Annotated in this window: 344 protein-coding genes, 3 tRNA genes, 4 pseudogenes and 1 riboswitch; of the genes and pseudogenes, 165 read left to right on the top strand and 186 right to left on the bottom strand. The window is 69.8% G+C overall.

The window, feature by feature from the left end; all coding sequences use genetic code 11:
- Positions 1-234 precede the first annotated feature (234 nt).
- A complete protein-coding gene (locus EOD42_RS16635) occupies positions 235-834 on the top strand; it encodes an HD domain-containing protein (RefSeq protein WP_127788673.1) in 600 nt (199 codons plus the stop codon).
- Here EOD42_RS16635 and EOD42_RS16630 read toward each other — a convergent pair.
- Positions 822-2159, bottom strand: a complete 1338-nt coding sequence (locus EOD42_RS16630; RefSeq protein WP_206020381.1) for an RtcB family protein — start codon at positions 2157-2159, stop codon at positions 822-824. The two genes, EOD42_RS16635 and EOD42_RS16630, sit on opposite strands and share 13 nt — an antisense overlap.
- 434 nt (positions 2160-2593) lie before the next feature.
- Here EOD42_RS16630 and EOD42_RS16625 point away from each other — a divergent pair, with 434 nt between their 5' ends.
- The 8 genes and pseudogenes from EOD42_RS16625 (at position 2594) to EOD42_RS16590 (ending at position 12919) form a co-directional block, all read left to right on the top strand.
- Complete coding sequence (locus EOD42_RS16625) at positions 2594-3430, top strand: helix-turn-helix domain-containing protein (protein ID WP_164867979.1); 837 nt, start codon at positions 2594-2596, stop codon at positions 3428-3430.
- A gap of 410 nt (positions 3431-3840) precedes the next feature.
- Positions 3841-4350, top strand: coding sequence for a 2Fe-2S iron-sulfur cluster-binding protein (locus tag EOD42_RS16620; RefSeq protein WP_127788671.1), 510 nt, complete (start codon positions 3841-3843; stop codon positions 4348-4350).
- Positions 4347-5336 carry an FAD binding domain-containing protein gene (locus tag EOD42_RS16615; RefSeq protein ID WP_127788670.1) on the top strand — a complete coding sequence of 330 codons (990 nt, stop codon included), beginning with the start codon at positions 4347-4349 and terminating at the stop codon, positions 5334-5336. The genes EOD42_RS16620 and EOD42_RS16615 overlap by 4 nt, the downstream gene beginning before the upstream one ends.
- A pseudogene (locus EOD42_RS16610) lies at positions 5333-7614 on the top strand (xanthine dehydrogenase family protein molybdopterin-binding subunit). Before EOD42_RS16615 ends, EOD42_RS16610 begins: the two are co-directional and overlap by 4 nt.
- A 32-nt stretch (positions 7615-7646) precedes the next feature.
- The gene (locus EOD42_RS16605) at positions 7647-8819 is read left to right on the top strand and encodes a c-type cytochrome (RefSeq protein ID WP_127788669.1); all 1173 of its coding nucleotides are present in this window, start codon (positions 7647-7649) and stop codon (positions 8817-8819) included.
- Between the two features lie 34 nt (positions 8820-8853).
- Positions 8854-9543 (top strand): cytochrome c oxidase assembly protein, encoded by a 690-nt coding sequence (locus tag EOD42_RS16600; RefSeq protein ID WP_127788668.1) that lies wholly within the window; start codon positions 8854-8856, stop codon positions 9541-9543.
- On the top strand, positions 9540-10439 hold the full coding sequence (locus EOD42_RS16595) for a cytochrome c oxidase subunit II (protein WP_127788667.1): 900 nt from the start codon (positions 9540-9542) through the stop codon (positions 10437-10439). The genes EOD42_RS16600 and EOD42_RS16595 overlap by 4 nt, the downstream gene beginning before the upstream one ends.
- Positions 10418-12919 carry a cbb3-type cytochrome c oxidase subunit I gene (locus EOD42_RS16590; protein WP_127788666.1) on the top strand — a complete coding sequence of 834 codons (2502 nt, stop codon included), beginning with the start codon at positions 10418-10420 and terminating at the stop codon, positions 12917-12919. The genes EOD42_RS16595 and EOD42_RS16590 overlap by 22 nt, the downstream gene beginning before the upstream one ends.
- A 6-nt stretch (positions 12920-12925) precedes the next feature.
- Here the strand turns inward: EOD42_RS16590 and EOD42_RS16585 are convergent, their stop codons facing one another.
- Entirely contained in the window at positions 12926-13495 is a 570-nt protein-coding gene (locus EOD42_RS16585) for a response regulator (RefSeq protein WP_127788665.1), read from the bottom strand.
- 143 nt (positions 13496-13638) lie between these two features.
- Between EOD42_RS16585 and EOD42_RS16580 the strand changes: the two genes are divergently transcribed.
- The 6 genes from EOD42_RS16580 (at position 13639) to EOD42_RS16555 (ending at position 17172) form a co-directional block, all read left to right on the top strand.
- Positions 13639-14076 (top strand): PPC domain-containing DNA-binding protein, encoded by a 438-nt coding sequence (locus EOD42_RS16580; RefSeq protein WP_127788664.1) that lies wholly within the window; start codon positions 13639-13641, stop codon positions 14074-14076.
- 47 nt (positions 14077-14123) lie between these two features.
- A complete protein-coding gene (locus EOD42_RS16575; RefSeq protein ID WP_127788663.1) occupies positions 14124-14384 on the top strand; it encodes a hypothetical protein in 261 nt (86 codons plus the stop codon).
- 23 nt (positions 14385-14407) lie between these two features.
- The gene (locus EOD42_RS16570; RefSeq protein ID WP_206020380.1) at positions 14408-14842 is read left to right on the top strand and encodes a CBS domain-containing protein; all 435 of its coding nucleotides are present in this window, start codon (positions 14408-14410) and stop codon (positions 14840-14842) included.
- Between the two features lie 3 nt (positions 14843-14845).
- Positions 14846-15346: a DUF6496 domain-containing protein gene (locus EOD42_RS16565; RefSeq protein ID WP_127788662.1), complete on the top strand. Its 501-nt coding sequence runs from the start codon at positions 14846-14848 to the stop codon at positions 15344-15346.
- A gap of 163 nt (positions 15347-15509) precedes the next feature.
- On the top strand, positions 15510-16241 hold the full coding sequence (locus tag EOD42_RS16560) for a Crp/Fnr family transcriptional regulator (RefSeq protein WP_164867978.1): 732 nt from the start codon (positions 15510-15512) through the stop codon (positions 16239-16241).
- Positions 16234-17172 carry an HWE histidine kinase domain-containing protein gene (locus tag EOD42_RS16555; RefSeq protein ID WP_127788660.1) on the top strand — a complete coding sequence of 313 codons (939 nt, stop codon included), beginning with the start codon at positions 16234-16236 and terminating at the stop codon, positions 17170-17172. Before EOD42_RS16560 ends, EOD42_RS16555 begins: the two co-directional genes overlap by 8 nt.
- Positions 17173-17176: 4 nt before the next feature.
- Here EOD42_RS16555 and EOD42_RS16550 read toward each other — a convergent pair whose 3' ends face one another.
- On the bottom strand, positions 17177-17950 hold the full coding sequence (locus tag EOD42_RS16550; RefSeq protein ID WP_127788659.1) for an RNA polymerase sigma factor: 774 nt from the start codon (positions 17948-17950) through the stop codon (positions 17177-17179).
- Positions 17951-18005: 55 nt separating this feature from the next.
- A complete protein-coding gene (locus tag EOD42_RS16545) occupies positions 18006-18197 on the bottom strand; it encodes a hypothetical protein (protein WP_127788658.1) in 192 nt (63 codons plus the stop codon).
- 158 nt (positions 18198-18355) lie between these two features.
- Here EOD42_RS16545 and EOD42_RS16540 point away from each other — a divergent pair, with 158 nt between their 5' ends.
- The gene (locus EOD42_RS16540; RefSeq protein WP_127788657.1) at positions 18356-18850 is read left to right on the top strand and encodes a sigma-70 family RNA polymerase sigma factor; all 495 of its coding nucleotides are present in this window, start codon (positions 18356-18358) and stop codon (positions 18848-18850) included.
- Position 18851: 1 nt separating this feature from the next.
- Here EOD42_RS16540 and EOD42_RS16535 read toward each other — a convergent pair whose 3' ends face one another.
- The gene (locus EOD42_RS16535) at positions 18852-19232 is read right to left on the bottom strand and encodes a response regulator (RefSeq protein WP_127788656.1); all 381 of its coding nucleotides are present in this window, start codon (positions 19230-19232) and stop codon (positions 18852-18854) included.
- A 7-nt stretch (positions 19233-19239) separates the two neighbouring features.
- Positions 19240-23106, bottom strand: a complete 3867-nt coding sequence (locus EOD42_RS16530) for a chemotaxis protein CheB (RefSeq protein ID WP_127788655.1) — start codon at positions 23104-23106, stop codon at positions 19240-19242.
- 116 nt (positions 23107-23222) lie between these two features.
- Here EOD42_RS16530 and EOD42_RS16525 point away from each other — a divergent pair, with 116 nt between their 5' ends.
- From EOD42_RS16525 to EOD42_RS16515, 3 genes are all read left to right on the top strand, one after another.
- Positions 23223-24119, top strand: coding sequence for an SDR family oxidoreductase (locus EOD42_RS16525; protein WP_127788654.1), 897 nt, complete (start codon positions 23223-23225; stop codon positions 24117-24119).
- A gap of 81 nt (positions 24120-24200) precedes the next feature.
- On the top strand, positions 24201-24536 hold the full coding sequence (locus tag EOD42_RS16520) for a PepSY domain-containing protein (protein ID WP_127788653.1): 336 nt from the start codon (positions 24201-24203) through the stop codon (positions 24534-24536).
- Positions 24537-24567: 31 nt separating this feature from the next.
- Positions 24568-25113: a hypothetical protein gene (locus tag EOD42_RS16515; protein ID WP_127788652.1), complete on the top strand. Its 546-nt coding sequence runs from the start codon at positions 24568-24570 to the stop codon at positions 25111-25113.
- A 526-nt stretch (positions 25114-25639) separates the two neighbouring features.
- Here the strand turns inward: EOD42_RS16515 and EOD42_RS16510 are convergent.
- The 3 genes from EOD42_RS16510 to EOD42_RS16500 are packed head-to-tail and all read right to left on the bottom strand — an operon-like array spanning position 25640 to position 26231.
- Positions 25640-25843 carry a hypothetical protein gene (locus EOD42_RS16510; RefSeq protein WP_127788651.1) on the bottom strand — a complete coding sequence of 68 codons (204 nt, stop codon included), beginning with the start codon at positions 25841-25843 and terminating at the stop codon, positions 25640-25642.
- 2 nt (positions 25844-25845) lie between these two features.
- On the bottom strand, positions 25846-26034 hold the full coding sequence (locus EOD42_RS16505) for a hypothetical protein (RefSeq protein WP_127788650.1): 189 nt from the start codon (positions 26032-26034) through the stop codon (positions 25846-25848).
- 14 nt (positions 26035-26048) lie between these two features.
- Positions 26049-26231, bottom strand: a complete 183-nt coding sequence (locus EOD42_RS16500; RefSeq protein WP_127788649.1) for a hypothetical protein — start codon at positions 26229-26231, stop codon at positions 26049-26051.
- Positions 26232-26383: 152 nt separating this feature from the next.
- Between EOD42_RS16500 and EOD42_RS16495 the strand changes: the two genes are divergently transcribed.
- Genes EOD42_RS16495 through ligD form a run of 4 tightly spaced genes read left to right on the top strand, consistent with a single transcriptional unit; the run spans position 26384 to position 30864 of the window.
- Positions 26384-27208, top strand: coding sequence for an alpha/beta fold hydrolase (locus EOD42_RS16495; protein ID WP_127788648.1), 825 nt, complete (start codon positions 26384-26386; stop codon positions 27206-27208).
- A gap of 8 nt (positions 27209-27216) precedes the next feature.
- Entirely contained in the window at positions 27217-27519 is a 303-nt protein-coding gene (locus EOD42_RS16490) for a SemiSWEET family sugar transporter (RefSeq protein WP_206020379.1), read from the top strand.
- Between the two features lie 58 nt (positions 27520-27577).
- On the top strand, positions 27578-28426 hold the full coding sequence (gene ku / locus EOD42_RS16485) for a non-homologous end joining protein Ku (protein ID WP_127788647.1): 849 nt from the start codon (positions 27578-27580) through the stop codon (positions 28424-28426).
- Entirely contained in the window at positions 28423-30864 is a 2442-nt protein-coding gene (gene ligD / locus EOD42_RS16480; RefSeq protein ID WP_127788646.1) for a DNA ligase D, read from the top strand. Before ku ends, ligD begins: the two co-directional genes overlap by 4 nt.
- 7 nt (positions 30865-30871) lie before the next feature.
- Here ligD and EOD42_RS16475 read toward each other — a convergent pair whose 3' ends face one another.
- The 3 genes from EOD42_RS16475 to EOD42_RS16465 form a co-directional block, all read right to left on the bottom strand.
- Positions 30872-32950 (bottom strand): ATP-dependent helicase, encoded by a 2079-nt coding sequence (locus EOD42_RS16475; RefSeq protein WP_127788645.1) that lies wholly within the window; start codon positions 32948-32950, stop codon positions 30872-30874.
- A gap of 396 nt (positions 32951-33346) precedes the next feature.
- Positions 33347-34048, bottom strand: coding sequence for a DJ-1/PfpI family protein (locus EOD42_RS16470; protein ID WP_127788644.1), 702 nt, complete (start codon positions 34046-34048; stop codon positions 33347-33349).
- Entirely contained in the window at positions 34045-35058 is a 1014-nt protein-coding gene (locus EOD42_RS16465; RefSeq protein ID WP_127788643.1) for a GlxA family transcriptional regulator, read from the bottom strand. The genes EOD42_RS16470 and EOD42_RS16465 overlap by 4 nt, the downstream gene beginning before the upstream one ends.
- Before the next feature lie 190 nt (positions 35059-35248).
- Here EOD42_RS16465 and EOD42_RS16460 point away from each other — a divergent pair, with 190 nt between their 5' ends.
- Positions 35249-36205 carry a tripartite tricarboxylate transporter substrate binding protein gene (locus tag EOD42_RS16460; protein WP_164867977.1) on the top strand — a complete coding sequence of 319 codons (957 nt, stop codon included), beginning with the start codon at positions 35249-35251 and terminating at the stop codon, positions 36203-36205.
- Positions 36206-36297: 92 nt separating this feature from the next.
- On the opposite strand, the gene EOD42_RS16455 is transcribed toward EOD42_RS16460, so the two are convergent.
- Positions 36298-37176: a hypothetical protein gene (locus EOD42_RS16455; protein ID WP_164867976.1), complete on the bottom strand. Its 879-nt coding sequence runs from the start codon at positions 37174-37176 to the stop codon at positions 36298-36300.
- An 8-nt stretch (positions 37177-37184) separates the two neighbouring features.
- Positions 37185-37400 carry a hypothetical protein gene (locus EOD42_RS16450; RefSeq protein ID WP_127788641.1) on the bottom strand — a complete coding sequence of 72 codons (216 nt, stop codon included), beginning with the start codon at positions 37398-37400 and terminating at the stop codon, positions 37185-37187.
- Between the two features lie 135 nt (positions 37401-37535).
- Here EOD42_RS16450 and EOD42_RS26525 point away from each other — a divergent pair, with 135 nt between their 5' ends.
- Positions 37536-37670: a hypothetical protein gene (locus tag EOD42_RS26525; RefSeq protein ID WP_276318156.1), complete on the top strand. Its 135-nt coding sequence runs from the start codon at positions 37536-37538 to the stop codon at positions 37668-37670.
- Between the two features lie 65 nt (positions 37671-37735).
- Here the strand turns inward: EOD42_RS26525 and EOD42_RS16445 are convergent, their stop codons facing one another.
- Genes EOD42_RS16445 through EOD42_RS16435 form a run of 3 tightly spaced genes read right to left on the bottom strand, consistent with a single transcriptional unit; the run spans position 37736 to position 39905 of the window.
- Positions 37736-38785 (bottom strand): alpha/beta hydrolase, encoded by a 1050-nt coding sequence (locus EOD42_RS16445; RefSeq protein WP_127788640.1) that lies wholly within the window; start codon positions 38783-38785, stop codon positions 37736-37738.
- A 20-nt stretch (positions 38786-38805) separates the two neighbouring features.
- On the bottom strand, positions 38806-39345 hold the full coding sequence (locus EOD42_RS16440; protein WP_127788639.1) for a GNAT family N-acetyltransferase: 540 nt from the start codon (positions 39343-39345) through the stop codon (positions 38806-38808).
- On the bottom strand, positions 39342-39905 hold the full coding sequence (locus EOD42_RS16435) for a helix-turn-helix domain-containing protein (RefSeq protein ID WP_127788638.1): 564 nt from the start codon (positions 39903-39905) through the stop codon (positions 39342-39344). Before EOD42_RS16435 ends, EOD42_RS16440 begins: the two co-directional genes overlap by 4 nt.
- Positions 39906-39974: 69 nt before the next feature.
- On the opposite strand from EOD42_RS16435, the gene EOD42_RS16430 reads away from it, so the two are divergent.
- Entirely contained in the window at positions 39975-40781 is an 807-nt protein-coding gene (locus tag EOD42_RS16430; protein ID WP_127788637.1) for a DUF2272 domain-containing protein, read from the top strand.
- A 67-nt stretch (positions 40782-40848) separates the two neighbouring features.
- Here the strand turns inward: EOD42_RS16430 and EOD42_RS16425 are convergent, their stop codons facing one another.
- The 4 genes from EOD42_RS16425 to nirB all read right to left on the bottom strand — a co-directional run bounded on the left by EOD42_RS16425 (position 40849) and on the right by nirB (position 45289).
- Positions 40849-41430, bottom strand: a complete 582-nt coding sequence (locus EOD42_RS16425) for a malonic semialdehyde reductase (RefSeq protein ID WP_127788636.1) — start codon at positions 41428-41430, stop codon at positions 40849-40851.
- A gap of 75 nt (positions 41431-41505) precedes the next feature.
- A complete protein-coding gene (locus tag EOD42_RS16420; RefSeq protein ID WP_127788635.1) occupies positions 41506-42483 on the bottom strand; it encodes a glycosyl transferase family protein in 978 nt (325 codons plus the stop codon).
- 14 nt (positions 42484-42497) lie between these two features.
- Positions 42498-42818, bottom strand: a complete 321-nt coding sequence (gene nirD, locus EOD42_RS16415; RefSeq protein WP_127788634.1) for a nitrite reductase small subunit NirD — start codon at positions 42816-42818, stop codon at positions 42498-42500.
- A gap of 5 nt (positions 42819-42823) precedes the next feature.
- The gene (gene nirB, locus EOD42_RS16410) at positions 42824-45289 is read right to left on the bottom strand and encodes a nitrite reductase large subunit NirB (protein WP_127788633.1); all 2466 of its coding nucleotides are present in this window, start codon (positions 45287-45289) and stop codon (positions 42824-42826) included.
- Between the two features lie 297 nt (positions 45290-45586).
- Between nirB and EOD42_RS16405 the strand changes: the two genes are divergently transcribed.
- Positions 45587-45988 (top strand): RidA family protein, encoded by a 402-nt coding sequence (locus EOD42_RS16405; protein ID WP_127788632.1) that lies wholly within the window; start codon positions 45587-45589, stop codon positions 45986-45988.
- On the opposite strand, the gene EOD42_RS16400 is transcribed toward EOD42_RS16405, so the two are convergent.
- Complete coding sequence (locus EOD42_RS16400) at positions 45978-46694, bottom strand: enoyl-CoA hydratase/isomerase family protein (RefSeq protein ID WP_164867975.1); 717 nt, start codon at positions 46692-46694, stop codon at positions 45978-45980. The genes EOD42_RS16405 and EOD42_RS16400 overlap by 11 nt on opposite strands.
- A gap of 112 nt (positions 46695-46806) precedes the next feature.
- On the opposite strand from EOD42_RS16400, the gene EOD42_RS16395 reads away from it, so the two are divergent.
- Genes EOD42_RS16395 through EOD42_RS16385 form a run of 3 tightly spaced genes read left to right on the top strand, consistent with a single transcriptional unit; the run spans position 46807 to position 50043 of the window.
- Positions 46807-47649: a MurR/RpiR family transcriptional regulator gene (locus tag EOD42_RS16395; protein WP_127788631.1), complete on the top strand. Its 843-nt coding sequence runs from the start codon at positions 46807-46809 to the stop codon at positions 47647-47649.
- On the top strand, positions 47646-49001 hold the full coding sequence (locus EOD42_RS16390) for an aspartate aminotransferase family protein (RefSeq protein WP_127788630.1): 1356 nt from the start codon (positions 47646-47648) through the stop codon (positions 48999-49001). The genes EOD42_RS16395 and EOD42_RS16390 overlap by 4 nt, the downstream gene beginning before the upstream one ends.
- A gap of 31 nt (positions 49002-49032) precedes the next feature.
- On the top strand, positions 49033-50043 hold the full coding sequence (locus tag EOD42_RS16385) for an amino acid ABC transporter substrate-binding protein (protein WP_127788629.1): 1011 nt from the start codon (positions 49033-49035) through the stop codon (positions 50041-50043).
- A 99-nt stretch (positions 50044-50142) separates the two neighbouring features.
- On the opposite strand, the gene EOD42_RS16380 is transcribed toward EOD42_RS16385, so the two are convergent.
- The 4 genes from EOD42_RS16380 to sppA form a co-directional block, all read right to left on the bottom strand.
- Entirely contained in the window at positions 50143-51102 is a 960-nt protein-coding gene (locus EOD42_RS16380; RefSeq protein WP_127788628.1) for a Bug family tripartite tricarboxylate transporter substrate binding protein, read from the bottom strand.
- A gap of 146 nt (positions 51103-51248) precedes the next feature.
- Positions 51249-51566 carry a LapA family protein gene (locus tag EOD42_RS16375; RefSeq protein ID WP_127788627.1) on the bottom strand — a complete coding sequence of 106 codons (318 nt, stop codon included), beginning with the start codon at positions 51564-51566 and terminating at the stop codon, positions 51249-51251.
- 2 nt (positions 51567-51568) lie between these two features.
- Positions 51569-51907, bottom strand: a complete 339-nt coding sequence (ihfB, locus tag EOD42_RS16370; RefSeq protein WP_127788626.1) for an integration host factor subunit beta — start codon at positions 51905-51907, stop codon at positions 51569-51571.
- 137 nt (positions 51908-52044) lie between these two features.
- Complete coding sequence (sppA, locus tag EOD42_RS16365) at positions 52045-52950, bottom strand: signal peptide peptidase SppA (RefSeq protein ID WP_127788625.1); 906 nt, start codon at positions 52948-52950, stop codon at positions 52045-52047.
- 87 nt (positions 52951-53037) lie between these two features.
- Between sppA and EOD42_RS16360 the strand changes: the two genes are divergently transcribed.
- Positions 53038-54273: an argininosuccinate synthase gene (locus EOD42_RS16360; RefSeq protein ID WP_127788624.1), complete on the top strand. Its 1236-nt coding sequence runs from the start codon at positions 53038-53040 to the stop codon at positions 54271-54273.
- Positions 54274-54338: 65 nt separating this feature from the next.
- On the opposite strand, the gene EOD42_RS16355 is transcribed toward EOD42_RS16360, so the two are convergent.
- Positions 54339-55664, bottom strand: coding sequence for an MmgE/PrpD family protein (locus tag EOD42_RS16355; protein ID WP_127788623.1), 1326 nt, complete (start codon positions 55662-55664; stop codon positions 54339-54341).
- A 9-nt stretch (positions 55665-55673) separates the two neighbouring features.
- A complete protein-coding gene (locus EOD42_RS16350; protein WP_127788622.1) occupies positions 55674-56633 on the bottom strand; it encodes a tripartite tricarboxylate transporter substrate-binding protein in 960 nt (319 codons plus the stop codon).
- Positions 56634-56729: 96 nt separating this feature from the next.
- On the opposite strand from EOD42_RS16350, the gene EOD42_RS16345 reads away from it, so the two are divergent.
- From EOD42_RS16345 to EOD42_RS16290, 12 genes are all read left to right on the top strand, one after another.
- Positions 56730-57539 (top strand): SDR family NAD(P)-dependent oxidoreductase, encoded by an 810-nt coding sequence (locus EOD42_RS16345; RefSeq protein ID WP_127788621.1) that lies wholly within the window; start codon positions 56730-56732, stop codon positions 57537-57539.
- A 30-nt stretch (positions 57540-57569) separates the two neighbouring features.
- Positions 57570-58523, top strand: a complete 954-nt coding sequence (locus tag EOD42_RS16340; RefSeq protein WP_127788620.1) for a tripartite tricarboxylate transporter substrate binding protein — start codon at positions 57570-57572, stop codon at positions 58521-58523.
- The gene (locus EOD42_RS16335) at positions 58520-59281 is read left to right on the top strand and encodes an SDR family oxidoreductase (RefSeq protein ID WP_127788619.1); all 762 of its coding nucleotides are present in this window, start codon (positions 58520-58522) and stop codon (positions 59279-59281) included. The genes EOD42_RS16340 and EOD42_RS16335 overlap by 4 nt, the downstream gene beginning before the upstream one ends.
- A gap of 36 nt (positions 59282-59317) precedes the next feature.
- The gene (locus EOD42_RS16330; RefSeq protein WP_206020378.1) at positions 59318-60301 is read left to right on the top strand and encodes a LacI family DNA-binding transcriptional regulator; all 984 of its coding nucleotides are present in this window, start codon (positions 59318-59320) and stop codon (positions 60299-60301) included.
- A 133-nt stretch (positions 60302-60434) separates the two neighbouring features.
- Positions 60435-61331 (top strand): NAD(P)-dependent oxidoreductase, encoded by an 897-nt coding sequence (locus tag EOD42_RS16325; protein ID WP_127788617.1) that lies wholly within the window; start codon positions 60435-60437, stop codon positions 61329-61331.
- Positions 61328-62293, top strand: a complete 966-nt coding sequence (locus EOD42_RS16320; RefSeq protein ID WP_127788616.1) for a Bug family tripartite tricarboxylate transporter substrate binding protein — start codon at positions 61328-61330, stop codon at positions 62291-62293. Before EOD42_RS16325 ends, EOD42_RS16320 begins: the two co-directional genes overlap by 4 nt.
- A 172-nt stretch (positions 62294-62465) precedes the next feature.
- Entirely contained in the window at positions 62466-63230 is a 765-nt protein-coding gene (locus EOD42_RS16315) for a response regulator (protein ID WP_276318154.1), read from the top strand.
- Positions 63227-64582, top strand: coding sequence for an ATP-binding protein (locus tag EOD42_RS16310; RefSeq protein ID WP_127788614.1), 1356 nt, complete (start codon positions 63227-63229; stop codon positions 64580-64582). The genes EOD42_RS16315 and EOD42_RS16310 overlap by 4 nt, the downstream gene beginning before the upstream one ends.
- Positions 64583-64601: 19 nt before the next feature.
- Positions 64602-64985, top strand: coding sequence for a hypothetical protein (locus EOD42_RS16305; RefSeq protein ID WP_127788613.1), 384 nt, complete (start codon positions 64602-64604; stop codon positions 64983-64985).
- A 10-nt stretch (positions 64986-64995) separates the two neighbouring features.
- Positions 64996-66264: a TolC family protein gene (locus EOD42_RS16300; RefSeq protein ID WP_127788612.1), complete on the top strand. Its 1269-nt coding sequence runs from the start codon at positions 64996-64998 to the stop codon at positions 66262-66264.
- On the top strand, positions 66261-67475 hold the full coding sequence (locus EOD42_RS16295; protein WP_127788611.1) for an efflux RND transporter periplasmic adaptor subunit: 1215 nt from the start codon (positions 66261-66263) through the stop codon (positions 67473-67475). The genes EOD42_RS16300 and EOD42_RS16295 overlap by 4 nt, the downstream gene beginning before the upstream one ends.
- Before the next feature lie 12 nt (positions 67476-67487).
- On the top strand, positions 67488-70697 hold the full coding sequence (locus EOD42_RS16290; protein WP_127788610.1) for an efflux RND transporter permease subunit: 3210 nt from the start codon (positions 67488-67490) through the stop codon (positions 70695-70697).
- Here the strand turns inward: EOD42_RS16290 and EOD42_RS16285 are convergent.
- The 7 genes from EOD42_RS16285 to EOD42_RS16255 form a co-directional block, all read right to left on the bottom strand.
- Positions 70694-71482, bottom strand: coding sequence for an enoyl-CoA hydratase-related protein (locus EOD42_RS16285; RefSeq protein ID WP_164867974.1), 789 nt, complete (start codon positions 71480-71482; stop codon positions 70694-70696). The two genes, EOD42_RS16290 and EOD42_RS16285, sit on opposite strands and share 4 nt — an antisense overlap.
- Positions 71479-72654 (bottom strand): CaiB/BaiF CoA transferase family protein, encoded by a 1176-nt coding sequence (locus EOD42_RS16280; RefSeq protein ID WP_127788608.1) that lies wholly within the window; start codon positions 72652-72654, stop codon positions 71479-71481. The genes EOD42_RS16285 and EOD42_RS16280 overlap by 4 nt, the downstream gene beginning before the upstream one ends.
- A complete protein-coding gene (locus EOD42_RS16275) occupies positions 72654-74729 on the bottom strand; it encodes a hydantoinase/oxoprolinase family protein (RefSeq protein ID WP_127788607.1) in 2076 nt (691 codons plus the stop codon). The genes EOD42_RS16280 and EOD42_RS16275 overlap by 1 nt, the downstream gene beginning before the upstream one ends.
- Positions 74726-76345, bottom strand: a complete 1620-nt coding sequence (locus EOD42_RS16270; RefSeq protein WP_127788606.1) for a hydantoinase B/oxoprolinase family protein — start codon at positions 76343-76345, stop codon at positions 74726-74728. Before EOD42_RS16270 ends, EOD42_RS16275 begins: the two co-directional genes overlap by 4 nt.
- A gap of 7 nt (positions 76346-76352) precedes the next feature.
- Complete coding sequence (locus tag EOD42_RS16265) at positions 76353-77312, bottom strand: Bug family tripartite tricarboxylate transporter substrate binding protein (RefSeq protein ID WP_127788605.1); 960 nt, start codon at positions 77310-77312, stop codon at positions 76353-76355.
- A gap of 48 nt (positions 77313-77360) precedes the next feature.
- Positions 77361-78050: a GntR family transcriptional regulator gene (locus EOD42_RS16260; RefSeq protein WP_127788604.1), complete on the bottom strand. Its 690-nt coding sequence runs from the start codon at positions 78048-78050 to the stop codon at positions 77361-77363.
- Positions 78051-78334: 284 nt separating this feature from the next.
- Positions 78335-79300 (bottom strand): hydroxyacid dehydrogenase, encoded by a 966-nt coding sequence (locus EOD42_RS16255; protein ID WP_164867973.1) that lies wholly within the window; start codon positions 79298-79300, stop codon positions 78335-78337.
- Positions 79301-79467: 167 nt separating this feature from the next.
- Between EOD42_RS16255 and amyA the strand changes: the two genes are divergently transcribed.
- On the top strand, positions 79468-80949 hold the full coding sequence (amyA, locus tag EOD42_RS16250) for an alpha-amylase (protein ID WP_127788602.1): 1482 nt from the start codon (positions 79468-79470) through the stop codon (positions 80947-80949).
- Between the two features lie 6 nt (positions 80950-80955).
- Here the strand turns inward: amyA and EOD42_RS16245 are convergent, their stop codons facing one another.
- Genes EOD42_RS16245 through EOD42_RS16235 form a run of 3 tightly spaced genes read right to left on the bottom strand, consistent with a single transcriptional unit; the run spans position 80956 to position 86418 of the window.
- Positions 80956-82479 (bottom strand): sensor histidine kinase, encoded by a 1524-nt coding sequence (locus EOD42_RS16245; RefSeq protein ID WP_206020377.1) that lies wholly within the window; start codon positions 82477-82479, stop codon positions 80956-80958.
- Positions 82415-83287: a CheR family methyltransferase gene (locus EOD42_RS16240; RefSeq protein ID WP_127788600.1), complete on the bottom strand. Its 873-nt coding sequence runs from the start codon at positions 83285-83287 to the stop codon at positions 82415-82417. Before EOD42_RS16240 ends, EOD42_RS16245 begins: the two co-directional genes overlap by 65 nt.
- Positions 83284-86418, bottom strand: coding sequence for a response regulator (locus tag EOD42_RS16235; RefSeq protein WP_127788599.1), 3135 nt, complete (start codon positions 86416-86418; stop codon positions 83284-83286). The genes EOD42_RS16240 and EOD42_RS16235 overlap by 4 nt, the downstream gene beginning before the upstream one ends.
- Before the next feature lie 298 nt (positions 86419-86716).
- A riboswitch (cobalamin riboswitch) is annotated at positions 86717-86921 on the top strand.
- 98 nt (positions 86922-87019) lie between these two features.
- Here EOD42_RS16235 and metE point away from each other — a divergent pair.
- Together metE and metF are read left to right on the top strand one after the other, a co-directional pair.
- Positions 87020-89335, top strand: a complete 2316-nt coding sequence (gene metE, locus EOD42_RS16230) for a 5-methyltetrahydropteroyltriglutamate--homocysteine S-methyltransferase (protein WP_127788598.1) — start codon at positions 87020-87022, stop codon at positions 89333-89335.
- A 66-nt stretch (positions 89336-89401) separates the two neighbouring features.
- Entirely contained in the window at positions 89402-90334 is a 933-nt protein-coding gene (gene metF, locus EOD42_RS16225) for a methylenetetrahydrofolate reductase [NAD(P)H] (protein ID WP_127788694.1), read from the top strand.
- Positions 90335-90361: 27 nt separating this feature from the next.
- On the opposite strand, the gene EOD42_RS16220 is transcribed toward metF, so the two are convergent.
- Complete coding sequence (locus tag EOD42_RS16220) at positions 90362-90607, bottom strand: DUF2171 domain-containing protein (RefSeq protein WP_127788597.1); 246 nt, start codon at positions 90605-90607, stop codon at positions 90362-90364.
- 198 nt (positions 90608-90805) lie between these two features.
- On the opposite strand from EOD42_RS16220, the gene EOD42_RS16215 reads away from it, so the two are divergent.
- Positions 90806-91225, top strand: coding sequence for an MgtC/SapB family protein (locus EOD42_RS16215; protein ID WP_206020376.1), 420 nt, complete (start codon positions 90806-90808; stop codon positions 91223-91225).
- Here the strand turns inward: EOD42_RS16215 and EOD42_RS16210 are convergent.
- Positions 91167-91655 carry a hypothetical protein gene (locus tag EOD42_RS16210; RefSeq protein ID WP_127788595.1) on the bottom strand — a complete coding sequence of 163 codons (489 nt, stop codon included), beginning with the start codon at positions 91653-91655 and terminating at the stop codon, positions 91167-91169. The genes EOD42_RS16215 and EOD42_RS16210 overlap by 59 nt on opposite strands.
- A gap of 190 nt (positions 91656-91845) precedes the next feature.
- Here EOD42_RS16210 and EOD42_RS16205 point away from each other — a divergent pair, with 190 nt between their 5' ends.
- From EOD42_RS16205 to EOD42_RS16190, 4 genes are all read left to right on the top strand, one after another.
- Positions 91846-92613 carry a LamB/YcsF family protein gene (locus EOD42_RS16205; RefSeq protein ID WP_127788594.1) on the top strand — a complete coding sequence of 256 codons (768 nt, stop codon included), beginning with the start codon at positions 91846-91848 and terminating at the stop codon, positions 92611-92613.
- A gap of 99 nt (positions 92614-92712) precedes the next feature.
- On the top strand, positions 92713-94287 hold the full coding sequence (locus tag EOD42_RS16200; RefSeq protein WP_127788593.1) for an ABC transporter substrate-binding protein: 1575 nt from the start codon (positions 92713-92715) through the stop codon (positions 94285-94287).
- Between the two features lie 78 nt (positions 94288-94365).
- Complete coding sequence (locus EOD42_RS16195; RefSeq protein ID WP_127788592.1) at positions 94366-95589, top strand: hypothetical protein; 1224 nt, start codon at positions 94366-94368, stop codon at positions 95587-95589.
- On the top strand, positions 95586-96233 hold the full coding sequence (locus EOD42_RS16190) for a hypothetical protein (protein WP_127788591.1): 648 nt from the start codon (positions 95586-95588) through the stop codon (positions 96231-96233). Before EOD42_RS16195 ends, EOD42_RS16190 begins: the two co-directional genes overlap by 4 nt.
- Here EOD42_RS16190 and EOD42_RS16185 read toward each other — a convergent pair.
- The gene (locus EOD42_RS16185) at positions 96214-96462 is read right to left on the bottom strand and encodes a DUF2934 domain-containing protein (protein WP_127788590.1); all 249 of its coding nucleotides are present in this window, start codon (positions 96460-96462) and stop codon (positions 96214-96216) included. The two genes, EOD42_RS16190 and EOD42_RS16185, sit on opposite strands and share 20 nt — an antisense overlap.
- Before the next feature lie 154 nt (positions 96463-96616).
- Positions 96617-97534, bottom strand: coding sequence for a LysR substrate-binding domain-containing protein (locus EOD42_RS16180; RefSeq protein WP_127788589.1), 918 nt, complete (start codon positions 97532-97534; stop codon positions 96617-96619).
- A gap of 152 nt (positions 97535-97686) precedes the next feature.
- On the opposite strand from EOD42_RS16180, the gene EOD42_RS16175 reads away from it, so the two are divergent.
- From EOD42_RS16175 to EOD42_RS16155, 5 genes are read left to right on the top strand one after another with little or no spacing between them, the layout of a single operon-like run.
- Positions 97687-98685 carry a Bug family tripartite tricarboxylate transporter substrate binding protein gene (locus EOD42_RS16175; RefSeq protein ID WP_127788588.1) on the top strand — a complete coding sequence of 333 codons (999 nt, stop codon included), beginning with the start codon at positions 97687-97689 and terminating at the stop codon, positions 98683-98685.
- A 12-nt stretch (positions 98686-98697) separates the two neighbouring features.
- Positions 98698-100770: a hydantoinase/oxoprolinase family protein gene (locus EOD42_RS16170; RefSeq protein WP_127788587.1), complete on the top strand. Its 2073-nt coding sequence runs from the start codon at positions 98698-98700 to the stop codon at positions 100768-100770.
- A gap of 3 nt (positions 100771-100773) precedes the next feature.
- Positions 100774-102378: a hydantoinase B/oxoprolinase family protein gene (locus EOD42_RS16165; RefSeq protein WP_127788586.1), complete on the top strand. Its 1605-nt coding sequence runs from the start codon at positions 100774-100776 to the stop codon at positions 102376-102378.
- Positions 102379-102436: 58 nt separating this feature from the next.
- Entirely contained in the window at positions 102437-103882 is a 1446-nt protein-coding gene (locus EOD42_RS16160) for an MFS transporter (RefSeq protein WP_240655185.1), read from the top strand.
- 51 nt (positions 103883-103933) lie between these two features.
- The gene (locus tag EOD42_RS16155; RefSeq protein WP_127788584.1) at positions 103934-104473 is read left to right on the top strand and encodes a DsbA family protein; all 540 of its coding nucleotides are present in this window, start codon (positions 103934-103936) and stop codon (positions 104471-104473) included.
- On the opposite strand, the gene EOD42_RS16150 is transcribed toward EOD42_RS16155, so the two are convergent.
- The 4 genes from EOD42_RS16150 to EOD42_RS16135 all read right to left on the bottom strand — a co-directional run bounded on the left by EOD42_RS16150 (position 104470) and on the right by EOD42_RS16135 (position 108486).
- Complete coding sequence (locus EOD42_RS16150; protein WP_206020375.1) at positions 104470-104955, bottom strand: hypothetical protein; 486 nt, start codon at positions 104953-104955, stop codon at positions 104470-104472. The two genes, EOD42_RS16155 and EOD42_RS16150, sit on opposite strands and share 4 nt — an antisense overlap.
- 59 nt (positions 104956-105014) lie before the next feature.
- Positions 105015-106031 carry an Ldh family oxidoreductase gene (locus EOD42_RS16145; protein WP_127788583.1) on the bottom strand — a complete coding sequence of 339 codons (1017 nt, stop codon included), beginning with the start codon at positions 106029-106031 and terminating at the stop codon, positions 105015-105017.
- 58 nt (positions 106032-106089) lie between these two features.
- Entirely contained in the window at positions 106090-107148 is a 1059-nt protein-coding gene (locus EOD42_RS16140; RefSeq protein ID WP_127788582.1) for an NAD(P)H-dependent flavin oxidoreductase, read from the bottom strand.
- Between the two features lie 120 nt (positions 107149-107268).
- Positions 107269-108486 carry an aminotransferase class III-fold pyridoxal phosphate-dependent enzyme gene (locus EOD42_RS16135; RefSeq protein ID WP_127788581.1) on the bottom strand — a complete coding sequence of 406 codons (1218 nt, stop codon included), beginning with the start codon at positions 108484-108486 and terminating at the stop codon, positions 107269-107271.
- A gap of 65 nt (positions 108487-108551) precedes the next feature.
- On the opposite strand from EOD42_RS16135, the gene EOD42_RS16130 reads away from it, so the two are divergent.
- On the top strand, positions 108552-110051 hold the full coding sequence (locus EOD42_RS16130) for an ABC transporter substrate-binding protein (RefSeq protein WP_127788580.1): 1500 nt from the start codon (positions 108552-108554) through the stop codon (positions 110049-110051).
- A 35-nt stretch (positions 110052-110086) separates the two neighbouring features.
- On the opposite strand, the gene copM is transcribed toward EOD42_RS16130, so the two are convergent.
- The gene (gene copM / locus EOD42_RS26375; RefSeq protein WP_127788579.1) at positions 110087-110434 is read right to left on the bottom strand and encodes a CopM family metallochaperone; all 348 of its coding nucleotides are present in this window, start codon (positions 110432-110434) and stop codon (positions 110087-110089) included.
- A 244-nt stretch (positions 110435-110678) separates the two neighbouring features.
- Between copM and EOD42_RS16120 the strand changes: the two genes are divergently transcribed.
- From EOD42_RS16120 to EOD42_RS16110, 3 genes are all read left to right on the top strand, one after another.
- On the top strand, positions 110679-111299 hold the full coding sequence (locus tag EOD42_RS16120; protein ID WP_127788578.1) for a GNAT family N-acetyltransferase: 621 nt from the start codon (positions 110679-110681) through the stop codon (positions 111297-111299).
- A gap of 43 nt (positions 111300-111342) precedes the next feature.
- Positions 111343-113037, top strand: coding sequence for a methyl-accepting chemotaxis protein (locus tag EOD42_RS16115; protein ID WP_127788577.1), 1695 nt, complete (start codon positions 111343-111345; stop codon positions 113035-113037).
- A gap of 295 nt (positions 113038-113332) precedes the next feature.
- Positions 113333-114892 carry an acyl-CoA carboxylase subunit beta gene (locus tag EOD42_RS16110; protein ID WP_127788576.1) on the top strand — a complete coding sequence of 520 codons (1560 nt, stop codon included), beginning with the start codon at positions 113333-113335 and terminating at the stop codon, positions 114890-114892.
- Positions 114893-115159: 267 nt separating this feature from the next.
- Here the strand turns inward: EOD42_RS16110 and ahpF are convergent, their stop codons facing one another.
- Both ahpF and ahpC read right to left on the bottom strand, forming a co-directional pair.
- The gene (gene ahpF, locus EOD42_RS16105; protein WP_127788575.1) at positions 115160-116743 is read right to left on the bottom strand and encodes an alkyl hydroperoxide reductase subunit F; all 1584 of its coding nucleotides are present in this window, start codon (positions 116741-116743) and stop codon (positions 115160-115162) included.
- 66 nt (positions 116744-116809) lie between these two features.
- The gene (gene ahpC, locus EOD42_RS16100; RefSeq protein ID WP_127788574.1) at positions 116810-117373 is read right to left on the bottom strand and encodes an alkyl hydroperoxide reductase subunit C; all 564 of its coding nucleotides are present in this window, start codon (positions 117371-117373) and stop codon (positions 116810-116812) included.
- Between the two features lie 170 nt (positions 117374-117543).
- Between ahpC and EOD42_RS16095 the strand changes: the two genes are divergently transcribed.
- The gene (locus tag EOD42_RS16095; RefSeq protein WP_127788573.1) at positions 117544-118455 is read left to right on the top strand and encodes a hydrogen peroxide-inducible genes activator; all 912 of its coding nucleotides are present in this window, start codon (positions 117544-117546) and stop codon (positions 118453-118455) included.
- 3 nt (positions 118456-118458) lie between these two features.
- On the opposite strand, the gene EOD42_RS16090 is transcribed toward EOD42_RS16095, so the two are convergent.
- Together EOD42_RS16090 and EOD42_RS16085 are read right to left on the bottom strand one after the other, a co-directional pair.
- Positions 118459-119010: a DNA-3-methyladenine glycosylase I gene (locus tag EOD42_RS16090; protein WP_127788572.1), complete on the bottom strand. Its 552-nt coding sequence runs from the start codon at positions 119008-119010 to the stop codon at positions 118459-118461.
- 28 nt (positions 119011-119038) lie between these two features.
- Positions 119039-119401: a hypothetical protein gene (locus EOD42_RS16085; RefSeq protein WP_206020373.1), complete on the bottom strand. Its 363-nt coding sequence runs from the start codon at positions 119399-119401 to the stop codon at positions 119039-119041.
- Between the two features lie 112 nt (positions 119402-119513).
- On the opposite strand from EOD42_RS16085, the gene EOD42_RS16080 reads away from it, so the two are divergent.
- On the top strand, positions 119514-120284 hold the full coding sequence (locus EOD42_RS16080; protein ID WP_127788570.1) for a helix-turn-helix domain-containing protein: 771 nt from the start codon (positions 119514-119516) through the stop codon (positions 120282-120284).
- Here the strand turns inward: EOD42_RS16080 and EOD42_RS16075 are convergent.
- The 3 genes from EOD42_RS16075 to EOD42_RS16065 all read right to left on the bottom strand — a co-directional run bounded on the left by EOD42_RS16075 (position 120271) and on the right by EOD42_RS16065 (position 124471).
- Positions 120271-121587, bottom strand: a complete 1317-nt coding sequence (locus EOD42_RS16075) for a dihydroorotase (RefSeq protein ID WP_127788569.1) — start codon at positions 121585-121587, stop codon at positions 120271-120273. The two genes, EOD42_RS16080 and EOD42_RS16075, sit on opposite strands and share 14 nt — an antisense overlap.
- 67 nt (positions 121588-121654) lie before the next feature.
- Positions 121655-122146: a CHAP domain-containing protein gene (locus EOD42_RS16070; protein WP_240655184.1), complete on the bottom strand. Its 492-nt coding sequence runs from the start codon at positions 122144-122146 to the stop codon at positions 121655-121657.
- Between the two features lie 165 nt (positions 122147-122311).
- Positions 122312-124471 (bottom strand): ATP-binding protein, encoded by a 2160-nt coding sequence (locus tag EOD42_RS16065; protein ID WP_164867972.1) that lies wholly within the window; start codon positions 124469-124471, stop codon positions 122312-122314.
- 92 nt (positions 124472-124563) lie between these two features.
- Here EOD42_RS16065 and EOD42_RS16060 point away from each other — a divergent pair, with 92 nt between their 5' ends.
- Together EOD42_RS16060 and EOD42_RS16055 are read left to right on the top strand one after the other, a co-directional pair.
- Positions 124564-124803 carry a hypothetical protein gene (locus EOD42_RS16060; RefSeq protein ID WP_127788566.1) on the top strand — a complete coding sequence of 80 codons (240 nt, stop codon included), beginning with the start codon at positions 124564-124566 and terminating at the stop codon, positions 124801-124803.
- Positions 124804-124845: 42 nt separating this feature from the next.
- Positions 124846-125469 carry a fused DSP-PTPase phosphatase/NAD kinase-like protein gene (locus EOD42_RS16055; RefSeq protein ID WP_127788565.1) on the top strand — a complete coding sequence of 208 codons (624 nt, stop codon included), beginning with the start codon at positions 124846-124848 and terminating at the stop codon, positions 125467-125469.
- 141 nt (positions 125470-125610) lie between these two features.
- On the opposite strand, the gene EOD42_RS16050 is transcribed toward EOD42_RS16055, so the two are convergent.
- The 4 genes from EOD42_RS16050 to EOD42_RS16035 form a co-directional block, all read right to left on the bottom strand.
- On the bottom strand, positions 125611-126813 hold the full coding sequence (locus EOD42_RS16050) for a pyridoxal phosphate-dependent aminotransferase (protein ID WP_127788564.1): 1203 nt from the start codon (positions 126811-126813) through the stop codon (positions 125611-125613).
- 120 nt (positions 126814-126933) lie between these two features.
- The gene (locus EOD42_RS16045; protein ID WP_240655183.1) at positions 126934-127485 is read right to left on the bottom strand and encodes a DUF2497 domain-containing protein; all 552 of its coding nucleotides are present in this window, start codon (positions 127483-127485) and stop codon (positions 126934-126936) included.
- 22 nt (positions 127486-127507) lie between these two features.
- Entirely contained in the window at positions 127508-128968 is a 1461-nt protein-coding gene (locus EOD42_RS16040; protein ID WP_127788563.1) for a TolC family outer membrane protein, read from the bottom strand.
- Between the two features lie 143 nt (positions 128969-129111).
- Positions 129112-129768 carry a protein-L-isoaspartate O-methyltransferase family protein gene (locus EOD42_RS16035; protein ID WP_127788562.1) on the bottom strand — a complete coding sequence of 219 codons (657 nt, stop codon included), beginning with the start codon at positions 129766-129768 and terminating at the stop codon, positions 129112-129114.
- Between the two features lie 93 nt (positions 129769-129861).
- Here EOD42_RS16035 and EOD42_RS16030 point away from each other — a divergent pair.
- A tRNA-Cys gene (locus tag EOD42_RS16030) sits at positions 129862-129935 on the top strand.
- A 23-nt stretch (positions 129936-129958) separates the two neighbouring features.
- Here EOD42_RS16030 and EOD42_RS16025 read toward each other — a convergent pair.
- On the bottom strand, positions 129959-130537 hold the full coding sequence (locus EOD42_RS16025) for a hypothetical protein (RefSeq protein ID WP_127788561.1): 579 nt from the start codon (positions 130535-130537) through the stop codon (positions 129959-129961).
- Positions 130538-130666: 129 nt separating this feature from the next.
- Here EOD42_RS16025 and EOD42_RS16020 point away from each other — a divergent pair.
- The 3 genes from EOD42_RS16020 (at position 130667) to EOD42_RS16010 (ending at position 134509) form a co-directional block, all read left to right on the top strand.
- A tRNA-Asn gene (locus EOD42_RS16020) sits at positions 130667-130741 on the top strand.
- Between the two features lie 368 nt (positions 130742-131109).
- Positions 131110-133371: a DUF4214 domain-containing protein gene (locus tag EOD42_RS16015; protein ID WP_127788560.1), complete on the top strand. Its 2262-nt coding sequence runs from the start codon at positions 131110-131112 to the stop codon at positions 133369-133371.
- Positions 133372-133525: 154 nt separating this feature from the next.
- Positions 133526-134509 (top strand): Bug family tripartite tricarboxylate transporter substrate binding protein, encoded by a 984-nt coding sequence (locus tag EOD42_RS16010; protein WP_127788559.1) that lies wholly within the window; start codon positions 133526-133528, stop codon positions 134507-134509.
- Positions 134510-134540: 31 nt separating this feature from the next.
- Here the strand turns inward: EOD42_RS16010 and EOD42_RS26010 are convergent, their stop codons facing one another.
- A complete protein-coding gene (locus EOD42_RS26010; RefSeq protein WP_164867971.1) occupies positions 134541-134711 on the bottom strand; it encodes a hypothetical protein in 171 nt (56 codons plus the stop codon).
- Between the two features lie 113 nt (positions 134712-134824).
- Between EOD42_RS26010 and EOD42_RS16005 the strand changes: the two genes are divergently transcribed.
- Positions 134825-135826 carry a transglutaminase family protein gene (locus tag EOD42_RS16005; RefSeq protein WP_127788558.1) on the top strand — a complete coding sequence of 334 codons (1002 nt, stop codon included), beginning with the start codon at positions 134825-134827 and terminating at the stop codon, positions 135824-135826.
- 536 nt (positions 135827-136362) lie between these two features.
- On the opposite strand, the pseudogene EOD42_RS26370 reads toward EOD42_RS16005, so the two are convergent.
- Positions 136363-137313: pseudogene (locus tag EOD42_RS26370) on the bottom strand (AI-2E family transporter); the annotation flags it as partial.
- A gap of 146 nt (positions 137314-137459) precedes the next feature.
- Between EOD42_RS26370 and EOD42_RS15995 the strand changes: the two are divergent.
- Positions 137460-138323, top strand: a complete 864-nt coding sequence (locus EOD42_RS15995; protein WP_164867969.1) for a YihY/virulence factor BrkB family protein — start codon at positions 137460-137462, stop codon at positions 138321-138323.
- A gap of 19 nt (positions 138324-138342) precedes the next feature.
- On the opposite strand, the gene EOD42_RS15990 is transcribed toward EOD42_RS15995, so the two are convergent.
- The 9 genes from EOD42_RS15990 to EOD42_RS15950 form a co-directional block, all read right to left on the bottom strand.
- Complete coding sequence (locus EOD42_RS15990; protein WP_127788555.1) at positions 138343-138702, bottom strand: H-NS histone family protein; 360 nt, start codon at positions 138700-138702, stop codon at positions 138343-138345.
- Between the two features lie 102 nt (positions 138703-138804).
- Positions 138805-140004: a CaiB/BaiF CoA transferase family protein gene (locus EOD42_RS15985; RefSeq protein WP_127788554.1), complete on the bottom strand. Its 1200-nt coding sequence runs from the start codon at positions 140002-140004 to the stop codon at positions 138805-138807.
- Positions 140001-140954: a Bug family tripartite tricarboxylate transporter substrate binding protein gene (locus tag EOD42_RS15980; RefSeq protein WP_164867968.1), complete on the bottom strand. Its 954-nt coding sequence runs from the start codon at positions 140952-140954 to the stop codon at positions 140001-140003. Before EOD42_RS15980 ends, EOD42_RS15985 begins: the two co-directional genes overlap by 4 nt.
- A 59-nt stretch (positions 140955-141013) precedes the next feature.
- A complete protein-coding gene (locus EOD42_RS15975) occupies positions 141014-141238 on the bottom strand; it encodes a ribbon-helix-helix domain-containing protein (protein ID WP_127788552.1) in 225 nt (74 codons plus the stop codon).
- Entirely contained in the window at positions 141238-142626 is a 1389-nt protein-coding gene (locus tag EOD42_RS15970) for a class II fumarate hydratase (RefSeq protein ID WP_127788551.1), read from the bottom strand. The genes EOD42_RS15975 and EOD42_RS15970 overlap by 1 nt, the downstream gene beginning before the upstream one ends.
- On the bottom strand, positions 142604-143539 hold the full coding sequence (locus EOD42_RS15965; RefSeq protein ID WP_127788550.1) for a polysaccharide deacetylase family protein: 936 nt from the start codon (positions 143537-143539) through the stop codon (positions 142604-142606). The genes EOD42_RS15970 and EOD42_RS15965 overlap by 23 nt, the downstream gene beginning before the upstream one ends.
- Entirely contained in the window at positions 143539-144072 is a 534-nt protein-coding gene (locus tag EOD42_RS15960; protein WP_127788549.1) for a C40 family peptidase, read from the bottom strand. The genes EOD42_RS15965 and EOD42_RS15960 overlap by 1 nt, the downstream gene beginning before the upstream one ends.
- Positions 144050-145096, bottom strand: a complete 1047-nt coding sequence (locus EOD42_RS15955; protein ID WP_127788548.1) for a zinc-binding metallopeptidase family protein — start codon at positions 145094-145096, stop codon at positions 144050-144052. The genes EOD42_RS15960 and EOD42_RS15955 overlap by 23 nt, the downstream gene beginning before the upstream one ends.
- Positions 145097-145151: 55 nt before the next feature.
- A complete protein-coding gene (locus EOD42_RS15950; protein WP_127788547.1) occupies positions 145152-146909 on the bottom strand; it encodes a flavin-containing monooxygenase in 1758 nt (585 codons plus the stop codon).
- A 109-nt stretch (positions 146910-147018) separates the two neighbouring features.
- Here EOD42_RS15950 and EOD42_RS15945 point away from each other — a divergent pair, with 109 nt between their 5' ends.
- The 3 genes from EOD42_RS15945 to EOD42_RS15935 all read left to right on the top strand — a co-directional run bounded on the left by EOD42_RS15945 (position 147019) and on the right by EOD42_RS15935 (position 149658).
- Positions 147019-147651 carry a TetR/AcrR family transcriptional regulator gene (locus EOD42_RS15945; RefSeq protein ID WP_240655182.1) on the top strand — a complete coding sequence of 211 codons (633 nt, stop codon included), beginning with the start codon at positions 147019-147021 and terminating at the stop codon, positions 147649-147651.
- 64 nt (positions 147652-147715) lie between these two features.
- Positions 147716-148753 (top strand): histone deacetylase family protein, encoded by a 1038-nt coding sequence (locus EOD42_RS15940; RefSeq protein WP_127788545.1) that lies wholly within the window; start codon positions 147716-147718, stop codon positions 148751-148753.
- Entirely contained in the window at positions 148750-149658 is a 909-nt protein-coding gene (locus EOD42_RS15935; protein WP_206020372.1) for an aminotransferase class IV, read from the top strand. Before EOD42_RS15940 ends, EOD42_RS15935 begins: the two co-directional genes overlap by 4 nt.
- A 248-nt stretch (positions 149659-149906) precedes the next feature.
- Here EOD42_RS15935 and EOD42_RS15930 read toward each other — a convergent pair whose 3' ends face one another.
- Positions 149907-151997, bottom strand: a complete 2091-nt coding sequence (locus EOD42_RS15930; RefSeq protein WP_127788544.1) for a TonB-dependent receptor — start codon at positions 151995-151997, stop codon at positions 149907-149909.
- A gap of 103 nt (positions 151998-152100) precedes the next feature.
- Positions 152101-153063 (bottom strand): Bug family tripartite tricarboxylate transporter substrate binding protein, encoded by a 963-nt coding sequence (locus EOD42_RS15925; protein WP_127788543.1) that lies wholly within the window; start codon positions 153061-153063, stop codon positions 152101-152103.
- Positions 153064-153188: 125 nt separating this feature from the next.
- On the opposite strand from EOD42_RS15925, the gene EOD42_RS15920 reads away from it, so the two are divergent.
- From EOD42_RS15920 to EOD42_RS15885, 9 genes and pseudogenes are all read left to right on the top strand, one after another.
- Positions 153189-153803: a hypothetical protein gene (locus EOD42_RS15920; protein ID WP_164867967.1), complete on the top strand. Its 615-nt coding sequence runs from the start codon at positions 153189-153191 to the stop codon at positions 153801-153803.
- 138 nt (positions 153804-153941) lie between these two features.
- Positions 153942-154565, top strand: coding sequence for a ribosome maturation factor RimP (gene rimP, locus EOD42_RS15915; RefSeq protein ID WP_338069642.1), 624 nt, complete (start codon positions 153942-153944; stop codon positions 154563-154565).
- Positions 154566-154567: 2 nt separating this feature from the next.
- Positions 154568-156112, top strand: coding sequence for a transcription termination factor NusA (gene nusA, locus EOD42_RS15910; protein WP_206020371.1), 1545 nt, complete (start codon positions 154568-154570; stop codon positions 156110-156112).
- Positions 156087-156725 (top strand): RNA-binding protein, encoded by a 639-nt coding sequence (locus tag EOD42_RS15905; protein ID WP_240655181.1) that lies wholly within the window; start codon positions 156087-156089, stop codon positions 156723-156725. The genes nusA and EOD42_RS15905 overlap by 26 nt, the downstream gene beginning before the upstream one ends.
- 100 nt (positions 156726-156825) lie before the next feature.
- A pseudogene (locus tag EOD42_RS26615) lies at positions 156826-156981 on the top strand (translation initiation factor IF-2 associated domain-containing protein); the annotation flags it as partial.
- 847 nt (positions 156982-157828) lie between these two features.
- Positions 157829-160035: pseudogene (gene infB, locus EOD42_RS26610) on the top strand (translation initiation factor IF-2).
- An 83-nt stretch (positions 160036-160118) separates the two neighbouring features.
- A complete protein-coding gene (gene rbfA, locus EOD42_RS15895; RefSeq protein ID WP_127788539.1) occupies positions 160119-160526 on the top strand; it encodes a 30S ribosome-binding factor RbfA in 408 nt (135 codons plus the stop codon).
- Positions 160527-160580: 54 nt separating this feature from the next.
- Entirely contained in the window at positions 160581-161009 is a 429-nt protein-coding gene (locus EOD42_RS15890; RefSeq protein ID WP_127788538.1) for a CMD domain-containing protein, read from the top strand.
- Positions 161006-161596, top strand: a complete 591-nt coding sequence (locus tag EOD42_RS15885) for a peroxidase-related enzyme (protein ID WP_127788537.1) — start codon at positions 161006-161008, stop codon at positions 161594-161596. Before EOD42_RS15890 ends, EOD42_RS15885 begins: the two co-directional genes overlap by 4 nt.
- Positions 161597-161860: 264 nt before the next feature.
- On the opposite strand, the gene EOD42_RS15880 is transcribed toward EOD42_RS15885, so the two are convergent.
- A complete protein-coding gene (locus EOD42_RS15880; protein WP_164867966.1) occupies positions 161861-163990 on the bottom strand; it encodes an acetate--CoA ligase family protein in 2130 nt (709 codons plus the stop codon).
- A 170-nt stretch (positions 163991-164160) separates the two neighbouring features.
- On the opposite strand from EOD42_RS15880, the gene EOD42_RS15875 reads away from it, so the two are divergent.
- On the top strand, positions 164161-164769 hold the full coding sequence (locus tag EOD42_RS15875) for a hypothetical protein (protein WP_127788535.1): 609 nt from the start codon (positions 164161-164163) through the stop codon (positions 164767-164769).
- Positions 164770-164905: 136 nt separating this feature from the next.
- Positions 164906-165109, top strand: coding sequence for a hypothetical protein (locus tag EOD42_RS15870; RefSeq protein ID WP_127788534.1), 204 nt, complete (start codon positions 164906-164908; stop codon positions 165107-165109).
- 21 nt (positions 165110-165130) lie between these two features.
- Here the strand turns inward: EOD42_RS15870 and EOD42_RS15865 are convergent, their stop codons facing one another.
- From EOD42_RS15865 to EOD42_RS15850, 4 genes are all read right to left on the bottom strand, one after another.
- Positions 165131-165433 (bottom strand): hypothetical protein, encoded by a 303-nt coding sequence (locus EOD42_RS15865; RefSeq protein WP_127788533.1) that lies wholly within the window; start codon positions 165431-165433, stop codon positions 165131-165133.
- A 12-nt stretch (positions 165434-165445) separates the two neighbouring features.
- Positions 165446-166846: an HlyD family type I secretion periplasmic adaptor subunit gene (locus tag EOD42_RS15860; protein WP_127788532.1), complete on the bottom strand. Its 1401-nt coding sequence runs from the start codon at positions 166844-166846 to the stop codon at positions 165446-165448.
- A 1-nt stretch (position 166847) separates the two neighbouring features.
- Positions 166848-168596 carry a type I secretion system permease/ATPase gene (locus tag EOD42_RS15855; protein WP_240655180.1) on the bottom strand — a complete coding sequence of 583 codons (1749 nt, stop codon included), beginning with the start codon at positions 168594-168596 and terminating at the stop codon, positions 166848-166850.
- 182 nt (positions 168597-168778) lie between these two features.
- Entirely contained in the window at positions 168779-169201 is a 423-nt protein-coding gene (locus EOD42_RS15850; protein ID WP_127788531.1) for a GtrA family protein, read from the bottom strand.
- 175 nt (positions 169202-169376) lie between these two features.
- Here EOD42_RS15850 and EOD42_RS15845 point away from each other — a divergent pair, with 175 nt between their 5' ends.
- The gene (locus EOD42_RS15845) at positions 169377-170960 is read left to right on the top strand and encodes an ABC transporter substrate-binding protein (protein ID WP_127788530.1); all 1584 of its coding nucleotides are present in this window, start codon (positions 169377-169379) and stop codon (positions 170958-170960) included.
- Between the two features lie 49 nt (positions 170961-171009).
- Here the strand turns inward: EOD42_RS15845 and EOD42_RS15840 are convergent, their stop codons facing one another.
- The 3 genes from EOD42_RS15840 to EOD42_RS15830 form a co-directional block, all read right to left on the bottom strand.
- Positions 171010-171555 carry a GNAT family N-acetyltransferase gene (locus EOD42_RS15840; RefSeq protein WP_127788529.1) on the bottom strand — a complete coding sequence of 182 codons (546 nt, stop codon included), beginning with the start codon at positions 171553-171555 and terminating at the stop codon, positions 171010-171012.
- Between the two features lies 1 nt (position 171556).
- Positions 171557-172150 (bottom strand): glutathione S-transferase N-terminal domain-containing protein, encoded by a 594-nt coding sequence (locus EOD42_RS15835; protein WP_127788528.1) that lies wholly within the window; start codon positions 172148-172150, stop codon positions 171557-171559.
- Between the two features lie 78 nt (positions 172151-172228).
- Positions 172229-173806, bottom strand: coding sequence for a 2-isopropylmalate synthase (locus EOD42_RS15830; protein ID WP_127788527.1), 1578 nt, complete (start codon positions 173804-173806; stop codon positions 172229-172231).
- A gap of 277 nt (positions 173807-174083) precedes the next feature.
- On the opposite strand from EOD42_RS15830, the gene EOD42_RS15825 reads away from it, so the two are divergent.
- On the top strand, positions 174084-175067 hold the full coding sequence (locus EOD42_RS15825; protein WP_127788526.1) for a Bug family tripartite tricarboxylate transporter substrate binding protein: 984 nt from the start codon (positions 174084-174086) through the stop codon (positions 175065-175067).
- Entirely contained in the window at positions 175067-176038 is a 972-nt protein-coding gene (locus tag EOD42_RS15820; protein ID WP_127788525.1) for an NAD(P)-dependent oxidoreductase, read from the top strand. The genes EOD42_RS15825 and EOD42_RS15820 overlap by 1 nt, the downstream gene beginning before the upstream one ends.
- 75 nt (positions 176039-176113) lie before the next feature.
- Here EOD42_RS15820 and EOD42_RS15815 read toward each other — a convergent pair whose 3' ends face one another.
- From EOD42_RS15815 to flgE, 8 genes are all read right to left on the bottom strand, one after another.
- Positions 176114-176995, bottom strand: coding sequence for an alpha/beta fold hydrolase (locus EOD42_RS15815; RefSeq protein ID WP_164867965.1), 882 nt, complete (start codon positions 176993-176995; stop codon positions 176114-176116).
- Between the two features lie 24 nt (positions 176996-177019).
- A tRNA-Leu gene (locus EOD42_RS15810) sits at positions 177020-177102 on the bottom strand.
- 21 nt (positions 177103-177123) lie between these two features.
- The gene (locus EOD42_RS15805) at positions 177124-178152 is read right to left on the bottom strand and encodes an AbrB family transcriptional regulator (protein WP_164867964.1); all 1029 of its coding nucleotides are present in this window, start codon (positions 178150-178152) and stop codon (positions 177124-177126) included.
- 56 nt (positions 178153-178208) lie between these two features.
- On the bottom strand, positions 178209-178955 hold the full coding sequence (locus tag EOD42_RS15800) for a DUF1217 domain-containing protein (RefSeq protein WP_127788522.1): 747 nt from the start codon (positions 178953-178955) through the stop codon (positions 178209-178211).
- A gap of 17 nt (positions 178956-178972) precedes the next feature.
- Positions 178973-179416, bottom strand: a complete 444-nt coding sequence (locus EOD42_RS15795) for a flagellar biosynthesis repressor FlbT (RefSeq protein ID WP_127788521.1) — start codon at positions 179414-179416, stop codon at positions 178973-178975.
- A gap of 259 nt (positions 179417-179675) precedes the next feature.
- Positions 179676-180731 (bottom strand): flagellin, encoded by a 1056-nt coding sequence (locus tag EOD42_RS15790; protein WP_127788520.1) that lies wholly within the window; start codon positions 180729-180731, stop codon positions 179676-179678.
- Positions 180731-182257, bottom strand: a complete 1527-nt coding sequence (flgK, locus tag EOD42_RS15785; RefSeq protein ID WP_127788519.1) for a flagellar hook-associated protein FlgK — start codon at positions 182255-182257, stop codon at positions 180731-180733. Before flgK ends, EOD42_RS15790 begins: the two co-directional genes overlap by 1 nt.
- A gap of 155 nt (positions 182258-182412) precedes the next feature.
- Complete coding sequence (gene flgE, locus EOD42_RS15780; protein WP_127788518.1) at positions 182413-183714, bottom strand: flagellar hook protein FlgE; 1302 nt, start codon at positions 183712-183714, stop codon at positions 182413-182415.
- A 242-nt stretch (positions 183715-183956) separates the two neighbouring features.
- Between flgE and EOD42_RS15775 the strand changes: the two genes are divergently transcribed.
- Complete coding sequence (locus EOD42_RS15775; protein WP_164867963.1) at positions 183957-185351, top strand: flagellar hook-length control protein FliK; 1395 nt, start codon at positions 183957-183959, stop codon at positions 185349-185351.
- A gap of 12 nt (positions 185352-185363) precedes the next feature.
- Positions 185364-186038, top strand: coding sequence for a flagellar hook assembly protein FlgD (locus tag EOD42_RS15770; RefSeq protein WP_127788516.1), 675 nt, complete (start codon positions 185364-185366; stop codon positions 186036-186038).
- Between the two features lie 34 nt (positions 186039-186072).
- On the opposite strand, the gene hpf is transcribed toward EOD42_RS15770, so the two are convergent.
- The 7 genes from hpf to EOD42_RS15735 form a co-directional block, all read right to left on the bottom strand.
- Positions 186073-186651, bottom strand: coding sequence for a ribosome hibernation-promoting factor, HPF/YfiA family (hpf, locus tag EOD42_RS15765; protein WP_127788515.1), 579 nt, complete (start codon positions 186649-186651; stop codon positions 186073-186075).
- Between the two features lie 56 nt (positions 186652-186707).
- Positions 186708-188168: an RNA polymerase factor sigma-54 gene (rpoN, locus tag EOD42_RS15760; protein WP_127788514.1), complete on the bottom strand. Its 1461-nt coding sequence runs from the start codon at positions 188166-188168 to the stop codon at positions 186708-186710.
- Positions 188169-188213: 45 nt separating this feature from the next.
- Entirely contained in the window at positions 188214-188963 is a 750-nt protein-coding gene (gene lptB, locus EOD42_RS15755) for an LPS export ABC transporter ATP-binding protein (protein WP_127788513.1), read from the bottom strand.
- Positions 188960-189922, bottom strand: a complete 963-nt coding sequence (locus tag EOD42_RS15750; protein ID WP_127788512.1) for an LptA/OstA family protein — start codon at positions 189920-189922, stop codon at positions 188960-188962. Before EOD42_RS15750 ends, lptB begins: the two co-directional genes overlap by 4 nt.
- The gene (gene lptC / locus EOD42_RS15745) at positions 189919-190557 is read right to left on the bottom strand and encodes an LPS export ABC transporter periplasmic protein LptC (protein WP_164867962.1); all 639 of its coding nucleotides are present in this window, start codon (positions 190555-190557) and stop codon (positions 189919-189921) included. The genes EOD42_RS15750 and lptC overlap by 4 nt, the downstream gene beginning before the upstream one ends.
- A 65-nt stretch (positions 190558-190622) precedes the next feature.
- Positions 190623-191600: a KpsF/GutQ family sugar-phosphate isomerase gene (locus tag EOD42_RS15740; RefSeq protein WP_127788510.1), complete on the bottom strand. Its 978-nt coding sequence runs from the start codon at positions 191598-191600 to the stop codon at positions 190623-190625.
- 142 nt (positions 191601-191742) lie between these two features.
- Positions 191743-194247: a glycosyltransferase gene (locus EOD42_RS15735; RefSeq protein ID WP_127788509.1), complete on the bottom strand. Its 2505-nt coding sequence runs from the start codon at positions 194245-194247 to the stop codon at positions 191743-191745.
- Between the two features lie 393 nt (positions 194248-194640).
- Here EOD42_RS15735 and EOD42_RS15730 point away from each other — a divergent pair, with 393 nt between their 5' ends.
- Positions 194641-196047: an MFS transporter gene (locus EOD42_RS15730; protein WP_127788508.1), complete on the top strand. Its 1407-nt coding sequence runs from the start codon at positions 194641-194643 to the stop codon at positions 196045-196047.
- Here the strand turns inward: EOD42_RS15730 and pdxR are convergent.
- The gene (pdxR, locus tag EOD42_RS15725; RefSeq protein WP_127788507.1) at positions 196022-197563 is read right to left on the bottom strand and encodes a MocR-like pyridoxine biosynthesis transcription factor PdxR; all 1542 of its coding nucleotides are present in this window, start codon (positions 197561-197563) and stop codon (positions 196022-196024) included. The genes EOD42_RS15730 and pdxR overlap by 26 nt on opposite strands.
- 80 nt (positions 197564-197643) lie before the next feature.
- Here pdxR and EOD42_RS15720 point away from each other — a divergent pair, with 80 nt between their 5' ends.
- On the top strand, positions 197644-198549 hold the full coding sequence (locus tag EOD42_RS15720) for an NAD-dependent epimerase/dehydratase family protein (protein WP_164867961.1): 906 nt from the start codon (positions 197644-197646) through the stop codon (positions 198547-198549).
- A gap of 35 nt (positions 198550-198584) precedes the next feature.
- Here the strand turns inward: EOD42_RS15720 and EOD42_RS15715 are convergent, their stop codons facing one another.
- From EOD42_RS15715 to EOD42_RS15705, 3 genes are all read right to left on the bottom strand, one after another.
- Entirely contained in the window at positions 198585-199496 is a 912-nt protein-coding gene (locus tag EOD42_RS15715) for an AEC family transporter (RefSeq protein WP_127788505.1), read from the bottom strand.
- 3 nt (positions 199497-199499) lie between these two features.
- Positions 199500-200051: a hypothetical protein gene (locus EOD42_RS15710; RefSeq protein ID WP_127788504.1), complete on the bottom strand. Its 552-nt coding sequence runs from the start codon at positions 200049-200051 to the stop codon at positions 199500-199502.
- A gap of 111 nt (positions 200052-200162) precedes the next feature.
- Entirely contained in the window at positions 200163-200738 is a 576-nt protein-coding gene (locus EOD42_RS15705; protein ID WP_240655178.1) for a bactofilin family protein, read from the bottom strand.
- Between the two features lie 239 nt (positions 200739-200977).
- On the opposite strand from EOD42_RS15705, the gene EOD42_RS15700 reads away from it, so the two are divergent.
- Positions 200978-201955, top strand: coding sequence for an adenosine kinase (locus EOD42_RS15700; RefSeq protein ID WP_127788502.1), 978 nt, complete (start codon positions 200978-200980; stop codon positions 201953-201955).
- A gap of 4 nt (positions 201956-201959) precedes the next feature.
- Positions 201960-202433 (top strand): hypothetical protein, encoded by a 474-nt coding sequence (locus EOD42_RS15695; RefSeq protein WP_127788501.1) that lies wholly within the window; start codon positions 201960-201962, stop codon positions 202431-202433.
- A 30-nt stretch (positions 202434-202463) separates the two neighbouring features.
- Here the strand turns inward: EOD42_RS15695 and EOD42_RS15690 are convergent, their stop codons facing one another.
- Positions 202464-203429, bottom strand: a complete 966-nt coding sequence (locus tag EOD42_RS15690) for a M14 family metallopeptidase (protein WP_127788500.1) — start codon at positions 203427-203429, stop codon at positions 202464-202466.
- Positions 203414-204568 carry an acetylornithine deacetylase gene (gene argE / locus EOD42_RS15685; protein WP_127788499.1) on the bottom strand — a complete coding sequence of 385 codons (1155 nt, stop codon included), beginning with the start codon at positions 204566-204568 and terminating at the stop codon, positions 203414-203416. The genes EOD42_RS15690 and argE overlap by 16 nt, the downstream gene beginning before the upstream one ends.
- Positions 204569-204636: 68 nt before the next feature.
- On the opposite strand from argE, the gene EOD42_RS15680 reads away from it, so the two are divergent.
- On the top strand, positions 204637-206145 hold the full coding sequence (locus tag EOD42_RS15680; protein WP_127788498.1) for a M81 family metallopeptidase: 1509 nt from the start codon (positions 204637-204639) through the stop codon (positions 206143-206145).
- Here EOD42_RS15680 and EOD42_RS15675 read toward each other — a convergent pair.
- Positions 206124-206369, bottom strand: coding sequence for an Lrp/AsnC ligand binding domain-containing protein (locus EOD42_RS15675; protein WP_127788497.1), 246 nt, complete (start codon positions 206367-206369; stop codon positions 206124-206126). The two genes, EOD42_RS15680 and EOD42_RS15675, sit on opposite strands and share 22 nt — an antisense overlap.
- 181 nt (positions 206370-206550) lie before the next feature.
- Between EOD42_RS15675 and EOD42_RS15670 the strand changes: the two genes are divergently transcribed.
- The 5 genes from EOD42_RS15670 to EOD42_RS15650 all read left to right on the top strand — a co-directional run bounded on the left by EOD42_RS15670 (position 206551) and on the right by EOD42_RS15650 (position 213201).
- The gene (locus tag EOD42_RS15670) at positions 206551-207588 is read left to right on the top strand and encodes an ABC transporter ATP-binding protein (protein ID WP_127788496.1); all 1038 of its coding nucleotides are present in this window, start codon (positions 206551-206553) and stop codon (positions 207586-207588) included.
- Positions 207585-208571, top strand: coding sequence for an ABC transporter ATP-binding protein (locus tag EOD42_RS15665; protein WP_127788495.1), 987 nt, complete (start codon positions 207585-207587; stop codon positions 208569-208571). Before EOD42_RS15670 ends, EOD42_RS15665 begins: the two co-directional genes overlap by 4 nt.
- Positions 208572-208610: 39 nt before the next feature.
- Positions 208611-209207 carry a histidine phosphatase family protein gene (locus EOD42_RS26175; protein WP_206020370.1) on the top strand — a complete coding sequence of 199 codons (597 nt, stop codon included), beginning with the start codon at positions 208611-208613 and terminating at the stop codon, positions 209205-209207.
- 99 nt (positions 209208-209306) lie between these two features.
- Complete coding sequence (locus EOD42_RS15655) at positions 209307-210404, top strand: branched-chain amino acid aminotransferase (protein WP_127788494.1); 1098 nt, start codon at positions 209307-209309, stop codon at positions 210402-210404.
- A 268-nt stretch (positions 210405-210672) separates the two neighbouring features.
- Entirely contained in the window at positions 210673-213201 is a 2529-nt protein-coding gene (locus tag EOD42_RS15650; protein WP_240655177.1) for a penicillin-binding protein 1A, read from the top strand.
- A 108-nt stretch (positions 213202-213309) separates the two neighbouring features.
- Here the strand turns inward: EOD42_RS15650 and EOD42_RS15645 are convergent, their stop codons facing one another.
- Positions 213310-214167: a LysR family transcriptional regulator gene (locus EOD42_RS15645; protein ID WP_127788493.1), complete on the bottom strand. Its 858-nt coding sequence runs from the start codon at positions 214165-214167 to the stop codon at positions 213310-213312.
- 95 nt (positions 214168-214262) lie between these two features.
- Between EOD42_RS15645 and EOD42_RS15640 the strand changes: the two genes are divergently transcribed.
- Positions 214263-215426: a mandelate racemase/muconate lactonizing enzyme family protein gene (locus EOD42_RS15640; protein WP_127788492.1), complete on the top strand. Its 1164-nt coding sequence runs from the start codon at positions 214263-214265 to the stop codon at positions 215424-215426.
- A gap of 134 nt (positions 215427-215560) precedes the next feature.
- Positions 215561-216250 carry a YopT-type cysteine protease domain-containing protein gene (locus EOD42_RS15635; RefSeq protein ID WP_127788491.1) on the top strand — a complete coding sequence of 230 codons (690 nt, stop codon included), beginning with the start codon at positions 215561-215563 and terminating at the stop codon, positions 216248-216250.
- Positions 216251-216405: 155 nt separating this feature from the next.
- On the opposite strand, the gene EOD42_RS15630 is transcribed toward EOD42_RS15635, so the two are convergent.
- On the bottom strand, positions 216406-217332 hold the full coding sequence (locus EOD42_RS15630) for a 3-hydroxyacyl-CoA dehydrogenase NAD-binding domain-containing protein (RefSeq protein ID WP_127788490.1): 927 nt from the start codon (positions 217330-217332) through the stop codon (positions 216406-216408).
- 254 nt (positions 217333-217586) lie between these two features.
- Here EOD42_RS15630 and metZ point away from each other — a divergent pair, with 254 nt between their 5' ends.
- Genes metZ through apaG form a run of 3 tightly spaced genes read left to right on the top strand, consistent with a single transcriptional unit; the run spans position 217587 to position 219824 of the window.
- Positions 217587-218798, top strand: coding sequence for an O-succinylhomoserine sulfhydrylase (gene metZ / locus EOD42_RS15625; protein WP_127788489.1), 1212 nt, complete (start codon positions 217587-217589; stop codon positions 218796-218798).
- Between the two features lie 4 nt (positions 218799-218802).
- Positions 218803-219414, top strand: a complete 612-nt coding sequence (locus EOD42_RS15620) for a LysE family translocator (protein WP_127788488.1) — start codon at positions 218803-218805, stop codon at positions 219412-219414.
- A 2-nt stretch (positions 219415-219416) separates the two neighbouring features.
- Positions 219417-219824: a Co2+/Mg2+ efflux protein ApaG gene (gene apaG / locus EOD42_RS15615; RefSeq protein ID WP_127788487.1), complete on the top strand. Its 408-nt coding sequence runs from the start codon at positions 219417-219419 to the stop codon at positions 219822-219824.
- Positions 219825-219919: 95 nt separating this feature from the next.
- Here apaG and EOD42_RS15610 read toward each other — a convergent pair whose 3' ends face one another.
- The 3 genes from EOD42_RS15610 to EOD42_RS15600 are packed head-to-tail and all read right to left on the bottom strand — an operon-like array spanning position 219920 to position 224558.
- Positions 219920-222508, bottom strand: coding sequence for an MMPL family transporter (locus EOD42_RS15610; protein ID WP_127788486.1), 2589 nt, complete (start codon positions 222506-222508; stop codon positions 219920-219922).
- The gene (locus EOD42_RS15605; protein WP_127788485.1) at positions 222498-224171 is read right to left on the bottom strand and encodes a copper resistance D family protein; all 1674 of its coding nucleotides are present in this window, start codon (positions 224169-224171) and stop codon (positions 222498-222500) included. Before EOD42_RS15605 ends, EOD42_RS15610 begins: the two co-directional genes overlap by 11 nt.
- A gap of 6 nt (positions 224172-224177) precedes the next feature.
- Complete coding sequence (locus tag EOD42_RS15600; protein ID WP_127788484.1) at positions 224178-224558, bottom strand: copper resistance CopC family protein; 381 nt, start codon at positions 224556-224558, stop codon at positions 224178-224180.
- A gap of 163 nt (positions 224559-224721) precedes the next feature.
- Here EOD42_RS15600 and hpnH point away from each other — a divergent pair, with 163 nt between their 5' ends.
- A complete protein-coding gene (gene hpnH, locus EOD42_RS15595; RefSeq protein ID WP_127788483.1) occupies positions 224722-225900 on the top strand; it encodes an adenosyl-hopene transferase HpnH in 1179 nt (392 codons plus the stop codon).
- A 47-nt stretch (positions 225901-225947) separates the two neighbouring features.
- Positions 225948-226619: a DUF599 domain-containing protein gene (locus EOD42_RS15590; RefSeq protein WP_127788482.1), complete on the top strand. Its 672-nt coding sequence runs from the start codon at positions 225948-225950 to the stop codon at positions 226617-226619.
- A gap of 105 nt (positions 226620-226724) precedes the next feature.
- On the opposite strand, the gene apbC is transcribed toward EOD42_RS15590, so the two are convergent.
- Entirely contained in the window at positions 226725-227810 is a 1086-nt protein-coding gene (gene apbC / locus EOD42_RS15585; RefSeq protein WP_127788481.1) for an iron-sulfur cluster carrier protein ApbC, read from the bottom strand.
- 421 nt (positions 227811-228231) lie between these two features.
- Here apbC and hflK point away from each other — a divergent pair, with 421 nt between their 5' ends.
- The 3 genes from hflK to EOD42_RS15570 all read left to right on the top strand — a co-directional run bounded on the left by hflK (position 228232) and on the right by EOD42_RS15570 (position 231852).
- Positions 228232-229239: an FtsH protease activity modulator HflK gene (gene hflK, locus EOD42_RS15580; protein ID WP_338069641.1), complete on the top strand. Its 1008-nt coding sequence runs from the start codon at positions 228232-228234 to the stop codon at positions 229237-229239.
- A complete protein-coding gene (gene hflC, locus EOD42_RS15575) occupies positions 229236-230114 on the top strand; it encodes a protease modulator HflC (RefSeq protein ID WP_127788479.1) in 879 nt (292 codons plus the stop codon). Before hflK ends, hflC begins: the two co-directional genes overlap by 4 nt.
- 139 nt (positions 230115-230253) lie before the next feature.
- Complete coding sequence (locus EOD42_RS15570; RefSeq protein ID WP_127788478.1) at positions 230254-231852, top strand: DegQ family serine endoprotease; 1599 nt, start codon at positions 230254-230256, stop codon at positions 231850-231852.
- Positions 231853-232042: 190 nt separating this feature from the next.
- Here the strand turns inward: EOD42_RS15570 and EOD42_RS15565 are convergent, their stop codons facing one another.
- The 3 genes from EOD42_RS15565 to EOD42_RS15555 all read right to left on the bottom strand — a co-directional run bounded on the left by EOD42_RS15565 (position 232043) and on the right by EOD42_RS15555 (position 235625).
- Positions 232043-233398, bottom strand: coding sequence for a cytochrome P450 (locus tag EOD42_RS15565; RefSeq protein ID WP_164867960.1), 1356 nt, complete (start codon positions 233396-233398; stop codon positions 232043-232045).
- A gap of 111 nt (positions 233399-233509) precedes the next feature.
- A complete protein-coding gene (locus EOD42_RS15560) occupies positions 233510-234274 on the bottom strand; it encodes a TorF family putative porin (RefSeq protein ID WP_164867959.1) in 765 nt (254 codons plus the stop codon).
- Between the two features lie 214 nt (positions 234275-234488).
- The gene (locus EOD42_RS15555; RefSeq protein ID WP_127788476.1) at positions 234489-235625 is read right to left on the bottom strand and encodes a PQQ-dependent sugar dehydrogenase; all 1137 of its coding nucleotides are present in this window, start codon (positions 235623-235625) and stop codon (positions 234489-234491) included.
- A gap of 93 nt (positions 235626-235718) precedes the next feature.
- Here EOD42_RS15555 and EOD42_RS15550 point away from each other — a divergent pair, with 93 nt between their 5' ends.
- A complete protein-coding gene (locus EOD42_RS15550; RefSeq protein WP_164867958.1) occupies positions 235719-236573 on the top strand; it encodes a phytanoyl-CoA dioxygenase family protein in 855 nt (284 codons plus the stop codon).
- Positions 236574-236805: 232 nt separating this feature from the next.
- Here the strand turns inward: EOD42_RS15550 and EOD42_RS15545 are convergent, their stop codons facing one another.
- Both EOD42_RS15545 and EOD42_RS15540 read right to left on the bottom strand, forming a co-directional pair.
- A complete protein-coding gene (locus tag EOD42_RS15545) occupies positions 236806-238185 on the bottom strand; it encodes an amidase (RefSeq protein WP_127788474.1) in 1380 nt (459 codons plus the stop codon).
- Position 238186: 1 nt separating this feature from the next.
- Complete coding sequence (locus EOD42_RS15540) at positions 238187-238375, bottom strand: hypothetical protein (RefSeq protein ID WP_127788473.1); 189 nt, start codon at positions 238373-238375, stop codon at positions 238187-238189.
- A gap of 117 nt (positions 238376-238492) precedes the next feature.
- Here EOD42_RS15540 and EOD42_RS15535 point away from each other — a divergent pair, with 117 nt between their 5' ends.
- From EOD42_RS15535 to EOD42_RS15485, 11 genes are all read left to right on the top strand, one after another.
- The gene (locus EOD42_RS15535) at positions 238493-240121 is read left to right on the top strand and encodes a thiamine pyrophosphate-requiring protein (RefSeq protein ID WP_127788472.1); all 1629 of its coding nucleotides are present in this window, start codon (positions 238493-238495) and stop codon (positions 240119-240121) included.
- Between the two features lie 2 nt (positions 240122-240123).
- Positions 240124-241170 (top strand): ABC transporter ATP-binding protein, encoded by a 1047-nt coding sequence (locus tag EOD42_RS15530; RefSeq protein ID WP_127788471.1) that lies wholly within the window; start codon positions 240124-240126, stop codon positions 241168-241170.
- A 117-nt stretch (positions 241171-241287) separates the two neighbouring features.
- The gene (locus tag EOD42_RS15525; protein ID WP_127788470.1) at positions 241288-242628 is read left to right on the top strand and encodes an ABC transporter substrate-binding protein; all 1341 of its coding nucleotides are present in this window, start codon (positions 241288-241290) and stop codon (positions 242626-242628) included.
- A gap of 5 nt (positions 242629-242633) precedes the next feature.
- The gene (locus EOD42_RS15520; protein ID WP_127788469.1) at positions 242634-243590 is read left to right on the top strand and encodes a carbohydrate ABC transporter permease; all 957 of its coding nucleotides are present in this window, start codon (positions 242634-242636) and stop codon (positions 243588-243590) included.
- Positions 243583-244485, top strand: coding sequence for a carbohydrate ABC transporter permease (locus tag EOD42_RS15515; protein WP_127788468.1), 903 nt, complete (start codon positions 243583-243585; stop codon positions 244483-244485). Before EOD42_RS15520 ends, EOD42_RS15515 begins: the two co-directional genes overlap by 8 nt.
- Before the next feature lie 53 nt (positions 244486-244538).
- Complete coding sequence (locus EOD42_RS15510; protein ID WP_127788467.1) at positions 244539-245663, top strand: CaiB/BaiF CoA transferase family protein; 1125 nt, start codon at positions 244539-244541, stop codon at positions 245661-245663.
- Complete coding sequence (gene tilS, locus EOD42_RS15505; protein WP_127788466.1) at positions 245647-246903, top strand: tRNA lysidine(34) synthetase TilS; 1257 nt, start codon at positions 245647-245649, stop codon at positions 246901-246903. The genes EOD42_RS15510 and tilS overlap by 17 nt, the downstream gene beginning before the upstream one ends.
- Positions 246904-246911: 8 nt before the next feature.
- Positions 246912-248843, top strand: coding sequence for an ATP-dependent zinc metalloprotease FtsH (gene ftsH, locus EOD42_RS15500; protein WP_127788465.1), 1932 nt, complete (start codon positions 246912-246914; stop codon positions 248841-248843).
- Between the two features lie 213 nt (positions 248844-249056).
- Positions 249057-250955: a molecular chaperone DnaK gene (dnaK, locus tag EOD42_RS15495; RefSeq protein WP_127788464.1), complete on the top strand. Its 1899-nt coding sequence runs from the start codon at positions 249057-249059 to the stop codon at positions 250953-250955.
- Between the two features lie 68 nt (positions 250956-251023).
- Positions 251024-252157 (top strand): molecular chaperone DnaJ, encoded by a 1134-nt coding sequence (gene dnaJ / locus EOD42_RS15490; protein WP_127788463.1) that lies wholly within the window; start codon positions 251024-251026, stop codon positions 252155-252157.
- Between the two features lie 205 nt (positions 252158-252362).
- Positions 252363-253067, top strand: a complete 705-nt coding sequence (locus tag EOD42_RS15485; RefSeq protein ID WP_127788462.1) for a pirin family protein — start codon at positions 252363-252365, stop codon at positions 253065-253067.
- Positions 253068-253104: 37 nt separating this feature from the next.
- Here the strand turns inward: EOD42_RS15485 and aroC are convergent, their stop codons facing one another.
- Both aroC and EOD42_RS15475 read right to left on the bottom strand, forming a co-directional pair.
- Entirely contained in the window at positions 253105-254208 is a 1104-nt protein-coding gene (gene aroC, locus EOD42_RS15480; RefSeq protein WP_127788461.1) for a chorismate synthase, read from the bottom strand.
- Positions 254209-254240: 32 nt separating this feature from the next.
- Positions 254241-254855, bottom strand: coding sequence for a TetR/AcrR family transcriptional regulator (locus EOD42_RS15475; RefSeq protein WP_127788460.1), 615 nt, complete (start codon positions 254853-254855; stop codon positions 254241-254243).
- Between the two features lie 84 nt (positions 254856-254939).
- On the opposite strand from EOD42_RS15475, the gene EOD42_RS15470 reads away from it, so the two are divergent.
- Both EOD42_RS15470 and EOD42_RS15465 read left to right on the top strand, forming a co-directional pair.
- Complete coding sequence (locus tag EOD42_RS15470; protein ID WP_127788459.1) at positions 254940-255155, top strand: hypothetical protein; 216 nt, start codon at positions 254940-254942, stop codon at positions 255153-255155.
- A gap of 46 nt (positions 255156-255201) precedes the next feature.
- Positions 255202-255753, top strand: coding sequence for a DinB family protein (locus tag EOD42_RS15465; protein ID WP_127788458.1), 552 nt, complete (start codon positions 255202-255204; stop codon positions 255751-255753).
- Here EOD42_RS15465 and EOD42_RS15460 read toward each other — a convergent pair.
- Genes EOD42_RS15460 through EOD42_RS15450 form a run of 3 tightly spaced genes read right to left on the bottom strand, consistent with a single transcriptional unit; the run spans position 255750 to position 259105 of the window.
- The gene (locus EOD42_RS15460) at positions 255750-256094 is read right to left on the bottom strand and encodes a DMT family protein (protein ID WP_127788457.1); all 345 of its coding nucleotides are present in this window, start codon (positions 256092-256094) and stop codon (positions 255750-255752) included. The genes EOD42_RS15465 and EOD42_RS15460 overlap by 4 nt on opposite strands.
- A 9-nt stretch (positions 256095-256103) precedes the next feature.
- Complete coding sequence (locus tag EOD42_RS15455; protein ID WP_127788456.1) at positions 256104-257528, bottom strand: amidase; 1425 nt, start codon at positions 257526-257528, stop codon at positions 256104-256106.
- Complete coding sequence (locus EOD42_RS15450) at positions 257525-259105, bottom strand: ABC transporter substrate-binding protein (protein ID WP_206020369.1); 1581 nt, start codon at positions 259103-259105, stop codon at positions 257525-257527. The genes EOD42_RS15455 and EOD42_RS15450 overlap by 4 nt, the downstream gene beginning before the upstream one ends.
- 84 nt (positions 259106-259189) lie before the next feature.
- On the opposite strand from EOD42_RS15450, the gene EOD42_RS15445 reads away from it, so the two are divergent.
- Positions 259190-260065: a PhzF family phenazine biosynthesis protein gene (locus EOD42_RS15445; RefSeq protein WP_127788455.1), complete on the top strand. Its 876-nt coding sequence runs from the start codon at positions 259190-259192 to the stop codon at positions 260063-260065.
- Here EOD42_RS15445 and EOD42_RS15440 read toward each other — a convergent pair.
- Positions 260052-261095: an LLM class flavin-dependent oxidoreductase gene (locus tag EOD42_RS15440; RefSeq protein WP_127788454.1), complete on the bottom strand. Its 1044-nt coding sequence runs from the start codon at positions 261093-261095 to the stop codon at positions 260052-260054. The two genes, EOD42_RS15445 and EOD42_RS15440, sit on opposite strands and share 14 nt — an antisense overlap.
- Positions 261096-261196: 101 nt before the next feature.
- Between EOD42_RS15440 and EOD42_RS15435 the strand changes: the two genes are divergently transcribed.
- Positions 261197-262141 (top strand): tripartite tricarboxylate transporter substrate binding protein, encoded by a 945-nt coding sequence (locus tag EOD42_RS15435; protein ID WP_127788453.1) that lies wholly within the window; start codon positions 261197-261199, stop codon positions 262139-262141.
- Positions 262142-262368: 227 nt separating this feature from the next.
- Here the strand turns inward: EOD42_RS15435 and EOD42_RS15430 are convergent, their stop codons facing one another.
- From EOD42_RS15430 to EOD42_RS15385, 10 genes are all read right to left on the bottom strand, one after another.
- Positions 262369-263928 carry a GMC family oxidoreductase gene (locus EOD42_RS15430; protein ID WP_127788452.1) on the bottom strand — a complete coding sequence of 520 codons (1560 nt, stop codon included), beginning with the start codon at positions 263926-263928 and terminating at the stop codon, positions 262369-262371.
- Between the two features lie 131 nt (positions 263929-264059).
- Positions 264060-265616: an ABC transporter substrate-binding protein gene (locus EOD42_RS15425; RefSeq protein WP_240655176.1), complete on the bottom strand. Its 1557-nt coding sequence runs from the start codon at positions 265614-265616 to the stop codon at positions 264060-264062.
- A 96-nt stretch (positions 265617-265712) separates the two neighbouring features.
- Positions 265713-266657, bottom strand: a complete 945-nt coding sequence (locus EOD42_RS15420; protein WP_127788450.1) for a 2-hydroxyacid dehydrogenase — start codon at positions 266655-266657, stop codon at positions 265713-265715.
- Positions 266658-266671: 14 nt separating this feature from the next.
- Positions 266672-268027: an MFS transporter gene (locus tag EOD42_RS15415; protein ID WP_240655175.1), complete on the bottom strand. Its 1356-nt coding sequence runs from the start codon at positions 268025-268027 to the stop codon at positions 266672-266674.
- Positions 268024-269385 carry an acetyl-CoA carboxylase biotin carboxylase subunit gene (accC, locus tag EOD42_RS15410; protein WP_127788449.1) on the bottom strand — a complete coding sequence of 454 codons (1362 nt, stop codon included), beginning with the start codon at positions 269383-269385 and terminating at the stop codon, positions 268024-268026. The genes EOD42_RS15415 and accC overlap by 4 nt, the downstream gene beginning before the upstream one ends.
- A gap of 261 nt (positions 269386-269646) precedes the next feature.
- On the bottom strand, positions 269647-270414 hold the full coding sequence (locus EOD42_RS15405; RefSeq protein ID WP_127788448.1) for a LamB/YcsF family protein: 768 nt from the start codon (positions 270412-270414) through the stop codon (positions 269647-269649).
- A gap of 11 nt (positions 270415-270425) precedes the next feature.
- Complete coding sequence (locus EOD42_RS15400) at positions 270426-270779, bottom strand: acetyl-CoA carboxylase biotin carboxyl carrier protein subunit (protein ID WP_127788447.1); 354 nt, start codon at positions 270777-270779, stop codon at positions 270426-270428.
- Positions 270776-271765, bottom strand: coding sequence for a 5-oxoprolinase subunit C family protein (locus EOD42_RS15395; RefSeq protein WP_127788446.1), 990 nt, complete (start codon positions 271763-271765; stop codon positions 270776-270778). Before EOD42_RS15395 ends, EOD42_RS15400 begins: the two co-directional genes overlap by 4 nt.
- A complete protein-coding gene (locus EOD42_RS15390) occupies positions 271762-272457 on the bottom strand; it encodes a 5-oxoprolinase subunit B family protein (protein ID WP_127788445.1) in 696 nt (231 codons plus the stop codon). The genes EOD42_RS15395 and EOD42_RS15390 overlap by 4 nt, the downstream gene beginning before the upstream one ends.
- Entirely contained in the window at positions 272454-272915 is a 462-nt protein-coding gene (locus EOD42_RS15385) for an acetyl-CoA carboxylase biotin carboxyl carrier protein (RefSeq protein ID WP_206020368.1), read from the bottom strand. The genes EOD42_RS15390 and EOD42_RS15385 overlap by 4 nt, the downstream gene beginning before the upstream one ends.
- A gap of 285 nt (positions 272916-273200) precedes the next feature.
- Here EOD42_RS15385 and EOD42_RS15380 point away from each other — a divergent pair, with 285 nt between their 5' ends.
- A complete protein-coding gene (locus EOD42_RS15380; protein ID WP_127788444.1) occupies positions 273201-274406 on the top strand; it encodes a LysR substrate-binding domain-containing protein in 1206 nt (401 codons plus the stop codon).
- 234 nt (positions 274407-274640) lie between these two features.
- Positions 274641-275939 carry a DEAD/DEAH box helicase gene (locus EOD42_RS15375; protein WP_127788443.1) on the top strand — a complete coding sequence of 433 codons (1299 nt, stop codon included), beginning with the start codon at positions 274641-274643 and terminating at the stop codon, positions 275937-275939.
- Positions 275940-276142: 203 nt separating this feature from the next.
- Here EOD42_RS15375 and EOD42_RS15370 read toward each other — a convergent pair whose 3' ends face one another.
- From EOD42_RS15370 to EOD42_RS15360, 3 genes are read right to left on the bottom strand one after another with little or no spacing between them, the layout of a single operon-like run.
- Positions 276143-276874 (bottom strand): proteasome-type protease, encoded by a 732-nt coding sequence (locus tag EOD42_RS15370; RefSeq protein ID WP_127788442.1) that lies wholly within the window; start codon positions 276872-276874, stop codon positions 276143-276145.
- Positions 276871-277812: an alpha-E domain-containing protein gene (locus tag EOD42_RS15365; protein ID WP_127788441.1), complete on the bottom strand. Its 942-nt coding sequence runs from the start codon at positions 277810-277812 to the stop codon at positions 276871-276873. The genes EOD42_RS15370 and EOD42_RS15365 overlap by 4 nt, the downstream gene beginning before the upstream one ends.
- A complete protein-coding gene (locus tag EOD42_RS15360; protein WP_456308111.1) occupies positions 277812-279272 on the bottom strand; it encodes a circularly permuted type 2 ATP-grasp protein in 1461 nt (486 codons plus the stop codon). Before EOD42_RS15360 ends, EOD42_RS15365 begins: the two co-directional genes overlap by 1 nt.
- A 128-nt stretch (positions 279273-279400) precedes the next feature.
- Between EOD42_RS15360 and EOD42_RS15355 the strand changes: the two genes are divergently transcribed.
- Positions 279401-280996 (top strand): thiamine pyrophosphate-binding protein, encoded by a 1596-nt coding sequence (locus EOD42_RS15355; RefSeq protein WP_127788440.1) that lies wholly within the window; start codon positions 279401-279403, stop codon positions 280994-280996.
- A 252-nt stretch (positions 280997-281248) separates the two neighbouring features.
- Here EOD42_RS15355 and EOD42_RS15350 read toward each other — a convergent pair whose 3' ends face one another.
- Genes EOD42_RS15350 through EOD42_RS15325 form a run of 6 tightly spaced genes read right to left on the bottom strand, consistent with a single transcriptional unit; the run spans position 281249 to position 288018 of the window.
- Positions 281249-282469, bottom strand: a complete 1221-nt coding sequence (locus EOD42_RS15350; protein ID WP_127788439.1) for an ABC transporter substrate-binding protein — start codon at positions 282467-282469, stop codon at positions 281249-281251.
- Positions 282466-283497, bottom strand: coding sequence for an amidohydrolase family protein (locus EOD42_RS15345; RefSeq protein WP_127788438.1), 1032 nt, complete (start codon positions 283495-283497; stop codon positions 282466-282468). The genes EOD42_RS15350 and EOD42_RS15345 overlap by 4 nt, the downstream gene beginning before the upstream one ends.
- A gap of 2 nt (positions 283498-283499) precedes the next feature.
- Entirely contained in the window at positions 283500-284459 is a 960-nt protein-coding gene (locus EOD42_RS15340) for a tripartite tricarboxylate transporter substrate binding protein (protein WP_127788437.1), read from the bottom strand.
- Positions 284460-284516: 57 nt separating this feature from the next.
- Positions 284517-285272: an SDR family NAD(P)-dependent oxidoreductase gene (locus EOD42_RS15335; protein WP_127788436.1), complete on the bottom strand. Its 756-nt coding sequence runs from the start codon at positions 285270-285272 to the stop codon at positions 284517-284519.
- The gene (locus EOD42_RS15330; RefSeq protein ID WP_127788435.1) at positions 285269-286285 is read right to left on the bottom strand and encodes a zinc-dependent alcohol dehydrogenase; all 1017 of its coding nucleotides are present in this window, start codon (positions 286283-286285) and stop codon (positions 285269-285271) included. Before EOD42_RS15330 ends, EOD42_RS15335 begins: the two co-directional genes overlap by 4 nt.
- A complete protein-coding gene (locus EOD42_RS15325; RefSeq protein WP_240655174.1) occupies positions 286285-288018 on the bottom strand; it encodes an acetolactate synthase catalytic subunit in 1734 nt (577 codons plus the stop codon). The genes EOD42_RS15330 and EOD42_RS15325 overlap by 1 nt, the downstream gene beginning before the upstream one ends.
- Before the next feature lie 70 nt (positions 288019-288088).
- Between EOD42_RS15325 and EOD42_RS15320 the strand changes: the two genes are divergently transcribed.
- The 5 genes from EOD42_RS15320 (at position 288089) to EOD42_RS15300 (ending at position 300119) form a co-directional block, all read left to right on the top strand.
- Entirely contained in the window at positions 288089-288769 is a 681-nt protein-coding gene (locus EOD42_RS15320; protein WP_164867957.1) for a GntR family transcriptional regulator, read from the top strand.
- A gap of 314 nt (positions 288770-289083) precedes the next feature.
- On the top strand, positions 289084-292170 hold the full coding sequence (locus EOD42_RS15315) for a molybdopterin-dependent oxidoreductase (RefSeq protein WP_127788433.1): 3087 nt from the start codon (positions 289084-289086) through the stop codon (positions 292168-292170).
- 107 nt (positions 292171-292277) lie between these two features.
- Positions 292278-293708 carry a short-chain fatty acid transporter gene (locus tag EOD42_RS15310; RefSeq protein ID WP_127788432.1) on the top strand — a complete coding sequence of 477 codons (1431 nt, stop codon included), beginning with the start codon at positions 292278-292280 and terminating at the stop codon, positions 293706-293708.
- Between the two features lie 133 nt (positions 293709-293841).
- Positions 293842-297381 (top strand): glycosyltransferase family 4 protein, encoded by a 3540-nt coding sequence (locus EOD42_RS15305; RefSeq protein WP_127788431.1) that lies wholly within the window; start codon positions 293842-293844, stop codon positions 297379-297381.
- Positions 297378-300119, top strand: coding sequence for a glycosyltransferase (locus EOD42_RS15300; protein WP_164867956.1), 2742 nt, complete (start codon positions 297378-297380; stop codon positions 300117-300119). The genes EOD42_RS15305 and EOD42_RS15300 overlap by 4 nt, the downstream gene beginning before the upstream one ends.
- 35 nt (positions 300120-300154) lie before the next feature.
- On the opposite strand, the gene EOD42_RS15295 is transcribed toward EOD42_RS15300, so the two are convergent.
- The 11 genes from EOD42_RS15295 to EOD42_RS15245 all read right to left on the bottom strand — a co-directional run bounded on the left by EOD42_RS15295 (position 300155) and on the right by EOD42_RS15245 (position 312313).
- Complete coding sequence (locus tag EOD42_RS15295; protein WP_127788680.1) at positions 300155-300604, bottom strand: helix-turn-helix transcriptional regulator; 450 nt, start codon at positions 300602-300604, stop codon at positions 300155-300157.
- Positions 300605-300799: 195 nt separating this feature from the next.
- Positions 300800-302335, bottom strand: a complete 1536-nt coding sequence (gene lnt, locus EOD42_RS15290; RefSeq protein ID WP_240655173.1) for an apolipoprotein N-acyltransferase — start codon at positions 302333-302335, stop codon at positions 300800-300802.
- Between the two features lie 51 nt (positions 302336-302386).
- Positions 302387-304813 (bottom strand): DNA topoisomerase (ATP-hydrolyzing) subunit B, encoded by a 2427-nt coding sequence (gene gyrB / locus EOD42_RS15285; protein ID WP_127788429.1) that lies wholly within the window; start codon positions 304811-304813, stop codon positions 302387-302389.
- 66 nt (positions 304814-304879) lie between these two features.
- Positions 304880-306028 (bottom strand): DNA replication/repair protein RecF, encoded by a 1149-nt coding sequence (recF, locus tag EOD42_RS15280; RefSeq protein ID WP_240655188.1) that lies wholly within the window; start codon positions 306026-306028, stop codon positions 304880-304882.
- Between the two features lie 152 nt (positions 306029-306180).
- Positions 306181-307308 (bottom strand): DNA polymerase III subunit beta, encoded by a 1128-nt coding sequence (gene dnaN / locus EOD42_RS15275; RefSeq protein WP_127788428.1) that lies wholly within the window; start codon positions 307306-307308, stop codon positions 306181-306183.
- 124 nt (positions 307309-307432) lie between these two features.
- Positions 307433-308599, bottom strand: coding sequence for a glutathionylspermidine synthase family protein (locus EOD42_RS15270; RefSeq protein WP_127788427.1), 1167 nt, complete (start codon positions 308597-308599; stop codon positions 307433-307435).
- Between the two features lies 1 nt (position 308600).
- A complete protein-coding gene (locus EOD42_RS15265; RefSeq protein ID WP_127788426.1) occupies positions 308601-309254 on the bottom strand; it encodes a DUF1190 domain-containing protein in 654 nt (217 codons plus the stop codon).
- Between the two features lie 12 nt (positions 309255-309266).
- Positions 309267-309674 (bottom strand): DUF350 domain-containing protein, encoded by a 408-nt coding sequence (locus tag EOD42_RS15260; protein WP_164867955.1) that lies wholly within the window; start codon positions 309672-309674, stop codon positions 309267-309269.
- 103 nt (positions 309675-309777) lie between these two features.
- Positions 309778-310074, bottom strand: coding sequence for a hypothetical protein (locus EOD42_RS15255; RefSeq protein WP_127788424.1), 297 nt, complete (start codon positions 310072-310074; stop codon positions 309778-309780).
- Positions 310075-310157: 83 nt separating this feature from the next.
- Positions 310158-311342: a nuclear transport factor 2 family protein gene (locus EOD42_RS15250; RefSeq protein WP_164867954.1), complete on the bottom strand. Its 1185-nt coding sequence runs from the start codon at positions 311340-311342 to the stop codon at positions 310158-310160.
- 5 nt (positions 311343-311347) lie between these two features.
- A complete protein-coding gene (locus EOD42_RS15245; RefSeq protein ID WP_127788422.1) occupies positions 311348-312313 on the bottom strand; it encodes a Bug family tripartite tricarboxylate transporter substrate binding protein in 966 nt (321 codons plus the stop codon).
- 104 nt (positions 312314-312417) lie between these two features.
- Here EOD42_RS15245 and EOD42_RS15240 point away from each other — a divergent pair, with 104 nt between their 5' ends.
- The 3 genes from EOD42_RS15240 to EOD42_RS15230 all read left to right on the top strand — a co-directional run bounded on the left by EOD42_RS15240 (position 312418) and on the right by EOD42_RS15230 (position 315901).
- The gene (locus tag EOD42_RS15240) at positions 312418-313368 is read left to right on the top strand and encodes a LysR family transcriptional regulator (protein ID WP_127788421.1); all 951 of its coding nucleotides are present in this window, start codon (positions 312418-312420) and stop codon (positions 313366-313368) included.
- A gap of 138 nt (positions 313369-313506) precedes the next feature.
- A complete protein-coding gene (locus EOD42_RS15235; protein WP_127788420.1) occupies positions 313507-315489 on the top strand; it encodes a DUF2849 domain-containing protein in 1983 nt (660 codons plus the stop codon).
- Positions 315476-315901 carry a DUF934 domain-containing protein gene (locus EOD42_RS15230; RefSeq protein WP_127788419.1) on the top strand — a complete coding sequence of 142 codons (426 nt, stop codon included), beginning with the start codon at positions 315476-315478 and terminating at the stop codon, positions 315899-315901. The genes EOD42_RS15235 and EOD42_RS15230 overlap by 14 nt, the downstream gene beginning before the upstream one ends.
- On the opposite strand, the gene EOD42_RS15225 is transcribed toward EOD42_RS15230, so the two are convergent.
- Both EOD42_RS15225 and EOD42_RS15220 read right to left on the bottom strand, forming a co-directional pair.
- Positions 315866-316567, bottom strand: coding sequence for an alpha/beta hydrolase family protein (locus EOD42_RS15225; protein ID WP_127788418.1), 702 nt, complete (start codon positions 316565-316567; stop codon positions 315866-315868). The two genes, EOD42_RS15230 and EOD42_RS15225, sit on opposite strands and share 36 nt — an antisense overlap.
- An 80-nt stretch (positions 316568-316647) precedes the next feature.
- Positions 316648-317409: an exodeoxyribonuclease III gene (locus EOD42_RS15220; RefSeq protein ID WP_127788417.1), complete on the bottom strand. Its 762-nt coding sequence runs from the start codon at positions 317407-317409 to the stop codon at positions 316648-316650.
- 103 nt (positions 317410-317512) lie between these two features.
- Here EOD42_RS15220 and EOD42_RS15215 point away from each other — a divergent pair, with 103 nt between their 5' ends.
- Positions 317513-318373 (top strand): NAD(P)-dependent oxidoreductase, encoded by an 861-nt coding sequence (locus EOD42_RS15215; protein WP_127788416.1) that lies wholly within the window; start codon positions 317513-317515, stop codon positions 318371-318373.
- 269 nt (positions 318374-318642) lie between these two features.
- Here the strand turns inward: EOD42_RS15215 and EOD42_RS15210 are convergent, their stop codons facing one another.
- From EOD42_RS15210 to groES, 3 genes are all read right to left on the bottom strand, one after another.
- Positions 318643-319182 carry a hypothetical protein gene (locus EOD42_RS15210; RefSeq protein WP_127788415.1) on the bottom strand — a complete coding sequence of 180 codons (540 nt, stop codon included), beginning with the start codon at positions 319180-319182 and terminating at the stop codon, positions 318643-318645.
- 127 nt (positions 319183-319309) lie between these two features.
- Positions 319310-320947 carry a chaperonin GroEL gene (gene groL, locus EOD42_RS15205; RefSeq protein WP_127788414.1) on the bottom strand — a complete coding sequence of 546 codons (1638 nt, stop codon included), beginning with the start codon at positions 320945-320947 and terminating at the stop codon, positions 319310-319312.
- A 56-nt stretch (positions 320948-321003) separates the two neighbouring features.
- On the bottom strand, positions 321004-321300 hold the full coding sequence (gene groES, locus EOD42_RS15200) for a co-chaperone GroES (RefSeq protein ID WP_206020366.1): 297 nt from the start codon (positions 321298-321300) through the stop codon (positions 321004-321006).
- Positions 321301-321625: 325 nt separating this feature from the next.
- Here groES and EOD42_RS15195 point away from each other — a divergent pair, with 325 nt between their 5' ends.
- Together EOD42_RS15195 and EOD42_RS15190 are read left to right on the top strand one after the other, a co-directional pair.
- The gene (locus EOD42_RS15195; RefSeq protein ID WP_127788413.1) at positions 321626-321898 is read left to right on the top strand and encodes an usg protein; all 273 of its coding nucleotides are present in this window, start codon (positions 321626-321628) and stop codon (positions 321896-321898) included.
- Between the two features lie 57 nt (positions 321899-321955).
- Positions 321956-322270 (top strand): ArsR/SmtB family transcription factor, encoded by a 315-nt coding sequence (locus EOD42_RS15190; RefSeq protein WP_206020365.1) that lies wholly within the window; start codon positions 321956-321958, stop codon positions 322268-322270.
- Between the two features lies 1 nt (position 322271).
- Here EOD42_RS15190 and EOD42_RS15185 read toward each other — a convergent pair whose 3' ends face one another.
- Positions 322272-322622 carry a hypothetical protein gene (locus tag EOD42_RS15185; RefSeq protein ID WP_127788412.1) on the bottom strand — a complete coding sequence of 117 codons (351 nt, stop codon included), beginning with the start codon at positions 322620-322622 and terminating at the stop codon, positions 322272-322274.
- 85 nt (positions 322623-322707) lie between these two features.
- Between EOD42_RS15185 and EOD42_RS15180 the strand changes: the two genes are divergently transcribed.
- Together EOD42_RS15180 and EOD42_RS15175 are read left to right on the top strand one after the other, a co-directional pair.
- The gene (locus EOD42_RS15180) at positions 322708-323355 is read left to right on the top strand and encodes a tetratricopeptide repeat protein (protein ID WP_127788411.1); all 648 of its coding nucleotides are present in this window, start codon (positions 322708-322710) and stop codon (positions 323353-323355) included.
- Position 323356: 1 nt separating this feature from the next.
- Complete coding sequence (locus tag EOD42_RS15175) at positions 323357-324712, top strand: outer membrane protein assembly factor BamB family protein (protein WP_164867953.1); 1356 nt, start codon at positions 323357-323359, stop codon at positions 324710-324712.
- A 37-nt stretch (positions 324713-324749) separates the two neighbouring features.
- Here EOD42_RS15175 and EOD42_RS15170 read toward each other — a convergent pair whose 3' ends face one another.
- Positions 324750-325289 (bottom strand): hypothetical protein, encoded by a 540-nt coding sequence (locus EOD42_RS15170; protein ID WP_127788409.1) that lies wholly within the window; start codon positions 325287-325289, stop codon positions 324750-324752.
- 96 nt (positions 325290-325385) lie between these two features.
- Here EOD42_RS15170 and ispH point away from each other — a divergent pair, with 96 nt between their 5' ends.
- Genes ispH through EOD42_RS15150 form a run of 4 tightly spaced genes read left to right on the top strand, consistent with a single transcriptional unit; the run spans position 325386 to position 328573 of the window.
- Positions 325386-326384, top strand: a complete 999-nt coding sequence (gene ispH, locus EOD42_RS15165; protein ID WP_127788408.1) for a 4-hydroxy-3-methylbut-2-enyl diphosphate reductase — start codon at positions 325386-325388, stop codon at positions 326382-326384.
- A 10-nt stretch (positions 326385-326394) separates the two neighbouring features.
- Positions 326395-327375 (top strand): homoserine kinase, encoded by a 981-nt coding sequence (locus EOD42_RS15160; RefSeq protein WP_127788407.1) that lies wholly within the window; start codon positions 326395-326397, stop codon positions 327373-327375.
- Entirely contained in the window at positions 327368-327814 is a 447-nt protein-coding gene (gene rnhA, locus EOD42_RS15155) for a ribonuclease HI (protein WP_127788406.1), read from the top strand. The genes EOD42_RS15160 and rnhA overlap by 8 nt, the downstream gene beginning before the upstream one ends.
- Before the next feature lie 51 nt (positions 327815-327865).
- Positions 327866-328573, top strand: a complete 708-nt coding sequence (locus tag EOD42_RS15150) for a haloacid dehalogenase type II (RefSeq protein ID WP_127788405.1) — start codon at positions 327866-327868, stop codon at positions 328571-328573.
- An 11-nt stretch (positions 328574-328584) separates the two neighbouring features.
- Here the strand turns inward: EOD42_RS15150 and EOD42_RS15145 are convergent, their stop codons facing one another.
- The gene (locus EOD42_RS15145; protein WP_127788404.1) at positions 328585-329430 is read right to left on the bottom strand and encodes a fumarylacetoacetate hydrolase family protein; all 846 of its coding nucleotides are present in this window, start codon (positions 329428-329430) and stop codon (positions 328585-328587) included.
- A gap of 128 nt (positions 329431-329558) precedes the next feature.
- On the opposite strand from EOD42_RS15145, the gene EOD42_RS15140 reads away from it, so the two are divergent.
- Positions 329559-331406, top strand: a complete 1848-nt coding sequence (locus tag EOD42_RS15140; protein ID WP_127788403.1) for a tetratricopeptide repeat protein — start codon at positions 329559-329561, stop codon at positions 331404-331406.
- Between the two features lie 183 nt (positions 331407-331589).
- A complete protein-coding gene (locus EOD42_RS26005) occupies positions 331590-331748 on the top strand; it encodes a hypothetical protein (RefSeq protein WP_164867952.1) in 159 nt (52 codons plus the stop codon).
- 24 nt (positions 331749-331772) lie between these two features.
- Here the strand turns inward: EOD42_RS26005 and pgi are convergent, their stop codons facing one another.
- From pgi to EOD42_RS15125, 3 genes are read right to left on the bottom strand one after another with little or no spacing between them, the layout of a single operon-like run.
- Positions 331773-333431: a glucose-6-phosphate isomerase gene (gene pgi, locus EOD42_RS15135; protein ID WP_127788402.1), complete on the bottom strand. Its 1659-nt coding sequence runs from the start codon at positions 333429-333431 to the stop codon at positions 331773-331775.
- An 11-nt stretch (positions 333432-333442) separates the two neighbouring features.
- A complete protein-coding gene (locus tag EOD42_RS15130; protein ID WP_127788401.1) occupies positions 333443-334723 on the bottom strand; it encodes a M16 family metallopeptidase in 1281 nt (426 codons plus the stop codon).
- Positions 334720-336087, bottom strand: coding sequence for a M16 family metallopeptidase (locus EOD42_RS15125; RefSeq protein WP_127788400.1), 1368 nt, complete (start codon positions 336085-336087; stop codon positions 334720-334722). The genes EOD42_RS15130 and EOD42_RS15125 overlap by 4 nt, the downstream gene beginning before the upstream one ends.
- Positions 336088-336191: 104 nt before the next feature.
- On the opposite strand from EOD42_RS15125, the gene EOD42_RS15120 reads away from it, so the two are divergent.
- Together EOD42_RS15120 and ltnD are read left to right on the top strand one after the other, a co-directional pair.
- Positions 336192-337427 carry a flavin-dependent oxidoreductase gene (locus EOD42_RS15120; protein ID WP_127788399.1) on the top strand — a complete coding sequence of 412 codons (1236 nt, stop codon included), beginning with the start codon at positions 336192-336194 and terminating at the stop codon, positions 337425-337427.
- Entirely contained in the window at positions 337424-338317 is an 894-nt protein-coding gene (gene ltnD, locus EOD42_RS15115; RefSeq protein WP_127788398.1) for an L-threonate dehydrogenase, read from the top strand. The genes EOD42_RS15120 and ltnD overlap by 4 nt, the downstream gene beginning before the upstream one ends.
- A 262-nt stretch (positions 338318-338579) precedes the next feature.
- Here the strand turns inward: ltnD and hemB are convergent, their stop codons facing one another.
- Both hemB and EOD42_RS15105 read right to left on the bottom strand, forming a co-directional pair.
- Entirely contained in the window at positions 338580-339575 is a 996-nt protein-coding gene (gene hemB, locus EOD42_RS15110; RefSeq protein WP_127788675.1) for a porphobilinogen synthase, read from the bottom strand.
- A 72-nt stretch (positions 339576-339647) separates the two neighbouring features.
- Positions 339648-340928 carry an O-acetylhomoserine aminocarboxypropyltransferase/cysteine synthase family protein gene (locus EOD42_RS15105; RefSeq protein WP_127788397.1) on the bottom strand — a complete coding sequence of 427 codons (1281 nt, stop codon included), beginning with the start codon at positions 340926-340928 and terminating at the stop codon, positions 339648-339650.
- Between the two features lie 95 nt (positions 340929-341023).
- Between EOD42_RS15105 and EOD42_RS15100 the strand changes: the two genes are divergently transcribed.
- Entirely contained in the window at positions 341024-341833 is an 810-nt protein-coding gene (locus tag EOD42_RS15100) for a dienelactone hydrolase family protein (protein ID WP_127788396.1), read from the top strand.
- 4 nt (positions 341834-341837) lie between these two features.
- On the opposite strand, the gene EOD42_RS15095 is transcribed toward EOD42_RS15100, so the two are convergent.
- The 11 genes from EOD42_RS15095 to EOD42_RS15045 form a co-directional block, all read right to left on the bottom strand.
- Entirely contained in the window at positions 341838-342308 is a 471-nt protein-coding gene (locus EOD42_RS15095) for an RNA pyrophosphohydrolase (protein ID WP_127788395.1), read from the bottom strand.
- Between the two features lie 23 nt (positions 342309-342331).
- A complete protein-coding gene (locus EOD42_RS15090; protein ID WP_127788394.1) occupies positions 342332-343378 on the bottom strand; it encodes a divergent polysaccharide deacetylase family protein in 1047 nt (348 codons plus the stop codon).
- A gap of 7 nt (positions 343379-343385) precedes the next feature.
- Entirely contained in the window at positions 343386-344756 is a 1371-nt protein-coding gene (locus EOD42_RS15085) for a S41 family peptidase (RefSeq protein WP_127788393.1), read from the bottom strand.
- Positions 344757-344912: 156 nt separating this feature from the next.
- On the bottom strand, positions 344913-346436 hold the full coding sequence (locus tag EOD42_RS15080) for a Ppx/GppA family phosphatase (protein ID WP_240655172.1): 1524 nt from the start codon (positions 346434-346436) through the stop codon (positions 344913-344915).
- 94 nt (positions 346437-346530) lie between these two features.
- Entirely contained in the window at positions 346531-348699 is a 2169-nt protein-coding gene (locus tag EOD42_RS15075) for an RNA degradosome polyphosphate kinase (protein ID WP_127788392.1), read from the bottom strand.
- Positions 348700-348763: 64 nt separating this feature from the next.
- Positions 348764-349426 (bottom strand): P-loop NTPase family protein, encoded by a 663-nt coding sequence (locus EOD42_RS15070; RefSeq protein WP_127788391.1) that lies wholly within the window; start codon positions 349424-349426, stop codon positions 348764-348766.
- A 28-nt stretch (positions 349427-349454) separates the two neighbouring features.
- Entirely contained in the window at positions 349455-350192 is a 738-nt protein-coding gene (gene fabG, locus EOD42_RS15065) for a 3-oxoacyl-[acyl-carrier-protein] reductase (RefSeq protein WP_127788390.1), read from the bottom strand.
- A 16-nt stretch (positions 350193-350208) separates the two neighbouring features.
- Entirely contained in the window at positions 350209-351165 is a 957-nt protein-coding gene (gene fabD, locus EOD42_RS15060) for an ACP S-malonyltransferase (protein WP_206020364.1), read from the bottom strand.
- A 311-nt stretch (positions 351166-351476) separates the two neighbouring features.
- Positions 351477-353039: a Na/Pi symporter gene (locus EOD42_RS15055; protein ID WP_127788388.1), complete on the bottom strand. Its 1563-nt coding sequence runs from the start codon at positions 353037-353039 to the stop codon at positions 351477-351479.
- A gap of 5 nt (positions 353040-353044) precedes the next feature.
- Positions 353045-353671, bottom strand: a complete 627-nt coding sequence (locus EOD42_RS15050; protein WP_127788387.1) for a hypothetical protein — start codon at positions 353669-353671, stop codon at positions 353045-353047.
- 62 nt (positions 353672-353733) lie between these two features.
- Positions 353734-354510: a creatininase family protein gene (locus tag EOD42_RS15045; RefSeq protein WP_127788386.1), complete on the bottom strand. Its 777-nt coding sequence runs from the start codon at positions 354508-354510 to the stop codon at positions 353734-353736.
- A gap of 132 nt (positions 354511-354642) precedes the next feature.
- Here EOD42_RS15045 and EOD42_RS15040 point away from each other — a divergent pair, with 132 nt between their 5' ends.
- Positions 354643-355395: a hypothetical protein gene (locus EOD42_RS15040; RefSeq protein ID WP_127788385.1), complete on the top strand. Its 753-nt coding sequence runs from the start codon at positions 354643-354645 to the stop codon at positions 355393-355395.
- A 2-nt stretch (positions 355396-355397) separates the two neighbouring features.
- On the opposite strand, the gene EOD42_RS15035 is transcribed toward EOD42_RS15040, so the two are convergent.
- The 5 genes from EOD42_RS15035 to EOD42_RS15015 form a co-directional block, all read right to left on the bottom strand.
- Entirely contained in the window at positions 355398-356357 is a 960-nt protein-coding gene (locus tag EOD42_RS15035; RefSeq protein WP_127788384.1) for a Bug family tripartite tricarboxylate transporter substrate binding protein, read from the bottom strand.
- A gap of 63 nt (positions 356358-356420) precedes the next feature.
- Entirely contained in the window at positions 356421-356690 is a 270-nt protein-coding gene (locus EOD42_RS15030; RefSeq protein ID WP_127788383.1) for a type II toxin-antitoxin system Phd/YefM family antitoxin, read from the bottom strand.
- Entirely contained in the window at positions 356690-357079 is a 390-nt protein-coding gene (locus EOD42_RS15025) for a PH domain-containing protein (protein WP_127788382.1), read from the bottom strand. Before EOD42_RS15025 ends, EOD42_RS15030 begins: the two co-directional genes overlap by 1 nt.
- A 422-nt stretch (positions 357080-357501) precedes the next feature.
- Positions 357502-357894: a group II truncated hemoglobin gene (locus EOD42_RS15020; RefSeq protein WP_127788381.1), complete on the bottom strand. Its 393-nt coding sequence runs from the start codon at positions 357892-357894 to the stop codon at positions 357502-357504.
- Complete coding sequence (locus EOD42_RS15015; protein ID WP_408902161.1) at positions 357887-358210, bottom strand: ArsR/SmtB family transcription factor; 324 nt, start codon at positions 358208-358210, stop codon at positions 357887-357889. The genes EOD42_RS15020 and EOD42_RS15015 overlap by 8 nt, the downstream gene beginning before the upstream one ends.
- A gap of 92 nt (positions 358211-358302) precedes the next feature.
- On the opposite strand from EOD42_RS15015, the gene EOD42_RS15010 reads away from it, so the two are divergent.
- From EOD42_RS15010 to EOD42_RS14990, 5 genes are all read left to right on the top strand, one after another.
- On the top strand, positions 358303-359397 hold the full coding sequence (locus EOD42_RS15010) for an NADH:flavin oxidoreductase/NADH oxidase (RefSeq protein WP_127788379.1): 1095 nt from the start codon (positions 358303-358305) through the stop codon (positions 359395-359397).
- A 386-nt stretch (positions 359398-359783) separates the two neighbouring features.
- Positions 359784-361244 (top strand): SulP family inorganic anion transporter, encoded by a 1461-nt coding sequence (locus tag EOD42_RS15005; protein ID WP_127788378.1) that lies wholly within the window; start codon positions 359784-359786, stop codon positions 361242-361244.
- Between the two features lie 74 nt (positions 361245-361318).
- Positions 361319-362401, top strand: coding sequence for an S-methyl-5-thioribose-1-phosphate isomerase (mtnA, locus tag EOD42_RS15000; RefSeq protein WP_127788377.1), 1083 nt, complete (start codon positions 361319-361321; stop codon positions 362399-362401).
- Positions 362398-362994: a DUF938 domain-containing protein gene (locus EOD42_RS14995; RefSeq protein WP_127788376.1), complete on the top strand. Its 597-nt coding sequence runs from the start codon at positions 362398-362400 to the stop codon at positions 362992-362994. The genes mtnA and EOD42_RS14995 overlap by 4 nt, the downstream gene beginning before the upstream one ends.
- Positions 362991-363671: a type 1 glutamine amidotransferase gene (locus EOD42_RS14990; protein ID WP_127788375.1), complete on the top strand. Its 681-nt coding sequence runs from the start codon at positions 362991-362993 to the stop codon at positions 363669-363671. The genes EOD42_RS14995 and EOD42_RS14990 overlap by 4 nt, the downstream gene beginning before the upstream one ends.
- Here the strand turns inward: EOD42_RS14990 and EOD42_RS14985 are convergent.
- The 7 genes from EOD42_RS14985 to EOD42_RS14955 are packed head-to-tail and all read right to left on the bottom strand — an operon-like array spanning position 363658 to position 370048.
- A complete protein-coding gene (locus EOD42_RS14985) occupies positions 363658-364287 on the bottom strand; it encodes a flavin reductase family protein (protein ID WP_127788374.1) in 630 nt (209 codons plus the stop codon). The genes EOD42_RS14990 and EOD42_RS14985 overlap by 14 nt on opposite strands.
- Before the next feature lie 4 nt (positions 364288-364291).
- Positions 364292-364828: a chromate transporter gene (locus EOD42_RS14980; protein WP_127788373.1), complete on the bottom strand. Its 537-nt coding sequence runs from the start codon at positions 364826-364828 to the stop codon at positions 364292-364294.
- The gene (locus tag EOD42_RS14975; RefSeq protein ID WP_127788372.1) at positions 364825-365349 is read right to left on the bottom strand and encodes a chromate transporter; all 525 of its coding nucleotides are present in this window, start codon (positions 365347-365349) and stop codon (positions 364825-364827) included. Before EOD42_RS14975 ends, EOD42_RS14980 begins: the two co-directional genes overlap by 4 nt.
- Positions 365350-366525, bottom strand: coding sequence for a M20 aminoacylase family protein (locus EOD42_RS14970; RefSeq protein ID WP_127788371.1), 1176 nt, complete (start codon positions 366523-366525; stop codon positions 365350-365352). It lies immediately after the preceding gene.
- 5 nt (positions 366526-366530) lie between these two features.
- Positions 366531-367376: an NAD(P)H-binding protein gene (locus tag EOD42_RS14965; protein WP_127788370.1), complete on the bottom strand. Its 846-nt coding sequence runs from the start codon at positions 367374-367376 to the stop codon at positions 366531-366533.
- Positions 367369-369063, bottom strand: a complete 1695-nt coding sequence (locus EOD42_RS14960) for a dihydroxy-acid dehydratase (RefSeq protein WP_127788369.1) — start codon at positions 369061-369063, stop codon at positions 367369-367371. The genes EOD42_RS14965 and EOD42_RS14960 overlap by 8 nt, the downstream gene beginning before the upstream one ends.
- 13 nt (positions 369064-369076) lie before the next feature.
- Positions 369077-370048, bottom strand: a complete 972-nt coding sequence (locus EOD42_RS14955) for a Bug family tripartite tricarboxylate transporter substrate binding protein (RefSeq protein WP_127788368.1) — start codon at positions 370046-370048, stop codon at positions 369077-369079.
- 159 nt (positions 370049-370207) lie between these two features.
- Between EOD42_RS14955 and rplM the strand changes: the two genes are divergently transcribed.
- The 6 genes from rplM (at position 370208) to EOD42_RS14925 (ending at position 374062) form a co-directional block, all read left to right on the top strand.
- A complete protein-coding gene (gene rplM / locus EOD42_RS14950; RefSeq protein ID WP_127788367.1) occupies positions 370208-370684 on the top strand; it encodes a 50S ribosomal protein L13 in 477 nt (158 codons plus the stop codon).
- A gap of 15 nt (positions 370685-370699) precedes the next feature.
- Positions 370700-371191, top strand: a complete 492-nt coding sequence (gene rpsI / locus EOD42_RS14945; RefSeq protein ID WP_127788366.1) for a 30S ribosomal protein S9 — start codon at positions 370700-370702, stop codon at positions 371189-371191.
- Between the two features lie 146 nt (positions 371192-371337).
- Positions 371338-372276 carry an N-acetyl-gamma-glutamyl-phosphate reductase gene (gene argC, locus EOD42_RS14940; protein WP_127788365.1) on the top strand — a complete coding sequence of 313 codons (939 nt, stop codon included), beginning with the start codon at positions 371338-371340 and terminating at the stop codon, positions 372274-372276.
- Positions 372273-372794, top strand: coding sequence for a gamma carbonic anhydrase family protein (locus EOD42_RS14935; protein WP_127788364.1), 522 nt, complete (start codon positions 372273-372275; stop codon positions 372792-372794). Before argC ends, EOD42_RS14935 begins: the two co-directional genes overlap by 4 nt.
- 75 nt (positions 372795-372869) lie before the next feature.
- Entirely contained in the window at positions 372870-373439 is a 570-nt protein-coding gene (locus EOD42_RS14930) for a hypothetical protein (RefSeq protein ID WP_127788363.1), read from the top strand.
- A 29-nt stretch (positions 373440-373468) separates the two neighbouring features.
- On the top strand, positions 373469-374062 hold the full coding sequence (locus EOD42_RS14925; protein WP_127788362.1) for a hypothetical protein: 594 nt from the start codon (positions 373469-373471) through the stop codon (positions 374060-374062).
- A gap of 89 nt (positions 374063-374151) precedes the next feature.
- Here EOD42_RS14925 and EOD42_RS14920 read toward each other — a convergent pair whose 3' ends face one another.
- Positions 374152-374790 carry a superoxide dismutase gene (locus EOD42_RS14920; protein WP_127788361.1) on the bottom strand — a complete coding sequence of 213 codons (639 nt, stop codon included), beginning with the start codon at positions 374788-374790 and terminating at the stop codon, positions 374152-374154.
- A gap of 78 nt (positions 374791-374868) precedes the next feature.
- Between EOD42_RS14920 and EOD42_RS14915 the strand changes: the two genes are divergently transcribed.
- The 3 genes from EOD42_RS14915 (at position 374869) to EOD42_RS14905 (ending at position 377436) form a co-directional block, all read left to right on the top strand.
- On the top strand, positions 374869-375672 hold the full coding sequence (locus EOD42_RS14915) for a phytoene/squalene synthase family protein (protein WP_127788360.1): 804 nt from the start codon (positions 374869-374871) through the stop codon (positions 375670-375672).
- 94 nt (positions 375673-375766) lie between these two features.
- Positions 375767-376771: a UDP-glucose 4-epimerase GalE gene (gene galE / locus EOD42_RS14910; protein ID WP_127788359.1), complete on the top strand. Its 1005-nt coding sequence runs from the start codon at positions 375767-375769 to the stop codon at positions 376769-376771.
- Positions 376768-377436 carry a phosphoribosyltransferase gene (locus EOD42_RS14905; protein ID WP_127788358.1) on the top strand — a complete coding sequence of 223 codons (669 nt, stop codon included), beginning with the start codon at positions 376768-376770 and terminating at the stop codon, positions 377434-377436. Before galE ends, EOD42_RS14905 begins: the two co-directional genes overlap by 4 nt.
- Positions 377437-377556 lie beyond the last annotated feature (120 nt).

Here is a 377556-nt window from a genome sequence, read left to right as displayed (position 1 = left end):
TCTGGCCGCGTCGGCCGTGCTTATCCCGAGCAGCGTAGCAAGTAATGGTATAGTTGTGCCCATGGTCGGCAGATTGACACTGGCGCGGGGCACAAGCCGTGCTAGCCTCATGTCAGGATGGCAATCCCGAGGCTGCTGAGCCCGTCCGGGAGGTCGCCCAACCGTCAGCGGCGACTACCCACAGGCTGACACCTCAGCGCCTCAAGCGGCGCACCCACACCACCAGGAACATCAATGTCGAACGAAGACCCCGAGGCGCCACGCCCTCGATGGGCATCACTGGCTGATGCCACCGCGCTGGCCATGCGCCTGCATGCCGAACAGACCCGCAAGGGCACCAGCATCCCCTATATCGCTCACCTGATGTCTGTCTCAGCCCTCGTGCTCGAGCATGGTGGCGACGAGGAGCAGGCCATCGCCGGCCTGCTGCACGATGCCATCGAGGATTGCGGCATCCACTGCGAGGCGGTGATCGAGGCCCAGTTCGGCTCGCGGGTCGCGTCCATTGTGCGCGCCTGCACCGATGCCGATACCCTGCCCAAGCCACCCTGGCGCGCCCGCAAGGAAGCTTATCTCGCCCATCTCGAGCACGCCGGCGCCGATGCGCTGCTCGTCTCCGCCTGCGACAAGCTGCACAACGCCCGCTCCATCGTGGATGACCTGCATGAGCACGGGCCTTCCATGATGAGCCGGTTCAACGCCGGGCTGGAGGGCACGCTCTGGTATTATCGTGCCCTCGCCACCGCATTCTCACGGCTCATCCCTGGTCGCCTCGCGCAGGAACTCGACCGCGAGGTCGGCAGGATGGAGCAGCTCTGCGCTCAATCCTTGTAGGGATCGACCACCTCGGCACCGGCCATTACCACCCCAAAGGGGCGCAGCCGGTGCAGCACCTCCGCGCTGCCTGCGTGGTGCTCCAGCACCGCATCGAGCCGGCGATAGGCCATCGGGCTTTCGTCCAGATCGCCACCGCGTAGGTGCACGCCACGCTCGCGCAGCCAGCGCTGCATCTCCTCCCTCGAGAAACGGCGCATGGCCTCACGACGGCCCATCACCCGGCCCGCGCCATGCACCGTCGAGTGCAGCAGCGCCTCGGAGGTGGCGCTCTCCACCCCCGACAGGATCACGGCGTCGTCGCCCATCGACCCGCCGACAAAGCCGTGCTGACCGGCAAAGGCAGGCGTGCAGCCCTTGCGCACCACCCAGGCCGGGGAGCCTGCCACCTCCTCGCGCCAGGCGAAATTGTGGTGGTTGTGCACGCGGTCGGTCTCCGAGGCGCCCAGGATGTCGAGCACCTGGGCCGCCACCCAGTCGCGGCCGGAATAGGCATAGCGCCCGGCCAGCTCCATCGCCGCGATGTACGCGCGCCCCAGGTCGCTGTCCTGGTGCAGCAGGGTGGGTCGCACGTCGATGCCGTCCCGCCCGCCGCCCAGGCGCAGGTATTTGGTCGCCAGCCGGTGCCCGAGCCCGCGTGAGCCGAAATGGATGCCGATCCAGACGGGGCTCTGCTCGGGTGCAGTGTCTGGCAGCACCTCCTGGAACAGATCCACGTAATGGTTGCCGGCGCCCACCGTGCCCAACTGCTGGCGCGCCGCGTGCATCAGCGGGCGCGCATCGGCTGCTGCCCAGGCCTCGCTGTCGTCGAATAGGGCATGCTCCACCGGCGCGTCGTTCAGGCGGCCGACCCCGAAGGAGATCCGCGCGTTGATCGCATCCAGCAGCGGACCCACTCGGTCACACACCGCCCCGAAGGGCATGTCCGTGCGCACCGCCAGGTTGCCGCAGCCGATGTCGAAGCCGACACCCGAGACGCTGATGTGCTCGCGATAGGCCACCGCCGCACCTACCGGCTGCGAGTAGCCCAAATGACCGTCGGCGCAGATTGCGCCCGCCACCGCGTCGTCGTGGTCCAGGCAGACCCGAAGCTGGGTCAGGGTCCGGTCGTCGTGGTCGCCCACCACCACAGGGGTGACGGGGGCGCTCCGCCGGCCGGCGACCAGCTCTGCCGCCGTGGCCAGCAACCTGGCCGTCAGCACCGCATCACCCCGCGCGAGTGAAGCCACATCCGCACGCGGCCAGCTCAGAATGCGCACCGCGAGCGTGATCATGTTCTCGCGGCTGCCCGATAAGGCAGCCGCAACCGTGTTCTGCAAATCCATGGGAAATCACCCGCCAAAGGCGGTCCGTCATCACATTTTGGGAGAAGGGCCGAAGCCCGGATCAGCGCGCGTCAATGACGCGGTTGTATCGATCCCAGATACGACGGGACGCTCATCGGGAAGGACATACCAATCATCATCATCGCGCCCTCCTCAGCTACAGCGGCAACGGGCGGGGTCTGTCGCATGATGATGTCACATGGCGCAACTGAAATGTGCGGGCAGAGCGGCGCCATTTCACTCCTGTCCTTGACAGGCCAGCCCGTCGTGACAGCGCCGCTGGAGCGAATCCGGGTGACGGTCACCGCCCGAGTCTCATGGGGCATGGCAGCCGCCAACGCGTCGTGACGGCATTCGATCGGGCCCAAACACCCGAAAGGTTCCGTCGTGACGAACAATCAGAACGCCACCTCCGCCCGCATGGAGTGCCAACGATGAGCGGGCGCGATCGACAGAAGGCGGAGACGCGCCGCCTGCGCAAAGGTGGCGAATACCGCGCCGATGAGGTGTTCGCCTCCATGCCCTGCACATATCTGCACGCCGCCGCCTGCCGACTGAGCTCCGTGGCATTCCGCGTGTTCTGGTTGGCAAACGCCAATTATCGACCGCCACACAGCGACAAGCAGCGCGGGCGCGCCGTGCTTGCCTATTCCCAGATCCGATATCCGCTCGGTGCCGACGCGAAGAACACCCTCGAGCAGCAACCCGGTCAGAGCACCATTGCCCGTGCTCTACGTGAGGTACTGGCGTCAGGGTTTGTGGAATTGGCCGCGGAAGGAACACGCCCCCGGCACAGCGGTGGCGCTCGTGGGCAGGCGGCTGAGTATCATGTCCCTTGCCGCGAAGCCGGCGCGCAACTGCCGAGCCAATGCCAGAATTTGCCTCGCATCGGCGGTAAGGTGCGCCTCCACGTCAATCAGATGCGCGGACTTGCTGCTACCCTCTCCCCTCATGCCCTGCGTGCCCTCGCCGTGCTGATCTCGCGCAGCGAACGCGATGGGCGTGGAACTCTCCTCGACACCGCCCCCACCGCCATCGGCGCCTCCGACATCGCGCGCCTCATCGGCATTCCGCGATCGACTGCACATCTGGTTCTCAGGGAACTCGTCGATCGAGCTCACCTGTGCCTGGCTGCACCTGCGGCAGGACGCAGGTCCGCCAAACTTCGACTGGGGCCAAAATTTCGACAGTTCGACAGGGCCGCCCGCCAAAAATCACCCCTCAGAGGAGCAACGAACACAAAGTTGAAGCCTCACCGAATGCCTCACTGATCATGGTAGGCTTCATGGTGTCCCGTGGCTGGGCAGAAGATGGCCAATTACCTCAACGTATCGCTCCTGTGCCTGGACGCAATTTTACTGGCGTCCAGCCGGAGAAGCAGATCTTCGAATTGTGCCCACCCGAAGGAGTGGGAAATTGCGTTGGGCATGGCGCAGGTATCTCTGGACCTGCCCATTACTCGTCACACCCGTAGAGCTTGGAGCAAATGCCGAAGGCAAACACCAACCCACGGCAGATCATACATACGCCCACTGCGGACAGGCGGCGCCAAAAGCCTTCGCATTTGAAACCTTTTCCCCCGCGCCAGGGTTACGTCTTTGACCATACACGCAGGACCGAGGGCAGCCGCAGCCACCTTCTCCCCCGCGACGCCCGAGGCCCATTCATCCGGAGCCTCGCCATGCATTTCATCGTCAACGGGCTGCAGCATGACCTGCTGCTGGACACACGCATGTCCCTGCTGGACATGCTGCGCGAACGTCTGGCGCTGACCGGCACCAAGAAGGGCTGCAACCAAGGTGCCTGCGGCGCCTGCACCGTGCTGGTGGAGGGCGAGCGCATCAACGCCTGTCTGGCCCTGGCCGTGCAGTATGAGAACCGCCCGATCACCACCATCGAGGGGCTCGGCGATGCCGAGGAGTTGCACGCCCTGCAACGCGCCTTCATCGCGCATGACGGCTTTCAGTGCGGCTACTGCACGCCCGGCCAGATCTGCTCGGCCATCGGCATGGCCAGAGAGGCCGCGCGCGGCGTGCCCAGCGCCGTCACCACCGACCTGGTGATGGAGGAGGTGGAGCTGAGCCATGACGAGCTGCGAGAGCGCATGAGCGGCAATCTGTGCCGCTGCGGCGCGCATAACGGCATCGTGGAGGCGATCCAGGCCACCTTCGTGCGGGAGGACGCGGCATGATCGAATTCGGCTATGCCCGCGCCGGCAGCGCGGATGAGGCAGTTCGCCTGGCGGCCGGCCAGGGTGCCGCCCGTTATCTCGGGGGCGGCACCAATCTGGTGGATCTGATGCGCGAGGAGATAGAGGCCCCCGGCTTCCTGGTCGATGTGACGGCCCTGCCGCGCGAGATCTGCGAGACGCCCGATGGCGGCCTGCTGATCGGAGCCGCCGTGAAAAATACGGCGCTGGCCGAACACCGACTGGTGCGGGAGCGCTATCCGGCGCTGTCGCGGGCGATCCTGTCCGGTGCCTCGGGACAGATCCGCAACATGGCCAGCGTGGGCGGTAACCTGATGCAGCGCACGCGCTGCTTCTATTTCTACGACGACGCGGCCCGCTGCAACAAACGCAGCCCGGGCGCGGGGTGCGATGCCATCGACGGCTTCAACCGCATCCACGCCGTATTTGGCGCCTCGCCGGCCTGCGTGGCGACGCATCCCTCCGACATGTGCGTGGCGCTCGCCGCACTTGATGCAGTGGTCCACATCGAAGGCGCCGGCGGCAAGCGCACCGTTCCCTTCGAGAAGTTCCATCGCCTGCCCGGCGGCAGGCCGCAGGTCGAAACCACGCTTTCCCCTGGTGAGCTGATCACGGCGGTGGAACTGCCGCCCCTGACGCTCGCGGCGCAGTCGACCTATCGCAAGGTGCGCGACCGCGCGAGCTATGCCTTCGCCCTGGTCTCGATCGCCGCCGCGCTGGAGGTGCGGGATGGCAAGGTTCATGACCTGCGCCTGGCACTGGGCGGCGTGGCCCACAAGCCCTGGCGTGCCTGGAAGGCGGAGGAAGCCCTGCGCGGCGCTCCCGCGGCGGAAGCCGGTTTCCTGGCTGCCGCCGAGGCCGAACTCGCCGATGCCGCGCCACTGCGGGACAACGCCTTCAAGGTCGAGTTGGCACGCCGACTGATCGTCACCACCCTGTCGGGCCTCGCTCAGGGAGACGCCGCATGAGCATCGTGCAAAATGTGATGAAGGCGATAGTGCGGCTGATGCCGGATGCAGCACCCGACGCGCTGCTGAGCGCCCATGGCAGTGTCGGCCAGCCGATGGAGCGCCGCGACGGCACGTTGAAGGTAACCGGCCAGGCGCGCTTCGCGGCCGAGGTGCCGGCGGAGAACCTGGCCTATGCCGCGCTGCGCTACAGCAGCATCGCGCGCGGGCGGATCACGGCGATCGACACCGCCGCCGCCGAGGCCGCCCCCGGTGTGGTGCTGGTCATGACCCACCACAACATGCCGCGCCTGACGGCCCCGCCGCTGATGAACGCGGACCCCAAGGGTGCCGCCGCCAGCAGCCTGCCGGTGATGCAGGATGCCTTCATCCACTGGAACGGCCAGCCGGTGGCGCTGGTGCTGGCGGAGACCCAGGAACAGGCGGACCACGCAGCGTCATTGATCCGCTTCGACTTCGCGGCGCAGGCCGCCGCCACCAGCTTCGATCATGCGCGCGGCCGCGCGCATGCGCCGGCTGCCATTCTGGGCGAGCCCCCCACCCTGGCGGTGGGCGAGGCCGAAAAAGCCCTCGCCGGGGCCGCGCACAGCGTCGATATCCGCTTCCGCACCCCACGCCACAACCATGCAGCCATCGAGCCCCATGCGGTGACCGTGGCGTGGGAGGGCGATGCACTGGCCGTGCATGACGCGACCCAGATGCTGACGCTGACGCGCTCCACCATGGCGGTCGCCTTCGGCATCGCGGAGGAGAAGGTGCGCATCCTGTCGCCCTTCGTGGGGGGCGGCTTCGGCAACAAGGCGGTGTGGAACCACCACATCCTGGCCGCCGCCGCCGCGAAGCTGGCCAAGCGCCCGGTGCGCCTGGCGCTGACGCGCGAGGGCGTGTTCCGGGCCACCGGCGGGCGCACACCCACGGTACAGCGCGTGGCGCTGGCGGCTGACGAAAATGGCTATCTGGATGCGCTGATCCACAGCGGCACCGCCGCCATGACGACGCACAATGATTGCCCGGAACAGTTCACCTTCCCGGCGCGCCATCTGTATGCAGCGAAATCCCTGCTGCTGGAGCAGAAGATCGCCGAGATGGACATGGTGGCGAATACCTTCATGCGCGCGCCGGGTGAATCCATCGGCACCTACGCGCTGGAATGCGCCATCGACGAACTGGCCGAGAAGCTGGCGCTGGACCCGATCGAACTGCGCCGGCGCATCGAGCCGGAGAAGGACCCCACCTCAGGCCTCGCTTTCTCAGCCCGGCATCTTGTCGAGGCCTATGCGGCGGGGGCGGAGAAGTTCGGCTGGGCTGAACGCTCGCCCATGCCGCGCGCGCGGCGGGATGGCGAGTGGCTGATCGGCATGGGCGTCGCCACCGGCACCTACCCCTACTACCGCATGCCCGGCGGTGCCGCGCGCATCCGCATCACCACCGATGGTCGTGCGGTGGTGCAGATGGCGGCGCATGAGATGGGCATGGGCACCGCAACCGCCCAGGCGCAGCATGCGGCCGAGCGGCTGGGCCTGCCGTTGGTGACGTGACCTTCGAATACGGTGACAGCGACCTGCCGACCGGCACCATGGCGGGTGGCTCTTCGCAGACGGCCTCGATCATTGCGGCCGTCACCGCCGCGCATGAGGTGCTGTTGAAGGAGATGTTGAAGCTGGCGGGCAATGAGTCGCCCCTGTCGGGCCTGCGCGCCAAGGATGTCGAAAGCCGCGACGGCGGCATCGGCCACCGGCAGGATCCCGGCCGCCACGAGAGCTATGTCGCCATCCTGCGCCGCGCCGGGCGGGACGAGGTTTCGGCAGAAGCCGCCGCCCCCATGCCGGCGGAAATGATCAAATACTCCATGCATTCTTATGCTGCGCAGTTCTGCGAGGCGCGGGTGAGTGACGTGACCGGCGAGGTGCGGATTTCCCGCTGGCTCGGCTCCTTCGACACCGGGCGGATCGTGAACCCCAAGACCGCCGCCAGCCAGTTCCGCGGCGGCATCATCATGGGTCTCGGCCTGGCGCTGACCGAGGAGACGCTGTTCGACGAACGCAGCGGCCGCATCATGAACCCCAGCCTGGCCGAGTACCATGTGCCCGTGCATCTGGACGTGCCGCGCATCGAGGTGATGTGGAACGACATCCCCGACCCGCACAGCCCGATGGGGGTGCACGGCATCGGCGAGATCGGCATCACCGGCGTGGGTGCCGCGGTGGCCAATGCGGTCTACAACGCCACCGGCAAGAGGGTGCGGGAACTGCCGATCACGCTGGACAAGCTGCTGTAGCAACTTAGCCGCGCGCAGTTCGTTGCCCTGGCATGGGGATCAAGGACGCGCTGGCGCGCCTGCGGAGCGAGGCGCGCGACCTGGGCAGCCATATCTGGCTGAACCGGCCGCTCGTCCTCGGCACGGTGGCGGCGGGACTTCTCGGCGCCGGCCTGTTCGCATGGTCCGGCGCCTATGACATTGCCGCCAGCAAGGGGCACTGGGCGATCTTCGAACACGGGCTGCGCTATGGCATGCGGCAGTCGGTCGCCACGCACAGCATGGGGATCGTCGCGCCACCGCTAGACGACGAGGCTTTGGTCCGGCGCGGTGCCGGGCATTACCAGGGCGGTTGCGCCCCGTGCCATGGTGCACCCGGCCGGCCCCCAAACCCGATCACCAGGGCCATGCTGCCGGAACCGCCGGAACTTGGCCCACGCATCGCTGAATGGCGGCCGGAGGAGCTGTTCCGCCTGGTCATGCATGGCATCAAATACACCGGCATGCCGGCCTGGCCCGCGCAGCAACGGCCCGACGAGGTATGGTCCGTCGTAGCCTTTCTGCGCCGGATACCGGGCATGGAGGAGACCACCTATCGCCGGCTGGCTTTCGGCGAACTCGCTGACGAACGCGAGCGGCCAGAGGATGCGGAACTGACCCTACGCACCGGCCCGGCCGGTGAAGGCATTGCCGCCTGCGCCCGCTGCCATGGCCAGGATGGGCAAGGCACGCAGGACGGTGCTTTTCCGCGCATCTCTGGGCAGAGCGAGACCTATCTGCGCCAAGCCCTGCATGACTACGCCAGCGGTGCACGCCCCAGCGGTATCATGGGACCCATCGCCGCTGGCCTGACGCGCGCGGAGATCGAGGGGCTGGCGCGCCACTACGCGCATCAGCCGCGCCCGCCCGCAGCGCCCGGCAGCGTTGAGCGGGGTCGGCTGATCGCCGAGCAGGGTTTGCCGGATCGCCGTGTTGCCGCCTGCCAGGGCTGCCATGACGGCCGCAACCCCGCCTATCCCAACCTGGCCGGTCAACACCCGCGCTTCATTGAGGAACAGCTGGTGCTGTGGATGCAGGGCGGCCGTTCCGCCCCCGGTAGCACCGAGGCCGCGCGCATCATGTTCCAGGCGGTGGGCGCACCGCGCGCCGGCGACGAGCATCTATGGACGCTGACGCGAGGGGACATCCGCGCGGTGGCCGCCTGGTACGCCGGTGCAACTAACTGATGCCGCCGTGGTTGCCTTGCAGGAAGGGGGCGCCATGAGCATCCCGTATTGCGGCACGCCGCCCCTCCCTGGGGCGGTGGCCTGGAACCTCGATCCGGTGTTGCTGGCCGTCCTGGTGGCGGGTGGGGCGCTCCTGGCGTGGCGCGGGCGCGGCACGGCATTGTTGGGCTGGGTGCTGGCGGGGCTGATGCTGATCTCGCCGCTGTGCAACCTGTCGGTGGCGCTGTTCTCGGCGCGGGTGGCCCAGCATCTCGTGCTGATCTTCCTCGCGGCGCCGTTGCTGGCCCAGGGGGTGGCGCTCGGTCGCTTTGGCGTTGGCCTGCCGGCGCTGTGCTTCGGGGCGGCGCTCTGGGCCTGGCACCTGCCCGGGCCCTATCTCTCCAGCTTCGACAGCCATGCGGTGTACTGGGCGATGCAGCTGACCCTGCTGGGCACAGCCACCTGGTTGTGGGGTGCTATTTCCGTTGCGCAACCGGGCTCCGCCCTGCTGGCCGTGCTGGGCACGGCGGCTCAGGGCGGTGCACTCGGCGCGCTGCTGACCTTGGCGCAGCGCCCGCTGTTCATCACGGCCCACACGCCCGGTATCACCGCGCCCTGGGGGCTAACCCCGCTGGAGGACCAGCAAATCGGCGGACTGCTGATGTGGGTGCCGGGTGGGCTGCTGTTCGTAGCAGCCAGCATCGTGGCCCTCACCCTCGCCCTGCGGCCGAGGCCGGCGGTGTGAGGGGCGAGCAGTCGGCACTCTCCCCGCGCGGGCCGGAGGCGGAACTGCTGCATGGTCTGACCTGGCTGCTCAGCCTGGGCGGGGCGGTGATCTTCCTCCTCACGATGCTGCTGCTGGTGCTGGCGCTGACGGGCCGTGCCCGCTGGCTGGCCTCGCCGCGCGTCATGGTCATGCTGGGCGCCGTGCTGCCCACAATCGTGCTGATCGCGCTGTTCGCGCACAGCACGGGCATCGTCTCTGCCCTCGGCCGCGTGGTGGGGGCACCGCTGGTGATCGAGGTGGTGGCGCGGCAATTCTGGTGGGAGGTGCGCTATCCCGAACAGGGCATCGTCACCGCCAATGAGATTCGCCTGCCTGTAGGCCGCCAGGCGGAGCTGCGCGTCACCTCGCCCGACGTGATCCACGCGCTGTGGATCCCGGCGCTGCACGGCAAGATCGACATGATCCCGGGCCGCGAGAACCGGTTGCGCCTGACCGCCGGGGAAGCCGGGACCTGGCGCGGGCAATGCGCGGAGTTCTGCGGTTCCCAGCACACGCTGATGGCACTGTTCGCCGTGGCGCAGCCGCCCGCGGAATTCGAAGCCTGGGCCGCCCGCCAACGTGCCGCCCCCGTGCCCGAAAGCGCTGGCCGCGCCGTGTTCGCCCGTGCCGGCTGCGGCGCCTGCCACACCGTGCGCGGCACCGAATTCTCTGGCCGCATCGGCCCGGACCTGACGCTGATCGGCACCCGGCAGAGCCTGGGCGCCGGCACGCTCGAAAACCACCGGGACACGCTGCTGCAATGGGTGTCCAGCCCGCAACGGGTGAAGCCGGGCAATGCCATGCCCGACTTCCGTGGCGTGCTCTCCGACGATGAATTGCGGGAGGTCGCCGAATGGCTGGAGAATCTGCGGTGACACCCAACAGCCTGCCGCGCCCGGAAGGCGAGCTGGAAGCCCTGAAGGCCGCCTGGGTGCAGCCAACGGGCTGGCGCTTCCCGACCGTGGTGAACAATGCCGTCATCGGCGTGCTGTATGTGGCCACCGCGCTACTGTTCTTCGTGCTGGCAGGCATCCTCGCACTGCTGATGCGGCTGCAACTGGCGGTGCCGGGCAACGACCTCATTGGCCACGCCACCTACAACCAGTTCTTCACCATGCACGGCACGGTGATGATGTTCCTGTTCGCCGTGCCGGCCGTGGAGGCCATGGGCGTCTATCTGCTGCCCGCCATGTTGGGCGCGCGAGACCTGCCTTTTCCGCGCCTCGGCGCCTATGCCTACATCGCCTATCTCATCGGTGGCCTGGCCTTCTTCGCCAGCCTGTTCTGGGGGCTGGCGCCGGACCAAGGGTGGTTCCTGTACCCGCCGCTGGCCGGGCGCGAGCAATCCCCCGGTATTAACGCGGATTTCTGGCTGCTGGGCATCGGCTTCATCGAGATTTCGGCGATCGCTGGCGCCATCGAGATCATCGTGGGCGTGCTGCGCACCCGTGCCCCGGGGATGAGCCTGTGGCGCATGCCGGTCTTCGCCTGGGCCATGCTGGTCTTTGCGGGGATGATCATCATCGCCTTCCCGGCGGTGATCTGGGCCACCATCCTGCTGGAGCTGGAACGCGCGCTGGACTGGCCGTTCTTCATCGCCGCGCGCGGCGGCGACCCGGTGCTGTGGCAGCACCTGTTCTGGTTCTTCGGCCACCCGGAGGTCTACATCATCTTCCTGCCCGCCGCCGGCATGGTGTCGATGATGCTCCCGGCCATGGCCCACACCCGCCTTGTCGGCTACGAGCTGATTGTCGTCGCCATGGTCGGCACTGGCGTCCTCAGCTTCGGGCTGTGGGTGCACCATATGTACACCACGGGCCTGCCGCAACTGTCGCTGGCCGCGGTTACCGGGGCGTCCTTCGCCGTCAGCATCCCGGCCGGCGTGCAGGTCTTCGCCTGGATCGGCACGCTGGCCGCCGCGCGCCGCTTGCAATGGGAGGTGCCCACCCTGTTCATCCTGGGCTTCCTGTTCGTATTCGTCATGGGCGGGTTGACGGGCGTGATGCTGGCCGTGGCGCCATGGGATTTCCAGGCGCACGACACCCACTTCGTCGTGGCGCACCTGCATTACGTGCTGATCGGCGGCATGGTGTTTCCGCTGCTGGCGGCCCTGTATTACTGGACCCCAACAGCCACCGGCCGGAAGCTGTCGGACCGGCTGGGGCGCTGGGCCTTCTGGCTGATCTTCGGCGGCGTGAACCTGACCTTCTTCCCCATGCACCTGACGGGGCTGAGGGGCATGCCCCGCCGGGTCTACACCTTCCCCTCGGGCCAGGGGATCGAGTGGACCAACCTGCTGTCGACCATCGGTGCCTTCGTGGTGGCGGCGGGGGTGCTGCTGGTGCTGATCGACCTGGCGCGGAATTTCCGCTTCTCGCTGAATGCCGATTCTGGCAACCCCTGGGGCGCCGGCACGCTGGAATGGCTGCCGCAGGACAATTTCGCCACGCGTAGCATCCCCCTGGTCACGGATCGTGAGCCGCTCTGGACCAACCCCGGCCTGCCGCGCGAGGTCGAGGCCGGGCAGCACTTCCTGCCCGGCACCGTCACCGGCCTGCGGGAGACCCTGGCCACCAGCCCGATGGAAGCGACACCGCAGCAGATCGCGATCGTGCCGGGGCCGGGCTGGGCGCATGTGATCGCCGCCATCGGCACGGCAGGCTTCTTCCTGGCGCTGACGGTGCAGGCCTATGCGCTGTCGCTCGGCTTCGCGCTCGCAGGTCTGGCGGCGATGCTGCACTGGCTGTGGCACGGCACCGATCTGGGGCCGATCCATCCGCCGGTCGATGTCGGGGCCGGGTACCGGCTGCCGGTCTATGCTCCCGGGCCCGCATCGCTGGGCAACTGGGCGCTGGCGGTGCTGCTGGTCGCAGATACCGCGATCTTCGCCTGCCTGGCCTTTACGCACGCATTCCTGGGGCTGGCCGGCACCGAAGCCTGGCCGCCGGCGGGTACGGTGCTTCCGCCTGTACCGTGGGTGCCGCTGCTGTTGCTGGGTGGGGGGTCGATCCTGATGCTTGTATCTGCGAGCGCCACCTCCATCGCCCTGCTTCTTGCGGGTCTCCTTCTCGCTTTACTGGGCGTGGGTTGGGATGGCTGGGAGTGGTGGCGCTCCGGGCTGCGGCCAGAGGCGCATGCCTTCGCGGCTTCGGTCTGCGCCAGCTTTGTCTGGCACGGTTTCCATGCCCTGGTCGCCCTGGTCATGGGGGGCTACCTGGCGGCGCGAGGCGTGCGCGGCCGGGTCACGCCCGAGCGCCGCATCACCTTCGACATCGTGCGGTTGTTCTGCCTCTATACGGCGGCCCAGGCAGTGGCCGGCCTGGTACTGTGCCACGGGCTGCCGAGAGCCCTTTAGCTTCGCCTAGTTCGCGCCCTCGATGTCGTGCGCCTCATGCATGCCCGCCAACATCGTCGACAGCCTGGAGACAATGTCCCCCGGCTCGACGGGCTTCGTCATGACAGCGGCCAGAGCCAGCGTCCCCGGCAACTGGTGCCGCTCATAGCCCGTGACGAACAGCACCGGCACGCCACACGCAGCCAGTTCGGTCGCCAGCGCGTAGCACGGCCCATCCCCCAGCATGATGTCCATCACCGCGGCGGAGACACGTTGATTCCGCATCGCCCTGCGCGCGGAATCCTCGTTGTGATGCGGTCCCACCACCGCGGCCCCGGCGCGTCGCAGTGCCTCCTTGGTGGAGAGGGCCAGGAAATAGTCGTCCTCGATCACCAGGATGCTGGCGCCGCTCAGCATGCCGCCGGCAGAGGTCTCCTGTTCATCCGCTTCGGGAAAGAGGGGTGGCGTGCGCAGTACACGTGGCAGGAATGGATTGATCGCTTCCCGCCGGAGCACGCCCGATGGCTGAGGCGCCAATTGGGGCGCCAGAAGCGAACGGCTTCCGAACACAGCATCCCGGTTCAACTCCATATCCATCGCCCCCTGGTCCTGGGCGGACCAACGCCAGGGACCAGGGATGGTTGCAGCATGATCAGGAAAAGTCGGGTGCCTCAGCGCATGACGCCTGGAACCAGGCAGCCCCCCGGCGGTTGACGGTATGCCTGAAGAGGAGTGTCAGCATGCACAGCCGTTTGATCCACGAGGCGCAGGGCCAGCGCAGTTTCGCCGTTATCCTGGAAGAGGGCGACGAAGCCATGGCCGCGCTGCGGCAGTTTTCCCGGGCACACGGTATCAGCGCGGCCCAGGTGACCGCCATCGGCGCCTTCAGCTCGGCCAAGCTGGCCTTCTGGAATGTCGAGACCAAGAGCTATCTCGAACGGGCCTTCGATGAGCAGACGGAGGTGATATCGTTGCTCGGCGACATCGCCGTCGACCAGGATGAGCAGCCCGTCCCGCATCTGCATGCCGTGCTGGGCCGGCGTGATTTTTCGACGGTGGGCGGCCACTTCCTGGCCGGCATGGTGCGGCCGACGCTAGAGGTCATCGTGACGGAGTCACCGGCACATCTGCGCAAGGTAATGGACCCTGAAGTGGGCCTCGCGCTGATCAAGCTCTGATCGCTGGCCGCCTATTTGGCAAGGCTCGCCGCGCATAGCGCGCGGCCATGACGATCGATACGGATGAGATGAGGGCGCTCGACAGCAGGATGCCCATCGTCATGAGGCCGACCGGCGTGCAGCGCGCCGCGGTCTCGCTATCATCCCCGGCAATTTCCGGTGCCCTCTGGGTTGCAGTCACTTCCTTGGTCCTCGTTCCGCTCACGAGGCTGAACGCGGACGGCCTGGCAACGCTTCCAACGAACAGCGCCGGGATCATGGAATATAAAAGCCGCGAACCGCCGGACCTGTCTCCTGTTCTCCTCTGATCACCGTATCACGGGAGGACAGGATGCAAGGCACCAAGACCCAGGTCCGCGAAGCGATGACGCGCGATGTCACCGTCGCCGGGCCCGAGCAGACGATCCAGGAAGCCGCGCGCATGATGCAGAAGATCGATTCCGGTGTGCTGCCCGTTGGCAGCGCCGACCGCCTGATCGGCATGATCACGGACCGGGATATCGCGCTGCGCGCCGTCGGCACCGGCAAGGGTCCCGACACCCGGGTGCGTGAGGTGATGACGGAGGAAGTACTCTACTGCTTCGAGGATCAGGAGATCGAGGAGGTGGCGCATAACATGGGCGACAACCAACTGCGTCGCCTGCCGGTACTGAACCGCGACAAGCGCCTGGTGGGCATCCTGTCGCTCGCCGATGTCGCCACTTCCATCGAATTCGAGGCAGCCGGCGACGCGCTGTCCGAGATCTCGCGCCCCAGCGGAACCTGAGCCATGCCGGAGAAGGAAACCCTGGCCAAGGCCCGCAGGGACAAGCGGGAGTGCAAATCTGCCAGCACCCAGGCAGGCGAATTCGTGCATGAGCAGATCGAGAAGGTCCGCGCCGGCAAGCATGGCGCGCGCTCCGCGAAACAGGCCATCGCCATCGGCCTGTCGGAGGCGCGGCGTGCCGGTGTGGACCTGCCGCCACCGAAGAAGGGCAAGGCCAAGGAGAGCACCCGCAAGGGCGCCCAGTATGCCCATGAGGTCGGCCAGGGCGAACGCAAGCCGGTCCGCCGACCCAAGGTCGCCCGCGCGGCGGCAGACAATCTGAAGAAGGAGCCGACGAGCACCGCCTCGCCCGCGGCGCTTTCACGCCAAAGCAAAAACGCCGCGTCGCGCCGCACCGCTGCCGACCGTTCCGCCGCCGCCCGCAAAGGGGCCGAGACCAAGGGTGCCGCAGCCCGCTCGGCGGCCGCGAAGAAGGCGGCGGAGACCCGCGCCCGCCGCCATTGAATGTCGGCGGGCGTTCGCAAACATGGCAAATGCCTTCAACGGGAAAGTGCCGGATGCGTTAGGCGAGGGTCGTCAATTGTTACTGGAGCGTCCTCATGCATCGGCCTGCCGATCGGCAATCCGGCGCCAACGTCACTTCTCCCCCGCCGGAGGGGCCAGGCACATGAACAGCTTCGGGGAGCCGCTTCGCCTCCTCGGCTGGATCACTGGCGCTGACGCCGAGCAGTTGGACCAGCTGGCACGCGAGCGCGTGGCTGATTTCGCGCCTCGGGAGGACATCGTCAGCGAGGGCGATCCGCCGCAGTTCATGCATGCGGTGCTGCGTGGCTGGCTGTGCCATTACAAGGCGTTGCCTAATGGCCGGCGCCAGATCACGGGTTTCAGCCTGCCGGGGGACATCTGCGACGAACGCGTGTTCCTGATCAGGCAGATGGACCACTCCATCGCCGCGGTGACGAATGCCACGGTGGGGCTGATCGATCGGCACCGGCTGCAGGACCTCATGGGCCGCCGCCCGAGACTGCAACAGGCGATGGCACGGCAATCCTATCTGCGCCTGTCCATGCAGCGCGAATGGCTGGTCAGCGTGGGGCAGCGCGGCGCCATCGAGCGCTTGGCGCATCTGCTGTGCGAGCTGCACCTGCGGTTGGAGGCGGTGGGCCAGGCCGAGCCGGACAGTTGCGAGATGCCCCTGACCCAATCGGAGATCGCCGAGGCTACCGGCCTTTCCACCGTGCATGTGAACCGCACGCTGCAGGAACTCCGCGCGGCCAACCTTATCGTGCTGCGTGACCGGACGCTGCAGATTCCCGACCTGCGGGCGCTGCGCGAGGCCGCCATGTTCGACCCTTCCTATCTGCGCTGCGGTGACAAGGACGTGCCAGGCAATGGCTGACGAGAATGCCCCGCCGATCCCCCACCTCCTCTGGCGTGCCGAGCCCGCGGGGGCATGGTCGTGGGTAAGCCAGGGGTTCTGCACCTACACCGGCATGGAGGCGGATGCCTGCCTGGGGTTTGGCTGGATCGCGGCGCTTCATCCGCAGGATCGCCCGGCGCAGCGCGAGTTGTGGCGGCGCTCAGGCCACGTCGAACCCTTTCACGCCACCTGCCGGCTGCTGGATAACGGCACCCGGCGCTACCGGCAGTTTCAATCGCATTCCTCACCCTTGCTGGATGCAACGGGCGAAGTGGTCGAATGGCTCGGCTCCGCCGTGGAAATCGAGGCGGTGCGTCAACGCCAGTCCGATGAGCTCGTCGCTCTCAAGCATCGCATGCGCAACATGCTGAGCGTGATCCGCTCCATAGCGCAGCGCACCGCGCGCACGAGCACATCCCAGGAGTATCTCGCCATGCACCTGGAGGGGCGGCTGGATGCCTTGTCCAGGATCCACGCCGCGCTGATGGTGAGCAACGGGCAGAGTGTCGATTTGGGCCAGCTAATCGCCGACGAATTGCTGGCGCATTCCGCCCAGGAGGGACCGCGCTTGCGTCTCGATGGCCCACCGGTGCGCCTGCCCTACCGCACGGCCGAGATCCTCGGCCTGGCGATGCACGAGCTGGCAAGCAACGCGGTCAAGTTCGGCGCACTACTCGACCCAAGAGGGGATCTGGCGGTTGATTGGCGATGGGATGGCGCCGATGCGCTGGTGCTGAGCTGGAAGGAAAGCGGCGCGAGTACTCGTTCACGGGGGAAACGAGGCTTCGGCCTGGAGTTGCTCGAAAGCCGGCTGCCCTACGAATTGCAGGCGAAGGTGGCTTTCACGATCGAGCAGGACGGCGCCCGCTGCACCATCACCATTCCCGCCATCCATCTTGGGCCTGACTGAAGGATCAATGCAGCCGGGCGCTGGCCTCGGCCGCGCTCATCATGTCCATCACGCATTCCCGCAGGGCCAGGGCGCCGAACGGTTTAGCGAGCAGACGCGCCTTCGGCACATGCCGCCGGAAAGCCTCGAAGCGCCCGGCATCGGTTATGCAGAGGACAGGCTGGCCCGCCGTACCCGCGCTGCAAGCCGTCTCAGGGCCGCGGCTGTCACCATTGATATCGATGGCCTCGGTAATCAGCAGAACCGGGCGGCAGGCGTCCTCGTCGGTGATGTCCAGCGGGCTCGGCACCCTGCGCGTTTCCACCGAGATGAGCTCCAGGCTGCGGCAGACGCGGCGCGCATTCAGCGTGTCATGGTCCACCACCACGGCCAGGAGGCTGCCGGGAAACAGGGTCGCCTTCATCTGCTCCAGCGCCGCCTGCGCCTGGCGGCTGGCCACCGTGCCGGGCATGCCCAGCACCCAGCCGGCTTCGGCGGCATCCAGCCCTTCCAGGTGGGTCAGGATAAAGGCTGCGCGACGGTTGAAGGGCGCTTCCATCAGCGCGCGGCGCAGCGGATCTTTCAAGCCCAGCGGCTGCTCGGCACCGCCGGCATGGGCGTGGGCCAGCCTGAGCGCCTCCAGCGTCGACAGGTTCTGAAAGCGGTGAGGCTCGCTCTTCAGCAGATCGACCAATACCCGGTCCGCGGGGGCGGCTCCGCCTAGCAGCGTCGCCAGGTAGCGACGCATGCGGTGGATGAGGGCGTTCATTGCATTCCCTGGCGTCATTTCCGCGATCATGAACCGCGTGACGCCGGATCGAAGATAACAAAAGGCAAACTTCTGCGGGCAGCGGTCAGCCCTTGGCTTTACCTCCGTCGGCCATCCGCTCCATCAGGGCTTTCAGCTCCTCGCTCATTGGCGCCGCGCCATCGTCCTGGTACATGCGGCGCATGCGCTGATCGAGCCAGCGCTCGCGCTCGCCATCGGCACGATCGGCGTGCAACTGAACGACCTTGCCACCGTTATTGTGTCGCACCGGTTTCATCGGCCCGAGCCCAATCTCTCCATGCCGAGGAAGATAACCGCAAAGCCGCGCCGGGTTCGAGAACAGTTTCGCGATAGCCCGGCATCCGCCTCGGATTTGAGTTCCAGAGCAACTACCCTGATCGCCTGACGTTCTTCCGGTAACGCCGGGAGGCTTCCATGACATTCGAAACGGACATGCTCGCCCTGGTTCCCCAACTGCGCGGCTATGCGCGACGCATGGTGGTGACGGGCGAAGGCGACGACCTGGTCCAGGATGTGCTGACGCGGGCGCTGGCGGCAAAGGACCGGTTCCAGGACGGCACCAACCTGCGTGCCTGGCTGTTCACCATCCTCCGCAACCGCTTCTACAATTTCTACGCCAATCGCGAGAAACGCACCCTGCCGCTCGACGACGCGACCGCCGAGACCCTGCGGATCGAGCCCGTGCAGGAATGGAGCCTGCGCAACGCCGACCTCAAGCGGGCGCTGGCGCAACTGCCGCCCACCCTGCGCGAGGCGCTGCTGCTGAGTGCCGGCGCCGAGATGAGCTATGCCGAGATCGGCGAGGTGATCGGCTGCCCGTCGGGCACGGTCAAGAGCCGGGTGTTCCGCGCGCGGCAGGAATTGGCGCGGCTGCTCGACGGCGGGCTGGCGCGGAAGAAGGCGTCCTAGCTCAGCGGGCCCCGATCTGGTCGGACAGGGTTCCGATCAGCCGCGCATGCTCGAAGGGCTTGGCGATATGCGGCACGGCGTCGAAATCCGCGCGAATGCTCTTCAGATCATAGCCGGTGGCGAAGACGAAGGGGATGCCGCGGGCACGCAGCGCCTCGGCGACCGGATAGGCACTGCCGTCGCTTTCCAGATTCACATCCAGCACCGCGGCGTCCAGCCCGCCCTCCTCGATGAACGCCAATGCTTCGTCGACGCTGGCCACCGGACCGAGTATCTCGGCGCCTTCGCTTTCCAGCGCGATCCGCAGATCCTGGGCGATGTAATACTCGTCCTCGACGATCAGCACGCGCCGGGCACGCAGCCTGTCATCCGGTCTGGTCATCAGTCCCTCATGCCTTGCTGAAGCGTTCACGGGGCAGTTCGATGGAGCAGCGGACCTGCTCCCGGCCGATCACATAGCTGGTGCGGGCGCCGAGCGAGTACGGCAAAGCGCGCTCGATGAGTTCCCGGCCATAACCGCCTGGGGTTTCCGATGCAGAGCGGCCCACGATCCCATCCTCCACCCAATCGAGGCACACGCGATCGCCGCCGCTGCCGTCGTTGTGGGTCTGCCATGTAACGCTCAGCCGGCCGGTTGGTGACGCGAAGGCGCCGTATTTCTGCGCATTCGTCGCCAGTTCGTGAATCGCCAGAGCAAAGGTCTGTACATCGCGGTTGCGCAGCACGATCTCGGGGCCGCGCAGCGTCACCCGCCCCGGGTCCATCGCCGTGCCCAGCACCGCCGCCAGTTCGCTGCGCACCAGGGTGCCGATCGTGATGGGTTCCTCGTCCGAACGTGAGAGCAGCCCCTGCACGCGGGCCAGCGCCGCCAGGCGCAGGTTGAACTTGGCGCGGAACCCGGCGACATCCGGCGTGGAGCCGATAGTCTGGTCGGAAATTGAGCGCACCACCGCGATCAGGTTGCGAGTGCGGTGCTGCAACTCCGACACCATCACGGATTGATTCTCCTGCAACTGCCGCAGGTCATCCACATCAGTGGATGTGCCGAGCCATTCCCGGACGCGCCCCTGAAGGTCATGCGAGGGGGTGGCGCGGGTGCGGAACCAGCGATAGTTTTGCTGCGCATTGCCGATGCGGTACTCGACCTCCAACAGGCCTTTCTCGCCGGCTTCCTTCCAGGCGGCCATCACCAGTTCGCGGTCATCGGGATGCACGGCGCGCATCCAGCCCAGGCCCCGGCTCTCTCGTTCCGTCTGGCCGCTATAGGCGTGCCACTGGGAGCTGGACCAGCTCCAGCGCCCGCCATCCTCCGCGATGAAGACCAGCTGGGCCACGCCCTCGATCAGCACGCGATAGCGGCGTTCGCTGTCGCCCAGCGCCTTTTCCGCCTCGTGCCGGGCGGTGATGTCGGCGGCGGAGCCGAACCATTCCAAAATCTCCCCGGTCTCCGGATCCAACAGCGGCACAGCTCGGGAATGCGTCCAGCCCACGCCACCGTCGCTTCGGTTCACCCGGTGTTCCAGGTCGAAGACGCTTTTGGTGGCGATGGCGCGGTCGATCGCACGCTGCACCTCCGGCTGCTCATCCGGTGGGATATAGTGCGTCAGCCAGTTGTCGCTCGGCGAGCGCGTATCGGCCAGGAAGCCGCCGCCGATCAACTCGCGCATCTGCTTCCAGTCCGGGTCCATGCGGTAGACGACCTGGAACGATGCATCGATCAACGCGTGCAGTTGTCGCTGCGATTCCGCCAGCTTCGTCTCGGCCTTATGGCGCGCCGTCACATCGACGAAGCTCAGCACCACGCCGTTGATGCGGTCCTCCAGCGTGCGATAGGGCCGGATGCGCACCACATACCAGCGCCCGTCGCGGCCGCGCACCTCGCGGTCCAGCGGCGACAGGTTGCGTAGCACCCGCTGAGCGTCGGCCTCGATGGCGCCGTATTCCAGCCGGTGGGTGAAATCGGTGATGAGACGGCCGACATCCTTTTCGGTGATGTTCACCAGCTCGGCCACGGGCGGGGTGAACAGGCGGATGCGCAGCTCGGTGTCCAGGAACAGCGTGCCGATCTCTGTGGTGGCGGTGATATTCCGCAGGTCGCCATGCGCCACCGAGATGCCTTCCAGCTTGTGCTTCAGCTCGGCATTGACGGTGTGCAGTTCCTCATTGATCGACTGCAACTCCTCCTTCGAGGTTTCCAGCTCCTCGGCAGTGGAGCGATACTCCTCGTTGATGGATTGCAGTTCCTCATTGGCCGCGCGCAGATCCTGCACCGAGACCTCATGTTCATGCCGGCTGACGACCAGCGCCTCCTGCGCCGCCTTCAGCTCGCCTTGCAGGCGGCGAATCTCGTCGGGGCGGGTGTCGTCGGCGGCGATTTCCTCCTCCGGCCGCGCCGGGCCGCTGTCGAGGAAGAACACGATGGCGCGCGGCGCCGTGCGGTCGTCGGTGACCACCGGCTGCACGTTCAGCGCGATGCGCCGCAGCTCCGCATCGAAGCGCACCGGCACGGGGTGGGTCAGCGTCGGCAGGCGGCTGAAGGCACGGCCGAGCGCCAGCCCCAGATCCAGCCGCAGCTCCGGCCGCACGATCGCCGCCAGGTTGGAGGAGATCGGCCCCCCGCCATGCAGGATGAACCGCCCCGCCGAGGCCGACATGTTGAGGATGGCGTTGCCCTCATCGACCAGCACGCTCGGCGGCGAGAACTTTTCCAGTGCCGCCTCATGCGCCGCGCTGAACCGGGCGGCGCCGTCGGCGCGGCTGGCCTCTGCGGGGCGCGGGGGCGCCACCAGCCGGTCGACCTGCGACATCATCGGCAGCGGCTGCGAGGCCCGGGGCTTGGCCTGGTACAGCCGCGCCTCCCGGTCCACCGGCAGGAAGCGGTCCGTCATGCTCTCCGCTGTCTCCGCCGACCCCAGGAACAGGTAGCCGTCCGGCCGCAGTGCGTAATGGAAGATGGAGCACAGCTGCTGCTGCAACGACCGCTCCAGATAGATCAGCAGGTTGCGGCAGCTGACGAGGTTCAGACGGGTGAAGGGCGGGTCCTTCAGCACGCTGTGCGACGCGAAGAGGACGAGGTCGCGGATCTCCTTGCGCACGCGGTAATGCGTGCCTTCATCCACGAAGAAACGGCGCAGCCGTTCCTCGGACATGTCGATCTCAATGTCCCGCGGGTAGCGGCCGTCGCGCGCGGTGGCCAGTGCCTCCTCATCCAGGTCGCTGGCGAAGATCTGGATGGGCACGGCGGAACGGCGGCGCCCGGCTTCCTCCAGCAGCAGCATGGCGATGCTGTAGGCTTCCTCGCCCGTAGCGCAGCCCACCACCCAGGCGCGGATGCCCTCATCTTCATTCGCCTGGTCGAAAATGGCGCTGATGGCGCGGGTCTCCAGCAGCTGGAAAGCGCCGGCGTCGCGGAAGAACATGGTCACGGAGATCAACAGGTCGGAGAACAGTTCCTTCGCTTCCTCCGGCACGCGGCGCAGCATGTCGGCATAGGCGGCGAGGTCGTTGCAGCGAGTGACCTGCATGCGCCGCATCACCCGGCGCAGCACGGTGGCGCGCTTGTAGCTGGAGAAATCATGCCCCGTGCGGGTGCGCAGGAAGCCGATGATGCGGCGCAGGTCGTTGGCGGTATCGTCCGTCTCCAGCGAACGCACCGCCTCCTTGCTTTGCGCCACTTCCGCGATGCGCTCGGCGATGCCGTGGATCGAACCGATGAAGTCCACAGCCCCGGTGGCTATGGCGTTCTGCGGCATCATCGGGAAGGCGGCCTCGGCCGGCTCCTGCACCATCACGATGCCGCCGCCTTCCTTGATCGCCTTCACCCCGCTGGCGCCATCGGCGCCGGCGCCGGTCAGGATCACGGCGATGCCGTCGCCGCGCGCGGCGGCGACGGAACGGAAGAACATGTCGATAGGCGCGCGTCGGCCGCGCGGTTCCGCAAACTCCCGGGCGGTGATGCTGTCGCCCTCGATCAGCAACTCCCGGTCTGGCGGGATCACATAGACGCAATTGGGATGCAGGGTGGGCGCATCGGCCACTTGGGAGACCGGCATGCCGGTGCAGGCGCGCAGGATGTCGCTCAGCGCGCTGGGCTGATCCGGCGCCAGGTGCAGGATGACGACATAGGCCAGGCCCAGATCCGGCTGCAGGCCGCGAAACAGCGCTTGCAACGCCGCCACCCCGCCGGCCGAGGCACCGATGCCGCAGACCGGCGTGGGCGGCAACGGCTTGGAGATGTTGATCTGGGGGTCGCTCATCTGGCTTTCCCGCTGCCTGGGACTATTGCCGGTCATGCATGGCCGCATTGGCCGGGCCTGTCCAGGATGTGAACCCGCCCGGCCGGCCCAGGTTGTCCCGAGCAAAGGAGAACCCAATGCCGGAAGATCGCAAGCCGCTCACCGACCCGACAACCAGCTATGCCCGCCCGCCCTTTGCGCACCAGAAGCAGCCCTGGCCGGGGCTCGCCAGCCGCATGCAGCCGCCGCCCGACCATGGCGAGACTAGCTATCGCGGCTCGGGCCGGCTGACCGGCAGGCGGGCGCTGATCACCGGCGGCGATTCCGGCATGGGCCGTGCCGCCGCCATCGCCTATGCCCGCGAGGGTGCCGATGTCGCGATCAACTACTTCCCCAATGAGGAGGAGGACGCCCAGGAAGTGGTCGGTCTGATCCGCGAGGCGGGGCGCACGGCCGTCGCATTGCCGGGCGACCTGCGCGATGAAGCGTTCTGCCAGCGCCTGGCAGCGGACGCCGCCGCCGGCCTCGGCGGGCTGGACATCCTGGTCAGCAACGCCGCGCGGCAGCAGACGCGGGCCTCGATCTTGGATGTCTCCAGCGAGGACTTCGACGCGACGATGAAGACCAACATCTACGCGCCATTCTGGCTGATCAAGGCGGCGCTGCCGCTGCTGCAGCGGGGGTCGGTGATCATCGCCACCACCTCGGTCCAGGCCTATGACCCCTCGCCCGAACTGTACGACTATGCGCAGACCAAGGCCGCCACGATGAATTTCGTGAAGTCGCTGGCCAAGCAACTGGGGCCCAAGGGCATCCGGGTGAACGGCGTAGCACCCGGCCCGATCTGGACGCCGTTGCAGGTCAGCGGAGGGGCCACGCAGGAGAAGCTGGAACAGTTCGGCGCCCACACGCCGCTGGGCCGCCCGGGACAACCGGCAGAGCTGGGCTCCATCTACGTCCAGCTCGCGGCCAGCGATGCCAGCTTCTCCACCGGGCAGATCTACGGCGCGGCGGGCGGCAGCGGCCAGCCCTGAATGCGCGTGAACCGCAGCGCCTGAAGACGGTTGGCTTGGCCATGGCGTCACACGGCGCCGGAACAAGAAGGAGAAATCCCAATGCGCTCCATCATCGCCACGGCAGCCCTGGCGGCCGTGCTCATCGCACCCGCCGCCATGGCGCAGCCCGCGCCCGGCTCCAGCGGCAGCTCCATGCCCCAGCGCAGTGCCGAGCCGCCGCCGACCACCACGGCGCCGGCAGCGGGCGCCAACAGCTTCACCGAAGGCCAGGCGCGCAGCCGTATCGAGGCCGCGGGCTTTACCAATGTCACGGAGCTGATGCGCGACGATGCCGGCGTGTGGCGCGGCCGGGCGATGCGCGCCGGACAGACGCTAGATGTCGGCCTGGACTTCCAGGGCAATGTCGTGGTCGGCGGCGGCCCGGCCCGCCGCTGAAGCCAGCTCTCAAGCAAGAAGGAACAACAAGATGGCTACCATCACCCGGCTTTTCGACAACCACGCCGATGCCCTGGCCGCCGTGCGCGACCTGGAGGCCGCGGGCTTCACCAGCTCCGAGATCGGCATCACCGCCAGCAATACTGATGACCGCTATGCCAAGCAGGTGGTCCGCGAAGGGAACGAGGCGCCCTCCGGCGCCGCGATCGGCGCGGGGGTGGGCGGTGTCGCCGGCGGCGGCGCGGGCATCGCGGCGGCACTCGGCGCGCTGGCCATTCCGGGCTTCGGCCCGGTGGTCGCGGCGGGTGTGCTGGTCGCGGCGTTGACCGGCGCCGGCGCCGGCGCTGCTGCGGGAGGTATCGTCGGTGCGCTGACCGGCCTCGGCGTGGGCGACGGCGAGGCGCACGTCTACGCCGAAGGCGTCTCGCGCGGCGGCACGCTGGTCACGGTGCGCACCGCCGACAGCCGCGAGCTGGCGGCGCGCGATATCCTGGACCGCAACGCCCCCGTGGATATCACCCAGCGGGAGGCGGATTACCGTCGCGGCGGCTGGACGGGTCGGCCTGTCGGCCACTGAACCTTCATCGGGCCAGCGGGATCCGCTGGCCCGTTTTGTGGAGCCAGACCATGCCTGACGCCATCCGCCTTTCCGACCAGCCCGTGCCCGGCCCCGGCCCGCAGGAGGTGCCTCCCGGCGGCCCTCGGCCGGAAATCGTGCCGCCAGTGCGGGAGCCGCCTGGCCCTTCGGTACCGATGGAGATGCCCCCACCTCCCGCGCGCGAGCATCCCGACCCGCCGCCCCAGTCCGGCCGTTAGGCGCGTGCGGGAACCGCGGCCATCCGCCGTGTCGTGCCGCGGAATCGAGCGATGGGCTCAGACGACTTGAAGCCGGCCGAGCCCATCCACAGCCCTTAGGCCTTCGGCACTTCCTCGGTGGAAGCAGGTAGCTCCGGCTGCGGCGGCAGTGTCGTGCTGGTGGGCGGAGCCGGTGGCGGCTCCGGCCTGGCGTGCCGCCTGTTCGCAGAGGCCGCGCAAGCGTCGAACGCGCATCGCGTGAGATAGCCGATGCCGATCACGGCAAGAATCCTGATAAGCATGGCAGGTCAGCCCTTCGTTGCACGGTCATGGGTGTGATGACGGTCTCGCTCTCCACCGCCACCCGAGATCTGGCTGCGCTCACCGCTGGTCGGTTCGCCTGCTTCAGGCTTCCGGTTCTGGCGAGTCTTCTCGCCATGGCTGCCACCCTGGTGGCTGCTTCCCGGCCCACCGCCATGCGGGCCGGTGTTGTCCTTGTTGCGCTGGGTCATTTCTAGCGGTCCTGCTGATAGCCCTGGTGGCGAGTGTTGGGCGCGATCTCGTCGCTGCCCTGGGCGGGTGCGGGGTTGTTCGCCTTGCCCTTGTCGTTGCGCGGATCGGGACCGCCCATGCCGTGTTCCTCGCGCTGGTGTGGCGAGCGGTTGGCGGGCGGGACCGGGGGCGGATGGGCCTTGGATGACATCGTGCTGCTCCTGCTCAGTCCTGGTCGGGCTTCGGTGCCCCGGGTGCCTTACCGGCGCGCTCCTGGTCTTCCTGCTTGCCCTTCTCATCGTGCCGGACATAGTCGCGGCCCGGGCCCCGGGCGCCGGAGTAGCGCATGAACTCGTCCACCGGCCGGTGGTAGCTCTCCTGCTCCCGCCATTTCTTCTCGTCTGACATCGGTTGTCCTCCTGTCGTGGCGCGCCGGTCATGGCTGCCCTTCTGAAGAGAACCGCCGAAAGCAGCCCCGGTTCGAAAATCCGGTCAGCCGTGAACCCGCAGCGGCTGGCAGGGTTATCCCGCCACAGCCGCAAAGCCATTCGGAGAACCCTATGCCCACCATTGTCACCCGCGACGGAATCCGTCTCTTTGCCAAGAGCTGGGGGCATGGCCGACCGGTGGTCCTGACCCATGGCTGGCCGCTCTCGGCTGACAGTTGGGACGATCAGGCGGTGGTGCTGGCGGATGCGGGCTATAAGGTCATCGCGTATGACCGTCGCGGCTTCGGCCGCTCGGACCAGCCATGGTCGGGCTATGACTACGACACGCTGGCCGACGACCTGGCTGATGTACTGGAGGCGACTGAATCGCAGGACGCCACCATCGTCGGATTCTCCATGGGCGGTGGCGAGATCGCACGCTACATGTCGCGCCATAACGGGCGGCGCATGGCACAGGCGGGGCTGATTTCCTCGGTTGTGCCCTATCTGCTGAAGACCGACAGCAACCCCGACGGAGCCCCTCCGACGGTGTTCGAGGACATGCTGAAACAGATCACCGATGACCGCGCGCTGTTCTTTTCCAGCTTCTTCGAGCAGTTCTATGGCATGGGCGTGTTCAGCCAGCCGGTCAGCAGCGAGACGCTGCAATGGTCACGCAACGTGGCGATGATGGCGGGGCTGCGCCCCACGCTGGAATGCGTGAAGGCGTTCTCGAAGACCGATTTCCGCCCGGACATGGCGTCCTTTCGTGTACCGACGCTGATCGTGCACGGCACGGGCGACAAGACGGTGCCGATCGACCCCACAGCGCGGGCGGCCGCAAGGGCGCTCGGCCCTCTGGCAAAGCTGGTGGAGTACGAGGATGCGCCGCACGGCCTGAATGTGACCCACAAGAAGACGCTAGCTCACGAGCTGCTGACCTTCCTGGGCGGCTGACACCTGCCGTGCCGCTGGATCTTGCCACGGTGATCGGCACAGCGGCGACCTTGGCCTCCGTCACCAGCTTCGCGCCGCAGGCCTGGCGGATCATCCATACCCGCGACATCAGGGCGATTTCGGCACCGACCTACGCGCTGACGGTGGCGGGGTTCATGCTGTGGTTCATCTACGGTGCACTACTCGGGCAGTGGCCGCTGATGGTCACCAACGCCATCTGCTGCGCCATGTCCGCCTTCATCTTGGTGATGAAGCTGTTGCCCAGGCACTCCCGGCAAGCGGTGGCGAAGGCCGTGGACCCGGAACCATAGGGCAACTCTGCGCCGTTGCCGGCGTTGCCCGAAAAACCCCTTGCCGGAGAAGCAGGCGATGGCGATCAGGCCGACATGGGAGGGCCATCTGCGCCTGTCCCTCGTGACATGCCCGGTGTCGCTCTACGCCGCGGCCTCGACCAGCCGCGACGTGCACTTTCACTTCATCAACCCCAAGACCGGCAACCGCGTCCGCCAGCAGATGATCGACCCGGAAAGCGGGCCGATCGAGCGGCGCGACCTGGTGCGTGGCTTCGAGGTGGAGGAGGACCAGTATGTCCTGCTGACCGATGAGGAACTGCGCTCCGTCCGGCTGGAAAGTACGAAGCTGCTGGATATCGAGCGCTTCGTGGAAGGGGCGGCCATCGACCGCATCTGGTGGGACCAGCCCTACTATCTGGTGCCGGAGGGCAAGGCCGGGGCCGATGCCTTCGCCGTCATTCACGCGGCCATGGAGGATGCGGGGAAGATCGCGATCGCCCGGCTGGTGATGGGTGCGCGGGAGCGCGTGGTGGCGATCGAGCCGCGCGGGAAAGGCATGCTGCTGACCACGCTGCGCAGCCACGACGAGGTGCGCGACACGGCGGAATTCTTCGACGACATCCCCGCCGGCAAGCCCGACAAGCGCATGACCACCATCGCCCGGCAGATCGTCGAGCAGTTCGAGGGCGAGTTCGACCCGTCCTCCTTCAACGACCGATACGAGGACGCGCTGCGGGAGCTGATCGCCCCCAAGCAGGGTGGCGATGATGGCGGCGGGCGTCGCAAGAAGCCGCCGAAGACCGGCAATGTGATCGACCTGATGGAGGCGTTGCGGCAGAGCCTTGAAGGCAAGGCCGCCCAGCGAAGGCCAGCCGCGAAGAAGGCCGCCAAGAAGAATCCCGCCGCCCGCAAGCGCGCGTCATGAGCCCGCGCCGGCTCGAGCCCTACAACAGCCGGCGCGATTTCTCGCACAGCCCAGAGCCGCGCGGGCGCGCCGGCCGGTCGGGCAAGCAGTTGGGTTTCGTCGTGCAGAAGCACGACGCCACGCGGCTGCACTACGACTTCCGCCTGGAATGGCAGGGCGTGCTGAAATCCTGGGCGGTGACGCGCGGTCCCTCGCTGGACCCGGCCGATAAGCGCCTGGCGGTGGAAGTCGAGGACCACCCGCTGGACTACGGAACCTTCGAGGGCACCATCCCGAAGCCCGCCTATGGCGGCGGCACCGTCATGCTGTGGGACCGGGGCAGCTGGGCGCCACTGTCGCCCAAGACGGTCGACGAGGATCTGGAGAAGGGCGAGCTGAAATTCGTGCTCGCCGGGGAGCGGCTGCGCGGCGGCTTCGTGCTGGTGCGCATGAAACAGCGCAAGGGCGAGAAGCGCCACAACTGGCTGCTGATCAAGGAAAAGGACAGCGTGGCGACCCCCGGCAAGGGCGATGCCGTGCTGAAGGCCGCGACCTCCATTCACAGTGGCCGCACCATGACGCAGATCGCGTCGGGCGCCACGCAGCTCCGCGCCCGGCCCGCCGCCGAGCCCATGCCGGACTTCGTGCCGCCGCAGCTGTGCCGGCTGGTGGACGAGCCGCCCGGCGGCGACCACTGGCTGCACGAGCAGAAATTCGATGGTTACCGCCTGCAGCTGCGCGTGCAGGGTGGCCACGTCACCATCCGCACCCGCACCGGGCTGGACTGGACCGACCGCTTTCCCACCCTGGCCAAGGCGGCGGCCCGCCTGCCGGATGCTTTGCTGGACGGAGAGGCGGTGGCCATCGGCGAGGACGGCGCGCAGAGTTTCGCCGCCCTTCAGGCCACCCTTGCGGGCGAAGCCGATCACCCGCTGGTGTTCCATGCCTTCGACCTGCTGCATGACGGTAAGCAGGACTGGCGCCCCAAGCCGCTGACCGAGCGCAAGGCCGCGCTGCGCAAGCTGCTGCGCAAGGCACCCGACGCGCTACGCTATGTCGAGGATTTCGCGGCCCCTGGCGACATCATGCTCGACGCCGCCTGCCGTACAGGGATGGAGGGCATTGTCTCAAAGCGTGGCGCCGCACCCTATCGCTCCGGCCGCGATGGCGGCTGGACCAAGGCGAAATGCCGCAATGACGATGAGTTCGTGATCGGCGGCTTCACCCGCGATAAGCACGGCAAGCGCCTGGGCGCGCTCCTGCTGGGCGTGCGGGAGAAAGTCGGGCTGCGCTATGCAGGGCGGGTCGGCACTGGGTTCTCGGAGGCCACCGCGCGGCGCCTAGTCAGCCAGCTGGAGAAGCTGGTGCAGCCGCGCCACCCCTTCACCGCCGCCCCCGAGCGACAAGCCGGCGGCGCGCCCATCTGGGTGCAGCCGCAACTGGTGGCGCAGGTCGCCTATGGGGGCTTCGGCGCCGAGGGGTTGCTGCGCCATGCGAGCTTCCAGGGATTGCGGGAGGACAAGCCCGCGCGGGAGGTGAAAATGCCCAGCGTCTCCAGGCTGACCCACCCCGAGCGAGTGCTGTGGCCCGCCACCGACGACCAGCCTGCTCTGACCAAGGCTGACTTGGCCGCCTGGTATGAGCGTTATGCGGACGCCATGCTGCCCTATGTCGCTGGCCGGCCGCTTGCGCTGCTGCGCGCGCCAGACGGTATCGACGGCCAACACTTCTTCCAGCGCCACCCGATGCGCGGTCAGCCTGACAGCATCGGCAGCCTGCGCATGCCGGGCCAGTCCGAACCCTATCTGCGCATCGACAGCGCCCAGGCATTGATGGACCTCGCGCAGATCTCGGCGCTGGAACTGCACCCGGGCGGCGCGCGGGCCGATGCACCGGAATGGCCCGACCGGCTGATCTTCGACCTGGACCCGAGCGAGGGCGCGGATTTCCGCACCGTGCGCGATGCGGCGCTGGAGTTGCGGGACAGGCTAAAAGGGCTGGGGCTGGAGAGCATCCCGCGCCTGACCGGCGGCAAGGGCATCCATGTGCTGGTGCCGCTGAAGCGCTCGGAAAAGGACGGGATCGGCTGGGCCGCGGCCAAGCAGTTCGCCCGGCTGCTCTGCGCGATGATGGAGCACGACGCTCCCGACCGGTACACCACCGCGCTGGCGAAGAAGGCGCGCAAGGGACGGATTTTCCTGGACTATCTGCGCAACGACCTGCTGGCGACGGCAGTGGCCAGCTTCTCGCCGCGTGCGCGGCCCGGCGCGCCGGTGGCGCTGCCGGTGACATGGGCGCAGGTTGAGCGGGGGTGGCGACGGTCTCAGCCCTTCGGCCCCGCCGCCATCCATCTCTCGGATGGCCTGAGGCGCGGTTTAAAGGATGCCTGGCCGGCGCTGGACGACGCGGCTCGGCCACTGCGAGACGCGATGCGAAGACTGCTCCAGCAACAGGAATAGGAAGCGGCTAGGCCCACATCGCCTTCATCCGGCTGCCGAGATCAACCCTGACCTTGGTCTTCGCCGACGACAGGGCTTCGGGGTCCTGCCCGGCCCAATGATCCTGCTCGAAATGCTCCAGCAGCGCGTCGGGGATGAAGCGCGTGCGCGCGGCGTAGACATGGCGGTCTCCATACTGCGTCTGCCGGTGCACGAAGAAGCGCTGCGGCACCATCAGGTTCAGTGCCTCCTTCGCGCGGGTCATCGCGACATACAGCAGGCGGCGCTCCTCCTCGATATCATGCTGCTGACCGGTGCCGATGTCGGACGGCATGCAGCCATCGACCACGTTCAGCAGGAACACCGATTTCCACTCCTGCCCCTTGGCGGAATGGATGGTCGAGAGAGTGCAGTAATCCTCGTCGCGGCTAGGCGCGCCGGCCTCGTCGCTGGTGGCGCCGGGCGGGTCCAGCGTCAGCTCCATCAGAAACCGGTCGCGTGAGGGATAGCCGCCGGCGATCTGTTCCAGCTGCACCAGGTCGGCGCGGCGGGTCTCGACATTCTCATGCAGGCGTTCCAGATGCGGCTCATACCAACGGCGCGCCAGGGCCAGCTCCGAAGGCCAGCCATGGGCGCGCCCGTGCAGGGATTGCAGTGCGGTGACCACCGCAGGCCAAGCGGTGCCGGCCTTCGGGGGCGGTGGAGCATCAGCCAGAGCTTGCAGCGGCGATGGCGCGGACGCGATGGCATCCAGCACGCGCTGCGCCGCGGCCGGCCCCACATGCGGCAGCAATTGCAGCAGCCGGAAGCCCGCCACCCGGTCGCGTGGGTTTTCCGCGAAGCGCAGCAGCGCCAGCACATCCTTCACATGGGCCGCATCCAGGAATTTCAGCCCGCCGAACTTCACGAAGGGAATGTTGCGAAGGCGCAGTTCCACCTCCAGCGCCGCGCTGTGGCTGCCGGTGCGGAACAGCACGGCTTGGTCCTTCAGCGTCATGCCTTCCTCCCGGTGGCGCAGGATACGCTCGGCGATGCAGCGGGCCTGGTCGGCCTCATCGCGCACGATGGTCAGCAAGGGGCGCTGCATCGCCTCCCGGTCGGTCCAGAGGTTCTTGGTGAAGCGCTCCTGGGCCAGGCCGATCACCGCGTTGGCGGCGGCCAGGATGGGCTGGGTGGAGCGGTAGTTGCGCTCCAGCGTCACCACTTTGGCCGGCGGGCTGAACTGCTGCGGGAAATCTAGGATGTTGCGTACCGAGGCAGCGCGGAAGGCATAGATGGACTGCGCATCGTCGCCCACCACCACCAGCCCGTGCCCGTCGGGTTTGAGGCGCCGCAGGATCGAGGCCTGCAACCGGTTGGTGTCCTGGTATTCGTCCACGAGCACATGGTCAAAGCGCGCACTCATCTCGGCGGCGATGTCGGGTTCGGCCAGGGAGTGGCACCAGTAGAGTAGCAGGTCGTCGTAATCGAGCACGCCTTGGACCTGTTTGGCCTCGACATAGCCGGCAAAGAGCTTCTTCAGCTCCTCCTCCCATAAGCCGCACCAAGGGAAATGTGCGGCCAGCACGTCGGCCAGCGGCAGCTCGGCATTCACGGCATGGGAGTAGATGGCCAGGCAAGTGCCCTTGGTCGGGAAGCGTTCCGTGGTCTTGGACAAACCCAGCTGGTGCCGGACTAGGTTCATCAGGTCCGCGCTGTCCTCCCGGTCATGGATGGTGAAGCCGGGGTCGAGGCCGAGCTGTTCAGCATAATCGCGCAACAGCCGGGCGCCGATGCCGTGGAAAGTGCCGGCCCAGTTCAGGCCATCGGTGGTTAGCCGAGCATCGCGGCCGGCAAACTGGCCGGCGACGCGCTCCACGCGGCGGGTCATCTCCACGGCGGCACGGCGGGAGAAGGTAAGCAGCAGCATACGGCGAGGGTCGGCGCCCAGCGCGATCAGATGCGCGACGCGAGTGGCCAGCGTGTCTGTCTTGCCGGAGCCGGCGCCTGCGATAACCAGCAGCGGCGCGCTAGGCCGGGGGCCATGCGTGGCGATGCCGTGCTCCACCGCCTGGCGCTGCGCGTCATTCAAGCGCGCCAGCGGCGCGCGCGTTCCACCCTCCGACACTGCGCCCTCCTAAGAAGTGGCGCCCGCCTTGGGCGCGACCCGCTATTCTAAGATGCTGTGAACAGAGAGGGAACGCGTTTTCGTGAGAATAGGCGGCAGCGACGAGTACCGTTTGGGTGAGTCTGGTGCCGCTTGGCGATGCAGTGCGGAACTCCGCGGATTTTATTCAGCCTATGCGACAGCCATACCAAAGAAGGACCGCCCCCTTGGATCCCCGCCAGGACCGTAGCGGCCCTGGACCCCGGGGAGTTGGCATCAAGCCTTTGAATCATTGATTTTTATGATAAAAATGGCGCCCACCTACGAAGGTAAGGCGCCAAACTAATATCAGGTCCAGGAGATATTATCTCCTGGCGGGGGTGTCGGGGGCGGAGCCCCTGACCGGCGCCCGAGCCCTCAGCCCAGCCCCAGCCGCGCCTGCACCCGCTTCGCCGTCGCTTCGCGTTGCGCCGTCACCGCCGCTACGCTGTCGCGCATCGCCTCATAGATCTCGGGCGGCGCGCTGGCCGGCGTGCCGGCGTCGAAGGGCGGCTCCGGCGCGTAGACCATGTAGAGCTGGATCGCCTGAGCGGCCGCATCGCCGCGCAGCTCGGCCACCAGGCGCAGCGCGCCGTCGATGCCGGCCGTGACACCCGCCGCGAACACCCAGTCCCCGTCGATCACCACGCGCTCATCCACCGGGATGGCGCCGAAATAGGGCAGCAGGTGGAAGGACGCCCAATGGGTGGTGGCCCGCCGCCCCTTCAGCAGCCCCGCCGCACCGCAGACCAGCGCCCCCGTGCAGACGGAAAAGACGCTGTGCGCGCCCGCGGCCTGGGCGCGGATCCAGGAGAGGACGGTCTCGTCCTCCATCAGCGCCTCCTGGCCGAAGCCGCCGGGGATGTGCAGCACATCCAGCTGGGGCGCATCGGCGATCGCGGCGTCGGGGCTGATCCGCAGGCCCTTCAGGTCCCGGATCATGCCGCCATCGCGGCTGTAGAGGCGATAGGTGGAGTTCGGCACCCGGGCCAGCACCTCGAAGGGGCCGGTCAGGTCGATCTGGTCGATGCCGTCGAAGATGAGGGAGCCGATGTTGAGGTGGCGGTCCGGGTCGATCATGCGTGGGTCTCCTTCTGTCGGCGGTGGAAGCGGTCGCGGTAGTCGCCCGGCGAGGCACCGAGCTGGCGCAGGAAGGCGCGGCGCATCGTCTCCTCGGTGCCGAAGCCGCAACTCCGCACCACGGTGGCTAGTGCCCCGCGCCCGGTTTCCAGGCGCTGGCGGGCGGCCTCGACGCGCATGCGCTCCAGGAAGCGGGCGGGGGTCAGGCCGGTTTCCTCGCGGAAGACACGGGCGAACTGGCGGGGGCTGAGGCAGGCGCGCTCTGCCATCGCCTCGACCGAGACAGGTTTTTCCAGGTTGCCCGCCAGCCACGCCATCAGCCCGCCGAGGCGCGAGCCACCCCGGCTCTGCGCCGCCAGCACGCTGCTGAACTGCTTCTGGTCGCCGGGGCGGCGCAGGAACAGCACCAGCTCCCGGGCCACGGACAGCGCCAGGGCGTGGCCGTGGTCCTCCTCGACCAGGGCCAGCATCAGGTCCATGCCGGCCGTCACCCCGGCCGAGGTCCAGACATCGCCGTCCCGGATGAAGATCGGGTCGGGGTCCACGGTCAGGTCCGGATGGCGGCGCGCGAGCTCGGCGCAGAAGCGCCAATGGGTGGTCACGCGCCTGCCCTGCAGCAGCCCGGCGGCGGCCAGGCTGAAGGCGCCGGTGCACACGCCCACCAGCCGCCTCGCGCGCGGTGCCAGGTGGTGCAGCAGCCGGTGCAGGCGGCGGTCGTCGGAATGTTCCCGCGCGCCCTCGCCGCCGATGACGATCAGCGTGTCCAGCGCCTCGATGCCGAGCAGGGAGGCCTCGGTCTCGGTGGGGCGGAAGGCGAGGCCGGCCGAGGTCTGCGCCAGCCCCGGCACCGGGATCACATGGCAGGCCACGTCATACAGCGGCGCGGGCGGGCGGCCCTGCGCCATGCCCTGCAGCCGCCCGGCCTGGGCCAGCACCTCGGCGGGGCCGGCCAGGTCCAGCAGCTGCACCGGGGCCATGCCCAGGATCAGGACGCGACGGGGATCTTCCATGGCACCGATGCTGGGGCCGGCGCGCCATGGCAGCAATGCCAATCTCCCCACCGATCCTGCCATGAGGGCCATGGCAGGATCGGTGGGTGAAACGTCATTGCCGCCATGCCCCTGCTGCCGCAGCCTGGGCCCCGGAAACGCATGACGCGGCCTGACCCATTCGCCTGAGGTGTTTATGGCCCCGCACCCGATGATGAAGCGCCGGCTGCTGCCCGCCATGGGTGCGGCGTTGCTCGCGCGCCCCGCGCTTGCCTTCGACCGCACGCTGCGCATCGTCTCGCCCTTCAATCCCGGCAGCCTGAGCGACATCGTGGCGCGCGGGCTGGCGCAGGCACTGGCGCCCGTGGTGGGGCAGCCGGTGGTGGTGGAGAACCGCTTCGGTGCCGGCGGCGGCATCGGCGCCCTGGCCGCCGCCCGCGCACCCGCCGACGGCTACACGCTGTTCCTGGGCATGGTGGATGTGATGGCGGTGAACCCCTTCACCTACCGCAACCTGGCCTATGACCCAGAGCGCGACTTCGCGCCCGTCAGCTTCGTCAGCCACATCCCGACCGCGCTGATCGCGGGCCCGGCCAAGCCCGGCATCCGCAGCTTCGCCGACCTGGTCGCCGCGGCGAAGGCCGAGCCAGGCGCGCTGTCCTATGCCAGCTGGGGCGTGGGCAGCACCTCGCAGCTCGCCTTCGAGCGGATCTCCCGCGCCGCCGGCACCAGCTTCCTGCATGTGCCCTATACCGGCGCGGCACCTGCCATCCAGGCGGTCCTCGCCTCCCAGGTGGATGTGATGGTGGTGCCGACCGGGGCCGCGGCGGCCATGGCGCGCAACGGCGGCACGCGGGTGCTGGCCGTCGCCTCCCCGGCGCGGCAGCCCATGGTGCCCGAGACGCCGACCCTGGCCGAGCTCGGCCTGCCGCTGTCGCTCAGCCTGTGGCAGGCCGTCTATGTGCCGGCGCGCACCCCGCAGCCGGTGGTGGCGCAGCTGAACGCCGCGCTGCGTGAGGCGATGCGGGCCCCGGCCTTCGTCGAGATGCTGCGCACCCAGGCCGGCACGCCCGAGCCCGGCACCCCCGAGGCGCTCGCCGAATTCGAGCGCGGTGAGCGCCAGGCCTGGGGTGCGGTGGTGCGGGAGCTCGACATCAGGCTGGAATAGGCACCGGGCCGAAGCTGCGCGGCGGCATGAAAAAAGGGGCGCCGGCGGTGGTTCCGCCGGCGCCCCGCTTCACGGCATGGCCGCGTCCGGGTTCAGTCCAGGTCGTCGCGCAGCTGCCCGCCATAGGCGGCGGCGGCAGAGGCCACGAAGGCGCCGATAAGCATGGACAGCGCCGTGAACAGCGCCAGCATGGCAGCGGCCTTGCGGGCGGCGTCAGCGGCCTCGCGGGCCTTCTGGGCAGCCTCACGCGCCTTGGTGAAGGCCTGGTCCACGCGGGTCCGCGCCTCGTCGACCGACAGGCTGGTGCGGGCCGCGATCATCTGCGCCAGATAATCACGGTCCTGCGCCGGCAGCTGGCCGCTGGTCAGCGCGTTGCCGATGATGGTCATCACCTCCTCGGCGGCCTGCTCATTGGTCTCGCCGTTCGGGTTGGCGGCACCGGGCTGGCTGGGGCGCATCAGCGCGTCCATGTCGTACTGGGACAGCGGGCCGGCGGCGGAGGCAGCCGCCTGCACGGCGGTCTGGCCCGCGGCACCCACGACCTGGCCGGCCGCACCGATGGCACCGGTGACGGCGGAGGCGAGCACGCCCAGCGTCAGCACCGTGGCCAGCGCCCAGGCCAGCAGACCGTGCGCGGTGTCGCGGAAGAACACCTCGTCGCGCTGGATGCGCCAGCGCGTCCGCAGCCGGCCGGCCATGTAGCCGCCGAGCGCCGAGGACACCCACTGCACCACGATGAGCCAGATGACCGTCATGACCCCGAGCGTCGTGACGGACACGCCCTCATTGTGCCAGGGCGAGATGGAGGAGAAGCCGAGCCCCGCCCCCAGCGCCACGAGCACCAGCGTGGTGGCGCAGGCGGCCAGGCCGCCCGCGATGATGGCGCCCCAGGCGGTCGCGGACGGCTCTGCCGTCTCGGTCGCGTACACGCCTGTTCCGGTCAGGACCGGATCGTTGATGTGGCTGGGCATGGGCTGCCTCAGTGCCAGATCAGGGCGAGGAGGAGGATGATGGGAATGGGGACCCCGAGGAGCCAAAGAAGAATGCCGCGACCCATTGGTTTTCTCCGTGATTGACGGAGGTTGAACACCGGCGCCGCGCCCACGGTTGCATGGCCGGTTATTCTGTAATGTCGCTGCATCGCAATGAATAAATGAGCGACAGGATCGGGTATTTGCCGGATGTCGTTGCCCATTTGACGCCGCCGGCACGAATTCAACCGGTGGAACGAAAAAGATAGTCGGGCCCCGAACCTCAACCCGGCGCCGGGCAGGCCCGTTCTTCATCCGGCTGCCGCATGATGCGGCGGAAACAAGGAGGAGACATCCCGATGTCCGACAGCCCGAAGAAGAACTTCCCGGAGCAGGAAGAACAGTACCCGGCCCGCGAGGAAGAGCAGCAGGAACAGCCGATGCGCAAGCAGCCCGGCGAAGGTGGTCCCAAGACCCCCAGCCAGAAGTACTGAGGCTTTACTCTCCTCAAGCCCCCCCGAGCGATGAGCCCGGCCCGTCCATGCGGGCCGGGCTTTTCTCATGGGGCGTCGCCCATGCACCAGCCCAGGATGGCGTCCGCCTGTTCCAGCGGCCAGGCATGGGCCAGCCCGGCCAGCACATGGCATTCCACCCTGGCCCCCACATGGCGCAGCAGCTCGCTGGCCTGCACCGCGACGTCGGGCGGGAACATCCAGTCCCGCGCGCCGTGGGTGATGCGCACCGGCAGGCCGCGAACATGCTCCGGGTTCATCGCCATCGTCAGCATGGGGTGGAAGTTGCCGGCCACCGGCGCGAGATGCGTGAACGGCGGCTCCGCCGACAGGCCGAGCGAATAGGTGAAGCTGCCGCCGTCGCTCATGCCGCTCAGCAGGCGCGGGGCGGCCGCGATGTTCCATTGCGCCGACACGACATCGATCCAGTGCGCGATGTTGGGGCCGTCGATCTCGGGCTCCATGATCGACCAGGTATCGCCGAGGGCCGTCGGCGCCAGCACCGCCACGCCCCGCCCGCGCGCGGCGCGCAGCCAGCTCCAGAGAAAGCCCGCGCCGTTGCCGGACCCGCCATGCAGCGCCACCACCAGGGGCATGGGGCGTGCGGGCTCATAGTCCTCCGGCACATAGAGCGAGGCATTCCCGCGTGAGCCGGGCGGGCCGCCCAGATGCATGACGCCCACGCCCTCGCGCCCCGGATCGGCGGCCAGCCGTTCCAGCAGCGCGGCATCGCCCCGCCGGGCTGGTTCCAGGAAATGGCGGCTGATGGAGGGGATGAAGGGGCAGAGCGGGTAGATCGCCTCCGACGCGCGGGGAATGGCGCGGAAGGCCCGCCAGGCCTCGGGCAGGGAGGTGGCGGTGGCCATCACGCGCTCGGCTTCCAGCAGCAGGCGGGCTGCCTGGTCCAGGCAGTCGCGGATGGGGAGCCAGGCTTCCGGCCAGTCGAAGGCGCGGGACGCCGCGAGCGCATCGCCGAGCGCCGCATCGGCCTCGGGCGGCGAGGGGTCGGCCGGATCAAGCGCGCGCGTCGCGGCCTGCATCCGGTCCAGTGCGCGCAGGATGGCCGCAGCCAGCGCGGCGGCAGGTGTTTCTCCCATGCCGCGCAGGGTAGGGTGCCTCAGCCCGCCGGCGCCAGATGCTTGTAGAAGAAGCTGGCCGCCGCCAGCCGCCCGTCGGGGCAATGGCTGTGGCCGGGCATCGCGCCCATGAACACCCAGCCGCAGTCGCGGTACAGCTTCTCTCCGGCGCTGTCGGTTTCGGTATCCAGGTGCAGCAGGGTGCGGCCGGCGGCCCGCGCGGCCTGTTCCGCCGTGTTCAGCAGGCGCTTGCCCAGGCCCTGCCGTCGCGCCGTGGAATGCACCAGCATCTTGCCGATCTCGCCGCGATGCGGGGAGTTGGGCTGGTGCGCGAAGCTCAACACCACCGTGCCGAGCAGGCGCCCGTCCTGCTCCGCCACGAACAGGGTGCGCGCGCCATCGGCCATGCCGGGCAACTGGCCGCGCCAGAAGGCCGCCGCGTCATCCAGCGTCAGCCCGGCCATGAAATTCACCGAGGCGCCGTGATCGACCGCATCCACCAGGATGGCGGCCAGCTCCATGATCCGGGCCTCGGCCTCGGGTGCCGGCAGGGGGCGGATGTCGGCAGGAATACCGGTCATGGGCGGGCTCCGTGATGCAGGATGACGGCGTAGCGGGTGGGCCGCGCCGAGGGGTTGTGAAAGCGGATGGGGCGATCGAGCGGCATGAACAGGCAGTCCCCCTGTTCCAGCCTCGTGGTCTCCTCGCCCAGCGTCAGTTCCAGCGTGCCGTCCAGCACCCAGACATGCTGGCAGGCCCTGTCCATCCGCCGGTTGTCGAAGCCCACGCTGGCCCCGGGCGGGAACTCGACCTCCACGATATCGACCGCGGAGCCGGTGCCGGGGGGCGAGACGACGCGGCGCAGATAGCCGCTGGCGGGGTCGCGCCACAGGGGCTGCGCGGCATGCCGCGCGAGGGGAGAGGCGGGCGCCTCGGCGGCCGCGAACAGGGCGGAGACCCCGATGCCCAGCCCCACGCAGATCTTGTTCAGCATCTGGGCGGTGGGGCTCGATTCCCCGCGCTCGATGCGGGAGAGCATGGCGCGGCTGACCTCGGCCTGCGTCGCCAGCCCGTCCAGGGACAGGCCGCGCGCGGCGCGGAACTCCTTGATGCGGGCGCCCAGCTGCGCGTCGGTGCTCATATCTGCATCGTATAATCCAATATATTGGAGTCAACTGGCCGCCGCGCTCCGCCGGCGCTAAAAGGGCGCATGCTTCGCGCGCTCTTGCTGCTTCTGCCCCTGGCGGCCTGCGCCGTCCCGCCCGCGCCGGTGGCGCTCGGGCCGCCGCTTCCCTATCCGCCCAGCGTGCGCACCCGCCTGCTGGCCATCGCCCAGGCCGAATGGGCCGAATGGGGCAGCATCGTCGCGGACCCGGAGGCACCGCCGCGCCTGGAGGCCCGCCCCGAGAACTTCCCGCGCCTGGTCGCCTATTGGAACGCGGTGCCGGGCGATGAGGGCGCGCTTTCCCGCAACCGCGCGATCTATGCGCAGGACCCCGCGCATCCGCCCGGCAATCTCTGGGCCGAGCCCGCCTGGTCGGCGGCCTTCATCAGCTATGTCATGCAGCGCGCGGGCGTGGACCGGCGCGAGTTCCGCCCCAACGCCAGCCACGCCCTGTATCTGGACCCGCTGTTGAGCGATGCCGCGGCCTTCCCCGCCACGGCGCCCTTCATTCCCTATCGCCCGCAGGAATACGCGCCGCGCCTGGGCGACCTCGTCTGCGGGGACCGCAGCCGCAACCCGCTGACGGACTGGACCCAGCGCCTGGCCGAGGCCGGCCGGTTCCGCCCCATGCATTGCGACATCGTGGTGGGGCTCTCGCCCGGCTTCGTGGAGGCGATCGGCGGAAATGTGGCGGATGCCGTGACGCTCAGCCGCTTTCCGGCCGATGAGGCGGGTTTGCTGCTGCCCAGGCCCGCGGGGCGCACGCAATGGCTGGTGGTGATGCGGAACCGGCTGGGGGAATTGCCACCCTTCGGGGGCATGGCGGTCAGCAAGGATGCCGCAGGCCGGTAGGAACCGAAAAACACTCCGGGAGTTCGGCGCGCGCTGACCACAGGCGCGCGCCGAACCGGTCAATCGCTCAGGCGATCGTGCAGGCTTCCTCGAAGCTCAGGCGCGGCAGCTTGCCGAACAGGCCGGCCGGGTCGCCATGGCCCAGGTTCACCAGGAAGTTCGCGCGGATCTTGGTGCCGGCGAAGAAGGCTTCGTTCACCTTGTCCTTGTTGAAGCCAGACATCGCGCCGGTATCCAGCCCCAGCGCGCGGGCGGCCAGCATCAGATAGGCGCCCTGCAGCGAGGAATTGCGGAAGGCGGTTTCCTCGACCATCGCCTGGTTGCCGGTGAACCAGCTTTTCGCGTCGGCGTGCGGGAACAGGGTCGGCAGCTTCTCGTAGAATTCCATGTCCTCGGCGACGATCACGGTCACCGGGGCGGTCATCGTCTTCTCCAGGTTGCCGGAGGACAGCGACGGCTTCAGCTTCTCCTTGCCCTCGGGCGTGGTGACGAAGACGAAGCGCGCGGGGGAGCAGTTGGCCGAGGTCGGGCCCTGCTTCACCAGGTCATACAGCTTGCGCAGGGTCTCCTCGCTCACCGGCTCGGGCTTCCACTTGTTGTGGGTGCGCGCGGTAAGGAAGAGCGTGTCGAGAGCGTTCTGGTCGAGCATTGGGAAGCCCCTTGTGAAGATAGCGGTATTGGTGCCCGAAGTGGTGCGCCGCACAAGGGCGGCAAGGGTGCCAATTTATCGCCGGGCGGCCCAGATGGCGGGCGCGCGGGCGGCGGCATCGGGCACGCCCATGGCCAGCAGCGCCAGCTCGATGGTGCCGATGACGGTGCCTTCGGCATGCGGGCAGCTGTCGGTGCCGTTCCAGATGCCGGCGAAATCCGCCTCCGTCGCGCGGGTCGCGGTCAGGGCCGGCAGGTCCAGCACCTCGGTGCCGGCGGCGGTCTGCAGATGCGCCTGCATGGGCTTGCCGGGGGCGCGCTCGGCCTCGCCGCCGCCGCCCTTCACCACCAGGAAGCGCGGGCGGGCGAACTGGGCGGCCACCCCCATGTGGACGGCGATATAGGGCGGGTGGAACACGCCATCGACACCGGCCGGCGCGTCGGCCGGGTTCAGCAGCCGCGCCACCGTGTTGATGGGCGAACGCAGGCCCAGCATGGCGCGCAGGTGCAGAATCTCGTTCAGCCGGGGCGACATGACCGACAGCGGCAGGTAGCCGAAGCCGGTGGCGGCCACCTGTTCCAGGGCCTCCGCGCGGTTGCGCGCGGCGGCGAGCCCCAGCAGCGGCAGCGCGTCCTTCACCGCCATGCCGGTGGTGAAGGTGTTGGACCCGTGCATCAGCACGCGATGGCCGGATTTCGCCAGCGCCAGGGCCGAGAGCAGGAACCAGGGCGCGCCGCGCGTGCGGCCCGCGCCATAGGAAGGCCAGTCGAGATCGACGGGGGCGGGCGCGGCGCCCACGGCATCGCGCGCGGCCTCCACCAGGCCGGTCACTTCCTCGATGTCCTCGCCGCGATAGCGCAGCAGCATCAGGAAGGCGCCGATCTGCACCGGCTCGGCCTCTCCGGCCAGCACCATGGACAGCGCCTGCCGGCCTTCCTCCCGCGTCAGGGAGCGGGAGCGGCCGGGGCCGCGCCCCAGGGTGCGCACGAAGGGGGCGAAGGGGTGTTCGGGCTCCGCGTCGTCAGAAGCGCCGTGAGCCAGTGTATCCGCCATCGCCAAACCCTTCTTCAGGCGGCTTCCTGCGCCGCCGACAGCGCCAGCCAAAGCCGGCCGTCACGCAACTCTACCGCGAAGCGCTTCGCGCAGCCATGGTCCGGGCCCTGCGCCTCGCCGCTCGCCAGGTCGATGACCCAGCTGTGCAGCGGGCAGGCCACGCCCTTGCCGTGGATGATGCCCTGGCTCAGCGGGCCGCCCTTGTGCGGGCAGCGGTCCTCCAGGGCGAACACCGTATCGTCCAGCGTGCGGAACACCGCGATGTCGCCCTGCGCGGTCTTCACCACGCGGGCCCCCTGGCGGGGGATGTCGGAAAGGGTGCCGATGTCGATCATCCGGTTCACTCCGCGGGCTGGAGGCTGGTGAAGGGCTGCGCAGCCTCGGCACCCGGGGCGCGCTCGGCCCAGGGGTCGATCTGCATGAACTTCTGCGAATAGAGGAAACGCTCGTGCAGGGTGCGGCGGCCCTCGGCGTCGTCGACGATGCGGGCCTTAACGTAATCCAGGCCCACGCGCTCCACCCAGGGGGCGGTGCGGTCGAGGTAGCGCGCTTCCTCACGGTACAGCTGCAGGAAGGCACCGCAATATTCCAGCACCTCCTCCTCCGTCGTCACCTTGCACAGGAAGTCGGTGCCGCGCAGGTGGATGCCGCCATTGCCCGCGATGTGCAGTTCCCAGCCGCTGTCCACGGCCACCACGCCGAAATCCTTGATGGTGGCCTCGGCGCAGTTGCGCGGGCAGCCGCTGACCGCGAGCTTGACCTTGTGCGGGTGCCAGGAACCCCAGGTCATGCGCTCCAGCTTGATGCCCATGCCGGTGCTGTCCTGGGTGCCGAAGCGGCACCATTCGGACCCCACGCAGGTCTTCACCGTGCGCAGGCCCTTGGCGTAGGCGTGGCCCGAGACCATGCCCGCGGCGTTCAGGTCGGCCCAGACCTCGGGCAGCTTCTCACGCTGGACGCCCAGCAGGTCGATGCGCTGGCCGCCCGTCACCTTCACGGTCGGGATGTCGTACTTGTCGACCACATCGGCGATCGCGCGCAGCTCCGCCGCGTTGGTCACGCCGCCCCACATGCGCGGAATGACGGAATAGGTGCCGTCCTTCTGGATGTTGGCGTGGTTGCGCTCATTCACGAAGCGCGACTGCGCGTCATCCTGGTATTCGCCGGGCCAGGCGCACAGCAGATAGTAGTTCAGCGCCGGGCGGCAGTGATGGCAGCCGTCGGCCGTCTTCCAGCCCAGGCGGTTCATCACGCCGGGCATGGTCTTTATGCCCTGGGAGACGATCTCCTTGCGGACGAAGTCATGGCCGTGGGTCGTGCACTTGCACATCGGCTTCTCGCCGGCGGCCTGGTAGCCGTCGCCGAGCGCAAGCGAGATCAGCCCCTCGACCTGCGGCGTGCAGGAACCGCAGCTGGCCGACGCCTTGGTGTGGGCGCGCACGTCGTCGAGGGTGGTCAGCCCCTTCTCCGCGATGGCGGTCAGGATCTTGCCCTTGCACACGCCGTTGCAGCCGCAGATCTCGGCGCTGTCGGGCAGGGCGGCCAGCGCGGCCTTGGGGTCCTTCGCCGGGGCGCCGGAAGCGGCCAGGGCGACGGATTGGCCGAAGATCGCGGTGTGGCGCAGCGTGCCCAGCTCCTGCGCGTCCTTCAGCAGGGTGAAGTACCAGCCGGCGTCCTCGGCCTCACCGTACAGCACCACGCCGGCCACGCGCTCCTCACGCAGGACCAGGCGGCGGTACAGGCCGCGCGACGGGTCACGGAACTCCACCACCTCCGCGCCCTCGCCGCCGATGAAGTCGCCGGCGGAGAACATCTCGATGCCGGTCACCTTCAGGCGGGTGCCGCTGACGGCGGGGATGTACAGGCTGTCCGCCACGCCGGTCAGGTGGTCGGCCGCGACGCGCGCCATGTCCCACAGCGGGGCGACCAGCCCGTAGCAGACGCCGCGGTGCTCGACGCATTCACCGACCGAGTAGATGAACGGGTCGGAGGTGCGCATCGTGTCGTCCACGAGGATGCCGCGCTTGCAGTCCAGCCCGATCGCGCGCCCCAGGGTGGAGTTGGGGCGGATGCCCACGGCCATCACCACCAAGTCGGCCGCGATTTCCTGGCCGTCCTTCAGGCGCACCCCGGTCACGCGCTCCGTGCCCAGGATCTCGGCCGTGTCGGCGCCGCACATCACGGTCAGGCCGCGGGCCTCAAGGTCGGCCTTCAGCATGCCGCCGGCGACGGTGTCCAGCTGGCGCTCCATCAGGGTGGGCATCAGGTGCAGGACGGTGGTCTTCATGCCGTTCACGGCCAGGCCGTTCGCGGCCTCCAGGCCCAGCAGCCCGCCGCCGATGACCACCGCGCTGCCGCCCACGCCGCAGGCGTCCAGCATGGCGTCCACATCGGCCATGTCGCGGAAGGTGACCACGCCCGGCAGGTCGCGGCCGGGGACGGGGATGATGAACGGGTCGGAGCCGGTGGCGATCAGCAGGCGGTCATAGGGGCGGGTGGTGCCGAATTCGCCCATCACGAGGCGCGACTCGCGGTCCACCGAGACGACCTTCTCGCCGGCGATCAGCTCGATGCCGTTCTCCGCGTACCATTCGCGGCTGTTGATGACGATGTCGTCGAAGGTCTTCTCACCGGCCAGCACCGGAGAGAGCATGATACGGTTGTAGTTCGGGTGCGGTTCCGCGCCGAAGACCGTGATCTGGAACTTGCCGGGCGCGCGGGCGAGGATCTCCTCGACGGTGCGCATGCCGGCCATGCCGTTGCCGATGACGACGAGGCGGGGGTGCTGGGCCGGGATCGCGTTCATGCCGCGACGTCCTGACGGAAGGAGAGCTGGCTGGTGGTCTGCATGGCAAGGCTCCGCCTGGAAATTCCAAGACGTGCCGCCCTTGGCACTGGACGATCTGACGCGCCGGGGAACGGCGGCGGCACCACCTTGTGCCACCTGAACGGGCAAACCCGTCCAGCACCCGAGAGATAGCCAGTGGATCGAGCACTCACAACCGGATTCTGCGGTTTTGGCTTATGATTTTAGCAATGTAGCCTGCGGCCTGCGCGATATTGTGCAGATTGAGCAAAAAATGTGCTGCGTGAAAGGAGTGTCATGCCCCGTATCGAGCCCATCACCTCCCCCGAGGTGGTCGAATACCCCGGTCTCTGGTCCAACTGCCTGCGGGTGGGGGATACCATCTACCTCTCGGGCCTCACGGCCCGGGCCAATGACAAGACGACGATTCTGGGCGTCGGCAGCGCCTATGAGCAGACGCGGGTGATCTTCACCAAGGTGAAGGCGCTGCTGGAGGCGGCCGGCGCCGGCATGTCCCAGGTCGTGACCATGACGATCTATCTGACCGACATGGCCGACAACCGGGAGGTCTGGCGCGCCCGCGCCGAGTTCTTCGAGGGCGCCTTCCCCTGTTCCACCCTGGTGCAGGTGGCGGCCCTGGCCACGCCCGAGATCCTGGTCGAGATCACGGTGCAGGCGCGAGCGGACGCTACCGGCTAGCCATCACCCGCTCGCGGTACTCCTTCACCCGCTGCAGCAGGCCCGGCCGCGCGAGGGAGGCCGCCAGCGCCGCCAGGTCCGCCGCATCATCGGCGGTGCGGGTGCGGCGGTGCAGGGCGGCGACGGTCGCGGCCTCCAGCCGGGTGGCGGCGGCCAGGGCGGGGGCGGTGTCGGGGGTCTCCGTCACCTCGGTGGCCAGGCCCAGTTCCAGCGCGCGGGCGGCGGGCACCGCGGCGCCGGCCAGCAGCAGGTGCCGGGCGGCGGTGCCGCCCACCAGCCCGGCCAGCCGCCCGGTGCCCAGCACCAGCCCGAAGGCGGGGCCGGGGAAGGCGAAGCTGCTGCCGGTAAGCGCCACGCGGTGGTCGCACACCGCGAACAGGTCGGCCCCCGCGCCGAATACCCGCCCGCCCGCGATCGCCATGGTCGTGACCGGGGCGGCATGGATCTTCTGCAGCAGCAGCTCGATCCGCAGGATGCGCAGCGCCAGGTCGCCCTCGGTCACCGTCTCCAGGTCAGACAGGTCGAGCCCGGTGCAGAAATGCTTGCCCGCGCCCCGCAGCACCACCAGCCGCGCCCCCGCGGCCAGGGCCTGGTCGAAGGCGGCGTCGATGTCGGCCACCAAGTCCGCCCCCAGCGCATTGCCGCGATCGGGGCGGTTCAGGGTCAGCGTATACAGCGCATCCTGGTGTTCGACGGTGACGTACATGGGCGATCCTTGTTTTCTCGGCGCGATGTTACCGCCCGGTGGGTAAGGCGGCGAGCCGTCCGGTATTGCAACATCTGTTGCATTGACTGCGCATATGTGAAACGTATGTCGCGTGATCGCGCCGCTCGACACGCTCCGCCGTGCCCTTCCGGGCCTGCCGCCGCGCCTGCGCGCCGCCGGTGACTATGTCGCGCGCCATGATTTCGATGCCACCACGCGCTCGATGCGTGAGCTGGCGCAGGCCGCCGGCACCCATCCGGCCACCTTCACCCGGCTGGCGCAGGCCCTGGGCTACAGCGGGTGGGACGCGCTGCGCGACGCGCTGATCGAGGCGCGCCGGCCCGGCCCCTATACCCGCCGCGCCACCACCCCCGGCATGGCGCCGCTGCCCGCCGCCATCCTGGCCGCCGATGCGCAGAGCATCGCGGCCATGGCGCCCGGCCCCATCGCCCCCGCCGCCCGCGCCCTGCATGAGGCGCCGCGCATCTGGGTCGCGGGGTTCCGGTCCTGCCGGGGTGTCGCGCAGATCCTGCATTACCAGCTGCGGCTGTTCCGCCCCGACGCCGTGCGGCTGGTGGGCGGGGCAGGGCCCGATGACCTGGACCTGGGCGCCTTCCGCGCCGGGGATGCGGTGGTGGCCGTCAGCTTCGCCCCCTATTCCCAGTCCATCCTGCGCACCGCCCGCGCGGCCCGGCAGGCCGGCTGCGTGCTGATCGCGCTGCTGGACAGCGCCGCGAGCCCCGTCGCCGCCGGTGCCGCCCATGTGCTGTGCTTCGAGGCGGCGGCCGGCCCCGGCTTCTTCCCCAGCCTGACCGGGGCGCTGGCCACCGCCCAGGCCCTGGCGGCCGCCAGCTTCGCCGAGGGCGGGGACGCCGCCCTGCTTGCCCTGCGGGAGGCCGAGCAGCGCCTCTCCGCCCTTTCCGAATACGTGCCCGAACAGGAACCGCCGTCATGAACGTCGCCGTCACCCCCCGCCGCAGCCGCGTGCTGCAACGCTCCTCCGTCACGCTGCCGCCCAAGGCGGTGGGCGGCCATGGCGTGTGGCTGGTCGAGGAAGGCGGGCGCGAGGTGCTGGATGCCTCGGGCGGGGCCGCCGTCTCCTGCCTCGGCCACCAGCACCCGGCCATCATCGAGGCCATCAAGGCCCAGGCGGACAAGCTGTGCTACGCCCATACCGGCTTCTTCACCAATGAGCCGGCCGAGGCGCTGGCCGAGAAGCTGGTGGGGCATGAGCCGGGCGGGCTGGCCCAGGCCTATTTCGTGGCCGGCGGGTCGGAGGCGGTGGAGGCCTCCATCAAGCTGGCGCGCCAGTATTTCCTGGAGATTGGCCAGCCGCAGCGCACGCGCTTCATCGCCCGCACCCAGAGCTATCACGGCAACACGCTGGGCGCGCTCTCGGCCGGCGGCAATGCGGCGCGCAAGGCGCCCTACGCGCCCTTGCTGTCACCCGCCTTCAGCCATGTCTCGCCCGCCTTCGCCTATCATGGCGCCGAGCCCGGTGAGAGCGAGGAAGCCCATGTCGCGCGCCTGGCGGCCGAGCTGGAGGCGGAGTTCCAGCGCCTGGGCCCGCAGAACGTCGCGGCCTTCATGGCCGAAACGGTGGTGGGTGCCACGGCCGGCTGCGTGCCGCCGCCCGCCGGCTACTTCAAGGCCATGCGCGCTGTGTGCGACCGCCATGGCGCGCTGCTGATCCTGGACGAGGTGATGTCCGGCATGGGCCGCACCGGCACGCTGCATGCCTGGGAGCAGGAGGGCATCAGCCCCGACATCCAGGCCATCGCGAAGGGCCTCGGCGGCGGCTACCAGCCCATCGGCGCCGTGCTGGTCGCTGGCCGCGTGGTGGATGCCATCGAGCAGGGCTCGGGCGCCTTCCAGCATGGCCATACCTATCTGGCGCACCCCATCCCCTGCGCGGCGGCGCTGGCGGTGCAGCATGTGATCGAGCGCGAGGGGCTGCTGGAGAATGTGAAGGCGATGGGCGAGCTGCTGCAGCAGCGCCTGGCGGCCCGCTTCGGCAACCATGCCCATGTGGGCGACATCCGCGGCCGCGGCCTGTTCCGCGCCATCGAGCTGGTGGAGGACCGGGCATCGCGCACGCCCTTCGACCCTGCCCGCAAGCTGAACGCGCGCATCAAGAAGGAAGCCTTCGCGCGCGGCCTCGCCTGCTATCCGGGCGGCGGCACGCTGGACGGCGTGGCCGGCGACCATGTGCTGCTGGCGCCGCCCTATATCGTCAGCGCCGAGGAGGTCGGATTGATTGTGGATCGTCTGGGCGAGGCGGTGGATGCCGCCCTCGCTTCGATCTAAACATCTCGTCACAAACCAGGGAGATAACCCGATGAGGACCATCCTTGCCGCGGCGGCGCTGTTTACCGCCAGCATGTTCGGCCAGGCGGAGGCCGGCACGCTCGACGTCGTGCGCCAGCGCGGCACGCTCGTCTGCGGCGTGAGCACCGGCTTCGCCGGCTTCTCCGCCCCCGATACCCAGGGCGTGTATCGCGGCCTGGATGCGGATTACTGCCGCGCCGTGGCCGCCGCCGTGCTGGGCGACGCCACCAAGGTGCGCTTCGTCGGCCTGACGGCGCAGAACCGCTTCACCGCCCTGCAGTCGGGTGAGGTGGACGTGCTGTTCCGCAACTCCACCCAGACCTTCCTGCGCGGCAACTCCATCGGCCTGACCCAGGGGCCGGTGAACTTCTATGACGGCCAGGGCTTCGTGGTGCGCCGGGATGCCAATGTCTCCCGCGTGCGGGAGCTGGACGGCGCCTCCATCTGCGTGGCCCAGGGCACGACGCATGAGGTGACGCTGGGCGACTATGCCCGCGCCAACCGCATCCGCGTGAACCCGGTGGTGTTCGAGCGCGTGGACAGCATGTACCAGGCCTTCTTCGCCGGTCGCTGCGATGCCATGACGCAGGATGCCTCGGCGCTGGCCGGCGCCATCGCCCAGGCCCCCAACGCCGCCCAGTATGTCGTGCTGGCCGAGACCATCTCGAAGGAGCCGCTGGGCCCGTTCACCCGCAACGGTGACGAGCAGTGGACGAACATCGTGGCCTGGGTCCATTACGGGCTGGTCGAGGCCGAGGAGAACGGCATCACCCAGGCCAATGCGGAGGAGCAGTCCCGCGGGCAGAACCCGGTGGCGCAGCGCCTGCTGGGTACTTCCGGCGAGTTCGGCCAGCGCTTCGGCCTGGACAACCGCTGGATGCTGAACGTGATCCGCGCCGTCGGTAACTATGGCGAGGTGTTCGAGCGCAACGTCGGCCAGGGCAGCGTGCTGAAGCTGCCGCGCGGCGCCAACGGCCTGTGGAGCAACGGCGGGCTGATGTACGCCATTCCGTTCCGCTGAGAACGCGGCCCCGGGGGCGCGCGCCCCCGGGATTGCATGCCGGCAAGGGCCGTCCGGATGGCGACATCCGGGCGGTTTTTTTGTGCGCGGCTGGGGCGGTCAGCCGGGCGGCGGGGCCAGGCGGCGCCGTTCCTCATACCCGTCGCGGATGCGGCGGGTGGCGGCGTCTCCGGTCAGGAAGATGATCTCCCCGTCATCGGCGGCGCGCTCGAAGACCGGGTTGCGGCGTGCCTCGTCCAGGGCGGCGCGCAGGCGGGCCTGGATGGGCTCAGGCACGCCGGCGGGCACCAGCAGGGCCTGCCAGTTGCTGTAGTCGAAATCCGTGATGCCGATGTCGCCGAAGCTCGGGACCTCGGGCCAGATGGGCTGCCTGCCGCGCCCCACGCCGATGATGGGGCGCAGCGCGCCCGAGGCCACGTATTCGCGCACCAGGCTGGTGTCGAACATGGCGAATTTCACCTCGCCGCTCAGCAGGGCGGTCAGCCGGGGGCCGCCGCCCTGGTAGACGACTTCCAGCAGGTCCAGCCCGTATTTGCGCTGCAGCGCATAGGCCGCGAGGGTGCCGGCCGCGCCGCCGCCCGAGGAGGCGTAGGGCACGGGGGCCGCGCTGGAGCGGATGCGGGCCAGGAACTCGTCGAAATTGCTGACGCCGAGCGAAGGGTGCGCGACAAAGACCCCTGCGCTTTCGTGAAATATGCCGATCGGCGCGAAGTCCCGGATCGGATCGAAGCGCAAGGCGGCCGGGTTGGCGGCGGCGCTGCCGATGAAGCCGATGTTGTTGTTCAGCAGCAGGGTGTAGCCGTCCGGCTGGGCGCGGCTGACATATTCGGTGCCGAGCAGCCCGCCGGCGCCGCCGCGATTCTCCACCACCACCGGCTTGCCGAGCGCCTGGGCGAGGGCCTCTGCCAGCGGGCGGCCATATTTGTCCACCTGCCCGCCGGGCGGCCAGGGAATGACGGCACGCAGCGGACGCTCAGGCCAGGATTGCGCGCGGGCGATGGCGGGCGCCAGCAGCAGCGGGGCCAACTGACGGCGACCAAATGTGATAAGGCGAGACATGGCGTTTTAGCACTCTATAATTTTGTGAATTATAAAGCGCATTCAGCCGGCATGAGTCAATTATGGGCGTGAAACATTGCCGCCCGCGGCGTCATCCTGTCTCGAAGGCAGATGAGGAAGTGGCGGCAGGGGCCGCGCGCTTCAGCTCAACGGGCGAGCTGCAGCGCCTCGCTGTCCTGCTTCGCGGCGGTTTCCTTCTCCCGCCGCATGGCCACCAGCTCGCCATCCATGATGTTGGCCGCGCGCTGCAGTTCACGCACGCGCCGGCGGGCAGGGACGGCGGCGGCCCAGCCGAACACGGCGCCCAGGACCAGGAACAGCGCGCCCGTGCCCAGCACGGCCAGCCACAGCGGCAGCGCCAGGCTGGCATCGAGCGGCCACAGGCGCAGCGCCACATCTTCCCGGTTGCTGGCCGCGAACAGCGCCAGCAGCAGAAGGAACGGCACCAGCAGAATCCAGCGCATGATCAGGCCTTGGTCTTGGCCGCCGGCTTCTTGGCGACCGGGGGGGCACCGGCCTGCGGGGGGCCGCCATTCACGGTCTCACGCAGTTCCTTGCCGGGCTTGAAGAAGGGCACCGCCTTGCCGGAAACGTCCACGGCCTCACCGGTGCGGGGGTTGCGGCCCGTGCGCGGGTCGCGCCGCTTGACGGAAAAGGCCCCGAAACCACGCAGCTCCACACGCCGGCCGTCAGCCAGGGTGGACGTGATCTCCTCGAAGATCGTCGTCACGATGGCTTCGACATCGGAATGCCGCAGATGCGGATTCTCGGCGGCGAGCTGGGTTATCAGTTCACTTCTCGTCATGGCTTCCCCCGAGTTGGATACCGGAGACGGATATCGCGTCGCCATACGCAGGTTCGTGAGCGGCCGCAGAGCCTCCGCCCAGCTGAGAATGCTTCTCGATCATTCATTCAAAACGCTGACGCATGGCTTACGCGCTGTCAATGTTGCAGCGCGGCCTGAAGGCCGCCTTGCCCGAAAACCGACTGAATCAACGCCCTGGCCAGGCTTTCCGCGCCCGCGCCCAGCATGCGCTCCGACCAACCGCGCGGTTGGCTGGTGCGCAGCGGCAGATCGGCCGGGACTTCCCGGTTTTCCGCGAGCCAGGCCCGCGCTTCGACCTCTCCGCCCATCTGGTCCACCAGCCCCGCCGCCATCGCCTGGCGGCCGGAGAAGACGCGGCCATCGGCCAGCGCCCGCACCCGGTCCTCGGGCATGCGTCGGCCTTCCGCGACCATCGTTACGAATTGTGACTGGATGTCCTGCACGACGGATTCCAGCGCCGCCCGGCCCTCGGGCGACAGCGGCCGGAACGGACTCGGCTGGTCCTTCAGGATGCCGGAGGCGATGGTCTCGGGCCGCACCCCGATCCGCGCCAGCAGCTCGCTCACCTCGAAGCTCTGCATAAGCACGCCGATGGAGCCCGTCAGCGTGCCCTCGCGGGCGAAGATGCGGGCGGCGGGCAGGGCGATCATGTAGCCGGCGCTGGCGGCGGTGCCGCCCATCACGGCCACCACGGGCTTGTCGGCCGCCAGCCGCCGCAGGGCCTCGTGCAGGGACTGTCCGCCCGCCACGCTGCCGCCGGGGCTGTTGATATAGAGGATCAGCGCCCGCGCATTCTCGTCGCGCCGGATGCGGTCCAGCGCCTGGACCACGCGCCGGTCCTCTCCGATCGTGCCCGTGACCTCCAGCCGGGAGACATAATCGCCCCCCACCTGCCGCAGGATGCCGAGCGGCAGCAGCGCGGCCAGCGCGGCCGCGCCGAGCACCACCGCCAGCACGCGCCAGCGCAGCAGTTTGGACTTCAGGCGCCGGCGGTCCAGCAGCAGATCGGCTTCGAGCGTCATGTCTGGAACAATGGTCTTTCCCCGCCCCGGTTGCCAGCCTGCCCGCCGGGCGCTATCCGCGCCATTCTGTTGCAGGAGTGATGGTCGATGACCGTGAAGGACGTGAAGAAGGTTGTGCTGGCCTATTCTGGCGGGCTCGACACCAGCGTGATCCTGAAGTGGCTGCAGACCACCTACCGATGCGAGGTGGTGACCTTCACCGCCGATCTGGGCCAGGGCGAGGAGCTGGGCCCGGCACGCGACAAGGCGCTGATGCTGGGCATCAAGCCCGAGAACATCTTCATCGACGACCTGCGCGAAGAATTCGTGAAGGATTTCGTCTTCCCGATGTTCCGCGCCAACGCGCTGTATGAGGGCTGCTATCTGCTGGGCACCTCCATCGCGCGCCCGCTGATCGCCAAGCGCCAGATCGAGATCGCCGAGATGGTGGGCGCGGATGCCGTCAGCCACGGCGCGACCGGCAAGGGCAACGACCAGGTCCGCTTCGAGATCGGCTACTATTCGCTGAAGCCGGACGTGAAGGTGATCGCGCCCTGGCGCGAGTGGGATCTGGCCAGCCGCACCAAGCTGCTGGAGTTCGCGGAAGCCAACCAGATCCCCATCGCGAAGGACAAGCGCGGCGAGGCCCCGTTCTCGGTCGACGCGAACCTTCTGCACTCCTCCTCCGAGGGGAAGATCCTGGAGGAGCCCTGGGACGCGCCGGACGAGATCGTGTGGCAGCGCACCGTCAGCCCCGTGGACGCGCCGGACAAGGTGACCGAGATCACCATCGAGTTCGAGCGCGGCGACGCGGTGGGCATCAATGGTGAGCGCCTGTCGCCCGCCACCCTGCTGACGCGCCTGAACGCGCTCGGCAAGGAAAACGGCATCGGCCGCCTGGATCTGGTCGAGAACCGCTTCGTCGGCATGAAGTCCCGCGGCTGCTACGAGACCCCGGGCGGCACCATCCTCTACACCGCGCACCGCGCGATGGAGAGCATCACGCTGGACCGCGAGGCTGCCCACCTGAAGGACAGCCTGATGCCGAAGTATGCCGAGATCATCTACAACGGCTTCTGGTTCAGCCCGGAGCGCCGGATGATCCAGTCCCTGGTGGATGAGAGCCAGAAGAGCGTGACCGGCACCGTCCGGCTCAAGCTCTACAAGGGCAACACCATCGTGACCGGCCGCCAGTCGCCGCACAGCCTGTATTCCATGAAGCATGTGACCTTCGAGGAAGACCAGGGCGCCTATGACCAGTTCGACGCGCAGGGCTTCATCAAGCTGAACGCGCTGCGCCTGCGCCTGGGCGCCATGGCCGGCCGCAAGGGCGGCGCGCTGTAATCTGTTGGTCCGGGGCTTCCTGAGCGAAGCCCCGGATTTCTTCTTTTCCGCGGAAAGAGAGCGGTCTAGCCGCAGCTTTCCATCAGCCTGCCCACGCTGCCCGCGCCGTCCAGCGCCCAGAAACCGGCGATGGCTTCATCCGCTCGGGCCGAGACGCCGCCGATCGCGGCATTGTCGCGGAACTTGGCCTCCAGCGCCGCATCGGACATCGGGTTGGCCTCGCTGCCGATCGGGTCGGTCACGGTCCGGGTCAGCTCCCGCCCATCCTTCAGGCGCAAGGTCACGGTGGCGGCGCCGCGCGGCAGCGCGGGCTCCAGGCGCGCCGTCACCCTGGCGCGGAAGGCGGACAGCACCGGGTCCAGCACGGCCGGCATCTCGAAATCCGCCACCCCGGCACTGGCACGGACAAAGCCCAGCGCGGCGCTGTGATGGATGCTGACGCGGGCATCGCGCTCATTGTTCACCGCGCGGTCGCCGCGGGCCAGCAGCAGGGCATCACCGGCGACCGTCACGCTGTCGATGGCCTCCGCCGGCGCCTCGGCGCGGAGCGCCAGGCAGGCGTCGATCACGGCATGGAACACGATGCCGGCCGGATAGGGCTTGTAGGTGTTGCGCGCGATTTCCCACCGCTCTCCCAGCCCGCCGGTGATCTCCTCGACCATCGGCACGTCGCCCATGGCGCGGGCGAAGCCCAGGGGGCCCTCGATGGAGCGCGGTGCCGCCTTGTAGCCCTGCTGCGCCAGCAGGGCCGAGAGAATGCCGTGGCGCGGCGCATTGCCCACGCTGACGTTCTTGGCGGCACTCGGCAGGTTCTCGACCGTGCCGCCGGCCTGTGAGGTGGCGATGCCGATGGCGTGCGCGGTCTGCTCGGCCGTCAGGCCCAGCAGCTTCGCGGCGCCGGCCGCGGCCCCCAGCGCCCCGCAGGTGGAGGTGATGTGCCACCCCCGCGCGTAATGCCCTGGTGAGACCGCATTGCCCACGCGGCAAGCGACCTCACCGCCCAGCAGGAAGGCGTGCAGCACGGCCGCCCCCGGCAGGCCCCTTTGCTCGGCCAGCGCCAGCAGGGCAGGGGCGATGGGCGAGGTGGGATGGATCACCGTGTTCAGGTGGGTGTCGTCATAGTCCAGCAGGTTGCAGGCGATGGCGTTGACGAAGCTGGCGGCCATGGGGTCGAGCTTCGCGGACTGTCCCAGCACCGTGCATTCCGGCGCGCCCGAGAAGGGGCGCATCACCGCCAGGGCGGTGGTCACGGCCGGGTCGCGTGCCACGCCCAGCCCGCAGCCCACGGCGTTCAGGATGCTGCGCTTGGCCTCATGCCGCAGGGCGGGGGGCATGTCCTCCCAGCGGGAATCCGCCACGAAGCGGCCGAGGGTTTCGGCGGCGTAAGCCATGGCGTTCTCCTATTGCGCGCGGGTGATCAGGCCGTCGCGGGCGGCCTGTGCCCAGCGCGTGTCCTCCTGATGCAGGAAGGTGCGGAACTCGTCGGGGCCGAGCGGCTGCAGGTCCACCCCGATGCCCAGCAGGCGCTGGCGGATGGCGGGTTCGCGCAGGGCCTGGGCGGTGGCCTCGGCCATGCGGGCGGCGATGGGGGGCGGCAGGTTCGCGGGTGCCAGCATGCCGTACCAGCCGGCGAAATCGTATCCGGCCACCCCGGCCTCGGCCAGGGTGGGCACATCGGGCAGTAGCGGCGTGCGGGCGGTGGTGGTCACCCCCAGCGCGCGGATGCGGCCCGATTGCAGGTGCGGCAGGGCGGCGACGGTGCTGTTCCAGCTGGTGGGCAGATGCCCGGCGATCAGGTCGTTCAGCATGGGGGCCGCGCCGCGATAGGTCACTTCCTCCATCCTGATCCCGGCCAGCCGGGTGAACAGGTTGCCGGCATAGGAGATCGCGGCATCGGAGGTGCCGAAGCCGATGGTGCCCGGCGCCGCGCGCGCGGCCGCCACCAGCCCCGCCACATCGCTGAAGGGCGCCTGGCCGCTGGCCGCCAGCAGGATGGGAAAACGCGACAGCAGCGACACCGCCGTGAAGTCCCGCTGCGTGTTGTAGGGCAGGCTGGGCATCACATAGGGGTTCAGGGCGTGGCTGCCGGTATCGACCAGGAAGACCTGGCCGTCGGCCTCGGCCCGCGCGACCATTTCGGAGCCCACGATGCCGCTGGCGCCCGCCCGGTTCTCGACCAGCACGGGCTGGCCCAGCAGCGGGCGCAGCCCCTCGGCCAGGGCGCGGGCGAACACGTCGGTGCCGCCGCCTGGGGCATAGGGCACGATCAGGCGGATGGGGCGGTGCGGCCAGGCCTGGGCCAGCGCCGGCAACGGCAGCGCGGCGGCACCCAGCAAGATCGTCCGGCGATGGGCCAGCATGGCGTGTTCCTCATGATTTTTGATATCGGTAACTGAGCGGCGTGCCGCCGTAAACCCGGCTTGTGCTGCAACCCGGCTTCGGACTAGCGTGATGTTATGATATCGATCACAGAAGCGGCACGCGGCCGCTCATCAGGCGGCCTGCGTGGCCGGGTGGCCCTCGTCACCGGCTCGGTCGGCGGCATCGGCCATGCGGTGGCCTCCGCTCTCGCGGCCGAGGGCTGCGACATCGTCCTGCACGGCCTGGCCGGCGCCGAGGAGGCCATGCCCGCCGTCGCCGCCATCGCGGGGCAGGGGGTGAAGGCGCGCTTCGACGGCACGGACCTGGCGGACCCCGCCGCCATCGAGGCGATGATGGGCCGGCTCGGCCCCATCGACATCCTGGTGAATAACGCGGCCATCCGCCATTTCGGCCTGGTGGAGAACACCGCACCGCGCGACTGGGACCAGGACATCGCGGTGAACCTCTCGGCCCCCTTCCACCTGGCGCGGCTGGCGCTGCCCGGCATGCGGGCGCGCGACTGGGGGCGGATCATCAACATGTCCTCCATCTACGGCCTTGTCGGCACGACGGAGCGCGTGGGCTACGTCACCACCAAGACCGCGCTGATCGGCCTGACGCGCGCCATCGCGGCCGAGACGGCCGCCACCGGCATCACCTGCAACGCGATCTGCGCGGGCTCCACGCTCACGCCCAACATCGAGGGGCGCATCCAGGCCGCCATGGCGGCGCAGGGCATCGGCCATGCCGAGGCCAGCGCCCGCTTCCTGGCGGGCAAGCAGCCCACCGGCCGCTTCGTCGCGGCCCCCGCCATCGGCGCCATGGCGGCCCTGCTGTGCGGTGAGGCCGGGCGCGACATCACGGGCTCTGTCATCCCCATGGATGGGGGGTGGTCCGCCAGCTAGCGACGAGAACAACACCGGGAGAAACGACCAATGAAAAGAAGAACACTGCTGGCGGCCGGTCTTGCGGCGCCGGCCCTGGCGCATGCGCAAAGCTTCCCCAGCCGCCCCGTGAAGCTGCTGGTCACCTGGCCGCCGGGCGGCACCACGGACATCCTGGCGCGCCAGCTGCAGCCGCAGCTTTCGGCGGCGCTGGGGCAGCCGGTGGTGATCGAGAACCGGGGCGGGGCCTCGGGTGCGATCGGTGCCGCGGAGCTCGCGCGGTCGAACAATGACGGCCACATCTTCGGCATGGTGACCAGCACCGTGATCTCGGCCGCGATCCTGACCCGCCAGCCCTATGACCCGATCCGCGACTTCACGCCGCTGCTGCTGCTGGCCAATGTGGCGAATATCCTGGTGGTGCCCACCTCCTCGCCCATCCGCACCGTGCAGGACCTGATCGACATGGCCAAGCGCCGGCCGGGGGAGCTGACCTTCGCTTCCTCCGGCATCGGGTCTGCGGTGCATATCTCGGGTGAGATGTTCAAGCTGGCCGCCGGCGTGGACATGATCCACGCCCCCTATCGCGGCGGCGCCCCGGCGCTGGCCGATGTGGTCAGCGGGCATGTGAACCTGATGTTCGGCAATGCCAGCTCCACCCTGCCCTTCGTGCGGGAGGGCGCGCTGAGGGCCATCGCCGTCACCTCCGCGCAGCGCACGGCCTATCTGCCCACCGTGCCGACCATCGCGGAATCGGGGCTGCCCGGCTTCGCGATCGATGAATGGTACGCCTGCATCGGGCCCGCCGGCATGCCGCAGCCGGCGGTGCAGCGGCTGAACGCCGCGCTGCGCGGCATCATCGAACAGCCGGCCGAACGCGCCCGCCTGCTGGAAATGGGCGCCGAGGTGGTGGGCGGCAGCGCCGAGGAGTTCGGCCGCTTCATGGCCCAGGATGTCGAGAAGATCGGCCGCGTGGTACGCGATGCCCGGATCAGGGTGGAATGATGGAACCGACATTGCAGGGCAAGCGCGCGCTGGTCAGCGGCGCCAGCAAGGGCATCGGGCTCGCCATCGCGCGGCGGCTGGCGGCGGCGGGCGCGCGGGTGGCGCTGGCGGCCCGCGGCGCCCCGCCGCTGGAGGGCATGCCCGGCGCCATTGCCATCCCGGCCGACCTGCGGGACGCCGATGCCTGCGCCGGCGCCGTGGCCCGGGCGGTGGAGGCCTTCGGCGGGCTCGACATCTTCGTGCACAGCGCGGGCGCCACCCAGCGCGGGGATTTCCTGGCGCTGGACGATGCGGCCTGGGCCGACGGCTATGCGCTGAAGTTCATGGGCGCGGTGCGGCTGCTGCGCGCGGCCTGGCCGCATCTGAAGGCGGCGCGGGGCAATGCCGTGCTGATCGCGGGTGTCGGCGGCCGGGTCGCGAGCGCGGATTTCACCATCGGCGGGTCGGTCAACGCCGCGCTGATGAACTTCACCAAGGCCATGGCCGATCGCGGCGTGCAGGACGGGGTGCGGGTGAACTGCATCAACCCCGGCAGCATCCGCACCGACCGGCTGACCGGGCGCATCGCGACCATGGCGAAGGAACGTGGCGTGGACATGCAGGCCGCCGCCGGTCTGATCGCCGCCGAGACCGGCGTATCGCGCTTCGGGGAGCCCGAGGAGATCGCCGAGATCGTGGCCTTCCTGGCCGGCCCCGGGGCGGGCTACATCCAGGGGGCCATCCTGGACGCGGATGGGGGCTGGGTAAGGGCGGTGTAGATGACGCGCGAGGACGGGAAATCAGGGGCCGCACGCATGCGCGATGTCGCGCGCATGGCCCAGGTCTCGACCATGACCGTCTCTCGCGCGCTGACCGACCCGGCCAAGGTCTCCCCCGATGTGCGGGCGCGCGTGGCGGAGGCCGTGCGCGCCGTGGGCTATGTGCCCAACAAGCTGGCCGGCAGCCTCTCCTCCAGCCGGTCGCGCATCATCGGCCTGGTGGTGCCCAGCATCGAGAACTCGCTGTTCGCCAGCACGGTGCAGGGTATTTCCGACGTGCTGCGCCGGCACGACCACCAGCTGATGATCGCCGACAGCGGCTACAGCATGGAGGCGGAGGAAGCCGCGATCCGCGCCTTCCTGGAGCAGCGGGTGGCGGGCCTCATCCTGCATGACACCACCCATACCCCGGCGGCGGTCGAGATGATCCGTCGCTCCGGCGTGCCGGTGGTGGAGAACGGCACGCTGGTGCCCGACCCGCTGGACATGGTGGTCAGCTACTCCAACCAGGATGCGTCGCGCGCCATGACGCTGCATCTGGCGCGGCTGGGCTACCGGCGCATCGGCTTCGTCAGCCTGCATGCCGCCACCAACGCCCGCAGCCGCGACCGGCAGCTGGGCTATCGCGCGGCGCTGGAGGAGGCGGGGCTGCCCTTCGAGCCCGCGCTGATGCTGGAAATGCCCGGCGGGCTGGCCAGCGGTGCCGAGGCGCTGCTGCGGCTGATGGAAGGGCCGGTGGTTCCCGATGCCATCTTCTTCGCGGGCGATGTGCTGGCCATGGGCGCCAGCCTGGAATGTGCCCGGCGCGGCTGGCCGGTGCCCGGGAAGGTCGCGATCGCGGCCTTCGACAATTTCGACCTGCTGGGCCACCTGGTGCCGCCCGTGACCACGCTGAAGCTGCCGCGGCTGGAGATCGGGCGGCGCAGCGCGGAAGTGCTGCTGGACCGGATCCAGGGCCGCGCGTCCGGCCCGTTGGCGGTGGATCTGCGCTTCGAGATCATTCACCGCGCCAGCACCTGATCCGGGCTGGACATCGCCCTGCCGGTGCCTATGATACCGATATCATTTAAGGGCGGACGACCGTGCTGTGACGCGCCTTCATCGGCGCTGCCGGCTTCGGTATCGATAAACCGCCGATAAGGAGGAACCGCCCATGGCGGATCGAGTTCTCGGCTTCATCGGCCTGGGCCAGATGGGCAGCCGCATGGCCGCGCGGCTGCTGGAGGCCGGACACCCCGTCGTGGTGTTCGACCGCGCCCCCGGCCCGCTTGCGGAGCTGGTGGCCAAGGGCGCCACCGCCGCCGCCAGCCCGCGAGAAGTGGCCGATCGCGCCGACCTCGTCTTCGGCAGCCTGCCCACCCCCGCCATCCTGCGCGACGTGGCGCTCGGGCCCGATGGCGTGCTGGCCGGCCAGCGCGCGCGCTGCTTCGTGGACCTTTCCACCACCGGCCCGCGCGTGGCCGGTGAGGTCGCGGCCGCCTTCACCGAGGCCGGGCGCAGCACCTTCGATTGCCCGGTCAGCGGCGGCAAGGGCGGTGCCGCCGCCGGCACGCTGGCGTTGATGGTCAGCGGCCCGCGCGCGGAATACGACAGCCTGGAGCCGGTGCTGCGCGTCTTCGGCAAGCCCTTTTATTGCGGGGAAAAGCCGGGCCAGGCGCAGGTGATGAAGCTGTGCAACAACCTGCTCGCGGCCACGGCCCTCGCCGCATCGTCCGAGGCCCTGGCGATGGGCGTGAAGGCGGGGCTGGACCCCAACCTGATGTGCGAGGTCATCAACGCGAGCAGCGGCCGCAACTCCGCCACGCAGGACAAGTTTCCGCGCGCCGTCATCCCGCGCACCTTCGATTTCGGCTTCACCACCGGCCTGTCCCTGAAGGACGTGCGCCTGTGCCTGGAGGAAGCGGAGGCCATGGGCGTGCCCATGCCGGTGGGCAATGCCACGCGCCAGATGCTGGCGATCACGGCGGCCCTGCATGGGCTGGACAGCGATTTCACATCGATCGCGAAGACGGTCGAGAACTGGGCAGGGGTGGAGATCAAGGCGCCATGAAGATCAATCGTCGAACCGCAATCCTCGCCGCGGCCGCGCTGGCCGCGCCGCGCCTGGCCTGGGCGGCATTCCCGGACCGCCCCGTGCGCGTCATCGTGCCCTGGCCGCCCGGCGCCCTGGCCGATGTGGTGATGCGCTCCATCGCGCAGGCCATGGCGGGCCCTCTGGGCCAGCCGGTGGTGGTGGAAAACCGCCCGGGTGCCACCGGCGCGCTGGGCACGGAGGCCGTGGCGCGCGCCGCGCCCGATGGCCACACCCTCATCCTCGGCAATGCCGAGACCCATGCGATCAACCCGCTGGTCTATCGCCGCCTGGCCTATGACCCGGTGCGCGACTTCAGCCCGGTCAGCCTGTTCGCGCGGGCGCCCTTCGCGCTGGCGGTCGGGCAGAACATGGGCGTGACGGACCTCGCGGGCTTCCTGTCGAAGCTGCGGGAGGCACCGGGGCGTGTCTCCTATGCCTCCTGGGGGGTCGGCAGCACGTCCCACCTGACCATGGAACTGCTGCTGAAGGCGGCGGGGCTGGAGGCGCTGCACGCCCCCTTCACCGGCCAGGCCCCCGGCATCACCGCCGTGATCGGCGGCCAGGTGGACTGCATGTTCCTGACCGCCGGCGGGGCGGAAGCCGCCGCGCGCGACGGCCGGGTGAAGCTGCTGGCGGTCTCGGCGGCCGAGCGCGTGCCGCTGCTGCCCCAGGTGCCCACCCTGCGTGAGGCCGGCGTGGCGGTGGAGGGCGGCAACTGGTTCGGCCTGCTGGGCCCCGCCCGCATGCCCGCCGAGGCCGCGGAAAAGCTGGCCCAGGCCATGGCCGAGGCCGCCCGCGCGCCCGCCGTGCAGGAGGTGTTCCGCGCCCAAGCCGCCGTGCTCAGCACCAACACGCCCGCCGAATTCGCGCGCTTCATCGCCGAGGACCGCGCGCGGTGGGAGGCGCCGGTGAAGGCGCTCGACATCCGCATCGACTGATTTGCCCTGGCGGCGGCGCCTGCCGCCGTCGCCAGGAAATGTTTTGTCATACTAAGAAATCTCCTCCCGGGACCGCTGCTCTATGAGTGGCCGCGCAGGAGATCGACGTGTCGCAACCCCAGTTTTCTTTCAGCCGGCCGAGCCTTGGCCTTCCGTGCGCGGAAAGCCGCCCGTGAGCGAGCGCGAACCCACCCTGCGCGACGCGCTGGCCCCCCAGCCGCACATCCTGGTCGTCGAGGATGACGGCGAGATGCGGCACCTCATCGCCCGCCACCTGCGCGACAACGGCTTCACCGTCACGCCCGCGCGGGACGGGCGCGAAATGCGCGAGGTGCTGCGCACGCCCGCCATCGCGATCGACCTCATCCTGCTCGATGTCATGCTGCCCGGTGCCTCGGGGGTCGAGCTGCTGAAGGAGCTGCGCGCTTCCTCGCGCATACCGGTCGTGTTCCTCACCGCGCGGGCCGAGGAGATGGACCGCGTGCTCGGCCTGGAATTCGGCGCCGACGATTATGTCGTGAAGCCCTTCGGCCGGCGGGAGCTGGTGGCCAGGCTGCGCGCGGTGCTGCGCCGCACGGGCGCGGCGCCCGAGGCCCAGTCGGCACCCGCCGCCCCGGTAGGGGAGCTGACCTTCGACGGCTGGGCGCTCAGCCTCGGCCGGCGGGAGCTGACGGCGCCCGACGGCTCGCTGGTCGACCTGTCGGGCGCGGAGTTCGACCTGCTCATGGCCTTCCTGGCGCATCCGCACCGGGTGCTGAGCCGCGAGGAACTGCTGGAGACCGCCCGCCGCCGCATCGGTGACCTGTTCGACCGCAGCATCGACGTGCTGGTCAGCCGCCTGCGCCGCAAGATCGAGCCGCTTGAGGGCTCTCCCCCGCTGATCAAGACGGTGCGCGGGGCCGGCTATGTCTTCGTGGCCGAGGTCGGCCACCGGTGAGGCGCCTGCTGCAGCGGATGTGGCCGAACGGGCTGGCCGGCCGCGCGATGTTCGTGCTCGTCACCGGGCTGGTCGTGCTGCATGTCGGCAGCGTCGGCATTCATGAGGTGTCGCTGCGCAGCAGCCACCAGGCCAGCCGCGACCGCGCGATGGCCGAGACGCTGTGGCGTTCCGCGCGCACCCTCTCCCTCACGCCAGTGGAGCAGCGCGACAGCACGGCCCATGCCCTTTCGGGCCCCGCGCTGGAGCTGCACTGGCCCGGCATCGTGCAGGCGCTGCCCCAGCGGGACGGCGATGCCGAGCTGGAGGATCTGCGCCAGGAGATGATCGCGGCGGTGCCGGAGCTGCGGGATGTGCACCTGGCCTGGGGGGACCCGGGGCGCCATCACCTGCTGGTCGGCAGCCTGCGGGTGGATGATGCGGGTGCGGTGTCCTTCGCCATGCCGCTGTTCCGGGGCGGCCACGGCACGCCCTTCGATCCGATCGGCTTCATCGCGCTGGTGGTGCTGGCCGTCAGCGTCGGCGTCGCGTCCGTCTTTGTGCTGCGCAACCTGACGCGGCCGCTGGCCGACCTTTCCGCCGCCGCCGACCGCATCGGGCGCGATGAGAGCGCGGTCAGGCTGCGCGAGGAAGGCCCGATCGAGATGCAGCGCGCGGCGCGTGCCTTCAACGCCATGCAGGAACGCATCCGCCGCCTGCTGGAGGACCGGACCCTGGCCCTGGCCGCGGTGTCGCACGACCTGCGCTCCCCCATCACCCGGATGCGGCTTCTGGTGGGTTTCCTGGAGGATGAGCAGGCGCGCGACCAGCTGGACGCCAATCTCGACGAGATGGCGGGCATGGTCGAATCCGTCCTCGACTACATGCGTGACGGCGCCATCGCCGAGGCGGCGCGCCCGACCGACCTGGCGGCCATGCTGCGCACCCTGTGCGACGGCGCGGGCGACACGGGCGCCGATGTGACCTTCGACGGGCCGGTGCGGCTGGTGCAGGTGCTGCGGCCCGTGGTCATGCGCCGTGTGCTGTCCAACCTGCTGGGCAATGCCCTGACCTATGGCGGCAATGCCCGGGTGGCGCTGCGCGCGCTGGACCAGCGCGTCGAGATCGAGATCGCCGATGACGGCCCCGGCATTCCCGAGGCCGAGCTGGAGCGGGTGCTGCAGCCTTTTCACCGGCTGGAGGAAAGCCGCAACCGCTCCACCGGCGGGGTCGGGCTGGGCCTGACCATCGCGGCCCGCTTCGTCGCGGCCGAGGGCGGCGTCCTCGCCCTTTCCAACCGTTCCGAAGGGGGGCTGCGGGTGCTCGTCACCCTGCCGCTGAGGCCGCCGGCCCCCGTCGCGGAACGCCCCTGAACACCGAAGGAAGATACACATGCAACGCAGACATCTCGCGGCCCTCGCGGTGGCCCTTGTTCCGGCCCGGGCCTTCGCCCAGGCACACGGCCATTCCCACCAGGGACAGGAAGTGAAGATCGGCAACCTTGAGGTGGAGCTGATCGCACGCGCCAATGAGGCCACCCTGCTGCTGCTGGACGCCCAGGAGCGCCCCGTGGATGCCGCGCGCTACAGCGCCTCGGCCTCGGTTCTGGCGCGCGGGAATGAGCGCCGGACGATCGAGTTCCGCCCCGCGGGCGCCAACCGGCTGACGGCCGCCATCGACTTCGCCTTCGACGGCAAGTTCCGCGCGACCGTGACGCTGCGCGGCCCCGACGGCGTGGTGGGCACGGGGCGCTACAGCGTCGATCCGGTTCGCTAGCAGGTCGCGCATGCTTCGCCTCAGCCTGATCGCGCTGCTCGCAGCCCCGCTGCCGGCGCTGGCCCAGCAGCCGGCCAACGGCCGGCTCGTGATCACCTCTCCGCAACAGGCCGTGGAACTGGCGCTGGCGCGCGCGCCCGTGTTGCGGGGGGCTGCCGCCGGCGTGCGCGCGGCCCAGGGCGACCGGCTGCAGGCCGGCCTGCGCCCCAATCCGGAGGTCTCGATCTCCGGCGACGGCTTCGGGGGCACGCGCAGCTATGCGGGCATCCGCTCGCTGGAGACGACGGCCACGCTGTCGCAGCGGCTGGAGGTGGGCGGCCAGCGCCAGAGCCGCATCCGCGCCGCCCAGGATGCCCTGGCCCTGGCCGGGCTGGACGCGCAGGCGGTGCGGCTGGAACTGATCCGCGAGGTGACCCGCACCCTGGCCGAGGCCGTGGCCGCGCTGCGTGAGATCGACATCGCCCAGGAACGCCTGCGCCTGGCCAATGAGGTGATCCGCGCCACCCAGGCACGGGTCGAGGCCGGGCGCGATGCCCTGGCCCAGCAGCGCCGTGCCGAGGTCGCGCGTGAGACCGCGCGCGTCGCACTCGGCCGCGCGCAGCAGAACGCGGACATCGCGGCCCGCAACCTGGCCGCGCTGCTGGCCGCGCCGGCGGTGCAGGTCAACGCCGCCCGTGCCGGCTGGTTCGACGATCTGGGCCCGCGCCCCGCGGCCCCGGCCGCCATGGCGGCGGACCAGCTGGACCGCGCCCGGCTGGACGCCCTGACCACCCAGCGCCGGTCGGAACTTGAGGTGCAGCGCCGCCTGGCCATTCCGGATGTCAGCGTCAGCGGCGGCGTGCGCCATTACCGGGAGGGCGGGGGCGATGCCTCCTTCGTGCTGGGCCTGAGCATCCCCTTGCCGGTCTTCGACCGCAACCAGGGCAACATCATGCGCGCGGGCGCCGAGGTGGCGCGCGCCGAGGCCGAGGCCGAACGCGGCCGCCTCTACCTCGATGCCTCCATGAGCGAGTCGGAGCGCCGGCTGGAACAGGCCTGGCGCGCCGCCGACGCGCTGCGCCGCACCGCATTGCCCGCCGCCCAGGAAGCCGCCCGCCATGCGCGGGAAGGCTATGCCGAGGGCAAGTTCTCGCTGTTGGAGGTGCTGGACGCCCAGCGCGCGCTCTCCGACGTGCGGGAGGAACTGAACACCGCGCAGCTCGCCGTGCAGCAGGTCAGGGCCGATATCGCCCGCCTGCGCGGCCGCGCCCAAGAGCCGACTGGAACAACTTCCCGATGAAACCTGTCATTGCCGTGGCTGCCGGCGCCGCCCTGGCGCTGGGCGTCGCTGTCGTCGTCCCCTCTGTGCCTGGTGCGATCCGCACCGTGATGGGCCTCGACCGGCAGGCGGCGCCCGCCGCCGCCGGGCATGGCCACGGCGCGGAGGGCGAGGCCGGGGAAGGGGCCCTGCGCCTGTCGGAGGAACAGATCCGCGCGGCCCGGATCGACATCGCGGCGGCCGCGCCCGGCTCCATCGTGCGCCGCGTCTCGCTGCCCGGCACGGTCTCGGCCAGCGCCGACCGGCAGGCCAGGGTGCCCGCGCGGGTGGCGGGCATCGTCACCGCGCTGAACCGCCGCCTGGGCGATACCGTCCAGGCCGGAGAGGTGCTGGCGGTGATCGAGGGCGGTGAGATCGCGACCGTGAAGGGCGAATATCTGGCCGCGCTGCGCACCACCGAGCTGGCGCGCGTCACCTTCGAGCGCGAGCAGCGCCTGTGGGCGCGCCGGGTGTCCGCCGAGCAGGACTTCCTGAAGGCCCGCACCGACTGGCAGGAGGCGCAGATCCGCCTCGACCTCGCGCGGCAGCGCCTGGCGGCGCTGGGCCTGACGGAGGCCGAGTTGCAGGAACTGCCGCGCCAGCCCATCGAGGCGCTGCGCCGGCGCGAGGTGCGCGCGCCCATCGCCGGGCGCATCACCGCCCGCCCCGCCATGCTGGGCGCGGCCGTGACCGCCGAGACCGAGATCTACAGCGTGGCGGAACTGTCCTCCGTCTGGGTCGAGCTCGCGGTGCCGACCGCCAGCGTCGAATTCGCGGCAGAGGGCACGGCGGTGCGGCTCAGCGGCGACGGCGCGCTGCGGGCCGAGGGGCGGATCGTCTTTCTCAGCCCGGTGCTGGACCCCGAGACGCGGTCGGCCCGCGCGGTGGTGGAGGTGCCGAACCCCGACGGCGCGCTGCGCCCCGGTGCCTATGTCACGGCGGAACTCGCGACGGCGGAGCTTGCGGTGGACATCATGGTTCCGCGTGCCGCCATCCAGCAGATCGGCGGCGAGGATGTCGTGTTCGTGCGCACGCAGGAAGGCTTCGAGCGGCGGGAGGTCGTGCTCGGCCGCTCCGACCAGGAGCATGTGGAAATCGTCTTCGGGCTGGACCCGGGTGAGCGCTATGCGGCCAGCAACAGCTTCATCCTGAAGGCAGAGATCGGCAAGGCCGAAGCCGAGCACTCGCACTGAGGGCATGAAACCATGATCGCCCGTATCCTCGATTTCTCCGTCAGGCAGCGCTGGCTGGTGGTGCTGCTGGTGGCGGCGGTGGCCGGTTTCGGCCTGCGTTCCCTGCTGCGGCTGCCGATCGACGCCGTGCCGGACATCACCAACAACCAGGTGCAGATCAACAGCCTGGCGCCCGCCCTTTCGCCCTATGAGGTGGAGATGCAGGTGACGTTTCCGGTGGAGACGGCGCTCGCGGGCATCAGGGGGCTGGAATCCACGCGCTCCCTCTCGCGCAACGGCTTCTCCCAGGTCACGGCGGTGTTCCGCGACGACGTGGACATCTACTACGCCCGGCAGCAGGTGCTGGAGCGCCTGACCGACGCGCGGGAGCTGCTGCCGCAGGGTGTGGAGCCCCGGCTGGGGCCGATCACGACCGGCCTGGGCGAGATCACGATGTGGACCATCGGCTATGCGCCGCGCCAGGCGGGCGATGTCGTGCGCGACGGACGGCCCGGCTGGCAGGCCGACGGCAGCTACGTCACGGCGGAGGGCCAGCGCCTGGCGACGGAGTTGGAGCGCACCGCCTATCTGCGCACCATCCAGGACTGGGTGGTACGGCCGCGCCTGCGCAACATTCCGGGTGTTGCGGGCGTCGATTCCATCGGCGGCCAGGTCAAGCAGTACCATGTGCAGCCGGACCCGGCCCGGTTGATCGGCCTGGGCCTGACGCTGGCCGATATCGCCGAGGCGCTGGAGCGCAACAATGCCAGCCGCGGCGCGGGCTATATCGAGCGCGGCGGCGAGGGCTATGTCGTGCGCTCCGGCGGCCGGCTGGAGACGCTGGACGATATCCGCAACGTCGTGGTCGCGACGCGTGAGGGGGTGCCGCTGCGCATCCGCGACGTGGCCGAGGTGCTGGTGGGCCGCGAGCTGCGCACCGGCAGCGCGAGTGTGAGCGGCCAGGAGGCCGTGGTCGGCACCGCGCTGATGCTGATCGGCGCCAACAGCCGCACCGTTTCCACCGCCGTGAACGCGCGCATCGAGGAGATCGCGCGCACGCTGCCGCCCGGCATCCAGCTGCGCACCGTGATGAACCGGACGGAGCTGGTGAACGCCACTGTCCAGACCGTGGCCAAGAACCTGGGCGAGGGCGCGCTGCTGGTTGTGGTCATCCTGTTCCTGATGCTGGGCAACCTGCGGGCCGCGGTGGTCACGGCGCTCGTCATTCCCGTGACCATGCTGATCACGGCGACCGGCATGCTGGAGGGCGGGATCAGCGCCAACCTGATGAGCCTGGGCGCGCTGGATTTCGGGCTGATCGTGGACGGTGCGGTCATCATCGCGGAAAACAGCCTGCGCCACCTGGCCGAGAAGCAGCACGAGCTGGGCCGCCAGCTGACCCTGAGGGAGCGGCTGCACACCGTCTCCGCCTCCGCGCGGGAGATGATCCGCCCCTCCGTCTTCGGCCAGGCCATCATCATCCTGGTCTATGTGCCGCTGCTGACCTTCACGGGGGTGGAGGGCAAGATGTTCGCCCCCATGGCGCTGACGGTGATCATCGCGCTGGCCGTGGCCTTCGTGCTGTCCCTGACCTTCGTGCCGGCCATGATCGCGCTGGCGGTGACGGGAAAGGTGACGGAGGAGGAAAACTGGATCGTGCGCGGGCTGAAGCGCGCCTACGGCCCGGCGCTGGGCTTCGCGCTGCGGCGCCCGGGCCCGGTCATCGGGGGCGCGGGGCTGCTGTTCCTGGCCTCCCTCGCGCTGGGCGCGCGGCTGGGGTCGGAGTTCATCCCGCAGCTGGATGAGGGCAATATCGCGATGCACTCCCTGCGCATCCCCTCCACCGCGCTGACGCAGTCCCAGGCGATGCAGCTGCAGGTGGAGGAAGCGGTGTCGCGCTTCGCGGAGGTGGCGGTCGTGTTCTCCAAGACCGGCACGGCCGAGGTCGCGGCGGACCCCATGCCGGTGAACGTCTCGGACGCCTTCATCATCCTGCGCCCGCGCGCCGAATGGCCCGACCCCTCGCTGGGGAAGGAGGAGCTGGTGCGCAGGATCCAGGAGGCGGTGCAGCGGGTGCCGGGCAACAACTACGAGTTCACCCAGCCCATCCAGATGCGCTTCAACGAGCTGCTGGCCGGCACGCGCGGCGACCTGGCGGTGAAGGTGTTCGGCGACGACTTCCAGCCGATGCTGGCCGCCGCCAACCGGATCGCCACGGCCCTGCGCGGCATCGCGGGCGCCGAGGATGTGCGGGTGGAGCAGGCCACCGGCCTGCCCTTCCTGGAGATCACGGTGAACCGCGAGGAAATCGCGCGGCGCGGCCTGAGCATGAGCGCGGTGCATGAGGTGATCGGCACCGCGATCGGCGGGCGGGAGGCAGGCTTCGTCTTCGAGGGCGACCGCCGCTTCGCCATCATGGTGCGGGTGCCGGACGCCATCCGCAACGACATCGAGGCCCTGGGCAACCTGCCGGTGGCGCTGCCCGGCGGGCGCGGCAGCTCCGTGCCGCTGCGCAGCCTGGCCGGCTTCCAGCTGACCGAGGGGCCGAACCAGGTCAGCCGCGAGAACGGCCGCCGCCGCGTGGTCGTGACCGCGAATGTGCGCGGGCGGGACATCGCCTCGGTGGTCGCGGAGGCGCAGGCCGCCGTGGCGCGCGACGTGACGCTGCCGGCCGGCTACTTCATCACCTGGGGCGGGCAGTTCGAGAACCTGGAGGCCGCGCGGCAGCGGCTGCTGGTGGTGGTGCCGGGCTGCTTCTTCCTGATCTTCCTGTTGCTCTACAGCGCGCTGGGCACGCCGCGGGATGCGCTGCTGGTGTTCAGCGCGGTTCCCCTGGCGCTGACGGGGGGCATCGCGCTGCTGTGGCTGCGGGGCATGCCGCTGTCGGTGTCGGCGGCGGTGGGCTTCATCGCCCTGTCGGGCGTGGCCGTGCTGAACGGGCTGGTGATGGTCAACCACATCAAGCAGCTGATGGCGGAGGGCCTGGACAAGGCCGAGGCCGTGCGACGCGGCGCCATGGACCGGCTGCGGCCGGTGGCCATGACCGCGCTCGTCGCTTCGCTGGGCTTCGTGCCCATGGCGCTGGCGACGGGGGCGGGGGCCGAGGTGCAGAAGCCCATCGCCACGGTGGTGATCGGCGGGCTGATCTCCGCCACGCTGCTGACGCTGATGGTGCTGCCGGCGCTGTATGTGCGCTTCGGCAGCACCGCCAGGGTGCGGGAGGAGGAGGAGGCCCTTGCCTAGGCGCCGGTGAACACCGGGGGCCGCTTCTCCGCCTTGGCCCGCCTGCCCTCGGCATAGTCGGCGCTGGCGTAGCAGGCGTCCTCCGCCACGTCGGTGCGGGCGCGGTCGGGCGGGCCTTCGCGGCGCGCCAGTTCCTGGAAGGCGATCTTGGCCGCGCGCAGGCTGAGCGGCGCGTTGGCCGCCAGTTCGCGCGCCAGCTCGGCCACGCTGGCCTCCATGGCCGCGATGTCGGGCAGCACCTGCTGCGCCAGCCCCAGCTCGCGCAGTTCCTCACCGCCATACTGCCGGCCGAGCAGCACCATTTCCCGCGCGCGCCCCAGTCCCACCACATCGGCCACCTTCTCGATGTCCTCCAGCCGATAGGGCAGGCCGAGGCGCACGGCGGGGATGCCCACGCGGGTATCGGCGGCGGCGTGGCGGAAATCGGCCATCAGCGCGAATTCGAAGCCGGCGCCCAGGCAATAGCCGTGCATGGCCGCGATGATGGGCTTCTCCATGCGCTGCAGGCCGTGCGCCACCTCCCGCTGCCAGCCGTTGTAGCGGGCGGCGGCCTCGGGGTTGTTGCGGATGGTGTCGAACTCGCTGATGTCGTTGCCGGTGCAGAAGGCGCGCTCACCCGCGCCGGCCAGCACCAGCACGCGGATGGCGGGATCCTCCGCCACCCGGCGCAGCAGGCCGGGCATGGCCTGCCACATCTCGGCGTTCATCGCGTTCAGCCGGCGGGGGTTGTCCAGCGTCAGCCGGGCCACGCCGCCCGAGACGTCGAAGTGGATGAAGCTGGTCACAGCGCCTTCTCCGCGCGCAGGGCCGCGATTTCCTCGGCCGAGAAGCCGAATTCCGCCAGCACCTCATCCGTGTGCTGGCCGCGATCCGGCGTGGGCCGGCGCGGGTTCTGCACGCCCGGCATCTGGATGGGCGTGCGGACCAGGTTGATCTCGCCCAGCGTCGGGTGCTGCACGGGGAAGGACAGGTTCAGGTGCTTCACCTGGGTGTCGGCGAACACCTGGTCCATGGAATAGACCGGGCCGGTGGGCACGCCCGCCTTGTTCAGCCGCTCGATCCAGTTCTGCGCCGTGTCGGCCAGCAGCTTGGCCTGGAGCGTCGCGTTCACCTTGGCACGGTTGGCGGAGCGCGCCTTCTCGGTCGCCAGCTCCGGCGCCTTGGTCTCCTCCTCCAGCCCCAGGGTTTCCACGATGCGGCGCCACATCTCATCCCCGCCGGCGGCCAGGTTGATCACGCCGTCGGCGGTGTGGAACAGGCCGGTGGGCACGGTGGTGGGGTGGTCGTTGCCGGCCTGCTGCGGGACCTGGCCGGCCATGGTCCAGCGCGTGGCCTGGAAGTCCATCATCGCGACCATGGCTTCGAGCAGCGAGGTATGCACCCAGCGGCCCTTGCCGGTCTTCTCGCGGTCGATCAGCGCGATCAGGATGCCGATGGCGCAGAACATGCCGCTGGTCAGGTCCGCCACCGGAATGCCCACGCGCATGGGGCCGCGCCCGGGCTCACCGGTCACGCTCATCAGCCCGCCCATGCCCTGGGCGATCTGGTCGAAGCCGGGGCGGCGGGCATAGGGGCCATCCTGCCCGAAGCCCGAGATCGACCCCAGGATGATGCGCGGGTTGATCTTCGCCAGCGACTCATAGTCCACGCCGAGCCGCGCCTTCACGTCCGGGCGGTAGTTCTCGACCACCACATCGGCCTGGGCGACCAGCCGCTTGAACACGGCCAGCCCCTCGGGCTTCTTGAGGTTGATGGTGATGCCGCGCTTGTTCCGGTGCACATGCTGGTAGTCGGGGCCGTTGCGCGCGCCGCCCATGCCCTTGCCGGTATCGACCTCGTCGGGCGCCTCGATCTTGATGCAGTCCGCACCCCAATCGGCCAGCTGCCGCACGCAGGTGGGGCCGGAGCGCACGCGCGTCAGGTCCAGCACCTTGATGTGGGAGAGAGGGAGGGACATCAGCGCGTCTCCGAAAGATGGATCACGATATTACCGCTGGCCTCGACCACCGCACGGGCGGCGGGCGGGATCAAGAGGGTGGACATGGCTTCCTCGATGATGGCGGGGCCGATCACCTCGGACCCGGCCGCCAAGCGGCGGCGGTCCAGCACCGGGGCGGAGTAGGCTGCATCGCCGAAGCGGGCCTGGCGGGTGCCGGTCTGCGCCGCGCCCTCGGCGGCGACGGGCACGTCGGGGTCGAGCGAGCCGCCGGCCGCCGCGCTGGTGACGGAGACGCGGATGTTGATGATCTCGATCGCGGCCACCGCCGGGCGGCGGGAGAAGACGCGCTCGTAACCGGCCTGGAAGGCCTCGCGGATCGCGGCCTCCGTCTCCGCGCCATAGGGGCCGGCGGGCAGGTCGGTGATCAGCTCATAGCCCTGGCCGACGAAGCGCAGATCCGCCGAGCGGCGGATGGTGAGCCTGGCCCCGGCACCGAGCGTGGCGCTGATCACGGCCTGCGCTTCGGCTTCGAGGGCCGCGTATTCGGCCTCCAGCGCCGCGTGGTCCAGGCCGTCCAGGCGCCGGGTCACCGTCGCCACCCGGTCCACCCGGGCGGGCGCCAGCAGCAGGCCGAGCGCCGAGGCAACACCGGCGCCCGGCGGGCAGATCACCTGGGAGATGCCGAGGCGCCGGGCCAGCTCGCAGCCATGCAGCGGGCCGCCGCCGCCCGTGACCAGCAGGGCGAAGTCGCGCGGGTCATGGCCCTGTTCGGCCACATGCACGCGGGCCGCCGCCGCCATCGTCTCATTCACCACGGCATGGATGCCCGAGGCGGTGCGCGGCAAATCCATGCCTGCCTCGTCCGCCAGGCGGCCCACGGCGGTCTCGGCGGCCTGGGTGCTCAGCTTCATGGTGCCGCCGGCGAAGGTGTCGGCATCCAGATAGCCCAGCAGCAGGTTGCCGTCGGTGACGGTGGGTTCCGTGCCGCCGCGCGCATAGCAGGCGGGGCCGGGCACCGAGCTCGCGCTGCGCGGGCCGACCTTCAGCAGGCCCAGCGCATCATGCGCCGCGATGGAACCGCCACCCGCGCCGATCTCGATCAGCTCGATGGTCGAGATGTTCAGCGGCAGGCCGCTGCCGGCGGTGAAGCGGCGCTCGCGCCCTGCCTCGAACTTATGGACCACCAGCGGCTCGCCGCCATGCACCAGGGCCAGCTTGGCGGTGGTGCCGCCCAGGTCGAAGGCCAGCAGGTCGCGCTGGCCCGAACGCTCACCGAAGAAGGCAGCCGAGAGCGCGCCCGCCGCAGGCCCGCTTTCCAGCAGCTGCACCGGCACGCGCTTGGCCTCGTCCACATGGGTCAGGCCACCGTTGGACAGCATCATGAACAGCGGCGCGGTGATGCCGATGCCGGCCAGATCGCCCGACAGCCGGTTCAGGTACTTCTCGGCCAGCGGCTTCACATAGGCGTTGGCGACGGTGGTGGAGCTGCGGTCGAATTCGCGGATCTGCGGCGAGACGTCGCTGGACAGCGACAGGATCAGGCCGGGGTGGCGCTCCGCGATCAGCCGCGCTGCCTCACGCTCATGCGCGGGATTGGCGTAGGCATGCAGGAAGCAGATGGCCAGGGATTCGACGCCCTTGGCGACCAGCGTGTCGGCGGCGGCCAGGACGCTTGCGGCATCCAGGGCGATTTCCACCGTGCCGTCGGGTGCCAGGCGCTCCAGCGCCTCCTGCCTCAGGGCGCGGCGCACCAGGGGCTGGGGCAGCGGCAGATGCAGGTCATACAACTCGTATTTGCGCTCATGCCCGATTTCCAGCGTGTCGCGGAAACCCTGGGTGGTCAGCAGGCCGGTGACGGCGCCGCGGCGCTCGATCAGCGCGTTGGTGAACAGGGTGGTGGCATGCACCACGCGGTCCACCTTCGCGGCATCCGTGCCCTCGGCCGCGAACAGGTGCCTGATGCCCGTCACGACGCCGCGCGCGGGGTCGGAGGGCGTGGTCAGTTCCTTATGGGCGGCGAAGCGGCCCGTCTTTTCGTCGAACAGGACGATGTCGGTGAAGGTGCCGCCGATATCGATGGCCAGCGCGCTCATAGCTTGGTCTCCGTCACCAGACCGTCCTCGATGTCTTGCGCGGCGTGGGCCGCGTCGCGTTGCGCGGGGCTGCCGTAGCCGCCGCCGCCCGGGGTGCGCAGCTCCACGGTGCTGCCGGGGTTCAGGATGTGCTGGCGCTTGGGGTCCACCACCGTGCCGTCGACCAGCACGGCGCCGGGCGTGCCCTCGCCGCCGCCGGCAAGGCCCGGGGCCGCCGCTTCCGGGCGCGTGCGCTCTGCCATGAAGGTGATGGCCACCGGGGTGGGGTTGCGGCTCTCGAAGGCCCATTCCTGGCCATTGCCGCCGCGATGCTGGCCGGTGCCGCCGGTATCCGTGCGCAGGCGCCGGTGGCGGATGCGGAAGGGCGCGCCCTGCTCGATCATCTCGACCGGGGCGGCGGACACGTTCGACGGCCAGGACAGCACATTGGCGCCGTCATGGGTCGAGCCCGCGCCATAGCCGCCGTTCATGAAGAACTGGTTCGCGATCGGCGAGCCATCCGCCCGCACCCCGGCGAAGTTCAGGCTCCAGAGCGGCGAGCCCACCCCCGCGATCACCTTGTCCGGGATGGCGTCGGCCAGCGCCTGCAGGATCATCGGCGGGATGAAATGCCCGGTCAGCGCGCGGTTGGCACCGGCATAGGGCGGCGTGGAGTTCAGGATGCAGCCCACGGGCGCGGAGACGGTGATGGGCCGGAAGGCGCCCTCATTGTTCGGCACCTCCGGGCACAGCGCCGCCTTCACCGCGAAGGCGGTGTAGGCCAGCGTATAGGCCAGGCAGACATTGATGCCGCGCGGCACCTGGCTGTCGGTGCCGGCATAGTCGGCCATGATGCTGTCGCCCTGCTTGTGCAGGGCCACCTTCAGGCGGATCGGCTGCTCCACGCCGTCGGTCAGAACCTCCGCGTGATAGACGCCGTCGGGCACGGCGCGGATCGCCTTGCGGGTCGCGGCCTCGGAGCGGCCATGGATCTCGTCGGCGAGTTCCACCAGATCCTCAAGGCCGTGTTCGCCCAGCAGGCCGCGCAGGCGGCGCTCCATCAGGTCCAGCGCGGTGAACTGGGCATAGAGATCGCCCATCACCTGGTCCGGCACGCGGGTGTTCTTGCGCAGGAAGCGCACGAAGGTGTCGTCGATGGTGCCTTCCCGCACCACCTTCATGATCGGGATCTGCAGGCCTTCCTCATACACCTCACGCGACTCAGCGGTGCGGATGCGCCCGCCGATGTCCGGCGCATGCGCCACGGAGCCCGCGAAGGCCAGCAGCTTGCCGTTCAGGAAGATCGGCTTGGCCACCGTGATGTCCGGCAGGTGGCCGGTGCCCAGCCAGATGTCATTAGTGATGAGGATATCGCCCTCGCGCAGCGTCTCGGGCGGGAACTCGGCCAGGAAATGCCCGATGGTGCGCGGCACGGTGCACAGGAAGGACGGCACGCCATCCGTCGCCTGCACCAGGGAATGGCCGCGCGCATCGGTCAGCACGCAGGCGAAGTCATGGCTCTCACGCACGATGACGGAGAAGGAGGTGCGCAGCAGGGCCGCCGCCGCCTCGTCCACGATGGAGACGAGGCGCGTCCAGAGCAGTTCGAGCGTGACGGGATCAAACTTGGTGGTCATGACTTCCTCAGTTCAGCCGGATGCCGGCGGCCTGGATCACGCGGTTCCACTTCTCGGTTTCCGAGGCGAAGAAGGCGCGGGATTCGGCGACGGTGCCGCCCACGGGGGTAATGCCGAGCCCGGCCAGGCGCTGGACCACGGCAGGGTCGGCCAGCACGGCGCGGGTGTCGGCGTTGATGCGTTCCAGCAGCGGCGCGGGCACGCTGGCGGGGGCGGCGAGTGCCAGCCAGGCGGTGGCGACATAGCCGGGCACGCCCGCTTCCCCGACCGTCGGCACATCGGGCATGGCGGGCGAGCGCGTGGCGGAAGTGACCGCCAGCGGCCGCACGGAGCCCGCCTGGGCCAGCGGCGGAATGGTGGGCAGGTTCTCGAACATCAGCTGGATGTTGCCGGCGACCAGGTCGTTCAGCGCCGGGCCGCTGCCGCGATAGGGCACATGGGCGATCTGCACGCCGGCGGTCAGCAGGAACAGCTCACCCGCCATGTGGGTGGAGCTGCCATTGCCGGCGGAACCGAAGCTGAGCCCGCCGGGGCGGGCGCGCGCCAGCGCCACCAGCTCCCTCAGGTTCTGCGCCGGCACCTGGGGGTTCACGACGATCACGTTGGGCAGCTCGCCCAGCACCGTCACCGGGGCCAGCTCCCGCGCGGGGTCATAGTTCAGGCGCGGATAGATGGCGCTGGCGGCATGGATGCCCAGCGTGCCGAGCAGCAGCGTGTAGCCATCGCCCGGCGAGCGCGCGACATACTCCGCGCCGATGTTGCCGCCGGCGCCGGGGCGGTTCTCGACCACCACGGGCTGGCCCCAGCGGGTGCCCAGATGCTCACCCACGATGCGGGCAAGGACGTCACCCGATCCACCGGGCGCCAAGGGCACCACGATGCGCACGGGCTTGGTCGGGAACTCCTGAGCATATGCGCCGCAGGAGAGGAACGCCGCGATGGCGGCGGGTAGCAGACGACGGAACATGGTGGGCTTGTCCTCTTGGCGGGATCAGCCGCGTGACTGGCGTTTTTCTTATGGTTTCAGCGTGCCCGAGAGCACGGACAGGTAGAGTTCGCGGCCAGCGGCGATGTGGCGCCGCATGGCGGTTTCGGCGGCGGGGGCATCCCCCGCGGCGATGGCGTCCAGGATCTCCGAGTGTTCCTCGGCGATGTGGCCCGGGCGGTCGGGCACGCGGCTGGCGAGCTGGCGATAGCGCTCGAAGCCCAGCATCACCTGCTCATGGCAGGCGGCGGCGGAATGGTTGGCGGCCAGGCGGCGCAGTTCCTCGTGGAAGTCGAGCCCCACGGAAAGCGTCAGCTCCGCATCGCCCAGCGCCTGCACGCGCTGGTGGCGGGCATGGATTTCCTTCAGCCGGGCGGCGCTGGCCTGGCCCGAGGCCACCCGCCGCGCGGCGGAGGCGGCGAGCAGCCCTTCCAGCACCTCTCGCGTGGCGGACAGCTCGTGCATCTCACCCATGGAGAGGGCGGGGATGCGCAGGCCCTTGGGTTCGCGCTGCAGCAGGCGCAGCTGCTCCAGCCGGCGGATGGCGTCGCGCAGGGGCGTGCGGCTGACGTCATAACGCGCCGCGAGGCGCTCCTCGGTCTCCAGCGTGTCGTCGGCCAGCTCACCGCTGATGATGGCGTGCAACAGGCGGCGGAACACCATCTCGGCGGCGGTAACGCCGGAGGGCGGGCGGTCGGTGGCGCTGCTGTCCCATCTCATGGGTGCATGAATCCATGTATACAGAACTTGCGCAAGGGGGGTGTTGTCAGGGGCGTTGCCCCCGACACCCCCACCAGGGACTCTGCCCTTGGAATCCGCCAGGACCGTAGCGGACCTCCCCCCCGGGGAGTGGATGCTACATCTTGATTATTATCATGAAATTGGCGCCCCGCCTGCAAAGGTAGGGCGCCAAACTATCATCAGGTCCAGGAGATATTATCTCCTGGCGGGGAGTTTGAGGGGCGGCGCCCCTCAATGGGGGCTCAGGGGCAAAGCCCCTGACCTCACCTCACCACCTCGCGGTTCACCACCGCGTCGATGTCGTACTCGCCTGCCAGATACCCCATCGCATTCCCTGCCGAATCCCAGCTCATGCGCTGCAGCCCTTCGGCGGTGCTGGCCGCGACATGGGGCGTGATGACCAGGCTGTCATGGGCCAGCAGCGGGCCGACTTCCACCATCGGCTCCACCTTCAGCACATCCACACCCGCGCCAGACAGATGGCCGGAGCGCAGGGCCGCATCCAGCGCGGCTTCGTCCACCAGCGTGCCGCGGGCGGTGTTGATCAGCACCGCGCCGGGCTTCATCGCGGCCAGGAAGGCGGCGTTCACCATGCCGCGCGTCGCGTCGCTGGCCGGCAGGTGCAGCGTCACGATATCGGCGGCGGCCAGCCCCTCGTCACGGTCCTTGACCACCTCATAGCCCGCGCCGCGAATGGTGCCGGCGGGCATGAAGGGGTCATGCACGCCCACCTTCATGCCGAAGGCCGCGCACAGCCGCGCCACGCGGGTGCCGATGCGCCCGAAGCCCAGGATCAGCACGCGGCGGCCGCCGAGCTCGAAGGTCTGGGACTGGCCCTTCACCCGCCATTCGCCACGGCGCACCCCGGCATCCACCGGCAGCACCCGCCGCGCGATGGACAGCATCAGCATCAGCGCGTGTTCCGCGACGGAAGCCGCATTGGCCTCGGGCGTGATCATCAGCGCGATGCCGCGCTTCGTCAGGGCGGGCACGTCCACCAGGTCATAGCCCACGCCATGCCGCACCACGACCTTCAGCTTCGGGGCCTGGGCGATCAGTGCCTCATCCACCACGGTGCCGCGCACGATCAGCCCCTCGGCATCCTTCAGCCGGGCGGCGAGGTCGCTGCTCGCGGCATTGCCCGGATGGTCGACAGTGACGCCGGGGGCGTCGAGCAGGCGCTGGATGCCGTCGGGATGGATGGGGTCGACGACGACGATATGGGGCATGGAACGCTCCGTCTGGGCTGCCGGTTCAGCCGGCAGGCGGTCAAGCGCACGGTGGTTTTCCACCGGCCCTGCCTTGGTAGGGCGGCTCGGGGTTTTCGACAATCTGGCCCGGCAACCCGGCAGTGCCGCAGCGGTTATCCGATCGCCCCCAAACCCTCGGAGCCGAGATGCCGCCTCGCACGCTGATCCAGTACTTCCATTGGTACACGCCCACGGGCGGCAGCCTGTGGCGGGAGGTCCGCGACAAGGCGGCATGGCTGGCCGAGAGCGGCATCACCGATGTCTGGCTGCCGCCGGCGGGCAAGGGGGCCTCGGGCGCGAACTCCGTCGGCTATGACGCCTATGACCTGTTCGACCTGGGCGAGTTCGACCAGAAGGGCAGCGTCGCCACCAAGTACGGCACCCGGCAGGAGCTGGGCGAGGCCGCCCGGGCGCTGCGCGATGCCGGTGTGCGCGTGCTGTTCGACGTGGTGTTCAACCACAAGATGGGCGCCGACGAGACGGAGCGCGTCCGGGTGCGCCGCGCCAACCCCGACAACCGCACCGAGATCGAGGAGGAGGCCTTCGAGGCCAGCGCCTATACGAAGTTCACCTTCCCCGCGCGGGCAGGGAAACACTCGAAGTTCATCTGGGATGCCCGCTGCTTCAGCGGCGTGGACCGTATCGAGGACCCCGGCGAGGACGGCGTGTTCAAGCTGGTCAATGAGTACGGCGACGGCGAGTGGAACGCCGAGGTGGATCTGGAGAACGGCAATTTCGACTACCTCATGGGCGCCAACATCGAGATGCGGAACAACGCCGTCTATGAGGAACTGAAGTTCTGGGGCCGCTGGATGGCCGAGCAGCTTCCCCTCGACGGCTTCCGCCTGGATGCCGCCAAGCACATCCCGGCCTGGTTCTTCCGCGACTGGGTGGGCCATATGCGTGAGGCCGTGAGCCCCGAGCTGTTCGTGGTCGCGGAGTTCTGGCAGCCGGACATGGAGGCCAACCGCACCTATCTGGAACGCACCGACCGCCAGCTGTCGCTGTTCGACGTGGCGCTGCATCACCGCTTCCACGATGCCTCGAAGGCTGGAGGCGACTACGACCTGCGCACCATCTTCGATGGCACGCTGGTGGCAGCGGAGCCGGCGCATGCCGTCACCATCGTGGCCAACCACGACACCCAGCCCCTGCAGGCAATGGAGGCGCCGGTCGAGCCCTGGTTCAAGCCGCTGGCCTATGCGCTGATCCTGCTGCGGGAGCAGGGCGTGCCCTGCATCTTCTACCCGGACCTGATGGGCGCGCGGTACAGCGACGCGGGCGGCGACGGGCAGGAGCATGAGGTCGAGCTGCCGGCCATCGGCGCGCTGCCCGGGCTGATCCAGGCCCGGCAGCGCTTCGCCCACGGCCCGCAGACCGACCTGTTCGACGACCCGCATGTGCTGGCCTTCATCCGCCACGGCACCGCGGAGGCACCAGGCTGCGTCGTCATCCTGACCAACCGGGAGGAAGCGACGAAGATGGTGGAGCTGGGCCCCGATCATGCGGGAGCCGCCTTCCGGGATTTCCTGGGCCATTGCCAGGAACAGATCACGGCAGATGAGCAGGGCAGGCTGACCGTGCGCGTGCCCGGCGGCAGCGTCAGCGTCTGGGTCAGGGCCGAATAGGCGGGCTCAGATGTCGTGCATGCGCAGCGACATCGGTGCCGCGCGGTCCACGGCCGTGCGGACCGCGCCCATGCCCGCATCGTCATCCAGCGGCAGGCGCAGCGTCCAGGTCACGCCCTCGCCGCCGAACTCGCAGCACGCCTCGCCACCTTCGGCGCGCAGGCTTTCCTCGATCAGCATGGTGCCGAAACCCGCGCGTGAGGGCTGGGAGACGGCAGGCCCGCCGCGTTCGATCCAGCGCACTTCCAGCCCTTGATCGGCAACCTGCCAATGGACGTTGAGCACGCCGCTGCGGCTGGACAGCGCGCCGTACTTGTTGGCGTTGGTCGTCAGCTCATGCAGCACCAGGCCCAGATGCAGGGCGGTCTGGGGCGGCAGCCGCACCTCGGGGCCCGAGACCTCAAGCTGGCTGTCGTCGATGGTGCCGAGGCGCAGCTGGTGGTCGAGCAGGTCGTGCAGCATCGCCCCGCTCCAGGTCGCGTCGCTCAGCAGGGAATGCGATTTCGCCAGGGCCTGCAGCCGGCCCGAGAAATCCTGCGCGAAGGCGTCCAGGTCCGGGGAGGAACGCAGGGTCTGGTTCGCGATGGCCTGCACCGTGGCCAGGTTGTTCTTCACGCGGTGGTTCAGCTCACCCAGCAGAAGCCGCTGCGTGGCTTCGGCGCGGCGGCGTTCCGTCACGTCCAGGATCTGGGCATGGGCTGAATCGAGGCGCCCGCCCGGGCCCTGAAGCACCGAGCTGTACCATTCGGTGTCCAGCATGGTGCCGTCCTGGCGGCTGAGCCTGATGTTGCGGACGGTCCGCCCGCCGGCATGCAGCTCGGCCTCCAGCTCCGCGAAGGCGGCGGCGGCCTCGCCGCGTGCCCAGCCCGCTTCCGCGGCGCGCTGGCCCAGCATGTCCGCGCGCGTCCAGCCGAACAGCCGCTCCGCGCTCAATGACCATTCGACGATGCGGAAATCCTGGTCGAACCCCACCACGGCCAGGGGGGAGTTGTCGGCATGCGCCTCGATGCGTTCCAGCGCCCGGGCCAGCTTGGCGGCGCCGGCGCGCAGGTCGTCGCGCTGGCGTGCCAGTTCCTGGCGCTGCCGGGCCAGGTCGAAGAAGACGCCGGCCTTGCTGGTCAGCATCTGCGGGTTCAGCGGCTTGAACAGGAAATCGACGGCGCCGGTCTCATAGCCACGGAAGTGGCGGCGCTCATCGGTCGCCACCGCGGTCAGGAAGATGATGGGCACGCGGCGGGTGCGCTCGGTGCCGCGCATCAGCTCCGCCAGCTCGAAGCCGTCCATGCCGTCCATCTGCACGTCCAGCAGCGCCAGCGCGAAATCGTGCACCAGCAGCAGTTCCAGCGCCTCCGGCCCGGAGCGGGCGCGATACAGCGCCAGCCCCTCGCGCTTCAGCAGCGCCTCCAGCGCGAACAGGTTCTCCTCCAGGTCATCGACCAGGAGGAACTTTACCTCGCCCGAGCTGTCATTGTGCATGGCCGTTCCCTCGGGGCGCGGGCAGCGCCCTGGCGCGGCGATAGATCCGCTCATTCCCGGCAAATTCCGTGAAGGCGGCCGATTCTGTCGAGAAGCGCACCGTTTCCTGCCCGCCGAGGCCGAGGAAGCCGCCCGGCACCAGCGCGCCGGCGAACAGGCCCAGCGCCCGGTCCTGCAATTCCCGGTCGAAATAGATCAGCACGTTGCGGCAGGAGATGAGATGGACCTCGGAGAACACTTCATCCGACACCAGGCTGTGGTCCGAAAACACGGTGCGCGCCCGCAGCGTGCGGTCGAACACGGCCGCGCCGTAGCCGGTCGTGTAATATTCCGACAGCGACGACCTGCCGCCCGAGCGGCGATGGTTCTCGGTAAACAGAGCAATACGGTCCAATTCGTAGATTCCGGCCTCGGCCTTACGCAACGCTGCCGGATTGATATCGGTTGCATAGAAAATGGTGCGGGATTCAAGGCCTTCCTCGCGGAACAGGATCGCGAGGGAATAAAGCTCCTCCCCGTTCGCGCAGCCGCACACCCAGACCTTCAGCGAGGGGTAGGTGCGCAGGTGCGGGATCACCTGTTCGCGCAGGATGCGGAAATAGTCGGGGTCGCGGAACATCTCACTGACCTGGATGGTCAGCATGTCGATCAGCTCTGGCAGGATGGCGGGGTCATGCAGCAGGCGGTCCTGCAGCAGGGACAGGCTGCGGCACTCGAAGCGGCGCTTCGCCTCCTCCAGCCGCCGCAGCACGGAAACCCGGGAATAGCCGCGGAAATCATAGTGATAGCGCTGGAACAGGGCCTCCAGGAAAAGCGCTGCCTCCAGTTCCTCGGTTTGCCGCGGAGAGGTCCAGACCCTCATCGCGGCATCCACACGCGCACCAGGGAGAGCAGCTTGTCCACATCCAGCGGCTTGGCGAGGTAGTCATTGGCGCCCGCGGCCAGGCATTGCTCCTGGTCCTCGGGCCGGGCCTTGGCCGTGAGCGAGATGACCGGCAGGTTCTTCCATTCCGGGCGCTTGCGGATCTCCCGCGCGGCGGTCAGCCCGTCCATCTCGGGCATCATCACGTCCATCAGCACGATGTCCACCGGCGCGGTTTCGCCCTGCTGGGCGCGTTCCAGGGCACTCAGCGCCTCCAGCCCGTTGCGGGCGATCGTCACGGTGGCGCCGTGCGGCTCGAAGATGCTGGTCAGCGCGAAGACGTTGCGCACGTCATCCTCGACCACCAGGATGTGGCGGCCCTCGATGGTGGCGTCCCGGTTCATGGAGCGGGCCAGCATGCGCTGGGTCTGGTCCGGCAGGTCGGAGACGACCTTGTGCAGGAACAGCGTCACCTCATCCAGCAGCCGTTCCGGGGACTTGGCGCCCTTGATGATGATGGAGCGCGAGTGGCGGCGCAGCCGCATCTCCTCCTCCACCGTCAGGTCGCGGCCGGTATAGACGATGACGGGCGGGAAGCCCGCATCCTCATCCGCGTGCAGCTGTTCCAGCACCTCGAAGCCCGAGGCATCGGGCAGGCTGAGGTCCAGCACCAGGCAGTCGAAGGTATAGCGCCGCAGGGCGGTCACGCATTCGGCCGCGCTGGCGGCGCCGATCGCCTCCACCCCGTCCGAGGACAGCAGCGACTTCAGGCTTTCCAGCTGGGTCGCGTTGTCCTCGACGATCAGGATGCGGCGGATGTCCCCGCCCAGGCGCTTGTCCATGCTCTCCAGCGCCTGGATCAGCTGCTCGCGCTTCACGGGCTTCAGCATGTAGCCCACGGCGCCCAGCGACATGGCGGCCTGGGTATAGTCGCTGACCGAGACGACATGCACCGGGATGTGCCGCGTGCGGGTGTCGCGCTTCATGCGCTCCAGCACCGAAAGGCCGGTGTGGTCGGGCAGGCCCATGTCCAGGATCACGGCATGGGGCAGGAACTGGCGGGCGGAGGCCACGCCGCCATCGGCCGTGCCCTCGACCACGCAATGGAAGCCGCGCTCCTGCGCCAGGTCGTACAGGATGCGGGAGAAGGCGGGGTCGTCCTCCACCACCAGGATCACGCGGCGGCTGCCGTCCAGGCGGTCTCGGTCATCGGTGAAGGCGGCGGGGCGGGCCAGAAGCGTCTCGGCAGCCTGCGGCGCGGCGCCGCGGCGGGGCGCGGGGCGCGGCTCGTCGATCAGCATGGCGGGCGCGGGGCGGGTGGCGCCGCCGTCGCGTGCCGGCACCTGGCTGGGGTCGAAGATCTCCGGCACGCAGAGCGTGAAGGCGCTGCCCTGGCCGGGCACGCTCTCGACCTCGATATGCCCGCCCAGCAGCCGCGCCAGCTCACGCGAGATGGACAGGCCGAGGCCGGTGCCGCCGAAGCGGCGGTTGATCGTGCCGTCGGCCTGGCGGAAGGCCTCGAAGATGACCTGCTGCTGGTCGGCCGGGATGCCGATGCCGGTGTCGCGCACGGTGAAGGCCAGCTGCCCCTTCGGCCGGCGGGAGACGGCGAGCCGCACCTCGCCGCGTTCCGTGAACTTCACCGCGTTGGAGAGGAAGTTCTTCAGCACCTGTTCCAGGCGCTGGATGTCGGTGTCGATCTCGACCGGCGCATCGGCCGCGATCTCGGTCCGCATCGCGATGCCCTTCTCGGCGGCCAGCGCGCGGAAGGTGGCGGCCAGCTTCTCGATCGTGGGGGCGATGCGCTCGCGGCTCGGCTGCAGTTCCAGCTTGCCGGCCTCGATCTTGGAGATATCGAGGATGTCGTTGATCAGCAGCAGCAGGTCGTTGCCCGAGCCCTCGATGGTGCGGGCATACTTGATCTGCTCCTCCGTCAGGTTGCCGCCGCGGTTGTCGGACAGCAGGCGCGCCAGGATGAGCAGGGAGTTCAGCGGCGTGCGCAGCTCATGCGACATGTTGGCGACGAATTCGGATTTGTAGCGGCTGGCCTGCTCCAGGTCCCGCGCCTGGGCGCGCAGGGCGGCCTGCGCGTGTTCCAGATCGTCCTTCTGGACCTCCAGCTGGCGGGTCTGCTCCTCCAGCTGGACATTGGTCTGCTCCAGCTCGGACTGCTGGCGCTCCAGCTCGATCTGGGATTCCTTGAGCGAGCGGCCCTGCTGCTCCAGCTCCTCGTTGGAGACCTTCAGCTCCTCGGTCTGCTGCTGCAGCTCATCGGCCTGCTTGCGGGTTTCCTCCAGCAGGTCCTGCAGGCGGGCGCGGTACTTGGCGGAGCGCAGGGCCAGGCCCGTCGCGCGGGAGATCTGGGTCAGGAAGGCCTCGGCATCCGGGTGGATGGCGCCGAGGAAGCCCAGCTCGACCACGCCGATCACTTCCTCGTCGAGGAACAGCGGGGCGATCAGCAGCCGTGAGGGCTGGGACTGGCCGAGCCCGGTGCCGATCCGCATGTGGTCGCCCGGCACATTCTCCAGCACGAAGCTGCGGCGCTCGCGGATGGCCTCGGCCAACAGGCCGCCTTCGATGTCGGCGCGTTCGGGCAGGGCGGCGGGGTCGGGCACGCCGAAGGTGGCGCTGCGCAGGAAGCCCGCGTTGCGGCGCACGAAGATGGCGGCGGCCTGGGCGCCCAGCCGGTCCGACAGGAAGGCCAGGATGTTGTGGGCCAGCTCATCCAGCTTCTGGTCGCCGGACATGCGGCGCGCCAGCATCACCTGGCCGTCCTGCAGCCAGTTCTGCCGGCGCATCACCAGCTTGCTGCGCACGAAGAAATAGCCGGACACCCCGATGGTCCAGGCCGTGAGGACGCCGAAGCCGCGGTTGATCGCGACCACGAACGGGTCGCCGCCGGGCGGGCTCATGAACCAGCCGGCGGTGGTGGCCGCCATGGTCAGCGCCGCCAGGACCAGCGGCACGCTAGGCTGCCAGACCAGATAGGCCAGCGCCATCGGGAACAGGTAGAAGACCCAGGTCGCGATATTCAGCGGCAGTATCAGGTCACTGAGGAAGACCAGGCCCATGGACAGGGCTATCGCCGCGTGGATGGCGGTCTGGATTCGGGGCGTGACGACCTGGTTCATGGGCACTCTGCGTCGTTGAGGCATCGCTCTCGGGAGCGGGCCCTTCATCTAGCCGCGCCGGGCGCCGCCTTGAAGCGAGTCCTTGCGCCCGCACGCTCCCGATCCGTGCCGCAGGGCCTGAAAACCATGAATTTCTGCCGAGAGACCGCGCCCTGGCGGGTTGGACCGCCCTCGGGCCGTGCAGCGGGGGATGGTGCGGCGGTTCCGGCGCCGCTGCTGTCCGGTATCGCAACAACTGAATCTGCATTTCAGCATATAAAAATATCATTATGTGATTTGACGTCCGCGCGGATCTCTGCGACACAGCCAGGGTCAAGGTTCCCCCGCCCGTGCCCGCACGGCGCGGGGGCTAAGAGGGAATGCCGGTGCGATGCCGGAGCTGCCCCCGCAACTGTGACCGGCGAGCCGGGATCCGGAATGCCACTGGCGCCGACAGGCGCCGGGAAGGCGGATCAAGGCGATGACCCGGGAGCCAGGAGACCTGCCTCGACAGATAACGTCCTCCGGCGGGGTGCCCGGTCAGGTCGCGTCGGACCCGCGGGCGCCAGCGCCGCGCGGGCGCGCGCCCGGCTGTCCTCGTCGCAACACATCAGGTGAGGTCATGACCGTAACCGTTGCCACTCTGGGCTTCCCCCGCATCGGCCCGCGCCGCGAGCTGAAGACCGCGCTCGAAAGCTACTGGTCCGGCAAGTCCGGCCGGGGTGAGCTGCTGGCCACCGCCGCCGGCCTGCGCGCCGCCACCTGGGCCCGCCAGAAGGCGCTGGGCGCCGACATCGTGCCCAGCAACGACTTCTCCTTCTACGACCAGGTGCTGGACACCAGTGCCATGGTGGGCGCCGTGCCGGCGCTCTATGGCTGGAAGGGCGGGCCCGTCGACCTCGACACCTATTTCGCCATGGCGCGCGGTGCCCAGGGCGGCGCGCATGAGGAATGCGGCGCCGGCTGCACGCACAAGGCCGTCGATGTCCCGGCTTCCGAGATGACCAAGTGGTTCGACACGAACTACCACTACCTGGTGCCCGAATTCGCGCCCGGCCAGGCCTTCGCGCTCTCCTCCACCAAGGTGATCGACGAGTATCTGGAGGCCAAGGCCCAGGGCATCGCGACCCGCCCCGTGCTTGTCGGGCCCGTCACCTTCCTCAAGCTCGGCAAGGGCGAGGCCGACCGGGCCGCGCTGCTGCGCGCCCTGCTGCCCGTCTATGCCGAGGTGCTGAACCGCCTGGCCGCCGCGGGCGCCGAATGGGTGCAGATGGACGAGCCCTGCCTGGTGCTTGACCTGGCCGATGAGGACCGCGCCCTGCTGGCCGAGGCCTATGCCGCGCTGGCCCAGGCCGCACCCGCCGTGAAGCTGATGCTGACCACCTATTTCGGTGCGCTGGGCGACAATCTGGAAACCGCGCTGGCGCTGCCGGTGGCCGGGCTTCACCTCGACCTGGTGCGCGCGCCGGAACAGCTGGCGCTGGCCGCGAAGGCCCCGGCGGGGCTGGTGCTGTCGCTCGGCGTGATCGACGGGCGCAACGTGTGGCGCGCCGATCTGGAAGCCATCCTCGACCGGCTGGAGCCGGTGGTGAAGTCGGGCCGCCAGATCATCCTCGCGCCCTCCTGCTCGCTGCTGCACACGCCGATCGACCTCGCGCTCGAAACCGCGATCGACCCCGAGGTGAAGAGCTGGCTGGCCTTCGCCGTGCAGAAGATCGAGGAGCTGGCCACCCTGGCCCGCGCCCTGAACGAGGGGCGCGCCGCGGTCGGCGACCGCCTCGCGGCCTCCAGCGCCGCCGCCCGGGCGCGCCGCACCTCCCCCAAGATCCATGACGCCGCGGTGGGCGAGAGGCTGGCCCAGGTGAGCGATGCCATGGCGCGCCGCCAGTCGCCCTTCCCGGAGCGCCGCCGGGTGCAGGTGGAATCCCTCGGCCTGCCGGCCTTCCCGACCACCACCATCGGCTCCTTCCCGCAGACCGAGCAGGTGCGGAAGGCGCGCGCCGCCCATGCCAAGGGCACGCTGACCGATGCCGACTACCAGGCCTTCCTGCGGGCCGAGACCGCCCGCACCGTGAAGTGGCAGGAGGATATCGGCCTGGACGTGCTGGTCCATGGCGAGTTCGAGCGCAACGACATGGTGCAGTATTTCGGCGAGCAGCTGTCGGGCTTCGTGTTCAGCAAGGCGGGCTGGGTGCAGTCCTATGGCTCGCGCTGCGTGCGCCCGCCCATCCTGTTCGGCGACGTGTCCCGCCCCAGCCCCATGACCGTCGCCTGGTGGCAGTATGCCCAGAGCGTGACCACCCGGCCGATGAAGGGCATGCTGACGGGGCCGGTCACCATCCTCAACTGGTCCTTCGTGCGCGACGACGTGCCGCGTTCGCTGGCCTGCCGGCAGATCGCGCTGGCCATCCGCGACGAGGTGGCCGACCTGGAGGCCGCCGGCGCCCGCATCATCCAGATCGACGAGGCGGCACTGCGTGAGGGGCTGCCGCTGCGCCGGGGCGACTGGGCGGAATACCTGCGCTGGGCGGTGGAGAGCTTCCGCCTCACGGCCTCGGCCGTGGCGGACCGCACCCAGATCCACACCCACATGTGCTACTCGGAGTTCAACGACATCATCGCCGCCATCGGCGACATGGATGCCGATGTGATCTCCATCGAGACCGCGCGTTCCAAGATGGAGCTGCTGGGCGCCTTCGCCGACTACCGCTATCCGGCGGAGATCGGCCCGGGCGTCTATGACATCCATTCCCCGCGCGTGCCGGCGGTGGAGGAGATGACCGAGCTGCTGGAGGCCGCGCGCGGCAGGCTGGCGCCCGAGCAGCTGTGGGTGAACCCCGATTGCGGCCTCAAGACCCGGAAATGGCCGGAAACCGAGGCGGCGCTGGTGAACATGGTCGAGGCCGCGCGGAAGGTCCGCGCCCTGGTCCCGGCCTGAGGCGACACGGCGCGGCCGCCCGCCCGCGGCCGCGCCCCATCACGCGGAGACGTCCCGATGAGCATGATGCAATCCACCCTGGCCCGCTGGCTGGACACGCCGCGCGTGGCGATGCTGCCCTCGCCCGCCGCCCAGCCGGCGCCGAAACTCTCCTTCGAGTTCTTCCCGCCCAAGAGCGAGAAGCTGGAGGCCGATCTGTGGGCCTGCATCAGGCGGCTGGCGCCGCTCGGGCCGCGCTTCGTCTCCGTCACCTATGGCGCGGGCGGGTCCACCCGCGCCCGCACGCATGACACGGTGGCGCGGCTGGCGCGCGAAACCTCGCTGACGCCCGCGGCCCACCTGACCTGCGTGGGGGGAACGCGTGAGGAGGTGGACGAGGTCGCACGGGCGTACTGGCAGGCCGGGGTGCGCCACATCGTGGCCCTTCGCGGAGACCCGCCGGCCGGCTCCGCCCGCTATGAGCCGCATCCGGGCGGCTATGCCCAGGCCGAGGACATGGTGCGCGGCCTGCGCCGGGTGGGTGATTTCGACATCAGCGTCGGCGCCTATCCGGAGGGGCATCCGGTCGCGCTGTCGGCCGAGGCGGACCTGGATTTCCTGAAGCGGAAGATCGATGCCGGGGCGACGCGCGCGATCACCCAATACTGCTTCGACACCGACACGATCCTGCGCTTCCTGGACCGCTGCCACGCGGCGGGCATCCGCGCGCCGATCGTTCCTGGCATCATGCCGATCGCGAATTTCACCAGCCTCAGCCGTTTCTCGGCCATGTGCGGCGCGTCCGTGCCCGCCTGGCTGGCGCGGATGTTCGAGGGGCTGGAGAACGACCCGGAGACGCATCAGCTGGTGGCGGCCACGGTGGCGGCCGAACAGGTGCGGGTGCTGCGGGCGAATGGGGTGGATGAGTTCCATCTCTACACGCTCAACCGGCCGGAACTGAGCCTGGCGGTGGCGCGCATCCTGGGCGTGCGGCCCCAACAGGAAGGGAAGGGGGCGTGACCGGCCGCGCCGGCCCGCCCCCCTTCCTCAGTGGCGCTGCTGCGCGCTGAGCGTGCGCTTGGCCTCGCCCGAGTTCATCGACAGCACCACCTGCCCGTTCTCGACCGCCTTCACGCTTGAGAGCGGCAGGGTGTGGTGGTGGCCCTGGCCATGCGGGTCGCTGTCGCGGGTCAGCTTCAGCTTGTCGCCCTCGACATGGTCCACGGTGCCGACCGGGTTCCCGCAGGAACCGACGATCTTCATGTGATCCTTGATCTGCGTAGCGTTCATCATGGTTGGTCCTCCTTTCACGGCGATATGTGCCGCTGCATGAAGAACGCCTCTACCCCCCATGCGGTTATGTCCCGGCTGATGGCGGCATATCGCGGGCTTGGCGGGGTTGGGTGCGGATCGTTCGCCCTCCCGCGGCAACGTTGCGCTTCCGGCGGGGTTGATGGCGGTGGGCAGACAGCCCGACAGGAGCGCCGCGCGTTGATCGACACCTTTTCCCTCGCCCCACACCTGATCCCGATCGGCATCGCCTATCTGCTGGCCATCCCCATCGGCTGGGACCGCGAGCAGGCGGAGCGCAGCGCGGGCCTGCGCACCTTTCCGCTGGTGGCCATCGCGGCCTGCGGCTTCGTCGAGGCGTCGCAGAACATGAGCGAGGGCCACCCCGACGCGGCGGCCCGCATCATCGAGGGCGTGATCACCGGCGTGGGCTTCATCGGGGGCGGGGCCATCATCAAGCACGGCACTTCCGTCTCGGGCACCGCCACGGCGGCCAGCCTGTGGGCCACGGGCGCGGTGGGGGTGGCCTGCGGGCTCGGTGTCTATGACGTGGCGGTGCTGATCAGCGCGGCGACGTTCCTGACGTTCCGCCTGCTGGCGCCGCTGAAGCGGGAGGGCTAGCGGCCAGCTGGTCCTGTTCCTCCAGCCAGCGCAGGCAGCCGCGCACCTGCGGCGCGCACACGCCGTTCTGCCCCGCCACGTCGTCATTGTCGCCGGTGTAGTTCAGGCTGATCACGCGGTTCTGCCGCACGCGCACCACCGTGTGGCAATAGCTGCCGCTGGCGCCGATCCGGAACCCCACCCCGCCCACGAAGGGCGCGCTGAGATTGACCCCGCCGGTCGAGGCGTTGGTCTGCTCATAGGACATGATCTCGCTGCCGTCGCTGAGCGTGCGGGAGCGTTGCGGGATGCCGGCGCAGGCCATGAAGCTGTTGGCCTCCATTCCCACGATGCGTCGCCTGGCTTCCTCCGAGACGCGGGTGCCGGGCGTGGCGCAGGAGGCAAGCAGCAGGGCGGGTAACAGCACGCGAAGCATGGACAGGTTGGTCATGCGGACCTCCCTCGGAGTTGGACATGATGGGCCCCTTGGGGCGGGGGCCTGTGGCCCCGGGCGGCGGGTCGCCGCCGGCCGGGCGCGCGTGGCGTCCGGCCTGATGCGCCGCAGCATGTCACGGGGGCAACGGCTACTCAACCCAAAGCCTGCGTGACATGCTGGCCGCGACAGCGCAGGAGCCCCCGCCATGATGATCGACCTGAACTCCGACCTGGGCGAGGGCTTCGGCAGGTGGAAAAGCGGCGAGGACGAGGCGCTGATGCCGCTGATCTCCTCGGCCAATGTCGCCTGCGGCTATCACGCGGGTGATGCCGCCATCATGACCCGCACGGTCGAGATGGCGAAGGCGCATGGCGTGGATGTCGGCGCCCATGTCGGCCTGCCGGACAAGCTGGGCTTCGGCCGGGTGGCGATGGACATCGACCCGCGGGAGCTGGCGAAGCACGCGCTGTATCAGCTGGGCGCGCTCTACGCGATCGCGAAGGCGCAGGGCGTGCGGGTGGTGCATGCCGGCGGCCACGGCGCGATGGACGCGATGAGCCGCAAGAACCCCGCCTATAACGAGCGGATGATGGAGGTCTTCGCGGCCTTCGATAAAGATCTGATCATCCGCGCCATGCCGAACGGCAACAAGGCCGCCTTCGCCAAGTCACTCGGCCTGCGCACCATTGGCCTGATTTTCGCCGACCGTGCCTATGACGATGACGGCAACCTGGTGAACCGCGCCATCCCGAACTCGGTGATCACCGATGAGGAGGTGGTGGTGCAGCGCGTGTCCCAGTTCATGCATGACAGCACGATCACCGCCATGTCCGGCAAGATCATCAAGTTCGATGCGAAGTCGATCCTGGTGCACAGCGACACGCCGGGGGCCGTGCAGATCGCGCAGGCGGTGCGCCGCACGGTCGAGGCCGGGGGCGGGAAGGTGGTTCCGGCCTCCCGCATGCTGGACTGATCGGGCGGCAGGTTCTACCCAGCCCGGGCACACGGCAGTTTACGCATACCATGCCCCGCAGACGCCGAACGGCGCGTGGGGCTGCTGAAAGGAAGCATCATGCTTCGTCGTTCCGTTCTCCAGGGTGCCGCGGTGGCCCCCTTCGCCGCCCCCCAGCTGGCCTCCGCCCAGGCGCGCCCGCTGCGCTATGTGCCGCAATCCGACCTCGCGGTGCTGGACCCGCTGGGCACGCTGAACCTGGTGACCCGCACCCATGCGCTGATGGTGTGGGACACGCTGTTCGGCCTGGACGCGAATTTCCGGCCGCAGCTGCAGATGCTGGAAAGCGCCACCCAGGAAAACGACGGCAAGGTGTGGCGCCTGAAGCTGCGCGAGGGCCTGCGCTTCCATGACAATGAGCCGGTGCGCGGGCGCGACGCCGTGGCGTCCCTGCGCCGCTGGGCGCAGATGGACGCCTATGGCCGGACGCTGATGGCGCTGACCGATGAGCTGACGGCGCCCGACGACCGCACCATCCTGTTCAAGCTCAAGACGCCCTTCCCGCATCTGCCGGCGGCACTCGCCAAGATCACGGTGCTGGCCCCGGTCATCATGCCGGAGCGCATGGCCAACACCCCGGCCAACCGGCTGACGGAATATGTGGGCTCGGGCCCGTTCCGTTTCCGCACGGATGATTTCGTGGTGGGTTCCAAGGCGATCTACGAGAAGTTCGCGGGCTATGTGCCGCGCAACGAGGCCCCGAGCCTGACCGCCGGCGGCAAGCATGTGGCGGTGGATCGCGTCGAGTGGCTGTCCATGCCGGATGGCGGTGCCGCCTCGGCCGGCCTGATCAACCGCGAGATCGACTGGTGGGAGGCGGCACTGCCCGACCTGCTGCCGCTGCTGGCCCGCCGCCGCGACATCACCATCGGCAACGCCGATGTGTCGGGCACCATGGGCTGCTTCTACATCAACCACCTGCATGCGCCCTTCAACAACCCGGCCGTGCGCCGGGCGGTGCTGGGCGTGATCGACCAGGCCGCGCTGATGACCTCGGTGGCCGGCACCGACCAGTCGCTCTGGAACGGCCGCGTGGGCGTCTTCTGCCCCAACACCCCCTTCGCCACCCAGGCGGGGATGGAGGTGCTGACCGGCCCGCGCAACATCGAGGCCGCGAAGGCCGCCATCCGCGCCGCCGGCTATAACGGCGAGAAGGTGGTGGTGCTGCAGCCGGCGGACCTCGCCAGCCTGTCCGCCATGGCGGAAGTCATGGCCCAGCTGCTGCGCGACCTGGGCATGAACGTCGACATCCAGACCGCCGACTGGGCGACGGTGCTTCAGCGCCGCACGAAGCGCGACCCCATCGAGCAGGGCGGCTGGACGCTGTGCCCGAACTCGGCCCCCGGCCTGCAGACGCTGGACCCGGCGGTGCATTTCTGGATCCGCGGCAACGGGTTGCAGGCCGCCGTGGGCTGGTGCGACAGCCCGACGCTGGAGGGCCTGCGCGACCAGTGGCTGGCGAGTGCGGACGCCGACCAGCAGAAGCGCCTGGCCACCGAGATCCAGACCCAGTGCTGGAAGGATGTGCCGTATTTCCCGGCCGGCCAGTTCTTCCAGAAATCGGCCTGGCGCAGCAATGTCGCGCGCAGCGTGAACGAGATGGCGGTGTTCTGGGGCGTGACCAAGCGCGACTGAACTTCTGTGTTCCGGTCTTGCGGCCGGAACACATGAACTTCCGGCCATTCTGTGATAGCCTGCGGGCAAAAGCACAGAATGGCCATGCCGTCCTTCATCCTCCTGCTTCTTCTTGCCTTGCTGCCTGTCGCGGCCCCGGCCGCGCCGCCGGATCGGGCGGCGCAGCTGCTGGCCCTGACCCCGCGCCCGGCCACGGTGGCCGCGCGGCCCGACCGCGAGACCCTGGCTGAACAGCTGCGCATCGAGCGCGCGATGCAAAGGGCCTGGCCCCGGGGCCAGGCGCGCCTGCGCCCGCCGCTGGAAGAGGCCTGCATCGTGCCGGTGCTGCGCAACTGCCAGGTCGACGGCTTCGGCAGCCTGGCCAGCGAGGACGGCACCATTCGGCTGTTGTGGCAGCGCCAGCGCGGCTTCACCCCGCGCGACGGCACGCGGGCCGGCATCGTGGTGCTGCGGCCGCGCGGCATCGGCTGGGAGCCGCTGACCTGGGCTTTCGATGGTTCCTCCTATGGCGCGCCGGTGCTGCTGCGCGACGGTGAGGCGCATCTCCTCCACATCCCCGGCCGCAGCGGCGGCACCGGGCGGGGCTCGGTGGACATGCTGTATGCCGGCGACGGCCGCGCGCCGTGGCGGGAAGTGGAGCTGGTCAGCTGGCAGGACACCCTCGCGGCGCGGCTGCCCGCCGGGCTGACACCCTGGCAGGGCGCCAGCTTCGACCCCGCGGCGATGCGGGCCCTGGTGCCGCTGGGCCGTGCGGATGATGCGATGTGCTGCCCCCGTGGCGGCCAGGCGCGGGTGGGACTGCGCGTGGAGGGCAACCGGCTGGCCGTGGCCTCGGTCGCGCTGGAGACGGCGGCGGCCGCCTGCCCGGCGGAGCGCGCGCGCTATCGGGCAGGCGACATCGAGGCCGACCTGCTGCGCGCCGGCCCCGGCACACCGGCCGAATCCGACCTGCTGCTGCGCCTGCGCCTGCCGAACGCGGAACGCTGGTTCCGCTTCGCGCAGGCCCAGGGCTACGGCACCATCACCATCCTGCCGGTGGAGCCGCCGGGCCCCGCCACCGCCGAGGACGGCATCCAGGACATGCCCATCGAGGCGGATCTGGTCGCGCAGCTGCATCTGCTGCCGATCGCGGCGGACCTGACGATCCTGACCGAGGCGCCGCATTCCGGCAGGCCCGCCCCGGCGCATCTGCTGCTGCCGGGCTTCGGGCGGGTCATGCATTACGGGCTGCTGCCGGGGCTGGGCGAGCAGCGCGGCTTTCCCACCGCCTTCTGGTCCCTGGACGGCTGCCGGGCGGAATGATGCCGCAGGCCCGCTTCCTGCTCTCGCCCTCCTGGGAACAGGGCGCCTTCTTCGACAGCGCCAGCCGTGAGCCCATCCCGGGCGCGGAACTGCACCGGCACATGCGCATCGAGGACGACCGCGCGGCCGATGCGTGGATTTTACTGTTCCATGACCTGGCCGACCCCGATGACCCCTGGCGCGCGCGCTATCTGGCGCCTGATGGGGCAGGGCGCATGGAGCAGGCCGGCCGCGACCTGCTGCGCCGCCTGCAGGAACACGCGCCCGGATGCTGGTCCATGGAGCCGCAACCCTGGCCGCGCGGGCCGTGCCTGCCGGCCGCCACGCTGCGTATCAGGGCCGAGTATGAGGGCGAGCCGCTGCGCGTCGGGGACCAGCCGGTGCGGGCGCACCGCCTCGGCATCTCCTGGAACCTGTCGCGGGATTTCGAGCGCTGGCAGAACCGCTTCGACGAGGATGCCGACCCCTCGGTGGCCGGGCGCTGGTCAACCGAGGAGCGTGCAGCGCATGAGGAACAGGGAGCAGCCCTGGCCCTTCGCCTGGCCCGAGAGCTGGTCGCCACCGGCCGCGAAGACACGGAAGTGCTTCATTGGTCCGCGAGCCAGGGCGACTGGCGCGGGATCGCTACTGCTCGTCTTGCTTGACCGAGGGGTGTTCGCCCGTCGCGCCCGTCACGACCGAGGATGAAGGCGGGTCGCTGGCGGGGAAGCTGCCGGCGACCTCCTTGTCGGTCTTGCTCTCTTCCTTGTCGATCTCGCGCTTGGCCGCGTACCAGAATTGCTGGTCCTGGCCGGCGGGCGAACCGGCCGCCTGCCACAGCTCATGGGCCTTCTCGCGAATGCGCTGCTGAAGCAGCTCGTATTCGTCCGCCATGGTGTCCTCCCGTTCGGCGTCTTGCCTGTAGAACCGGCCACGCCGCGGGAGGTTTCAGTTGCCGATGGCGGCCTTGTCGGCAGAGGCCCGCCAAGGGGCCCGCGCGCGCTCATCCGCGCGGCGGGAAGGGCGGGCCGTGATGCGGCCTTTGCGGCTAATCCTGTGCGTCCGACATTCGCAGTTCACCCAGCAGCCAATCCCGGAAAACCCGGAGCGCCGGCTTGGCCTCGTTGCCCTCGGGGTAGCCCAGCACATAGTGCTCCTCGCTGGCGAAGGGCCGGTCCAGCGGGGCGGCCAGGCGGCCGCTCGCCAGCTCCGCCTCCAGCATCCAGCGCGGCAATAGCGCGACGCCGAGCCCCGCCGCCGCCGCCTCCGCCAGCACGGCCATGTGGTGGTGCTGGGGGCCGCGCCGTCCGTCCACCCCGCTGACGCCGGCCGCGGCCAGCCATTCCGGCCAGGCGCGCGGCCGCATGCTGAGTTGCAGCAGCGTGTGCCCGGCCAGATCGGCGGGGCGGCGCAGCCCCGCCGCCAGGGCGGGTGCGCAGACCACCAGCCGTTCCTCCGCCATCATCCGGTGCCGGGTCACGCCCGGGGCCTCCGCCTCGGCGCCCGCGAGCCAGATCGCCACGTCCACATCCTCGGCCGCGAAATCCAGCGGCGTCAGGCTGGTGGTGAAGTTGCGGGTGTTCACCATCACCCCCGGGTGCCGCGCCAGGAAACGGGGCATGCGCGGCATCAGCCAGCGCGCGGCGAAGCTGGGCGGCACGGACAGGTTCAGCGTGCCGCCGGTGCCCCGATGGGCCAGCAGTTCCTCCGTCGCGGCGCGCAGCCGGGCCAGGGTGGCGCGCACCACGGGGGCATAGGCCGCGCCCGCCGGGGTCAGCGCCAGGCGCTGCCGCTGGCGCTGGAACAGCCGCAGGTCCAGCAGCGCCTCCAACCCCGCGATCTGCCGGCTGACGGCGGATTGGGTCAGCGCCAGCTCCTCCGCCGCGCGGGTGACGGACAGGTGCCGCGCCGCGGCCTCGAAGGCCTGCAGCATCTGGGCGGGCGGCAGTTGCCGGCGGGCGGACATCCAACTTCATTCCGAATGGGAATGACAGCATGAGAGCATCTCGTTGGACGGGACAAGGGCCGGGGGCGAGTATCCGCCACAAGGGCGCGGTCCAACGCGGCCATTGGGGATGTGCCGCCGCTTCGCATGGCCGAAGCCGAAAAGGGTGAGACATGACCGAAGCGCATCATCCCATCAGCCGCCGTGCCGCGCTCGCCCTGGGCGGCGCCGGCGTCGCGACCCCCGCATTGGCCCCCGACGCCTGGGCGCAATGGCAGCCCGCCCAGCCCATCCGCATCCTGATCGGCTATCCGCCCGGCGGGGCGGTGGATGTGCTGGTCCGCATCGTGGCCGAGGCCGCGAGCCGCATCCGTTCGGTGCAGATCATCCCCGAGGTCCGCTCCGGCGCCTATGGCTTCCTGGCGGCCCAGGGTGCCGCGCGCGCCACGCCCGACGGCACCACCCTGTGCAGCGCGATCATGGGCATGATGTCGGTGCTGCCCGAGATCCCGGGCGTGCCCGTGCCCCTCGACCTCGACAAGGAGATCGTGCCCGTCGCGGCCCTGGCCGGCACGCCCATGGCCATGGTCGCGCGCCCCGACGCGCCGTTCAGCGACCTGGACGGGCTGATCGCCTATGCACGCGAAAAGCGCGGGGCGGCGACCTACGCATCCTCGGGCAACGGCTCCACCAACCACCTGGGTGCCGCGCTGTTCGCGCAGATCACGGGGGTGGAGATGACCCATATTCCCTATCGCGGCGGCGCGCCGGCCACGCTCGACGTCTCGGCCGGGCGGGTGGACATCATGGTCGCCAATGTGGCCGAGATCGCGAGCCAGGTGGCCGACGGGCGGCTGAAGGCGCTGGGTGTCACCTCCGCCACCGAAACCTCCATGCTGCCGGGCGCCACGCCCATCGCCGCGCGGTTTCCGCAGATGGAGATCAACAACTGGTTCGGCCTGGGCGGGCCGGCCGGCCTGCCGCCCGCCGTGCGCGAGGGGCTGGGCCAGATGTTCGCCGCCATCGTGTCCGAACCCGCGACCCGAGAGGCGCTGCTGCGCCGGGGGCTGGAGCCCCTACCGGAATACGGCGCCGCCTTCGAGAACCGCATCCGTGCCGACCGCCAGAAATGGCGCGGCGTGATCCGAGCCGCGAACATCCGCGGCGACTGAACGGGACCACCCATGAGCAACCAACTATCCCTGGGCATCGACATCGGCGGCACCTTCACCGACCTAGTGCTGCTGGACCATTCCGACGGCCGCGCCGTGATCTGGAAGGAGAGCACGACGCCCGACGACCCGGCGCGCGGCGCCATGACGGGTGTCGCGGGGCTGCTGAAGAAGGCGGGCGTGGCGCCCTCGCGCATCGGGCGCGTGGTGCATGCCACCACCCTGTTCACCAACGCGCTGATCGAGCGCAAGGGTGCGCCCACCGGCTTCCTCACCACCGCGGGCTTCGCCGACGTGCTGGAGATCGCGCGGGAGCGGAAATACGAGCTGTACGACCTGTTCCTTGAGATGCCGGCACCCCTGGTGCCGCGCCCCTGGCGGGCCGAGGCGCTGGAGCGCCTGGCGCCTGACGGGTCCATCGAAAAGCCGCTGGACGTGCCGGCGATGCTGGGCGAGGTGCAGTCCCTGGTCGACCAGGGCGTGACCAGCCTGGGCATCTGCTTCCTGCATTCCTACGCCAACCCGGTGCATGAGCGCCTGGCGGCCGAGGCCATCGCCGCGCGCTTCCCGCAGCTGTCTCTGTCCCTTTCCTGCGACATCGCGCCCGAGGTGCGGGAATACCCGCGCATGGTGACGACCGTCGCCAATGCCTATGTCCGCCCCATCGCCGAGACCTATCTCGACCGCATGGAGGCCGCGATGGCCGAGGTCGGCATCCCGGGCCGCATGTTCATGATGCTGTCCAATGGCGGGCTGACGCATGTCAGCGAGGCGAAGCGCGCGCCCGTGCAGTTGCTGGAAAGCGGGCCGGCGGCGGGTGCCTTGGCCGGTGCGTGGTTCGGCCGGCACGCCGGGCTCGACCGCGTTCTCGCCTTCGACATGGGCGGCACCACCGCCAAGCTGGCGCTGGTGGATGACGGAGAGCCGCTGGTGGCCTGGGGCTTCGAGGCCGCCCGCGCCAAGCGCTTCCTGCGCGGTTCCGGCCTGCCGGTGCAGATCGCAACCGTCGAGCTGATCGAGATCGGCGCGGGTGGCGGTTCCATCGCCCGGAAGTCGGAACTCGGCACGCTGCATGTCGGGCCCGAAAGCGCGGGCGCGCAGCCCGGTCCCGTCTGCTACGGGCGCGGCGGCACCGAGCCCACCGTGACCGACAGCGACCTCGCGCTCGGCTACCTCAACCCCGATTTCTTCCTGGGCGGGGCGATGACCATCGATGCGGGCGCGGCCGAAGGGGCGCTGGCGGGCCTGGCGGTGCAGCTGGGCCTTGATGCCGCGCGCGGTGCCCACGGCATCCATGATGTGGTGAACGAGAATATGGCCGGCGCGGCCCGCGTGGCCATCGCCGAACGCGGCCGCGTGCCGCAGGATTACGCGCTGCTGGCCACGGGCGGTGCGGCGCCGGTCCATGCCTGGAACGTCGCCGGCAAGCTCGGCATCGATCGGGTGGTGTGCCCGCCGGGGGCGGGGGTGGGTTCGACCATCGGCATGCTGATGGCCCCGGCCCGGGTGGACCGCACGGCGTCCTACACCGTGCCGCTGAAGCAGGTGGATTGGGCGAAGATCGGCGGCATCTTCGCGGGGCTGGAGGCCGAGGCCCGCGCGATCGTCGCCGATACCGGGGCCGATTTGTCGCGCGCCTCGGTCCGTTGGCTGGCGGATATGCGCTACCAGGGCCAGGGTTCCGAGATCACGGTGGCCCTGCCGGGTGAGTTGACCGAGGCGGGCGTGCTGGCGGGTTTCGAGGCCGCCTACAAGGTGCTGTTCGGCCGCACACCGCCCGGCGCGCGGGCGCAGATGGTCACGCTTCGGCTGTCGCTGCTGGCCCCGATGCCCGGTGCGGGTGACAAGCTGCTGCTGAAGGGCGCAGCGGGCGCCGAGGCCCTGAAGGGCCGGCGTGCGGTGCATTTCGCCGACCAGGGCGGGGTGTTCGACACGCCGGTCTATGACCGATACGCGCTGCCGACCGGCAGCACCCTCGAAGGCCCCGCGGTGTTCGAGGAAAACGAGAGCACGTTCATCGTCGGCCCCGGCGCGCGGATTTCCGTGCTGCCCGAGGGCTCCATCCTGGCCGAACGGAAGGCCTGAGCCATGACCAAGACCTTCGACGCGGTGGAGCTGGAACTGCTCTGGCGCCGCCTGATCTCCCTGGTGGATGAGGCCGCGGCCGCGCTGGTGCGCACCAGCTTCTCCACCCTGGTGCGGGAAAGCTACGATTTTTCCTGCGTGGTGACCGACGCGACCGGCCAGTCGCTGGTGCAGGCGACGGAGAGCATCCCCTCCTTCATCGGCACGCTGCCCGCGACGGTGAAGCATTTCCTGCGCTTCTTCCCGCTGGAGAGCCTGTCGCCGGGCGACGTGCTGATCACCAATGATCTGTGGATGGGCACCGGGCACCTGCCCGACATCACGGTCGCCAAGCCGATCTTCCGCAACGGCCGCGTGGTGGCGTTTTCCGCCAGCACAGCGCATGCGCCCGACATCGGCGGCAAGATCCGCAGCCCCGAACCGCGCGAGGTGTTCGAGGAAGGGCTGCAGATCCCACCCATGAAGCTGATGAAGGCCGGTGAGGCCGACGCCACGCTGGTGGCGATCATCCGCCAGAATGTCCGCACCCCCGAACAGACCATGGGCGACCTGTGGGCGCAGGTGGTGGCGCTGGACATGATGGAGGAACGGCTCGGTATCCTGATGGAGCAGGCGGGCCTCGATGACCTGACGGAGCTGGCGGCCGTCATCCATGACCGCTGCGAGATGGCGATGCGCAACGCCATCCGCGCCCTGCCGGACGGCACCTATCACAGCGAGTTGCAGACCGACGGGCTGCTGGACAAGCCCATCACCATCAAGCTGGCGCTGACCATCGACGGAGACAGCATCCACGCCGACTACACCGGCACGGACGGGCAGGTGGACCGGGCGATCAACTGCGCGCTCTGCTACACCTATGCCATGACGATGTATGGGGTGAAGGTCTGCACCAGCCCCAACCTGCCGAACAATGAGGGCGCCTGGCGGCCGATCTCGGTCGAGGCCCCGGACGGCTGCATCGTGAACCCGGTGTTCCCGGCCTCGGGCGGGTCGCGCATGCTGATCGGGCATTACCTGCCCATGCTGGTCTTCGGCTGCCTGGGGCAGATCGTGCCGGAGCGCGTGATGGCCGCCTGCGGGTCGCCCATGTGGGGCATGAACCAGTCGGGCGTGAACGCCGAGGGCAAGCCCTACGCCAACATGTTCTTCTACAATGGCGGCATGGGCGCGAATGTGCAGGGCGACGGCATCTCGTGCCTGTCCTGGCCGTCCAACGTGTCCTCCACGCCCATCGAGATCAGCGAGCAGATCGCCCCCCTGCGCTTCCACCACAAGCGCCTGCGCCCCGGCAGCGGCGGGGCAGGGCGGCATCGTGGCGGGCTGGGCCAGGAGGTGCTGCTGGAAAGCCGTTCCCCCACGCCGATCGCCGTCTCGTTCCTGGCGGAGCGCACCATCTTCCCGGCCTTCGGGATCGAGGGTGGTGAGGCCGGCGCGCCGGGCGTGCTGGAGGTGAACGGCCAGCGCGTGGACCCCAAGCGACAGTATGTGCTGCAGACCGGCGACACGGTGATGATGGCCACGCCGGGCGGGGGCGGGCATGGCCCGGCGGCCGCGCGCGATGCCTCGGCCGCGGCGCGCGATCAGGCGGCGGGATATCTCGGATAGGGGGTGGAACCTTCCTGTGCCGCACCCGTTTGCATTCCGTGACATCGGAGGGCAACGGGTGCCGCAGAGCGTCAGCCCACACAGCTTCAGCACGGATGTGCCCAACCGCCTGGACCGGCTGCCCTGGTCCCGCTTCCACTGGCTGGTCGTAATCGCCCTGGGCATCACCTGGGTGCTGGACGGGCTGGAGGTCACGCTGGTGGGATCGCTGGCCGGTGCCATCCGCGAAAGCCCGCATCTGCGCCTGACCGAAACCCAGGTGGGGCTCACGGCCTCGGCCTATCTGCTGGGGGCGGTCGGCGGCGCGCTGCTGTTCGGCTGGCTGGCGGACAGGCTGGGCCGCAAGCGGTTGTTCACCCTGACGGTGCTCGTCTATCTGCTGGCCACCATCGCCACCGCCTTTTCCTGGGATTTCTGGTCCTTCGCGCTGTTCCGCTTCCTGACCGGGGCGGGCATCGGCGGCGAATATTCGGCCGTGAACTCCGCCATCCAGGAGCTGATTCCGGCCCGCAAGCGCGGCACGGTGGACCTGGCGGTGAACGGCACTTTCTGGGGCGGGGCCGCGATCGGGGCCGCGTCCTCGCTGGTCCTGCTGGACCCGGCCATCATCGACCCCGAACTGGGTTGGCGCCTGGCCTTCGGGGTGGGGGGCGCGCTGTCCATCTCCGTCCTGTTCCTGCGGCGCTGGATCCCGGAAAGCCCGCGCTGGCTCATGACCCATGGCAGGCGGGCGGAGGCCGAGGAAAGTGTGCGCGGCATCGAGGCCTGGGTGGCGGCCGAGAAGGGGCCGCTGCCCACCTCGCAGGGCAGCCCCATCACCATCGACCCGCGCACCCACACCACCCTGGGCGAAGTCGCGGCCACCATGATCCGCCAATACCCGCGCCGCACGGTGCTGGGGCTGGTGCTGATGGCCTGCCAGGCCTTCTGCTACAACGCCGTCTTCTTCACCTACGCGCTGGTGCTGACGCGCTTCTACGGCATCGAGGCCGCGCATATCGGCTGGTACATGCTGCCCTTCGCGCTGGGCAACCTGATGGGGCCGCTGATGCTCGGCCATTTTTTCGACAGCATCGGCCGCCGGGTGATGATCACCGGCACCTATGCCATCGCGGGGCTGCTGATGGCCTGCACCGGCTTCGCCTTCGCCCAAGGGTGGCTGTCGGCCTGGGAGCAGACGCTGGCCTGGACGGTGATCTTCTTCTTCGCCTCCTCCGCGGCCTCGGCGGCCTATCTGACGGTGGGCGAGAGCTTTCCGCTGGAAATGCGCGCCATGGGCATCGCGCTGTTCTATGCCTTCGGCACGCTGGCGGGCGGCGTGGCGGGCCCGGCCCTGTTCGGCTGGCTGATCGAGGGCGGGCAGCGCACCGACATCATGTGGGGCTATCTGCTGGGCGCGGCACTGATGCTGATCGCGGCCGGCACGGAATGGAAGCTGGGCTTCGCCGCCGAGCGCCGGCCGCTGGAGGAAGTGGCGCGGCCGCTGTCGCAATCCGGGGGTTGACCGGCGGCGCGTGCGGGCGTGCCCTGCGGGCTTCACCTCCAGGAGACACCGATGCACGCCGATGAACTGAGCTGGGGCCACGGCCCGCGGGTGTTCGAGATGTTCCTGGAACCGACCTGCCCCTATTCCGTGCGCGCCTTCAACAAGATGGACGCGCTGCTGGCGCTGGCCGGCGCGGACAAGGTGACCGTGAAGCTGCGCCTGCAATCCCAGCCCTGGCACATGTATTCGGGCGTGGTCATGCGCTGCGTGCTGGCCGCATCTACCCTGCCGGCCGGCCGCGAGGCCGCGAAGAAGGTGCTGGCCGCCGTCGGCGCCCATCGCGAGGAATTCGAGTTCGAGGCCCATGCCCGTGGCCCCAACATGGACGCGACGCCACGGCAGATCATCGCTCGCATCGAGGAATACAGCGGCCTGGCCCTGGCTGAGGCCTTCGACGTCAAGGAATTGCAGGCTGCCATCAAGTGGCACGCGAAATATGCGCGCCAGAACGGCATTCACGTCTCGCCCACCTTCATGATCGATGGGCTGATCCAGTTCGAGATGAGCAGCGGCGACCCGGTGGAAAGCTGGGCTGAAAGGCTGCTTTAGCGGGAGAGCCCCCGGTTCACCGCCCAACCCAGCCAGAGGCAGCCCAGCAGCAGCAGTCCCTGGGCGATGGCGAAGGGCGGCTCGGACTGGGTGGGCGCCAGCGCGTGCAGAAAGCCGATCTTCTGGAAGCCCTGCACCACCGCCACGAAGGCGTTGAGGTACTGCGCCATCACCGCACCCACCACGAAGGCCAGCCGCCAGCGCCCCGCCAGCCGCCTGCCGTACAGCGCGGCGCAGGCCAGGGCCAGCAGCACCAGCGACAGCACCCCGAAGGCATGGGACGGCAGGAAGCCGTTATACGGAAACATGAAGCCCGTGACGCTGGTGGCGATGGTCAGCGCCAGGAACAGCGCGGTGCGGCCGGTGGGCAAGGCACCCCTGACCATGGCGGCCAGGGCCAGCGCGCCCACTGCCAGCGCCAGCAGGCTGATGACCACATGCAGCCCGGTAAAGGCGGCGAGAGAAAGCCCCAGCAGCATCATGTCTTCCCCTTGGCTCGGGCCGCCAGGATGCATGAAGTGTGTTGGTATGTCGAAACGTTTCAGCCGGCCAGCAGCGCCGCCACCTCGTCCAGCAGCGCGCGGGGCACCTGCATGCCCTCCTGCTCCGACCGGCGGCGGGCGGCATAGCGCCTGAGCGACGGCAGCCGCGCGCCCTGGCCGGTGATGGCGCCGAACATCGCCTCGGCGGCCTGCACGCGGTCCACCTCCTGCGGGCCCATGAAGCGCGTGGGGTCGATGGCGATCACCAGCTCGCCGCCCAGCGGCGCGCTGCCGCGCCCGCCGTCGCGCGCCATGGATTCCGCGCTCGTCATGTCCCCGATCATCGGGCCTGCGATCAGCTCCACCATCGCCGCGATGGCCGAGCCCTTATGGCCGCCGAAAGGCAGCATGGCGCCGGCCAGCACCGCCTCGGGCGAGGTGGTGGGCTTGCCGTCGGCATCCACCCCCCAGCCTTCCGGCAGGGGCTTGCCGGCGCGGCGGTGCAGCTCGATGTCCCCGCGCGACGCAGCACTGGTCGCGAAATCGAACACGAAGGGGTCCTTGCCCGGGCGCGGCCATCCGAAGGCGATGGGGTTGGTGCCGAACACGCCCACCCGCCCGCCGGCCGGCGCCACCCAGGCGTGGCTGGGCGTGCAGGCCAGCCCCACCAGGCCGTGGCGGGCCACCGCCTCCACATCCGGCCACAGGGCCGAGAAATGCGCGCAGTTGTTCACCGCCAGCGCCGCGATGCCCCCGGCCCGCGCCTTTTCCACCAGCACCGGCAGGCCCAGCTGGAAGGCCAGCGGCGCGAAGCCGCCATCGGCATCCACCCGCACCATGGCCGGCGCCACATCGACCACCTTCGGCACGGCCTGGGCATTCGCCGTGCCCATGCGCATGGTCTTGGCCACCATCAGCAGCCGGTACAGCCCGTGGGAGCCGCCGCCGTCACGCTCGCCGGCCAGGATGATGTCGGCCACGGGGGGGATGTGCGCCTCGGCCAGGCCCAGCCCGCGCAGCGTGGCCTCGATCAGCGCGCGCAGCGATTCAAGGCTGTGATGGACGGTCTCTGACACTGGCGGCTCCGTGCGGGGTGGGGTTTCCTTGTGCCAGCCCCGCGCGGCGCCGGGAACCTCAGTTGCCCCCGACCTTGTTGCTCTGGCCCCTCATCAGCCAGCGGGTCATCTCGGCGGCGGGCATGGGGTGCGCCAGCCCGGCGGCCTGGCCCGCCCACATGCTGGTGTAGTCGTCGCGGCCGGCGGCCTCGGCGGCCGCGCGCAGGGGCGCGACGGCGCCGCCGGCGGTGGGGAAGGCGGGGGCGTGCTCGCTCAGCGGCCCGACCTCGCGCATCAGCCGGTTCACCAGGCCGCGCGCCGGGCGGCCGGTGAACAGGTTGGTCACGGCGGTCCCGCGCTCCGCGGTGTCGCGCAGGGCGGCGCGGTGCAGGGCGGGGATGCTGGCCTCGGGCGTGTGCAGATAGGCGCTGCCGACCTGCACGCCGGCCGCCCCCAGCACGAAGGCGGCGGCCACGCCGCGCGGGTCGCTGATGCCGCCCGCCGCGATCACGGGCACCTTCACCGCATCCACCATCTGCGGCACCAGCGCCATGGTGCCGGGCTGGGTGGTCATGTCGAGGCCGAGGAAGGTGCCGCGATGCCCGCCGGCCTCATACCCCATGGCGATCACGGCATCGACGCCGTGCGCCTCCAGCCAGCGGCCCTCGGCCACGGTGGTGGCGGATGAGATGATCTTCGCCCCCGTCGCCCGCACCCGCGCCAGCAGCGGCTCGGCCGGCAGTCCGAAGTGGAAGCTGACGACGGCGGGGCGGAATTCCTCCACCAGCGCGCAGGTCGCGTCATCGAAGGGGGCGCGGTTGCCGGCGGGGACGGGGGCTGCGGGGTCCAGCCCTTCCTCGACGTAATAGGGCGCGAGCCGGGCGCGCCAGCGCATCTGGGCGGCCGGGTCGGGCTCGGGCGGGGTGTGGCAGAAGAAGTTCAGGTTGAAGGGGCGTCGCGTGCCGGCCTTCACCTTCTCCAGCGCGGCGCGCAGCTGCTCCAGCGAATAGGTGGCGCTGGGCAGGGAGCCGAGGGCGCCGGCCTCGCAGACGGCCACCACCATCTCGGGCGTGGTGGCGCCGGCCATGGGGCCCTGCACCAGCGGCAGCTCGGTGCCGAACAGCGTGGCGATGGACATTATTTTTCCTCCCAGTAGTATTAATGTTCTTTTTTATAAAAAAGAACCAAAAAATTTTTGAGAGTTAAAGTTTGCAAAGTCTTTTTGCTTCTTTTTCTTCAGAAAAAGAAGAAATCTTCACTACAGCGCCTTTACCGCCTTGAACCCGGCCTCGGCCGCCACCAGCGCCGCGTCGATATCGGCCTCGGCATGCGCGCAGCTGAGGAACATGTTGTGGCGCGGATGGAAATAAGCGCCCGCCTCCAGCGCCGCCGAGCAGAAAGTGTCGGCCTTGCGGAAATCCGGGTCCTCCGCGAACAGCATCAGCGGCATCTGCGGCGGGCCGGATTGGCTGATGGCGATGCCCTGCCGCTCGGCGGCCGCGGCCAGCCCCGCGCGCAGCCGCTCACCCATCGCGCGCATCCGCGCCGGGCCGTCGATGCGCTGCAATTCCCTCAGCGTGGCCAGCGCCGCCGCCATCGCCACCGCCCCGCACCAGAAGGAGCCGGTGGAATACACCTGCGTCGCGGCCTCCCGGTACTTGTCACCGCCCGTGACCGCGCCCATCGCGTATCCGTTCGCGATGGCCTTGCTGAAGGCCGTCAGGTCCGGGCGGACGCCGTAATCCTCCCAGCTGCCGGCCAGGTTCAGGCGGAAGCCCGCGCGCACATCGTCCAGGATCAACGCGGCATCCGCGGCATCGGCCAGGGCGCGGGCCTCGGCGGCGAAGGCGCGGGTGGGCAGCTCCAGGGGCTTCGACATGTCGTGCCGGAAGGCGGAGACCAGGATGGCTGCCAGATCGCCTTCCGCCTCGGCGGCGGCCGCGCGCAGGCTGGCCACGTCGTTCCAGTCGTAATGGATCAGGTGCAGCCGGTCCTCGGCCGTGACGCCGGCCAGCGACGGCGTGCACCAGGGCGCCGCCCCGTGATAGGCGCCGCGCGCCACCAGCACCTTGCGGCGCCTGGTCTGCGCACGCGCCACGGTGACGCACACGGTGGTGGCGTCGGTGCCGTTCTTCTGGAACTGCGCCCAGTCGGCATGGGCCACCATGCCCACCAGCGTCTCGGCCAGATCCACCAGCACGGGGCCGGGGCCGTTCATGGCATCGCCCAGCGCTGCCTGTTTCGCGGCGGCGGCCTCGACCACCGGGGCGCGGTGGCCCAGCACCATGGGGCCCCAGGCACACATGAAGTCGATGTAGGTCCGCCCGTTCACGTCCGTCAGGCGGCAGCCCTCGGCGGAGGCGAAGAATTGCGGATAGCCCGCCGGCAGCTTGGCGGCGTTCAGATGCCCCCACATGCCGCCGGGGATGACACGGGCTGCCCGTTCCCGCAGCGCGGCGTCCTGGTCGTTCAGCATCCGATTCCCCCTGGGCAATTCCTCTGGATGGGGCAGCATGAACGCCATACCGGGAGAATCAATCCATGCGTCCACTTCTGGCCGGCCTGTTCGGCCTCGCCTTGTCCGCGGTGGCGGCGAACGCCCAGACGCTGCGCATCGGCATCGCGTCGGACCCCGATGTGCTGGACCCCACCCTGTCGCGCACCGTGGCGGGGCGGCAGGTGTTCATGGCTATGTGCGACAAGCTGATCGAGCTGGACGAGCAGGGCCGCCTGGTGCCGCAGCTCGCCACGGCGTGGGAGTGGCAGGAGGATGGGAAGGCGCTGCTGCTGACGCTGCGCCCCGGCGTGCGCTTCCATGACGGTGAGGCACTGACGGCCGAGGCGGCGGTGGCCGGCCTCAATCGCCATTTCACCGCCCAGGGCAGTACCCGCCGCGGCGAGATGGGCCCGGTGACCGCCATCGAGGCGGCAGGCCCCATGCAGGTGCGCATCCGCCTGTCCGAGCCCTTCGCGCCTCTGCTGGCCGCCCTGTCGGACCGCGCGGGCATGCTCGTCTCACCACGCCAGGCGACCGTGCTGGGCGCCGATTTCCAGCGCGCCCCCGCCTGCGCCGGCCCCTTCCGCCTGACCCGCCGCGTCGCGCAGGACCGCATGGAGCTGGAACGCTTCGAGGAATACTGGGACCGCGCGAACATCCATGTGGAGCGCGTCGTCTACCGCCCCATCCCGGACGGCACGGTGCGGCTGGCCAACCTGCGCGCGGGCTCGCTGGAGGTGATCGAGCGCGTGGGGCCGTCCGATGTGGACACCGCCCGGCGCGACACGCGCATCCGGGTGCAGGACGGGCCTTCGCTCAGCTCCGTCTACATCGCGGTGAATGTGGCCCATGGCGACCGCGCCCGCACGCCGCTCGGCCAGGATGCGCGGGTGCGCGCGGCGCTGGAGGCCGCGATCGACCGCACCGCGCTGAACCAGGTGGCCTTCGAGGGGATGTACACCCCGGGCAACCAATCCACGCCCCCGGGCCATCCGCAGCATATCGCGGCCCTGCCGGTGCCGGGGCGTGACCTCGACCGCGCCCGCGCCCTGCTGCGCGAGGCCGGCCAGCCCCGGCCGCGCGTGCGCCTCTCGGTGCCCAACAACAGCGAGTACACCCAGGCCGCCGAGATCATCCAGGCCATGGCGCGGGAGGCCGGCTTCGAGGTCGAGATCCAGACCATCGAGACCGCCACCCTGCTGCGGCAATGGACGGCCGGCGATTTCGAGGCGCTGCTGATCGCGTGGTCCGGCCGCACGGATGTGGACGGCAATCTCTGGACCTTCAACGCCTGCGGCGAGTCACTGAACGGCGGGCGCTACTGCAACCCGGAGGCCGATGCGGCGCTGCGGGCGGGCCGCACCAGCACGGACCCGGCCGCGCGCCTCGCGGCCTATGGGCGGGCCATGGAGATTCTGTTGCGTGACCGGCCCTATATCTACCTGTGGCACCAGCGCAACTTCCTGGCGACCGGGGCGGCCGTGCGGGGCCTGCGGATGATCCCGGACGGGCTCATCCGCATGCAGGGGCTGCGCGCCGGTTAGGGCAGGCGCTGACAACCTGCCCGCGAGGCATCACCCTAGCGCGGCAGCCGCTGCAGGATGGCGCGCATCTGCGCGATCTCGCGCTCCTGGTCGCGGATGATGCCCTCGGCCAGGGCGCGCACCTCGGGGTCTCGCCCGTGCTGCAGCACCACGCGGGCCATGTCGATCGCGCCCTGGTGGTGCGGGATCATGCCGGCCACGAAGTCCCGGTCGGCATTGCCGGTATAGGGGCGGTCCATGTCCCGGTGCATGCGCGCATCGGCCTCACGGAAGGCACGGGTGGAGGCGGCTTCCTGGGCCGCGGCCGGTGCGCCGTGCCCCTGATGCTGGGCGAGCGCGGGTGAGGCCGCGAGAAGGGCGAGGGCGGCGAGGGTAAGGCGCAAGCGACAACTCCTTGGTGGTGTCGCCCGCCATATAGTCCCCGTCAGCGTGACCGGGGAAATGTGACAATATGACGAAGTGTGTTTCGCCAGGCCTCGGCGCGGTGGAAGTTGATCTGCCGCAAGCCTAACTTCCACGACATGACGAAAGGCATTTTTCCGGTTAGCACCCGGACCTGCGACTGAAGACCGGGGCTCCGCTCCACCCGCGCCACGCGCACGGCCTGTCTTCAACCCCAAGGTTCCCATGTGTACCCCCGGGAGCAACGCTCCCCTGAAGTTCCGCCACGTCGGCCGCGCCGACGCGGATATCCTGTCGCGCATCCCGCTCGACCCGGAGGCGGTCTCCCGCTTCCTCGGCTCCCTCGACACGGTGAGGGAGCTGGTCAGGTCCGGCCTCGCGCATGTGCTGATCGTCGCCGAGCGCGGCGGGGAGCCGGTCGGCTTCTATGTCACCCACCCCGATCCGATGGACGGCGCCACCTGGTGGCTCGGCTATCTGGCCGTGTCGACGCGGGCGCAGGGGCTGGGCGTGGGCCGCGCCATGCTGGCCCACGCGCTGCGCCGGCTGGCCGCGGTGCCCGGCTGCCGCCGCGTGCTGCTGCTGTGCGACCACGAGAACACCCACGCGCGCCACCTGTACGACCGCATGGGCTTCCTGCCGTCGGAGCGTGAGGACGAGGGCAGCGAGGAAGTGCTGGCCTGGAACACCGGCCGGGCGCCGCTGGTGGGGCTGCCGCTGCCCCGGCTGCTGGCGCTGCCGGGCCGGCGCCGGCGCATCCGGTTGCGGGAAACCGCGGGGCCTCACGCGGCGCGTGCCATCGCCGCCACGCGCGGGCCACCGTTTAGGGCCGGAACGAACCCTTAAACATTAGGGGCGATATTGCAGCGCGACAGATCGTCGAGAGGCCATGATGCGTGCTGCATTCAACAATGTGAGTATCCGCGGCAAGATCCTGGGCGCCTTCGCCCTGGTGATGCTGTGTTCCGTGGGCATTGGTGCCTTCGCCATTCAGCGCCTGTCGGCGATGAACGAGGTGGCGCTGGAACTGCGGGACAATTGGCTGCCTTCCACCCGCTTCCTCGGGCAGATCGGCACCCAGGGGCAGCGGCTGCGGGGCTCCTATGCCATGGCGCTGACCAGCCCGAATGCGGACCGCCGGCGCGCCATGATGACCTCCGCCCAGGGGTCGGCCGATGAGATCGAGCAGGCCTTCAACCATTACCGCCCCATGGTGATGCCCGGTGAGGAGCGCGCGCTGGCCGATGAGCTGGAAGCTGCCTGGCGGGATATCATGGCCTCTCATGCCGTCATCATGCCGGCGCTGGCGCGGGGCGACACCGCCGCCGTGCTGGAGCACCTGAACGGCCCCTATGCCCAGAAGACCACGCGCTTCCGCGCCGCGACCGAGCGGCTGGCCACCTTCAACATGGTGGGCGGCCAGGCCCTGGCGGCACGCAGCGCCGAAATGGGCGTGCATGCGCGCTGGTGGATGATCGGCGCGCTGCTGCTCACCTCCGCGCTCAGCCTGATCGCGGGGCTGCTGATCGTGCGCGGCGTCTCCACGCCGGTGCGTGGCCTGACGAATGTGATGGAGGCCCTGGCCAAGCGCGACATGGGCGTGGCCATTCCGGGCACCGGGCGCGGCGACGAGATCGGCGGCATGGCCCGCACCCTGCTGGTGTTCCGCGACGGCATGATCGAAGCCGACCGCCTTGCTGCCGCGCAGGAGGTGGAGCGCCAGTCCAAGGAGAAGCGTGCGGAGCAGCTTTCCAGCCTGGTGCGCGGCTTCGAGGGGCAGATCGGGGAGCTGACGGGCATGCTGTCCTCCGCCTCGACCGAGCTGGAGGCGACCGCGCGCTCCATGACCGGCACCGCCGCCAGCACCAATGAGCAGGCCGGCGCCGTTGTGGGTGCCGCCAGCCAGGCCAGCGAGGGCGTGCAGGTGGTGGCCGCGGCTGCCGAGCAGCTGAGCGCCTCCATCCAGGAGATCAGCCGCCAGGTAGCGCATGCGTCCTCTGCGGCCAGCCAGGCGGTCTCTGACGCGCGCGCCACCGACGAGACGGTGCAGGCCCTGGCCCATGGCGCGCAGAAGATCGGCGATGTGGTGCGGCTGATCACCGACATCGCGGGCCAGACCAACCTGCTGGCGCTGAACGCGACCATCGAGGCGGCGCGCGCGGGCGAGGCCGGCAAGGGCTTCGCGGTGGTGGCCAGCGAGGTGAAGAACCTGGCGAGCCAGACGGCGAAGGCGACGGAGGAGATCGGGGGGCAGATCGCCTCGATCCAGGCCGCGACCCAGCAGGCGGTGAGCGCGATCGGGGGCATCGGCAAGCGGATCGAGGAAGTGAGCCAGATCGCGGTGGCGATCGCGGCGGCGGTGGAGGAGCAGAGCACGGCGACGGGCGAGATCGCGCGCACGGTGCAGCGCACGGCCGATGCGACGGATGCGGTGAGCCGGAACATCGCGGCGGTGAGCCAGGGCTCTGGCGAGACCGGGGCGGCGGCGGCGCAGGTGCTGGGGGCCGCGTCGGAACTGGCGCGGCAGTCGGAAGTGCTGACGAAGACCGTGGGCGGGTTCGTGCAGGATGTGAGGGTGGCTTAGTCAGGGGCTTTGCCCCCGACACCCCCACCAGGAGATAATCTCCTGGACCTGATAGGATTTTGGCGCCCCATCTTCGCAGGCGGGGCGCCAATTTTATTATTAAAATCAACGCAATCAGGGTGTGGCGCCAACTCCCCGGGGTCCAGGGCCGCTACGGTCCTGGCGGGGATGCAAGGGGCAGCGCCCCTTGCTGGGGGCCGGGGGCAACGCCCCCGCCTGTCCATGCTGCGACGCAGCAACGAATTCGTCCCGATTTCCCCTGGGCGGCTTTCTCGCTGCATCGCATTCTTCGGCCATGAGGAAATGGCAAGAAGAACTGGATGAGCTCGCGCAACGTCGCGCGCTCGCCGAGCAGATGGGTGGTCCCGACAAGGTCGCCCGCCAGCACCGTGACGGTAAACTCACGGTGCGCGAACGTGTGCAGGCGCTGACCGACCCCGGCAGTTTTCATGAGGTCGGCGCGCTGGCCGGCAAGGCGCAGTATGACGACAGCGGCCGATTGACCGAGTTCATGCCCGCCAACTGCGTGTTCGGCCGGGGCCTGATCCAGGGTCGACCGGTGGTGGTGGTGGGTGACGACTTCACCGTGCGCGGCGGCAGCGCCGATGCCACCATCCGCGACAAGCCGATCATGGCCGAGCGCATGGCCGCCGAGCTGCGCCTGCCGATCATCCGCGTCATCGAGGGCTCGGGCGGCGGCGGGTCGGTCAAGACCATCGAGACCACAGGCCGCGCCAACCTGCCGGGCGGGGTGGGCGGCACCTACCAGTACTTCCACACCACGGACAATCTGGCGCGGGTGCCGGTGGTGGGGCTGGGGCTGGGTTCCGTCGCGGGGCTCGGCGCCGCGCGGCTCACGGCCAGCCACTACTCCATCATGACCAAGAAGTCGGCGATGTTCGTGGCCGGGCCCCCGGTGGTGGCGCGGCTCGGACAGTCACTGACCAAGGAGCAGCTGGGCGGGTGGGAGATCCAGACCCGCGCCGGCGCCGTGGACGATGCGGTGGACGACGAGCCCGCGGCCTTCGCCCGCGCCGCCCAGTTCCTGTCCTACCTGCCTTCCTCGGTCCACGAGCTGCCGCCGATCAGCGAATGCAGCGACGACCCGGCCCGCCCGGTGCCGCACCTGCTGGACATGATCCCGAAGGACACCAAGGGTCTCTACAAGATGCGCCCGATCGTGGAGGCGCTGGTCGATGCAGGCAGCTTCTTCGAGATGGGCCGGCATTTCGGGCGCGGGCTCATCACCGGCATGGCGCGGCTCTCCGGGATTCCGGTGGGCATCATGGCCAGCGACCCGTTCTTCGCCGCGGGCTCCTGGGGCGCGGATGAGTGCCAGAAGATCATCCGCTTCCTGGATTTCGCCGCCACCTTCCACCTGCCCATGGTCTATATGATGGACTGTCCGGGTTTCTCGGTGGGGCTGCAGGCGGAACGCACGGCGACCATCCGCTGGGGCGTGCGGGCCATGGCGGCGATGAACCAGTCGCCGCTGCCCTTCTGCACCATCATCGTGCGCAATGCCTTCGGCGTGGCGGCCGTGGTGCAGCAGCCGGCCGGCCGCTACTCCATGCGCTACGCCTGGCCCTCGGCCCGATGGGGCAGCCTGCCGCTGGAAGGCGGAATCGAGGCGGCCTATCGGGCCGAAATCGACGCCAGCCCCGACCCCGCCGCGAAACTGGCCGAGATCGAGGAGCGGCTGCAGCGCCTGCGTAGCCCCTTCCGCACCGCCGAGACCTTCCTGGTGGAAGACATCATCGACCCGGTCCACACGCGCCGGCTGCTGAACGAATACGCACGCCTGGCACGCCGCACGCTGGAAACCGGGGCGGTGAAGTTCGGCATGCGGCCGTGAGAAGGCGCTCCGGGGCTCTGCCCCGGACCCCGGCCAGGGGCTTTGCCCCCGGCACCCCCACCAAAGGCCGAAAGGCCTTTGGAAACCGGGAGCTGAAAGTTCGGGGAAGGGGCTCAGAACGCCCGTTGACCCGACGCCCTCGTGGAGCCCCTTCCCCGAACTTTCAGAAGACTCATGGGTTCCAAGGGTCGTTACGACCCTTGGCGGGTGTCCAGAGGGCAGCGCCCTTTGGTCGGGGTCCGGGGGCCCCCCCCCCCCGAAACCCCCTCAGGCCGCTTGCGCGACCTCGCCGGCCGGCACCTGGCGGATCAGGTGGTCGAAGGCCGAGAGGGCTGCCTTGGAGCCTTCGCCCATCGCGATGATGATCTGCTTGAACGGCACCGTGGTCACGTCGCCTGCCGCGAACACGCCGGGCAGGGAGGTCCGGCCATGGCTGTCGATCTCGATCTCGCCGCGCGGGGAGAGGTCGAGCGTGCCCTTCAGCCATTCGGTGTTGGGCACCAGGCCGATCTGCACGAAGATGCCTTCCAGCTCCAGGCGGTGCATCTCGCCGGTCACGCGGTTCTTGTAGGACAGCGCGTTCACCTTGGATCCGTCGCCATGCACTTCCGTCGTCAGGGCGGAGGTGTGCACGGTGACATTGGGCAGCGAGCGCAGCTTGGCCTGCAGCACCGCATCGGCGCGCAGCTTGTCGTCGAACTCGAACAATGTGACGTGGGCCACGATGCCGGCCAGGTCGATCGCGGCCTCGACGCCGGAATTGCCGCCGCCGATCACTGCCACGCGCTTGCCCTTGAACAGCGGCCCGTCGCAGTGCGGGCAATAGGCCACGCCCTTGTTGCGGTATTCCTGCTCACCGGGCACGCCCATCTGGCGCCAGCGGGCGCCGGTGGCCAGGATCACGGTGCGGGACTTGAGCGAGGCGCCGGATGCCAGCTTCACCTCGATCATCCCGCCCGGGGTGGCGGCGGGCACCAGGGCGGTCGCGGCCTGCACGGGCATGATGTCGACCGCATAGTCGCGCACCTGCTGTTCCAGCTGCGCCACCAGCTTGGGCCCTTCGGTGTGGGAGACGGAGATGAAGTTCTCGATCCCCATCGTGTCCAGCACCTGGCCGCCGAAGCGCTCCGTCACGATGCCCGTGCGGATGCCCTTGCGGGCGGCGTAGATGGAGGCCGCGGCGCCGGCCGGGCCACCGCCCACCACCAGCACCTCGAAGGCTTCCTTCTTCTCCAGCTCGGCGGCGGCGCGGTCGGCGGCACCCGTGTCCAGCTTGGCCAGGATCTGCTCCAGGCTCATCCGGCCCTGGCCGAAGGGCTGGCCGTTCAGGAACACGGCGGGCACGGCCATGATGCCGCGGGCCTCTACCTCATCCTGGAACACGCCGCCGTCGATGGCGGTGTGCTTCACATTGGGGTTCAGCACGGCCAGCAGGTTCAGCGCCTGCACCACGTCCGGGCAGTTCTGGCAGGTGAGCGAGAAGAAGGTCTCGAACTCGAAGCTGCCCTGCAGGGCGCGGGCCTCGGCCATCACGGCCTCGCTCTCCTTCGCCGGGTGGCCGCCGACCTGCAGCAGCGCCAGCACGAGGGAGGTGAATTCATGCCCCATGGGCAGGCCGCCGAAACGGACGCCATTGTCCTCGCCCACCGCGTTGATCGCGAAGCTGGGCCGGCGCGCATGGTCGTCGCGGCGGATGTAAGTGACCTTGTCGGACTGCTCGGCCACCTCGGTCAGCAGTTCCGCCATCTCGCGGGACTTCGGACTGTCATCGAGGGAGGCGACCAGCTCGATCGGCTTCTGCAGCCGCGTCAGGTATCCCTTCAGCTGGTTCTTCAGGTTGGCGTCGAGCATGGGAAAGTCCTTGTAATCTCAGTGGAGCAGGGGGTGGGGGCCGGCGCGAACCGGCCCCCGTTTTCTTCAGATCTTGCCGACCAGGTCGAGCGAGGGAGCCAGCGTCTCGGCGCCTTCCTTCCACGCGGCCGGGCAGACTTCGCCAGGATGGCTGTGGACGTACTGGGCCGCCTTGATCTTGCGCAGCAGTTCCTGCGCGTCACGGCCGATGCCGCCGGCGGTGATCTCGACGATCTGGATCTTGCCGTCGGGGTCGACGACGAAGGTGCCGCGGTCGGCCAGGCCGGCTTCCTCGATCATCACGCCGAAGTTGCGGGTGATGGTGCCGGTCGGGTCGCCGACCATCGTGTACTTGATCTTGGAGATCGCCGGGCTGCTGTCGTGCCAGGCCTTGTGGGAGAAGTGGGTGTCGGTCGAGACGGAGTAGATCTCGACGCCCAGCTTCTTGAAGGTCTCGTAGTTCTCAGCCAGGTCTTCCAGCTCGGTCGGGCACACGAAGGTGAAGTCCGCCGGGTAGAAGAACACGACCGACCACTTGCCGCGCAGGTCAGCCTCGGTCACGTCGATGAACTTGCCTTCCTTGAAGGCGGTCGCCTTGAAGGGCTTCACTTCGGTGTTGATCAAAGACATCGCGATCTCCGGTTCAATATGGATCCATGGGCGCCGATGCCTCCGGGCCCCCTCGTAGGAAGCAGGTAGGGAGGCATCGGCGTCGACGCCATGGGTAGCGCGGTCAGTCGATAGAGGAAAGCGCAAAATTCTGATTGAATTGATCGACTGAGACGATTTATGACGGGGCCATGAAGCCCGTCCCGACCCTGCGGCAATTGCGTTACCTGGTGGCGGTGGTGGACCGCTGCCATTTTGGCCAGGCGGCCGAGGAATGCCTCGTCAGCCAGTCCACCCTCAGCGCCGGCATCCAGGAGCTGGAGGACCTGCTGGGCGCGCCCCTGCTGGAGCGCACGAAGCGCACCGTGGTGCCCACGCCCCTGGGGCGTGAGATCGCGGAGCGTGCCCAGGCGCTGCTGAAAGGCGCCGAGGACCTGGTGGATCTGGCCCATGTGGCGCGCAACCCGATGGCGGGCCCGGTGCGACTCGGCGTGATCCCGACCATCGGTCCCTTCCTGGTGCCTCGGCTGATGCCAGCCCTGCGCGATGCCTTCCCCGAGCTGAAACTGTATCTGCGGGAGGACCAGACCGCGCGGCTGCTGGCCATGCTGGACAGCGGCGAGCTGGATGCCGCGATCATGGCCCTGCCTTACCCCACGGCCGGGCTGGAGACGGCCGAGATCGTGCAGGACCGGTTCTCCGTGATCTGCCCGCCGGACCACCGGCTGTGCAGCCTGCCGCGTGCCAAGCCCGCCGACATGGCCATCGAGGACCTGCTGCTGCTGGAGGACGGGCACTGCCTGCGGGAGCACGCGCTGTCTGCGTGTTCGCTGGAGGGCGCGCGGCGCAACACCGGCTTCGGCGGCACCAGCCTGCACACGCTGGTGCAGATGGTGGCGAACGGGCTGGGCGTCACGCTGCTGCCGCAACTGGCGATCGACGCCGGCATCCTGCGCGGGCTCGACCTGAAGGTGGTGCCGCTGGCGGGCGAGAACCCGGCGCGGAGCATCGGGCTGGTGTGGCGGCGCAGCTCCGGCCGGAAGGAGACGTTCCGGCAGCTGGCGGCCGCGTTGAAGGCGGAGATGGAGCCGCTGGCGGCCTGATGCCTACCGCGCCCGGCAGAAGCACTCCGGCGCATGGTCATCCACCATCCCCGTCGCCTGCATCCAGGCGTACACGATGGTCGGCCCGACGAACTTGAAGCCCCGGGCCTTCAACGCCTTGGAGATGTCGGCCGAGAGCGGCGTGCTGGCCGGCACCGCGCCGTCGACCCGCCGCAACGGCGTGCCGTTCACGAAGCCCCAGGCGAAGGCCGAAAAATCCTCGCCCTTGTCGCGCATGGCCAGGAAGGCCTTCGCGCCGCCGATGGTGGCCTCGATCTTGGCGCGGGCGCGGATGATGCCGGGGTCCTGCATCAGGCGGTTCACGTCGGCCGCGGTGAACCGCGCCACGACCGCGGGGTCGAAGCCCTGGAAGGCGGCGCGGAACCCCTCGCGCCGCTTCAGCACCGTGATCCAGGAGAGCCCGGCCTGGAAGCCTTCCAGCATCAGGCACTCCCACAAGGCGCGCGGGTCGCGCTCAGGCACGCCCCATTCGGTGTCGTGGTACTGGATGTAGAGCGGGTCGGCGGAGACCCAGGAACAGCGCGTCTTGTTCATGTTACGTTCATGGCATGAACGGCGGCGCCTAGGCAAGCCGGCGCCTCAGCCCCAGCCCCTGCAGCGCGGTCGTGCCGGCCACGGCAACGGCCTGTACCAGCACGAAGGCCTGGCCGAGGGCGGTCGGGTGCAGCAGGACGACCACGGCCAGCGACTCCAGCACCCACAGGGCATTCACCGCCACCACCAGCCAGACCAGCCCGCGTGAGGGGCGCGTGCTCAGCCACCCCACGAACAGCGCGAAGGGCAGCAGGGCGATCCCCGCCCCCAGCAACAGCCCGCGCGGCAGGCCCAGCAGCGGCGCCAGCGTGCCGGCACCTGCCGCCAGCAGCACCCCCATGCCGAGGCAGGAGGCCGCATCCAGCTTCAGGGCAAAGCGCAGAAGGTTCATCGTCATTCTCCGTTTCAGGTTGCGATGGCCCAACCTGCGCCGGGCGCCGGACGGAAAGCGATGACCTGGCAGGTCATGGAATGCACGGCGTCCCCCGCGCTATGCCAGGGGCATGAACAACCTCTCCTTCGGCCCGCAACTGCGGTCCTGGCGCCAGCGCCGCAAGCTCAGCCAGCTTGACCTGGCCTTGGATGCCGAAACCTCGCAGCGCCATCTCAGCTGCCTGGAAAGCGGCCGCGCGCGCCCCAGCCGCGAGATGGTGCTGCGCCTGGCAGGCCAGCTGGACGTGCCGCTGCGTGAGCGCAACGCCCTGCTGCTGGCCGCCGGCTACGCGCCCGCCTTCGCCGAAAAGCCGCTGGACGCGCCGGAAATGGCCGCCGCCCGGGCCGTGGTCCAGCGCATCCTGGATGGCCACGCGCCGCACCCGGCACTCGCGGTGGACCGGCACTGGCATATGGTCGCGGCCAATGCGGGCATCGCGCCGCTGCTGGCGGGCGTGGCCGACACGTCGCTGCTGGAAGGGCGGGTGAACGTGCTGCGCCTGTCGCTGCACCCGAAGGGGCTGGCGCCGCAGATCGTCAACCTGGGCGAATGGCGCGCGCATCTGCTGGAGCGGCTGGAGCGCCAGATCCTGGCCAGCGGCGATCCGGCGCTCGCCACGCTATTGGCCGAACTCCGCCGCTATCCGGCGCCGGACCACGCGACACCGGGCGGACCCGGCATCGCCGTGCCGCTGGTGCTGGAGACGCCGCTGGGACGTCTCAGCTTTCTCTCGACCACCACCCTGTTCGGCACGCCCATGGAGGTGACGCTGTCCGAACTGGCGATCGAGGCGTTCTATCCCGCCGACGAAGCGACGGCGGCGGCACTCAGCGGAAAGTAACGCCCGCGCCCTTCGCCTCGCCCTGCACCTCGTCGTCACGCATCGCCACCTGGCCGCGGATGATGGTGGCCACCGGCCAGCCATGGCAGGTGTAGCCCGCGAAGGGCGTCCAGCCGCAGGGGCTGGCGATCCAGCTTTCCTCGATGGTGCGGTTCTTCTTCATGTCCACGACGGTGAAGTCCGCGTCATAGCCCATGGCGATGCGGCCCTTGCCCACCGCGCCATAGACGCGCGCGGGGCCGGCGGCCATCACATCGGCCAGGCGCGACAGCGACAGCCGGCCGGCGCTGACATGGTCCAGCATGATGGGCAGGATGGTCTGCACGCCCGTCAGGCCCGCGGCCGTCGCGGGCCAGGGGCGCTCCTTCGCGGCGCGGGAATGCGGGGCGTGGTCACTGCCCACCACATCGATGGTGCCGTTGGCCATGGCTTCCCAGGCGGCCTTCATGTGGCGCTCGTCACGGATCGGCGGGTTCATGACGGCATAGCCGCCGAGGCGGTCATAGGCCTCGTCGGTCTGGGTCAGGTGGTTCAGCAGCACCTCGACGCTGGCGATGTCACGCGCCTGGCCCAGGAAATCCAGCTCCTCGGCGGTGGAGACATGCAGGATGTGGCAGGGGCGGCCGGTCTTGCGGGCCAGGGCCACGATGCGGCGGGTGCCCAGCAGCGCGCATTCCACGTCGCGCCATTCGGCGTGCAGCTTGTGCGGGCCGCCGGCCTCATAGGCGGGCTTGCGGGCCTGCAGGCGGAACTCGTCCTCGGAGTGATAGGCGATGGGCCGGCGGCCGCTGCGCATCGCGCGCTCCAGGCTCGCATCGTCGGCCACCAGCAGGTCGCCGGTCGAGGAGCCGGCGAAGATCTTCACCGCGCAGACGTTCTCCTCGGTTTCCAGCCGGCCGAGATCGTCCAGGTTCTTCATGCTGCCGCCGACATAGAAGCCGATATCGGCGTAGCTGCGGCCCTGGATGTAGTCGCGCTTCCAGGCCAGCTGCTCGGTGCTGGTGATGGAGGGCACGGTGTTGGGCATGTCGAACACGGTGCACACGCCGCCCAGGATGGCGGCCTTGGTGCCGGTCGCGATGGTTTCGACCGACGGGTCGCCCGGGTCGCGCAGATGCACATGGGCATCGATGATGCCCGGCAGCACGGACAGGCCGGTGACATCGACCACTTCCTCGGCGCTCGCGCCGCCCAGGGCGCCGATGGCGGCGATGCGGCCCTTCACGACGCCCACATCGGCCTGTTCCTCACCCCAGGGCAGCACCAGGGTGCCGCCCTTCAGGATCATGTCGAAATGCGCCATCGCTCTGTCCCCGCTTCAGCAAAATGCGGGCGGGAAATTGCGCCGGGCGGGCCGGAAAATCCAGCCCTCACCCGGCCGCCATGATCAGGCGGGGCGAAACGAAGCCCTGCGTGTCGAACACCGTGTTCCCGTAATCCTGGATCGGCGGATACCAGACCCGCACCCGCGACCAGTCATTGCCGCCCGAGACGTCGAGCACCGGCTGGTCTTCCGCCACGCGCCCGCGGGAGCCGCCGCCGGCCTCGGCCCAATTGGCGTGGTCCACCCGGATCTCCCGGGCGGAGACGATGCGCCGCACCACCGACAGATGGCCCTGCGGCAGCCGCCGCGTGCGGGAGAACACCAGCACATTGCGCGCCTGCGGGTGATGCCCGCGCAGATAGCGGCCGGAGGCGGCCTCCCACCACTGCCAGGCGTCGCCGCGCAGCTCGATGCCGCTGCGCGCCCGCGCATAGGGCACGCAGGACAGATAGCCGGACCCGTAATCGGGAACGCCCGCGATGGTGGGCGCGCGCCGCACGGGCGCTGGTCCGCCGCAGGCCGAAAGCCCGAGCGTCATGAGCAGTCCCGGCAAAGCCAGGGACCTGCGCGAAACCTGATCCAAGCCATCCCCCATGGCACATCCCCCACGATGCGGTCCGCCACCCCTGGCATTCCGCACCATGTGCAACACGCGGCTTCCCCCGAAGCCGCGCCCGTGTCTTAGCACGCGTCCGGCGATTGTTCAGGCGATTTGTGGGGCGGGTGCCAGCAATTCGGCGATGCGTTCCAGCAGCACCTCGGGCGCCACGGGCTTGCGCAGCACCTGGATGGGGCCGCCATCGGCCGCGTGGTGCAGCTCGTGCTCGGCCTCGGCCACGAAGCCCGTGACCAGCACCGCCGGCAGGCCGGGGCGCAGGCGCCGGGCTTCCTCGATCAGCTTCACGCCATCCATGCCGGGCATGGACAGGTCGGTCACGAGGATGTCCACGCGCGGCTGGCGGGAGAGCATCTCCATGGCCTCGGCCGCGCCGACCGCCGCCGTCACGACATGGCCGCGGTCACGCATGCCGGCGGCCAGCACGGCCAGCACCTCGGGCTCATCATCCACCAGCAGGATGTGGCAGCGCCGTTCCTGCGCCACCGGCCGCGCGCCCAGCGGACGCGTGACGGAGGTGGCGGCCGGGGCCTGCGGAAGCCAGAGCGTGACGCGCGTGCCGTCGCCGGGGGCGCTGTGGATCTCCAGCGCGCCGCCCGACTGCTCGCAGAAGCCCTGCGCCATGGCCAGGCCAAGCCCCGTGCCCTGGCCCTTCTGCTTGGTGGTGAAGAAGGGCTCCGTCGCGCGGCGCAGCGTCTCGGCATCCATGCCCGCGCCGTTATCGGCCACTTCCAGCCGCACGTAATGGCCCTGCCGCATGCCCTGGGCATTGCCCTCCGGCACGATGACGGCGGCGGCGAAAAGCCGCAGCTCACCGCCGAAGCTGCCCATCGCGTCGCGCGCATTGATCGCGAGATTCAGCAGCACCGTCTCTAGCTGCGGCCGGTCCGCCAGCAGCGCCGGCAGGTTCGGCGGCAGCGACAGGGTGACGGTGATGGAGGCGCCGAGCGAATGGGCCAGCACCTCCCGCACGCCCTCCAGCAGGGCAGGGACCTGCACGGGCTCGGCTTCCAGATTGTCGCGCCGGGCGAAGGCCAGCAGGCGGCGCGTCACGGCGCCGCCGCGCTCCGCGGCCTCCGAGATCAGCTGGGCGATGCGGTGCAGCGCCGGGTCCTGGCTGCGCTTGCTGATCAGCCTGGCGCCGCCGAGGACGGCCTGCAGCACGTTGTTGATGTCATGCGCGACGCCGCCGGCCAGCCGGCCCAGCGCCTCCATCCGCTGGCCCTGGGCCAGGCTTTCCAGCGCCGCCTCGTTCTCGGCCCGCGCGGCGTCCAGCGCCTCCAGCGTGCGCCAGCGCTCCGCGAACAGCACGCCCAGCAGCAGGGCCGCCGCCGAGAGCAGCATGATGACGGCCGCGGCCACATAGGCGGCGCGCCGCAGCCCGTCGACGGCCGCGAGCTCGGTTTCGGTATCGAAGGCGACCACCACCACCAGCGGCGCCCGCCGCATGACGCGATAGCCGATCAGCTGCTGGCGCCCGCCCTCCGAGGGCTCCGAGACCTCAAGCTGGCCGCCGCGCGCCAGCCGGATGGCGCCGAGCACCGGGTGCGCCGCGCCCAGGCGCTGGGCGCGGCCGGGCTCACGTTCCCGCGAATCGGCCAGGATGGCGCCGTCCCGCCGCAGCAGCAGCCCCACCCCGCCATGGCCCAGATTGGTGGCGGCCAGGCGCCGGGCGATGATCAGCGGGTTCATCGACACCATGGCCACGCCCACGATGTCGCCCGCGCTGTCCCGCAGCGGGCGGGAGAAGATGAGAGCCCAGCGGTTGGTCACGCGGCTGAAGAAGGTCTCGGAGACGTAGATCTCGTTCAGCCCGGCGCGCGGGATGCGGAAATGCTCGGCATCGCCCACGAAGGCGTTGCCCGTGCCCACCGGCGCCGTGGCGGTCCAGCGCACCACCCCGTCCAGCGCCGCGATCGCGACCTGGTTCAGCGCCAGCTCGGGGCGCTGCATCTGCACCAGCACCTGCTGTTCCAGCGCCAGGCGGCCCGCCTGGTCGCCGCTTTCGATCTGCCGCTGGCGCGCGGCCAACAGCTCGAACACGCCCTCCACCTGGTCGATGACGCGGGTGATGGACTGTTCGAGGGTCTCGGCGCCCAGATTGGCGCGGGCCAGCGCGATGCTGATCGCGGAGCGTTCCTCACGCTGCACCCAGGCCAGGGTGGCCCACCAGACCGCGACCGCAACGCCCAAAGCCGCCATGGCGGCGGGCAGCAGAAGAGCCATGCGGCGGAATGCAGCGTTCACGGACCCGTTATGCCATGTGTCGGGGCGGGACGGCCAGGGCATGTTAACGCAATGACATGGCGTGCCGGCCGGTCCCATGCCAAAAAGGGCGCATGCCCGAAGAAGTCGACCCCGAAGACAATTTCGTCACCGACGATGCCTATGCGGCCGGCCGCCGTGCCTTCACGGAGGGGCTGTCCGTACTTGAGAACCCGATGGCGCAGACGGGCGACTGGGGCAAGGCGTGGTTCGCCGGCTGGCTGGATGCGCTGGCGGATGCCACCACCGGGCACGACCGTTCCAGGAGCGCCTTCCGCCGCCTGCTGCGCAAGGACCGGGCCGACCCGTTCTGAGCGGCACTGGCCAGGGGCGCGCCGCTGCTTCATACGGGCGCCATGCGCCGCTGGCTGAATGCACTCTTCGTCGACCATGCCGTGTTCCGCCTGGTGTGGCGCAACTGGGGCGTGGTGGAGCCTGGGCGGCTCTATCGCTCCAACCACCCGCTGCCCTGGCAGATCCGCCGCGCGATCCGCGTGCACGGCATCCGCACGATCGTGAACCTGCGTGGGCACCGCCAGGATTGCGGCGCCGATGCGCTGTCCCGCGCCGAGGCCGCCAGGCTGGGCATCACCCTGATCGACGCGCCCTTCGAGAGCCGGGGCGCGCCGCATGTGGACCGCATCGAGCGTTTCGCGGCCATGCTGCCCGATCTGCAGGAACCCATCCTGATCCATTGCAAGTCCGGTGCCGACCGCACCGGGCTGATCGCCGCCGTGTGGCTGCTGCTGAACGGCCGCCCGCCGGCCGAGGCCCAGCGCCAGCTTTCCCTGCGCTACGGCCATTTCGCGGCGGCGCGAACCGGCATCCTGGATGCGTTCGTCGCGCTCTATGCCAGGGCCTGGCCCAAGCCGTTCATGCAGTGGCTGCGCGAGGATTACGACGCAGCGAAGCTGCGCCAGGATTTCCGTAGCCGGAAATGGGCGGACGCCATCACGGACGGCTTGCTGCGGCGGGAGTGACGGGGATTCGCCCCCAGCAAGCTGGCTCCGGGCCCCGAGAAGGGGTTTTCCATTGGCTCTGAAATGAAAATGGCGCCCCACCCGCGAGGGTAGGGCGCCAGATTGGCGGCTGTCCGGAGGGCAGGGCCCTCCGGCGGCGATTCAGCTCAGGCCGGCGCAGAAGGCCTGGATGCGCGTGCACGCTTCCTTCAGGGCCTCGTCGCTGGTCGCGTAGCTGATGCGGAAGTGGCCGGGGAACATGAAGGCAGAGCCGTGCACCGCGGCCACGCCGTTCTCGTCCAGCAGCGCCTCGACGAAATCCTTGTCGGATTCGATCTTGCGGCCGCCCTTGCTGGTCTTGCCGATGCAGCCCGCGATGGAGGGGAACACGTAGAACGCACCCTCGGGCTTGTGGCAATGGATGCCGGCGGCCTGGTTCAGCATGTCCACGACCATGTCGCGGCGGCGCTTGTACACCACCACCATGGCATCGATGCTCTCCTGCGGGCCGATCAGCGCCTCGACGGCGGCCGCCTGGCTGATGGAGGAGGTGTTGCTGGTGGACTGGCCCTGCAGCTTGTCCATCGCCTTGATCAGCTCGACGGGCGCGCCGGCGAAGCCGATGCGCCAGCCGGTCATCGCATAGGCCTTGGAGCAGCCGTTCATCGTCACGGTGCGGTTGCGCAGGCCGGGCTCGACCTCAAGCACCGTCGCGGGCTTGAAGCCGTCATAGGCCAGCTTCTCGTAGATGTCGTCGGTGAACACCCACACGTCCGGGTGCTTCATCAGCACGTCGGTCAGCGCCTTCAGCTCTTCCTTGTTATAGGCAGCGCCGGTCGGGTTGCAGGGGTTGTTGATGATCAGCCACTTGGTCTTGGGCGTGATCGCGGCTTCCAGCTGCTCGGCCGTCATCTTGAAGCCGGCGTTCGGGCCGCAGGGCACCAGCACGGGCGTGCCTTCGGCCAGTTCCACGATGTCGGGGTAGGACACCCAGCACGGCGTCGGGATGATCGCCTCATCGCCCTTGTCGATGGTGGCGAGCAGGGCGTTGAAGATCACCTGCTTGCCGCCCGTGGCGATGATGATTTCCTCGGGCTTGTACTCGACGTTGTTGTCGCGCTTGAACTTCTCGCAGACCGCCTTGCGCAGCTCCGGCGTGCCGGCCACGTCGGTGTACTTGGTCTTGCCGTCCATGATCGCCTTGATCGCGGCGTCCTTGACGTTCTGGGGCGTGTCGAAGTCGGGCTCGCCCGAGGACAGGCCGATCACGTCGCGGCCCGCGGCCTTCAGCGCGCGGGTCTTGCCGGTGATGGTGATGGTCTGGCTCGGGGCGATGCGGTCCAGCCGCTCGGCGACAAGTTTCATAAGGGCCTCAGGACGTCGTTAAATGGCGGCGGCACACTAGGCGGCCGCCCTCCATGCAACAACCCGCCTTATCGGCGGAGCGCCTCCGCGCCCAGCGCGGAACAGCGTTTCAGCGGGCCGTCAGCGCTGAGAGGCCACCACGCGCTCGATCTCCTGCCGGACCGTGCGTTCCACGATGGCCGGCAGGTGGGTGTCGAGCCATTCCTTGAGCAGGGGGCGCAGCATCTCGCGCACCACATCCTCGATCGTCACGCCGGCCGAATTGGCGATGGGGGCGGCGCGATCCTGGGCGACGGCGCGCAGAAGCTCGCTCATGGAGGCGGCGGTCGCGGCGGCGGCGGCAGGGGCCAGCAGTTCGGAATTCGGCATGGCGGCGGGCTCCGGCGGCGGCGGGGGAGGGGGCACGGGGGCCAGGGCCTCACCGAGCGACAGGGGCATCAGTTGCGGCGGCTCGGGGGCGGGCTCGGGTTCCGCGGGCGGGGGCGCGGGCACCGGTACCAGCATCTCCTCCGTCAGCATCAGCGGCTCGGTGCTGGGCGGCGGCGGGGGCGCGGGCAGGGGCGGCTGGTCGCCCGGCGTGCCGTCATCGTTCAGGATCTTGCGGATGGAGGCCAGGATATCGTCCATCGAGGGCTCGCTGCCCGCTGCCGCCGGCTTGTCCGTTCCGCTCATCCGCGTCTCCCCGTCCGTCCTGTCAGCGCTGGGCGGAGGCTGGCGTGTAGTCGCCCCAACCCACCCAGCGGTCGCGCACGGCGTTATAATACGCCGTCATGTTGTAGGCTTCCACCGGCAGGCCGAGATCCTGGGCGGTCAGCCGCCCGATGGAGGCCGCGACCGTGTAGGAACCGGTGATGTTGTCCGCCAGGGAGCGCACGAGCGACACGCGGGCGTTCAGCAGCTCCTGCTCGGCGTTCAGCACGTCCAGCGTGGTGCGGCTGCCCACGATCGCCTCGCGCTGCACGCCGTCCAGCGCGATCTCGGCCGCGCGGATCTGCGAGCGGACCGAATCGACCTGGGCGCGGGTGCTGCCGAGGGTTTCCCAGGCGCTGGTGGCCTGCTGGGCCGCCACGCGGCGGGCGTCCTCGACCAGGGCGCGGTTCTGCTGGGCGGTCTGGCGCGCCTGGCGCACCAGGCTGTGCTCCGCGCCGCCCTGGTACAGCGGCACGGACAGGTTGGCCGTCACCTGGCCGCCCGTGGTGCGGGTGTGGGGGCTGGCGGCGTTGTCGTTGCGGAAGGCCTGGGTCGTGACCGAGACCTGCGGCAGCAGCGCGGACATCTGCACGTCGATGTTGTCGCGTGCCGCGGCCTCATCGAACAGGGCGGCCACAACGGCCGGGTTGTTCTGGATGGCCAGGCGCTGCACGTCGTCCCGCCCGCGCACGGAAAGGCGCAGGGGCTGAGGGGCGATCAGGCGCTGGGGCGCATCGCCCACCACGCGCTGGAAGGTGGCGCGCGCGGTCTGCAGCTGCCCTTCGGAGGCGGCGCGGCTGGCGCGGGCGCCGGCCAGGCGCGACTCGGCCTGCGCCACGTCGGTGCGGGTGATCTCACCCACGCGGAAGCGCTCGTTGGTGGCCTGGAGCTGGCGGTTCAGCACCTGCTCGTTGTTGATGTTGAGGCGCACTTCCTCCTGGAAGCGGATGACAGAGACATAGGCGTTGGTGACGTCGGACATCACCTGCTGCTCGGTCTGGTACAGGCGGGCGCGCTGCGCCAGCACCCGGTTTTCCGCCTGCCGCACGCTGGCGACCGTGCGGCCGCCGCGGAAGATCGGCTGCGTCAGCGTGACGCTGGCCGAGGCCGGGGTGCGTTCCTGGCGGATGGTGCCGGGGATGGGGCGGGTCACGCCGTTGATGGTCGCCACCGGGTCCCGGTAATAGAAGGAGCCGTCGACGTTGAAGGCCTGCAGCTGGCTGCGGGTGCGCTGATCAGCCGCGCCGACGCTGCCGTTCATCACCACCGTGGGGCGCCAGCCGGACAGGGCCTGGGGCACGCCTTCGTCCACCGCGCGCAGCTGGGCGCGGGCGGCCAGCAGCGTGGTGTTGTTGTTGTAGGCCTGTGCCAGGGCTTCCTGCAGGCTCTGCGCCCCGGCGGGTGCGGCCATGCCGGTGGCGAGCGCCAGAACCGGAAGAGAGGCGAACTGTGTCAGACGGCGCATGCTGTCATCCTGAACTGGGCCCCGGAGCCGAGGATTTCGTCGACGCAGATTGACGCCTGCAACGGCCGGCGCAACCCAAGTTTTATGACGGCCGTTGGGTGACCGTCACAAAGCCTGCGTAAAATGCGACCGATCGGTATCAATTACAAGGCAAAGGCCGGCTCTTTCTTCAGGCCGGGCAGGGCGGGCGCATGGGCGTCGAACAGGCGCTGCACATGGAAGCCGGCGCCGGACTTGGTGCCCAGCACGGCGCGCGGCGCGCGGCCCGGCTCGCTCAGCACCGTCACCAGCGACCCGCCATCGGCCAGCTGGGCGATCAGCGAGGCCGGGATCTCGGGCACGGCGCCGTCGATCAGGATCATGTCATAGGGCGCGCCGGCGGCGTTGCCCTCGGTCAGCTCGGCCTGGACCACGCTGGGTTGGGCGCCCGGAATGGCGGCGGCCAGCAGCGGGCGGGCGGCGGCGACCAGATCGGCGTCCGATTCGACCGCCGTGACCACCAGGCCCATTTCCGCCAGGATCGCGGCCGAATAACCCGAGCCCGCGCCGACGATCAGCGCCTTGCGGCCCAGCCGGGGCTTCGCGGCCTGGATCAGCCGGGCCAGCACCATGGGAGAGGTCAGGGCGCGGCCGGGCCCGATCGGGGCGACGTCATCGGCATAGGCCCGGGCCCGCAGGGCGGCGGGCACGAAGCCTTCCCGCCCGATGCGGCCGAAGGCGGCCAGCAGCGAAGGCTCCGTCACCTTGTTCGGGCGAAGCTGCCCATCCACCATATGCTTGCGTGCTTCCGCGTAATCCATGCCGGCCCGCCTTCAGAATTGCTGCTTCGCGTTATAGTCCCGCCAGGGGGCGCTTGACCATGGGCGCCTCCCGAAGGATACAGGCGCCCGTGAGGTCCGATGGCCGAGTGGCTAGGCACGGGACTGCAAATCCCCCAACGCCGGTTCGATTCCGGCTCGGACCTCCAATTTCCCCTCCCGCTTCTGTTCTCTAGGACGCTGTGCCGGCCGTCGGCTGGCTTGCGGTGATGGCGCTGATGCAGGCGGCGGGCGCGCGGTCGGTTCCCTCGATGCTGAAGCGCCAGCGCGTGCCGTCGGGCGTCCGCGGCTCCACCTGCCAGCCGGTCACCATCCGGGCCTGAGGTTCGGACCAGGCCTCTGACCAGCTGCCCGGCCCCTCGACCGCGCGCATCACCTGCTCGACCGAAAGGCACAGCCCCGTGGTGGTCATCAGCAGCCGCAGCGTCGTCCGCTCGGGGGTTACGGTCAGCAGGGCCTGCATCGGCAGATCCGGATATCGCAGCCAGCGTGTGCCGGGGCGGGCGGAAAGCATGGGTTGCCCGTTGGGCGTCAGCGCCTCGACCCAGCGCAGGCCCAGCAGCCGCTCGGAGCGGGCACGGTCGCTCAGCCCGCCGGGCCTTGCTGCCTCGATCAGGCGCCGCATCAGGTCGTCCGAGGCCGGCAGCGCATCGGGTTCGAGGGGAGGAAGGGGAACAGGGGCGGCCGTGCAGGCCGCCAATGCCAGGCAGATGAGAGCGGCCCGAGCCGCTCTCCCATGGCGTCGCTTCATGATGCCGTCCCCATCGATGCGGCCGGAACATAGCAGGCGATCCGCATCACATGCGCTTCACGAACGCTTTTCTGCCAAGGCGGGGTTTTCAGACCCGACAGGCACTGTTATACGGCCGCCCACGGCTGATCCGGCGTGGCGCAGCGGTAGCGCAGCGGACTGTTAATCCGTTGGTCGTTGGTTCGAATCCAACCGCCGGAGCCAGTTTTCCCAACATCACAGCATTCCTCCAGGAAGTCGTCCCTCAACCGGGATAACCGATCGGGCTGCGCATGGTCTCGATGATCGCCCGGCGCCGCTCCGTCTCGGCGCGGATGATCATGCGCCGGGTCCTAGCTCGTTGTTCTGCTCTGGCACAACCGAAGCGCCGTACCCTGAAGGCACGGCTTCTCCTTGAAATGAATGATGATGCGGGCCGGCCATTCACCATGAAATCGTCATGTCGATGATCGCAGTTGCCTTGTCGGAATCGTGTATGGAAAGGCACATTAAAAAAACTTATCGGTAATATTTGGGGTGCCGCCTCATTCGGTCGGCTTCCTCGAAATGCCTGCAAGCAGAATGGAGAGGTCATGGCCATCGCATACGCGCCCCCGCCCACCGGGAGCGGCCAGACCCTCGTGTTCGACGGCAGTGCGGAAACACTGCCCTTTTCCTATTACAGCGACGCGCTTTGGCGTTACTTCGCGACGGGCACCAATCCCGATACCGCCAATGGAATCGCCTGGAAGACCACGGCCAATGCCGTGGACCCCTGGCCCTTCGTCTACAGCGCCTATGACCTGACCGGCGGCTCCGGGAACGACGTCTTCACCACCCAGCTTTTCGGTCCGGGCAATGACCGGGTTGACGGCGGCGCCGGCGATGACAGGGTCAGCGGCACCTCCGGCGGCAATGACTATCTGGACGGCGGCACCGGCGCCGATACGCTGAACTGGACATGGAACACGGCGGTCGCGCTGTTCCTGAGCATGGCGGGCACCGTGTTCATGGTCGGCGGCACCACCTTCACCAATTTCGAGAGCCATCAGCTCACGCTCGGTACCGGCAACGACACACTGACCTTCGAGGGGGTGAGTGGTTCGGTCTCGGGCAGCTTCGCCACTGGCCTCGGCAACGACACCGTCATCGTGCGGGGCGTGACAGGCTCCGTCCGGGCCGCAATCTCCACCGGAGAGGGCGACGACACCCTCATCATCGACCACACCGCCATCGGCGTGACGAGCTTCAATGCCGGCAACGGCACCGACCGGCTGATCGCCGATCTCAGCCAGGCCAGCCGGGTGTTCATCAAGCAGGATCCGAGTTCCACGCCCAGCCTGCCCTTCAGCTCCGTCTGGCTCACCACGGCCGAGGGGCTGCAGATGGAACTCATCTACCGTTACCCGACCGGGCAGGACCGCCCGCTGCCCGAGATTATGCAACTGACCCTCAGCGCGGGTAACGACGATCTCGGGGACCTGCGTTCCTTCACCGGCCTGCAATCGGTCAACATCGATGCGGGCGCCGGTAACGATATTCTCGTCGGTGGCAGCGGCGATGATGTGATCAACGGCGGCGAAGGAACCGACAGCCTCTATATAAGCCCCCTGGCGGGCTATGCGATCAGGCTTGACCAGACGGGGCCGCAGCGGACGGCCGCGGGCAACGACACGCTGCTGAGCGTCGAGAACCTTTTTGCCTGGGGCGGGGGCGCGGCCTGGTTCATCGGCAATGCCGACAACAACATCCTGTCCGGTTCCAGCCTGGCGGATCGGCTGGAAGGCGGGGACGGCGACGACGACCTGCGCGGCGCCTCGGGCGATGACGTGCTGCTGGGCGGCGCGGGCAATGACAGCTTGAGCGGCGGCGACGGCAATGACCGCCTGTATGTCGGCAGCGGCATGGACACGGCGGCCGGCGGGGCCGGCAGCGACACGTTGTACCTGTCGGGCCCTCGCCGTGCCGGCACCAGCGCCTTCCAGACCGACGGCACCACCATCCAGGGCGGCGTCATCGTGCCTGCGCTGAAGGGCACGCTCAGCAATGCCACCGGCACCACCACATTCACCGGCATCGAGAGCTTCAGCTTCACCGACGGCAGGCTGGTGCTGGACCCCTCGGACCCCGCCATGCAGGTGGCGCGCCTGTTTCACGCGGCGCTGGGCCGCGCGCCGGACCCGATGAGCCTCAACCACTGGATCGCGCAGCGCCAGGCGGGGGTAAGCCTGGAAACCATCGGCGGGGCCTTCGTCAATTCCGAGGAGTTCCGCCTCCTCCACGGCAACCAGACCAACAGCGAGTTCGTCGCCTACCTCTACACCGATGTGCTGAGCCGCGCGCCCGACGTCTATGGCTTCAACAGCTGGCTCACTGCGCTGAACAGCGGGGCGCTTGGCCGGGGCTCAGTGCTTGCGGGCTTCACGGATAGCCCGGAGTACAAGAACCGCTTCGGCAATGAGATCGCGAGCAGCATCTGGGATCAGGATGAGCTGACGGCATCCATCGCGCGGCTGTACCAGGCTACGCTCGGCCGCCACCCGGAAGAATACGGTCTGGTCCATTGGCGCGGCCGTATGAGCGAGGGGCTCTCCTATGAGGAGATCGTGCCGGGCTTCCTGGACAGTGCCGAGTTCCAGACCGTTTACGGCGCGACGACCAACACCCAGTTCGTGTCCCTGCTGTACAACAACGTGCTGGGCCGCGCGCCTGATGCCGATGGCTATGCCCATTGGACCAGCCGGCTGGACCAGGGCCTCGAAAGCCGCGTCCAGGTAGTGATCGGCTTCGCGGAAAGCTATGAGTTCCGCGTCCACACCATGGGCTGGATCGAGGGCGGCATCGTGCTGGCATGACGCGCCCGGCTACATAACCGCTATGCCCAGAACACGCCTTCGCACGAAAGCATTGCCGCCCCGATAACCTCACCGTAACAATTGCCACGGGCGCGAACCGGAATACCGGCCCCGACCAAGCACACGGCCCAGAATTGACCGAAATGAGGTTGAGATGCGAAGCCGCCTGATTCTTGCCGCCGCAGCGGCGCTCTGCATGGCGGCGCCCGCCGTGCGGGCCCAGCAGACGAATCTGCCCAATCGCCCGGTTCTGCTGATGGGCGGATTTCCCGCCGGCACCCAGGGCGACATCTACTGGCGCCTGATCCAGGAGCCGCTGTCGCGCGCGCTGGGCGTGCCGGTGGCGGTGGAGGCCCGCACCGGCGCCTCGGGCAATATCGCCATGGAGGCCACCGCCCGTTCCGCGCCGGACGGCACCACCGTGCTCGCGGCCACCTCGGCCATGCTGGCCATCAACCGCGCCGTCATGCCCAGCATGCCGATCGACACCCAGACCGAGCTTGCCCCGGTAATGACGCTGTTCGAGGTGCCGAACGTGCTGGTCACCAGCACCGAGCGCCGCCCGGCCTACACCGATTGCCAGGCGCTGATCTCGATCGCGCGGGCGCGCCCCGGGCAGCTCAACTACGCCAGCAGCGGGATCGGCGCCTCGACCCACCTGGCGGCCGCGCAGTTCGCCTCGGCGGCCGGCCTGCAGATGGTGCATGTGCCGTATCGCGGCGGGCCCTTCGCCATGACGGCGCTGTATCAGGGCGATGCGGACCTGTTCTTCTATCAGTCCGGGCCGGTGCTGGATGACTGGCGCCAGGGCAAGGTGCGGCTGCTCGGCATCACCTCGGCGCAGCGCGTGCCGACCCTGCCTGAGATTCCGACCATCGCGGAGGCCTGCAACATGCCGGGCTTCGTCAGCACGACCTGGTATGGGGTTGTGGTGTCCGCCCGCACCCCGCCCGCCGTCATCGACCGGCTGTACCGGGAGATCCGGGCCGTGACCGACACCCCGGAGATGCGTGCCCGTATCGAGGGCATGGGCTTCACCATGATGCTCGGCGGCCCCGAGGACATGCGGGCGCGTCTGGCCGCGGACATCCCGCACTGGGCCCAGGTGGTCGAGCGTTCCGGCGCGCGCGCGCAATAGGCGCGAAAAAAAAGGGAGGGCTTGCCCTCCCTCAGCGCGGCAGTTCGCCGCCTTCCACCATGGCGGTGAACCAGCCGCCCGTCTCGCTGCGGTAGATCACCCAGCAGGGCTCGTCCTTGTGCTCGGGCATCAGCGCGAAGCGGGCCATCGCCTGGCCGGCGGGGGTGCGGACCGGAACGGGGACGGGCAGGATCGCGAACATTTCAGGTTTCCTTATTGGCTTCCGGGAATGGAAACGCCATCTGCGGCGCTAGGTTGCGATCCAACCGGCCTCAGGGCCGAACGTTCCGCACCTGACGCCAACAGGAGCCGACAATGGCCCATCTCACGGTCATGCATCGCACGGCCTATGCCTATAACCGGCCGGTCGGCCTCTCGCCGCACCGGCTGATGGTGCGGCCGCAGGACAGCCACGACCTGCGCCTGCATGCCGCCACCCTGACCGTGGAGCCGCCGCCCGCCGTCACCCGCTGGGCGCATGACGTGTTCGGCAATTCGCTCTGCCTGCTGGAATGGGACCCCTCGGTGCTGACGGAACGGCTCGTCATCACCTCAGAGCTGGAACTGACGCATTATCCGGCGGGCCCGGAGCTGCCCGCGGCCACGCTCGATCCCGCCGCCGAGCACTTCCCATTCTCCTACGCGATGGAGGAGGTGCCCGACCTCGCGCGCAAGGCCGAGCGCCAGACGCCCGACCCTGGTCGCGTGGTGGATGGCTGGGCGCGCCGCTTCATCCAGGGTGCCGAGAACACCGGCACGCTCGCGATGCTGGAGGCGATGACCCGCGCCATCCAGGCCGAATTCACCTATGCCGCCCGGGCCGAGGAAGGCACCCAATGCCCGGCCGACACCATCGCGCTGGGCACCGGCACCTGCCGGGACTTCGCGCTGTTGATGATGGAGGCCGCGCGCTGCCTCGGCCTGGCTGCGAAATTCGTCACGGGCTACCTCTATGACGGCGCCTCGACAGGGGTGGTGGGCGGCGGTGCCACCCATGCCTGGTGCGCCATCTACCTGCCCGGCGCCGGCTGGCTGGAATTCGACCCCACCAACGGGCTGATCGCGGGCGACAACCTGATCCGCGTGGGCAGCACCCGCATGCCCGAGCAGGCCAGCCCGATCTCCGGCGGCTATATCGGCAAGGCGGAGGATTTCTCCGGGCTTTCGGTGGACGTCACGGTCACGGTGCTGGACGGGATCGCCGCCTCGATGCCCGCCATCAGCGAGGAGATGGACGACACGGCAACCGGCCCGTCCACCTCTCCCGACAGCCCGGACGCGACCAGCGCCTGCTCGGCATCGGGCGTCGCGGCATAGACCACGAGGCGGTACGACAGGCCGCGCGCCTGCGCCATCGCGCGTGACAGGCGGTGGGTGGTCGCGTGGCTGGCCACGACCAGGATGGTGGCGTCGGCGCGCGGGCAGGCCGCGGGGTCGTCCGTGACCGGATAGCCGGCCTCGGTCAGCGCGAGTGCCACACCCGCCGCCGCCGCGCGGTCCAGCGCGCCGCCGGCCGGCAGCACCAGCAGCACCGGCGGCAGGCCCGTATCCTCGCTCGCCTCATCCAGCACGCGCAGCAGCGTGCGCGCGGCGGTGGTGGCCAGCGCGGGGGTGAAGCCTTCCTGTCCGCGCTCCGCCGCGATGCGGGCGATGGCGGGCATGACCAGGGTCTCGATCCCCTCATGCGCGCCGCCCACGGCCAGGATGCGCCCGGCGGCGCGCGCGTCGCCCGCCAGCAGCCGCTGATAGAAGCGCGTCTCGGTGGTCAGCGGCTCTCCCGCGCCCAGCATCACGTCCAGGAAGCCCAGCCCGGGCACATGCCGCCCGAGGATGACGAGGCCGGCCGTCAGCGCCGGGGCCAGCACCAGGCCCAGAGGCCCCCACAGCAGGCCCCAGAAGGCCAGCGACACCACATGGGCCAGCGGCGCGATGCCGATGCTGGCGCGATAGACCATGGGTTCCAGCCCATAGGCCGTGATCATGGCCACGATGGCGAACAGCGCGCCGGTGGCGACCGCGCTGCCCCAGCCCGGGTCGATGGCCAGCGACAGCATCAGCGGGAACAGCACCGCGAGCGGCGTGCCGATGAAGGGCACGAAGCGCAGCCCGAAGGCCAGCGCGCCCCACAAGGGCGCATTGGGCAGGCCGATGAGCCACAGCCCGGTGCCGATGACCACGCCATAGGCGCCGTTCACCGCCACCTGGGCCAGCAGATACCGCCCGAGCCGGCTGGTCGCATCGCCCATGGCGCGCGTGGTGCGGTGCATGTCCTGCAGCCCGGCTAGGCGCAGCACCCGGTCGCGCGCGTCCTCACGCTGCGCCAGCAGGAAACCCATCAGCAGCAGCGTGATGAACAGGGTGGCGACCGGCGCCAGCACCATCTGGGCCGCCGTCATCACCGTATGGAACGGTGCCTCGGGCGCCGAGGCCAGGCGCACCACCGGCTGGTTCGCCGCGGCCGGTGTATCCAGCACCGCCCCCAGGCGCCCCAGCATGCGGAACAGCCGGTCGAAGGCGCCCGTCTCGCTGCTCAACAGCGAGAGTTTCTCCCGCAGCACCGTTTCATAGCGCGGCAGTTCCGCCGCCAGCGCCACCACCTGGGTGGCGATCAGCCCGGCCAGCCCCAGGATGATGCCCAGCAACCCCAGCAGCACGGCGGAGACGGACAGCCAGCGCGGCACGCCCTTCGATTCCAGCCATTCCGCGAAGGGCAGCGCGGCAACCGTCAGCAGCAGCGCCAGCGCCAGCGGCGCCAGGATGCTGCGCCCCCAGTACAGCACCAGCACCGCGGCCAGCAGCAGCATGGCACGCACCGGCCAGGGCTCCCGCTGCTGGAAGGTGTAAGTCGGACCGAAGGGGGCCATGGGCGATCCTCTGCGAAGCGATGGATCAACGCGCGAGGTGCCGGGGGCGTTACAATGCCAAGAAGTACCGAGAGAAAGAGAAGGTGATGGCAGAAGATACCGCAACCGCGGCACCCGAACCCGCGCCCGTGGCCGTCTGGCTGCAGGCATGGAACGTGGCGACCTCGGACCAGATTTCCCTGGTGGCGGCGGGCTGTGCCTTCTACGCGATGCTGGCGATCTTTCCGGCCTTGTCGCTCGCCATCTCCATCTACGGCATCGGGTTCGACCTCAATACCATCGAGCCCCAGCTGGCCGTGCTGCAGCGGCTGTTGCCCGAATCGAGCTTCCAGCTGATTGCCGGGCGCGTGCGCGAGCTGGTGCTGACCCCGCGTGAGGATCTGAAGCTGAGCGCCGTCATCGGCGGCGCGATCGCGCTGTGGTCGGCCTCGGCCGGGGTGCGGGCGCTGCTGGGCGCGCTGAACATGGCCCATGGCCAGACCGAGGGGCGCGGCGTGCTCGCCTTCTACCTGACGGCCTTCATGCTGACGCTGGGGGCGGTGCTGGCGGTGGTGGTGGGGCTGGGCTTGCTGGTGGCGCTGCCGACGGGCCTGCACATGATCGGGCTGACCATCGGCGAATCGCTGCTGCTGCGCCTCAGCTCCCTGTCGCTGCTGCTGGTGGCGGTGCTGATCGCGATCTCGATGCTCTACCGCTTCGGCCCCAACCGGCCGCCGCGCTATTGGCGGGTGTTCTCGGCGGGGGCGGTCTCGGCCACGCTGCTGTGGCTCGTGGCCTCGGCCGCCTTCTCCTTCTACGTCACGTATTTCGCCAATTACAGCGCCATGTACGGCGCGCTGGGCGCGGTCGTGGCGCTGATGACCTGGATGTATGTCAGCGTCTACGTGATTCTGCTGGGGGCGGAGCTGAATGCCGCCATCGAGCGCTACCGGCGCCGCGCCCGGGCCTGAGGGGCGCCCTGAGGGGCGCTCAGCCCTCCGGGCCCACCGCGAATTCAGAGCGGTGGCGGCCCTCGGCCTCCAGTGCCTTCAGCCAGCGCGGCGGCTGCCCGCGGCCCGACCAGGGCGTGCCGTCGGGCGAGCGGTATTTCGGCGCCTGCTGCTTGCCGGCGTCGCTGCGCTTCTTGCGGCCGGGGGTGGCCTCGCCGAACAGGTCCTGCGGCATTTCCTCGGCGGTGAAGCCCAGCAGGGCGGCGCGTTCCTGGAACTCGCGGATCAGCGCTTCCTTGGCCTCGTGCAGCTTCTGCGTCCGCAGCTCCGAAGCGCGGGCGATCACACGCGTCAGTTCCTCGGCGCTGAGTTCGTCCAGTTCTTCGATCTGAAAGGGCATGGGCCGGTCCTGCAAGGGAATAGAACGACATGTATGGGCCTTCCGCGCGCAAACCGGAAGGCCGTGACTGTCACATGACTTGGCGGGCGCCCCGGCCGGGCCTCACGGCATTGCGCCGCTGGCCTTCAGCCGGGCGCAATTCTCGGCGCCCAGTATCGCCTCGTTGTGTTCGCCCAGCCTGGGGGCGGGGCGCGCCAGGATGGTGGGCGTGGCGGACAGGCGCGGCACATGGCCGACCATGGGCAGCCTGCCGCCCGGCATCTCCTCGTCCGGCACCTCGATCAGCGCCTCGCGCTCGGTCACGTAGCGGTCCTGCTCCAGCCGGCCCGCATCCATGATGGGGCCGATGGTGACCCCGGTGCGGTCGAAATGCTCCAGGTTCTCGGCCAGTGTCCGGCTGGCCACGAACTCCGCCACGATGGCGTCCAGCGCGTCGATGTTCTTCAGCCGGGCGGGGTTGTTCACGAAGCGCGGGTCCGTGATCAGCTCCTCCCGCCCGATCGAGCGCAGCAGCTTTTCCGTCATGCCCTGGGTGGAGGCCGAGAGGCACACCCAGCCGTCGTCGCTGGTGCGATAGGCGTTGCGGGGTGCTGTGTTCGTGCTGCGGCTGCCGGTGCGCGGCTTCAGCTTGCCCGAGATGCGGTAGTTGGCCATCTGCGGTTCCAGCACCGAGAAGATCGGCTCGAACAGCGACAGGTCGATCACCTGGCCCTGGCCCGTCATCTCCGCATGGCGCAGCGCGATCATGGCCGACCCCGCGCCATACAGCCCGGCATAGGCATCGCCCATGAACATGGGCGGCAGCACCGGCTCCCGGTCCGCGAAGCCGTTGATGGCGGCGAAGCCCGAATAGCCCTCGACCAGCGTGCCGAAGCCCGGCTTATGGGCGTAGGGGCCGGTCTGGCCCCAGCCGGAGATCCGCACGATCACGAGCTTCGGGTTGATGGCCAGCAGGGTCTCGGGCGACAGGCCCATCGCCTCCAGCACGCCGGCGCGGAAGCTTTCGACGAACATGCTGGCGGTCGCGACCAGTTCCTTCAGCGCCGCGATCGCCTCCGCATGGCGCAGGTTCAGCGTGACGGAGAACTTGTTGCGGCAGATGGTCTTCCAGCTGGTCTCGATGCCGCCCACGCGCCAGGCGCGCAGCGTGTCGCCCTCGGGCGGCTCGATCTTGATGACCTCCGCGCCGTGGTCGGCCAGAACCTTGGTCAGCATGTTGCCGGCGACCAGGCGGGAGAGATCGACCACGCGCACGCCATCCAGCGCGCCGCGGGCCGTGGGGTCGAATTGGTGCTGTTTCATTCTGCCCTGATGTTGGCGCGGGATGCGACGTCGCGGAAGCGGGCGATCTCGGTGCCGAGTTCGCGCTGATACGCATCGGCACCGGAGAAGGCGGGGCGTGCCCCCTCGGCGGCATAGATGCGGGCGACGTCGGGTTCGGTCAGCGCGTCGCGGATCGCCTCCTGCAGGGCGGCGGACACCGCGGGCGGCAGGCCGCGCGGGGCCAGCAGCCCCCACCAGATGCTGGCGGTGAAGTCGATGCCGGTGGCGGCCTTCACGGTCGGAACCTCGGGGCCGCCGGGCAGCCCGCCCTCATCCGTGTAGGCCAGGCTGCGTACCCGGTTCTCCCGCACGGCCGCTGATGCGGAGGCGATGGTGGTGATCAGCATCTGGATATGGCCGGCCAGCAGGTCGGTCACGGCGGGGGGCATGCCGCGATAGGGCACATGGTTCACCCTGACGCCGGCGGCCAGCGCGAACTGCTCCGTCACGAAGTGGTTGATGCCGCCGGGCCCGGAACTGCCGTAATCCACGCGGCCGGGATTGGCCTTCAGATAGGCGACCAGCGCGCCGATGTCGCGCGGCGGGAAATCCGGGTTGGTCAGCACGATGAAGGGCGCGCGCGCCAGCAGCGCCACCGTCTCGAAGCTGCGCTCAGCGTCATAGGGCGTGCGCTGCACGACGGCGGAGGCCGCGAAGGAGGAGGAGGTGATCATCAGCGTCGTGCCGTCCGGTGCCGAGCCTGCCACCTGGCCCGCGCCGATGGACCCGCCGGCGCCGGCGCGGTTTTCGACCACCACCGGCTGGCCCAGGCGGGATTGCAGCTTCTCGGCAAGCGGGCGCGCGATCACGTCATTGGACCCGCCGGGCGGAAACGGCACGACGAGCCGCACGGGGCGGGTGAACTGCGCCTGGGCGGTGGCGACGGCGGGTGTTGCGAGCAACCCGCCCAGCAGGGCACGACGATTCATGGGTACTTCCTCCGTTGCCCCATCATGGCGTGGGTGGGCGGGGAAAGCGAGCCGTGGGCTCAGCGCGCGATGCGCCCCGCCCATTCCAGGGCGAATACCCGCAGATGGCTCGCCAGCGGCTGATCCGGGTTTTCCCGCCCCGCATCCTGGGCCGCGACCAGCCCGGCCAGGGTCTGGCCCCCGGCCGCGGCGGCCTGTTCCAACGCGGCCCAGAAGGCCGGTTCCAGCGCCACCGAAGTGCGGTGACCGTTCAGGGAGAGGCTGCGCTTCTCCAGGTGGCGCATCAGCCGGTGGGGCCCAGCATCTGGTCGGGCCGCACCCAGGCGTCGAACTCCTCGGCCGAGAGGAAGCCCAGCCGCATCGCCGCATCCTTCAGCGTCAGCCCCTCGGCCAGGGCCAGCTTGCCGATCTTCACCGCGCGGTCGTAGCCGATATGCGGGTTCAGCGCGGTCACCAGCATCAGCGACTTGCCGAGGTTCTCGGCGATGCGGGGCAGGTTGGGCACCAGCTTGGCGACCATGTGCTCGGCGAAGCTCTCCATCGCATCGGCCAGCAGCGTGATGGACTGCAGCGTGGCCTGGATGATCACGGGCTTGAACACGTTGAGTTCCAGATGGCCCTGCGCACCCGCCACCGTGATGGTGGTGTTGTTACCCATCACCTGGGCGCACACCATGGTCAGGGCCTCGGCCTGGGTGGGGTTGGTCTTGCCCGGCATGATGCTGCTGGAAAGCCCGTCGGCCGGGATCACCAGCTCCGCGATGCCCGAACTCGGCCCGCTGCCCAGCAGCCGGATGTCGTTGCCCAGCTTGTTCAGTGAGACGGCCAGCACGTTCAGCACGCCCGACAGCTCGACGAACACGTCATGGGCGGACATGCCCTCGCCGGGCAGGTCATTGGCCTTGAAGGGCAGCTTCAGCCGGTTGGCGAGTTCCGCCGCGAAGCCGGGCGCGAATTGCGGGTGGGTGTTGAGGCCGGTGCCGGCCGCCGTGCCGCCCTGGGGCAGCACCAGCAGGCGCGGCAGCACCCCGTTCACCCGTGCCTCGGCCTGCTTCACCTGGCGGGCCCAGACGGCGAACTCCATGCCCAGGCTGACCGGCACGGCATCCATCATGTGGGTGCGGCCGAGCTTCACGATCGGCGCCCATTCCTGCGCACGAGCGTCCAGCGCCGCATGGAGCGTGGCCAGCGCCGGCAGCAGGCGCGCCGTCACCGCCTCGGCCGCCGCGATGTGCATCACGGCCGGAAAGCTGTCGTTGGAGGACTGGCCCCGGTTCACATGATCGTTGGGATGCACCGGGGAGCGGGTGCCGAGCGGCTGGCCCAGCAGCTCATTCGCGCGGTTCGAGATGACCTCGTTCGCGTTCATGTTGGTCTGGGTGCCGCTGCCGGTCTGCCAGACGGGCAGGGGGAAATCGGCGTCGCGCTCGCCGCGGATGATCTCCTCGGCCGCCTGGGCGATGGCGCCCGCGATGTCGCCCGGCAGCAGCCCCAGCGCGGCATTGGCCCGCGCGGAGGCCCATTTCTGCAGGCCCACGGCCCGGATCAGCACCGGCGGGAAACGCTCCGACCCGATGCGGAACAGCCGGCGCGCCCGCTCTGTCTGCGGGCCCCAGTAGCGGCCGTCCTCGATCTCGATGGTGCCGAGGCTATCGGTTTCCGTTCGCGACATGGGGCGGGTGCACCTTCATCCAGTGGCGCGCGATCTCCTCGCGCGTGGCGACCCATACATCGGGGCAGGACGCCACGTGATCAAGAAACCGCGCGAGGGCCATGGCGCGGCCCGGCCTGCCGACGATGCGCGCATGCAGGCCGATGGACAGCATCCGCCCGCCTTCCTGCCGCAGGATGGTGAGCGCGTCGGTCAGGTACTGCTCGAACCCGCCGGGGGCGGTGAAGCCCGGCGGCACGCCGAACTTCATGTCGTTGGCGTCCAGCGTGTAGGGGATGATCAGCCGGGGCTTGCCCGCGACATCGACGTAATAGGGCAGGTCGTCGTCATAGGCGTCGCAGTCGTAGAGGAAGCCGCCATGTTCCGCGACCAGGCGGCGCGTGTTGGGGCTGAAGCGGCCGGTGTACCAGCCGGTGGGCGCCTTTCCGGTCAGTGCCTTGATGGTGTCGTAGCAGCGGGCGATTTCCGCGCGTTCCACATCCTCGGGCACGTTGTGATAGTCGATCCAGCGCCAGGCATGGCTGGCCACCTCATGGCCCTGGTCGACGAAGGCGCGGGCGATCTCGGGGTTCAGCTCCAGCGCGCGGCCCACGCCATAGACGGTGAACGTCATGCCGCGCTGCTGGAACAGGCGCATCACGCGCCAGGCGCCGGCGCGGGCGCCGTAGTCGAACTGGCTTTCCATGCTGCGGTTACGTTCACCCAGCACGGGCGTGCCGCCGGGCACCTCGTTCAGATAGATCTCGCTGCCGGCATCGCCGTTCAGCACCGTGTTCTCCCCGCCCTCCTCGTAATTCAGCACGAAGGAGAGCGCGACCTTCGCCCCGTTGGGCCATTGCGGGTCGGGCGGGTTGGCGCCGTAGCCCTTGAAATCGCGCGGGTAGAAGGTCTTCGGGTCGGGGATCGTGGCCATCACTTGATCTTAGAGGGAAAGCTCCCGGCCTGAAGAGGGATAAGGCTGTCGCTCTTTTGCATGCCGATGTAGCGGCCGTAGGACAGGATGAGGGGCTTCCAGTAGCTGTTGCTGAACTTGACCTCTGCCACGCCGGTCGAGCTCTGAGAGCCGATCCAGTAATCGGAATTCAAAACGATCCCGACATGAGAGGCGGTTGATTTGTTTTTGGAGAAGAAAACAAGGTCGCCTGGCAGCGGGGTTTTTTCCGTTGTGAACTTTCCGCCGACCCGCAGCGCATCTGCTGTCACACGCTGAAGGGTATTGTCGCCGAAGGCCTTGTTGAACACATAAATGACGTATCCGGAGCAGTCAAAACCGGAGGTGTCGTTGCCACCATAGGTGTAGGGTGCCTTTGCTGCATCTTCATGTGCTTTCTTGGCGGCATTGATGACGATCTGTTGCGCATCGGAATTCTGGCTTTCCGAAGAACCCGACATTGCCAACGTCTCCCATCCATCGCTGCCGTTACTATAGGCTCGCCCTTTGCTCATGCACCAGTGATTGAATGAACCCCAGCTTGCCCACCACCACGGGCGACAGCACGAAGGGGTACAGGTCCGGCACGCCCATGCTGCGGTTCAGGCTGTTGACCGCGACGGTCAGCGGCACCCATGCGTCCATCAGCTCCGTGATGCTGGTGCCGGCATAGGCGTCGAAACCCACCTGGGTGGTCAGGTCGCCCTGCTTGTCGGCCCGCGGGTCGATGCCCAGGCGCAGGGATGACGCCATCTCCAGCGTGTCCACCATGTGCAGGTAATGCGCCCAGGTCTCGGCGAAATCCTCCCAGGGGTGGCAGGCGGCATAGGTGCTGACGTAGTGGTCCTGCCAGTCGGCGGGCGGGCCCTGCTCGTAATTGCGCTTCAGGGCCTCGGCGTAGTCGATGGTGTCGTCGCCGAAGACGGCGCGGCATTCCTCCAGCTTCCCGCCGTCCCGCACCAGCCGGTCCCAGAAGTAATGGCCCGATTCATGGCGGAAATGGCCCAGCAGCGTGCGATAGGGCTCGCCCATCGCGGTGCGGCGGCGGGCGCGCTCGGCATCGTCGGCCTCGGCCAGCGCGATGGTGATCAGCCCGTCGGCGTGGCTGGTCATGATCTTCTGTTCCGCATCATCGGCCAGGATATCGAAGGCGAGCCCGTTCGTGGGCGCCTCGGCGCGGCTCTGCATCGGCAGGTTGAGGCGCACGAAGCTGTAGAAGGCGCGGTGCTTCGCCACCTCGATCTTGCGCCACAGCGGCAGGTTGGCGGGGTTGGACAGGTCCGGGATGGTGCGGTTGTGGCGGCAGGCGATGCAGAAGCGTTCCGGACTGTCGGCCGGTACCAGCCAGTTGCAGCTGTCATGGGCGGCGTTGTCGCAGAAGCGCACCTGCCGGTCGGGGGCGGCCAGCGGCTTGTCGCCGTCCAGCGCCGTCAGTGTGTTCTGTTCGGGCAGGTAGCCGAGCACCGCGTCGCAGCGCACGCAGCGCGTGTTCTCGAAATGCAGGACCTGGCCGCAGTTCTGGCAGGCAAAGAGGCGCATGGCGGGGGCATCCGGGCGGGGTTCGCAGCCGGAACGCCCTGCCCGGGGGCGGGTTTCAGCCCGCCACCAAACCTTCCTGCCGCGCCTTGATCTGCATGGCCAGGATGCGGGAGTAGAAACGCGCCTGGGCCAGATTGCCGCCCATCAGCCACAGGCCCTGCTGCGCGGTGGGCTTCCACATGTTGCGCAGCTCTCCGGCCCAGGGTCCTGGATCCTTGGCGGTGCCGGAGCCGAGCCCCCAGACATGGCCGACCTTCTCCGCCACCTCGGGCGAGATCAGCTTCGCGATCCAGGTTTCCATCGGGTCGAAGCCGGTGGCATGGACCAGCAGGTCGGCCTCCAGCACCTCCCCGGTCGAGAGTTCGACGCCGTCCGGCAGCAGGCGCTTCACCGAAACCCCGCTGCGCAGGCCGATGTCGCCGCTGGCCACCAGCCCGCAGGCGCCGACATCGATGTAGTAGCCGGAGCCGCGGCGGAAATACTTCATGGAATGGCCGGTCTCGTCCTCGCCGAAATCCAGCAGGAAGCCGGCCTTTTCGAGCCCCGCGTAGAAATCCGCGTCATGCGCGCGGATCTGGTCGTAGATGCCCTTCTGGATCGCGGCCGAGAGGCGGAAGGGCCTCGAGGCCATCATGAAGTCGGCCTGTTCGGTGGTGATGCCGCTGTCCACCGCCGCCTGGGAGAACAGCTTGCCCACGCCGAACTGCATCAGCGATTCGATCTTCACCACGGTGGTGGAGGAACGCTGCAGCATCGTCACCTGCGCCCCGTGCTCCCACAGGTCCGCCGCGATGTCGTGGGCGGAGTTGTTGGAGCCCAGCACCACGCAGCGTTGCCCGGCGAATTCCGCGCCGCTGCGATAGGCGCTGGAATGCATCTGCCGGCCCCGGAACCCGGCCGAGCCCGGCAACTCGGGCATGGAGGGCGCGCCGGCCATGCCGGTGGCCAGCACCAGCTGGGTGGGGCGCAGCGTGACGGGCTTGCCCTCGCGCAGCACCTCCACCGTCCAGCCCTCGCCGTCATGGCGGGCGCTGCGGGCCTCGGTGCTGCCCCAGAAGCCGATTTCCATGATCGAGGCGTAGGATTCCAGCCAGTCGCCCATCTGGTCCTTCGGCAGGAAGACCGGGAAGTTCTCCGGGAAGGGCAGGTAGGGCATGTGGCAGGCCCAGATCGGGTCATGCAGGCACAGCGAGCGATAGCGGCTGCGCCAAGTGTCCCCGGGGCGGGGCAGCCTGTCGATGACGAGGTTGGACACGCCCAGCCGGTTCAGCCGGGCGGCCAGCGCCAGCCCACCCTGGCTGCCGCCGATGATGAGGCAATAGGGTTGCTCGGTGTCGCCGAGCGCGGCCTCGCGCGCCTGCTTCAGGTCCAGCCAGCTCTGCCGGCCGGGGTGGGCGCCGTGCTCCACCCCGCGCGGGCGGTGGCGGCCGGTGGCCTCCTCATGGCCCTTCAGTTCCTGCGCCGCGGTCAGGATCGTCCAGCCCAACCCGTCGGTCAGGCGCAGATGGCCGCGGCCGCGCGTCAGCGCCGTCTCGAAGCGGAACCAGGCCTCGGTCACGCCGGCATCGGTGCGGGCGCTGCCGGGTTCGAGCGTCAGCGTCACCGCGCCCGTCGCCGCCAGCCGGTCGCGCAGCATGGCGGCGATGGCGGGGGCGCCTTCGGCGGTCTCGATGGTCCAGGTGAAGGCCAGCATGTCGCGCCAGAAGCCGTCCGGGCGGAACAGGGCGGCCGCGCCCTCGGCGTCATGCGCCGCCAGCCGCGCGGACAGCGTGGCGAGCCATCGGCTGGCCTGTTCCTCGGCGTGCTGCGGCATGGGCTTCTCCCGGATCGTTTTCCGCCGGGATGATGCCGGGCACCCTGCGCCGGGGCAATTGAGGGGCATGGCGAAATTCGATAAAATTCCGATCAACCCGGAGGCGCCCGTGCCACAGCCGCATCGCCAGGCGCGCGGCCGCGCGCGGATGGAACAGATACTGGATGCCGCCGACGCGCTGATCCGCGCGCAGGACAGCACGGCCATCAGCCTGCAGCAGGTGGCGGAGGCCGCCGCCCTGCCCACGGCCTCGCTCTATCACTATTTCGCCACGCCCCAGGCCCTGCTGATGGGCCTGGCCCGGCGCTATGTCGCGGGGTTCGAGGCGCTGGCCCAGGCCCCGCTGCGCCACGACCGTCTGCGGCAATGGCCCGACATCTGCGCCATCCATGCCGAGAAATCCCTGCGCTTCTATCACGACAACCCGGTGGCCATGCGGCTGTTCCTGGGGCCCGAGAGCGGCTGGGACATCAGGGCCGCGGATCTGGAGGCGAACCGCCGCATCGGCGCCATCTACTGCCGCAAGCTGGTGCGGCATTTCGTCATCGCCGAAAGCCCGGCGCTGGAGGAAGCCATGGCCATTTCCGTCACCATCGCGGATGCGGTCTGGGCGCTCTCCTTCGCGCGCGCCGGCCGTGTCGAGCCCGCCATGGCCGAGGAATCGCTGCGTGCCCGCGTGGCCTATCTGCGCCTCTATGTCGGGGAGTTCGCGGAGAAACGCGCGAAGCCGCTGCCGGAATAGTGCTTGCCGGTCGCGCGGGCTTCGGCAAAACTCGAAGAAATTCGAATATGGAGCCCCGGCCGCCATGCTGGTCTTCCACTCCCCGGTCCAGGCGAAGCACCATTCGCACCAGTTCATGCGCCATGGCCGCTTCGTGCCCACCCGCGACGTTCCGGCCCGTGCGGACAACATCCTGGCCGAACTGACGCGCGACGGGCACGCCATCCATCAGGCGCGCCCCCACGGCATGGCGCCCATCGCCGCGATCCACACGCCGGAATTCCTGAATTTCCTCGAAACCGCCTGGGCGGAGTGGCGCCGGATCGACGGCGCGGCGGAGGAGGTCATGCCCTATGTCTTTCCGGTGCGCGGCATGGATTACGGCTACCCGACCCATGTGATCGCCCGCGCCGGCTACCACGCGCATGACCTCTGGATGCCGATCGGTGAGCACAGCCATGAGGCCGCGCTCGCCTCCGCCAACCTGGCCGTCGAGGCAGCGGCGCGCGTGCTGGAAGGAGAGCGCGCGGCCTATGCGCTGTGCCGCCCCTCCGGCCACCACGCCTTCGCCGACATGGCGGGCGGCAACTGCTTCCTGAACAACGCGGCCATCGCCGCCCAGCACCTGCGGCAGCGCTTCGGCCGCGTGGCGCTGGTCGATATCGACGTCCATCACGGCAACGGCACCCAGGGCATCTTCTATGGCCGGGAGGACGTGTTGTTCGTCTCCCTGCACCGCGACCCGATCGACTATCACCCCTTCTTCTGCGGCTATGCCCAGGAACGCGGAGAGGGCAGGGGCCTCGGCTACAACCTGAACCTGCCGCTGCCGGCGCGTTCGGGCGACGAGGCCTATCTGGCCGCGCTGGAGACCGCCTGCCGCCGCATCGCCGCCTATGGCGCGGAGGCGCTGGTCGTCTCGCTCGGCGTGGACGGGCATGAGGACGATCCGACCGAGGGCCTCGCCATCACCCATGACGGGTTCCGCCGCATCATGGCGCGCCTGGCCGCGCTGAACCTGCCCAGCGTGCTGGTGCAGGAGGGCGGCTACAACATCGACACCATCGCGCGCTGCGTGGGCAGCGCCCTCAGAGGCTTTGAAGGCCGGGAGATCGCCGCATGAATGCCGTGAACGAAATGGCCGCCGCCCAGGGCGTGGCCTATATGGACGGGCGCTACATGCCGCTGGCCGAGGCGACGATCCCGATCCTGGATCGCGGCTTCATGCGTTCCGACATCACCTATGACGCGCTGCATGTCTGGAAGGGACGGGTGTTCCGCCTGGCGGACCACATCACGCGGTTCCGGGCCTCCATGGCGGGGCTGCGCATGTCCCTGCCGCAGACGGATGCGGAGCTGGGCGAGATCCTGATCGAATGCGTCCGGCGCACCGGATACCGGGATGCCTTCATCATGGTGATGTGCTCTCGCGGGGTGCAGCCGCCCGGCACGCGCGACCCGCGCCTGTGCCGCAACCGGCTCTACGCCTATGCGCAGCCCTTCCTCTACATCGCAAATGAGGAACAGCGGCGCGAGGGCCTGCGCATGATCCTCTCCAAGACCCAGCGCATCCCGCCCGAGGCGCTGGACCAGCGGATCAAGAACTTCCACTGGCTGGACCTGACCATGAGCCTGTTCGAGGCCTATGACCGTGACGCCACCGCCACCATCCTGCCCCTGGCCGACGGCACGGTGACGGAGGGGCCGGGCTTCAACGTCTTCATCCTGAAGAATGGCGTGCTGGCGACCCCCGACCGCGGCATGTTCGAGGGCATCACCCGCCGCACCGTCACCGAGATCGCCGCCGACCTGCAGATCCGCTGCGAACTGCGCCCGGTGCGCGCCGAGGAATTGACCGAGGCCGACGAGATCTTCACCGCGACCACCGCCGGCGGCATCACGCCCGTGACCTGGTATGAAGGAAAACCCCTGGGCGACGGACGGCCCGGGCCGGTCACGCAGCGCATCCTGGATCTGTATTGGAAGCGGCATGAGGATGACGCGCTGAATACGGCGATCGAGTACTGATCGGGGGCTTTGCCCACGGGGCCCACCATTTGAGGGGCTCTGCCCCTCAAGCTCCCCGCCAGGAGATAATATCTCCTGGACCTGATATCAGTTTGGCGCCTTACCTGGGCAGGTGGGGCGCCATATTTATTATAATAATCAACGCTATCAGAGTTTTGTGCCAAATCCCCGGGGTCCAGGGCCGCTACGGTCCTGGCGGGGTCGCAAGGGGCAGAGCCCCTTGCTGGGGGCCGGGGCAACGCCCCGGCCTAGAAACTCGCCGCCACCTGAAAAATCACCCTGCGCCCCGGCAGCAGCACTTCGTTCCGCTTGAACGACACCGCGTTGCGCATGTCGGCATCCAGCAGGTTGCGCCCGATGACGGACAGGGTGATCTGCCGTCCATCAGCCACCGGCAGGCTGTAGCCCAGGCGCGCATCCAGCGAGTCATAGCCGCGCGTGGCCGTGTCGTTGGCGCCGAAGCGGTTCTGGTCGAAGGCGTGGATGTAGTCTACCGCCGCGTTCCAGCTGGGGCTGCGCCAGTAGGCGCCGGCCCCCAGCCGGTGCGGCGGAATGCGCGGCACGTTGCCGCCGCCGGTGAACTCGGCCCGCACGAAATCGTAGCGGCCCGAGATACCGGCCACGCCCTGGCCCGCGCGGTACAGGTCGAGCTCGGTCGTCAGCTCCAGCCCGTAGAAGCGGGCGTCGCGCTGGCCATAGACGGTCTGCTGGAACTCGCCGCCCGGGGCTGCCACGCAGCTGTCGAACTCATGCCCGCAGGTGTTCCCGGTCAGGCCGCGATAGATGAAGTTGTTGTAGTGGGAGAAGAAGCTGCTGGCATCGAAGCGCCAGGCCCCCACCCGCCGCGCTAGGCCCAGCTCGATCGACAGCGCCGATTCCATGCCGAGATTCGGGTTGCCGATGTCGAAGGTGCCCGAGGCATGGTGCGACCCGCGTGAGAACAGCTCGGCCGCACTCGGCGCGCGCTGGCTGTACTGGCCGGTCAGGCGCAGCTGCATGTCGCGCGGCAGGTCCTGCAGCACGCCCAGGCTCAGGCTGACGGGCACGAAGCCGCGGCTGCGCGAGATCGTGCCCGGTTCCTCGCCGGTGGGCAGGTAGCCTGCGGGGAAGGCCGCGGTGGAACCGCCCACGCGCACGCCCTCGATGCGGGCTGCGGCCTGCAGGCGCGTGCCGGGGCGCAGCGCCAGCTCCTCGAAGATATAGGCCGCGTAGCGGTCGGTGCTGTTGGGCGGCAGGAATTCCAGTGCCTCGCCGGTGGTGCGCAGGGCCTCGCGCTCATAGCTCAGGCCGAAGGCGCCGGTCAGCTCGCCGAGAGGCGTGGAGACCGGCACATGGCGCAGCTCCACGCGGCCGTCCCAGCCCTGGCTGCGAAAGCCGCCATGCACCACGCGGGCGAGCGGGCCATGGTCGTCGCCTTCCGCGTGGTCATGCTCCTCCAGCCCGATCTCATTGTGGCTGTAGCGCGTGTAGCCAAGGCGGAAATTGACCGCGCTGATGAAGCCCCCGGCGGGGCGGAACTCGCCCTGGGTGGCCCAGCGGAACTGCTCCATGTCGATGGAGGTGCCGAGCGCCGCCGACTCGCCGCCGGGAATGCCGTACAGGCTGCGGTACTGAGAGACCGAGCTGCCGATATAGCCCTGGTCGAAGATGTAGCTGAGGCCGAGCCCGAAACTGTCCGAGCGCACGCCGCTGTTGGCCTGCCCGCGCCCGCCGGGGATGCGGTAGTCGTTGGTATAGCGGCCGGACATGTCGCCGTTCAGCACGAAGCCGCCCGCGCTGACGGTGGCGCCCAGCGCCCCGCCCCAGCCGTTCAGCCCGGTGTCGTACTGGCCGAGCGCGCGGCCCGAGACGGCGCGCTGCGGCAGTTCCGTCGCGATGCGGTCGGTGATGACGTTGACCACGCCGCCGATCGCCTGGCCGCCCCAGCGCAGGGCGGCCGGCCCGCGGATCACCTCGACCCGGCCGGCGGAGAGCGGGTCCAGCGGCACGCCGTGGTCCTCGCCGAAGGCCGACGCGTCGCCGGCGGCCAGCCCGTCCTGCTGGATGCGCACGCGGTAATTGTCCAGGCCGCGGATCACGGGGCGGCTGGCGCCGGGCGCGAAGGTGGTGGCCGAGATACCCGGCTGGTCACGTAGCGCATCACCCAGTGAGGCCGCGCCGGTGGCGTTCAGGGTGGGCCCGTCCACGGTGGTGACGGGCGCGAAGCTGCCGCCGGAGGCACCAAGCGGGCTCGCGGTCACGTCGGTTTCGGGCAGGGTCACGGCCTGCTGCGCGGCGGCCGGCAGGGCGAGAAGGGCAATTCCAGCGGCGAGCAGGCCGGCGCGGCGGTGCGGCTGCATGGCAACCTCATGTAATGTTATATCGTCGTGTTATGGTATATTGTTTCATCCTGCAAGCGGGCCGAAACGAAATCCCCGCCGCCGAGGCGGCGGGGACGAATGTTCAGCCCGGGGTGATGCCGGCGTCGCGGATGATGCCCGGCCACAGGGCGATCTCGTCCTTCAGGCGCTGGTGCAGGGCGGCGGCGTCGCCATCCATCACCACCACGCCCTGGGTGACGAAGCGGGCCAGCAGCTCCTCGTTCGTCAGCGCCTTGCGCAGCGCGTTGTGCAGGCGGGTCTTGATGGCCTGGTCGGTGCCCGGCGGCGTGAACAGCCCCTGCCACAGCGCGCCGGCACAGCCCTGGTAGAACTCGGACACCGAGGGCAGGTCCGGCAGGCTGGGGATGCGGGCAGGGGCGGAAATGGCCAGCAGCTTCGCCTTGCGCTCCGCCACCAGCCCCGCGATGTCGAGCGGCGTGGCGTAGAAGCAGTCGATGCGCTCGGCGCGCAGCTCGATCAGCGAGGGCCCGCCGCCGCGCAGCGGGATATGCGTCATCTTCGCGCCGGAGCGCTGGAGCAGCAGCTCCGTCAGCAGGTGGTTCACGGAGCCGCTGCCCGAGCTGCCGTAGTTCAGCACATCCGGCTGCTGCTTCGCCTTGTTGATCAGCTCCGCCAGCGTGTTCACGCCCAGGGTGGGGCGCACGGCCATGGCGAAGGGGATGTAGTAGATCTCGCCCACGGGCTCGAGCGCGGTCAGCGGGTCGGCCGGCGTGGCGCCGGGCGTCAGCGCGACGTTGATCGCCAGGCTGTTGGTGCCGACCAGCAGCGTGTAGCCGTCGGGTCGCGCCTGGGCGACGGCGGTGTTGGCGATGGCGGTGGCGGCGCCGGAGCGGTTCTCGACCACCACCGGTTGCCCCAGCTCCCGCGACAGGTGCGGCGCGATCAGGCGCATCACCACATCCGTGGCGCCGCCGGGGGCATAGCCGACCATGAGGGTGATGGATTTCTCGGGATAGGCGGCGCGGGCGATGCCCGGCAGGGCCAGGACGCCGGCGGCGGCCGGCAGCAGATGGCGGCGAAGCATGGACTCATCCTCTGGTGCAACGTTTGCGCGGACCTTAGGCCCAGCCGCCGCGCACGGAAAGGTGTCGGCCCGCATCCCGAATTCGTGTCATGACCCGGCCGCCGGCAATGGCGCAGCATGGCTGCATGTCCGCGAGCTTCACCCCCGCCTGGTTCGAAGGCCTACCGATGTTCCGCCAGGGCGGCGCGGCACGCGTGGTCATCATCGACAACCAGGTGCTGAGTTACCGGCTGCTGGACGGCCGCTCGGACGAGGTCTTCAACTTCCTCTTTCAGGACCCGCGCATCGTGCTGCAGATCGGCGGCCAGACGATGGACGAGACGCTGCATTCCGTGGCGGTGGACGACACGGGCCTGGAGCACGACCGGCGCGGCCGGCCCACGCGGGTCGGTCCCGAGACCTATCGCCCCGGCCTGCCGGCAGCGCTGAACCAGCGCATGTGGGAACAGCAGGGCGCGCTGGTGGCGCAGGGCAAGCTGTTCCTCGCGCGGTCCATGCTGCCCGCGCAGCGGCTGGTGTTCGATGTGCTGGCGCCGATGATCCATGCCGCCTGCGGGCGGCGGGTGGGGCCCAAGGATGCCCGCGTGGTGGCCGATGCGCTGGCGCGGCGCATTCCGCTCTACAGCCTGGACAACCGGCTGAGGGACGGACTGGCCGTCGGCCTGCTCAACCAGGCCCTGGCGCGGGAACTGCAGCGGCTGGGGCTCGACGGCTTCGCGGCACGCCTGTTCGTGGGCTGACCATCAGCACGCTTGCGTGTGACAGCCCAGGGGACTACATAGCCGTCATTCCATCCATCGCGGTCTGCATGGGGGTGGCTCCTCCGGGGCCGCCCGGTTCGGGCTTGGATGGTCGTTAAGCCTTACTGGATCAGTCATTTGTCTGCCGAACGCCCCATTCACGATGGCCTTGAGGGCCGCATCGCCGACAGCATCGCGCCGGGCATCGAGGCCCTGGGCTACGAGCTCGTGCGCGTGCAGGTCAGCGGCAAGGAACGGCCCGTGGTGCAGATCATGGCCGACCGCACGGACGGCGCGCCCATCACAGTCGAGGATTGCGAGACCATCAGCCACCAGGTCTCGGCCGTGCTGGATGTCGAGGATCCGATTCGCGGCGAATGGATGCTGGAGGTGTCCTCCCCGGGCATCGACCGCCCGCTGACCCGCATCAAGGACTGGGTACGCTTCACCGGCCACATCGCGACTGTCGACCTGATGGTGCCGCAGGATGGCCGCCGGCGCTTCCGCGGCGTGATCCTGAACGCCACGCCCGAGAACGCCCATCTGCGCCTGGACGAGGGCGGCGAGGTGGAGCTGCCGCACGGCAACATCCGCCGCGCCAAGCTGGTGCTGACCGACGAACTGATCGCCGCGACGGCCGGAAAGGCCCCGGCCGGCGAGACCGAGCTTTCCGCCGAGGCGGAAGACGAATCCATCCCATCCGCGCCCCGGCGCGCTAAGAAGCCCGCGCCCAATGGCGCGCGGAAGTTGAAGGAGCACTGACCATGGCCGTGGAAGTCAGCATTCCGCGCCCCGAGCTGCTGTTGGTGGCCGACGCCGTCGCGCGGGAGAAGATGATCGAGCGCGAGGAAGTGCTCGAGGCGATGGAACAGGCCATGGGCAAGGCCGGTCGCGCGAAGTACGGCCTGGAGAAGGACATCCGCGCCACCATCGACCGCAAGAACGGCGAGGTGAAGCTCTCCCGCTGGACCGAGGTGGTCGAGGAAGAGCCGGTGGAGAACGAGGCGACGCAGATGCCCCTGCGCATCGCCCAGAAGGTGAAGCCCGGCATCAGCGTCGGTGAATTCATCGTCGATCCGCTGCCGCCCATCGATTTCGGCCGCATCGCCGCGCAGACCGCCAAGCAGGTGATCGTGCAGCGCGTGCGCGAGGTCGAGCGCAAGAAGCAGTTCGACGAGTACAAGGACCGCGTGGGCGAGGTCATCAACGGCGTCGTCAAGCGTACCGAGTACGGCAACCTGATGGTGGATCTCGGCCGCGCCGAGGCGCTGCTGCGCCGCGACGAGACCATCATGCGCGAGAGCTTCAAGAACGGCGACCGCGTCCGCGCCTATATCTACGATGTGCGCGAGGAAACCCGCGGCCCGCAGATCTTCCTGTCCCGCACGCATCCTGGCTTCCTGGCCAAGCTGTTCGCGCAGGAAGTGCCGGAGATCTACGACGGCATCATCGAGATCAAGGCCGTGGCCCGCGACCCGGGCAGCCGCGCCAAGATGGCCGTCATCAGCCGCGACTCCTCCATCGACCCCGTCGGCGCCTGCGTCGGCATGCGCGGCAGCCGCGTGCAGGCGGTGGTGGCCGAGCTTCAGGGCGAGAAGATCGACATCATCCCCTGGAGCCAGGAATCGGCCACCTTCATCGTGAACGCCCTGGCGCCCGCCGAGGTGAGCAAGGTGGTGCTGGACGACGAGGAGCGCCGCGTCGAGGTGGTGGTGCCCGACGACCAGCTGAGCCTGGCCATCGGTCGCCGCGGCCAGAACGTGCGTCTTGCATCTCAGCTGACCCGCTACGATATCGACATCCTGACGGAGGCCGAGGAATCGGAGCGCCGCCAGGAGGACTTCCGCAAGCGCACCGGCCTGTTCGTCGAGGGGCTGGACGTGGATGACGTGATCGCCGGCCTGCTGGTGCAGGAAGGCTTCACGACCATCGAGGAAATCGCCACCGCCGAGGATGACGAGCTCGCCTCGATCGAGGGCTTCGACGAGAACGTGGCCGCCGAGCTGAAGCGCCGTGCCTCTGAGTGGCTGGAGCGCGTGGAGGCGGAGAACGACCAGAAGCGCCGCGACCTGGGCGTGGAGGATGCCGTCGCCGAGTTCGACGTGTTCACCTCCGCCATGCTGGTGACGCTGGGCGAGAAGGGCGTGAAGACGCTGGACGACCTGGCGGACCTGGCCGGCGACGAGCTGGTCGAGATGCTGGGCGAGGGCGCGATGGACGAGGAGACGGCCAACGCCGTCATCATGGCCGCGCGTGAACATTGGTTCGAAGGTGGGGCCGAGGGTGAGCAGCCCGCCGCCGACGCCTGACGCCGAGGGCGGCGAGCCCAAGGGGGACGAGCCTGACGAGCCCGAGATGAAGGGACCGCTGCGGCGGTGCCTGGCCACTCGGGAGGTCCTGCCGAAGGAAGCGATGATCCGCTTCGTGGTGGGGCCGGAGAACCAGGTGGTGCCTGACCTCACGGGGCGCCTGCCGGGCCGGGGCATGTGGCTGAAGGCCGATGCCCGGGCGCTGGAGACGGCCCTGAAGAAGGGTGGATTTTCCCGCGCCGCGAAGGGCGGGGTGAAGGTGCCGGACAATCTGGCGGAGGTGCTTCGGTACCTTCTGTCGGAGCGGCTGGCGGATCTGCTGGGCATGGCCCGTCGCGCCGGTGCGGCGGTGGCGGGCTTCCAGAAGGTCCAGGAATGGCTTCAGGCCAAGCGCGTGGGCGTGCTGGTCGAGGCAACCGATGGCAGCGAGGCGGAACGCGCGCGGCTGGTCGGCAGGGCGGAACTACCCGTTGTGGTGGCGCTGCCCAGGGAACGTATGGGCCAGGCCTTCGGGCGCGAGGCGGCGGTACACGTCGCGATAGCACCCGGGAAGCTGGCGGATGCGATCCGGCAGGAAGCGTCGCGCCTCTCGGGCCTCTCGCCCGCAGATTGAGCGGCAGTCATGCAAGGCGCGCCATTGCGAAGGGCGTGCTTAAGGTTTAGGGCAATCCCCGACTGCGGTCGGGCAGTACGGATCGGGCGAATACCAGCGAATGAGCAATCAGAACGACCAGGATGCGGCCAAGAGCCGCCTCAGCCTTCGCCCCGGTGGGCGGCTGGAGCTGGGCAAGACGGAGGCTGCCGGTTCTGTCCGGCAGAGCTTCAGCCATGGCCGCAGCAAGGTGGTGCAGGTCGAGGTTCTGAAGAAGCGTACCGTCACGCCCGGCGCACCCCCCGCCAAGCCGGCGCCCGCGGCCCCCGCCGCGCGCTCGCCGTCCTCCGGCCAGCAGGCGCCGCGCAACAGCTCGCCCGCGCCGCAGCAGCCCGCCGGCCGCCCGCTGACCCAGGCCGAGCAGGCGATCCGCCAGCGCGTGCTGGAGGAGCAGCGCAAGGTTGAGGCCCAGCGCCAGCGCGAGGAGCGTGAGCGTCAGGCCCTGATGGTGCGCAGCGCCGCCGAGGAAGCGGCCCGCCGCGCCGAGGACGACGCGCGCCGCGCCGAGGAAGCGCGTGAGCGCGCCGCCGACGAGGCCCGTGAGCGTGCTGCCGCCGAGGCAGCCGCGCGCCGCGCCGCCGAGGAATCGCGCCCCGCCGCACCCGCACCCGCCCCCGTCGAGGCCGCGCCGCCGCGCCCCGAGCCCGCGCCCCCGGTGCGTGCCGAGGCCCCGCCGCCGCCCGTGCGCAGCGAGGCGCCTGCCCGCAGCGAGGCGCCCGCCCCGCGCGGTGATTTCCAGCAGCGTGGCGATTTCCGCCGCGACGACCGTGGCCCGCGCCCCCAGGGCGGCGGTGGCTATGGCGACCGCTCCGGCCCCGGTGGCGGCGGCTATCGCAATGACGGCCCGCGCCCCCAGGGCGGCGGCGGCTATGGCGATCGCTCGGGTCCCGGTGGCGGCGGCTATCGCAATGACGGCCCGCGCCCGCCGCGTGAAGGTGGTGCCGGTGGCGGCTATGCGCCCCGTCCCCCGCGTGAGGGTGGTGGCGGCTATGGCGCGCCGCGCCCGCAGGGCGGCGGTGGCTATGGCGACCGCTCCGGCCCCGGCGGCGGTGGCGGCTATCGCAATGACGGCCCGCGTGGCCCGGGCGCTCCGCGCCCGGCCGGTGGTGGCTATGGTGACCGTTCCGGCCCTGGTGGCGGCGGTTTCGGCGGCCCGCGTCCGCCGCGCCCCGATGGTGCCGGCCCGGTCGGCCGTCGCCCCGTAGGCTCGCCTTCTTCTCCGCCGCCTCCGGGTGCGCGCCTGTCCTTGCGTGGTCCCGAGGAAGGGGGCGCGACCGAGGAGGAGCGCCGCCGCCGCGCGGCCCCGCCGCCGCGCAAGACCACCACGGTCCCGCCCCGCAAGAGCAGCGCCCCCCAGACGGCCGAGCGCCGTTCGGGTCGCGGCATCGACGTGGCCGCCGCGATCGAGGGCGAGGACGAGCGTTCGCGCTCCATCGCCAGCGTCCGCCGCGCCCGTGAGCGTGAGCGCCGCCAGCAGGAACTGGCGCGCCTGCGCTCCGGCCAGGAGCGCGTGGTGCGTGAGGTCATCGTGCCCGAGACGATCACCGTCTCCGAGCTCGCCAACCGCATGGCCGCCCGTGGCGGCGACGTGGTGAAGGCGCTGTTCCGCATGGGCGTGATGGCCACCCTGACCCAGAGCATCGACGCCGACACGGCGCAGCTGGTGGTCGAGGAATTCGGCCACCGCGTGAAGCGCGTCGCCGACTCCGACGTGGAGATCGGCCTGGAAGGCGAGACCGACGAGGATGGCGAGCTGATGCCGCGTCCGCCCGTCGTCACCGTCATGGGCCATGTCGACCACGGCAAGACCAGCCTGCTCGATGCGCTGCGCCGCACCGACGTGGCCGCGCGTGAGGCCGGCGGCATCACCCAGCACATCGGCGCCTACCAGGTGCAGATGAAGAACGGTGAGCGCATCACCTTCCTCGACACCCCGGGCCACGAGGCGTTCACTGCCATGCGTGCCCGCGGTGCCGGCGTGACCGACATGGTCGTGCTGGTGGTCGCGGCGGATGACGGCGTGATGCCCCAGACGGTCGAGGCGATCCACCACGCGAAGGCGGCCGGCGTGCCGCTGATCGTGGCGATCAACAAGATCGACAAGGACGGCGTGAACCCCGACCGCGTCCGCAACGAGCTGCTGCAGCACGAGATCGTGGTGGAGGAGCTCGGCGGCGACACGCAGGAGATCCAGGTCTCCGCGACCAAGGGCATCGGCCTCGACAAGCTGGCCGAGGCGATCAGCCTGCAGGCCGAGGTGCTGGAACTGCGCGCCAACCCGGACCGCATGGGCGAAGGCACCGTGATCGAGAGCAAGCTCGACCGCGGCCGTGGCCCGGTGGCAACCGTGCTGGTGCAGCGCGGCACGCTGCGCACCGGTGACAACGTGGTGGCCGGCGCCGAATGGGGCCGCGTCCGCGCGCTGGTCAACGACAAGGGCCAGCAGGTCAAGGAAGCCGGTCCCTCGGTTCCCGTGGAAGTGCTGGGCCTGTCCGGCGTGCCTTCGGCCGGTGAGCCGCTGGTGGTCGTCGAGGACGAGAGCCGTGCGCGTGAGATCAGCGAGTTCCGCCAGCGCAAGGTGCGCGAGAAGGCCGCTGCCGCCCTCACGGCAGGCCGTGGCAGCCTGACCGACATGCTGGCCCGCATCCAGGCGGGTGAGCAGAAGGAAGTGGCCGTCGTCATCAAGGCGGACGTGCAGGGCAGCTCCGAAGCCATCACCGTCACGCTGGGCAAGCTCGGCAATGACGAGGTGAAGGTGCGCGTTCTGCACTCCGGCGTCGGTCAGATCACCGAATCCGACGTGCAGCTGGCCAAGGCGTCCAACGCCATCCTGGTGGGCTTCAATGTCCGCGCGACCACCCAGGCGCGTGAGATGGCGAACCGCGACGGCGTCGACATCCGCTACTACTCGATCATCTACGAAGTCGCCGACGACGTGGAGAAGATGGTGAAGGGCAAGCTGGCCCCGATCCACCGCGAGAAGTTCATCGGCTACGCGCAGATCCTGCAGGTGTTCGAGGTCAAGCGCCTCGGCAACATCGCCGGCTGCCGCGTGACCGAGGGCGTGGTGAAGCGTGGCTGCGGCTTCCGCCTGCTGCGCGCCGGCGTGGTCATCCACCAGGGCGAACTCGCCACGCTGCGTCGCTTCAAGGACGACGTGAAGGAAGTCACCTCGGGCTACGAGTGCGGCATGTCCTTCAAGAACTACAACGACATCCGTGTCGACGATCAGATCGAGTGCTTCGAGGTCGAGACCGTCGCGGCGGAATAGTCCTTTCGCCTATGCTAGAGAGGGGGGCGCCCTTAGGGGCGCCTTTCTCGTTTCTGGGGCCCTGAGGCCCCGAGGAGTTTGAGATGAAGCGCCGTACCCCCGGCGAGGGCCCCAAGGGCCCGTCCCAGCGCCAGCTCCGCGTCGCGGAGGAAGTGCGCCACGCCCTGTCCGCGATCTTCGCGCGCGCCAACTTCCGCGACCCCGCGCTGGATTCCATCCGCGTGACGGTCACGGAGGTGCGCGCCTCGCCGGACCTGAAGCACATGACCGCCTTCATCAGCGGCCTGGGCCGCGACGTGACGCCCGAGCATTTCACCGCCCTGCGCCACGCCGCCCCCTGGTTCCGCACCGAGGTGGCGCGCGCCGTGCGGCTGAAATACGCGCCCGACATCCACTTCCAGAACGACAGCGCGCTCGACTACGCGATGAAGATGTCTGAAGTGATGCGCCGGCCTGAGGTGATGCGCGATCTGGAGAAGGACGGGGAATAGGCCCCGCGCCTGGTTCGTGGCAGCATCGGCTGCGATACGAATCACGGAGTTTCCATGCGCGACGTGCTGGATGAGCTGCTGGGCATCGCCCCCGGCTCCCGCCTCGATACCCTGCGCGCCCTGCGCCCCGACGTCCGCGCGGCGGGCCAGGGCAGCGAGGCCGCGATCTTCGAGGCCCCCTCGGGCCTGACCGCTGCCGAGCGCCATGCCGTTGCCCGCCAGGTGGCGCTGTGGAACGACTGCGCGGCACTTGCCGAGCACCATGCCGCCAAGGCCGGCGACAGCCCGCGCCTGCCCGCGCTGCTGGCCCATGCCGAGATGCTGACCCTGCGCCCGCATGAGGCGAACCCCGGCAAGCTGGCCCCGCTGACGGCGGCGGGCCTGGCGCCTACGGACATCGTCATGCTCTCCCAGCTCATCGCCTTCGTGAACTACCAGACGCGCATGCTGCATGGCCTGAAGCTGCTGGAGGGCGGGGTATGACCGTGACCAACACCGCCGATTTCGGCTTCACCTCCGACACGCTGGACTGGAAGGCCTGGCTGCCGGTGCTGGACGTGGCCAACGCCACCCCCGACCAGGCCAAGGTGCTGGACGAAAGCCACCCCAAGGCCAAGACCAGCGACTACTACCTGCTGCTGGTGCAGGAGGCCGAGGTGCTGCGCCAACGCAGCAAGCTGTTCAACACCATCATGTACGGCCCGCGCGGCGCCTCCCGCCAGGATCGTGAGCTCGCTGCCTCGGCCGAAAGCCGCATGAACGGCTGCCCCTACTGCCTCTCCGTCCACGCCCAGCGCTATGTGCAGCTCAAGGGCGACCCGGCACTGATGGAACGGCTGGTGACCGAGGGCAACGGCGCCGAAATGGACGCGCGCTCCCGCGCCATCGTCGACTTTTCGGTCCGCCTCTCCGAAACCCCCGCGGCCGCCACCGCCGAGGATGTCGCCACCCTGCGCGGCTTCGGCCTGAAGGATGAGGAAATCCTGGACATCATCGCCTCGGTCGCGATGTTCGCCTGGGCCAACCGCCTGATGCAGACCCTGGGCGAGCCGGTGAGGTTGGCGGGGTAGGGCGCGTTCGGGGGCCTTGCCCCCTGACCCCACCGAGGGGCTCTGCCCCTCGGCACCCCGCCAAAGGCCGAAAGGCCTTTGGAAACCGGGAGCTGAAAGTTGGGGGAAGGGGCACAGAGCGCGCTCTGACCCCGCGCTCGTCTTCAGCCCCTTCCCCAAACTTTCAGAAGACTCAAGTGGGTCCAGGGGCCACAGGCTCCTGGCGGGGTTTCAAGGGGCAGCGCCCCTTGATGGGGGCCGGGGGCAAGGCCCCCGGAGTGCGCCTCACCCCGCCAGCTTCATCAGCCCGTCCAGTGCCACGCTGCCGGTGGGCAGGCAGACCAGCGGGTTGATTTCGGCTTCTTCCAGTCGGTCGCCCAGCGCCACGGCCAGTTCCGAGAAGCGGGCGATGGTGGCCGCCACCGAGGCGAGGTCCACCTTGGCCGAGCCCCGGAAGCCATCCAGCAGCGGGAAGGATTTCAGCGAGCGCAGCATGGCCTCGGCGCGTTCGGCGGAAACCGGGGCGATGTCGAGCGCCACGTCTTTCCAGAGCTCGGCCTGCACGCCGCCGAGGCCGACCAGCACGGTGGTGCCGAATTGCGGGTCGCGGCGGGCGCCGACGATCAGTTCGGGGCCGCGCTCGGCCATTTTCTGGACCAGCACGCCATCGATGCGCGCATCGGGGGCGTGGGCCTTCACCGAGGCGATGATGCCGTCATACCCCGCCCGCACCGACTCGGCGTGGGAGAGGTTGAGCTTCACGCCGCCCACCTCGGTCTTGTGGGCAATGTCGGGGCTGTCGATCTTCAGCACGACCGGGTAGCCGATGCGCCCGGCGGCCGCGATCGCTTCCTCGGCCGAGGTCGCGCGGATGTCGGGCATGGCCGGCAGGCCGGCGGCGGCGAAGGCGGCTTTGGCCTCGGCTTCCATCAGCGTGCGGGCGCTGGCCGGGATGGCGGCGGCGGCCTGGCGCGCCGCCTCGCCCACGCCCGGGGCCTGCGCAGGCGCGCCGTCATGCCAGCGGTGCCACAGGGAGATGGCGTTCATCAGCCGCCGCATGGAGCGGAACAGCGACAGTTCCGGCGCGGTGTCCACCGCATAGGGGCCGGGCCCTTCCAGGCTTTCCGGGATCCAGGCGATGCAGATGGGCTTGCCGGCTTCCTGGGCCAGGGGGCGCATCAGCTTCATGCGGTTCGGCGTGCCGGTGGGCGCGGGGTTGTGATAGACCACCGGCATCACGACCACGCCGTATTGGGGGTCGGCCAGGATGGCGCGCATGCAGGCGTCATACATGGCCGGGTTGGTCGCCACCTGCGCCGTCAGGTCGCAGGGGTTGCGGGGGCTGCCGAAATCCGGGATCGCCTCCCGCAGCACCTTGGCGGTGGCTTCCTCGGGCTGGGGCAGGGCGAGGCCCACATATTCCGCGTGGTCGGCCGCCATGATGCCGGCCCCGCCGGAGGGGGTGGCGATGGCGACGCCCCGTGCCTTGGGCGGCGGCGCCTTGGCCAGGAAGCCAGAGGTCTCCAGCAGCCCGTCGAAATCCTCCACCTCCAGCATGCCGGCGCGGCGGAAGGCGGCGGACCAGGCGGCGGTGCTGCCGGCCATGCTGCCGGTGTGGCTCATGGCGGCCTTGGCGCCGGTCTCGCCGCGCCCCAGCTTCAGCACCACGATGGGCTTGCCGGCGTGGCGCGCCTGGCGGCCGAGTTCGAACAGCTTGCGCCCGTCGCGCAGCCCCTCCACCACCAGCGCGATGGAGCGGCATTCGGGCAGGGTCAGCTGGAAGGCGGCCAGGTCGCACACATCCAGGTCGGTCGCGTTGCCGGCGGTGGCCATGTGGCACATGGCGAAGCCGCGCTCGGCCGCCTGCATCAGCGCATAGCCCAGCGCACCGGACTGGCTGACCACGCCCACGCCGCCCGCGGGGGCCGTCATCTTCACATAGTCGGGCATGAAGGTGGCGCCGAGGCGCGTCACATGGTTCACGAAGCCCAGGCAATTGGCCCCCAGCAGCGGGATGCCCAGCGCCCGCGCGCGGTCGCGCAGGTCCGCTTCCTCCACCGCGCGCTCGGGCAAATCCGTCTCGCCATAGCCGGAGGCGTAGATGGTGAGCCCCCCGATGTCGCGGCGGGCCGCGGCCTCCAGGCTCGGCACCACGCCGGTGCGGGGCATGCAGAGCACCACGCTGTCAGTGCCCTGGGGCAGGTCGTCGATGGTGGCGACGCAGGGGAAGCCGTGCAGTTCCTGGCCCGCGTATTTCGGGTTCACCGCATGCACCGGCCCGTCGAACAGCTTCATGTTGGTGATGGTGCGGGCACCGAAGCTGGCTGGTTCGGCGGAGACGCCCACCACCGCGACAGAGCGCGGGTTCAGCAGGCGGCGCAGGGTGTCGGGATCACGCAGGCTGGCGTCGAACACTGTTTTCCTCCGTTTCGTTGTGCGCAACGCTACGCGACCGGTGCGGAAGTGCAAGCGTTCGCCGAGGCTCGCGGAATCGTGCTGCATCGCAGCGGGCCACATCCCCCGTGCGCGGTATGCGTGAAACGGTAGGGAAGCGCAGCCTCGCCTGAGATTGCGGAGCATCGGGCATGGCCGATATCGAGTTGCGCGTCCTCGACACCCGGATCGGAGCGCGCTTCAGGCGCCCGCGCCCGACGGACATCATCGTGGGTACCACCCAGCCCCTGGCGGATGTCATCACCGCGATCAGCAACGGCGCGGGGAGCGGCCGGATCAGTCGCCTCAGCATCTGCTGCCATGGCTATGAGAGCGGGGTGGAGAGCGAGCGCGCGGCCTATAGCCACCTCGGCGGGGGGTTCGGGCTGCAGCTGGGCGCGGGGGACCTGACCTGGAACACCGTCAGTGAGTTCGGCGCGCTGGCAACGAAATTCGCCGCTGGCGCGATCATCGACATCTACTCATGTTCCGCCGCCGAGGATTCAAGCGACGGTACTGGCTTCACGGGCAATGGGCGGGCACTGATGCGCGAACTGGCGGGCTATACCGGGGCGATCGTCCGTGCCTCCGACGCGCCGCAGGCCTTCACCCAGGGCGTGGTCAATCACCGCCTGTGGCGCTTCACGCTCTACACCTCCTATGAGGGTGTGGACTTCGGCGAGTGGGAGGGTACGGTGTGGCTGTTCAAGCCGGACGGCAGTCGCAGCAGGGACAAAAGCCCGGGCCGGGGCGTATCCTAGGCCTGGAAACACCCCGCCGGATTTGGTTTCCTGGTGATCTATATCACGAATTCGTGATTGCGCATGTTGCGCACCACGGTTGGCAAGCGGGCCTGCCTCCACGGTATTGTGAATTGACAGTACGGGGGTGAGTTCAGTGCATGTAAGTTATCCGTCCCTGCCCGAGGGCACGGGCGAGGAAGTCGCTTCCTCTCCGCAGGCGATCCAGGCCTGCATCGCGAGCCTCGCGGCGGAGGCCTTCGAATTGGGCCATACCAGGGCCGCGCAGGTGCTGTCGCTCGCGGCGGCGCTGCTGGCCCAGGCCGAGGTCTGGGAAAAAACCGGCAAGCGGGAAGGCTGAAGCCTTCCCTGGCGGCCTTGCTCAGCGGCTGCCGAAGGTGAAGGCGCCCGGCATCGGTGTCGCCTCGCCCGGGGCGGCGGCCGGCTGAGCGGGGGCGGCGGCGGTCGCCGGCGTCTCCTTCAGCTTCGCCTCGATCTGGCGCACCAGCGCGGCCAGCGCATTGGCCATGGCCGGAAGCTGCACCAGGGGCACCATCAACTGGCCGGAGGGCTGCGCCTTTCCGTCGGGGCCCAGCTGCGCCAGCGTGATGCGCGCCACGCCGTAATGCACCGAAGCATCCATGATGCCGTCGGCGAAGACCGCCGGCTTGTCCGTCAATGACACTCAGTCTCTCCCTTACTGTTCCCGGAAGGCCCGGGTCATGCTGTCCCGGATGGGCTGGGTCATGTAGCGCCAGAAGCTGCGCTGACCCAGGATGATGTGGCCCTCGACCGGCATGCCGGGCACCAGGAACACGCTCGGCAGGCGGTCCAGCTGCTCCTGGTCGATGGTGATGTAGGCGCGGTAGTAGCTCTGGCGCGTCTGCTGGTCGCTCGTGACGTCGGCCGCCACCCAGGTGACATGGCCGTGCAGATAGGGAACCAGGCGCTGGCGGAAGGCCGGCAGCCGGATCTCGGCCTGCAGGCCGGGGTGCACCACGTCGATGTCGATCGGCAGCACGTTCACCTCGGCCACCAGGCGGTCCTGGGTCGGCACCAGGTCCATCACCGGGTCACCGCCGCGCAGCGCGGCACCGAGGGTGAAGGTGCGCATGTTGACGATGGTGCCGGCCTCGGGCGCCGTGATCTCGCGCCGTTCCGACACATCCTCGGCGGCGCGCTCGCGCTCGCTCGCCTCGGCCAGGCGGGCCGCCACGTCGCGGCTTTCCTTGTTCACTTCCTCAAGCCGCTGGTCGTTCAGCTGGCGGATCGACTGGCGTGCCTCGGCGATTCCGGCATTGGCGCGCAGCATCTGGGATTGCAGGTCCACCACCTGGCCATCCAGCCCAGCGGCCGCGCGCTGCAGCGCCAGCAGTTCCGGCAGGCGCGACAGGCCCTGGTTCACCAGGCCCCGGCGCATCTCCTCCTCCTGCCGGATCAGCACCAGCTGGCGGCGGGTCGCGACCAGCTGGGCCTCGGCGCTGCGCAGCACGGCTTCCTGCTGGTTCACGCGGGATTCCAGCACGGAGACCTGGCTGTCCAGGCTCGCGGTGCGGGCCTCGAACAGGGCGCGCTGGCCGGTCACGGCCTCCCGCGCGCGGGGGTGGGTGGAGTTCAGCAGCTCGGCCGGGAAGGTGATCTCCCGCCGGCGCTCGGCCTCCGCGGTCAGCCGCGCGGTCTGGGCTTCCAGCTGGAAGCGCTGGGCGCGCAGCGCCTCCAGCGTCGCGGAGGACTGCACGTCATCCAGCCGCATCACCACCTGGCCCGCGCGCACCGTGTCGCCGTCCCGCACCAGGATCTCGCGGATGATGCCGCCTTCGAGGTGGGACAGCGTGCGCCGCGTGCCCTCGACCTTGATGACGCCGGAGGCGATGGAGGCCTCGGCCAGGGGCGCCAGCGTCGCCCAGGCCATGAAGCCGCCGAACAGCCCCAGCATCACCACCACGCCCAGGATGATGGGCGTGCGGGTGCGCGGGCGCGGTGCGTCCAGGATGGGGTCGAAGGGCAGGTCGATCGGGCCGCGCTTGATCGGCGCCGGGGGCGGGGCCGGCGGCTGGGGGGCGGGCGCGCTCTCGGGGCGTTCGATGATGTCGCTCATGTCAGGCAGCCCCTCCCATCGGCACAGGCGGGCCGGCCGTGGGGCGCGGCGGGGCCATCAGGCGCTTCAGCACCTCGGCGCGGGGCCCGAACATCTCGACCGCGCCATCCTTCAGCAGCAGCACCTTGTCCACGCCCTGCACCAGGGCGGGGCGGTGGCTGACCAGCACCACGGTGGTGCCCTGGGCCTTCAGCTTTTCAAGGGCCGCCGTCAGCGCGGCCTCGCTGTCGCCGTCCAGGTTGGAGTTGGGCTCGTCCAGCACGATGAATTTGGGACGCCCGAACATGGCGCGCGCCAGGCCGATCAGCTGGCGCTGGCCGCCCGACAGGAAGGTGCCGCCGTCGCCGATCTCGGTGTCATAGCCCTGCGGCAGGCGCAGGATCATCTCATGGCAGCCGGCCAGCCGCGCCGCCTCGAACACCGCCTCGGGCTCGGCGGTGCCCATGCGGGCGATATTGTCGAACACGGTGCCGTCGAACAGTTCGACATCCTGCGGCAGGTAGCCGACATGGCGACCGAAATCCTCGCGCTTCCACATGAACACATCGGCGCCGTCCAGGCGGACATTGCCGGTGCTGGGCTGGGCCACGCCGATCAGCATCCGGATCAGCGTGGTCTTGCCGGCGGCGGACGGGCCGATGATGGCCAGTGATTCGCCCGGTGCCAGCTCGAAGGCGACACCCTTCACCATCGGCACGTTCTGTCCGGGGAAGGCGAAGCTCGCGCGCTCGACCGACAGCTTGCCGGTGGGTTCGGGCAGGGCCATGCCCTCGGGCCGCAGGCGCGGCAGGGCCAGGAAGGTCTGCAGCCGGCGCCAGGCCTGGCGGGCGGCCACCAGGGACTTCCAGCCGCCGATCAGCTGTTCCACCGGCGCCAGCGCTCGGCCCATGATGATGGACGCCGCGATGGACCCGCCCGAGGTCAGCTCCTGCTGCAGCGTCAGATAGGCGCCCAGGCCCAGCACCGCGATCTGCACCGACAGGCGGATGAACTTGGTCGTGCCCATGATCCAGCTGGCGCGGTCGGCCGCGGCGCTGGCCGGGGGCAGCATGCGCGACACGCCCTCACGCCAGCGCGCCAGCACGGCGGGCAGCATGCCCATGCTGTCGATGACCTCCGCATTGCGGGAGATCGCATCCGCCCGGCGCTGATTGGCCATGGCGGAGACGTTCGCCTCCTTCAGCAGGTTGGAGGTGATGACCTCGTTCAGCAGCGTCAGGCAGAACAGCAGCACCGCGCCGCCCAGGGCCAGGAAGCCCATGATGGGGTGCAGCATGAAGATGAAGGCCAGATACACCGGCACCCAGGGCACGTCGTAGATGGACAGCATGGAGGGCGAGGCGATGAAGCCGCGCACCACCGCCAGGTCGCGCAGCGCCTCCATCCGGTAGGGGCGGCCGCGCAGATGGGATTCAAGGGCGCGGGCGAAGCCCTCGGGCGCCACCTTCGTCTCCATCCATTGGCCCAGCCGCTGCATCACCGCGCCGCGCACGGCGTCCAGGATGGCCAGCACCAGGATGGCGGCCACCGCGATGAGCGTGAGGTAGAGCAGCGTGTTCAGGTTGCGGGTGGCCAGCACACGGTCGAACACCTGCATCATGTAGATGGAGATCGTCAGCTGCAGCAGGTTGGAGACGCCGGAGAAGGCGCCGACCAGCATCAACTGCCCGCGGCAGGCGGCGATGGCCTTGGCGAGCGGTGTCTCCTTCAGCGGGTTGGGCGCGAACAGGCCGGGGCGCGGCGGCATCATGGTGCCTGCCTCCCGCTCTCATCGTGCTGCCGTGCCATGCCAACCCCCTTCGGAACGCCGCCTGGCCGCATGGAATGTCACGGCCCGGCTTTACCCATCATGAAACGCCGTCCCGCTGCCATGGCTGGCGCGGTGCGGCAATGTTCAAAACGATGAATAGCAGAGCGGCGGGTCTTTGGGCGTCACGCTTTGTCTGTGACGGGCTGGCGAAAGACGAAGCGGCGGGAGAGCCCGAAGTTGATGAACATGCCCGCCAGGGACCCCGCGGCCACCCCCAGCACCGGCCAGCGGGCCACGGTCTCGGTCGTCGAGATCAGCGTGGCGTAGGTGCCGTAATTGGCCGCGAAGCCCAGCAGGTTCAGCGCCAGGAACAGCCCCCATTGCCGCGCCATGGGCGCCCCGCGCGCGGCGGAACGGAAGGTCCAGGCGCGATTGAGCAGATAGGTGGTGGTCGCCGCCGCGAGGTAGGACAGGATCCGCCCGCCATAGGGGCCGGCGCCCAGCGCCATCACCACCCACAGCGTGCCCGCATCCACCAGGAACCCCACCGTGCCCACCACGCCGAAGCGGAAGAACTGGGCGATCAGCGCGAGACGTGCATCCATCCCGTTCACATAGCCGCGCGGCCCCACGGGCACAAACCGAACTGCGTCATTGCAGCGGCGCGCGGCGGGCGGCACGCTGCCGTCCAGGTTGCCCAGACATCATGAAAAGTCTGCTTTCATTCCGCAAAGCCATCGGCGATGCTCGGGGCAATCTCATGAAAACAGGGAGTTTCACATGAAGCGTCGCGATCTGTTCGCCGGTTCGGGCGGACTGGCAGCTGCGAGCCTTTCCGCCCCCGCCTCTGCCCAGCCGGCCAACGCCCGGCGCGTGACCCATATTCCCCAGGCCAATCTCTCCACCATCGATCCGTTCTGGACGACGGCCTATATCGCGCGCAACCACGGCTACATGGTCTATGACCAGCTCTACGGTCTGGACCTGGACTTCAAGCCGCAGCCGCAGATGGTCGAGGGCCACACCGTCGAGAATGACGGGCTGCTGTGGCGCTTCACGCTGCGCGACGGGCTGAAGTTCCATGATGGTGAGCCGGTGCGCGGCGTGGACTGCGTGGCCTCCATCCAGCGTTGGGCCCGGCGCGATGCCTTCGGCCAGGAACTGCTGTCGCGGCTGGCGGAATTCCGCACGCCTTCCGACAAGGTGTTCGAGATCCGGCTGAACCGGCCCTTCCCGCTGATGCTGGACGCCTTCGCGAAGGTGACCACGCCCGTGCTGTTCATCATGCCCGAGCGTGTGGCCCGCACGGACCCCTTCACCCAGATCACCGATCCCACCGGCTCCGGCCCCTTCGTGTTCCGCCGCGACGAGTGGAACCCGGGCGTGCGCGCGGCCTATTCCAAGAACACCGCCTATGTGCCGCGCAGCAGCGGCGCGGTCAGCCAGACCGCCGGCCCCAAGGTGGTGAATTTCGACCGCGCCGAGTGGCACATCATCAACGACCCCGCGACGGCAGCCGCCGCCCTGCAATCGGGCGAGATCGACTGGTGGGAGCAGGCGACGGCCGACCTGTATCCGCTGCTGCAGCGGAACCGGAACATCACCGTCGAGATCGCGGACATCATGGGGCTGATCTGCACCTTCCGCCCCAACCACCTGACCGAGCCCTTCAACGACGTGCGGGTGCGCCGCGCGGTCGTGACCGCCATCAACCAGATGGACATCATGACCGCCGTCATCGGTGATTCCGCCGAATGGAAGAAGGACCGGGTGGGCTTCTTCGCCCCCGCCTCGCCGCTCGCTTCCGACATCGGGCTCGACCGCTACAAGAACTCGATCGACCAGGCGCGGCGTGAGCTGGAGGCGGCAGGCGCCATCGGCAAGAAGCTGGTCCTGATGAACGCGACCGACCTTGCCTCGATCAACGCGGCGGGCCTGGTGGGTGCCGACCTGTTCCGCCGCATGGGCTTCGACGTGGAATACGTGGCCACCGACTGGGGCAGCGTCATCAACCGGCGCGCCCTGAAGAACCCGATCAACCAGGGCGGCTGGAGCGGCTTCTTCACCTTCTGGTCCGCGATCGACCATTGGAACCCGGCCGGCCACAACGCCCTGCGCGGCAATGCGGACCGCGCCTGGTTCGGCTGGCCTGACATCCCCGAGATCGAGACCGCCCGCGACGAATGGTTCGACGCGCCGAACCTGGCGGCCCAGCAGGCCGCCACGCGCAAGATCCAGCAGGCGGCCTTCGACAAGGTGCCCTATGTGCCGTCCGGCCAGTACTTCCAGCCCACGGCCTATCGCAAATCCCTGACCGGCGTGCTGAAGGGCCCGCCGCTGTTCTGGAACATCAAGCGGGCCTGACCCCGCTTCTCCGCCAAAGGCCGCAAGGCCTTTGGCACCGCCCGGCCGGCTATGGGCGGCGCGCCAGCCCGCCCGGATCCCGCCAGCCATAGGCGATTTCGGTCAGCAGGGCGCCCGCGTGCCGTTCCTGCCTTTCGGCCACCGGCTCCCCGCCGAGCGTCTCATAGAATGCGCGTGCGCCCGTGTTCTCGCGCAGCACCCAGAGCGCTGCCGCCGGAATGGCCCGGGCGGCCATGGCCTGCGCCAGCAGGCGCATCAGGGCCCGACCTAACCCCTGCGCCTGATGCGAGCGCAGCAGGTAGATGGCCCCGATCTCGCCGCCGAAGCCGAGTTGCCGCAGCCCCACGTCCCGCTGGCGGCACCAGGAGGCGAAGCCCACCAGCGCCCCGGCATCCTCGGCCACGAAGGCCTCGATCATGTTGTGGGCGGCAGGGTCACCCAGCATGCCGGCCCACATGGCGCCGCGCTGCCGCGCCGAAAGCCCGGCCAGCAGCGCATCCGGCAGCAGGCCGGCATAGGTCTCACGCCAGGCCGCGACGTGAAGGATGCCGAGCGCCTCGGCATCCCCCGGCACGGCCTGGCGCAGCAGCGCCATGTCAGGCGGCCGGCATGGTCCGCTTCATCGCCGGCATCTCCAGCACCTTCGCGTACCAGGCCGCCAGCTTCGGCGCGGCCTCGCGCCAGGGCTCATTGGCATAGCGGAAGTCGAGATAGCCGAGCGCGCAGGCCACCGTGATCTCGCCGATCGTGGTCAGCAGCCCCAGCGTCCCGGCCTCGGATTCCAGCTTGGCGATGGCGCGTTCCACCTTGCCGCGCTGGGTCGCGATGTATTCGCGGCGGCCGTCATCCTGGGGCAGGGCGATCTCGCGCCGGCGGGGCTGGCTGGCATCCATGATGCCGTCGCCCAGCGCCTGCAGCTGCAGCGCCTTCCAGCGCGCGGCGCCGGCGGGGAACAGGGCCGGGGCGGTGCCGATGCTGTCCAGGTACTCGCAGATCACCGGGCTGTCATACAGGGCCATGCCGTCATCGGTGACCAGGGTCGGGATCTTGGAGAGCGGGTTCAGCGCGGCCAGCGCCGGGTCCGCCGTCTTCATGGCCAGGTCGGTCAGCTGGCCGTCGATGCCGCGGATGATGGCGACGATCATCGCCTTGCGCACATAGGGGCTGGCGCCGGAGAAGGAGAATTTCATGGGGAACGTTTCCGTGTTGCCGCGGAACTTTCCCCGCAGGCGCGCGATCCGGCAAGACCGCGCGCCGGGGGTATCGCGTTACTCGGCAGCGACAGGCGGCTCGCGCCGCTCGCGCTTCACCAGCAGCTTGTTCAGCGCCGTGACATAGGCGCGCGCGCTGGCGACGATGGTGTCGGTCTCCGCACCCTGGCCGTCCACCAGCTTGCCGTTCTCCTCCAGGCGCACGGTCACGCGGGCCTGGGCGTCGGTGCCGCCGGTCACGCTCTGCACCGCATACAGCTTCAGCGTGGCGTCATGCGGGAAGGCGTGGCGCAGGGCGGCGAAGGTGGCGTCCACCGCGCCGTCGCCGGTGGCCATGCCGTCCACGCGCTCGCCATCCACTTCCAGCGCCAGGGTGGCCATGGGCTTGGCGCCCATGCCGGTGGCCACCGTCAGCGCCACCAGCTTGATGCGGGCCTGCTGCTGGGCGGTCTCGTCATCCACCAGGGCGGCGATGTCCTCGTCGTAGACGACCTTCTTGCGGTCGGCCAAATCCTTGAAGCGCTTGAAGGCGTCGTTCAGCTGGTTGTCGCCCACCTCATAGCCCAGGGTCTTCAGCCGGTCGCGGAAGGCGGCGCGGCCCGAATGCTTGCCCAGGATGATGGAGTTGGTGGACCAGCCCACGCTCTCCGGCGTCATGATCTCATAGGTGCTGGCGTCCTTCAGCACGCCGTCCTGATGGATGCCGCTTTCATGCGCGAAGGCGTTGCGGCCGACGATCGCCTTGTTGGGCTGCACGTCGAAGCCGGTGATGGTGGCCAGCAGCTTGCTGGTGCGCAGGATGCGCTTGGTCTCGATGCCGGTGGAGATGCCCAGCGCGTCATGGCGCGTGCGCAGCGCCATCGCCACTTCCTCCAGGCTGGCATTGCCCGCGCGCTCACCGATGCCGTTGATCGTGCACTCGATCTGCCGCACGCCCGCCTGAACCGCGGCCAGGGTGTTCGCCACCGCCAGGCCCAGGTCGTTGTGGTTGTGGGTGCTGAAGATGGCCTTGTCGGCGTCCGGCACCTTGTTGATCAGGGTGGAGAAGATCAGCCCCATATCGGCCGGCAGCGAATAGCCCACCGTGTCGGGGATGTTGATCGTGGTGGCGCCGGCCTTGATGGCGGCATCCACGCACTGGCACAGGAAGTCCAGGTCGGAGCGCGAGCCGTCCTCGGCGGACCATTCCACATCGGCCGCGTGGTTGCGCGCCAGGGACACGCTCTCGGTGATGCGCTCCAGCACCTGCTCACGCGTCATGCGCAGCTTCACCCGCATGTGCAGGTCGGATGTCGCCAGCACGATGTGCACGCGGGGGCGGGCGGCGGGCTTGGTGGCCTCTACGCTGGCCATGATGTCGGCCGCATTGGCGCGGGACAGGCTGGCGATGACCGGGCCGTCCTTCGAGAAGCGCTGGGCGATGGACTGCACGCTTTCGAAATCGCCGGGGCTGGCGATGGCGAAGCCGGCTTCCAGCACGTCGGCGCCCAGCTCATGCAGGGCCTCGGCCATGCGCAGCTTCTCCTGCAGGTTCATGGAGAAGCCGGGCGACTGCTCGCCGTCGCGCAGGGTGGTGTCGAAGATGATGACGCGGCCCGGGGCGATCTGGCCGAAGCTGGGATGGTTGATGGACATGCTGGCGTTCCTGAACTGGCTTTATGGCGTGCGGCATCCTCGCCGCCGGGGCAGCCCCCTGAGCGACGATGGCGCGCGGCCATGCATCACGCTCAGGGGCGCGTAAGTCGAAGAAGAAGGAGGGCGAGCGGAAGCGAGAGGCTTTGTGCCCCCTGATCGATCACGGCGATGTCGCGCATGGTCCGCATTGCGCACGAAACTTACTCAGGCGGAGGCTTGCACGCAAGAGGCGCCCCGCGCGAAGCTGCCCCCATAAGAATTGTCGGGAGGAACCTTCATGCGCCGCGCCTTGCTGCGGCTGCTGGCGGCGTTGCCGCTGGCTGCCTTGTCGCCAACCATCGCCCATGCCCAGGCCGAATGGGTGCCCGAGCGCCCGGTGCGCATCATCGTGCCTTTCCCGCCCGGCGGCGCCACGGACCTGATCGCCCGCGTCTTCGCCGAGGCCGCGAGCCGCGACCTGCCGCAGAAATGGGTGGTGGAGAACCGGTCGGGTGCCAACGGCAACATCGGGATGGCGGCCGCCGCCCAGTCGGCGCCCGACGGCTACACGCTGGGCGCCTGCACGGTCGGCAACTGCGCCATCAACGCCAGCATCTATGCCCGCATGCCCTATGACATCGAGCGCGACCTGGTGCCGGTGTTCTGGTCGGGCAGCGTGATGAACGTGCTGGTGGTGCGGCCGGACCACCCGGCCCGCGACGCCCGGCAGTTCTTCGAATGGGCGCGGCGGCAGGGGCCGGCGGTGAACTTCTCCTCCTCGGGTTTCGGCAGCTCCAACCACCTGCTGCCGGAGCTGATGAACCTGCGCCTTGGTCTGCAGATGACGCATGTGCCCTTCCGCGGCGGCGCGCCGGGCATGCAGGCGGTGATGTCGGGCGCCACCCACATGATGTTCGAGAATGTGCCGACCCTGCTGGCCGCCATCCAGGGCGGGCAGTTGCGGGCGCTCGTGGTCAGCGGCTCGGAGCGCGATCCCTCGCTGCCCGATATCCCGACCCTGCGGGAGGAGGGCGTGGACGCGGTGGCGGAACCCTGGTTCGGCTACATGGCGCCGCGCGGCACGCCGCCGCAGGTGGTGGCCACCCTGAATGCGCTGTTCGACCGTGCCAACCGCGACCCCGCCGTGCAGGCCCGCCTGCGCCAGCTGGGCGCCCGGCCGGAGGGCGGCAGCCCCGAACGCTTCGCCCAGCATGTCCGCGCGGAAATCGCGATGTGGCGCAACGTGGTCGAAGCCAACCGCATCGAGAGGATCACCGACTGATGGCCCAGCACCACATCCTGCTCTGCCGGAAGCTGCACCCGGCGGGGCTCGCCCTGCTGGAGGAACGGCCAGGCATCCGCCTGACCATCCTGCACGACCCGCCGCCCGCGCAGTTCCATGCCGCACTCGCCGACGCCGACGCCGTGCTGTGCTGGCTGGAGCGCGTGACGCAGGAAACCCTCGATGCCGCGCCCCGGCTGCGCTGCGTCTCGCGCTATGGCGTGGGGTTCGACGCGGTGGATATCGCGGCCTGCACCGCCCGCCGCGTGCCCGTCATGGTGGCCAATGGCAGCAATGACCTGTCGGTGGCCGAGCACGCGCTGATGCTGATGCTGGCCCTCGCGCGGCGCGCGGTGGACACGCATAACGCCATCGCCGCCGGCGAGTGGTGGCCCCAGGGCGGCCCCGACACGCTGGACCTGGCGGGCAAGCGCCTGCTGGTGGTGGGCTATGGCCGCATCGGCAGCCGCGTCGTGCGCTATGGCCAGGCGCTGGGCATGCACGTCAGCGTGCTGGACCCGCTGTGGCGCCCCTCGCGCCTGGCGGCCGACGGGGTGGAGGTGGCGCGCGACCTGCATGCCGCCCTGGCCAGGGCGGATGTCGTCTCCCTCAACTGCCCGCTGCGGCCGGACACGAGGCACCTGATGGATGAGGCGGCTTTTGCCGCGATGAAGCCCGGCGCCATCCTGGTGAACACCGCGCGCGGCCCGGTGGTGAAGGAAGCCGCCCTGATCCCGGCCCTGGAATCGGGCCGGCTGTTCGGCTTCGGCACCGATGTGCTGGAGGTGGAGCCGCCCCGGTCCATCCATCCGCTGACCCGGCTGAAGAACGTGCTGATCAGCCCGCACAGCGCGGCCAGCACGGAGGAAGGGCTGGCGCGGATGGCAAGGGCGGCGGCGCAGAACATCCTGGACTGCCTGGATGGGAAGCCGGACCCGGGGATGATGGTGAACCCGGAGCTGGTGGGGTGAGAGCCAGGGGGGGGGGGGCGCCGCCCCCTGGACCTGACATCTGTGCCGATCCGTAGTGCCGATTGCCCGAGCGCCTCACGCCCTCGCCGGATGCGCCCTCAGGAACGTCATCAGCGCCTCCCGGAATTGCGGCGTGCCCGGCGCGCTGCCGTGGGTGGCGCCGGGGATGGTCACCAGTTCGAGCTGCGGCATGGCCCGTTTCAGCGCCTCGAACTCCCGCAGATACGGGTCCGCTGTGCCGACGATGCCGAGCGTGGGTATCCGCACCCCGGCCATCTCGGCTTCCGTCACCACCTGGTCGGGGTTGGAGCGCCGGACGGCGGCAAGCGCCCGCGGGTCCTGGCCGGCCAGGCGGCGGGCGCTGTCGGCGCGGATCTCCTCCTCGGAGGGCGGGGGCAGGCTGCGGTCGCGCAGGCGCAGGAACTGGCTGCGCAGCACGCCCTGGTCCATCTCGGCCGATTCCTCATCCACCCTGGCCTGGTCCTCGGCCGACCAGTTGCGCCGCCCGGAAGCCCCGCCGAGGGTCGCGGTGATGAAGCGTTCCGGCTGCTGCACCAGCAGCTGCGCCACGATATGCGCGCCCATGGAATAGCCCACGATATGCGCCCGCGGGATGTTCAGGTGGTCCATCAGCCGCACGATGTCGCGGCCCATCTCGCGGCCGTAATCGTCGCGGCGATGCGGCTTGCCGCTGCGCCCGTGGCCGCGCGCATCCATGCCGATGGCGCGGTACATGCTGGCCACCGCGCCATAGACGCCGGTGTTCACGAACTGCCGTTCCGTTGTGCTGGTATAGCCATGGACCAGCACCACCGGCTCACCCTGGCCCTGTTCGATATAGCGGATGCGCGTGCCGGCGGAATCGAAGAAGGCTTCCTCGGCTGCCAAAGCGGGGGCCGCCAAAACGGGGGCAGCCAGCGCGAGGGCAGGCACCGTCAGCGCGGCGCGACGGGACATGTTCATGGTTTCCTCCGTGTGGTCTGCGGGCGGCGGGACTCGAACCCGCACAGGCATGCACCCGAGCGATTTTAAGTCGCTTCCGTCTACCATTCCGGCACGCCCGCGCCGGAACGATTGATCGCCCATCAACGCAGGATGCGCAATCTCCTGGCCAGGTCATAGATCGGGCCGACGAACAGGTTGCACAGCAGGGTGCGCGTCAGGTGGAAGCCCAGCACCAGCGGCACCGCCAGGTCCAGGCTGCGGGCGGTGATGCCCATTTCGGGCATGCCGCCCGGGGCCATGCCCAGCACCACGCCGGGCGGCGGCAGGTCGAACAGCAGCCCCAGCCCCACCCCGATCACCGCGCAGATGACGCACAGGATCAGCGAGGACAGCACGGCGGCGATCATCAGCCGGCGGGAGCTGAGGATGAACTCGCGCGTGATGCGCTGGCCCAGAGAGGCGCCCATCACGATCTGCGCCATGTTCACCATGATGCCGGGAATGCCCGACGGCATGTGCCCCGTGCCCGTCAGCGCGATGGACAGGATCAGCGGCGGCAGCATCCAGGGGTTGGCGATGCGGGTGCGGCTCATGCCCAGGGCCACCGCCAGGCCGCCGGCCAGCACCGCCAGCATCCAGGGAAGATCGACCGCCAGGCGGGCGGTGTTGAACACCGAATCCTCGGCATGGTGCGCGAAGAAGCTGAGGCCGAGCGGAAAGGTCAGCACCACCACCAGCACCCGGATGGTCTGGGCGATGGTGACGGGCGGCAGGGACACGCCCGCGCGCTGCGCCAGCACGATCATGACGACCACCCCGCCGGGCACCGAGGAGAAATACCCCGTCTTGCTGTCCAGCCCCGCCATGCGCCCCAGCATGGGTGCCACCATCACCCCGGTCAGGATGGAGAGCATGCCGGCCACCAGCATGGCGGGGATGGCCCCGCCGATGGCCGCGACCACGGCGGGCGTGAAGCTCTGGCCGAGCGACAGGCCGAGGACGACCAGCGCCACCGGGCGCATCAGCTTGTTCAGCTTGGCGGGGTAGTGCCAGTTCAGCGTGGCGGTGGCGACCATGGCGCCGATCATCCAGGCCAGCGGCACATGCAGCGCGCTGAAGATCGCGCCGCCGATCGAGGCGACAGAAAGGGTCAGGAGAATGCTTATCACGGCAGTGCAGCATCGGCCTGCCGGGCAGGGGGGTAAACCCTGCCTGTCCTTACAATTCAGACAGTGAAGCCGAACTGTGCCAACAGATTGGTCGATGTGTTGGTGGCGGTCTGGTCCTTGTTGGTCAGATAGCGCTCGATGAGCTTCTGGACCTCCTTCGGGCTTTGCAGCTTTTCCAGGTTCAGCCGGCTGGAGACGGCGCGCGCCTGGGTCTCCACCGACTGGATGGCGATGGTGGTGGGCAGGCCCAGCGCGCCCGTGACCACGCGGCGCAGGATGGGGTCGCCCAGCACGGTATAGACGTCGGTGGCGGTGGAGGCCTTGTCCTTGAAGGCCAGCGCGTCGCTCAGCCCGGCCACGTCGCCGTCCAGCTTCTCGTACCATTTGGCGCGCTGCAGCCCCTCCTTCAGGGTGGCCTGCAGCTTGGGGTCCTTCAGCGCGTCCAGCCCCTTGCTGAACAGGTCCAGCGACTTGGCGGCGTTCTTCCAGCGCGAATCGGACAGGTTGTTGGCCAGGCTCTTGGTGTCGCTCAGATCCGACAGCAGCGCGCGGGTGGCCAGGCCCGACTGGTTGGTGGCGTCGCCGAGGCCCATGGCCGTCATCAGCACGCCCAGGATGCGCGGGTCCTTCAGGGCGGATTTGATGTCCTTCGCCTGGGCCACCGCCTTGGTGAACTGGTCCATGCTGCGCTGGACATCGGGTTCCTTGGCCACGCGGGCCAGGGCCTTGGCCTCCGCCCCATCCTTGATGTTCAGCCGATAGGCCAGGATGGGGTTGGTCGAACCCGCATAGCTGCCGGACATGACGGTCCCTCCCGCGGCTACACCGAGGCGAGCGCCCCGCGCAGCTCTCGGCGCGGGGGCGGCAGCGGCGTCAGGCCCAGTATCTCCTCCTCATGCCGCATCACGCGGCGGGCCAGCTTCAGGGCGGTGTAGCCGTCGTCGATGTCGGCGGCCTCCAGCGCCTGGTCCAGCAGGCCGCGGGCCAGGTCGGAGGTCGTGGCCTCCTTGAACTCGGCGATCAGGGTGTGGGCGTCCCGCAGCCCGTCCGCGCGTTCCTCATCGGCGCCGATATAGGCGGTCTGCAGGGCGAAGTAGATGCGGCGCGCCGGGGTGGTCGCACCCTCCGGGGCCATGATCTGCTTGCCGAACAGGAAGCGTGCCCGGGCCGCGAGCTCGATGCGCGCGCGGTTGCGGAAGCGGATGGGCGCGCCATTCACCACCATGAGGTCGCCTTGCCTGAGTTCCAGTACCAGGGTGGACAAGGTGTGGGCCTCCTAAAGATGTCTGCCGTCGACGCGCCGTCTTGGCGGGCTCGCGGCCATGCGTTGTGCTGGCTGGCCGGGGGGCGGCCGAGAAGGTGAGTGTCACGCCGGCGCATTAACAGGGACTGAAACCGCCCGCGTCGCCGCATGAAAAACATCGCCCTGATGTCGCTCATGTTTTCGTGAAGTGGGGTGGGGCGGGGCGAACAAGAAAAGGCGGCTTTCGCCGCCTGGGTACTTTCGTATTGTCTGACGATACTTACAGGAATTTGGTCAGTGTCAGGTTGGCGAGGCTCGCGGTGATGCGATAGCTCGCCTCAAGCTGGGTCTGGGTGGCCTGCAGCCGGGTCAGGGTGGTGGCCATGTCCACCTCGGTCAGCCCGGAAAGCTGGCCGGTCAGCTGGGTGTTGATGTCGCTCTGCCGGGTTTTGGCGGCTTCCACCTGCTTCTGCACGGCGCCCAGGCTGCCTGTCTCCTCCGCCAGGGCCGATTCGGCGGATTTGAAGATGTTGCGCAGGCTGTCCGCCACGGCGTCGAAGCCCTGGCCCTGCTGCATCTGGGTATCGGTCAGGGAGGACAGCGTCATCAGCCCGCGCAGCAGGTCGCGCGCCCAGCTGCCCGTGGTGTCGCCGGTGCTGTTGGCGCTGCCGTTCGCATTGGCCTTGATGCCATAGGTCATGCGCTCCCCGTCGGACACGGGCACGGAGCGCCGGGCCTCGCCCGCGCCCTGGGCAGGGTCCTCCAGAAAGGCCGAGAACACGCTGTTGCCCGCGCTGGTGTCCTGGGCGGCGGCCAGGGTCGCCGCGTTGACGGCCGTGGCATTCGCGTTGGTCAGGCCCGTCACCGCGGTGGCGATGGTGTTGGCCATGGTGCTGGTCGGCAGCCCGTCCGGATCCGGAATGGGCGGATTCGCGAGGTCGGAGCCCCCGAACAGGTATTCCCCGTTCAGTTGCGTGTTCAGCAGCTGCCCCACCTCCTTCAAGGCGGCCTTGGCGCGGGACTGCACGGTGACCAGCGAATTGGTGTTGCTGGAACTCAGCGCGGTCGAGATCTCGGCGCGGAACTCGGTGGCGATCGCGGAGAGGCGGGAGAGGGCGGTCTGCATCACGCTCATCCGCGCGCCCGCCTGGTCCATGGTGCGGGAGTAGGTCTCGTTGCGCTTGATGCTGTTCTGCAGATCGACCGTGCGCGGCAGATCCGTGCCCAGATCGCTGAGGCTCGTGCCCTTCAGCCCGTTCGAGGATTGCCGGCTCAGCACCTCGAACCGGGCGCGCAGCAGGGTGGCCTCGGTGTTGAGGCGGGAGATCAGGTCCATCAGCGCACCGCCATCAGGGCATCGTACATCGACTGCACGGTCGACATCACGCGGGCATTGGCCGCGTAGGCGTTCTGCAGCTTCACGAGGTTGGTCATCTCGGTATCCGAATCCACGGCGGAATTGGCGTCGATGCGCGCCGTCAACGCATCCCGCAGGGCGGTGGCCCCGGCCTGGTTCGACACGGCCTCGGCCCGCACGGCGGCATGGCTGCCCGATACCTCGGTCGCGTAGTCGGTCAGCGTGCGGGAGGTGATGGTGGAGGTCAGCGTGCCGTCGGGGCCGAGGCCCGTGGCCGGAAACCCCGCCCAGGCGACGCCGGACTGCGCTTCCTGGCCCATCGCGTTGTCCAGCACGCGGTCGATCAGGGTGGTGAAGCCGGTGGGCCCGCCCGACGGGTTCATGGTGAAGGCGCTGGCGCCCGTCGCACTGCCCGTCACGTCATGGGTGCCGTCGCGCAGCCTGGTCGGGTCCGCCGAGATGGCGCTGTTCAGCTGGATGGTCAGGGAGAAGCCCATCGCCCCGCCGGTGGTATAGCCGGTCGAGGTGTCGGGCACGCCGCCCGCCAGGTCGGTGAACAGCGTCAGCCCCACGGCGTCGAAGCGCGCCGCGAGCTCGCTGGCCGCGACGTCCACCTCCGCCATCATGCGCGGCAGCACCTGGTCGCGCATGGTGATGTTCTCGGCCAGCCTGCCGCCCTGCAGCTGGCTCGTGACATCCACCCCGTTCATCGTGACGCCGGGCAGGGAGCCCGCGCCGCCGTAATAGGAGGAGACGCCGACCTCGGCATGCGCGACCGAGAGGATGTCCTCCCCCTTGGTCGGCAGGGTCAGGGTGATGCCGTTGCGGCCCAGCAGCACCACCCCGCCGTCGCTCTGCCGCACCGTCTGCACGGGCAGCGCCTCCGACAGGGTGGCGATGGCCTGGTCGCGCTTGTCCTCCAGGTCGGCCGAGGACAGGCCGGAGGAGCTCAGGCTCTTGATCTGCTCCGTCAGGCTCGCGATCTGGCGCAGGCTGTCATTGATGGACTTCACCTCGTTCTCGATGCCGTCCTGCGCCTGCTGGCGGGCATCGACGATGGCCTGGCCGGCCTCGTTGAACAGGCGCGCCGCATTGGCGGCGGCGGTCAGCACCTCGCGCTGGGCGCCCGTGTCGGCGGGGGCGTCGCGCAGGTTGGTGAAGGCGCTCTGGATCGCGTTGATGACGTTGCCCAGCGTGTTGCCGTCGGTCGGCGCGCCATAGACGGATTCGACCCCGGCCAGCAGCGTGTCGCGCACGGAATAGGCCTGGGCCGACGCGTTGCGGTAGTTGCGCTGGTTCACCAGCGCCTGGTCGACATAGCGCGCCGTGACACCTGCGCGCACGCCCAGCGGCTGCCCGTCCGCATCGGCGGAGCTGAGCGTGACGCTCTTGCGCGTGTATCCCGTGGTCGTCGCGTTGGCGACGTTCTGGGAGGTGATCGCGAGCTGGCGCTGCGTCGCGAGCAGTCCGCTCTGGGCGATCTTGAGGGCGGTGTCGAGGCTCATGCGGGCTCCGGTTCGGCGCTGCTCCGGCTGGGGGTGTCCAGAAATGCGGGACGAAGATTGAGAGGTGGTTAACGCCCGGTCCCCGGGACCTTCTGTCCCCGCCTATTGCGAGAGACCGGGCGTCGGCGGGCGGATTATTCCGCCCGCGAAGGGGCTCAGCGGGACATGTTGATGGTGTCCTGCAGCATCTCGTCGCTGGCGGTCACGACCTTGGTGTTGGCCGTATAGGCGCGCTGGGCGACGATCAGCTTGCTGAATTCGGTGGCGATATCGACGTTGGAGGCCTCCACGCTGCCCACCACCAGCTTGCCCGCCCCGTCGGAGCCGATCTGCGTCACCCGTGCCTCTCCGGATTCGGGGGTGCGCATGAAGGCCTGGCCGTCCAGGCGCTGCAACGCGTCGGGGTTGGAGAAGGTGACGACGGGGATGCGGGAGATCACGCGCGACTGGCCGTTGTCGTAGTTGATGGTGACATCGCCGTTGTCGCCGATCGACAGGCCGGAATAGGAGCCCGGCGGCACGCCGTTCTGGGAGATGTTGCTGACCGAGAACTCGGTGCCCGAATACTGCGTCAGCCCCGTCGATTGCCCGATCTCGCCCAGGTTGAGGGTGATGCTCTGGGCGCCCTCGCCGAAATCGGTGGTGAAGGTCAGGGTCGCGGGGTCACCGGTGACGGTGCTGGTGCTGGGCGTGACACCCACGGCACTCGCGAAGCTGCCCAGCAGGCCCGAGGTGGTGGCGGGCGTGGCCGCATTGCCGAACTGCACGCGCACCGTGCGGGTGGTGGCGGTCGTCTCGTCGGGCAGGCTGATGGACATGTCCCATTCGCTGCTGCCGGTCACGGGGGTGAAGGACAGGGTGGCGGTATGCGCCGTGCCCAGCGAATCATAGATCTGCACCTGGGTGGTCACGGTGCTGTCGCTGCCGGCGGGCAGGTTGGCCGTCAGCTCGACGGAGCTGGTCGCCACCGGGTTGAACACCTGCTGGCTGACGCGGATGGGGTTCAGCTGGGTGCGGTTGGGCTCGCCCGTGGTCGCGTCGATGGGCCAGCCCTGCAGGAAATAGCCCTGGCTGTTCACCATGTAGCCGTCGCTGTTCAGCGAGAAATCGCCGGCCCTGGTATAGAACTGCCGGTCATCGAAGGTGGGCTGGCCGTTCACCGTCCCGTTCTGGGACGCCACGGAAAAGAAGCCCTGGCCGCTGATCGCGAGCGCCAGCGTGTTGTCCGACTGGGTGATCGTGCCCTGGATGGTGTTGGTGTAGTCCGGCCGCGCCACGACGGAGCCCGCGGCATTGGCGGTGCGGCTGGACTGGGTCACCAGGTCCATGAAATTCGTGTCGATGCGCTTGTAGCCGACGGTCTGGCTGTTCGCGAGGTTGTTGGAGATGTTGGCCAGCGACTTGGACTGCGAACTCAGCCCGCTGATCGCGGCGTTCATGGCTCCGAACAATGACATGCGGCGGGGCTCCTTGGCCAGGCATGGTGCGGCCGCCCCAGGCGGAGGGCGGAAGGGACGGGGGCCCTCGGTCCTGGTCTGGCACGGCGCGTGCCAGCCCCTGGGGCGGTTCGGCGCGGCAATCCTTGCCGGTGGCCGCGAGAATCTGCCGCCGGCCCGGCGGTCGATGCCGGGCGCGCCGGGGGCAGGGTCTGGCACGGCACATGCGTGCGGTGGGGGCAGCCATCTCTCCAGGAGCCTTCATGCTCGCGCCCCTCAGCAGCACGCCGGCCGCGCCGCCGCCGCCCGGTTCAGCCCCGGCTTCCCCGGCCGCCGAGCCGGGCGAGGGCTTTGCCGGGGCGCTGCGCCAGCTGCTGGCGGCTGCGGGCGCGGCGCCGGCAACGGCAGGGCAGGGGGCAGGGCAAGGGGCGGCGATCCAGGCGGAGGCCGCGCCAGCCGCGGCCCCACCCGCGGCTGCCGTGCCGCCGACCGCCATGCCGCCGAACGCCCTGCCGACTGCCGCGCTGCCCGAGGCGCCGCAACCCCCGGCCGTCCCGGTCGCTGCCCTGCCGCAAGGGTTTCCGCCTGAGCCGGAAGCCGTGGCGCCGCCCGCCCCGGAGCCGGTCGCGGCCGCGCCGGCATCCGCCGAGCCCGCGCCGCCGCCGGAGGTTGCCCCGCCTGTGCTGGTCAAGGCGGAACCGGCCGTCCGCCCGCCGGGTGCGGCCGCGCCCGAGGCGCCCGTCATGCCCGACGCCGAAGCGGAGGCGCCGGAAGCGCCGCCGCAATCCGCTGTGGCACCGCCGCCGCCCCGCCCGCCGCGCGCCGCCCCGCCCGCCGAGCCCGCGCAGGAAGCCGATGCCGCACCGGAGGAGATCGAGACCGAGGCACAGCAAGCGGTTCCGGTAGCGCCCTTGCCCCCGCCGCCCCCCATGCCCGCTGCCCCGGCCGAGGCCGCGAACAGCACGCCCGTGGCCATGGAGACCCGCGCCGCCCCGCCGCCGCCGCCATCCGGCCCCGCCGCCGAACCCGCGCAGCCGCAGGCACCTTCAGCACCGGGGCGGCCGGCCCCCGCCGTCGCGGTCGAAGCCCCGGCGCCCCATGCCCGCCCGGCCCCCCCGGTGGCGCCCCGGGCCGAACCCGGCCCCCGCACGGAAAGCGTGCCGCCAGCACCGCTGAACCCGCTGCTCTCCATCCAGGGTGAGGTCGCGCCCAGCGCCGCCGCGCCGATCGCGGAGCCACCCCGCCAGGCTCCCGCCGCAAGCCCCGCGCAGCAGGTGCTGCCGGTCGCCATCGCGCTGGGCCAGGCCGGCCCGCGCGGGCGTGACCTTGTCATCACGCTCGACCCCGGTGAGCTGGGCCAGGTGGAGGTCCGCCTCAGCCGCGAGAGCGACGGCACCGCCAGCCTGCGCATCGTGGCCGAGAAGCCCGAGACCATGGCCCTGCTGGCCCGCGACCAGCGCGAACTGCAGCAGGGCCTGACCCAGAGCGGCATCACCCTCTCCAGCCAGGGGCTGAGCTTCGAGATGGCGGGCGGCGACCCCGGCGGGCGCGAAGGCCGCCGCGAGGGCGCGCCGCAGCGCTTCCGCCCAGCGGCCCCGGCCGAGGCCGCGGAGGCCACCCGTCAGTTCTCCCGTTCCCTCCTCGATTTCCAGGTCTGAAAGGATCGCGCCATGAGCACCATCGGCAGCACGTCCAGCTCCTCCGGCACCACCGGAACGGCGGGCAGCACCACCAACACCGCCAGCGCCACGGGGCTGGGCACGGATTTCCGCACCTTCCTGACGCTGCTGACCACGCAGCTGCAGAACCAGGACCCGTCCAACGCCATGGACGTGAACGAGATGACGAACCAGCTCGTGCAGTTCTCGGGCGTGGAACAGCAGATCCAGGCCAACACCAACCTCTCCACCCTGATCAGCCTGCAGCAGGGTTCGAGCCTGACCACCGCCTCCTCGCTGCTCGGCAAGACGGTGGAGGTGGAGGCCAGCCAGATCCCGCTGCAGAACGGCGTGGGCACGGTGCGCCTGCCGGCCGCCGGCACCTCCAGCGCGGCGCGGATCGTCATCACCAATTCCTCGGGCACCGTGCTGCGCGACACCACGGTGGCGCTGGGCACGAGCCAGACCGACTGGAGCTGGAACGGCCTGAACACCGCCGGCCAGCGGATGGCCGACGGCGCCTATAATGTGAGCGTCACGGGCATCGGCTCCGACGGCACGACCAGTGCGCTGACGGCCACGGTTGTGGGCACGGTGACGGGGGCGAACCGCACCAGTTCCGGCGTGAACCTGGCGCTGGGCGGGCTGACGGTGGGCTTCGATTCGATGCGCACCATCCGCAATTAAAAAAGGGGGGCCGAAGCCCCCCTTCCCTTAACCCTCAGGCGCGCGGGTCGAGCCAGCCGACATGGCCGTCGGGCCGGCGGTAGACCACATTCACCTCACCCGAGACGTGGTGACGGAACATCACCAGCGGCGCGCCGTCTCCATCGAGCTCAAGCGCGGCCTGGCTCACGCTCATGCTGCGCAGCGCGGTCGCCTCGGCCACCACGGCCGGCGCGGCGACGGTCGGCGCGTCGATCTCGTCCTCCTCCATCTCGGGCATCGGCACGGCGGCCAGGTGCGGCATGCTGCTGCGCACCACCTGCTGCACGCTGCGGCTGCGCGCGTGTTCATTCACCCGGCGACGGTAGCGGCGCAGCCGCTTGCCCACATGGTCGCACGCCTCGTCAAAGGCGCGATGGGCATCGGTGCCGCTGCCATGGCCCTGCATGGTCACGTTACGGCCGGCGTGGAGGTTGATGTCACAGGCAAAGAAACCGCGGTCCTTGCTGAACACGACCCGCGCCTCGAGCGCGTGGTCGAAATATTTCTCAGCAATCGTGGTCAGCCCGCGTTCCACATGGAAACGGATGGCATCGCCCGTATCGACCTGTTTTCCGGCGACGGTGATCTGCATAGTAGCTCACATCCTCCTGCCTTCGCGGTCAGGCCGCGTCGGCCGGAGAGGTCATCTCAGGCCGATAAGGCCTTCCCGTCTTTCTCACGACGGCGCTGTACCGAGCTTGGTATGCGCATCGCTTCCCGGTATTTGGCCACCGTTCGACGGGCGATGTCCACACCTTCTTCACGTAAACGCAACACCAGCGCGTCGTCGCTAAGGGTAGAGGTCGCAGCTTCGCCATCGATCAACTGCTTGATTCTATGGCGCACTGCAGCGGCGCTGACGGCCTCGCTGCCGGCGGTTCCGGCTATCGCAGTCGTGAAGAAGAACTTCAGCTCCAGCACCCCCCGGGGGGTGGCCATGTACTTGTTGGAGGTGACGCGGGAGACGGTGCTCTCGTGCATTTCCACCTCCGTAGCGACATCGCGCAGGATCAGCGGCTTCAGGAATTCCACCCCGTGGCGGAAGAAGGCGTCCTGGCGCTGAACGATGCAGGCGGCCACCTTCAGGATGGTCGCGGCGCGCTGCTCCAGGCTTTTCACCAGCCAATTCGCGGTGGCCAGCTTTTCCGTCACGAAGGCGCGCGCGTCGCGGTCGGTGGTGGAAACCAGCGCGCGCGCCGCGAAGCCCTGGGCCACCAGCACGCGGGGCATGGTCTCGGGGTTCAGTTCCAGCGCCCAGCCGCCGTCGGGGGCTGCGCGCATCAGCACATCGGGCACCACCGGCATCGGCGGCGGCGCGTCCATGCCCGCGCCCGGCTTCGGGTCCAGCCGGCGGATCTCCGCGATCATGTCCGCCATATCGGCGGCATCCACGCCGCAGATGTCCATCAGCGCGCGCAGGTCGCGCCGGGCCAGCAGCTCCAGATGATCCAGCAGCGCCTGCATCGCGGGGTCCAGGCGGTTCTTCTCGGCCAGCTGGGCGGCCAGGCATTCGGCCAGGTTGGCCGCGAACATGCCCGTGGGTTCCAGCCGCTGCAGGCGGCGGCGCACCCGCTCCACCCGGTCCGCCGCGCAGCCCAGCCGCGCGGCCAGCGCCGCCACATCCACCACCAGCCTGCCGCTGGGCTCCAGCATGGCCAGCATCAGCCCCGCGATCAGCTGGTCCTGGGCGTCCTGGAACTCCAGCCGGATCTGGCGCCCCAGATCCTCGCGCAGGCTGCGGGGCGCCTCGGCGGTTTCCTCGATGGAGGAAAGGTCGTCCGAGAAATCCCCGCGCCCGCCGACCGAGCCGGGCACGAAGGGCTCGCCCGCGTCATAGCTGTTGGAGAAATCGGCATCGAGCGGCGCCTCGGCCAGCGGGGCCTCGGCCGAGACGGCGGCCGCTGCATCCTGGGGCGGGGCCTCGGGCGCGACGGCCACGCTGTCCCGCGCATCCTCGCGCTCCAGCAGCGGGTTGCGCTCCAGCTCCTCCTCGACGAAGGCCGCGACTTCCAGGTTCGATGATTGCAGCAGCTTGATCGCCTGGCGCAGCTGCGGCGTCATCACCAGGGACTGGCTCTGGCGAAGATCGAGGCGCGGGCCGAGCGACATCGTTAAGGCTGCTTCAGTGTGGGATGCTGGCTGGTGGGGCCAGCATCACAGGCTGAACCTTTCGCCCAGGTAAACCCGGCGCACGCCCTCGTCGGCCACGATGTCCTGCGGCGTGCCTTCCATCAGCAGCTTGCCGTCATGCATGATGTAGGCGCGGTCGATGATCTCCAGCGTCTCACGCACATTGTGGTCCGTGATCAGCACGCCGATGCCGCGATTCTTCAGGTGCTTCACCAGGTCGCGGATCTCGGCCACCGCGATGGGGTCGATGCCCGCCAGCGGCTCGTCCAGCAGGATATAGGAAGGGTGGGTGGCCAGCGCGCGCGCGATCTCGCAGCGCCGGCGCTCACCGCCCGACAGGGCCAGGGCCGGGGCGCGGCGCAGGTGGCCGATGCCGAATTCGGCCAGCAGGTTGTCCAGCATCTGCTCGCGCCGGTCGCGCTGGGGTTCCACCACCTCCAGCGCGGAGCGGATGTTGTCCTCGACCGACAGGCCGCGGAAAATGCTGGCTTCCTGCGGCAGATAGCCCATGCCCAGCCGCGCGCGGCGATACATGGGCAGGCGCGTCACGTCATGGCCGTCCATGGTCACCATGCCCTCATCGGGCTGCACCAGGCCGGTGATCATGTAGAAGGTGGTGGTCTTGCCGGCACCGTTGGGGCCGAGCAGGCCCACGGCCTCGCCCCGCTTCAGGTGCAGCGACACGCCGCGCACGACCGGGCGCTTGCGATACCGCTTGCCGAGGCCGGTGGCGACGAGGCCGCCTTCGCCGGGGATGGCAGCTAGCGCGTTCATCGGGTGCTCCTGGGGGCGGCGGAAGGTGCCGGGGCCAGCGGGTTGGTCCCGCCGGCGCCGCCCTGCTGCGGCTGAATGGTGCCGCGCACGCGCTGGCCGCTCTGGCCGATCAGTCGCGAAACGCCGGTGTTGAGGTTGGTGATGGCTTCCTCGCCGTTCACCTGGTTGTCGCCGCGCGTGATCCGCACATTGCCCAGGATGCGCGCGAGGCCCGTCGAGGCCTGGTAGACGCCGCGATCGCCCCGCACCACTTCGGTCTCGGTGCGGATCTCGACATTGCCGAACAGCTCCACGCGGTCGATGCGGCCGGCGCCGGGCGGGGGTGCCGCGGCACCCGGCTGGGCCGGCTGGCCGGGCCGGGCTGCTGCGGGGCGGGCGGGCTGCGGCGTGCCGTCCGGCTCCAGATAGGCGACCAGCGTGTCGGCGCCGATATGGCGGCCGTCCTGGGTGATCACCACGGCATTGCCGCGCGCCACCGCCAGCCGCCGCTGGGACCAGTATTCCAGGCTGTCGCGGCTGGTGATGCGCTGCTGCGGGGTGGTCAGCGTCAGCTCCCGCCCCGTCAGCACCAGCACGGCCTGGTCGATGTCATAGACGGCGCGGTCGCCGGTGGCGGTGTCGGTCTCGGTGAAGATGCGGACATTGCCTTCCGCCTCCAGCCGCCAGATCTCATTGCCGCCCGAAAGCGGGCTGTCGGCCGGGCTGCCGGCCGCGGGCGCGGGCGCCGGGGTGCCCGATTGCGGGCGGTAGCGGGCCAGCAGGCGCGCGGCATCCACCGTCACGCCGTCACGGATGGCGCGGGCGTTGCCGCGCGCCACCACCACGCGCTGTTCCTGGCGCCATTCGATGCCGTCGGTGGCCGTCACGTCGACAGGGCCCCCGCGTGAGAGGTCGATGTTCTGCGCCAGGGCGGGCGTGGCCAGAAGGCCCAGGCAGAGCGCGATCGGAAGACGGTTCATCGCTGGGTCCCCTCCAGCACGGCATGGGCGCGGCCGGTGAACACCACGACGGCACCGCGCTCCTGGATCTCGAAGCCCTCGGAGTTGATGATGCCGAAGGGGCCCTGGGCGGCCGTCGGGCGGTCGCCCTGTGCGGTGCCGGCGGTCAGGTCCACATGGGCCGTGTCGCTGCGAAACAGCGTGCCGTTGTCGTGGTACACGGTCACATCCCCCGCCAGGTCCAGCATGTTGCGCCCACGGTCATACACGCCGTCGCGCGATTCCAGCAGGATCCAGGCGCCGTCATTCAGGGTGATATCGGCGCGGGGCGCGGTCAGGTTGATGACTTCCTGCCCGGGGTCGAGCCGTCCATCGGCCTGCTGGGCCAGGGTGGCTGTCACGGTATAGGGGCGGTTCAGGTCGTCGCGGCCCTGATAGAGCGGGCTGGTGACCTGCAGGGCGGCGGGCGCGACGCCCGCGCTGCGCCGGAAGGAGAGGCGGCCGTCCTTGCCCTCGATATCCTGCCAGAACAGGATCAGCGCGATCAGCAGCAGCGCCGCGCCCGGCAGCAGGTATTTCACCGCCTGCACGAAGCTGTGCCGCCGCGCCATGGAGCGCGCGCTGGGCGCCACCCGCGCGCGGGAGGGGGTGAGCATCGCCCCGCGCCGTGGGGCGATCGGGGTGATGTTCGCGCCGAGCCCCGGTTCGCGCCGAGAGCCGCTCACGCAACCCCCGTCCGCAGCAGGTCATGGATGTGCAGGATGCCGCGCGGCACGCCTTGGCCGTCCACCACGAACAGGGTGGTCACGCTGCGCTCGTTCATGATGCGCAGCGCCTCGGCCGCCAGGGTGTGGGGCGCGATGGACAGGGGGCGGCGGGTCATCACTTCCTCGGCCCGGCGGGCGAGCAGGTCGCCGCCCTGCTTCATGGCGCGGCGCAGGTCGCCGTCGGTGATGATGCCGACCAGCCGGCCGTCCTGCTGGATGCCCAGGCAGCCGAAGCGGCCGGCCGTCATGGCCACCAGCGCGGTATCCATGCCCGTCTCGGGCGCGGCCAGGGGCATTTCGGCATGCATCAGCTGTTCCACGCGCATCAGCTGCGCGCCCAGCTTGCCGCCGGGGTGGAACACGCGGAAATCGGCGGCGCCGAAGCCGCGCCGCGTCAGCAGCGCGACCGACAGCGCATCGCCCAGCGCCAGTTGCATGGTGGTGCTGGTGGTCGGCGCCAGGCCCATCGGGCAGGCCTCGGGCACGGCGGGCAGCACCAGCGCCACATCGGCATCACGCGCCAGCGAGGAGCCGGCCCGCCCCGTGATGCCCACCAGCGGAATGCCGAAGCGGCGCGAATAGGCGATCAGGTCCGACAGCTCCGCCGTCTCGCCGCTGTTGGAGAGCGCGAGCACCACATCCCCGCGCTGGATCATGCCGAGGTCCCCGTGGCTTGCCTCACCGGGATGCACGAAGAAGGCGGGCGTGCCGGTGCTGGCCATGGTGGCCGCGATCTTGCGCCCCACATGGCCGGACTTGCCCATGCCGGAGACGATGACGCGCCCGGTGCATCCCGCGAGCGTCTCGACGGCCTGGTCGAACTCCACGCCGATGGCTGCCGCAAGGGTCTGCAGCGCCTCTGCTTCGGCCTGGAGCACCTGCCTGGCGACGGCGAGGTAGGAGGAGGGGGGTACTGACTGGTCCACGCGCATCCTATGAGGGGTGGCGCGGCCCAGGGTCAACCGCCCCTACACTCTGAAACATTCAAGAATCGTGCCAGGGCACGGAAACGCTACAATGCCAGCGTTTCCGCGCAATTTTCGGACTCACGCGCACGCCTTTGTGAGGCGGCGTTCACAGCGCGCCCAGTTGCTCCCGCAGTTTCTGGTCGAAATGCGCCGGCGCGTAGATCTCCCGCACCAGGGCCTGGCCGCGCTGCGCGCGTTCCGCCGCGCGGTCGCGCTGGTGCAGCACCGCCAGCATCTGGACGGCCACATGGTCGATCTTCACATCGGCCCATTGGGTGCGGATGTCGAAGGGAAGCTCACCCGGCTGCACGTCGCGCAGCTTGAAATCCAGCAGCCAGCTGTTGTCCGGGTTGCAGAAATCCATGTTGCCGGAATAGCCGGTGGCGATCAGCGGGCGGGCGTAATAATGGGCTTGGGCGCAGAGCAGGCCGAAAGCCTCCGACCGGTGCGCCGAGACGATCGCATCGGCATGGCGCACGAAGGACAGGGCGCGCTCGTCGGAGCCGCGTTCCTCCAGCAGGATGATGCGCGGGTCGCGCGCCGCGGCCTGCTGGATCAGCGACCATTCGCCATAGGGGTCGGACAGCTCGTCCACCCCGCCATCGGGCATGCGCAGCACCAGCGCCACGGGCTCCGTCCCGTTCGGGAAGGCTTGGATGAAGCCGGAGATGGCGGCGGACGGGTTCTTGCGCCGCAGCCCGGCCGCCGGGTTGAAGGCCGAGAAGAACACGAAGGTCGAGGCGCGGTCCGGCAGAAGCTCCGGGTAAGGGTCGGGCAGGTTCTCGGGCAGGGAGAGCGGCACGCCCAGCGTGGCCAGCGGCCGGTTGCTGGTGCGGGCGAAAGCCTGACGGACGAAGTCCGTCGGCGCCCACAGCGCGTCCACCTCCTTCAGGCCGGCGGCCTGGGTGGGCGGCACATCGGCGAAGGCCCAGGGGAAGGCACCCACCCGATTGCGCGCCGTGACGCCGGAGAAGGTCTGGCTGCGCAGCAGGTCGCGCATGGCGTCCGCCCCGCAGAAGAACAGGCTGATGGGCTTGTCGAACCCCTCGGCGGGCGCCTGGGCTTCCCGCTGATGGCCGGGCTGCCAGGGCAGCAGCCTGCCGGAGGGGGTGACGATCAGCGGCTGCGCCTCATCCGCGTCGAAGATGCGGGTGGCGACACCGAGCCGCCCCAGCGCCTCCGCACTCAGCCGCAGCGCCTGGCCCATGCCCAGCGCATGGCGCTGGCCGATCAGATACACGGGCTGGCGGCGCTGCTGCGCCCGGCGCGCGCTGCCCTGGTCCAGCAGCGGCATCAGCGCCGGGCATTGCTCGGCGACCAGGGCCTCCACCTTCTCGACCTGGGAGAGCAGGGTCTGCTCGGCCGCCACGGCATCCGCCGCGTCCTCCACCTCGGCCGCCATCGCGGCCAGCAGGGTGAACAGCGACATGAAGCGGCCGCCGAAGGCCACGCGCTGCGCCCAGAAGGAAATGGCGTCGTCGCCCAGCAGCGACAGGCGGCGGTGGTCGGTCCAGCTTTCGAGCACGAGCGAGAGCTGGAAGGCCAGCCGGTCCGCCGCGTCGTGCAGGGAGCCGCCCTGGCCGGGATGCCGGGCCTGATGCTGCTCCCAGGCCTCCGCGACATAGCGGTTGGCGGGGGCGATGGCATCGGCCACCACCAACCGCTGCCAGTAGCGGCGGTGATCGTGGGGCAGGGCCTCCGCCGGCAGCGGGTGCGGCAGCACGATGTCGAACAGCCACCAGTGGCGCAGCGCATCCGGCGAGGAAAAGGCACGCGCCATGGCCGCGCCCGACTGGGTCGCCAGCGCATCGAGCATTGCGGAGGTCAGCGGCAGGCGCAGGTGGTTGTGCTCGACGCGGGAGCGCTGGAAATAGTCGGCATCCGCGAGTTCGAAGGCGGGCCAGGGTTCCTGGGCCAGCAGGGCCGCCAGCAGCTGGCGCGGCTGGGCGCCGGCCACGGTGCCCGCGCCGAAGGAGCCGGGCATGCCCGCGGCCTGTTGGCGCAGGCCGGCGGTCACGGCCTCGGCCGGGGCGGCAGTGCGGCGTCGGGGGGCGGATGCCGGCAGCAGACCCTCGCTGGCCAGGAGGCCGCGCCGCAGCGATTCGCCGATGTGATGGCGCTGCTCTGCCGCCTGGATGGTGCCCAGCAGTTCCAGGTCGCCGCTGGTGCTGAGCGCGCGTTGCAGAAGCCCCGCCCCGAGCGGCGAGCCGAGCAGCGGCCGGGCCATCGCCAGGTCGATGCGCAGGGCGTTCCAGTCCAGGTCGCAGAACCAGAACTCGCCTTCCTGCACCAGGTCGATCCAGAGGGTGGCGAGGGGCGCGCCGTGCGCATCCGCGATGGCCGCCGCATCGGCGGTGAAGGCGAAGCGGTCAGGCGCGTCGGTCGAGATGAGCTGGATGCGCCCCTCAGCGAAGCGGGGGCCCACCATGTCGGCGCCGGCCAGCGTCAGGAACCAGCCGAGCCGGATCGTCGGCGGCAGGGGCAGGAGGCGCGGCGATACCTGGACATGACCATAGACACGCCCTGCGGCCGGATGGCTGACGCGCGGCACGCTGTGCGACAGTAGAGACCATCGCCGCTCGCGCTCGCCAGTCAGGGGCGTCTCGCTCATTACCACTCCCAAAGAAGCGGTTCCTCGCTGGAACCTGCGATGACAATGTTATCGGAGATGCCGGGTTATCGCACCGCAGCAGATGATTTCCTGAACGAAAAAAATGCAGAGAGCATCAAATAGATTAAGGATATCACAATATTGTTACGCCGGGCGTTGTGCAAGGCTGCAGCCGATATCTGAGGCCTTTCCCAACTCCCGATAACGTTGCGGAACTCAACTGAACCCCGCCCCTCATATCGGGCTTCGGAACGAACCCGCCTAGAAACATGCAGTTCAATTCTTTGCGTGGGAAACTGTTTGCCGCGCCCCTGCCGTGACGGAGAAATAAGCCCCGCCGGTTGCAAGAGGGACGCTTCCGCGCGGGCTGCGCCGCGCGTATCCATGGCGTTGATGTCCGAGGCAGCGCCCAAAGATCCCCGTCTGACCGCCATCATCGTGGCGAGCGCGCTGTTCATGCAGAACCTGGACAGCGCGGCCGTGACGACGGCGCTGCCCTCCATGGCGCGGGACCTGGGGGAGGAGCCGGCGCGGCTGGGCGTGGCCATCACCAGCTACCTGGTGGCGCTGACGGTGTTCATCCCGGTCTCGGGCTGGGTGGCGGACAAGTTCGGGCCCAAGCGCGTGTTCATGTTCGCCATCGCGCTGTTCGCCGCTTCCTCGGCCATGTGCGGCCTGGCGGACGGGCTGACCTGGCTGGTCGTGGCCCGCGTGGTGCAGGGGCTGGCCGGCGCCATGATGGTGCCCGTGGGCCGTCTGCTGCTGCTGCGCGGCCTGCGCAAGGACCAGATGCTGACCGCCATGGCCTGGCTGACCATGCCCGCCATGCTGGGCCCCATCACCGGGCCGATGCTGGGCGGCGTGCTGACGGACCTCGCGGGGTGGCGCAGCGTGTTCTGGATCAACGTGCCGGTGGGCGTGCTGGGCCTGCTGATGGTGGCCTGGAAAATTCCGGCCATGCAGGTGGAGGACCCGGGGCCCCCCGACGCGCGCGGCCTGCTGCTGGTGGGCGGCGCGCTGACGCTGTTCATGATCGGGCTGGAGACGATCGGGCGCCATGTGCTGCCCACCGCCTGGCCGGAGGTCGCGCTGGTGCTGGGCATCATCACCGGCGGCTTCGCCATCCGCCACTGCAGGCGGGCGGCGCGCCCGGCGCTGGACCTGACCCTGCTGAAGGTGCCGAGCTTTCATGCCGCGCTGTTCGCGGGTTCGCTGTTCCGCATCGGCGCGGGCGCCAGCCCCTTCCTGGTGCCGGTGCTGCTGCAGGTGGGTTTCGGCTGGGCGGCGTCGGAGGCGGGCTTCGTCAGCTTCGCGACCGCGCTCGGCGCCCTGATGATGAAGCCGCTGGCCCGGCCCATCCTGCGCGCGGTGGGCTTCCGGGGCACGGTCGTCTGGGGCGGGCTGGCGGCCGCGGTCACGCTCGCGGGCTCGGCCATGTTCACGCCCAGCTGGCCGATCTGGGCGATGTTCATCTGGCTGGCGCTGTCGGGCCTGGCCCGCAGCCTGCAATTCACCTCCCTGAACACGCTGGCCTTCGCGGATTTGCCGCAGAACCGGCTATCGGCCGGCACGGGCTTCATGGGCATGGCCCAGCAGATGGCGCCGGCGCTCGGCACCGTGCTGGCCACCACCACGCTGGAGATCAGCGCCTGGGCCCATGGCCGGCATGATCTCGCGGTGCAGGACTTCTCGGTGGGCTTCCTGGTGGCGGGGCTGGTCAGTGCCCTGTCAGCGCCGTTCTACGCCAGGCTGCCGGCCGATATCGGCCATGAGGTCAGCGGCCAGCGCCGGAAGAGCTAGCACCCTCCGCGATCACTTCCCGCACGGCCCTGGCCAGCAGGGCGGCGGCGCTGCGCAGCCGGTGGGTGTCGAAGCCCGAATAGCCCAGCACCAGCCCCGATCGCGCGGGCGTGCCCAGGTAATGCGGGCTGACGGCCTTCACCACCACCCCATGCCTCAGCGCCGCCTGCGCCACCCGCACGTCATCCACCGGCACCTTGAAATGCAGCGTCAGCTGGATGCCGCATTCGGGCATCTCCAGCTCCACCACATCGCCCAGATGGCGGATCATCGCCTCCACCACCGTATCGCGCGCGGCGCGGTAGCGCTGGCGCATGCGCTGGATGTGGCTGGTCAGGAAGCCGCGCTTCATGAAGCTGGTGACCAGCGCCTGCTGCAGCGTGGGCGGGTTGCGGTCCGCCAGGAAGCGCGCGCCGCGAAAGGCCGGGATCAATGCCGGGGGCACCACCGCGAAGCCGATCCGCACCCCGGGGAACAGCATCTTGCTGAGGGTGCCGACATAGATGACCGCCTCGCCCCCCTCCAGCCCCTGCAGCGAGGCCAGCGGCCGGCCGACATAGCGGAACTCGCTGTCGTAATCGTCCTCGATGATCCAGCTGCCGGTGGCCTTGGCCCAGGCCAGCAGCTCCAGCCGCCGTTGCAGGCTCATCACCGCGCCGGTCGGGTATTGGTGAGAGGGGGTGATGTAGGCGGCGCGTGCCTCCGGGGCCAGGCGCAGCCCGGCCTCGACCACCATCCCCTCGCGGTCCACCGGCACGGGGATCAGGCTGGCACCCGCCGCCGCCAATGCCTCACGCGTCGCCAGATAGCCCGGGTCCTCCACCCAGACCGCGTCGCCCGGGTTCAGCAGCACCCGGATGGACAGGTCGATGGCCTGCTGCGCGCCGGACAGGATCAGAATCTGCTCCGGCTCGCAGCGGACCGCCCGCGCCGCGCGCAGGTATTTCGCCACTTCCTCACGCAGGGCGAGGTCGCCGGAGGGGTCGGCATAGCTCAGGTTGGAGGGGTCGAAGCCCTGCATCAGCTCCATGCCGGTGCGCCGCCAGGCCTGGATGGACAAGGCATCGACCGAGCAGCAGCCGGCCGCGAAAGGCAGGCCGGGCGGAACGGGCAGGGCGGTCGCCAGGGCCTCGCAGCGCTGGCCCACGCGGGACAGCTGCGGTGGCGGCGCGGGCTGCGCCGGGGCGGGCGGCGCGCCGGGCGCCAGCAGGTCGGGCGCCGCGTCCTCGGCCACGAAAGTGCCTGATCCGGCACGGCCTGTGACGAAACCCTCGGCCAGCAGCTGCTCATAGGCGCTGAGGACGGAGGTGCGGGAGACCCCGAGCCTTTCGGCCAGCAGCCGGGTGGAGGGCAGGCGGCTGCCCGCGGCCAGGCGGCGGGCCAGGATGGCATCGCGGAAGCCCAGGTAGATCTGCTGGAACAGCGGCTGCTCCGAGCCATGCTCCACCGCCAGGTCCAGCAGTGCCGACCAGTGGTCCCGGCCGCGCGCCGGCGGTGGGGCGGAGAAATCCAGCATGCCCATAGCCAAGCAAATTCAATGCCACCTTGGCCGGCGTCCGGCCGCAAGGCAGGATGAGCGAAACGGGGAGCTCAAGAATGCGCATACTCATCACCGGGGCCGCGGGTTTTCTGGGGCGGCGTCTGGTCGCGGCCCTGCTGGCCAGGGGGTATCAGGCCGACAAGCTGTTCCTGGCCGACCGAGTGGAGTTCACCCCGCCCCCCGGCACCACCGCCCTGGTGGGAGAGCTGGCGGACCCCGCCTATCTGGACATCCTGGCCGGGCTGGGCTGCGACAGCGTGTTCCATCTGGCCGCGACCCTGACGCTGGAGGCAGAGCGCGACCCGGCCGCCGCCTGGGCGGGGCATGTGGCGCCGGTGCAGCGGCTGGTGCGGGCCAGCAACCGCCCGCGCATCGTCTTCGCCAGCTCTATCGCCGTGTTCGGCGGCGACCTGCCGGACCCGGTGCAGGACGATCTGCGCCAGACGCCCACCACCAGCTACGGCACCCAGAAGGCCATCGTGGAACTGCTGCTGGCAGACCACAGCCGCCGCCGCGAGATCGACGGCCGCGCCCTGCGCCTGCCCATCGTGCTGACGCGCCCCGGTGCCTCGCTGCCCGTGGTGTCCGACCAGGTAGCCGCCATCATCCGCGAGCCCCTGGCCGGACGGGAGGTGGATTGCCCGCTCTCGCCCGAGACGCGCATTCCCGTGGCCTCGGTGGGGGCCGTGGTGCGGGCGCTGCTGGCGCTCTATGACCTGCCGGAGGCGGAGTTGCCGCCGGGCCGCGCCATGAACCTGCCGGCGCTGACCGTCAGCATCGCTGAGATGATCGCGGCCCTGGGCGACGCCGGGCGGCTGGTGCGCATGGTGCCGGACCCGGTGACGCAGAAGGTGGTGGATGGCTGGCCGAAGCGCTTCGTCTCGGCCCACGCCAGCGCGCTGGGGATCGGGGCGGATGCAGACCTGGCGGCACTGATCGCGGATTATACGGGCGCGCGGTGACGTTCCTTTTCTGTAGAAAAAGAACGAGCATTATTTTAGCGCAGCAGCGTGATCCACAGCGGCAGCGTCACCACCGCCAGCATATGCTCGATGGTGGTGATTGCCGCCATCAGCGGGGCGTCGCCCCCCATGGCGCGCGCCATGACATAGCTGGTGGCCGCGGTGGGCAGCGCCATGAACAGCACGGCGGTGGCGGTCGCCAGCGGATCCAGCCCGAGTGCCAGGCACAGCGCATAGGTGATGGCCGGCACCACCAGCAGCTTCAGCGTGGTGGTGACCAACTGCAGCGACAGCCTGTCGCGCAGGGCGCCGAGGGAAAGCGCCGCCCCCACCGCCAGCAGGCCGAGCGCGATGGTCGCCTGGCCCAGGCTGCGCACCAGCGGCTTCACACCGGGCGGCAGCCCGCCCAGCCCCGCGATGACGAAGCCCAGGATGCAGGCCACGATCAGCGGGTTCAGGAAGATCTGGCGCAGCAGCAGCAGGGGCTTCAGCCGGCCCGGGCGGCCGAGCGCGAAGGCCACGGTCGTCATCAGCTGCACGAAAGGCACGATCAGCCCGGTGGCCACGGCGCCCAGCGTGACGCCCGGCGCGCCCATGATGGCGCCCGCAATGGCGAAGCCGATCAGGTTGTTGAAGCGGATGCCGCCCTGCAGCACGCTGGTCATGGCGGGATGATCCTGCCGCCAGGCGCGCGCGATCATGACCGACAGCACGGTGCCCAGGCCCAGGCCGATCCAGATCGCGGCCAGCATGCCCAGGATGGGCACCTCGCCCATCTTCACCTCGCTGATCGCACCCACCAGCAGGCTGGGCAGCAGCACCCAGAAGATGAGCCGCTCCATGCCCGCCCAGATCGTGTCGTCCGGCAGCAGGCGGCGCTTCAGGAAGGCACCGAGCACCAGCAGGCCGAAAGCGGGCACGAAGGCGTCGAGATAGGCGGCGAACACCGCTCAGGCCCCGGCTTCGGCGGGCAGCGCCGAGCGGGGCATCAAGGCACCGGCGGGGCTGGCGCGGCGGCGGGCCTGGCCCGCCAGGTCGCGCAGGCAGGCGGTTTCGGTGCGCTGGGCCAGGCTGCCGGCGCGCGCCTGCACATGGGCGGCGCGCAGCCCCTCGGCCGTCGGGTAGAACAGGATATCGAGCTGGCAGGCGGAGCCGGTGTAGAGCCAGATCGCGACCGGGCCTTCCATGCGGCGCAGCTCGGGCTCACCCAGCCATTCCATCACGCGTTCCGGGCTGCTGCCCATCATCGCGCCGGCATGGGTGGGCACGGCGCCCACGGGCAGCGCCACCGTCCGGGCCTCCGGCCAGCGGCTGCTGGCCTCACGCGCGGAAACCTCGGCGCTGCGCAGCACGGGTGTGGCGCGGCGCGGCGCGGGCTGAGAGGGAGGGGCTTCGGGCGCCTGGCCGAGTGCGACCAGGCTGGCGCGGGTGCTGGTCAACGCCTCACGCGTTGCATCACCCGCGTCGGAACCCGCGGCGCAGGCCGCGGGCAACAGGGCCACCAGCAAGTGGGCTGGTATCAGGCGGGCCATCCAGCGCGGCGTCACGGCGCGAACCCCTAGCGGGAGAAGTGTAGAAGAAACCCCGCCCCGAAGGACGGGGGTACTGGATACTCAGACCTGGGGAGCGGGGCGGGGGGCCGCCGGGCCGTCGGTCAGCATTTCCATGCGGCCCATCAGCTGCCCGCCATCCTCGACCGACAGGCGCTTGCAGCGCGCCACGCCGTTCACCTTGCCGGTGGCGCGGATGATCAGGTTGCCGCGCGCGGTGATGGTGCCGTCGAACAGGCCCGCGATCTCCGCGTCCTCGACCTGCACTTCGCCGCGGAACACGCCGGTCTGGCCGACGGACAGCTCGGCGGCCTGCAGCATCTCGCTCTCGACCGTGCCCTCGACGACCAGGCGCTCACAGTCGGACACCGTGCCCTGGACGCTGATGCCCTTGCCGACCGTCAGGGTGCGGCGGTCGCTCTGCGAGGCGGGCAGGCCGCCCTGGTTCGGGCGGGCCGGAACGCCCACGCCGGGCGTCGGCAGGCCCGGGCGCCCGGCCGGCGCGTTCGGGGCAGGGGCGGCGGTGGGACGGATCGACTGGCTCAATGCGGGGGCTTCCTTGGCAGGGCTGGGCGCCGGGGCTGCGGGGCGGAGGTTGGCGGCGGTCAGGTCGGCATCGCGCGCCGCTGGCACGGTCACGGGTGCCTCGGGGGCAGCGGGAGTGTCTTCCTTTTTGCGTCCGAAAATCGCCATGCGTGAATGCCCCTTCGGTAGTCGGAGATTTCACCGAGGCTTACCGCCCCGGCCCGCCCCGCACAATTGCCCCATGCAGGATTCGTCTTAAGAATCTGCCAAAACTCCCGCGATGGGGACATGTCGGGGGCGTATCGCTCCGCACTCCGATGGACGCCTGCCTGTGCGGAGGCTATGCGGGCAGCATGACAGCCTCCCTCGATATCCTCGGCATCGGCAACGCGATCGTCGACGTCATCTCCCGCGCCGACGATGCCTTTCTGGCCGCGCGCGGCATGAACAAGGGGGGCATGGCCCTCATCAGCACCGAGCAGGCGGAAGGCATCTATGCCGCCATGGGCCCGGGCGTGGAAAGCAGCGGCGGTTCCGTCGCCAATTCCTGCGCGGTCGCCGCCGGGCTGGGCGCCAAGGTGGGCTTCCTGGGCAAGGTGGCCGAGGACGCGCTGGGCCAGGTTTTCGCGCATGACATCCGCTCCGTCGGCGTGCATTTCCCGACGCCCCCGCTGCAGGGCGGCGCCCCCACGGCCCGCTGCCTGATCCTGGTCTCGCCCGACGGGCAGCGCACGATGAACACCTATCTGGGCGCCTGCGTGACCTTCGGCGAGCAGGATGTGGACGTGGCCGAGGTGGCCCGCGCCCAGGTCGTCTACCTCGAAGGCTATCTGTTCGACCCGCCGGCCGCCCAGGCCGCCTTCCGCGCCGCCGCCCGCGCGGCGCATGCCGCCGGCCGCAAGGTCGCGCTCTCCCTGTCCGACCCGTTCTGCGTGGGCCGCCACCGCGATGCCTTCCGCGCCTTCGTGCGTGAGGAATGCGACATCCTGTTCGCCAATGAGGCCGAGATCCTCAGCCTGTACGAGACGGACGACTTCGCCGCCGCCCAGGCCGCCGTGCGCGCCGAGGTGGGCATCGCCGCCCTGACCCGCAGCGAGAAGGGCAGCTTCATCGTCTCGGGCGATGCGGTGCATGAGGTGGCCGCCGTGCCGACCCAGGTGGTGGACACCACGGGCGCGGGCGATGCCTATGCCGGCGGCTTCCTGGCCGCCCATACGCGCGGGCTGGACCTGGCCTCGGCCGGCCAGTGGGGCAGCGCCTGCGCGGCCGAGGTGATCAGCCATTTCGGCCCGCGCCCGCAGCGTGACCTGAAGACCCTCGTCGGAGCCTGAACCCATGCGCGCCACCGCCCTTCTTCTTTCCCTGGCTGTCCTGGCCGGCCCCGCGGCCGCGCATCACGGCCGGGGCCACCCCGAGCAGGTGGCGCAGGTGGACGGCGCGGTGCGCGAGCAGGACCGCGCCCGGGCCAACCCGGCCGCGACCCCCTGGGTGCCCGAGCAGAACCGCGCGGCGGCCGAGGCGGAAGCCGCCGGCGTCGACGATGCGGCGGGGCTGCTGCGCTCCGCCCATGCGGCGCTGACCGCGCGGCGCGCCGGCCAGGCGATCGAGTTCCTGGAACGCGCCGAGTCCCGGCTGCTGACGCGTTCCACCCCCGCGACCCGCGCGGGTGAGCCGGTGCAGAACGGCCCGGTGGCGCGCATCACCGCGGCGCGGCTGGCGGCCGGGCGTGGCGACCTGAAGACGGCGATGGACCAGACCGACCTGGCGCTGGCGGCGCTGGACCGGCCGCGTCGGCGCGGGCGCCGGTAAGGGCGGGGGCGCGGCCCCCGACTGCTTCCCCTAGGCTTCCTCGAACCTCGCGAGCCTGACTGCCGTCACCCCCGGCGCCGTGCGCAGCGTGGGCATCACCAGCAGGCAGTTCTCGTGCGGGGTGCGGATCTCGCGGCTGCCGTCGGTCGCGATCAGCGTGCCGGGCTCGGCCAGCACCTCACCGCCGCGGAAGGGGCGGATGAAGCTGAAGCTGGGGCTGCGGGCCGTGATGGATTCGGTCACGCGCGCCAGCCGTGAGGGAGCCATGGGTTCCGCCGCGCCGGGAAGCAGCCCGTGCAGATGCAGCAGCCGGGACGCCGCGCGCTCCATCCGGGCCACCGTCTCGGGCTCCCAATGGTCGCCGGCTTCCAGCAGCACCGCGCGGCGGCCGAGCGCCGCCAGGTGATCGACCACCCGTCGCCCGCTCTCATGCCCCTGGTCCGCCACCACCAGCGGCGGTTCCCCCAGCGACAGGCCCAGCTCGATGCAGCGGGGGCTGTCCGGTGAGAGCAGCAGCGGGTCGGCCGGCCACAGCATGGAATGCAGGTCCAGCAGGATGTCCGCGCTTTCGATCAGCGGGCGCAGCACGCGGGCGCGGCGCAGCTCGCTGGAACGCCCGGGGCCGTCCAGCAGGTCGGGGTTCCAGACGCGGTTGAAATCCTGCTCGACGAAGCGGCTGGCCACGGGGTCGGCCGGGTCGAAATGGGCGAAGGCGTCGAGGTTGGCGAAGACCAGCGACAGCCGGCCCGCGACGGGCCGCAAGCCCTGGCGCAGCCAGCGTTCCAGCAGCACGGCCCCCGCGATCTCGTTGCCGTGGGTCAGGGCCAGGATGCAGATGTGCGGGCCCGGCGCCGGCCCCTCGAAGGACCAGGCGCCGCGCGCGACATTGCCCTCCACCCAGGGGCGCAGGTCCGGGCGGGCGATGCGCACGGGCGGCGGCGGGCCGGGTTCGCCGGCCGCCAGCGCCGCCAGGGCCGGGTTCAGCTCGGCTGGCATTGGCGCTCCGTCAGGCGTCGGAGGAAGCCCAGGCAGGCGTCGAGCTCGTCTTCCTCGATGAACTCGTCGGGCTGATGGGCCTGGGCGATGTCGCCCGGGCCGCAGACGATCGCGGCGACGCCGGCCTGCTCGAAATACCCGGCCTCCGTGCCGTAGCTGACGCGGGCGGCGCCGTTGCGCCCGGTCAGGCGCTGGGTGGCGAGGGTGAGCGGGTGGGTTTCCGCGAGCCCCAGCGCGGGCGCGAAGGCGCGGCGCGCGATGGCGAAGCCGGCGGCGGGGTGGATGGCGCGCAGCCGGGGCATGATCTCGCCCTCCAGCGCGGCCTGGAAACGGGCCAGCACCTCACGCGCGTCGTCGCCCGGCACGGTGCGGACCTCGAAGGTGAAGTCGGCGCGGTCGGGCACGATGTTCAGCACCGTGCCGCTGTGGAAGGTGCCGGCATGGACGGTGGTGTGGGGCGGGTTGAAGCCCTCCACGCGCCGGCCCTCGGCCATGAAGCGGCGCTGCTCGGCGGCGAGCCAGGCGATGGCCTCGGCCGCGGCCATCAGCGCGTTGGCAGTGGCGTCGGTGCGCGAGGAATGACCGGAGAGGCCCGTGACGGCCACATCCCAGCTGGCATAGCCCTTGTGGGCAATGACGGGGCGCATCGAGGTCGGCTCACCCACCACGCACCAGGCGGGCGGCGGGGCGTCGGCGGCCAGTTCCGGCATCAGCCGTTCCGCGCCGTCGAAGGTCGTCTCCTCGTCATGCGTCAGGCAGATATGGATGGGGCGCAGCAGCGGGGCGGCGGCGAATTCCGGCACCATGGCCAGCACGCAGGCCACGAAGCCCTTCATGTCCGTCGTGCCGCGCCCGTAGAGGCGCCCGCCGTCGCGCCGCAGGGTGAAGGGGGCGCTGGTCCAGGCCTGGGCCTCGACCGGCACGCAGTCCACATGGGCCGAGAGCGCCACCCCGCCCGCCACGCGCGGGCCGATGACGGCATGCAGGTTCGCCTTGCCGTCCACGTCGATCACGCGCGCGGCCACGCCGTGGCGCAGAAGCTCCGCCTCGGCCCACCGGATCAACGGCAGGTTGCTGTTCCGGCTGGTGGTGTCGAACGCCACCAGCGTCGCCAGATGGGCGATGGCCTGCTCCCGCATGTCCCCTGTGCCTCTTTCGGCTCCATCCTAGTCGTGACAGGCTCCCTGGCAATCGGGGGTGGTTTTCGATGCCGACTGTAGCGATCCTGGGTATTCATCTGGAGGCGAATGCGTTCGCCCCCACCACGACCGAGGCGGATTTCCGCGCGCTGTGCTGGGAGGAGGGCGAGGCCATCACGCCGCTCGCGCGCTCCCAGGGTTCACATCTGCCGGCGGAACTGCCGGGCTTCTATCGCCGCATGGACGAGACGGGCGACTGGACGCCCAGGCCCATCGCGATGTGGGGCGCGCCCCCGGGCGGGCCGATCGCGCAGGAACTGTTCCTGCGCATGCTGGATACGGTGCGGCGCGGCCTGGCCAGCGCCTTGCCGGTCGATGCGGTGTATGTCGCGAGCCACGGCGCGTCCTCCGCCACCGGCGACGAGGACAGCGACGGCACGCTGCTGGCCATGGTGCGGCAGATCGTGGGGCCGGGCGTGCCCATCGTCGTGACGCACGACCTGCACTGCAATGTCAGCGAGAAGCTGGTGGCGAACTGCGACAGCCTGATCGCCTATCGCACCAACCCGCATGTGGACCAGGCGCCGCGCGCCGCCGAGGCCGCGGACATGCTGCGCCTGCTGCTGGGCGGCACGCGCGCGCACCGCGCCTTCATCCGCCTGCCGCTGACGCCCCCCACCGTGACGCTGCTGACCGCCGAAGGCCCCTATGCCGACCTGATCCGCATGGGCGAGGCGATGGTCGAGGCCGACCCCGCCCTCTTGAATGTGAGCGTCACGGGCGGCTTCGTGTTCAGCGACCTGCCGAAATGCGGCATCACCATCAACACCACCGCGACCAGCCAGGACGTGGCGGATGCGGCGGCCCGGACCCTCGCGCAGAAGGCCTGGGCCCAGCGGGAGCGCCATACCCGCACGCTGCTGTCCGTGAAGGAGGCCGTGACGGTCGCGCGCGATGCCGAGGCGACCGTCATCTTCTCCGACAGCGGGGACAACCCGGGCGGCGGCGGGCGCGGCAACACCGCCTGGCTGCTGCGGGCGCTGCATGAGGCCGAGGTGCCCGGCGTGGTGCTGGGCCTGTTCGTGGACCCGGAGCTCGCCGCCGAAGCCCATGCGCTGGGCGAGGGCGCGGTGTTCGAGGCCCGCTTCAACCGCAGCCCCAGCGAGTTCAGCCGCCCCATGACGGCGCGCGCCACGGTGGTGACGCTGACCGACGGCCGCGCGGTCGGCCGGCGCGGCACCATGGCGGGGCGCGCGTTCAACCTCGGCCCCAGCGCGCGTCTGCGGCTGGAGGGCAGCGGGCTGGAGGTGGTAGTGATCAGCCTGCGCCGGCAATGCCATGAGCCGCGCACGCTGGAGATGCACGGCATCGACCTGGCCGCCGCGCGCTGCATCGTGGTCAAAAGCCGCGGGCATTTCCGCGCGGGCTTCGACGAATTCGCCCCGCCCGGGCGCGTGTTCGAAGTGGATACCGCAGGCCTGACCAGCCCCGTGCTGACCAACTTCACCTGGAAGCGGCTGCCGAGGCCGGTCTATCCGCTGGACGCGGACGCCGCCTACGCGGTGAAGGCGTTGTAAGTTAACATCGTCAGCGTGTCCTTCACGCCGGCGACGGTCTGCACCTTGTCGACCACGAACAGGCCCACATCCTGGTCGGGCTCCAGGTAGAACTTGCCCAGCAGGTCGTAGGTGCCTGAAATCGAGTGCATTTCCGACAGCTCCTCGATGCTGTCGGCCATGTGGCGGGCCACGCGATAGGCGGCACCCATCTCGCATTTAATCAGGACGAAGATAGCGCGCATCGGAACTCTCCCATCGGGTGGGCGCAGGATGACGGGGCGGCGTGCGTCGCACAAGCCGGGCCCAAGGGGGAGCAGGGCCCGGGGCTTCTGCCCAAGGAAGCGGCAGATGGCGGCCGTGGCCCCGCCGGGGCACCCGCCGGCTTCGTTCCGCTGCCGCCCCTCGGGGCGCTACCCTGCGGCCATGGATACGCATCTCGATCGCGGCGGCCCCGCCCAGCCCCTGTTGACGCTGGAGGGGCTGCAGAAGCACTTCCCCATCAAGGGCGGGCTGCTCGGCCGCACCGTCGCCACCGTGCGCGCCGTGGATGGCGTGACCTTCACGGTGGAGAAGGGCGAGACGCTGGGCATCGTGGGCGAATCGGGCTGCGGCAAATCCACCACCGCCCGGCTGCTGATGCGCCTGATGCCGCCCGATACCGGCAGCATGATCTTCGACGGTGAGGCGGTGGGCGAGGGCAATGCCGGCGGCATCGCGCTGCGCGACTATCGCCGCCAGGTGCAGATGGTGTTCCAGGACAGCTATGCCTCGCTGAACCCGCGCCTGCCCATCGAGGACAGCATCGCCTTCGCGCCCAAGGTGCATGGCGTGAGCGACACCGAGGCCCGGACCCGCGCGCGGGACCTGCTGGCCGCCGTGGGGCTGGCACCGCAGAGCTTCGCCCGCCGCTACCCCCATGAGCTGTCGGGCGGCCAGCGCCAGCGCGTGAACATCGCGCGCGCCCTGGCGCTGCGTCCGCGCCTCGTGATCCTGGACGAGCCCGTCTCGGCGCTGGACAAATCGGTCGAGGCCCAGGTGCTGAACCTGCTGGTCGAGCTGAAGGAACAGTTCGGCCTGACCTATGTGTTCATCAGCCACGACCTGAACGTGGTGCAGTTCATCAGCGACCGCGTGCTGGTGATGTATCTGGGCGAGGTGGCCGAGATCGGCCCGGTGGACGCGATCTATGAGAAGCCCGCCCACCCCTATACACGCGCGCTGCTGGCCAGCCGGCCGTCGATGGACCCGGCGATGCGGCGCACCAGCCCGCCGCTGACCGGTGACCCGCCGAACCCGGTGAACCCGCCCAGCGGCTGCCGCTTCCGCACCCGCTGCCCGCTGGCCGAGGACATCTGCGCCTCGTCCAAGCCCATCATGGCGGACCTCGGCGGCGGCCATCTGGCCGCCTGCCACATCGCCAACCCGGCCAGCGGCCACAGCAAGGCGGGAGCCACGGCATGAGCGCCGCCCTGAAGCCCGAAGCCGCCACGCCGCTGATGCGGCTGCGCGACGTGCATGTCACCTTCCAGACGCGCGACCGCACCGTGCATGCGGTGAATGGCGTGGACATGGACCTCGCCCAGGGCGAGGTGCTGTGCATCCTGGGCGAATCCGGTTCCGGCAAGTCGGTCACGCTGCGCGCGCTGATGCGGCTGCTGCCGAAATTCGCCAAGGTCTCGGGCAGCGTCGAGGTCGCGGGCCGCGACGTGATGGCGATGAGCGAGCGGGAACTGTCGCGCTATCGCGGCGGCGATGTCTCGATGATCTTCCAGGAGCCGATGACGGCGATGGACCCGGTCTTCACCATCGGGCGGCAGATCGCGGAGGCCGTGCAGCGGCATGAGGGCGTCTCCCGCTCCGCCGCCGATGCCCGCGCGCTGGAATTGCTGGAACTGGTGCAGATCCCCTCCGCCAAGCGGCGGCTCGCGGCCTATCCGCATGAGCTGTCAGGCGGCCTGCGCCAGCGCGCCATGATCGCGGTGGCGCTGGCCTGCAAGCCCAAGCTGTTGCTGGCCGACGAGCCCACCACGGCACTGGACGCCACGGTGCAGATCCAGGTGCTGCTGCTGCTGCGCGAACTGCAGCAGAAGCTGGGCATGGGCGTGATCTTCGTGACCCATGACCTGGGCGTGGCCGGCGAGATCGCGGACCGGGTGGCCGTGATGTATGCCGGCAAGGTGGTCGAGGAAGGGCCGGTGGCGGGCTTCATGTCCGGCCCGGCGCACCCTTATCCCCGCGGGCTGCTGAACAGCACCGTGCATGGCAACATGCGCGGCAAGAAGCTGACGACCATCCCCGGCGCGCCGCCCAGCCTGGCGACGAAGCCCATGAATTGCAGCTTCGCCCCCCGCTGCGCGCTGGCGGAGCAGGCCTGCCTGGATGCGATCCCGCCCATGGTGGAGCTGGGCGGCGATCGGCGCGGGCGGTGCATCAAGCTGGGTTAGGGGTTTCGCGGCGTGCCGCCGTTCGGGCAGCATGCGGTCATGCTCCGCCGCGCCCTGCCGCTCCTCGCCCTGCCGCTTCTCGATCTGTCGGCGCTTGCCCGCGCCGACGGTCTGCTGACCACCGAGCAGGCCATGGCGCTGCTGGCTCCGCCCGCGCCGGGCCTCAATATCTACATGCGCCATTCCATCACCGACCGCAGCCAGGCCGATACCGGCCGACTGCATGACCGCGCAGGCCAGCGCAACCTGAGCCCGGCCGGCGAGGCGCTGGCGCGCGCCTTGGGCGAAGGCCTGCGCCGGCGTGGCGTCCAGGTGGCCGAGGCCCTGACCAGCCCGGTGTACCGCGCCCAGGACACGGCCCGTCTGGCCTTCGGCGATGCCCGCATCCACCCCGCCCTGGTCGCCGACGACTACGCCCATCGCGATCCGGCGCAGGACGCGGCGGAAGTCTCCGCCCTGCTGGCCCGGCCCGCCCCCGGTCATCGCGTGATGGTCGGCCACATCGTCCCGCTCGGCCTGATCCTGGGGCGCGGCCTGTCCCAGGCGGAGTTCCCGGAAGGCAGCCTCGCCTTGTTCCTTCCCGATTCCGGGCGCTGGCGGCACCTGGGCGTGGTCAGGGCAGAGGCATTGACCTAATCCGTCACCGCATGGGTGCAATGTGCCCGTGCGGGACTATTCGCGCATGGATGTTGCGATAGGATGAAGGCCAGCGAAACAAGCTTGCGGAACCCTGCGATGTCCAGCCCGACCGAGACCCCCATCAGCGTCACCCGGACCCGGAGCCCGGCCCAGCGTCCCGCCGACAACACGCTGGCCTTCGGCAAGGTCTTCACCGACCACATGTTCATGATGGACTACACCGAGGGCAAGGGCTGGCACGACCCGCGCGTGGTGCCCTACGGCCCGCTGACGCTCGACCCCGCGACCTCCGTCCTGCACTACGGCCAGGCCATCTTCGACGGGCTGAAGGCCTATCGCGGTGAGGGCGGCAAGATCCGCCTGTTCCGCGCCCAGCGCCATGCGGAGCGCCTGAACAAGTCCGCCCGCGCCCTGTGCATGCCCGAGCTTGACGCCGATCTGGTGCGCCGCAGCTTCGAGGCGATCGTGGGCGTCGACCATGAATGGGTGCCCTCCACCCCCGGTACCTCGCTGTACATCCGCCCGACCATCATCGCGACCGACGTGATGCTGGGCGTGCATCCCTCGCACAGCTACACCTATTTCGTGATCTGCTCGCCGGTCGGTGCCTATTACAAGGAAGGCGTGAAGCCGGTCCGCATCCTGGCCTCCGACAACCATGTCCGCGCCGTGAAGGGTGGCCTGGGCGAGGCCAAGACGGCGGCCAACTACGCCGCCTCCCTCTCGGGCCAGGCCGAGGCCGAGCGCGCCGGCTACACCCAGGTGCTGTGGCTGGACGGCGTCGAGCGTAAGTGGATCGACGAGGTCGGCACCATGAACATCATGATGCAGATCGGCGATGAGGTGATCACCCCGCCGCTGGCCGGCACCATCCTGGACGGCGTGACCCGCAACTCCATCCTGCAGCTGCTGCGCGACTGGGGCCACAAGGTCTCCGAGCGCAAGATCAGCATCGACGAGGTGATGGAAGCCGGCCGCAACGGCACCCTGAAGGAGATGTGGGGAACGGGCACCGCGGCCGTCGTCTCCCCGGTCGGTGAGCTCGGCTACAAGGGCGAGAACATCAAGATCGGCAACGGCCAGACCGGCGCGCTGACCCAGAAGCTGTATGACGCGATCATCGGCATCCAGTACGGGCACAGCAACGACCCGCATGGCTGGACCAGCGAAGTGAAGGTGCCGGTGGAGGCGTAAGGCGACGGCCGTGGGGGGCTCTGCCCCCGACACGCGCCCAGGTCTCTGGTGGGGGAAGCCCCTGATGTTCCCCCGATTTCACTTTGAAACATCGCCCGGCAGCGCCTTGATCCGCCTGCAAAGCCGGGCATCTGCCCTCGCCACCGCGCATTTCTGAAAATCATTCGTTCGTGCGATACTTCTTCCCCTGAGCGGCATTCACCATGTACGCCGCATCGCGCACGCCCGTGTGAGCAGGCGCGTCGCCCAGGGGACTTAGACCGACAGCATGGCCGAAGACGATTTCCGCGCCGAAGGGCGGATGGCAACGCCATCCCACGACCCGGCCGCGCCCGCACCCAAGCCTGAGAAGCAGGAGAAGCCGCGCAAGGGGCGCAAGCGCGCGCGCGGCTGGGGCATCCTGCGGCTGATGACGGTGGGCGCCACGGTGATGGTGCTTTCGGGCGGCGTGGCGGGCTTGGGCATGTATGCCAGCCTGCAGGCGGATCTGCCGGACCATCGCTGGCTGGCCGATTATCACCCCCAGCAGATGTCGCGCATCTATGCCGCCGACAGCCGCCTGATGGCGGAGCTGGCCGTGGAACGCCGCGTCTTTGTGCCGATCGAGGCCATTCCCGCCCGGCTGCAGCGCGCCTTCATCTCGGCCGAGGACCAGCGCTTCCGCGAGCACCACGGCATCGACCCCATGGGCATCGTGCGCTCCCTCGTGACCTATGCGCGTGAGCGCGGGTCGGGCCGGCGCATGCAGGGTGCCTCGACCATCACCCAGCAGGTGGCGAAGAACATGCTGGTGGGTTCGGACCGCACGCTGCTGCGCAAGGCGCGTGAGGCGCTGCTGGCGATCCGGCTGGAGAACACGCTCAGCAAGGACCGTATCCTCGAGATCTACCTGAACGAGATCTATCTGGGTGCCCAGGCCTATGGCGTGGCGGCCGCCGCCCAGGCCTATTTCAACAAGGGCCTGGATGACCTGACCATCGCGGAGATGGCCTTCCTGGCCTCCCTGCCCAAGGCGCCCAACAACTACAACCCGGCCCGCTTCGCGGACGCGGCGCGTGCCCGCCGCAACTGGGTGCTGGAACGCATGGCCGAGGACGGCGCCATCACCCAGGAGGAGATGCGCGCGGCCCAGGCCGAGCCCCTGGTGACGCGCCCGACCCGCCGCCCCGACATGGTGGCGGTGGGCCAGCACTTCACCGAGGAAGTGCGGCGTGAGCTCGTCACCCGCTTCGGCGCCGAACAGACCGGCGGCGGTGGCCTGGTGGTGCGCACCAGCCTGGACCCCGACCTGCAGGCCGCGACCGAGACGGCCCTGCACACCGGGCTGATGAACTACGACCGCCGTCGCGGCGGCTGGCGCGGCCCCGCGGCGCGCATCGCCGCCGGCCCGCAGGACTGGCAGCCGGGCCTGGAGGCCACGCCCCGACCCGGCGGCATGCTGGCCTCCTGGCAGCTGGCCGTCGTGCGCCAGGTGAGCAACACGGAGGCCCGCGTCTCCTGGCTGGAGCGCAGCCCCGCCCGCACGCTGATCCCGCGTGAGGGCGTGATGGATCTCTCCGACCTCGCCTGGGCGCGGCCGCAGCTGCCGGGCCGCCCGAACGAGACGCCGCGCCTGGGCAACGCCCCGCGCCGCATGGGCGACGTGGTTTCCGTGGGCGACGTGGTGATGGTGGAGCCCAACGCCCAGCGCCAGGGCCGCGTCAGCCTGCGCCAGGTGCCGGAGGTCGAGGGCGCCGTCGTCGCGCTGGACCCGGCCACCGGCCGCATCCTGGCCATGGCGGGCGGCTGGAGCTTCGACCGCAGCCAGTACAACCGCGCCACCCAGGCGCTGCGCCAGCCCGGCTCCTCCTTCAAGCCCTTCGTCTATCTGGCGGCGCTGGAGGAGGGCATTCCCCCCAACCAGCGCTTCCTGGACACGCCGGTCGAGGTGCAGACCGGCGCCGGCGTCTGGCGCCCCAGCAACTACAGCGGCGGCGCCACGGGTTCGGCCGTGTCCATGCGCGCGGCGCTGGAGCGAAGCCTCAACCTGGTGACGGTGCGCATCGCCCAGCAGGTCGGCATGGAGCGCGTGGCCGATGTGGCCAACCGCTTCGGCGTGATCGAGAACATGCAGCCTTATCTGGCGATGAGCCTGGGTGCGGGCGAGACGACGGTGGCGCGCATGGCCGCGGCCTATGCGGGCTTCGTCAATGGAGGGCGGCGCGTGAACCCCACCCTGGTGGACAGCGTGCAGGACCAGCGCGGCCGGGTGGTGTGGCGTGGTGACACGCGCGGCTGCCAGGGCTGCAGCGCCGGCCCCGAGCAGGTGCCGAGCCTGGAGGACAATCGCCGGCGCATCACCGACCCCATCGCCGCCTATCAGATGGTGAACATGCTGCAGGGCGTGGTGCAGCGCGGCACCGGCGGCCGCGCCGGTGCGGGCCTCAACCGCCCCGTCGCCGGCAAGACCGGCACCAGCAACGACTACAAGGACAACTGGTTCGTGGGCTTCACGCCCGACATCGTGGTCGCGGTGTGGGTCGGCTTCGATGACCCGCGCAGCCTGGGCAATGGCGAGGCCGGCGGCAGCAACGCGGCGCCCATCTTCCGCGACGTGATGGCCGCCGCCCTGCAGGGCAGCCCCGCCGTGCCGTTCCGCGCGCCTCCGGGCGTGTCGCTGGTGCGTATCCAGCACGACAACGGGCAGTCCATCATCGAGGCGTTCCGCCCGGGCACGGAGAACAGCGCGCAGCCGGTGGATAGCTTCTCGCCGGGTGCCGCCGAGCGGGTGGAGCAGAATTTGGGTGGGATTTATTGACGTTCTTTTTTGTAAAAAAGAACCAAAAAACTTTTGTGAGTTTTGGGTCTCCCTAAAACTCACGAAGTCTTTTTGCTTCTTTTTCTTCAGAAAAAGAAGATATCTAACTTACATCCCCCACAGCAGCGCCGCCCCGGGGTTATTCCCGCCCAGCGCCCTGAACAGCCTGATCTCCACCTGTACATCGAACGCCTCGCCCCCGGCCCTGACCAGCCGGCCGCGTTCCAGCTCCTCCCCGGCCATGGTCATGGGCAGCCAGGCCACGCCATAGCCCTCGCGCGCCATCGTCATCAGCGTGGCGGCCAGGTGCGAGGTGAACACCACCTCGGCTGGGCCGGGCAGGGTGGGGGCGGCGGCGGCCAGGATGCGCCCCAAGCCGGAGGCCTGGCTGTAGCCCAGCAGGCGCGTCGGGCCCTCCAGCGTCCAGGCCGAACCGGGCGCGCACATCGGCACCAGCACGTCGCCGCCAACCACCCGGCTCTCGAACCGCCCGGCCTCCAGCCGGCCCGGCGCGTCCGGGTGGTGATGGCACAGCAGGGCATGCACCTCGCCCGCCAGCATGATCTGCTCGCAGGCCTCCAGGCTGTCGGAGACGAGGTTGATCGTGCCCAGCGCCTCCAGCGGCAGGCGCGCGCGGATCCAGCCGGGGAAGAAGGTGAAGGACAGCGCATGGGTGGCCGCGATGGACAGGGACGCGGCCTCGCGTTCCGCCACCGCCTTGGTGTCGCGGCGGGCGCGGTGCAGGCGGTGCAGCATGTCCTCGGCCAGGGGGTGGAAATGGGTGCCGGCGGCGGTCAGCTCCGCGCCCTGGGCGCCGCGCTCGAACAGGGGGGTGCCGATCCAGTCCTCCAGCGCGCGGATGCGGCGGCTGAAGGCGGGCTGGGTCACGTGGCGCAACTCCGCCGCGCGGGAGAAGTTCCGCTGTTCCGCGAGCGCGAGAAAATCCTTCAGCCAGTCCAATTCCACGACGATACCGTTCGCGCATCACATGAACCGATCTTGGCATTGGCCGCGCGGTGGGGTCCAGACCTAGGGTCCGCCCCGAACAAGGGAGTACGCCCATGCGCATCATCGACGTCTGCGAGATCACCCAGCCGATCGCCTCGCCCATCCGCAATGCCTATATCGACTTCACCAAGATGACCACGAGCCTGGTGGCCGTGGTGACAGACGTGGTGCGCGACGGCCGCCGGGTGGTGGGCTACGGCTTCAACTCCAACGGCCGCTACGGCCAGGGCGGGCTGATCCGTGAGCGCTTCCGCGGCCGCATCCTGGAGGCAGCACCCCAGACCCTGCTGAACGAGGCCGGCGACAACCTGTGCCCGCACCGCATCTGGGCCACCATGATGTCCAACGAGAAGCCGGGCGGCCATGGCGAGCGCAGCGTGGCCGTCGGCACGCTGGACATGGCGATCTGGGACGCGACGGCCAAGATCGCGGGCAAGCCGCTGTTCCGCCTGCTGGCCGAGAGCCAGGGCAAGGAAGCCAACCCGCGCGTCTTCGTCTATGCCGCCGGCGGCTACTATTACCCGGGCAAGGACAATTCCCAGCTTTGCGCCGAAATGCGCAGCTATCTCGACCGCGGCTACAACGTGGTGAAGATGAAGATCGGCGGCGCCTCCATCGAGGAGGACCGCGGCCGGATCGAGGCGGTGCTGAAGGAAATCGGCAGCCAGGCCCAGCTGGCGGTGGACGCCAATGGCCGCTTCGACCTGGAGACCGCCATCGCCTACGCCAAGATGCTGCGGGACTATCCGCTGTTCTGGTACGAGGAAGCCGGTGATCCGCTGGACTATGCGCTCCAGGCCTCACTGTCCGAGTTCTATCCGGGCCCGATGGCGACCGGCGAGAACCTGTTCAGCCACCTGGATGCCCGCAACCTGCTGCGCTACGGCGGCATGCGGCCGGACCGCGACTGGCTGCAGTTCGACTGCGCGCTGTCCTATGGGCTGGTCGAGTACCTGCGCACGCTGGAGGAGCTGAAGAAGTTCGGCTGGTCCCCCAGCCGCTGCGTGCCGCATGGCGGGCACCAGATGTCGCTGAACATCGCGGCGGGCCTCGGCCTGGGCGGCAATGAGAGCTACCCGGACCTGTTCCAGCCCTATGGCGGCTTCCCGGACAGCGTGAAGGTCGAGAACGGCCATATCGTGATGCCGGAGCTGCCGGGCATCGGCTTCGAGGGCAAGTCGGACCTGATCAAGGTGATGCGCGAGCTGGCGGAATAGGCACTGCCGATTAACGGCTTTCAAAGCCTCTATTGGCTAGGTCGGTGCGGTGGCTGCTACGCCACCGCACCGGGCATGAGACGCCCTGACATGCAGAAACGGGCGCCACGGGCGCCCGACGCAGGGAGGCCTCGATGCCCAAATCCGTGGATGAATTCGACAATCTTGCCTTCATGGCGGATGGCGCCAAGGCGCTGGGCATTACCGGTGCGGCGCTGAGACCGTATCTGGTGGCCGCCTACAGCCAGGGCAGCGCGCTGACCCAGGCGCTGGGCGCGGGCTCCGATGTCGCGGGCGGTGTGTGCGTCGCGCTGTCGATGTTCTGGATCCGCACCCATCAAGCCAACCGCAACGCCCCGCGTTTCGGTGCCGCCGGCCTGTTCAACACCCAGCAGGTGATCAACGAGGCACGGCAGGTGCAGCTGGCCTATCAGCAGAACAAGGCCACCGGCGGCGCCAGCGAGGCGGAGGCCCAGCGCACCGGCCTCAGCGCCGCGGCCCGGCGCTACAACATGAGTTTGCACGGCACCGTCCACAGGCATGACTTCACGAATGATGCCGGGCTGCTGACGGCGCTGAGGCAGTCCCACAACTACAACGTGCTGGCGCTTTCGGGCTTCGGGGTGGGCCATGCCATGGCGACCTACCTCTCCTCGGGCAAGCTGTTCGGCTACGGCAAGCATTTGTACCTGTTCGACCCGAATATCGGCGAGCTGAAGATCCCCGAGGCCGAGATCAACTACGCCATGGCGGCGCTGACCACGCGCTACAAGCTGCTCGACAAGCGCTTCATGTACTTCTTCCGCGCGGCGATTGTGCCTTAGGGCCGGCGGACACCTGGCTTTCGGAGGTGGCTGGCGGCGGGTTTTCGCGCTGGCCAGGAAGAAGCCGCAGCAGCTGGGGCATCGGCAAGGGGTCTGACGCCGTCAGCGCGGAAACGACGGTGTCAGACGCGCACGTGAGCCGAGTGTCCGCAGGCCTAATCCTCGGCCAGCGCCTTCAACCGCCGCAGCAGGGCCGCATCCCGCCAGGCAACCATGCGGCGGAACGCCTCGGCATCCGGCTTGCCGAAGGCCTCAATCAGGATCTTCCGGGCGGCCTCGTCGATGCGCGGCGTGCCCAGATCGGCCCACCAGCTCTCCATGGCCGGGCCCAGATGGTCCAGGAAATGCTCCACGCCCCCGGGGCCGCCGGCCAGGCTGAAGGTCTTGCTGGGCCCCATGATGGACCAGCGCTGCCCCGGCCCGGCCGAGACCGCGAGATCGATATCCTCGACCGACGCCACGCCTTCCTTGGCCAGATGCACCGCCTCTCGCCACACGGCGGCCTGCAGGCGATTGGCGACATGGCCCACCACCTCCTTCCGCACGCGGATCGCGACCTTGCCGATGGCGCGGTAGAAGGCGAGCGCGGCCTCGACCGTGGCCTCCGACGTGGCCCGGCCCGGCACTACCTCCACCAGCGGGATCAGGTGCGGCGGGTTGAAGGGGTGGCCCACCACCAGCCGCTCGGGGTGTTTCATGCCCGCCTGCAGGTCGCTCGGCATGATGCCGCTGGTCGAGGAGGAGATGATCGCGTCGGGCGCCAGGGTGGCCTCGATCGCGGCATAGGTCTGGCGCTTGATCTCCAGCCGCTCGGGTGCGTTTTCCTGCACGAAGCCGGCGCCCCGCGCCGCTTCCTCGGGCGCCGCATGGAAGCTCAGCGCCGAGAGACCGGCTTCCAGCCCCACCTTGTCCATCCCCAGCGCCTGCATGGCGGGCCAGGCATCGGTGATGAAGGCGCGCATGCGCGCCTCGGCGCCCGGGGCCGGGTCGCTCGCGCGCACCTTCAGCCCGGCGGCCAGGAACAGCGTGGCCCAGCTGGACCCGATCAGGCCCGAGCCGATCACGGCGACGGTGTGGTGCATGGCGTTTCCCTCCTGGCGTTTCGCGCATCATTCCCCAATGCGCGGCTGGCATGAAGGGGGCACCCTTGACGCCGCCTGCCCCTGGGGGCTTCATGCGCCCGCTCGCGATTTGTCCGGCCAGCTTGCGGCGAGCTGTCATCTCCCAGGGGGTGGCTTAAAAAACAAACGCGCTAAACAGGCCGAAGCGGGGCTATGCTCCGCCTCGCCCCCTCACCATCTGGGGGCCGGACGCCCGTTCGAGATTTGAGGCACCCATGGCACTTCCCGATCGTCCCCTTCGCCCCGCAACCCTGCTGGTCCGCGGCGGCACGCTGCGTTCCAACCATGGCGAGACGGCGGAAATCCCCTACCTGACCTCCGGCTTCGTCTATGACACCGCCGGCCAGGCCGAGGACACCTTCGAGAACCGCATCGAGCACTACCAGTATTCGCGCTTCGGCAACCCGACGCTGACCATGCTGGAAGACCGTCTCTGCGCGCTGGAAGGCGCGGAAGCCTGCCGGCTGACCGCGACCGGCATGGCGGCGGTCCATGCCGCGATGCTGTCCCACCTCAAGACCGGCGACCATGTGGTGGCATCCCGCGCGCTGTTCGGGTCCTGCCACTGGATCGTGGCGAACCTGCTCGGCCGCTATGGCATCACGCATGAGTTCGTGGATGGCGGCGACCTGGCGCAGTGGAAGGCGGCGCTGTCCAAGCCCACCGCCATCGTGCTGCTGGAAAGCCCGTCCAACCCGATGCTGGACCTGGTGGACATCAGCGCCGTGTCCGAGCTGGCGCATGCCGCAGGCGCCCTGGTCGTGGTGGACAACGTGTTCGCGACGCCCCTGCTGCAGAAGCCGCTGGAGCTGGGCGCGGACGTCGTCACCTATTCCTGCACCAAGCATATGGACGGCCAGGGCCGCGTGCTGGGCGGCGCCGTGCTGTCCAACAAGAAGTGGGTCAATGACGTGCTGCAGCCCTTCGTGCGCAACACCGGCCCCGGCCTGTCGCCCTTCAACGCCTGGGTGATCCTGAAGGGTCTGGAGACGATGAAGCTGCGCGTGGACGCCATGTCCAAGTCGGCCGCCGCCATCGCCGATTTCCTGTCCGAGCGCGCCGAGATCGCCCGCGTCGCCTACCCGACCCGCACCGACCACCCGCAGCATGCCCTCGCGCTGAAGCAGATGAGCGGCGGCGGCACCCTCGTGGCGCTGGAGCTGAAGGGCGGCAAGGAGGCGGCCTTCCGCTTCATGGACGCGCTGCGCATCATCGATATCAGCAACAACCTGGGCGACAGCAAGTCCATGGTGACGCACCCCGCCACCACCACCCATCTGCGCATCGGCGCGGAGGAGCGGGCGAAGCTCGGCATCTCCGACGGTGCCGTGCGCCTCTCGGTGGGGCTGGAGGATGTGGCCGACCTGATCGACGACCTGGCCGAGGCGCTGGACGCGGCCTCACCGGTCGCGCTCGCCGCGGAGTGAACACATGAGCCTTGAGACCTGGGCCGGCTTCGTCGCCGCCACGCTGGTGATGCTGGCCATTCCCGGCCCGACCATCCTGCTGGTGATCGGCCAGTCGCTCGGCGCTGGGCGGCGGCATGCGCTGCCGCTGGTGGCCGGGGTCGCGCTCGGGGATCTCACGGCCATGTCGTTGTCCCTGGCGGGGCTGGGGGCGGTCATGGCCGCCTCCGCCCTGCTGTTCACCGCCTTCAAATGGGCGGGGGCGGCCTATCTGGTGTGGCTGGGCGTGAAGCTGTGGCGCGCGCCCGTCACGGCGGGCGCCGTGCCGCCCATGACCGGGCGGCGCGCGATGCGCGATGCCTATGTCGTGACGGCGCTGAACCCGAAATCCATCGCCTTCTTCGTGGCCTTCGTCCCGCAGTTCGTGGATGCGGGGGCGCCCTTCCTGCCGCAGGCGGTGGTGCTGGTCGCCACCTTCGTCAGCCTGGCGGCGGTGAATGCGCTGGCCTATGCGCTGCTGGCCGGGCGCCTCTCCGGCGCCGTCACGCGGCCGGGGGTGCGGCGCTGGTTCAACCGGCTGGGTGGTTCCGCGCTGATCGGCGCGGGTGTCGCCACCGCGGCCATGCGGCGGGCCTGACCATGGCGGCACCCAGCTTCACCGCCACCACGCGCGGCATCACCGTCTCCGTCCAGGCCTTCTACCTGGAGGACCAGTCGGAGCCGGAAAAGGGCCAGTTCGTCTGGGCCTATCGGGTGCGGATCGTGAATGGCGGCACCGCCACGGCGCAGTTGCTGAAGCGCACCTGGCTGATCACCGACGGCCAGGGCCGCCAGCAGCGCGTGCACGGCGACGGGGTGGTGGGCGAACAGCCGGTGCTCGAACCCGGAGAGGCCTTCGAATACACCTCCGGCACGCCGCTCGCGACGCCCTCGGGCTTCATGCGCGGCATGTACCACATGGTGGATACCGGCAGCGGCGAGCCCTTCGATGTGGTGATCCCCGCCTTCAGCCTGGATTCACCACATGAGCCGCACGGGGTGCATTAAAGGAATCTTCTTTTTCTGCAGAAAAAGAAGCAAAAAGACTTTTGTGGGTTTTAATAATCAAAAATTTTTTGGTTCTTTTTTATAGAAAAGAACATTCATCTTTCAGTCTTCACGAACACCGCCAGCATCGCCGGCAGCAGCAGCATCACGCAGCCCAGCGAGTAGATCAGCGACACGCCCAGCACCACGCCCATGCTGGCCGTGCCGGGGTGCGGCGAGATGGCCAGCGCCCCGAAGGCCGTGGCGTTGGTCACGGCGGAATAGATCACCGCGCGGTTCAGGGGGCTGGCCAGCAGGTTGCGTTCGCCGCGCACCCAGGCCGTGACGTAGTAGATGTCATAGGCGACCCCCATGCCGAACAGCAGCGGCAGGGCGATGATGTTGGCCAGGTTCAGGTCCGGGCCGAATAGCGCACAATGGGCCAGGGTCATCAGCCCGGCGATGGCCAGCGGCGCGATGGCCAGCAGCGACAGCTTCAGGCTGCGCAGCTGCACCACCAGCAGCGCCAGCACCGCCACCACGGCGATGACGCCCGCCACCAGGAAGGCCTTCTGCACCGTCTCGGAGGAAGCGGCCGTGGAGATGGCGGCACCGCTGGCCTCGGGGGCCACGCGCTGCACGGCGTTGGCGAAGGCGCGCATGGCATCGCCGTTATGGCCCTGGATGCGGGGCGCGATCTCGACGCGCGCGCGGCCATCGGCCGCGATCCAGTCGGCGCGCAGGTCGGCCGGCAGGCTTTCCAGCGTGACCTCCTGCGCCGAGAGCAGCGCATTGACCTGCCGCAGCGTGGTGCGCAGCCCGGGCAGCAGGGCCAGGGACAGGGCCTCCCGCTGCGACGGGTGGGCATCGGCCAGCCGGATGAAGGCGGCACCCAGCCGGCGGGCATCGCGCGCGGCCTGGCTGTCGCCCTGGGCCCCGTGCAACGCGGCCCCGGCACGGGACAGCGCGGCCGCCACATCGGCATCGCTGGGCGCGGGGCCCGGCGGGGTGGCCAGGGTCGGGCCGATCAGCATGGCCGCATCCTGGATGATGGCCAGCTTCTCGGGCTGCTGTTCCGGGATGAAGCTGCGCAGGGTCAGCACGCGGCCGACCTCGGGCAGGGCCTCCAGCCGGCGGGCCAGGGCCTGGGCGGCGTCCAGGTTCGGCGCCAGCGCGTCCAGCGTGTTGGGGTTGGTATCGATGCTGTTCATCAGCTCGATGAAGGTGCTGACCGATTCCTTGCCCGGGTCACGCAGGTTGATGGGGTCGGTGTCGAAACGCAGCCAGGGCAGGATGGCGATGCAGGCCACGGCCAGCAGCGCGGCGAAGCCCGTCACCGCCTTGGACCGCCGCAACAGGAAGGCATCGAGTGGCGCGAAGCCCGGATAGCCCACCTCGCGGCCCTCGGCCTCCGGCTTCATCAGCAGCATCAGGGCGGGCAGCAGCGTCATGGCCATCAGCCAGCCGATCAGCATGCCGACGCCCGAGATCAGCCCCAGCTCCCGCACGCCCAGATACTCGGTGGGGATGAAGGCGAAGAAGGACAGGGTGCAGGACATGGCGGCCAGCGTCATGCCGGGGCCCGCCACGCGCGCGGCCTGCATCAGGGCAGGGGCCAGGGCGCCGGCGGCCTTGCGCTCCGCGCGATACTGCACGGAGAACTGGATGCCGAAATCCACGCCGAGCCCGATGAACAGCACGGCGAAGGCGATCGACAGCGGGTTGAACCGCCCCACCGCCAGCACGCCGAAGGCGGCCGTCCAGAACAGCCCGGCCACCACCAGGGCCATCAGCGGCAGGATCAGCCGCCAGCTGCGCAGCGCCATCCACAGCAGCAGCACGGTGAAGCCCAGAGACAGCACGACATTCTCGACCGCGCCTTCCGAGAGGGTGGAAAACTCCTCATCGGCCATCGGCACGCCGCCCGTGAGGCGGATGTCCACCCCGTTCAGCATCAGCGGCGCCGCGGCGGCCCTGATGGCATCCGTCGCGCTGCCGCCGGCGGCAAGGTGCGAGAAATCCAGCACCGGCTGCACCAGCACGAAGCGCCGTGTCTCCAGCGATCCGGGCTCGCGGCCGGTCATCATCCGGGTCCAGTCGGGTTCGGAGACCTCACCGCGCAGCGCGGCCTCGGCGGAGCGCGCGAAGGCCGAGAGCGGGCCGGCCAGCGGCTCCAGCGTGGTGTCGCCGCGCGATACCCCCTCCATGGCGGTGCGCAGCAGGTCGGCCACGCCACGGATGGACGGGTCGGCCGCCAGCGTGCCCAGCAGGGGCTGCGCCTCGATCAGTCGGTCCGCGAGGGACTGGACCTCGGGCAGGTCCAGGAACAGGCCCGCGCTGCGCTCGAAGAAGGGGCCGGCATCCGGGCGGCGGACCACCCGGAACAGGTCCTGCCGGGCGCGCAGCCGGGTGGCCAGTTCCTCGGCCGCGCGGTCGGCGGCGGCACCCGTTGGGCCATCCACCACGACGGCGATCAGGTCGTCGCGCCGGGGGAAGGCCTGGGACAGCGCGCGTTCCGTCTGGCGCCAGGCCAGATCCTGCGGGAACAGCAGCGACACGTCGGAGGTGAGCTGGAAGCGGGTGGCCGTCAGCCAGCCCGCACCCACGGTGAGCACGACATAGGCGAGCACCATGAGCTTGGCATGACGCAGGCTGAAGCCGACCAGGGCGGCGACAGCGCGGGAGACGTAGGTATCAGGCTTCACGGTAGAAGATCAGGATCAGGCTGATGAAGATGAGGCAGCAGGGCCAGGTCCAGCGGCCGAGGCGCGCCAGCCAGCCGTCCGGCTCGCTGCGCAGTTCCACCCAGCGGGCACAGGCCGCGACCACGGCGGCCGCACCCAGCGGCAGGTGCGAGAGCTCGACCAGCAGCGCCTCGCGGATATTGGCGATGGCGTGGGTATGCGCCAGCAGCAGGAAGCCGCCGGCCGCCATCGAGAGCGGAAAGACATAGGCGGCCGCCGTGCGCTTGCCCGAGAGCCGCACCAGCCATTCCGACACCGCGAAGATCACCACCAGGAAGGAGAGCAGCTTGTGCTGCAACGCCTCCGGGTCACGCAGCGAATCGAGGAAGGAGATCTGGCCCATGGGCCAGGCCTCGGGGTCCGATCGCAGGAACAGAAACACAGCGAGGCCCATGAACAGCAAGGGCCAGTGCCGGGCCAATGGCACCCGGCGCGTGGCGTCCAGCAGGGCCGCGAGGCCCACGGCCAGCACGATGAAGCCCGCGATGTTGTGGTTGTACTCGCTCCAGGCCAGGTCGAAGGCGTTGCGCGGCGGCAGCAGCCCCTCGCCGGGGATGAAGGCCTGCGGGCGGTCCGGCGCCTGGCGGGCCTGGTATTCGGCGTCCAGCTGCGCCTGCAGGTTCGGGATCGCGAGATCCTCGTGGTTGGGCGAGACCAGGCGCGGGGCCTGGGGGGTGAAGCGGTCGACGATCTCGTGCCACTCCACGCGGTCGTCGGGCAGGTCCACGGCGGGCGGCACGCTGGTCAGGCTGGCGGCGATGCCGAAGATGCAGATGCCCGCGATCATCTCGCATTCGACGAAGCGGCGGACGCGGGGCAGCACGGTGGCCGCATGGCCGCGGGCGAAATGGTGCAGCAGCAGGAAATTGCCGAGGCCCAGCAGCAGCAGGAAGCCCATCAGGGCGGATTTGGTCAGGCTCATGGCGCCATAGGCGGTGCCGTACAGCCCCTCGGGCGTGCCGATATAACCCAGGTAGAAACCGATGATGCCGCCGATGATGCAGAGCACGCCTGCGGCCGCCAGCCCGGAATAACGCGTGCCCACGGCCTGCGCGGCCGCCGGCGCCCAGCCCAGCCGCAGCGCCGCCATGAAGGCAGGCAGCCCGCCCAGCCACAGCGCGGCACCCATCTGGTGCAGGAAGGTGGCCAGCAGCATGGGCCCGCGCGCTTCCTCACGCGCCATGGCGTGGCTGCCCAGCGCGGCGGAGGCCAGCATGCCGAGGGCCGCCAGCCCGAGCACCGCCATGCGCGGACCGCCCGGCGCGCCATGCGGCAGCAGCGCCAGCATGGCCAGCACCGTGAAGCCCAGCACCCCGGCACCCGAGAGCGCGAAACCCGCACCCAGCGCCTGCGCCAGCCCGACATCGAGCGAGCCCATCAGCGCGACCAGCCCCAGCGAGACCGCCAGCAGCGTGGCGCCCAGCGTGACCCAGCCGGCCCGCAGCCCGATGCGGCGCGCCGAATCGAGCATCAGCGCGGAGTCGCCCGGCTGGAATCGGGCCGCGAGCGGCGTCGCCAGCAGAAGGATGTAGAACAGCGTGCCGATGGTGACGCTGCGCGCGATTAGCGCCAGCGCCCGCAGCACCACCGAGAGGAAGCCGTAGAGGTCGAGGAACAGCTCCACGAGGCGTCAGGCCGCCACGGTGAACAGGACGTCGCCGCGGGTGATGTGCCCGTCCAGCGCCAGCACCTGCCAGCGGAAGCGCCAGTTGCCCGGTGCCAGGGGCTGGGTGGTGCCGGCCATTTCCGTGGCGGGAAGGCCTGCTTCCAGCTCCACCCGCACCTCATCGGCCGTGCCGCCGCCGCCGCGCCGGGCAGGGGCGATCAGGATCTGGCTGCGCTCGTGGTCGATGCGGCTGTTGAACAGGATGTGAATGCGAAGCGGCCCCGGTGGCACGGTGGCCCCGGCCGCCGGCTCGGATCGCCGCAGAATCGCATGGGCCCGCGCGGTGCCGGGAACGGCCAGCAGGAAGGGAGAGGCCATCACGGCGCGGCGGGCGATTTTGGGCATGGGCGGAAACTAGGGTCGCCCCCGCGCAGGTGCAACGGGGAGAAACCTTGCGAAAGCTTGCAGGAAGGCCATGTGCGGGAAGGTTTGGCGCTGCGGCGCCGCATGCTATAGGGCTGCACTTCGGTGCCGTCTCGCACCCAGGATTCCAGGAGCAACCCGCCGGATGGGTATTCCTCTTTCTCAGCAGGCCAAGGTCGCGGCCTATGTGCTCAAGCAGCAGCTGTCGGGGCGCAAGCGCTTCCCGCTCGTCCTCATGCTGGAGCCGCTGTTCCGCTGCAACCTGGCCTGCGCCGGCTGCGGCAAGATCGATTATCCGGACAAGATCCTGAACAAGCGCCTCACCGTCGAGGAAAGCCTGGGTGCCGCCGAGGAATGCGGCGCGCCGGTGGTGGCGATCGCGGGCGGTGAGCCGCTGCTGCACAAGGAAATGCCGGAGATCGTGAAGGGCCTGCTCGACCAGGGCCGCATCGTGATCCTGTGCACCAACGCCCTGCTGCTCGAAAAGCGCATGGACGACTACAAGCCGCACCCGCGCTTCATCTGGGACATCCATCTGGATGGCGACCGCGCCCAGCATGACTGGGCCGTGAGCCAGGAAGGCGTGTACGACCGCGCCGTGGCGGCCCTGAAGAAGGTGCGCGACAAGGGCTTCCGCACCGCCATCAACTGCACGCTGTTCAACAACGCCGATGCCGAGCGCACCGCGAAGTTCTTCGACGACGTGACGGCGATGGGCGTGGACAACATCATGCTGTCCCCCGGCTATTCCTATGAGCGCGCGCCGGACCAGAAGCACTTCCTGAACCGCCAGGCGACCAAGGAGCTGTTCCGCGACGTGCTGTCGCGCAACACCGGCGCCAAGGGCGGCAAGGCCAAGTGGCGCATGGGCAACAGCCCGCTGTTCCTGGACTTCCTGGCCGGCAACCAGTCCTACAACTGCACGCCCTGGGGCAACCCGACGCGCAACATCTTCGGCTGGCAGCGCCCCTGCTATCTGCTGGGTGAAGGCTATGCCAAGACCTATCAGGAGCTGATGGACACCACCGACTGGGACAAGTACGGCGTCGGCAACTACGAGAAGTGCGCCGATTGCATGGTCCATTCGGGCTTCGAGGCGACGGCCGCGATCGACGCGCTGAAGCACCCGATCAAGGCGCTGACCGCGCAGTTCCGCGGCCCCCGCACTGAGGGCCCGATGGCCCCCGAGATCGACCTGACCAAGCAGCGCCCGGCCGAATACGTGTTCAGCGGCCATGTGCAGAAGGTGATGGAAGACATCGCCCATGAGCCCGCGCGCGGCGCCAAGCATGGCGGCAGCGGCAAGCAGGTGGCGGCGGAGTAACACGCCGGAGGGGGGCGCCGGCCGCCCCCCTGTGCTATAGCCAGGGCATGCCCCCGCTTACCTTTCTCGACTGGCTGGCCTTCGCGGTCTTTGTGCTGTGCTGGGTGGTCTACGCCTATGTCGTGGACCGCATGCCGCGCATCCGCGCCCGCAGCGTGATCGCGGCGATGGACGAGCATCGCCGGCGTTGGATGATCGCCTCGCTGGGCCGGGACAACCGCATCGCGGACATCGCGACCATCGGCAACCTGATGTCCTCCACCTCCTTCCTCGCCTCCACCTCCATCTTCATCCTGGGCGGCCTGATGGCGCTGCTGGCGGCGCCCGATGTGGGGCGGCGGGTGGTGGCGGCGCTGCCCTGGGGCGAGGTGCCCAACGAGGCGATGTGGGAGGTGAAGATCGGCGTGCTGATCGTGATCTTCATCAACGCCTTCTTCGAGCTGACCTGGGCGTTCCGCCAGTTCAACTACACCAGCACGCTGGTGGTGGGGCTGCCGGTGGACACCCAGGCGATCGCGCGGGCCGAGGCGGCGGCGCGGGTGGTGAACCGGGGCGCCAAGCACTTCAATTCCGGCCTGCGCAGCTATTATTTCGGCCTGGCCGCGCTCGCCTGGATCATCCACCCGGTGGCGTTGATCATCGCCAGCCTGTTCGTGCTGTATGAGATCCACCGGCGGGAGTTCCGCTCGGTGGTGCGGGATGCGCTGCAGGCGCAGTAAGGCATTCTTCTTTTTCTGAAGAAAAAGAAGCAAAAAGACTTTGTGAGTTTCAGGCAGGCCCAAAGCTCACAAAAGTTTTTTGGTTCTTTTTTCCAAAAAAGAACATTACTCGAAGCTGATCTTCGGCCCTCTCGGCTTCGCTTCCCCGTTCAGCTTCCCCCACAGCCGCGCCGCGATGGCGCGGTAGTGCCCGGCCTCCTCGCTGTCGGGCTTGGCGGCCGCGATGGGCGTGCCGGCATCCGCCAGTTCCCGGATCGCCAGCTTCAGCGGCAGCGCGCCCAGGAACTCCGTGCCGAGGCGCTCGGCTTCCTTCTCCGCCCCGCCATGGCCGAAGATGTCGGCGCGGTGACCGCAATTCGGGCAGCAGTAGAAGCTCATGTTCTCGATCAGGCCGAGCACGGGCACGTTCACCTTCTCGAACATGCGCACGCCGCGCCGGGCGTCGATCAGCGCCACGTCCTGCGGCGTGGAGACGATGACCGCACCAGCCAGCGGCACCCGCTGGGACATGGTCAGCTGCGCGTCGCCGGTGCCCGGCGGCATGTCCACGACCATGATGTCGAGGTCGCCCCACTCCACCTGGCCCATCATCTGTTCCAGCGCGCCCATGACCATGGGGCCGCGCCAGACCATGGGGGTTTCCTGCTCGACCAGGAAGCCGATGGACATGGCCTTCAGGCCCCAGCGGTCGATCGGGTGGATGCGGCTGGCGGCGACGCGCGGCTTCTCCTGCGTGCCCAGCATCTGCGGCAGGGAGGGGCCGTAGATGTCGGCGTCCAGCAGCCCCACGCGCAGCCCCTGCGCGGCAAGGGAGACGGCCAGGTTCACCGCGGTGGTGGACTTGCCCACCCCGCCCTTGCCGGAGGCGACGGCCACGATGTGCTTCACGCCCGGCATCAGCATCGCCCCCTGGCCTGCGGGGGCGGGCTTGGCGGGCGCCTCGGCGGCGGGCTTATGGGCCGTCAGCACCACGGTAGCGGACAGCACGCCGGGCAGGGCGCCCACGGCGGCCTCGGCGGCGGCGCGCACCGCTTCCATTTCCCGCGCGCGTTCGCGCGGGACGGCGAGCGTGACCTGCACCAGCCCGTCGCGCAGCAGCACCGCCTCGACGAAGCCTGCCTCGACCAGCCCTTTGCCCGTTCCGGGGTCCTTCACCAGCGCCAGGGCCTGGCGTACCGCATGTTCCGACATCGGCGGGGTCCGTCTTCCGTTGAAAACTCTGTAATGCCGGGCAATATCCCCGACGCGGCAGAGATATGGACGCAAGCGCGTCGCAGCGCACCCCCCCAGGGTTCCCCTTGGCAGGTGGCGCATTGCGGTCGGCTAATCTAAACTCTTTGTCACGTTGGGTGCCGTCCGGTGCCCTCACTACTCAGGCTTCGCGGAGAAAACGACGCAGATGGCGTGGAATGATGGCGGGCAGAGCCCCTGGGGCAGCCCGCGCCCTCCTGGCAATCAGGGTGGGCCTTGGGGAAATCCCCCTCCGAACGGTGGGCCTGGAGGTGGCGGCCAGCGCCCGCCCGGCGGCCCCGGACCGGACCTGGAGGAGGCAATACGCCAGCTGCAGGACACCATCCGTCGTTTCCTTCCGCGCGGGTCGGGTGGCGGTCGCATGGTCGCGCTGGCGGCCGTGGCCGTCGTCGCGATCTGGGGCGCCTCGGGCTTCTATCGGGTGCAGCCGGATGAGCTGGGCGTGGTGATGCGCTTCGGCGCCTACAACCGTTCCGCGCAGCCGGGCCTGAACTACGCCATCCCCTGGCCGGTCGAGAGCGTGACGACCCCGCGCGTGACGCGCATCAACCGCGTCGATGTCGGCTTCCGGGCGGGCGGCGAGCAGCTGCAGCCCGGCCGCATGGGCAATGCCCGCGACGTGGCCGCCGAATCGCTGATGCTGACCGGCGACGAGAACATCGTGGACATCGACTTCGCCATCCATTGGCGCATCCGCGATGCCAGCGACTATCTGTTCAACACCCGCAACCCGGACGACACGGTGAAATCCGCCGCCGAATCGGTGATGCGCGAGGTGATCGGCCGCACCAACATCCAGGCCGCGCTGACCGAGGCGCGCGCCCAGATCGAGCTGGATGTCCGTCGCGGCACCCAGGCCGTGCTGGACCAGTACGGCGCGGGTATCGAGATCGTGCAGATCCAGATGCAGAAGGTCGACCCGCCGAACGCCGTGGTCGATGCCTTCCGCGACGTGCAGCGCGCCAATGCCGACCGCGAGCGCATGCGCAACGAGGCCGAGGCCTATCGCAACGACATCATCCCCCGCGCGCGTGGTGAGGCCGAGCGCATGCTGGCGGAGGCCCAGGGTTTCCGCGACAGCCAGGTCGCCCGTGCCCGAGGCGAGGCCGGCCGCTTCGCCGCCGTTCTGACGGCCTATACCCAGGCGCAGGACGTGACGTCGCGCCGCATCTATCTGGAAACCATGGAAGAGATCCTGCGCCGCAACCCGGTGGTGCTGGTGGATGACCGGCTGCAGGGCGTGGTGCCCTTCCTGCAGCTCGGCACGCCGCCGGCCGCCCGCGCGCCGGGCCCGGTGCCCGGCCAGGCCGCGCCCACCGCCGCCCCCGCGCTCATCCCGCAAACCCGCAACCCGGGGGTGACGCGATGAACCGCGCAGCCATCGCGGCCGGCGTCGTCGTCGTCGCCGTCATCGCCGCCTTTTCCGCCTTCTTCACCGTGCACCAGACCCAGCAGGTGCTGGTCACGCAGTTCGGCCAGCCCGTGCGCGTGATCAATGAGCCGGGCCTGCATGTGAAGATCCCGTTCGTGCAGGCCGTGATCGCCTTCGATGCCCGCCTGCTGGACTATGAGGCGCCGGGCGAGGAAGTGATCCTTTCCGACCAGCGCCGCCTGATCGTGGACAGCTTCACCCGCTATCGCATCACCGACCCGCTGGTGTTCTTCCAGACCGCCGGCCAGGCCGAGATGGGCATCCGCGGCCGCCTGTCCTCCATCGTCAGCTCCTCCCTGCGGCGCGTGCTGGCCAGCGAGCCGCTGCTCTCCGTGCTGTCCTCCGACCGCGCCCGCGTGATGGGCGAGATCCGCCGACAGGTGAATGAGGAAGCCCGCCGCTTCGGCATCGAGGTGGTGGACGTCCGCATCCGCCGCACGGACCTGCCGGACGAAAACACCCAGGCCATCCTGGCGCGCATGCAGTCCGAGCGTGAGAAGGTCGCGCGCGAGACCCGCGCCGAGGGTGCCGAGGTTTCCGCCCGCATCCGTGCCCAGGCCGAGCGCGACCGCACCGTGCTGCTTGCGGAAGCCGAGGGCCAGGCCAACATCCTGCGCGGTACCGGTGAGCAGGAAGCCATCGGCATCTTCGCCGAGAGCTTCAACCGCAACCCGGAGTTCTTCCAGTTCTGGCGCACCATGCAGGCCTACCGGGAGGTGTTCTCGAACGGTGAGGCGCGTATGGTGCTGACCCCTGACAGCGACTTCTTCCGTTATCTGCGGCAGATGCCGGCCCCTTCGGCCCCGCGCTGAAACATTAAAGATACTGTTTGTTCCCGGGGGTGACGCTCCCGTCATCCCCGGGAGACTTTACGGCGTTACGGTTCATACCATCGGGTCGAAAGCCCGTTCACTGAGATCGGGCCGAAAGGCCAGTCACACCGAGGTGCCCATGCGTCTCTCCGCCGCCATTCTCGCCGCGAGCCTGGCTATCCCAGCCTTCTCGCCCCCCACCGTGCTGGCCCAGACCGCCACGCCCGCCGTGCCCCCCGCAGCCGCCCCCCCGGCGGCCGGCGCGGAGAACGTGCCCGCCGGCCGTCCCGACAGTTTCGCCCCGCTCGCGCGCCGGCTGCTGCCGGCGGTGGTCAACGTCTCCACCACCATCGGCGGCGCGCCGGTGCGTCCGGGTGGGCCCGGTGCCCGCCCCAACGCGCCGGATATGCCCCAGGCCCCGCCAGGCAGCCCCTTCGAGGAATTCTTCCGCGACTTCTTCAACCGGAACCGCCCGGGCGATGAAGGCCCCGGCGGCCAGGGCCCGGGCAGCCAGGGCCCCGGTGGCCCCGGCGCCCCCGGCCCGCAGGGCCGTCGCGGCAACTCTCTGGGTTCGGGCTTCATCATCGATGCCTCGGGCATCGTCGTGACGAACAACCACGTCATCGACGGCGCCAGCGAGATCAACGTGATCCTGCAGGACAACACGACGCTGCGCGCCGAGCTGATCGGCACCGACCCGCGCACCGACCTTGCGGTGCTGCGCGTGCGCGCCAACCGGCCGCTGCCCTTCGTCCCCTGGGGCGATAGCGACACTTCCGAGGTGGGCGACTGGGTGCTGGCCATCGGCAACCCCTTCGGCCTGGGCGGCACCGTGACGGCGGGCATCGTCTCGGCCCGTGGCCGTGACATCCGCCAGGGCCCCTTCGACGACTTCATCCAGACGGATGCGGCCATCAACCGCGGCAACTCCGGTGGCCCGCTGTTCAACATGCGCGGCGAGGTGGTGGGCATCAACACCGCCATCTATTCGCCGAGCGGCGGCTCCATCGGCATCGGCTTCTCCATCCCGTCCAACCTGGCGCGCGGCATCACGCGGCAGTTGGCCGAGGGCGGGCGCGTGCGTCGCGGCTGGCTGGGCGTGAACATCCAGCAGGTGACGGACGAGATCGCCGAGAGCCTGAACCTGCGCGACGGCACCCGCGGTGCGCTGGTGGCCCGCGTGCAGGAAGGCACGCCCGCGGCCGAGGCGGGCATCCGCAACGGCGACGTGGTGCTGCGCTTCAACAACCAGGAAGTGCGCGACATGCGCAGCCTGCCGCGCATCGTGGCCGAGACCTCCGTCGGCACCCGTGCCCCGGTGGTGCTGTGGCGCGACGGGCGCGAGGTGACGGTGAACGTCACGCTGGGCGAACTGCCGCCCGAGCAGCAGCTGGCCTCGGCCGAGCAGCGCGCCGTGCCGCAGCCCGGCCGCCCCACGGAGATCACGGGCCTTGGCCTGCGCGTGGCCGGCATCACGCCGGAACTGCGTGAGCGCCTGCGCCTGCGCCCCGACCAGCGCGGCGTGGCCGTGGTGGAAGTGGCCCCGAACTCGCCGGCCGCAGAGCGTGAGATCCGCCCGGGCGACATCATCCTGGAAGTGCAGCAGGAACGCGTGGGCACCCCGCAGGAACTGACGGAGCGGGTGGAACGCCTGCGCCGCCAGGGCCGGGGCACCGCGCTGTTCCTGGTGGAAAGCCAGAACGGGCAGCGGTTCGTGCCGCTGCGGCTGGGGCGGTAAACGGCGGGGGCTTAGCCCCCGGAGCCCCCAGTGGGGAAAAGCAGTCAGGGGCGCTGCCCCTGACGACCCCGCCAGGACCGAACTCGGTCCTGGACCGAGACAAGTTTGGCGCCCTGCCTGCGAAGGTGGGGCGCCATTTTATTGACCGGGCCGCTACGGTCCTGGCGGGGTCTGGGGCAAAGCCCCGGCGTCACGCCTTCCGCATCACCATCGGCAGCGCATCCCCCGGCCGCAGGGTCAGCCGGCTGACCGGGGCCACCTTGTGCCCGGGTTTCAGCCTGGGGGCGGCATGCTGGGCCAGGGTCGCCAGGCAGATCACCGTCTCCACCATGCCGAATTGCTGCCCGGTGCAGACGCGCGGCCCGATGGCGAAGGGCACATAGCCGTAGCGCGGCGGCGAGGCATCGAGGAAGCGCGCCGGCCTGAAGGTATCGGGCGCATCCCACAGCTTCGGGTTCCGGTGCAGCAGCCAGGGCACGACCAGCACCAGGGAGCCCTTGGGCACCGGCCTGCCGGCCAACTCGCCGTCCTCCAGCGCCTCGCGCGCCAGGACGGGCACGGGCGGATAGAGGCGCAGGCTTTCCTCGATCACCGCGCGGGCGAAGGGCAGCGAATCGACATCCTCCAGCGTGGCGCTGCGGCCGCCCAGCACTGCCTTGGCCTCATCGGCCAGGCGCTGCGCATCGGCCGATGACTGTGAGAGCAGGTACCAGGACCAGGCCATGGTGTTCGCCGTGGTCTCATGCCCGGCCATGAACAGGGTCGCGGCCTCGTTGCGCAGGGCCCAGGGCTCCATGGCCTGCAGCGCGGACAGGGCGCGGACGAGCGAGGCCTCCCCCACATCCGGGGCGGCGAGGACGGCGGCGATCAGCTCATCCAGCACGGCGTGGATGCGCCGTGCCTCTCGCCGGGTGCCGAATCCCTGCAGGCTTGAGATCGCCTCGGGCAGGTTCAGCATGGCGCCGAGCGCGGTCTGGCCCACCCGCGCCTGATAGGCGGAGAAGGCATGCACCACCGTCTCGGCGGAGGCGCTGCCCAGCGCGCGGCCGAACAGGGTGCGGCAGATGACCTCGGCGGTCATGCGCGCCATTTCCTCCAGCGCGTCGATCTCGGCCCCGTCGGGCAGGGCGCGCCAGCGATCGGCCCATTCGCCGGCGACTTCCGTCATCACGGGCGCCAGTTCCCGCATGCGGGAGGCATGGGTGACGGGCGCGACCGCGCGGCGGCGCTGGCGCCAGGTCTCGCCCTCGGAGACGAACAGCCCGTCGCCCAGCAGGGGCTCCAGCGCATAGCGTTGCTGGGGGGATTTGCGGTGGAAGGTCTCGGCCTTCTCGACGAAGGCCTCACGCACCGTATCGGGCGAATTGCACACGAAGATCCGCCGCCGGAGGATCTTGGTGGCGAAGAAGTCAGAGGCGAAATGCCCCTTCATCCAGACATCGAGCATGCTGCGCCGGAACAGCGCGATGCTGCGCAGCAGGGACGGGCGCTTTTCCAGGCGCGGCGGATGGGGCGGGATGAATTCTTCCGCCATCTGGTCGCTCATGCGGCGCGGGTCTCCGGCTGATGGGCGAGCATACACCGATCCTGCACCGCGAAACGAGAAGGGCCCCGGCTTTCGCCAGGGCCCCCGATTCTCGTCTCAGAAGGACGGTTCTCAGAACTTCCAGGTCAGCGAGCCGAGGGCGCGGGCGCGGCAGATGTTCTGCCCGCCGCCGCATTCGGCGCGGCTGATGTTGGTGTCGTAGTAGCCCACGGCCGCCGTCACGGTGCCGAAGCTGCCCAGGTCGATCGGGCGGGACAGCACGATGTTCCAGTTCGCGTAGTCGGGCGTGCCGAAGCGCGGGTTGCGCTCGATCCACTGGTAGCCGACGCGGGCGCCGACCATCAGGCCGAACAGGCCGGTGTTCCAGTCGCCGCCGCCCTCGACGTAGACGCCGGTGCCCGAGGAACCGAAGTAGTTGGGCGAGATCGCGATCTGCCCGGCGAGCGTCACGGGGCCGACTTCATGCGTCGCCTTGCCGATGAACTCGAAGTAGTTGATCGGGAACTGGCCGTCACGACGGTTGAAGTTGTGATAGGTGTACCAGGACACGCCCAGGTCGAAATTGGTGTTCAGCGCGGTGAAGCGGTAGCCGGCCAGCGCGTCGACTTCGGCGCGGGGCGTATAGCCCAGGAAATCCACGTTCGAGATGAAGGTGCCGATGTAGAAACCCGAGCTGTGCGACAGCTCAAGGGAGCCCTGACCGGCGACGCGGCTGCGCGTCTGGCTGATGCCGCGGAACAGGTAGTCGCTCTGGAAGCCCAGCGTGCCACCGATGGTGAGGCCCGTTTCGCCGATGGCGGTCTGGGCGGCTGCCGGCTTCGCCAGCATGGCTGGGACCAGGAGCGAAAGCGCCAGGGCGGCGGTGCGTAGCAACATTAGGTCGTCGTCCTTCCTCGTCGCGGGCGCCGTCTGCGCCTGCGTATGCATGACGTCGCTACCATGCGTGCAGCTGCCAATGGAGCAGGCAGTTTCGGGCAAAGTGACGTCGAGGTGAGGTCTTAGTGGAGGTTGTGTTAAAAACGGCACCATTTCTGAGTACGAAAGCATAAAAAACGAGCAAAAATTCAGTGATATTTTACGGCTGTGTTAGCTAGATCGGCTCGATGCGAAGGATCATGCCCTCATCCGCATCAACCAGCACGTGTCCTGAACCCTCCTGGTTGAAGACCAGGAGTCGCACCCGGTGCTCATTCCACAGCAGCCTTTCCTCCGCGCCGGGCCGGTCGCCCTGCATGGCGATGCGCAGCAGGCCGGGCGTGTTCTGGCAGCACATGAAGGCGCTGCCGCGCCACCCGGTGATCCGCCCGTCCATCGGCCCGAAGGCGAGCCCCGAGGGGCTGATCGCCGGAACCCAGGCGCGCAGCGGCGGTTCCATCCCCGGAGCCTCCGCCCGGTTGCTGATGATGGTTCCGTCGTAGTTCCGGCCATGGCTGACGACCGGCCAGCCATAGTTCAGCCCGGGGCGGATCAGGTTCAGCTCATCCCCGCCCAGCGGGCCGAACTCCGCCACGAACAGGCTGCCGGTCGTGGGGCTGAAGGCGATGCCCTGCGGGTTGCGGTGGCCATAGCTCCAGATCTCCGGCCGGGCGCCCGCCCGGCCGGCAAAGGGATTATCCGCCGGCACGCGCCCTTCGGCCGTCAGCCGCAGCACCTTGCCCGCCAGGTCACTGAGGGATTGGGCGCGGGCGCGGTTCTCGTTGCGCTCGCCCGTCGTCAGGAACACGTGCCGGCCATCGGGGCTGACGGCGATGCGCCCGCCATAATGGATGCGCCCGCGCGACTGGGCGGGTGCCGCATCCAGCACGGCGGTCACATCCTCCAGCCGGGTGCCGTCAGCCGACAGCCGTGCCGAGGACAGCCGCGTCAGCGCCCCGCCCGCCACCAGCGTGGCGGTGCTGAGCCAGATCCGGCGGCTGGAGGCGAAGTCGGCGGCCAGCTTCACGTCCAGCAGCCCGCCCTGGCCCGCGGCCTCCAGCGGCGGCAGGTTGCTGATGGGCGGGCCCGCCCGGCCATCGGGGGAGATCAGCCGCAGCCTTCCCTCGCGCTCCGTCACCAGCATGCGGCCGTCGGGCAGGAAGGCCGCACCCCAGGGGTGGGACAGGCCGCCGCACCATTTGCTGACGCGCAGGCGCCCGGCCTGGGTCTGAATGGTGACGGACTGGGCATGGGCCCGATGAACAGTGGCCAGGCTGGGGCTGGCCAGAAGCAGGGCACGGCGGGTCGACATGCCTGTCACATGGGAAGGATTCGGCACTTTCCCAGCTTGTCAGACCGTATGACCGGGAAAACACTGGCCCTGAAGGCTAACAGGAGCTCCGCCATGCCCAAGTTGCTGGATGAGGCACAGGTCGCGGCCTATCGGCGCGATGGTTTCGTCACCCCGATGCGCGCCGTCTCGGCCGAACAGGCGGAGAGCTGGCGTGCCCGCATGGCTGACAGCATCGCGGGCTTCGAGCGCGCCTTCCCCTCCGACCCCACGCGCCGGCAGCCGCCGCCCCGGCTGAAGCCCTATCTGCTGTTCCGCTGGGCGGCCGAGATCGTGCGCCACCCGGCCATCCTGGACGCGGTGGAGGACGTGATCGGCCCCGACATCCTGGTGTTCCACACCACGCTTTGGTGGAAGAAGGCCGGCACCGAGGGCTTCGTGCCCTGGCACCAGGACGGCACCTATTTCGGCCTGGCCCCGCATGAGCACGTCACCGCCTGGGTGGCGCTGACGCCCAGCACGCTGGAAAGCGGCTGCGTGACCATGCTGCCGGGCAGCCATCGCGAAGGGCAGATCGCCCATGTCGACGCGCCGGACCCGGCCATCATGCTGAGCCGCGGCCAGACCGTGAAGGTGGCGGTGGACGAGAGCCAGGGCGTGCCCGTGCAGCTGCAGCCGGGCGAGTTTTCCCTGCACGACACGATGGTGCTGCATGCCTCGGCGCCCAACCGGGCGGCGCATGACCGCATCGGGCTGGGCATCAGCTACATCCCGGCGCGCTGCTATCACACCGGGCCGACCAGGCTGTCGGCCACGCTGGTGCGCGGGGCGAACAGCCACAACCATTTCGACCTGGAAGCCGAGCCCAAGGCCGATATGGACGCCGGGGCGCTGGCGACCCATGCGGACAGCCTGGAGCGGTTCAGGAAGGCCAGCGAGACTATTCCGGAGATGTCGCTGGTGCATTGAGGGGCGTTGCCCCTCAAACTCCCCACCAGTGGGCTCTGCCCTCTGGACACCCGCCAGGACCGTAGCGGCCCTGGACCCCGGGGAGTTGGCACTGATCCTGCCAAGGCTTTTCTGGTTGATATTATAATAAAAATGGCGCCCTACCTGCGAAGATAGGGCGCCAAACTCATATCAGGTCCAGGAGATATTATCTCCTGGCGGGGGGCCAGGGGGCGGCGCCCCCTGGGGCACCTCAAATCCCCGGCGCCAGTTCCAGCGTCCCCAGCGCCTTTTCCAGCAGATGCCCCGCCGCCAGCACGCCCGCATCGTCGAAGGGCTTGCCGATGATCTGCGCCGCCACCGGAAGTTCCCCGGCGCCGAGGCCCGTGAACACGCTCATGGCCGGCCAGCCCAGGATGTTGCCGGGGATGGTGAAGCCCGGCTTTTCCAGCATGGCCCATTTCGGCACCTTGTCGATCGGCGGTGCCTCGCCCGGCGCCACGGCCGTGATCAGCAGGTCGCAGCCTTCGGTCGCGGCCTGGGTGCGCGCGATCAGCTCCAGCCGGCGCTTCTGGGCCGCGATGTAGTCCGCACCCGTCACCAGCCCGCCGAAGGCCAGCCGATGGCGCAGCCCCTCGCCGAACTTCTCGGGCGCGGTCTGCATGCGGGTCTCATGCACGGAATATGCCTCGGCCATCAGGATGACCCAGCCGGCGTTGTTGAACTCCTGCAGGGAAGGCAGGGTGACGTCCTTGATGATCGCGCCGGCCTCCTTCAGGGCGGCGATGGCGCGCTCGATGCCGGCCAGGGTCGCGGGGCTGACCGGGTTGTCCACCTCATGGAAGTGGCGGATCACGCCGATGGTCTTGCCCTTCACGCCCTGGTTCAGGGCGGCGGCGTAATCAGGGATCTCGACCTTGGCGCTGGCCGGGTCCGCCGGGTCGTGGCCGGCCATCGCCTGCAGCAGCAGCGCGCAATCCTCCGCCGTGCGGGCCATGGGGCCCGCGTGGTCCAGGGACTGCGCCAGCGGCAGGATGCCGGTGCGCGGGCACAGGCCATAGGTCGGCTTGATGCCGGCGATGCCGCACAGCGCGGAAGGCCCGCGGATGGAACCGCCCGTGTCGCTGCCGGTGCCGCCCATGATGATGCCGGCGGAAACGGCGGCGCCGGTGCCCGAGGAGGAACCGGCGGTGAAGTGCTTCGGGTTCCACGGGTTGTGGGCGGGCGGCCAGGGCAGGTCGAAGCTCGGCCCGCCGAAGGCGAACTCATGGGTGGCCAGCTTGCCGAGCGACACCACGCCCGCATCCGCCAGCCACTTCACGGTGGTGGCGTCCTCGGCCGGCACATGGTCGATGAACTGCGCCGAATGCGCGGTCGTCGGGATGCCGGCGGTGCAGTAGATGTCCTTGTGCGCGAAGGGGATGCCGTCCAGCGGGCCCTTCAGGCTGCCCGACATCTGTCGCGCCTCGGCAGCCTTCGCGGCGGCCAGCGCGGGTTCGGGCGTGATGCGGATGAAGGCCCAGATGGTGGAGTTCAGCGCCTCTGCCCGGGCCAGGCGTTCCTGGGCCAGTTCGACGGGCGAGAGGGTGCGCGCCGCGATCTGCTTCGCGGCGGCGGCGATTGTCAGGGGCATGTCAGCGGCTGGCCTTGAAGGTGACGGCGAGTTCGGCGGAAGTGGGCAGAGCGGGCTTGCGCAGCCCCGCCAGCATGGGCGCGAACAGCGGCCAGTGCTGGCGCAGTTCCTCGACCTCGGCGGGCGGCAGGGAGATGCCGGCGCGTGCCAGCATCAGGCTCATGGTTTCCGGCGTCGGGATCTCGCTCATCAGGCCCTCATCAGAGATTGCGGCACTGCAAGGTTGCGCCGGGGCTCGGGCGCGGTCTAGCCTCCAATTCGCTCCGGGAAACACCGGTGCGGGAGGAAAAGCAGGAAAGGGGCCTCAATGAAGGTCGGCGACGCGATCGCGGAGATCATGCGGCGCGAGGGCATTCGAACCCTCACGGGCTATCCGGTAAACCACCTCATCGAATCCGCGGCCGCGATCGATATCCGGCCTGTCATGGTGCGCCAGGAACGCATCGGGCTGCATATGGCCGACGCCATCAGCCGCGTGACCTCGGGCCAGGAGATCGGGGCCTTCTGCATGCAGCACGGTCCGGGCGCCGAGAACTCCTATGGCGGCGTGGCCCAGTGCTTCGGCGAGAGCATTCCCGTGCTGGTGCTGCCCATGGGCTATCCGCGCCGCATCGCGCATGTGCCGCCCAACTACAATTCGACGGTGCAGATGCGCGGCATCACCAAAAGCACCGAGGCGATCATGAACGCGGCCGAGGTGCCGAACATCATGCGCCGCGCCTTCGCGCGGCTGAAGAACGGGCGCGGCGGCCCGGTTCTGGTGGAAATCCCCACCGACATGTTCAACGAGGAGATGCCGGCGAACTGGGAATACACCCCGGCGGTCAAGACGCGCGCGGCACCCGATCCGCTGGACGTGAAGCGCGCGGCCGAGATGCTGGCCCATGCCCGCCGCCCGGTGATCTATGCCGGCACCGGCGTGCATTGGGCCCGCGCCTGGCCGCAGCTGCGCGCGCTGGCCGAGCTGCTCGGCGCGCCGGTCACCAGCAGCCTGGGCGGCAAGTCCTCCTTCCCCGAGGATCACCCGCTGGCGCTGGGCTCCGGCGGCCTCGCGATCTCGGCGCCGGTGCGGCACTTCCTGGACAATTCCGACGTCATCTTCGGCATCGGCTGTTCCTTCACCGAGACCAATTTCGGCGTGGCCATGCCCAAGGGCAAGAAGATCATCCACGCCACGCTCGACCCCGACCACCTGGACAAGGATGTCCGCTGCGAGATCGGCCTGGTGGGCGATGCGGCCCTGGTGCTGGATGCGCTGCTGGAGGAACTGCGCGGCCGCATCAAGGAAACCCGCGACATCCCCGGCGTGCAGCAGGAGATCGAGGCGATCCGCGCGCCCTGGCTGCGGCAATGGGCGCCCAAGCGCGACAGCAACGACGCGCCGCTGAACCCGTACCGCGTGCTGCGCGACCTGTGGCGCACGGTGGATGTGGACAACACCATCATCACCCATGATGCGGGCAGCCCGCGCGACCAGCTTTCGCCGTTCTGGGTGTCGCGCACGCCGCTTTCCTATCTCGGCTGGGGCAAGACCACGCAGCTGGGCTATGGGCTGGGGCTGGCCATGGGCGCCAAGCTCGCGGCACCGGACAAGCTGTGCATCAATGTATGGGGCGATGCCGCCATCGGCTTCACGGGCATGGATTTCGAGACGGCGGTGCGCGAGCGCATCCCCATCCTCTCCATCCTGCTGAACAACTTCTCCATGGCGATCGAGCTGAAGGTGATGCCGGTCAGCACGGAGAAATACCGCAGCACTGACATCAGCGGCGACTATGCCGCAATGGCCCGTGCGTTCGGCGGGTTCGGCGAGCGCGTCGAACGCCCCGAGGACATCATCCCCGCCATCCAGCGCGGCATCGCCGCCACCAAGGAAGGCAAGCCCGCCCTGCTGGAATTCATCACCAGCAAGGAAACCCAGGTTTCGAGGCTCTGATCATGGCAGGTGTCGGCATTCAGGAAGTTCGCAAGAACTTCGGCAGCACGCAGATCCTCCACGGGGTCAGCGTCGATATCCAGGATGGCGAGTTCGTCGTCCTGGTCGGCCCCTCGGGCTGCGGGAAATCCACGCTGCTGCGCATGATCGCGGGGCTGGAGAACATCTCGGGCGGGGAGATATCCATCGGCGGGCGGGTCGTGAACGACATGCCGCCGAAGGACCGGGACATCGCGATGGTGTTCCAGAACTACGCGCTGTATCCGCACATGACGGTCTTCGACAACATGGGCTTCTCCATGAAGCTGGCGAAGGCGCCGAAGGAAGTCATCGAGCGCGAGGTGGGGCGCGCCGCGCGCATCCTGGGCCTCGAAGCACTGCTCGACCGCTATCCGCGCCAGCTCTCGGGCGGGCAGCGCCAGCGCGTGGCGATGGGGCGCGCCATCGTGCGCAACCCGCAGGTGTTCCTGTTCGACGAACCGCTGTCGAACCTGGATGCCAAGCTGCGCGTGCAGATGCGCTCCGAGATCAAGGAACTGCACCAGCGGCTGAAGGTGACGACCGTCTACGTCACCCATGACCAGATCGAGGCCATGACCATGGCCGACAAGATCGTGGTGATGGAGCACGGCCACATCCGCCAGGCCGGCCCGCCGCTGGAACTGTATGACCGGCCGGCGAACCTGTTCGTGGCGGGCTTCATCGGCAGCCCGGCGATGAACCTGCTCTCGGGCCGGATCGAGGGCGGGCTGTTCCACGCGGATGGCGGCGCCACCCTGCCGCTGCCGCCGGGCTGCGCCCACACGGGCCCCGTCTGGTACGGCATCCGCCCCGAGCATCTGCGCCTGGACCCGAACGGCCTTCCCGCCATCGTGCAGGTCGTGGAGCCGATGGGCAGCGAGACCCAGGTCAGCCTGCGGATCGGCGAGACGGCGTTGAGCGGCGTGTTCCGCGAACGCATCGCCCAACGCCCGGGAGAGGTGCTGCACATCGCGCCCGAGCCCATGCTGATCCATCTGTTCGGCAAGGATTCGGGCCAGCGCCTGTAACCTGCCGCTCCGTCTTTTTCTGAAGGAACTGCCGAGAGAACCACCACCGAGTTTTCAGCCGTCGACACGAAAGCCGCACCGGGGAGCAACCCTGGGCGGGACAACAGGGAGAACGACATGATGCTGACCACCCGCCGCAATGCCATCGGGCTTTCCGCCGCTGCCATGGCCGCCATGACCGCCGCCGAGCAGGCCCAGGCCCAGGCCCAGGCCATCACCGCCGCCGACGCGCCGGCGCCGCGCCTACCCATCGAGAGCGGCGCCACCCTGCGCATGCTGCGCCCCGTGCGCTTCGTCCAGCCCGATGAGGATGTGTTCCGCGCCAACTGCGCCCGCTTCACCCAGCAGACCGGCGTGCAGGTGCGTGTCGATTTCGTGGGTTGGGAGGACATCACCCAGCAGACCGCCGTCACGGCCAATACCGGCGCGGGCCCGGACATGATCATCGGCTTCAACGAGAGCCCGCATGTCTATGTGGACAAGCTGGTGGAGCTGACGGATGTCGCGGAATACCTCGGCCGGCGTTATGGCGGCTGGCTGGCGCTGGCCCAGCGCTACGGCAAGCGGCACGGCACCAACAACTGGATCGGTCTGCCCTTCGGCTCCTCCGGCGGGCCGCTGGTCTATCGCAAATCGGCGGTCAACGCGGCCGGGTATGAGCGCCCGCCCGAGGACCATGCCGGTTACCTCGACCTGCTGCGCAAGCTCAAGAGCGCGAACAAGCCCGCGGGCTTCGCGCTGGGCAATGCGGTGGGTGACGGCAACGGCTTCGCCAACTGGGTCATCTGGTCGCACAACGGCTTCCTGGTGAATGAGGACGGCAGCGTCGGCATCAACAGCCGCGAGACGATCGAGGCGCTGAACTACCTGAAGGAGATGTACGCCACCTTCATCCCCGGCACGCTGTCCTGGGGCGATGTCAGCAACAACCGCGCCTATGCGTCCAACGAGTGCTGGCTGACGGCCAATGGCGTGTCGCTCTATTTCGCGCTGAAGAACGACCCCGCCACGCGCGCCATCGCCGAGGACACGGAGCATATGCTGCTGCCCAAGGGCAAGGCGTCGTTCTCGCCCATGGCAGGGCTGACGCTGAACGCCATGGTGTTCAAGCACAGCCGCTATCCCAACGCCGCCAAGGCGCTGCTGCAGTTCCTGCTGGAGCGTGAGCAGTATGACCCCTGGCTGAACGCCAACCTGGGCTACTGGGCGCACCCGCTGGAGAACTACGGCGCCAGCGGGGTCTGGAGCAGCGACCCGAAGGTGGCGGTGTTCCGCGACACGATGAAGAGCCCGTTCTGGATCGGCTACAAGGGCCCGATCAGCGAGGCCTCGGCAGCGGCGACCGCCGAGTATGTGATGGTGCAGATGTGCGCCGCCGTGGCCTCCGGCCAGTCCACGCCCGAGCAGGCGGCGCGTGAGGCGGAGCGGCGCGCCCAGCGCTTCTTCCGCCGGCGCTGACGCCCATGTCGGCGTCCACCGCCATCGACTGGACGAAACGCAGGGCGGAGCCTTCCGCCCTCGCACGCCTGTTCGACTGGAAGCCCTTCCTCGTCATCATCTGCCTGCTGCCGGCCGTCGGGCTGCTGATGACCTTCCTCACCTATCCGCTCGGCCTCGGCATCTTCCTGGCCTTCACGGACACCACCATCGGCCGGCGCGGCGTGTGGGTCGGGCTTGAGAATTTCGAGTATCTGCTGAGCGACCCGCTGTGGTGGAACGCCGTGTTCTACAGCGTGTTCTACACCGCCGTCGCCACCGTGCTGAAATTCGGCCTGGGCCTGTGGCTGGCGCTGCTGCTGAACCAGCACCTGCCGTTCAAGTCGCTGCTGCGCGCCATCATCCTGCTGCCCTGGATCGTGCCCACCGTGCTGTCGGCGATCGCCTTCTGGTGGATCTACGACCCGCAATTCTCCATCATCTCCTACCTGTTCGTGGATGTGCTGGGCTGGCGGACGACCAACATCGACTTCATCGGCAGCGCCTGGCCGGCGCGCTTCTCGCTCATCTTCGCCAATGTGTGGCGCGGCATTCCCTTCGTCGCCATCTCCCTGCTCGCGGGGCTGCAGACCATCTCGCCGTCGCTGTATGAGGCGGCACTGCTGGACGGGTCGAGTTCCTGGCAGCGCTTCCGTTTCATCACCTTCCCGATGCTGCTGCCGATCCTGGCGATCGTGATGACCTTCAGCATCATCTTCACCTTCACCGACTTCCAGCTGGTCTATGCGATCACGCGCGGCGGGCCGGTGAACTCCACCCACCTGCTGGCCACGCTGGCCTTCCAGCGCGGCATTCCGGGCGGGCAGCTGGGTGAGGGCGCGGCCATCGCCGTCTCGATGATCCCGTTCCTGGTCTTCGCCACGCTGTTTTCCTACTTCGCGCTGGCCCGCCGCAAATGGCAGCAGGGGGAAGCCAATGACTGACGCCGCCGTGCAAGCTGCGCCGGGCAATTCGGCCACCGCCCAGCCCGAGACGATGCAGTGGGACAGCCGCGCCCGCCGCGTGGTCATGCTGTGGATCCCGCTGCTGTGCTTCCTGCTGATCCTGCTGTTCCCGTTCTACTGGATGACGGTCACGGCCTTCAAACCGAACGCGGAGCTGTACGACTTCCGCACGCACAACCCGTTCTGGATCAGCTCGCCCACGCTCGACCACATCTACAAGCTGCTGTTCGAGACATCCTATCCGCGCTGGCTCAAGACCACGATGCTGGTGGCGGTGTGCAGCACGGTGCTGTCGCTGGTGGCCTCCACCCTGGCCGCCTATTCGATCCAGCGGCTGCGCTTCAAGGGCAGCCAGTATGTGGGGCTCGCGATCTATCTCGCCTATCTGGTGCCGCCCTCGATCCAGTTCATTCCGCTGGCCACGATGGTGCATCAGCTGGGGCTGTTCGACACGCCCTTCGCGCTGATCCTGACTTACCCGACCTTCCTGATCCCGTTCTGCACCTGGCTGCTCATCGGCTATTTCAAGTCGATCCCGTATGAGCTGGAGGAATGCGCGCTGATCGACGGGGCGACGCGGCTGCAGATCCTGCGGCGCATCACCCTGCCGCTGGCGGTGCCGGGGCTGATCTCGGCGGGCATCTTCTCCTTCACGCTCAGTTGGAACGAGTTCATCTACGCGCTCGCCTTCATCCAGAGCAGCGAGAGCAAGACGGTGCCGGTGGCCATCCTGACGGAGCTGGTGACGGGCGACGTGTACCAGTGGGGCGCGCTGATGGCGGGCAGCCTGCTGGGGTCGCTGCCGGTGGCGATCTTCTATTCCTTCTTCGTGGACTACTACGTCAGCAGCCTGACCGGGGCTGTGAAGGAGTAGGCGGTGCGCGTGCCGTGCTTGACGCGGCACGCGCCACCCCGGATTTTCGGCCGATGGAAAACGCCAAGCCCCTCTCCGGCATCAAGGTGGTCGAACTCGGCCAGGTCCTGGCCGGTCCCTTCGCCGGTGCCATCATGGCCGATCTCGGCGCCACCGTGATCAAGGTGGAGAAGCCCGATGGCGGCGACGACGCCCGCATGATGGGCGCCGCCTTCCGTGACGGCGACGCGCTGATCTTCAAGGATTTCAATCGCGGCAAGCGCAGCCTGGCGCTGGACCTGAAATCCCCCGCCGGGGTCGAGGCCCTGCACCGGGAGTTGGAGGATGCCGACATCCTCATCCACAACCTGCGCCCCGGCGCGCCGGAGCAGTTGGGCATCAACGGCCCGGCCGTGACCGCCCGCCACCCGCGCCTGATCTATTGCGAGATGGGCGCCTTCGGCCATCAGGGGCCGATGAACCGCCGCCCGGGTTATGAGCCGCTGTTGCAGGCCTATTGCGGGTTGTCCGCCATCACCGGCGCGCCCGATGGCCCGCCCGTGCGCATGGGCGCCTCGGTGGTGGACCAGGGCACCGGCATGTGGACCGTGATCGGCGCGCTGGCCGCGCTGACGGAGCGCGCCCGGACGGGGAAGGGGACCATCGTCAACACCTCCCTGTTCGAGACGGCGACCATGTGGGCCGCCCAGAAGCTGACCGGCTGGGTCAACATGAACGAGGTGCCGGTGAAGCATGAAAGCGGCCATCCCGCCTTCGTGCCCTATCAGGGCTTCAACGCCGCCGACGCGCCCATCCTGGTCTGCTGCGGCAATGACCGGCTGTTCCGCAAATTCGCGGCGCTGCTGGGCAGGCCCGAATGGCCCGAGGACCCGCGCTTCGCCACCAACCGCCAGCGGCTGATCCATCAGAAGGAACTGCTGCCGATGGTGCAGGCGCTGATGGCCGAAAAGCCCCGCGCCCATTGGCTGGAGGCGCTGGAGGCCGCGGGCGTGCCCTGCGCCCCCATCAACACCATCCAGGAACTGGCCGAGGACCCGCAGCTCGCGGCGTCGGGCCAGTTGCAGCAGGTGCCGGGCACGGATTACCGGCTGGTGGGCATGCCCATCTCCTTCGGCGGGCAGCGCCCGGCGATCGAACGCCCGGCCCCGGCGCTGGGCGAGTATGGCAAGGCCGGTTGATTTCGGCGCGCTGACGGCAGGCTTCGGCCCGCCGCCGCCCGTGGTGGCGGCCGGTGTGTCGGGCGGGCCGCATTCGCTGGCGCTGGCCGTGCTGGCGCGGGATTGGGCCGCCCGGGCCGGCATCCGCTTCCTGGCGCTGATCGTCGACCACGGCCTGCGCCCGGAAAGCGCCGCCGAGGCCGCCCATGTGAGGGCCATGCTGGCGGGGCAGGGGATCGCGGCGCGGGTACTGACCCTGGCGCTGGCGCCCGGCCCCGCCATGCAGGAGCGCGCGCGAGAGGGGCGGCTGGCCGCCTTGCTCGCCGCCTGCCTGGAGGAAGGCGCCGCCTGGCTGATGCTGGGCCATCACCGGCTGGACCAGGCGGAAACGCTGCTGTTCCGCGCCGCGCGCGGCAGCGGAGAGGCGGGGCTGGCCGCCATGCCCGGCTGGCGCGCGGCGCCCGAGGCCCTGGTGCTGCGGCCGCTGCTCGGCACGCCGCCGGCGGCGCTGGAGGATGTCTGCACCCGGGCCGGCCTGCCCCCCGTGCGGGACCCCAGCAACGACAACCCTCGCTTCGCCCGCATCCGCACCCGTGCCGCGCTGGCCGACCCGGACGGGGAGGGCGCGGTGGTGGGCGCGCTGGCCCAGGCCGCCCATGCCCTGGGCCGGCGCCGCGCCCGCCGGGATGCCGCCCTGGCCGACCGCGCCGCCCGCGCCGTGACGCTGCTGCCCTGCGGCGCGGCCCGCGTCGATGCCGCAGCCCTGGACGCGCCCTTGCTGGCCGCCCTGCTGCGCGTGGTGGGCGGCGCGCGCCACGCGCCCGCCCGGGCCGAGGTCGAGGCGCTGCTGGCGCGCGGCCAGGGCACGCTGGGCGGTGCCTGGTGGCGCGCCGATGGCTGGGTGCTGCGCGAGCCGTCCCTGCTGGAGGCCCTGGTGCCTGCCCGTGCCGGTGCCGTTTGGGATGGGCGCTGGCATCTGGAACAGGACATGCCCGGCTGCATGCTGGGCGCGGCGGGGGCGGGGCTCGACGGGCCCTGGCCGGCTGCCGTCCGCAAGGGGCTGCCGGCGCTGTGGAAGGACGGCAGACTGTATGCAGTTCCACATATCGGCCTCGGCCCGCCGGTTCCAGGCCTGACATTTCGCCCCGCAGGAGGGCCGTTGACCGCCGTTTTCGGCGTTTCCCTGGAATTGGGCATTCACCCGGGACAAATAAGACCTATGTTAGGCAGCACGTCGGCCCTCTTGCCGACAAAGGAATAGGGACGCCTGTGAGCAATTTCGGCCGGAACCTCGCCCTCTGGGTCATCGTAGCGCTGCTTCTGGTGGCGTTGTTCAACCTGTTCCAGCCATCGGGCGGAACGGCGAACCGTACCCAGATGCAGGTGGCCTACAGCGACTTCCTCAATGAAGTGAACGCCGGGCATGTGCGCGACGTGACCATCCAGGGCCCGAACGTGACGGGCACGCTGACCGATGGCCGCAGCTTCGCGACCTATGCGCCGCAGGACCAGGGCATGGTCGGCCGCCTGACGGAGAAGGGGATCCGCGTGGTCGCCCGCCCGGTCGAGAGCGACGTCAACCCGCTGTTCCAGATCCTGATCTCCTGGTTCCCGATGCTGCTGCTGATCGGCGTCTGGATCTTCTTCATGCGCCAGATGCAGGGCGGCGGCGGCCGGGCCATGGGCTTCGGCAAGTCCCGCGCCAAGCTGCTGACCGAGAAGCAGGGCCGCGTCACCTTCGATGACGTCGCCGGCATCGAGGAAGCCAAGGGTGAGCTGGAAGAAATCGTGGAATTCCTGCGCGATCCGCAGAAGTTCCAGCGCCTGGGCGGCAAGATCCCCAAGGGCGTGCTGCTGGTGGGCCCGCCGGGCACCGGCAAGACGCTGCTGGCGCGCTCCATCGCCGGTGAGGCGAACGTGCCCTTCTTCACCATCTCGGGCTCCGACTTCGTCGAGATGTTCGTGGGTGTGGGCGCGAGCCGCGTGCGCGACATGTTCGAGCAGGGCAAGAAGAACGCCCCCTGCATCATCTTCATCGACGAGATCGACGCTGTGGGCCGCCATCGTGGCGCGGGCCTGGGCGGCGGCAACGATGAGCGTGAGCAGACGCTGAACCAGATGCTGGTCGAGATGGACGGCTTCGAATCCAACGAAGGCGTCATCATCATCGCGGCCACCAACCGCCCGGACGTGCTGGACCCCGCGCTGCTGCGCCCGGGCCGCTTCGACCGCCAGGTGGTGGTGCCGAACCCCGACGTGAACGGGCGCGAGAAGATCCTGCGCGTGCACATGCGCAAGGTTCCCCTGGCCTCCGACGTCGAGCCCAAGATCATCGCCCGCGGCACGCCCGGCTTCTCGGGTGCCGACCTTGCCAACCTGGTGAACGAGGCCGCCCTGCTGGCCGCGCGCACCGGCCGCCGCACCGTCGGCATGGCCGAGTTCGAGGCCGCCAAGGACAAGGTGCTGATGGGTGCCGAGCGCCGCAGCCTCGTGATGTCCGAGGACGAGAAGCGCATGACCGCCTATCATGAGGGCGGCCACGCCCTGGTGGCGATGCATGAGCCCGAGTGCGACCCGGTCCATAAGGCCACCATCATCCCGCGCGGCCGCGCGCTGGGCCTGGTGATGTCCCTGCCGCCGGGCGACCGCTACTCCAAGCACAAGTCCAAGATGCTGGCGGAACTGGCCATGGCCATGGGCGGCCGCGTCGCCGAGGAAATCGTCTTCGGCGCTGACAAGGTGTCCAACGGCGCTTCCGGCGACATCAAGATGGCCACCAACCAGGCCCGCATGATGGTCACGGAATGGGGCATGTCCGACAAGCTCGGCATGGTCGCCTATGGCGAGAACAGCCAGGAAGTGTTCTTGGGCCATAGCGTCACCCAGTCCAAGAACCTCTCGGAGGAGACCGCGCGCCTGATCGACAGCGAGATCCGCGGGATCATCGACGCCTCCTACGCGCGGGCCAAGAAGATCCTGACCGAGCATCGCGACGAGCTGGAGCGGCTGGCCCAGGCGCTGCTGGAATACGAGACGCTGTCGGGCGACGAGATCCGCCAGCTGCTGAACGGCGAGCCCATCGTGCGCAACCGCCCCGATGAGCCGGTGCATTCCAGCCGGGGCTCCGTGCCCACCAGCGGCGGCCGGCCAAACCCCCGGCCCGACACCGGCGGCTTCGCCCCGCAGCCCTCTGGCGGCTGAAACGACCAAGGCCCGGGTGACCCCCGGGCCTTTTTCATGGGCGTGCCTTGCTCATCACAGAGTGACTTTTCCATCACAGGAACCGCCTTCCCCTCTTGTCCGGGCGCGGCGCGCTGAATATCTGGGACTGTAGCTTCTAACCACCATCCGCGAGGGGCTGGGCGCGGTGCCTTCCAGGGCCGTCCCCGAGCCGCCGCAACAGGAGACAGACGGATGAGCAAAGTCATCGGTATCGACCTCGGCACGACCAATTCCTGCGTCGCCATCATGGATGGCGCGGAAGCCCGCGTGATCGAGAACAGCGAGGGCGCGCGTACCACCCCCTCCATGGTCGCCTTCACCAAGTCCGGCGAGCGCCTGGTCGGCCAGGCCGCCAAGCGCCAGGCCGTGACCAACCCCCTGAACACCCTGTTCGCGACGAAGCGCCTGATCGGCCGCCGCTTCGATGACGCGATGGTGCAGAAGGAAAAGGCGCTGGCGCCTTTCGAGATCGTGTCCGCCCCCGGCGGCGACGCCTGGGTGCAGGTGGACGGCCAGACCTACGCGCCGCAGCAGATCAGCGCCAATATCCTGACCAAGATGAAGGAGACGGCCGAGGCGTTCCTGGGTGAGAAGGTCTCCCAGGCGGTCATCACCGTGCCGGCCTACTTCAACGACGCCCAGCGCCAGGCCACCAAGGAAGCCGGCGCGATCGCGGGCCTCGAGGTGCTGCGCATCATCAACGAGCCCACGGCCGCCGCCCTTGCCTATGGCATGGACAAGAAGGCCACCGGCACCATCGCGGTCTATGACCTGGGCGGCGGCACCTTCGACGTGTCCGTGCTCGAGATCGGCGACGGCGTGTTCGAGGTGAAGTCGACCAACGGCGACACCTTCCTGGGCGGCGAGGACTTCGACCAGCGCGTGATCGACTACCTGGCGGAGGAATTCCGCAAGGAGAACGGCATCGACCTGCGCGGCGACAAGCTGGCCCTGCAGCGCCTGAAGGAAGCCGCCGAGAAGGCGAAGATCGAGCTGTCGAGCGCCAAGCAGACCGAGATCAACCTGCCCTTCATCACCGCCGATGCGTCGGGCCCGAAGCACCTGGTGCTGCAGGTCACCCGCGCGAAGCTGGAGGCGCTGGTCGATGACCTGGTGCAGCGCACGCTTGAGCCCTGCAAGCAGGCCCTGAAGGATGCCGGCGTGACCGCCGGTGAGATCGACGAAGTCATCCTGGTCGGCGGCATGACCCGCATGCCCAAGGTGATCGAGGCGGTGAAGGCCTTCTTCGGCAAGGAGCCGGCCCGCAACGTGAACCCCGACGAGGTCGTGGCGATCGGCGCGGCCATCCAGGGCGGCGTGCTGAAGGGCGACGTCAAGGACGTGCTGCTGCTGGACGTGACCCCGCTGAGCCTGGGCATCGAGACCCTGGGCGGCGTGTTCACGCGCCTGATCGACCGCAACACCACCATCCCGACCAAGAAGTCCCAGGTCTTCTCGACCGCCGAGGACAACCAGTCCGCGGTGACCATCAAGGTCAGCCAGGGCGAGCGCGAGATGGCGGCGGACAACAAGATGCTGGGCCAGTTCGACCTGACCGGCATTCCTGGTGCCCCGCGCGGCGTGCCGCAGATCGAGGTGACCTTCGACATCGACGCCAACGGCATCGTGTCCGTCAGCGCGAAGGACAAGGCGACCGGCAAGGAGCAGCAGATCAAGATCCAGGCGAAGTCTGGTCTGTCCGATGCCGACATCGAGCGCATGGTGAAGGACGCCGAGGCCAACTCCGCCGCCGACAAGGCGCGTCGTGAGGCGGTCGAGGCCCGCAACCAGCTGGATGCCCTGGTCCACAGCACCGAGAAGACGCTGAAGGACAATGAGGGCAAGGTGCCCGAGGCCGAGAAGACCGCCGCCGAGCAGGCGATCGCGGCCGCCCGCACCGCCCTGGAAGGCGGCGACGCCGAGGCCATGAAGGCCGCGACCGAGGCGCTGGGCCAGGCGTCGATGAAGATCGGCGAGGCGCTGTACAAGGCGCAGGGCGACCAGCCCGGGGCCGCCGAGGCGAAGCCGGGCGACAAGGTCGTCGATGCCGACTTCGAGGAAGTGGACCCGAAGACCAAGAAGCCGAACTAAGGTGAGGCAAGGCGCCCGGGTCGAAAGGCCCGGGCGCTTCTCTATGGTCTGGGGCGTGGGATTATTCGATGGCCAAGCGCGATTATTACGAGGTTCTGGGTGCCCAGCGCGGCGCCAGCGACGATGAGCTGAAGAAGGCTTACCGCAAGCTCGCCATGAAGCTGCACCCGGACCGCAATCCGGGCGATGCGAAGGCCGAGGCCGAGTTCAAGGAAGTGAACGAGGCCTATGACGTCCTGAAGGACCCCGAGAAGCGTGCCGCCTATGACCGCTACGGCCATGCTGCCTTCGAGGGCGGCGGCGGCGCTGGCGGGTTCGGTGGCGGCTTCGGTGGCGGCGGCGGCTTCGAGGACATGTTCGCCGACATCTTCGGCCAGTTCACCGGGCGCGGCCGTGGCGGCCAGCCGGGGCGCGGCGCCGATCTGCGGCAGGAAATCTCCGTCACGCTGGAGGAAGCCTTCGCCGGCGTGAAGAAGACGCTGCGCGTGCCGACGGCCGTGCAGTGCGAGGCCTGCAACGGCAGCGGCGCCGAGGGTGGCCAAGCCCAGCAGAACACCTGCCCGACCTGCAACGGCGCCGGCAAGATCCGCAGCCAGCAGGGCTTCTTCCTGGTGGAGCGCCCCTGCCACACCTGCGGCGGCACCGGGCGCATCATCAAGAACCCCTGCAAGATCTGCCTGGGCGCCGGCCGCGTGCAGCGCGACCGAACCCTGAACGTGACAGTGCCGGCGGGTGTCGAGGACGGCACGCGCATCCGCCTTTCGGGCGAGGGCGAGGCCGGTGTGCGGGGCGCGCCCGCGGGCGACCTCTATGTGGATGTGAATGTCCGCCAGCACGCGCTGTTCCAGCGTGAAGGCGCGAACATCCTGGTCCGCGTGCCGCTGCGCATGACGCAGGCGGCCCTCGGCGGCCATATCGAGGTGCCGAGCATCGATGGCGGGCGGTCGCGCGTCTCGATCCCGGCGGGCACACAGACGGGCAACAGCTTCCGCCTGCGCGGCAAGGGCATGTCGGTCCTGCGCAGCACCCAGCGCGGCGACATGTATGTGCAGGTGGTGGTGGAAACGCCGCAGAACCTGACGCCGAAGCAGAAGGAGCTGCTGGAGGCCTTCGAGGCTGATGCCAAGGGCGGCAAGTCTTCGCCCGAGAGCGAGGGCTTCTTTGCCAAGGTGAAGGAGTTCTGGGACGGGTTGGGGCGATAACCTTTTGCCAGAGGGTAGGGCGTACTCTCCCTCTGGCGGCGCCCCGATCTGCCAAAAGTTTTTTGGTTCTTTTTTCCAAAAAAGAACATCATTATCACCACCATGAATAAGGCTGATGGCGCCATCCGCATTGGCGCCACCTCTGGCCAGCGCCTATCTCGGATGCAACAGGGCGGCGCATCGTCGCCCGGCAGGAGTAACCGAGATGATCGATGTTCGTCCCTTCAGCAGCCTGGGCGGTGCCAACCACGGTTGGCTGAACGCCAAGCACCACTTCTCCTTCGCCGGCTATCAGGACCCGAAGCGCGTCCATTGGGGCCAGCTGCGGGTCTGGAACGACGACGAGATCGCGCCGGGCATGGGCTTCGACCCGCACCCGCACCGCGACATGGAAATCATCACCTATGTCCGTGAGGGTGCCATCACCCACCGTGATAACCTGGGCAATACCGGCCGCACCGAGGCCGGCGATGTGCAGGTGATGTCCGCCGGCACCGGCGTGGTGCACAGCGAGTATAATCTGGAGCCGGTGAAGACCACGCTGTTCCAGATCTGGATCATCCCCGACCGGATGGGCGCCAAGCCCAGCTGGGGCAGCCGCAGCTTTCCCAAGGCAGGCCGCGAGGCCGGCTTCGAGGTGCTGGCCAGCGGCCGCGACGGCGATGAGGAAGCGCTGCGCATCAACGCCAACGCCGCCGTGATGGCGGCCACCCTGCAGCCGGGGCAGAAGCTGGAGCAGGCGCTGCCCGAGGGGCGCGTGGCCTATCTGGTCGCGGCGCGCGGCCGGGTGACCGTGAACGGCGCCGAGCTTGGTCCGCGCGACGCGGCGGCCATTCGCGACGAAGCCACGCTGACCATCGAGGCCAGCGAGGAAGCGGAGTTGGTGATGGTGGAGGCGAGCGACGCCTGAAGGAGCGTTGCCGCCCGGTCAGGGGCGCTGCCCCTGACTACCGCGGCAGCCGCGCCACTTCCGGCGCCCCCGGATTCTGCGCCCGGTGCCGCAGCAGGTGGTCGGCCAGCACGATCGCCAGCATGGCTTCCGCCACCGGCACGGCGCGGATCCCCACGCAGGGGTCATGCCGGCCCTTGGTGCGCAGCTCGGTGTTCTCGCCGTCCTTCGTCACCGCCTGGCGGTGGGTCAGGATGGAGCTGGTGGGCTTCACCGCCATCCGCGCCACGATGGGCTGGCCGGTGGAGATGCCGCCCAGCACGCCGCCGGCGTGGTTGGCCAGGAACTCCACCATGCCGTCCTGGCGCATGCGCATCTCGTCGGCATTCTCCTCCCCGGTCAGCGCCGCGGAGGCGAAGCCGTCACCGATCTCGACGCCCTTCACGGCATTGATGCTCATCAGGGCCGACGCGATGTCGGCGTCCAGCTTGCCGTAGATCGGCGCGCCGAGGCCGGGCTGCACGCCCTCGGCCACCACCTCGATCACGGCGCCGATGGAGGAGCCGGCCTTGCGGATGCCGCTCAGCTTCTCCTCCCAGCGCGCGACGGCGGTGGGGTCGGGGCAGAAGAACGGGTTGCGGTCGACCTCGGCCCAGTCCCACTGGCTGCGGTCCACGGTGTCGGCGCCGAGGGCCACCATGGCGCCCCGGATGCGCACGGCCCCGCCCAGCACCAGCCGCGCCACGGCGCCGGCGGCCACGCGCATCGCGGTCTCGCGCGCGCTGGCCCGCCCGCCGCCGCGATAATCGCGCACGCCGTATTTCCATTCATAGGCGATGTCGGCATGGCCGGGGCGGAAGCTGTTGGCGATCTCGCCATAGTCCTTGCTGCGCTGGTCCTGGTTGTCGATGTGCAGCGCGATGGGGGTGCCCGTCGTGCGGCCCTCGAACACGCCGGACAGGATGCGCACCTGGTCGGGCTCCTGCCGCTGCGTCACGAAGCTGGACTGGCCGGGGCGGCGCTTGTCCAGGAAGGGCTGGATCTCGGCCTCGCTCAGCGCCAGGCCGGGCGGGCAGCCATCCACCACGCAGCCGATGGCCGGCCCATGGCTTTCCCCCCAGGTGGTGAAGCGGAACAGATGCCCGAAGCTGTTGTGCGACATGGCAGCTTGATGCCCTGGATCGCGGCCGCGCGCTATCCCGGCAGCGCCAATGGCCCGCCGGGCCGGGCGGCGGCGAAGGCGGCGGCCACGATGCGCGGCATTTCCTCGGCGGTGCCGCGCAGGCGGTGGGTCAGCAGCCGGTACCAGGCGGCGCCGAAGATCATGTCCATCATCGCCTCGGCGTCGGGGTGGGGCGCTATCTCGCCGGTCTCGGCGGCGCGGTGGATGATGGCGGCGGCATTGGCGCGGCCGCGCGCCAGCATCTCGTCGCGCAGCAGGCGCAGGGCCGCGGGCTCTGCCTGGGCCTCGGCCACGATGCTGCGGAAGGCCTGGCCCGCCGGGGTTTCCCGCCAGAAGCGGATCATGGAGGTGACGAATTCCGTCAGGTCGTCCTGGGCGCAGGCGCCGGGCTCCAGCTCGGCCAGGGCCAGGCTTTTCTGGCGTTCATACACCTCCATCAGCAAGGCGGCCTTGCTGGGCCACCAGCGATACAGGGTGGGCTTGCCCGCCCCCGCGCGCCGCGCCACCGCCTCCATGCTGACACCGGCATAGCCGTGCTCGGCCAGCAGCGCCTCGGCCGCATCCAGGATGGCGGCGTGGGTTTCCGGGTTGCGGGTGTTGCCGATGGAGGCACGCGCGGAGGTCATGGCTGCGATGATGCACCAAAGTTGGACGCTACGGAACGGACCGTATAGATAGCCGTTACGAACCGTTCCGTTAAGGAGGCCGGCATGAAACCTTCCCGTATCCGCCTGACGCTGGTGCTCATCATCGGCGCCTATCCGCTCATCACCTCGCTGCTTTACCTGTGGGGCCCGCTGCTGGCGGGCAGGCCCAGCTGGCAGGTGGCGGGCTTCATCGTGCCGCAGATGGTCGCCGGCATGGTCTGGGTGATCATCCCGCTCGCCTATCGGCTGGCCGGGCGCTTCATCCTGCAACCCGGTTGAGCGCAGCGGCCGCCGGGTGCCATGCTTGCCTGGCAGGAGGGATGACATGGCACCCGACCCCACCCAGCCCTTCCGGGCCATGGCCTACAACAATGCCTGGGCCAACCAGCGTCTGCTGACGGCGTGCCTGGCCCTGTCGCCCGAGGATTTCGTGGCGCCACGCACCGGCTTCTTCCCCAGCATCCGCGCCACGCTGAACCACATCCTGATCGTCGACTGGTTCTATGTGGACGCGCTGGAGGGCGGGACGCTCGGCCCCGCCGCCTGGGCCGACCGGGAGCCATGCGGCACCCCCGCGGCCCTGCTGGAGGCCCAGGCCGCCGTCGACCGCCGCCTGATCGCCGTGACGGAGGCCGCGGACCTGTCGCGCATCGTGGAGGTGAACCGCTTCACCCGCATCCAGCGCGACCGCATGGACCGGCTGCTGCTGCACCTGTTCCAGCACCAGATCCATCATCGCGGCCAGGCGCATGCCATGCTGAGCGGCACGCCGGTGAAGCCGCCCCAGCTGGATGAGTTCTTCCCCGAAGCCGAGGCGCCGCTGCGCGCCGGGGAGTTCGCGGCGCTGGGCTGGGCGGAGGAGACGATCTGGCGCTAGCGCGCCGGGATGAACATGAACCCCACCGCCCCCACCAGGCAGACCATGGCGGCGATGTAGTTCCAGCGGATCGCCTCACCCAGGAAGGTCACGCTGAACACGGCGAACACCGCCAGCGTGATCACCTCCTGCATGATCTTCAGCTGCTGCCCGGTGAAGGTGCCATAGCCATAGCGGTTGGCCGGCACGGCCAGGCAGTATTCGAAGAAGGCCAGGCCCCAACTGGCCACGATGGCCAGCCACAGCGGCCAGCTCGGGTGCTTCAGATGCCCGTACCAGGCGAAGGTCATCACCACATTGGAACCGAGCAGCAGCAGCAGCGTGGTCAGCATGGGGCTCATGATGGGGTCCTATCGCGCGATCTCGGGCCAACGCTCCAGCAGCCCGGCCGTTGCCTCGAACAGGGCGGCGGCGCGCAGCAGCGCCGCATCCTGGTGGAAACGCCCGATCATCTGCAGCCCGATCGGCAGCCCCTCGGCCGAGAAGCCGCAGTTGAGGCTGACTGCCGGGTGGCCCGTCATGTTGAAGGGCATGGTCCAGGGGAACCAGTTGGCACGCACTTCCTCATACCGCTTTCCGTCGATCTCGATCGGCGCGAACAGGTCCTGGTCGATCGGCAGCGCGGGGCGGGAGATGGTGGGCGTGATGATCAGGTCCGCATCCCGGAACATCACCTGCACGCGGCGGAACAGCGCCGCGCGGTCGAACATCGCCTGCTGGTAGTCGGTGCCGCTGACGTTCTGCGCCAGGGCCAGCTGCTGCAGCAGGGAAGGCGACATGCGGTTGCCGTCACGCTCCGCCATCGGGCCGAAGCGCGCCAGCCAGGTGGTGTGGTTGATGGCGCGCCAGATGGGCTCCACATCGAAGCCTTCGCCCGAGAACTCCTCCAACTCCGCGCCCAGCGCCGCCAGATGCGCCTTCGCCTGCTCGAAGGCCGCCAGCGTATCGGCCGCGATGGGCCGGCCCGGGGGCGTCGCGCAGAACAGCACGCGCTTTCCCTTCAGGTCGCCGGTGGGCGCGGCCTCGGCGATGTAGTCGGGCACGGAGCGTCCGATGGACCAAGGGTCGCTCTCATGCTCGCCGCCCATCACCTGCATCATCAGCGCCGTGTCGGCCACGTTGCGCGTCATGGGCGTGACATAAGTGTAGTTGCCGAAGGCATCCGGCACCTGGCTGTGCGCGATGGCGCCGAGCGACTGCTTCAGCCCCACCACCCCGTTGCAGGCGGCAGGGATGCGGGTGGACCCGCCGCCGTCGGTGGCCACGGCGATGGGCGAGATGCCGGCCGCCACCGCCGCCGCCGCCCCGCCGGAGGACCCGCCGCAGGTGTGCGCGGCACTCCAGGCATTGCGGCTGCGGCCGAACAGCGGCGCGTCGGTCAGGCATTTCGCGCCGAATTCGGGCGTGGTCGTCTTGCCGAAGATGATGGCGCCCGCCGCCCGCAGCCGGGCGATGCAGGCCGCGTCCTCGGCAGGCACGTTATCGGCCAGCAGCAGCGACCCGAAGGTGGTCTTCATGCCGGCGGTGTTGACGATGTCCTTCACGCTCAGCGGCAGGCCGTGCAGCGGGGCCAGGTCGTCGCCGCGCATCACGGCCGCCTCGGCCTCGCGCGCCTGTGCCATCGCCTGTTCCGGGGCGAGGGTGACGAAGCAGTTCAGCTCCGGCTGCATCGCCTCCACGCCCTTCAGCACATCGGCCATCAGCTCGACGGGCGACAGGCGCTTCTCGCGGATCGCGGCGGCGAGCTCGGTCGCCGGAAGATGACGCGCGCTCATGCCCGGCGGATGTTCCAGAAGACCGGCAGGCCGTCCAGGACACCTTCGAGGTTGCGGCGATAGGCCGTGAAGCTCTTCTGCTGGCCGAGCGGGATGTAGGGCACATCCTGGAAGGCCTGCAGCTGGATGTCGCGCGCCAGGCGCCGCTGGCCGGCCTCGTCGGCGGCCAGCCACTGGGTGCGCAGTTCCTCGATGCGCGGGGCCTCGGGCCAGCCGGGGGCGGCGTTCGCGCCCGTGCCGCGCAGGAAGGCGTGGACGGCGGGGTCGAACATGTCGAGCCCCCCCCAGAAGGTGCCGAAGGCGCTCCAGCCGCCCTGCTCGGGCGCGTTCTTGCTGACGCGCCGCTGCACCACAGTGCCCCAATCCATCTGCTGGTTGTCGAGGTTCATGCCCAGGCGCTGGAACAGGTCGGCCGCCACATCGCTGACGGCCTTCAGGATGGGGATGTTGGTCGTGCTCAGCAGCACCACCTTCTCACCATTATAGCCGGCATCCGCCAGGGCCTTGCGGCTGGCCGCGAGGTCGCGCGGGCGGGTCAGCACCTCCATGCCCGCGTCGCTGGCCATGGGCGTGCCGGGGCAGAAGATGCCCACATCCTTGCGCCACATCTCGGGGTCGGTGCCGGCCACCGCCGTCATGAAATCCGCCTGGTCCACGGCGCCGAGGATGGCGCGGCGGATGGCGGGGTTGTTGAAGGGGGCGACCGTCTGGTTCAGCCGCAGCGTGCCGATCAGGCCCGTGGGGTCCACCTCGCGCACCACGACCTGGCGGTTGCGGCGCAGCAGCGGGATCAGGTCCGCCTCGGGCGCCCACCACCAATCGACCTCGCCGGCGGCGAGTGCGGCCGCGGCCGTGCCGGAATCGGGGATGACATGCATCTCCACGCGCTCGAAATTCGCGCGCTTGGGCCCCGAGGTCCATTCCGGCGTGCCGGATTCACGGGGCACATACTGGTCGAACTTGCCATAGACCAGCTTGGCGCCCTGCACCTGCTCATTCACCAGGAAGCGATAGGGGCCGCTGCCCACCATCTCGGTCACGCGGGTGTTCGGGTCGGTCAACGCCAGGCGCTCGGGCATCATCACGCAGATGTTCGGGCTCGCCTTGCCCAGCGCATAGGGCAGCAGCGGGAAGGGGGCCTTCAGGCGGAAGCGGATGGTGCGGTCGTCGGGCGCCGACAGCTCATCCGTCAGGCCCAGCAGCGTCTGGCCGAAGGTGTCGCGCGCGCCCCAGCGGCGGATGCTGGCCACGCAATCCTTCGCCAGCACGGGAGAGCCGTCATGGAACCTGAGCCCCGGGCGCAGGCGCAGGGTCCAGAGCTTGCCGTCATTCTCGGTGCCGGCCGCTTCCAGCATCTGCGGCTGCGGCTGGAACTTCGCATCCAGGCCGAACAGCGTGTCGAACACCAGGAAGGCGTGGTCGCGCGTCTGGTAGGCGGTGGTCCAGATGGGGTCCAGCACCGGCGTGTCGCCACGGGGGACGTATTTCACCACCCGGTTGGCCTGCGCCTGGACCAGCGAAGGTGCCGAAACCCCCGCCGCCGTCGCCACCATCGCCTGCCTGCGCGTCACACCCATCCGATAGATCCCTCAGGAATATTGCGGCGCGCAGAATGACGCGATGGCTGGCGCTGTCCAGGCGCCACGGGCATGGTTCCGCCCATGCGCAGCTTTCGTTTCGTGACGCTCGACGTCTTCACCACCACCCGCTTCGGCGGCAACCCGCTGGCGGTATTCCCCGACGCGCGCGGCCTGACCGACGCCGAGATGCAGGCCCTGGCCCGCGAGTTCAATCTCAGCGAGACCACCTTCGTCCTGCCGCCCAGCCACCCGGCGCACACCGCCCAGGTGCGCATCTTCACGCCCGTGGCCGAGATGCCCTTCGCCGGCCACCCCAATGTGGGCACCGGCTGGGTGCTGGCCGAATACGCGCGCGACAACAAGCTGATCTTCGAGGAGATCGCGGGGCTGGTGCATATCGAGCTGGGCCATGAGGACGGGCGCCTGGCGACGGCCACCATCGCCGCGCCCCAGCCGCTCGCCAGCTTCGAGAAATACCCGGCCGAGGCGCTGGCCCCGCTCGCCGGCCTGTCGGAGGACGACATCCTGACCACGACCCACCTGCCGGTACGCGCCAGCGTGGGCAACCCCTTCCTGATCGCCGAGGTCACGCCCGAGGCGCTGACCCGCGCAGCCCCCAACCAGGCCGAGGCCCGCAAGCTGGCCGCCAACATCCCGCAGCTGAAGGGGCGCGCCGCGCTCTATATCTACGCGCGGGACGGCGAGCGCATCCGCACGCGCATGTTCTCCTCCACCACCATGGAGGACCCGGCAACCGGCAGCGCCGCCACGCCGCTCGCCGCCCTGCTGCTGGCCATGCAGGGCGGCACCGAGGGCGCCTGGGACATGGTGCAGGGCGTGGAGATGGGCCGCCCGAGCCTGCTCAAGACCCGGGCCTGGCTGGCCGGCGACGGCTATCGCGCCTCCGTCGGCGGGTCCTGCGTACCGGTGTTCAGCGGCGAGGTCACGCTCGACTGAAACGGGGCGCCACCTGTTCCATGAACAGGCGGATGGAGTTGGCCGCCGCCTCCGCCCCCATGGGCCCGAGGCGGAAGGAACAGATCACCCCGCCCACGCCCGTCTCGTCGATCTCGGCCATGCGGGCTGCGACCGTGGCGGGTGAGCCGTAGATCAGCGCGTGGCGCACATCGACGCGCGCGGGCGGCGCCGTCTCCTTCTTCATGATGAGGCCCTGTTCGCGCTGCACCTTCTCCCGCAGGCGTTTGCGGGCGGCCTGCATTTCCTCGAAGGCCGGCACGCCGATGCGCTCGGCCTCCTCGTCGGTCTCGGCCACCACCACGTTGCGCCACACCCAGCTTTCCTTGAGGCACTGGGCGATATGCGCCTCTCCATAGCCGGCCTTCGCCATTTCCTGGCGATACAGGCCGAGGCGCGTGCGCGTGGTCTCGATGGACTGCACATTCATCATGAAGGGCAGGCCGCGCTGGGCCAGGTGCAGGGCGCCTTCCTCGGAGGACGCCGCGCGCACCACATAGGGATGCGGCTGGGTGTAGGATTTCGGCCGCAGCCCCGGAACCTTCAGCTGCCAGAACTGGCCGTGGTGCTCGAAGCCCTGCGGGCTGTTCCAGGCCTGGAGCATGATGCCCTCGGCTTCCTCATACCGCGCCTGGGATTCCTCGGCCGGGATGCCGTAGCCCTGGTATTCGTAGATGTTGTAGGCGGTGCCGCGCCCGAGGCCGACGATGACCCGCCCCTCGGACAGCTGGTCCAGCATGGACATCTGCTCGGCCAGCCGGATGGGGTGGTGCAGCGAGACCTGCGCCACCGCGAAACCCACCTTGATGCGCTTGGTCGCGGCCAGCACGGCGGCCGCGAAGCTGACCGGGTCCACATAGGCGCAGTTGCCGTCGAAATGGTGCTCGGCCAGCCAGATGACCTCGACGCCCAGCTCGTCGCAGAGCTTCGCTTCCTCCAGGCTGTCGCGGATGATCATGCCGTCGCGGTCGGGGGATCCGCTTTCGGGGAACAGGAAGTTGCTGAATCGCATCGGGCGTTCCTTGGGTTGCGGTCAGCCTAGCCGAGGAAAAACGCTGGGCAAGCAGGCAAACGCGGCGCAGCATTGTCTGGCAATCGAGCCCGGAACCGCCCATGCCGCGTCGCCGCCCCCTGTTTGCCGCCGGCCTGGGCATCCCTGCCGTGGCGCACGCCCAGGAAAGACCGGTGCAACTGCTGGTGGGCTTCGCGCCCGGCGGCAACATCGACCTGGCCGCGCGCATGGCCGCACCCTTCCTGGAGCGCAGCCTGGGCACGCCCATCGTGGTGGTGAACCGGGCGGGCGCCGGCGGCATGATCATGCTGAACGAGGTGGCCGCCGCGGCCCCCGATGGCCGCACGGCAGCCCTGGTGTCCTTCCCCGCGCTGGTCACGGCGCTGTACGACAACACACCGCGCTATCGCACCGACAGCTTCGCCTATGCCGGGCTGCTGACCGACGAGCCCTATACGATCTTCGTCGGCAACGACACGCCGTTCCGCACCCTGCGGGACCTAGTGGAGGCCGCCCGCGCGCGCCCCGAGGAAATCACCATCGCGGGCGCCGGCGTGGGCAGCGCGCCGCACCTGGCGCTGATGCAGCTGGAGAACGCGGCGGGGGTTAAGTTCTCCTGGGTGCCGATGGTGGGCGCGGGGCAGGCGATGCAGCTGGTCCAGGGCGGGCATGTGATGGGCTCCGTCTCCACCGTCAGCCTGACGGTGCGGGCGCATCTGCAGGGTGCGCTGCGCATCGTGGCGCTGATGGAGCGCCAACGCTGGGCCCGCGCGCCCGACCTGCCGACCGCCATGGAGCAGGGATACGAGGTGGCCGCGGGCTCCGCGCGGGGCTTCGCCCTGCCGGCGGGCTGCCCGCCCGCGCTGGTGGCGCGGTGGGAGGAAGCGGTGCGCCAGACCGCCGCCGACCCGGAGTTCCGCGCGATGGCCGAGCGGGACTTCGTGATCGTGCGGCACATGAACCGGCCGGAGATGACGCGCTTCGTCGAGGAACAGAGCGCCGCCTATGGAGCGATGTGGCGGACGAAGCCGTGGCGGGCGGGGTAGGGCGCGCTACGGGGGCCTTGCCCCCGGGGCCCCAGCCAGGACCGTAGCGGCCCTGGACCCCGGCGAGTTGGTGTGTCATCCATACGATTTTGATTTTAATAATAAAATAGTGCCGATCCTGCTAAGGTCGGGCGCCAAACTCCTATCAGGTCCAGGAGATATGATCTCCTGGCGGGGAGCCGAGGGGCAGAGCCCCTCGGTGGGGGATCGGGGGCAAGGCCCCCGTCCTACCCCATCTTCCTGGCCAGCCATTCCCCGATCATCACGCAGGTGAAGTGGGTGTTGGCGCGGCAGTCGGTCGGCATGATCGCGGCGTCGGCCACGCGCAGGCCTTCGATGCCTTTCACCGTCAGGTCCGGGTTCACCACGCCGCGCGGGTCCTCATAGGCGGTCATGCGGCAGGTGCCGGCGGCATGCTGTATATCGCCGGCCTGCTCCTGCATCAGCCGGTCCAGCTCCGCGGCGGGCAGGTTGGCGGCCTGGTCCATCGAGAGGTCGGTTTCGGCGAAGGTGATCTGGTCGCAGATGCCGGCCAGCGCGGGCTGGGCCGAAAGGGCCGCCAGCCGCTTCACCGCATCGCGCATGCGCAGCAGGTCGCGCGCATCGTCCAGCATGTTCTCCTCGACGATCGGGTCGATCTCGGGGTCTGCCGAGCGCAGCGTCAGCTCACCTTCGGAGAATGCGTTGTAGAGCCCCGCCGCCACGCCGCCGGCCGGGTTCGGCACATCGCCCATGGGCAGGTTGCGGTGGTTGAACCCGATCAGGATCATGTCCCGCTCGCCGCCATTCGCAAGGCCGGAGGTATAGGTGACGCAGCAGTTGGTGTGGCGCGCGGCCGGGTCCTTGCAGGCCAGCTCGTCCTTCAGCGCCAGCGTCGCGCGGATGACGGGATGGTCGATGAAGTGCTTGCCCACATGCGGCATGTCGCGCACCACGTCGATGCCCAGCGCCTTCAGCTCGGCTGCGGGGCCGAGGCCCGAGCGGAGCAGGATGGCGGGCGAATGCACCGCCCCCGCGCACAGCACGATCTCGCGGCCCGTGATGTCCTGCCAGACGCCGTCGATGCGCACGCGCAGGCCGGTGGCCCGGCCGTCGGTCACCAGCACCTTGTCCACCAGCGCGCCGCCCTGGATGGTCAGGTTGGCGCGGCCGCGCGCGGGCTCCAGATAGCCGTCATTGGTGGTCACGCGCTGCAGGCCGCGGCTGTTGATCGGGTAGCAGGCCACGCCCTCGCCGCTCAGGGCGTTGAGGTCCGGGTTCCAGGGATAGCCGAGGGCCAGCCCCGCATCGCGCAGGCCCTTGTCCACCGGGCCCCATGTCTCCTGCGGGGCGCGATAGACGGGAATGGGCCCGCCCTGGCCGTGATGGGCCACGCCCGCCATCTCGGGGTCGTCCTCCATCTTGGCGAACAGGGGCATCACCTCCTTCGCGGACCAGCCTTCGCAGCCGGCCTCGGCCCAGCTGTCGAAGGCGGCGGCGACGCCCCAGATGGCGATCTGGGCATTCACCAGCGAGGACCCGCCCAGCGCCTTGCCGCGCCAGTAGAATTTCGGCTCCTGCGCCTTGGTGCGGCGGGTGACGAGGTGCGGCCACTGCCATTCGGCCTGGTGGCGCGGGTCGTGCATGAAGGGGATGATATTGGCGGAGCGCGCGGCGGCCGGCGCCTCGGCCGCGCGCCAGTCGCGCCCGGCTTCCAGCAGCAGCACGCGCCGGTTGGGGTTTTCCGAGAGCCGGCCGGCCAGGGCCGCACCGGCGGAACCGGCACCGACGACGATCACATCATACATTGCACTTCTCCATGGCAGGGGCTTCGCCCCCGCACCCCTCCAGCGGGCGCGGCCCGCTGGAAACCAACAATCAGCCGATCAGTCAGGCAGGTCCTGGCGGGGGCCAGGGGCAGGGCCCCCGGCCCTGTGTCTCACGGCTTCTCGACATTCCAGAACAGCGGAATGGCGGACGGGATCATGTTGCGCAGGTTGCTGCGGAAGGCGGCGGGCTGCGCGAACTGGCCCCAGGGCACCGCGACGCCCTGGGAGTAGATGATCTGCTGCATCTCATCGACCAGCGGCCTGCGGGAGGCGGCATCCGGCGCGCGGGCGAAGGCGTCGTACAGCTCATTCAGGCGCGGGAAGCACATGAAGCCCGCGGTGCCCGTATCCTGGCAGTTGAAGTTGATGACCGAGTTGGTCAGCGGGTTGCCGAGGTCCACGTTCAGCGCGTGCACGCCATAGATGTGCCAGCCCTCGCGCCGCGTGCGGCGGGCCAGCAGCGTGGCCCAATCGGTCACCTGCGCATCCACGTTGAAGCCCGCGCGGCGCATGCGGTCGGCCAGGATGTCGGTGGAAACCCGCGCGGCCTCCAGGTCGGACGCGACCATCAGCACGATGGGCTCGTTGTTGTAGCGCGTGGCGCGCAGCGCGGTGCGCGCGGCCTCGATCGAGGGATCGGTCACGGGGCCGACCCCGGCCGCGCTCTCATTCGGCCCGCCGCAGGTGAAGAAGGCCTGGCAGGTGCGGGCATAGCGCTGGTCCAGCCCGAAGCCCGCCATCACCTCCGCCTGATCCACCAGCCGCAGCAGTACGGAGCGGATCGCGGGGTCGTTGAAGGGCGGGTTGGCATGGTTCAGCCGGTAATGGCCGGTGAACATGTGCGCGCCGGTGAAGTTCTGCACGGTGATGCGGCGGTCGCGCTCGAAGTTCCGCAGCAGGTCGAAGGGCGCGTACTGCATGTAGTCGATCTGGCCGGCCTGCAGGGCGGCCGCCGCCGTGCCGGCATCGGGCACCACGCGGATGTCCAGCGCGTCGATCATCACGCGTTTGCCGCCGGCCAGGAAGTCCGCGGGCTCATCGCGCGGCACGTAGTTCGGGTTGCGCCGCAGCAGCATGCGGTCGCCCTGGCGGTGGTCGGCGCGGGAATAGATGAAGGGGCCGGAGCCCACGATCTCCGTGATGCGCTCCGTGCCCGGGGTGCGCGCCAGGCGCTCGGGCATGATGAAGGGCGTGGGGGAGGCCATGGTGCCGAGCGTCTCGATCACCAGCCCGTAGGGCTCCTTCAGCTTGAGGACGAAGGTGCGCTCGTCGGTGGCCGTCAGGCTCTCGGTCACGGCCATCAGCCGGCCGCCGAGGGCCGCGCGCGTCGCCCAGCGCTGCAGGGATGCCACGACATCCTGCGCGCGCACCGGCTGGCCGTCATGAAAGGCGAGGCCCGGACGCAGCGTGAAGGTCCAGGTCAGCCGGTCGTCGGAGACGGTGTGCCCCTGGACCATCTGCGGGCGGTAATTGAAGTTGCTGTCCGGCGCATACAGGGTGTCGAACACCATGTAGCCGAAGGTGCGCGTGATGTAGGCGCCGATGAAGTGCGGATCGAGCGTGACGATCTCGGCTTCCAGCACGGCGGTCAGGTTGGCGGCGGGGGAGGGCTTGGGCGCCCCCGCAAGCCCGGCGAGGGCGGCCGCGACCAGGCCCAGGCGTCGCATCACACGCATCGTCTTCAATCCCCGGAGGTTGATGGCCGGGGATGCTGGATGCGGTAGCCTATTACGTCAACGCGGCGCCCGGGCGATTGTGACGCTTCAGGCCGCGCGATGCTCCGGGATGGCCGAGGCGACGGGCTGACCTGCCAGGAAAAGCGCCACGTTCCGCTGCAGCAGCTCCACCGAGGCCTGCCGTACCTCCGGCGCCCAGGACGCCATGTGCGGCGTCAGGATCACGTTGTCGAGCGCGCGAAGCTCCTCGGGAATATGCGGCTCCTGCTCGAACACATCCAGTGCCGCGCCCAGGATGGTGTTGGCCTTCAGCGCGGCCACCAGAGCCTCGGTATCCACCACGCTGCCGCGGCCGATATTGACCAGCACGCCCTTGGGGCCCAGCGCCTCCAGCACCTCGGCGTTGATCATGTGATAGGTGGAGGCACCGCCGGGGGCCGCCACGATCAGCGCATCCACCTGGCGCGCCAGGTCCAGCACATTGGGCACATGCGTCCAGGGCACCTGCGGGCGCGGGGTGCGGGTGGTGTAGCTGATCTTCATCTCGAAGCCCTCGGCGCGGCGGGCGATTCGCTCACCGATGCCGCCCAGGCCGATGATGCCCAGATGCTTGCCGGTGGCGGTCGGGCGGGGGCCGAGGTCGTTGCGCCAGGTGCCCTGGCGGGCCAGGCGGTCCGCGCGCGGCATGTCGCGCATCATGGCCAGCAGCATGCCCATGGCGTGGTCGGCCACGGCCGCGGCATTGGTGCCCGCGCCGTGGGTCACGGTCAGCCCGCGCGACAGGGCCGCCTTCACGTCGATGTTCTCATAGCCCGTGCCCAGGCAGCAGATCAGCCCGAGCTTGGGCAGCTGGTCCATCTGGGCGGCACTTGCCCCCGTGAAGCCCGAGGTGATGAGGATGCGGGCATTCGCGCGCACCTCGGCGGGCAGGCCCTCGATGCCGGTCTTGTGCGCCTCATGCACAATGAAGCCCTCGCCCAGCGTGTTGCGATAGGCGGGGGAGTCGGACAGCAGCACCACATCGGTGGTCATGGGATAGTCTCCGGTCAGGAAGGTTTGCGCAGCGTGCTGACGCTGGCGGCGAGAATGGCAATGGCGGCACCGGCCAGCAAAGCCGCCATGCCGCCGGTGTCATGGAAATGCGCGAGCAGCAGGGCGGCGAGCGCGGCACCGAGCGATTGCCCCAGCATGCGCGCGGTGCCCAGCGTGCCGCTGGCGGCCCCCGTGCGGGATGGCGGCGCGGAGGCGATCAGCTCCCGGTTGTTGGGCGACTGGAAGCAGCCGAAGCCCAGGCCGCACAGCGCCATGCGCCAGGCGACGTCCCAGGCCGCCGCCTGTTCCGGCAGCAGGCCCAGTGCGGCCAGCCCCGCGCCGAACAGCAGCAGCCCGATGCCGCCCAGGCGCCCGGTGGAGATCTTGTCGGCCAGCCAGCCGGCGGCCACCGCGCTGGCCATGGAGGCCGCGAACCAGGGCGCCATCAGCAGCCCGATCAGCGCAGCCCCGCCCGCCGCGTGGCGCTCCAGGAAGAAGGGCAATGCGACCAGGGCCAGCATCTGCGCGGTGAAGGAACAGACGGAGACGATGGCCGAGAGCCGGAACATCGGGATGCGGAACAGATCGAGCGGCAGCAGCGGCGCCGCGCGCCCATGCCCGCGCGTGACCAGCAGCCAGCCCGCCACCGCGCAGACCATGGCCGACATCGCGACCAGCCCCCAGGGAAAGCCCTGCGCCAGGGCATTGGCGGTCGCCAGGAAGGCGCCGATGGCCAGTGCGCTGAGGGCGGCCTCGACGGGGTCGAAGCGGCGCTGCGCGCGGGGGGTGTCGGGAATGGAGGCGACGGCCAGGCCCAGCGCGACCAGCGCCACCGGCACGTTCAGCGCGAACAGCCAACGCCAATCCCCCAGCGCCAGCAGCGCGGAGCCGAGCGGCGGGCCGATGGTGGCCGATGTGGCTGCGATGAAGCCGTTGATGCCCACGCCCCGCCCCAGCAGCCGGCGCGGATAGACGAAGCGCAGGATGGCGGTGTTCACGCCCAGTATGCCCGCGCTGCCCAGCCCCTGGACCACGCGCCAGAAGGTCAGGGCCGGCAGGCTATCGGCCATGGCCGCCCCCGCCGAGGCCAGGGTGAACACCACCAGCCCAGCCAGGTACACCTTGCGATAGCCATGGATCTCACCCAATGCCGCGAAGGGCAGCAGGCAGGCGGCCATGGCGATCTGGAAGGAGGAGACGATCCAGACGGCCTCGCTGGGGGTGGACTGCAACTCACGCCCCAGCACCGGCAGCGCCACGTTCACGATGCTGGCGCTGACGGCGGACATGAACACGGCCATGGCCATGGTCGCGATCGCCAGATGCCGCTGCGGCGTCGGGATCCCGTCCTCGGCGTTGGCCGCGATCACGCGGCGGCCTCGCGCTCCGCCTCCAGGCGCTTTTCCAGGTAGTGGATTGTGACGCCGCCCTGGCGGAATGCGTGGTCGGACAGCACCAGCCGGTGCAGGTCGGCATTCACCGTGATGCCCTCCACCCGCAATTCCCGCAGGGCGCCCAGCAGGCGGTCCAGGCAGGCCTCACGCGTCGGCGCATGGGCGATGATCTTGGCGATCAGGCTGTCGTAATGCGGCGGCACCTCGGCGCCCGAGACCATGTGGCTGTCCACCCGCAGGCCGGGCCCGCCCGGGGCATGCCACACCGCCACATGCCCGGGGGAGGGGATGCTGGTGAACGGGTCCTCGGCGTTGATCCGCAGCTCGATGGAATGGCCCGCGCGCTGGATGTCGGCCTGGGTGAAGGACAGCTTGTTGCCCTGGGCCACCGAGATCTGCTCACGCACGATGTCGATGCCGGTGGTCAGCTCCGTCACCGGGTGTTCCACCTGCACGCGGGTGTTCATCTCGATGAAGGCGAAGACGCCGTCCTCATACAGGAACTCGAAGGTGCCGGCGCCGCGATAGCCGATGGCGCGGCAGGCCGCCGCGCAGCGTTCGCCCAGCGCCGCGACCGCTTCGCGGGGAATGCCGGGGGCGGGGGCTTCCTCGATCACCTTCTGGTGGCGGCGCTGGACGGAGCAGTCGCGCTCACCCAGCCACACCGCGTTGCCGTGATGGTCGCACAGCACCTGGATCTCCACATGGCGGGGATGCTCCAGGAACTTCTCCATGTAGAGCTCGGGGTTGTTGAAGGCGCGGCGCGCTTCCTCACGCGTCGTGGCCACCGCCGTCGCCAACTCATCCGCGCTGCGCACCATGCGCATGCCGCGCCCGCCGCCGCCGCCCGCGGCCTTCACGATGATGGGGTAGCCGATCCGCTCGGCCAGGGCGGCGCAGGCCGCCGGGTCATCGGGCAAGGCGCCGTCGCTGCCGGGAACACAAGGCACGCCCGCCTGCTTCATCGCGGCCTTGGCGGTGATCTTGTCGCCCATCAGGCGGATCACCTCGGCCGTCGGGCCGATGAACTGCAGGCCGGCCTGCTCGATCGCCTCGGCGAAATCGCCGTTCTCGGCCAGGAAGCCGTAGCCGGGATGGATAGCCTGAGCGCCGGTGGCCAGGGCCGCCATCAGCACGGCCTGGCCATCCAGGTAGCTGGCACGCGCGGGGGCAGGGCCGATGCACACCGCCTCATCGGCCAGCGCCAGGTAGGACGCGCCCCGGTCGGCCTCGGAGAACACGGCCACGCTGCGCAGGCCCAGCGCCTTGCAGGCGCGGATGACACGCAGGGCGATCTCGCCGCGATTGGCTACCAGGACTGTGTCGAAAGACATGCGCTCACCTTATGCCGCCCCGGGGCGTTGCCCCGGACCCCATTGAGGGGCTCTGCCCCTCAAACACCCCGCCAAAGGCCGAAAGGCCTTTGGAAACCGATGATTGGCGCCAGAGCCTGAAAGGCGGGCGCCAAGATATTAAAACTAAAGACCCGTTCCCCAGGCCGGCACCAACTTGCCGAAGGTCCAGGAAACTGAGTTTCCTGGCGGGGTGCAGGGGCAGAGCCCCTGCTGGGGGTCGAGGGGGCGAAGCCCCTCGCCTTACGACGCCAGCTCGGTCAGCGGCACGATCTGCCCGCCGCCCTTTTCCACCGTCTCGCGCACCGTGCGGGCGATCTCGACCGCGCCCTTGGTGTCGCTGTGCACCAGGATGCACTGGGCATCGACCTTCATCCGCTTGCCGGACTGCGCGGTGATGGTGCTGTCGTCCATCAGCTGGATCAGGCGCTGTTCGACTTCCTTCAGGTCCGTGATGACCGAGTTCGGCATCTTGCGGTTCACCAGGCGGCAATTGTCGTCATAGGCGCGGTCCGCGAAGATCTTGCACACGGTGCGCAGGCCGATCTTCTTGGCATAGCCCATGCCGTGGCTTCCCGGCTGCGGGGCCACGATGATGTCCTTGTCGAAGGCCTTGAACACGTCGAACAGCATCTCGACGAATTCGGGGTTGGCGATGCCCATCTGGCCCATAGCGCCGTGGCTGGAGGCGTGCGTCACCTTGTAGCCGCCCACCTGGCCGATCGCGGCCAGCGCGCCCAGCTGGTACAGCGCGTGCTTCTGCATGTCGCGCGGCTTGATATCCATCGGGATGCGGCCGAAGCCCAGCAGGTCCGGCAGGCCGACATGGGCGCCCAGCGCCACCTTGTTCTCCTTCGCCAGCTCCACCATGCGGTGCATGATGATGGCGTCGCCGGCGTGATAGCCGCAGGCGACATTGGCCGAGGAGATGATCTTCATCAGCGCCTCGTCATCGCCGCTTTTCCAGCGGCCGAAGCCTTCGCCCAGGTCGGAATTGAGGTCGATCTTCATGGCGTCCTCCGTCAGTTGATTTCAAAGAGAGGGGTGCCGAAACCGGCAAGGCTGCCGGGCTCGGCGAGAAGGCGCAGGATGGTGCCCGCGCAGGGAGCGGTGACGGGGCGGCGGACAAGCCCGGCATCGATGGTGCCCAGCACCTGGCCGGGCTGCACGGCCTGGCCGGGGCAGGCCAGGGGCGCGAACGTGCCGACACCGGGGGCGGTCGCCTTGGCGGTGGCGGGCGCGGCCGGGGCAGCGGCGGCGCCGGCCGCGGCCACCAGCCGGATGCTGTCCGCGCCTTCGCTGATTTCCAGCGTGTCCACGCCATGGGCGCGCATCAGCGCGGTCAGCTCCGCGATCTGGGAAGGGGAGAGGATCATGCCGCCCTCCTGACCCAGGCCGATTGCCGGCGCAGCGTGTCGAGGTAATGCGCCAGTTCGCGCTCGGCCTCACGCGCCAATGCCGGCGTGCAGGGCACGAAGCGCAGGCGGCGGCCTGGGGCGGCCTGGGCCACGCGCCACAGGTCGGCGTCGATCACCACCCCGATCTTGGGATAGCCGCCGGCCGAATTGCCGTCCGACAGCTGGATGATGGGCTGGCCCGAAGGGGGCACCTGCACCACGCCCGGCACGATCCCGTGCGAGCGCATTTCCAGCGGCTGGCGCACCAGCGCCTTATCGCCCTGCAGGCGATAGCCCTGGCGGTTGCTCTGGGTCGTCACCGTCCAGGGCTGCGCCCAGAGCGCGGCCTGGGAGGGCTCGTCATACTGCTCGTATTCCCCGGCGGGGACGACGCGCAGCGTGATGTCGTCGGGCGCCGCGTCGCCGCAGGCGGGGCGCGTCACGGCATGCCAGGGGCTGGCGGCACCGAAGCCCGCGGCTTCGCGCGCGGCCAGGGCAGGGGCGGCGCCGATGGGCAGCATGTCGCCCGCCTTCAGCGCCCGGCCCTGGAAGCCGCCGAAGGCGTCACGCAGCGCCGTGGTGCGGGACCCCAGCACCACCGGCACGTCGATGCCGCCGGCCACCGTGACGTAGCTGCGCATGCCATCGGCGGGGGAGACCAGCTCCAGCTCCTGCCCGGCCTTCACCGGCATGGCCCAGAAGGCGGGCACGGGCACGCCGTCCAGCAGCGCGCCGGCATCCGCGCCGGTCACGGCCACCATGGTATCGACCGTGAAGCGCAGCACGATCGGGAACAGCTGCACCTCGATGCCGGCGGCGTTGGCGTCATTGCCCAGCATGGCGTTGCCGGCGGCCAGCGCCACGCGGTCCATCGCGCCGGAGCGCCCGATGCCGTAGCAGCGCGTGCCCAGCCGCCCGAGGTCATGCACCGCATTCAGCGGCGCGGTCTCGATGATCTCGATCATGCGTCCAGCCTCTCGATGCGGAAGCGGATGCGGTCGCCCAGCGAGACCCGGTTGGGCGGGTCATAGTCCAGGTCGAAGGGCACGGGCGGGTTGGTGGCGCGGCCGATCACATACCAGCCGGTGGGGTTCATGGTGGCCGCACCGGGGCGGATGGGCGCGCCCAGATTGGACTGCGCGCCGCCGATGGCCACGCCGCCGCCGGCCGGGCGCATCACCGGCACCTGGCGGCGCGGGCAGAACAGCCGCTGGTCCAGCCCGAACAGATAGCCGAAGCCAGGGCTGACCCCAGGCGCGAAGATCACGTATTCCGGGGCGGCGTGCCTGGCCGCCACCTCGGCGGGCGTCAGCTTCACGATGTCGCACAGCTCCTGCATGTCCATGCCGCCTTCGCCGCCATAGACCACATCGACCTCGATCAGCCGGCCGAGTGTGCGGGTGCGCGGGATGTCCTGCCAGCGGGCCAGGATGCGGGCGGCGGTGGCGTCGGCATCGCCCTCGACCGGGTCCAGCACGACCAGCAGGTTGTTCATGCCGGGCTGCAGGTCCAGCACGCCGGGCCAGTCGCGGATCTCGTCCGCGATGTTCCAGATGCCCATCTGGGTCGGCAGGGTCAGGTCGCCCTCCGCCTCCAGCAACAGCGCGGAGCCGCCGCAGGGGGTGACCCGCGCGCGCTCCAGGGTAACGATACTCATGCCGGCTTGATGGTGAACAGCGGCTGGCCCAGCACCACATCGGTGCCGTTCTCGGCCAGGATGGCGGTGACGGTGCCTTCCTGCGGGGCGTTGACGGCGTTGAACACCTTCATCGCTTCCAGGATGCAGAGCTGCTGGCGCTTGCCGACCGTGGCGCCGACCTCGACGAAGGGCGGGGCGCCCGGGGCCGGGGCACGGTGGAACACGCCGTGCATAGTCGCCTTCACGATGATCTCGCCGGCTGCGGGAGCAGCGGCGGGCACCGGCTCGGCGGTAGGCGGCGGGGCCGCCATGGCCGGGGGGGCGGCAACAGGTGCCGCCACCACGGCGCCCGAGGTCGCGCCGCGCGCCACGATGCGCACGCGAACACCGCCTTCGGCGACTTCGATCTCACTGGCGCCCGATTGCGGCAGAAGCGCAATCAGCTGCTTGACCAGGTCCAGGCTTGCGGGGGTCATCTCAGGCGGTCCTTGCGGCGGCATGGGCCCCGCGGCCTTCTTTGAAACTCGGCATCATAACTTCAGTCACTACCTTCGGATCACCACATCCTACGCCCGTGCGGCGGCCCGTGAAGCGGGGCAGCCGGCATCTTCCTCACTTCCCTGAACTCTTTTCGCGGTTCCTGTGCACCGATTGCCGAATCCTTATGCATGCCCGGATCGGACGATCTCAGATTGGCGCCGCGAGCCCCGCCTGACGCTATTTGAAGCGCGTTGCGGGTGATAGGTTCTTGCTAAATCGTCATGACCATCCCCGCCGACCTGCCGAACCTGCGACAGCTCCGGCTCTTCCTGCTGGTGGCGGGCGGGCAGTCCCTGCGCGCCGCCGCGCGGGAGATGCTGCTGAGCCAGCCCGCGGCCACGCTCAGCCTCGCGGCCCTCGAACAACGCTTCGGCATGGAGCTGTTCGAGCGCCGGGCAGGCGGGCTGCTGCGCACCCAGGCCGGGGCCGCGCTGGCGCACCGGACGGAGCGTTGCCTGTCCTATCTGCTGCGCGCCCTGGCCCGGCTGCGCGCCGGGCAGGAGGGCGGGCCCCGCCCGGAGCAGGCCATCGCGATGCTGACCATGCCGCAGCTGCGCGCCGTGATCGCCATGGCCGAGCATGGCGGCTTCAGCGCCGCCGCCGTCGAGCTCGGCCTGCGCCCGCCCAGCCTGCACCGCGCGGTGGGAGAGCTGGAACAGGTTCTCGGCGCCCCCCTGGTGCACCGGGAACGCGCGGGCGCCAGCCTGAATGCTGCCGGCCAGGAATTCGCCGCCGCCTGCAACCTGGCCCTGGCCGAGCTGCGCGCGGCGCGTGAGGACCTGAACGGCATCGCCGGCCTGCCGGAGGGGCGGATCGCGATCGGCGCGGTGCGCATCTCCGCCGCCGGCATCCTGCCCGCCGCCATCAGCCGCCTGTCGGGAGAGCTGCCGCGCGTCAGCTTCCTGGTGGTGCAGGATGAATACGAGACGATGTTCCAGGCCCTGCGCTCCGGCAGGCTGGACTACATCTGCAGCACGTTGCGGCCCAACATCCCCAAGGACCTGATGGCCGAGGAGATCTGCCAGAGCGAGCTGTGCGTGATCTGCCGCCCCGGTCACCCGCTGACGCGGCTGTCCAACCTTTCCGCGCGGGACCTGCTGGCCTGGCGCTGGGTGGCGCCGCACCCGCGCACCGGTGCTGCCGCCCGGCTGCGCGCGCTGTTCGAGGCCGAGGGGCTGGCCCCACCCCAGCCCGTGGTGGAATCGCGCCTGTTCGAGCTGACGCGCGGCCTGGTGATGGAAGGCGACTTCCTGGCCGTCGCGGCCCGCAGCGCCGTGGTGCGCGACCATTCCCTGGAAGGGCTGGCCATCCTGCCGCTTTCCGTGCCGGCGGCCACCCGGCCCGTCTGGCTGCTGAGCCGGCGGGACTGGAGCCCGACCTGGCTGCAGCGGCGCTTCGCCGAGACGATCCGCGACCTGCATCGATGAACATCCTTGCGCGGCGTGCTGCGCTGCACTACATGCGCGCTGTCAGCGGGCGGCAACGCCCGCCGCGTCCAGCCGCGTGAATGGTGCGAGGTCGGTTCCCCGCCGGGGAACTGCCGCAGGCACTGGGGTAGGACGCCGCTCCCGGACACTCAAGACAGGGCCCCATCACGCGGGTCCGGCCGCTTCACCTGCCGCCTTTCGGGCTGCGGGCGTATCTGGATGCTTACTTCACCCATGTCCTTTACCGAACTTGGCCTCGCCGAGCCCATCCTCCGTGCTCTCACCGAGGAAGGCTACGAGAACCCCACGCCGATTCAGGCCCGCGCCATCCCCTCCGCCCTGCTGGGCCAGGACGTGCTGGGCATCGCCCAGACCGGCACCGGCAAGACGGCCGCCTTCGGCCTGCCGCTGCTGCACCGCCTGCATGAGAGCAAGACCCGCGCGCCGCGCAACGGCTTCCGCGCGCTGATCCTCTCGCCCACCCGCGAACTGGCCAGCCAGATCGCCGACAACCTCAAGAACTACAGCCGCCACCTGAAGATGTCGGTGGGCGTGATCGTGGGCGGCGTGCCGCATGGCCCGCAGCGCCGCACCCTGTCGCCCGGCGTGGACATCCTGGTGGCCACCCCCGGCCGCCTGCAGGACCATCTGGACGCCGGCTCCGCGACCCTGCGCGGCGTCGAGATCCTGGTCCTCGACGAGGCCGACCAGATGCTGGACAAGGGCTTCTGGCCCGCGATCCGCCGCCTGCTGCCGAACCTGCCCAAGCCGCGCCACACCATGTTCTTCTCGGCCACCATGCCGACGGAAGTGGCCAAGCTCGCCTCCGAGATCCTGAACGAGCCCACCCGCATCGAGGTGACGCCCGTCTCGACCACGGCCGAGCGCGTGGACCAGAAGCTGCTGGTGCTGGACATCGACCGCAAGCGCGTGAAGCTGGCCGAGCTGCTGGAAGCCCCCGGCGTCGGCCGCGCGCTGGTGTTCGCCCGCACCAAGCACGGCGCGGACCGCATCGTGAAGAACCTGGAACAGGACGGCATCAACTCCAACGCCATCCACGGCAACAAGAGCCAGGGCCAGCGCGAGCGCGCGCTCTATGAGTTCAAGAAGGGCAGCGCCCCCGTGCTCGTCGCCACCGACATCGCCGCCCGCGGCATCGACGTGGACGGCGTGACGCATGTCATCCAGTACGACATGCCCGACACCCCCGAGGCCTATGTCCACCGCATCGGCCGCACCGCGCGCGCCGGCGCCTCGGGCATCGCCATCGCGATGTGCACGGTCGAGGAAAAGGAAAAGCTCTGGCAGGTCCAGAAGCTGATCCGCATCGACCTTCCCAGCGAAGACCTGCGCCGCGACAAGTCCGAGCCCATGGAACGCGTGGCCAACCGCGGCGGCGCACCCAAGCGCAACGGGCCCAAGCCCCCCCACCGCGGCCGCCCGCAGCGCGCCGGCGGCGGCGGCCGGCCCCAGGGCGGGCCGCCCAAGGGTGGCCGCCCGCAGGGGCAGCGCCAGGGCGCGCGCCCGGCCTGAATGGGGTGGACCTGGGGGGCTTGCCCCCGGAACCCCCGCGCAGGGGCTCTGCCCCTGCACCCCGCCAAAGGCCGAGAGGCCTTTGGAAACCGGGAGTTGAAAAAGCCGGAGAGGGACATCGTCCCTCTCCGGCTTTTTCAGTTAACTCAAGTGGGGCCAGGGGCCACAGGCTCCTGGCGGGGGCCGGGGCAAAGCCCCAGGGCTCACCCCCACTCAGGCGCCGGCAGGGCCACCAGGGCGCTGCGCAGGGCGTTCGACCAGCCTTGGCGGACCATGGAGAAGTACGGGTCGTCTTCGGTGATGCGGCGCCAGCGTCCGATGTGCAGGCTGTCGCGATCAGCCGTCATCAGGTCCAGCGGCATGCCCACGGTCAGGTTGGAGCGCAGCGTGCTGTCCATGCTGACGAGGGCGAGCTTCACGCCGTCCATCAGCGGCGTGTCCCAGTTCAGGGCGCGGTCCAGGATGGGCTTGCCGTATTTGTGCTCGCCGATCTGCAGGAAGGGCGTGTCCTGGGTCGCCTCGATGAAGTTGCCGGCGGCATAGACCAGGAACAGGCGCGGTGCCTCGGTGCCGATCTGCCCGCCGAGCAGGAAGCTGGCATCGAAGCCGATGCCCTGGGCGGCCAGTGCCTTGCCGTCGGCCTCGTAGACCTCGCGCACGGCCGCGCCCAGCAGGCGGGCGGCCTGGAACATGTTGGGCATGTCCGCCAGTTTCTGGCGGCGGCCGTCCAGCGTCACGCCTTCCTGCAGGTATCCCCAGGCCGATTGCGTGATGGCCAGGTTGCCGGCGGTGGTCATGCAGATGACGCGCTCGCCGGGCACTTCCAGGATCTGCATCTTGGAGAAGGTGCTGATGTTGTCGACACCCGCATTGGTGCGCGTGTCGGACAGCATCACCAGCCCCTGGGCCAGGTTGAGGCCGAGGCAGTAGGTCACGCCTCGGCCACCTGGATGTAGAAGTCCTGGATGGCGTTGCCGAGTTCCGCCGTGCGCTCGATCATGCGCGTCAGGAACTCGTGCAGGCCCTCGGCCATGATGGCGTCGATGCTGCCTTCGGTCAGCATGGACAGGGTTTCCGCCGCCTGGGCGTGGCACCCGCCCTTGCGGCCGCCCTGGCCGACGGCCAGCGCGTCCAGCAGCTCATTCACCCGGGCATAGCAGGCGACCAGGCTGCGCGGCAGCTCGGGGCGCAGGATCACCAGCTCCGCGATGCGGGCGGGTTCCAGCCGGTCCCGGAACACCCACTGATAGGCGCGGGTGGCCGAGAAGGAGGCGAGCACAGCCTGCCACTGCGCGTATTCGGCCGTGGAGTTGCGCGCCAGCATGGCGTGCCGCACGTCCAGCAGGCGGGCCGTGTTGTCCGCGCGTTCCAGCGCGGTGCCGAGCTGGACGAAGCGCCAGGCCTCGTCGCGCAGCATGGTGTCGGTGGCGGCGCCGTTGGACAGCAGCACGCGCTCGCGCACCCATTCCAGGAAGCCGGTCAGCGCCTCGCCGCTGGTCTCGGCCTGGGGCATGCGGCGCAGGGTGTTCCAGGTGTCGCTGATGGCGCCCCACATGTCGACCGTCAGCGCCGTGCGCACGGTGCGCGCGTTGTTCCGCGCGGCCGCGATGCAGGAAAAGATGGAGGACGGGTTGTCGCGGTCGCGCACCAGCCAGTCCACCACGGCTTCCGGCGTGACGGCCGGGTATTTCTCCAGGTAGCCCGCCTCGCCGCCGCTGGCGATCAGGATCCCCTTCCACTCGGCGCTCTCGGCTTCCAGGGCTGCGGACATGGAGGCCATGCGGCCGGCCACGCCCAGGCTGCGGGCGACATTGGCGGCGCGCTCGGTATAGCGCGCCATCCAGAACAGGCTTTCGGCGGTACGGCTCAGCATCAGGGCGTTCCTCCCTGGCTCTGGCTTTGCGACTGCCGGGCCGGCCCGTCCTCCAGCACCCAGGTGTCCTTGGTGCCGCCGCCCTGGCTGGAATTGACCACGAGGGAGCCTTCCCGCAGGGCCACGCGCGTCAGCCCGCCGGGCACGATGGAGATCTCGTTCTTCCCGAACAGGATGAAGGGCCGCAGGTCCACGTGGCGGGCGGCGATGCCGCCTTCCGTCACGGTCGGCACGGTGGACAGCGAAAGGGTGGGCTGGGCGATGTAGTCGCCGGGCTTTTCCGTGATGCGGCGGGCGAATTCGGCGCGCATCGTCTCATCCGCATGCGGGCCGATCATCATGCCGTAGCCGCCGGAGCCGCGCGCGAGCTTCACCACCAGCTTGTCCAGGTTCGCCAGCACCTCCGCGCGGTCTTCCTCGCGGTCGCACAGATAGGTGGGCACGTTTGCGAGCTTCGGTTCCTCGTTCAGGTAGAAGCGCACCATCTCGGGCACATAGGGGTAGATGGCCTTGTCGTCCGCGATGCCCGCGCCGGGCGCATTGGCCAGCGTGACGTTGCCCGCCTTGTAGGCGCGCATCAGGCCGGGCACGCCCACCAGGCTGTCCTTGCGGAACACCTCGGGGTCCAGGAAGTCGTCGTCGATGCGGCGATAGATGACGTCCACGCGCTGCGGCCCGCGGGTGGTGCGCATGAACACCACGTCGTCCTCGGAGACGAACAGATCCACGCCCTCGACCACTTCCACGCCCATCTCGTCGGCCAGGAAGCAGTGCTCGTAATAGGCGCTGTTGAAGCTGCCCGGCGTCAGCACCACCACGGTGGGGTTGGGGCCTGCCTCGGCCGGTGCCACGGATTTCAGCGTGGCCAGCAGGTGTTCCGGATAGCGCGAGACGGGGGCGAGGCGGTGCTGGGCGCACAGGCGCGGGAACAGCCGCAGCATCGCCTCCCGATTCTCCAGCATGTAGGACACGCCGGAGGGCGTGCGGCAGTTGTCCTCCAGCACGAAGAAGGCGTCGGGCCCCGTGCGCACCATGTCGATGCCGCTGATGTGGGTGTAGATGCCGCCCGGAGGCGTGAAGCCCACCATGGCGGGCTGGAAGGCCTCATTGTCCAGCACCAGTTCGCTGGGCACGATGCCGGCCTTCAGGATGCGCTGCTCGGAATAGACATCGAGCATGAAGGCGTTGAGCGCGCGCACGCGCTGTTCCAGCCCGGCCGAGAGGGACTTCCACTCGCTGGCCGCGATCAGCCGGGGGATGATGTCGAAGGGAATGAGCCGTTCAGGGTCGCCGCCCTCGCCATAGACGGCGAAGGTGATGCCGAGCCTGCGGAACAGCAGCTCCGCCTCGGAACTCTTGCGTTTCAGGTCCTCGAGCGGGGTGCGCTCGATCCAGGCGCGGATCTCGGCGTAGGTGGCCGCGGCCACCGCGCCGTCCCGCATCTCATCAAAGGCGGTCAAGCTCTTCTCCCCGTATCCTGCGGTTAAACAGGGCATGGCCTGCGCCGCAAAGCAAGCGGGGCGGGTGGTCAAGCAGAGCCTCTGGTTGCACTCTGTGCCTAGTCAATAAGCAGACCGGGGGAAGGTCCATGAATGCAGCCGAGGTGATCGTGCAGGCACTGCACGCGGCGGGGGCGCGCGCGCTCTATGGTGTGCCGGGCGGGGGCAGCAGCCTGGACCTGATGGCGGCGGCGCGCGCGGTGGGCATGCCCTTCCGCCTGGCCCGCACCGAAACCGGCGCGGCCATCATGGCCAGCGTCGCGGCCGAGCTGACGGGCGCGCCCACCCCGGTGCTGACCACGCGCGGCCCCGGTGTCTCGGCGGTCGCCAACGGCATTGCGACCGCCAGCCTGGAACGCGCACCCGTGGTGCTGCTGGCCGACGGCTTCACCGCCAGGGAACGGACCTTCGCCTGCCACCAGTTCGTGGACCACGCGGCGCTGCTCAAACCCGTGACCAAGGCGCAGCTGCGGGCCGAGAACGGGGCGGGCGCCGTGGCCCAGGCGGCCATTGCCGCCAGCCTCTCCGCCCCGCGCGGCCCGGTGCTGATCGAGCTGACGGGCGAGGCCGCCCAGCTCGAATCCACCCCCGCCGCCCCCTTCACCCCGCCGCCGCCCCGCGCGCCTGAGGCAGCGCCCCTGGCCGCCGCCCAGGCCCTGCTGGCCAAGGCGCGTCGCCCGGCCATCCTGGTGGGGCTGGAGGCGATCCCCCACGCGGGCGCCCTGCGCGCGCTGGCCCGCTCGCTCGGTTGCCCGGTGCTCGTCACCTACAAGGCCAAGGGCGTGCTGCCGGATGCGGACCCGCAATTCGGCGGCGTGTTCACCGGCGGCGCGGCCGAGGTGCCGATCCTGTCGGGGGCGGACCTCATCATCCTGGCCGGCTGCGACCCGATGGAATGGGTGCCCCAGCCCTGGAAGTTCCAGGCCCCCGTCATCGACATCGCCGCCTGCCCGCGCGACCCGCATTACCTGGTGCCGGATGCGGCGCTGACCGGCGATGTGGGGCTGGCGCTGGCCGCGCTGTCGGGCACCGCCGGCGACTGGACGGCCGCCGAGATCGCGACCCACCGCGCGGCCTGGAAGGCGGCGCTGTCCAACGGCCCCTCGGGCAATCGCGGCATCTCCCCGCAGGCGCTGGTCGAGGTGACGCAGGCCGCCTGCCGCGCCGCCGGCGCCAACCCGCGCGTGGCGGTGGATGCGGGGGCGCACATGTTCCCCTGCACCAGCTTCTGGCAGGCGAAGGAACCGGGGGACCTGCTGATCTCCAACGGGCTGGCCACCATGGGCTATGCCGTGCCCGCCGGCATCGCGGCTGCCCTGCATGACCCCGCGCGCGGCGCCGTGGCCTTCACCGGCGATGGCGGGCTGCTGATGTGCCTGGGCGAACTCGCCACCGCCGCCGCGCTGAAGGCCAACCTGCTGGTGGTGGTGTTCAACGACGCGACGCTCAGCCTGATCGACATCAAGAAAGGCAGCCGCGAACTGCCCGAAGGCGGGCTCGATTGGCCCAGCGCCGATTTCGCGACGCTGATGGAAGGCGTGGGCGGCACCTCCTGGCGCGTGCAGGACGACGAGGGCCTGCGCCGCGCGGTGACGGAAGCACTGGCCATGCCGGGACCGAAGCTGATCGATGCGCGGGTGGATGCGTCGAGCTATCCGAGGCAGATCAAGGCGCTGCGGGGGTAGGGCGGGGGCGTTGCCCCCGGAGCCCCCGATTTGAGGGGCTCTGCCCCTCAAGCTCCCCGCCAGGAGATAATATCTCCTGGACCTGATAGGAGCTGGTGCCGTCGCTGGGTAAGCGGGGCGCCAATTTCATTATAATAATCAAAGCTATCAGTGTTTGGCGCCAACTCCCCGGGGTCCAGGGCCGCTACGGTCCTGGCGGGGTGCAGGGGCAGAGCCCCTGCGCGGGGGCCGGGGCAAGGCCCCGGAACGGCGCTACCCCGCCATCGTGCACCCGCCCTCCGCCAGCGGCCGCATGGCCTGGTCTGCCGGGATGGTCCCGGTCAGCTTGTACAGGTCCCAGCCGGTCCGCACCTCGGCGGGGGTCTTTACCTCGAACAGATAGGCGGGGTGCAGCTTGCGCCCGTCCGACCGCACGCTGCCGGGGCCGAAGCAGTCGTCGTCGGTCGGCATCGCCTTCATCTGCGTCACCGCGGCCCGGCCCGAGGCCTTGGTGGCCGCCACGCCCAGCGCCTTCGCCGCCTTCAGGTAATGCAGCACGGCGGAATAGGCGCCGGCGTGGTTGGTGCTGGGGTAGATGCCGGTGGGCATCGCGGGCAGCACGCGCTGGGTGAAGGCGCGGGTGCGCTCGTTCAGGTCCCAGTAGAAGGGCTCGGTGGTCAACAGCCCTTGCGCGGCCTCGGCGCCCATGGCGCGCACATCGCCCAGCAGGCACAGCAGGCCCACCAGCTTCATGCGGCGCGTCAGGCCGAATTCATGGGCCTGCTTCACGGCGTTCACCGTGTCGGTGCCGGCATTGGCCAGGCCCAGCACCTTGGCGCGGCTGGCCTGGGCCTGCAGCAGGAAGCTGGAATAGTCGGTGGTGGCGGGGAAGGGATAGCGCGTCTGGCCCAGCACGCGCCCGCCGGCCGCCTCCACCGCCTGCGCCGTGTCGCGCTGCAGGGCATGGCCGAAGGCATAGTCGGCGGTCAGGAAGAACCAGCTGTCGCCGCCTGCCCGCACCGTGGCGCTGCCCGCGCCATGCGCCAGCATCCAGGTGTCATAGGTCCAGTGGACATGGTTGGGCCCGCAGCGGCTGCCGTGCAGGTCCGCCGTCGCCGGGCCGGTGGCCAGGAACAGCTTGTCCTTCTCCCGCGCCAGGTCGGCCACCGCCAGCGCGATGGCGGAGTTGTTGACCTCCAGGATCGCATCCACGTCGCGGCGGTCGAACCACTCGCGCGCGATCTGCGTGCCGACATCGGGGCGGTGCTGGTGGTCGGCGTGCAGCACCTCGACATCCAGGTCGATGCCCTGCGCCTTGGCATCCGCGATGGCCAGCCGCACGCAGGCCATGGTGCCCAGGCCCGAGAGGTCTCGATACGGCCCCGACAGGTCGCCCAGGATGCCCAGCCGCAGCACCGGCCGGTTCTGCGCGCGGGCCGCGACGGGTATGGCGCCGGTTGCGGCGATGGCGCCGCGCCTCGTGAACTGGATCATGCTTCCCCCTTGATGTTGTAGATACGCGCGGCGGTGTCATGGAACAGCGCGGCCTTCTCCCCGGGCGAGGCGCCCGATGCGAGCCGCTTGAACGCGTTCCACAGCGCGGTGTAGCCGGTCATGCCCTTGTCGACCGGGAAGTTGCTCTCGAACATGCAGCGGTCGGGCCCGAAGGCCTCGATGCAGGTCTCCATCCAGGGGCGCCAGGCATCGGCCATGTCGGCGCTGGAGGGCGGGGCGGGGCGCTCATGGAAGGCATTGCCATGGGTGCGCATGGCCAGCCCGCCCAGCTTCACCGCCACGTTGGGGCATCGCGCCAATTCGCGGATGCTGTCGCGCCAGGGCGCGAAGGATTCTTCCCGCCTGTACGGGCCGACGCCGAGCGGCCCGCCCAGATGGTCCAGGATGATCCGCGTGCCCGGAAAGCGCCGGGCCAGCGCGATCAGCTCCGGCAATTGCGGATGATACAGCCAGGCGTCGAAGGACAGGCCGAGCGGCTCCAGCTCCGAGAAACCCTGCTGGAACGCGGCGTCACTCATTAGCCCGGGCGGGGGGATGATGGTGGTGCTGCGCGTCTCCGGGCTCGCATCCCAGGCGGTGATGTGGCGGATGCCGCGGAAGCGCCCGCCGCCGGTGACGAGCTGTGCCTCCAGAACCTCCCGCACCGCGTGGCCCAGCCGCAAATCGGCATGGCCCACGATGCCGGCGCAGGCGCGGGTGGGGCCATAGAGGCCGCTTTCCGCCATGGCGGCCACGCCGGCCACGAAGGCGGTCTCGCCCAGCGGGCGCATCGGCTCGGGGCCGCCGGCGCGGTACATCGCGCGGCATTCCACGAAGACGGTGGCCAGGATGTTGTGCCCGCCGCGCGTGTCGGCCAGCAGCTCATCCAGCAGATAGCGCGGTCGCGCCACGTCCCACAGATGATGGTGCGGGTCGATGATCGGCAGGCCGGGGTCGATCGCCTCCTCGGCCTGCTGCGCCAGCCAGTCGTCCCGCACCGGAAGGTGCGGGTTGTGGAAGCCGGCCATGCTCAGTCCAACCTGATGTTCAGGCGGTTCACCATGGCGCGCTCATACTCCGCGCGGGTCGCGATGAAATCCGCGAACTGCTCGGTGTTCAGGTACTGGCGCGGCATGTCGAACTGGTTGAGCACGCGCTGGTGCGCCTCGCTCATCAGCGCGGTGTGGAAGGCGTCGTGGATCAGCTTCACGCGGCCGGGGTCCATGCCGCGCGGGCCGGACAGGCCATAGGGAGAGGTGACGACCATGTCGTGCCCCAGCTCCTTCAGCGTCGGCACGTCGGGCAGGCTGGGCACGCGGTTCTCGGTCCAGACATTCAGCGCGCGCATCTGCCGGTCCTCGACCATCGGCTTCCAGCTGGAGGCATCGGCGATGCTGTGGACCTGGCGCGACAGCACGCCCGTCACGCCCTCGGAGGATGCGCGGTAGGGCACGTGCAGCATCTCGATGCCTTCCTTGCCCAGCAGCTCCTCCATGGCCAGGTGGTTGGTGGTGCCGATGCCGCTGGTGGCATAGCTGAGCGTGCCCGGCGCGGCCTTGGCGGCGGCCACGAATTCGCGCCAGTTCTGCCAGGGGCCGTCATTGCGGATGGCCACGCCATACATCCAGCCCGCCAGGCGGATGATGTGGCTGTAGTCGCGCACCGCATCCCATTGCGGCTGGCGCACCATGAAGGGGCGGCGCACGACCGAGAGATGGATCTGGCCCAGCGTGTAGCCATCGGGGGCCGCGCTCGCCAGCGCCTGGCAATGCAGGGTGCCGCCGGCGCCGGGCCGGTTCTCGATCACGATGGGCTGGCCGAGGATGGCGGACGCGCCCTCGGACACCGAGCGCAGCTGCACGTCGGAGGACGTGCCCCCGGTCCAGGGCACGAACAGGCGGATGGGGCGCGAGGGGAAGCGTTCCTGCGCGACAGCAGGCGCGGCAACGGCAGCGCCCATGGCGCCCAGTAAGGTGCGGCGGGTGGTCATGTTCTTGTTTCCTCCAGGTTGATCGGGCCTTTGCGGCCTCTGCTGATCGGTTTGGGCTCAGGGCATGTAGCTGCCGCCGCCCACATCGATGGTGGTGCCGTTCAGGTAGCTGGCATTGTCCGAGGCGAGGAAGGCGACGGCCTTGCCGACATCCGACGCCTCGCCCAGCCGGCCCACCGGGATACGCGCCAGGAAGGCCTCGTTCATGCCGGGGGCGGCGCCCGCCACCATGTCGCTGTTGATGCGCCCAGGGGCCACGTTGTTGACCGTGATGCCGAAGGGCCCCAGCTCCATCGCGAGGTTGCGCCCCAACGCCATCAGCCCGGCCTTGGAGGCGCCGTAATAGGCCCCGGTGATCGAGCTCGGCACATGGGCGGCCTGGCTGGTGATCATCACGATCCGCCCCCAGCCCTGCGCGCGCATGTTGGGGATGCACAGGCGCGAGAGCAGGAATGGCCCTGTGAGGTTCACCGCCATCACGCGGTTCCACTCATCGAGGGGGATGTCCTGCACCATGCGCTTGCGGCCATCGACCTTGGGCGAGATGCCGGCATTGTTCACCAGCACCGACAGCCGCCCCCACCAGTCGCCGAGCGCCACGGGCAGGGCGGTCACGGCCTTTTCGTCCGAGACATCGAGGCGGACGGCGCGGGCCTCGAAGCCGTCGCGGCGCAGCGCCTCGGCGGTGGCCTCCACCTGGTCCAGCACATCGGCCAGCACCACCGGGTGGCCGGCGAGCGCCAATTCGCGGGCGATGCCGGCACCCAGGCCACGGGCCGCGCCCGTCACCAATGCGACACGGGATTTGTTCATGGCGTCAGCATCACCTTGCTGGCGGCGCGCTGCCGCGCCAGTTCGAAGCCCTCGATGCCGCGGTCCAGCGGCAGGCGATGGGTGATCATGGGGCGGAAGCTCTCAGGGTCGCGGCCCAGCATGGCCAGCACCTTGTCCCAGGTGGTGCGCGCGGTGCCGTGGCTGGAGCGCAGCTGGTGGCGCATGCGGACGAAATCGGTCAGCGCGAGGGTCAGCGGCGCGGGGTGGATGCCGACCGCCACGATCACGCCTTCCTTGCGCAGCACCGCGAGGCCGTCATTGATGCTGGCGGGGTGGCCCGTGGCCTCCAGCACCACATCGACCTTGCCCTGGATCTGTTCCGCCAGCGGGGCCTCCGCCACGTCGATCAGCTCCGAAAAACCCAGTTCGCGCAGCACCTCGAAGCGCGGCGCGTCGGCACGGCCCGCGACGATGACGCGCGCGGCCCCCGCCGCACGCGCCATGATGGCCAGCGCCTGGCCGATGGTGCCGGGGCCCAGCACCAGCACCGTGTCGCCGAGGCCCACCTCGCCCACCAGAACGGCCTGGGCGCCGACGCCGAGGGGCTCGGTCAGGGCGCCGATCTCCGCATCGACATTGGCGGGCAGGGGCAGGCAGTTGGCGGCCGGCAGCGTCAGCCGCCCGGCATAGCCGCCGTCGCAGGTCAGCCCGATGGAGCGGCGGTCGGTGCAGTTGCGCCCGTCGCCGCGCGCGCAGTTGGCGCAACGGCCGCAGGCGATGCCGGGCATGACGGTCACGCGGGTGCCGGTGGCGAGCGTCACGCCCGCGCCCGCCTGCTCGATCACGCCCGCGAATTCATGGCCCATGGTCAGCGGCAGGTGCGGCACCATGAAGGCGTAGCCGTCCGTCCACTCATAGGCATGCACGTCGCTGCCGCAGATGCCCACGGCCTCGACCCGCATCGTCACCTCGCCGGCGCCCGGGGCAGGGGGCTCCGGCGCCTCGGTCAGCGAAAGGCCGAAGCCCGCCGCCGGTTTGCGCAGCGCCAGCATCAGTACGGCTCCGGGTAGTGGCCGTGATACATGGTGAAGGGCGGGCGCGCCTCGGGGTCGGTCAGCACCTCGATCAGGTTGGGCGCGTTGGACGCGAAGGCGGCGTCGAGTGCCGCGCCGATCTCCTCGCCGCGCTCGATGCGCACGCCGCTGATGCCGCATGCCCGCGCGATGGCGGCGTGGTCCACCTCGGCGAAGTCGCAGGCGATGGTGTGGTCGCCGTATTTCATGTCCTCGGCGTGTTTCTGGAAGCCGAGGATGCCGTTGTTCAGCACGATGACCGTGACCGGAATGCCCATGCGGCGCAGGGTTTCCAGCTCCGCCCAGCTATGCCCGAAGCCGCCATCGCCGCAGAGGCAGACGACGCGGGAGTTCGGCGCCGCGATCTGCGCGCCGATGGCCATCGGCACGCCCCAGCCGAGCCCCGCGAGGCCGCGCGGCGTGAGGAAGCGCTGCCCCGGGCGGCGTGCCGTCAGGAACAGGTTGATCCAGTTCGAGGAATAGGAGGCATCAGCCACCACGATGGCGTCATCGGGCAGGCGACGGTCCAGCTCGGCCATCACGCGCTCGGGACGGGCGGGGCTGCCGTCGCGCGCCAGCAGGCCGGCGACGCGCGCCTGATACTCGGCAACGCCCTGGGCGATGCTGGCCTCCAGCGCGGGGCGGGCGGCGGCGCGGCTCGACAGGTCCAGGCGCAGCATGGCCTCACGCAATGCCGCCAGCGTCAGCTTCGCGTCGCCGTTCAGGCGCAGCGCCTCATAGTTGCGGCCGATCTCCAGCGGGTCCGGGTCGATGTGGATGAAGGTCGCGTCGCGCGGATACAGCTTCCAGCTGTCGGTGCCGTTCTGGTTGGTGCGGTTGCCGACGAGCAGGACCACATCCGCGCTTTCGATGATGGGCCGCGCGAAATGCGAGCGCGCGCCCGGACCCATCGTGTTGCCCACCACGCCGAGCGACAGCGGATGGGTTTCCGCCACGCCGCCCTTGCCCATGAAGGTGGTGCCGACGGGCAGATGCGCGTCCTGCTGCAAGGCGGCCAGCTCCGAAGCCGCAAAGGACAGATGCACGCCGCCGCCGGACAGGATCACGGGGTTCTTGGCCTCGGCCAGCAGCTTCGCCGCCTGCTCGATGCGCGTGGGGTCGGCCAGCGTGCGGTCCAGCGGGAAGGAACCGTTATTCGCGCGGCGGTTGGACGCGGCGGCGGCCTTTTCCAGCAACAGGTCGGCCGGTAGCAGCAGCACCGCGGGGCCCGGCCTGCCGGAGGTCGCGGCCACGAAGGCCATGTCCACGTAATCCTCCAGCCGGTCGGCGCGGTCGATGCGGCGGGTGAACTTGCTGACCGCATCGAACATGCGGATGTGGTCCAGCTCCTGGAAGGCGTTCTTGTCGGTGGTGTCGCGCGTCACCTCCTGCACCAGGGCGATGACGGGCACGCTGGCCTTCATGGCCTCGGCCAGCGGGGCCACCAGCAGGGTGGCGGCGGGGCCGTTCTGGGCCGTGACGACGCCCACCTTGCCCGAGATGCGCGCATAGGCGTCGGCCATCGCGCCGCCCATGTTCTCCTGCCGGTACACCGCCTGATGGATGCCGGCATGCGGTGCCGCCAGGTGGAAGGCGCTGGGCAGGGACTGGCCGAAGGTGACGGTCACGCCATGGCGGGCGAAGGCCTCCGCCAGGCGCAGGGCCACATTGGCGTTGGCCGTGGGGGCGTTAGCCATGATGGTGTCGGGCACGGTGTTTCCTCAGCCTTGTTGTTTGCTATAGCAAATGCGATATGACGATCTCGGTCAAGCGAGGGAATGCATGGACGGGGGCACGGCGCTGGCGCCGGTCGAGCGCGAGGAAAGCCTGACCGAGAAGGTCTATCGCAGCCTGCGTGGCGCGCTGACCGGCGGGCGGCTCGCGCCCGGCCAGCGCCTGGTGCACCGAACCCTGGCCGCGGAACTCAACGTCAGCCCCACCCCGGTGCGCGAGGCCCTGCTGCGCCTCGTCTCCGAAGCCGCGCTGGAACTGGACGCGCGCGGCATCGCCTGGGTGCCCCGGCTGGAACTGCCCCGTTACCGGGAAATCATGGAACTGCGCGTCGAACTCGAAGGCCGCGCCGTAGCCCGCGCCACCGAGCTTGCGACCTTCACCGATGTCGCGCGGCTGCGCGACCTGCACGCGGGCGTGGCCGAGGGCCGCCGCACCGGCAACGCCGCCCAGGTGCTGCGCGAGAACGAACGCTTCCACTTCGCCCTGCTGGAACTGGCCCGCATGCCCGTGCTGGCCCGCGTGGTCGAAAGCCTGTGGCTGCAGGCCGGCCCCACCATCAGCCTGCTGTTCCGGCCCGGCACCTCCGCCGTGCCGGGCGCCCACCCGCATATGGACCTGCTGGCCGCCATGGCCGCCCGCGACCCCGCAGCCGCCCGCCAGGCCATGGAACGCGACCTGCGCGCCCACGGCGCCCTGATCGAGGCGGCGCTGGAGCGGGGAGGGGGGTGAGCGCCGGGGGCCTTGCCCCCGCCCCCCAGCCAGGGGCTCTGCCCCTGCACCCCGCCAAAGGCCGAAAGGCCTTTGGAAACCGGGGGCTGAAAGTGTGCGGAAGGGGCACAGAGCGCCCTTTGGCCCCGCGTTCGCTCAGAGCCCCTTCCGCACACTTTCAGAACACTCATGGGGGGCCAGGGGCCTCAGGCTCCTGGCGGGGGTGCCGGGGGCAGCGCCCCTGGCTGGGGGGCGGGGGCAAGGCCCCCGGCGTTCACCCCTTCCCCGCACCCGCGCCATCCCCGACAATGCCGCCCCGGCAAGGAGGGGCTTTCATGGCGCGTGTTTCCGGTTTCTGCACGCTGTGCCGCTCTCGCTGCGGCACGATCAACACCATCGAGGATGGCCGGCTGGTCAAGGTCGAGCCGGATCCGTCGCATCCGACCGGGGCTGCCATCTGCGCGAAGGGGCGCGCTGGGCCCGAGATCGCGCATGCGACCAACCGGCTGACCGTGCCCTTGCGCCGCACGGCCCCCAAGGGCGCGGCCGATCCGGGTTGGGAGCCCATCACCTGGGATGCCGCGCTGGACGAGGTCGCGGCGCGGCTGCTGGCCATCAAGGCCGCGCATGGCGCGGAGGCGGTGGGCTTCGCCGTCACCTCGCCCTCCGGCACGCCGATTTCGGACGCGATCGACTGGATCGAACGGCTGATCCGCGTCTTCGGCAGCCCCAACACCGTCTACGCGACCGAGATCTGCAACTGGCACAAGGACAGCGCCCACGCCTTCACCTTCGGCACCGGCATCACCGTGCCGGATTACCGCAATGCGGAGCTGATCCTGCTCTGGGGCCACAACCCTTCCCACACCTGGCTGGCGCAGGCCGAGGCGGTGGCGGCCGGGCAGAAGCGTGGCGCGAAGCTGATGGTGGTGGACCCCCGGCGGACAGGCTCCGCGGCCCAGGCCGATCACTGGCTGCAGCTGCGCCCCGGCACGGATGCCGCGCTGGCGCTGGGCCTGATCCGGGAGGTGATCGCCCAGGGCGGGTATGACGCCGAATTCGTGCGGCGATGGACCAATGCCGAGCAGCTGGTGGAAGGCCGGCCGGTATTTGAGCTGCTGACGGAGGCCGTGGCGCTCTGGACGCCGGAGCGCACCGCCGCCGAAACCGGGGTGCCGGCCGCGCAGATCATCGCGGCCGCGCGCGCCATCGGGGCGTCGCGCGCCACCAGCTATTACTGCTGGACCGGGGTGGGGCAGCACGGCAACGCCACCCAGACCGACCGCGCCATCGCCATCCTGATGGCCCTGACCGGGACATGGGACGTGGCGGGCGGCAATCGTGAGATCCGCCGTCAGCCGGCGCGCAAGGTCAGCGGCCAGCATCTGCTGCCGCCGGGCCAGGCGGAGAAGGCGCTGGGCCTGGCGGAACGCCCGATCGGCCCCCCGGCCATGGGCTACATCACGGCCGACGACCTCTATACCGCGGTGCTGGAGGGCCGCCCCTATCCGGTGCGCGCCCTGGTCGGCATGGGGGCCAACATGCTGGTCAGCCAGGGCGATACGGCCCGGGCCGAGGCGGCGCTGAAGGCGCTCGACTTCCACGTCCAGACCGACCTGTTCGAGACGCCGACCGCACGCTTCGCCGACATCCTGCTGCCCGTCAGCGCCTTGTGGGAGCGCGAGGGGCTGCGCATCGGCTTCGAGCTGACCGAGGCCGCGGAGGAGCTGGTGCAGCTGCGCACCCGCATGTTGGAGCCCCAGGGCCAGGCGCGATCGGATCTGGAGATCACCTTCGCGCTCGCCACCCGGCTGGGCCTGGGCGAACACTTCTTCGGCGGCGACATGGACGCGGCGCGGAACTGGCAGCTGGAACCATTGGGCATCGATCTGGCCGCATTGCGGGCGCGGCCGGAGGGCATCCGGGTGCCGCTGGCGCAGACCACGCGCCTCTATGCCCAGCGCAGCCCGGCCTTCGCGACCGAGAGCGGGCTGATCGAGCTCTATTCCGACAAGCTGCTGCGGCATGGCCAGGCGCCGCTGCCTTTCCATCGGCCGGTGCCGCAGCCCGACCCGGCATTTCCGCTGCGGCTGACCACGGCAAAGAACGGCTTCTACTGCCACAGCCAGCAGCGCGGCTTCGCTTCCCTGCGGCGACGCTCACCGGACCCGGTGGCCGAGATCGCGCCCGAGGCCGCCGCCGCGCGCGGCATCACGGAAGGGGACTGGCTGGTTCTGGCCACTCCCGCCGGCGAGGCGCGCTTCCGCGCCCGGATCGACGCCTCCCTGGCGGCGGATGTGGTGGTGGCCGAATACGGCTGGTGGCAGGCATGCGAGCCGCTGGGCGAACCCGCGCCCACGGCCAGCAGCTACAACGCGCTGGTGGCCTCCCTGGGAGCGGACCCGATCAGCGGCTCCGTGCCCATGCGCGGCATCGCCTGTGAGGCGCGGCGCGCCGGCAATGCCGCCTGGGCCGGCGAGATGGTGGTGCGCGCCCTGCAACCCGAGGCACCGGACGTGACCTCCGTGCTGCTCGCGGCCCCTGACGGGCGGCCGCTGCCCGGCTTCCTGCCGGGGCAGTACCTGCCCGTGACGCTGGGCGGGGTGGAGCGGCGATACTCGCTGTCCGCCGCCCCCGCCGATACCTATCGCCTGACGGTGAAGCGGGTGCCGGGCGGCATCGGCTCGGGCCATGTGAATGACGTGCTGCGGGTGGGGGATGTGCTGCCGGCGCGCCCGCCGGGCGGGCATTTCACCATGCCGGTCCGCGCGCATTTCCCGCTGGTGCTGGTCGCGGCCGGCATCGGCATCACGCCCTTCATGGCGCTGCTGGAGGCCATGGTGGGGCAGGCCGACGCGGCGCGGGTGGTGCTGCACTACGCCTTCCGGGGCGCGGCGCATGAGGTGTTCGGCACACGGCTGCGGGAGCTGGAATCGCTGCTGCCCGCGCTCACGGTCATGCGCCATGACAGCCGCGAGGGGCCCCGCTTCGCGGTGGCCGATGTCTCCCCCGACATGATCGCGGCCCGGGCGCGATTCTACCTGTGCGGGCCGCCGGCCATGCTGCGCGAGACGACGGAGGCGCTGGTCGCGCGCGGGGTGCCGCGATTCGACATCTTCCAGGAAGCCTTCCTGGCCCCGCCGCCTGCCGAGCCCCCGCCGCCCGATGCCGTCTTTCCGGTGCGTTTCGCGCGTTCCGGGCTGGACGCGGTGTGGCGCCCGCAGGATGGCTCCTTGCTGGACCTGGCCGAGGCGCACGGGCTGAAACCGCCCAGCGGCTGCCGCACCGGCCAGTGCGAGAGCTGCGCCCTGCGGGTGATCGAGGGCACGGCGCGGCATCTTGTCACGGTGAACGTTGACGACCCGGATTGCTGTCTGGCCTGTCAGGCTGTACCCAATACTGCATTGGTCATAGACGCTTAGGTATTTGCTGCACTGCAATATAAAATGCTGCGACGCACCATGATTTTGTGCGTCGCAAAATAAACAGGGAAACGTCCGGATCGAGCAACACGCATCCGGAGAGAAATATGTCCGACAAGACCGCATCGGGTGACGGCCAGGGCTGGATGGCGCGCCTCGCGCTGCGCTTCACCGCCTGGGCCGAGAAATGGTTCCCTGACGCCTATATCTTCGCCGCCATCGCCGTGATCGTCGTGGCCGCCGCCGCCATGCTGAACGGCGCGGCCCCCACCGAGGTCGCCCGCACCTTCGGCAACGGCTTCTGGTCGCTGATCGTGTTCAGCATGCAGATGGCCTTCGTGGCCATCACCGGCTACGTCATCGCCAGTTCCCCGCCGGCGGCGAAGCTGATCACGCGCCTCGCGGCCATGCCGAAGTCGGGGCCCGGCGCGGTCGCCTTCATCGCCTTCGTGTCCATGTCCGCCTCCTTCCTGAACTGGGGCATCAGCCTGGTGTTCAGCGGCCTGCTGGCGCGCGCCATGGCGGCGCGGACGGACCTGCGCATGGATTACCGTGCCGCCGGCGCGGCGGGCTATCTCGGCCTCGGCGCCACCTGGGCGCTCGGGCTTTCCTCCTCCGCCGCGCAGCTGCAGGCCAACCCGGCCAGCCTGCCGCCGTCGGTGCTGCGCATCACGGGCGTGCTGCCCTTCTCCGAGACCATCTTCCTGTGGCAGTCCATGGTGATGGCGGTGGTGCTGATGGTGGTCTCCATCATCGTGTGCTGGGTCTCGACCCCCACCGGCGCCAAGGCCGTGACCGCCCAGGACCTGGGCGTGGACGTGAACACCAAGGCCGAGGCCCTGCCGCCGCGCGACAAGCCCGGTGACTGGCTGGAATACTCGCCCCTGCTGACCATCCTGCTGGTGGGCATGGCGGCGGTGTGGATGGTGCTGGAATTCGGCCGCGTGGGTGCCGTGACGGCCATCGCCAACCTCAACACCTACAACCTGATCTGCCTGATGATCGGCATGCTGCTGCACTGGCGCCCGCGTTCCTTCCTGAACGCCGTCTCCAAGGCGGTGCCGGCCACCACGGGCGTGCTGATCCAGTTCCCGCTCTATGGTTCCATCGCGGTCATGATGACGGCGGCCAAGGGCTTCGACGGCCACACCGTCAGCGACCGCATCGCCCATCTGTTCGTCAGCATCACCAACCACGACACCTTCCCGCTGCTGATGGGCGTGTATTCGGCGGTGCTGGGCTTCTTCATCCCCTCGGGCGGCGGCAAGTGGATCATCGAGGCGCCCTATGTCATGCAGGCCGCCAATGACCTGCAGGTGCATCTGGGCTGGGCCGTTCAGGTCTATAACGCGGCCGAGGCGCTGCCGAACCTGATCAACCCGTTCTGGATGCTGCCGCTGCTGGGCGTGCTGGCGCTGAAGGCGCGCGACATCGTGGGCTTCAGCTTCCTGCAGCTGCTGATCCATGCGCCGCTGGTGCTGTTCATGCTGTGGTACTTCGCGGGCACGCTGACCTATGTGCCGCCCGTGATGCCCTGACGTGGTATCTGGGCCCATCCGGTTGAGTTCGCGCGCCGGATGGGCTCAATTGCCGCTGTGCCATTCCATGCCGCGCCGCAACAGGCCACCAGCCTGATCCCCGCCCCGACCGCCACCGAAGCAGGGGCCATCCATGGGGCCTGAACGCCGTTCCGCCTGGTTGCGCCGCGCCGCCGCCGCCGCCGAGAAGCGGGATTGGCCGGAGGCGGCACGCCTGGCCTGGGCCGCGCGCCTGGCCTGGCCCTCTGATCTGCCGGCGCTTCTCGACATCGCCTGCTGGTGCCGCATGGCACGCCGGGCCGATTGGGCGGGCACCGCGCTGGAGGCCGCGATGGCGCTCGGTCCCAGCCACGGCGCGCATGAGGAAGCCGGCGCCCAGGACCTGCCGGGCCTGCCGGAACCCGATGCGGCCTCCGACGCCTCGCTCCTGCTCGATGTGCAGGACCTGCTGCAGTTCCTGTATGATCACGGCAGCGTCTCGGGCATCCAGCGCGTGCAGCTGGGCATCCTGGCCGCGGTGCTGGACGGCAGCGCGGGGCCGGGTTCCGAGGGCGCGCTGGCGGTGTTTCCGCAGCTGAATGATTCGCGCCTCTGGGCCGTGCGGCACGACGACCTGGCCGCCATCATCGATTTCTGCGCCGGCACGAAGCTGGACCCCGCGCAGGCGCGTGAGCTGGTGCAGCGCGCCCGCATGCGCGCGGAGCCCCTGCGACCGGCGCCGGGTGCGGCGCTGGTGGTGCTGGGCGCCTTCTGGTTCTTCGCGGGCGCCCCCGGCTTCTACATGGCCATGCGCGCGCGCGGCCTGCGGCTGGGCGTGCTGATCTATGACACCTTCCCGGCGACCCACCCGGAATACGCGACCAGCGACACCAGCCTCTATTTCAACCAGGCCCTGAACGAGGCGCTGTTCTTCTGGGACTTCGCGCTCGCGATCTCGGAATATTCCGCGCAGTCCTTCCGGCAGCTGGTGGCCGCCCGCGGCTATCCGCCGATCGAGACGGTGGCCATTCCGCTGGCCCACAGCTTCGGCCTGAAGCCGGTCGAGACCCCCGCCTGGCTGGATACCTGGCCCGCGCCCCTGCTGGATGTGAAGGGGCGGGAGTTCGTCCTCTCGGTCTCGACCATCGAGGTCCGCAAGAACCACCTGCTGCTGTTCCACGCCTGGAAGCGCATGCTGGAGGAAGGCGGTGACCCGCCCATCCTGGTGCTGGTCGGCCGGCCCGGCTGGCGCGTGGGCGACCTGATGGGCCAGCTGGAGGCGACCCGCAACCTGGATGGCCGCATCATGGTGGTGCATGGCCTGTCGGATGTGGAGCTCGCCTCGCTCTACCGCGCCTGCCTGTTCACCGTGATGCCGAGCTTCGTGGAAGGCTGGGGCCTGGCGGTGGGGGAGAGCCTGTCCTTCGGGCGGCCCTGCATCGCCTCGCCCACCTCCGCCCTGCCGGAAGTGGGCGGGGATCTCGTGACCTATGCCGATGCGGGCAGCGTGCCGGAATGGGTGGGGACGCTGCGCCACTGGCTGGATGACCGCGCATCCCTGGCGGCGGCCGAGGCGCGCATCGCCCGCGAATTCGTGCCCCGCCAATGGCCCGGGGTCGCGCGCCACTTCCTGACCGAGACGCGGCGGCTGATGGCCCAGCCCGCGCGTGAGGTCGAGTTCCGCGCCGTGCCGCTGCTGCTGCCGACAGGCGAGCGCGTGGCCGCCGGCATTTCCATGGCGGCCGGCGGCGGCGGGGCGGCGGCGGTCAGTGCCGCGCTGTCGCAGGCGGTCTCCCTCCAGTCGGGCTGGTATCCGGCCGAGGCGGGCTGCACCTGGATGCGCGGCCGCCACGCCCGATTCGTCGCGCGCTCGCAGGAAGCGCCGGGCAGCGTGGTCTCTCTGGAGCTGGAGTTGGGAACGCCGCCCTGGCCGGCGCCCAACGGGCTGACGGCGCGGCTGGCGGGCGGAGAGCCGGTCTGGCGCCGCCTGGACGCGGAGGGCGCGGACGGGCTGCTGCTGCGGGTGACGGGTCCCGTCGCCGAGGACGGCACGGTGCTGCTGCTGCTGCGGCTGGATGAGCCGCCCGAGGAACATGGCCGCGACAAGCGCCGCCTGTGCCTGGCCCTGCGCCACATCACGCTGCTGCCCGGCGACCAGGCCGGCGCCCAGGCGGAGCGCGAGGCGCAGGTGCTGCCCGCCCTGCCGCAGGGGCGCAAGCCGCCGCGCGGCATCTTCGCGACGCTGACGCGCGCCGGGCGCCTGCGCCGCCAGGCCAATCTCAGCCGCAATGCCGGGAAATGGCCCGAGGCCGCGGCGCTCTATGCGGACTATCTGCGCCTGTGCCCGCGTGATGCCGGCATCCAGGTGCAGTACGGCAACGCCCTGTCGATGGCGGGCGAGTTGCTGCTGGCGCTGGAGGCCTATGACCGGGCGGAGGCGCTGGGCGACCCCTTTGCGCGTGAGATGCGGGTGAATGCGCTGCGCCGCGCCGGCAGGCATCACCAGGCGGAGCTCGCGCGGTTCGGCACCGCGCAGGCGCCCCGTCGCAGCGCGGGCGGCAGGTTGCTGCTGGATGTGACCGCGCTGCTGGAAGCGCGCGGCAACTGGGCCGCGCGGCGCTGGCGGCTGGGGCTGGTCCAGGGCCTCGCGGGGGTGCTGGCCGCGCGCCCGATGCCCGAGCTCGACATCGTGCTGACCCCCGAGGGCCAGGATGAGATCTGGCTGTTGCCGCCGGAGGCGCTGGCGGGCCTCGCCGCGCCCATGCTGGAGCAGCGCCTGGCCGTGCGCGACGCCCTGGTGGCCCGCAGCTCGCCTTATCTGGTCGCCGCCGGGGACCGGCTGCTGGTGCTGGATGCCGGCACGCGCGCCCAGCCCCCGCGCGGCTGGCGCCAGGCGCGGGAGGCTGGGGCCGAGACGCTGCTGCTGCTGGCCGAACCGATGGCCTTCACCCGTCCGCATCGCGTGGAGGCCGCGAAGCGGGAAGCGATCCGCGCCGTGCTGAGCGAACCCGCATCCTTCGACGGCCTGCTGTTGCCCGCCCCTGATCCGGATCTCGCGGCGGCGCTGGCGCGGGACGGCCGCGGCGTGCTGACCGCGGCCTGCCTGCCGGTGGTGACGCTGGGGCGCCTCCCGCAAGAGGGCGAGCATCCCTCTCCGCCCGAGGGCGGCTTCCTGTTGGCCAGCCGCCTCTCCGCACCCTTGGCGGAGGCGCTGGCCCTGCTGGGCCCCAAGGCCCCGCCTGTGGCGCTGCTGGAGGGGGAATATCCGGGCTGCATCGCGCTCGACTGGCCGGAGGCCGCGCCGCTGGAGCCGCTGCTGGCGCGCGCGTTGCTGGCGTTCTCGGCCGAGGAGGCCGGGCAATGGCCCGCGCTGCTGGTCGCCGCCGCCGAGGCCGGGGTGCCCTGCCTTGCCCCGGCGGGTGTCGCGTTCCCGGCCACGACCTTCGACCCGCTGGAACCTGTGGCGCTGGCGCGGCTGATCGAGGCCGCGCTGGAGAATCCGCCCGCGCCCTCGCCCGGAGCGGTGGCGGAGGCCTGTGCCGGCTGGGAGGCGCTGGCCGAGGCGCTGCTCGCCGCCCGTCCGCCGCTGCCCGAACCCATCGGCGCCGAGGCGAGGCCCGATCCCCTGCTGCCCCGCAGCGGTCCCGAAGCCGGGTGGATCGACGCCATCCGCACCAGCGGAGGCCCGGCATGAAGCTGTTGCTCGATCTTCAGGGCGCGCAGGGCGGCAGCCGCCATGCGGGGCTCGGCCGCTATACCCGCGAGCTGGCGCTGGCCCTGGCCGCCGGGCGCGGCGGGCATGAGGTGCATGTGCTGCTGAACGGCAGCATGGCCGAGGCAGCGGACGCGCTGGAGGCCGAGTTCGCCCCCCTGCTGGGGCGCTGGGCGATCCATCGCTTCGTGGCGCCCGCCGGCTGTGCCGCGGGCGCCGACCCGCACCACCCGCTGCGCCGCGCGGCGGAGCTGATCCGCGCCGAGGCCGTGCGCGCCGTCGCACCCGACATGCTGCATGTGGGCAGCCCCTTCGAGGGCTGGAACGAGCCGCTCGTCACGACCTGGCCCGACAGCATGCCGCGCCCGGCGACCGTGGCGACGCTGCACGACCTGATCCCGCTGTCCTTCCCGCAGCAGTATCTGGACGGGGCCTGGCGCGATGCCGGGCTGGTGCCCTGGTATGCCCGGCATGTGCTGGAGCTCGGCCGGATGGACGGGCTGCTGTGCAATTCCGAGGCGACGCGGCAGGAAGGCCTGCACCACCTGGACCTGCCGCCCGAGGCGCTGTGCAGCGTGGGCGGTGGGGTCTCCTCGCGGTTCAACCCGGGGCAGGGGGCGTCGCCCGTCGAGGGACGCTATGTGCTGTGCCTCGGGCTGAATGACATCCGCAAGAACGAGGCGCGGCTGATCCAGGCCTTCGCCCTGCTGCCCGCCGCCCTGCGTGAGGGGCTGGTGCTCGCCGTCACCGGCTCGGTGCCCGATGCGCATCTGCAGGCGCTGGCGGCGGAGGCGGGGCTGCCGCCGGGCAGCCTGCGCCACCTGGGCTTCGTGGCCGAGGACGCCCTGCCGGCGCTGCATGCGGGGGCCGCGCTGTTCGTCATGCCCTCCCTGGCGGAAGGCTTCGGCCTGCCGCTGGCGGAGGCGATGGCGGCCGGTGCGCCGTTCTGCGCCAGCGATCGCGGGGCGCTGCCGGAAGTGGCCGGCCGCGCCGATGTGCTGTTCAACCCCGAGGACCCGGCGGACATGGCCCGGGTGATGGGGCGCATCCTGGGCGATGCCGCCTTCGCGCGGGAATTGAGTGCCTATGGGCCCGCGCGCGCCGCCGAGCTGACCTGGGCCGCCGCCGCCGCGCGTGCATGGGCCGCGATGGAAGGTTGGGCGCCCCCCGCCGGCGCGCCCTGGCGCGCGCCGCTGCCGCGCCTGGCCATGACCGGCCCGCTGCCGCCCGAGCCGAGCGGCATCGCCGATTATTCCGCGGAGCTGGTGCCGGCGCTGGCGCGGCACTACGCCATCACCCTGGTCAGCGGCGAGAAGCCTCGGCGCGGGTTGCTGGCGGGGCTGCCCTGGATGCCGGTCGAGGGCTTCGCGCCGCATCTGTGGCGCTTCGACCGGGTGCTGCATCAGGTCGGCAATTCCCATCTGCACCATACCCAGCATGCGCTGCTGCTGCCGCGCCGCCCTGCCACCACCGTGCTGCATGATGTGGGGCTGCCGGAATACCGCCGCTGGGCGGCGGATGGCTCGGGGGCTGCGCTGCTGGCTGCGATCTACCGCAACCAGGGCTATCCCGCGCTGCTGGCGGCGCTCGGCGGCGATGCCGGGGCGGTGGCGCAGTCGCTGCCGCTCTCGGCCCAGGTGCTGGAGGAAAGCGCCGGCGTCATCGTTCATTCGCAGGCGGCGCTCGGCCTGCTGCGGGATGCCTATGGGCAGCCGGCGCTGGCGCGGACGCGGGTGGTGCCGCATCTGCGCCGGGCCCAGCCGCTGCCGGACCGCCTGGCCGCCCGTGCGCGTCTGGGGCTGGATGCGGAGGGCCTCGTCATCGTCAGCTTCGGCGCCTGCGTGCCGAAGAAGCTTCCCTTGCCGCTGGTCAGGGCGCTGGCGGCCTCAGGGCTGGGGGCGGAGCTGGTCTTTGCCGGTGACGCGCAGCCCGGCCTGCCGGAAGTGATCGATGCCGAGGCGCGTGCGGCCGGCGTGGCGCGGCAGGTCCGGGTGACGGGCCAGCTGTCGCGCGCGGCCTATGAGGATTGGCTGGCGGCGGCGGATATCGCGGTTCAGCTGCGCGGGCGCCACCAGGGGGAAAGCAGCGGGGCGGTGGCGGATGCCATGGCGGCCGGGCTCGCCTGCATCGTGAACGCCATGGGCAGCCTGGCGGAGCTGCCTTCCGATGCGGTGCTGTGCCTTCCGGCCGCGCCGACGGTGGCGGAACTGGCCGAGGCGCTGGCCCTGCTGGGCCGTGACCCGGCACGGCGCGAGGCGCTGGCACGGGTGGCGCGCGCGCATGTCGCGCATGCCCTGGCGCCGCGCCGCATCGCCGAGGCCTATCGGGCCGCGATCGAGGCCGACCATGAGGCCTGCGCGCCGCTGGCGGTCTGCAAGGCCCTGCAGGAAGGGGCGATCAGCACCGCCGGGCGGGCGGAGCTGGCCGATGCCCTGGCGGCCAGCTTCCCGCGTCCCCGCCAGCCGAGGCTGTGGATCACGGCCGAGGGCTGGAGCTGCGCGCGGTTCTCGGACCTGGCGGATGGCCGCAGGCCCGAGCCGGTGAAGCTGCTGGACGGGGAGTGGCACAGCGACCACGCCGGGCTGGCCGAGGCCTTGGGGCTGGAACGCCCCGCCGCCGCGGATGGCCGCGTCACGCTGTTGCACGGAGACATGATGATGGCGCGCGGGGCAGGGGATTCCCTGCTGCCCGAGGGCATCATCATCATCACGGAGTGGTAACGACAAATTGACCGGCGCCGGAGCGCCAGACGGCCTCAATCGACCGGCGTCAGGCTCTTGATGAGGTCGAACACGCGCTTGCGCACAGACGGATCGGTGATCCGGTAATAGGCGCGGACGAGCTCCAGGGTCTCCCGGCGATGCAGGGTGTCGTCCTCGAAGCCTTCCTGGCTTTCGGCGAATCCGGCGATGCGGCGGGTCACGGCACTGCTGCCGCCCATGGCATCGGGCATGTCGTCGAAGAAGAAGCTGATCGGAACGTCCAGCACCCGGGCCAGGTCGAACAGGCGCGAGGCACCGATGCGGTTCACACCGCGCTCGTACTTCTGAACCTGTTGAAAAGTAAGGCCCAATGCCTCACCGAGTCGCTCCTGGCTCATCCCCAGCAACGTGCGGCGGAGGCGCACACGCGCCCCCACATGAACGTCGATGGGGCTAGGCCGGTGCTCCTTGTCACCTCGGTCTAGCATGTCCTCACTGGGCATCGCCTGTTTCATCCGCTTCCGTATCGTGGCCTGTTGCCACCCCCATCAAGACGGTGCCGTGACGTGGCGCCACACGCGCCGCTTTCTGCAGGCTTGGACCCAGCATCCTGCTTGAGGCCAAGTTATTAACGGCTTGGAAAGAGTTGGTCAATATTTTCAAGAAGTCTCAAAAATAGACCCATTTCCGAATTTTCGTTACGCTTTCCGTCTGGGCTCAGGCCGTGCTGCCAGAACGCAAATTAGCGACAAAAGGCATGGAATCAATAAGCCCCAACGGCTGAACACGGTGGGGGTTGCAGCCCCCGGGAGCCAGCCGGCCAGCGTACCGGTTGTGCCCAGCGCCAGCCGGCGCAATTCCCGACCCGCCGAGTCGAAAACCGCTGAGATACCAGTCTGCGCGGCCCGCACCATGGGCAGGCCTTCCTCCACCGCGCGCAGCCTGCTGCTGGCCAGATGCTGGAACGGTCCGGCCGAGTAACCAAACCACGCATCATTGGTGATGTTCAGCAGCCAGGCCGGCCGGGTCTCGCCCACCACTTGGCCGGGGAAGATGACCTCGTAGCAGATCAGCGGGCTGAAGGGCGGCAGGCCCCCCGGCGCGATGCTGCGCAGGCCCGGGCCCGGCGTGAAGTCGCGCCCGCCCGTGACCATCCGGATCGGGATCAGCCCGTCCAGCGGCATGTATTCGCCGAAGGGCACCAGGTGGTGCTTGTCAAACACGGCGGTGACCTCGCCGGCCGGGTTCACGCCGACCAGCGCGTTGTAGACGCGGTCCAGCTCGCCGGCCGGGTTCCATTGCGCGCGGATGCTGCCGGCCAGCAGCTGGCTGTTGGCGGGCAGGGCCTGCGCCACGAACTGGCGGGCCTGCGCGTCCTCGGACAGCAGGAAGGGGCTCGCGGTCTCGGGCCAGATGACGGCGATCGGGGCATCGGGATGCCCGGCCCGCGCGGCATGGGCGGCCAGCGCCGTCAGGTCCAGATAGCGCTGGAAGATCGGCATGCGCTGGTCCTGCCGCCACTTCACGTCCTGGGCGACATTGGCCTGCACCAGCACCAGCATGGTGTCGGTATCGGGCGGGGAGGGCTGGGCCAGCCGCCACGCGCCATAGCCCATCCAGCAGGCCAGCACCGCGGCACCCGCGCCCATCCAGCGCCAGTCCCGCAGCGCGGGCAGGCAGGCCAGCAGCACCGTCAGCAGCGACAGCCCATGCGTGCCGATCACGGCGGCCGGCTGCAGCGGCAGCGGATGGAAGGCCCAGACCGTGCCCAGCAGGTTCCAGGGAAAGCCGGTGAACAGATAGCCGCGGATGATCTCCGCGATCACCCAAGTGCCGGCGAAGGCGAAGACGCGGCGCCATCCGGGCGGCGTCATCCAGGCCACCGCACCCACCAGCGCCCCGGTGAGCGCCACGGGCAGCGCCAGGCCCGGCGCCGCGAAGGGCACCAGCCACCACCATTTCGCGATATCCGCGAACATGGCGTGGGTGACCCAGTACAGACCGACCGCGTGATGCCCCCAGGCGAAGGCGAAGCCCAGCACCGCCGCGCGGCGCCAGCTGCCCGCGCCGCCCAGCAGCGACAGCAGGGCCGGAAACACCACCAGCAGGATGGGCACCGCATGCAGGGGCGGCAGCGCCAGCGCCGAGAGGGCCCCCAGCCCGATCACGGCGGGCAGGGGGCGGCTGGCCCCGTGGAGGAGCTGGGCCTTCAGGCGGATGAGGGGATTCTGCACAGGCACCGGGCTAGCCCGGGACGTGGCGCGGCGCAATCACACCACGGCTACTCAGATATCCAGATTGGCCACCTTCAGCGCGTTCTCGACGATGAACTCGCGGCGGGGTTCCACCACATCGCCCATCAGGGTGGAGAACACGCTCTCGGCGTCCTCCACATCCTCGATCTTCACCTGCAGCAGGGTGCGCGCCTCCGGGTCCAGCGTGGTGTGCCAAAGCTGGTCGGGGTTCATCTCACCCAGGCCCTTGAAGCGCTGCACGGTCAGGCCGCGCTTGCCCTGTGCCAGAATGCGTTCCAGCGCCGCGTGCGGGCCGCGCGGGGCGGCCTCGGTCGCGTCGAAGGTCAGCTTGGGCGGCGTGCCGTAGTCGCGTTCCAGCGCGGCGTGCTGTTCCGTCAGCCATCGGGCGTCCGGCGTGTTCAGCAGCGCCAGCGACAGGGTCAGCCTCTCGGTCACGCCGCGCACCACGCGGTGCAGATGGATGCCGCCGCCATCGACGGTCGCCATCCAGCCGCGCTCGGCCGGGTGGGCGATGGCGTCCAGCCGGGCGGCCAGGCGCTGGGCCGATTCCAGCTCAGGCTGGGCCTTCAGCGCGCCGGCCAGGGCCGCCTGCTCGATCACCTCGACCGGCACATGGCCGGAAATGCGCTTCATGCGGCCCGAGATCTGGCGCAGGCGGCGCACTTCCTCATGCAGCGGCTGGCCGTCCAGCACGCCGCCCGGCAGGTGCAGCTTCGCGTTGGCCAGCGCCTTCTCCAGCAGGAATTCCTCGAGCGCCGCGTCGTCCTTCAGATAGCGTTCCTCATTGCCGCGCTTGGCCCGATAGAGCGGGGGCTGGGCGATGTAGAGGTAGCCGTTCTGGATCAGCTCCGGCATCTGCCGGTAGAAGAAGGTCAGCAGCAGGGTGCGGATGTGGCTGCCGTCCACATCGGCGTCCGTCATGATGACGATGTGGTGGTAGCGGGCCTTCTCGACGCTGAAGCCGCCCTTCGCCGGGTCACCCGGGCCGATGCCGGTGCCGAGTGCCGTGATCAGCGTGCCGATTTCCGCGCTGCCCAACATCTTGTCGATGCGCGCGCGCTCCACGTTCAGGATCTTGCCCTTCAGCGGCAGGATGGCCTGGTTGGCGCGGTTGCGGCCTTGCTTGGCGGAACCACCGGCCGAGTCACCCTCGACGATGAAGATCTCGGACTTCGCCGGGTCCTTCTCCTGGCAGTCGGCCAGCTTGCCGGGCAGGGTCGAGATGTCGAGCGCGTTCTTGCGCCCCACCTTCTCGCGCGCCAACTGGGCCGCCTTGCGGGCGGCGGCGGCGAGGACGACCTGCTCGAGGACGATCTTGGCTTCCTTAGGGTGGGTTTCGAACCAGTGGGACAGCGCGTCGGCGACGGCCACCTGCACCACCGGCTGCACCTCGGAGGAGACCAGCTTGTCCTTGGTCTGGCTGGAGAATTTCGGGTCGGGCACCTTCACGGACAGCACGGCCGTCAGGCCCTCGCGCATGTCCTCGCCAGCGAGTTCGACCTTTTCCTTCTTCGCCAGATCCTCGGCGTATTTCATCACCACGCGGGTCAGTGCCTGGCGGAAGCCCGCCTGGTGGGTGCCGCCGTCGCGCTGGGGGATGTTGTTGGTGAAGCACAGGGCCAGCTCACGCGGGGAGTTGGTCCACCACATCGCCAGCTCGACGCGGATGCCGTCGGTTTCCTTGCTGATGGCGCTGATGGGCGGCTTGAACAGCGGCTCCTTGCCCTTGTCGAGCCATTCGACGAAGGCGGTCAGCCCGCCGTGGAAATGGAAGTCCGAGCGCAGCTCCGGCACCACCCGCGTGTCCACCACGGTGATGGCCAGGCCCGAGTTCAGGAAGGCCAGTTCCCGCAGGCGGCGCTCCAGGATGGCGAATTCGTACTCGACCTTGGTGAAGGTCTTGTCGCTGGGCTTGAAGGTGACTTCCGTGCCCGAGGGATGGTCGGAGGGCCCGACGACCTTCAGCGGCTGCACGGTCTCGCCATGCTCGAAGCGGATGAAATGCTCCTGCCCGTTGCGCCAGATGCGCACTTCCATCCATTCGGACAGGGCGTTCACCACGGCGGCGCCCACGCCGTGCAGGCCGCCCGAGACCTTGTAGTTGTTCTGGTTGAACTTGCCGCCGGCATGCAAGCGGGTCAGCACCACCTCGGCGGCCGAGACGCCTTCCTCGGCGTGCATGTCCACCGGAATGCCGCGCCCGTCATCCGTGACGGTGACGGAACCGTCGCCGTTCAGCCGCACGTCGCAGCGGGTCGCGAAACCGGCCTGGGCCTCGTCCACCGCGTTGTCGATGATCTCGAAGGCCATGTGGTGCAGGCCGGAACCATCGTCGGTATCGCCGATATACATGCCCGGGCGCTTGCGCACGGCTTCGAGGCCGCGCAGCACGGTGATGGAGGAGGCTTCATAGGCATCGCCACCGGAATCACCGGGAAGGGCGCTGGGATCACTCATGTGGCGGGATAAACCTTTGGAAATTCAGGCCGCAAAAACGCCCGGTTTATAGCAGAAATCCGCCGGTCAGGGCAGGGGCAATTCGGGATTTTCCCGCAAGCCCCCGTGACTTGCCAGAAAGCCCTGGGCGGTCCCCTTCAGCCCCGCGAACAGCTCGGCCTCCGTGCCGGTCAGCCAGGCCTGGGCGGGCAGGGTGGACAGCGCCTGGAACAGCGCATCGCGCCGGGCATTGTCGAAATGGGCCGCCACCTCATCCAGCAGCAGCAGGGGCGCGAAGCCCCGCGCATCCGCGATCAGCCCGGCATGGGCCAGCACGGTGGAGACCAGCAGCGCCTTCTGCTCACCCGTCGAGCACAGGGCCGCCGGCACGCCCTTTTCCCGGTGTTCCAGGCGCAGATCGGCGCGGTGCGGGCCCTCGACGGCGGCACCGGCGCCGCGGTCGCGCGGGCGGGCATCGCGCAGGGCGCGGCGCAGGCTGTCCTCCACCTCCAGGGCCGGGCGATCCGCCAGGGCCTGGGTGGTGGCGCAGGACAGGGCCAGCGTGGCCGAGGGGAAGCCCCCCAGCGCGCCTGCCGCCAAGGTGGCATCCAGCCGGCTGACCAGCGCCCGGCGGGCGGCGGCGGCGGCCACGCCATGGCGGGCCATCGCGTCCTCCAGCGCGGTCAGCCAGTCGGGGGCGCCGCCCTCGGCCAGCAGGCGGTTGCGCTGGGCCATGGCGTTCTCATAGGCCGCGACCTCCCGCGCATGGGCGGGGTCCAGCGCATAGACCAGCCGGTCCAGGAAGCGCCGGCGGCCGGAGGCGGCCTCCTGGAACAGCCGGTCCATCTGGGGCGTCAGCCAGACGGCGGCCACGCGCTCGGACAATTCAGCCTGGCTGCGGGCGGGGGCGCCGTCGAGGCGGAACACCCGGCGCTCCGGTGCGTCGGGCGCGGTGCCGGTGCCGATCTCGAAATCGCCCCAGGCGCCGGTGAAACGCCCTGCCACGGCCCAGCGCGGGGTGCCGGTGCGGGCCAGCTCCGCCACCTTCGCGTTGCGCAGGCCACGCCCGGGGCCAAGGAGGGACAGCGCCTCCAGCAGGTTGGTCTTGCCGGCGCCGTTGGGGCCGGTCAGCACCACCATGGGCGCGGGTGTGGACAGCTCCGCTGCCTCGTAGGAGCGGAAATCCGTCAGCATGATGCGGGTGAGGCGAAGCGCGGGGGTCAGGTTAACCCCCACCAAGGGCTCTGCCCTTGGAGCCCGTCAGGAGACAGTGTCTCCCGGAGCTGCCTTCTGTTGGTGCTCATCCTGGTGGGACAGATAGGAATATAATTACGCCTTCCCAGGGTGGGGAGCCAAACTCCTGGGGGCCAGGGGCCTTTCGGCCCCGCTTACACCCGCATCGGCATCAGCACATACAGCGCCTCGGGCTTCGCCGCGTCCTTCACGACGGTCGGCGAGGAGCCATCGGCGAACTGGAACTCCACCTTCTCGCCGATCTGCTCGGTGATGTCGGCGAGGTACCGCGCCTGGAAGCCGATCTCGAGCGGGGTGAAGGCGTATTCCACATTGCCCTCGTCCAGCTCCTCCTGGGCCTGGCCCTGGTCGGCGCTGCTGGCTTCCAGCCGCAGGTGGTTGCGGTCCACCGAGAGCTTCACCGGGCGCGAACGCTCGCTGCTGATGGCGGCCACGCGGGCCACCGCCTCGGCGAATTCCTTCTTGTCCACGCGCAGGATCTTGTCGTTCGCGCGCGGGATCACCCGCTCGTAATCCGGGAAGGTGCCGTCGATCAGCTTGGAGGTCAGCAGCACGCCGCCCACCTTGAACTGCGCCTTGGTCTCGGAGAGGCGGATCTCGACGTCTTCCTGGGTTTCCTCGGCCAGCTTGCGCAGCTCATTCACCGTCTTGCGGGGGATGATCACGCCCTGCATGCCGGCCGAACCCTCGGGGGCCGGTTCCTCGACGCGGGCCAGGCGGTGGCCGTCCGTGGCGGCGGCGCGCAGCACCGGGGTGCCCTCGATCTCGGCCACATGGATGTAGATGCCGTTGAGGTAGTAGCGCGTCTCCTCGGTGGAGATCGCGAACTTCGTGCGGTCGATCAGCCCGCGCAGCGTGCCGGCCGGCAGGGCGAAGCGCACCGGCAGCTTGCCCTCGGTCATGGAGGGGAAGTCCTCCACCGGCAGGGCCAGCATGTTGGTCACGAAGCGGCCGGCGCGCAGCACCAGCGGCGCCTCGCCGCCCGGATGGTCCAGCTCGATCTTGGCGGATTCCGGCAGCTTGCGGACGATTTCATAGAGCGTCGCGGCCGGGGCGGTGGTGCGGCCCGGGCGCGTCACGGTCACGCCCGAGACTTCCTCGACGACGGCGATTTCCATGTCGGTGGCCGTCAGGCTCAACCCGCCATCCTTCGCATCCAGCAGCACATTGGCCAGGATGGGGATGGTGTTGCGGCGTTCCACCACCGATTGCACATGCGCCAGGGCCTTCAGAAGGATGGCGCGATCCACAGCGATCTTCATCTGACGAGGGCCCCCAAGGATAGAAACGACCCGCCTTGCCGTGGATTCGGCATGGCAGGCCCCTGAGACTAGCTAACAGCCCCGCCGCGCCGCGTGAAGGCCGGGCAGGCGCCAACGCTGTGGATCAACGGAACAGGTGCGGCACCACGCGGGAGGTTTCGCGCATCACCCGCTCCCGCGCCTCGCGGAAGATGATGCCGCCGGTCTCCTCCCCCACCACCCAGCTGCCGATCACGGCATGCCAGCCGTTCTTCTCCGGGATCACGGCGCGGGCCTGGGTGATGAAGCGGGCATCGGCGCCGCCGTACTCGCCATCGGTCTGTTCCTCAGTGAAGCCGTCGCGGCTGAGGCGGATATTCGCGCCCTCGCGGCCCAGGCAGGGCTTCTCCACCCAGGCGCCGGGGCGGTCGCCCAGCCGGCCCATGAAGGCGGGCAGGATGTTCGGGTGCTGGGGGAACAGCTTGTGCAGCACCGGCAGGATCGCCTTGTCCGACAGCAGCGCCTTCCAGGGCGGTTCCAGCACGCCGGTCCTGTCACCCGCCAATTGCCGGCCGAACTCGTCCTTGATGGCCCATTCCCATGGGTACAGCTTATGGAGGAAGCGGATCTCCTCACCTTCCTCCCCCCGGAACCCCTCACCGTCGAAGCCCACGGATTCGAGCGCGATGGGAATGGCGCGGATGCCCGCCTGCTCCGCCAGGTCCCGATAATAGGTGCTGTGCAGCCATTCCTCCGGCAGGTCCGGATAGGCCGCGAAATGCAGGGGCTGGCCGTTCATCAGCCGGCCCAGCCACTGGAAGCGCGCCAGCAGCTTCTCGTGCAGGGAATTGAACTGGTCGGCGTCCGGGAAGGCGTCCTGCAGCCAGTACCACTGGGCCACCGCCGTCTCGATCGCGAGCGTCGGCGTGTCGGCGTTGTATTCCAGCAGGGCGATCGCGCCGGTGCGGTCGTCGAAGGCCAGGTCCATCCGCCCCATCAATGCGGGGTCGCCGCGCCGCCAGCTCTCGGAAAGGGCTGCCGCGAACCAGTCGGGCAGGGCGAAGTCGCGGGTCAGCGCCTCGGGTTCCCGGTTCACCAGGTGGTCCACGGCATCCAGGCAGCGGGCGTGCAACTCGGCCGTGGCGTCGTCCAGCGCATCCACCTCGGCCTCGGACAGCGACCAATAGGCACCCTCATGCCAGAACAGCCCGCCGCCGGGGCCGGGTTCCTGGCCATCGGAGTGATAGGCCAGGCCCACGGCCTCGATGCGCCGCTGCCAGTCGGCGCGGGGAGGGATCTCGTGCCGCTGCATCTCAGCTGCTGCTGCTGCTGCTGGAGAAGCCGCGGCCGGTGCTGCCCAGCCCGCCGCGCGCGATGCTGCTGGAGCCGCTGTAGCTGCCGCCGCGCGCCAGCACGGTGCTGCCGGTGGTGCTGGCGTTGAAGCTGCGGGTCGCACCCGTGCGGTCGCTGTCGCCCATGTAGCTGCTGCCGCTGTAGTAGAAGCCCCGCCCCCCGCTGGTGGATGAGGAGGTCGGGCGCGGTGCCGCGCAGCCCGGCGGCAGGGGCTGGATGCCGGGCGGGCAATTGGCCTGCGCCCCGGCATAGAGCGGCATGACGCTGCGCGGCCCGCCGCTGGCCAGCACGCGCCCGATCAGCACGCCCGCCATGACGGGGATGAACAGCGAGGTGCCGTTGGGCTGGCTGACGGTGGTGCATTCGCCGCCGGTCTGGTTCTCACAGATCGCGCGTTCGGTGAAGCGCGGGGCCGTGGCCTCATGCCGCTGGCGCGCATCGGCGAAGGCGTCTCGGCAGGCCGCGGTGTCGTCGGAGCCGAAGCTGGCCCGGCAGGCGTCCTCCGAGGTGAACAGCGTGTCGCCCTCGGGTGGGGTCGGTCCATCCCCGCACCAGACCAGCGCGATGGCCGCGGTGGACAGCAGCGTGATGGTGACGGCGGTAGAGCGGCGCATGGCGATACCTCCTCAGCCCAGCATGGTCGCGGCGTTGATCAGCCCGGCGCAGACCGAGACGGCGCCCAGGAACAGGCCGGTGGCGCCGCAGCCGGCCTCCATGCGCGCCTTCAGCCCCGCGCCCAGCAGCAGCCGTGCCACGCCGAAGGCCAGCAACTGCACCACGAAGCCGACCAGCGCCCACAGCAGCAGGTCGGCCCGACTCTGCGCCGCGCTCATCACCGCCGCCAGCACCAGCGCATAGCCGAGCAGCGCGCCGGAATAGCTGGCCGAGGCGGCGATATTGCCGTTGCGGATCAGGATGAGCTCGCGCCAGGGCGTGATGCGCTCATAGGCGGCGGCAAAGGCCGCCAGCATCAGGATGCCGAGGGGAAACCAGGTCAGGAAAACCGGCAGGGTCGCGAAATAATGCTGCAGCATGACGTTCCCCGGATGCTCTGTCGTTGCGCCCATCTTTGGGGGAAGCGGGTCGCAACGTCCAGAGATTACGGGGAAGTCAGGCTGAGTTCATCCCACGAACGCATTACCGCCAGTGGCGGCGCCCGTGGTGATGGTGATGGCCCCAGTGCCGGGGCGGCGGGGGCGGGCGATAATACGGGCGCGGGTGGTGCCAGGCAGGCCGGTGGTAATGGTGCCAGCGCGGCGGCGGCGGCGGCCGGTAATAAGGGCGCGGCGGCGGGTAGTAATACTGGACCTGGGTGGCCTCCACGCCCGAGCCGGACGCCGGGGGCGTGACCGTCAGGGCCTGGGCTCCGGCGAGGGGCGCCAGGCCAGTCACGAGCCCTAGGGCCAAGGCCGCGGCGATGATGATTCTGCGCATGACGTCCTCCTTCGGGGGAAATTACATGGACGATTATTCATGCGCAAATCACGTGGCCGGAACTGGGCCGGAATCGTGCATTTCTATGGCACGGCATACGGCTTCCGAAACGTATCCTTGCGCGCGATCAGCCCGTGCCGCAGCCGGAACAGGTCCACGCCGCGCAACTCGGTGCGAGTGCCGGCCGCATCCGTGCCGCGCAGCACCCATTCGCTGAAGCCCCGGTCGCCGTTGACGACGTGCTGCGCGCCGTCCCAGCGTGCGTCGGGCCATTGCCGCCAGGCGCCGGGCAGGGCCTCACGCAGCTCGGCCTTGCCCTGGTGGCGGGTGCCGAAGGCGGTCTCGAACACGCAGTCCTCGGTCACCATGCCCAGCAGGGCCTCGATGTCGTGGCGGTTGTAGGCGGCGGCGAAATCCTCCAGCAGCGCCTCTCCGCTGCGGGTCCAGCGTTCCAGCGCCTCCGCCATGGTCGCCTCGACGCTCGTTCCCGCATCGGTCACGGCCTCGGCCGGGTACCAGTGGTCCCAGCCCGGGATGGTGACGTGCAGGGCCTCTCCGCCATGGTGGCGCAGGGCGGCGGCCATGCCGGGCGTCTCGGCGGGCAGGGTGCCCAGGTCATCCTGCGCCGTGATCAGCAGCACGGGCGGCGGGCAGGCCAAGCGGGGCAGATGCGCCGCCAGGTCGCCGCTCTCCATCCGGGCCGAGAGGGCGATGACGCCCGCGCAGGGCACGCCCTCGGCCAGGGCCGCGTAAAGGGCGGCCCGCGCCCCGGCCGACCAGCCGCCCAGCACGATGCGGTCGGGGTCGATGCCGAAGCGCGCCGCCTGCCGGGCCACGAAGCGGCCGGCGGCGGCCATGTCGTCGATCGCGCCCTCGATGATGCGCATGTGGTCGGCATGGGAGGCCGGCGGCATGCCCAGCATCTGCCGCACCACATCCATCCGCTGCACCCCGATCTCACCGGGGACGGTCAGCACCGGGGTGGGGCCGGCGGGGGCGTCGTCGGCGGCCAGGCGATAATCGATGGAGAAGCAGGCATAGCCGCGCGCGGCAAAGCGCCGGGCGTATTCGGCCATGGCCGTGTTGCTGCCGCGGGCGCCGGCGAACACGTCATCCTTGCGGCTGCCGCGGTGATAGGCCCCGCCGAAGGCCAGCACCAGCGCGGGATGCGGCCCGGGGCCTTCCGGCAGATAGGCGTCCATCATCAGGGTGCGGGTGCCGGCCGCGACGGCGACCTCGGCGAAGGGGATGTCGGCTTCGATGCGCATGGCGATCAATCCAGGGTGATATGGGCGGCGCGGGCGATGGCGCCCCAGCTTTCGACGTCGCGGGCGAAATGCGCGTCCCATTCGGCGGGCGACAGCGGGGGCTCGATGGGCATGGAGCCCCCGCCCAGGATCATCCGCTTTGCGCGCGGTTCCTCCAGCGCCTTCACGAAGGCCGCGTTCAGCCGCGCGATGATGGGCGCGGGCGTGCCGGCCGGGGCGAAGGCCGCGTGCCAGCCCACCGTGTCGAAGGGCACGCCGGCCTCGGTCAGGGTGGGCAGGTCGGGCAGGGCCTCGCTGCGGCGGGGGCCGGTGATGGCCAGCGCCCGCAAGCGCCCCGACGTCACCTGCGGCGTCATGCTGACGGCATCGAAGATGCCGAAGGTCAGCCGGCCGTCCAGCAGGTCCGGCAGGGCGGTGCTGCTGCCGCGATAGGGCACATGGGTCATGGACAGGCCCGCATGCTGGTTGATGCGCTCACCCACCAGGTGCGGCGGCGTGGCGATGCCGAAGCTGCCATAGGTCACGCCGTCCTGCCGCTGGCGGGCCAGGGCGATGATGTCCGCCACCGAGCGGATCGGGCTGTTCGGCGCCACCACCAGGATCAGCGGCACATAGGCGGCCAGCGCCACCCCCGCGAGATCCTTGCGCGGGTCGAAGCTGAGCGCCCGGTTGACCGAGGGCGCGATGGCCAGCGCGCCCGCCGTGAACAGCAGCGTGTAGCCGTCCTTGGGGGCGCGCGCGACCTGTTCCGCGCCCAGATTGCCGCCGGCGCCGGGCTTGTTGTCGATGACGATGGGCTGGCCCAGCGTCTCCCGCATGCTCTCGGTCAGGCCGCGCAGCACGGCGTCGCTGCCGCCGCCGGGCGGGTAGGGCACGTTGATGCGGATGGGGCGGTCGGGAAAGCCCTGCGCGCGCGCCGGCATGGCGAGGATGGCGGGGCTTGCGAGCAGCAGGCGGCGGGTGGCGGTCATCGGATGCTCCTGGGGCTGCATCCGGCTTGCCGGGAATGGCGGATTTCCGCCAATGCCCTATCCGGTGAAGATCCATAACCATTCTGCATGCTAGGCTGCGCGCCATGCTCGACATCCGTGACCTGCAGCGCATCCAGGCCATCGCCACCCACGGCAACTTCACCCGCGCCGCGCGGGTGCTGGGGGTCACCCAACCCGCGCTGACGCGCAGTATTTCGGCCGTCGAGGCCATGCTGCGCGGCCCGCTGTTCCTGCGCAGCCGCCAGGGCGCCGAGCCCACCGACATGTGCCGCATGATCCTGGCCGATGCCCCATCCATACTGGAGCGCATGGAAGCCCTGCAGCGGAACCTGTCGGAGCTGCGCAGCGGCCCGGGGCAGGAAATCGCTGTGGCCTCAGGCCCTTATCCCTTCGAGACCATCCTGCTGCCGGCGGCCATCGCCTTCGGCCGGGAGCAGCCGCGCATCCGGCTGCGCATGGAGATCCAGCCCTGGCCGCGGGCGGTGGCGCAGCTCCGCGCGGGGCTGGTCGAGATTGCGCTGGCCAATACCACCAGCGTGGTGGACCTGGCGGGCCTGTCGATCGAGCCGCTGCCCGCCCACCCCATGCTGGCGGCCGTGCGCGCCGGCCACCCGCTGCTGCGGCTGAAGCGGCCCGAGCTGTCGCAGATCCTGGCCTATCCGCTGGTGACCACCGCGAACCTGTCGGCCAATTTCAGCCGGATGCTGACGGAGGCACGCGCCGAGGCCCGGGCGCGCCGCCCCCACCCGGCCTTTCCCGCCATGATGCTGGAGCCGATGAGTGCCTGGCTGTCCGTGGTCAGGCGCAGCGACGCGGTGGCCTTCGTCACCGCGCCCGCGCTGGAGGAACCGGGCGCGCAGGTGGAGGTGCTGCGCTTCCAGTCCCCGGTGCTGCGCACATCGCCCGCCATCATGCGGCTGGCCAGCCGGGCGGGGTCCCGCCACGCCGGCCAGTTCATCGAGGCATTGCGGGCAGCCAATGCCCAGGCGCGGGAAAGGGCATGGAGCATGTTTCCCTGGTTGGATCAGCGATAATACGATTCTGAATGCGAAAATTGCGGCCGCCGATGTTGCGTTGGGCGCGGCCAACCTCTAAATGGCAAAAAACACCTGGATAATGCGATTTTCCAACGGAAAATATTGCGTATCCGGGTCTGTATGCCGGAGGCGCCCATGGGCAGCACCATCACCGCCAATCGCCTGACCGACGGCGTCGTCGTCTGGCACGACGGCCAGCGCGGCTGGACCACCGATCGCGCTGAGGCAGCCCTGCTGGAAGGCGAGGCGCTGGACGGCCTGTTGGCGCGCGTCCGTCGCGACGACCAGCAATTGGCCGTCGATATCCGCGGCGTCGAGATCGAGGACGGCGTGCCCGCCGAGTACCGGGAGCGCCTGCGCGCCCAGGGCCCCTCTGTGCGCGGCGACCTGCTGCGGAAGGGGCATGACTGGGCCGAAGGGCCTTTCCCGCCGCCGCCCAGCCGCAGCCACAGCTCGCCCCATGCCGGCATCTACCGCTATGACGAGGCCGACCGCGAATTCCTGCGCCAGCGCGCGGCCCAGTTCGGCAATCAGGTGGAACGCCGCCTGAAGGGCGAACTGAACGAGGAGGAGTTCAAGCCGCTGCGGCTGATGAACGGCCTATATCTGCAGCTGCACGGCTACATGCTGCGGGTCGCCATCCCCTATGGCGTGCTGTCATCCACCCAGCTGCGGCAGATGGCCTATATCGCGCGGCATTATGACCGGGGCTACGGCCACTTCACCACGCGGCAGAACATCCAGTTCAACTGGCCCCGTTTGACGGACACGCCCGAGATCCTGCGCCTGCTGGCCGAGGCCGATATCCACGGCATCCAGACCAGCGGCAACTGCGTGCGCAACGTCACCACCGACCAATATGCCGGCGCCGCCGCCGATGAGGTGGTGGACCCGCGCCTTTATGCCGAGATCCTGCGGCAGTATTCGACCGACCATCCCGAATTCACGTACCTGCCGCGTAAATTCAAGATCGCCATCACGGGCAGCGAGCAGGACCGCGCCGCCATCCGCGTGCATGACATCGGGCTGATCGCGCGCCGCAACCCGGCGGGCGAGGTGGGCTTCGAGCTGCATGCCGGCGGCGGTCTGGGCCGCACCCCCATCATCGCGACCAAGCTGCGGGACTGGCTGCCGGCGCAGGACCTGCTGCGCTATGTCGAGGCGGTGCTGCGCGTCTACAACGCGCTCGGCCGGCGGGACAACATCTACAAGGCCCGCATCAAGATCCTGATCCGCGAGACGGGCGCCGAGGAATTCCGCCGCATGGTGGAGGCCGAGTTCGCGGCCCTGCCGGCCGATTACGCCCTGCTGACCGACGATCTGCTCGCCGCCGTCGGCGCGCGTTTCGAGGAGCCCCCCTTCCAGGCGCTGCCCGAGGCAGCACCCGCCTTCGACGCCGCGCTGGCCCAGCTGCCGGGCTTCTCCGACTGGGTGGCCCGCAACACCCACCCGCATCGCGTGCCGGGCTACATCTCGGCCACCGTCACGCTGAAGCCCGCGGGCGGCATCCCCGGCGACGCCACCGCCGAGGAGATGGAACTGATCGCCGGCCTGTCGGAGCAGTATTCCTTCGGTGAGCTGCGCGTCAGCCACGAGCAGAACCTGATCCTGCCGCATGTGGAGAAGGAGGCGCTGCCCGTGCTCTATGCCGCGCTGCGCAAGGCGGGGCTGGCCGATGCCAATGCGGGGCTGGTGACCAACATCATCGCCTGCCCAGGCATGGACTACTGCGCGCTGGCCACGGCGCGCGCCATCCCGGTCGCCCAGCGGCTGAGCGAGCGTTTCGCCGCGCGGGAGGCCGAGATCGGGCCGCTCGACCTGAATATCTCGGGCTGCATCAACGCCTGCGGCCAGCATCATATCGGCCATATCGGCCTGCTGGGCGTGAACCGGAACGGCGAGGAGGTCTACCAGATCACCCTCGGCGGCGCGTCGGACGAGCAGGCGGCGATCGGCGGCATCATCGGCCCCGCCGTGCCGAGCGAGGACGTGCCCGACGCCATCGGGAAGATCGTGGATGCCTATGTCGCCCGCCGCACGGAGGGCGAACGCTTCATCGATACCTATCGCCGCCTGGGCGCGGCACCCTTCAAGGAGGCGGTCTATGGCGCTCATTGACATCGCCGGGCGGGAGATCCCCGCCGACGACCGCGTGCCCCTGGCGCTGGAGGAACTGCCGGAAGGCCAGGGCCTGGCGGTGCTGCTGCCCGCCGGCACGCTGGCGGAGGAGGTGGCCCCGCTGCTGCCGCGCCTGGCGCTGGTGGTGGTCGAGTTCCCGAAGTTCCGTGATGGCCGGGGCTTCACCCTGGGCCGCGCCCTGCGGGAACGTCACGGCTTCACGGGCGACATCCGCGCCGCCGGCCACGTCATCCCCGACCAGCTGGCGCTGCTGCGGCAATGCGGCTTTTCCAGCATCGCCACCCCCGCCGAGCACCCGCCCGCGCAGTGGCAGGGCCTGAAGGACCCCACCCAGCGGCAGCTTCTTCAGCGCCTTCTAGGTGGCGAAGGGGTCGCGCGCGCCCAGGCCTGAGAAGGAGCCTGAGGGCTCCAGCTCCGCCTGGGTCATGTCGATGCTGTGCGCGTCCCCGCCCGTGCGGGGGGAGTTCAGCAGCACGATGCGCCCCAGCCAGTCGCCCACGATGCCGGTGTGGTTGATGGGGTCGTTCTTGATCCGCAGGCAGGTGATCTTGGGGCGCCGGGTCCGCAGGTAGTCGGCATAGACGCCATCCACCCCCGTCACCGCCGGCGAGGAGATCGGCACGGCCGGCGTGCCGGTCTGCGCCGCCACGATCGCCGCCAGCCCCCCGCCCAGCGAGTGGCCGCAGACGAAGATGCGCCCGCTGCGGGGCGCGTTGCGCTGGGCCAGCAGCAGCAGCTCCACCGCGCAGCCGATCTGATGGTTCAGCAGCGCCCAGCCCATGATGCCGAGGACGGGCGAGAGCGCCGTCGCGGTATTCCCGCCGAAACCCACATCGGTGACGATGTCCCGGCCCATGCCGTCCGTCGGCTGGGTGCCCGCATAGGCCACCAGCACGTCGAAGCCGCCGCCATTGGCGCGGGTGTAGATCGCGCCCTGAAAGCCCGACCAGCGGCGCGTGTCGTTGGAGCGCGTGAAGCCGCCCACGCTGGAGATCGAAGGATCGTACACCGCCGCGGAAACCCGGGCGAAATCAAGGAAAGTCAGAGGTGTCGGCACGCGAATGTTCCGGCGTCTTGTTTCCGGCGGATGTAGCGCCGGTCATTTTCCGACGCATCCCGTAAACTCGTGATGCGACTTCAGCTCAACTCGATCCACACGGGAGCGTGATCGGAAGGCTGTTCCTCGGCCCGGGCCTCGACATCCACGTTGAAGGAAACCAGCCGCTCGGCCAGTTCCGGGCTCAGCATCGCATGGTCGATGCGCAGGCCGCGATTGGCCTCGAAGGCCGCGCCGTAATCCCAGTAGGTGTAGGGGTGGCCGCCCAGCGCGCCCGCCGCATCCAGCAGGCCGGTGAACTCCAGGGCGCGGAAACGCGCGCGGGTCTCGGGGTGGATCAGCGCGTCGCCCGGGGGCAGGGCGCCGGGGAACAGGTCGGCATCGGTCGGGCAGACGTTGAAGTCACCCAGGATGGCGAAGGGCTCGAAGGCATCCAGATGCAGCTTCGCCCGTTCCCGCAGCCGGTCCATCCAGCGCCACTTGTAGCGCATGCCCGCCTCGCCGCCGGAATTGCCGTTGGGCAGGTAGATGCCGGCCACCGTGAGGGCGGGCAGCTTCACCTCGATGTAGCGGGCGTGGTCGTCCTCGGCCTCGCCGGGCAGGGCCTCGGCCAGCACCTCGAAGGGCTCGCGCGCCAGCACCGCCACGCCGTTGCGCCCGCCAGGCTGACCCACCGCATGGATGCGATAGCCGGTGTCGGCGAATTCCAGCGTCGGACATTCCTCCGTGCGACACTTCAGTTCCTGCAGCACCAGCACATCGGGCGCGTGGCGCTCCAGGAAACGCCGCACATGCGGGGCCCGGCGGCGGATCGAATTCACATTGAAGCTGGCAAGGCGCATGGCCTTCTTGTGGCGCCCGCCGCGTTTTCCCGCAACCGCCCCGATTTACAGCGCGGCGCGCTCAGCCCACGCTCCGTGCAACGCAAGAAACTGAGGAACGGACATGAGCGATACACCACCCCCGGGGCCGACCGTAGGATTCGTGGGCCTCGGCATGATGGGCATGCCCATGGGCCAATGCCTGGTGGCCAAGGGGTTCGAGGTGCTGGCCCATGACGCGGGCCCTGCCGTGCTGGAGGGGGCGGCCATGCAGCAGTCCCTGACCGCGGTGGCCCAGGCGCCCACCATCGTGCTGATGCTGCCGGACAGCCCCACCGTGGCCAAGGTGATGGAGCGCCTGCTGCCGGCGCTGGGCCCGGGCCATCTCGTGATCGACATGGGCTCCTCCCTGCCGGCCGAGACCCGCCGCTGGGCCGAGGCCTGTGCCACGCGCGGCGCGCGCTATATGGATGCGCCCGTGTCGGGCTCGGTCGTGAAGGCCAAGGCGGGCACGCTCGCCATCATGGCCGGCGCCGATGACGCGGCCTTCGCCCAGGCCGAGCCCGTGCTGAACGCCATGGGGGCCACGATCATCCGCACCGGCGCCCCCGGCAGCGGCCACGCCATGAAGGCGCTGAACAACTACGTCTATGCCGCCGGCCTGCTTGCCGTCTCAGAGGCGCTGGTGATGGGTGAGAAGGAGGGACTCGACCTCTCGATCTTCGCCGATGTCCTCAACGCCTCCTCCGGCCGCAACATCGCCAGCGAGACCAAGGTGAAGCAGGAAATGCTCTCCGGCCGCTACGCCGGCGGCTTCCAACTGGGCCTGATGCGCAAGGACCTGGAGACGGCAGGCAGCATCGCCGAACACCAGAACGCCCACCACGCGCTGCTGGAACTGTGCCGCACCCGCTGGAACGAAGCGGTGAGCGCCCGCGGGCCCAAGGTGGACAACACGGAAATGCACCTGCACCTGAAGGGGTGAGGGCGCACTCTGGGGGCCTTGCCCCCCAGGCCCCCAGCCAGGGGCTTTGCCCCTTGATACCCCGCCAAAGGCCGAAAGGCCCTTGGAAACCGGGAGCTGAAAGTTGGGGGAAGGGGCTCAAAGCGCCTTTCGACCCCATACGCGCTCGCAGCCCCTTCCCCCAACTTTCAGTTATCTCATGGGGGTCCAGGGGCCACAGGCTCCTGGCGGGTTCCAAGGGCAGGGCCCTTGGTCGGGGTCCGGGGGTGAAACCCCCGGGGTCGCCACCCTCACCGCGCCAGGAGCGACAGCACTTCCGTGACGGTCACGTCGACCAGGTCGCCCGGCTGCAGGTCGCGCAGCAGGGCGCGCAGGGCCGGCTGGCGCACGGTCACGGTGCGGCTGATGTTGTCCTGGCTGAGGAAGGTCACGCGGTTGTTGGGCACGTCGGTGCTTTCGATCCGCACGCGGGAGCGTTCGCGGCTGACAGCGAAGCCGCCGGTGGCGGTGGGGCCGAAGTCGCCGCCGATCATGGTCGATTCGGGCTCGGGCGTGCCCGGGGCCACCTTCTGGGCCGCGATCAGGTCGATCTGGTTGATCTGCACCTGTTCGCCGGGGTTCAGGCGGGCCAGGTCGCGGGCGTGGCGCGGCGGCACGGTGACGGTGACGAGGCGGCCGCTCGGGCGGCGCAGCAGCAGCTGGCGGGATTGCAGGTCCACGCTTTCGATCGTGTCGGTGCGCCGTTCGGAGCGCAGGATCACCTCGGGCTGGGCGAAGGCGGGCAGGCTGACCAGCAGCGACAGGCCGGCTGCTAGGGTAAGGCGGCGCATGGCGGATCCTTCCGGTTGTGTCGATGAAGGGTCATGCATGACGGGGCGTGGCTAGGCAACCACCGGTCCCGTAACGAAAAAAGGCGGCCTTTCGGCCGCCTTTCCGTCTTCTGTTCCCGTGAAGGAATTAGAAGTCCATGTCGCCCATGCCGCCGCCCGGCGGGCCACCGGCGGGGGCCTTCTTCTCCGGCTTCTCGGCCACCATGGCTTCGGTGGTGATCAGCAGCGAGGAGATGGAGGCCGCGTCCTGCAGGGCGGTGCGCACGACCTTGGTCGGGTCGATGATGCCGGCCGTCACCAGGTCCTTGTACTCATCGTTCTGCGCGTCGTAGCCGAAGTTGTACTCGGACTTGCGCAGCACTTCGCCGGCCACCACGGCGCCGTCCTTGCCGGCGTTCGCAGCGATCTGCTTGGCGGGAACCTGGATCGCCTTCTGGACGATCTGGATGCCGACCTGCTCGTCGTTGTTGCTGCCCTTCAGGTTGGCCAGCGTCTCGGCGGCGCGCAGCAGGGCCACGCCACCACCGGGGACGATGCCTTCCTGCACGGCGGCGCGGGTCGCGTGCAGCGCGTCGTCCACGCGGTCCTTGCGCTCCTTCACCTCGACCTCGGTGCTGCCACCGACGCGGATGACGGCCACGCCGCCAGCCAGCTTGGCCAGACGCTCCTGCAGCTTCTCACGGTCGTAGTCCGAGGTGGTCTCCTCGATCTGCGCCTTGATCTGCTCCACGCGGCCCTGGATCTCGTCCTTGGAACCGGCGCCGTCGACGATCGTGGTGTTCTCCTTCTCGATGCGCACCTTCTTGGCGCGACCGAGCATGGCGAGCGTCACGGTCTCGAGCTTGATGCCCAGGTCCTCGGAGATCATCTGGCCACCGGTCAGGATGGCGATGTCTTCCAGCATCGCCTTGCGGCGGTCACCGAAGCCGGGGGCCTTCACGGCGGCGATCTTCAGGCCACCGCGCAGCTTGTTCACCACCAGGGTCGCCAGGGCTTCGCCCTCGACGTCCTCGGCCAGGATGATCAGCGGACGGCCGGACTGCACGACGCTCTCGAGCAGCGGCAGCATCGGCTGCAGCTGGGACAGCTTCTTCTCGTGGATCAGGATGTAGGCGTCATCCAGCTCCGCGATCATCTTCTCCGCGTTCGTGATGAAGTACGGGGAGACATAGCCGCGGTCGAACTGCATGCCCTCGACGACGTCGAGCTCGGTCTGGATGGACTTGGCTTCCTCGACGGTGATCACACCCTCGTTGCCGACCTTCTCCATCGCCTCGGCGATCATCTTGCCGATCTCGGCTTCGCCGTTCGCGGAAAGCGTGCCGACCTGCGCCACTTCGGCGGAGGTGGTGATCTTCTTGGTCTTGGAGGTCAGCTCGTCCACGACGGAGGCCACGGCCTTGTCGATGCCGCGCTTCAGGTCCATCGGGTTCAGGCCGGCGGCCACCGCCTTCACACCCTCGCGCACGATGGCCTGGGCCAGCACGGTCGCGGTGGTGGTGCCGTCACCGGCCAGGTCGTTCTGCTTCGAGGCCACTTCGCGCACCATCTGGGCGCCCATGTTCTCGAACTTGTCGGCCAGCTCGATTTCCTTGGCGACCGTCACACCGTCCTTGGTGATGCGCGGAGCGCCGAAGGACTTGTCGATGACCACGTTGCGGCCCTTGGGGCCCAGGGTCACCTTCACGGCATCGGCCAGGATGTCCACGCCGCGCAGCATGCGCTCACGGGCACCGGCGCCGAACTTCACGTCCTTAGCAGCCATTTTCGATCTCTCTTTCTATCTGTCTGAACAGGGGGAGAAGACGGGCTTTTTCAGCCTCAGCCTTCGATCACGCCCATGACGTCGGATTCCTTCATGATCAGAAGGTCCTTGCCCTCGAGCTTCACCTCGGTGCCGCTCCACTTGCCGAACAGGATCTTGTCCCCGGCCTTCACGTCGAGCGGGCGGACGTCACCCTTGTCGGACACGGTGCCGGTGCCGACGGAGATCACGCGACCTTCCTGGGGCTTTTCCTTGGCGGTGTCGGGGATGATGATGCCGCCGCGGGTCTTTTCCTCGGCTTCGATGCGCTCGACCAGAATGCGGTCGTGGAGCGGACGGAACGTCACAGCCATCGCTGTTCCTCCAGTGGGTTCCAAGAGTGGCAACCGCCCCGACGACACCAGCGCTAGCAGTCACCGCCGGGGAGTGCCAGCGATCTAGCCCCGCACGGTCCCGGCGTCAAGGTTGTTGGCACTCATCGGTTGGGAGTGCCAGCAATGGCAGCAGCCACCCGATGTGACTGCCAACAATATGGAATCATTGCATTTTATGCTGGACGTTCCGCATCCCGCCCATGCCAGAATGCGTTGATGAGGCAGCGCTGGAATCGCTCCCTCAGGGGGAAATCCAGGGGGCGGGACCCCGGCGCGGCCTGATCGACCGGCATAGGAGAGAGATGTGCTGACCGTTCCGCAGCCCCTGATCCGCATCCCCGACTGGCGCCTGACCACGGCCGAGATCCTGTACCACCTGCCCGACCACCCGCATGTGCTGCAGAGCTTCGTCTGGCAGAAGCTGGACCGTGCGCCGGGCTTTCCGGTGCTGCACCGGTTCCTGGAATTCTGGCGAAACGAGATCGACGGCCCGCTGCATTCGGTGCGCGTCGCCTCCGAGGCTCTGCTGCATGCGGTGGAGCTGCGCCACGTCGGCGGCGAGTTCAGGCTGCAATAGGGTAGGGGCGCCGCCCGCGTTTCTTATATAAACGCGCCCTGATACGAAGTGCGGTTCATGCCCATGCCGACCCTCAGCGCCGCGGCGCTGGAAACCAAGGCCGCCGAGGTGGCGGACATGCTGCGTGCGCTGGCGAACCAGCGCCGGCTGCTGCTGCTGTGCCATCTGGCGCAGGCGGGCGAGGCGAGCGTGGGGGCGCTGGCGGCGCATCTGGGCCTGTCGCAGCCGGCCCTGTCCCAGCATCTGGCCAAGATGCGGGAGGAGGGGCTGGTCACCTTCCGGCGGGAGGCCCAGACCCTGTACTACCGCATTGCCGATGCCAGGCTGGAGAAGCTGCTGGAAACCCTGCAGGAGCTGTACTGCCAGCCCTAGATCACCACAGATTGTGCCAGTTCCGCGCGGCCTCCGGCGACTGCTGCGGGTCGGCCACGCCGGCGCGGCCCGGGGCCTCGGGTGGGCGCGTCCAGCAATCCACGCTGCCCAGGCTGCGCGTGCAATAGGGCTGCCGCCCCGCCTGGGCGGCCGCCGGCGCGCAATAGGTGTCGCCCCGGTCATACCGCGCCAGCGAGCAGTCCCGGCCGCTGATGGCGGAGACCGCGATATCGGGCACCGTCCGGCCCGCCACGCTCAGCGAGACGGCGTTCACGGCGCCGAAGGCGAACAGGCCCGGCCCGTCGCAGCCGGCCAGGAAAACGGGAATCAGCAGGGGGATCACGTAACGCACGGCCGCAGTCTCACCGGCGGCCCTTAACGCGCCCCCAACGCGCCGCTATACCCGCCCCGAGACTTTATCCGTTGGGAGTGCCCGGTTGTCGGATCTGATCGACGAGGTGAATGAGGAACTGCGGCAGGAGCGGGCCATGCGGCTCGCGAAGCGCTTCGGTGGCCTGTTCACCGTGCTGCTGGTCTTTGTGCTGGCCGGCGTGGGGGGGTGGCAGGGATGGCAGTGGTGGCAGAACCGCCAATCCATGGCCAGCGCCGACACCTTCCTGACCGCCACGCGTGAACTCAGCCAGGAAGGCGCCGACCTGAAGGCGCTGTCCGCCCGGCTGGCCGCCAGCGCCAATGACGCACCACCAGGCTATCGCACCCTGTCGCGCCTGCGCGCCGCCGCCGTGGCGGCAGAGGCCGGGGAGCGCGACACCGCGCTCGGCCTGTGGAACCAGGTCGCGAACGATGGCGGCGCCGATTCCCTTTACCGGGAACTGGCGACCCTGATGTGGGGGCTGCACGCCCTGACGCCCGAGACCGCCGCCGAGGTGGAGGCCCGGCTGGGCCCGCTCGCGGCCAATGGCCCCTGGCGGGCCTCCGCGCGAGAGGTGATGGCGCTTGCCGCCCTTTCCCGCGGCGACAATGCGGCCGCTCGCCAGCGGCTGCAGGAACTTTCCCGCGACGACGCGGTTCCCCAGGGGGTGCGCGACCGCGCGCAACGCCTCCTCTCCGGCATGGAGGGCTGACATGAACGCCACTCGTCGTACCGCGCTGCTCGGTGGCAGCGCCTTGATTCTCGCCGGCTGCGATACCCTGCGGGACTGGGGTGACAGCATCCTCGGCACCACCAAGGTGCCATTGAGCGGTGAGCGCGTGCCGGTCATCGCGGCCAGCCAGCAGGGCATCGGCGTGGACGCCGACGCCGCCGGCCGCCGTGTCGAGCTGCCGACGCCGCAGTCCAACACCACCTGGCTGCAGCCGGGCGGCACCCCTGACCACGCCCCGGGCCACCCGGCCCTGCCGCGCCCGATCGGGCAGGTGTGGCGCACCGATATCGGCAGCGGCAACGGCTATCGCCAGCGCCTGACGGCGGCGCCGGTCCTGGACGAGAACACCGCCTACGCGATGGACGCCTTCGGCTGGGTCAGCGCCATCGACCTGGCGCGCGGCAGCCGTCGTTGGCAGACCGACACGAGGCCGCGCCGCGACCGTGACGGCGCCATGGGCGGTGCCCTGGCGCTGGAGGGCGGCACGCTCTACGTCGCCACTGGCCTGGCCGAGATCATGGCGCTGGACCCGGCGAACGGCACGATCAAGTGGCGTGCGCCCCTGGCCTCCGCCGCGCGCGGCGGCATCGTCGTGGGCGCCGGCCGCATCTTCGTGCCCAATGTGGCCAACCAGGTGCAGGCGCTCTCGACCGAGGACGGCCGCCAGCTCTGGGCCTATTCCGGCCGGCCCGTGCAGGCGCTGCCGCTGGGTCTCGCCTCTCCGGCGCTGGTGGACGACACCGTGGTCTGCGGCATGGCTTCCGGTGAGATCACCGCCCTGCGCGTGAACGACGGCCGCCAGCTCTGGAGCGAGAGCCTGGCCACCAACAACGCCGCAGCCGCCTCCATCGCCGATATCGGCGCCATCACCGCGAGCCCCGTGATCGATCGCGGCCGGGTGTTCGTGGTGGGCATGGGCGGGCTGACCAGTGCGCTCGACCTGCGCAGCGGCCGCCGGGTGTGGGAACGCGAGGTGGGCGGCATCCAGACCCCCTGGTCCGCCGGCGACTGGCTGTTCGTGCTGACGCGCGAGAATCGGCTGCTGGCCATGGGCCGCGATGACGGGCGCATCCGCTGGCTGTGCTCGCTGCCGCAGTTCGAGGACGAGCGCCGCCGCCGTGACCCGATCAGCTGGGGCCCGCCGGTGCTCGCCGGCGGCCGCCTGCTGCTCACGGGCAGCCATGCCCAGATGTTCGAGGTGGATGCGGCCGACGGCGAGATCGTCGCCCGCCTGCGCCTGCCGGGCGGCAGCGAGCTGCAGCCGGCCATCGCCCAGTCCAGCGCCTATCTGCTGACCGACAGCGGTGAGCTGGTGGCCCTGCGCGGCGTGGGGTGAGCGTGGGACCGGGGGCTCAACCCCCGGTCAGCCTGCCTCAGCGCGGACCGCGACGGCGGTTCGCGGCCAGTTCCTGCTCCGTCAGCAGGAAGCCGATCACGATCCGGTAGTCCCGGGCGCGATGCGCCTGGGAGACGGGAAGGACGATCTCCACCGGCTCCGACGTCACGCGCGTGCTGGTGGTGTTGGCCTGGAAGCTGACGCTCTGTTCCACCACGCGGCGGTTCAGCACTTGGCCCTGGGCGTTGGTCACGGCGACCACCAGCGGCAGGGTCTGGGTGCGGGGCGTGCCGGCGGGGCCGCGCTCGGCCGCGATCTGCAGGCTGAACTGCTGCGCGATGCCGCGCCCGTCGCGCTGCGGCCGGCAGGTCGGCGCCGTGAAGCCCATCAGCCTCGCGTCGATCTCCAGGCTCGTCAGCTCCGGCACCTGTCCCTGGCGATACCGCGTCAGGTCCACCGCGTCCGGCAGCAGGCTGGGGCGCGGGCAGACCAGCAGCAGATCCTCGGTGGTGCCTGGCGAGCAGGAGGCAAGGCCAAGAAGGCCCAGCGTGGCCAGGGCACCGATCGTCTTTCGCATGCACATCCCTTTCGGCTGCTGCGGCTGGCCACCCCGTGGCCAAACCTCTAGAAAGCCCCATATGCCCCGAACCATTGGCGACCGGAAGTGACGCGCATGACCCAGAGTGACATCCAGGCAGTTGCCCCCTCGGTGGCCAAGCCCGGCCTGAACGTGCTGCTTGCCGGCCCGCGCGGCTTCTGCGCCGGCGTGGACCGCGCGATCAAGATCGTCGAGGAGGCGCTGAAGCGCTACGGCGCGCCGGTCTATGTCCGGCATGAGATCGTGCACAACCGCTTCGTGGTCGAGAGCCTGGAACGCCAGGGCGCGATCTTCGTCGAGGAACTGCACGAGATCCCCGATGACGGCCAGCCGGTGGTGTTCAGCGCCCATGGCGTGCCGAAATCCATCCCCGGCGAGGCCGAGCGCCGCCAGATGTTCTATCTGGACGCCACCTGCCCGCTGGTCAGCAAGGTCCACCGCGAGGCCGAGCACCACCACGCCCGCGGCCGCCACATCTTCCTGATCGGCCATGCCGGCCACCCGGAAGTGATCGGCACCATGGGCCAGCTGCCCGAGGGCGGCGTGACCCTGGTCGAGGACGAGGACGAGGCCCGCACCGTGCAGCCGCCCCAGGGCGTGCCGCTGGCCTTCATCACCCAGACCACGCTGTCGGTGGACGACACCGCCGGCATCATCGCCGTGCTGGCCGAACGCTTCCCCGACATGTCCACCCCCGCGAAGGAGGACATCTGCTACGCCACCACCAACCGCCAGGCGGCGGTGAAGGCCATCGCGCCGCGCGCGGACCTGATGATCGTGGTGGGCGCGCCCAACTCCTCCAACTCCGTTCGGCTGAAGGAAGTGGCGACCAAGGCGGGCTGCCCGAAATCCATCATGGTGCAGCGCGGGCGCGACCTCGACCTCGCGATCCTGGACGGCGTGGCGACGGTGGGCATCACGGCCGGCGCCAGCGCGCCCGAGGTGCTGGTGGAGGAAGTGCTGGCCAGGCTGCGCGAGCGCTACTCCCTGGCGACCGAGGAGATCGTGGTGGCCGAGGAGCGCATCACCTTCAAGCTGCCCGGTGCGCTGGCGGGCGCGGGCGCCCAGGCGTAACCGACACTCCATGGCCGTCTATACCGAAGTCACGGACGAGGCGCTGTGCGCCTTCCTCGAAGCGTACCCGATCGGTGAGCTGGTGGCCTTCCGCGGCATCGCGGAAGGGGTGGAGAACTCCAACTACCAGCTCAAGACCACCGGCGGGGATTTCATCCTCACCCTGTACGAGAAGCGGGTGGACCCCACGGAGCTGCCCTGGTTCCTGGGGCTGATGCGCCATCTGGCGGCCCATGGGGTGGAATGCCCGCAGCCGGTCTCCGGCCGTGACGGAGAGGCGCTGCGTGAACTGGCCGGCCGCCCCGCCGCCATCTGCACCTTCCTGCCGGGCGTCTGGCCGCGCCGGGTGCGCGGCGAGCACGCGGCCCCGCTCGGCGATGCGCTGGCCGGGCTGCATCTGGCCGGGCAGGGCTATGCCGCCACCCGCGCCAATGCCCTGGGCCCGCTGGGCTGGCAGCCGCTGCTGGGCCTGTGCCGCAAGGATGGCGACAGCGTGCAGCCCGGGCTGATCGCGGAGCTGGACGCGGCCCTTGCCGGCATCCTGGCCGCCTGGCCCGCACCGGGCAGCCTGCCCGAGGGCCACATCCACGCCGACCTGTTCCCGGACAACGTCTTCTTCCTGGAGGACGAGGCCGGCAAGCCGCGCATCTCCGGGTTGATCGACTTCTATTTCGCCTGCACGGACCTGCTGGCCTATGACCTGGCCGTGTGTCTGAACGCCTGGTGCTTCGAGCCGGATTATTCCTTCAACGTCACCCGCGCCTCGGCCATGATCCGCGCCTATTCGGCCCGCCGCCCGCTGCTGCCGGCGGAGCGCGCGGCGCTGCCGGTGCTGTGCCGCGGCGCCGCCCTGCGCTTCCTGCTGACGCGGCTGTTCGACTGGGTGAACACGCCGCCCGGCGCCATGGTCACCCGCAAGGACCCGCTGGAATACATGCGCAAGCTGCGCTTCTTCCTGTCGGCCGAAACCCCGGAGGCGATCGGTGGCTGAGGAAGAAGGGCAGGTCGTCGAGATCTGGACCGATGGCGGCTGCAAGCCCAACCCCGGCCCCGGCGGCTGGGCGGCCGTGCTGCGCTTCGGCGCGCATGAGCGGGAATTGTCGGGCCACCACCCGGCCACGACCAACAACCGCATGGAACTGACCGCGGCCTGCGAGGCGCTGGAGGCGCTGAAGCGCCCCTGCCGCGTCATCATCCACACCGACAGCGAATATGTCCGCAACGGGATGGAGCGCTGGATCAAGGGCTGGGTGCGCAACAACTGGCGCAACGCGGCCAAGGACCCGGTGGCGAACATGGAGATCTGGCAGCGGCTGCTGGCCGCCGCCAAGCCTCACCAGATCGAATGGCGCTGGGTGAAGGGCCATTCGGGCGACGAGATGAATGAGCGCGTGGACCAGATGGCCACCGCCGCGCGGCAACGGGGGTAGCCGCCCCGCCGCACCCGTGGTTCCATCCCGCCAAACACGGGAAACGGCACGATGACAGCGGTCAAGGCACTGGTTTTCGACGTATTCGGCACGGTGGTGGACTGGCGCTCCGGCGTCGCCCGCGCGCTGAAGCCGTTTCTGGTGGCGCATGGGCGCCCCGAGATGGACCCCTTCGCCCTGGCCGATGCCTGGCGCAAGCAATACCAGCCCGCCATGGAGGAAGTGCGCAGCGGCCGGCGGGAGTTCACGCGCCTGGACGTTCTGCACCGGGAAAACCTGGAAAAGGTGATGCAGGCCGCCGGCATCGATGCCGCGCCCGCCGATCTGGACGCGCTGAACCTGGCCTGGCATGCGCTGGACCCCTGGCCCGACGTGCTGCTGGGCCTGTACCGGCTGAAGCGCAAGTTCTTCCTGGCGCCGCTGTCCAACGGCAACATCCTGCTGCTGGCCAACATGGCCAAGCGCGCCGGCCTGCCCTGGGACGCCATCCTGGGTGCCGAGCCCGCCCGCGCCTACAAGCCCGACCCGCGCGCCTACCTCAACACCGCCGAGATCCTGGGCATCAAGCCGCATGAACTGTGCCTGGTGGCCGCCCATAACGGAGACCTGCGCGCGGCGCGCAAGGCGGGGCTGGCCACGGCCTTCATCCCGCGCCCGACCGAGCACGGGCCGGGCCAGACCATCGACTTGGTGGCGGAGGACCCGTGGGACTGGGTTGCCGCGGATTTCCAGGACCTGGCGGAAAAAACGGGGGCCTAGAAAATGGGGGCCTAGGCCCCCACCACCTTCTGGTTCTGCTCGCCCAGCCCCGCGATGCCCAGGCGCATCGTCTGGCCGGGCTTCAGGAAGACGGGGGCGGGCTTCATCCCCATCCCCACCCCGGGCGGGGTGCCGGTGAAGATAATGTCGCCCGGATGCAGGGTGATGAAGCGGCTGACATAGCTCACGATCTGCTTCACGCCGAAGATCATGGTGGCGGTGCTGCCGGTCTGCATGCGCTGGCCGTCCACATCCAGGAACATGGGCAGGGCCTGCGGGTCCGGCAACTCGTCCTTCGTCACCAGCCAGGGGCCGACGGGGCCGAAGCTGTCGCAGCCCTTGCCCTTGTCCCAGGTGCCGCCGCGCTCCAGCTGCCATTCGCGCTCCGACACGTCATTGCCGACGGCATAGCCCGCGACATGATCGAGCGCCGCATCCTCGGAAACCCCGCGCGCGGTGGTGCCGATGATGATGCACAGCTCCACCTCCCAGTCGGTCTTGCTGCTGCCCCGGGGGATGATCACGTCGTCGTCCGGGCCGCAGAGCGCACCGTTCGCTTTGAGGAACAGGATGGGTTCTTTGGGAATCGGCATGCCGGCCTCCGCGGCGTGGTCGGCATAGTTCAGGCCGATGCACAGCAGCTGCTTCATGCCCGATACGGGCGGGCCCAGCCGGGGGCGCCCCGCGACGGCCGGCAGGCTGGACGGGTCCAGCGCCGCCAGGCGCTTCAGCCCCTCCGGCGACAGCACGCTGCCCGCGATGTCGGGCACGATGCCCGAGAGGTCGCGGATGGTGCCGGAACTGTCCAGCATGCCGGGCTTTTCGAGGCCCGGCGGCCCGTAGCGCAGCAGTTTCATGTCGTTCTCCCCGTGAACTGGCGGTGGTTCAGCTTGCCAGGGCCGGGCCGCCGCGCAACCCGCCCCGTCTACACGTCCTGATTGTGTTCTGGATTGGAATTCGCGCTGCCCCATGTCAGCATATCGGCATGACCGATGAGCAGGGGCGGGACGACCCTTCCGATGGTCCGGTTGGGGCATTGCGCGAAGCACTGGCGAGGATCGAGGCCTCGGCCAGTTTCCGCGCGTCCCGTCAGGCCCGAACCTTGCTGCGCTACCTGGTCGAGAGCGCGCTGGCCGGCCATGCGGACCGCCTGAAGGGCTATACCGTCGCGGTCGAGGCGCTGGGCAAGCCGGCGGATTTCGATTCGGCCGCCGACCCGGGCGTTCGCGTCGCCATGCGCCGGCTGCGCCTGCTGCTGGAGGACTACTATGCGCGGGAAGGGGCGGCGGACCCTCATCGCATCGCCCTCGAACCCGGCAGCTATGTTCCCCGCCTGCTGCCGGGGGCAGCCCCGCCCGACCCCGCACCCGCGCTGCCCGAGTCCGCGCCGCCCGAATCCGGGCCGCCAGAAGCCGAAGCGCCGCCGCTTGCCGCGATGGCCCTGCCGGCACCGGCGCGGCGCCGCGGCTTCGCCGCCATCGCCCTCTCCGCCCTGGGCGCGATCGGCATGCTGGGCGCGCTGGCGGCGGTGGGCGTCCTGCTCCTGGCGCCTGCGGGCTCGCGGCATCTCTCCTTCACCGCCAATGGCGCCCTGCTGGTGCGGCAGACCGAGAACCTGCATCCGCCCAAGACCGAGCCGCCGGCAGACCTGCGCCCGCTGCTGATCGTGGACCCGCTGGTGGTCGACGACCCGGCGCAGTCAACCCAGGCGGCAGCCTTCGCCGAGACCCTGCGAACGGGGCTTGCCCGCTTCAGCGAGATCACCGTCCGGGTCGGCCTGCCGGAAAAGCAGGACGCGCAATACCGCCTGCGGGGGCGGATGCTGCAGGACGGCGCGGTGCGGCTCGAACTGCTGGAGGTGAATGCCGGGCTGGTGCTGGCCATCTTCGACGGCGCCACGACATTGGGTGAGCACGGCCAGGCCGTGGCGCGTTTCATCGTCACCTCGCTGGCGCAGCCCTATGGGCTGATCCTGGGCCGGGAGCGCGCGCGGCTGGGCAACCGCCAGGAGGTGACAGGCTTCTCCTGCCTGCTGCTGGTCGCGGATTACTGGCGCAACTACGATGTCGCGGCGCTTCCCCGCCTGGATGCGTGCCTGCACCGATCCATCGAGGCCGACCCCGCCGAGCCCGCCTTCCTGGCCGGTCTGGCGCTGATGCGGCTGGAGGCCTATCGCCTGTCGACGCCGGGGCAGGAGGAGGGCAGGCGCGCGACCCTCGACGAAGCCTATGCGCTGGTCCGCCGGGCAGCCGACATGGCGCCCTTCGATGCGCGGATCAGGCAGGCGCTGGGGGCCGTGCACTACATCCGCGGCGACATGGAGACGGCAATTTCGGCGCTGCGGCGCGCCCGGCAGCTCAACCCCTTCGATCCGGACATCGCGGCGGATCTCGCCTCGCGCCTGCTGGGGCGGGGCCAGGTGGAGGAGGCCCGTGACCTGCTGCTCGAAGCCTGCCGCTATGCGACCGCGCGGCCGGCCTGGATGAACTTCTTCCTGTTCCTGGCCGAGCTGCTCTCCGGCAACATGGCCGGGGCGGTGGAGCGCGCGGACCGGCTGACGGAGACGGGCTTCGTGCTGAACCAGGTGGCGCGGCTGATCGGGGCCCGGCTGCAGCATGACGAGGCGGCGGTGCGCCGCTGGCGACGCGCCCTGGCCGAACGTGACCCCCTGTGGCTCAACGATCCGGCGGAACTTCTGCGGCGCCGCTTCCCCTCGGCCGAGGTCGTGAACGCTTTGTCACAATTCATGCTGGAAGAGGCGCCCGGCGCCCCTGTAACGCTCGTCAGGGGGCGCCCGGCCGCGCCTGCATGTCTTAACGAACCGCAATCCTGAATTCCTACGAAAGCCTCAGGTAACGGTAACGGCCGAGCAGGATACTTCCGCACTATATGCCAGGGGACGATTTCGCCTGCTTGTGAGGTCGGACTCTTTGCTTCAGGCAGCAGGATGCGTGTTATGGCGGTCAGGAAGACTGGTAAGGCGAGCGGGTCGCCGCCCATCATTGATGAAAGGCGGATGGCCGAAAGTGTCGCGGAGATGTTCTACACCGCGCATGACATGATGGGCTCACGCGATACCGACGAGTTTCAGCGCGGCCGGGCCATACTCCGGCAGGCGCGGCTGGCCAGCCTGCAGATGGACCTGCGGATGAGCAGCCGGCGCAGCTATCACTGACCGGGGGCTCGCCCCCGGCGATATTCAGCCCTCGTCGCGCAGGCGCAGCAATTCGCGCAGCAGCCCCTCGGTGCTGCTGTCATGCGCACCGGTGGCGGGCTCGCCCAGTTCCAGCTCCTTCAGCAGCGGGCCGGCAAGCTGCTTGCCCAGCTCCACGCCCCACTGGTCGAAGGGGTTGATGCCCCACAGCGCGCCCAGCGTCGCCACCTTGTGCTCATACAGCGCGATGAGCTGCCCGAAGGAGAAGGGGTCGAGCCGCGGCAGCAGGATGCTCGTGCTCGGCCGGTCACCGGGGAAGATGCGGTGCGGCAGCAGGCGCTCGATGGTGGCGGCGTCGGCGCCGGCCTTTTCCATCTCGGCACGCACCGTGGCCTCGTCCTTGCCCGAGAGCAGGCCTTCAGCCTGGGCCAGGCCGTTGGCCAGCAGGATGCGGTGGTTTTCCGCCCAGGGGTGGTCCGGGCGCGCGATCAGGATGAAGTCGACCGGCACCGGCTCCGTGCCCTGGTGCACCAGCTGCATGAAGCTGTGCTGGGCAGAGGTGCCGGGCTCACCGAACACCACCGGGCCAGTGGCGCGGCCCACGGGCGCGCCCTCCAGCGTCACGCGCTTGCCCAGGCTCTCCATCTCCAGCTGCTGCAGATGGGCGGGCAGGCGGCGCAGGCGTTCGTCATAAGGCAGCACGGCACGGCGGGAATAGCCCAGCGCATTGACGTGCCAGACCTCCACCAGCGCCAGCAGCACGGGCAGGTTCTTCTCCAGCGGCGCCTTCAGGAAGTGCAGGTCCATGGCGCGCGCGCCGGCCAGCATGCGCTGGAAGGTGTCCCAGCCGAGCGCGAGGGCCAGCGACAGCCCGATGGCCGACCACAGAGAGAAGCGCCCGCCGACATAATCGCCGAAGGGGAAGACGCGCTCGGAGGGGATGCCGAATTCGGCGCACGCCACGAGGTTGGTGGACAGTGCGGCCATATGGCTCGCGGCACCGGCCTCACCCAGCGTCTCGGCCAGCCAGCCCTTCACCAGCCGGGCATTGGCCATCGTCTCCTGCGTGGTGAAGGTCTTGGAGGAGACGAGCACCAGCGTGCGCTTCGGGTCCATGGTGGCCAGCAGGGCGCGCCAGCCATGGCCGTCCACATTGCCCAGATGCAGCGCGACCATGGGCGATGCCGGGTTGATCAGCGCGCGGGTCGCCATCACGGGCCCCAGGTCGCTGCCGCCGATGCCGATGTTCAGGACGTGGGTGAAACGTTCCCCCGTGGCGCCGCGGATCGCCCCGCCATGCACCGCCTGGGTGAAGGCATGCATGCGCGCGAAGGTGGCCTGGATCTCGGCCTGGACGGCCGCGCCGCCTGCTCCGGTGGTGGAACCTGAGGGCGCGCGCAGCGCCATGTGCAGGGCGCGCCGGCGCTCGGTCGCGTTGACCAGTGCGCCTTCCGACAGGCCGCTGCGCCATTCCTCGACCTTCGCCGCACGGGCCAGGTTCAGCAGGGCCGCCATCGCGCCTTCGTCGATGGAGGTCTTGCTGATGTCCAGCAGCAGGTTGTCGGCACTGAAGGAGTAGCGCTCGAACCGCTTGGGGTCGGCCGCGAACAGAGGCCTTATGGAGGCGGGTGAAGTGCCGTCTGCACGGGGCGTGCGGCCAGCGGCTTCAACCGCCTTCCAGGCTTCTGCATAGATGTCGTTCATCGCGGGCGACCTTACAGGCCAACCGGCTGCCCGGCTACCACCACCCTCAACGGAGAAGCACCGAATTGCCGCGCGGCCGCCGCCACATCGGCCACGGTCAGCGCGGAAAGCCGCGCGGGCCGGCCCTGCAGCCAGGCGGGGGTGCGGTTGTTCTGCATCAGGCTGAGCAGGCCGCCCGCGATGCGCCGGCTGTCGCTGAACTGCAGCGGCAGCGTGCCGTTCAGGTAGTCCACCGCCTCCTCCAACTCCGACGCCAGGGGGCCGTCGGCGGCCATGCGGGCCCAGATCTCACGCGTCAGGCCCAGCATCTCGGCCACGCGGGCGTTGTCGGTGCTGGCCTGGCCCAGCACCACGGCCCGGCCGAACACCACATCCAGCCCCGCGCCGATACCGTAGGTCAGGCCGCGTTCCTCACGCACCTGGCGCATCAGGCGCGAGGAGAAGCCGCTGCCGCCCAGGATTCGCAGCGCGACCTGCGTGGCTTCCCAGCGCGGGTCGTCGGGCAGGGGGCCTTCCTGGCCGAACATGACCGAGGATTGCGGCGCCGGGCGGTGTTCGACCACCGGCGCGAAATCCGCCATGGCCGGCAGGGAGGGCAGGGGCGCCGGGGCCTGGGCGGGAAGTCCGGCGAACATCTCGCGCAGCAGGGCGCGCAGCTCATCCTCGGTGATGGCGCCGGCGGCGCCCACCAGCACGCCGTCGCGGCGCAGCTGGGCCGAAAGCCCTTGCAGCAGCGCCTCTCGGGGAATGGCGGCCAGGCTGTCCGGCGTGGCGGAGCGCCCGGCCGGATGGCCCGGATAGGCCGCGGCCCAGAAGGCGCGGTTGGCGGCGCCCCGCGGCGTTTCGATGGCCTGGCGCACGGCCACGATGCTGCGCGCGCGCACCCTGTCCAGGTCAGGCGCATCCAAACGAGGCGCGGTCATGGCCAGCTTGGCCAGGCGCACCGCCTCCGGCAGCGAATCGCGCAGCGCGCGGAACCCGCCCGAGGCGGTGTCCCGCCCCGCGCCGAATTGCAGCACGATGCCGTTGTCACGCGCGGCATCGGTGAAGGCCAGGTGGTTCAGCTCACCCGCGCCCTCGGTCAGCATGGCGAAGGCGAGGGCCATGCGGCCCACCTGCTCCGGCGCATCCAGCGCGGCCCCGCCCTGCCAGCTCCATTCCAGGGAGACGACGGGGACGGACTGGTCCTCGACCAGCCAGGCGGTGATGCCGCCCTCGCGGATCACGCGGATGGGCAGGGCGAAGGCGGCGCGCGGCGGCAGGGAGGCGGTGTCGGTCGCGTTCGGGATCATGCGGGCAGCAGCCAGCCGGAGGTCGTGAGCGGGTTCACCAGCACGGCGCGAGCGGCCTCGTTCACCTGGGCGGTCGTCACGGCCCGCAGCTTGTCGGGCCAGTGCTCCACATCCTCGAGCGGCAGGCCGATGGCCAGCGCGCCGCCCAGCATGCGCGGCGCCGCACCCAGCCCGTCGAGAGCCAGCATCGCGCCCGCCGTCAGCTGGCGGATGGAGCGCGAGACCTCGGCCTCCGTCGCGCCGTCCTGGGCGATGCGGGCGATCTCGGCATTGGCCGCCTGTTCCAGCGCCTCTCGGGTGTTGGGCGCGCGCAGCGTGGCGGCGACGGTGAAGATGCCGGCACCCACCACATCCGAATCGTAGCCGGCACCGGCGGAGACAGCCAGGCCGCTCTCGACCAGCGCCTTGTGCAGCCGGGAACCCGTGCCCCCGCCCAGCACATGGGACAGCACCTCCAGCGGCCAGGCATGGCGCTTCTCGCCCCAGGTGGCCGAGGGCGCCGCGATGGCGCGGGTGAAGCTCGCCTCCCGCGTCGCGGGGCTCGTCTGCTCGATGCGGGGCATGCCGGGGGCGGCCGGAATATCGCCCCGCGCGCGGGGGGTGAAGGCGCGGGCCGGCACCTTGGCATAGGTCTGGTCCACCAGCTCCCGCAGCTGGTCCTCGGTCACGTCGCCGGCCACCACCAGCGTCGCGTTGCCGGGGGCATAGCGGGCGCCGAAGAAGGCCAGCATGTCATCGCGGGAGATCGCGCGGATCTCCTCCTCCCAGCCGATGATGGGGCGGCCGCGCCAATGCTGGCGGCCCCACATGGCGGCGTCGAAGCTCTCACGGAACTTGCTGCGCGGCTGGCTTTCCACCACCTGGCGGCGTTCCTCCAGCACCACGCTGCGCTCGGCTTCGAACTCGGCCGGGTTGAACAGCGGGCCCGCCATGCGGTCCGCCTCCATGCGCATCACCAGCGCGAGGCGCGATGATTCGACATGCTGGTAATAGGCCGTGACGTCGCGGCTGGTGAAGGCGTTGTCCTGCCCGCCCTGGCGGGCGACGAGGCGGGAGAAATCCCCGCTCGGCACGTTGCCGCTGCCCTTGAACATCATGTGTTCCATGAAGTGGGCGACGCCGCCGATCCCCTGCGGGTCCTCTCCGGCGCCGGCGCCGTAGAACACGTAATGCGCCACCAGCGGGGCGCGGTGGCTTTCGGCCAGCACCACGCGCAGCCCGTTCTCCAGCCGCCACTGCTTGGCGCCGAAGATCGGTCTTCCGAGGCTGTTCGAGGGCTGCTGGGCACGGGCGGGCGGAGTATCGGCCGCGATGGCGGCGGCCAGGGGCAAAGCAGAAATGGCGGTGCGTCTCGTCACGGGCATGAGGGCACAATGTGGGCGCGGTGGCGGCCGTTGGGAAGGGTTATCGCCCAAACCGCCCTTGCGGCGGCGGCGGGCCGGGTTCTAACTCCGCGCGGGAGGGTTTCATGCGCGTCATCATCATCGGCGGCGGGATAGGCGGGCTCACGGCCGCGCTTTCCCTGCACGCCGCCGGCATCGACGTCGAGGTGTTCGAGGCGGTGCGCGAGATCCGCCCCCTCGGCGTCGGCATCAACGTGCTGCCCCATGCGGTGCGGGAACTGACGGAGCTGGGCCTGGCGCCGCTGCTGGCCGAGACCGGCATCGCGACGCAGGAACTGCGCTACATCACCGCCCATGGCCAGGAGATCTGGCGCGAGCCGCGCGGGCTGGCCGCCGGCTATCACTGGCCGCAATACAGCATCCATCGCGGCCGGCTGCACATGCTGCTGCTGGTCGAGGCACGGGCGCGGCTGGGCGCCTGGCGGGTGCATACCGGCTGCCGGCTGGAGCGGGTGGAGCATGATGCCCATGGCGTCACCGCCTATTTCGCCGATGGCCTGGTCGCGCGCGCAGACGTGCTGGTGGGCGCCGACGGCATCCATTCCGCCGTGCGCGCCCAGCGCCTGCCGGATGAAGGGGCGCCGCGCTGGAAGGGGGCCGTGCTGTGGCGCGCCACCTCTGTCGCGCCGCCCTTCCTGGGGGGCGCCACCATGATCCAGTGCGGCCACCACGACCTGAAATTCGTCTGCTATCCCATCGCCAACCACCAGGACGGCACGCAGCTGATCAACTGGATCGCGGAACGCGTGCTGCCCGCCGACACGGCCTGGAACCGTGAGGACTGGAACCGCCAGGGCAGGCTGGAGGACGTGATCCCGCATTACCGCGACTGGGTGTGGCCCTGGCTCGACGTGCCCGCGCTGATGGCGCGCGCCGAGGCCGTCTACGAGTTCCCGATGGTGGACCGCGACCCGTTGCCCAGCTGGAACGAGGGGCGCGTGACGCTGCTGGGCGATGCCGCCCACCCCATGTACCCGATCGGCTCCAACGGTGCCTCCCAGGCCATTCTCGACGCGCGGGTGCTGGCCATGCATCTGGGCCGCTGCCAGGGCGACTGGGCGGCGGGGCTCGCGGCCTATGACGCCGCGCGCCGGCCGCCCACCGCGACACTGACTCTCGCGAACCGGGCGCTGGGGCCCGACGTGATCCTGGAACGCGTGCATGAACGCGCGCCGGACGGCTTCACCGACCTGGAGGCCGTGATCAGCCGCCAGGAACTGGCCGAGACGGCCAACCACTACAAGAAACTCGCGGGCTTCGACCCCGCGCTGCTGAATGAGAGGGAGAGCTTCACGCCATGACGATCGCCGCCATCGGGTTGGGCAGCATGGGGCAGGGGGCCGCGCGGTCCCTGCTGAAGGCGGGGCATGCCGTGGTGGGCGTGGACCCCAGCCCCGCAGCCCGCGCCGCCTTCGAGCAGGCAGGCGGCACCGCCGTGGCACGCGCGGCCGACATCCCCCAGGGCACGACCGCCGTGCTGGTGCTGACCGTCAACGCGGCCCAGGCCCGAGCCTCCCTGTTCGGGCCAGAGGGCTGCGCGCCCCGCCTGGCCCCTGGCGCGATCCTCATCGTCTCAGCCACCATGGCGCCGGCCGACGCCCGTGCGCTGGCCGCCGACGCCGCGGCCCAGGGCCTGCTCTATCTCGACGCGCCCGTCTCCGGCGGGTCCAAGGCCGCCAATGCCGGCACCATGACCGTGATGGCCAGCGGGCCCGAGGCCGCCTTCGCCGCCGCCGCGCCGGTGCTGGACGCGGTGGCCGCCAAGGTCTGGAAGCTGGGCGCCGAAGCCGGCCTCGGCGCCACCATGAAGGTCACGCACCAACTGCTGGCCGGCGTGCACATCGCCGTCGCGGCCGAGGCCATGGCCCTTGCCATCAAGGCCGGCCTGGACCCCGAGCAGGTCTACGGCGTCGTCACCGGCGCCGCCGGCAACAGCTGGATGTTCGAGAACCGCATGGCCCATGTCCTGGCCGGCGACGAAACCCCGCACTCCGCCGTCAACATCTTCGTCAAGGACCTGGGCCTGGTCGAAGCCATGGCGCGCGACGCCCAGTCCCCCGTGCCGCTCGCCGCCCAGGCGATGCAACTGTTCATCGCCGCCGCCGCCCAAGGCCACGGCGGCAAGGACGACGCCTTCGTCATCCGCGCCTACCAGGCGATGACGGGCATCAAGCTGCCTGGAGAGGGGTGAGGCTGGACCGGGGCTCTGCCCCGGACCCCGCCAAAGGGCTTTGCCCCTTGGATCCCCACCAAAGGCCGAAAGGCCTTTGGAAACCGATAGCCGAAAGGGCGAGGAGGGGCGGATAGCGACCGATGGGCCAAGAGGGCGCCTGGTGCCCCTCCTCGCCCTTTCGGATAACTCCTGGGTTCCAAGGGTCGTCACGACCCTTGGCGGGCGTCCAGAGGGCGGAGCCCTTTGGTGGGGGCCTGGGGGCGAAGCCCCCGGTCCGACCTCACCCGTTCTTCAGCAGCCTGGCGGCCTTCACCGCGAAGTAGGTCAGGATGCCGTTGCAGCCGGCGCGCTTGAAGGCCATCAGGGCTTCCATCATCGCGCGGTCGTGGTCCAGCCAGCCGCGTTCCACGGCGGCCATGATCATCGAGTATTCGCCGCTGACCTGGTAGGCGTAGGTCGGCACGCCGAAGGTGGTGCGCACGCGGTGGACGATGTCCAGGTAGGGCAGGCCGGGCTTCACCATCACCATGTCGGCGCCTTCCTGGATGTCCAGGGCAACCTCGCGCAGGGCTTCGTCGCTGTTGGCGGGGTCCATCTGATAGGTCTTCTTGTCGCCGATCAGCTGGCCCAGGCTGCCCACGGCATCCCGGAAGGGCGAGTAGAAGCCAGAGGCGTATTTGGCGGCATAGGACATGATCTTGGTGTGGATCAGCCCCTGGGCGTCCAGTGCCGCGCGGATGGCGCCGATGCGCCCGTCCATCATGTCCGACGGCGCGATGACGTCCACGCCGGCCTTGGCCATCGTCACGGCCATCTCGCACAGGATGGCGACGGTGTCCTCGTTATGGACGTATCCGTCGCGCAGCACGCCGTCATGGCCGTGGTCGGTGTAGGTATCGAGCGCCACGTCGCCGATGACGCCGAGCGTGGGGTGGGCGGCCTTCAGCGCGCGGGCAGCGGAACAGATCAGGTTGTTCTCGTCCAGCGCGCGCGTGCCTTCGGGGTCGCGCTGCTCGGCCGGCGTGTAGGGAAAGAGGGCCACGGCCGGGATGCCGAGGGCCACGGCCTCGGCCACATGCTCCGCCACCAGGTCCACAGAGACGCGGATCTGCCCCGGCATGGTGTCCACCGGCACGCGGCGGTTCTCGCCTTCGCAGATGAAGATCGGCCAGATCAGGTTGGAGGGCGCCAGGACGTTCTCGGCGGTCAGCGCCCGGGTCCAGGCGTCGCGGCGGTTGCGGCGCAAGCGCGTGTTGGGGAAGGAGCCGAGCGGGATCATGGCACTACCTCACGGAATGGGGCGGGCGACCGGCCCGCCCCTTCGGATTACGCCGCCGCCCCCGCCTTCTCAAGCCAGGGCCTGCTCAAGATCAGCCAGGATATCGTCGATATGCTCGATGCCGATCGAGAGCCGGACGTAGCCCGGTGTCACGCCGGCCATGGCCTGTTCCTCGACCGAAAGCTGGCTGTGGGTGGTGGTGGCGGGGTGGATCGCCAGGCTGCGCGCGTCGCCGATATTGGCCACGTGGTAGAACATCTTCAGCTTCTCGATGAAGCTCTTGCCGGCCTCGACCCCCGCCTTCAGCTCGAAGCCCAGCAGGGAGCCGTAGCCGCCCTTCAGCGTGGCCGCGCGGCGCGCGGCTTCGCCGGTGGCCAGCGACGGGTGGATCACCTTGGCCACCTTGGGGTGCCCGGCCAGGTATTTCGCGACCTTCACGGCGTTCTCATTGTGGCGTTCGACGCGCAGCGGCAGCGTCTCCAGCCCCTGGATGAACATGAAGGCGTTGAAGGGGGCCATGGGCGCGCCGATGTCGCGCAGCAGGCAGGTGCGCATGCGGATGATGTAGGCGATGGGGCCGAGCGGCTTCACCGCCTGGGTCCAGACCGCGCCGTGATAGCTGGGATCGGGCTTGTTCAGCGTGGGGAAGCGGTCGCCCCAGGCTTCCCAGTCGAAATTGCCGCCGTCGATCACGATGCCGCCGATGCTGGTGCCGTGCCCGCCGATCCATTTGGTGGTGGAGTGCATGACCACTGCGGCGCCGAGTTCCAGCGGCTTGCAGATGATGGGCGCCGCCGTGTTGTCCATGATGAGCGGGATGCCCATCTCGCGGCCCATCGCCGCGACCTCGGCGATCGGGAACACCTCCAGCTTCGGGTTCGGCAGGGTCTCGCCATACCAGCAGCGGGTGCGGTCGTCGGATGCCTTCCTGAACGCCGCGGGGTCGGCCGGGTCCACGAAGCGGACCTCGATGCCGAACTGCTTCAGCGTGTTCGCGAACAGGTTCCAGGTGCCGCCATAGATGTTGGTGGAGGAGACGATGTTGTCCCCCGCCTCGCACAGGTTCAGCACGCAGAAGGTGCTGGCCGCCTGGCCAGAGCCCAGCGCCAGGGCCGCCACGCCCCCTTCCAGCGCGGCCACGCGGGTTTCCAGCGCGTCGCAGGTGGGGTTCATGATGCGGCTGTAGATGTTCCCCAGCTCCTGCAGGGCGAACAGGCGGGAGGCATGGCCCGTGTCCTGGAACTGGAAGCTGGTGGTCTGGTGGATCGGCACGGCCACGCTGCCGGCCGTCGGGTCCGCGCGGTGGGAGCCGCCGTGCAGGGCAATCGTCTCCGGCTTGGTATAGGCCATGGCTTCCTCTCCTTCTGGTTGCGCGGACGATGCCATTCGCGGCCCGGCGGTGGAAGCACTTGCTTGAATGATGCCCGCTGCGCGAGGCTGCGCGGATGCGCCATCTCGCCCTGTTGATCCTGCTGCTGCATGCGGCCCCCGCCCTGGCCATGCGCCAGAGCACCGTCGAGTTGCCCGGACCGCCCGGCGTGACGCTGCGTGCGGAGCTGTACCTGCCCGACGGGCCGGTCACGGGCCCCGCCGTGCTGGGCATGCACGGCTGCGCGGGGTTCCGCCGGCCGGATGGCCAGGTCTCGGCGCTGTATCGCGAATGGGCGCGGCTGCTGACCGGGCAGGGCCATGCGGTGCTGCTGCCCGACAGCTTCGGCAGCCGCGGCCAGGGCGAGCAATGCACCCGGCGCGAGCGCGCGATCCTGCCTGGGCGGGAACGCCGGGCCGATGCCATCGCCGCCGCGCGATGGCTGGTGGCCCAGCCCTTCGGCGGCCCGGGCGTGGTGATGATGGGCTGGTCCCATGGCGGCAGCACGGTGTTGTGGACCGCGAACAACCCCGAAGGCGCGCCGATCCTGGCCTATGTGGCGATGTATCCGGGCTGCGGCGTACCGAACCGCCTGGCGTCCTGGAACACGGCCGCGCCGATGCTGCTGCTGATCGGGGAGGCCGATGACTGGACGCCCGCCTGGACCTGCCAGCAGCTGGCCGGGCGCTTCCCGGACCGCATCGCCTATCACGCCTATCCCGGCGCCTATCACGGCTTCGATGCGCCCAATGCCCCGATCAGGGTGCGGACGGGGCTGGCCTATACGGCGGGCAACAACGGCCAGGCGCATCTGGGCACCGACCCGGCGGCGCGGGAGGACGCGATGCGGCGGGTGGCGGCTTTTGTCGCGGGTGTGCGCCCTTAGGGCCTTACCCGGCGAAGCGCGCGAATTCCTTCACCAGCGCGCGGTAGATGTCGCGCCGGAACTCCACCGTCAGCTCCGGCAGTTCCTCAAGCCTGGCCCAGCGCCAGGCGTCGAATTCCGGGTGCGGGTCCTGGTCCAGCCGGATCTCGGCGTCGCTGCCCAGGAAGCGCAGGGCGAACCATTTCTGGGTCTGGCCGCGATACTTGCCGCGCAGCGCCTTGCCGACGAGATGCGCGGGCAGGTCGTAGTGCAGCCATTCGGGATGTTCAGCCAGGATCTCGGCGCGGTCGGTGCCGATTTCCTCCTTCAACTCCCGCAGCACGGCCTCGGCGGGGTTCTCGCCCTCATCCAGCCCGCCCTGCGGCAGCTGCCATGCCTCGGCACCCGGCAGGTCTGCCCGGCGGGCGACCAGCACCCGGCCCTCGGCGTTGAACAGCACGGCACCCACATTGGGGCGGTAAGGCAGATCCGACATGGCCCGGGTGTAGCAGCCGCGGGCTACGGCGTCACTTCGGGGCGGCGGATCAGCGAGGATGCGGGCACCAGCACGGCGCCCCGTTCCTCCAGGCTGCGGCTCCAGGCCTCTACGCGGTCGACCAGCACCGGGGTGGGGTCGCCGATCAGGCCCATGGCGCTGCCGCGCTCCCGCGCCAGGCGTTCCAGCGCGCCCAGCTTCATGTCGATCTCGGTGCGGGTGGCGGGCTCATCCACCACCACATCCACGGTGCGGCCCCAGGCGCGGTCGGGGTTGCGGGCGCCGGGGCGCGCATCGAGGAACAGCAGCCCGCGCCGGCGCAGATGTTCCTGCAGCGTGCCGAAGGGCTCGCTGAGCGCGGCATAGCGTTCGCCCCGCAGCGCGCCCAGCGCGCCCACGGCACCGACATAGCCCTGGAAGCGCGACAGCACCCACAGCAGGCGTTCCTCGTTCTGCGCGGGCGAGAGCCGGGTCAGCAGCGCGCGGTCGCCGGGGTCGTTGGCGGGATAGCCGTTGGGTTCCAGCGGCAGGGAGACGAGGAATTCCATGCCACGGCCGCGCGCGCGGTCCAGCAACCCGCCGGGGCGCGGGGCATAGGGGTTGATGGCCAGGGTGGCCTGCGCGGGCAGCCGGTCGATCGCCTGTTCGCTGAGCACGGCATTCATGCCGAGCCCGCCAACGACGAGCGCGATGCGCGGCCGCGTCTCGGCGCGGCCCGGGCCGGGGCGGGCGTAGAAGCGGATGGAGGTGCGGCCATCCACCGCGATGCGCGGCACCGGGCCGAAGGGGCCGGCCTCCAGCAGGGCGGGATCGGCGGCGGGGATGGTGCCGGGGGCAGGGTCCGCCGCCGGGGGCGGCGCCGCCTCCGCGACCGGCGCCGGAGAGGGGGCGGCGGGCGCTGCCTCGGGCACGGGTTGCGGCGGAAGTGACAGCTCGGCGACCACCGGCGGGGCCGGCGGCCCCATTACGGCCAGCGTGCCGAACAGCCCGCCCGAGGCCAGCAGCACCAGCAGCCAGTACAGGCCCAGGAGCTGCCAGCCGCGGCGGTTCACCCCGGCCGTCGTCTGCAAGCCTGCCTCAGCGCTGGGCGCGGCGCAGGGTGGTGCCGGGCGGCAGGGCGCGGATCAGGGTCAGCGCCTGCTGCAGCTGGAAGTCGGTTTCCGGCTTGGTGGGGTCGAAGGCGGGCGCATTCTCGGCCGGCTCGGCCTGGACGCGCTCCGCCACGCCCTGGGGCAGGTTCAGCGGCGGCAGCTGCACGGCGTTCGGCGCCACGCCGCCCTCGTTGCGCAGGGACCGGCGCAGGTCGGCCTCGCGCTCACGCTGGCGGGCATTGTCGTCGCGGCTGGCGCGCACCTCGATGTCCGGCTCGATGCCGGTGTTCTGGATGCTGCGGCCCGAGGGCGTGTAGTAGCGCGCGGTCGTCAGCCGGATCGCGCCGTTGGAGCCCAACGGCATCACGGTCTGCACCGAGCCCTTGCCGAAGCTGCGCACGCCCATGACGATGGCGCGGCGGTGGTCCTGCAGGGCGCCGGCCACGATCTCGCTGGCCGAGGCGGAACCGGCATTCACCAGCACCACGATGGGCACGCCGCCGGTGATGTCGCCGGCGCGGGCGTTCCAGCGCTGCGCGTCCTCCGCGCGACGGGCGCGGGTGGAGACGATCTCGCCCTGTTCCAGCAGGTCGTCCGAGACCTGCACCGCCTGGTCCAGCAGGCCGCCCGGGTTGTTGCGCAGGTCCAGCACGATGCCGCGCAGGTTGCTGCCGCCCTGGCTGCGGATGGTCTGCACCGCGCGGCGCAGCGCCGTGTCGGTCTGCTCGTTGAAGGAGGACAGGCGGACATAGCCCACGTCGTTGCCTTCCATGCGGAAGCGCACGACCTGCGGGCGGATCACGTCGCGCACCACGGTCAGCTCGATGGGGGTGCGCTCACCCTCGCGCCGGATGGTCAGGCGCAGGGAGGAACCGCGCTCGCCGCGCATCTGGTCCACCGCTTCCTGCAGGGTCAGCCCCTGGGTGCTGGTGCCGTTCAGGTTGGTGATCAGGTCGCCGGGCTTGATGCCGGCACGCGCCGCCGGCGTGTCGTCGATCGGCGAGATGACCTTGATGTAGCCGTTCTCCTGCGTGACCTCGATGCCGAGGCCGCCGAACTCGCCGCGCGTCTGCACCTGCATGTCGCGGAAGTTGCGCGGGTTCAGATAGGAGCTGTGCGGGTCCAGGCCCGTGAGCATGCCGTTGATCGCGTTCTCGACCAAATCGCGGTCCTGGACGGGCTCGACATACTCGGCGCGGACGCGCTCGAACACATCGCCGAACAGGTTCAGCAGACGGTAGGTTTCGGCCCGTCCGCCTTCCTGCGCCCAGGCAGCCACCAGGGGGCCCGCCACGATGCCGGCACAGAAGGCGCCGGTGACGAGGGCGGTGGTGCCGAACTTGGCCTTGAAGGACATGCAGTCATTCCTTAGTTCCCCCCGGCGAACGACCGTCGGGAGGCGGGGGCTGGTAAAAGCGCAGTTTGGCGCGCGGCCACCACACTGCAACCTCTATAGAACACGGATTCCGGTGTTCCGGCGTCAAGAAATGTCTCAACGCCTGTCACCAGCCCGTTAAGCGGGCGCGGCGACCGTCTCGACCGAGGCTTCGAGCCCCAGCAGAATCGCCAGGACTTCCAGGCGGCGCAGCACCGATTCCCCGGCGAAAACACCCGAACCCTCACGCAGGCGCAGCACCACCCGGCGCGAATCCCGCACCAGCGCGGTGCCGGCCAGCAGCTCCATCACACCACCTGAGAGAGTGAAGGCCAGCCTGAGGGCCGCACCCAGCGTCTCCGCCTGGCGAAGCGCCGGGGAGGAGAGGAGGGAGCGCGCCTGGTCCAGGAAGGTAGCGGGCGGCTCGGCCTCGTATCGAAGCGCCACCGTCATGGCCAGGAAGGCGCGGGCGTGGTGGTCCAGCCCCACGCCATGCTGGCGCAGCACGCGGAAGAAGCTCTGTTCCGCGCGGTATTCCGGGTGGTCGTGGCTGCCGATGTCGCTGATGCGGGCGGCGGCCGAGACCAGCCGGGCATCCTGCGGGTTGTCGGCCAGTTCCAGCGGGCGCAGCCATTCCTCCAGCGCGGGCGGGAAGTCGGCATTGCGGCCGAAGGCATCCGCCAGCTCCTGCGTGGCCGACAGCAGCGGGTCGGCGTCGCGCAGCTCGGGCGGCAGCAGGCGGGCATACCAGCCCTCACGTAACCCGTTCGCGCTGAACACGGCGCGCGCCGCGCCCGAGGCGCGCAGCAGCCGGCGCATCGCCACCGCCGCGAAGGGCAGGTCCGACAGGCGCTTGCTGGGGGCGGAGGGCATGCGCTCCAGCGCGCGGCGCGGGGCGGACATCAGCACGCCCGCCAGGTCCCGCGCTTCCTCGCGGCGGATCGCGTAGTGATGCACGATCGCCAGCGGATAGCCGGTCTGCGCCATATGGATGCGCGCCATGGCGCGGAAAGTGCCGCCGACGGGGAACAGATCCGTGCCCGCGCACTGCTTCAGCCAGGGAACGGAGGCCAGTTCCTTCTCGACGATGCCGCGCGCCTTGGCCACGTCGCCGCCCGCGCGCTCGGCCAGCCGGATGGTGCCGAGCGGCAGGGACACGCTCTCGCGCATCTCGCCATCCACCAGCCGCACCAGTTCGAGCGACCCGCCGCCCAGATCGGCCAGCAGCCCGTTGGCCGCGGAAAAGCCCAGCAGCAGGCCATCGGCGGAAAGCCGTGCCTCAGCATCGCCCGAGAGCACCTGGACCGGCACGCCGGGCATGGCCTGTTCCAGCGCCTTGATGAATTCCGCGCCGTTGGTCGCATCGCGCACGGCGGCGGTGGCCAGGACCTGCACCGGGTCCGCCCCCATGCCGCGCGCCACGGCGTGATAGCGGCGCAGCACGGTCAGCGCCTGCGCCACCGCGGCATCGTTCAGCCGCCCGGTCGTGGTCAGCCCGCGCCCGAGGCCCAGCACCGCCTTTTCGTTGAAGATGGCCTCCGGGTTGCGGGAAAGCCCCTCGAACACCACGAGGCGGACGGAGTTGGAACCGAGGTCCACCACCCCGAAACGCGGCGGGCGCGCGCCCTGTTGGGTGGCATGGATGGCCGGCGAATGGTCCAAGCGGTCGATTCCCGTGCAGAGGGGCGCGCGGGGCCTGGGCTGCCGCGCACCGTAGAAGAAGCCGATGAGATCCCGGCCGGAAGGCCGGGCCGCATCAATCCTGCGTCACGCGATCCTGCCTCGGCCGGCGGATGGCGGGTCGCTGAGGACGGTTCAAAGCACTCCCGCGCCCGGAAAGCGAGGGGTTCGTCATGAAATACTCATGGGCCGAGATCGGATCGGCACCCTGGCGGCGGCGGTGCCAGCTGCCGTCGGCGCGCAGGTCCCAGCTCTGTGCGGTGTCCTTCAGGTTCACCACCATGATCTGGTCCAGCACCTGGGCGTGCACGGTGGGGTTCTCCACCGGCACCAGGGTCTCCACGCGCCAATCCATGTTGCGCGCCATCCAGTCGGCCGAGGAAATGTAGACCTTGGCCCGGCGGGACGGCATGCGGTGGCCGTTGCCGAAGGCCGCGATCCGGGAATGTTCCAGGAAGCGGCCGATGATCGACTTCACCCTGATGTTGTCCGACAGGCCGGGCACGCCGGGGCGCAGGCAGCAGATGCCGCGCACCACGCACTCGACCTTCACCCCCGCCTGGCTGGCCCGGTACAGCGCGTCGATCAGCTGCTCATCCACCAGCGAGTTCATCTTCAGCCAGATGTGGCCCGGCCGGCCGGCGGCCACATGGGCCATCTCGGCCTCGATCAGCGCCAGCAGCGTCGGCCGCGTCGTGAGGGGGGAGAAGGCGAGCCTCTCCATCGCCTCGGGGCGGGCATAGCCGGTCATGTAGTTGAACAGCTTGGCCGCGTCGCGGTTCAGCCCCGGGTCGGCCGTGAAGAAGGACAGGTCCGTGTAGATGCGCGCCGTGATGGGGTGGTAGTTGCCCGTGCCGAAATGGGCGTAGCTGCGGAAGGCATTGCCTTCGCGGCGCACCACCAGGCTGACCTTGGCATGGGTCTTCAGCTCCACGAAGCCATAGACCACCTGCACGCCCGCCGATTCCAGCTCACGCGCGATGGAGATGTTGCGCTCCTCGTCGAAGCGGGCCTTCAGCTCCACCATCGCGGTGACCGACTTGCCGGCCTCGGCGGCCTCGATCAGCGCGCGGGCGATCGGGCTTTCGCGGCTGGTGCGGTACAGCGTCTGCTTGATGGCGACCACATTGGGGTCGCGCGCCGCCTGGCGCAGGAACTGCACCACCACGTCGAAGGACTCGTAGGGGTGATGCACCACGATGTCCTTGGCGCGGATCGCGGAGAAGCAGTCCCCGCCGTAATCCAGGATGCGTTCCGGGAAGCGCGGCGTGTAGGGGGTGAACAGCAGGTCCGGCCGGTCATCCACGATCAGCGCCGTGAAGTCCGTCACACCCAGCGCGCCCTCGACCACGAAGGTGGAGGCGGGCTCGGCGTCCAGCTCCTCGACCACGAAGCTGATCATGTCCGCCGGCATGCGGCTGTCCACCGCCAGGCGGATGGCGCGGCCGCGCCGGCGGCGCTTCAGCGCGGTCTCATAGGAACGGACGAGATCCTCGGCTTCTTCCTCGAACTCCACATCCGTGTCGCGGATCAGGCGGAACAGCCCCTGCTCGGCCGGGATGAAGCCCGGGAACAGGCGGTGCAGGAACAGCCCGACCAGGTTCTCCAGCAGGATGAAGCGGGCGCGGTGGTTGCCGCCTTCCTCGGTCGGCAGGCGGATGAAGCGGCCGAGCTGGTGCGGCAGCGACACCAGCGCCCGCATCATGCCGCCATCCTCCTCGCGCACCAGCTTCAGCGCCATGCACAGGGATAGGTTGGGCAGGAAGGGGAAGGGGTGCGCCGGGTCGACCGCCAGCGGGGTCAGCACCGGGAAGATGCGTTCCAGGAAGTGCTGTTCCAGCCAGGAGAGGTCGGCGGCCGACAGCTCCTCGGCCTCCGTCACATGCAGGCCGGCCTGGCTCAGCTGGTTGCGCAGCGCATGCCAGGTGGTCTGCTGTTCCTCGATCAGCTGCTGGGCATGGGTGTGGATGGCGACCAGCTGCTGGGCCGGGGTCAGCCCGTCATGGTTGACGGTGGTGACGCCCGCGCGCGCCTGGCCCGCGAGGCCCGCCACGCGGACCGAATAGAATTCGTCCAGGTTGGAACCCGAGATGGCGAGGAAGCGCAGGCGCTCCAGCAGCGGGTGGCGCGGGTTGGCCGCTTCCTCCAGCACGCGGGTGTTGAAGTCGAGCCATGAAATCTCCCGGTTGATGAAACGGGAGGGATGGGCGGCCTCTAGGGGCTGGGGTGTCGGTGCTTCCGGCATGGGGGCAGCTTATACAGGGCGCAGCGAGTGTGACACGGGGCCGCCGGGCCATGCCACAGAACTATCATATGGCGCCGTCGCCCATCTCGCGCAGTACCTCCTGCACGGTGGCCCGGTTCAGCCGGCCGCTGGCCAGGGCGGCTTCATCAAGTGCCGTCACGGCCTCACGCAGGCTTGCGGCATCGCGCGGCAGGTGCAGCAGCAGCAGCTGTTGCAGGGCGGGGGCCAGCACGATCTGCCGGTCCGCCAGGTGCTTGGCCAGCATGGCCGCCAGCAGCGTGTCGGATGGCGCCTCGATCCCGATGGCGGTGGTGGCGCGCAGGCGGCTCATCAGGTCGGGCAGGGTGAAGGGCCAGCGCGCGGGCGCGGCCTGGCCGGTCAGCAGCAGCGGCAGGCCGGCCTCGCGCGCCGCGTTCAGCGCGTGGAACAGGGCGGCGGGGTCGGGGCAGAGGTCCGCGTCATCCAGCACCCAGCCGCGCGCCGGCAGGTCCGCCAGGCCGCGCAGCAGCGCGCCCCGGTCCAGCCGCCAGCCGTGGCGGGCGGCCATCACATGGGCCAGATGCGTCTTGCCGGCACCCGCGGGCCCGTACAGCACCAGCCTGCGGTCGGGCCAGGCCTCGGGGGATGCGAGGAACTCCCGCGCGGCCGCATTGGCCGCGTCCGGAATGAAGTCGCCCTCCGCGAAGGAGGGCGAGAGGTCCAATGGCAGGGCAAGCTGGCGCGGCACCTGCCGTCCTCCTTTCGGGCCTTGGCCCTCAGATCATTGCCATGCCGCCGTTGACGTGCAGCGTGGCACCCGTGACCCAGGCGGCCTCGTCCGAGGAAAGGTAGGTGACGGCGGCGGCGACATCGCGGGCCTCGCCCATCTTGCCGAGCGGGATGCGGCCCAGCAGCGCGCCCTTCTGCGCGTCCGACAGCTTGTCGGTCATGGGCGTCGCGATGAAGCCCGGGGCCACCACGTTCACCGTCACGCCGCGCGGCGCCACTTCCTGGGCCAGCGCCTTGCTCATGCCGATCAGCCCCGCCTTGGCGGCGGCGTAGTTGGCCTGGCCGGCATTGCCGGTGACGCCCACGATGGAGGCGATGGAGACGATGCGCCCGGCGCGGCGCTTCATCATGCCGCGCAGGGCCGCGCGCGCCAGGCGGAAGGGGGCGTTCAGGTCCACCTCCAGCACGGCGTTCCAGTCCTCGTCGCCCATGCGCAGGGCCAGCATGTCGCGGGTAAAGCCCGCATTGTTCACCAGGATGTCGAGCTTGCCCTCGGCGGCCTCGATGCCCTCGACCAGCGTGGCGGGGGCGGCGGGGTCGGCCAGGTCGGCCACGGCCACGCGGGCGCGGCTGCCGAGCTTCTCCGCCACGGCCGAGAGTTCGGCCTCACGGCGGCCGGTCAGCACCACATGGGCGCCCTGGGCGTGCAGGGCCTCGGCGATGGCGATGCCGATGCCGGAGGAAGCGCCGGTGACCAGCGCGATCTTGCCTTCAAGGTTGAACATCAGGCGCTTTTCCTTCTCACAGGCTCTTCAGGAAGGCTTCGATGTCGGCGGGGTTGCCGACGGCCATGGCCGAGGCTTCCGGGGCATTGCGCTTCATCAGGCCCGTCAGCACCTTGCCGGCGCCGGCCTCGACGAAGCGGGTGCAGCCCATGGCGACCATGGCGGCCACGCATTCGCGCCACCGCACCGTGCCGGTCACCTGCTTCACCAGCAGGTCCTTGATGGCGGCGGGGTCGGTCGCCTTGGCGGCGGTCACGTTGGCGACCAGGGGCGGGTTCGGCGCCACCAGCGTCGCGCGGTCCAGCGCCTCTGCCATCGCATCGGCCGCCGGGGCCATCAGGCTGCAATGGAAGGGGGCCGAGACCGGCAGGATCATGGCGCGCTTCACGCCCTTGGCCTTCGCCACCTCGACCGCGCGCTCGACGGCGGCCTTGTGGCCCGAGATCACGGCCTGGCCGCCGCCATTGTCGTTGGCCAGCTCCACCACCTCGCGCTTGCCTTCCGGGTTCTCGGCCGACTCGGCGCAGATCTCCTGGGCCAGCTCCGCCTCGGCGCCCAGCAGGGCGGCCATGGCGCCCACGCCGGCCGGCGTCGCCTTCTGCATGGCGTCGCCGCGCAGGCGCAGCAGACGGGCGGCGGTCGCCAGTTCCAGGGAGCCCGCGGCGGTCAGCGCCGAATACTCACCCAGCGAATGGCCGGCGACGAGGGCCACCTTCTCGGCCAGGCGGAAGCCGCCCTCGCGTTCCAGCACGCGCGTGACGGCCACGGAAACCGCCATCAGCGCAGGCTGCGCGTTGGAGGTGAGGGTCAGCTCCTCGGCCGGGCCCTCGAACATCAGCTTGGACAGGTGCTGGCCCAGCGCGTCGTCCACTTCCTGGAAGGTCTCGCGCGCGATGGGGAAAGCATCGGCGAGATCGCGGCCCATGCCAGGAGCCTGGCTGCCCTGGCCAGGAAAGACGAAAGCGAAGGACATGGACATAACCCTGTGATGACGATTTCCGCTGCGGCTTTGGGGCGGAAGGCGCGGGAAGTCAACGCGGAGCCAGGGGCTTTGCCCCCGGACCCCCATCAAGGGGCGCCGCCCCTTGAGACCCCGCCAGGAGATAATATCTCCTGGACCTGATGGAAGTTTGGTGCCCGCCTTCGCAGGTGGGCTGCCAATTTAATTATTGAAATCAACGTTTTCAGGGTGTGGTGCCAATTCTCCGGGGTCCAGGGCCGCTACGGTCCTGGCGGGTTCCAAGGGCAGAGCCCTTGGTGGGGTCCGGGGCAACGCCCCGGGGCTCACGTCACCGGCGCATCCATATCCAGCATCGCCATCGACCGCACCAGCCACACCGCCCGCTCGAAGCTGGCGGTCGCCCGGTGCAGGGCCTCGGGCGGCACGCAGGCCGGTGCCTGGCTGCGGATCTGGCGCATCATCGGGCCGCGATCCTCGGTCAGCCGCAGCAGCATGGTGTGGTCGTCCAGGTCCAGCGCCTCATGCATCTGTTCCAGCATCATGTGCAGGGCTTCCAGCAGATGGGCGAGCGGGGCCACGGCATCGGCTTCCTCGGCGGCGGTGGCCAGTTCCGTCACGGCCAGGCGCAGGTCGCGCAGCAGGCGCAGCCGCGCCTGCAGGCGCACGGCCTCCGTCAGCGTCTCTCCATGGGGCGAGGCCTCCAGCAGCTGCCCCATGAACTCCGAGACGCTGGCCTCCAGCCGCGCGCCGGTATCGGACAGCGGCTGGGCGGGCAGGGGGGGCTTCACCGCGTCCTCACGCAGGCCATCGAGCAGCTCGGGCAGGCGCTCGGTCAGGCGGGACTGTTCGCGGGCGGCCAGCATCAGGGCGCTGTCCGGGTCCTCGACCGCGCGGTCATAGATATACAGCGGGCGGGACAGCGCCTCGGCGCGGCTTTCGGGCGCGCGGGCGGCCAGCAGGCGCATCAGCGGCCCGTGCAGCGGGTGCATCAGCAGGGCGGTCACGGCCTGGATGCCGGCGAACAGGATGCCCATGCGGGTGTCGGGCTGCGTCGCCAGCCGTTCCAGCAGGGCCAGCACCAGCGGCACATGCAGGTGGATCTCGATCAGGTGCAGCGCCAGGAACAGGGCGGCGCCGGCCGCCTTGAAGATGGTCTGGTACAGGATCAGCTGGCGCGGCGTGCCCTTCAGCCCGCCCGACAGCGCCAGCACCGCGAGCCCCGAGCCCAGCGTCGCGCCATAGACCAGCGGCACCGCCTGGTGGAAGGTCAGCAGCCCCGCATCCATCAGCGTGATGCCGAGGATGGAGACGGTGGAGCTGGATTGCGCCACCAGCGTGACGATGGTGCCGATCAGCAGCGGCGGCAGCACGGCATCGCCGGCGAAGGCCATGATCTCGGCCACCAGCGGAATGTTGCGCAGGGGAACTGCCGCCCCCTTCATCAGCGCCAGGCCCAGGAACATCAGCGCCAGCCCGATGCCTGCCTGCTGGGCGGGCTTCCAGCGTCCGCCGCCGTCCAGGTTGAAATACTGGGCGGTGCCCAGCACGCCGATCATCCACAGCGCGGCCAGCCGCAGGTCCACGGTGGCCAGCAGCACCAGGGCCGCGGTGCCCAGATTGGCCCAGGCCAGCACCGGCAGCGCCCGGCGCACCGTGATCAGCCCGCCCGCCTGCATGTTGGCCGCGATGAAGGTGACGGCATTGGAGGATTGCGTGAGTGCGCCCAGCGCGATGCCCGCCAGCGCCCCCGTGGCGGAATTGCCCGTCAGCCGCGCCACGGCGCGGCGCATGCGCGGCCCGGCCATGGCCTGCATGTTGTGGCCCACGGCACGGATGCCGATGAAGAACAGTCCGATGCCGCCGAGCAGCCCCGCCAGGATTTCCATGCGCCCTACCGTCGCAACAGCGGCACCAGCAGGCCCAGCACCGCCAGGATGCCGATCGCCGCGCTGATATAGAGGGTGTTCCGCAGGCTGAGGTAGGAAGCGATGGCCGCCTGGGACGCCGCGTCATTGGCCGCGCGGTAATTGGCCTCCAGCCTGTGGGAGAGGCTTTCGAGCGCCTGCTGCAGCGCCCGGTCCACGCCGCGCACCCGCGCATCGGTGGCGCGCGCGCCGTCGACGGTTGCAAGGTCCGCCTCGGCCAGCGCGGCGTCATAGGCCGCATTCACCTCGGCGTGGTTGGACAGCAGCGCCTCGCCATCCGCGCCGGCGCGGCCCAGGGCCTCCCGCACGCGCTGCTGCTCCGCGCGGAAGGACGTGGTGTGGCGCGCCCGCAACGCCGCGTCATTGCCGCGCAGCAGGATGTTCTTCCATTCCTGCACCTGGACCTTGAACGCGACCTCGGCGTCGCGCGCACCGTCCAGGATTTCCGTGAGCCCCGTCAGGGTCGCTCGGGCCTCGCCATGTTCGCGGTCCGCGCGCCACAGGGCGAACAGGCCGGTGGCGGCCTGGGCCAGCAGCACCAGCATGATCAGCCCGGCCAGCAGCAGCGACCGGTTAGGGGAGGGTTTCACCATGGCGCCTGCTTCCCGAAGCCCTGGCCTCTCCGCAAGAGGCTCAGGGTGTTGTCATCAGAACTTCACGACTCCAGGCCGCGCCCGGCGGCCCAGACCGGGTCAGGCGCGGTCCAGAGCACGGGGTTGTCCACCGCGGCCGCCATGGCGCTGGCGCAGGCCTCGATGATGGCCTCGCCCTTTTCCTTCGTGGCCGCGCGCGCGTCGCCGCGCACGCCGGTGGGGGCCGCCTTCTCCCAGAAGGAATAGAAGCGGGAGTAGCCGGCGGGCGCCTCGGGCGGGGCATTGATGGGGGCGGGGATGCGGTCCTGCCGGACCTGCGTGGCGTCCAGCGCCAGCCACACGCTGGTCTCGCCCTCGCAGGCGTGCATGACGCGGGGCTGGGTGGTCAGCGTGGCGGCGATCGCCTCGGGGGCGGCGCTGGGCCAGTTCACCGAGACGACGGGCATGGCGAATTCATGCGCGCATTCGCGCACCGAGACGGCCAGCGGCTCGATATTGCCGCCATGGCCGTTGATGATGAGCAGGCGCTTGAAGCCCAGCGCCTTCAGGCTGCGCACCACTGAACGGATGATGGCGTTGAACGCCGCGTAGTCGCTGCTGATGGTGCCGCCGAAGGGCAGGTGGTGCTCCGACAGGCCGAGCCAGATGGGCGGCAGCACCACGCATGTGGTCTTGGCCTTCTCGGCCGTGCGCAGGGCCATGTTGTGGGCGATGTAGCTGTCGGTCCAGACCGGCAGATGGGGGCCGTGCTGTTCCAGGCTGCCCACTGGCAGGATGGGCGTTACGTCCTGCCCCGCCAGGGCTTTCAGTTCCGGTCCCGTGAGGCTTTCCCAGCGCATCGAAATTTCCTTTCAGCGTTTCGCAACTTTTCCGCGCGAAAACGTTCTTCCCCTGTCCACGAGGAGCGTGGGCTCAGGCGTGTGCCGCGCGGTTGCCGCGAAAGGCAGCGCCCCCAAACAGGGAAAGCGTAGATGGCGATCGACCCTTGGCAAAGGCTGCCCGCGACCGGGCAGGTCTGGCTGCGCGCCGAGATGCCGAACCAGAACCTCATTGCCCTTCATGCCGTGGCCCGTTCCCGGCTGGCGCTGCTGCGGGCCAAGGCCCTGGGCCGCGACCCGGTGCATGAGGACCTGAAGGCCGCCCTGGAGCGCCGGGACGAACCCGCGCGGGACTGGCAGCAGCGCCAGGCGCTGCGCGCGGCCGGAGAGGCCGAGCTGGACCAGATCGAAGCCGGGCTGGCACGCGCCGGTGAACAGGGGCAGCTCGATTCGCCCGGCTGGAGCGAGGCCGGCCCCGCCGATTTCCGCCTGCGCGGAGAGGCGCTGGACAGATGGTGCACCCTGGCCCTGCGTCGCCGGGCGCAGCTGTTGCCCATCCTGGAGAAGCTGCGCGCCGAGCACGAGGTGCTGCGCCAGGAGGTGGAGGCAGCCCGCGCGGCGCGCATCCGCGCCCTGATGCGCAAGCTGACGGAGCAGCAGGGGTTTTCCTGGCATGAGTTGCCCGACCCCGCGCAGACCCACTGCCCGCCCAGCGTTCGCGCCGCGATGCTGGAGGCCGTGGGCGGCCCCGCCTGCCACCTGACCCTGACCTGGCGCTATGACGAGGCGAGCGGCCTCGAATGGCTGCGCTGGCAGTCGCAGGAGGGCGCGAGGCTCTCCGATGGCTCCGTCGGTGGCCGGGAAGCCGTCACGGCCGCGCTGCAGCCGGTGGCGCTGGCCGCCTAGGCCTACTCCGCGCGGATATTCGCGCGGCGGATGGTGTCGCCCCAGGCATCGCGGTCGCGCTGCATGCGGTTCGCGAATTCCTCCGGGCCCTCGACGATGGGCGTCAGCCCGTTTTCCAGCAGGCGCTGGCGCAGGTCAGGGTTCTGCAGGCCGAGCCGCACCGCCTCCGCCCATTGGCGGATGGCGGCGGGCGCCATGCCCGTGGGGCCGCACAGGCCGAACCAGCCCGCGACCTCCAGCCCAGGGATGGTATCGGCGATGCGCGGCGCGCCCGCGAATTGCGGCACGCCCACCGGGTCCGCCAGGGCCAGCAGCCGCAGCTCCCCGCCCTGGATCTGGCGCGTCACGTCGCCCAGGTTGGTCACCATGAAGTCAGCGCGCCCCGCGATCAGGTCCAGCACGCCAGGCGCGGCCCCCCGATAGGGCACATGGGTCATGGAGACATTCGCCATCACCTCCATCCGCGCGCCCGACAGGTGCTGGGCGGTGCCCACCCCGGCGCTGGCATAGGTGACGGTGCCGGGCCGGGCGCGGGCGGCGTTCACCACATCGGCCACGGACTGATAGGGCGAGCGCGCCCCGGTCACCATGCCGTAGGAGGACAGCGCGACATTGGCGATCGGCACCAGCGCCGTGCGCGGGTCCACCGACATCACGGCCCCCGGCAGTTCCGGGTTGATGACCAGCGTGCCCATCGGGCACTGGAACACCATCGACCCGTCCTTGGGCCCGCGTGCCACCATCTCCAGCGCCAGCATGCCGGAGGCGCCGGTGCGGGTTTCCACCACCGGCCGGACGCCCAGATGCGGGGCCACCGCCTCTGCCGCCACGCGCGCCACCAGATCCGCCGTGCCGCCGGGGGCGAAGCCCGAGACGATGCGCGCCGTGCGCTCCTGCGCATGGGCCAGGGAGAGGGAAGCCGCCAGCGCGGCAGCGCCGAGAACAGCTCGGGTGATGAACATCGGGACGTTTCCTTCGGCTGTTGCGCCGTTTGCGCACAGCTTCGGTAGGAAACGCCGCCCCCGTCAACCGGGCTTTTCGCCCTCGATGGTGAAGGGGCCGGACAGGCGGAAGGGTTCCGCGAGCAGGGCCAGGCGCTGGAACTGGTCCACCGGCAGGATCACGAAGGCATCATGGCCATGGCGCGTCAGCACCACGGGCCCCTGGACGCAGGCGTCCACCAGCTTGGGCTGGGCTTCCTCGATCACGCCCATATCGGCGCGGGGGAAGCGTTCCAGCCCCTCGGTCGGGTCGCCCGGGCGGGTGGGGCGGACCGGGTCGTCGGGGCCTGTCATCAGTCGAGCGAGGCCGAGGGGCCGCGCGGGCGGGCCACCTTGTTCCAGGCGCCGCGGATGGTCTCGGACACATGGTCGGGGTCGGGCACGCCCTTGAGGACATGCTGTTCCTCGCTGCGGCCTTCCATGGCCTTCACGACGACGTCGCCGATGCCGAACATGCGGTTCCACAGGCTCTGCTTCACCACCACGTCGCGGATGCGGAACACTTCGATGTCATCCCGCACGCGGGTCCAGAAACCCGATTCGATGATGATGCGTTCGTTGGTGATGCGGATGCGTTGCCGGCCGAGGAACGGCAGGCCGATCAGCAGCAGCGCCAGCAGGATGCCTCCCACGCCGTAGGAGCGTTTGCTTTCCCGCGTTTCCAGGACCAGTTCTTCGCTCATGCGACGAGACCCTCAAGCCAGGATGGGAAGACGCCACGGATTGGCGCTGCTCGCAACGGTGCTGTGGGCGGGGAATGCGCAGGCGCAGGGCAGGGGGCGCAGTGCCGCGGCGCTGGAGGCTGCCCGGCGCTTCCTGTGCCCGCATGGCGGCACCCCCCGGCGCGGCGGCCGCTGCGCGCCCCCGGCGGCCGGCGGCATGGGCGAGGACCCGGAAGTGATCGGCTGGGACCGGGGGATTGCGCCGGCCACACGCTCGCAGCGAGCCTGCCCGGAAGGGACGAGGGCGGATACGACGGCGCAGGCGGGGGTGATGCGGTGTGTGCCGAGATGAACGTTCTTTTTTGTAAAAAAGAACCAAAAAACTTTTGATTATTAAAACTCGTAAAAGTCTTTTTGCTTCTTTTTCTACAGAAAAAGAAGAATCATACTATGTTTTCTCGATTGCGCATATGCTGCGCCAGCCCCTCGATCTGCGGCAATACCATCTTGGTCAGGGCATCGTCCGTCACGTTTTCCGCCCAGGCCTGGCGAAAGCACAACAGCCAGCCCTCGATCTCGGGCCCGGCGATCGGCGCATGCAGGTGGCGCCGGCGCAGCATGGGCGGGCCGCGCCGTTCCACGAACATCGGCGGGCCGCCCAGCCAGCCGGTCAGGTACCAGAACAGCCGCTCCTCCGCCTGGGCCAGGCTGGGCGGGTGGATGGCGCGGCAGGCGCTGGCGGCCGGCAGCGTGTCCATCAGCGCATAGAAGCGGGCAACCAGCGCGCGGATGACGGGCTCGCCGCCGATGCGCTCATAGGGGGTCTGTTCAGTCATCGCGGGGCGGGGTGTCGCATGGCGGGGGCGACACCGCCAGCACCGCGCCCAGCAGGCCGGGGAAGCGCGCGTCCAGCTCCGCCCGGCGCAGGCTGTTCATATGCGTGGTGCCCTCGGGCCGGGTGCGGATCAGCCCCGAGTCGCGCAGCACCCGGAAATGATGGGAGACGCTGGACTTCGCCCGCCCATCCTCCAGCGCGGCGCAGCTCAACTCCGCGCTGCCGGCCAGCTTGCGCACGATGCCCAGGCGCATGGGGTCGCTCAAGGCATGGAACACCTGCTCCAGCTCGACGTCCTCGATGGGGGGATGGCGCATCTGCCGCATGCTTCGCAGATAGAGCCGGTGCGCCCCTCTTGCAATTGTTCGATTGAGATCGAACTATCGTTGCAACGCAACAGGACACTCCCATGCCTCATTTGTTCGACCCCTTCACCCTGAAGGGCAGCACGCTGCGCAACCGCATCGCCGTGTCGCCCATGTGCATGTATTCGGCCGAGGAAGGCGTCGCCAATGATTGGCACGCCGTCCATCTGGCGGGGCTGGCGCGCGGCGGCGCGGGCCTCGTCACCGTCGAGGCCACGGCCGTGACGCCCGAAGGGCGCATCACCCCCGGCTGCCTGGGCCTGTGGAACGATGAACAGGCCCAGGCCCTGGCGCCCATGGTGCAGGCCATCAAGGCGGCCGGCGCTGTGCCGGGCATCCAGATCGGCCATGCCGGCCGCAAGGCCAGCGCCAACCGCCCGTGGGAGGGCGACGACCACATCCCCGACGGCGACCCGCGCGGCTGGACCACCATCGCGCCCTCCGCCATCGCCTTCGGCAAGAACCTGCCGCGCACCCCCCGCGCCATGACGCTGGAGGACATCGCCCGCGTGCAGCAGGGCTTCGTCGATGCCGCCATCCGCGCGCGGGACGTGGGCTTCGAGTGGCTGATGCTGCACTTCGCCCATGGCTATCTGGCGCAGGAATTCCTCTATCGCGGCTCCAACACCCGCAACGACCAGTATGGCGGCAGCGCCGAGAACCGCGCCCGCTTCCTGCTGGAGACGATCGAGGCCGTGCGCGCCGTGTGGCCCGAGGACCGGCCGCTGATCGCGCGCCTCGGCGTCATCGAGTTCGACGGCCATGACGAGCAGGACGTCTCGGAGGCGATCGCCCTGCTGAAGCAGGCGAAGGAGAAGGGGCTGGACCTGGTGGATGTCTCCATGGGCTTCTCCACGCCCGAGGCGCAGATCCCCTGGGGCAACGGCACGCTGGTGGCGCCCTATGCCGCGCGCGTGCGGGCCGAGACGGGGCTGCCGGTGGCCACCAGCTGGAACATCCGCACCGCCGAGAACGCCGATGCGCTGATCCGCGAGGGCAAGATCGACCTGGCGATGATCGGCCGCCCGATGTTGGCGGACCCGCACTGGGCCTATGACGCGGCGAAGAAGCTGGGGGTGGAGAAGCCGAGCTGGGTGCTGCCGGCGCCCTACGCGCATTGGCTGGCGCGCTATGCCTGAGGGCCGGGGGCCTTGCCCCCGAGGCCCCCGCGCAGGCGCGCTGCCCCTGCACCCCGCCAGGAGATAATATCGCCTGGACCTGATATCGGTTTGGCGCCTCGGCTGGATGAGCGGGGCGCCAATTTCACAGAACATCCAACGCGAAAACCTTGGCAGGAACAGCGCCAAGTCCCTGGGGTCCAGGGCCCTTGGTGGGGCCAGGGGCAAAGCCCCTGTCTTGTGCGCCGCGTCATCGCTGTATACCGTCGCCCCATGAGCATCACGCCCCCCTGAACCCCGGTTCCGGTTGATTTTTGCGCCCCCGGCCTGCCGGCGGGCGCCTTCACGCGTGTGCACTCCCTTTCTCATCCATTGCCGGCCCGCCGGGGGTCGCGACAAGGATTCCCATGTCCATCAGCCGTCTGCGTGCCGAATGGTTCGGCAGTATCCGGGGCGATATTCTGGGCGGCACCGTCGTCGCCCTGGCCCTGATCCCCGAGGCCATCGCCTTTTCCATCATCGCGGGGGTGGATCCGCGCGTGGGCCTCTATGCCTCCTTCTGCATCGCGGTCGTGATCTCCTTCGCGGGTGGCAGGCCCGCGATGATCTCGGCGGCCACGGGCGCCATGTCGCTGGTCATGACCGGGCTGGTGCGTGATCACGGGCTGCAATACCTGCTGGCCGCCTCCGTGCTGGCGGGGGTGTTCCAGATGGCGGCGGGTGCGCTGCGGCTGGGGGTGCTGATGCGCTACATCTCGGGCAGCGTGGTGTCGGGCTTCCTGAACGCGCTGGCCATCATGATCTTCGTGGCGCAGCTGCCGGAACTGACGAATGTCACGCCCGTCAGCTACGTCATGGTCGCGGCGGGGCTGGCCATCATCTACCTGTTCCCGCGCCTGACCACGGCGCTGCCGTCGCCGCTGGTGGCCATCGTGGTGCTGACCGCGATCTCCATCGCGCTTGGCCTGGATGTGCGCACGGTGAACGACCGGGGCCAGCTGCCGACCGAACTGCCCTATTTCCTCTTCCCCGACGTGCCGCTGAACTGGGAGACGCTGCGCATCATCGCGCCGTATTCGGCCACGCTGGCCATCGTGGGCCTGCTGGAATCGCTGATGACGGCGCAGGTGCTGGACGAGATGACGGACAGCAACTCCGACAAGTCCCGCGAATGCATGGGGCAGGGGCTGGCCAATGTCGTCACGCCCTTTCTGGGTGGCATGGCGGGCTGCGCGATGATCGGGCAGTCGGTCATCAATGTGCGCTCCGGCGGGCGGGGGCGGCTGTCCACCTTCTGGGCCGGCGTGTTCCTGCTGTTCCTGATCCTGGTGCTGGCGGATGTGGTGAAGCAGATCCCGATGCCGGCGCTGGTTTCCGTCATGATCATGGTCGCGATCACCACCTTCTCCTGGCCCTCGGTCCGGCAACTGCTGGTGCATCCGCGCAGTTCATCCCTGGTGATGCTGGCCACCGTCGCCACCACGCTGATCTTCCATGACCTGGCCACCGGCGTGCTGGTGGGCGTGCTTGCATCGGGCATTTCCTTCGCGCGGAAGGTGGCGCGGCTGTTCGCGGTGGAATCCGTGCTGGAGGGCGACACCCGCACCTATCGCGTCTCGGGCGAGCTGTTCTTCGCCACGGCCCCCGCCTTCGCCGAGGCCTTCGACGTGACCGAGCCCGTGGCGCGCGTCGTCATCGACGTCTCGGCCGCGCATGTGTGGGACCTGACGGCGGTGGCGGCGCTGGACCGCGTGGTGCTGCGCTTCCGCCGCCAGGGCCATCAGGTGGAGGTCATCGGGCTGAACGCCGAGAGCGAATCCCTGGTGGAGCGCCTGGCCCGGCACCGCAGGCCGGGCATGGCAGGGTAGCGGTCACACGCAAGCCTCTTGAGTGCGGGCGCCATCCGGGCCACATCGGCCCCCGCATTCCAGGAGCGCCCGCCATGAAGATCAACGGCACCTATTACCGCAGCCTGTGGCTCGACGATGACGGCTGGTCGCTGCGCATCCTGGACCAGACCCTGCTGCCCTGGCGCGTCGAGGTTCTGCGCCTGTCGAGCGCGGAGCAGGTGGCCCATGCCATCACCTCCATGCAGGTGCGTGGCGCGCCGCTGATCGGTGCCGTCGCGGCCTATGGTGTCGCCATCGCCATGCGCAGCGCGCCGCAGGACCTGGACCGCATCGTGGCCTGGCTGGGCGAGACCCGCCCCACCGCCATCAACCTGCGCTGGGCGCTGGCGCGGCTGCATGCGCGCCTGGCCCCGCTGCCGGTCGCCGAGCGCGAGGCGGCCGCCTATGCCGAGGCAGCGGCCATCGCCGATGACGATGCCGAGACCTGCCGCCTGATCGGCCAGCACGGCCTGCCGCTGCTGCAGGAGATCGCGGCCAGGAAGGGCCGGGTGAACGTGCTGACCCATTGCAACGCCGGCTGGCTGGCCACCGTGGATTACGGCACGGCGCTGTCGCCCATCTACCAGGCCTTCGACGCCGGCATCGACGTGCATGTGTGGGTGGACGAGACGCGCCCGCGCAACCAGGGTGCGGCACTCACGGCCTTTGAACTCGGCGCGCATGGCGTGCCGCACACGGTCATCGCGGACAATGCCGGCGGCCACTACATGCAGCATGGCGAGGTGGATATCTGCATCGTCGGCACCGACCGCGTGACGCGGCGCGGCGATGTGGCCAACAAGATCGGCACCTATCTGAAGGCGCTGGCCGCAGCCGACAACGAGGTTCCCTTCTGGGTGGCCCTGCCGCATTCCACGCTGGACATGCAGGTGGATGACGGCGTGAAGGAGATCCCGATCGAGGAGCGGTCCGCCGCCGAGGTGACGCATCTGACGGGCCCCGACGATGCCGGCAAGCTCACGCGCATCCAGGTGACGGCCCCGGGCAGCCGCGCCGCCAACCCGGCCTTCGACGTGACGCCGGCGCGGCTGGTGACCGGGCTGATCACGGAGCGCGGGCGCTGCGAGGCGAGCCCCGCGGGGCTGGCCGCGCTGTATCCGGACAAGGCGGCGTGAGCGACGCCCGCCGCGAGGCCCCCGCCGCCGCCCGCAACCGCGACCCCATCACCGAGGTCCTGCGCGGCATCCTGCCCGCACAGGGCACGGTGCTGGAAATCGCCAGCGGCAGCGGTGAGCACGCGGTGCATTTCGCGCGCGCCTTTCCCGGCCTGACCTTCCAGCCCAGCGACCCCGAGGCCGGGGCACGGGCCAGCATCGACGCCTGGGCCGAAGATGTGCCCAACGTCCTGCCCGCGCTGGAACTGGATGTGCTGGGCCCATGGCCCGCCCTGCGCGCCCAGGCGGTGCTGTGCATCAACATGATCCACATCGCCCCCTGGGAGGCGACGCCCGCGCTGATGGCCGGTGCCGCCGCCGTGCTGGAGCCGGGCGGGCTGCTCTATCTCTACGGCCCCTATCGCGTGGGCGGCGAGATGGTCGAGAGCAACCACAAGTTCGAAGCCTGGCTGCAGGCGCGCGACCCGCGCTTCGGCGTGCGCGCGCTGGAGGATGTGGCGGCCGAGGCCGCGCGGGTGGGTTTCGGCCCGCCCGGCGTCACGGAGATGCCGGCCAACAACCTGTCGGTGGTGTTCCGGCGGAGCGCGGCATGAGCCTCGGCATCCTGCAATGCGGCGCGCCGCCCGATTACCTCGCCTGGGCCTATGGCAGCTATGGCGAGATGAGCCGCGAGCTGCTGGCGCAGCCCGCCACGATCTTCGACGTGACCAAGGGCGAATTGCCCGAGAGCCCGACGGCCTTCTCCGCCTATCTCGTCACGGGCTCTCCGGCCGGGGTCTATGACGACCTGCCCTGGATTCCGCCGCTGATGGACTTCCTGCGCGCCGCGCGGGGCCGCGCGAAGCTGGTCGGCATCTGCTTCGGCCACCAGGCCATCGCCACCGCCTTCGGCGGTGAGGTGGTGAAGTCGCCCAAGGGCTGGGGCCTGGGCCTGCAGCGCTATCGCGTGACGGGCCAGGCGGATTGGATGGAGGCGCCGGTGGCCGAGGTCGCGGCCCCCGCCTTCCACCAGGACCAGGTGGTGCGGCCGCCCGCCGATGCGCGGGTGATGATCGAGAGCGATTTCACGCCCTATGCCGGGCTGGACTATGGCGACGCGATCTCGGTGCAGTTCCACCCGGAGTTCCGGCAGGATTTCTGCAAGGTGCTGGTCGAGGGGCTGCGCGCACGCTGGCCCGACCATGCCGACGCCGCGCTCGCCTCCTACTCCCAGCCGGACGACTGTGCCCGCGTCGGCGGCTGGATCAGGAACTTCCTCAGCCGAACTTGACGCCGCGCGGCCCGTCATCCGGGCGCTCCACGGTGAACAGCTCGGCTACCTCGACATAGTCGCGATAGCCGCAGCGGGCGATGGTGCGGGCGGCGACCATGTCGAAGCGGCCATCCTTCAGCGCCCATTCGGCGATGTGCACGCCCACCACCTGGCCGATCACCATGAAGCCGTCGGTGGGCTTTCCGTCGATGTCCGGCATTTCCATGTGGTGCACCACCTTGCACTCCATGCTGGCCGGGCTGTCGGCCACGCGGGGCGCCTTCACGATGCGGCAGGGGGCGGCTGCGATGCCGGCGGCCTCGAACTCGCTCACGCCCTCGGGCAGCGTGCCGGAGCTCGCGTTCATCGCGTCGAACAGGGTGCGGGTGGAGAGGTTGAACACGAACTCCCCGGTCGCCACCGCATTGGCGATGCTGTGCTTGAACCCTTCGGAGGTGAAGGCCAGCAGGGCAGGGCGCGAATGCACCGCGTTGAAGAAGCTGTAGGGGGCCAGGTTGCTGCGCCCCTGGGCGTCCAGCGTGGAGATCCAGCCGATCGGGCGCGGCGCCACGATGGCCTTCAGCGGGTCATGCGGCAGGCCGTGGCCCAGCTTCGGCTCGTAGAAATAGGTCATCGCATCATCCTATCAGCAGCACGCCCAGCACGGCGCCGCCCGCCAGCATCCACAGCGGTGAGCGTTTGGTGAAGAACACGACGGCGGCGGTCACCACCATGATGGCCGCCCCCACAATGGGCTGCGGCCCCCAGGCCGCGACGGCCGCCCCCCCCAGATGCAGGGCTGAGGCCGCGGCCAGGCCGATGGCCATGGGCACGAGGCCGCGTTCCGCCACCCGCAGCCAGCGCGCGCCTTCCAGCCGGCGGCGCATCGCGGCGAAGCCCAGCGCCAGCAGGAAGGCCGGGCCGCACATGGCCAGCGTCGCCCCGATGACGCCGAGCGGCCCCGCCACATGCCAGCCGAACAGCCCCACCACCAGGATGTTGGGGCCGGGCGCGGCCTGCGCCAGCGCATAGCGCCGGGCGAAGGCCGCATCATCCATCCAGCCATGCTGCTCGACGATCAGCCGGTGCATGTCCGCCAGCACCGTGGTGCCGCCGCCGACCGCCATCAGCGACAGCGGCGCGAGCCCGGTCATCAGCGCCCACAGCTCGTTCATGCGCGCTCCATCCGGGCCGTCAGGATGCCGAGCGGGCCCAGCACCAGCAGGATCCAGCCGATCGGGACATCGGCCATCGAGGCACCGAGCGCCGCCGCCAGCACGGCCCACATGGGCCAGGTGGGCCTGGACCGCCGGGCGAGCTTCAGCGCCGTGCCCAGCATCATCCCCGCCGCGCCCGCGGCCACCCCGGCCAGGGCCGCGCGCACCGTCTGCAGCTCGCCATAGCGGTCATACAGCGCGGCCAGCCCGCAGAGCAGCGAGAGCGGGCCGGCGAACATGCCCGTCACCGCAGCGATGGAGCCCGGCACCCCCGCGAATTCATGGCCGATGATGATGGCGCAGTTCATCGCATTGGGGCCGGGCAACACCTGCCCCAGCCCCAGCCGCTGCGCGTATTCGGCATCGGTCAGCCAGCCGCGCTTTTCCACCACCACATGCCGCGCCCAGGCATTGGCACCCCCGAAGCCCGAGATGCCCACCTGGAAATAGGCGGCGAAAAGCTGCGCGGCGGTGGGCACTCAGCGCGGCAGCAGCTGTTCGGTCAGCGCCACCCAATAGCTGGCGCCCATCGGCAGCATCTCGTCGTTGAAGTCGAATTTCGGGTGGTGCAGCGACGGGTCGTTCGCCGTGCGGCCGGTGCCCATCATGATGTAGCTGCCGGGCTTGGCGTTCAGCATGAAGCTGAAATCCTCGGCACCCATGGTGGGCTTTTCCATGTGCTTCACCCGCGCGGCGCCGGCCACCGCCTCGGCCGCCTTGATGGTCAGCTGCGTGCTGGCGGCGTCGTTGATGGTGGCGGGATAGGCGCGCTTGAATTCGGCGGTGGCGGTGGCGCCGAAGGCCTCCGCGATCTTGGGCACCATGGACAGGAAGCGGGATTCCAGCAGGTCCCCCACCTCCGGGCGGAACCAGCGGCCGGTGCCCTGCATGGTCACGGTGCCGGGGATGACGTTGTAGGTGAAGCCGCCCTTGATGTGGCCGATGGTGATGACCCCGGCTTCCACCGGCTCCACGTTGCGCGCCACGATGGATTGCAGGCCCTGCACGATGGCGGCCGCGACCACGATGGGGTCCACGCCCTCATGCGGCATGGCGCCGTGCGCGCCCTTGCCGGTGATCTCGACCTCCAGGTTCGAGACGGCCGCCATGATGGGGCCTTCGCGCCACTGGAACTCACCGGCCGGCAGGCCGGGCCAGTTGTGCATGCCGAACACCCGGTCCACCGGGAACTTCTCGAACAGTCCATCGGCGACCATGACCCCGCCGCCGGCCAGGTTCTCCTCGGCGGGCTGGAAGATCAGTACGACGGAGCCCGAGAAATTGCGCGTCTCGGCCAGATACTTCGCGGCACCGAGCAGCATGGTGGTGTGCCCGTCATGCCCGCAGGCGTGCATCTTGCCCGAGGTCTGGCTGGCATAGGCAGCGCCCGTCTGCTCCTCGATCGGCAGCGCGTCCATGTCCGCGCGCAGGCCGATGGCCCGGCCGTTCGGCCCGCCCTGGCCATGGATCACGGCGACCACGCCGGTCTTGGAGAAACCCTCCACCACCTGGTCGCAGCCGAAATCCCGCAGCTTCTGCGCGACGATGCCGGCGGTGCGGTGCTCCTCGAAGCCCAACTCCGGGTGCATGTGGAAATCCTGCCGCCAGGCGGTCATTTCCGGGTGGAATTCGGCGATGCGGTTGATGATGGGCATGGGTCTCAGTCTCCGGTTGGAGAAAACGTAGCGCGAAGCCCCGCGTCCAGCGAGATGGGGTCGATGCCCAGGATCGCGCGCATGGGGGCGATGTCGAAGGCCTTGTCCTCGGTCAGGCGGCGGATTTCCTCGGGCCGGATGCGCGGCAGGCCGGGCAGCAGCGTCAGCGGTGATGCGGCGATCAGCAGTCCGGCCGGAATGGGCAGCACCGGGCGCGGCGTGAAGCCCGCGGCGCGGGCGATGGCCGCGCAGAATTCGCGATAGGGGACGGCCTGGGGCCCCGCCACCACGATGGCGCCCTGGCCATGCCCCGCCAGCGCCGAGAGGATCGCCCGCGTCAGGTCGGACTGATGGATCGGCTGCACCAGGTTGTGCCCGCCCCCGGGCAGGGGCAGCAGCGGCAGGCGCCGCATCAGCGCGGCCAGGCGCTGCACATTATCCTCGCCCTGCGCGCCGTAGATCATGGTGGGGTGCAGGATGACGCCGGAGCGGCCGGAGGAGAGCAGCGCGGCCTCGCCTGCCTTCACCCCGTCGCCATGCGCGTCGGCCCAGCGGGAAAACCGGCGCGTGGAGCCCAGGAACACATAGCGCGCGGCCACCGGCCCGGCGGCCAGGATGTCACCGGCATGGCGGGCATGGGCGCAGTTCACCACCAGCGTGGCATCGGCCAGGGCTGCGCGCAGTGTCTCGGGCGACGTCAGGTCGGCCACGCGCGCGGGATGCGCCGGGATGCCCAGCGCCGCCCATTTGGCCGCATCCCGCACCACAGGCACGGCCCGGCCCCCCAGCACCCGGCACAGCGCCGCGCCGGAGCGCCCGGAGGCACCGATCACATGGACCGGATCATTCACCGCAAGGCGTCAGGAACCGCAGATCCGCCCCTTCCGGCGCCTGGTTCACCTGCTCGAACACCAGCCGGTCCCAGCCGCGCTTGGGCTTCACGGGCGGCGTCCAGGCGGCGCGGCGGGCGGCCATGGTCGCCTCGTCCACCAGCAGGTCCAGCGTGCGGTCCTTCACCGACAGCCGCACGCGGTCCCCCGTCTCGGCAAAGGCCAGCGGCCCGCCGGCCGCGGCCTCGGGCGAGATGTGCAGCACCACCGTGCCGAAGGCGGTGCCGGACATGCGGCAATCGCTCATCCGCACCATGTCCTTCACGCCGGCCCGCGCCAGCTTGCGCGGGATGGGCAGGTAGCCGGCCTCCGGCATGCCGGCGGGCGAGAGCGGCCCGGCATTCTTCAGGATCATGATGGTGTTCGCGTCGACGGCCAGGTTCTCGTCGTCGATACGGCGCGCCAGGTCCTCGACGCCGTCGAACACCATGCAGGTCGCCTCATGCTCGAACAGGGCAGGGGTGGCGGCGCTGCGCTTCAGGATCGCGCCATCCGGCGCCAGCGAGCCATAGAGCGCGACCAGCCCGCCCACCGGCGTCACGGGATTGTCGAAGGCCTTGATATAGGTGCGGTCGACGAAATGGCTGCCGTCGCCGATGCGCTCGGCCAGCGTCAGGCCGTGCACGTCCACGGTGTCCAGGTGCAGCAGGCCCCGCAGCTCCCACAGCAGGGCGCGCATGCCGCCCGCGAAGTGGAAGTCCTCCATATAGCCCTCGCCGGTGGGCTTCAGGTCCACCAGCACCGGCGTCTCCTCGCTCATCGCGTCCAGGCGCTTCAGGTCCAGCTTCAGCCCGGCGCGGCCGGCGATGGCCGCCAGATGCACCACGGCATTGGTGGACCCGCCGAGGGCCAGCAGCACGCGCATCGCATTCTCCAGCGACTTGAGCGTGACGATCTCGCTGGGGCGGCGCTTCAGGCCCGTGGCCAGGCGCCCCGCTTCCTCGGCGATGCGCAGGCGGTCGGCATGCACGGCGGGGGCGGAGGCACCCTCCAGCGGCATGAAGCCCAGCGTGGCTGCGATGCAGGCCATGGTGCTGGCCGTGCCCATCACGCCGCAGGTGCCGGCCGTGACCGCCAGGGCGTTCTCCACCTCGTTGATCCGCGCCTCCGTCACGTCACCCGCGCGGTAGCGCGCCCAATACCGCCTGCAGTCGGTGCAGGCGGCCAGGCGCTCACCCTGATAGCGGTTGGCGCTCATCGGGCCGGTCACGACCATCACGGCGGGCACGTCGGCGCTGATGGCGGCCATCAGCTGGGCCGGCACCGTCTTGTCGCAGCCGCCGATCAGCACGACCGAATCCATCGGCTGGGCGGAGACCATGGCCTCCGTGTCCAGCGCCATCAGGTTGCGGTAGTGCATGGAGCACGGGTTCAGCACCGGCTCGCACAGGCTGACGGTGGGGAAGGCCAGCGGCAGCCCGCCCGAGAGCATGACACCGCGCTTAACCGCGTCGATCAGGTCTGGCACGGAGCGGTGGCAGTTGTTCAGGTCCGACGCGGTATCGACCACGCCTACCGTGGTGCGCGACAGCGCATCGCGCGTGTACCCCATGGAGGCAGCGAAGGAGCGGCGCAGATAGAGGGCAAATTCCCTGTCGCCGTAATTGGCGGCGTTCTTTCCGAGTCCCTTCGGTTCTGCGTCGCTCATGGCTGCGTTCTCCCTATTCCGGCTGTACCCCCGCGCGGGCCAGCAATTCCCTGAACGTCACCAAGTCACGCTCAATGCGCGCGCGCAAGGGGGGACCGCCGAGTTCGGCCGCGGGCACCGGGGCGAAGCCGTTCTGCGCCAGGACCTCGCGGGCGGCGGGCTCGGCGAAGGTTTCCGCCAGCGCGCTGCGCAGCCGGTCCAGGATGGGGTCGGGGATGCCCTTGGGGCCCAGCATGGCGTACCAGCCGGAAATGCCGAAGCCCGGATAGCCCTGCTCCGCGATGGTGGGCAGGTCGGGCAGCTGGTCGGTGCGGGTGGGGTTGGCCACGCCCAGCGCGCGCAGCCGGCCCTCGCTCAGATGCGCCTTGCCGGCGCCCAGCAGCATCAGCATGCAGTCGATGCGCCCCGCGATCACGTCGGTCAGCGCCGGCGGGCTGCTGGTATAGGGAACATGCAGCATGTCCGCACCCGCGCGGCGCAGCAGCTCCACCATCGGCAGATGACCCGTGCCGCCCACGCCCCAGCTGGCATAGGTCAGCTCACCGGGCCGCGCCTTGGCGGCGGCGAGCAGTTCATCCAGCGAGCGCCAGCGCGGGTTGGCGACCAGGAGTGCCACCGTGTCCACCAGCACGGAGACATGGGAGAAATCCTCGACCGGGTTGAAGCCCGGGTTGCGCACCACCTGGGGCGCGATGGTCATGCCCGCCACGGTGCCCAGCAGCAGGGTGTGGCCGTCCGGGCGCGCGGCCTTCACATAGCGGCTGGCGAGGGTGGAGGAGCCGCCGGGGCGGTTGTCCATCACGAAGCTGCCGCCCAGCCGCGACTGCAGCCCCTGCTGCAGGATCCGGCCCAGCAGGTCCGACGCGCTGCCCGCCGCATAGGGCACGACGACCGAGACGGGCTGCCCCGCCGGCCAGGGCGCCTGTGCCAGGGCCGGGGTGGCGAGAAGGGCGGGTGAGGCGAGCAGCAGGCGGCGGGTTGTCATGGCGGGCTCCGGAATGTCAGACAAAGTGTGTTCCGGCTGGGCGCGTCGTGCAAGCGCGGGATGCGGTATCCTGATACCACAGCAAAAAATCCAGGCTTTCGCTTGACCTGCGGGCGGTCAGCGGGCATATCGCGCCCCGATAGTTCCTGGCGAAAGACCATGCTTCAGACTCAGACCAAATCCATCAAGCCCGCCGAAGTGCAGAAGGGCTGGGTGGTCGTGAATGCCGAGGGCCTGATCCTCGGCCGTCTCGCGACCATCATCGCGAACCGCCTGCGCGGCAAGCACAAGGCCACCTTCACCCCGCACGTCGATTGCGGCGACCATGTGATCGTGGTCAACGCCGACAAGGTGCGCGTGACCGGCAAGAAGGCCGAGCAGTCCGTGTTCTACTGGCACACGGGTTATGCCGGCGGCATCAAGGGCCGCACCGTGACGGAGCGCCTGGCCGGCAAGCACCCCGAGAGCGTGATCGAGAAGGCCGTCGAGCGCATGATCACGCGCGGTCCCCTCGGCCGCAAGCAGATGAAGAACCTGCACGTTTACGTCGGTTCCGAGCACCCGCACGCCGGCGCCCAGCCGGTCGAGCTGGACGTGGCCTCGATGAACCGCAAGAACGTGGCTGCGGCCAAGTAAGGATCGGCTGAGATCATGAGCGAACAGACTTCCGCCACCTCGCTGGCCGACCTGAAGACCCTGGTGACGACGGCCCCCGCCGGCACCGAGGCCGTGAAGCGTGAACCCAAGCGCGATGCGCAGGGCCGCGCCTATGCCACCGGCAGCCGCAAGAACGCCGTGGCCCGCGTGTGGATCAAGCCCGGCAAGGGCGAGATCTCCATCAACGGTGAGCCGCAGAGCAAGTACTTCGCGCGCCCCGTGCTGCGGATGATCATCACCCAGCCTTTCCTGGTGGCCGACCGCTACCAGGCCTTCGACGTGGTCTGCACGGTCAAGGGCGGCGGTCTCTCCGGCCAGGCGGGCGCCGTGCGCCACGGCATCAGCCGCGCCCTGTCCAACTACGAGCCCGAGCTGCGCGGCATCCTGAAGAAGGCCGGGTTCCTGACCCGCGACAGCCGTGCGGTCGAGCGTAAGAAGTACGGTAAGGCCAAGGCCCGACGCAGCTTCCAGTTCAGCAAGCGCTGACGCCAGCGGACCGGCGTCACGCGCCGGTTCTCTACGACCGATATCCGGGAAGGGCGGGTCCGCAGGGACCCGCCCTTTTCTTCGTTCCGCCTCTTGCAATCCCACCCTCCCACCGGCCAACTGGCCATCAAAGGAGACACAGTTCCATGTCGCACAGCGTGTTCATCGACGGCGAATCCGGCACCACGGGGCTGCAGATCCGCGAGCGTCTGGCGCGCCTGCCGCACATCACCGTGCGCTCCATCGCGCCGGAACTGCGCAAGGATGCCGAGGCCAAGCGCGCCCTGATGGCCGAGGTGGATGTGGTCATCCTGTGCCTGCCCGATGACGCGGCGAAGGAAGCCTCCGCGATGGCCGACAGCCTGGGCGACAAGGCGCCCCGGCTGCTCGACGCCTCCACCGCCCATCGCATCCATCCGGGCTGGGTCTATGGCATGCCCGAGCTCTCGCCCGCCCAGGCCAAGGCGATCGCGGCCGCGCAGCGCGTGGCCAACCCCGGCTGCTATCCCACCGGCGCCATCCTGATGCTGAAGCCGCTGGTGGATGCGGGGCTGCTGCCCGCCGACTATCCCGTCAGCGTCAACGCCGTGTCGGGCTACACCGGCGGCGGCAAGGCGATGGTCGAGCTGTACGAAAGCCGCAAGGGCAATGACTTCGAGCTGTACGGCCTGGGCTTCGCGCACAAGCACGTGCCCGAGCTGCAGCATTATTCGGGGCTCACGCGGCGGCCGATCTTCATCCCCTCCGTCGCCGATTATGCCCAGGGCATGATCGACAGCATCCCGCTGCACCTCGACACCCTGCCGGGCAGGCCCTCGGGCGCCGACATCCTGGCCTGCATCGCCAGGCATCACGAGGGCAGCGAGTATGTCACCGTCCTGCGCGGCGACGCGAAGGACCGGCTGGAGCCGCAGGCGCTGAACAACACCAACAACATCGAGCTGCGGGTGTATTTCAGCGAGGAGCACCAGCAGGCGCTGCTCGTCTCGCGCTACGACAACCTGGGCAAGGGCGCCTCGGGCGCCGCCGTGCAGAATCTGGGCGTCATGCTGGGCGTGCCGGTCGAGACGAAGCTGGCGGCGTGAGCGGCCCGCTCTTTCCCTTCGAGGGCAAGACCCCGGTGGTGGACCCCACCGCCTGGGTCGCGCCCACGGCGGCCGTCATCGGCGACGTCACGCTCGGGCCGGGCGCCAATGTCTGGTACAATTGCGTGCTGCGCGGCGACACCGACCGCATCGTGGTGGGTGCGCGCAGCAACATCCAGGACGGCACCATCGTGCATGTCACGGCCGGACGCCTGCCCACCCTGATCGGTGAGGATGTGACGATCGGCCATGCCGCCATCATCCATGCCTGCACCCTGCATGACAGGGCGTTCATCGGCATGGGCGCCACGGTGCTGGACGGCGCGGTGGTGGAGGAAGGCGGCGTGCTCGCCGCAGGCTCGGTATTGCCGCCCGGCAAGCGGGTGGGCCGCATGGAACTGTGGATGGGCAACCCCGCCAAGCTGGTGCAGGTGCTGACGGAGGAGCGCCGCGCGGGCTTCGACCGCACCGCCCCGAGCTATGTCGCCCTGGCGCAGCGGCACCGTAACAGCCTGTAACTTTTCCGTGGCCGTTCCGTATGTTGCGCGAAACGGCCGCCACGCCCACATTCGGGGCCGCAGGAGGATGTTCACATGCGCCTAACTCTCGCCGCCCTCGCGTTGCTGCCCGTCGTGGCCTGCGCGCCCCTGACCCCGCCGGGGCCCACCGCCACGCTGCCGGCCGATGCCGTTGTGGGTGCGGGCGACCCCACGCAGGCGGCCATCTACAATGTGGCCTACGGCTTCAACAATCCGGGCGCGCTGAGGGACCCGGCGGCGGCCGCGCGCGCGGCGGCCAACATGGAATACCTGGCCACCAGCCTGCCGCAGGACCCGCGCTTCACCTTCCTGGGCCCGGAAGTGACGCAGCTCGCCTCCGCCCGGGCGGAGCTGCGCGGCGCGCTCGGCATCGCATCCGACGCCGATCCGCAGCTGGTGGTGGATGGGCTGTACGGGGCCTCTCGTGCGCTGCGCGCCCGTGATGGCGCCGGGGCGGCCCAGGCGCTGTCGCCGGCCGCCTTCCCGCAGCCGGCCGCGACCGTCCAGCGCCTGGCGGCCCTGCCGCCGCTGCCGCTGACCGCCGCCGCGGCCTCCGCCACCGAGCGCTCGCTTCAGCGCCAGCAGATCGACCGGCAGCAGAGCCGGCAGTCCCCCGCGCGTTGATCGGGCGCCCACTCCTCCTCGCGGTGCTGATGCTCGGCACCGCGGGCTGCGCCGAGATGCAGCGCCGGCCGACGCCCCCGCCGGGGGCGTTGTCCGTGCCGGGCGACCCGGTGCGCGGGCAGACCGAGGCGCTCGTCAACGCCTTCGGCGATGGCGGCACGGCGCTGAACGATCATCCCGCCTCCATGGCCCTGGCCGTCGCGCGGAATGAACAGGTGCTGATCTGGCTCGACCAGGATCCGCGCTTCAACTCCTTCTCCGAGACCATCCGGCAGCAGCTGGAAGGGGCGAGCCGCGAGCAGCGGGCGGCGCTGGGCATTGCCGAGGACGTGCCGCGGCCCCGCGTGGTGGCCGGGCTGCTGGCCACGCGCCGTGCCCTGCTGGCCAGTGACGAGGCCGCGGCGCGCAATGCCATGGCGGGCTTCAGCAATCCCGAGGGCCTGCCGCCGCTTCAGCGCCTGGCCCGGATGGGCGGGCTGCCGCAATCGGCCATCGCCAGCTCTCTGCTGAGAGAGGAAGTGACGCGGCTGGATGCGGAGAATGCCTGGCGCGGCCTGCGCGGTTCCGAGACGGCGGCCACCGCCATCACGACCCAGGGCCTGGGCGGCAACACCGACCGCTGAATTGAAGCAGCTGAACTGAAGCCGCTGAATTGAAAACGCCCCGGCCTTTCGGCCGGGGCGCTTCGTTTCTTCCGGTGTGGAAGCGGGCTTCAGGCCGTCTGGCCGGTGGTCAGGCCACCCTTTTCCATCAGCTCCTCGACCACGTCCCAAGCCACCAGCTTGTTCAGGAAGTTGTCCAGGTAGTTCGGGCGCACATTGCGGAAATCCAGGTAGTAGGCGTGCTCCCACACGTCCGCGCCCAGGATCGGCGTGCCCTCGCCGGTGGAGATCGGGTTCGCGCCGTTGGCGGTCTTGGTCACCTTCAGCTTGCCGCTGGCGTCCAGGATCAGCCACGCCCAGCCGGAGCCGAACTGCGTCACGCCGGCCTGCTTGAAGGCTTCCTTGAAGGCGGCCAGGCCACCCAGGTCGCTGTCGATCTTGGCGGCCAGCTTGGCCGGCAGCTTGTCGCCGCCGCCCGACGGGCTCATCACCTGCCAGAACAGGACATGGTTCCAGTGCTGACCGGCCTGGTTCAGCACGGGCAGGCCATCGGCGCCGGCGCGGCCGGCCTCGGCCACGATGGTCTCCAGCGACTTGCCGGCCAGGCCCTTGGACTCGATCAGCCCGTTCAGCGCCGTCACATAGGCGTTGTGGTGCTTGCCGTGGTGCAGTTCCAGGGTCTCCTGGCACATGCCGTTGGCGGCCAGCGCGCTGGTGGAATAACCGAGGGAGGGGAGGGTAAAGGCCATGCTGTCTCTCCTTGAGGAAGCTGACGGGAAGATGAGGGGCGGGTGGCAAGCCGTCAACCAAGGCGGTAATCGGTTCTGATGGCTGAAAGCCTCTCACCCCTGGGCGCCTATGTGCGCCAGCACGAACCCGAGCGTTTCTTCACGGCCCTGTTCGCGCCGCCGGAGAAGCGAGACGCCGTCTTCGCCCTTGCCGGCCTGCACCATGAACTGGGGCGGGCGCGGGAGGTTGCGTCCAACCCCATGATCGCGGCCATCCGCCTGCAATGGTGGCGCGACGCGATCGAGGAGGCCGCCGCCGGCAAGCCCGCCCGCAAGCATGAGGTGGCAGAGCCCCTGCACGCCGCCATCACGGCGGGCCGGCTGGACCCCGCGGACCTGCTGGCCATGGCCGATGCGCGTGAGGCGGAGCTGGAGGAGGAAGGCATCCCCACCGCCTCGGCCTTCGCGGCCTATCTGCGCGGTGCCCATGGCGGGCTGGCGGTGGCCACCGGCCGGTTGCTGGGCGCCTCGGGGCCTGACCTGCTGGCGCTGCAGGAATACGGCGCGGCCCAGGGGCTGGCGGCACTGCTGCGCAACCTGGGCAGCCTTGCCGCGCGGGGCCGCTGCCTGTTGCCGCTGGACCTGCTGGCCGAGGCAGGGCTGACGCTTGAGGAAGCGATGGCGGACCCTGCGGCGCTGGAGCCTGTGGCGCGCCGGCTGGCGGGGGATGCGCTGGCGCGGCTGCCCGCGCCGCGCCGCTGGCCGCGCCCGCTGCTGGCGGCTGCCCTGCCGGCCATCGCGGCCCGGCGGGACCTGCGGCGCCTGGCCTCCGGCAGCCCCTTGCCGCCGGGTGCCGGCAGCCGCCTGCCCATGCTGTGGGGCTGGCTCCTGGCGCGTGCATGAAAGCGGTCACTTCCGCGTCATTGTTGCACCACAATCATCCGTTTAAACCATCCCTGCGCCCGGACATGCGGCGCGGCCTTGAGGAGTCTGGCCTATGGCCCGGTATCTGGTAAGCGGCGGCGCCGGCTATGTCGGCAGCCACGTGGTTCTCGCCTTGCTCGATCGCGGCGATGAAGTGGTGGTCCTCGACAATCTGAGCACCGGTCACCGGGCCGCCGTCCCGGCCCAGGTCACGCTCTGCGAGGTCGACCTGGCCAACCCCCGCGCCGTGGACGAGGTGCTGGCGGGCTGGAAGTTCGATGCCGTGTTCCACATGGCCGCGCTCTCCCTGGTGGGGGAGAGCATGAAGGAGCCGCTGCGCTACATCCGCACCAATGTCGGCAACTCGATCAACCTGGCCGAAGCCGCCATCAAGGCCAATGTGAAGCGCTTCGTGTTCAGCTCCACCGCCGCCATCTTCGGCGTGCCCCGCAGCACCCCCATCCCCGAGAACGCCGCCGCCGAGCCGGTGAACCCGTATGGCGAAAGCAAGCTGATGGTCGAGCAGGCACTGGCCTGGGCCGAGAGCGCGCACGGGCTGCGCAGCGCCTGCCTGCGCTATTTCAACGCCGCCGGCGCCGACCCGAAGGGCCGCGCCGGTGAGGATCACACGCCTGAGACGCACCTCATCCCGCGCGCCATCCTGGCCACGCTGGGCCGCGAGACGCCGGTGACGGTGTTCGGCACCGACTACGACACGCCCGACGGCACGGCCGTGCGCGACTATGTTCACGTGACCGACCTGGCGGCGGCGCATCTGGCCGTGCTGCCGCGGCTGGAGGAAGGCTCCGTCGCCTACAACATCGGTAACGGGCGCGGCTATTCCGTGAAGGAGGTCATTGCCTCGCTGGAGCGTGTCTCCGGCCGGCATGTGCCCCACACGCTGGGCGAGCGGCGCGAGGGCGACCCCCCGGCGCTGGTCGCGGGTTCCGAACGGCTGCGCGGCGAGACGGGCTGGGTGCCGAGGCTGGATGCGCTGGACGACATCGTGAAGACGGCCTGGGCCTGGCACCTGGCCAACCCCGACGGCTACGCCACGCGCCAGCGCCAGGCGGCATGACCGACCCCTGGCAGGCGTTCGGCGCGGCGGCCTCGCCCGCGCCATGGCATGATCTGTACCCGGCGTCCATGCCCGACGGGCGCGTGCTGGAACTGCCGATCCGCGACTACGGCGATGTGGGCGTCACCGGGCTGATCGCCAACCAGGCGAGCTTTCCGGTGGTGCGGGCGCTGTCCGGCTGGATGGCCGATGCCGCGCGGGCGCTGTCGCCCGAGGTGGTGCTGGGCCTTCCCACGCTGGGCCAGGTCTTCGCCCCCCAGGTCGCGGAAATGCTGGGCCACACCAACTGGGTGCCCGCAGGCTACACCCGCAAGCGCTGGTATGAGGATGCGCTGAGCGTTCCCATCAGCTCCTCGACCGGGCCGGGCGAGAGGCGGCTGTGGCTGGACCCGCGCGTCGCGCACCGGCTGCGCGGGCGGCGTGTGCTGCTGGTCGATGATGTGATCTCGACCGGCACCTCCGCCGTGGCGGGGCTGGCGCTGCTGGCATTGCTCGGCATCAGGCCGGTCGCGCTGTCGGTCGCGCTGGCGCAGGGTGACCGCTGGCTGTCCGGATGGCCGGCCGATGTGCCGGTGACGGCGGCCTTCGCCACGCCCCTGCTGGAGCGCATCGGGACGGGCTGGCGGGAGAGGGAGGGCAGCAGGCCCTCCGTGCTGAGCCCTTGAGGCTGTTCCCTGCTCGTCCTAGGAAACCGTTCAACTTCCCTGTGAAACCGAGAGGCACGCGGTGACGATCCTTCTGACAGGCGGCTTCGGCTTCATCGGTTCCGCGGTGGTGCGGCGTCT

The sequence above is a fragment of the Rhodovarius crocodyli genome (assembly GCF_004005855.1).
Lineage (GTDB): Bacteria > Pseudomonadota > Alphaproteobacteria > Acetobacterales > Acetobacteraceae > Rhodovarius > Rhodovarius crocodyli.
The sequence above is the reverse complement of the archived record's forward strand: the minus strand, read 5'-3'. Positions and strand labels throughout refer to the sequence as shown.

Excerpts from the sequence above, each read along its gene's own strand:
- EOD42_RS16635 (WP_127788673.1), top strand. The coding sequence starts at position 235 with ATGTCGAACGAAGACCCCGAGGCGCCACGCCCTCGATGGGCATCACTG.
- EOD42_RS16630 (WP_206020381.1), bottom strand. The coding sequence starts at position 2,159 with ATGGATTTGCAGAACACGGTTGCGGCTGCCTTATCGGGCAGCCGCGAG.
- EOD42_RS16625 (WP_164867979.1), top strand. The coding sequence starts at position 2,594 with ATGAGCGGGCGCGATCGACAGAAGGCGGAGACGCGCCGCCTGCGCAAA.
- EOD42_RS16620 (WP_127788671.1), top strand. The coding sequence starts at position 3,841 with ATGCATTTCATCGTCAACGGGCTGCAGCATGACCTGCTGCTGGACACA.
- EOD42_RS16615 (WP_127788670.1), top strand. The coding sequence starts at position 4,347 with ATGATCGAATTCGGCTATGCCCGCGCCGGCAGCGCGGATGAGGCAGTT.
- EOD42_RS16605 (WP_127788669.1), top strand. The coding sequence starts at position 7,647 with ATGGGGATCAAGGACGCGCTGGCGCGCCTGCGGAGCGAGGCGCGCGAC.
- EOD42_RS16600 (WP_127788668.1), top strand. The coding sequence starts at position 8,854 with ATGAGCATCCCGTATTGCGGCACGCCGCCCCTCCCTGGGGCGGTGGCC.
- EOD42_RS16590 (WP_127788666.1), top strand. The coding sequence starts at position 10,418 with ATGGCTGGAGAATCTGCGGTGACACCCAACAGCCTGCCGCGCCCGGAA.
- EOD42_RS16585 (WP_127788665.1), bottom strand. The coding sequence starts at position 13,495 with ATGGATATGGAGTTGAACCGGGATGCTGTGTTCGGAAGCCGTTCGCTT.
- EOD42_RS16580 (WP_127788664.1), top strand. The coding sequence starts at position 13,639 with ATGCACAGCCGTTTGATCCACGAGGCGCAGGGCCAGCGCAGTTTCGCC.
- EOD42_RS16575 (WP_127788663.1), top strand. The coding sequence starts at position 14,124 with ATGACGATCGATACGGATGAGATGAGGGCGCTCGACAGCAGGATGCCC.
- EOD42_RS16570 (WP_206020380.1), top strand. The coding sequence starts at position 14,408 with ATGCAAGGCACCAAGACCCAGGTCCGCGAAGCGATGACGCGCGATGTC.
- EOD42_RS16565 (WP_127788662.1), top strand. The coding sequence starts at position 14,846 with ATGCCGGAGAAGGAAACCCTGGCCAAGGCCCGCAGGGACAAGCGGGAG.
- EOD42_RS16560 (WP_164867978.1), top strand. The coding sequence starts at position 15,510 with ATGAACAGCTTCGGGGAGCCGCTTCGCCTCCTCGGCTGGATCACTGGC.
- EOD42_RS16555 (WP_127788660.1), top strand. The coding sequence starts at position 16,234 with ATGGCTGACGAGAATGCCCCGCCGATCCCCCACCTCCTCTGGCGTGCC.
- EOD42_RS16550 (WP_127788659.1), bottom strand. The coding sequence starts at position 17,950 with ATGATCGCGGAAATGACGCCAGGGAATGCAATGAACGCCCTCATCCAC.
- EOD42_RS16545 (WP_127788658.1), bottom strand. The coding sequence starts at position 18,197 with ATGAAACCGGTGCGACACAATAACGGTGGCAAGGTCGTTCAGTTGCAC.
- EOD42_RS16540 (WP_127788657.1), top strand. The coding sequence starts at position 18,356 with ATGACATTCGAAACGGACATGCTCGCCCTGGTTCCCCAACTGCGCGGC.
- EOD42_RS16535 (WP_127788656.1), bottom strand. The coding sequence starts at position 19,232 with ATGACCAGACCGGATGACAGGCTGCGTGCCCGGCGCGTGCTGATCGTC.
- EOD42_RS16530 (WP_127788655.1), bottom strand. The coding sequence starts at position 23,106 with ATGAGCGACCCCCAGATCAACATCTCCAAGCCGTTGCCGCCCACGCCG.
- EOD42_RS16525 (WP_127788654.1), top strand. The coding sequence starts at position 23,223 with ATGCCGGAAGATCGCAAGCCGCTCACCGACCCGACAACCAGCTATGCC.
- EOD42_RS16520 (WP_127788653.1), top strand. The coding sequence starts at position 24,201 with ATGCGCTCCATCATCGCCACGGCAGCCCTGGCGGCCGTGCTCATCGCA.
- EOD42_RS16515 (WP_127788652.1), top strand. The coding sequence starts at position 24,568 with ATGGCTACCATCACCCGGCTTTTCGACAACCACGCCGATGCCCTGGCC.
- EOD42_RS16510 (WP_127788651.1), bottom strand. The coding sequence starts at position 25,843 with ATGACCCAGCGCAACAAGGACAACACCGGCCCGCATGGCGGTGGGCCG.
- EOD42_RS16505 (WP_127788650.1), bottom strand. The coding sequence starts at position 26,034 with ATGTCATCCAAGGCCCATCCGCCCCCGGTCCCGCCCGCCAACCGCTCG.
- EOD42_RS16500 (WP_127788649.1), bottom strand. The coding sequence starts at position 26,231 with ATGTCAGACGAGAAGAAATGGCGGGAGCAGGAGAGCTACCACCGGCCG.
- EOD42_RS16495 (WP_127788648.1), top strand. The coding sequence starts at position 26,384 with ATGCCCACCATTGTCACCCGCGACGGAATCCGTCTCTTTGCCAAGAGC.
- ku (WP_127788647.1), top strand. The coding sequence starts at position 27,578 with ATGGCGATCAGGCCGACATGGGAGGGCCATCTGCGCCTGTCCCTCGTG.
- ligD (WP_127788646.1), top strand. The coding sequence starts at position 28,423 with ATGAGCCCGCGCCGGCTCGAGCCCTACAACAGCCGGCGCGATTTCTCG.
- EOD42_RS16470 (WP_127788644.1), bottom strand. The coding sequence starts at position 34,048 with ATGATCGACCCGGACCGCCACCTCAACATCGGCTCCCTCATCTTCGAC.
- EOD42_RS16465 (WP_127788643.1), bottom strand. The coding sequence starts at position 35,058 with ATGGAAGATCCCCGTCGCGTCCTGATCCTGGGCATGGCCCCGGTGCAG.
- EOD42_RS16460 (WP_164867977.1), top strand. The coding sequence starts at position 35,249 with ATGATGAAGCGCCGGCTGCTGCCCGCCATGGGTGCGGCGTTGCTCGCG.
- EOD42_RS16455 (WP_164867976.1), bottom strand. The coding sequence starts at position 37,176 with ATGCCCAGCCACATCAACGATCCGGTCCTGACCGGAACAGGCGTGTAC.
- EOD42_RS16450 (WP_127788641.1), bottom strand. The coding sequence starts at position 37,400 with ATGGGCAACGACATCCGGCAAATACCCGATCCTGTCGCTCATTTATTC.
- EOD42_RS26525 (WP_276318156.1), top strand. The coding sequence starts at position 37,536 with ATGTCCGACAGCCCGAAGAAGAACTTCCCGGAGCAGGAAGAACAGTAC.
- EOD42_RS16445 (WP_127788640.1), bottom strand. The coding sequence starts at position 38,785 with ATGGGAGAAACACCTGCCGCCGCGCTGGCTGCGGCCATCCTGCGCGCA.
- EOD42_RS16440 (WP_127788639.1), bottom strand. The coding sequence starts at position 39,345 with ATGACCGGTATTCCTGCCGACATCCGCCCCCTGCCGGCACCCGAGGCC.
- EOD42_RS16435 (WP_127788638.1), bottom strand. The coding sequence starts at position 39,905 with ATGAGCACCGACGCGCAGCTGGGCGCCCGCATCAAGGAGTTCCGCGCC.
- EOD42_RS16430 (WP_127788637.1), top strand. The coding sequence starts at position 39,975 with ATGCTTCGCGCGCTCTTGCTGCTTCTGCCCCTGGCGGCCTGCGCCGTC.
- EOD42_RS16425 (WP_127788636.1), bottom strand. The coding sequence starts at position 41,430 with ATGCTCGACCAGAACGCTCTCGACACGCTCTTCCTTACCGCGCGCACC.
- EOD42_RS16420 (WP_127788635.1), bottom strand. The coding sequence starts at position 42,483 with ATGGCGGATACACTGGCTCACGGCGCTTCTGACGACGCGGAGCCCGAA.
- nirD (WP_127788634.1), bottom strand. The coding sequence starts at position 42,818 with ATGATCGACATCGGCACCCTTTCCGACATCCCCCGCCAGGGGGCCCGC.
- nirB (WP_127788633.1), bottom strand. The coding sequence starts at position 45,289 with ATGAACGCGATCCCGGCCCAGCACCCCCGCCTCGTCGTCATCGGCAAC.
- EOD42_RS16405 (WP_127788632.1), top strand. The coding sequence starts at position 45,587 with ATGCCCCGTATCGAGCCCATCACCTCCCCCGAGGTGGTCGAATACCCC.
- EOD42_RS16400 (WP_164867975.1), bottom strand. The coding sequence starts at position 46,694 with ATGTACGTCACCGTCGAACACCAGGATGCGCTGTATACGCTGACCCTG.
- EOD42_RS16390 (WP_127788630.1), top strand. The coding sequence starts at position 47,646 with ATGAACGTCGCCGTCACCCCCCGCCGCAGCCGCGTGCTGCAACGCTCC.
- EOD42_RS16385 (WP_127788629.1), top strand. The coding sequence starts at position 49,033 with ATGAGGACCATCCTTGCCGCGGCGGCGCTGTTTACCGCCAGCATGTTC.
- EOD42_RS16380 (WP_127788628.1), bottom strand. The coding sequence starts at position 51,102 with ATGTCTCGCCTTATCACATTTGGTCGCCGTCAGTTGGCCCCGCTGCTG.
- EOD42_RS16375 (WP_127788627.1), bottom strand. The coding sequence starts at position 51,566 with ATGCGCTGGATTCTGCTGGTGCCGTTCCTTCTGCTGCTGGCGCTGTTC.
- ihfB (WP_127788626.1), bottom strand. The coding sequence starts at position 51,907 with ATGACGAGAAGTGAACTGATAACCCAGCTCGCCGCCGAGAATCCGCAT.
- sppA (WP_127788625.1), bottom strand. The coding sequence starts at position 52,950 with ATGACGCTCGAAGCCGATCTGCTGCTGGACCGCCGGCGCCTGAAGTCC.
- EOD42_RS16360 (WP_127788624.1), top strand. The coding sequence starts at position 53,038 with ATGACCGTGAAGGACGTGAAGAAGGTTGTGCTGGCCTATTCTGGCGGG.
- EOD42_RS16355 (WP_127788623.1), bottom strand. The coding sequence starts at position 55,664 with ATGGCTTACGCCGCCGAAACCCTCGGCCGCTTCGTGGCGGATTCCCGC.
- EOD42_RS16350 (WP_127788622.1), bottom strand. The coding sequence starts at position 56,633 with ATGCTGGCCCATCGCCGGACGATCTTGCTGGGTGCCGCCGCGCTGCCG.
- EOD42_RS16345 (WP_127788621.1), top strand. The coding sequence starts at position 56,730 with ATGATATCGATCACAGAAGCGGCACGCGGCCGCTCATCAGGCGGCCTG.
- EOD42_RS16340 (WP_127788620.1), top strand. The coding sequence starts at position 57,570 with ATGAAAAGAAGAACACTGCTGGCGGCCGGTCTTGCGGCGCCGGCCCTG.
- EOD42_RS16335 (WP_127788619.1), top strand. The coding sequence starts at position 58,520 with ATGATGGAACCGACATTGCAGGGCAAGCGCGCGCTGGTCAGCGGCGCC.
- EOD42_RS16330 (WP_206020378.1), top strand. The coding sequence starts at position 59,318 with ATGCGCGATGTCGCGCGCATGGCCCAGGTCTCGACCATGACCGTCTCT.
- EOD42_RS16325 (WP_127788617.1), top strand. The coding sequence starts at position 60,435 with ATGGCGGATCGAGTTCTCGGCTTCATCGGCCTGGGCCAGATGGGCAGC.
- EOD42_RS16320 (WP_127788616.1), top strand. The coding sequence starts at position 61,328 with ATGAAGATCAATCGTCGAACCGCAATCCTCGCCGCGGCCGCGCTGGCC.
- EOD42_RS16305 (WP_127788613.1), top strand. The coding sequence starts at position 64,602 with ATGCAACGCAGACATCTCGCGGCCCTCGCGGTGGCCCTTGTTCCGGCC.
- EOD42_RS16300 (WP_127788612.1), top strand. The coding sequence starts at position 64,996 with ATGCTTCGCCTCAGCCTGATCGCGCTGCTCGCAGCCCCGCTGCCGGCG.
- EOD42_RS16295 (WP_127788611.1), top strand. The coding sequence starts at position 66,261 with ATGAAACCTGTCATTGCCGTGGCTGCCGGCGCCGCCCTGGCGCTGGGC.
- EOD42_RS16290 (WP_127788610.1), top strand. The coding sequence starts at position 67,488 with ATGATCGCCCGTATCCTCGATTTCTCCGTCAGGCAGCGCTGGCTGGTG.
- EOD42_RS16280 (WP_127788608.1), bottom strand. The coding sequence starts at position 72,654 with ATGTCCCTCCCTCTCTCCCACATCAAGGTGCTGGACCTGACGCGCGTG.
- EOD42_RS16275 (WP_127788607.1), bottom strand. The coding sequence starts at position 74,729 with ATGAGCGCGCTGGCCATCGATATCGGCGGCACCTTCACCGACATCGTC.
- EOD42_RS16270 (WP_127788606.1), bottom strand. The coding sequence starts at position 76,345 with ATGACCACCAAGTTTGATCCCGTCACGCTCGAACTGCTCTGGACGCGC.
- EOD42_RS16265 (WP_127788605.1), bottom strand. The coding sequence starts at position 77,312 with ATGTTCCGTCGTCTGCTACCCGCCGCCATCGCGGCGTTCCTCTCCTGC.
- EOD42_RS16260 (WP_127788604.1), bottom strand. The coding sequence starts at position 78,050 with ATGAGATGGGACAGCAGCGCCACCGACCGCCCGCCCTCCGGCGTTACC.
- EOD42_RS16255 (WP_164867973.1), bottom strand. The coding sequence starts at position 79,300 with ATGCCCCATATCGTCGTCGTCGACCCCATCCATCCCGACGGCATCCAG.
- amyA (WP_127788602.1), top strand. The coding sequence starts at position 79,468 with ATGCCGCCTCGCACGCTGATCCAGTACTTCCATTGGTACACGCCCACG.
- EOD42_RS16245 (WP_206020377.1), bottom strand. The coding sequence starts at position 82,479 with ATGAGCGGATCTATCGCCGCGCCAGGGCGCTGCCCGCGCCCCGAGGGA.
- EOD42_RS16240 (WP_127788600.1), bottom strand. The coding sequence starts at position 83,287 with ATGAGGGTCTGGACCTCTCCGCGGCAAACCGAGGAACTGGAGGCAGCG.
- EOD42_RS16235 (WP_127788599.1), bottom strand. The coding sequence starts at position 86,418 with ATGAACCAGGTCGTCACGCCCCGAATCCAGACCGCCATCCACGCGGCG.
- metE (WP_127788598.1), top strand. The coding sequence starts at position 87,020 with ATGACCGTAACCGTTGCCACTCTGGGCTTCCCCCGCATCGGCCCGCGC.
- metF (WP_127788694.1), top strand. The coding sequence starts at position 89,402 with ATGCAATCCACCCTGGCCCGCTGGCTGGACACGCCGCGCGTGGCGATG.
- EOD42_RS16220 (WP_127788597.1), bottom strand. The coding sequence starts at position 90,607 with ATGATGAACGCTACGCAGATCAAGGATCACATGAAGATCGTCGGTTCC.
- EOD42_RS16210 (WP_127788595.1), bottom strand. The coding sequence starts at position 91,655 with ATGACCAACCTGTCCATGCTTCGCGTGCTGTTACCCGCCCTGCTGCTT.
- EOD42_RS16205 (WP_127788594.1), top strand. The coding sequence starts at position 91,846 with ATGATGATCGACCTGAACTCCGACCTGGGCGAGGGCTTCGGCAGGTGG.
- EOD42_RS16200 (WP_127788593.1), top strand. The coding sequence starts at position 92,713 with ATGCTTCGTCGTTCCGTTCTCCAGGGTGCCGCGGTGGCCCCCTTCGCC.
- EOD42_RS16195 (WP_127788592.1), top strand. The coding sequence starts at position 94,366 with ATGGCCATGCCGTCCTTCATCCTCCTGCTTCTTCTTGCCTTGCTGCCT.
- EOD42_RS16190 (WP_127788591.1), top strand. The coding sequence starts at position 95,586 with ATGATGCCGCAGGCCCGCTTCCTGCTCTCGCCCTCCTGGGAACAGGGC.
- EOD42_RS16185 (WP_127788590.1), bottom strand. The coding sequence starts at position 96,462 with ATGGCGGACGAATACGAGCTGCTTCAGCAGCGCATTCGCGAGAAGGCC.
- EOD42_RS16180 (WP_127788589.1), bottom strand. The coding sequence starts at position 97,534 with ATGTCCGCCCGCCGGCAACTGCCGCCCGCCCAGATGCTGCAGGCCTTC.
- EOD42_RS16175 (WP_127788588.1), top strand. The coding sequence starts at position 97,687 with ATGACCGAAGCGCATCATCCCATCAGCCGCCGTGCCGCGCTCGCCCTG.
- EOD42_RS16170 (WP_127788587.1), top strand. The coding sequence starts at position 98,698 with ATGAGCAACCAACTATCCCTGGGCATCGACATCGGCGGCACCTTCACC.
- EOD42_RS16165 (WP_127788586.1), top strand. The coding sequence starts at position 100,774 with ATGACCAAGACCTTCGACGCGGTGGAGCTGGAACTGCTCTGGCGCCGC.
- EOD42_RS16155 (WP_127788584.1), top strand. The coding sequence starts at position 103,934 with ATGCACGCCGATGAACTGAGCTGGGGCCACGGCCCGCGGGTGTTCGAG.
- EOD42_RS16150 (WP_206020375.1), bottom strand. The coding sequence starts at position 104,955 with ATGATGCTGCTGGGGCTTTCTCTCGCCGCCTTTACCGGGCTGCATGTG.
- EOD42_RS16140 (WP_127788582.1), bottom strand. The coding sequence starts at position 107,148 with ATGTCCATCGCCACGCTGTTCGGCACCGAGCTGCCGCTGGTGCAGGGC.
- EOD42_RS16135 (WP_127788581.1), bottom strand. The coding sequence starts at position 108,486 with ATGCTGAACGACCAGGACGCCGCGCTGCGGGAACGGGCAGCCCGTGTC.
- EOD42_RS16130 (WP_127788580.1), top strand. The coding sequence starts at position 108,552 with ATGCGTCCACTTCTGGCCGGCCTGTTCGGCCTCGCCTTGTCCGCGGTG.
- EOD42_RS16120 (WP_127788578.1), top strand. The coding sequence starts at position 110,679 with ATGTGTACCCCCGGGAGCAACGCTCCCCTGAAGTTCCGCCACGTCGGC.
- EOD42_RS16115 (WP_127788577.1), top strand. The coding sequence starts at position 111,343 with ATGATGCGTGCTGCATTCAACAATGTGAGTATCCGCGGCAAGATCCTG.
- EOD42_RS16110 (WP_127788576.1), top strand. The coding sequence starts at position 113,333 with ATGAGGAAATGGCAAGAAGAACTGGATGAGCTCGCGCAACGTCGCGCG.
- ahpF (WP_127788575.1), bottom strand. The coding sequence starts at position 116,743 with ATGCTCGACGCCAACCTGAAGAACCAGCTGAAGGGATACCTGACGCGG.
- ahpC (WP_127788574.1), bottom strand. The coding sequence starts at position 117,373 with ATGTCTTTGATCAACACCGAAGTGAAGCCCTTCAAGGCGACCGCCTTC.
- EOD42_RS16095 (WP_127788573.1), top strand. The coding sequence starts at position 117,544 with ATGAAGCCCGTCCCGACCCTGCGGCAATTGCGTTACCTGGTGGCGGTG.
- EOD42_RS16090 (WP_127788572.1), bottom strand. The coding sequence starts at position 119,010 with ATGAACAAGACGCGCTGTTCCTGGGTCTCCGCCGACCCGCTCTACATC.
- EOD42_RS16085 (WP_206020373.1), bottom strand. The coding sequence starts at position 119,401 with ATGAACCTTCTGCGCTTTGCCCTGAAGCTGGATGCGGCCTCCTGCCTC.
- EOD42_RS16080 (WP_127788570.1), top strand. The coding sequence starts at position 119,514 with ATGAACAACCTCTCCTTCGGCCCGCAACTGCGGTCCTGGCGCCAGCGC.
- EOD42_RS16075 (WP_127788569.1), bottom strand. The coding sequence starts at position 121,587 with ATGGCGCATTTCGACATGATCCTGAAGGGCGGCACCCTGGTGCTGCCC.
- EOD42_RS16070 (WP_240655184.1), bottom strand. The coding sequence starts at position 122,146 with ATGACGCTCGGGCTTTCGGCCTGCGGCGGACCAGCGCCCGTGCGGCGC.
- EOD42_RS16060 (WP_127788566.1), top strand. The coding sequence starts at position 124,564 with ATGCCCGAAGAAGTCGACCCCGAAGACAATTTCGTCACCGACGATGCC.
- EOD42_RS16055 (WP_127788565.1), top strand. The coding sequence starts at position 124,846 with ATGCGCCGCTGGCTGAATGCACTCTTCGTCGACCATGCCGTGTTCCGC.
- EOD42_RS16050 (WP_127788564.1), bottom strand. The coding sequence starts at position 126,813 with ATGAAACTTGTCGCCGAGCGGCTGGACCGCATCGCCCCGAGCCAGACC.
- EOD42_RS16045 (WP_240655183.1), bottom strand. The coding sequence starts at position 127,485 with ATGAGCGGAACGGACAAGCCGGCGGCAGCGGGCAGCGAGCCCTCGATG.
- EOD42_RS16040 (WP_127788563.1), bottom strand. The coding sequence starts at position 128,968 with ATGCGCCGTCTGACACAGTTCGCCTCTCTTCCGGTTCTGGCGCTCGCC.
- EOD42_RS16035 (WP_127788562.1), bottom strand. The coding sequence starts at position 129,768 with ATGGATTACGCGGAAGCACGCAAGCATATGGTGGATGGGCAGCTTCGC.
- EOD42_RS16025 (WP_127788561.1), bottom strand. The coding sequence starts at position 130,537 with ATGAAGCGACGCCATGGGAGAGCGGCTCGGGCCGCTCTCATCTGCCTG.
- EOD42_RS16015 (WP_127788560.1), top strand. The coding sequence starts at position 131,110 with ATGGCCATCGCATACGCGCCCCCGCCCACCGGGAGCGGCCAGACCCTC.
- EOD42_RS16010 (WP_127788559.1), top strand. The coding sequence starts at position 133,526 with ATGCGAAGCCGCCTGATTCTTGCCGCCGCAGCGGCGCTCTGCATGGCG.
- EOD42_RS26010 (WP_164867971.1), bottom strand. The coding sequence starts at position 134,711 with ATGTTCGCGATCCTGCCCGTCCCCGTTCCGGTCCGCACCCCCGCCGGC.
- EOD42_RS16005 (WP_127788558.1), top strand. The coding sequence starts at position 134,825 with ATGGCCCATCTCACGGTCATGCATCGCACGGCCTATGCCTATAACCGG.
- EOD42_RS15995 (WP_164867969.1), top strand. The coding sequence starts at position 137,460 with ATGGCAGAAGATACCGCAACCGCGGCACCCGAACCCGCGCCCGTGGCC.
- EOD42_RS15990 (WP_127788555.1), bottom strand. The coding sequence starts at position 138,702 with ATGCCCTTTCAGATCGAAGAACTGGACGAACTCAGCGCCGAGGAACTG.
- EOD42_RS15985 (WP_127788554.1), bottom strand. The coding sequence starts at position 140,004 with ATGAAACAGCACCAATTCGACCCCACGGCCCGCGGCGCGCTGGATGGC.
- EOD42_RS15980 (WP_164867968.1), bottom strand. The coding sequence starts at position 140,954 with ATGAATCGTCGTGCCCTGCTGGGCGGGTTGCTCGCAACACCCGCCGTC.
- EOD42_RS15975 (WP_127788552.1), bottom strand. The coding sequence starts at position 141,238 with ATGCGCCACCTGGAGAAGCGCAGCCTCTCCCTGAACGGTCACCGCACT.
- EOD42_RS15970 (WP_127788551.1), bottom strand. The coding sequence starts at position 142,626 with ATGTCGCGAACGGAAACCGATAGCCTCGGCACCATCGAGATCGAGGAC.
- EOD42_RS15965 (WP_127788550.1), bottom strand. The coding sequence starts at position 143,539 with ATGGCCACGATCCCCGACCCGAAGACCTTCTACCCGCGCGATTTCAAG.
- EOD42_RS15960 (WP_127788549.1), bottom strand. The coding sequence starts at position 144,072 with ATGAGCAAAGGGCGAGCCTATAGTAACGGCAGCGATGGATGGGAGACG.
- EOD42_RS15955 (WP_127788548.1), bottom strand. The coding sequence starts at position 145,096 with ATGCGCCTCTTTGCCTGCCAGAACTGCGGCCAGGTCCTGCATTTCGAG.
- EOD42_RS15950 (WP_127788547.1), bottom strand. The coding sequence starts at position 146,909 with ATGCCGCAGCACGCCGAGGAACAGGCCAGCCGATGGCTCGCCACGCTG.
- EOD42_RS15940 (WP_127788545.1), top strand. The coding sequence starts at position 147,716 with ATGCTGGTCTTCCACTCCCCGGTCCAGGCGAAGCACCATTCGCACCAG.
- EOD42_RS15935 (WP_206020372.1), top strand. The coding sequence starts at position 148,750 with ATGAATGCCGTGAACGAAATGGCCGCCGCCCAGGGCGTGGCCTATATG.
- EOD42_RS15930 (WP_127788544.1), bottom strand. The coding sequence starts at position 151,997 with ATGCAGCCGCACCGCCGCGCCGGCCTGCTCGCCGCTGGAATTGCCCTT.
- EOD42_RS15925 (WP_127788543.1), bottom strand. The coding sequence starts at position 153,063 with ATGCTTCGCCGCCATCTGCTGCCGGCCGCCGCCGGCGTCCTGGCCCTG.
- EOD42_RS15920 (WP_164867967.1), top strand. The coding sequence starts at position 153,189 with ATGTCCGCGAGCTTCACCCCCGCCTGGTTCGAAGGCCTACCGATGTTC.
- nusA (WP_206020371.1), top strand. The coding sequence starts at position 154,568 with ATGGCCGTGGAAGTCAGCATTCCGCGCCCCGAGCTGCTGTTGGTGGCC.
- rbfA (WP_127788539.1), top strand. The coding sequence starts at position 160,119 with ATGAAGCGCCGTACCCCCGGCGAGGGCCCCAAGGGCCCGTCCCAGCGC.
- EOD42_RS15890 (WP_127788538.1), top strand. The coding sequence starts at position 160,581 with ATGCGCGACGTGCTGGATGAGCTGCTGGGCATCGCCCCCGGCTCCCGC.
- EOD42_RS15885 (WP_127788537.1), top strand. The coding sequence starts at position 161,006 with ATGACCGTGACCAACACCGCCGATTTCGGCTTCACCTCCGACACGCTG.
- EOD42_RS15875 (WP_127788535.1), top strand. The coding sequence starts at position 164,161 with ATGGCCGATATCGAGTTGCGCGTCCTCGACACCCGGATCGGAGCGCGC.
- EOD42_RS15860 (WP_127788532.1), bottom strand. The coding sequence starts at position 166,846 with ATGAGCGACATCATCGAACGCCCCGAGAGCGCGCCCGCCCCCCAGCCG.
- EOD42_RS15855 (WP_240655180.1), bottom strand. The coding sequence starts at position 168,596 with ATGATGCCGCCGCGCCCCGGCCTGTTCGCGCCCAACCCGCTGAAGGAG.
- EOD42_RS15850 (WP_127788531.1), bottom strand. The coding sequence starts at position 169,201 with ATGGATGCACGTCTCGCGCTGATCGCCCAGTTCTTCCGCTTCGGCGTG.
- EOD42_RS15845 (WP_127788530.1), top strand. The coding sequence starts at position 169,377 with ATGAAGCGTCGCGATCTGTTCGCCGGTTCGGGCGGACTGGCAGCTGCG.
- EOD42_RS15840 (WP_127788529.1), bottom strand. The coding sequence starts at position 171,555 with ATGGCGCTGCTGCGCCAGGCCGTGCCGGGGGATGCCGAGGCGCTCGGC.
- EOD42_RS15835 (WP_127788528.1), bottom strand. The coding sequence starts at position 172,150 with ATGAAATTCTCCTTCTCCGGCGCCAGCCCCTATGTGCGCAAGGCGATG.
- EOD42_RS15830 (WP_127788527.1), bottom strand. The coding sequence starts at position 173,806 with ATGTCCATCAACCATCCCAGCTTCGGCCAGATCGCCCCGGGCCGCGTC.
- EOD42_RS15825 (WP_127788526.1), top strand. The coding sequence starts at position 174,084 with ATGCGCCGCGCCTTGCTGCGGCTGCTGGCGGCGTTGCCGCTGGCTGCC.
- EOD42_RS15820 (WP_127788525.1), top strand. The coding sequence starts at position 175,067 with ATGGCCCAGCACCACATCCTGCTCTGCCGGAAGCTGCACCCGGCGGGG.
- EOD42_RS15815 (WP_164867965.1), bottom strand. The coding sequence starts at position 176,995 with ATGTCCCGTCGCGCCGCGCTGACGGTGCCTGCCCTCGCGCTGGCTGCC.
- EOD42_RS15800 (WP_127788522.1), bottom strand. The coding sequence starts at position 178,955 with ATGTCCGGCAGCTATGCGGGTTCGACCAACCCCATCCTGGCCTATCGG.
- EOD42_RS15790 (WP_127788520.1), bottom strand. The coding sequence starts at position 180,731 with ATGGACCTGATCTCCCGCCTCAACACCGAGGCCACCCTGCTGCGCGCC.
- flgK (WP_127788519.1), bottom strand. The coding sequence starts at position 182,257 with ATGAGCCTCGACACCGCCCTCAAGATCGCCCAGAGCGGACTGCTCGCG.
- flgE (WP_127788518.1), bottom strand. The coding sequence starts at position 183,714 with ATGTCATTGTTCGGAGCCATGAACGCCGCGATCAGCGGGCTGAGTTCG.
- EOD42_RS15775 (WP_164867963.1), top strand. The coding sequence starts at position 183,957 with ATGCTCGCGCCCCTCAGCAGCACGCCGGCCGCGCCGCCGCCGCCCGGT.
- EOD42_RS15770 (WP_127788516.1), top strand. The coding sequence starts at position 185,364 with ATGAGCACCATCGGCAGCACGTCCAGCTCCTCCGGCACCACCGGAACG.
- hpf (WP_127788515.1), bottom strand. The coding sequence starts at position 186,651 with ATGCAGATCACCGTCGCCGGAAAACAGGTCGATACGGGCGATGCCATC.
- rpoN (WP_127788514.1), bottom strand. The coding sequence starts at position 188,168 with ATGTCGCTCGGCCCGCGCCTCGATCTTCGCCAGAGCCAGTCCCTGGTG.
- lptB (WP_127788513.1), bottom strand. The coding sequence starts at position 188,963 with ATGAACGCGCTAGCTGCCATCCCCGGCGAAGGCGGCCTCGTCGCCACC.
- EOD42_RS15750 (WP_127788512.1), bottom strand. The coding sequence starts at position 189,922 with ATGAACCGTCTTCCGATCGCGCTCTGCCTGGGCCTTCTGGCCACGCCC.
- lptC (WP_164867962.1), bottom strand. The coding sequence starts at position 190,557 with ATGCTCACCCCCTCCCGCGCGCGGGTGGCGCCCAGCGCGCGCTCCATG.
- EOD42_RS15740 (WP_127788510.1), bottom strand. The coding sequence starts at position 191,600 with ATGCGCGTGGACCAGTCAGTACCCCCCTCCTCCTACCTCGCCGTCGCC.
- EOD42_RS15735 (WP_127788509.1), bottom strand. The coding sequence starts at position 194,247 with ATGAGCGAGACGCCCCTGACTGGCGAGCGCGAGCGGCGATGGTCTCTA.
- EOD42_RS15730 (WP_127788508.1), top strand. The coding sequence starts at position 194,641 with ATGTCCGAGGCAGCGCCCAAAGATCCCCGTCTGACCGCCATCATCGTG.
- pdxR (WP_127788507.1), bottom strand. The coding sequence starts at position 197,563 with ATGCTGGATTTCTCCGCCCCACCGCCGGCGCGCGGCCGGGACCACTGG.
- EOD42_RS15720 (WP_164867961.1), top strand. The coding sequence starts at position 197,644 with ATGCGCATACTCATCACCGGGGCCGCGGGTTTTCTGGGGCGGCGTCTG.
- EOD42_RS15700 (WP_127788502.1), top strand. The coding sequence starts at position 200,978 with ATGACAGCCTCCCTCGATATCCTCGGCATCGGCAACGCGATCGTCGAC.
- EOD42_RS15695 (WP_127788501.1), top strand. The coding sequence starts at position 201,960 with ATGCGCGCCACCGCCCTTCTTCTTTCCCTGGCTGTCCTGGCCGGCCCC.
- EOD42_RS15690 (WP_127788500.1), bottom strand. The coding sequence starts at position 203,429 with ATGCCAGCCGAGCTGAACCCGGCCCTGGCGGCGCTGGCGGCCGGCGAA.
- argE (WP_127788499.1), bottom strand. The coding sequence starts at position 204,568 with ATGCGGGAGCAGGCCATCGCCCATCTGGCGACGCTGGTGGCGTTCGAC.
- EOD42_RS15680 (WP_127788498.1), top strand. The coding sequence starts at position 204,637 with ATGCCGACTGTAGCGATCCTGGGTATTCATCTGGAGGCGAATGCGTTC.
- EOD42_RS15675 (WP_127788497.1), bottom strand. The coding sequence starts at position 206,369 with ATGCGCGCTATCTTCGTCCTGATTAAATGCGAGATGGGTGCCGCCTAT.
- EOD42_RS15670 (WP_127788496.1), top strand. The coding sequence starts at position 206,551 with ATGGATACGCATCTCGATCGCGGCGGCCCCGCCCAGCCCCTGTTGACG.
- EOD42_RS15665 (WP_127788495.1), top strand. The coding sequence starts at position 207,585 with ATGAGCGCCGCCCTGAAGCCCGAAGCCGCCACGCCGCTGATGCGGCTG.
- EOD42_RS26175 (WP_206020370.1), top strand. The coding sequence starts at position 208,611 with ATGCTCCGCCGCGCCCTGCCGCTCCTCGCCCTGCCGCTTCTCGATCTG.
- EOD42_RS15655 (WP_127788494.1), top strand. The coding sequence starts at position 209,307 with ATGTCCAGCCCGACCGAGACCCCCATCAGCGTCACCCGGACCCGGAGC.
- EOD42_RS15650 (WP_240655177.1), top strand. The coding sequence starts at position 210,673 with ATGGCCGAAGACGATTTCCGCGCCGAAGGGCGGATGGCAACGCCATCC.
- EOD42_RS15640 (WP_127788492.1), top strand. The coding sequence starts at position 214,263 with ATGCGCATCATCGACGTCTGCGAGATCACCCAGCCGATCGCCTCGCCC.
- EOD42_RS15635 (WP_127788491.1), top strand. The coding sequence starts at position 215,561 with ATGCCCAAATCCGTGGATGAATTCGACAATCTTGCCTTCATGGCGGAT.
- EOD42_RS15630 (WP_127788490.1), bottom strand. The coding sequence starts at position 217,332 with ATGCACCACACCGTCGCCGTGATCGGCTCGGGCCTGATCGGGTCCAGC.
- metZ (WP_127788489.1), top strand. The coding sequence starts at position 217,587 with ATGGCACTTCCCGATCGTCCCCTTCGCCCCGCAACCCTGCTGGTCCGC.
- EOD42_RS15620 (WP_127788488.1), top strand. The coding sequence starts at position 218,803 with ATGAGCCTTGAGACCTGGGCCGGCTTCGTCGCCGCCACGCTGGTGATG.
- apaG (WP_127788487.1), top strand. The coding sequence starts at position 219,417 with ATGGCGGCACCCAGCTTCACCGCCACCACGCGCGGCATCACCGTCTCC.
- EOD42_RS15600 (WP_127788484.1), bottom strand. The coding sequence starts at position 224,558 with ATGCCCAAAATCGCCCGCCGCGCCGTGATGGCCTCTCCCTTCCTGCTG.
- hpnH (WP_127788483.1), top strand. The coding sequence starts at position 224,722 with ATGGGTATTCCTCTTTCTCAGCAGGCCAAGGTCGCGGCCTATGTGCTC.
- EOD42_RS15590 (WP_127788482.1), top strand. The coding sequence starts at position 225,948 with ATGCCCCCGCTTACCTTTCTCGACTGGCTGGCCTTCGCGGTCTTTGTG.
- apbC (WP_127788481.1), bottom strand. The coding sequence starts at position 227,810 with ATGTCGGAACATGCGGTACGCCAGGCCCTGGCGCTGGTGAAGGACCCC.
- hflK (WP_338069641.1), top strand. The coding sequence starts at position 228,232 with ATGGTCGCGCTGGCGGCCGTGGCCGTCGTCGCGATCTGGGGCGCCTCG.
- hflC (WP_127788479.1), top strand. The coding sequence starts at position 229,236 with ATGAACCGCGCAGCCATCGCGGCCGGCGTCGTCGTCGTCGCCGTCATC.
- EOD42_RS15570 (WP_127788478.1), top strand. The coding sequence starts at position 230,254 with ATGCGTCTCTCCGCCGCCATTCTCGCCGCGAGCCTGGCTATCCCAGCC.
- EOD42_RS15565 (WP_164867960.1), bottom strand. The coding sequence starts at position 233,398 with ATGAGCGACCAGATGGCGGAAGAATTCATCCCGCCCCATCCGCCGCGC.
- EOD42_RS15560 (WP_164867959.1), bottom strand. The coding sequence starts at position 234,274 with ATGTTGCTACGCACCGCCGCCCTGGCGCTTTCGCTCCTGGTCCCAGCC.
- EOD42_RS15555 (WP_127788476.1), bottom strand. The coding sequence starts at position 235,625 with ATGTCGACCCGCCGTGCCCTGCTTCTGGCCAGCCCCAGCCTGGCCACT.
- EOD42_RS15550 (WP_164867958.1), top strand. The coding sequence starts at position 235,719 with ATGCCCAAGTTGCTGGATGAGGCACAGGTCGCGGCCTATCGGCGCGAT.
- EOD42_RS15545 (WP_127788474.1), bottom strand. The coding sequence starts at position 238,185 with ATGCCCCTGACAATCGCCGCCGCCGCGAAGCAGATCGCGGCGCGCACC.
- EOD42_RS15540 (WP_127788473.1), bottom strand. The coding sequence starts at position 238,375 with ATGAGCGAGATCCCGACGCCGGAAACCATGAGCCTGATGCTGGCACGC.
- EOD42_RS15535 (WP_127788472.1), top strand. The coding sequence starts at position 238,493 with ATGAAGGTCGGCGACGCGATCGCGGAGATCATGCGGCGCGAGGGCATT.
- EOD42_RS15530 (WP_127788471.1), top strand. The coding sequence starts at position 240,124 with ATGGCAGGTGTCGGCATTCAGGAAGTTCGCAAGAACTTCGGCAGCACG.
- EOD42_RS15525 (WP_127788470.1), top strand. The coding sequence starts at position 241,288 with ATGATGCTGACCACCCGCCGCAATGCCATCGGGCTTTCCGCCGCTGCC.
- EOD42_RS15520 (WP_127788469.1), top strand. The coding sequence starts at position 242,634 with ATGTCGGCGTCCACCGCCATCGACTGGACGAAACGCAGGGCGGAGCCT.
- EOD42_RS15515 (WP_127788468.1), top strand. The coding sequence starts at position 243,583 with ATGACTGACGCCGCCGTGCAAGCTGCGCCGGGCAATTCGGCCACCGCC.
- EOD42_RS15510 (WP_127788467.1), top strand. The coding sequence starts at position 244,539 with ATGGAAAACGCCAAGCCCCTCTCCGGCATCAAGGTGGTCGAACTCGGC.
- tilS (WP_127788466.1), top strand. The coding sequence starts at position 245,647 with ATGGCAAGGCCGGTTGATTTCGGCGCGCTGACGGCAGGCTTCGGCCCG.
- dnaK (WP_127788464.1), top strand. The coding sequence starts at position 249,057 with ATGAGCAAAGTCATCGGTATCGACCTCGGCACGACCAATTCCTGCGTC.
- dnaJ (WP_127788463.1), top strand. The coding sequence starts at position 251,024 with ATGGCCAAGCGCGATTATTACGAGGTTCTGGGTGCCCAGCGCGGCGCC.
- EOD42_RS15485 (WP_127788462.1), top strand. The coding sequence starts at position 252,363 with ATGATCGATGTTCGTCCCTTCAGCAGCCTGGGCGGTGCCAACCACGGT.
- aroC (WP_127788461.1), bottom strand. The coding sequence starts at position 254,208 with ATGTCGCACAACAGCTTCGGGCATCTGTTCCGCTTCACCACCTGGGGG.
- EOD42_RS15475 (WP_127788460.1), bottom strand. The coding sequence starts at position 254,855 with ATGACCTCCGCGCGTGCCTCCATCGGCAACACCCGCAACCCGGAAACC.
- EOD42_RS15470 (WP_127788459.1), top strand. The coding sequence starts at position 254,940 with ATGAAACCTTCCCGTATCCGCCTGACGCTGGTGCTCATCATCGGCGCC.
- EOD42_RS15465 (WP_127788458.1), top strand. The coding sequence starts at position 255,202 with ATGGCACCCGACCCCACCCAGCCCTTCCGGGCCATGGCCTACAACAAT.
- EOD42_RS15460 (WP_127788457.1), bottom strand. The coding sequence starts at position 256,094 with ATGAGCCCCATGCTGACCACGCTGCTGCTGCTGCTCGGTTCCAATGTG.
- EOD42_RS15455 (WP_127788456.1), bottom strand. The coding sequence starts at position 257,528 with ATGAGCGCGCGTCATCTTCCGGCGACCGAGCTCGCCGCCGCGATCCGC.
- EOD42_RS15450 (WP_206020369.1), bottom strand. The coding sequence starts at position 259,105 with ATGGGTGTGACGCGCAGGCAGGCGATGGTGGCGACGGCGGCGGGGGTT.
- EOD42_RS15445 (WP_127788455.1), top strand. The coding sequence starts at position 259,190 with ATGCGCAGCTTTCGTTTCGTGACGCTCGACGTCTTCACCACCACCCGC.
- EOD42_RS15440 (WP_127788454.1), bottom strand. The coding sequence starts at position 261,095 with ATGCGATTCAGCAACTTCCTGTTCCCCGAAAGCGGATCCCCCGACCGC.
- EOD42_RS15435 (WP_127788453.1), top strand. The coding sequence starts at position 261,197 with ATGCCGCGTCGCCGCCCCCTGTTTGCCGCCGGCCTGGGCATCCCTGCC.
- EOD42_RS15430 (WP_127788452.1), bottom strand. The coding sequence starts at position 263,928 with ATGTATGATGTGATCGTCGTCGGTGCCGGTTCCGCCGGTGCGGCCCTG.
- EOD42_RS15425 (WP_240655176.1), bottom strand. The coding sequence starts at position 265,616 with ATGCGACGCCTGGGCCTGGTCGCGGCCGCCCTCGCCGGGCTTGCGGGG.
- EOD42_RS15420 (WP_127788450.1), bottom strand. The coding sequence starts at position 266,657 with ATGACCACCGATGTGGTGCTGCTGTCCGACTCCCCCGCCTATCGCAAC.
- accC (WP_127788449.1), bottom strand. The coding sequence starts at position 269,385 with ATGTCTTTCGACACAGTCCTGGTAGCCAATCGCGGCGAGATCGCCCTG.
- EOD42_RS15405 (WP_127788448.1), bottom strand. The coding sequence starts at position 270,414 with ATGAAGATCGACCTCAATTCCGACCTGGGCGAAGGCTTCGGCCGCTGG.
- EOD42_RS15400 (WP_127788447.1), bottom strand. The coding sequence starts at position 270,779 with ATGATCCTCTCCCCTTCCCAGATCGCGGAGCTGACCGCGCTGATGCGC.
- EOD42_RS15395 (WP_127788446.1), bottom strand. The coding sequence starts at position 271,765 with ATGATCGAGATCATCGAGACCGCGCCGCTGAATGCGGTGCATGACCTC.
- EOD42_RS15390 (WP_127788445.1), bottom strand. The coding sequence starts at position 272,457 with ATGAGTATCGTTACCCTGGAGCGCGCGCGGGTCACCCCCTGCGGCGGC.
- EOD42_RS15385 (WP_206020368.1), bottom strand. The coding sequence starts at position 272,915 with ATGACCCCCGCAAGCCTGGACCTGGTCAAGCAGCTGATTGCGCTTCTG.
- EOD42_RS15380 (WP_127788444.1), top strand. The coding sequence starts at position 273,201 with ATGACCATCCCCGCCGACCTGCCGAACCTGCGACAGCTCCGGCTCTTC.
- EOD42_RS15375 (WP_127788443.1), top strand. The coding sequence starts at position 274,641 with ATGTCCTTTACCGAACTTGGCCTCGCCGAGCCCATCCTCCGTGCTCTC.
- EOD42_RS15365 (WP_127788441.1), bottom strand. The coding sequence starts at position 277,812 with ATGCTGAGCCGTACCGCCGAAAGCCTGTTCTGGATGGCGCGCTATACC.
- EOD42_RS15355 (WP_127788440.1), top strand. The coding sequence starts at position 279,401 with ATGAATGCAGCCGAGGTGATCGTGCAGGCACTGCACGCGGCGGGGGCG.
- EOD42_RS15350 (WP_127788439.1), bottom strand. The coding sequence starts at position 282,469 with ATGATCCAGTTCACGAGGCGCGGCGCCATCGCCGCAACCGGCGCCATA.
- EOD42_RS15345 (WP_127788438.1), bottom strand. The coding sequence starts at position 283,497 with ATGGCCGGCTTCCACAACCCGCACCTTCCGGTGCGGGACGACTGGCTG.
- EOD42_RS15340 (WP_127788437.1), bottom strand. The coding sequence starts at position 284,459 with ATGACCACCCGCCGCACCTTACTGGGCGCCATGGGCGCTGCCGTTGCC.
- EOD42_RS15335 (WP_127788436.1), bottom strand. The coding sequence starts at position 285,272 with ATGAACAAATCCCGTGTCGCATTGGTGACGGGCGCGGCCCGTGGCCTG.
- EOD42_RS15330 (WP_127788435.1), bottom strand. The coding sequence starts at position 286,285 with ATGCTGGCGCTGCGCAAACCGGCGGCGGGCTTCGGCCTTTCGCTGACC.
- EOD42_RS15320 (WP_164867957.1), top strand. The coding sequence starts at position 288,089 with ATGGACGGGGGCACGGCGCTGGCGCCGGTCGAGCGCGAGGAAAGCCTG.
- EOD42_RS15315 (WP_127788433.1), top strand. The coding sequence starts at position 289,084 with ATGGCGCGTGTTTCCGGTTTCTGCACGCTGTGCCGCTCTCGCTGCGGC.
- EOD42_RS15310 (WP_127788432.1), top strand. The coding sequence starts at position 292,278 with ATGTCCGACAAGACCGCATCGGGTGACGGCCAGGGCTGGATGGCGCGC.
- EOD42_RS15305 (WP_127788431.1), top strand. The coding sequence starts at position 293,842 with ATGGGGCCTGAACGCCGTTCCGCCTGGTTGCGCCGCGCCGCCGCCGCC.
- EOD42_RS15300 (WP_164867956.1), top strand. The coding sequence starts at position 297,378 with ATGAAGCTGTTGCTCGATCTTCAGGGCGCGCAGGGCGGCAGCCGCCAT.
- EOD42_RS15295 (WP_127788680.1), bottom strand. The coding sequence starts at position 300,604 with ATGCCCAGTGAGGACATGCTAGACCGAGGTGACAAGGAGCACCGGCCT.
- gyrB (WP_127788429.1), bottom strand. The coding sequence starts at position 304,813 with ATGAGTGATCCCAGCGCCCTTCCCGGTGATTCCGGTGGCGATGCCTAT.
- dnaN (WP_127788428.1), bottom strand. The coding sequence starts at position 307,308 with ATGAAGATCGCTGTGGATCGCGCCATCCTTCTGAAGGCCCTGGCGCAT.
- EOD42_RS15270 (WP_127788427.1), bottom strand. The coding sequence starts at position 308,599 with ATGCAGCGGCACGAGATCCCTCCCCGCGCCGACTGGCAGCGGCGCATC.
- EOD42_RS15265 (WP_127788426.1), bottom strand. The coding sequence starts at position 309,254 with ATGCGCCGCTCTACCGCCGTCACCATCACGCTGCTGTCCACCGCGGCC.
- EOD42_RS15260 (WP_164867955.1), bottom strand. The coding sequence starts at position 309,674 with ATGCTGCAGCATTATTTCGCGACCCTGCCGGTTTTCCTGACCTGGTTT.
- EOD42_RS15255 (WP_127788424.1), bottom strand. The coding sequence starts at position 310,074 with ATGCGCAGAATCATCATCGCCGCGGCCTTGGCCCTAGGGCTCGTGACT.
- EOD42_RS15250 (WP_164867954.1), bottom strand. The coding sequence starts at position 311,342 with ATGCGCATCGAAGCCGACATCCCCTTCGCCGAGGTCGCCGTCGCGGCC.
- EOD42_RS15245 (WP_127788422.1), bottom strand. The coding sequence starts at position 312,313 with ATGACCGCCACCCGCCGCCTGCTGCTCGCAAGCCCCGCCATCCTCGCC.
- EOD42_RS15240 (WP_127788421.1), top strand. The coding sequence starts at position 312,418 with ATGCTCGACATCCGTGACCTGCAGCGCATCCAGGCCATCGCCACCCAC.
- EOD42_RS15235 (WP_127788420.1), top strand. The coding sequence starts at position 313,507 with ATGGGCAGCACCATCACCGCCAATCGCCTGACCGACGGCGTCGTCGTC.
- EOD42_RS15230 (WP_127788419.1), top strand. The coding sequence starts at position 315,476 with ATGGCGCTCATTGACATCGCCGGGCGGGAGATCCCCGCCGACGACCGC.
- EOD42_RS15220 (WP_127788417.1), bottom strand. The coding sequence starts at position 317,409 with ATGCGCCTTGCCAGCTTCAATGTGAATTCGATCCGCCGCCGGGCCCCG.
- EOD42_RS15215 (WP_127788416.1), top strand. The coding sequence starts at position 317,513 with ATGAGCGATACACCACCCCCGGGGCCGACCGTAGGATTCGTGGGCCTC.
- EOD42_RS15210 (WP_127788415.1), bottom strand. The coding sequence starts at position 319,182 with ATGCGCCGCCTTACCCTAGCAGCCGGCCTGTCGCTGCTGGTCAGCCTG.
- groL (WP_127788414.1), bottom strand. The coding sequence starts at position 320,947 with ATGGCTGCTAAGGACGTGAAGTTCGGCGCCGGTGCCCGTGAGCGCATG.
- groES (WP_206020366.1), bottom strand. The coding sequence starts at position 321,300 with ATGGCTGTGACGTTCCGTCCGCTCCACGACCGCATTCTGGTCGAGCGC.
- EOD42_RS15190 (WP_206020365.1), top strand. The coding sequence starts at position 321,956 with ATGCCCATGCCGACCCTCAGCGCCGCGGCGCTGGAAACCAAGGCCGCC.
- EOD42_RS15175 (WP_164867953.1), top strand. The coding sequence starts at position 323,357 with ATGAACGCCACTCGTCGTACCGCGCTGCTCGGTGGCAGCGCCTTGATT.
- EOD42_RS15170 (WP_127788409.1), bottom strand. The coding sequence starts at position 325,289 with ATGCGAAAGACGATCGGTGCCCTGGCCACGCTGGGCCTTCTTGGCCTT.
- ispH (WP_127788408.1), top strand. The coding sequence starts at position 325,386 with ATGACCCAGAGTGACATCCAGGCAGTTGCCCCCTCGGTGGCCAAGCCC.
- EOD42_RS15160 (WP_127788407.1), top strand. The coding sequence starts at position 326,395 with ATGGCCGTCTATACCGAAGTCACGGACGAGGCGCTGTGCGCCTTCCTC.
- EOD42_RS15150 (WP_127788405.1), top strand. The coding sequence starts at position 327,866 with ATGACAGCGGTCAAGGCACTGGTTTTCGACGTATTCGGCACGGTGGTG.
- EOD42_RS15145 (WP_127788404.1), bottom strand. The coding sequence starts at position 329,430 with ATGAAACTGCTGCGCTACGGGCCGCCGGGCCTCGAAAAGCCCGGCATG.
- EOD42_RS15140 (WP_127788403.1), top strand. The coding sequence starts at position 329,559 with ATGACCGATGAGCAGGGGCGGGACGACCCTTCCGATGGTCCGGTTGGG.
- EOD42_RS26005 (WP_164867952.1), top strand. The coding sequence starts at position 331,590 with ATGGCCGAAAGTGTCGCGGAGATGTTCTACACCGCGCATGACATGATG.
- pgi (WP_127788402.1), bottom strand. The coding sequence starts at position 333,431 with ATGAACGACATCTATGCAGAAGCCTGGAAGGCGGTTGAAGCCGCTGGC.
- EOD42_RS15130 (WP_127788401.1), bottom strand. The coding sequence starts at position 334,723 with ATGATCCCGAACGCGACCGACACCGCCTCCCTGCCGCCGCGCGCCGCC.
- EOD42_RS15125 (WP_127788400.1), bottom strand. The coding sequence starts at position 336,087 with ATGCCCGTGACGAGACGCACCGCCATTTCTGCTTTGCCCCTGGCCGCC.
- EOD42_RS15120 (WP_127788399.1), top strand. The coding sequence starts at position 336,192 with ATGCGCGTCATCATCATCGGCGGCGGGATAGGCGGGCTCACGGCCGCG.
- ltnD (WP_127788398.1), top strand. The coding sequence starts at position 337,424 with ATGACGATCGCCGCCATCGGGTTGGGCAGCATGGGGCAGGGGGCCGCG.
- EOD42_RS15105 (WP_127788397.1), bottom strand. The coding sequence starts at position 340,928 with ATGGCCTATACCAAGCCGGAGACGATTGCCCTGCACGGCGGCTCCCAC.
- EOD42_RS15100 (WP_127788396.1), top strand. The coding sequence starts at position 341,024 with ATGCGCCATCTCGCCCTGTTGATCCTGCTGCTGCATGCGGCCCCCGCC.
- EOD42_RS15095 (WP_127788395.1), bottom strand. The coding sequence starts at position 342,308 with ATGTCGGATCTGCCTTACCGCCCCAATGTGGGTGCCGTGCTGTTCAAC.
- EOD42_RS15085 (WP_127788393.1), bottom strand. The coding sequence starts at position 344,756 with ATGTCCTTCAAGGCCAAGTTCGGCACCACCGCCCTCGTCACCGGCGCC.
- EOD42_RS15075 (WP_127788392.1), bottom strand. The coding sequence starts at position 348,699 with ATGCCGGAAGCACCGACACCCCAGCCCCTAGAGGCCGCCCATCCCTCC.
- fabG (WP_127788390.1), bottom strand. The coding sequence starts at position 350,192 with ATGTTCAACCTTGAAGGCAAGATCGCGCTGGTCACCGGCGCTTCCTCC.
- fabD (WP_206020364.1), bottom strand. The coding sequence starts at position 351,165 with ATGTCCTTCGCTTTCGTCTTTCCTGGCCAGGGCAGCCAGGCTCCTGGC.
- EOD42_RS15055 (WP_127788388.1), bottom strand. The coding sequence starts at position 353,039 with ATGGAAATCCTGGCGGGGCTGCTCGGCGGCATCGGACTGTTCTTCATC.
- EOD42_RS15050 (WP_127788387.1), bottom strand. The coding sequence starts at position 353,671 with ATGGTGAAACCCTCCCCTAACCGGTCGCTGCTGCTGGCCGGGCTGATC.
- EOD42_RS15045 (WP_127788386.1), bottom strand. The coding sequence starts at position 354,510 with ATGCGCTGGGAAAGCCTCACGGGACCGGAACTGAAAGCCCTGGCGGGG.
- EOD42_RS15040 (WP_127788385.1), top strand. The coding sequence starts at position 354,643 with ATGGCGATCGACCCTTGGCAAAGGCTGCCCGCGACCGGGCAGGTCTGG.
- EOD42_RS15035 (WP_127788384.1), bottom strand. The coding sequence starts at position 356,357 with ATGTTCATCACCCGAGCTGTTCTCGGCGCTGCCGCGCTGGCGGCTTCC.
- EOD42_RS15030 (WP_127788383.1), bottom strand. The coding sequence starts at position 356,690 with ATGACAGGCCCCGACGACCCGGTCCGCCCCACCCGCCCGGGCGACCCG.
- EOD42_RS15025 (WP_127788382.1), bottom strand. The coding sequence starts at position 357,079 with ATGAGCGAAGAACTGGTCCTGGAAACGCGGGAAAGCAAACGCTCCTAC.
- EOD42_RS15020 (WP_127788381.1), bottom strand. The coding sequence starts at position 357,894 with ATGACTGAACAGACCCCCTATGAGCGCATCGGCGGCGAGCCCGTCATC.
- EOD42_RS15015 (WP_408902161.1), bottom strand. The coding sequence starts at position 358,210 with ATGCGCCATCCCCCCATCGAGGACGTCGAGCTGGAGCAGGTGTTCCAT.
- EOD42_RS15010 (WP_127788379.1), top strand. The coding sequence starts at position 358,303 with ATGCCTCATTTGTTCGACCCCTTCACCCTGAAGGGCAGCACGCTGCGC.
- EOD42_RS15005 (WP_127788378.1), top strand. The coding sequence starts at position 359,784 with ATGTCCATCAGCCGTCTGCGTGCCGAATGGTTCGGCAGTATCCGGGGC.
- mtnA (WP_127788377.1), top strand. The coding sequence starts at position 361,319 with ATGAAGATCAACGGCACCTATTACCGCAGCCTGTGGCTCGACGATGAC.
- EOD42_RS14990 (WP_127788375.1), top strand. The coding sequence starts at position 362,991 with ATGAGCCTCGGCATCCTGCAATGCGGCGCGCCGCCCGATTACCTCGCC.
- EOD42_RS14985 (WP_127788374.1), bottom strand. The coding sequence starts at position 364,287 with ATGACCTATTTCTACGAGCCGAAGCTGGGCCACGGCCTGCCGCATGAC.
- EOD42_RS14980 (WP_127788373.1), bottom strand. The coding sequence starts at position 364,828 with ATGAACGAGCTGTGGGCGCTGATGACCGGGCTCGCGCCGCTGTCGCTG.
- EOD42_RS14970 (WP_127788371.1), bottom strand. The coding sequence starts at position 366,525 with ATGCCCATCATCAACCGCATCGCCGAATTCCACCCGGAAATGACCGCC.
- EOD42_RS14960 (WP_127788369.1), bottom strand. The coding sequence starts at position 369,063 with ATGAGCGACGCAGAACCGAAGGGACTCGGAAAGAACGCCGCCAATTAC.
- EOD42_RS14955 (WP_127788368.1), bottom strand. The coding sequence starts at position 370,048 with ATGACAACCCGCCGCCTGCTGCTCGCCTCACCCGCCCTTCTCGCCACC.
- rplM (WP_127788367.1), top strand. The coding sequence starts at position 370,208 with ATGCTTCAGACTCAGACCAAATCCATCAAGCCCGCCGAAGTGCAGAAG.
- rpsI (WP_127788366.1), top strand. The coding sequence starts at position 370,700 with ATGAGCGAACAGACTTCCGCCACCTCGCTGGCCGACCTGAAGACCCTG.
- argC (WP_127788365.1), top strand. The coding sequence starts at position 371,338 with ATGTCGCACAGCGTGTTCATCGACGGCGAATCCGGCACCACGGGGCTG.
- EOD42_RS14930 (WP_127788363.1), top strand. The coding sequence starts at position 372,870 with ATGCGCCTAACTCTCGCCGCCCTCGCGTTGCTGCCCGTCGTGGCCTGC.
- EOD42_RS14925 (WP_127788362.1), top strand. The coding sequence starts at position 373,469 with ATGCTCGGCACCGCGGGCTGCGCCGAGATGCAGCGCCGGCCGACGCCC.
- EOD42_RS14920 (WP_127788361.1), bottom strand. The coding sequence starts at position 374,790 with ATGGCCTTTACCCTCCCCTCCCTCGGTTATTCCACCAGCGCGCTGGCC.
- EOD42_RS14915 (WP_127788360.1), top strand. The coding sequence starts at position 374,869 with ATGGCTGAAAGCCTCTCACCCCTGGGCGCCTATGTGCGCCAGCACGAA.
- galE (WP_127788359.1), top strand. The coding sequence starts at position 375,767 with ATGGCCCGGTATCTGGTAAGCGGCGGCGCCGGCTATGTCGGCAGCCAC.
- EOD42_RS14905 (WP_127788358.1), top strand. The coding sequence starts at position 376,768 with ATGACCGACCCCTGGCAGGCGTTCGGCGCGGCGGCCTCGCCCGCGCCA.